Annotated in this window: 366 protein-coding genes, 3 tRNA genes and 2 pseudogenes (2 of these 371 running past the window's edge); 194 read left to right on the top strand and 177 right to left on the bottom strand. The window is 52.7% G+C overall.

The features are described from left to right. The 3 genes from LX66_RS03920 to gpmI all read right to left on the bottom strand — a co-directional run. Positions 1-205 carry the beginning of an LSm family protein gene (locus LX66_RS03920; RefSeq protein WP_145710581.1) on the bottom strand. It extends 560 nt beyond the left edge of the window, so the window shows 205 of its 765 coding nt (coding positions 1-205); the start codon lies at positions 203-205; its stop codon lies beyond the left edge, outside the window. A gap of 14 nt (positions 206-219) precedes the next feature. Beyond that, positions 220-1,512: an LVIVD repeat-containing protein gene (locus tag LX66_RS03915; protein ID WP_145710580.1), complete on the bottom strand. Its 1,293-nt coding sequence runs from the start codon at positions 1,510-1,512 to the stop codon at positions 220-222. A gap of 241 nt (positions 1,513-1,753) precedes the next feature. Then, the gene (gene gpmI / locus LX66_RS03910) at positions 1,754-3,277 is read right to left on the bottom strand and encodes a 2,3-bisphosphoglycerate-independent phosphoglycerate mutase (RefSeq protein ID WP_145710579.1); all 1,524 of its coding nucleotides are present in this window, start codon (positions 3,275-3,277) and stop codon (positions 1,754-1,756) included. 280 nt (positions 3,278-3,557) lie between these two features. Between gpmI and LX66_RS03905 the strand changes: the two genes are divergently transcribed. The 3 genes from LX66_RS03905 to LX66_RS03895 all read left to right on the top strand — a co-directional run bounded on the left by LX66_RS03905 (position 3,558) and on the right by LX66_RS03895 (position 6,077). Next, positions 3,558-4,061, top strand: a complete 504-nt coding sequence (locus LX66_RS03905; RefSeq protein WP_158642525.1) for a DUF4783 domain-containing protein — start codon at positions 3,558-3,560, stop codon at positions 4,059-4,061. A 254-nt stretch (positions 4,062-4,315) separates the two neighbouring features. Then, the gene (gene nadC / locus LX66_RS03900; protein ID WP_145710577.1) at positions 4,316-5,164 is read left to right on the top strand and encodes a carboxylating nicotinate-nucleotide diphosphorylase; all 849 of its coding nucleotides are present in this window, start codon (positions 4,316-4,318) and stop codon (positions 5,162-5,164) included. Positions 5,165-5,183: 19 nt separating this feature from the next. After that, positions 5,184-6,077, top strand: a complete 894-nt coding sequence (locus tag LX66_RS03895; protein WP_158642524.1) for a diacylglycerol/lipid kinase family protein — start codon at positions 5,184-5,186, stop codon at positions 6,075-6,077. Positions 6,078-6,093: 16 nt separating this feature from the next. On the opposite strand, the gene LX66_RS28445 is transcribed toward LX66_RS03895, so the two are convergent. Then, positions 6,094-6,438, bottom strand: coding sequence for a hypothetical protein (locus LX66_RS28445; RefSeq protein WP_244620350.1), 345 nt, complete (start codon positions 6,436-6,438; stop codon positions 6,094-6,096). Between LX66_RS28445 and LX66_RS03890 the strand changes: the two genes are divergently transcribed. Continuing rightward, positions 6,439-6,972 carry a methyltransferase domain-containing protein gene (locus tag LX66_RS03890; protein ID WP_407643558.1) on the top strand — a complete coding sequence of 178 codons (534 nt, stop codon included), beginning with the start codon at positions 6,439-6,441 and terminating at the stop codon, positions 6,970-6,972. A gap of 11 nt (positions 6,973-6,983) precedes the next feature. Then, complete coding sequence (locus LX66_RS03885) at positions 6,984-7,328, top strand: translation initiation factor (protein WP_145710574.1); 345 nt, start codon at positions 6,984-6,986, stop codon at positions 7,326-7,328. A 34-nt stretch (positions 7,329-7,362) separates the two neighbouring features. Here LX66_RS03885 and LX66_RS03880 read toward each other — a convergent pair whose 3' ends face one another. Both LX66_RS03880 and LX66_RS03875 read right to left on the bottom strand, forming a co-directional pair. Continuing rightward, the gene (locus LX66_RS03880) at positions 7,363-8,355 is read right to left on the bottom strand and encodes an aldo/keto reductase (RefSeq protein WP_145710573.1); all 993 of its coding nucleotides are present in this window, start codon (positions 8,353-8,355) and stop codon (positions 7,363-7,365) included. A gap of 93 nt (positions 8,356-8,448) precedes the next feature. Continuing rightward, positions 8,449-9,378: a helix-turn-helix transcriptional regulator gene (locus LX66_RS03875; protein WP_145710572.1), complete on the bottom strand. Its 930-nt coding sequence runs from the start codon at positions 9,376-9,378 to the stop codon at positions 8,449-8,451. Between the two features lie 200 nt (positions 9,379-9,578). On the opposite strand from LX66_RS03875, the gene LX66_RS03870 reads away from it, so the two are divergent. Next, positions 9,579-11,132, top strand: a complete 1,554-nt coding sequence (locus tag LX66_RS03870; RefSeq protein WP_145710571.1) for a glycosyltransferase family 39 protein — start codon at positions 9,579-9,581, stop codon at positions 11,130-11,132. Positions 11,133-11,180: 48 nt separating this feature from the next. Here LX66_RS03870 and LX66_RS03865 read toward each other — a convergent pair whose 3' ends face one another. Then, complete coding sequence (locus LX66_RS03865; RefSeq protein ID WP_145710570.1) at positions 11,181-11,924, bottom strand: biotin--[acetyl-CoA-carboxylase] ligase; 744 nt, start codon at positions 11,922-11,924, stop codon at positions 11,181-11,183. A gap of 172 nt (positions 11,925-12,096) precedes the next feature. Between LX66_RS03865 and rsfS the strand changes: the two genes are divergently transcribed. From rsfS to LX66_RS03840, 5 genes are all read left to right on the top strand, one after another. Beyond that, on the top strand, positions 12,097-12,498 hold the full coding sequence (gene rsfS, locus LX66_RS03860) for a ribosome silencing factor (RefSeq protein ID WP_145710569.1): 402 nt from the start codon (positions 12,097-12,099) through the stop codon (positions 12,496-12,498). A 160-nt stretch (positions 12,499-12,658) separates the two neighbouring features. Further along, complete coding sequence (ftsH, locus tag LX66_RS03855; protein ID WP_145710568.1) at positions 12,659-14,692, top strand: ATP-dependent zinc metalloprotease FtsH; 2,034 nt, start codon at positions 12,659-12,661, stop codon at positions 14,690-14,692. Positions 14,693-14,701: 9 nt separating this feature from the next. Then, entirely contained in the window at positions 14,702-15,337 is a 636-nt protein-coding gene (locus LX66_RS03850) for a LutC/YkgG family protein (RefSeq protein WP_145710567.1), read from the top strand. Positions 15,338-15,414: 77 nt separating this feature from the next. Further along, on the top strand, positions 15,415-15,855 hold the full coding sequence (locus LX66_RS03845) for a hypothetical protein (protein ID WP_145710566.1): 441 nt from the start codon (positions 15,415-15,417) through the stop codon (positions 15,853-15,855). Positions 15,856-15,947: 92 nt separating this feature from the next. Further along, positions 15,948-16,715: a UDP-2,3-diacylglucosamine diphosphatase gene (locus LX66_RS03840; RefSeq protein WP_211365986.1), complete on the top strand. Its 768-nt coding sequence runs from the start codon at positions 15,948-15,950 to the stop codon at positions 16,713-16,715. Here the strand turns inward: LX66_RS03840 and recO are convergent, their stop codons facing one another. Together recO and porZ are read right to left on the bottom strand one after the other, a co-directional pair. Continuing rightward, a complete protein-coding gene (recO, locus tag LX66_RS03835) occupies positions 16,716-17,450 on the bottom strand; it encodes a DNA repair protein RecO (RefSeq protein ID WP_145710565.1) in 735 nt (244 codons plus the stop codon). A gap of 100 nt (positions 17,451-17,550) precedes the next feature. After that, positions 17,551-19,833, bottom strand: coding sequence for a type IX secretion system anionic LPS delivery protein PorZ (porZ, locus tag LX66_RS03830; RefSeq protein ID WP_145710564.1), 2,283 nt, complete (start codon positions 19,831-19,833; stop codon positions 17,551-17,553). 210 nt (positions 19,834-20,043) lie between these two features. On the opposite strand from porZ, the gene LX66_RS03825 reads away from it, so the two are divergent. From LX66_RS03825 to LX66_RS03795, 7 genes are all read left to right on the top strand, one after another. Then, positions 20,044-22,377: an efflux RND transporter permease subunit gene (locus tag LX66_RS03825; RefSeq protein WP_244620280.1), complete on the top strand. Its 2,334-nt coding sequence runs from the start codon at positions 20,044-20,046 to the stop codon at positions 22,375-22,377. 248 nt (positions 22,378-22,625) lie between these two features. Then, positions 22,626-23,342 (top strand): IS1595 family transposase, encoded by a 717-nt coding sequence (locus tag LX66_RS03820; protein ID WP_145710562.1) that lies wholly within the window; start codon positions 22,626-22,628, stop codon positions 23,340-23,342. 566 nt (positions 23,343-23,908) lie between these two features. Beyond that, a complete protein-coding gene (locus LX66_RS03815; RefSeq protein ID WP_145710561.1) occupies positions 23,909-27,124 on the top strand; it encodes a SusC/RagA family TonB-linked outer membrane protein in 3,216 nt (1,071 codons plus the stop codon). 27 nt (positions 27,125-27,151) lie between these two features. Beyond that, positions 27,152-28,603: a SusD/RagB family nutrient-binding outer membrane lipoprotein gene (locus LX66_RS03810; protein WP_145710560.1), complete on the top strand. Its 1,452-nt coding sequence runs from the start codon at positions 27,152-27,154 to the stop codon at positions 28,601-28,603. Between the two features lie 603 nt (positions 28,604-29,206). Continuing rightward, positions 29,207-32,308: a SusC/RagA family TonB-linked outer membrane protein gene (locus LX66_RS03805; protein WP_145710559.1), complete on the top strand. Its 3,102-nt coding sequence runs from the start codon at positions 29,207-29,209 to the stop codon at positions 32,306-32,308. A gap of 20 nt (positions 32,309-32,328) precedes the next feature. Further along, on the top strand, positions 32,329-33,810 hold the full coding sequence (locus LX66_RS03800) for a SusD/RagB family nutrient-binding outer membrane lipoprotein (RefSeq protein WP_145710558.1): 1,482 nt from the start codon (positions 32,329-32,331) through the stop codon (positions 33,808-33,810). 46 nt (positions 33,811-33,856) lie between these two features. Continuing rightward, positions 33,857-34,372: a hypothetical protein gene (locus LX66_RS03795; RefSeq protein ID WP_145710557.1), complete on the top strand. Its 516-nt coding sequence runs from the start codon at positions 33,857-33,859 to the stop codon at positions 34,370-34,372. Positions 34,373-34,456: 84 nt separating this feature from the next. Here the strand turns inward: LX66_RS03795 and LX66_RS03790 are convergent, their stop codons facing one another. Both LX66_RS03790 and gatB read right to left on the bottom strand, forming a co-directional pair. Then, complete coding sequence (locus LX66_RS03790) at positions 34,457-35,620, bottom strand: TlpA disulfide reductase family protein (protein WP_145710556.1); 1,164 nt, start codon at positions 35,618-35,620, stop codon at positions 34,457-34,459. A gap of 61 nt (positions 35,621-35,681) precedes the next feature. Next, entirely contained in the window at positions 35,682-37,124 is a 1,443-nt protein-coding gene (gatB, locus tag LX66_RS03785) for an Asp-tRNA(Asn)/Glu-tRNA(Gln) amidotransferase subunit GatB (protein ID WP_145710555.1), read from the bottom strand. Positions 37,125-37,247: 123 nt separating this feature from the next. Here gatB and LX66_RS03780 point away from each other — a divergent pair, with 123 nt between their 5' ends. Further along, positions 37,248-38,618 (top strand): aldehyde dehydrogenase, encoded by a 1,371-nt coding sequence (locus LX66_RS03780; RefSeq protein WP_211365983.1) that lies wholly within the window; start codon positions 37,248-37,250, stop codon positions 38,616-38,618. Positions 38,619-38,686: 68 nt separating this feature from the next. Here LX66_RS03780 and LX66_RS03775 read toward each other — a convergent pair whose 3' ends face one another. Further along, positions 38,687-39,694 carry a PDZ domain-containing protein gene (locus tag LX66_RS03775; protein ID WP_145710553.1) on the bottom strand — a complete coding sequence of 336 codons (1,008 nt, stop codon included), beginning with the start codon at positions 39,692-39,694 and terminating at the stop codon, positions 38,687-38,689. Positions 39,695-39,771: 77 nt separating this feature from the next. Further along, on the bottom strand, positions 39,772-42,396 hold the full coding sequence (gene alaS, locus LX66_RS03770; protein ID WP_145710552.1) for an alanine--tRNA ligase: 2,625 nt from the start codon (positions 42,394-42,396) through the stop codon (positions 39,772-39,774). A 344-nt stretch (positions 42,397-42,740) separates the two neighbouring features. On the opposite strand from alaS, the gene LX66_RS03765 reads away from it, so the two are divergent. The 3 genes from LX66_RS03765 (at position 42,741) to LX66_RS03755 (ending at position 44,854) form a co-directional block, all read left to right on the top strand. Beyond that, positions 42,741-43,712 (top strand): M23 family metallopeptidase, encoded by a 972-nt coding sequence (locus tag LX66_RS03765; RefSeq protein WP_145710551.1) that lies wholly within the window; start codon positions 42,741-42,743, stop codon positions 43,710-43,712. An 84-nt stretch (positions 43,713-43,796) separates the two neighbouring features. Continuing rightward, positions 43,797-44,333 carry a MerR family transcriptional regulator gene (locus LX66_RS28440; protein WP_244620279.1) on the top strand — a complete coding sequence of 179 codons (537 nt, stop codon included), beginning with the start codon at positions 43,797-43,799 and terminating at the stop codon, positions 44,331-44,333. Between the two features lie 11 nt (positions 44,334-44,344). Then, positions 44,345-44,854, top strand: coding sequence for a thioredoxin family protein (locus LX66_RS03755; RefSeq protein ID WP_145710550.1), 510 nt, complete (start codon positions 44,345-44,347; stop codon positions 44,852-44,854). A gap of 45 nt (positions 44,855-44,899) precedes the next feature. Here the strand turns inward: LX66_RS03755 and LX66_RS03750 are convergent, their stop codons facing one another. Next, positions 44,900-45,979 carry a mechanosensitive ion channel family protein gene (locus tag LX66_RS03750; protein WP_145710549.1) on the bottom strand — a complete coding sequence of 360 codons (1,080 nt, stop codon included), beginning with the start codon at positions 45,977-45,979 and terminating at the stop codon, positions 44,900-44,902. Positions 45,980-46,029: 50 nt separating this feature from the next. Continuing rightward, entirely contained in the window at positions 46,030-47,181 is a 1,152-nt protein-coding gene (locus tag LX66_RS03745) for an amidohydrolase family protein (RefSeq protein WP_145710548.1), read from the bottom strand. Positions 47,182-47,252: 71 nt separating this feature from the next. Between LX66_RS03745 and prfA the strand changes: the two genes are divergently transcribed. From prfA to LX66_RS03730, 3 genes are all read left to right on the top strand, one after another. Then, positions 47,253-48,317 (top strand): peptide chain release factor 1, encoded by a 1,065-nt coding sequence (gene prfA, locus LX66_RS03740; RefSeq protein WP_145710547.1) that lies wholly within the window; start codon positions 47,253-47,255, stop codon positions 48,315-48,317. A gap of 101 nt (positions 48,318-48,418) precedes the next feature. Next, complete coding sequence (locus LX66_RS03735; RefSeq protein WP_145710546.1) at positions 48,419-49,009, top strand: hypothetical protein; 591 nt, start codon at positions 48,419-48,421, stop codon at positions 49,007-49,009. Positions 49,010-49,192: 183 nt separating this feature from the next. After that, entirely contained in the window at positions 49,193-49,876 is a 684-nt protein-coding gene (locus LX66_RS03730; protein WP_145710545.1) for an OmpA family protein, read from the top strand. Between the two features lie 66 nt (positions 49,877-49,942). Here LX66_RS03730 and LX66_RS03725 read toward each other — a convergent pair whose 3' ends face one another. Genes LX66_RS03725 through LX66_RS03705 form a run of 5 tightly spaced genes read right to left on the bottom strand, consistent with a single transcriptional unit; the run spans position 49,943 to position 52,340 of the window. Further along, a complete protein-coding gene (locus LX66_RS03725) occupies positions 49,943-50,341 on the bottom strand; it encodes a VanZ family protein (protein WP_145710544.1) in 399 nt (132 codons plus the stop codon). 6 nt (positions 50,342-50,347) lie between these two features. Continuing rightward, positions 50,348-50,725 carry a glycine cleavage system protein GcvH gene (gene gcvH / locus LX66_RS03720; RefSeq protein ID WP_145710543.1) on the bottom strand — a complete coding sequence of 126 codons (378 nt, stop codon included), beginning with the start codon at positions 50,723-50,725 and terminating at the stop codon, positions 50,348-50,350. A gap of 56 nt (positions 50,726-50,781) precedes the next feature. Beyond that, positions 50,782-51,441, bottom strand: coding sequence for a peptidylprolyl isomerase (locus tag LX66_RS03715; protein WP_145710542.1), 660 nt, complete (start codon positions 51,439-51,441; stop codon positions 50,782-50,784). A gap of 20 nt (positions 51,442-51,461) precedes the next feature. Then, a complete protein-coding gene (locus LX66_RS03710; protein ID WP_145710541.1) occupies positions 51,462-51,995 on the bottom strand; it encodes a GNAT family N-acetyltransferase in 534 nt (177 codons plus the stop codon). A gap of 3 nt (positions 51,996-51,998) precedes the next feature. Further along, complete coding sequence (locus tag LX66_RS03705; protein ID WP_145710540.1) at positions 51,999-52,340, bottom strand: hypothetical protein; 342 nt, start codon at positions 52,338-52,340, stop codon at positions 51,999-52,001. A 275-nt stretch (positions 52,341-52,615) separates the two neighbouring features. Between LX66_RS03705 and LX66_RS03700 the strand changes: the two genes are divergently transcribed. The 5 genes from LX66_RS03700 (at position 52,616) to rsgA (ending at position 57,642) form a co-directional block, all read left to right on the top strand. Then, entirely contained in the window at positions 52,616-53,617 is a 1,002-nt protein-coding gene (locus LX66_RS03700) for an AAA family ATPase (RefSeq protein ID WP_145710539.1), read from the top strand. A gap of 71 nt (positions 53,618-53,688) precedes the next feature. Then, complete coding sequence (locus LX66_RS03695) at positions 53,689-54,555, top strand: DUF58 domain-containing protein (RefSeq protein WP_145710538.1); 867 nt, start codon at positions 53,689-53,691, stop codon at positions 54,553-54,555. 25 nt (positions 54,556-54,580) lie between these two features. Beyond that, complete coding sequence (locus LX66_RS03690; RefSeq protein ID WP_145710537.1) at positions 54,581-55,585, top strand: protein BatD; 1,005 nt, start codon at positions 54,581-54,583, stop codon at positions 55,583-55,585. 99 nt (positions 55,586-55,684) lie between these two features. Beyond that, on the top strand, positions 55,685-56,695 hold the full coding sequence (locus tag LX66_RS03685; protein WP_145710536.1) for a vWA domain-containing protein: 1,011 nt from the start codon (positions 55,685-55,687) through the stop codon (positions 56,693-56,695). Positions 56,696-56,706: 11 nt separating this feature from the next. After that, positions 56,707-57,642 (top strand): ribosome small subunit-dependent GTPase A, encoded by a 936-nt coding sequence (gene rsgA, locus LX66_RS03680; protein ID WP_145710535.1) that lies wholly within the window; start codon positions 56,707-56,709, stop codon positions 57,640-57,642. On the opposite strand, the gene LX66_RS28130 is transcribed toward rsgA, so the two are convergent. The 3 genes from LX66_RS28130 to LX66_RS03675 are packed head-to-tail and all read right to left on the bottom strand — an operon-like array spanning position 57,639 to position 58,500. Beyond that, positions 57,639-57,800 carry a hypothetical protein gene (locus LX66_RS28130; RefSeq protein WP_158642523.1) on the bottom strand — a complete coding sequence of 54 codons (162 nt, stop codon included), beginning with the start codon at positions 57,798-57,800 and terminating at the stop codon, positions 57,639-57,641. The genes rsgA and LX66_RS28130 overlap by 4 nt on opposite strands. 35 nt (positions 57,801-57,835) lie before the next feature. Then, the gene (locus tag LX66_RS28125) at positions 57,836-57,988 is read right to left on the bottom strand and encodes a hypothetical protein (protein ID WP_158642522.1); all 153 of its coding nucleotides are present in this window, start codon (positions 57,986-57,988) and stop codon (positions 57,836-57,838) included. Between the two features lie 38 nt (positions 57,989-58,026). Further along, the gene (locus tag LX66_RS03675) at positions 58,027-58,500 is read right to left on the bottom strand and encodes a gamma carbonic anhydrase family protein (RefSeq protein ID WP_244620278.1); all 474 of its coding nucleotides are present in this window, start codon (positions 58,498-58,500) and stop codon (positions 58,027-58,029) included. Positions 58,501-58,653: 153 nt separating this feature from the next. Here LX66_RS03675 and LX66_RS03670 point away from each other — a divergent pair, with 153 nt between their 5' ends. The 6 genes from LX66_RS03670 to LX66_RS03645 all read left to right on the top strand — a co-directional run bounded on the left by LX66_RS03670 (position 58,654) and on the right by LX66_RS03645 (position 63,340). Continuing rightward, positions 58,654-59,841: an aspartate aminotransferase family protein gene (locus LX66_RS03670; RefSeq protein WP_145710533.1), complete on the top strand. Its 1,188-nt coding sequence runs from the start codon at positions 58,654-58,656 to the stop codon at positions 59,839-59,841. Positions 59,842-59,908: 67 nt separating this feature from the next. Continuing rightward, on the top strand, positions 59,909-60,556 hold the full coding sequence (locus LX66_RS03665) for a hypothetical protein (RefSeq protein ID WP_145710532.1): 648 nt from the start codon (positions 59,909-59,911) through the stop codon (positions 60,554-60,556). Beyond that, positions 60,556-60,855 carry a winged helix-turn-helix domain-containing protein gene (locus LX66_RS03660; protein ID WP_145710531.1) on the top strand — a complete coding sequence of 100 codons (300 nt, stop codon included), beginning with the start codon at positions 60,556-60,558 and terminating at the stop codon, positions 60,853-60,855. Before LX66_RS03665 ends, LX66_RS03660 begins: the two co-directional genes overlap by 1 nt. A 56-nt stretch (positions 60,856-60,911) precedes the next feature. Next, a complete protein-coding gene (gene creD, locus LX66_RS03655) occupies positions 60,912-62,258 on the top strand; it encodes a cell envelope integrity protein CreD (protein ID WP_145710530.1) in 1,347 nt (448 codons plus the stop codon). Between the two features lie 54 nt (positions 62,259-62,312). Beyond that, positions 62,313-62,687: a diacylglycerol kinase family protein gene (locus tag LX66_RS03650; RefSeq protein WP_145710529.1), complete on the top strand. Its 375-nt coding sequence runs from the start codon at positions 62,313-62,315 to the stop codon at positions 62,685-62,687. 62 nt (positions 62,688-62,749) lie between these two features. Then, on the top strand, positions 62,750-63,340 hold the full coding sequence (locus tag LX66_RS03645; protein ID WP_158642521.1) for a DUF1361 domain-containing protein: 591 nt from the start codon (positions 62,750-62,752) through the stop codon (positions 63,338-63,340). 118 nt (positions 63,341-63,458) lie between these two features. Here LX66_RS03645 and LX66_RS03640 read toward each other — a convergent pair whose 3' ends face one another. Continuing rightward, positions 63,459-66,818: a BamA/TamA family outer membrane protein gene (locus LX66_RS03640; protein WP_145710527.1), complete on the bottom strand. Its 3,360-nt coding sequence runs from the start codon at positions 66,816-66,818 to the stop codon at positions 63,459-63,461. A gap of 57 nt (positions 66,819-66,875) precedes the next feature. Between LX66_RS03640 and LX66_RS03635 the strand changes: the two genes are divergently transcribed. Continuing rightward, positions 66,876-67,514 (top strand): MBL fold metallo-hydrolase, encoded by a 639-nt coding sequence (locus LX66_RS03635; protein WP_145710526.1) that lies wholly within the window; start codon positions 66,876-66,878, stop codon positions 67,512-67,514. Positions 67,515-67,612: 98 nt separating this feature from the next. Here the strand turns inward: LX66_RS03635 and LX66_RS03630 are convergent, their stop codons facing one another. Together LX66_RS03630 and arfB are read right to left on the bottom strand one after the other, a co-directional pair. Beyond that, the gene (locus LX66_RS03630) at positions 67,613-69,145 is read right to left on the bottom strand and encodes an oligosaccharide flippase family protein (protein WP_158642520.1); all 1,533 of its coding nucleotides are present in this window, start codon (positions 69,143-69,145) and stop codon (positions 67,613-67,615) included. A gap of 36 nt (positions 69,146-69,181) precedes the next feature. After that, positions 69,182-69,568, bottom strand: a pseudogene (gene arfB / locus LX66_RS03625) (alternative ribosome rescue aminoacyl-tRNA hydrolase ArfB); the annotation flags it as partial. 51 nt (positions 69,569-69,619) lie between these two features. Here arfB and dtd point away from each other — a divergent pair. The 3 genes from dtd (at position 69,620) to LX66_RS03610 (ending at position 71,245) form a co-directional block, all read left to right on the top strand. Next, complete coding sequence (dtd, locus tag LX66_RS03620; protein WP_145710523.1) at positions 69,620-70,072, top strand: D-aminoacyl-tRNA deacylase; 453 nt, start codon at positions 69,620-69,622, stop codon at positions 70,070-70,072. A 123-nt stretch (positions 70,073-70,195) separates the two neighbouring features. After that, positions 70,196-70,786, top strand: coding sequence for a Panacea domain-containing protein (locus tag LX66_RS03615; RefSeq protein WP_145710522.1), 591 nt, complete (start codon positions 70,196-70,198; stop codon positions 70,784-70,786). A gap of 3 nt (positions 70,787-70,789) precedes the next feature. Next, positions 70,790-71,245: a hypothetical protein gene (locus tag LX66_RS03610; RefSeq protein ID WP_145710521.1), complete on the top strand. Its 456-nt coding sequence runs from the start codon at positions 70,790-70,792 to the stop codon at positions 71,243-71,245. Positions 71,246-71,294: 49 nt separating this feature from the next. Here LX66_RS03610 and LX66_RS03605 read toward each other — a convergent pair whose 3' ends face one another. Next, positions 71,295-71,777 (bottom strand): hypothetical protein, encoded by a 483-nt coding sequence (locus LX66_RS03605; protein ID WP_145710520.1) that lies wholly within the window; start codon positions 71,775-71,777, stop codon positions 71,295-71,297. A gap of 66 nt (positions 71,778-71,843) precedes the next feature. Between LX66_RS03605 and LX66_RS03600 the strand changes: the two genes are divergently transcribed. From LX66_RS03600 to LX66_RS03585, 4 genes are read left to right on the top strand one after another with little or no spacing between them, the layout of a single operon-like run. Continuing rightward, entirely contained in the window at positions 71,844-72,170 is a 327-nt protein-coding gene (locus LX66_RS03600; RefSeq protein ID WP_145710519.1) for a nucleotide pyrophosphohydrolase, read from the top strand. A gap of 12 nt (positions 72,171-72,182) precedes the next feature. After that, positions 72,183-73,106: a YihY/virulence factor BrkB family protein gene (locus tag LX66_RS03595; protein WP_145710518.1), complete on the top strand. Its 924-nt coding sequence runs from the start codon at positions 72,183-72,185 to the stop codon at positions 73,104-73,106. A 26-nt stretch (positions 73,107-73,132) separates the two neighbouring features. Next, positions 73,133-74,560, top strand: a complete 1,428-nt coding sequence (locus LX66_RS03590) for a glycine--tRNA ligase (protein WP_145710517.1) — start codon at positions 73,133-73,135, stop codon at positions 74,558-74,560. A 48-nt stretch (positions 74,561-74,608) separates the two neighbouring features. Further along, the gene (locus LX66_RS03585; protein ID WP_145710516.1) at positions 74,609-75,184 is read left to right on the top strand and encodes a hypothetical protein; all 576 of its coding nucleotides are present in this window, start codon (positions 74,609-74,611) and stop codon (positions 75,182-75,184) included. Positions 75,185-75,186: 2 nt separating this feature from the next. On the opposite strand, the gene LX66_RS03580 is transcribed toward LX66_RS03585, so the two are convergent. After that, a complete protein-coding gene (locus tag LX66_RS03580) occupies positions 75,187-75,912 on the bottom strand; it encodes a ferredoxin--NADP reductase (RefSeq protein WP_145710515.1) in 726 nt (241 codons plus the stop codon). A gap of 63 nt (positions 75,913-75,975) precedes the next feature. On the opposite strand from LX66_RS03580, the gene mfd reads away from it, so the two are divergent. From mfd to LX66_RS03565, 3 genes are all read left to right on the top strand, one after another. Then, positions 75,976-79,347: a transcription-repair coupling factor gene (mfd, locus tag LX66_RS03575; protein WP_145710514.1), complete on the top strand. Its 3,372-nt coding sequence runs from the start codon at positions 75,976-75,978 to the stop codon at positions 79,345-79,347. Positions 79,348-79,518: 171 nt separating this feature from the next. After that, entirely contained in the window at positions 79,519-80,232 is a 714-nt protein-coding gene (locus tag LX66_RS03570; RefSeq protein ID WP_145710513.1) for an SIMPL domain-containing protein, read from the top strand. A 68-nt stretch (positions 80,233-80,300) separates the two neighbouring features. Then, on the top strand, positions 80,301-80,492 hold the full coding sequence (locus LX66_RS03565; RefSeq protein ID WP_145710512.1) for a hypothetical protein: 192 nt from the start codon (positions 80,301-80,303) through the stop codon (positions 80,490-80,492). Positions 80,493-80,582: 90 nt separating this feature from the next. Here LX66_RS03565 and LX66_RS03560 read toward each other — a convergent pair whose 3' ends face one another. From LX66_RS03560 to LX66_RS03550, 3 genes are all read right to left on the bottom strand, one after another. Beyond that, positions 80,583-81,041: a hypothetical protein gene (locus tag LX66_RS03560; protein WP_145710511.1), complete on the bottom strand. Its 459-nt coding sequence runs from the start codon at positions 81,039-81,041 to the stop codon at positions 80,583-80,585. Positions 81,042-81,354: 313 nt separating this feature from the next. Further along, positions 81,355-83,337 carry a DNA topoisomerase (ATP-hydrolyzing) subunit B gene (gene gyrB, locus LX66_RS03555; protein WP_145710510.1) on the bottom strand — a complete coding sequence of 661 codons (1,983 nt, stop codon included), beginning with the start codon at positions 83,335-83,337 and terminating at the stop codon, positions 81,355-81,357. Positions 83,338-83,463: 126 nt separating this feature from the next. Beyond that, positions 83,464-85,143, bottom strand: a complete 1,680-nt coding sequence (locus LX66_RS03550) for an AsmA family protein (protein WP_145710509.1) — start codon at positions 85,141-85,143, stop codon at positions 83,464-83,466. 181 nt (positions 85,144-85,324) lie between these two features. Between LX66_RS03550 and LX66_RS03545 the strand changes: the two genes are divergently transcribed. Next, complete coding sequence (locus tag LX66_RS03545; protein WP_145710508.1) at positions 85,325-86,254, top strand: helix-turn-helix domain-containing protein; 930 nt, start codon at positions 85,325-85,327, stop codon at positions 86,252-86,254. A gap of 439 nt (positions 86,255-86,693) precedes the next feature. Here LX66_RS03545 and LX66_RS03540 read toward each other — a convergent pair whose 3' ends face one another. After that, positions 86,694-87,158: a PepSY-like domain-containing protein gene (locus LX66_RS03540; RefSeq protein ID WP_145710507.1), complete on the bottom strand. Its 465-nt coding sequence runs from the start codon at positions 87,156-87,158 to the stop codon at positions 86,694-86,696. 274 nt (positions 87,159-87,432) lie between these two features. Here LX66_RS03540 and ileS point away from each other — a divergent pair, with 274 nt between their 5' ends. Next, positions 87,433-90,810, top strand: a complete 3,378-nt coding sequence (gene ileS / locus LX66_RS03535; protein ID WP_145710506.1) for an isoleucine--tRNA ligase — start codon at positions 87,433-87,435, stop codon at positions 90,808-90,810. Here the strand turns inward: ileS and LX66_RS28435 are convergent. Continuing rightward, entirely contained in the window at positions 90,790-91,365 is a 576-nt protein-coding gene (locus LX66_RS28435) for a hypothetical protein (protein ID WP_244620277.1), read from the bottom strand. The two genes, ileS and LX66_RS28435, sit on opposite strands and share 21 nt — an antisense overlap. On the opposite strand from LX66_RS28435, the gene LX66_RS28430 reads away from it, so the two are divergent. Continuing rightward, a complete protein-coding gene (locus LX66_RS28430) occupies positions 91,343-91,852 on the top strand; it encodes a TraR/DksA family transcriptional regulator (protein WP_244620276.1) in 510 nt (169 codons plus the stop codon). The genes LX66_RS28435 and LX66_RS28430 overlap by 23 nt on opposite strands. A gap of 108 nt (positions 91,853-91,960) precedes the next feature. Here LX66_RS28430 and LX66_RS03525 read toward each other — a convergent pair whose 3' ends face one another. Further along, positions 91,961-93,499 (bottom strand): glycosyltransferase, encoded by a 1,539-nt coding sequence (locus tag LX66_RS03525; RefSeq protein WP_145710504.1) that lies wholly within the window; start codon positions 93,497-93,499, stop codon positions 91,961-91,963. A gap of 149 nt (positions 93,500-93,648) precedes the next feature. Then, positions 93,649-95,349, bottom strand: a complete 1,701-nt coding sequence (locus LX66_RS03520; RefSeq protein ID WP_244620275.1) for an ABC transporter ATP-binding protein — start codon at positions 95,347-95,349, stop codon at positions 93,649-93,651. Between the two features lie 317 nt (positions 95,350-95,666). Between LX66_RS03520 and rbfA the strand changes: the two genes are divergently transcribed. Together rbfA and LX66_RS03510 are read left to right on the top strand one after the other, a co-directional pair. After that, complete coding sequence (gene rbfA / locus LX66_RS03515; protein ID WP_145710502.1) at positions 95,667-96,041, top strand: 30S ribosome-binding factor RbfA; 375 nt, start codon at positions 95,667-95,669, stop codon at positions 96,039-96,041. 78 nt (positions 96,042-96,119) lie between these two features. Then, positions 96,120-97,343 carry an FtsX-like permease family protein gene (locus tag LX66_RS03510; RefSeq protein ID WP_145710501.1) on the top strand — a complete coding sequence of 408 codons (1,224 nt, stop codon included), beginning with the start codon at positions 96,120-96,122 and terminating at the stop codon, positions 97,341-97,343. Positions 97,344-97,391: 48 nt separating this feature from the next. Here the strand turns inward: LX66_RS03510 and LX66_RS03505 are convergent, their stop codons facing one another. Beyond that, positions 97,392-98,231, bottom strand: coding sequence for a transketolase (locus LX66_RS03505; RefSeq protein ID WP_145710500.1), 840 nt, complete (start codon positions 98,229-98,231; stop codon positions 97,392-97,394). A 268-nt stretch (positions 98,232-98,499) separates the two neighbouring features. Between LX66_RS03505 and LX66_RS03500 the strand changes: the two genes are divergently transcribed. Then, positions 98,500-99,579 (top strand): MraY family glycosyltransferase, encoded by a 1,080-nt coding sequence (locus tag LX66_RS03500; RefSeq protein WP_244620274.1) that lies wholly within the window; start codon positions 98,500-98,502, stop codon positions 99,577-99,579. Between the two features lie 65 nt (positions 99,580-99,644). After that, on the top strand, positions 99,645-100,208 hold the full coding sequence (frr, locus tag LX66_RS03495; protein ID WP_145710498.1) for a ribosome recycling factor: 564 nt from the start codon (positions 99,645-99,647) through the stop codon (positions 100,206-100,208). Between the two features lie 74 nt (positions 100,209-100,282). Here the strand turns inward: frr and LX66_RS03490 are convergent, their stop codons facing one another. Further along, positions 100,283-101,146 (bottom strand): DMT family transporter, encoded by an 864-nt coding sequence (locus LX66_RS03490; RefSeq protein WP_145710497.1) that lies wholly within the window; start codon positions 101,144-101,146, stop codon positions 100,283-100,285. 126 nt (positions 101,147-101,272) lie between these two features. Between LX66_RS03490 and LX66_RS03485 the strand changes: the two genes are divergently transcribed. The 11 genes from LX66_RS03485 to LX66_RS03435 all read left to right on the top strand — a co-directional run bounded on the left by LX66_RS03485 (position 101,273) and on the right by LX66_RS03435 (position 109,965). Further along, positions 101,273-102,019, top strand: coding sequence for a PPK2 family polyphosphate kinase (locus LX66_RS03485; RefSeq protein WP_145710496.1), 747 nt, complete (start codon positions 101,273-101,275; stop codon positions 102,017-102,019). A gap of 78 nt (positions 102,020-102,097) precedes the next feature. After that, positions 102,098-102,529: a large conductance mechanosensitive channel protein MscL gene (gene mscL / locus LX66_RS03480; RefSeq protein ID WP_145710495.1), complete on the top strand. Its 432-nt coding sequence runs from the start codon at positions 102,098-102,100 to the stop codon at positions 102,527-102,529. Positions 102,530-102,680: 151 nt separating this feature from the next. Next, complete coding sequence (locus LX66_RS03475; RefSeq protein WP_145710494.1) at positions 102,681-103,616, top strand: DUF3078 domain-containing protein; 936 nt, start codon at positions 102,681-102,683, stop codon at positions 103,614-103,616. A 23-nt stretch (positions 103,617-103,639) separates the two neighbouring features. Then, positions 103,640-104,422, top strand: a complete 783-nt coding sequence (locus LX66_RS03470; RefSeq protein ID WP_145710493.1) for a segregation and condensation protein A — start codon at positions 103,640-103,642, stop codon at positions 104,420-104,422. A gap of 2 nt (positions 104,423-104,424) precedes the next feature. Next, positions 104,425-105,339 (top strand): helix-turn-helix domain-containing protein, encoded by a 915-nt coding sequence (locus LX66_RS28520; RefSeq protein WP_145710492.1) that lies wholly within the window; start codon positions 104,425-104,427, stop codon positions 105,337-105,339. 84 nt (positions 105,340-105,423) lie between these two features. Beyond that, the gene (locus LX66_RS03460; protein WP_145710491.1) at positions 105,424-106,305 is read left to right on the top strand and encodes a pirin family protein; all 882 of its coding nucleotides are present in this window, start codon (positions 105,424-105,426) and stop codon (positions 106,303-106,305) included. Positions 106,306-106,354: 49 nt separating this feature from the next. Continuing rightward, positions 106,355-106,879: a YceI family protein gene (locus LX66_RS03455; RefSeq protein ID WP_145710490.1), complete on the top strand. Its 525-nt coding sequence runs from the start codon at positions 106,355-106,357 to the stop codon at positions 106,877-106,879. A gap of 219 nt (positions 106,880-107,098) precedes the next feature. After that, positions 107,099-107,509 carry an OsmC family protein gene (locus tag LX66_RS03450; RefSeq protein WP_145710489.1) on the top strand — a complete coding sequence of 137 codons (411 nt, stop codon included), beginning with the start codon at positions 107,099-107,101 and terminating at the stop codon, positions 107,507-107,509. A gap of 166 nt (positions 107,510-107,675) precedes the next feature. Further along, positions 107,676-108,755 carry a mechanosensitive ion channel family protein gene (locus tag LX66_RS03445; RefSeq protein WP_145710488.1) on the top strand — a complete coding sequence of 360 codons (1,080 nt, stop codon included), beginning with the start codon at positions 107,676-107,678 and terminating at the stop codon, positions 108,753-108,755. Positions 108,756-108,759: 4 nt separating this feature from the next. Next, complete coding sequence (locus tag LX66_RS03440; RefSeq protein ID WP_145710487.1) at positions 108,760-109,482, top strand: HAD-IIB family hydrolase; 723 nt, start codon at positions 108,760-108,762, stop codon at positions 109,480-109,482. Between the two features lie 111 nt (positions 109,483-109,593). Continuing rightward, on the top strand, positions 109,594-109,965 hold the full coding sequence (locus LX66_RS03435) for a hypothetical protein (protein WP_145710486.1): 372 nt from the start codon (positions 109,594-109,596) through the stop codon (positions 109,963-109,965). A 38-nt stretch (positions 109,966-110,003) separates the two neighbouring features. Here the strand turns inward: LX66_RS03435 and LX66_RS03430 are convergent, their stop codons facing one another. The 3 genes from LX66_RS03430 to dxs all read right to left on the bottom strand — a co-directional run bounded on the left by LX66_RS03430 (position 110,004) and on the right by dxs (position 113,923). Beyond that, a complete protein-coding gene (locus tag LX66_RS03430) occupies positions 110,004-110,822 on the bottom strand; it encodes a PAS domain-containing protein (RefSeq protein WP_145710485.1) in 819 nt (272 codons plus the stop codon). 109 nt (positions 110,823-110,931) lie between these two features. Beyond that, a complete protein-coding gene (locus LX66_RS03425; protein WP_262713210.1) occupies positions 110,932-111,954 on the bottom strand; it encodes a flavin reductase family protein in 1,023 nt (340 codons plus the stop codon). Between the two features lie 40 nt (positions 111,955-111,994). After that, complete coding sequence (dxs, locus tag LX66_RS03420) at positions 111,995-113,923, bottom strand: 1-deoxy-D-xylulose-5-phosphate synthase (RefSeq protein ID WP_145710483.1); 1,929 nt, start codon at positions 113,921-113,923, stop codon at positions 111,995-111,997. A 313-nt stretch (positions 113,924-114,236) separates the two neighbouring features. On the opposite strand from dxs, the gene LX66_RS03415 reads away from it, so the two are divergent. Both LX66_RS03415 and LX66_RS03410 read left to right on the top strand, forming a co-directional pair. Then, the gene (locus tag LX66_RS03415; protein ID WP_244620273.1) at positions 114,237-115,139 is read left to right on the top strand and encodes a sensor histidine kinase; all 903 of its coding nucleotides are present in this window, start codon (positions 114,237-114,239) and stop codon (positions 115,137-115,139) included. Positions 115,140-115,168: 29 nt separating this feature from the next. Continuing rightward, the gene (locus LX66_RS03410) at positions 115,169-115,897 is read left to right on the top strand and encodes a LytR/AlgR family response regulator transcription factor (protein ID WP_145710481.1); all 729 of its coding nucleotides are present in this window, start codon (positions 115,169-115,171) and stop codon (positions 115,895-115,897) included. 84 nt (positions 115,898-115,981) lie between these two features. Here the strand turns inward: LX66_RS03410 and LX66_RS03405 are convergent, their stop codons facing one another. Beyond that, on the bottom strand, positions 115,982-116,737 hold the full coding sequence (locus LX66_RS03405) for a phosphoglycerol geranylgeranyltransferase (protein WP_145710480.1): 756 nt from the start codon (positions 116,735-116,737) through the stop codon (positions 115,982-115,984). A 594-nt stretch (positions 116,738-117,331) separates the two neighbouring features. On the opposite strand from LX66_RS03405, the gene LX66_RS03400 reads away from it, so the two are divergent. Further along, positions 117,332-120,679, top strand: a complete 3,348-nt coding sequence (locus LX66_RS03400) for a vitamin B12-dependent ribonucleotide reductase (RefSeq protein WP_145710479.1) — start codon at positions 117,332-117,334, stop codon at positions 120,677-120,679. 477 nt (positions 120,680-121,156) lie between these two features. Here the strand turns inward: LX66_RS03400 and LX66_RS03395 are convergent, their stop codons facing one another. Further along, positions 121,157-121,867 (bottom strand): Dph6-related ATP pyrophosphatase, encoded by a 711-nt coding sequence (locus tag LX66_RS03395; protein ID WP_211365976.1) that lies wholly within the window; start codon positions 121,865-121,867, stop codon positions 121,157-121,159. Positions 121,868-122,173: 306 nt separating this feature from the next. Here LX66_RS03395 and LX66_RS03390 point away from each other — a divergent pair, with 306 nt between their 5' ends. Together LX66_RS03390 and LX66_RS03385 are read left to right on the top strand one after the other, a co-directional pair. Next, complete coding sequence (locus tag LX66_RS03390) at positions 122,174-122,698, top strand: hypothetical protein (protein ID WP_145710477.1); 525 nt, start codon at positions 122,174-122,176, stop codon at positions 122,696-122,698. 35 nt (positions 122,699-122,733) lie between these two features. Next, the gene (locus LX66_RS03385; protein ID WP_145710476.1) at positions 122,734-123,213 is read left to right on the top strand and encodes a YcxB family protein; all 480 of its coding nucleotides are present in this window, start codon (positions 122,734-122,736) and stop codon (positions 123,211-123,213) included. A 14-nt stretch (positions 123,214-123,227) separates the two neighbouring features. On the opposite strand, the gene LX66_RS03380 is transcribed toward LX66_RS03385, so the two are convergent. From LX66_RS03380 to LX66_RS03365, 4 genes are all read right to left on the bottom strand, one after another. Continuing rightward, positions 123,228-123,962 (bottom strand): DUF2490 domain-containing protein, encoded by a 735-nt coding sequence (locus LX66_RS03380; protein WP_158642519.1) that lies wholly within the window; start codon positions 123,960-123,962, stop codon positions 123,228-123,230. 262 nt (positions 123,963-124,224) lie between these two features. Continuing rightward, on the bottom strand, positions 124,225-125,688 hold the full coding sequence (locus LX66_RS03375) for a SusD/RagB family nutrient-binding outer membrane lipoprotein (RefSeq protein ID WP_158642518.1): 1,464 nt from the start codon (positions 125,686-125,688) through the stop codon (positions 124,225-124,227). A gap of 17 nt (positions 125,689-125,705) precedes the next feature. Next, positions 125,706-129,149, bottom strand: a complete 3,444-nt coding sequence (locus LX66_RS03370; protein ID WP_145710473.1) for a SusC/RagA family TonB-linked outer membrane protein — start codon at positions 129,147-129,149, stop codon at positions 125,706-125,708. A gap of 64 nt (positions 129,150-129,213) precedes the next feature. After that, positions 129,214-129,654, bottom strand: a complete 441-nt coding sequence (locus LX66_RS03365; RefSeq protein WP_145710472.1) for a GNAT family N-acetyltransferase — start codon at positions 129,652-129,654, stop codon at positions 129,214-129,216. A gap of 357 nt (positions 129,655-130,011) precedes the next feature. Between LX66_RS03365 and LX66_RS03360 the strand changes: the two genes are divergently transcribed. Next, positions 130,012-130,785, top strand: a complete 774-nt coding sequence (locus tag LX66_RS03360; RefSeq protein ID WP_145710471.1) for a carboxypeptidase-like regulatory domain-containing protein — start codon at positions 130,012-130,014, stop codon at positions 130,783-130,785. Here LX66_RS03360 and LX66_RS03355 read toward each other — a convergent pair. From LX66_RS03355 to LX66_RS03340, 4 genes are all read right to left on the bottom strand, one after another. Continuing rightward, positions 130,782-131,864, bottom strand: a complete 1,083-nt coding sequence (locus LX66_RS03355; protein WP_145710470.1) for a winged helix DNA-binding domain-containing protein — start codon at positions 131,862-131,864, stop codon at positions 130,782-130,784. The genes LX66_RS03360 and LX66_RS03355 overlap by 4 nt on opposite strands. Before the next feature lie 9 nt (positions 131,865-131,873). Continuing rightward, the gene (locus LX66_RS03350) at positions 131,874-133,187 is read right to left on the bottom strand and encodes a TolC family protein (protein ID WP_158642517.1); all 1,314 of its coding nucleotides are present in this window, start codon (positions 133,185-133,187) and stop codon (positions 131,874-131,876) included. 104 nt (positions 133,188-133,291) lie between these two features. After that, a complete protein-coding gene (locus LX66_RS03345; protein ID WP_145710468.1) occupies positions 133,292-136,432 on the bottom strand; it encodes an efflux RND transporter permease subunit in 3,141 nt (1,046 codons plus the stop codon). Further along, positions 136,432-137,502 carry an efflux RND transporter periplasmic adaptor subunit gene (locus tag LX66_RS03340; protein WP_145710467.1) on the bottom strand — a complete coding sequence of 357 codons (1,071 nt, stop codon included), beginning with the start codon at positions 137,500-137,502 and terminating at the stop codon, positions 136,432-136,434. Before LX66_RS03340 ends, LX66_RS03345 begins: the two co-directional genes overlap by 1 nt. A 379-nt stretch (positions 137,503-137,881) precedes the next feature. On the opposite strand from LX66_RS03340, the gene LX66_RS03335 reads away from it, so the two are divergent. Genes LX66_RS03335 through rnc form a run of 3 tightly spaced genes read left to right on the top strand, consistent with a single transcriptional unit; the run spans position 137,882 to position 140,126 of the window. Beyond that, a complete protein-coding gene (locus LX66_RS03335) occupies positions 137,882-138,118 on the top strand; it encodes an acyl carrier protein (RefSeq protein WP_012788038.1) in 237 nt (78 codons plus the stop codon). Between the two features lie 24 nt (positions 138,119-138,142). After that, positions 138,143-139,396 carry a beta-ketoacyl-ACP synthase II gene (gene fabF / locus LX66_RS03330; RefSeq protein ID WP_145710466.1) on the top strand — a complete coding sequence of 418 codons (1,254 nt, stop codon included), beginning with the start codon at positions 138,143-138,145 and terminating at the stop codon, positions 139,394-139,396. A gap of 4 nt (positions 139,397-139,400) precedes the next feature. Next, entirely contained in the window at positions 139,401-140,126 is a 726-nt protein-coding gene (gene rnc / locus LX66_RS03325; RefSeq protein WP_244620272.1) for a ribonuclease III, read from the top strand. Between the two features lie 4 nt (positions 140,127-140,130). Here rnc and LX66_RS03320 read toward each other — a convergent pair whose 3' ends face one another. The 5 genes from LX66_RS03320 to LX66_RS03300 form a co-directional block, all read right to left on the bottom strand. Beyond that, positions 140,131-140,745, bottom strand: a complete 615-nt coding sequence (locus LX66_RS03320; protein ID WP_145710464.1) for a GyrI-like domain-containing protein — start codon at positions 140,743-140,745, stop codon at positions 140,131-140,133. An 18-nt stretch (positions 140,746-140,763) separates the two neighbouring features. After that, entirely contained in the window at positions 140,764-141,126 is a 363-nt protein-coding gene (locus LX66_RS03315; RefSeq protein ID WP_211365973.1) for a VOC family protein, read from the bottom strand. A 190-nt stretch (positions 141,127-141,316) separates the two neighbouring features. Beyond that, positions 141,317-142,276: a helix-turn-helix transcriptional regulator gene (locus tag LX66_RS03310; RefSeq protein WP_145710463.1), complete on the bottom strand. Its 960-nt coding sequence runs from the start codon at positions 142,274-142,276 to the stop codon at positions 141,317-141,319. 434 nt (positions 142,277-142,710) lie between these two features. Further along, on the bottom strand, positions 142,711-143,745 hold the full coding sequence (gene cydB, locus LX66_RS03305; RefSeq protein WP_145710462.1) for a cytochrome d ubiquinol oxidase subunit II: 1,035 nt from the start codon (positions 143,743-143,745) through the stop codon (positions 142,711-142,713). A 1-nt stretch (position 143,746) separates the two neighbouring features. Further along, complete coding sequence (locus LX66_RS03300; protein ID WP_145710461.1) at positions 143,747-145,129, bottom strand: cytochrome ubiquinol oxidase subunit I; 1,383 nt, start codon at positions 145,127-145,129, stop codon at positions 143,747-143,749. 763 nt (positions 145,130-145,892) lie between these two features. On the opposite strand from LX66_RS03300, the gene LX66_RS03295 reads away from it, so the two are divergent. From LX66_RS03295 to LX66_RS03280, 4 genes are all read left to right on the top strand, one after another. Beyond that, positions 145,893-145,979 (top strand) — tRNA-Ser (locus tag LX66_RS03295). 248 nt (positions 145,980-146,227) lie between these two features. Beyond that, complete coding sequence (locus LX66_RS03290) at positions 146,228-147,475, top strand: site-specific integrase (protein ID WP_145710460.1); 1,248 nt, start codon at positions 146,228-146,230, stop codon at positions 147,473-147,475. A 70-nt stretch (positions 147,476-147,545) separates the two neighbouring features. Further along, entirely contained in the window at positions 147,546-147,866 is a 321-nt protein-coding gene (locus LX66_RS03285; protein ID WP_145710459.1) for a DUF6922 domain-containing protein, read from the top strand. 256 nt (positions 147,867-148,122) lie between these two features. Further along, entirely contained in the window at positions 148,123-148,449 is a 327-nt protein-coding gene (locus tag LX66_RS03280) for an EF-Tu C-terminal domain-related protein (RefSeq protein WP_262713206.1), read from the top strand. A gap of 76 nt (positions 148,450-148,525) precedes the next feature. On the opposite strand, the gene LX66_RS03275 is transcribed toward LX66_RS03280, so the two are convergent. Beyond that, positions 148,526-149,272, bottom strand: coding sequence for a sensor histidine kinase (locus tag LX66_RS03275; protein WP_145710457.1), 747 nt, complete (start codon positions 149,270-149,272; stop codon positions 148,526-148,528). Positions 149,273-149,669: 397 nt separating this feature from the next. Here LX66_RS03275 and LX66_RS03270 point away from each other — a divergent pair, with 397 nt between their 5' ends. The 5 genes from LX66_RS03270 (at position 149,670) to LX66_RS03255 (ending at position 154,001) form a co-directional block, all read left to right on the top strand. Next, positions 149,670-149,912, top strand: a complete 243-nt coding sequence (locus tag LX66_RS03270) for a helix-turn-helix domain-containing protein (RefSeq protein ID WP_145710456.1) — start codon at positions 149,670-149,672, stop codon at positions 149,910-149,912. Positions 149,913-150,207: 295 nt separating this feature from the next. Continuing rightward, positions 150,208-150,339: a hypothetical protein gene (locus LX66_RS28515; protein ID WP_262713205.1), complete on the top strand. Its 132-nt coding sequence runs from the start codon at positions 150,208-150,210 to the stop codon at positions 150,337-150,339. 106 nt (positions 150,340-150,445) lie between these two features. Further along, on the top strand, positions 150,446-151,156 hold the full coding sequence (locus LX66_RS03265) for a hypothetical protein (protein ID WP_145710455.1): 711 nt from the start codon (positions 150,446-150,448) through the stop codon (positions 151,154-151,156). A gap of 76 nt (positions 151,157-151,232) precedes the next feature. Further along, positions 151,233-151,949: an AbiV family abortive infection protein gene (locus LX66_RS03260; protein WP_145710454.1), complete on the top strand. Its 717-nt coding sequence runs from the start codon at positions 151,233-151,235 to the stop codon at positions 151,947-151,949. Between the two features lie 414 nt (positions 151,950-152,363). Beyond that, entirely contained in the window at positions 152,364-154,001 is a 1,638-nt protein-coding gene (locus LX66_RS03255) for a hypothetical protein (RefSeq protein WP_145710453.1), read from the top strand. A gap of 223 nt (positions 154,002-154,224) precedes the next feature. On the opposite strand, the gene LX66_RS03250 is transcribed toward LX66_RS03255, so the two are convergent. Next, positions 154,225-155,334, bottom strand: coding sequence for a hypothetical protein (locus LX66_RS03250; RefSeq protein WP_145710452.1), 1,110 nt, complete (start codon positions 155,332-155,334; stop codon positions 154,225-154,227). Between the two features lie 714 nt (positions 155,335-156,048). On the opposite strand from LX66_RS03250, the gene LX66_RS03245 reads away from it, so the two are divergent. The 6 genes from LX66_RS03245 to LX66_RS03220 all read left to right on the top strand — a co-directional run bounded on the left by LX66_RS03245 (position 156,049) and on the right by LX66_RS03220 (position 166,611). Continuing rightward, positions 156,049-156,975, top strand: coding sequence for a GlxA family transcriptional regulator (locus tag LX66_RS03245; RefSeq protein WP_145710451.1), 927 nt, complete (start codon positions 156,049-156,051; stop codon positions 156,973-156,975). A 111-nt stretch (positions 156,976-157,086) separates the two neighbouring features. Further along, positions 157,087-158,535, top strand: coding sequence for a serine hydrolase domain-containing protein (locus LX66_RS03240; RefSeq protein WP_145710450.1), 1,449 nt, complete (start codon positions 157,087-157,089; stop codon positions 158,533-158,535). A gap of 314 nt (positions 158,536-158,849) precedes the next feature. Beyond that, a complete protein-coding gene (locus tag LX66_RS03235) occupies positions 158,850-160,769 on the top strand; it encodes an alpha/beta hydrolase-fold protein (RefSeq protein WP_145710449.1) in 1,920 nt (639 codons plus the stop codon). 359 nt (positions 160,770-161,128) lie between these two features. After that, positions 161,129-163,966 (top strand): T9SS type A sorting domain-containing protein, encoded by a 2,838-nt coding sequence (locus LX66_RS03230; protein WP_145710448.1) that lies wholly within the window; start codon positions 161,129-161,131, stop codon positions 163,964-163,966. Positions 163,967-164,077: 111 nt separating this feature from the next. Continuing rightward, complete coding sequence (locus tag LX66_RS03225) at positions 164,078-164,974, top strand: alpha/beta hydrolase (protein ID WP_145710447.1); 897 nt, start codon at positions 164,078-164,080, stop codon at positions 164,972-164,974. A gap of 239 nt (positions 164,975-165,213) precedes the next feature. Beyond that, positions 165,214-166,611, top strand: a complete 1,398-nt coding sequence (locus LX66_RS03220; RefSeq protein ID WP_145710446.1) for a sialate O-acetylesterase — start codon at positions 165,214-165,216, stop codon at positions 166,609-166,611. A 223-nt stretch (positions 166,612-166,834) separates the two neighbouring features. On the opposite strand, the gene LX66_RS03215 is transcribed toward LX66_RS03220, so the two are convergent. Next, positions 166,835-167,314 carry a GNAT family N-acetyltransferase gene (locus tag LX66_RS03215; protein WP_145710445.1) on the bottom strand — a complete coding sequence of 160 codons (480 nt, stop codon included), beginning with the start codon at positions 167,312-167,314 and terminating at the stop codon, positions 166,835-166,837. 12 nt (positions 167,315-167,326) lie between these two features. Next, positions 167,327-167,755: a MarR family winged helix-turn-helix transcriptional regulator gene (locus tag LX66_RS03210; protein WP_145710444.1), complete on the bottom strand. Its 429-nt coding sequence runs from the start codon at positions 167,753-167,755 to the stop codon at positions 167,327-167,329. Positions 167,756-167,894: 139 nt separating this feature from the next. Between LX66_RS03210 and LX66_RS03205 the strand changes: the two genes are divergently transcribed. Together LX66_RS03205 and LX66_RS03200 are read left to right on the top strand one after the other, a co-directional pair. After that, entirely contained in the window at positions 167,895-168,587 is a 693-nt protein-coding gene (locus LX66_RS03205) for an acyloxyacyl hydrolase (RefSeq protein ID WP_145710443.1), read from the top strand. 126 nt (positions 168,588-168,713) lie between these two features. Then, positions 168,714-169,220 (top strand): VOC family protein, encoded by a 507-nt coding sequence (locus LX66_RS03200; RefSeq protein WP_145710442.1) that lies wholly within the window; start codon positions 168,714-168,716, stop codon positions 169,218-169,220. A gap of 64 nt (positions 169,221-169,284) precedes the next feature. Here LX66_RS03200 and LX66_RS03195 read toward each other — a convergent pair whose 3' ends face one another. Both LX66_RS03195 and LX66_RS03190 read right to left on the bottom strand, forming a co-directional pair. Beyond that, positions 169,285-169,629 (bottom strand): YegP family protein, encoded by a 345-nt coding sequence (locus LX66_RS03195; RefSeq protein WP_145710441.1) that lies wholly within the window; start codon positions 169,627-169,629, stop codon positions 169,285-169,287. Positions 169,630-169,703: 74 nt separating this feature from the next. Next, on the bottom strand, positions 169,704-170,435 hold the full coding sequence (locus tag LX66_RS03190; RefSeq protein WP_145710440.1) for a GNAT family N-acetyltransferase: 732 nt from the start codon (positions 170,433-170,435) through the stop codon (positions 169,704-169,706). A 377-nt stretch (positions 170,436-170,812) separates the two neighbouring features. Here LX66_RS03190 and LX66_RS03185 point away from each other — a divergent pair, with 377 nt between their 5' ends. Then, positions 170,813-171,256, top strand: coding sequence for a MauE/DoxX family redox-associated membrane protein (locus LX66_RS03185; protein ID WP_145710439.1), 444 nt, complete (start codon positions 170,813-170,815; stop codon positions 171,254-171,256). 337 nt (positions 171,257-171,593) lie between these two features. Here LX66_RS03185 and LX66_RS03180 read toward each other — a convergent pair whose 3' ends face one another. The 3 genes from LX66_RS03180 to LX66_RS03170 are packed head-to-tail and all read right to left on the bottom strand — an operon-like array spanning position 171,594 to position 172,985. Beyond that, a complete protein-coding gene (locus tag LX66_RS03180; protein ID WP_145710438.1) occupies positions 171,594-172,205 on the bottom strand; it encodes a ClpP family protease in 612 nt (203 codons plus the stop codon). Between the two features lie 11 nt (positions 172,206-172,216). Further along, a complete protein-coding gene (locus LX66_RS03175; RefSeq protein WP_145710437.1) occupies positions 172,217-172,477 on the bottom strand; it encodes a hypothetical protein in 261 nt (86 codons plus the stop codon). Next, complete coding sequence (locus LX66_RS03170) at positions 172,458-172,985, bottom strand: RNA polymerase sigma factor (RefSeq protein ID WP_145710436.1); 528 nt, start codon at positions 172,983-172,985, stop codon at positions 172,458-172,460. Before LX66_RS03170 ends, LX66_RS03175 begins: the two co-directional genes overlap by 20 nt. 650 nt (positions 172,986-173,635) lie before the next feature. On the opposite strand from LX66_RS03170, the gene LX66_RS03165 reads away from it, so the two are divergent. The 4 genes from LX66_RS03165 to LX66_RS03150 all read left to right on the top strand — a co-directional run bounded on the left by LX66_RS03165 (position 173,636) and on the right by LX66_RS03150 (position 183,104). Continuing rightward, on the top strand, positions 173,636-176,737 hold the full coding sequence (locus tag LX66_RS03165; protein WP_145710435.1) for a SusC/RagA family TonB-linked outer membrane protein: 3,102 nt from the start codon (positions 173,636-173,638) through the stop codon (positions 176,735-176,737). Between the two features lie 5 nt (positions 176,738-176,742). Then, on the top strand, positions 176,743-178,335 hold the full coding sequence (locus LX66_RS03160) for a SusD/RagB family nutrient-binding outer membrane lipoprotein (protein WP_244620271.1): 1,593 nt from the start codon (positions 176,743-176,745) through the stop codon (positions 178,333-178,335). 138 nt (positions 178,336-178,473) lie between these two features. Beyond that, complete coding sequence (locus LX66_RS03155) at positions 178,474-181,770, top strand: VCBS repeat-containing protein (protein WP_145710433.1); 3,297 nt, start codon at positions 178,474-178,476, stop codon at positions 181,768-181,770. After that, positions 181,767-183,104, top strand: a complete 1,338-nt coding sequence (locus LX66_RS03150) for a vanadium-dependent haloperoxidase (protein ID WP_145710432.1) — start codon at positions 181,767-181,769, stop codon at positions 183,102-183,104. Before LX66_RS03155 ends, LX66_RS03150 begins: the two co-directional genes overlap by 4 nt. Positions 183,105-183,365: 261 nt before the next feature. On the opposite strand, the gene preA is transcribed toward LX66_RS03150, so the two are convergent. From preA to LX66_RS03070, 16 genes are all read right to left on the bottom strand, one after another. After that, a complete protein-coding gene (gene preA, locus LX66_RS03145; RefSeq protein WP_145710431.1) occupies positions 183,366-184,634 on the bottom strand; it encodes an NAD-dependent dihydropyrimidine dehydrogenase subunit PreA in 1,269 nt (422 codons plus the stop codon). 93 nt (positions 184,635-184,727) lie between these two features. After that, positions 184,728-186,350: a RagB/SusD family nutrient uptake outer membrane protein gene (locus LX66_RS03140; protein ID WP_145710430.1), complete on the bottom strand. Its 1,623-nt coding sequence runs from the start codon at positions 186,348-186,350 to the stop codon at positions 184,728-184,730. Positions 186,351-186,375: 25 nt separating this feature from the next. Continuing rightward, on the bottom strand, positions 186,376-189,600 hold the full coding sequence (locus LX66_RS03135) for a SusC/RagA family TonB-linked outer membrane protein (protein ID WP_244620270.1): 3,225 nt from the start codon (positions 189,598-189,600) through the stop codon (positions 186,376-186,378). 165 nt (positions 189,601-189,765) lie between these two features. Further along, positions 189,766-190,713, bottom strand: a complete 948-nt coding sequence (locus LX66_RS03130) for a FecR family protein (protein WP_145710428.1) — start codon at positions 190,711-190,713, stop codon at positions 189,766-189,768. Positions 190,714-190,778: 65 nt separating this feature from the next. Continuing rightward, positions 190,779-191,390 (bottom strand): sigma-70 family RNA polymerase sigma factor, encoded by a 612-nt coding sequence (locus LX66_RS03125; protein WP_145710427.1) that lies wholly within the window; start codon positions 191,388-191,390, stop codon positions 190,779-190,781. 51 nt (positions 191,391-191,441) lie between these two features. After that, positions 191,442-192,776: an NAD(P)-dependent oxidoreductase gene (locus LX66_RS03120; protein ID WP_145710426.1), complete on the bottom strand. Its 1,335-nt coding sequence runs from the start codon at positions 192,774-192,776 to the stop codon at positions 191,442-191,444. Positions 192,777-192,808: 32 nt separating this feature from the next. After that, positions 192,809-193,675, bottom strand: coding sequence for a nitrilase-related carbon-nitrogen hydrolase (locus LX66_RS03115; RefSeq protein ID WP_211365968.1), 867 nt, complete (start codon positions 193,673-193,675; stop codon positions 192,809-192,811). Positions 193,676-193,731: 56 nt separating this feature from the next. Beyond that, positions 193,732-195,114 (bottom strand): dihydropyrimidinase, encoded by a 1,383-nt coding sequence (hydA, locus tag LX66_RS03110; protein WP_145710425.1) that lies wholly within the window; start codon positions 195,112-195,114, stop codon positions 193,732-193,734. Continuing rightward, positions 195,098-196,597 carry an NCS1 family nucleobase:cation symporter-1 gene (locus tag LX66_RS03105; RefSeq protein ID WP_145710424.1) on the bottom strand — a complete coding sequence of 500 codons (1,500 nt, stop codon included), beginning with the start codon at positions 196,595-196,597 and terminating at the stop codon, positions 195,098-195,100. The genes hydA and LX66_RS03105 overlap by 17 nt, the downstream gene beginning before the upstream one ends. Before the next feature lie 89 nt (positions 196,598-196,686). Continuing rightward, positions 196,687-198,045, bottom strand: a complete 1,359-nt coding sequence (locus LX66_RS03100; RefSeq protein ID WP_145710423.1) for an aminotransferase class III-fold pyridoxal phosphate-dependent enzyme — start codon at positions 198,043-198,045, stop codon at positions 196,687-196,689. A 51-nt stretch (positions 198,046-198,096) separates the two neighbouring features. After that, positions 198,097-199,554, bottom strand: a complete 1,458-nt coding sequence (locus LX66_RS03095; RefSeq protein ID WP_145710422.1) for a CoA-acylating methylmalonate-semialdehyde dehydrogenase — start codon at positions 199,552-199,554, stop codon at positions 198,097-198,099. Between the two features lie 252 nt (positions 199,555-199,806). After that, the gene (locus LX66_RS03090; protein WP_145710421.1) at positions 199,807-200,892 is read right to left on the bottom strand and encodes a phosphatidylinositol-specific phospholipase C1-like protein; all 1,086 of its coding nucleotides are present in this window, start codon (positions 200,890-200,892) and stop codon (positions 199,807-199,809) included. Between the two features lie 121 nt (positions 200,893-201,013). Further along, entirely contained in the window at positions 201,014-203,083 is a 2,070-nt protein-coding gene (locus LX66_RS03085; RefSeq protein ID WP_145710420.1) for a T9SS type A sorting domain-containing protein, read from the bottom strand. Between the two features lie 18 nt (positions 203,084-203,101). Then, positions 203,102-204,265, bottom strand: a complete 1,164-nt coding sequence (locus LX66_RS03080; protein ID WP_145710419.1) for a carbohydrate-binding protein — start codon at positions 204,263-204,265, stop codon at positions 203,102-203,104. A gap of 238 nt (positions 204,266-204,503) precedes the next feature. Beyond that, the gene (locus LX66_RS03075; protein ID WP_145710418.1) at positions 204,504-208,601 is read right to left on the bottom strand and encodes a glycosyl hydrolase family 18 protein; all 4,098 of its coding nucleotides are present in this window, start codon (positions 208,599-208,601) and stop codon (positions 204,504-204,506) included. A gap of 489 nt (positions 208,602-209,090) precedes the next feature. Next, positions 209,091-211,475, bottom strand: a complete 2,385-nt coding sequence (locus LX66_RS03070) for a glycoside hydrolase family 127 protein (RefSeq protein WP_145710417.1) — start codon at positions 211,473-211,475, stop codon at positions 209,091-209,093. Positions 211,476-211,649: 174 nt separating this feature from the next. Here LX66_RS03070 and LX66_RS03065 point away from each other — a divergent pair, with 174 nt between their 5' ends. The 3 genes from LX66_RS03065 to aqpZ all read left to right on the top strand — a co-directional run bounded on the left by LX66_RS03065 (position 211,650) and on the right by aqpZ (position 216,003). Next, a complete protein-coding gene (locus LX66_RS03065; protein ID WP_145710416.1) occupies positions 211,650-212,555 on the top strand; it encodes a bestrophin family protein in 906 nt (301 codons plus the stop codon). A 27-nt stretch (positions 212,556-212,582) separates the two neighbouring features. After that, positions 212,583-215,195, top strand: coding sequence for an MGH1-like glycoside hydrolase domain-containing protein (locus LX66_RS03060; protein ID WP_145710415.1), 2,613 nt, complete (start codon positions 212,583-212,585; stop codon positions 215,193-215,195). 115 nt (positions 215,196-215,310) lie between these two features. Continuing rightward, complete coding sequence (gene aqpZ / locus LX66_RS03055; protein ID WP_145710414.1) at positions 215,311-216,003, top strand: aquaporin Z; 693 nt, start codon at positions 215,311-215,313, stop codon at positions 216,001-216,003. A 76-nt stretch (positions 216,004-216,079) separates the two neighbouring features. On the opposite strand, the gene LX66_RS03050 is transcribed toward aqpZ, so the two are convergent. The 7 genes from LX66_RS03050 to LX66_RS03020 form a co-directional block, all read right to left on the bottom strand. Next, positions 216,080-217,045, bottom strand: coding sequence for an NAD-dependent epimerase/dehydratase family protein (locus LX66_RS03050; RefSeq protein WP_145710413.1), 966 nt, complete (start codon positions 217,043-217,045; stop codon positions 216,080-216,082). Positions 217,046-217,171: 126 nt separating this feature from the next. Next, positions 217,172-217,750 (bottom strand): Crp/Fnr family transcriptional regulator, encoded by a 579-nt coding sequence (locus tag LX66_RS03045; RefSeq protein WP_158642516.1) that lies wholly within the window; start codon positions 217,748-217,750, stop codon positions 217,172-217,174. A gap of 110 nt (positions 217,751-217,860) precedes the next feature. Further along, entirely contained in the window at positions 217,861-218,868 is a 1,008-nt protein-coding gene (locus tag LX66_RS03040; protein ID WP_145710411.1) for a helix-turn-helix transcriptional regulator, read from the bottom strand. 513 nt (positions 218,869-219,381) lie between these two features. Further along, entirely contained in the window at positions 219,382-220,365 is a 984-nt protein-coding gene (locus LX66_RS03035; protein ID WP_145710410.1) for a helix-turn-helix transcriptional regulator, read from the bottom strand. A 187-nt stretch (positions 220,366-220,552) separates the two neighbouring features. Further along, the gene (locus tag LX66_RS03030) at positions 220,553-222,571 is read right to left on the bottom strand and encodes a T9SS type B sorting domain-containing protein (protein ID WP_145710409.1); all 2,019 of its coding nucleotides are present in this window, start codon (positions 222,569-222,571) and stop codon (positions 220,553-220,555) included. Between the two features lie 89 nt (positions 222,572-222,660). Continuing rightward, complete coding sequence (locus LX66_RS03025; RefSeq protein ID WP_145710408.1) at positions 222,661-223,686, bottom strand: asparaginase; 1,026 nt, start codon at positions 223,684-223,686, stop codon at positions 222,661-222,663. 42 nt (positions 223,687-223,728) lie between these two features. Beyond that, complete coding sequence (locus LX66_RS03020; RefSeq protein WP_145710407.1) at positions 223,729-224,499, bottom strand: TatD family hydrolase; 771 nt, start codon at positions 224,497-224,499, stop codon at positions 223,729-223,731. Positions 224,500-224,619: 120 nt separating this feature from the next. Here LX66_RS03020 and LX66_RS03015 point away from each other — a divergent pair, with 120 nt between their 5' ends. Then, positions 224,620-225,501, top strand: coding sequence for a hypothetical protein (locus LX66_RS03015; RefSeq protein ID WP_145710406.1), 882 nt, complete (start codon positions 224,620-224,622; stop codon positions 225,499-225,501). A gap of 68 nt (positions 225,502-225,569) precedes the next feature. Here the strand turns inward: LX66_RS03015 and LX66_RS03010 are convergent, their stop codons facing one another. Continuing rightward, the gene (locus LX66_RS03010; RefSeq protein WP_145710405.1) at positions 225,570-226,196 is read right to left on the bottom strand and encodes a polysaccharide deacetylase family protein; all 627 of its coding nucleotides are present in this window, start codon (positions 226,194-226,196) and stop codon (positions 225,570-225,572) included. A 143-nt stretch (positions 226,197-226,339) separates the two neighbouring features. Here LX66_RS03010 and gltX point away from each other — a divergent pair, with 143 nt between their 5' ends. After that, complete coding sequence (gene gltX, locus LX66_RS03005) at positions 226,340-227,872, top strand: glutamate--tRNA ligase (RefSeq protein ID WP_145710404.1); 1,533 nt, start codon at positions 226,340-226,342, stop codon at positions 227,870-227,872. Between the two features lie 122 nt (positions 227,873-227,994). On the opposite strand, the gene vapC is transcribed toward gltX, so the two are convergent. From vapC to LX66_RS02990, 3 genes are all read right to left on the bottom strand, one after another. Continuing rightward, positions 227,995-228,405, bottom strand: a complete 411-nt coding sequence (gene vapC / locus LX66_RS03000) for a type II toxin-antitoxin system VapC family toxin (protein ID WP_145710403.1) — start codon at positions 228,403-228,405, stop codon at positions 227,995-227,997. Continuing rightward, complete coding sequence (locus LX66_RS02995; protein WP_145710402.1) at positions 228,402-228,593, bottom strand: type II toxin-antitoxin system VapB family antitoxin; 192 nt, start codon at positions 228,591-228,593, stop codon at positions 228,402-228,404. Before LX66_RS02995 ends, vapC begins: the two co-directional genes overlap by 4 nt. A gap of 108 nt (positions 228,594-228,701) precedes the next feature. Next, positions 228,702-230,384 carry a glutamine--tRNA ligase/YqeY domain fusion protein gene (locus tag LX66_RS02990; RefSeq protein ID WP_145710401.1) on the bottom strand — a complete coding sequence of 561 codons (1,683 nt, stop codon included), beginning with the start codon at positions 230,382-230,384 and terminating at the stop codon, positions 228,702-228,704. Positions 230,385-230,524: 140 nt separating this feature from the next. Between LX66_RS02990 and LX66_RS02985 the strand changes: the two genes are divergently transcribed. The 3 genes from LX66_RS02985 (at position 230,525) to fumC (ending at position 233,311) form a co-directional block, all read left to right on the top strand. Then, complete coding sequence (locus LX66_RS02985) at positions 230,525-230,944, top strand: cobalamin B12-binding domain-containing protein (RefSeq protein WP_145710400.1); 420 nt, start codon at positions 230,525-230,527, stop codon at positions 230,942-230,944. Between the two features lie 29 nt (positions 230,945-230,973). Continuing rightward, on the top strand, positions 230,974-231,750 hold the full coding sequence (locus LX66_RS02980; RefSeq protein WP_145710399.1) for an enoyl-CoA hydratase/isomerase family protein: 777 nt from the start codon (positions 230,974-230,976) through the stop codon (positions 231,748-231,750). 160 nt (positions 231,751-231,910) lie between these two features. Then, positions 231,911-233,311, top strand: coding sequence for a class II fumarate hydratase (gene fumC, locus LX66_RS02975; RefSeq protein WP_145710398.1), 1,401 nt, complete (start codon positions 231,911-231,913; stop codon positions 233,309-233,311). A gap of 121 nt (positions 233,312-233,432) precedes the next feature. Here fumC and LX66_RS02970 read toward each other — a convergent pair whose 3' ends face one another. The 8 genes from LX66_RS02970 to LX66_RS02935 all read right to left on the bottom strand — a co-directional run bounded on the left by LX66_RS02970 (position 233,433) and on the right by LX66_RS02935 (position 246,187). After that, entirely contained in the window at positions 233,433-234,401 is a 969-nt protein-coding gene (locus tag LX66_RS02970) for a sulfite exporter TauE/SafE family protein (protein WP_145710397.1), read from the bottom strand. A 115-nt stretch (positions 234,402-234,516) separates the two neighbouring features. Continuing rightward, the gene (locus tag LX66_RS02965) at positions 234,517-237,396 is read right to left on the bottom strand and encodes a TonB-dependent receptor (RefSeq protein WP_145710396.1); all 2,880 of its coding nucleotides are present in this window, start codon (positions 237,394-237,396) and stop codon (positions 234,517-234,519) included. A gap of 89 nt (positions 237,397-237,485) precedes the next feature. Continuing rightward, on the bottom strand, positions 237,486-238,142 hold the full coding sequence (locus LX66_RS02960; RefSeq protein ID WP_145710395.1) for a lipoprotein signal peptidase: 657 nt from the start codon (positions 238,140-238,142) through the stop codon (positions 237,486-237,488). 148 nt (positions 238,143-238,290) lie between these two features. Then, positions 238,291-240,789, bottom strand: coding sequence for a bifunctional UDP-N-acetylmuramoyl-tripeptide:D-alanyl-D-alanine ligase/alanine racemase (locus LX66_RS02955; RefSeq protein ID WP_145710394.1), 2,499 nt, complete (start codon positions 240,787-240,789; stop codon positions 238,291-238,293). Between the two features lie 6 nt (positions 240,790-240,795). Continuing rightward, entirely contained in the window at positions 240,796-241,749 is a 954-nt protein-coding gene (locus LX66_RS02950; RefSeq protein WP_145710393.1) for a TerC/Alx family metal homeostasis membrane protein, read from the bottom strand. A gap of 114 nt (positions 241,750-241,863) precedes the next feature. Continuing rightward, entirely contained in the window at positions 241,864-244,299 is a 2,436-nt protein-coding gene (gene gldG, locus LX66_RS02945) for a gliding motility-associated ABC transporter substrate-binding protein GldG (RefSeq protein WP_145710392.1), read from the bottom strand. Positions 244,300-244,444: 145 nt separating this feature from the next. After that, positions 244,445-244,864, bottom strand: coding sequence for a Fe-S cluster assembly scaffold IscU (gene iscU, locus LX66_RS02940; protein ID WP_145710391.1), 420 nt, complete (start codon positions 244,862-244,864; stop codon positions 244,445-244,447). Between the two features lie 105 nt (positions 244,865-244,969). After that, positions 244,970-246,187, bottom strand: a complete 1,218-nt coding sequence (locus tag LX66_RS02935; protein ID WP_317130557.1) for an IscS subfamily cysteine desulfurase — start codon at positions 246,185-246,187, stop codon at positions 244,970-244,972. Positions 246,188-246,349: 162 nt separating this feature from the next. Between LX66_RS02935 and mce the strand changes: the two genes are divergently transcribed. After that, positions 246,350-246,751, top strand: a complete 402-nt coding sequence (mce, locus tag LX66_RS02930) for a methylmalonyl-CoA epimerase (RefSeq protein ID WP_145710390.1) — start codon at positions 246,350-246,352, stop codon at positions 246,749-246,751. Positions 246,752-247,188: 437 nt separating this feature from the next. On the opposite strand, the gene LX66_RS02925 is transcribed toward mce, so the two are convergent. Further along, on the bottom strand, positions 247,189-248,472 hold the full coding sequence (locus LX66_RS02925; RefSeq protein ID WP_145710389.1) for a UDP-N-acetylmuramoyl-tripeptide--D-alanyl-D-alanine ligase: 1,284 nt from the start codon (positions 248,470-248,472) through the stop codon (positions 247,189-247,191). A gap of 170 nt (positions 248,473-248,642) precedes the next feature. Between LX66_RS02925 and LX66_RS02920 the strand changes: the two genes are divergently transcribed. From LX66_RS02920 to apaG, 5 genes are all read left to right on the top strand, one after another. Continuing rightward, positions 248,643-249,005, top strand: coding sequence for a hypothetical protein (locus LX66_RS02920; protein WP_145710388.1), 363 nt, complete (start codon positions 248,643-248,645; stop codon positions 249,003-249,005). Between the two features lie 55 nt (positions 249,006-249,060). Further along, positions 249,061-249,612: a YceI family protein gene (locus tag LX66_RS02915; RefSeq protein ID WP_145710387.1), complete on the top strand. Its 552-nt coding sequence runs from the start codon at positions 249,061-249,063 to the stop codon at positions 249,610-249,612. Between the two features lie 45 nt (positions 249,613-249,657). Continuing rightward, positions 249,658-250,599, top strand: a complete 942-nt coding sequence (locus LX66_RS02910; protein ID WP_145710386.1) for a DUF5777 family beta-barrel protein — start codon at positions 249,658-249,660, stop codon at positions 250,597-250,599. After that, a complete protein-coding gene (locus tag LX66_RS02905; RefSeq protein ID WP_145710385.1) occupies positions 250,587-250,916 on the top strand; it encodes a DUF4157 domain-containing protein in 330 nt (109 codons plus the stop codon). Before LX66_RS02910 ends, LX66_RS02905 begins: the two co-directional genes overlap by 13 nt. Positions 250,917-251,015: 99 nt before the next feature. Then, entirely contained in the window at positions 251,016-251,402 is a 387-nt protein-coding gene (gene apaG / locus LX66_RS02900) for a Co2+/Mg2+ efflux protein ApaG (RefSeq protein WP_145710384.1), read from the top strand. Here apaG and gldB read toward each other — a convergent pair. Then, positions 251,399-252,439, bottom strand: a complete 1,041-nt coding sequence (gene gldB, locus LX66_RS02895; protein WP_456151094.1) for a gliding motility lipoprotein GldB — start codon at positions 252,437-252,439, stop codon at positions 251,399-251,401. The genes apaG and gldB overlap by 4 nt on opposite strands. Before the next feature lie 58 nt (positions 252,440-252,497). Here gldB and LX66_RS02890 point away from each other — a divergent pair, with 58 nt between their 5' ends. The 8 genes from LX66_RS02890 to LX66_RS02855 all read left to right on the top strand — a co-directional run bounded on the left by LX66_RS02890 (position 252,498) and on the right by LX66_RS02855 (position 260,679). Continuing rightward, positions 252,498-253,181 carry a porin family protein gene (locus LX66_RS02890; protein ID WP_145710382.1) on the top strand — a complete coding sequence of 228 codons (684 nt, stop codon included), beginning with the start codon at positions 252,498-252,500 and terminating at the stop codon, positions 253,179-253,181. A 116-nt stretch (positions 253,182-253,297) separates the two neighbouring features. Next, complete coding sequence (locus tag LX66_RS02885) at positions 253,298-254,962, top strand: NAD+ synthase (RefSeq protein WP_145710381.1); 1,665 nt, start codon at positions 253,298-253,300, stop codon at positions 254,960-254,962. 23 nt (positions 254,963-254,985) lie between these two features. Next, positions 254,986-256,257, top strand: a complete 1,272-nt coding sequence (gene serS / locus LX66_RS02880) for a serine--tRNA ligase (protein ID WP_145710380.1) — start codon at positions 254,986-254,988, stop codon at positions 256,255-256,257. A gap of 81 nt (positions 256,258-256,338) precedes the next feature. Continuing rightward, a complete protein-coding gene (locus LX66_RS02875; protein ID WP_145710379.1) occupies positions 256,339-257,202 on the top strand; it encodes a DUF4349 domain-containing protein in 864 nt (287 codons plus the stop codon). A gap of 25 nt (positions 257,203-257,227) precedes the next feature. Continuing rightward, positions 257,228-257,767: a GNAT family N-acetyltransferase gene (locus tag LX66_RS02870; protein ID WP_145710378.1), complete on the top strand. Its 540-nt coding sequence runs from the start codon at positions 257,228-257,230 to the stop codon at positions 257,765-257,767. A 21-nt stretch (positions 257,768-257,788) separates the two neighbouring features. Then, complete coding sequence (locus tag LX66_RS02865; protein ID WP_145710377.1) at positions 257,789-258,835, top strand: M48 family metallopeptidase; 1,047 nt, start codon at positions 257,789-257,791, stop codon at positions 258,833-258,835. A 2-nt stretch (positions 258,836-258,837) separates the two neighbouring features. Beyond that, the gene (locus tag LX66_RS02860) at positions 258,838-259,923 is read left to right on the top strand and encodes a HesA/MoeB/ThiF family protein (RefSeq protein WP_145710376.1); all 1,086 of its coding nucleotides are present in this window, start codon (positions 258,838-258,840) and stop codon (positions 259,921-259,923) included. Between the two features lie 12 nt (positions 259,924-259,935). Further along, complete coding sequence (locus LX66_RS02855; RefSeq protein ID WP_145710375.1) at positions 259,936-260,679, top strand: sulfite exporter TauE/SafE family protein; 744 nt, start codon at positions 259,936-259,938, stop codon at positions 260,677-260,679. On the opposite strand, the gene moaA is transcribed toward LX66_RS02855, so the two are convergent. Next, the gene (gene moaA / locus LX66_RS02850; RefSeq protein ID WP_145710374.1) at positions 260,676-261,647 is read right to left on the bottom strand and encodes a GTP 3',8-cyclase MoaA; all 972 of its coding nucleotides are present in this window, start codon (positions 261,645-261,647) and stop codon (positions 260,676-260,678) included. The two genes, LX66_RS02855 and moaA, sit on opposite strands and share 4 nt — an antisense overlap. A gap of 7 nt (positions 261,648-261,654) precedes the next feature. Next, on the bottom strand, positions 261,655-262,026 hold the full coding sequence (locus LX66_RS02845) for a DUF7009 family protein (protein ID WP_145710373.1): 372 nt from the start codon (positions 262,024-262,026) through the stop codon (positions 261,655-261,657). 83 nt (positions 262,027-262,109) lie between these two features. Between LX66_RS02845 and moaD the strand changes: the two genes are divergently transcribed. Next, the gene (gene moaD, locus LX66_RS02840) at positions 262,110-262,343 is read left to right on the top strand and encodes a molybdopterin converting factor subunit 1 (protein WP_145710372.1); all 234 of its coding nucleotides are present in this window, start codon (positions 262,110-262,112) and stop codon (positions 262,341-262,343) included. A gap of 5 nt (positions 262,344-262,348) precedes the next feature. Then, the gene (locus tag LX66_RS02835; RefSeq protein WP_145710371.1) at positions 262,349-262,765 is read left to right on the top strand and encodes a molybdopterin synthase catalytic subunit; all 417 of its coding nucleotides are present in this window, start codon (positions 262,349-262,351) and stop codon (positions 262,763-262,765) included. Here the strand turns inward: LX66_RS02835 and LX66_RS02830 are convergent. Next, the gene (locus LX66_RS02830) at positions 262,762-263,346 is read right to left on the bottom strand and encodes an NTP transferase domain-containing protein (RefSeq protein ID WP_244620269.1); all 585 of its coding nucleotides are present in this window, start codon (positions 263,344-263,346) and stop codon (positions 262,762-262,764) included. The genes LX66_RS02835 and LX66_RS02830 overlap by 4 nt on opposite strands. Before the next feature lie 23 nt (positions 263,347-263,369). Continuing rightward, complete coding sequence (gene moaC / locus LX66_RS02825) at positions 263,370-263,861, bottom strand: cyclic pyranopterin monophosphate synthase MoaC (RefSeq protein ID WP_145710370.1); 492 nt, start codon at positions 263,859-263,861, stop codon at positions 263,370-263,372. A 38-nt stretch (positions 263,862-263,899) separates the two neighbouring features. Here moaC and LX66_RS02820 point away from each other — a divergent pair, with 38 nt between their 5' ends. The 3 genes from LX66_RS02820 to LX66_RS02810 all read left to right on the top strand — a co-directional run bounded on the left by LX66_RS02820 (position 263,900) and on the right by LX66_RS02810 (position 267,913). Next, positions 263,900-265,108, top strand: coding sequence for a molybdopterin molybdotransferase MoeA (locus LX66_RS02820; protein ID WP_145710369.1), 1,209 nt, complete (start codon positions 263,900-263,902; stop codon positions 265,106-265,108). Positions 265,109-265,240: 132 nt separating this feature from the next. Continuing rightward, positions 265,241-266,692 (top strand): DUF1800 domain-containing protein, encoded by a 1,452-nt coding sequence (locus tag LX66_RS02815; protein ID WP_170232337.1) that lies wholly within the window; start codon positions 265,241-265,243, stop codon positions 266,690-266,692. Between the two features lie 15 nt (positions 266,693-266,707). Next, positions 266,708-267,913, top strand: coding sequence for a DUF1501 domain-containing protein (locus LX66_RS02810; protein ID WP_145710368.1), 1,206 nt, complete (start codon positions 266,708-266,710; stop codon positions 267,911-267,913). Between the two features lie 2 nt (positions 267,914-267,915). On the opposite strand, the gene LX66_RS02805 is transcribed toward LX66_RS02810, so the two are convergent. Continuing rightward, positions 267,916-268,788, bottom strand: a complete 873-nt coding sequence (locus LX66_RS02805; RefSeq protein WP_145710367.1) for a helix-turn-helix domain-containing protein — start codon at positions 268,786-268,788, stop codon at positions 267,916-267,918. 150 nt (positions 268,789-268,938) lie between these two features. Between LX66_RS02805 and LX66_RS02800 the strand changes: the two genes are divergently transcribed. From LX66_RS02800 to LX66_RS02785, 4 genes are read left to right on the top strand one after another with little or no spacing between them, the layout of a single operon-like run. Further along, entirely contained in the window at positions 268,939-272,163 is a 3,225-nt protein-coding gene (locus tag LX66_RS02800) for a DUF1553 domain-containing protein (protein ID WP_145710366.1), read from the top strand. Positions 272,164-272,167: 4 nt separating this feature from the next. Then, positions 272,168-273,688 carry a DUF1501 domain-containing protein gene (locus LX66_RS02795; RefSeq protein ID WP_145710365.1) on the top strand — a complete coding sequence of 507 codons (1,521 nt, stop codon included), beginning with the start codon at positions 272,168-272,170 and terminating at the stop codon, positions 273,686-273,688. A 29-nt stretch (positions 273,689-273,717) separates the two neighbouring features. Then, positions 273,718-274,827: an NHL repeat-containing protein gene (locus LX66_RS02790; protein WP_145710364.1), complete on the top strand. Its 1,110-nt coding sequence runs from the start codon at positions 273,718-273,720 to the stop codon at positions 274,825-274,827. Beyond that, the gene (locus LX66_RS02785) at positions 274,827-276,146 is read left to right on the top strand and encodes a c-type cytochrome domain-containing protein (RefSeq protein ID WP_158642515.1); all 1,320 of its coding nucleotides are present in this window, start codon (positions 274,827-274,829) and stop codon (positions 276,144-276,146) included. The genes LX66_RS02790 and LX66_RS02785 overlap by 1 nt, the downstream gene beginning before the upstream one ends. 73 nt (positions 276,147-276,219) lie before the next feature. Here the strand turns inward: LX66_RS02785 and LX66_RS02780 are convergent, their stop codons facing one another. Further along, positions 276,220-278,271, bottom strand: a complete 2,052-nt coding sequence (locus LX66_RS02780) for an OPT family oligopeptide transporter (RefSeq protein WP_145710362.1) — start codon at positions 278,269-278,271, stop codon at positions 276,220-276,222. Positions 278,272-278,297: 26 nt separating this feature from the next. Continuing rightward, positions 278,298-279,992 (bottom strand): peptide MFS transporter, encoded by a 1,695-nt coding sequence (locus LX66_RS02775; RefSeq protein ID WP_145710361.1) that lies wholly within the window; start codon positions 279,990-279,992, stop codon positions 278,298-278,300. Between the two features lie 253 nt (positions 279,993-280,245). Here LX66_RS02775 and purD point away from each other — a divergent pair, with 253 nt between their 5' ends. The 6 genes from purD to rodA all read left to right on the top strand — a co-directional run bounded on the left by purD (position 280,246) and on the right by rodA (position 287,652). After that, entirely contained in the window at positions 280,246-281,523 is a 1,278-nt protein-coding gene (gene purD / locus LX66_RS02770; protein WP_145710360.1) for a phosphoribosylamine--glycine ligase, read from the top strand. Between the two features lie 254 nt (positions 281,524-281,777). After that, a complete protein-coding gene (locus tag LX66_RS02765; protein ID WP_145710359.1) occupies positions 281,778-282,800 on the top strand; it encodes a rod shape-determining protein in 1,023 nt (340 codons plus the stop codon). 120 nt (positions 282,801-282,920) lie between these two features. Beyond that, positions 282,921-283,823 carry a rod shape-determining protein MreC gene (gene mreC, locus LX66_RS02760; RefSeq protein ID WP_158642514.1) on the top strand — a complete coding sequence of 301 codons (903 nt, stop codon included), beginning with the start codon at positions 282,921-282,923 and terminating at the stop codon, positions 283,821-283,823. Further along, positions 283,820-284,329 carry a rod shape-determining protein MreD gene (locus LX66_RS02755; protein WP_145710357.1) on the top strand — a complete coding sequence of 170 codons (510 nt, stop codon included), beginning with the start codon at positions 283,820-283,822 and terminating at the stop codon, positions 284,327-284,329. The genes mreC and LX66_RS02755 overlap by 4 nt, the downstream gene beginning before the upstream one ends. A gap of 72 nt (positions 284,330-284,401) precedes the next feature. Continuing rightward, positions 284,402-286,366 (top strand): penicillin-binding protein 2, encoded by a 1,965-nt coding sequence (mrdA, locus tag LX66_RS02750; RefSeq protein ID WP_145710356.1) that lies wholly within the window; start codon positions 284,402-284,404, stop codon positions 286,364-286,366. Continuing rightward, positions 286,363-287,652, top strand: a complete 1,290-nt coding sequence (gene rodA / locus LX66_RS02745; RefSeq protein ID WP_145710355.1) for a rod shape-determining protein RodA — start codon at positions 286,363-286,365, stop codon at positions 287,650-287,652. The genes mrdA and rodA overlap by 4 nt, the downstream gene beginning before the upstream one ends. Before the next feature lie 124 nt (positions 287,653-287,776). Here rodA and LX66_RS02740 read toward each other — a convergent pair whose 3' ends face one another. From LX66_RS02740 to LX66_RS02700, 9 genes are all read right to left on the bottom strand, one after another. After that, positions 287,777-288,523 carry an MBL fold metallo-hydrolase gene (locus LX66_RS02740; RefSeq protein ID WP_244620268.1) on the bottom strand — a complete coding sequence of 249 codons (747 nt, stop codon included), beginning with the start codon at positions 288,521-288,523 and terminating at the stop codon, positions 287,777-287,779. 34 nt (positions 288,524-288,557) lie between these two features. Continuing rightward, positions 288,558-289,040 (bottom strand): hypothetical protein, encoded by a 483-nt coding sequence (locus LX66_RS02735; protein WP_145710354.1) that lies wholly within the window; start codon positions 289,038-289,040, stop codon positions 288,558-288,560. A gap of 8 nt (positions 289,041-289,048) precedes the next feature. Further along, positions 289,049-289,684, bottom strand: coding sequence for a hypothetical protein (locus LX66_RS02730; protein WP_145710353.1), 636 nt, complete (start codon positions 289,682-289,684; stop codon positions 289,049-289,051). Positions 289,685-289,762: 78 nt separating this feature from the next. Beyond that, positions 289,763-290,314: an RNA polymerase sigma factor gene (locus LX66_RS02725; protein WP_145710352.1), complete on the bottom strand. Its 552-nt coding sequence runs from the start codon at positions 290,312-290,314 to the stop codon at positions 289,763-289,765. A 99-nt stretch (positions 290,315-290,413) separates the two neighbouring features. Then, complete coding sequence (locus LX66_RS02720; protein ID WP_145710351.1) at positions 290,414-291,370, bottom strand: transketolase family protein; 957 nt, start codon at positions 291,368-291,370, stop codon at positions 290,414-290,416. Positions 291,371-291,431: 61 nt separating this feature from the next. Continuing rightward, positions 291,432-292,460, bottom strand: a complete 1,029-nt coding sequence (gene galE, locus LX66_RS02715) for a UDP-glucose 4-epimerase GalE (RefSeq protein ID WP_145710350.1) — start codon at positions 292,458-292,460, stop codon at positions 291,432-291,434. 20 nt (positions 292,461-292,480) lie between these two features. Further along, positions 292,481-293,350, bottom strand: coding sequence for a glucose-1-phosphate thymidylyltransferase RfbA (gene rfbA / locus LX66_RS02710; protein WP_145710349.1), 870 nt, complete (start codon positions 293,348-293,350; stop codon positions 292,481-292,483). Positions 293,351-293,564: 214 nt separating this feature from the next. After that, on the bottom strand, positions 293,565-294,572 hold the full coding sequence (locus tag LX66_RS02705; protein WP_145710348.1) for an inorganic phosphate transporter: 1,008 nt from the start codon (positions 294,570-294,572) through the stop codon (positions 293,565-293,567). 38 nt (positions 294,573-294,610) lie between these two features. Then, positions 294,611-295,228 carry a DUF47 domain-containing protein gene (locus LX66_RS02700; RefSeq protein WP_244620267.1) on the bottom strand — a complete coding sequence of 206 codons (618 nt, stop codon included), beginning with the start codon at positions 295,226-295,228 and terminating at the stop codon, positions 294,611-294,613. A 184-nt stretch (positions 295,229-295,412) separates the two neighbouring features. Here LX66_RS02700 and LX66_RS02695 point away from each other — a divergent pair, with 184 nt between their 5' ends. The 5 genes from LX66_RS02695 to LX66_RS02675 all read left to right on the top strand — a co-directional run bounded on the left by LX66_RS02695 (position 295,413) and on the right by LX66_RS02675 (position 302,687). Beyond that, positions 295,413-296,243: a UDP-2,3-diacylglucosamine diphosphatase gene (locus LX66_RS02695; RefSeq protein ID WP_145710346.1), complete on the top strand. Its 831-nt coding sequence runs from the start codon at positions 295,413-295,415 to the stop codon at positions 296,241-296,243. Positions 296,244-296,426: 183 nt separating this feature from the next. Beyond that, positions 296,427-296,837, top strand: a complete 411-nt coding sequence (locus LX66_RS02690) for a hypothetical protein (protein ID WP_145710345.1) — start codon at positions 296,427-296,429, stop codon at positions 296,835-296,837. A 181-nt stretch (positions 296,838-297,018) separates the two neighbouring features. Then, on the top strand, positions 297,019-299,898 hold the full coding sequence (locus tag LX66_RS02685; RefSeq protein ID WP_145710344.1) for a TonB-dependent receptor: 2,880 nt from the start codon (positions 297,019-297,021) through the stop codon (positions 299,896-299,898). A gap of 81 nt (positions 299,899-299,979) precedes the next feature. Beyond that, a complete protein-coding gene (locus LX66_RS02680; RefSeq protein ID WP_158642513.1) occupies positions 299,980-301,335 on the top strand; it encodes a T9SS C-terminal target domain-containing protein in 1,356 nt (451 codons plus the stop codon). Positions 301,336-301,571: 236 nt separating this feature from the next. Continuing rightward, positions 301,572-302,687: a M57 family metalloprotease gene (locus LX66_RS02675; protein WP_145710342.1), complete on the top strand. Its 1,116-nt coding sequence runs from the start codon at positions 301,572-301,574 to the stop codon at positions 302,685-302,687. A 132-nt stretch (positions 302,688-302,819) separates the two neighbouring features. On the opposite strand, the gene LX66_RS28335 is transcribed toward LX66_RS02675, so the two are convergent. The 4 genes from LX66_RS28335 to LX66_RS02655 form a co-directional block, all read right to left on the bottom strand. Further along, positions 302,820-303,101 (bottom strand): YHS domain-containing protein, encoded by a 282-nt coding sequence (locus LX66_RS28335; protein ID WP_211365965.1) that lies wholly within the window; start codon positions 303,099-303,101, stop codon positions 302,820-302,822. Positions 303,102-303,127: 26 nt separating this feature from the next. After that, positions 303,128-303,352: a hypothetical protein gene (locus LX66_RS02665; protein WP_145710341.1), complete on the bottom strand. Its 225-nt coding sequence runs from the start codon at positions 303,350-303,352 to the stop codon at positions 303,128-303,130. A 317-nt stretch (positions 303,353-303,669) separates the two neighbouring features. After that, the gene (locus tag LX66_RS02660; RefSeq protein WP_145710340.1) at positions 303,670-304,104 is read right to left on the bottom strand and encodes a DoxX family protein; all 435 of its coding nucleotides are present in this window, start codon (positions 304,102-304,104) and stop codon (positions 303,670-303,672) included. Between the two features lie 202 nt (positions 304,105-304,306). After that, positions 304,307-306,355, bottom strand: a complete 2,049-nt coding sequence (locus LX66_RS02655) for a M13 family metallopeptidase (RefSeq protein ID WP_145710339.1) — start codon at positions 306,353-306,355, stop codon at positions 304,307-304,309. Between the two features lie 145 nt (positions 306,356-306,500). Between LX66_RS02655 and LX66_RS02650 the strand changes: the two genes are divergently transcribed. Further along, positions 306,501-306,989: a hypothetical protein gene (locus tag LX66_RS02650; protein ID WP_145710338.1), complete on the top strand. Its 489-nt coding sequence runs from the start codon at positions 306,501-306,503 to the stop codon at positions 306,987-306,989. Between the two features lie 23 nt (positions 306,990-307,012). Further along, on the top strand, positions 307,013-308,272 hold the full coding sequence (locus LX66_RS02645) for a replication-associated recombination protein A (protein WP_145710337.1): 1,260 nt from the start codon (positions 307,013-307,015) through the stop codon (positions 308,270-308,272). Between the two features lie 15 nt (positions 308,273-308,287). On the opposite strand, the gene pbpC is transcribed toward LX66_RS02645, so the two are convergent. The 4 genes from pbpC to LX66_RS02625 all read right to left on the bottom strand — a co-directional run bounded on the left by pbpC (position 308,288) and on the right by LX66_RS02625 (position 318,396). Continuing rightward, positions 308,288-310,669, bottom strand: a complete 2,382-nt coding sequence (gene pbpC, locus LX66_RS02640; RefSeq protein WP_145710336.1) for a penicillin-binding protein 1C — start codon at positions 310,667-310,669, stop codon at positions 308,288-308,290. Between the two features lie 30 nt (positions 310,670-310,699). Beyond that, positions 310,700-316,267 carry an alpha-2-macroglobulin family protein gene (locus tag LX66_RS02635; protein WP_145710335.1) on the bottom strand — a complete coding sequence of 1,856 codons (5,568 nt, stop codon included), beginning with the start codon at positions 316,265-316,267 and terminating at the stop codon, positions 310,700-310,702. Positions 316,268-316,462: 195 nt separating this feature from the next. Beyond that, positions 316,463-316,729, bottom strand: a complete 267-nt coding sequence (locus LX66_RS02630) for a hypothetical protein (protein WP_145710334.1) — start codon at positions 316,727-316,729, stop codon at positions 316,463-316,465. A gap of 158 nt (positions 316,730-316,887) precedes the next feature. Then, complete coding sequence (locus tag LX66_RS02625; RefSeq protein ID WP_145710333.1) at positions 316,888-318,396, bottom strand: ATP-binding cassette domain-containing protein; 1,509 nt, start codon at positions 318,394-318,396, stop codon at positions 316,888-316,890. An 87-nt stretch (positions 318,397-318,483) separates the two neighbouring features. Between LX66_RS02625 and LX66_RS02620 the strand changes: the two genes are divergently transcribed. Together LX66_RS02620 and LX66_RS02615 are read left to right on the top strand one after the other, a co-directional pair. Continuing rightward, complete coding sequence (locus LX66_RS02620; protein WP_145710332.1) at positions 318,484-319,824, top strand: M28 family metallopeptidase; 1,341 nt, start codon at positions 318,484-318,486, stop codon at positions 319,822-319,824. Positions 319,825-319,967: 143 nt separating this feature from the next. Further along, positions 319,968-320,432, top strand: a complete 465-nt coding sequence (locus tag LX66_RS02615) for a GNAT family N-acetyltransferase (RefSeq protein WP_145710331.1) — start codon at positions 319,968-319,970, stop codon at positions 320,430-320,432. 11 nt (positions 320,433-320,443) lie between these two features. Here the strand turns inward: LX66_RS02615 and LX66_RS02610 are convergent, their stop codons facing one another. From LX66_RS02610 to LX66_RS02595, 4 genes are all read right to left on the bottom strand, one after another. Further along, the gene (locus tag LX66_RS02610; protein WP_145710330.1) at positions 320,444-321,205 is read right to left on the bottom strand and encodes a DUF6048 family protein; all 762 of its coding nucleotides are present in this window, start codon (positions 321,203-321,205) and stop codon (positions 320,444-320,446) included. Beyond that, positions 321,168-321,611, bottom strand: a complete 444-nt coding sequence (locus LX66_RS02605; protein ID WP_145710329.1) for a DUF6452 family protein — start codon at positions 321,609-321,611, stop codon at positions 321,168-321,170. The genes LX66_RS02610 and LX66_RS02605 overlap by 38 nt, the downstream gene beginning before the upstream one ends. Positions 321,612-321,695: 84 nt before the next feature. Next, positions 321,696-324,572, bottom strand: a complete 2,877-nt coding sequence (gene uvrA, locus LX66_RS02600) for an excinuclease ABC subunit UvrA (RefSeq protein WP_244620266.1) — start codon at positions 324,570-324,572, stop codon at positions 321,696-321,698. 162 nt (positions 324,573-324,734) lie between these two features. Continuing rightward, a complete protein-coding gene (locus LX66_RS02595) occupies positions 324,735-326,018 on the bottom strand; it encodes a glucuronyl esterase domain-containing protein (RefSeq protein ID WP_211365962.1) in 1,284 nt (427 codons plus the stop codon). Positions 326,019-326,076: 58 nt separating this feature from the next. Here LX66_RS02595 and LX66_RS02590 point away from each other — a divergent pair, with 58 nt between their 5' ends. From LX66_RS02590 to LX66_RS02570, 5 genes are all read left to right on the top strand, one after another. Further along, on the top strand, positions 326,077-326,673 hold the full coding sequence (locus tag LX66_RS02590) for an RNA polymerase sigma factor (protein ID WP_158642512.1): 597 nt from the start codon (positions 326,077-326,079) through the stop codon (positions 326,671-326,673). Between the two features lie 123 nt (positions 326,674-326,796). Further along, positions 326,797-328,005, top strand: coding sequence for a FecR family protein (locus LX66_RS02585; protein ID WP_145710326.1), 1,209 nt, complete (start codon positions 326,797-326,799; stop codon positions 328,003-328,005). Between the two features lie 199 nt (positions 328,006-328,204). Further along, on the top strand, positions 328,205-331,480 hold the full coding sequence (locus tag LX66_RS02580) for a TonB-dependent receptor (RefSeq protein ID WP_158642511.1): 3,276 nt from the start codon (positions 328,205-328,207) through the stop codon (positions 331,478-331,480). Positions 331,481-331,516: 36 nt separating this feature from the next. Beyond that, positions 331,517-332,965, top strand: coding sequence for a RagB/SusD family nutrient uptake outer membrane protein (locus tag LX66_RS02575; protein WP_145710324.1), 1,449 nt, complete (start codon positions 331,517-331,519; stop codon positions 332,963-332,965). A 137-nt stretch (positions 332,966-333,102) separates the two neighbouring features. Further along, on the top strand, positions 333,103-336,567 hold the full coding sequence (locus tag LX66_RS02570) for a carbohydrate-binding protein (protein WP_145710323.1): 3,465 nt from the start codon (positions 333,103-333,105) through the stop codon (positions 336,565-336,567). Positions 336,568-336,693: 126 nt separating this feature from the next. On the opposite strand, the gene fabF (LX66_RS02565) is transcribed toward LX66_RS02570, so the two are convergent. Further along, positions 336,694-337,959 carry a beta-ketoacyl-ACP synthase II gene (fabF, locus tag LX66_RS02565; protein ID WP_145710322.1) on the bottom strand — a complete coding sequence of 422 codons (1,266 nt, stop codon included), beginning with the start codon at positions 337,957-337,959 and terminating at the stop codon, positions 336,694-336,696. A 202-nt stretch (positions 337,960-338,161) separates the two neighbouring features. Between fabF (LX66_RS02565) and LX66_RS02560 the strand changes: the two genes are divergently transcribed. From LX66_RS02560 to LX66_RS02545, 4 genes are all read left to right on the top strand, one after another. Continuing rightward, on the top strand, positions 338,162-338,737 hold the full coding sequence (locus tag LX66_RS02560) for an RNA polymerase sigma factor (RefSeq protein WP_145710321.1): 576 nt from the start codon (positions 338,162-338,164) through the stop codon (positions 338,735-338,737). An 87-nt stretch (positions 338,738-338,824) separates the two neighbouring features. Continuing rightward, positions 338,825-340,000, top strand: coding sequence for a FecR domain-containing protein (locus LX66_RS02555; protein ID WP_145710320.1), 1,176 nt, complete (start codon positions 338,825-338,827; stop codon positions 339,998-340,000). 161 nt (positions 340,001-340,161) lie between these two features. Then, positions 340,162-343,524 (top strand): SusC/RagA family TonB-linked outer membrane protein, encoded by a 3,363-nt coding sequence (locus tag LX66_RS02550; RefSeq protein WP_244620265.1) that lies wholly within the window; start codon positions 340,162-340,164, stop codon positions 343,522-343,524. A 36-nt stretch (positions 343,525-343,560) separates the two neighbouring features. Next, complete coding sequence (locus tag LX66_RS02545; protein WP_145710319.1) at positions 343,561-345,189, top strand: RagB/SusD family nutrient uptake outer membrane protein; 1,629 nt, start codon at positions 343,561-343,563, stop codon at positions 345,187-345,189. A gap of 100 nt (positions 345,190-345,289) precedes the next feature. On the opposite strand, the gene LX66_RS02540 is transcribed toward LX66_RS02545, so the two are convergent. After that, positions 345,290-346,360 (bottom strand): fatty acid desaturase family protein, encoded by a 1,071-nt coding sequence (locus tag LX66_RS02540; protein WP_145710318.1) that lies wholly within the window; start codon positions 346,358-346,360, stop codon positions 345,290-345,292. A 239-nt stretch (positions 346,361-346,599) separates the two neighbouring features. Beyond that, positions 346,600-348,246, bottom strand: coding sequence for a M28 family metallopeptidase (locus LX66_RS02535; protein ID WP_145710317.1), 1,647 nt, complete (start codon positions 348,244-348,246; stop codon positions 346,600-346,602). Between the two features lie 189 nt (positions 348,247-348,435). Here LX66_RS02535 and LX66_RS02530 point away from each other — a divergent pair. Together LX66_RS02530 and LX66_RS02525 are read left to right on the top strand one after the other, a co-directional pair. Continuing rightward, positions 348,436-348,524 (top strand) — tRNA-Ser (locus LX66_RS02530). A gap of 27 nt (positions 348,525-348,551) precedes the next feature. Next, positions 348,552-348,626 (top strand) — tRNA-Pro (locus LX66_RS02525). Between the two features lie 553 nt (positions 348,627-349,179). Here the strand turns inward: LX66_RS02525 and LX66_RS28595 are convergent. After that, positions 349,180-350,142, bottom strand: a pseudogene (locus LX66_RS28595) (recombinase family protein); the annotation flags it as partial. Positions 350,143-350,176: 34 nt separating this feature from the next. Further along, a complete protein-coding gene (locus tag LX66_RS28260; protein ID WP_170232335.1) occupies positions 350,177-350,335 on the bottom strand; it encodes a hypothetical protein in 159 nt (52 codons plus the stop codon). A gap of 241 nt (positions 350,336-350,576) precedes the next feature. On the opposite strand from LX66_RS28260, the gene LX66_RS02515 reads away from it, so the two are divergent. After that, positions 350,577-351,293 (top strand): hypothetical protein, encoded by a 717-nt coding sequence (locus LX66_RS02515; protein WP_145710316.1) that lies wholly within the window; start codon positions 350,577-350,579, stop codon positions 351,291-351,293. A 7-nt stretch (positions 351,294-351,300) separates the two neighbouring features. Here the strand turns inward: LX66_RS02515 and LX66_RS02510 are convergent, their stop codons facing one another. Both LX66_RS02510 and LX66_RS02505 read right to left on the bottom strand, forming a co-directional pair. Further along, positions 351,301-352,203 carry a HEPN domain-containing protein gene (locus tag LX66_RS02510; RefSeq protein WP_145710315.1) on the bottom strand — a complete coding sequence of 301 codons (903 nt, stop codon included), beginning with the start codon at positions 352,201-352,203 and terminating at the stop codon, positions 351,301-351,303. 41 nt (positions 352,204-352,244) lie between these two features. Next, positions 352,245-353,513 carry a hypothetical protein gene (locus LX66_RS02505; RefSeq protein ID WP_145710314.1) on the bottom strand — a complete coding sequence of 423 codons (1,269 nt, stop codon included), beginning with the start codon at positions 353,511-353,513 and terminating at the stop codon, positions 352,245-352,247. A 155-nt stretch (positions 353,514-353,668) separates the two neighbouring features. Here LX66_RS02505 and LX66_RS02500 point away from each other — a divergent pair, with 155 nt between their 5' ends. The 3 genes from LX66_RS02500 to LX66_RS02490 all read left to right on the top strand — a co-directional run bounded on the left by LX66_RS02500 (position 353,669) and on the right by LX66_RS02490 (position 358,310). Continuing rightward, positions 353,669-354,094, top strand: coding sequence for a helix-turn-helix transcriptional regulator (locus LX66_RS02500; protein WP_145710313.1), 426 nt, complete (start codon positions 353,669-353,671; stop codon positions 354,092-354,094). A 97-nt stretch (positions 354,095-354,191) separates the two neighbouring features. Then, a complete protein-coding gene (locus LX66_RS02495) occupies positions 354,192-356,681 on the top strand; it encodes a S8 family peptidase (protein WP_145710312.1) in 2,490 nt (829 codons plus the stop codon). A 48-nt stretch (positions 356,682-356,729) separates the two neighbouring features. After that, positions 356,730-358,310 carry an RNA-directed DNA polymerase gene (locus tag LX66_RS02490; protein ID WP_145710311.1) on the top strand — a complete coding sequence of 527 codons (1,581 nt, stop codon included), beginning with the start codon at positions 356,730-356,732 and terminating at the stop codon, positions 358,308-358,310. Between the two features lie 145 nt (positions 358,311-358,455). On the opposite strand, the gene LX66_RS02485 is transcribed toward LX66_RS02490, so the two are convergent. From LX66_RS02485 to LX66_RS02465, 5 genes are all read right to left on the bottom strand, one after another. Further along, positions 358,456-359,490, bottom strand: a complete 1,035-nt coding sequence (locus LX66_RS02485) for an AAA family ATPase (RefSeq protein WP_145710310.1) — start codon at positions 359,488-359,490, stop codon at positions 358,456-358,458. Positions 359,491-359,561: 71 nt separating this feature from the next. Next, the gene (locus LX66_RS02480) at positions 359,562-360,116 is read right to left on the bottom strand and encodes a hypothetical protein (protein WP_145710309.1); all 555 of its coding nucleotides are present in this window, start codon (positions 360,114-360,116) and stop codon (positions 359,562-359,564) included. Positions 360,117-360,129: 13 nt separating this feature from the next. After that, entirely contained in the window at positions 360,130-361,176 is a 1,047-nt protein-coding gene (locus LX66_RS02475; protein WP_145710308.1) for a relaxase/mobilization nuclease domain-containing protein, read from the bottom strand. Next, positions 361,173-361,553: a plasmid mobilization protein gene (locus LX66_RS02470; protein WP_145710307.1), complete on the bottom strand. Its 381-nt coding sequence runs from the start codon at positions 361,551-361,553 to the stop codon at positions 361,173-361,175. Before LX66_RS02470 ends, LX66_RS02475 begins: the two co-directional genes overlap by 4 nt. A 119-nt stretch (positions 361,554-361,672) precedes the next feature. Beyond that, positions 361,673-362,614, bottom strand: a complete 942-nt coding sequence (locus LX66_RS02465) for a toprim domain-containing protein (RefSeq protein ID WP_145710306.1) — start codon at positions 362,612-362,614, stop codon at positions 361,673-361,675. A 252-nt stretch (positions 362,615-362,866) separates the two neighbouring features. On the opposite strand from LX66_RS02465, the gene LX66_RS02460 reads away from it, so the two are divergent. The 3 genes from LX66_RS02460 (at position 362,867) to LX66_RS02450 (ending at position 365,430) form a co-directional block, all read left to right on the top strand. Then, entirely contained in the window at positions 362,867-364,009 is a 1,143-nt protein-coding gene (locus tag LX66_RS02460) for a 5-(carboxyamino)imidazole ribonucleotide synthase (RefSeq protein WP_145710305.1), read from the top strand. Next, a complete protein-coding gene (gene purE / locus LX66_RS02455) occupies positions 364,009-364,515 on the top strand; it encodes a 5-(carboxyamino)imidazole ribonucleotide mutase (protein WP_145710304.1) in 507 nt (168 codons plus the stop codon). The genes LX66_RS02460 and purE overlap by 1 nt, the downstream gene beginning before the upstream one ends. A 273-nt stretch (positions 364,516-364,788) precedes the next feature. After that, complete coding sequence (locus LX66_RS02450; RefSeq protein WP_145710303.1) at positions 364,789-365,430, top strand: carboxypeptidase-like regulatory domain-containing protein; 642 nt, start codon at positions 364,789-364,791, stop codon at positions 365,428-365,430. A 62-nt stretch (positions 365,431-365,492) separates the two neighbouring features. Here the strand turns inward: LX66_RS02450 and LX66_RS02445 are convergent, their stop codons facing one another. The 4 genes from LX66_RS02445 to LX66_RS02430 form a co-directional block, all read right to left on the bottom strand. After that, positions 365,493-367,376, bottom strand: a complete 1,884-nt coding sequence (locus tag LX66_RS02445) for an FG-GAP-like repeat-containing protein (RefSeq protein ID WP_244620264.1) — start codon at positions 367,374-367,376, stop codon at positions 365,493-365,495. 204 nt (positions 367,377-367,580) lie between these two features. Beyond that, positions 367,581-368,621 carry a hypothetical protein gene (locus LX66_RS02440; RefSeq protein WP_145710302.1) on the bottom strand — a complete coding sequence of 347 codons (1,041 nt, stop codon included), beginning with the start codon at positions 368,619-368,621 and terminating at the stop codon, positions 367,581-367,583. A 22-nt stretch (positions 368,622-368,643) separates the two neighbouring features. Then, positions 368,644-369,639 carry a hypothetical protein gene (locus tag LX66_RS02435; protein WP_145710301.1) on the bottom strand — a complete coding sequence of 332 codons (996 nt, stop codon included), beginning with the start codon at positions 369,637-369,639 and terminating at the stop codon, positions 368,644-368,646. Positions 369,640-369,914: 275 nt separating this feature from the next. Further along, positions 369,915-370,274 carry an SWIB/MDM2 domain-containing protein gene (locus LX66_RS02430; protein ID WP_145710300.1) on the bottom strand — a complete coding sequence of 120 codons (360 nt, stop codon included), beginning with the start codon at positions 370,272-370,274 and terminating at the stop codon, positions 369,915-369,917. A gap of 236 nt (positions 370,275-370,510) precedes the next feature. Here LX66_RS02430 and LX66_RS02425 point away from each other — a divergent pair, with 236 nt between their 5' ends. Continuing rightward, entirely contained in the window at positions 370,511-371,026 is a 516-nt protein-coding gene (locus LX66_RS02425; protein WP_145710299.1) for a DinB family protein, read from the top strand. A gap of 24 nt (positions 371,027-371,050) precedes the next feature. Here LX66_RS02425 and LX66_RS02420 read toward each other — a convergent pair whose 3' ends face one another. Further along, positions 371,051-372,322, bottom strand: coding sequence for an FAD-binding protein (locus tag LX66_RS02420; RefSeq protein WP_158642510.1), 1,272 nt, complete (start codon positions 372,320-372,322; stop codon positions 371,051-371,053). Positions 372,323-372,455: 133 nt separating this feature from the next. Here LX66_RS02420 and chrA point away from each other — a divergent pair, with 133 nt between their 5' ends. Further along, a complete protein-coding gene (chrA, locus tag LX66_RS02415) occupies positions 372,456-373,553 on the top strand; it encodes a chromate efflux transporter (protein WP_145710297.1) in 1,098 nt (365 codons plus the stop codon). 4 nt (positions 373,554-373,557) lie between these two features. On the opposite strand, the gene LX66_RS02410 is transcribed toward chrA, so the two are convergent. Beyond that, positions 373,558-374,766: a DUF1624 domain-containing protein gene (locus tag LX66_RS02410; RefSeq protein WP_244620263.1), complete on the bottom strand. Its 1,209-nt coding sequence runs from the start codon at positions 374,764-374,766 to the stop codon at positions 373,558-373,560. A 150-nt stretch (positions 374,767-374,916) separates the two neighbouring features. Between LX66_RS02410 and LX66_RS02405 the strand changes: the two genes are divergently transcribed. Both LX66_RS02405 and LX66_RS02400 read left to right on the top strand, forming a co-directional pair. After that, entirely contained in the window at positions 374,917-375,390 is a 474-nt protein-coding gene (locus LX66_RS02405; protein WP_145710296.1) for an RNA polymerase sigma factor, read from the top strand. A 4-nt stretch (positions 375,391-375,394) separates the two neighbouring features. Next, the gene (locus LX66_RS02400) at positions 375,395-375,940 is read left to right on the top strand and encodes a hypothetical protein (RefSeq protein WP_145710295.1); all 546 of its coding nucleotides are present in this window, start codon (positions 375,395-375,397) and stop codon (positions 375,938-375,940) included. A 3-nt stretch (positions 375,941-375,943) separates the two neighbouring features. Here the strand turns inward: LX66_RS02400 and LX66_RS02395 are convergent, their stop codons facing one another. The 10 genes from LX66_RS02395 to dnaA form a co-directional block, all read right to left on the bottom strand. Then, on the bottom strand, positions 375,944-376,633 hold the full coding sequence (locus LX66_RS02395) for a hypothetical protein (RefSeq protein ID WP_145710294.1): 690 nt from the start codon (positions 376,631-376,633) through the stop codon (positions 375,944-375,946). Positions 376,634-376,696: 63 nt separating this feature from the next. Further along, positions 376,697-377,509, bottom strand: coding sequence for an AraC family transcriptional regulator (locus LX66_RS02390; RefSeq protein WP_145710293.1), 813 nt, complete (start codon positions 377,507-377,509; stop codon positions 376,697-376,699). A gap of 217 nt (positions 377,510-377,726) precedes the next feature. Then, positions 377,727-378,668, bottom strand: a complete 942-nt coding sequence (locus LX66_RS02385) for a helix-turn-helix domain-containing protein (RefSeq protein ID WP_145710292.1) — start codon at positions 378,666-378,668, stop codon at positions 377,727-377,729. Between the two features lie 243 nt (positions 378,669-378,911). Continuing rightward, a complete protein-coding gene (locus tag LX66_RS02380) occupies positions 378,912-379,904 on the bottom strand; it encodes a helix-turn-helix transcriptional regulator (RefSeq protein WP_145710291.1) in 993 nt (330 codons plus the stop codon). A 145-nt stretch (positions 379,905-380,049) separates the two neighbouring features. Continuing rightward, on the bottom strand, positions 380,050-381,882 hold the full coding sequence (locus tag LX66_RS02375) for an alkaline phosphatase (protein ID WP_145710290.1): 1,833 nt from the start codon (positions 381,880-381,882) through the stop codon (positions 380,050-380,052). Positions 381,883-382,043: 161 nt separating this feature from the next. Further along, positions 382,044-383,543, bottom strand: coding sequence for a RagB/SusD family nutrient uptake outer membrane protein (locus LX66_RS02370; protein ID WP_211365958.1), 1,500 nt, complete (start codon positions 383,541-383,543; stop codon positions 382,044-382,046). 32 nt (positions 383,544-383,575) lie between these two features. Continuing rightward, on the bottom strand, positions 383,576-386,956 hold the full coding sequence (locus tag LX66_RS02365; RefSeq protein ID WP_145710288.1) for a SusC/RagA family TonB-linked outer membrane protein: 3,381 nt from the start codon (positions 386,954-386,956) through the stop codon (positions 383,576-383,578). Between the two features lie 120 nt (positions 386,957-387,076). Beyond that, positions 387,077-388,039 (bottom strand): FecR family protein, encoded by a 963-nt coding sequence (locus LX66_RS02360; protein ID WP_145710287.1) that lies wholly within the window; start codon positions 388,037-388,039, stop codon positions 387,077-387,079. A gap of 158 nt (positions 388,040-388,197) precedes the next feature. Next, positions 388,198-388,755, bottom strand: a complete 558-nt coding sequence (locus LX66_RS02355; protein ID WP_145710286.1) for an RNA polymerase sigma factor — start codon at positions 388,753-388,755, stop codon at positions 388,198-388,200. Positions 388,756-388,951: 196 nt separating this feature from the next. Beyond that, positions 388,952-390,385 carry a chromosomal replication initiator protein DnaA gene (gene dnaA, locus LX66_RS02350; protein ID WP_145710285.1) on the bottom strand — a complete coding sequence of 478 codons (1,434 nt, stop codon included), beginning with the start codon at positions 390,383-390,385 and terminating at the stop codon, positions 388,952-388,954. Positions 390,386-390,933: 548 nt separating this feature from the next. Between dnaA and LX66_RS02345 the strand changes: the two genes are divergently transcribed. The 4 genes from LX66_RS02345 (at position 390,934) to LX66_RS02330 (ending at position 395,367) form a co-directional block, all read left to right on the top strand. After that, positions 390,934-391,323, top strand: a complete 390-nt coding sequence (locus tag LX66_RS02345) for a DUF3127 domain-containing protein (protein ID WP_145710284.1) — start codon at positions 390,934-390,936, stop codon at positions 391,321-391,323. Positions 391,324-391,511: 188 nt separating this feature from the next. Continuing rightward, positions 391,512-393,080 (top strand): NAD(P)/FAD-dependent oxidoreductase, encoded by a 1,569-nt coding sequence (locus LX66_RS02340; RefSeq protein ID WP_145710283.1) that lies wholly within the window; start codon positions 391,512-391,514, stop codon positions 393,078-393,080. A gap of 63 nt (positions 393,081-393,143) precedes the next feature. Then, complete coding sequence (locus LX66_RS02335; protein ID WP_145710282.1) at positions 393,144-394,079, top strand: ABC transporter ATP-binding protein; 936 nt, start codon at positions 393,144-393,146, stop codon at positions 394,077-394,079. Continuing rightward, positions 394,054-395,367, top strand: coding sequence for an ABC transporter permease (locus LX66_RS02330; protein WP_145710281.1), 1,314 nt, complete (start codon positions 394,054-394,056; stop codon positions 395,365-395,367). The genes LX66_RS02335 and LX66_RS02330 overlap by 26 nt, the downstream gene beginning before the upstream one ends. Here the strand turns inward: LX66_RS02330 and LX66_RS02325 are convergent. Together LX66_RS02325 and LX66_RS02320 are read right to left on the bottom strand one after the other, a co-directional pair. After that, complete coding sequence (locus LX66_RS02325) at positions 395,324-396,307, bottom strand: NAD(P)H-dependent flavin oxidoreductase (RefSeq protein WP_145710280.1); 984 nt, start codon at positions 396,305-396,307, stop codon at positions 395,324-395,326. The two genes, LX66_RS02330 and LX66_RS02325, sit on opposite strands and share 44 nt — an antisense overlap. Before the next feature lie 12 nt (positions 396,308-396,319). Continuing rightward, a complete protein-coding gene (locus LX66_RS02320; RefSeq protein ID WP_145710279.1) occupies positions 396,320-397,312 on the bottom strand; it encodes a sugar phosphate nucleotidyltransferase in 993 nt (330 codons plus the stop codon). Positions 397,313-397,478: 166 nt separating this feature from the next. On the opposite strand from LX66_RS02320, the gene LX66_RS02315 reads away from it, so the two are divergent. Then, the gene (locus tag LX66_RS02315) at positions 397,479-398,756 is read left to right on the top strand and encodes a serine hydroxymethyltransferase (RefSeq protein WP_145710278.1); all 1,278 of its coding nucleotides are present in this window, start codon (positions 397,479-397,481) and stop codon (positions 398,754-398,756) included. A gap of 83 nt (positions 398,757-398,839) precedes the next feature. On the opposite strand, the gene LX66_RS02310 is transcribed toward LX66_RS02315, so the two are convergent. The 3 genes from LX66_RS02310 to deoC are packed head-to-tail and all read right to left on the bottom strand — an operon-like array spanning position 398,840 to position 401,107. After that, entirely contained in the window at positions 398,840-400,021 is a 1,182-nt protein-coding gene (locus tag LX66_RS02310) for a M20 metallopeptidase family protein (protein ID WP_145710277.1), read from the bottom strand. Then, the gene (locus tag LX66_RS02305; protein ID WP_158642509.1) at positions 400,005-400,418 is read right to left on the bottom strand and encodes an SPOR domain-containing protein; all 414 of its coding nucleotides are present in this window, start codon (positions 400,416-400,418) and stop codon (positions 400,005-400,007) included. The genes LX66_RS02310 and LX66_RS02305 overlap by 17 nt, the downstream gene beginning before the upstream one ends. Before the next feature lie 26 nt (positions 400,419-400,444). Further along, positions 400,445-401,107, bottom strand: a complete 663-nt coding sequence (gene deoC, locus LX66_RS02300) for a deoxyribose-phosphate aldolase (RefSeq protein ID WP_145710275.1) — start codon at positions 401,105-401,107, stop codon at positions 400,445-400,447. 86 nt (positions 401,108-401,193) lie between these two features. Here deoC and LX66_RS02295 point away from each other — a divergent pair, with 86 nt between their 5' ends. Beyond that, positions 401,194-401,418: a DUF433 domain-containing protein gene (locus LX66_RS02295; protein WP_145710274.1), complete on the top strand. Its 225-nt coding sequence runs from the start codon at positions 401,194-401,196 to the stop codon at positions 401,416-401,418. Next, entirely contained in the window at positions 401,415-401,753 is a 339-nt protein-coding gene (locus tag LX66_RS02290) for a DUF5615 family PIN-like protein (protein ID WP_145710273.1), read from the top strand. Before LX66_RS02295 ends, LX66_RS02290 begins: the two co-directional genes overlap by 4 nt. A 76-nt stretch (positions 401,754-401,829) precedes the next feature. Here the strand turns inward: LX66_RS02290 and secA are convergent, their stop codons facing one another. Further along, the gene (gene secA / locus LX66_RS02285) at positions 401,830-405,156 is read right to left on the bottom strand and encodes a preprotein translocase subunit SecA (protein WP_145710272.1); all 3,327 of its coding nucleotides are present in this window, start codon (positions 405,154-405,156) and stop codon (positions 401,830-401,832) included. Between the two features lie 353 nt (positions 405,157-405,509). Here secA and LX66_RS02280 point away from each other — a divergent pair, with 353 nt between their 5' ends. The 8 genes from LX66_RS02280 to LX66_RS02240 all read left to right on the top strand — a co-directional run bounded on the left by LX66_RS02280 (position 405,510) and on the right by LX66_RS02240 (position 416,586). Continuing rightward, the gene (locus tag LX66_RS02280; RefSeq protein WP_145710271.1) at positions 405,510-406,763 is read left to right on the top strand and encodes an MFS transporter; all 1,254 of its coding nucleotides are present in this window, start codon (positions 405,510-405,512) and stop codon (positions 406,761-406,763) included. Positions 406,764-406,777: 14 nt separating this feature from the next. Next, on the top strand, positions 406,778-407,944 hold the full coding sequence (locus LX66_RS02275; protein ID WP_145710270.1) for a Gfo/Idh/MocA family protein: 1,167 nt from the start codon (positions 406,778-406,780) through the stop codon (positions 407,942-407,944). A 117-nt stretch (positions 407,945-408,061) separates the two neighbouring features. Beyond that, positions 408,062-409,114 (top strand): sugar phosphate isomerase/epimerase family protein, encoded by a 1,053-nt coding sequence (locus tag LX66_RS02270; RefSeq protein ID WP_145710269.1) that lies wholly within the window; start codon positions 408,062-408,064, stop codon positions 409,112-409,114. A 134-nt stretch (positions 409,115-409,248) separates the two neighbouring features. Further along, the gene (locus LX66_RS02265) at positions 409,249-409,653 is read left to right on the top strand and encodes a c-type cytochrome (RefSeq protein ID WP_145710268.1); all 405 of its coding nucleotides are present in this window, start codon (positions 409,249-409,251) and stop codon (positions 409,651-409,653) included. A 160-nt stretch (positions 409,654-409,813) separates the two neighbouring features. Further along, positions 409,814-410,539, top strand: coding sequence for a 3-keto-disaccharide hydrolase (locus LX66_RS02260; RefSeq protein ID WP_244620262.1), 726 nt, complete (start codon positions 409,814-409,816; stop codon positions 410,537-410,539). Between the two features lie 86 nt (positions 410,540-410,625). Continuing rightward, positions 410,626-411,345, top strand: coding sequence for a ThuA domain-containing protein (locus tag LX66_RS02255; RefSeq protein ID WP_145710267.1), 720 nt, complete (start codon positions 410,626-410,628; stop codon positions 411,343-411,345). Between the two features lie 20 nt (positions 411,346-411,365). Then, positions 411,366-414,779, top strand: a complete 3,414-nt coding sequence (locus tag LX66_RS02250) for a ThuA domain-containing protein (RefSeq protein ID WP_211365955.1) — start codon at positions 411,366-411,368, stop codon at positions 414,777-414,779. A 688-nt stretch (positions 414,780-415,467) separates the two neighbouring features. Beyond that, complete coding sequence (locus LX66_RS02240) at positions 415,468-416,586, top strand: redoxin family protein (protein WP_145710266.1); 1,119 nt, start codon at positions 415,468-415,470, stop codon at positions 416,584-416,586. An 8-nt stretch (positions 416,587-416,594) separates the two neighbouring features. Here LX66_RS02240 and LX66_RS02235 read toward each other — a convergent pair whose 3' ends face one another. Further along, positions 416,595-417,029, bottom strand: a complete 435-nt coding sequence (locus LX66_RS02235) for a transmembrane 220 family protein (protein ID WP_145710265.1) — start codon at positions 417,027-417,029, stop codon at positions 416,595-416,597. Between the two features lie 315 nt (positions 417,030-417,344). Between LX66_RS02235 and LX66_RS02230 the strand changes: the two genes are divergently transcribed. The 11 genes from LX66_RS02230 to LX66_RS02180 all read left to right on the top strand — a co-directional run bounded on the left by LX66_RS02230 (position 417,345) and on the right by LX66_RS02180 (position 435,876). After that, entirely contained in the window at positions 417,345-420,551 is a 3,207-nt protein-coding gene (locus tag LX66_RS02230) for a SusC/RagA family TonB-linked outer membrane protein (RefSeq protein WP_145710264.1), read from the top strand. Between the two features lie 105 nt (positions 420,552-420,656). Then, positions 420,657-422,411 (top strand): RagB/SusD family nutrient uptake outer membrane protein, encoded by a 1,755-nt coding sequence (locus LX66_RS02225; RefSeq protein WP_145710263.1) that lies wholly within the window; start codon positions 420,657-420,659, stop codon positions 422,409-422,411. A gap of 214 nt (positions 422,412-422,625) precedes the next feature. After that, the gene (locus LX66_RS02220; protein ID WP_244620261.1) at positions 422,626-426,147 is read left to right on the top strand and encodes a VCBS repeat-containing protein; all 3,522 of its coding nucleotides are present in this window, start codon (positions 422,626-422,628) and stop codon (positions 426,145-426,147) included. Then, positions 426,144-427,529, top strand: a complete 1,386-nt coding sequence (locus LX66_RS02215; RefSeq protein ID WP_145710261.1) for a vanadium-dependent haloperoxidase — start codon at positions 426,144-426,146, stop codon at positions 427,527-427,529. The genes LX66_RS02220 and LX66_RS02215 overlap by 4 nt, the downstream gene beginning before the upstream one ends. 89 nt (positions 427,530-427,618) lie before the next feature. Continuing rightward, complete coding sequence (locus LX66_RS02210) at positions 427,619-428,509, top strand: EboA domain-containing protein (protein ID WP_145710260.1); 891 nt, start codon at positions 427,619-427,621, stop codon at positions 428,507-428,509. 36 nt (positions 428,510-428,545) lie between these two features. Continuing rightward, complete coding sequence (locus tag LX66_RS02205) at positions 428,546-429,532, top strand: TatD family hydrolase (RefSeq protein WP_145710259.1); 987 nt, start codon at positions 428,546-428,548, stop codon at positions 429,530-429,532. A 59-nt stretch (positions 429,533-429,591) separates the two neighbouring features. Then, on the top strand, positions 429,592-430,491 hold the full coding sequence (gene eboC, locus LX66_RS02200) for a UbiA-like protein EboC (protein ID WP_145710258.1): 900 nt from the start codon (positions 429,592-429,594) through the stop codon (positions 430,489-430,491). An 85-nt stretch (positions 430,492-430,576) separates the two neighbouring features. Further along, positions 430,577-431,746, top strand: a complete 1,170-nt coding sequence (locus LX66_RS02195; RefSeq protein ID WP_145710257.1) for a 3-dehydroquinate synthase — start codon at positions 430,577-430,579, stop codon at positions 431,744-431,746. Then, the gene (gene eboE, locus LX66_RS02190; RefSeq protein ID WP_145710256.1) at positions 431,736-432,947 is read left to right on the top strand and encodes a metabolite traffic protein EboE; all 1,212 of its coding nucleotides are present in this window, start codon (positions 431,736-431,738) and stop codon (positions 432,945-432,947) included. Before LX66_RS02195 ends, eboE begins: the two co-directional genes overlap by 11 nt. Before the next feature lie 54 nt (positions 432,948-433,001). After that, positions 433,002-434,366, top strand: a complete 1,365-nt coding sequence (locus LX66_RS02185; RefSeq protein ID WP_145710255.1) for an alkaline phosphatase family protein — start codon at positions 433,002-433,004, stop codon at positions 434,364-434,366. A gap of 166 nt (positions 434,367-434,532) precedes the next feature. Beyond that, positions 434,533-435,876, top strand: coding sequence for a Gfo/Idh/MocA family protein (locus tag LX66_RS02180; protein ID WP_145710254.1), 1,344 nt, complete (start codon positions 434,533-434,535; stop codon positions 435,874-435,876). Positions 435,877-435,913: 37 nt separating this feature from the next. On the opposite strand, the gene LX66_RS02175 is transcribed toward LX66_RS02180, so the two are convergent. Further along, complete coding sequence (locus tag LX66_RS02175) at positions 435,914-436,264, bottom strand: MmcQ/YjbR family DNA-binding protein (protein ID WP_145710253.1); 351 nt, start codon at positions 436,262-436,264, stop codon at positions 435,914-435,916. 158 nt (positions 436,265-436,422) lie between these two features. Between LX66_RS02175 and LX66_RS02170 the strand changes: the two genes are divergently transcribed. Continuing rightward, entirely contained in the window at positions 436,423-436,608 is a 186-nt protein-coding gene (locus LX66_RS02170) for a hypothetical protein (RefSeq protein ID WP_145710252.1), read from the top strand. 59 nt (positions 436,609-436,667) lie between these two features. Here LX66_RS02170 and LX66_RS02165 read toward each other — a convergent pair whose 3' ends face one another. Together LX66_RS02165 and LX66_RS02160 are read right to left on the bottom strand one after the other, a co-directional pair. Further along, on the bottom strand, positions 436,668-438,431 hold the full coding sequence (locus LX66_RS02165; protein WP_145710251.1) for a DUF885 domain-containing protein: 1,764 nt from the start codon (positions 438,429-438,431) through the stop codon (positions 436,668-436,670). 132 nt (positions 438,432-438,563) lie between these two features. Then, positions 438,564-439,943 carry a 3-keto-disaccharide hydrolase gene (locus LX66_RS02160; RefSeq protein ID WP_145710250.1) on the bottom strand — a complete coding sequence of 460 codons (1,380 nt, stop codon included), beginning with the start codon at positions 439,941-439,943 and terminating at the stop codon, positions 438,564-438,566. A 358-nt stretch (positions 439,944-440,301) separates the two neighbouring features. On the opposite strand from LX66_RS02160, the gene LX66_RS02155 reads away from it, so the two are divergent. The 3 genes from LX66_RS02155 to LX66_RS02145 all read left to right on the top strand — a co-directional run bounded on the left by LX66_RS02155 (position 440,302) and on the right by LX66_RS02145 (position 445,810). Further along, positions 440,302-443,373, top strand: a complete 3,072-nt coding sequence (locus LX66_RS02155; RefSeq protein ID WP_145710249.1) for a SusC/RagA family TonB-linked outer membrane protein — start codon at positions 440,302-440,304, stop codon at positions 443,371-443,373. A 12-nt stretch (positions 443,374-443,385) separates the two neighbouring features. Continuing rightward, on the top strand, positions 443,386-444,846 hold the full coding sequence (locus tag LX66_RS02150) for a RagB/SusD family nutrient uptake outer membrane protein (RefSeq protein WP_158642508.1): 1,461 nt from the start codon (positions 443,386-443,388) through the stop codon (positions 444,844-444,846). 142 nt (positions 444,847-444,988) lie between these two features. After that, complete coding sequence (locus LX66_RS02145; protein ID WP_145710247.1) at positions 444,989-445,810, top strand: purine-nucleoside phosphorylase; 822 nt, start codon at positions 444,989-444,991, stop codon at positions 445,808-445,810. A 42-nt stretch (positions 445,811-445,852) separates the two neighbouring features. Here LX66_RS02145 and scpB read toward each other — a convergent pair whose 3' ends face one another. The 10 genes from scpB to LX66_RS02095 all read right to left on the bottom strand — a co-directional run. Continuing rightward, a complete protein-coding gene (gene scpB / locus LX66_RS02140; RefSeq protein WP_145710246.1) occupies positions 445,853-447,019 on the bottom strand; it encodes an SMC-Scp complex subunit ScpB in 1,167 nt (388 codons plus the stop codon). A 108-nt stretch (positions 447,020-447,127) separates the two neighbouring features. Then, on the bottom strand, positions 447,128-448,015 hold the full coding sequence (atpG, locus tag LX66_RS02135) for an ATP synthase F1 subunit gamma (protein WP_145710245.1): 888 nt from the start codon (positions 448,013-448,015) through the stop codon (positions 447,128-447,130). Positions 448,016-448,151: 136 nt separating this feature from the next. Beyond that, entirely contained in the window at positions 448,152-448,733 is a 582-nt protein-coding gene (locus LX66_RS02130) for a DJ-1/PfpI family protein (RefSeq protein ID WP_145710244.1), read from the bottom strand. Between the two features lie 29 nt (positions 448,734-448,762). Further along, positions 448,763-450,523 (bottom strand): RagB/SusD family nutrient uptake outer membrane protein, encoded by a 1,761-nt coding sequence (locus tag LX66_RS02125; RefSeq protein WP_145710243.1) that lies wholly within the window; start codon positions 450,521-450,523, stop codon positions 448,763-448,765. Positions 450,524-450,547: 24 nt separating this feature from the next. Beyond that, complete coding sequence (locus LX66_RS02120; RefSeq protein ID WP_145710242.1) at positions 450,548-453,613, bottom strand: SusC/RagA family TonB-linked outer membrane protein; 3,066 nt, start codon at positions 453,611-453,613, stop codon at positions 450,548-450,550. A 210-nt stretch (positions 453,614-453,823) separates the two neighbouring features. Then, positions 453,824-455,449: a RagB/SusD family nutrient uptake outer membrane protein gene (locus LX66_RS02115; RefSeq protein WP_211365949.1), complete on the bottom strand. Its 1,626-nt coding sequence runs from the start codon at positions 455,447-455,449 to the stop codon at positions 453,824-453,826. A gap of 21 nt (positions 455,450-455,470) precedes the next feature. After that, positions 455,471-458,470, bottom strand: coding sequence for a SusC/RagA family TonB-linked outer membrane protein (locus LX66_RS02110; protein WP_145710241.1), 3,000 nt, complete (start codon positions 458,468-458,470; stop codon positions 455,471-455,473). A 163-nt stretch (positions 458,471-458,633) separates the two neighbouring features. Beyond that, a complete protein-coding gene (locus tag LX66_RS02105; protein ID WP_145710240.1) occupies positions 458,634-459,260 on the bottom strand; it encodes a 3-keto-disaccharide hydrolase in 627 nt (208 codons plus the stop codon). A 90-nt stretch (positions 459,261-459,350) separates the two neighbouring features. Beyond that, positions 459,351-460,916, bottom strand: a complete 1,566-nt coding sequence (rny, locus tag LX66_RS02100) for a ribonuclease Y (RefSeq protein WP_145710239.1) — start codon at positions 460,914-460,916, stop codon at positions 459,351-459,353. A gap of 268 nt (positions 460,917-461,184) precedes the next feature. Continuing rightward, positions 461,185-461,373 carry the 3' portion of a cell division protein ZapA gene (locus tag LX66_RS02095; RefSeq protein WP_145710238.1) on the bottom strand. It continues 105 nt past the right edge of the window, so 189 of the gene's 294 nt are visible here — the last part of the coding sequence; its start codon lies off the right edge, out of view — the gene reads right to left on this strand; the stop codon is at positions 461,185-461,187.

The following is a 461,373-nucleotide window of genomic DNA, read 5'->3' as shown; positions in this document are numbered from 1 at the left end:
CCTTTACCTGGTTCTCCATACGGATATTAGTTGAATCGTGGGCCAATACGGTGCCATGGATCACGCTGCCGTTCTTCAGGTACAGCACGTCCCAGTGGTGCTTTGACTGTTGCTGCCTGGGTTGCTGTGCGCTGGCAACCCGCAGCAGGCCCAGTAAGAGCACGGCCAGCAATAGTATGAGCGCATGTTTGCTTGATCTGTTCATAGGTGAGGATTCAGCTATTCTTTAACGATGATGGGTAGTTTGCTTAACAGCACCGGCTCCTGCAGGTTGGAATAATTGTACTGGTACAGGCCGTCCTTAGCGGTTACCAGCAGTACATTATTGTGTGGGATCACATCATACGCGTCTATGCCTTCCAGCCATTTTACGGTGCTGATATTGCCGGCATCCTGCGCATCCAGGAATTTAAGCCCGTAGCTGCCTTCGCAGATGAACAGCTTACCTGCGTCTATACCCAGGCCGTAAGGGCTGCTCATGGGATAGGACTTGAGCAGCTTCGGATTGGAAAGGTCCGCTACATCCAGCACATCCAACTGGTTCTCAAAGCCGCCGCAAGCGTTGCCGCCACGCAGCGTTACATAGGCCAGGTTATTTTCCACCACTACCGGGTCGCAGGATTGGACGTGCGAAAAACTACCCTTCTGCACGGGATATGCCGGGTTGCTGGCATCGTAAATGAACACGCCATTCATCGAACCGATGAACAGGTGGTTATTGTACGGGAAAATGGTCTCTATGCCCCATCCTATGGTGATGTTATTCCGCTTGGCAGGTTGCGAGGGGTTTTGCACTTCAAATGCCTGTAAGCCATAGTTGTTCACGGTATAGAGGTAATTGTTCAGCAGCGCAAACCTGGCCAGGGAGCCGCTCTTGCCCAGCGAAACGGATGCTGCGGACTTGGACGCCGTACTGCTGAATTCCACCATTGCGGAGTTGCTGGCCATGTCATACAGGTAGGGTACCGCATGCCCCTGGTCACAGGGCGCTGTGAGCACCGTATCTTTTATGACAAAGTCGATGATCAGCAGGTTATCGCCGGTATCGGACTGTATCCCGTATTCGTATATCCGTTCGGGGAAGATGTTCTCCAGCCGCTTGCTTACCTTCACGCTGTGCGGGTCGCTGATGTCCAGCGCCACCAGGTCTATATAGCTGTCGGCGTAGAGTATGTTGTTCTTCACCGCCATGTCCACATTGCCCGGAATGCTGATGAAGGCAAATTTGTCCGGCGCCGCCGGGTTGCTGTTGTCAATAATGTGAATGCCTTTATTCAGTTCGTTCAGGAAAATGTATTGCCCGTACAGGTAGATTTTTCCGGGGTGTTCGATCTCCCGTGGCGCTTCGCTTTTTACGGAAGCACGGAATTCGTCCAGCCCCTGGTATACAGGCATGTATATTTTATATGGATAGCTGCTGGTACAGGTATCTTTCAGGCAGCCGGCAAGAGAAAGCAGGCAGGCAACAAGCGATGCTGCAATGATCAGTTTGTAGAGTACAGATCTTATCATAGGGAACCGTTTTAGGGGTGCAAATATTTTTTACACCATTAGAACGGCACAGATTCGGGGAAAGTTACAAACCGGGGCGCGGGTATGTGGACAGGCGGGTGTGCAAATGCTTTGTGCTCAGCTATGCAGGACGGGAAGTGGTGAATTAATGTGCGAATATGTAAACGGGTAGACAGATTCAGGCGAAAATAATATATATCCCGTATTCATCTGCACATCTGCATATTCGCACATTTGTATATTATACCAGGAGCTGCCCGGTCATTTCTTTCGGGGCTTCCAGGCCCATAAAGTGCAGTATGGTAGGAGCGATATCGCCCAGCTTACCATCCTTCACGGTTCCTTTAAAGTCCTTATTGATAATGAAGAAGGGTACCAGGTTCAGGGTATGCGCCGTGTTGGGCGTGCCATCGGGGTTTACCATAAAGTCTGCGTTGCCATGGTCGGCTGTCAGGAACACCGTGTAGCCGTTGTTGAGCGCGGCGGTCACTACGCGATCCACACAGGCGTCTACGGTTTCTACGGCTTTAACAGCAGCTTCCCATACGCCGGTATGCCCTACCATGTCTGCATTGGCAAAGTTCAGGCAAATGAAATCAGCGGATTGCGCGTTGATCTCTTTTACGATCGTATCCGTTACCTGGAAGGCGCTCATTTCCGGCTGCAGGTCATAGGTGGCTACTTTGGGAGAGGGCACCATCAGCCGCCTTTCGCCTTCAAATTCCTTTTCGCGTCCCCCGGAAAAGAAGAAGGATACGTGCGGGTATTTTTCTGTTTCGGCAATACGTATCTGTGTAAGGTGATGCTTTTCCAGCACTTCTCCCAGGGTCATGTTGAGGTTGTCATTCTCAAAGATCACGTACACACCCTTATATGTTTTGTCATATTCCGTCATGGTAGTATAGTGCAGGTGCAGGGCTTTCATATCAAAGTCCGGGAAGTCCTGCTGGCTCAGCACCTGGGTGATCTCCCGGCAGCGGTCTGTGCGGAAGTTGAAGCACAGTACGGCATCGCCTTCCTGGATGCTGCCTACCGGTGCCTGCTGCGCATTGGTAATGATAATGGGCTTGATGAATTCATCGGTCACTCCTTCCGCGTAGGAGGCTTTTACGGCAGTAAGCGGATCATGGGTGGGAGTGCCGGTGCCATGCACCAGGGCATCGTAGGCCAGTTTTACCCGTTCCCAGCGCTTGTCGCGGTCCATAGCGTAGTAACGGCCGGTAATGGTAGCCAGTTGCCCGGTGGTTTTGCCCAGGTGGGCAATCAGGTCTTCCAGGAAGCCCAGCCCGCTTTTGGGATCGGTGTCCCTGCCGTCTGTAAAGGCATGTACAAATACCTTTTCCAGCCCGTTATCCTTCGCTATCTGCGTTAATGCTTTTAAGTGATTGATATGGGAATGCACGCCGCCGTCGCTCACCAGGCCTACCAGGTGCAGGGCCTTGTTGTTGGACCTGGCATAGGCCAGGGTATCCAGCAGCACGGGGTTCTTTGCCAGCTCGCCATCACGGATGGCTACATTGATGCGTTGCAGCTCCTGGTATACAATACGCCCTGCGCCAATGTTCAGGTGCCCTACTTCGGAGTTGCCCATTTGCCCTTCCGGCAGGCCTACCGCTTCTCCGCAGGTTACCAGGCGGCTGTGCGGGTACTGGGTGTAAAGGCTGTTTACAAAAGGGGTTTGGGCGTGTTTAATAGCATCTGCAGCGGGTACCTGGCCCAGGCCCCATCCATCCATAATAACCAGTATGGCTTTTTTCTTTTCCATATCCTTTAAAAAGTTTGTTCCAACAAAACCGTGAAAATACTCATAATGACTTGATACTTTCTAATTTTCTGCAAATTTAACAAGGTTCACTTTAGAGCTTAGGAAAACTATATATATTAATATATTTGTATCAATTACTGCTTAGGAACTACAACGATTATGGGATTTTAACAATACTTTGGCAAACTGGCATAGTTTTGGCAACAGCTGGGGTTGGCAATAAAAAGTTTTGAAATAACCATGTACACCGGGCATGACAAATAAAAAGCAATATTTTCTTATGAAACCGAGCATGATAAAGTCAATAACAGCGGGGGAGATACGGCGAGGTTCCAACCAATCAGGAAACAGCGAAAAAAAATGGATCGCGCAGCGCAGGTATATATTGGGTGTCCTGTTACTGGGAGCTATTGTTACGGTATTTTCCCTGTCTGCGCGCCCGCTACGGCCCGCTACGGCAGGCCCGTTTGAAGACGTGGTGAGCGCGCTCAAGCAAGGGGATGCCGGCAGCCTGTCCCGCTTTCTCGATAACACAGTAGAGATCAATATAGCCGGCAGGTCCAGTTCTTACAGCAAGGCCCAGGCCGAGATCATACTGAAGGACTTCTTTTCCAGGAACCAGGTAAAATCCTTTGAGCTTTTACACCAGGGCGAAGCCGGCGGCGGTTCCCGCTACGGTATTGGTAACATGGCCACCAGTGGCGGCAGCTTCCGCACCTCTTTTTTCCTGCAGAAAAAAGGCGGTTCCCTGGTACTGAATGAGCTGCGGTTTGAAAGCAAGTAACCCACCCATTCATCTGGATATATCTGGTTGTGATTTGCTTTTAATTTGAAAAACCACAGTGCCCTGCATATTAATTGCAGGGCACTCTTTATTTTTGGGGCCGCAAAGTCTAAAATTCCAAATCCCAAAATCCAAATTCCAAATCTGAAGCAGGTTGCCAATAACATTTGGACTGTTACAGGTAGTTAGGTGTCAGCCGTCAATTTGGGATTTGGATTTTGTGATTTCACATTTATTTATAATGTTTGGACACTATGTTAAATGAAAATGTGCTTACCAGCCTTATAAGGAATGCTTTAGCGGAAGATATCGGCAGCGGGGATCACAGCACCATGGCCTGTATCCCGCCTACGGCCCGTGGCAAGGCACAGCTCCGCGTAAAGGAGCAGGGCCTGCTGGCCGGCATGGAAGTAGCGGAAGCCATCTTCCGTTACCTGGACCGGTTCACCGTTTTTACCCCCTTTAAAAAGGACGGAGACCCCATGCAGCCTGGCGAAACGGCTTTTGAAGTAGAAGCGGCCGTGCACACCCTGCTGATGGCGGAGCGCCTGGTGCTGAACTGCATGCAGCGCATGAGCGGCATTGCCACGCTTACGCAGCAGTATGTACAAAAGCTGAAAGGCTACCGCACCCGTGTGCTGGACACCCGCAAAACCACCCCTAACTTCCGCCTGCTGGAGAAAGCCGCCGTGCGCATTGGCGGCGGCGTAAATCACCGCATGGGCCTGTACGATATGATCATGCTGAAAGATAATCATATCGATTTTGCAGGCGGCATTACCGCGGCGGTTACCAAAACACAGCAGTACCTGCAGGAGCGCGGCCTCCAACTGCAGATAGAAGTGGAGACCCGCAACCTGGACGATGTGCGGGAGGTGCTGGCAGTAGGCGGCATTCACCGCATTATGCTGGACAATTTCAGCCCGGAGCAACTGCCCGCCGCACTGGACCTTATAAACGGGCGTTACGAAACGGAAGCTTCCGGCGGCATTACCCTGGATAACGTGGAAGCCTATGCTAAAACAGGCGTGGACTTTGTTTCCGTAGGCGCTATCATTCATCACGCCGTAAGCCTGGACCTGAGTTTGAAAGCAGTCGAATAAGACTGGTAAAATAAATCATTTGAGAAAGATCCTTATTATCATTAACCGCAAAGCGGGCACAGACAGGGAAAAGCGCCTGGGAGGCGTCATACGGCAGTACCTCCCGGAGCCGGATTTTTCTGTACAGATCACCCACCTGGCCTACCTGGGACATGGCGCCCACCTGGCGCAGGAGGCGGTGCAGCAGGGCGTGGATACCGTAGTGGCCGTGGGCGGTGATGGCTCCATTAACGAGATTGCACAGGGCCTGGTAGGTAGCAATACTGCGCTGGCCATTATTCCCCTGGGCAGCGGTAATGGCCTGGCCAGGGCACTGAAGATCCCGCTGGATGTGCGGAAAGCCCTGCAGTTGATTGTGCAGAACAAGCGCAGGGCGATTGATGTAGGCTATGCCAACGAGCACCTGTTCCTGAGCAATGCCGGCCTGGGCTTTGATGCCCTGGTTGCCGATAAGTTCCGCCATACCGAGAAGCGCGGTCTGTGGGGCTATGCAAAACTGGTGATACAAAGTTTCCGCGCGTATAAGGATAACAATTATACGATCGATATTGACGGTAATACCCTGCAAAGACCGGCTTTTATGCTGAGCGTGGCCAATGGCAACCAGATGGGGTATGAGTTCCGGCTGGCCAGGCCTGCCAGCGTTTTCGACGGTCTGCTGGATGTATGCATTGTACCGCCGGTGAGCTTCCTGGGGCTGCTGCCTTTAAGCATTTACTCCCTGCTGGGCAAGGTGCATAAAACAAAGTACATGGAACATTATACCGGCCGTTGCATTACCATCAGCGGCTCGCGCCTGGACTACCTGCAGGTGGACGGCGACGCCGTATCCCCGGGCACTGATAAGCAGGTGCAGATCCGGATTGAACCGGGTGCGCTGCAGATGATAATTAAAAATGAAAAAATCACTTAGGTATAACATCAGGTAATCATAATATTATGGCTGTTTTTACAGTTAATATAATATTAGTTAAGGAAAGAACGATATGGAAAGCAGGATAACAAAAGGGGAAAGCGAAAAGCTGCTTACGGCTGAGCTGCTCGGGAAGTATACTGTTCAGTATTACCGGTGTAGAGAAACCGGGTTTATACAAACCGAAGCGCCCTACTGGCTGGAAGAAGCCTATTCTTCTGCAATTACCTCCCTTGATCTGGGGCTGATCAGCCGGAATTTTAAGCTGGGAGAAGAAACCGAGCGTATTATCAGGAGCTTCTTCAATGCTGACGGACGGTTTCTGGATTATGCCGGGGGATATGGTTTTTTTACCCGGCATATGCGTGACAAAGGATTTGACTTCTTACACACTGACCGTTATTGCGAAAACCTGTTTGCCCGTTATTTTGAGCTGGATGATTGCCCGTTCCCGGGGAAGTTTGAATTGTTGACTGCGTTTGAGGTTTTTGAACATCTGGCAGATCCCCTAACGGAGATCGGAAAAATGTTTGAATATGCGGATAGCATCCTGTTTTCTACGGAGATCGTTCCTGCTACAGCGCCCGGCAGTATTGATGACTGGTGGTATTTTGCTCCGGAAACCGGGCAGCATATTTCGTTTTATACGCTTAAATCTTTGGAATATCTTGCCGAAAAATTTCAATGTAATTTTTATACTAATGGAATAACATTGCATTTGTTCAGTAAACGGGCATTCAACGATAACCCTTTGATGGTAGCACCTGTCCGGGAAAAATTCCTGCTCAGGAAATTGCGCAAATGGGTTAAGAAACTGGAAGCGCCACCTCCTTTACCCAGGCAGAGCCTGCTGGAGCGGGACTGGGCGTTTGTAAAGAACCATCTGAAAAATTAATTTTTACTGCTATGACAAAGAAGAAACGAAACACTGGCGGCGGCGGTATCGTCTATTCAACGGACCCGGATTTTTCTTTTGAGCAGGAACCGGCTGCCGTGGAAAATACCCTGCCTCCTGCGCAGCAGCGGCTGAAAATAAGGCTGGATACCAAGCAGCGGGCCGGTAAAGTAGTGACGCTGGTAGAAGGGTTTGTAGGCACCAGCGCCGACCTCGAACAATTGGGCAAAACCCTGAAAACAAAATGCGGCGCCGGCGGCAGCGTAAAGGACGGGCAGATACTGATCCAGGGCGACTACCGCGACCGTGTACAGAAATGGCTGCAGGAAAACAAGTATAATGTGCGGATAGGCTGATGCGCCTGCACCTGCCTGTCCGCACATCCGGATATCAATGATTCACCATCTTCATCATCTGCTCGGTATACCGGGCGCCTGCTACCGCTGTGGAGGCCAGTATATCGTTAATATCCTGTAATTCCGCCGGGCTGAGCTGCATATCTGCTGCAGCGGCATTCTCCTGTAAATATTTTCTACGCTTGGTGCCCGGAATGGGAATAATATCTTCTCCCCGGGCCAGCAGCCAGGCCAGCGACAACTGTGCGGTGCTGCAGTTTTTGGCGCGGGCAATGGCTTCCAGCTTTTGCACCAGTTGCACGTTCTGCTGCAGCGCCTCCTCCTGGAAACGCGGCAGGTTGCGCCGGAAATCATCCTTCGGCAGTTGGCTGAGGTCTACCGCGGTAGCGGCGCTCATACCCCTGCCCAGCGGGCTGAAAGCTACCAGTGAAATGCCCAACTCACGGGTGACGGGCAAGACGTCCTGCTCCACTTCCCGCGTCCACATGGAATACTCATTCTGCAAAGCGGCAATGGGGTGCACGGCATGCGCCTTGCGGATAGAGGCAGCCGATGCTTCAGACAGGCCCAGGTAGCGCACCTTGCCTTCCTTTACCAGCTCCGCCATGGCACCTACCATTTCTTCCACCGGTACATTGGGATCTATGCGGTGCGCATAATAAAGATCGATCACATCCACTTTCAGGCGTTGCAGGCTGGCTTCCACCGCCTGTTTCATATAAGCCGGGGAACCGTCAAAATACCAACTGCCATCATCCCGGTACCGAAACCCGAACTTGGTGGCCAGGAAAACCTGGTCACGTTTGCTGCGCAGTATATTGGACAGCAGCGTTTCATTGGCGCCGTTGCCGTAAAAGTCTGCCGTATCCCAAAAGTTAATGCCCAGTTCCAGCGCATATTCCAGCGTGGCCCGCGACTCCTGGTCATTCCGCTCTTCGCTGGAGCCATATGCATGTGACATGCCCATGCACCCCAGCCCGATAGCGGATACTTTTTCTCCTGTTGTTCCTAGCATTCTGTACTGCATGATAATTGAGTTTAATAATTACAAAATTAGGCAGGGACACCGGGACCGCCTTTGTGCGGCACAAAGGAATAATTGTAAAAATCAAAGCATGTGCTACAGCGTACGGAATATATGCGGGGACTGTCCTGCCTGGCTCTTGAAGAAGTGGGTGAAATTGGCCGGCTCCTCAAAGCCCAGGCTGCGGGCTATCTCCCCGATGTGCCAGTCCGTATGCAGCAGCAGCAGCTTGGCTTCCAGCAGCAAGCGGTGCCGTATGTGCTCGCTCACGGTGCGGCCCGTCAGTTGTTTTACCGTAGCATTCAGATGGTTGGGGTGCACGTTCAGCGCAAGGGCATACTCCCCGGCTGTTCTTAGCGGTACCTGTTGGTCCATGTTTTCAATGGGAAACTGTTTTTCCAGCAGGTTGGTAAATCGCTGCACCAGCCATTGTCCTGCGGAAAACGGCTGTTGTTGTTCATCCGTCTGCCTGCCGGCGCGCCTGCCTTCCAGCAGCAAAAGCTGCAGGTACAGCAGGATGGCTTCCTGGCGGAAAGCTGCCGTGTTGTTATATTCCCGCATCAGTTGCTCAAAAATGGATTGCAGTCCGGCCGCCTGTGCGGAAGTTAAAGGTAACACGGCCTGCGCGCCCGGCTGGAACAGCGGGTGCCGCAGGATGTCTTCCCGGTAATGGCGGTGTTTTTCAAATAGCCGTTCCGTAAACAGGCAGTTATAGCCGTCCTGCTCCACGGAAGTGCCTTCCCAGCTCTTTATCTCCAGCGGGTGGGTAAATATCAGCGTGGGCGGCGCTACCTGGTGTGGCTGCGCGCCCAGGGTATAGATGCCGGTGCCTGCGGTGATCAGGGATATTTTGTAATAATCCCGCCGGGAAGAGGCCACATAGGTTCTGCAAACATGCTCCCCGCGGCGGTGCACTACAATGCTGCCCCTGGCAGGCACTTTTACACCGGAAACATAATCCTCGAGAAGGTCCATACCGGCATGCGCCGGTTGTATACGGGGAACCTGTTTTTTTTGTGTGGGCATACTTCAAAGTTACGCATCCGGGGGCAAATGATTAATTTGAACAGATGTTGCAATTTTATTTTTGATTATTTAACAAAGAATTCACAAATTGATACACCTTTATCAACCAAAATTTTGTTTTTAAACAAGGTTTAAACTTGCCAGAGAAGCGTCCCGGGTATTACTCCCCCCGGACGCTTTCTTGCTTTTGCCCTTACACTATGCAAGCAACTGCCACTCACCGCGCTACCGCTTATTACCTGCCAGCAGGATTGATCTTACTGAAAATGGTGCTGCACTACTGCATTATCAACCCGGTATACGACCTGCACCGGGATGAATACCTGCACCTGGATATGGGCGGGCACCTGGCGGCCGGCTACTTGTCCGTACCACCGTTTACCGCTGTTACCTCCCTGCTCATAAAATGGCTGGGCGGCTCTTTTTTCTGGGTAAAGTTCTTTCCTGCCTTGTTTGGTGCGCTCACCCTGCTGCTGGTCATGCGTATGGCGCAGGAGCTGAAGGGAGGCGTGTATGCGTTGCTGCTGGCTGCCACCGCCTTTATCTTTTCCTCCATGCTGCGTCTTAACATGCTGTATCAGCCCAATTCGTTTGATGTGCTCTGCTGGACCTGGGTGTTCTACCTGCTGATCCGCTACATACACACCGAGCATCGTAAATGCCTGCTGTGGCTCGGCGTGGCCATCGGGCTGGGGTTCCTGAACAAGTACAATATCCTGTTCCTGGTGACAGGGCTGGTGCCGGCGGTATTATTGTCGCCGCAGCGGAAGGTGTTTTTTAACAGGTACCTGTACGCCGGTGTGCTGGTAGCGCTGCTGCTGGCGTTGCCCAACGTGATCTGGCAGTTCCGCAACGGCATGCCCGTACTGCACCACATGGAAGAGCTTACCAGGTACCAGCTCGTGAACGTGGACCGCTTTGATTTCCTGCGCGCGCAGTTCCTGTTCTTTTTTTCCGGCTTTTTCCTGGTCGCGTCCGGTTTGCTGGCCTTGTTCTTTTACCGCCCTTTCCGCCCCTACCTGTTCCTGGGCCTTACCTACCTGTTTGTGATCCTGTTGTTCCTGTACCTGCAGGCCAAAAGCTATTATGCGCTGGGGCTGTACCCTATGGTGCTGGCGTTTGGCGGGGTGTGCTGGGAGCGGCTGTTCAGCGCCCGCTGGTTAAAATACGTACGTGCGTGCTGGTTAGTACTGATCATAGCGCCTTTCCTTTACCTGTTCAATGTGATCTTCCCGGTGCTCAGCCCCGCTGCCATACAGGAAAAGTCAAAGAAGTTCCGGGAACTGGGCATGCTACGCTGGGAGGACGGGAAGGACCATGCGTTGCCGCAGGACTTTGCGGATATGCTGGGCTGGCGGGAAATGGCGGCGCTGTCCCGCAAGGCCTATGCACAGGTACCGGACAGCGATAAGCCTTACACGCTGATCATGTGCGGCAATTATGGGCAGGCCGGCGCGCTGAATTATTACAACCGTGGCAGGGGTATGCCCCCGGCCCGGTCCTTTAGCGCCGATTACGTGTTTTGGTTCCCGCGTATGGATACGCTCCGGTACATTATACTGCTGGATGATGAGCCGGACAAACGGGCCCGTGAAAATGCCGCGGTGATCATAAAGGTAGGGCAGGTGCAGCAGCCCCTGGCCAGGGAATACGGTACCGGGGTGTACCTGCTGAAGGGACTTTCCCCGGATCTGCCTGCCCGGTTCCGTAACTGGCGGCAGCAAAGGATGCAGGAATTCCGGGCCTGGCGTTGAACGCAGAATGCTGAATGCAAAACGCCGGATGCGTTAAGCGTTCCGCCCTCAGCGTACAACTACAAATTCCACTTCCCCGAAGCTCAGCTCCAGCAGCGTGCCGTCCCTTTCTAGGCACAGCCGGCCGTCCGGCAGCACATCACGGATTATTCCCTGGAAATACTCGCCCTGCATGCGGTACAGGCCCGGCTCATTCAGCCGGAACAGCCGGCTTTTGTATGCCTCCAGTACGGTGGTATAGTGCACCGGTTGCAGCTTTTGCAGCCAGGGCTCCAGGCACCGGCACAGTTCCTGTCCCAGCGCTACCGCATCCCATGCCCGCCCGGTGATCTGCTGCAGGGATACAGGGTTGGGCAGGTGCTCCGGGAAACGGGTCTGGTTAATGTTGATGCCGATGCCGGTTATGGCATATTGCCATGTACTGCCTCTCAGTACGTTCTCGATCAGGATGCCCCCTGCCTTTCTGTCACGCCAGTAAATATCATTGCTCCACTTAATGCAGGTCTCATCGCCGGCGTATTGGCCGAAGAAATCCGTAGCGCCCAGCGCCACGGCTGCGCTAAGCAGGAACTGCCGGGAAAGCGGCAAGCCGCCGGGTTGCAGGGCGATGCTCAGCATCAGGTTTTCTCCCGGGGGCGATAGCCATTGCTTGCCCCGCTGCCCTTTTCCGGCTGTTTGCTCCATGGCAAACCAGGTGGTGCCGTGCGTTATCTGCCCGGTATTTACCTGCTCCATGGCATAGTTATTGGTGCTGTCTACCTGGTCTAGAACGTAAAATGGTTGTCCGATCACGGTAAAAATGCTTATTTGATAATTTTAGCAGAAGCCGGTCCGAAAAGTAGCGCATTTTATTGTTTTATTAACATTTACAGGCCATTGGCGGCACATTAATAAACAGGATATTTGCCGCTTCTTTAGTAATTTTGACAATTAAAGTTTATTTTTAACAAAAACAAGATTTTTATTGGCACCCTTAACCGTTCTGAGCACGCGTAAAAAAGCGCAAACACGCTTAAGCAGAGACAGTGAGATTTTTACCACCATCATAAAGGCCATCCAGGAAAAAAAGGGGGAAAACATTGTATCCCTGGATCTGCGCCAGATCCCTGAAGCTGTGGCCGATTTCTTTATCATATGCGAAGCAAATTCTAACACACAGGTAAGGGCCATTGCAGACTATGTGGAAGAGCAGGTGCGGGAAAAAACAGGTGAACAACCTTACAAGCACGAAGGCTTTACCGCTCAGCAATGGATACTGGTAGACTATGTGAATGTGGTGGTGCATGCCTTTCAACCCGAAACCCGCAAATTCTATAACCTGGAGGAGATGTGGAGCGACGCTGAAAGGATGGAACATAACGATTGAACAAAAATCTAATATATTAGTTAGATATAATGGCTAACTATTCAACATATATCCGGATAGTTAGCTTAACGCATTATTAGCTATTAACAAATAATAGTTAATGATAAAAAAAATATGAAATATTTGCAATAAACATCCGTAAAGGAGCGACTAGATTATTATGGAAAGAGGCAACAATTTTTCTAAGGGTTCGGATAAATCGCCAAAGAAAGGACCAAAGTTCAATATATACTGGGTCTATGCCTTTATTGGCATCGCCCTGCTGGCTATGAACTTTCTCGACTTTCGTTCACAGCCGCAAGAGATCAGCTTTCAGCAGTTCCAGTTGGACTATTTACAGCCGGGAGACGTGGAAAAGCTGGTGGTGGTGAACAAGAAATATGTGGAGGTTTACATCAAGAAAGAGAAGCTGAACGAGCCCAAATACGAGAAAGTGGCCAAAGGCCGCTTTGGTGCGCCCAACCCCGGGCCCCACTTCCAGTTCAGCATCGGCAGTGAAGAAAGCTTTAAAGCCGACCTGGACAAGGCGCAACAGAACGTAAAAGCGGAAGACCGCGTGAACGTTTACTACGTAGACCGGCAAAGCTGGTTTGAACCGGTGTTCCAGTTGTTGCTGCCTATCATTCTCATCATCGGCCTGTGGATACTGCTCATGCGTAAAATGGGCGGCCCTGCCGGCAGCAGCGGCGGTCCCGGCGGTATCTTCAATATCGGCAAATCCAAAGCCACCCTTTTTGACAAAGGCACCCGCGTGAACATTACCTTCAATGACGTAGCCGGCCTGGATGAAGCCAAGGTGGAAGTGATGGAGATCGTGGACTTCCTTAAAAACCCGAAGAAATACACCGCCCTGGGCGGTAAAATACCCAAAGGCGCCCTGCTGGTAGGCCCTCCCGGCACCGGTAAGACCCTGCTGGCCAAAGCCATGGCCGGGGAAGCGCAGGTACCCTTCTTCTCCATGTCCGGCTCCGACTTCGTAGAGCTGTTCGTGGGTGTAGGCGCCAGCCGTGTGCGCGACCTGTTCAAACAGGCCCGTGAAAAAGCGCCCTGTATCATCTTCATTGATGAAATAGACGCCATCGGCCGCGCCAGGGGCAAAAACGTAATGATGAGCAATGACGAGCGGGAGAACACCCTGAACCAGTTGCTGGTGGAAATGGATGGCTTCGGCACTGATAGCGGAATCATCATCCTGGCCGCTACCAACCGCCCGGACGTGCTGGACAGCGCCCTGCTGCGCCCCGGCCGTTTTGACCGCCAGATCTCCATCGACAAGCCGGACCTGGCTGGCCGCGAAGCCATCTTCGACGTACACCTGAAACCCATCAAGAAATCACCCAACCTCGATATTAAGAAGCTGGCCGCCATGACCCCCGGTTTTGCCGGTGCGGACATTGCCAACGTATGTAACGAGGCCGCCCTCATCGCCGCCCGTAAAGGCAAGAGCGAAGTGGAAATGGAAGATTTCAACGATGCGGTGGACCGTGTAATAGGCGGCCTGGAGAAAAAGAACAAGATCATTTCACCGGAAGAGAAAGAGGTGATCGCTTACCACGAAGCCGGCCATGCTATTTGCGGCTGGTACCTGGAGCATGCCAATCCCCTGGTGAAAGTGACCATCGTACCGCGCGGTGTGGCCGCCCTCGGCTACGCGCAGTACCTGCCCAAGGAACAATACCTCTACAATACCGAGCAACTGATGGATGATATCTGCATGACCCTGGGCGGCCGTGCGGTGGAAGACATCGTGTTCGGAAAAGTATCTACCGGTGCGCAGAACGACCTGCAGGTGATCACCCGCATGGCCTATGCCATGGTAACGGTGTACGGCATGAACGACAAGGTGGGCAATGTATCCTTCTACGATCCTAACAGCGATCAGTCATTTACCAAACCGTATTCCGAGGAAACGGCCAAAATGATCGATGAAGAAGTGCGCCACCTGATTGAAAGGGCTTACAACCGCACCAAAACACTGCTCACGGAAAAGCTGGAGCAGGTGAAGATACTGGCCCAGGAGCTGCTGAAGAAAGAGGTGCTGTACCAGGCAGACCTGGAAAGACTGATCGGTAAGCGCCCTTATGATACCCATAAGGAGCATCACCTGAGCAAGGAAGGAATGGCTCCGGATGGCGTACATCCCGCCGATATCATCAATCCTATCAATCCTTCCCCCACACCTCTTAATGCGTAATAGCAGGATATGAAGGTATCTCCGGCAAAGGAAAATATTCTCAAGAGAGTACGGAATGCATTAAGCCAGTCGGTACAGTTGCCCTTCCCTAATTCGGAGGGCAACAACTCCGTTTTTAAAACGGAGAACGAAGGACTGGAGCTGAAGTTTGCGGAGGAGTTTGCCCGCCTGCAGGGCAAGTTCATTTTCTGCACCGGCAAGCATGAAGTAGTGGAGAACCTGCAGGCCCTGGCCGCGCATAAGGAATGGAACCATGTGTACTGCCAGACGCCTTCCCTGCTGAAAGCATTCAAACTGGGACAACTGCCTTTTCTTAACAAAGGGGATATGCACAGCGCAGATGCCGCTATTACGGATTGCGAATACCTGGTGGCCCGTACCGGCACCATGGTGCTAAGCGCGGCGCAACCGTCCGGCAGGGCGCTGCCGGTATATACGCCGGTGCACCTGGTAATAGCTTATACGCACCAACTGGTGTTTGACCTGAAGGACGCCATCAGCCGGCTCAAGGACCGGTATAACGGGGTGCTGCCCTCATCCGTGTCCTTTGCATCAGGCCCCAGCCGTACCGCGGATATTGAAAAAACGCTGGTAGTGGGGGTGCACGGGCCCAGGGAGGTGTACGTTTTCCTGGTAGACGAATAGGCATACAATCATCTAATTATGATAAACAGCGCCCTGATAGCATTGGGGCGCTGTTCTGTTAAGCATACAATCGAGCTATGAAGCGTTTTTTATTGGCCCTTGCCGTTATTTTTTCCCAGCTATCCTGCAATACCGCGCCCTCCGGCGCCAACACCGCGGTGTTGAAGATCACGGAGCCCGGCGCCGTGTTCTATACACCGAATGAATACAAGCTGCGCCAGTTGCAAAAGGAGTTCGGCGAAAAGAGCTATCCCGGCATCGCCGCCCTTAACCAGCAGTACATGGACAGCGCCCGGCAGTTCCTGGCCAGCCGCAATGTGAAGATCATCAACACCAGCCAGTTCAGGCTGGAGTTCGTGAAAAAGGACGGAACGGTTATACCGCTGGACCTGAACCATTCCAAGTATGCCTGGGAGATATTCCTGTTCAATGGCATTGACGATCCTGTACAGGTTGATAAAACCAACATACGGGAAGAGTACCGTGCGGCCCGCATGGGGAAAATTAGTAATGAATAATTAAGAACTAATAATATTGAGGCAGCTAAGTTGCCATGAAACATTTGCGTAACGATTATTCATTATTAACTATTAATTATTAATTAAAAAGGATGCACCAGATTGAGGTACCTGCCGGTAAACGGATCTATTTTGCTTCGGACTTTCACCTGGGCGCGCCCGATGCCACAGCCAGCCGTGAGCGGGAACGGCGCATTGTACGCTGGCTGAAGGAAATAGAGCAGGATGCCCATCATATTTTCCTGGTAGGGGATATTTTCGATTTCTGGTTTGAGTACAAAGAGGTGATCCCCAAAGGATATGTGCGCCTGCTGGGCAAGCTGGCCGACCTCTCGGACCGGGGCATCGGCATCTCCGTGTTCATTGGCAACCACGACATGTGGATGAACGGGTATTTTGAAAATGAGCTGAACATCCCCGTATATTTTGAGCCGCAAACCTATACCATTGGCGGCAGGCGTTTTTACATAGGCCACGGCGACGGGCTGGGCCCCGGCGATCATGGCTATAAGTTCCTGAAAAAAGTGTTCCGCAACCCGGTGTGCCGCTGGCTTTTTGCCCTGCTGCATCCCTCATGGGGCATTGCCCTGGCCAATTACTTCAGCCGTAAAAGCCGGGCTGCCACCGGTATGGAGCTGGAGCAGTTCCTGGGAGAAGAGAATGAATGGCTGGCCATTTACTGCAAGGAAATACTGCAGCAGGAACATTTTGATTACTTCATTTTCGGACACCGCCATCTGCCCCTGGACCTTCCCGTTGGTCCCGGCAGCCGCTACATCAACCTGGGCGACTGGCTGAATTATTTTACTTACGCCGTTTTTGACGGGCAAACCCTGGAGCTGAAAAAATACAGCGATTAGCTAGCTTAATATTTCATGCAGGATGGAGGGCGAGTGCAGCTCGGTGAAATCCGGCAGGTGCAGCTTCAGGAAGTCCAGGTAGGCGTACAGCAGTTTACGCCTGCGGTCCTTGCTCATGGATATCTGCGCCAGCGCCGTTAGCTGGGAGCATTGGAACAGTGTATCCGTAAGCTGGCTGTTCACATCATCCAGGTGATTATTATGGTGTGGGGGCAGGTCTGTAAAGGTGCCTTCCTGCAGGTCCAGGTAGGGGGTGTATTCCGAATAGCGGCCGTTGAGCCGGAAGCCCAGCATGGCCGCCAGTTTCAGGGTAAAATACAGCGGAAGGTTAGCCGCTACCGGGGGCTCGCTTTGATCCAGCAGTTGCAGGGTATGCTCTGCCAGGTAGTACAATTCCAGGTGCTGCTCCGGTTGCTTCAGGCAGCGCTGCAGCAGTTCTATCATGTACAGGGCCACGGTATTTTTCACCACGTTAAAATGCAGCGCTGTATAAATGTACCCCAGCTTGAACTCCGATATCCGTTGCAGGTTCTTTTGCTCATGGTGATACACCACCATCTCCAGTATGTTGCCCGGCTGTAGCAGGTTGCCTTTCGCAGCCTTTGGCTTTGCGCTGCGCACCCCGTTCACCAAATAGGACTGTATGCCGAACAGTTCAGTAAATACGCTGGCAATCACGCTGGTATCCCCGTACTTGACCGCTCTTAATACTATGCCCCTTGTCTTATGTAGCATGATAGAATTAATAATAAATAATGAACAATTAATAATCGTTATGCCAGCGGTTTATTGTGTCATAGCCGTCCCAATATTATTAATTCTTAATTATTCATTATTAATTAATGAAAACAATCTTTGTCACTAACCGTCCCCGGCCATTTTCATCCGCCGCAAACACCAGGTACACGCCGCTTTGCGGCCGGTGCCCGGTATAATCCAGTCCGTTCCATACGGCCTGCCCACCCTGTGCGTGGGTATCGAACACCAGCCGCCCGCGGATGTCCGTGATTTTTACCCGGGCATTGGCGCTAAGCCCGCGAATGGCGATGGTGCCGCTGTAGCCGGGAGGTACCGGGTTCGGGAACACCAGCACGCTGTCCGCCTCCATATGGTCCACACCTTCCGTCGCATTTCCCCGGAAGGAGACCAGGCCCAGGCGGGTGGCGAAAAACACTTCGCCGGTAGCAGGGTTAACAGTGATCCTGTTAACGGCATTGTCCGGCAGCGGGCTGTTGTCGGTGTTAAAATGCGCCAGTATCTGCTCGCCGCTGGCATTGATCAGCCATACGCCGTTGAGGGTGCCCACCCATTTCTGGTTGGCGCCGTCTACCGCGATGGTATTTACCTGCTCGTCCCGGAACAGGTAGCCGGCAAAGTTGCCTTCCTGCACTACGGGCAGGTAGGCGCTGCAGCCTGTGCTGCTTACAGCGCCTGCACAGGGAAATATGGCGATACCCCTGGTGGTGCCGGCCCATATCCATCCATCCTTGTCTTTGGCCAGGCAGCGCACATCATTGGAAGGAAGATTGCCCTGGTCCGCACCGCTGCGGTAGAGTGTCCACTGATCATCGGCCGTATTTTCCAGGCTGCCGCCGTGGTTGAATACAAAGAGGCCGTTCTCTCCCGGCGAAAGGATCCACAACTGGTCATGATCGTCTACCAGTATATCGCTAACGGCGTTGTAGGCATGCGCATAGGGTATGCGGAAACTAAGCCAGCTATCATCCGGCTTTTTTACCAGTACGTTCCTTTCCGCCCCGTAGGAACTGAGCCAGAGGTTGCCGGCAGCGTCGGTGGCCAGGCCGCTTACGCGACAGGCCTGCGGATCGTCTACGGGGGCAGGCAGCACCGGCTGCTGGATAAGGGTGTGGCCGCCATTGGCGTCCAGCGCCAGCAGTCCCTTGCTGAAGGAGCCCATATAGCGGGTGCCGTTGGCATCGGCTGCTATGGGCAGCAGGTCGGTTATCGTGTCCAGGTAAGGCTGGGTGGTATAATTGTAGTTATGCCACTGTTCGTTCTCAAAAACATAGTACCCGTTGCGGTTACCGGCTGGCGTCCAGTTGTCCGTTACGCCGCCGGCAGTGGCCCACAGGCTGTTGTGCAGGAACAGCATCCGGCCGTTTACAATGCCGGCCGGCGCATTGGGGGTGATGCTGGTTACGCTGCTGCCGTCATACAACAAAAGTCCCTGCTGCGCATCCGCTATCCAGGTGGCGCCGCCTGCCGCGGTAGCCTGGGCCGGGGCCTGTATCAGCGGGTGTTGCAGGGTAGCGCGCACGGTGCCGTCTGCATCCAGGGAAAGCACGCGCGCGCTGCCGGTCGAAGATTGCTCGCATAATAATAATTGTTGCCCGCTTACCTGCGGGGAATTGATATGCCACCCGTCTGCGTACCAGGGTTGCCAGCTTCCCTGCTGCCAGGTAAAGAGGCTGTCTCCCTGCCGGCAGATGAGGCGTTGCTGCAGGTAGGCCACGGTTTGCACGGTTCCCGGCTGCAGGCCCTGCATCAGGGACGTCCAGCTCTGGTAGCTGGCCAGGTTGCTGCCGCTCACCGGCGCCCGCCGGACGCCTTCCGGCGTGGCGGCATAAAAGTACTGCCCGTCGGTAGTTACCGCGTAATTGGCCGCATAGCTGCCATCGCTGCTGGTAATATAGGTATCGGATACTTCCCGCTTGTCCGGGTTCACCACTACAATGCCAAAGCCGGTGGCCAGCCAGGCCTGCCCCTGGTAGAAGAAAATGCTGTGAATGGTTTTATCGCCCTGTATGTTCTTGCGGAGAATGTCCGGCAGGTTGTATACCCGTTCCTGTTGCAGCAGGTCCACGTTGCCGTTCCGGTAGCCCGTTACTAGCAACCCACCGTCGCTGCTGGCCCCTATGGCGCTGATATTGGCGTCATGCAGCCCGTTCAATTTGCTGTAACGGGTTATGTCATGGTCTTCTACCGTTACGGAGAACATATTATATGCCGTTGCACAATAGACCCGGTTGCTGCCGCTTACCACCGCCAGTGCCTGCCGGTAGGGCAGATGTTCCCGCCAGCGCCCCAGCGGCACCTGTTGTGCGTGGGCAATAATTGCCTGTAATGATAAGAGGAGGAGGAGAAGTGAGCGGATCATACTTATGCGAAAATAATATATTACTTCGTTGAAATATGCTTCATTTGTCTCCTTGGCAGCGCATCAGCATATTAGTACATTAGTAAATTATTTATTTACCTTTACGCTATTTATAAAATCGAAAAATTCCTTATGTGGCAACGCTTAGCAGGTTGGGTGTTAAAGTTTCGTCTACCTTTATTGATATTGCTGTTGGCCGGAACTGCTGTAATGGCATACTACGCAAGCAAAGTAGAGTTATCCTATGAATATGCCAGCGCCATACCAAGGGATAATCCAGAATTTCTTACTTACCAGCACTTCCGGGAGCAGTTCGGGGAAGATGGCAATATGATCGTGCTGGGCGTACAGACAGACCGCTTCTTTACCACTGGTTTCTTTAATGATTATGTGCAGTTGAATAAGGATATCAAATCCGTTCCGGCTGTAGAGAATATCCTGAGTGTGCCCGTAGCCGTTAACCTGGTAAAGAATGACAGCACCCGGCGGCTGGCCGTGGCGCAGCTCTTTCCTGACCGGCCCTTGCAACAGGCGCAACTGGACAGCCTGGCCGGCGTGTTCCGCTCCCTGCCCTTTTACCAGGGACTGCTGTACAATCCCGGTACGAAGGCCTACCTGATGGCCATACGCATCAATAAGGATGTGATGAATTCCGCCCGCCGCACCGGCGTGGTTAATAAGATCATGGAACTGGCAGACGGGTTTGGCGCAAAGCACCAAACGCAGGTGCGCCTCAGCGGCCTTCCCCTGATACGCACCATCCTCGCCAATATGGTAGCGGATGAAATGAGGCTGTTCCTCAAGCTGTCTTTTGTATTGACGGCGCTGATCCTGTTCCTGTTCTTCCGCTCCTTCAGCGCGGTGCTCATGTCCATGATCGTAGTGGCCATCGGCGTGATATGGTCGGTAGCTACTATTGTGCTGTGCGGGTACAAGATCACCCTGCTCACCGGCCTTATTCCGCCGCTGATCGTGGTGATCGGTATTCCCAACTGCGTGTATTTCCTGAACAAGTATCATACGGAGTATGCCAAACACTCCAACAAGACCAGGGCGCTGGTGCGCATGATACAAAAGATGGGCATTGTCACCCTGTTCACCAATATTACAGCCGCCATCGGCTTCGGGGTGTTCTACTTCACCAAAAGCCCCTTGCTGAAAGAGTTTGGCGTAGTGGCAGGCGCCAACATCATGTTCATCTTCCTGATCTCCTTCATTTTCCTGCCGGCGGTGCTCAGTTACCTGCCGCCGCCCCATACCCGGCATACCAGCTACCTGGATAATCCTGTGTTCAGGAAGTTACTGGATGGGCTCACCGCCCTGGTGTTCCGCTACCGGCCCTGGGTATACCTGGTAACGGGTATTATGGTGGTGCTGGCCATTGCGGGCATGCTGCGCCTGCGTCCGGAAGCCTACATGCTGGACGATATTCCTAAAAGCGATCGCCTGTATACGGACCTGAAATTCTTTGAGCAGCACTTCAAGGGCGTGATGCCCCTGGAAATTACGGTAGATACTAAACGAAAGAACGGCGTGATCAGCCTGCAGTCCCTGAACCGGCTGGACGAGCTGACGAAGCTGATAGCGGCTCAGCCGGATTTTGCCCGCCCGCTGAGCGTGGCCGAAGGCATCAAGTTTGCCCGGCAGGCCTATTATAATGGAGACAGCACCAGCTACAGCGTGCCCAACCAGTTCGACATCAGCTTCCTGGCGCCTTACCTGCGGATGAAAAGCGCCGGCGGCGACAACTCCACCTTTACCAAGCTGGTGGCCTCCTTTATGGACAGCACCCGGCAGGTGGCGCGCCTGAGCGTGAACATGGCCGATGTAGGCTCCCGCCGGCTGCCTGCCCTGCTGGACTCCCTGCGCCCGCGGGTAAACGAGATATTTGACACCGCCCATTATAACGTAGCCTTTACCGGTACCAGCGTGATCTTCCTGGAAGGCAGCCGGTTTATCATTAACGGTCTTACGGAAAGCATCCTGCTGGCCTTTCTGCTGATCATCGGCTGTATGCTGTATTTGTTCCGCAGTTGGCGCATGCTGCTGATCTCGCTGATACCTAACATCATCCCGCTGGCCGTGACCGCCGGGGTGATGGGGTGGCTGGACATTGCCCTGAAACCCTCCACGGTATTGGTATTCAGTGTGGCGCTGGGCATTGCTATAGATGTGACCATCCGTTTCCTGGTAAACTTCAAGCAGGAATTGCCGCAGCATAACCTGGATATTTCCGCTACCGTAAAACAAACGATCCATGAAACCGGGCTGAGCATCATATATACATCTATGATCCTGTTCGCCGGCTTTATGATATTCAGCTTCAGCGAATTTGGCGGCACCAAGTCACTGGGTTGGCTCACTTCGCTGACACTGGTAATGGCCATGGTCACTAACCTGACCATACTGCCGGCCCTGTTGCTGTGGATGGAAAAGGCGCTGATCAAAAAAGCGAAGAAGAAGGAGCTGTGGACCCCGCTGGATGAAGAGCCTGATGTGGAAATGTCAAAATTGGGGTTGGAGGATGAGGCGGAAAAGGCGTAAGTATCTGCCAATATGCTAAACATCTGCTGTAAAATGCTGAACATGGACAACTGGCTGCCATTTGCCGGCGTCCGTGTTTAGCATTTTTCATTTTTCCCGGTATTTATCGGCAGTTCCGCTTCTTTCATTTGCCTCAAATAATCTAGTAAGCAGCATTCATCCCACCGTTTTCGCCGCTTGTATAAAAGCGTGCTGTATACCCGTTAAAAAGTAGGAGGTTTAACCTGCCATTCTAACCTTCTTGTTCAATGAAAAACAGGTACTTAAAGGGCGCTCACTTGTCTGAGCGAAAATTTAAGGAGATCCTTAAGCTCTTCTCTGAAGATCTCACGGCTACACAAATAGCCAGTATCAGTGGGGTCAGCCGGGTAACGGTCAATAGTTACCTGAAGAAAATCCGTCAGCAAATTGCCAGGTACTGCGAGCTGCAACAGCCTGCAGACAGCATTGGAAGACCACCGGTCAGCAACAACCATGAGCGGCATGAGCATCATGAGTCCCGTAACGGGCATGATGGGACCGTAACAGTGAAGACCGAGGTAAGCCGTGCTATCAAACCGATCGTGTTCGGGATCTACCGGCATGCAGACCGATTGCATACAGAAATATTACCCGACGTAAGCCGGGCCATGATCCACGCTATTGTAAGAGGCCGCTCTGTATTAGAAACTTTGGGGACAGCGGAGCGGATACGTCACTTCAACAACCTGGTAGACCTCGGACATTACCGCCTGTACCGCCTCGAGCACAGTATAGCCAGTGAGGGTGCCAATGGCGCCTGCACCGAGGACATAGATGCGTTCTGGGGTCTTACCAAGCATCGTTTGGCCAAGTTCAAAGGGCTGAACCGCAATACAGTTTACCTGCATCTGAAAGAATGCGAGTTCCGGTATAACCACCGGAATGAAGAGCTGTACGAGGTTTTGCTCAATCTGCTGAAAACGCATCCTTTGAATCTCTCCTGATAAGGCCTTCATTGCTGTCTTTAGGTCATGTGCAATTGCTTAATCACGGCAATGACAGCCGCGTCTGTAAACATATTATTGTAAGATTCTATCTTAAATCTGGGATTATCTGGATTTAGATTTTGGTTGATGAGTCGCAGGCGGTATTCATGCCGCTTGCCCGTTTTTTTCACTGGCTAGATAAAAAGACGTCCTATATTTATCTTGTGTGTTGACCCACGGCCCTGCTTGTACTGTACTTACTTATCCAGTATGAATATTATTAATGTGTTAATATGTTGTTAATTCTTTTCTTGTAACGTGGTATTTATGTGTGATAACGCGTATTTCTAATATGAATAGCATTAATTTTGAAACGTTAAATAATCGTTAAGAGGCAATCAGGAAGCTTTGCTTACAAGAACATAAAAGATAATCTGCTGTTATACCTGCTTACGGAGGTTGCACACTCCCTGTTAAGCAATTCATGACGATGTGTTAACTATTTAAACGGACGTTGCAAGACGTTCCGGGGACGTAGTATTTTTTGAACCAAACAAAACAATATCAACAAAACTAAACTGCTTATGAGGAAAGGTCTATTTCTTCTGCTGTCAGTATTGTTCCTTGTCGGTCAGGCTTTTGCACAGAGCCGCACCATCAAAGGCAAGGTTACATCAGCAGATGATGGTCAACCGGTAATAGGTGCCACCGTATTAGTAAAGGGCACCTCCACAGGCGTTGTTACAAACCCCGACGGCGAATACACGCTGCAGGTACCCGAAGGGTCCAACACGCTGGTTTTCAGGTCCATAGGTATGCAGGACCAGGAAGTAACGCTGAAAGGCACCAACAATGTAAATGTCGTATTGCATCCCGATGTTACCAACCTTACTGAGACCGTTGTAACGGCCAACGCTATCCGGCGTGACAAAAGCTCCCTGGGCTACGCCGCTCCCACACTGAAAACAGAAGACCTGACCAAGGCGCAGGTGGCCAGCCCGCTGAATGCACTGGCCGGTAAAGTGGCAGGTGTGAACATTTCCAGCAGCGCCTTTGCCCCCAATAGTTCCTCCAGGATCGTGATCCGCGGCGGTTCTTCCATTGCCGGCAACAACCAGGCATTGCTGGTAATAGATGGTATGCCCATCGACAACTCCAGCATTATTGGTGGCGATGACAGCCGCAGCAGCATTGACTTCGGTAACCGCGGTAACGATATCAACCCGCAGGACATCGAGTCCGTAACCGTGCTGAAAGGCCCGGCTGCCGCTGCACTGTACGGTTCCCGTGCCTCCAACGGTGCCTTGATCATTACTACCAAATCCGGTAAAGGGCGCCAGGGCAAGAAAAATGAAGTAACGGTGAACAGCTCCGTTACCTTCTCCAACATCCTGAAACTGCCGGAATTCCAGAACGAGTACGGCGAGGGGTACAACAACAGCGTGATCGACCCCAAGGAGAACTGGAGCTGGGGCCCGGCATTTGACGGCGAAATGAAAGAATGGGGCCAGTCCATCAACGGCGTGCGCCTTCAAAAGCCTTATGTGGCCCAGCCGGACAACGTAAAGAACTTCTTTGAAACGGGCGCCATGTTCAACAATAACGTAGCCCTTTCCGGTGCCGGTGACAAAACCACCTACTATTTATCATTGAACAGCCTGAACTCCGATGGAGTAATGCCCGGCAACTATGATAAATATAACAAGTACAGCGTGCGCTTTAACGGCAGCGCCGAGCTGAGTAATAAAATAACCACCAGCATCTCTGTTAATTATAGCAAGATCAACAGTAACCTGGTACAGGGCGGTCAGGGCGAAGGCTCCGTGTATGACAACGTGATTCAGACGCCCCGGGATATTCCCCTGGATAAAATGGGCGATCTGAATAACCCGTACTACAGCATGGGCGGCTTTTATAACGCAGATGGCACGGAAGTGTATGGTTACTACGGTGCTTATACCATCAGCCCGTACTACATCCTGAAGAATTACCGCAATGAGAACGAAGTGGACCGCGTAACCGGTAATGCTACCATTACCTACAAGCCGGTGGAATGGCTGGATGTAGTGGAAAGGGTAGGCGCAGATATTTATTCTGACCGTCGTAAGTACAAGTATCCCAAGTTCAGTGTGATCCCTGCAGATGATCTGGGGGTGGATTACTCCGAGGACAATACCCATAGCAGCAACGGTAAATACGGTGAGGAAAACTATAACCTGACCGAGTTCACCCACGACCTGATGATCACCGCCAAAAAAGAGTTTAGCTCCGACTTTGGCGCCAGCCTGATGGTAGGCCATAACGTGCGTATCCGTAATTTCAATAGCCTGATCACGCAAACCAACCGGTCTACCGGCCTGGTAGTGCCGGGATGGTATAGCCTGGATAACAGCGACGGCCCGGTATATACATTTAACGAAGAATTGCCCAGGCGCCTGGTAGGTTTGTATGCCGACCTGAACCTGCACTACCGGCAGATGTTATACCTGGGTGTAACTGCACGTAACGACTGGTCTTCTACCCTGCCGGCGGCAAACAGGTCTTTCTTCTATCCCAGTGTGAATGGTTCCTTTGTGTTCACCGAGTTGTTGCAAGGGTCTTCTATCAGCAACATCCTGAACTATGGTAAACTGCGCGCAAGCTGGGCACAGGTAGGTAACGATGCCAATCCTTTCCTGCTGGCTACCTATTTCAATAAAACAGACATTGCCGGCAGCTTTGGTAACACTACCTTCCCCTTCAATGGCATTCCCGGCTATACCAAGGGCAACCGCATTGGTAATGCAGACCTGAAACCGGAGATCACCACCGCCTATGAAGTAGGTACAGAGCTGAATTTCCTGAACAACAGGCTGTCCGTAGACTTCTCTTATTATAATAACAGGTCCAAAGACCAGATCCTGAATGTGCCCATCGCACCCGGTACCGGCTACTCCTCCAAAGTGCTGAACACAGGCGAAGTAGAGAACAAAGGTATTGAGCTGGGCCTGCGCGGCACACCCATCCGTACGGCTTCCGGCTTTACCGTGGAACTGTACGGTACCTACACCAAGAATGACAATGAAGTGATAGATATTGCCGGTGGCGTAGACCAGGTAGTACTGGGCGGTGTTGGTGGCATGGCCATTGTTGCCGCCAAGGGTAAGCCTTACGGTACCTTCTATGCCCAGGATATTGTACGCGATCCCCAGGGCCGTGTAGTGATCAGCCCTGCAGACGGTATGCCGGTACTGACCAGCACAGCCGTATACCTGGGCTCCTACAACCCGGATTACATGGCCTCACTGGGCGCCAACATCTCTTACAAAGGATTTAGCTTCGGCATCCTCTTCGATACCAAGCAGGGTAATAAGTTCTTCTCCCGCACCAAGGACATCATGGACTTTGTAGGCACTGCTCCTGAAACAGTAGTAGGCGGCCGCGAAGAACGTATCTGGGAAAACTCCGTGATCGAAACTGAACCGGGCAAGTATGTGGAAAATACAGAGTATGGTTATTTCCCGCAGGACTGGTTTACCAGCAAGATCCCTTCCGGCCAGCACGTGATAGATGGTTCCTATGTAAGGCTGCGTGAAGCCAGCCTGAGCTACCGCCTGCCGGCTCACCTGCTGAAGAGAACACCGTTTGGCTCTGCTTCCATTGGCGTCTTTGGTAACAACCTGGCCCTGTGGACCGCTGCAGAGAACGTTTATGCAGATCCGGAAGTGAATTCCGGCGGTGCTTCGAACGAGCAAGGCTTTGACTTTACGGCCCAGCCTTCCCTGCGGAACTATGGCGTGAACCTGAGGATCACTTTCTAAGTTTTTAAAAGTTAAAGATCATCGAACATGAAATTGACAAAGAACAGATATATAACCAAATCCGTAGCAGGCATGCTGGCAGTGCTGACACTGTCTGTAACCGGATGTAAGAAGTTCCTGGATGTAAACGACAACCCTAACCTGCCTGAAGAAGTGGATGTGCCATTGATCATGCCTTCTCCGCAGGCCGCTATTGCGCATGTGGTGGGCAACCCGTTCCAGATCTTCGGTAGCATATGGGGCCAGTACTGGACACAGTCTCCATACTCTTCCCAGTACAAAGTCATAGACCAGTATCAACCCAGCTCTTCCAGCTTTGACCGGCCCTGGGGTATGCTGTATAATGATGCCCTGGAAGACCTGCAGATCATTATCAGCAACAAGGGGCAGGAAAAGTACAAGCAGTACGCTGGTATTGCTTACCTGCTGAAAGCCTATGATTTCCAGTTGATCACGGACGCATTTGGAGATGCGCCCCTGAAAGACGCCGGCCTGGGTGATGAGAACCTGAATCCCCGGTATGACTCACAGCAGGAGATATACGACAGCATCTTCAGCTATATTGATCAGGGACTGGCGCTGATCGATGCTTCCTCCGCATTTGCACCCGGTTCTGAAGACCTGGTGTTCCAGGGAGATATGGAGCAATGGACCGCATTCGGCAACACGCTGAAGCTGCGCGCTTACCTCCGCCTGTCTGAAGTGGACGCCGACAAGGCCCAGGCTGGCATTGCCGCACTGGAAGGCCAGCCTTTCCTGACGGTAGACGCCAAGATCGAGTACAGCACTACCGGCGGTAACCAGAACCCGCTGAATGCTGAAATGATCGGGCTGGGCAGGACCCAGAACCTGGTAGCCAGCGCCACTGCCGTAAATGCCATGAAAGCGCTGAACGATCCGCGTGTGCTGGTATTTTACCGGCCTATTCCCGGTACTACCACGGTAACGCCTATACCGCAGGGCAGCTTTAATACAACACCCACGGTTACCATCTGTACACCGTCTTACATAGTAGGAGCACGCGCCAGCGATCCTAACTCCGCCCTGGCCCCCGTGAAGCTGATCTCCGCTGCCGAGAGCTACTTCCTGCAGGCAGAAGCTGCCGCCCGTGGCTGGTTGTCCGGCAATGCACAGCAACTGTATGAGCAGGGCATTACTGCCAGTTTCACCTCTTACGATGTAGATCCGGGTACTTATATTACGGATGTAGTAGCCCAGTGGCCCGCCGGCATGGATGCCCAGATCGAAGCCATCATCACGCAGAAGTATTTTGCGATGTGTGGCAACCAGGGCTTTGAGGCCTGGACAGAATGGCGCCGTACTGGTTATCCTACTTTCTTTGTACGGTCAGAAGCTTCCGTGCTGGGAGCAGGCCTGTTCCCCATGCGTATGCTGTATCCCAATACAGAACTTACGCGGAACAGCAACTTCCCCGGTATAAAGACCATTACAGAAAAAGTATGGTGGGATGTAGAATAGTATAAAGGGTATATACCAGATAAGAAGAGGCCGCCTCCTGTAACGAGGCGGCCTCTTCGTTTTTATAGCGCTATATTAATAACGATTATTATAAATATTATATTTATTTATTAAATGAAGTTATTTTTTGCAGGCCGTTGATACCTAATTGGTTTTTTTGTTGTAAATTATAGTTGTAATCAACTTTTTAATCAACCAAAATCTGCCTTATGAAACATGCGTTACACTTACACTACATAACATATAAGTTGTAGCTCCCCGTTCCCTGGTATTTTATATATTGCAAATGTGATGAATGAGTTTGAACACCACAAAATCTAAATTAAGTCTAGACCAAAATCAAGATCCAGGGCCTGTTATCCAAAAGAAGGAAAAAGAATCGTAGCAACAACAAATACCCAATTTAGCAGAACCTATGGAATAGCCGCAACATATCGTTTGTGAGGGGTTCCTATGATAGATGATGCCCGGATTGTTTGCCCGTTTATAAGCCAGTGTAATCTCATTGCCTGTGGGAGTGTTTAATACAAGATAAGCACGGGGGACTGCTATACATGAAAACTCAGTCAGATAAATTAACCTTCAATCAAATCAAAATCGCTCATGAAAAAATCTTTACTGCTATGGCTGTTTATGGCCTTGGGTGTAGTGCAGGCATTGGCACAGACCCGCACGATCACCGGCAAGATAACGGATGCCAAAGATGGCGCGCCGCTTCCGGGCGTCACCATCTCTATTAAAGGAACCAACACCGGTACGCTTACCGGCCCCGATGGTAATTTCAGGCTGGAAGCCGGTCAGGATGCCCAGGCGCTGGTGGTCAGCTTTATTGGTTATGAAACACAGGAAGTATCCCTGGGCAACCGCACCAATTTTTCCCTGCAGTTAAAAACCGATACCAAGAGCCTGCAGGAAATAGTGGTAACGGCACAGGGCATTGTGCGCGATAAACGCTCCCTGGGCTATGCCACCCAGAATGTTACCGGCGATGAACTGTCGCAAAAGTCAGAGCCCAATGTGCTGAATGCACTGGCAGGTAAAGTGGCCGGTGTGAACATTGTTGGCTCCAGCGGCGCCCCCGGTGCCAGCACCAATATCTTCATCCGCGGTATCACCTCCTTTACGGGCAACAACCAACCCCTGATAGTGGTGGACGGGATCATTTTCAGTAACGACCTGGATGCAACGGAAAACACCTTGTTCGGCTCCCAGCCTGCCAACCGCCTGGCCGACATCAGCCCGGAAAGTATCGAATCCATTAATATACTGAAAGGCCCTGCTGCTGCCGCACTGTACGGCTCCCGTGCATCCAACGGCGCTATTGTGATCACTACCAAAAGAGGGCAGCAACTGACCGGTAAAACGGAAGTTACCTTTACCTCTTCCGTTAATTTCCAGCAGGTGTCCGGCTGGCCCAAACTGCAGAACCAGTACGGACAGGGTATCAACAATGATTTCATAAATACTACCACCAGTTCCTGGGGGCCGGCCTTCGGTACCCTGGATTCCGTAACTACCTCCTGGGGAGAAAGAGTACCCTACAGGGCTTACCCGGACAACGTGAAGGATTTCTTTAAAACCGGCCATATTATCCAGAACGGGCTGCAACTGGCTTCCGGTACGGCGGATAACAACATTTCCCTTTCTGTCTCCAGCATGTTCCAGAACGGTGTTATTCCCAGCACCAAGTTTGACCGTAACAGCATTCAACTGGCGGGTAACAAAAAACTGGAGAATGGCATTACTTTCAATGCATCCATCAATTATGTAAGAAGTGTGCAGGGCGGGGTGCCGCAGGGCAATGGCGGCAGCGCCGCCGGCCAGCTCACCCGTATTCCCAGGAGCTTTGACCTGATAGGTATGCCTTACCAGGATGCTAATAAACAAAGCATTTACTACAACCCTTCGCAGAACCACCCGTTGTGGAGCACCGAACATGAGCGGCTGACCAGCAAGGTGGACCGCGTTTTTGGTAACTTTATCATCGGCCGCGACATTACGGACTGGCTGAATGTATCCTACCGCGTAACCGCTGACGTATATACGGACCGCCGGAAACTGTTCCTGGAAATAGGAGCCGCTAGGGCGCCTACCGGCCAGGTAGTAGAGGATCAGTTCTTCCGCTCCGAGCTGAATGGCGACCTGATGATCCGGGCACATAAAGATAACCTGTTCACCCAGGGATTAAATGTATCAGGCTTGCTGGGGCATAACCTGAACCAGCGCGATTTCCAGAACTCCACTGTTTTTGCAGAAGAGCTGACCATCCCGGATTTCCAGAATCCCAGCAATGCCAGCGTATTTTCCCAAAGCGCGGAGGTTACCGAGCGCAGAAGACTGGTAGGGTATTATGGCCAGTTGAACTTTAACTATAAAGATTACCTCTACCTGGAACTGACCGGTAGGTTGGACCAGTCCTCCACCTTACCGAAGGATAAGAACAAGTATTTTTATCCGGCTGCATCCTTTAGCTTTGTGCCTACTACAGCATTTAAACTGGAATCTGATGTACTTTCCTACCTGAAGGTGAGAGGTGCCATCGCCAGGGTGGGTAATGATGCCGATCCTTATTTGTTGCAGACGGTATTTGCAAAAGCCGGTTTTGGTAATAACCTGGCCAGTATCTCCTTCCCTATTTCCGTTGGCGGCGGCAGCATCCCCGGTTTCCAGCCATCCACCCGGATAGGCAGCAATACATTAACACCGGAGTTCACTACATCCTATGAGGGAGGTTTGAATATTGGCTTATTCCGGAATCGCGTGAGCCTGGACGCAACCTACTTCTATACCAGGAGCTCCGACATGATATTCAATGTGAATGTATCCAACTCTTCCGGCTTTGATACGCGCACTACCAACGTGGGCCTGATGACCAACAAGGGCATCGAGCTGCTCCTGAACGCTACGCCGGTACGCGTATCAGATTTTAGCTGGGATGTGTCCGTAAACTTTACCCGCATCAGGAACATGGTGAAAGAGATCGCACCGGGTATTGAGAGCTCCGCTATCCCCGGCAATGCGTTCATCGGCATACAGCCTTCCATTGCGGTAGATCAGCCTTACGGCGTGATCATCGGCACCAAATTCCGCAGGAACGATAATGGCGAGCTGCTGGTGAATGGCGCTACCGGCGTGTATGTACCCGGCGAAGCCGGCCAGGTGATCGCAGATCCTAACCCCGATTGGCTGGGCGGTATTACCAACACCCTGCGCTACAAGGGGCTGAGCCTGTCCTTCCTGGTAGATACCCGCCAGGGCGGTGATATTTATTCTTTTGGTATGGTGGACCTGAAAAATACCGGCGCGCTGGAGATTACGGCGGCTGACAGGGATCAGCCGAGAATTCTGCCGGGCGTAATAGAAGTGGCAGACAAGCAATACATCCCCAACAACATACAGATCAGCGCACAAACCTATTGGGGCGCCCTGGGCGGCCTGGCTTCCGAAGGAGCGGTATTTGACGCAACGGTGTACCGTTTAAGGGAGATCTCCCTGAACTATGCGCTGCCTTCCCAGTTGCTGAACAAGACACCCTTTGGCGGGCTGAGCGTGGGCCTGAGCGCGCATAACCTGCTGTTCTATGCACCGCATTTTCCCGGCGATCCGGAAACGAACAGCCAGGGCGCCGGCAATATCCGCGGCTTTGATTACAACGGTGCGCCCAATGTGAGAAGCTATGGCGCGAACCTGCGTGCTACTTTTTAACCTGCTAAAAATGACAACAGATGAAGAAAAGAACTTTAATATATAGCTTGGTGTTGCTGCTTGCTGTGGCGTTTGCAGGCTGCAAGAAATACCTGGATGTAAACGATACACCCAACAACCCTACGAATGTACCGCCCTCCCTGCTGCTGTCGTCAGGGCTGGCCGGCTCCGCATTTTCCAACGCTAATGAATTGAACCGCTTTGCAGCCGTGATAACGGACTACCTGACCGGCGCCGGCGGTAGTCCTGCCGCTTATGATATTTATAACACCAATGGTGCGGACTTTGGCAACCAGTGGCGCTTCGAGATATATGGCGGCGCCCTGATCGTGTATAAAAAAATGATAGATGCCGCCGACGCGGTAGACGCCAAAACCTATTCCGGTATAGGCAAGATCATGATGGCTTACACTTTCAGCATTGCTACAGATACCTGGGGCGATGTGCCTTATTCCGAAGCGCTGCAGGGCGACCTGGAGCTGATCACGCCCCGGATAGACGCACAGGAAAATATCTATAAAGGCGGGGAAGGCATACAGAGCCTTTTTGATATGGTACGCGAAGGCCTGGCCGACCTGGAAATGGAATCCACCTCCACCCCCGGTAATGATGATATTGCGTACGGCGGCGATGTGGCTGCCTGGAAAAAAGCTGGGAATACGCTCCTGTTAAAATTTGCCATGCAGATCAGTGAAAGGGAGCCAGCCCTGGCTGCCAGCGTGATCAATGAAGTGCTGGCCAAAGGCACCGGCGCTTACATTACAACTAATGCAGGTAACCTGGGCATCAACTTCGGCGCCAGCACCGGCAGCCAGAACCCGGTATACTTTTATATATATGAAAGCAGTTTCCGGAATGACCTGATTGTAAGCAGCCGCTATGTAAGCAGGCTGCAGGCGCTGGACGATCCCCGCCTGGAAAAATTCGTTACCCAGCCCGATACCGCCGGTTATGTAACACTGGATAACGGTTACCGGGGTACGCTGCCCCAGCCCACCAGCAATTGGTCACGCTGGAGCACGGTAATAACCGGCGCCAACGGTGTGGGGCCGGTAAAGCTGCTTACCAATGCGCAAAGGGCCTTTATCCTGGCGGAAGCGGAGCTGACGCTGCCCGGCATTAATTTGCCGGCAGGTGCCACCGCTCAATCCTTATACGAGGAAGGTATCCGTGCCTCCATGCTGGACGCCGGCCTGACCGCCACCGAGATCGACAACTATTTTGCCGCCCGCCCGGATGTAGTAACACTTAGCGGCTCTACGGAACAGCAGGTAGCCAAGATCATAGAGCAGAAATATATTGCCTGGACCGGTAACGGCCTGGAAGCCTGGAACGACTGGCGCAGAACCGGCTACCCGGTGCTGCCGGAGCATGACAATGCAGTGGGTGTAGACGGTACGCGCCCGGTAAGGGCACAATATATTGATCAGGAAGTATCCCGTAACCCGGCTTTTACACCCAGCCCGCTGCCTAATGTAAAAGTTTGGTGGGATGCGAATTGATCACCGGCGAAAGCAGACAGAAATTCAAACAGAAAAAAAGTAACAGATGAAAAACATACTCAAAATATTCCTCCTGGTCGCCGGCGTCTTCAGCCTCGCGGCATGCGACAAGGACTTTACCGACGATATTGTAAGGGACAACAAGCCGGAAATACCGGTGACCTTTGAAGGGGCTACAACCAGCGGGTTTAACCCGTATTATACTGTTCAATATAACGGAGGTAATGCAACATTCAGCTTCAACATAACCATACCTTCCAATGCCCGACTGAAAATTAAAGAAGTAACAAAAGCCATAGCAGGCAGTACCGCCCTTACGGTTACCGGCCTGAATACCAGCAGCACGCCGTCCTACCTGGATGGGGCTGTAAGCGTAGGCGGCACCAGTGTTACCATCACTACCAGCATTGCTGAATTTAATAGCAAGGCCAGCCCGGCTATTACCGGCGCTCCCGCCGCCGGCAGTAGTTTTGAGGAGCGGGCTTTTTACTTCCTGCTTACGATGGATGATGACAGCCAGATCGTCCCGGTGCAGTGCCGTATCAGGGTAATGCCTGATTAACAGGGTTGTTTCCTATAAAGAATAAGGGATGGCACTGCGCCATCCCTTATTTAATTTATTGGGTTTAAACCGGATATTTCAATCTTATTTTACTACTTCCTGCAGCTTCTGCTCCAGCGCATTGCCTCTCAGGTTGGCGGCAATGATTTTCCCCTGCGGGTCCAGCAGGAAATTGGTGGGAATGGCGTTAATGCCGTATAAAGGCACTACGGCGGAATCCCAGAACTTCAGGTCACTCACGTGATTCCAGGTAAGACCGTCGGCCTGTATGGCCTGTACCCAGGCTTCTTTCTTTTTATCCAGGGATACGCCCAGTATGGTAAAGTTCTTGTCCTTGTACTGCTGGTAGGCCTTTACCACGTTCGGGTTTTCCATGCGGCAGGGCTTGCACCAACTGGCCCAGAAGTCCACCAGCACGTACTTGCCACGGAAGGAGCTGAGCTTTACCATTTTGCCGGAAGGGTCCGGCAGGGTGAAGTCCGGGGCGGTGTCGCCCACCTTTACCGCCGTCATGTTGGCTTCGTCCCCGGAACCGGCGCCGGCTTGTTGTTCCATTTCGCTGATGCGGGCGCTCAGGCTGCTTACCAGGCTGTTGTCCGGGAAACGTTGGGCAATGCTGTTGATCACCTGCTTTTGTTCGATCAGTTTGGTGGGATCGTTTACCATGCTCAGCGCAAATACGGCATTGGCCGGGTAAGGCGTTTTTTCCGCATGGCTGATAAAGGACTGCTGCAGGTCGGCCTCCTGCTGTTGCAGGCGCTGTACTTTCGCCTGCAGGATACTGTCCGGCGTATTGGCTCCCTGCAGGCTGTCTATAGCCCGCATTTCCAGGGTAAGGGCCTGCCCTTTCTCATTGGCCTCGTTCAGCAATTGCTGCAGGGCCACGGAAGCTTCGGAGCCCCGGATGGTTATTTTATCCAGGTTGTTATAATCTCCTTCAATCTTAATATCATCTGCGCCCAGGGCCAGCAGGATGTACTTGCTGTTGCCAAAGCGTATGCGGTACAATCCCTGTTCCGGTACGGTGCCGCTCAGGGCAAACCGGCCGCTGGCGTCTTTCAGGCTGGTAGTGTCCGCCACCTTCACTTCCTTCAGCGTAAGCTCTTCCAGGAATACCTGTCCCAGCGGAGCATTGCTGAGATGCACATCTATGTTGAAGCTGCCTTTGTCTGTTTGCTGCCCGCAACCTGCCAGCAGCATGCCGATGGTCAGCCACAGGGCTATTTTTCTCATATTGCTCAATCTCATAATGATGGCCTCTTTTGTTTTATGATGAATAAGAGTCGTTCAAATGTAAGAAACTATGCCCTTACTTCAGCCGCTCTGCCAGCAACTGGTTGGTGAGCTTGGGGTCCGCCTTGCCCTGCGACATTTTCATCACCTCGCCCACAAACAGCCCTATGAGGCCTTTTTTGCCGGCTTTGTACTCCGCTACCTTGGCCGGGTACCTGGCCAGCACCGCTTCAATAATGGGCGTAATGTTGTCTGCATTGGTGTCCTGCAGCAGGTTCAGCGCGGTGGCTATTTCCATCGGCGTTTTGCCCGGCTGCTGTACCATTTCCGGGAATATGCGGGAGGAGGCAATGGAAAAGCTTACCTTGCCGGCTTCTGTCAGGTCTATCAGCGCTGCCAGGGAAACGGCCGGGAGCGGGAACTGTTCCATACCGCCGGTATGTTCGTTCAGGTACTGCTTTACAGGGCCCAGCATCCAGTTGGCGGCAGCCTTGTAATGCGGCGCAGCCGCTATCACCTGCTCAAAGTAGGCTGCAGTGGCCTTATCGTCGCACAACACGCGGGCATCGTATTCCGGGAGCTGGTATTGCTGCGTATATTTTTCCACCAGTTCGTCGGGCAGTGCCGGTAAGGAGGCCTTTACCGTTGCCAGGAAATCGTCGCTCAGTTTGAACGGCGCCAGGTCCGGCTCCGGGAAATAGCGGTAGTCGTTTGCTTCCTCTTTGGAGCGCAGGGAGAAAGAGCTGCCATTGGCCGCGTCAAAGCTGCGGGTTTCCTGCACAATGGCGCCGCCGCTCTCCACGATCTCCACCTGCCGTTTTATCTCATTTTCAATGGCTCTTTTAACGTTCCGGATCGAGTTCATGTTCTTCACTTCCACCTTGGTGCCCAGGGTAGTGGCGCCTTTGAGCCGGATGGAAATATTGGCGTCGCAGCGCATGCTGCCCTCTTCCATATTCCCGTCGCATACCTCCAGGTAGCGTACCAGCCGCCGGAGCGCAGTCAGGTAAGCATAGGCTTCATCCCCGCTGTGCAGGTCCGGTTCTGTCACGATCTCCACCAGCGGCACCCCGGCCCGGTTATAGTCCACCAGGGTATTGTCCGGCTCCTGGTCATGCAGGGATTTGCCGGCGTCCTCTTCCATATGTATACGGTTCAACTGAATGTTGCGGGTGCCGGCTGCGGTAGTAATGGTCACATACCCGCCGTTGCAGATAGGCGCGGTATGCTGGGATACCTGGTAGCCTTTAGGCAGATCCGGGTAAAAGTAGTTCTTGCGGGCAAAATAGTTCTCCTGTGCTATTTCGCAGTGGCAGGCCAGGCCCAGCCGTACAGCGTATTCCACTGCTTTTTTGTTCATACGGGGCAGGGTGCCCGGGTGCCCCAGGGTAATGGGACTGATATGGGTATTGGGAGCGCCGCCAAATGCTGCGCTGTCACTGCAGAACAGCTTGCTTTCCGTTAGCAGTTGTGCATGTACTTCCAGTCCTATTACCGCTTCGTATTTGTTATAGTCCATAATCCTGATGGGGCGAAGATATATTTTTTTATCTGCACATTCGCCCCCCGGCCTGCGCTACATCATCCGCCCATCATTTTTTATCATTAAATTAGCATATCTGCCCATTTAGCACATCTGCCCATGAATATAGCTGAACTATACAGCGCCCAGCAGGCCTTCTTCGACTCCGGCGCCACTTTGCCATACGCCTTCCGGAAAACCCAGTTGAAGCGGTTGAAGCAGGGCATTAAAAAGTATGAGCCTGCCATACTGGACGCCCTCTATGCGGATATGCGCAAGCATCCGGTAGAAGCTTATGGCAGCGAAGTAGGCTTTGTGTACGTGGAAATAGACCATGTGCTTTCACGCCTGCGCCAGTGGATGCGGCCGCAGGAGGTGAGCAGCCCCCTGGAGCATTACCCCAGCCACAGTAAAATATTACGCTCCCCGCTGGGGCTTACCCTGATCATTGCGCCCTGGAATTATCCTTTCCAGCTCCTGGCAGGCCCCCTGGTAGGCGCCATCGCCGGGGGCAACTGCGCCCTGCTGAAACCTTCCGAGCTGGCGCCCCATACCGCTGCGGTGATGGAGCAACTGGTAAAGGACACTTTTGATCCGGCTTATGTGGCCCTGCTGCAGGGGGAAGGCAGCGAAGTGATACCGGCCGCCATGGCGCACCGTTTTGACCATGTGTTCTTTACCGGCAGTATCCCCGTGGGCAAAAAGATCATGGAGATGGCCGTGCCGCACCTGACGCCCGTAACGCTGGAGCTGGGCGGCAAATCGCCCTGCGTGGTGGATGATAAGGTGAACATTAAGGTGGCTGCCAGGCGCATTGTGTGGGGCAAGTTCTGGAATGCCGGCCAAACCTGTGTAGCGCCGGACTACGTGCTGGTGCACAGCCGGGTAAAGGCGGCCCTGATCGCGGCCATGGAAGAGGCCATCGTACAGTTTTACGGCACCAGCCCGGCAGACAGCCCGGACTATGCCCGTATCATCAATACCAGGCGCTTTGATGTTTTGCAGGATTTCCTGCAGCAAGGCCGCATCATACACGGCGGCCAGCATGATAAAGGCACCCTGTATATGGCGCCTACCCTGCTGGAAGAAGTGGAATGGGAATCCCCGCTGATGCAGGAGGAGATATTCGGCCCCATACTGCCCATCATCCCCTTCGATGGGCTGCCCCAGGCCATACAAATGATCCGGCGGCACCCCTATCCATTATCGCTGTATGTATTTACGAAGCGGGCAGCTACCCGTAAGCTACTGGAAGAGCAGGTACGTTTTGGGGGCGGTTGTATCAACAATACGCTGGTGCACCTGACCAATCCCGAGCTGCCTTTTGGCGGGGTGGGGTACAGTGGCATGGGCCGGTACCACGGGCGGTTCAGCTTTGAAACCTTTACGCATGCCAAAGGCATGATGCGCACCGCTACCTGGCTGGACGTCCCCATGAAATATGCGCCCTTTAAGAACAAGCTGAAGTTCGTAAAGCTCCTTATAAAGTAAAAGTCCCGTTTTGCCGGGAGGCAAACGGGACTTTTACACACTTAAACCAAATCAAATCGATGTGCTGACTACAGGTCCGCCTTATTCAGCTTCCTGGGTACATCAATCGTAATTTGCTGTACCTTGTTATTACGTTTAACCTTAGCCGTTATTGTCTCTTTGTCCTGGTGATCGCGGTAGGCGTTCACCACATCTTTGGCGGACCGTACTTCCGTACCGGCCATTTCGGTGATGATGTCATCTTCCCTGAAGCCGGCTTTAGCCGCTGCGGAGCCTTCGGTAATCTCCAGCACCCTGGCGCCCTCGCGGTTCTCGGTGTCCTGTACGGACAGCCCCAGCCTGGCTTCCTTGCTGTCATCGCCAAACCAGTTGAAGCGGTCGCCAAAGCCCTGGCCGCCACGTGGTCCGTGGAAGCGGAAGAGCTGATCGCTGTTGCCCGGCCCCGGCGGGGTAAAGTTGAACACGCGGGTATCTTTACGCTCGCCCAGGGTAACGGTGGCTTTATTTTCCTTGCCGTTGCGCAGGTAGGTAACGGTTACTTTATCGCCCGGGTCGTATTCGCTGATCTTCTCGAACAGGTCCTGCGGCTCTGCGATCTTGTCTGCATCCACGCCCGTGATCACGTCGCCTGTTTTAATACCGGCCTTTTCCGCGGCGCTGCCTTCAGATACTTCTCTTACGGTAACACCGGCGGCTTCCTTTTTCTCCGTGATCACGCCCAGCAGGGCCCGGCCGCCACGGATCATATTGTCCTCGTTGTTGAAGAACTGCAGGCTTCGGCGGGGATTGCTGAAGGAGAAGGCGTTCCCATCCCGGGGAGTGATCCTGCGGCGGTACACGGAGAGGTCGCCGTCCTTATAGTGTTCCAGCTTTTTGCCGTCTACCCATACCTCCCCATCTTTGATCTCGATGGTTACTTTACCGTCCTGGTTGTTTTTTTGTTTAATGATGATCTCGTCGTATTCACCCAGTTTGTCACTTTTAGTAGTGCTGTCCTGCGCCTGTGCAGGAGGAGCCATGATAAAAGCGCAGCAGGTAACACCTGCCAGGGTCAGCGTTTGGAGTAACTTTCCCATAACAAACCTTATTTTTTTAATGAACTTAATAAGGCAAAATTACAGGGTAGGCGTACAAAGGAAAAGTTAAAAAGTATTTATCCCTCTACCAGCTTCCGCACCTGCTCCACTACCTCCTGCAGCTTGTCAGTGTCCTGGCCGCCTGCGGTGGCGAAGGATTTTTGTCCGCCGCCGCCGCCTTTTATCAGCGGGGCGATCCTTTCTTTAATGATCTTCGGTGCTTCCCAGCCTTTGGCGTTTACCAGCGCCTCCGCTACCAGCAGGGCTACGCTGGCCTTGCCATTTACCGCCGCTGCCAGCACTACCACGTGGTTGTCAATGGCTTTCAGCGCAGTGCCCAGTTGTTTCAGCGAATCCGGGTGGTTTACCTTTACCACCTGGCCTATAAAGTTCACGCCGTTGATGGCGCTTACCTGCTGTTTCAGGCTGGCCGCCAGCTCATTCACTTTTTCCAGCTCCAGTTGCGCCAGTTGTTTTTCCAGGCCGGTTTTTTCCTGCAGCAGGCTTTCAAAGGCTTTTACCGGCTCTTTGGGATTTTTCAGCACGGCCTTGATGTCTTTGAGCTGCAGCAACTGTTCATTTACAAAAGCAAGGGCCCGGGCGCCGGTCACGGCTTCCAGGCGGCGCACGCCGGCGGCTACTGCGCTTTCACTGATGAATTTGAACAGGCCCAGCTCGCCGGTGGCGCCTACATGCGTACCGCCGCACAGCTCTATGGAATAGTCCGGGTCCATCATCACTACCCTTACCACGTCTCCGTATTTTTCGCCAAACAGGGCCATGGCGCCCAGTTGCAGGGCTTCCTCCCTGGGCATTTCCTGTATCACTACGGGTATGTTCTGCCGGATCTTTTCATTCACCAGTGCTTCAATGGCAGCCAGCTCCTCGTCGCTCACCTTGGCAAAATGGGAGCAATCAAAACGCAGGTATTCCGCGTTCACCAGCGACCCTTTCTGCGCCACATGGCTGCCCAGCACCTCCCGCAGGGCGGCGTGCAGCAGGTGGGTGGCGGAGTGGTGCCGGGCGGTGTCCTGCCGCTTGTCCCGGTCCACTTCGGCCCGTACCGGCGCGGCTACATTGGCCGGCAGGCGGTCAGTGAAGTGAACGATCAGGTCGTTCTCCTTTTTGGTATCAGTAACGGCAATGGTATCCCCTTCAAACTGCAGGATACCGGTATCGCCTACCTGGCCGCCGCTTTCCGCGTAAAAAGGCGTTTGCTCCAGCACCAACTGGTACTGCTCTTTGCCTTTGGCCTTGATTTTACGGTACTTGGTAACCTGGGTGGTATTTTCCAGCAGCTCGTAGCCGATGAATATATTGGCCGGGGTGTCGTGCAGCACGGTCCAGTCGCCGGTATCCAGTTCGGTAGCGGCGCGGGAGCGGTTCTTTTGCTGCTGCATTTCCGCGTCAAAACCCTTTTCATCCACCGTAAAGCCTTTTTCATGGGCTATCAGGTAGGTGAGGTCCAGCGGAAAGCCGTAGGTATCATATAGCTCAAAGGCGGTTTTGCCGTCTATTGTTCTGGTTTGCGGGCCGGCGGCTGCCATTACGTCCTCTATCCGGCGGATGCCGCTTTCCAGCGTGCGTAAAAAGTTGTGCTCCTCTTCGAATACCACCTTCTTCACAAAATCCGCCTGCTGCTGCAGCTCGGGGAATACATGGGCAAACTGCTGCGCCAGTACCGGCACCAGCTCATGCAGCAGCGGTTTTTTGGCGTCCAGGAAGGTATAATAATAGCGCACGGCCCTGCGCAGGATACGGCGTATCACATAACCTGCGCCGGTGTTGGAAGGCAATTGCCCGTCGGCAATGGTAAAGGAGATGGCCCGCAGGTGGTCTGCAATCACGCGGAAGGCCACATCCGGCTTGCTGTCCGTGCCGCCGTAGGTAAAGCCGGTCAGCTTTTCAGTGGCATGGATGGTGCCCATGAAAAGGTCCGTATCGTAATTGGAGGTTTTGCCCTGCAGCACCCTTACCAGGCGCTCCAGGCCCATACCGGTGTCCACGTGTCTGGCCGGCAGCGGCGCCAGGGAGCCATCCTTCAGGCGGTTGAACTGCATGAACACGTTGTTCCAGATCTCGATCACCTGCGGATGGTCTGCATTTACCAGGCTGCGCCCGTCCTGCTGCTGCCGCTCTGCATCCGGCCGGCAGTCCACATGTATCTCGGAGCAGGGGCCGCAGGGGCCGGTGTCGCCCATTTCCCAGAAATTGTCCTTTTTATTGCCGGGCAGTATGCGGTCTTCCGCAATATGCTGTTTCCAGCAGGTATAGGCTTCCTCGTCCCGCGGTAGGTTTTCTTTGGGATCGCCTTCAAAGAAGGTGACATACAACCGGTCTGCCGGTATCTTATAGACTTTTGTCAGCAGCTCCCAGCTCCAGGCAATGGCTTCCTGCTTGAAATAATCCCCGAAGCTCCAGTTGCCCAGCATCTCGAACATGGTGTGGTGGTAGGTATCAATGCCCACCTCCTCCAGGTCGTTGTGCTTGCCGCTTACCCGCAGGCATTTCTGGGTATCCGCCACGCGGCTGTGCGCAGGGGCCTTGTTGCCCAGGAAGTAGTCCTTGAACTGGTTCATGCCCGCGTTGGTGAATAACAGCGTAGGGTCATTCTTTACCACGATAGGGGCGGAAGGCACGATCTGGTGGCCTTTGGAGGCAAAAAAATCCAGGAATTGCTGTCGGATCTCGGATGCAGTCATAAAATATTATAGCCGGTTAATATGTATTTTAAAGATTATAAATTGCGTCTGTTCTAAATTTGGCTTTAATTTGTAGCCCAAATGGGGATACTTAGAAAATTGACACTCAAAAGATTGCCATTTTAGTCTAATTCCATTAGGTTTGCACGCCCCGTATATCCTGCAAACCTGTTGGATTTGCGGGAAAGGAGTGCAAAAATATTGAAACCTGTAAGATTATTCAAATAAGCTGCGCAGCTCCTGCGTTTAGCTGTTGGCTCCCGGCAGGAGCGGCAGCCTGGCGCTATGTTAGGGGCAACGCAGTTAAAAGCCACAGCTAATAGCTAAAACAGTCAAACTGTTCAATGAAGAAGGTCAAATATTTTTATAACACCCAAACCCTTAAATATGAAAAGCTGGTTGTATCGGTTCGGGTCAAAATATTGCGGATACTGGGATTCCTGTCGGCAGCCATTGTTACCGGCATTATTTTCCTCTCGGTAGCCTACCGTTTCCTGGATTCACCCAAAGAGAAGTCCCTGCGCCGCGAGATAGACAACATGAAGGAGCAGTACGACGCCCTGCAGCAGCGGATGAACGACGCCAAAAGCCAGCTAACAGAACTGCAGCGCCGTGATAACCAGATATACCGCGTAATATTTGAAGCCTCTCCCATACCGGACAGCACCCGCGCCGGCAAAATGGAAAAGGATGAAGAGCTGGCCCAGCTCCAGTCATTTGCCAGCAGTGATATTATCGCCAGCACCGCCGCCCTGCTCAAGGAGCTGATGAACCGTATTAGCGCGCAGGAAAAGTCCTATAAGGAAATAGACGACCTGGTGAAGAACAAGCAGAAAATGCTGGCTTCCATCCCCGCCATACAACCTGTGGCCAACAAGGACCTGAAACGCATCGCTTCCGGCTTCGGCTACCGCATTGACCCTATTTATAAAACCGTGAAGTTCCACGCCGGCCTGGATTTTACAGCGCCCAGCGGTACCCCCATCTATGCCACCGGCGACGGGGTGGTGGAAGATGCCAGCCTCAGTGACGTAGGGTATGGCAACCACGTGGTGATACGCCATGGCTATGGCTATAAAACCCTGTATGGCCATATGATACGCGTGAAGGTAAAGCGCGGGCAGGCCGTAAAGCGCGGCGATGTGCTGGGCTGGGTGGGCAGCACCGGCAAGTCTACCGGGCCGCACTGCCACTACGAGGTGATCAAGAACGGGGAAAAGGTGGACCCTGTATATTTCTTCTTTAATGATCTTACCCCCGAAGAATTTGACCGTATGTTGAAAATAGCCCGGTCCGGGAATCAGTCTTTTGACTAATTTTAAAGGTATTACTACGGATTGCAGATTTATAGCATGGAAATTGCAAGGCTTAACGGATATTTGTCATATTGATTTTCTGCCATGATGCACCAATTGGACCTTTTTGGCGCCCTGCAACCACCGTCACCACCGGTGGAGAAGGCAGTGGTAACGCCTGCTGAAAACGGGGGTGCCCCTGCAGCAGTAACGGCATCTGCGCCCGCAACGGCGGTAGCCGGGCCGCCCAAGAAAAAGCGGGGCCGTAAATCATTGAAAGAAGTAAGCGAAGATTCGGATGTGATGAAAGAGCTGGACAAAATAACACTGGACAAGCAGTACTACTCCATCAGCGAAGTAGCGGGCATGTTTCGTGTAAACACCTCCCTCATCCGCTACTGGGAAAATGAATTCGACATACTGCAGCCTAAAAAGAACCGCAAAGGCGACCGCCTTTTCCGGCAGGAAGACATTCACCACCTTAAACTCATCTACCACCTGCTGCGGGAAAGGAAATACACCATCGAAGGCGCTAAGCAAAAACTCAGGGAAGATAAAAAGTTAGCCGCCCGGAATTTTGAAATGGTACAGGCTTTGCTAAAAGTAAAAGGGTTCCTGACAGAGCTCAAAGATCAATTATAAACAAAAAGGATATGCAATTAAAAACATTATTACTGGGGGCTGCCCTGATGTTTGGCTGCACTACATGGGCCCTGGCGCAGAACGGCAGCAGCGCCAAAGTGCTGAAAGGTAAGCTGGATCTGAAAACGCTGACCAGCGATCCGGGCTTCTCCTGGTTCTACACCGGTGTAAACAAATACCAGCCGAACGACAATATGCTGAACTACATCAAGACCAATCGTGATAAATTCAACGTGGTAGCGCTGGTAGGTACCTGGGATGAACAAAGCCGCCTGCTGTTCCCGCAGTTATATAAAGTAATGGTGCTGGCCGGCAGCCCGGAAACACAGATGCTTATTTTCGGCGCGGATGAAAAGCTGGATACCGGCTCCCCCCTGGAGTACAAGCTGAAGAAAGTACCTACCTTCATCGTATTGAAAGAAGGCAAGGAAATAGGCCGCATCACCGGTAATGTAGACGAGTCCGTAGAAGCGGATATTGCCAAAATACTGCTGAAGAGCAATAAAAAAGGCGATAATTAATGCCTAATGAGCTGATATGCTGATGTGCTGCAGCACGTCGGCATATCAGCCCACCGTCACTTTCGCCAGCTTTACCCCTTCCGCTTCCAGCAAGCGTATGATCCCCAGGTTGATCGTTTCCCTTAAGGCCGCATACTGGTTCCCCTCAATGATATAGGTATTGTAAATGATCTGCACCAGGTAAGTGTCTTTGTGAAAATCGTGCAGGTTTACCGTGAAACCGGGCAGCACGTTGGAATTGTTGCCCAGCAACTGCTGTATGCCTTGCAGCACTTTCAGCAGGCTGCCGGCCGGCGTTTCAGTGGACAGCTCCAGGTGCATGGCTACCCGTTGCTGGGTACGCAGGCTCAGGTTGTCCAGTATGCTGTCTACCATTTTTTTATTCGGCACCGTTACGAAGGTTTTTTCCAGGGTGCGGATGCGGGTGCTGCGCAGGCCTATTTTTTCCACGGTGCCCTGGTAAGCGTCAACTTTTACAAAATCCCCTACGCGGAAAGGTTTGTCAAAAAAGATGATGAAAGAGCCGATCAGGTTCTCTATGCTTTCCTTGGCGGCCAGGGCCAGGGCGGCCGCACCAATGCCCAGTCCTGTAACCAGTTTGTTCACCAGGTCGGGTCCGAAGAGCACCCGTATCAGCACTACCGCACCCATGATAAAAATAATGGCCTTGAAGAAGTCCCGGAAAAAAACAACGAACTGGTTATCCGTCATGTCGGGCGTAAGGTGGGCCTGCTTTTCCAGGATAAGGGCAATGAAATCGATGAACCGCAGCAGGATCCAGATCACGCAGATACAAAAGGCGATCTCCAGCAGGATACCGGTCAGCCTTTTCAGGGTGAGCTGGTTATAGATGGTCACATCCAGCTCCGGCGGAAAACGGAAATGATCAATGGTGAGCATAAAGGCCAGCAGCAGCAGGAAATATTCCAGGGGCCGTATTAATAACTGCGCCAGCTCTTTTCTTTCTATCTGTGGCGACCAGCGCTTCAGCAGCCGGAAACCAATGGCGGCGATACCCCTGGAGAGGTAGCGTTTAACGGAGAATACCAGCAGCAGTACCATTACCAGTATCAGGTAGTTACGAACAGGATTGCCCAGCAGGGGCTGGTCCAGGAATGAAGGCATGTAGGATAATTTCACCTGCAAATATATTCATACGGATCATTTCATGTGCGCTACAGCAGTCTTTTGCAGGCGGCGTCTCCTGCCAGTACCACGCCGGGGCGTGCGCCGGGTGTAAAGCTGCCATAGCGCCCGGCAATGCCCAGCGCACGGGCGCCATTGAGGGTGGCCCATTGCAGGATCTCCTGCAGCGGGATATCCGGGAAATGTTGCCGGATCACCTGTATCTCCGCCCAGATGGAGAGTTGGTGGTTGGAGGCCAGGCTGTCCGTGCCCAGTGTGAGGGTGCAGCCCAGGCGTCGCAGCAGGGAAATGTCCGGCAGCCGGCCTTCTATGTACAGGTTGGCCAGGGGGCAAAGGCACCAGTATACGGGCAGGCGGCGTTGCAGGGCCGCCTGTATGTCCGCCTCCTGCGTAAAGGTATTATGCACCAGCAGCAGCGGGCTGCCAGCCAGGTAGGGCAGGCAGGCCTGCAGGCTGCTGGGATGTCCGGCCCGGAAGCCGCTGATGTCGATGCCGAAGCGCTGGTAAAAGTCCAGGAAAAGGCCGGTTTTAAGCCGGTATAGTTCGTCTTCTGCCGCACACTCCTGGTTGTGGATGGTAAGGGGCGTGTTGTCCGGCAGCCCCGCCAGCAGGGCAAACAGGGTGGCGCTGACAGAATAGGGGGCATGGGGCGCCAGGGAGCAGTTGTGCAGCGGGCCGTTAATGTCCCGGAACTGCCGGTACACGGCCATGCTTTGCTCCAGCCGCTGCGCGGCGGCAGCGTCAACAAACCCCATGCATTCTACAAAGGAATGATAGTACAGCCGTCCTGCCTGTTTTCGCGCCAGCGTGGCGGTATTATTACAGATATCTCCCACGGCGGCAATGCCCTGCGCCCACATTTCCTCCTCGGCAGCGGCCATCACAGCCTCCGGGTCCGGCGCGGCCTGCCCTCTTTGCGTCATTACCGCCGCCAGGAATGCGGGTAAGCCGGTTTTTTCCGGCACCACGCCTTTCATGTGCGATAGCTCCAGGTGGCAGTGGGCGTTTACAAAGCCGGGGCACAGCAGGCCGTCCAGCTCCTGCACATCGCCGCCCGCCGCGCTTTTGTCCGTAATGGCCAGCACGGTGCCGTCTGCGTCCAGCACCAGCACCTTGCCGGCGCCCAGCAGCCGTTCTCCGTCAAACAGGTCCGTGCCGCTCAGTTTAATCGGTTGAGACATACCTGTATCTTGGTATTTTAAATTAATTTTGCATCCCCGCCTGCCGGCGGGCACGATTTTCAAAGATAGTTATGATAGACAAACTAGAAGCGATAAAAGGCCGGTTTGAGCAGGTAGCCCTGGCGCTGACCAACCCGGAAGTAGTCAGTGACAACAAGCAGTTCGGTAAGCTGAGCAAGGAATACCGGCAACTGGAAAAGATCGTAAAAGCCTACGACGAGTACCGCAAGCTGCTGGATGCCATTGCGTTCAATAAGGAAGCCCTGGACAGCGGCGACGAGGAAATGCGCGAGCTGGCCAAGGAGGAAACGGAAGGGCTATACGAACAGAAGGAAGCGCAGGAAGCCACTATCCGCAACCTGCTGATCCCCAAGGACCCGCAGGATGAGAAAAACGCCATCCTGGAGATCAGGGGCGGCACCGGCGGCGACGAGGCCAGCCTGTTTGCCGGCGACCTGCTGCGCATGTACCTCCGCTACTGCGAAGGCAAGGGCTGGAGCACCAATATTCTCAATGAAACCCCCGGCGCTGTGGGCGGCTACAAGGAAGTAGCCGTGGAAGTAAGCGGCGACGATGTATACGGCATCCTCAAGTTCGAGTCCGGTGTGCACCGCGTACAGCGCGTACCCGCTACGGAGGCTTCCGGCCGGGTGCACACCTCTGCCGCTACGGTAGCCGTGCTGCCGGAAGCCGATGAAGTGGACGTGGAGATCCGTGAGGCGGACATCAAGATGGATACCTTCCGCTCTTCCGGTGCGGGCGGCCAGCACGTGAACAAAACGGAATCCGCCGTGCGCCTGACCCACATTCCTACAGGCACGGTAGTAGAGTGCCAGGAAGGCCGCAGCCAGCACTCCAACCGTGATATCGCCATGAAGATGTTACGCACCCGTATATACGAAGCGGCGGTGCGCAAGCATGAAGAAGCGATTGCCTCCCAGCGTAAAAGCCTGGTATCCACGGGCGACCGGTCGGCCAAGATACGCACCTATAATTTTCCCCAGGGCCGCGTAACAGACCACCGCATCGGGATGACCGTGTACAACCTGGATGCCTTCATGAATGGCGATATACAGGAAATGATCGACGCGCTGCAGTTTGCCGAAAATGCCGAGAAGCTCAAGCAGGGCGCGTAATGCATCCTGCCGTTACGGGAATGTGTATAAATACCTGGCCGCTGCCGAAAACAATTTTACGCCCCGGAATGTTTAATTATTGGCTCACAAACCATATTATCATGCTTGATCAATTACTCAATCTCGTAAAAGAGAATGCCCAGGGCGCGGTAGTGAACAATCCCGCTGTACCCAATGAACAAAATGAAGCCGTGATGCAGGCCGCTACGGCCTCCATCGCTTCCGGCCTGCAGGAAGAAATGGCCAGCGGCCATGCCGCCCAGGTGGTAAGCCTGCTGGGAGGCACCAGTACTGCTACGGACCCGCAAAACCCGGTAGTAAGCAGGATATCCGGCAATTTTATGGATACCCTTTTGAAAAAATTCAACCTGGATGCCGGCAGCGCCGGACAGATAGCCGGCAGCCTCATTCCCACCGTGCTAGGCTCCCTGGTAAAGAAAACCAATGATCCCAACGATGGCAGCTTCAACCTGCAGGGCATCCTGAATTCACTGACAGGAGGCAAGGCGCAGGGCATGGACCTTTCCGGCATCCTGGGACGCCTCACCAGCGGCGGCCTGGACCGCGACGGCGATGGTGATGTGGACCTGCAGGACATTATGGGCGCGCTTTCCAGCGGCGCCAGGCAGCAGCAACAGGAACAACCGGCCGGCGGCGGACTGGGCGGCATGCTCAAGAACCTGTTGGGATAAATGCGCAGTTACATAGATTTATTTATATACATATGTGATATGTTAATAAATTAAATCGTTTATATTTTATTAATGTCCAGTAATTTATAGCAGTTGCAGGATTTTGGCAAAGTATTTGCCTAACCCTTTCAAGGCAGTTTACGCCTGAAAAAATACAGAACCTTTATGTTTAAAACTATTAAGATGACTAAAAATTTGAATGCAATAGTAGCCGTAACGCTATCCGCTACCCTACTGTTTGGCTGTAGCACCTGGCAAAGCATGGACAATACCAAGAAAGGCGCTGTAATAGGCGTTGGCGGTGGCGCCGCTACCGGCGCCGCAATCGGTAAAGCTGCCGGTAATACAGCCCTGGGAGCTATTATCGGCGCAGCAGTAGGTGGTACAGCCGGCGTGCTCATTGGTAAGAAAATGGACAAGCAGGCCCAGGAGATCAAGAATGAAGTGCCCAATGCCCAGGTGGAACGTGTAGGCGAAGGTATCAACGTAACCTTCGATTCTGGCGTACTCTTCGGGTTCGATAAATCCGACCTGACCGGCACCGCGCAGAGCAATATCCGCGAGCTGGCCCAGATCCTGAACAAATACCCGGACACTTATGTGCGCGTAGAAGGCCACACGGACGATAAAGGTACTGATGCGTATAACATGGGCCTGTCTGAAAGGCGCGCCAATTCCGTAGCCGCTTACCTGCGCGCACAAGGCATTGCAGCTAACCGTATACAGGCTTACTGGTATGGTGAAAGCCAGCCTAAATTCCCGAATGATTCTGATGAGAACAGGGCGAAGAACCGCCGCGTGGAGTTCTCCATCTTCGCGAATGAAAAGATGAAGGCGGAAGCGAAAAATGAAGCCTCCAAACAATAGTAGTCAAATCACTTATTTCTCATAAGCAGTATGTATAATTCCCTCCGGTTTCCCGGAGGGAATTTTTTATGCGGTGGTATCGCCGGGCTTCAGGAACCAGCGGCGGATCAGCTTAAATACCCAGATGCCTGCAATAGCGCCCAGGGTATCGGCCGCTACATCATTCATATCAAAGCTGCGGTCTATCGCGAAATATTTCTGTATGAACTCAATGGCCAGGCCGTATACGGCCGCGCCCAGTACAAACAGCAGCAGCGTGAGCGGGGATATGTGCTTCTTTTGCAGGTAGTATCCCAGGCTCAGGAACAGCACAATGCCCCCGAACAATCCAAAATGCACCACCTTATCCATATGGATCCGGTCAAACCAGGAAGTGTGTGGTATATCCTTTCCCGGCAATGTACAGACCACCAGGATCAGGATGATCCATAAAACAGCGGGTATGTAATAGCGAAGTATCTTCATAATAAATTATCCCACCAGCGCCTGGTATGCTTCCGCATCCAGCAGTGCATCTACATCGGCAGGATTGCTAACGGTCATTTTTATCATCCAGCCGGCTCCGTAAGGGTCCTGGTTTACCAGCTCGGGGCTGGCATCCAGCTCGGGATTTACTTCATTAATCGTGCCGGCAACGGGCAGGAACAGGTCGGAAACAGTTTTTACGGCTTCTACCGTGCCGAACACTTCTTCCGCATCGAGGGCCTTACCCACGGTGTTGATGTCTACAAAAACAATATCCCCCAGTTCGCCTTGCGCAAATTCGGTGATGCCAATGGTGGCAACATTTCCCTCTAACAAGATCCATTCATGGTCTTTTGTGTACCGCAGGTTTGACGGAAAATTCATAGCTAGTTTGATTTTGGCGGTAAAAGTAAGGAAATTAAGATTTCCTGCCTCTCAAATCAGAAGAATAACCATTTCTTTACCAGCCGTATCTTCATCGGCACATCTGTAACAGGACGGTCGTTGCCGTCGGTCTTCACCGCAGCAATGCGGTCTATTACTTCCAGTCCTTTTATTACCTGCCCGAATACGGTATAGCCCTGGTCCAGTTGCGGGGTGCCGCCGGTGGTTTTGTAGATCTCCCGCTGATCTACCGGTATTTTACGGCCGCCCAGGCGTGTTTGCTCCAACTGGTCCAGTTCTGCGTCCGTCCATGTTTTGCCCTGCACAATATAGAACTGGCAACCGGAAGAAGCTTTGGCGGGATTGTTATCGCGCGCAGCCGCCAGTGCGCCTTTTTTATGGAACAGGTCCAGCCGGAACTCAGCCGGCACGGTATACCCGTTTTCCCCGTTGCCCAGCATAGCGCCGGGTTGGGCGTGCTTTGACTGCGGGTCGCCGCCCTGGATCATGAACGTGTTGATCACCCGGTGAAACAGCACGCTGTCATAAAAATGGGCCCTGGCCAGTTTAATGAAATTGTCGCGGTGCAGGGGCGTCTCATCGTACAGCAAGATCACCATCGTGCCATAAGGCGTGATCACCTTTACTTTCCGGTGTTTGCTCATAGCGCCCATAGCAGTGCCCAGCAGTAAGAGCAATAGTAATAGTTTCTTCATATAATAGTAATGGTTAGCCCTTAGTATAGCTGTTTCTTCATCAGCCAGTCGGTATCCTTTTGTGTGCCTACCCGGAAGGAATGTTCGCTGAAATGTTCAAAGCCTTCCCGCCGGTAAAAGTTAAAAGCCCGCGTATTATGCTCCCACACGCCCAGCCACAGCGTTTTGATGCCATGCTCCTGCGCCACCGCATAGGCCTGCTGCATCAGCGCCTTGCCGAGTTTGTGCCCCTGCAGGCTTTGCAGCACATAGATCTTTTCCAGCTCCATAACAGGGGTGGGCAGGAGGGTGCGTGCTGCATCGTCCGGCTGCTTGCCGAGGTTCAGTTTCAGGAAGCCGGCCGGCGTATTCCCATAGTAAAGTATATAATACAGGGCGCCCGGCTGCGCCAGTTCCTGCTGCAGGGTGGCCAGGCTTTTCTTTTCCTGCAGGAAAGCGTTCAGGTCTGCCGCCTGGTACACCGGCCCGAAGGTTTCCGTGTAGGTTTGCTGCTCCAGTTGTACCAGCGTGTCCAGCATGCCGGGTTGCACCGGGCGAATAACGATGTCTGTCATGATTTAGACCTCCTCATCCGGTTCCTCAAAATACGCAATGATATGTTCCTTCAGAAATCTTTCCTGCTCGGCCAGTCCCATATCAGGTACGGGTTGCACCATTTTGAAATGGGGCCATCCGTCCTTGTCGTATCCTTCCAGTTCGTAGTACCCGCTCTGGCTCAGCAGGGTGCAGGTAGCAATATGCATCAGGTCCTGTTTCTGTTCCTTGGTGAATTTCTTTTTCAGGCGGCCCAGCTCCTGGATGCCTATCAGGAAGAGAATGGCCTCCATGTTGGGCGTTTTACCGAAGCGTTCTGTGAGCCTGGTTTCTACCTGTTTCCATCGCTGCTCAAGATCATCCATAGTATATATTTGATTGTTAGGTGTTTATTAATAAATGCAAATGTACGTTATAAAAAAAGATGATATAAATGTGCCGGGGCTTTATTAACTTGGGGGCCCGACGCTGACCGCTGAAAGCAGGACGCCAAACGCTTGACGCATAATTTCCTCAGCGTTAAGCTTTCAGCGTTTGGCCCTGCATAATTAACAGCATTTTAACGGCCGCAGGTGGCTGTGGATCAGTGTTTTGGGGTGAGAATGTTTATTTTGCAAACCTGAAAAAATTAAAATATAGCATGGAGAATACATCGCAAGACATCCGTCAATTGAATGAAAAGATCCATCAGGCCAGCGCATTTGTAGATCTGTTGAACCTGGAGCTAAGCAAGGTGATCGTAGGCCAGCGCTACATGGTAGAGCGCCTGCTGATAGGTTTGCTGGCGCAGGGCCACGTGCTGCTGGAAGGGGTGCCCGGCCTGGCTAAAACCCTGTCCATCAAGTCCCTGTCTTCCGCCATCAACGCCAAATTCAGCCGTATACAGTTTACACCGGACCTGCTGCCGGCCGACGTAGTAGGCACCATGATATACAACCAGCCGCGTAACGAATTCATGGTACGCAAGGGGCCTATCTTCGCCAATTTTATCCTGGCGGACGAGATCAACCGCGCCCCCGCCAAAGTACAGAGCGCCCTGCTGGAAGCCATGCAGGAAAAGCAGATCACCATTGGCGACACCACTTTCAAGCTGGAGGAGCCTTTCCTGGTGCTGGCCACCCAGAACCCGATAGAGCAGGAAGGCACCTACACGCTGCCCGAAGCGCAGGTGGACCGCTTCATGCTCAAGGTAGTGATCGGCTATCCTACCAAGGAAGAAGAAAGGCACATCATCCGGCAGAACCTGAATCCCGGCGGCATGGCCGCCATCAACCCGGTGATACAGCCCGCCGATATCGTGGAGGCCCGCAAGCTGGTACGGGAAGTATATATGGATGAAAAGATAGAGCGTTACATACTCGATATCGTTTTTGCCACCCGTCACCCGGAAGAGTACAAGCTGCAGAAGCTGAAACCGCTGATCTCCTACGGCGGATCGCCCAGGGCGAGCATCAGCCTGGCCTGGGCCGCCAAATCCTATGCGTTTATGAAGCGCCGCGGCTACGTGATACCCGAAGACGTGCGCAGCATCTGCTTTGACGTGATGCGCCACCGCGTGGGCCTTACTTATGAGGCGGAGGCAGAGAACGTGACTACCGAGAACATACTGAGCGAAATACTGAATGCGGTGGAAGTGCCATAAATAGCAATTAGCTGTTGGCAGTTTAGTGCAACGCTACTTCATTATTAATTGTTAATTATTAATTGTTAAGGGTGGATACTGCTGAAATACTCAAAAAGGTAAGACGACTGGAAATAAAGACGAAAGGGCTTTCCAACCATATTTTCTCCGGGGAGTACCACAGCGCCTTTAAAGGCAGGGGCATGTCTTTCAGTGAAGTAAGGGATTACCAGTTTGGAGACGACGTGCGGGCCATTGACTGGAACGTAACGGCGCGCTTCAACCATCCTTTTGTGAAGATATTCGAGGAAGAGCGGGAGCTCACGGTGATGCTGCTGGTAGATGTGAGCGAAAGCTCCGTGTTTGGCACCGTGCACCAGAACAAGCGTAACCTGATCACCGAGATCTGCGCCGTGCTGGCATTTTCCGCCATCAATAACAACGACAAGGTGGGCGTGATCTTTTTCAGCGACGGTGTAGAAAAATATATTCCTCCCAAAAAAGGGAAATCACATATCCTGTTCATCATCCGGGAGCTGCTGTCCTTCCGGCCTAAAAAGAAGGGCACCAACATCCGGGAGACCCTGCGCTTCTTTAACAATGCCGCCAAGAAAAAGAGCATTGTTTTCCTGCTCAGCGATTTCCTGGCCGGTAACTACCAGGATGCGCTCACCATTGCCTCCAAACGGCATGACATGGTAGGCATCCATGTGTATGACCAGCGCGACAAGGAGCTGCCGCCGGTGGGATTGATACAGATGGCCGATGCGGAGTCCGGCGCCCGCCAGTGGGTGGACGCTTCCGATAAAAGAGTGCAGCAGTTCTATACGCAGCAGTTCCTGCAGCATGTGCAGTACTGCCGCAATGCCTTCCTGAAAAGCGGGGCAGAGCTGATCAGCGTGCGCACGGATGAGGACTATGTAAAGGCATTGCAGACATTTTTCCTGAACAGGGCCTAAGTTTTAAAGCGGAGCAAAAACCATCATGCAGAAAAGTACAATAGTAAAGAGCATTTATTTATTTGTGTTGCTGGGGTATGTGCTATGTCCTTTCCGTTTGTTCGCACAAGACCGTTTTGACGTACGGGCCAGCGCCGATACGGATAGAATTCGTATAGGCGAGCAGGTAAAGCTGGAGCTGACCGCCCGGGTGGACCCCGGCAAGCTGAAGGAAGCCGGCCTGCAAATGGTATTTCCCAGCCTGCCGGACTCTTTCAACCACTGGGAAGTGGTGGACCGGTCTGCACTGGATACCGTGACCAGCGCCGGTACGCAGGAACAACTGCTCCGGCAAACACTTACCCTGACCAGCTTCGACTCCGGCCGCTGGGAAATACCGGCCCTGAAGTTTGAAATGATCGCCGCTTCCGGCAGTGTGGATTCCGCTTTCTCCGCCCCTATAGGCATTGACGTGAATACCGTTGCCGTAGATACTACCAAGGCGTTTAAACCTATCAAAACCATCCGCACCGTTGCCTGGAGCATCTGGGACTATTGGTTGTACATGGTGATAGGCGCTGCCGTGGTGCTGCTGGCCCTGGGCCTGTGGTGGTACTTCCGCAGGCGGCCCGCCAAAGCGCCGGCCCCGCCGCCCGCACCGCTGGAGCCTGCTTATGACCGTACCCTGCGCCAGTTGAAAGCGCTGGAAGCCGAAAAGGTATGGCAGGCCGGCAATGTAAAAGAATATTATTCCCGGCTCACCGATATTTTACGTACCTATTTTGAAGAGCAGTTCGGCATTGCCGCCCTGGAACAAACCACCGCGGAGCTGTTGCAGAACATCAAACCGGTGACCATCCTGAACCAGCAGCGGGACAAGCTGCGGGCCCTGCTGTCGCTGGCAGACCTGGCCAAGTTCGCCAAGCTGCAGCCTACGCCGGAAGAACATGCGGACAGCATGCAAAAGGCAGTGGAGATCGTGGAATGGACCAAACCGGCGGCCAGGCCGGCGGAAACGCCGGACGCCGAAGGCTTAAAGCAGAAAGCATAAAGCTAAAAGCCGGTTGCCATGGCTTAAATTCACTAGGATCAGCTTTGTGCTTTAAGCTTTCAGCGTAATCAATAATTTGTAATTCGTATTGCATACTCAATGGATCTGTTAATCTGGAAAAATATAACATTCGCTTATCCCTGGTGCTTCTGGCTGCTGTTGCTGATACCGGTCATGATCTACTGGTACATTAAACGGGGGCAGCGGCAGCAGGGCGCCCTGCAGGTATCCTCCATACAGGGGCTGAAAGGGCTGCCCGTATCCTGGAAGGCCCGCCTGCGCCCGGTGCTGCTGGTGCTGCGGCTGCTGGCCTATGCCGCGCTGGTAACGGCGCTGGCCCGCCCCCAGACCAGCAATACCTCTGAAAGCATTGATAGTGAAGGGATCGATATCGTGCTAAGCGTAGATATTTCCGGCAGTATGCTGGCGGAAGACCTGCGCCCCAACCGCCTGGAAGCTGCCAAAAAAGTAGCGGTAGAGTTCGTGGGCAAGCGTGTCAGCGACCGCATCGGCCTGGTCATATTTTCCGGCGAGAGCTTTACGCAGTGCCCCATTACAACAGATCATGCCGTGTTGAACAACCAGATCATGCAGATCAAGAGCGGCATGCTGCAGGACGGCACCGCCATTGGCATGGGCCTGGCTACCGCGGTGGACCGTTTAAGGAGCAGCCAGGCCAGGAGCAAGGTCATTATCCTGCTGACGGACGGTGTGAACAATACCGGCCTGGTAGACCCGCTTACCGCCCTGGAAATTGCCAAAGCATTTAAGATAAGGGTATACACCATTGGCATCGGCACCTATGGTAAAGCGCCCTTCCCCATGACCATGCCGGATGGCAGCATACAAATGCAGATGCAGGATGTGCAGATCGACGAGCCGTTAATGAAAAAGATATCTTCAGAGACCGGGGGCAAATACTTCAGGGCTACCAATACCACCGCCCTGCAAAAGATATACGGGGAAATAGACAACCTGGAAAAAACGAAGGTGGAGATCACCTCTTACCGGCATTATGCAGAGCATTTCTTCCCGCTGGCCATGATAGCCCTGGGCTGCCTGCTGCTGGAAGTACTGCTGCGCTACTCCGTTTTCCGCAGTTTACCGTAACTTGCATCGCTATGCAGGGTATCGTTTACAGATCAACCGGAAGCTGGTATACCGTTAAAACAGCCGCCGGCGGGCAATACCAGGCCCGCATCAAAGGCGTTTTCAAAATAGACGAGGATATCACTTCCACCAACCCCATAGCCGTAGGTGATGTGGTGGAGATCATGCCGGAGACCGGCGAGAACGGTATTGCTGTTATTACAGATATTGCGCCCCGCAAGAATTATATTGTACGTACCTCTCCCCACCGCAGAACACAGAAGCATATTGTGGCCGCCAACCTGGACCAGGCCATGCTGATCTGCACCATAAAAGAGCCCCGCACGTCCCGGGGCTTTATAGACCGTTTCCTGGTAACGGCCGCCGCCTATCATATTCCCGCCATACTGGTGTTCAACAAAAAAGATATCCTGAAAGCAAAGGACCTGGACAAGTTCCTGGAACTGGAAGCGGTGTATACCGCCATCGGCTATCCCGTATTGCTGGTGTCCGCCGTAAAGGAAGAAGGCATGGAGGAGATACGGGCCCTGCTGCATAACAAGGTGACCCTGATGTCCGGCCACTCCGGCGTGGGCAAGTCATCGCTGATCAACCAGTTGCTGCCGGGGCTGGAGCTGCGCACCAAAGAAGTGAGCGGCTGGAGCGGCAAGGGGCTGCACACCACCACTTTTGCGGAGATGTTTGACCTGCCTGTCGAAACCGGCGGCCAGTTGATAGATACGCCCGGCGTGCGGGAATTTGGCATTGTGGATATCCCCAAAACAGAGCTGTCGCATTATTTCCTGGAAATGCAGCCTTACATTACGCAGTGCCAGTTCAACAACTGCCTGCACATCAATGAGCCCGGTTGCGCGGTAAAAGCGGCGGTAGAGGAAGGTGAGATCGATGCGGAGCGTTATATCAGCTATGCCACTATTCTTGAGACCATCGAAGAGGAAAAGTATTAAGCCTGCTCCTTCTTTTTTCCCGGTTTATTCAGTTCGTCCAGCACTTTTTCCGCGCCCCAGTTTTTCCGGGGACTGGGACAACCGGTCTTTTGCGTACGGCAGGCGCCGAATGCAAGTATGCTGAACGTTAACAGCAGCAGGATAAGGGTTTTTCGCATACAGGGCGGGATAAATAAGGTGAATACATAGGAAATCAGAATACGCGGCTATCCATTTGTTTACGGGCCTTTTTATTGGCTTTCTTGACGCCCTTTGTGTAAAAGTTGTTGGCCGGGCAGCCCTGCTGCGTAGCGCAGCCGCCGGCTGCAATAGCGCAAAGCCACAGTAATAGGAATAGTTTTCGCATAGGCTAGGGTAAATTTACTGCAATATAATAAATTTTTATTATTTGAACCAGCCGGCGTACATGAGGTAGTTATTGGCGATGCGGTTGATCTCGCCATTGACCAGTTCCATGCTGATATCCTTTACTTTTTTTGCAGGCACCCCGGCATAGATGGTGCCCGGCTCCACCTTGGTGCCTTCCAGCACTACTGCGCCGGCGGCAATGATGCTGTTGCCGCCAATGTGGGCATTGTCCATTACAATGGCGCCCATGCCTATCAGCACATTATCGTCCACTGTGCAGCCATGCACAATGGCGTTGTGGCCAATGGATACGTTATCGCCTATGAGGGTTTTGGTTTTTTCATACGTGCAGTGGATCACCGCCCCGTCCTGTATATTCACCTTGTTGCCTATACGAATGCTGTTTACATCGCCGCGCACCACGGCATTGAACCATACGCTGCAGCCGTCGCCCATTACTACGTCGCCCACAATGGTGGCGTTGGGGGCTATGAAACAATCTTTTCCCATTTGGGGCTGTATTCCTTTTACAGGTAAAATAACAGGCATATCAATAGCTTTTAGCGGTTAGCTATTAGCTGTCAGGAAAATACGTTTTTAGCTAATGGCTAAAGACTAAAAGCTAATAGCTTAATTTTGGTTCTCTGCACAAATGTAAGAATTATGAATAACCGGCAGCTTTTTTTACGGCATGTAGCGCAAACATCGGACGCCCCGCTGGCGCTGGAGATCAACAAGGCGCAGGGCATGTATATGTGGGATGCGGATGGCAGGCGCATCCTGGACCTGATAGCGGGCATCAGCGTATGTAATGTGGGCCACTGCCATCCGCAGGTTGTAAAGGCCATACAGGAGCAGGCCGCGCAGTACATGCACCTGCTGGTGTATGGGGAGCTGGTACAGTCGCCACAGGTGGCCTTTGCCAACATGCTGAGCGCTCACCTGCCGGCATCGCTGAACAGCGTGTACTTTACCAACTCCGGTACGGAGGCGGTGGAAGGCGCCATGAAGCTGGCCAAGCGGTATACGGGCAGAACGGAGGTCATTGCTTTCAGGAACAGCTACCACGGCTCTACGCAGGGCTCCCTCAGTATTATGGGGCAGGAGGAATGGCGGAACGCCTACCGCCCCCTGCTGCCTGATGTGCAGCACCTGGAATACAATGCAGTGGCTTCCCTGGAGCAGGTTACCAGCCGTACCGCCTGCGTGGTGGCGGAAACCGTGCAGGCGGAGGCGGGTGTACGCCCGCCGGAACGGGAATGGTTACACGCATTAAGGGAAAAATGCAGCCAGGCCGGCGCCCTGCTGGTGCTGGATGAGATACAGTGCGGGCTGGGCCGCAACGGCACCCTCTGGGGCTTTGAGCAGTTTGGCATTGTACCGGATATATTATTGCTGGGCAAGGCATTGGGCGGCGGCATGCCCCTGGGCGCTTTCATAGCGGACCGGGAGCTGATGTGGAGCCTGACCCATCACCCCGTGCTGGGGCATATTACTACTTTTGGCGGCCATCCCGTGAGCTGCGCCGCCGGTATGGCGGGCATGCAGGTCCTGCTGCAGGAGGAGCTGGTGCCGGCAGTAGCGGAAAAGGAGCGGCTGTTTCATACTTACCTGCAGCACCCGGCCATTAAGGCGGTGCGCTCCAAAGGGCTGCTGATGGCGGTAGAGCTGGAGAGCTTTGCGGTGAATAAAAAGGTGATAGACGAATGCATCCGGCAAGGCGTATTGACGGACTGGTTCCTGTTTGCGCCGGAATGCCTGCGCATTGCTCCTCCCCTTATTATTACAAAGGAGCAGATAAAGGAAAGCTGTGATGTGATACTAACTGCTTTGGATAGCGTCGCGGGCTGACCGCACATCATTTTTTTCTATTCAATGCAAAACTTTCATTAACTTTGAACCACAAAGTGCTTTTTCTATGAATGAACAGCAGCATCTGCAAACGCTCAGCGACATCAAGCGCATAATGGAACGGAGCAGCCGTTTCATCTCCCTCAGCGGCCTCAGTGGCATATGGGCTGGTTTAAGCGGCTTGGGCGGCGCCTGGATAGCCTACAGTTGGCTAAACAGTTACTATGCCGCCTGGGATGCCCGCGGCGGCTACAGTGATGCAGATTACGCCTCTTTGCGCCTGCGGCTGATGCTGCTGGCCGCCGGTGTGCTGCTGGTGGCGCTGGCCGGCGGGGCCTACTTTACCTGGCGCCGGGCGCGGCGCAACGGGCTGCCCATCTGGGACGCCACCTCCCGCAAAGTGCTGGTCAACATAGGTATACCGCTGGCTGCCGGCGGACTGTTCATACTGGGGCTGATCTATAATAACCAGGTATCGCTGATCGCGCCTTCCTGCCTGGTGTTTTACGGGCTGGCGCTGGTAAACGCCAGCAAGTATACCCTTACGGATATACGCTACCTGGGCCTGGCGGAAATAGCCCTGGGTATCCTGAACATCTTCCTGTTGCGCAGGGGCATTTACTTCTGGACACTCGGCTTTGGCGTGCTGCACATTGTGTATGGCATGGTTATGTGGTGGAAATACGAAAGAAAGACCCGTGAAATCGCGAACTAATGAACAATCCGATAGGTAACCTGAATAAACTGTTTGACAGCCGCATCCGCCTGGGTGTGATGAGCGTGCTGATGGTGAACGAGGAGGTGAGCTTCAACGACCTGAAGCAACTGCTGGAAGTAACAGACGGCAACCTGGCCTCCCATCTGAACACGCTGGAGGAAAACGGCTTCCTGAAAGTGCACAAAGGTTTCGTGGGCCGGAAAACGAACACTACCTATTCCATTACCAAAGCAGGTGAAAAGGCCTTTAAAAGCCACCTGGCGGCCCTGGAGCATATGATAAAATTCATGCAGTAAAAATTTTTTTGTCTTTATACTTTGGAATACAAAGTACTTTTTAAATTGTAAAACACATGGAAACAACAAACACCACTGCGCAACGATCATTCTGGGAGCGTTATGCCTACGCTATAAAGGCCATTGTTATCGGCATCCTGGTGCTGGTGCTGCTCATTCCCACCGCCATGATCATGGGCCTGATCAACGAACGGAAACACCTGCAGCAGCAGGCCACCGAAGAGGTAAGCGCCAAGTGGGCCAATGCCCAGACCATTACCGGGCCCGTGCTGGTAGTGCCTTACACGGAGATCAATGTAATTAAAACAGAAACCGCTGTCCGGGAGGAAGAAGTGCTGCGCTACGCCTGCTTCCTGCCGGAGCAGCTCACTATCAACGGGCAACTGCAGCCCGAGATCAGGAAAAGGGGCATCTACGAAGTGGCGGTATACGGCTCCCGGTTCCAGCTCAGCGGGTCGTTCACGGCGCCGGACCTGGCAGCGCTGAACATTTCCTCCGAGCGTTTGCGCTGGAACGAGGCCTCCCTGGCCATGGGCATTTCCGATATGCGGGGCATCGGCAACCAGGTACAGGTACTGTGGAACGGGCAGCCCTTCGTGTTTAACCCCGGTACACCCCCCGGTGGGCTGCTGGGAAGCGGCTTGCAGGCCAAAGTGCCGCTGGCAGCGGAAAGCGTAGACTCAGCGGGTGCCAGTTTCACCATTAACCTGCAATTGAAGGGATCAGGGGAAGTGAATTTTTCGCCCGTGGGAAAAACCACGCGAGTCAACCTGCAGGCCGGCTGGTCCGATCCCAGCTTTGACGGCGCCTTTTTGCCGGACACCCGCAAAGTGGAGGACAAGCACTTTTCCGCCGCCTGGCAGGTACTGCACCTGAACCGTAATTTTCCCCAAAGCTGGATATTAGGCAATGATAAATATGACATTCATGATGCGGATTTCGGCGTAAAGCTGTTCCTGCCGGTGGACGTTTACCTTAAATCCATGCGGGCCGTGAAATACGCCATCCTCATTATCGGTCTCACCTTCCTGCTATTCTATTTTATTGAGCTGCTGCGGCACCATTCCGTTCATCCATTACAATATATACTGATAGGCGTGGCCCTGTGCATTTTTTACACCCTGCTGATCTCACAGGCGGAGCAGTTGGGCTTCAACGCGGCTTACTGCATCGCTACCCTGCTTACACTGGGGCTGGTCACCACCTATACGGTCAGCGTGCTTAAGAAAACCGGCACGGCGCTGGCCGTGGGCGGCACGCTGCTCACCCTGTATGGTTTCATTTACGTGATCATCCAGTCAGAGGACCAGGCTTTGCTGATGGGCAGCCTGGGCCTGTTCATCATCCTGGCCATTGTCATGTACTTCAGCAGGAAGATCCGCTGGGAGGCCCTGGGCAGGTAAGGCCGCCTCGCAGTTTTTAGTTATTTTACTGTGCTCAAAAGCATGCATGATATTATGACCGGACCTAAAACCAATTACCTGCGCCGCCGCCTGCTCAGCTTCCGGTATGCCTTCAGCGGCATTGCCGCCTTTATCATCACGGAGCCGCACGCCCGCATACATGCCCTTGCTACCGTGCTGGTAGCCGCCCTGGGCCTTTATGCCCGCATTACCGCCTCCCAGTGGATAGCCGTGGTGATCGTGACCGGCATGGTGTGGATCACGGAGATGCTGAACACCGTGATCGAGAAAATGATGGACCACCTCTCGCCGGAGTACCATCCCCGGGTAAAGTGGATCAAGGACGTGGCGGCCGGCGCTGTGCTGGTGGCGGTGCTGGTAGCTGTTTTGACGGGTGCGGTCATATTTCTGCCGGTTTTTATTAAATAGCGAACGATAGATCACTTATGTCACTATATGCCATAACCGGACCTAAGCGGAATGCTTTGCTGATGTCGGTAGCTTTCAGTCTTTTACTATTGCTTTCCCGTTTCATACACACGGGCAGCCTGCAGTATGCGTTCCTGTTATGGAACCTGTTCCTGGCATGGGTGCCTTGCCACATTACGCTGCTCATGCAGTCCTATGGCGCCGTTCGCTGGTCGCTGCTGGTGTGGTGGGGGGCTTTCGGGGCCTGGCTGGTATTTTTACCGAATGCGCCCTATATACTCACAGACCTGTATCATTTGCCCGAAGGCGGCGCGCCCAGGTGGTTTGACCTGATCCTGATCCTGTCCTTTGCCTGGAACGGCCTGATACTGGGCTTTATCTCCATCCGGCAAATGCAGGTCATGTGCGTGGAGCGGTTCCCGCAATGGCCGGTGCGGCTGTTTGTTCTGCCGGTAATGTTGCTGTGTGGCTGGGGCGTGTATATAGGCCGCTACCTCCGCTGGAACAGTTGGGACCTGCTGGTAGCGCCGGTGCCGCTGTTACGGGAAACGGGCGCCATGCTGCTGCATCCCCTGCAGTATGCCCATGCCTGGGGTTTTTCCATTTGCCTGGGCTTGTTCATGCATATTATTTACAACCTCAAGAAAGGTTAAATTCCAAAATCCAAATCCCAAATTCCAAAATGTAGGCAATCCGCCAATAATACTGACCTGTTACGGGTAGTTGGGCGATTACCGCTATTTTGGAATTTGGGATTTGGATTTTGGAATTTTAAAAATCCACCCCCATACCAAAGTACCAGATGGGATTGCCACGGAAGAAGGCGATCATTGGCCAGCCGGCATCCACCCGCAGGAAGTAGCCTGCAATGGTAGTACGGGCGCCAAAGCCATAGCCGCCTACAAACGGTCCCAGGAAGCCTTCCTTGATCTTTACGGTTACGCCGTCGCTACCGGTATAGTAGGTATAGTTAGCGTCTTTAAAGCTCAGTTTTTCGTTCCAGGCGGTGCCAATGTCCAGGAACTGCGTGAGCTGGAAGTTGCGCAGGAAAGCGGAGTTGATAGGCTTGTCTATCAGCGTGGCAAATACCGGCAGGCGCAGCTCGGAGTTAAAGAGCATCACGTTATTGCCGTTCTTGGCATTTTGCTTATACCCGCGCAGGTTCACGGCCAGTGTCTGGAAACCGTAGTTGGTATTGAGATTTACCGGTGTATTGGTATTGATCTGCGGGTTCAGCCAGTTGTCCACGCCGCCCAGGTAGTACAGCAGCTTGCGGGAGCCCCAGGATATATCCATGGCAAAGCGGGTGGCCCATATAAAGTTGCGGTATATCTTTTCGTAGTGGCGCACGTCTACGCCCATATTATAAGTAAACTTACCCTTGCCCGCAGCAGTGGGGTTAAAGAAACCGTTCAGGTCGCCGGAGATCTGGGCGTTCATATCTCCGTAAACCTTGTAGCGGGTGCCGTGCCAAATGTTGATGGCCGGGTTGATGGTATTGTCATACACATACTCCAGGCGCAGTAAGGCATAGTTCTCGTAGAAGTCCTGCACTTTCAGGCTCTGCTCGTCGGAAGCCAGTATTACCATCCGGTCGTTACGGAAGCCGGTTTGCAGGCGCAGGCTCCGTACCTGGTCAAACGGGTAGCGCACATCCAGTTGGTACAGGTTGGTCTTCAGCTTAATGGGATAAACATCGCCCAGGGACGCCTTGTCTACCTTGCGATAGTACGTGAATTTATAATCAAACCGTTTTTTCAGGTAGGCAAAGGAAAAGAAATATTCCGTTCCATCCAGGGAGGAGGGGAAGCGGAAGCCGCCGCTGAACTTGTAGTCCTCCATGAGATCGCTCACCCCGATCCGGATAAGGCCGTTCACCGGGTCTGTGAGCCGGATGGGGCTTACGGGCTGGCCGGTAAATGGCTGGTACCGGTTAATGAGGATAGAGTTGTCTATCTGCGCGATCAGGTAGTCTGATGAGAACTTCAGTTTGTAAGGCAGCAGCCGGGCCCTTTTGAGAATGGGTATTTCCCGGGGTTTTTCCACCGGCGGTATTTCCTGTTGCGCCACAGCCGTATCGGCCGGGTCATTCGCAAACTCGCTCTGGAAAAAGTCCGGGCGCTTTACGGTATCTTTTACGGGCTGCCCGTTGTAAATGGGCAATCCCAGCCGGAGGCTGTCCTGGCGCATTTCGTACTGCCGGAAGGAAGTAGGTCTTGCGCTTACATTGCGCCTGCGCAGGGTGTTGGTATCTACCTTCAACTTGTACAGGCGTTTGTATTCCGTATTCAGGGCGATCACCTCGGACACGGTGCCTTCATCGCCGGCGATGCGGGACTCCAGGATGCCGTTGCGATAGTTGGTAACCGGGAACACATAGGTAGAGTCCTTGGTCAGGGCGATCACCTTCATGGAGTCCGGTTCTGTAGCACCGTAATCAGCCAGGGCGGAGTCCAGGTCCTCCTTCTCAGGGTTATGCAGTATTTCGGAGCCTACAAAGAAGAGGGAGTCCACACCTGCCCGTTCTGTTTTAAAGAAACCGGCATAGCGGTTGCGGATACCGTTCTCGTCCGATACAAAGGTAAAGTGTGTGGTATTGTACTGCATGGGCAGCCGGGCGTCGCCATATTTCATATCGGTCAACTGGGAGATCTGTTTTTCGGAGGTCTTATTCCAGTTATCGATCAGGAATACGTTGTAATGAGCATTGGGCAGCACCGTATCCGCGCTCCTGGCGTTGGGCGAGGGGCGGTTGGAAGAGTAGATAATGCCGCTCTTACCCGGGAATGCCACAAAGGAGGGGTCCAGGTCGTCATACACATCGTTCGTGATCTGCTCCGTTTTATAGTTGCTGATACTGTACGTGTAAATGTCCGTATGCCCGTTCTTGATGGCGGACAGCAGCAGGGTATTGTCAAACTCGAAGAAATACTTCATATCCACTACCCGGTCAAACTGGGTCAGGTCCTGTTTGATGGTGGTTTTGGTGATGAGGTCGTAGATCATCAGCTTGGTCTTCCCTTCATGCTCGTACACAATGGCCAGGCGGTTGCCCTTCTGGTTCCAGGCCAGTTGCGGGTAGTTGGGGTCCAGTTGGTTGGCCAGTTGCCGTACGCCGCTCTTCAGCAGCACTTTTGGCTTCAGGTAGCCGAGCTGTATCTGTACCCGGTATTTTCCTTTGGTATATTCTACTACGGCGTAGGAATTGTTCTTGGGATTGGCCTGGAAGCGGTAGAAGTCGGACTTCTTGGTTTCCCGGGTCACGATGCTGCGCCCGCGGGTCACCTGCCGGCGGCGGCGGTTGTCCTGCTGGTAGCGCCGGATATTGTACATCCAGAAATCCTCCGTGGTTTTCTTGGGCGTCATGTGCAGCACCTGTTCAAACCCTCTTTTCAGGCCCCGGTTAATGCGGGCAATGTACATAAGGTAAGGCACCGCATCCTTGCCGAACTTGGTTTCCACGTAGTACCAGAAGGCATGCCCGGCCAGCACGGGGTGGTCGTAAGCCAGTTGGTTGAACTTCCGGTACTTGCCGGACTGCAGGGCGGCCTTCAGCGCTTCGTCATTTTCCGTGTTCCAGTGCTCTGCCGCATAGGCAATAAAACCGTCTGTAAACCATTTGGGGAAATCGATCAATACGGAGTTTCCGGCAAATTCACCGATATCTTCGCCGAACAGCAGGGTTTCCAGCATCACCCGGGCAATGCCCTGGCGGATCTGCCGGTGCAGGTGGGCATGGTCGCCATCAAAGTACACCAGCATTTTATTGCCTACCAGTTTGGTGACCCCGCCGGTATTCTGCCAGTCCACCCCGATCCCGATGTTGGATTGCTTCATTTCACCGAAGCTGTTATATACCACAATATTCAACCTTTGCCGGAAGGTGAACTCCATGAACTGTTCCAGGGAGGGCAGCTCCTTTTCCGCTACCTGGGCCACGTATTTGCCCAGCTCCAACCCGCTTTGTGCAAAGTAGGTATTGAAGTGCCGGGTCTGATAGTACCTCCACTTGAAATTCTTGAACTGTACACGATTCTGTCCGAATTCAACAGTATTGGTCTGCGCATGGGATAAATACGTGGCTAGTAATAGGGTACCGGTAAAGAATAACCTGGTAGTAAATCGGTTCATACAGAAAGTATTGATAATATTGTGATCTGAATTAAAATTAGCAAAAATCGGGTAACAATGATTGAAATCCAATATTTCGCCGTCAATCCGCTTCAGGAAAACACCTACCTGCTTATAAACGAAAAAAAGGATTGTATAATTATAGACCCTGGCTGTTATTTTGAGGAAGAAAGAAAAGAATTACTGGAGTATATCGAAAAAGAGGGGCTGAATGTTACCCGGCTGCTGAACACGCATTGCCACTTTGATCATATTTTCGGCAACCGGCTGGTAGCCAAAACATATCATGTAGGGCTGGAGATCCACCGGCTGGAGCAAACGGTGCTGGACCGCTCCCCCCAGGTAGGCGTGATGTACAATATTCCCTTTGAGCCCTCGCCCATGCCGGCCCGTTATATGGAGGAGGGGGAAAAGATCCTTTTCGGGCAGCATGAGCTGGAGGTGCTGTTCACCCCCGGCCACTCGCCCGGCAGCATTTCCTTTTACTGTGCAGAAGAGGGGTTTGTGATCAGCGGGGATGTGCTGTTTTACCAGAGCATTGGCCGTACGGACCTGCCCGGTGGGCATCATGAAACCCTGCTGAACAGCATCCGGCAGCAATTGTTCGTGCTGCCCGACGGGGTTAAGGTATATCCCGGCCACGGGCAGCCCACCACCATTGGGTTTGAGAAGAAGCACAATCCTTTCCTCCAATAGGAATTAATAATGAAGAATTAATAATTAATAATCGTTGCGCCAGTGTTCCAGCGTAACAGGGCTCTTTCTATTATTAATGCTTAATTGTTCATTATTAATTATCGAAGAAACCGCCCGATAAAAGGCAGCTTCCGGAACTCCTTTTTCTCCATTTTCAGGATAAACCAGGCGTAGGCGCCGAACAAGAGCGTAGCCACCGCCAGTGACAGCGGCTTCAGGGCATAGATGTCGCCAGGCGAAAGCAGGCGGGTGTTCAGCAGGTGGAACAGGTACCAGGTGACCACCGCCAGCGTAATGTAGGTAATGATCCGCGGAAGATGGTAAGGCACCGGGTAATGCTTTTGTCCCCATACATAGCAGATGGCCATCTGTACAAAGTAGCATACCATGGTGGCCAGCGCGGCCCCGTAATATCCCATCACCGGTATCCACCAGTAGTTAAGCAGGAAGGCCAGTGCGGCCGTGATGAGGGTAATGACGGCCCCCGCCCGGGTACGGTCCGTGAGCTTGAACCAGATGGTGAGGTTATAGTAAATGCCTAAGAACATATTGGCCAGTAGCAGCACCGGCACAATGCGCATGCCCGGGTAGTAGAAGGGCTTGCGCAGGAATATTTTCCAGATATTGAGGTACAGGCTTACAAACAGGAACATGAAGCAGAGCAGTATCACGAACAGCTTCATGATGCGGGCGTATACCCGCTGCGGGTGCTCGCCCTCCGCCTGTTTGAAGAAGTAGGGCTCCGCGCCTAACCGGAATGCCTGTATGAACATGGTAATGAGGATAGCCAGCTTGTAGTTGGCGCTGTACAGGCCAATGATCACTTTCTTGGCTTCCATGTCATCGCCCGGCAGGTACTGGGGCAGGAACCAGGCCCGGTCAAAGGTTTCATTCACCATGCCGGCCATACCTACAATGATCAGCGGGAGGGCGTACTGTATCATCTTTTTCCATAGCGCCGTGTCAAACTTCCACTCAATACGCAGGTACTGGGGCAGGAACAGCAGCAGGGTAAGCCCGCTGCCCAGCATGTTACTCAGGTATACATAACCCAGTTGGCTGTCGCCCGTCTGTACGTTGGGCAGCCAGTGGTGGCCCTGCTGGTACAGCTTGGGGCACAGGTACAGGAAGAAAACGTTAAATCCTACGGTAGCGGCAATACCGGCTATACGGATAATGGCGTAGCGGATGGGCCGGCCTTCCAGCCGCAACTGGGCAAAGGGAATGGCGGCCAGCGTATCAAAGGCCATGATCAGTATAATGTAGGTGTAAAAACCGGGATTCGCGGACAGGCCGGCCAGCTCGCCGGCATAGGAGTGAATGACTGGGCCCCGCATCAGGAACAGCAAAATGCAGATGGCGGTAGTGGATACCAGCAGGGAAATGGTGGCGCTGCCGAGCACATGCTGCTGGTTCTCCTTTTTGGCAAAGCGGAAAAAAGCGGTTTCCATGCCATAGGTCAGCACAATGTTCAGGAAGGGGATATAGGCATACACATTTTGCATTTCCCCGTAGGTGGCAGGCGGTATAAGACCCAGGTAAAAGGGAGTCAGGAAATAATTGAGCAGCTTGCTCGCTATATTGCTTAATCCGTAATAAACCGTTTGTCCTGCCAGTGATTTAATGCTCAATGCGCTGAATTTTATATAAAAATAATCCAATAAACCTTATTCCAGCCCTCCGCGCCGCTGCTGCTTCTTTTCTGACAGGCGTTTTTTGAACTGCAGGCGTTTTTCTTTTGCTGCTTTGGATGGTTTCGTAGCGACCCTTTTTTTACGGGGCGTCAGGGCTTTGCGCAGCAGCTCGTGCATCTTCTTTACCACCAGCTCCTTGTTGCCCAGTTGGGTGCGGGCCTCCTGGGAGCGTACCTGCAGCAGCCCTTCGGCAGTAATGCGGTTAGCCAGTACCTGCTGTACGATCGCTTTCTGCGAGGGGGTGAGCAGGGCCGATCCGGCAATGTCAAAATAGCCTTCCACCATGGTCTCTACCTTGTTCACGTTCTGTCCGCCCTTACCGCCGCTGCGGGCCGTCCGGAAGCTGATCTCCGGCGAAATATCCAGTTGCATGTGTGCAATTTATTAACTTCCGCACAAAAACCATTCAATATGCGGGCGGTTATACAACGGGTTACACAGGCATCGGTTACAGTTGACGGGCAAATAACGGGCAGTATCCGGCACGGGCTGCTGGTGCTGCTGGGCATTGAAAATGCGGATATGGTGGAAGATATTAGCTGGCTAAGTGGTAAGATAGTGAACCTGCGCATTTTTAACGATACGGCGGGCGTAATGAACCTGTCCGTAAAGGAAACCGGCGGCGATATCCTGCTGGTGAGCCAGTTCACCCTGCATGCCAGCACTAAAAAAGGCAACCGCCCCTCGTATATTCGTGCCAGCAAGCCGGAGCAGGCCATTCCCCTGTATGAGCAAATGATTGCGCAGTTGGGCCTGGACCTGGGAAAACCGGTACAGACCGGCATTTTTGGGGCGGATATGAAAGTGGCCCTGCTTAATGACGGGCCGGTGACTATATTTATAGATACGAAGAACAGGGAATGATAATATCACAGTTTAAATGCTAAATAAATTAGCAAATTATGTGAAGGTGTCTTAAATTTGTGTAAATTAAGGTGAAATAGGCCTGTTTGCAGTTGCTTATAATGTTACTTTAACAGAATAATTATGAAGCAGGAGGTTTATACAAAAGCTCAAATTGATAAGCTGGGAAATGCAATTGTTTTTCTTGCGGGGAAAATCCCTTCGATGACAAAAACAAAGCTACTCAAGCTTATATATATTATCGAAGAGCTTTCTGTAAGGAAATATGGGGTGCCTTTTTTTGATTTGAAGTTTGATGTTTGGAAGCTGGGGCCGGTTTCCAGGGATCTGTTTGTTGAGCTATCTTCCGAACCTGTTTTGCTTGCAGAATATATCATAAGGGAAGAGGCAACAGACACAACTGTCATTAAGCCTAAGCAGCAATTCTCGGATGACGAATTTAATGATACCGAGATAAAATTATTAGAGGAAATTGCCGAAAAGTTCAGGCACTCCAGTGCAAATGACCTGGTGTTGTTTACCCATAGAAAGCACTCCCCATGGTATTTAACCGCGCAAAGAAATGGGCTGCTGGAATACTTTGAAAGCGGGCAAATGAACGCTACCGACGTGGAAATTGATCTGAGCCAGCTTTTGGAAGACCAACCGGAGAAACTGTTATTTTATAAAGATCATAAGGAGTTTATCCAGCAGAGTAAACGTTTAAAATCATAGGAGTTGTATACCCCGGGAAGAATCATCTACTTTGACCCATTTTATTTTAAAAATGGCGCCAGTGCACGATCCAAGTACTTTCTGGTATTAAAAGTGATCGGCAATGTAACAGTGCTGGCCAGTTTACCTTCCAGTAAATACCATTTGCCAGCCAGCCTGGATATAGATCATGGATGTATTGAGATACCTGATGGATGTGTAAATTGTTATGTATTTAAAAACGGGCAAATAATTACAAAATGCGGATTCAGTTTTGAATTGGACACTTTTTTGTATGGGCAATGGCTGGACGAGTATGACCTGGAGAATCTGAAAGATAAATACCAGGTTGAAGGTATAGAATATAAGATCATTGGTGAATTGCTGGAAGATGAACTGCAAAAAGTAATTAATTGCTTTACCGCTTCAGCAGTGGTCAAAAGAAAGTTTAAAAGATTGTTAGCACAATCCCCGTTGTAGCGCATGATGCCCTGTTATAATTGGGTTGTCGAAAACGTTAAATCTATCCCTACAAACAAGGCACCCGTAAAAAAGGAACCGTATCAAACTGTATGCGGGCCGGGTCCTTGTCAAAAACGGGCCGTCCCTCCTTATCAAAATCGCCCGGCAGGCCTGCATAGGCTTTCCCGTCTTCCAGCTTGAAAAGAGTTTGCACGGTGCTTTCCATGCCTTCGCTCATGAAATGGTACTGCACATCTATAATGCTGTCGCGGAGCGAGCCTTTGATGTTCCCGGCGCTTTTGTCCTTTTCATAGTTGCGGTAGGCCAGGTGGCCGCTTACGCTGTCATGCCTGACCTGGAACTGCAGGATCACGGAATCCCTGCCCACCACCTTCATAAAACACTGCAGCCCGGTATTGGTTGGTACAGTATGTGCGGCTGAAGCACTATCACCCGGGTGGGTGATGCTCGTGGAGCTGTGATTGGCGGGCTGCTGGCAGCCGGCTATGATAGCGGCGCCTGCTAACAGGAAGATGGGAATAGCTTTCATAAACCTAATATAACAAATAATGTTATCTTACGAATACCGATTTATTTGCATAAAACCATCTTGAAAATGACAATCAGCGAAGCCCAGGAAAAAATAAACAACTGGATCAACAGCACCGGCGTCCGCTATTTCAGTGAGCTGACCAATATGGCCATCCTCACGGAGGAAGTAGGCGAAGTGGCCCGGATCATGGCCCGCCAGTACGGCGACCAGTCATCCAAGGAATCCGACAAAAAGAAAGACCTGGCCGATGAACTGGCCGATGTGCTGTGGGTACTGCTCTGCATTGCCAACCAGACCGGCATAGACATGACGGTGGCCCTGGAAAAGAATTTTGAGAAGAAGAATGTACGTGATGCCCTGCGCCACCAGCAGAACGAAAAACTGAAATAACCGCCTGCTATCATGGAACAACGTGGAGCTACCAAACTGAACACCTACCTGCAGGTGCTGAAACAGTCGGCTACCGGGTTTATGGATGATAAAGTGCTGAAACTGAGCGCTTCCCTGGCCTACTATACCATTTTTTCCGTGGCCCCCATGTTGATCGTGATCATCTTCTTCTGCGATCTTTTCCTGGGCAGGGATGCGATAGAAGGCACCTTGTACGGGCAGATCAAGGACCTGGTAGGCAGCCAGGCGGCCATACAGGTACAGCAGATGATCCGCAATGCCTCCCTTTCCGGGGATATGAACTGGGCCACCATTGTGGGCTTTATAACCCTGGTAATAGGCGCTACCGGTGTGTTTGCCGAGATACAGGATTCCATTAACGCCATCTGGCGGCTGAAGTCAAAACCCAAAAAAGGCCGTGGCTTGATCCGGATGCTGCTGAACCGCCTGCAGTCCTTTTCGCTGGTGATCAGCATGGGCTTTATCCTGCTGGTATCCCTGGTGGTGAACGGGGCCATAGAAGTGCTGAACCAGCGCCTGCTTTCCCTTTTCCCTGAAGTGGCCGTGGTGCTGGTATACATCCTGAACCTGCTGATCACTTTCCTGGTGATCACCGCCCTTTTTGCCATCATCTTCAAGGTGCTGCCGGATGCCCGCATCGGCTGGCGGGACGTGATAGTAGGGGCGGTTACCACCGCCCTCCTGTTCATGCTGGGCAAGTTCGCCATCGGGTTTTACCTGGGCGCCAGCAAGATCGGCTCCGGCTATGGCGCGGCCGGCTCCATCGTGATCATATTGCTCTGGGTGTACTATTCCGCCGCCATCCTGTACTTTGGCGCGGAGTTTACCCGGGCCTATGTACAGCATTCCGGCGCCCGCATTTACCCCAATGACTACGCGGTATGGGTAAAGCAGATAGAGATAGAGGAAGAATAACACATTACTATTATCTTTGCGCCACTATGGCAACAGATCAGCATAAATTCCAGGCGATCATATCGCATTGTAAAGAATACGGCTTTGTTTTCCAGTCCAGTGAAATATACGACGGCCTGAGCGCAGTATATGATTATGGTCAGTACGGCGCCGAGCTGAAAAAGAATATACGCGACTATTGGTGGAAGAGCATGACCCAGATGCACGAGAACATCGTGGGCATTGATGCGGCCATCTTCATGCACCCCACCACCTGGAAGGCTTCCGGCCATGTGGACAACTTCAGCGATCCCATGATCGACAACAAGGACAGCAAGAAGCGCTACCGGGTGGATCACCTGATAGAAGCCCACGCGGAAACGCTGGCCCCCGCAACTGCCGATGCCCTGCTGCAGCAGATGAACGAACTGCTGAAGGAGAACGACTTTGCCGGGCTGAAACAGCTCATAGAGACCAATAACATAAAATGCGCGGTGAGCGGCACCAACAACTGGACAGAAGTGCGCCAGTTCAACCTGATGTTCTCCACCCAGTTGGGCAGCGTATCCGATGAGGCCAGCGAAATATACCTGCGCCCGGAAACGGCCCAGGGCATTTTCGTGAACTTCCTGAACGTGCAGAAGACCGGCCGCATGAAAATACCTTTCGGCATTGCGCAGGTAGGTAAGGCCTTCCGTAACGAGATCGTGGCCCGGCAGTTCATATTCCGTATGCGCGAGTTCGAGCAGATGGAAATGCAGTTCTTCATCCGCCCCGGCTCCCAGAAAGAATGGTATGCCTACTGGAAGGAAGAACGTATGAAATGGCACCTGAGCCTGGGTACCCAGCCGGAGCGCTACCGTTTTAAGGACCACGAAAAGCTGGCCCACTACGCGGATGCTGCCGTAGATATCGAGTACGAGTTCCCCATCGGCTTCAAGGAAGTGGAAGGCATTCACAGCCGTACCGACTTCGACCTGAAGAACCACCAGGAGTACAGCCGCAAAAAGCTGCAGTACTTTGACCCCGAAACAAACCAGAACTACATCCCCTACGTAATAGAAACCTCCATCGGCCTGGACCGCATGTTCCTGCTCACCGTGTGCAATGCCTACGAAGAGCAGGACCTGAGCACACCCGAAAAGCAGGACAGCCGCGTGGTGCTGAAATTCCCGCCCCGGCTGGCGCCCATCAAGCTGGCGATATTTCCTTTAACCAAGAAGGATGGGTTACCGGAAATTGCGAGGGAGCTTATGGACCAATGTAAGTCCTCTTTCTATTGTTTTTACGAAGAAAAAGATGCTATCGGTAAGCGCTACCGCCGCCAGGACGCCATTGGTACGCCCTTCTGCGTAACCATTGACCACCAGACGAAGGAAGACAATACCGTCACCATCCGCTACCGCGACAGTATGGAGCAGGAGCGCATCCCCATGGCGCAGGTACGGGAGCGGGTGCTGCAGGCGGTGCTGTAACTATCCGTAGCGGCGGAACGTTTTAACAGGCATAACCCTTGTTTGCCTATGACCGCTAAATTTTACGTATCCGCCGCCCTGTTATGGCTCACCCTTACTGCACAAGCCCAAACCCCTGTTACCAGCCCGGCCGCCTGGCAGCCGGATAAAAGCCGTCACAGCATCTATGCCGGCATTATGGGAGGAGGCGTGTTCCTGTCCCTGCATTATGAACTACGGTTGCAGCCGGACCAATTGGGCTGGGGCGCCCGTATCGGCATCGGCTATGCGCCCGGCTATGAAGAAACGAAGCATATACGGGGCGACTCGGGCGTATGGATAACGTCCAACCAGCATTACCCTTCCAAGCTCACTATCCCTTTCAATGTCAATTACCTGCTGGGAAAGGCAGGCAGCCCGCACCGGCTGGAACTAGGCCTGGGCCTTACCTATATGGACGGGGATGCCAAACTGTTTGACCAGGTCACCACCCGGCATACCTGGCTGGTAATGGGTACGGTGGGGTACCGGCGGTTTTACTTCCACAACCGGCTGATGTGGAAAATAGCCTTTACGCCGGTGATCTCGCTGGATGCCGATTACCCGCTGCCCTATGCGGAAGGCGGGATCGGGCTGCGGTTCTGAGCCTAGCCGTACAGCTCCAGGTGTATATCCTTCCGGTCGTACCCCATGGCCAGTATGCGCTGCTTGGCCTCATCGATCATGGCTTTCCAGCCGCAGAGAAAAAAGTAGGCCGGTTTCCGGTCAGCCAGCATTTCCTCGTACACCGTGTGCACGTAGCCTTTACGGCCGGTCCAGGAGGGGGAATCTTCCCGGGATAAGGTGGGGATATATTGAAAATCAGGGAGTTCCTGCTGCAATTGCTGCATCTCATCCGGGTACAGCAGGTCTTTTATGTACCGGCTGCCATAGATCAGGTAGATGTTCCGGTGCGGCACCTGGTGTTTGTGAATAAAATGCGCCATGGACCGGAAGGGCGCTATGCCCGTGCCGGTACAGATCAGGAACAGGTCCCGGTCCAGCGCTTCCGGCAGTATGAATACGCCCAGCGGGCCCCGCAGCAGCAGCTCGCTGCCCTCTCTTACCTCGTTGAAGAGGTAGGTGGTGCCTGCCCCGCCTTCCAGCAGCACGATCACCAGCTCGATGGTGTTGCTACCATTCGGGCAGGAGGCGATGGAATAGCTGCGCCAGCGTTTGTTCTTCTTTTCGTGGATGGGCAGGTCCAGGGTAACAAACTGCCCCGGTTTGAAATCAAAAGGCTCCTTATCAGGGACCTGGATCCAGAAGCGGCGCGTATTATGCGTTTCGTTTACGATTTTGGTGACGTAACCGTTATGCCATTGCTCCAGCATTTTGTATCAGGTGTTTACTGTAATTTAAGGAAAATCCAACTTATTCTTATCTTTGCACCCTTCATGAATCTACAGGGTGTTTTACAACTGTACCAACGGGACGCCCGCCTGCAGCAACTGGTAAAAGGATTACAATTGCCCGTGCCGCAATATTTCCAGTTAACCGGGCTTACAGGCAGCGCCGTGAATTTTGTGTCCGTTGGTACCTGGCAACATGCAGAAAATGCGAACCATCTCTTTATTCTAAATGATAAAGAAGAGGCAGCCTATTTCCATAACGATCTGGAACAGCTAAGCCAGGCACTCGACATCTTTTACTTCCCCGATTCATTCAAAAAGACCGGCCAGTTCCAGGAGCTGAACAGCAGCCATAGCATGCTGCGCACAGAAGCGCTCATGAAATTCTCCGGCGACCAGCGCAAAAAAATGCTGGTCACCTACCCGGAGGCCTTATGGGAAAAAGTAGCCGGCTCCGCGGCCTTCGGCGCCAATATGGTGCAGTTGAAGGTGGCAGATGTGCTGAAAGTGGACGAGTTGCTGGAAAAGCTGGTGAGCTGGGGCTTCCACCATACGGATTTTGTATATGAGCCGGGGCAGTTTGCCCAGCGCGGCGGTATACTGGATATTTATTCTTTTGGCAATGACAAGCCTTACCGGATTGAGCTGTTTGGCGAGGACATCGATTCCATTCGCCTGTTTGATCCCGAGACCCAGTTGAGCGAGCGCAAGCTGAGCCAGGTAACGCTCATCGCCAACATGGATACCCGCGCGGCGGACCATCTCCGGACCTCCCTGCTGGAATTCCTGCCGGCCAATACCATTGTATGGATCAAGGACCCCGCCTATGTGCAGGAGGTGGTGCAGCAGATGGAGCAGCGGCTGGACGACTGGCTGCAAACCGGGCAAAAGGTGAAGGTAGATGAAGAGGAGGACATGACCCTGACCGAAGACGATTTTACAAAGGCATCCGTGCTGATGGAGCAGTTGCTGCAAAGGCACTGCATTGTGTTCGGCAACCGGCGCTGGTGGGAAGAGACCGGCCGCCCTGCCACGGTGCTGGCCTTTGACACGCAGGAGCAGCCCGTGTTTAACCGGCAGTTTGAAATGCTGCTGAAAGACCTGGACCGCCATAACAGCGATCAATACACCCTGTTCATCTTTGCAGACAATGCCCGCCAACTGGAAAGGCTGCGCAGCATTTTCGAGGACCTGAAAGCGCAGTTTGTTTTCTACCCGATACCGGTGGCGCTGGGCCAGGGCTTTATTGACCATAACCTGAAGATCGTTTGCTATACCGATCACCAGATATTCCAGCGCTATCATAAGTACAAGGTAAAACAGGCGTATAACAAGAATAAGGCGATCACGCTTAAAACCCTGCGGGAGCTGCAGGCCGGCGATTTTGTCACGCACATTGATCATGGCGTGGGCATGTACAGCGGCCTGCAGAAAATAGAGGTAGGCGGTAAAATGCAGGAGGCCATCCGCATTATTTACAAGAACAATGACCTGCTGTATGTAAACATCAACTCCCTGCACAAGATCAGCAAGTATACCGGCAAGGAAGGCGTGGAGCCGCGGGTGAACAAGCTGGGCAGCGATGCCTGGGACAAGCTGAAGGAAAAGGCCAAAACCCAGGTAAAGGATATCGCCAAGGACCTGATACGCCTGTACGCCGCGCGCAAGGCGCAGCAGGGCTTTGCACACTCGCCGGACACCTACCTGCAAACCGAGCTGGAAGCGTCCTTTATTTACGACGATACGCCGGACCAGAGCAAGGCCACCGCAGATGTGAAGCGGGATATGGAATCGCCCAGCCCCATGGACCGCCTGGTGTGCGGCGATGTAGGCTTCGGTAAAACGGAAGTAGCGGTAAGGGCCGCCTTCAAAAGCCTGGTGGATGGCAAGCAGGCCGCCGTGCTGGTGCCCACTACCATCCTGGCTTTCCAGCACTACAAAACCTTTTCCGACCGCCTGAAGGATTTCCCCTGCACGGTAGACTACCTGAACCGGTTCAAGTCCGCAAAGGAAAAGAAAGAAACCCTGCAGCGGCTGGCCGAAGGCAAGATCGATATAATTGTAGGCACCCACGCCCTGCTGAGCAAGGACGTAAAGTTCAAAGACCTGGGCGTGCTGATAGTGGATGAGGAACAGAAGTTCGGCGTGTCCGCCAAGGAGAAGCTGAAGCAGATCAAGGTGAACGTAGATACGCTCACCCTAACGGCAACGCCTATACCAAGAACCCTGCAGTTCTCCCTGATGGGCGCCCGCGATCTTTCCATCATCAACACCCCGCCACCCAACCGGCAGGCCATAGAAACGGAAGTGCATGTGTTTGACCATGACCTGATCCGTGATGCGATCTATTTTGAAACAGAGCGCGGCGGCCAGGTGTATTTTATCCATAACCGCGTGCAGGGCCTGGGAGAAATGGCCGGGCTGATTCAGGGACTGTGCCCGGACCTGTCCATTGCCACGGCGCACGGCCAACTGGAAGGCCACAAGCTGGAGGAGGTGATACTGGACTTCATAGACCGCAAATACGATGTGCTGGTATGTACCAACATCGTGGAGAGCGGGGTGGATATTCCCAACGCCAATACCATCATCATCAATAATGCGCACCACTTCGGGTTGAGCGACCTGCACCAGTTGCGCGGGCGCGTGGGCCGCAGCAACAAAAAGGCGTTCTGCTACCTGCTGGCGCCGCCGGTGAGCACCCTGCCGGCAGACAGCCGCAAGCGCCTGCAAACCCTGGAGCAGCACAGTGAGCTGGGCAGCGGTTTCCAGATATCCATGCGCGACCTGGATATACGCGGCGCCGGTAACCTGCTGGGCGCAGAACAGAGCGGGTTTGTAGCGGAGATAGGCTTTGACATGTACCAGAAAATACTGGATGAAGCCATCCGCGAGCTGAAGCAGAACGAGTTCCGTGACCTGTTCAAGGAACAGTTGGAGCAGAAAAAGGATTTTGTAAGCGACTGTACCATCGATACCGACCTGGAAATACTGATACCGGACAGCTACGTGGAAAGCATACAGGAACGCCTGAACCTGTACCAGGAGCTGGACAACATTATGGCGGAAGACAAGTTGCAGGCATTTGCCGCCGGCCTGCAGGACCGCTTTGGCCCCCTGCCGGAGCCGGTGGAGGACCTGCTGACCACTATCCGTTGCCGTTGGATGGCCATTGCACTGGGCTTCGAAAAAATGATGCTGAAAGAAGAAACACTGCGCTGTTACTTCATCAATAACCCGGACTCCCCCTATTTTGAATCGCCCACGTTTAACCACATACTTACCTATGTGCAAACCCGGGTGAACAATGCCCGCCTGAAGCAGGTAGGCAAGAACTTCATGCTGGTAGTGTCCCGCATCCGCTCCATGAACGACCTGTACGCCTTCCTGAAAGGAATGGAAGACGCCAGGCAGTAAGGCTGTAACTTATTTTTCCCCCATACGTTTCATGCACACCATACGCCCGCAAAAGGAATTGCGGGAATTTTTTTCTGCCTTTTATGGAATACTGTAGAGAAACTGCATCATGCTTCTGAAAACAGCGATAGCTGAAAATACACCAAGTAAAAAAACTAAAACAATACAGCGATGAAAAAAGCAACATTATTATTAGCAGGATTATTCTTAGCATGCAGCGCCTGGGCCCAGCAAACGGACAGCAAACCGCCCGTGAAGAAAATAGAAGTGAACGGCTCTGCTGAAATAGAGATCACACCGGACGAGATCTACCTGGACATTGCCTTAAAAGAATACTATAAGAACAAAACTACCAAAGTGGATATCAGCACGCTGGAAAAGCAATTGCAGCAGGCGGTAGCCGATGCCGGTATCCCCAGGGAAAGCCTGACCATTGAGAATGTATACGGCACCAACTATGACTGGTGGTGGCGCAAAAAGAAGAACGACCCCGATTTCCTGGCGCGCAAGAAATACCGGCTGAAGCTGAACAAGCTGGATAAGACCAACATTATACTGGCCGCTGTAGATGAAGAAGGGATTGAAAGCGTGAACATTGCTTCCTATACTCACAGCAAAATGGAGGAATACCGCAAAGAGGCGAAAATAAAGGCTTTGCAGGCCGCCAAGGCCAAAGCGGCTTACCTGCTGGGCGCTATTGACGAACAAATAGCCGGTGTGCTGGAAGTGCAGGAGATCAATACCGACCATTATACCGATGTGCGCCCCTATGTGGCCAACATGCTGGAAATGAAAGCGGCATCCGCTGCGCCTGCCGCTTCCGATATTGATTTCAAGACCATTAAGGTGAGAGCGGAAATAAGGGCCGTGTTTGGCATTAAATAACTATCCAGGTGTGCCACCCCTCAAAGATGTGGCACACCTTTTGTCATATATGGTTAAAACCATATGTTATGCGTAGTCACATGAAAATAGGGAAGCATGCCGTACAATCCGGCGCCGTTTTAACGGGCATCAGCGTAGGTTTAGCCATCGGGGCCGGTATATTGGGATGGATGTGGAAAAAGCGGCACGATGCACAGGGACAGCATAACCTCTTTAATAAGAGAGGCCGCAGGTGGCCGCAGGCGGTACCGGTGAAATAAGATCAGCCATTAGCCATTAGCTCAAAAAAAAGCCCCGCCTGGAAAAGCGGGGCATGCCGATGGAAAAAGATTTCAAAAAAAAACGATGATCTAGTTAATGTTGACTTTAAAAGTCCCGTCCGTTAATGGCTTTTCGTTTTCACCACTTTCTGTTAATGTGCCGCTGAAAGTACCTTCGGCACGTGTACTATTGATGCTGGTAATTTCTACTGTCATATTAGTGCCGAGATAACCGGCGCTGAGCGAGTCCTGTACAGGCATCAGCGACATGGTAGAACCGCTGTAAGTACCCATGGTGAGCGTGGAATCCGGTGAAATGATCATCAGTTGCATGTGCTCCTGGAAATTATTGGTAAGCCCGTCCACTACCAGTACCCGCTGGCCTGCCACTACGGTATCTGTTAAGAAGGCAGTGGTAGCGTGGGAAACATATTCCTTACCATTAAAAGTGAAGGAGAACTGTGTATCCGGTTGAGCATCATCCTTGTCACATGCACTGAAGATCATTGTAGCAACCATTAACATGGCTGCACCACGGATTAATTTCATAGGTATAGGTTTATCTCAGTTGGTATAGGTATAAATACGGCTGCAAGATAGGAAGATTTCTGATAGATTATATAAAAAACCTATAAGTTTTTTTAATAAAATAACGGTTTTTTCTATACTTTTTTGATAATCAGCAAGTCACATAAAAAAACAACCCCGGGAATTTCCCGGGGTTGTTTTTTTATGTGAAATCCCAAAATCCAAATTCCAAATTTCAAACCGGCGACAGTGGCCTAACTATCCGAAACAACATAATGTTATTGGTGGCCTGCCCACATTTTGGGATTTGGGATTTCTATTTTGGAATTTTTTATCACGCATCAATCTTCGCATACTTGGCGTGCGACTCGATGAACTCCCTGCGCGGAGGTACTTCATCCCCCATCAGCATGCTGAATATGCGGTCTGCTTCCGCAGCGCTTTCAATGGTTACCTGTTTCAGGGTGCGGTTGTCAGGATTCAGGGTGGTTTCCCATAGCTGTTCCGCGTTCATCTCACCCAGACCTTTATAACGCTGTATGGTCACACTGTCTTCCTTACCGCCGGCCAGGGTAGCTACGGCTGCTTTACGCTGTTCTTCCGTCCAGGCATAGATCTGTTCCTTCCCTTTTTTCACCAGGTACAGCGGCGGCTGTGCAATGTATACATAACCCTGTTCTACCAGCGCTTTCATGTAGCGGAACACGAAGGTGAGTATCAGCGTGGCAATGTGGCTACCGTCCACGTCGGCATCCGTCATGATGATCAGCTTGTGATACCGCAGCTTGCTCAGGTTCAGCGCCTTGTCATCTTCTTCCGTACCAATGGTCACGCCCAGCGCCGTAAATATGTTCTTGATCTCTTCGTTCTCATAGATCTTGTGCTCCATGGCCTTTTCCACGTTCAGGATCTTACCCCGCAAGGGCAGGATGGCCTGGAAAGCACGGTTGCGGCCCTGTTTGGCAGTACCGCCTGCGGAGTCACCTTCCACCAGGTACAGTTCGCATTTTTCAGGATCATTCTCAGAGCAGTCGGCCAGCTTACCCGGTAAACCGCTGCCGGTCAGCACGCTTTTGCGTTGCACCAGTTGCCGGGCTTTGCGGGCCGCCTCACGGGCCTGCGCCGCCAGCACCACTTTATTGATCACCGTCCTGGCCTCTTTGGGATGCTCTTCCAGGTAGGCGTTCAGCACATCCGCCACCGCGCTGTCCACCACGCCCATTACGTCGGAGTTGCCCAGCTTGGTTTTGGTCTGCCCCTCAAACTGCGGCTCCGGTACCTTCACGCTTACAATGGCGCTCAGCCCTTCGCGGAAGTCATCGCCAGTTACCTCTATTTTGGATTTCTCGAACAGTTTGTTCCGGTCGCCATAGGTTTTGAACACCCGGGTGATGGCGCGGCGGAAACCGGCCACGTGCGTACCGCCTTCTATGGTGTTGATATTATTAACGTAGGAGAAAATGTTCTCGCTGAAAGAGTCGTTGTACTGCAGGGACACTTCCACCGCTACATTGGAAGGGGCGTCGTGCGCTTCTATAAAGATGGGAGCGGGCAGCAGGGAATTACGCCGGCCGTTGCGGTCCAGCATCTGTACAAACTCCATGATACCGCCTTCGCTGTAAAAGGTTTCGCTCAGTACATTGCCCTGCTCGTCCTTTTCGCGTTCGTCCGTCAGGGTGATCCTGATTTTACGGTTCAGGTAAGCCAGTTCACGCAGGCGGCCTGCCAGTATTTCGCGGTTATAGGAGGTTTCCGTGAATATCTCGCCATCCGGCTTGAAATGCGTGGTGGTACCGGTATCGGTGGTAGCGCCTATTTCGCGTACGGCATACTGCGGTACGCCGCGGTGGTATTCCTGTTCAAATATTTTTCCTTCGCGGTGCACGGTTACATGCAGCACGGTGCTCAGCGCGTTTACGCAGCTTACGCCTACGCCGTGCAGACCGCCGGATACTTTATAGGTGTTCTTGTCAAACTTACCCCCTGCGTGCAGCACGGTCATTACTACTTCCAGGGCGGAACGGCCTTCCTTGGTGTTTATACCGGTGGGAATGCCACGGCCGTCGTCCTTTACGCGGATGGAGTTATCTTCGCAAATGGTTACATCAATGTTCTTGCAGTAGCCTGCAAGCGCTTCGTCAATAGAGTTGTCCACTACTTCATACACCAGGTGATGCAACCCTTTAACACCGATATCGCCTATATACATGGCCGGACGCTTACGTACCGCTTCCAGACCTTCCAATACCTGAATGCTGTCCGCATCATACCCGTTATTGGCAGCGGCGGCAGTTATTTGCGCTAATTCTTCGCTCATATCTTGATGTAAAATGCTAATTGATTAAATGTCTCGTGAATTGTGCAAATATACGGAAAATGGGCCTCAATTCCATAAAAAACCGGCTGTTTTTCAGGGGGATGGACAGGGGATATTTTGCACATTTTAAATTGGAAAACCTCCTGAAATCGCAATTTCTTTCACACCGGTGAACAGGGTTTTCCATACCAGGTTGAAGAATGACTTGCGCGGATCGCGGGTAAAATGCGGGTGCGCCACGTGCAGCTTGCCATCGCGGGGATTGCTGTTATTAATGGCAATGGCATTGGCAAACAGGCTCAACAACCCTTTCCGCTTGATCTCCCTGCTGTCGTTGTCTTTTTTGAGGATGCTGATACGTAAATTGTCGTATATCATTTTCACCTCGCCGGAAGCATCCTTTTCATCGCCCTGCATATGAAAGGATACCTCTTTTATATTGGCGGACCGGATATCTACCAGGCCCAGGGGGCGGGTAATGGGCGTCAGCTCCCGCCCGTCCATATCTTTCAGTTGGCCGGACACGGCAAAGCCCCCGCGCGGATGGTCCAGGAAAAAATCGAACCGTGCCTGCAGCTTGCCGCTTTTCATAAATACGCCATCCATATCTGCTATGCAATGGCTGTTTTTGGCGATCATGGCCTTCATATTCGTTATGTTCCGGAACACGCCGTGCACCTGTTTAAAATGCAGGGTGCCAGCTTCCTGCGATTTGGGATTGATCTCCGTGTACGATATATCCACGCGGTTGCCTATCAGGGAGTCCACCATAACGGGCAGGGCCAGCTTTTGCAACAACTGGTGGGGGTATTGCCCTGTTTTTACCTCGCCGGACATGGGCAGGCTGCGGTTATGGTAGATATTAAAGGTACCGCTCCCGATGTCCACTTTCCGGGCCCGGATCTGCTGTTTTTGCAGCAGCGAGTCCGGCTGCAGCTCGTTCACCACAATGGTGTTCAGCTCCACATCAAAACGGTCGCGCTGCACCTTTACCTTTTTATCGAAGTCGGCCGGGCTGTAGCGGGGTTCCGCGCTGAACTGCCCTACACGCAGGGACCGTTCCGCAGCATCGTAGCTCACATCGCGCACGATCATCCAGTACAGGCTGTCCGGGGTGCGGTAACGGTAGTCCCGGAGGTACAACTGGTAATTGCGCGCATACAGGAAGCGGGAGGGATCTTCCATGGCCACGGAATCTATCAGCAGGTCTTTTACGTGTATGCTCAGGTTGTGCAGTTGCCGCACCACCAGCCCGCTGTCCTTTTTTATATAGGTGTATTTCAGGTTGGAGCTGTCCAGCAGCAGGGTGCCGATGTGCAGCGACCTGATACGGGAAGAAAGGTGCTCGTAGGCAGAGCGGTGTTTGGAGGTGTCCACATTCCGGGTATTTTGTTCCAGCACAATGCTGGGGTTTTGCAGCACCAGCGTACCGGCGCTCACCTCTTTCCGGAAAAAATAGCGCCACACCTTGAAGTACCGCAGGGCCACCCGGTCTGCACTGAAGGCGTACAGGAGGGTAGGTGCCTTCCGGGTGGCCTGCAGGCGCTGGTACACGGCGGTGTCCCGCACCAGGCTTACACTGTCCAGGGTAAGGCTGCCGCTGAGTATGTTCAGGTGCACCCCGTCGTAACGCAGCGTGTAGAGGCTGTCGGACATTTCCGTTACATACTCCTTTAACTGGCTCCGCAAAGTGTTGCTCCAGCGCTGGCTCAGGTACAGGGCTACACCGGCCATGATCAGCGCCAGCATACCTATGATAATCAATGTACGTTTGATATATTTCTTCAGGTTAGACGGTTGCTGCATAAACATATTATAACGAAATCCATACCAAATTACTTAATAATGAGGAAGAACAGGTTGTGGATGAGCTGTAGATTTTTTTCTACAACTATCACCTCAGTGTCATAGTTCCGGCGCCGGGGAGATGAGCTGTTTGTTAAATAAAAGTGAATGCCTAATTTTGAGAGGTTTTTAATTACAGTTTTTGAAGGAGCTACAGGATATATTAACAATGGCCATTCCGCAACCGGCAATGAGCGATCAGCTACAACTGGCTGAGGATGATGTTGTTAATGTGCCTGACTGCCTGGATTTTACCCTGCAGCGCTTCACGTATGAGCGGCCGCTGCCGGTGGAGGATGTGGCTATGGTAGTGTACCAGCCTGCCAAAAGAGGCAAGTCCGCCGCCATAGAGCTGCGTTACTGCGTAGCGGGCAACAAATACTGTCAGAACCCTTCCTGTACGGACCGCCTGTGCGCCAAGGGGCATACAGCCGGGAACTGCTCTGACAAGGTTTCTTCCGTAGACCTGATCACCGTGCGCTTTCAGCCGGCCTTTATACAGTCCCTGCAAAAGGGCGCAACCAACAGCACCGCGCTGTTTGAGCTGCAATCCCGTAAGCCCTTTGTGAAGACGATACAACCCTGCACCAAATCCAAAACGGTGCTGGAGCAGATGGTGCATCACAATTATGAAGGGGTGCTGAAACACATTTTCCTGCAAAGCAAGGCGCTGGAATTATTGCTGTTCAGCTCAGACCAGTTCATGCAGAACGATACGGACGAACGCTATGGCTGCCGCTTCCTGACCCATATGGAAGACCGGGAAAAGATAGAAAAGGCCCGGAGCATCCTGCTGGAGCAACTGGATTCCCCCATTACCATCCGCGACCTGGCCCGCCGGGTAGCCATGAATGAGTGTTATCTGAAAAAAGGCTTCAAGGCCATGTACGGCACCACTATTTACGATTACTTCCAGAAGGAGCGTATGGAAAAGGCCAAGAGCCTGTTGTATGAAAAAGGCATGTCTGTATCAGATGTGGCCATCCTGATGGGGTACTCCTGCATCTCCCATTTCTCTACTGCTTTCAAGAAGCACACCGGCTTAAAACCCTGTGAGCTGCTGCTCCGGTAAGGCCTTTAATCATCTGCACATCAGCCGGTTAACACACTCCTTTTTCAATTTTCCCTTTTCGATCATTTCTTTTCCCGATTGCGTAAGCCCCGAAAAAATATTTGCTGTTCCTTTGTATCACGATCGGCAGATATCTATCCCGATTTTATAAGCTTCCTTATCAGATTTGACCAGAGGAGGGAAGCTTACCAGGCAATAAGTGAGTAAAGCCATAAAATATATCATTGCACTACATTCTTCAAACACCATTGAAACTTCATGTGCACGTTGCCGGTAAGTTTTCCGCCTCAAACAAAAAGCCATCGCCCGCGGGTGATGGCTTTTTGTTTAAATAAGCTACATGCTTTCACCTTTCACTAAAAAGAAAAAACCCCGCCCAAAAGAGCAGGGTCTGTCCTATTTATCCCTATACCTATGAAATACGAATTTGAATGTGTAACTATTCTGTAATGGTACCGGCCTCATTTACCAACACCGCCTTGTCTGTACCATTATCCTGAATATTTACTTTATAATAAGCGGCCACATCAGCTCTCTCTATCTTCCATCCATCTTTCACGGTGGCGCCCGGATACTTTGTTTTTAATGTGCTGGCTACTGTTTCCGGTAGCTTTTCAGCGGTATATTCGCTGCGGGTGGCTACCCAGTTGCCGTCGGCCGTATATTCTACGGTGGTCTTCACATCATCCTTTGCAAAAATGGCCACCCAGTTGTCAGCACCGCGCTTACTCCATTTAGCATCTGCTACATCTGCAAAGTGCTGGGCGAATGCATTTTTTACAGGCACCGGCGCAGCGATCGTTTTTGCAGCAGTATGCTTGCTTTTTTTAACAGATTTGTGTTGTGCAAAAGTTATGCCGGAAGTGAACAATGCAGCGCAAAAAAATAACATCAACTTTTTCATATCAGATATGGTTTCTCCGTTTTCTCCGTTGGGTTAAGTTTTCAATACTTCAGGTTTTTCTTCCAGGCTAAAGCTAAAACAGTGCCAAAAAAATCAAAGATATTGATACCGAGCGTAAAAATAGCAAAAAAATTAAAAAAAACACAGGGATCAATACTTTTTACCCTAAATAATTTGAAAGCAAACTACAACGGTGCCAGCCTATTTTCGTAACTTTGCACAATTTTAAATTAATATTCGTCCCTTATTAACGCCAAAAGGCGGAAATTGTTTTATGGCCAGTCAATATCAGGAATATAATCAACTGAATTTACCAGAGATCGGGAAAGATATATTGCAACAATGGGAGGCCCGCAAGGCATTTGAGAAAAGTGTGGAGTTGCGTGAAGGCGCCGCTCCTTTTGTGTTCTATGAAGGCCCCCCCAGCGCCAACGGTTTGCCTGGTATTCACCATGTTATTTCCCGTACCCTGAAGGACCTGGTGTGCCGTTATAAAACAATGCGCGGGTACCAGGTAAAACGCAAGGGCGGCTGGGATACCCATGGCCTGCCGGTAGAGTTGGGGGTGGAAAAAAGCCTGGGCATTACCAAGGAGGACATCGGGAAGAAAATATCCATCGCAGAATATAATGAGACCTGCCGCCGCGAGGTACTGAAGTATAAGGACAAATGGGACGACCTTACCCGCCAGATGGGCTACTGGGTGGACCTGCAGGATCCTTATATCACCTTCCAGAATGAATATATTGAGAGCCTTTGGTGGGGCCTGCAGCAATTATACAAGAAGGGCCTGCTGTACAAGAGCGTGAGCATACAGCCCTATTCCCCCGCAGCCGGCACAGGGCTCAGCTCCCATGAGCTGAACCAGCCCGGAACTTATAAAGATGTAAAAGATACTACCATAGTGGCCATGTTCAGGGCCCTGGAATCCGACCGCTCCAGGTTCCTGTTTGAAGCCGCCGGTACCGACCAGGTGTTTTTCCTGGCCTGGACCACCACCCCCTGGACCCTCCCTTCCAACCTGGGCCTTACTGTAGGCGCCAATATTGAATATGCGCTGGTGCGTACTTTCAACCCCTACACCCATCTGCCCATTTGCGTGATACTGGCCAAAGACCTGGTAGAGCGCCATTTCAAAAAAGAAGGGGAGGACGGCGATTTTGACGCCTATAAGGAAGGAGACAAGATCATTCCCTGGCAGGTACTGGCCGTTTGCAGGGGCAGCCAACTGGAACATATCCGCTATGAGCAATTGCTGCCCTACGCCCGGCCGGAGGAAGGCGACCCCTTCCGCGTGCTGATAGGCGACTTTGTAACGACGGAAGACGGTACCGGTATTGTACACACGGCGCCGGCCTTTGGTGCGGACGATAACCGCGTAGGTAAAAAATATGGTATCGGCATACTGACCCTGGTAGACCGGCAAGGCAAGTTCCTGGATAATGTAGGTGAATTTGCCGGCCGCTATGTAAAGAACTATAAGGATGATCCCGGCTATAAGGATGTGGACGTGGACATTGCCGTGAAGCTGAAAAAAGAGAACCGCGCCTTTAAGGTAGAGAAATACGAGCACACCTATCCCCACTGCTGGCGTACGGACAAACCGGTGCTGTACTATCCGCTGGACGCCTGGTTTATCCGCACCACCGCACTGAAAGACCGTATGGTGGCGCTGAACCAAGCCATTAACTGGAAGCCGGCTGCTACCGGCACCGGCCGCTTTGGCAACTGGCTGGAGAATATGGTGGACTGGAACCTGAGCCGCAGCCGCTACTGGGGCACCCCGCTGCCGGTTTGGCGTACGGAAGATGGAAGTGAGGAGAAATGCATCGGTTCTATTGCGGAATTAAGGAAGGAGTTGCAAAAGTCCTTTGAAGCAGGAGTGATGAAATATGAAGCTGGAAATATGAAGTATGAAGCCGGAAAGGAAGGAGCACAGGATCATACTTCTCTTACTTCATATATCGAACATCTTACTTCCGACCTGCACAAGCCTTACGTGGACGATATTATACTGGTAAGCGACAGCGGCCAGCCCATGCGCAGGGAGCCGGACCTGATAGACGTGTGGTTTGACAGCGGCGCCATGCCCTATGCGCAGTGGCACTACCCCTTTGAGCTGCAGGACGTTTTCAACAAGAATTTCCCTGCAGACTTTATCTGCGAAGGCGTGGACCAGACCCGTGGCTGGTTCTATACCCTGCATGCCCTCGCCGTGATGCTGTTTGACAATGTGGCTTACAAGACCGTGGTGTCCAACGGCCTGGTGCTGGACAAGAACGGCAACAAGATGAGCAAGCGCCTGGGCAACGTGGTAGACCCTTTCAAGACCATTGCAAACTTCGGGGCAGACGCCACCCGCTGGTACCTGGTCACCAATGCATCGCCCTGGGACAGCATGAAGTTTGATATAGAAGGTATCCGGGAAGTACAGCGCAAACTGTTCTCCACCCTTTATAATACCTATAACTTCTTTGCCATGTATGCCAACCTGGACAGTTTCTCTTTCAAGGAGGCATACATTCCGCTGGAGCAGCGGCCTGAAATAGACCGCTGGATCATCTCCCTGCTCAATACGCTGGTAAAAGACGTGACCGCTTATTTTGACGACTATGAGCCTACCCAGGCCGGCCGTGCCATACAGGAGTTTGTAGACGAGCACCTGAGCAACTGGTACGTGCGCCTGTGCCGTCGCCGGTTCTGGAAAGGGGAGTATGAGCAGGACAAGATATCCGCCTACCAGACCTTATATGAGTGCCTGGAAAAGATTGCCCAGATGATGGCGCCGGTATCGCCCTTTTTTGCGGACTGGCTGTTTGGCAACCTGAACCAGGTAAGCCGCCGCCAGGCTGTAGACACTGTACACCATACAGATTTCCCTGCAGCAGTGTCCGCCGCAATAGACAGCGAGCTGGAGGAAAGGATGCAACTGGCCCAGGATATCTCTTCCCTGGTACTGTCGCTCCGCAAGAAGGTGAATATTAAGGTAAGGCAGCCCCTGCAGAAAATATTGATACCTGTACTGAATCCTCATATGCGCGGGCAGATAGAAAAAGTGGAACACCTGATAAAAAGTGAGGTAAATGTGAAAGGTATTGAGTACCTTACAGAAACGGAAGGCTTTATCAAGAAAAAGATCAAGCCTAACTACAAGGCGCTGGGTAGCAAGATGGGAGCAAAAATGAAGGCGGTGGCCGCAGCCATATCCGCTTTCACAGATGCAGATATAGCCGCACTGGAGCGCGAAGGATCTCATAACCTGCTGATAGACAATGAGCAGCTAACTATACAGCTCTCAGATGTAGAGATCATTTCCGAAGATATTCCGGGTTGGACCGTAGCAAATAAAGGCTCGCTTACCGTAGCCCTGGATATTACCATTACACCTCAGTTGCAGGACGAAGGAAACGCCAGGGAACTGGTGAACCGCATACAAAAGATCCGGAAGGATAGCGGTTTTGAGCTAACGGACAGGATTATGGTAAAAGTGGCAGCGGCAGATACCCTCAGGTCGGCGATAATTAACTATAATGACTATATTTGCACGGAAATTTTGGCAGACAGCTTGGAATTAGTGCCGCAATTACAGGATGGTACTGAAATAGAGGTTAATGACCTTAAATTTAATGTATTAGTTAACAAAAAAAGCTAGTCCCATGGCAACAAAGAAGAAGGTTGCTAGCAAAAAAACCCAAAAGGCAGCGCCTGTTAAAAAGAAGGTGGCAGCAACTAAGAAAGTGGCTACTGCAAAGAAGGCTGCTGCCAGGCCCGCCCCTGCAAAAAAGGCAGCGCCGGCCGCCAAGAAAGCAACTGTTAAAAAGGCAGCACCTCCCAAACTGAAGAAACCCGCTGCCAAAAAAGCCGTGGTTAAAAAAACAACAGTTACCAAAGCGGCTCCTTCCAAAAAAGCGACCGCTGCTAAAGCACCTTCGACCCCGGCCAAAAAACAGCTTGTGAAGAAAACTACGGCGCAGCCTGTAAAGACTGTGGCTAAAAAAGCGCCTGCTGTGAAGCAGAAAGCGGTGGCCAAAAGCGTTACCGCCGGGAAAAAAGTAGTAAAACCATTGATTTCAAAGCCAGAAGAAAAAGAAGTTATAATGCCAGTAAAGAAATCAGATAAGGAAAAGGAATCCGGTAAAAAAGCAGCAGCGGAGAAAGCGGAAAAGCCTGTCAAGACCGAAAAGGTGGAAAAGACGCCCGCTTCCAAAGCTGAAAAAACGGATAAACCCGGAAATAAGAACGCTAAGCCCGGCACATTGGTATCTTACCAGCCGGAGTTTACCAAATCCGTGCTGGACCAGCCGGATCAGCCCTCCGGTCCTGTGTATCGATACAGTGATAGCGACCTCCAGGAGTTCAGGGAGCTGATCATGAAGAAGCTGGAAGCTGCTAAAAAAGAGCTCGTATATCTCCAGGGCCTCATTACCCGTAAAGATGAAGCCGGTACGGATGATACCGAGAATAAATATATGAGCATGGAAGACGGCAGCGGCTCACAGGAAAGAGAACAGTTGAACCAGATGGCCAGCCGCCAGATACAGTTCATTGATCACCTGGAAAAAGCCCTGGTGCGTATCGAGAACAAGACCTACGGTATTTGCCGCGTTACCGGCAAGCTCATAGACAAGGCCCGCCTCCGCGCAGTGCCGCATGCTACCCTGAGCATTGAGGCAAAATTGGCTAAGAGCAAGTAGAAAATAAAAAAGAAAAAGTTAAAAATAAAAAAGCTGAAGGCAGCCTTTCAAAAGAAAGCGCTGCCTTTTTGTTGAAAGACAGCGCTGCTATTTTTAACTTTTTCTTTTTTATTTTTTACTTAATTGTCGTTGTTTTTTGATCTGCCTGGAGGCCAGGTATACCAGCCCGGCAGAGGCCAGCACCACCAGGCTGCCGATACCGATGCGCCGCGCCTGCTTTTTGCTGATGGGCGGCAGCTTCAGCCGGAACTTTTCAGGGCTGGCCTGCGCAATGCTCAGCAGCGGGGACAGGTAAGGGCCGGTGATCAGCTTGTCTGCTATCCTTTCCATGCCCGGCGCCAGGGAGTCGAACACCACCCCGATGCCGGCTTCCTTCAAAAGATTGGAATCGTCCGTTCCATTGCCCACGTAGATCACATTCTGCGGCGTAACATGGTATTTCTCCGCAATGTAAGGCAGGATGTGGTCCTTGCTGTACTGCGGCAATGCATCCTGCCCGTTGCCGCCGGGTTGCAGGAAATATTCCGGGATGGTCAGCTCGCCGGTAGCAATGCTGTCGTACAGGTGCAGCCGGTTGGCAAACACGAAATCCATACCCAGCTTATTCTTGACATGGCGCGCTACGCATTCAAACCCATCTGAAATAATACCGCAGGCGTAGCCTCTTTTCTTCAGTTCTTCTACCACTGCTTTAATATCCGGCACCACCGGGATGGCGTCCGCTACCTCCAGCAGCTCCGCCAGGTTGCGGTCGCGGAACAGGGCGGCCGTATGTTCCAGGATGGTTACCGGGTCGGTATAGTGCTCCCTGATCTGCAGCAGGGACAGCTCACAGTCGAAAGCGGCCGCAGCCAGTTCCAGGTAGTCCTGTGTAAAGATGGCCTCGTCCAGGTTGAAGATCACCATCTTGTGCATTTTATCAATGGACTCCAGGATGGAGTACTCCATCTGCTCCCGGATGATATTGATATTGCCCAGTGTTTCCAGGTTATCTTCGGGAATTTTCATGTGCTCCGCCTTGTGCAGGATGGTGCGGGATACCTGCCTGGACATTTTACTGAGCTGCTCCCAGGACTGCATGGCATTTTCCACCCGGCCTATGTTGGCTTCCGCAATGCGCGCGCCCTGTATGTGCATGTCTATCAGCAGCCCTATATCCACGCCATAGTCATTTTCAAACTGTACGCGGGACAGGAAGGATTTGCGGCCGGCTATCATACCGCTCAGCGGTTGCCGGAAATGCGCCAGTCCGGGGAACAGGATGCTTAAGAGCGGCTTGGCCACCAGCTCTGTTACACGGCCGGCCTGCCGCTCGAAATATGACTTTACAAAGTCCGCCTCTTCATTTACAATAGGGTCTGTCAGCAGTTCTACGATGTTATCAGGATAGGTAAGAATGTCGCCGTCTATATACATCACGATATCATGCTTGGCAGCCATCAATCCCTCCCGCATGGATATACCTTTGCCGCGCTGGCTACTGGTAATAATGCGTGCGCCTTCTTCCAGGGCCACTGCCACCGTATTATCATTACTGTTATCATCTACCACAATGATTTCTATTTTACGCGATGTTTTTCTCACCGTTCTGATAACCTGCCGTATGGTGGCCCCTTCATTTAAAACCGGAATAACAATTGAAACCATAGGAAACACTCTTTTGTTTAAAGGTAAATTAATAAACGCTAAAAGGCACCTAAAAATCAGCACAGCACAGTATGCTCCTGGTGCTCAAAAATGGTACCAGCGGCCGGGGAACTGATCTTATCAAATGATGATATGTATACGCCTGTTGCTTACTTGAATTCCTGCATTTCCACGAGACGTTTGTAAATACCGTTGGCGGCGATCAGTTCGTCATGGGTGCCGCGTTCTTTTATCTCGCCTTTGTCCAGCACCACTATTTCGTTGGCATGTTGGATGGTGGAAAGGCGGTGTGCAATTACGATGGTGGTGCGGTTTTCCATCAGCTTGTCCAGGGCTTCCTGCACCAGTTTTTCAGACTCTGTATCCAGTGCAGATGTAGCTTCATCCAGTATCAGTATGGGAGGATTCTTAAAGATGGCCCTGGCGATGGTGAGGCGTTGCCGCTGCCCGCCGCTCAGTTTCATGCCGCGGTCGCCAATGCTGGTATCATAACCGTTTTCCAACTGCACAATAAACTCATGCGCATTGGCAATTTTAGCGGCCTGTATCACCGCCTCGCGGTCTGCTTCCGGCTGCCCGAAGGCGATGTTGTTGAACACGGTATCGTTGAACAGGATGGCCTCTTGCGATACCATGCCCATGAGCCCGCGCACATCCTCCATTTTCAGGTTGCGGATGTCATGTCCGTCAATGCGGATGCTGCCTGCCGTTACATCGTAGAACCGCGGCAGCAGGTCGGCCATGGTGGATTTGCCGGCGCCGCTTTTGCCTACCAGCGCCACCATTTTGCCTTTTTGTATGGTAAGGTCAATATTTTTCAGCACATCCTGCTGCTCATACCGGAAGGCCACTCCCTGGTAACGGATCTCCTGCTCAAAGTGCTGTATGGGCCTGGCATCCGTTTTGTCCTGTATGGATAAAGGAATGTCCAGTATGCGCAGCACCCGCTCGCCGGCCGCCAGCCCGCGTGGCATCACGGCAAAGGCGTTGGCGATGTTCTTGGCAGGTGCAATGATCTGGAAGTACAGGGCAATGTAGGCAATGAAAGCAGAAGCTTTCAGTGTAGTTTGCCCGGACAGGATCAGGTTGCCGGCATAGATCATGATCACGATGATCACCAGCACGCCCATGGTCTCCGACAGCGGGGAGGCCAGCTCGCGCTGGTTTTGTATAGCCCTTACGGTTTGTGCAAAATCATTGTTCTCCTTTTCGAATTTCCTGCGCATGAATCTCTCCGCGTTAAAGGCTTTGATGATGCGGATGCCGGACAGGGTTTCCTCGGTGATGTTCAGTATCTTGCCCAGCAGCCCCTGGCTTACCACGGCCTTCTTTTTCAGGCGCTGCGTGATATTGGAGATCAGGTAGCCGGAAATAGGGAATACCAGCAGCGTAAAGAGGGTGAGCTGCCTGGAAAGGATGAACAGGGTGATAAAGGTGGCGATCACCTGCAGCGGGTCGCGGAACACGGTTTGCAGGGAGGTAACTACGGAGTTCTCTACCTCCACCACGTCGCCGCTGACGGTAGAGAGCAGGTCGCCCTTGCGCTCGTTGTGAAAGAAGCGCAGGGACTGGGAGCTGAACTGGTGATACAGCTTTTCGCGCATTTTCCGCACCATGTTCACCCGCATGCGGGTCAGCACTTTCTGGCTCAGGAAGCCGAACAGGTTCTTCAGCAGCACTGCTACCAGTATTACCAGGCACACGTATACCAACATGCCGAACTTACCCGTGGTATTTACATAATAAGTGAGGTAGTAATAGAAAACGTTCTTGAAATAATCCACGGAAAAAGTAAAGGAAGGCAACTGTGTCACCACTTCCTGCTGGCCCGTGGCAAAAAGCGCGTCCATGAGCGGCATTACCAGCGTGAAACTGAACAGGCTGAAAATTGTATAAAGAAAAATATAAATTATATATTCCGGGACATAATGATGATATGGCCGGGATAATTGCAGTAACCGTAGAAACGTTTTCATTTGTCAATAATGTCTTCTCAAAAGTCAAATGCAGTCGCCTTCGGCTCGTGTCATTTATTCGATGGCTATAATAATTGCTATGGCCTCATGGAACCCCGCGGTTTCATGTATCTTTGTCAGACCAGAATAGTGCGCAAGTTACAAATTACCCGGTGAAGCATGAAAAGTCTTCACTATAAACAGATACACCAATGCAGGAAAGTAAAAGGCAAAAACAAATAGGGCAGTTACTGCAAAAAGAGCTGAGCGACATATTTCAGCGTATGGGGTATAACGTGGTGGAAGGCGGTATGATCTCCATTTCCACGGTTCGTATTACGCCCGATCTGCTGGAGGCCCGGGTATACCTGAGCATGTTCCAGATAAACGAGCCGGCCGCCATGCTGGATAAAATAAAGGAAAGGGGCTGGGAGGTCCGGAAGGAGCTGGGCCTGCGGGTAGGCAAGCAATTGCGCCGCATTCCCGAGCTGACCTTTTTCCTGGACGACACCCTGGACTATGTGTTCCGCATGGAGGAACTGTTCAAAAAGATCCGGGAGGATGATGCAAATAAGGAAAACAAATAAAATTCCCGATCCCGCCATTTGGGAATTTGGGATTTGAGATTTGGAATTTCCCAGGTTTGGGATTTGGAATGTATAACTATGATCTGGCAATTTGCTTCCCGTTACTTCAGGGCCAAGAAATCTACCCATGCTATTAATATTATAGCATGGGTGAGCGTGGCCGCCATTGCCATAGGGGCCGGCGCGCTCATCGTAATACTCAGCGTGTTCAACGGCTTTGAGGGGCTGGTAAAATCGCTGTATTCCTCCTTCTACCCGGCTGTGAAGATCAGCCCGGTCACCGGCAAGACCATCTCCCTTACCCGGGCGCAGCTTGACGAGATATCCTCGCTGCCCGGCGTGGCGTCCTTTTCCGAAGTAATAGAGGAAAAGGCGGTGCTGCGTTTCGGCGAGGACCAGACCATTGCTGTTCTGAAAGGAGTGGACAGCCATTACAACCAGGTAGCCGCCGTAAAGGATAAAATAGTGCGGGGCCGCTTTGACGTGGGCGATGACCTGGCTTACAGGGCGGTACTGGGCATAGAGCTGGAAGCCGCGTTGGGAGTGGATGTAGAGCGCAGCATGGTACCCGTGGACGTATATGTGCCCCGCCGCAGCGCCGGCAGCTTCATGGTGCCCAATGAGGCGCTGAACAGCGGTGTGCTGTATCCCGCAGGCACTTTTGCCATCCAGCAGGAGTTTAACAGCAAATACGTGATCACCCATATTGATTTCATGCGCAAATTGCTGGAGCTGCAGCCGGACCAGATGTCCGCCCTGGAAATTGCTACTACGGCGGACGCGGATGCCAATGCGCTGCGGAACCGTCTGCAGGCCGCCCTGGGTGAGCAATTTAAGGTGCAGACCCGTTATGAACAGAACCAGGCGCTGTATGCCATTATGCAAACGGAAAAATGGGCTGTGTATATTATCCTCAGTTTTATACTGGTGATAGCCGCCTTTAACATGATCGGCTCCTTATCCATGCTGGTCATAGAAAAACAAAAGGACATTACCATCCTGAAGGCGATGGGGGCACGTTACCGCCTGGTCCTGCGTATATTCCTGGCAGAGGGATTGATCATTGCGGGCATAGGCGCTGCCCTGGGGTTTGGGTTGGGAACGCTGGTGTGTGTATTACAGCAACAGTTTGGCATTATCAGGCTGGAAGGCACTTCTTTTCTCGTAGATGCATACCCGGTAAGCATGCATCCTTCGGATTTCCTGCTGGTGAGCGCTACCATTATCATCATTGGCCTGGCTGCCAGTTGGTACCCCGCCAAAAAGGCCGCTGCGCAAAGTATTGAATTGAAGGCAACTTAAAAGAGAAAGGTGAATAATGGTATTCACCTTTCTCTTTTCACTCTTTTATTAATAGTCTCCTAAAGAAGTTTCCGGCAACTGGGTCAGCGCTTTGGCCAGTTGCTCGTCGCTGGGTGCTATACCGTGCCATTCGTGGTGGCCTTCCATGAAGTCCACTCCTTTGCCCATCACGGTTTTCATGAGGATGGCAATGGGCTGTCCCTGGCCGGTAAGGCTCTTCGCCTTTTCCAGGGTGGCCACTACTTCGTCCATATCATTACCGTTCATGTGCAGCACTTTCCAGCCAAATGCGGTGAACTTGGCATCCAGGTCGCCCAGGCCGCCTACCTGCTCGGTAGGGCCGTCTATCTGCTGCCCGTTCCAGTCTACCGTAATAATAAGGTTATCCACCTTATGGTGCGGTGCAAACAGGATGGCTTCCCATACCTGCCCTTCTTCCAGCTCCCCGTCGCCATGCAGGGAAAACACCAGGTGTTTGTCGTTATTCAGTTTTTTGGTCAGCGCAGCACCGATGGCCACGCTCATGCCCTGTCCCAGCGATCCGGTAGCAACCCTTACACCCGGCAGGTGCTCATGGGTAGTAGGGTGGCCCTGCAGGCGGGAATCGATCTTGCGGAAGGTATGCAGCTCGGAGGTGGGAAAATATCCTGATCTCGCCAGCGCGCTGTAGTACACGGGTGATATGTGCCCGTTGGACAGTACGAACACATCTTCGTTCTTTGCATCCATGTCAAAGGGCTGGGGATTGTGCTGCATCACCTTGAAAAAAAGCGCGGTGAAATAATCTGTGCAGCCCAGAGAACCGCCAGGGTGGCCGCTTTGCACGGCATGCACCATACGTACTATATCCCTTCTGATCTGTGTAGCTATTTCTTTCAGCTGTGGCATGATAGTTGCATTTTTTTTATAAGTGACAAAACTAAGAGATATTTACCAAGATTTAGAGGGGTGTTACACAATCTTTTTGCGAAATCGTGTCCGGGGCTTCTAAGTTCTTTGGATTTTGAAATTTTATTGATATTCATTTAATTGAATTTAATATCTTTGTATAATCTGGTATTATAACCCCCTACTGATGGAGAATGTATTAATTGCAAGCGTCCTGAGTTTTGTTGTAACCTATTTTGCAATTCCCGTGCTGATAAAGGTTGCGGAATTGAAACATTTGTACGACGAACCGGATGAACGAAAGTCACATAAGTCCAAGATCCCTACCCTGGGCGGGATTGGCTTTTTTGCTGGTTTTGTGATGGCTGCCGCAGTTTGCGCGCCTTCACAGGCAAATTCCCCTTTCCAATACATGGTGGCTGCCTTCTTTGCCATCTTCATGGTAGGCCTGAAGGATGATATTACCGGTCTTTCCCCCCTGAAAAAACTTATCGGCCAACTGATGGCCTCTTTTGCAGTAATATATCTCGGTAACCTGCAGATAACCAGCATGTACGGCTTCCTGGGGCTTCACACCCTGCCTCCGCAGTTCGGCCTGCTGCTCACCTATTTTACCTTCCTGGTAATCATTAACGCTTTTAACCTTATTGATGGAGTGGATGGGCTGGCCGGCAGCATCGGTATGCTGGTGTCCTGTGTATTAGGGACTTATTTCCTTTACTCCGGCGACCTGCTGTATGCCGTGCTTGGATTTGGCCTGGCCGGCGGCCTGGCGGCGTTCCTGATATTCAACATATCCCCTGCCCGCATCTTTATGGGCGATACCGGGTCCCTGCTGGTAGGACTGGTGAATGCCATCCTGGTTGTAAAGTTTATTGAAGTGGCCGGCAACCCGGCCTCCAAAATACCGGTACAGGCGGTGCCGGCCGTAGCTTTTGCCATACTGATCATACCTTTATTCGATACCTTGCGTGTATTTTCCATTCGTATGCTCAAGGGCAGGTCACCGTTTTCAGCAGACCGTAACCACATTCATCACTACCTGCTGGAACTGAAGCTGAACCATAAGCAAACCACGATGGTGGCCGTTGCTTCCAACATTATTTATATTGCAGCCGCCTTTGCCCTCCAGGACCTGGGGCCCAACTACCTGATGCTGGTAGTGGTAGGCACTGCCGCCGTGTCTACCATGGTGCTTTACCTACTCAAGACGCGGAGAACTGCTCCCAAACCTGTGCCAGCACTGCAAACCGTGCAAACCGTACCTGCCACGCTGCCCCAGGAGCCTGTTTCGTCTAAGCCCAAGATACTCCGGGTAAATCCTGAAGGGATGTTACAAGATAAGTAGACCGCCTGTTCTTTGATGATTAAAAGAAATCCTGTAGGTTTGCAGGCACTTAACTATTTTTTGTTATGCAAGATGATCTCACGCTAATTATGGAAGATGCTACAGATTCGATGGAAAAAGCCATTAAGCACCTGGAAGTAGAGCTTACAAAGATCAGGGCCGGCAAAGCAAACCCACAGATACTGGACGGTATTGCGGTGGATTATTATGGCTCCAGCACCCCGCTGAACCAGGTGGCCAATGTAAGCGTGGCAGATGCCCGTACGCTTACCATCCAGCCCTGGGAAAAGAATATGATCCAGCCCATTGAAAGGGCTATCATTGCTGCCAACATTGGTATCAATCCCCAGAATGACGGGCAGATCATCCGCCTTTTCCTTCCCCCGCTTACCGAAGAGCGCCGCCGCGAACTGGTAAAACGTGCCGCTGCTGAAGGCGAGCAGGCCAAGGTGGCCGTACGCAGCATTCGCCGCGATGCTATCGAGAATATCAAGAAATTACAGAAGGACGGCCTGAGCGAAGATTCCGCCAAAGACGCTGAAGCAGACGTACAGCAACTTACAGACAAATACATCTCTCTTATAGACAAGCACTGTGCTACCAAAGAGAAAGAGATCATGGCTATTTAAAAAGAAAAAGTAAAAAATTAGAAATAAAAAAGTGGAGGCAGCCTTTCATAAGAAAGCGCTGCCTTTTTATTTTTTTACTTTTTACTTACAAGCGCTACTCCCGCGAATATCACTCCCAGGCAGGCTACCTGCAGCCAGGTAATATCTTCCCCTGCCAGCAAGCCCCAGCCAATGGCCACTATCGGCAATGCATAAGTCACCATGGAAGCAAATACGGTTCCCGCTTTTTGTATCAGGATGTAGAACAGCACGGTGGCAATGCCGCTGCCAAAAATACCCAGCGTGGAAGCAGCCGCCAGTGATTTCCAGGGCGCCTGCGCTCCCGCAAACAGCGGGAAGAAATGGCTGCCTATCAATACAGGCAGGGCAAACAGCGCACAGAAGAACAATGCAATGGCGCTCAACTGTATAGAGCTGAACCCTTTGAGGTAATGATGCACCAGGCCGATGTTCACCCCATAGCAAACGGTGGCCAGCAGCACAAAAAAGCCGTAATACCAGTAACCGGTGCTTACCCCTTTAATAGCAAAAAGCCCTACTACCCCCAGCAATCCAATGCTGATGCCCGCCAGTTGCCGTTTTTCAAACGGCGCCTTGAAGATCACCAGGCCCGCCAGCAGCGCCATCAGCGGAGTGAGGGAGTTCAGGATACCGGCCAGTGCGCTGTCTATCCGGGTTTCCGCCAGGCAAAAGAGGTAGGCCGGGATGCCGTTGCCCAGTATGCCGGAAAGGATGATGAACGGCAGTTTGCTGCGCGGCGTTTGCCGGATATACTTCAGGAAAAAGGGCAGCAGCGTAAGCCCGGCCGCTACCAGCCGCACGCTGGCCACCTGGTAGGACGCCAGGCCTTCCATTCCTATTTTCATTAAAATAAAAGAGCTGCCCCAGGTAAGGCTTAGCAGCAGAAAGATGCTCCAGTGAGTAATGCGTTTATCCAAGACGGTGTGGTTGAGGGCACAAATGTCCGTATAAGCCGCCAATCCGGCAAGCAATTTCGAAGAGTCACAACAGTTATACAACTTATTTGTTAATTTTAGTTAAGTAGAGAAAAACCACCCCATGCTATGGCAAAGATCAAACTGTCCGAAATCAGCACACTGCCTCCCGGCAAACTGGAGAAAGACGCTATCAAAACCGCTACCGCACAAATAGTGTATGAGCTGGATGAATTGCAGAACCTTTTGTATGCCCAGCACAAATGGTCGGTACTGATTGTGCTGCAGGGCATGGACGCCAGCGGCAAGGACGGGCTGATACGCGATGTGCTGGGGCAAATGAACCCCCTGGGTGTGAAGGTGCAGCCTTTCAAAGCCCCCACCGAAGAGGAGATGGACCATGATTTTCTCTGGCGCATACACCGGTATGCCCCGGCCAAAGGCATGATACAGGTGTTCAACCGCTCCCACTACGAGGATGTGCTGGTGCAGCGGGTGCACAAATGGGTAGACAGCGATACCATAAAAGCCCGTATGAAAGCCATCAACGATTTTGAAAAGCTGCTGGCGGAGCATAACAATACCCGGATACTCAAGTTCTATCTCCATGTATCCCGTAAAGAACAGGCGGAGCGCCTGAAGGAGCGTACGGAAGACCCCCGCAAAATGTGGAAGTACAACGATAAGGATATTGAGGAAGCAAAATTGTGGAAGCACTATGAAAAGGCCTATGAAGACGTGTTCCGGAACTGCAATGATATTCCCTGGATCATTGTGCCGGCAGACCAGAACTGGTACAAGGAATACCTGGTGGCCAAAACCCTGCGGGATATGCTGAAAGGGCTCAAAATGAAATATCCAATGCTAAAGAGATAAATAATACATTAATAATGAATTAGTTCGGTGGAATTATTATTTTCGTGCTCGTAAATCGTAACCATAAAACCTTCCCTTATGTCATTTTTCAAAGAATTCAAGGAATTCGCCGTGAAAGGCAACGTAATGGATCTGGCGGTGGGTGTGATCATTGGTGGGGCATTTGGCAAGATCGTTACTTCGATGGTAGATAATGTATTGATGCCCATCGTAGGCCTCTTTACCGGCGGGGCAGACTTTTCGGAAAAGTACACGCTCCTGAATACCAGTAAAGGTTCCGGTTTCGAGTCACTTGCCGCCGCCAAGGAAGCGGGCGCGCCGGTGCTGGCTTATGGCGCATTCATTCAAAGTGTGCTGGACTTTATCATTATTGCTTTCATCATCTTCCTGCTCGTGAAATTCATGAACCGGCTCCGGCGTAAGGAAGAAGCTGCCCCTGCTCCCCCGCCCGGGCCTTCCGCAGAGGAAAAGCTGCTCATGGAAATACGGGATGCTATCAGATCAAAGTAAGCTTGCAGGGTATTATCTGTTTGTTGGAGCGTCTCCCTGCCGGAGATACCGGAAACTATTTGCTTTATTATAAAATATTAACGGATGAAACCGATCCGCCAACCGGCGGAGAGATTCCATCCGACCTTCTAAAAAATCAAAATATTAACGGATGAAACCAATTGTATTGTTCCTTCTTTGCACGCTCGCCGGCATGTCTGCAACCCATGCCCAGGAATGGAGGAAAGAGCGGGAAGAAGTAGAGAAACGATTTAAGACCGTAGCGGAAGATACCGCCAAAGCCCGCTGGAGAAAAGGCGGCATCTTCAATGTCAATATCAACCAGGGCTCCCTCACCAACTGGGCGGCAGGTGGCGACAAATTCTCTTTTTCCCTGGCCTCCACCTTTACCGGCTATATTGCTTACCGGGAGGGCCGCCGCTCCTGGGATAACGTGCTGGACCTGGCTTACGGTTATGTAAACACCACCAGCCTGGGCGGCCGTAAAAGTGACGACCGTATAGACTTTACCAGCAAATATGGCTATGATATCGGGAAAAAGTGGTTCCTGAGCGTGCTGCTCAACCTGCGCACCCAGTTCACCAACGGTTACCTGTACGACAGCGTGCCGCCGCGGCTCACCTCCCGCTTTTTTTCGCCGGCCTATGTATTGCTGGCCCCCGGTTTTGATTACAAGCCCAATGACGAGCTGTCTGTTTTCATGACGCCCATCTCCTCCCGCTGGGTATTGGTGATGGACGATATGCTATCCTCCCAGGGTGCATACGGGGTGGATACCGGCAAACATGTGCTTTACCAGTTGGGCGCCTATGTGTCCGTAAACTGGGCAAAGGAGATCATGAAAGATATTACCTTTAAAACCCGCCTGGACCTGTTTTCCGATTACCGGCACAACCCGCAGAATATAGACGTTTTCATGACCAACATGCTGAACCTCAAGGTGAATAAGTACATCAGCGCCAATGTGAATGTAGACCTGATCTATGACGACGATGTGCGGGAGTTCGTCAATTCCAAGACCGGCGTAAAGGGGCCCCGGTTGCAGGTCAAGCAGGTCATAGGGGTGGGATTCTCGGCCCGGTTCTAGGCTATTTTTAGTATTTTTGGAGAATGAGCGATAACAGCTACAAGATAAAACTGCCCCAGTTTGAAGGGCCTTTTGACCTGCTCCTGTTCTTTATAGAAAGGGACGAACTGGATATCTATAACATTCCCATCAGCAAGATCACGAAGGATTTCCTGGACTACATCCATCACATGCAGTCCCTGAATATTGAGCTGGCCAGCGAGTTCATTCTCTTCGTGGCCACGCTGATGCGTATCAAGGCCAAAACACTGCTGCCCCGCAAGGAGCTGGATGAGCAGGGTAATGAAATAGACCCCCGCCTGGAACTGGTAGATAAAATACTGGAATACAAGCGTTACAAGCAGGCTGCCGCAGAGCTGGCCGAGAAGGAGGCCGAGCGCATGCTGCAGGTAAAACGGGGCAATATTTCCAAAGAGCTGGCTGAAATAGGCGAGATCACCAGCGAAGGCACGGAGGTGCAGACCCTCACCCTTTTCAAGCTTACTAAAACCTTTGAAAAGGTGATGCAGCGCATCAAGGCCCGGGATAACAAGCCCCAGCACGTGGTCTACAAGTATGACTACACCATGGAAGGCTCCCGCGAGTTCATGCTGGACCTGGCCCGCACGGAAAAGACCCTTGCTTTTGAAAAGATATTCGACCACTGTAAGGACCGTATACATGCTATTTTCCTGTTCCTCAGCATGCTGGAGCTGGTGCAGCAGAACTACCTGGGTATTATGGTGGGCGAAGGCCGTAATAATTTTATTATAGATTATGTAGATCCTTCCGAGCGGGAGGAGGAAACCGCCGGCATTTTTGAATAATAATGGGAACAAACGGTAAAAAAGCGCCAATAGAGATCGTATCCCTGCCGGAATATGCTCCGGCAGACACCTCTTTTGTCGTGTCTACCCTCTGTTCCCTGGGCCCTGATTTTTTTGCCCATAATGAAGCGCCCCACCGGCATGAGTTCTATACCATTTACTGGATCAAAACAGGGGAGCTGACGCATACGATTGATACCGTAACCCATGTGGTAAAAAAGAACACCCTTTTTTTCCTGGCCCCCCGGCAGGTGCACAAAATGCATTTCAGCGAAAAGGTGGACGGGTATATGATCGCTTTCCCCGATGCTTTTATGTGCCTGCAGGAAGCTGCGGCCACTGCGGGCATACAAACCGGCCTGTTCATCAACAACCAGTTCAGCAGCGTGATCACCCTGGACCAGGAGCAGGAAAAAGAGTTTGAGGTGATCGTGCAGCGTATGATCCGCGAGCTGGCCGAAAAAGAGGCCGGCTATGAAACCGCCCTGCACAGCCTGCTGCGCTATTTCCTGGTGCTGGCCTCCCGCATTAAGGGCGCCAGCATGGCCGCTGTGCCCGAGCAGTTTGCCGCCCACAACGGTTCCCTGTTCCTGCACTTTAAGAACCTGATAGAGGAGCAATATCACCAGCTCAAGAACGTATCGGAGTACGCCAGCCGCCTCCATATAAAACCGGTGCTGCTGAATGAGATCAGCAAACAGTTGTCCGGCATTACCGCCGGGGAGCATATCCGGAACCGTATTATACTGGAAGCGCAGCGCTATTTGTATAATACCGACCTTACGGCCAAGGAAATAGCCTACCGGCTTGGTTTTGAAGACCCCCACTACTTCAGCCGCTTCTTCAAAAAATACACCGGCCAGACCCCTTCCGAGTTCCGCGATGCCGCCAGGGCCGGCGCTCCCGTGCAGCAATAAAAAAAGTACACCACTTCCGGCGTTTTATCCATTTCCAACATTTGTTGCAACATATAATTTTGTGTTCGTATTCAGGAGGTAAATATGACAAGCACAAAAGCAACAAAACAGGTTAGTGATATATACAAGGCGCCGGCGCCCCATATGGTGGGCGATGGCTTCAGGGTGCAGAACGTATTCCCGAACGGCAACCGCCTCGGAAAACGGATCAGTCCCTTCTTTTTACTGGATTATGGAGCGCCGGCCTATTTCCCGCCTACGGACAAGCCCCGGGGCGTGGACGAGCACCCGCACCGCGGCTTTGAGACCGTCACCATCCTGTACCAGGGCGCGCTGGAGCACCGGGACTCTGCCGGTAATTATGGAAAGCTGTTTGCCGGCGATGTGCAGTGGATGACCGCCGCTTCCGGTGTGGTGCACGAGGAAAAGCATGAAACGGAATTTGCACGAAGCGGCGGCACCCTGGAAGCGGCGCAGTTATGGGTAAACCTGCCCAAAGCCCATAAAATGTCCGCGCCCCGCTACCAGGAGCTGTCCAAAGACCGCATACCGGTGGTGCCCGTGGGCAGCAACAGCCATGTACGGGTAATAGCAGGCAGCTTTAACGGCCACGCCGGCCCTGCCAGCACCTTTACGCCGCTGAACCTGTTTGATGTGCGGTTAGCCGCCGGAGATACGGTAACCCTGTCCCTGCCGGACGGTTACAATACCGGTATCGTGGCGCTGAAAGGAGCGGTGCGTTACAATGATGCGCGTGAGTCACAGGCCGTGGAAATAGCCCTGTTCGATACCGCCGGCGAGGAGATAACCATCACCGCCCTTGCAGACGCCAGTCTGCTGGTGCTGAACGGGGAGCCTATCAATGAGCCCATTTTCGCCTACGGCCCTTTCCTGATGAATACCCAGCAGGAAATACTGGAAGCCATCGATGATTACAATGCCGGTAAAATGGGACACCTGCATTAAAATACTGAACAACTGACATAACTAACTTAAAGCACTAAACGAAAATTTTATGACAACCTGGAAAATTGATCCTGCACACAGCGAGGTACAGTTCAAAGTAAAGCACCTCATGATCACCTCCGTAACCGGCGGCTTCGCAAAGTTCGAGGGTACGGTACAATCTGCCAGTGATGATTTCAGCGACGCATCCATCAGCTTTGAGGCGGATGTGGAAAGCATCAGCACGCAGAATGCAGACCGCGACAAGCACCTGCAGGCCCCGGATTTCTTTGACGCTGCGCAGTTTCCCAAAGTGCGCTTCGTATCCAAAGAAGTAAAGAAAATAGACGATGAGAATTATAAAGTGATCGGCGACCTCACCATTCGCGATCATACCAAACCGGTAGAACTGACTGTAGAGTACGGTGGTACGCAGAAAGATCCCTGGGGACAGGTGAAGGCAGGCTTTGAGCTGAGCGGTAAGATCAACCGCAAGGAATTCGGGCTTACTTTCCACGCCACTACAGATAACGGCGGCCTGCTGCTGGGAGATGAAGTAAAGCTGCTGGCCAGCGTACAGATCGTAAAGCAATAAGTACGTACAGTGGAATATAAGGGGAGCTCCTGACAACAGCAAGAGAAGCAGACAGTGTGTACAGGGAAGCAGAAGTGTGTAAAAGGAAAATAGCCTGGAGAAGAACGGTAGTTGCAGGTGAAGTTGTCAGGAAAAGTTAAACCGTCCCGGTTGCTGCCGGGGCGGTTTTTTTTAGTAATTTCCATATGCTTTTTTATTCACCTTAAAAAACACTGGATTATGAAAAGATCTGCATCTGCTAACTGGCAAGGTACAGGCAAAGAAGGCAAGGGCACGCTTACAACGCAAACGGGCGTACTGAATCATACCCCTTATTCATACAGCAGCCGTTTTGAAGAAGGCACCGGCACCAATCCCGAAGAACTGGTGGCGGCGGCCCATGCCGGTTGTTTCACCATGAAGCTCAGCTTCCTGATATCCGGCGCCGGCTTTACACCGGAGAATATAGATACCAAAGCTACTGTAACGCTGGAGAACGGCGCTGTTACCAGCAGCCACCTGGTGGTAAGCGCCGCTGTGCCCGGCCTGGATAAAAGCAAGTTCAATGAATTGGTGGAAGATGCCAAGGCCAACTGTCCCATCTCCAAGCTGCTGAACACAAGCATTACACTGGAATCTAATTTTGGTTAATGCGTATGTCGGCACATCAAACAGATGTGGCCGTTAATAAAAAAATAAAGCGCTTTATGTAAAAGATCAGCCGCAAAGGCTGGTCTTTTTCTTTTAGTATACTTATTATTGTACCTGAGTGGAATATATACACTGCAATTATTCACCCGTTTAAAAATATATCGTCATGCCGGAAGTGTTACAATACAAGTTTTGGGGTAATACGTTGCTCAGTTATGTAATCGCACTGGGTATTTTGTTACTGGCCATTGTGCTGATCATGATACTGAAGCGGATCATATTAAGCCGCATGAAAGTATGGGCCGATAAGACAGATAATAAGATAGATGATTTCCTGATCGGTGGCATTGAGCGCTCCCTCATACCCTTGTTATACGTGGGTGCTATATATATCGCATTCGGGCATCTGAACATGGTCCCGGTTGTTAGAAAATGGTTCAATATCCTGATCTCCGTTGCCATTACCTTCTACCTGGTAAGGGCGGTGGTGGCCGCGCTGAAGTTCATGCTCATGGGCTATATGTCCAGGCAGCAGAACGGGGAGGAGAAGACCAAGCAGGTCAGGGGCATTATGATCATCGCCACAGCATTTGTATGGGTTATAGGCGGGCTGGTGCTGCTAAGTAACTGGGGGGTGGATGTAACGGCCTTTATTGCCGGTCTGGGTATCGGCGGTATTGCCATTGCGCTGGCTGCGCAAACCATACTGGGCGATCTTTTCAGCTATTTCGTGATCTTCTTTGACCGTCCGTTTGAGATCGGCGACTTTATCATTGTGCAGGACAAAATGGGCGTAGTAGAATATATCGGTATCAAAACCACGCGCATCAGGAGCCTGAGCGGCGAGCAGTTGGTGTTCTCCAATACGGACCTCACCAATTCCCGCGTGCATAATTACAAACGTATGGAGCGCCGCCGTATCGTGTTCCAGTTTCGCGTGGTGTATCAAACGCCGGCAGAAAAGCTGGAGCGCATCCCTGTTATCGTAAAGGAGATCATTACCGGCCGGGAAGGCCTGCAGTTTGACCGTGCGCATCTCCTGAGCCTGGCGCCGTCTGAGTTGCTGTACGAGGTAGTGTACTATGTGCTGACCGGCGACTACAACGAGTATATGGATCACCAGCAGGCCATTAACCTGGCATTGTTCAATACGTTTGCAAAAGAAGGCATCGAGTTCGCTTATCCCACACAAACCTTGTACGTGCAGCAATTGCAACAGGAAAAGGAAGCAGCCGCTGCAAAATAATCACATGATGTTACTTGCCACAGACCTTGACGGCACTTTCCTGGGCGGCAGCCCGGAAGACCGCGCCTACTTATATAGCTGGCTGCAGCAGCATACGGAAATAAGCCTGGCATTTGTTACCGGCAGGGGCCTGGCCACGGTGCAGCCCCTGCTGGACGATCCGCAGATACCTATGCCGGATTACATTATTTGCGATGTGGGGGCCACCGTGGTGCATGGGCATACCCTGGAGCCGGTAATGCCCTTACAGGAAGCCATTGAGCAGAAATGGCCCGGGCAGGAGCTGGTGCGCGCCCGCATGGAGCAGGTAGCAGGCCTGCGCCTGCAGGAAGTGCCCATGCAGCGGCGCTGCTCTTTTTTTTATGATGCTACTGCCGCCATAGATGTGGCAACCCGGATCGCGGAAGAACTGGGCTGCGATGTGCTGCAGTCCGCCGGTAAGTTCCTGGATGTATTGCCAGGCGGGGTCAACAAGGGTAGCACGCTTGTGCAACTGGTGCGGCACATTGGCTACCCGGCCGCCCAGGTACTGGTAGCCGGCGATACCATGAATGACCGCTCGTTGTACGATACCGGATTTAAAGGCGTGGTAGTGGGGCATGCAGAGCCAGCCCTGCTGCAGTATACACGGGACTATGCCCATGTGCTGCAATCGGCAGTACCCGGCGCCGGCGGCATTATGGAAGGTATTGACTGGTTTGCCGGCAAAAAGCAAAAAAGATCGTAACTTAGGAATGGCTTTCACAACATACAATGGATATTGACAGATAGCTCCGGAAATGATGAGTGCACTATTCTTCTTGTCATCATTTAACTGCTACAAAAAAATCAATACACCATGGAAATTCCAACACAGTCTTCCGACCTGCAGCAGCAGATCAACACCTGGAAAAGTGAAGTGGACAACGTAAGAAATGATATCCGGGACATGCGCGGCAGGTTGGAACAATTGGCGCACAAAAAAACCGATCCTGAAATGCTGGTCCATGTAGAGCATTTTCAAAACCAGTTCATATGCCAGTTGGAAGTGGCGGATGAGCTGTTCCACGATCTTAAGCAATCCGCTAAAAAACTGTCGAATAACGGCGTGCTCGCCATCGTGCATGACGACCGCCCGGTGGACGATGCCGATACCCTGTACGATCGTATGGAGACCTTCAAAAAAATTTACGGAGAGCTGAAAAATGAATTTGACCAGTTTGTGAAATAACAGGGACCTGCCAGGTTTTTAAAACCTGGCAGGTCTTATTAGTTCGTCTCTATCTCCCTTACTTTTTCTTCCAGCTTGTGTATCAGCTCGTCCAGCTCCGAAGTGCTGGTTTGCAGCCATTCTATGAGCCGGGTGTTAAGGGCTTTGTCCTGGTGGCTTTTATCAAACAGTTGCGCAATGCCCAGGATGGATACCACGGGCCGCCTTACCTCATGTGAATTGATCCGGGCTATTTCACGCAATCCTGCATTCTGTTCCTGCAAGCGCCGGATGATCTGTTTTTTCTCAATAATGTGGTCGATGTCCTGTATCAGCCCTACCATGCGTACCGCTGTATTGTGCTTGCGGATAATATAGCCCCTGCTGAGCACTGTTTTATACAGCCCGTTGGCGCAAAGCAGGCGGTACTGCTCCTCGAAGAAATTTTCAGTGCCATCCAGCTTTTCCTGCAGGGAGGCCAGTACCCTTTCCCTGTCTTCCGGGTGCAGCTTTTCCTCCCACCATTGCCGGCGCAGGGCCGCTGTATGCGGCTCATAACCAAACAGGGTGTACAGGCCGTGGTTCCATACCACGGAATCTCTAACCGCATCCCAGTCATAAATAGCGTCGCTGGTGGCTTTGGACAGCAACTGGTAACGTATGCCCAGCTCCCGGGCTTCGGCGTGCTCACCCGCAAAGCCGGTACGGGCATACAGGCGCAGCACATAATACAGCAACACGCTGCTCACAATGGCGAATAAACCATAGGAAAGCCACCGGGGCCAGGGTAAGTATTCGGTGACCAGGTAGAGCGCGGATAACCATAGGATAATACCAGCAAAACATACACTTGCCAGCTTGAACGGGGCATTATGCATGGCAGCATTTTAACCAAAATTTAGTGGAAAAAAGGAGAAGTAGCAAAAAATGCCATTGCGGGCTGTACGATAATTACATGTACATTATGATAATTTCAGCTATTAAACCTCATAGCTCTATTTCGATGTGATCGCTTACCGGGTAGCCCACACAGGTGAGCACAAGGCCCTGGGCCAGCTCCCGGTCCGTCAGCACTTCATTTACCGCCATCCATACTTTGCCTTTCGTGCATCGTGCGGTGCAGGAGCCGCATACGCCTCCCTTGCAGCTATAGGGTAGCGGTATGCCCTGCTCCAGGGCGGCATCCAGTATGTGCCGGTTGCCGGGCATTGCAAGCTGGTAGGTGCGGTCTCCTATGCGTACCTGTACCTGCTTGATAGCATCATCTTCCGGCCGGCCCGCCTTCTCGATCTTGATGGCGGTATTTACCACGAAGTTCTCTTTATGCAACTGCTCTTCCGTAAAGCCCATGAAGGTAAGGGTGAGCAATATCATGCGCATATAGTCCGGCGGGCCGCAAATGAAGAACTGCGCGTCTGCCTTGTTGTAGGTAAGCTGTTCCTGCACCAGCGGTTCCAGCAGCACATTGCTGAGCCGGCGCAGCATAAAGGCCCCTTCCGGCGGCTCCTTGCTGAACAGGAACAGGCAGTGCAACTGCGAGCTGAAACGGGCCTGCAGCGCCTGCAAGGCGTCCAGGAAAATGGTCCTTTCCGGGGAAGGGGTACTGTATACCAGCGTTACCCGGGCGGAGGGCTCCCGGTACAGGATATGTTTCAGGAGGGAAAATACCGGCGTAATGCCGCTGCCGGCCGCCATCAGGAAAATGTTGCGGCGATGCGGGCTGCTGCTGTTCAGCGTAAAGCGCCCGCTGGGCGGCAGGGCCGTTACAATATCGCCCTTGCGCCAGTGGCGCAGTATATAGCGGGATATTTCCCCGTTCTCTTTTTCGCGGATGGTAACGGAAAGGTACGGATCTATACCGGGGGTAGAGCTGAAGGAATAGGAGCGGCGATAAGTAGCGCCGTGCAATGCTACTAGGAAAGTCAGGAACTGCCCGGCCTGGTAGATAACGGGGGCTTGGGCCGTGTTCTCCAGGCGGTACGTATAAGTGTCCGGTGTTTCCCTGATTATATCGGTAATGCGTAAATGAAGATACAGATCGGTCGTTTGTTTATTCCATGATTACAGTGATCTTGCTTTTCAGCATGGCTCTTACGCCGGCGGCAATGGCGGGCGCATCGTAGCCGCATTCGCGGTGCAGCTCTTCCGGTTTGCCATGTTCTATGATGCGGTCGGGGATGCCCAGCATCCTTACTTCCGCCTGGTAGCCGTTCATGGCCATAAATTCCAGTATGGCGCTGCCAAAACCACCGGGCAGGGCGGCGTCCTCCACGGTGATCACTTTATTGAAACGCTGGAATACCTCGTGCAGCATGGCCGTGTCCAGCGGCTTTACAAATCGCATGTCGTAGTGGGCCGGTTGCAGGCCGTCGGCCAGCAGCTCCTTGCAGGCTTCGGCCACAAAATTGCCCGGGTGCCCGATGGAGAGGATAGCGATATCCTTCCCGTCGCGGATCTTCCGGCCGGTGCCGATCTTTATTTCCCGGAAAGGCTGGCGCCAGTCAGCCATTACGCCTTGTCCGCGCGGATAACGGATCACAAAAGGCGCCTGGTTATCCGGCAACTGGGCGGTGTACATCAGGTTGCGCAGCTCTTCCTCGTTCATGGGCGCGCTCACCACCAGGTTGGGGATGCAGCGCATGTAGGCGATATCGTAAGCGCCATGATGGGTAGGGCCGTCATCACCTACCAGGCCGGCGCGGTCCAGGCAGAAGATCACGGGTAGCTGCTGGATAGCTACATCGTGCACCACCTGGTCATAGGCCCTTTGCATGAAGGAGGAGTAGATATTGCAGAACACCCGCATACCCTGCGTGGCCAGGCCGGCGGAGAGGGTAACGGCGTGCTGTTCGCAGATGCCCACGTCTATGGCGCGGTCAGGCATCTTTTCCATCATGAACTTCAGGGAGGAGCCGGAAGGCATGGCGGGCGTAATGCCCATGATCTTGTCATTCTGCTCCGCCAGTTCTATAATGGTGTGCCCGAAAACGTCCTGGTACTTGGGGGGCTGCGGCGTGGTGACCGGTTTCTTGAATATTTCCCCGGTAATCTTGTCAAATAGTCCCGGCGCGTGCCAGGTGGTCTGGTCCTGTTCTGCCAGTGCGTATCCCTTGCCTTTGGTGGTAACGATATGCAGCAGTTTGGGGCCCGGAATATCTTTCAGGTCCTGCAGGGTATCTACCAGCTTCATGATGTTATGCCCGTCAATAGGCCCGAAATAGCGCAGTTTGAAGGATTCAAATATGTTGCTGGAGCTGGATACCATGCCTTTTAGGCTGGCTTCCAGCTTGGAGGCCATTTCACGGGTAAAGCGCTTGCCTACGGGCAGCTTGCCCAGCAGGTGCCATACATCGTCCCGCAGCTTGTTATAGGTGTGAGAGGTGGTAATGTCCGTTAAATATTCTTTCAGCGCGCCCACATTGGGATCTATGGACATGCAGTTGTCGTTCAGGATGATCAGCACGTTGGCGTTGGCCACTCCTGCATGGTTCAGCGCTTCAAAGGCCATACCGGCGGTCATGGCGCCGTCGCCTATCACGGCAATATGCTGCCGGTCATGCTCGCCCTTGCGCTGGGAGGCAATAGCCATGCCCAGTGCGGCGGAAATGGAGGTGGAGGAGTGCCCTACGCCGAAAGTATCGTAAGGGCTTTCGTCCCGTTTGGGAAAACCGCTGATGCCTTTGTACTTCCGGTTGGTATGGAACACTTCCCGGCGGCCGGTGAGTATCTTATGGCCATAAGCCTGGTGGCCTACGTCCCATACCAGTTGGTCGTAAGGGGTATTGAACACGTAATGCAGGGCCGTGGTCAGCTCTACAACGCCCAGGCTGGCCCCGAAGTGGCCGCCATGCACACTTACTACATCAATAATATACTGGCGCAGCTCTTCGCATACCTGGTGAAGCTGTTCCTTGCTGAATTTCCGCAGGTCAGCGGGGTATTTTATCTGGCCGAGCAGCGGACCGGGTGTTATGTTCATAATTGTGTCCGGATCAGGGTTTGTTATTAAACTTAAGCAAAAATAAGCAAAAAGGCAATAGTGAAGGTGGATTTTCGCCCTTCACCCCGCACTAACGCCATTGATAACATTTGCTTTCAGGTGGGTAGCGCCGTATGGTATTTTTGAAATAAAGCGACAGTTTACTAATTTCAGATTGATGTTTAAACATATATCAAAATATTGGTGGTGCCAGATATTGGGATGGTCGGCATATTTTGTTATAAATGTATTTTTTGCTTACTCTTTCAGTGGCAAGGTAGAAGCTTCCTTTCTCATTAACATTACCATTTTAATGGCCTTCGGGCTTTTGTCCACACACCTGCTCCGCAATGTGATCAACCGTCAGAACTGGTTCCAGTACAGCTTTGAAAAGCAGGTGCTCTTGTTCTTTGCATTGATCGTAGGCACCGGGGTGATGATCTACCTGGGCTCCACGGCGGTCAGCAATTTTTTCCGGCAGCCGGACCACCGTAAAGTATTCTCGGGGCAGGAAGTGGTAAGGAATTTATTGTCCAACTGCCTGATCACCGCCATCTGGTGGCTTATTTATTTTATCTGGCATTACGTGGACAGGAGCCGGAATACCCAGGTGGACAAGCTGAAGCTGGAAAGCACCGTAAAGGAGCTGGAGCTGAAGACCATTAAGTCCCAGTTGAACCCCCACTTTATTTTTAACGCCCTGAACAGCATACGCGCCCTGGTGGATGAGAACCCCCAGCGGGCCAGAACGGCCATTACAGAGCTGTCCAACATCCTCCGCAGCTCCATGCAGGTGGAAAAGGTGGAGACGGTGAGCCTGGAAAACGAGCTGAATATTGTAAAAGATTACCTTGCATTGGAGAACATCCGGTTTGAGGAACGGCTGAAGGTACAATACGACATTGACCCGGATACGCTGGAGTTGCCCATACCGCCGCTAATGCTGCAAACACTGGTGGAAAACGCCATCAAGCACGGCATTTCCAGGATGGTGAGCGGCGGCGTGGTGCGCATCAGCTCCCATGTGCGGCAAATGCAGCATGAGATCACCATAGAGAACACCGGCCAGATACTGGAGAACAATGACGGGCAGGGCTTCGGGCTGCAAAGCACCCGGCAGCGGCTGAGCCTCCTGTTTGGCAGCAGGGCCTCTTTTGAGATATACAACAAAAATGAACAAACGGTAGAGGCCAAAGTGCTGATGCCGTTGATATAGGAGTCATCAACCAAATTAATTAGTAACAGATGAAAAAAGCGTTAATAATTGACGATGAGCGCCTGGCCAGGAGCGAGCTAAAGAAATTGCTGGCCGATCATCCCGAAATAGTGGTAGTAGGGGAAGCAGTGAACGCTAAAGACGGGTTGGAAAAGATAGAAACGCTGCACCCTGACCTGCTGTTCCTGGACATCCAAATGCCTGACAAAACAGGATTTGACCTGCTGGCCGAACTGGAAAGAACGCCCCAGGTGATATTTACCACGGCATACGATGAGCATGCCCTCAAGGCGTTTGAGTACAATGCGCTGGACTACCTGCTGAAGCCCATAGAGCCCAAGCGCCTGGCAGACGCTATTCACAAGCTGCACCAGCAGGAAGAGAAAGAGCGGCAGGCGGCTGCGGGCGGCATGCGCACCATCCTGTCCGAGCACGACCAGGTGTTTGTAAAGGACGGGGACCGCTGCTGGTTCGTAAAGCTGCAGGAAATACGGCTGTTTGAAAGCGTGGGCAACTATGCCAGGGTATACTTTGAGAATAACAAACCCTTGATACTGAAGTCATTAAATGCGCTGGAAGAGCGGCTGGACGAGCGGACCTTTTTCCGGGCTAACCGCAAGCATATCGTGAACCTGCGCATGATAGAAAAGATAGATACCTACTTTAACGGCGGGCTATTGCTGGAAATGCGCGGCGGGGAGAAAATAGAGGTGAGCCGCCGGCAGGCCGTAAAGTTCAAGGAAATGATGAGCCTCTGAAGAGCAGTTAGCGTTTGGCTGTCAGCGATCGAAAGTGAATAATTTTCACGCCTTCGCTAACAGCTAAGCGCTAATAGCTGATAGCTATATTTTCACCGGTGCGGAGTGCACCGCGTCTGCAATCTCTTTTATCAGGGAAATGTCCTTCTCGATGGCATTGCCCACCACGATCACATCTGCGCCGGCCTTGCAATCCAGGTAGGCCTTTTCCGCATCGCGTATGCCGCCGCCCACAATAATGGGCACACTTACCTGGCTGGCCACCCGGTTGATCATGGTTTCCGTAATGGGCTCGCGGGCGCCGCTGCCGGCATCCATATACACCAGTTTCAGGCCCAGCATTTCACCGGCCATGGCGGTGCACATGGCAATATCGTCTTTATCGGAAGGAATGGGAGTCGTATTACTAATATAGGACACCGTGGTAGGGGCGCCGCCGTCAATCACCATATACCCGGTAGGGATCACTTCCAGCCCGCTGCGCTTTACAGCCGCTGCAGATACTACATGCTGGCCGATCAGCAGCTCCGGGTTCCGGCCGGATATGACGGAAAGGTAAAGCAGGGCATCCGCATACCGGGATACCTGGGTGGGGCTGCCCGGGAACAATACCACGGGAATATTGCAACTGGCCTTCAGCCGCTGCACGCATTCATCGAGGTGTTGGGTAATAACCAGACTTCCGCCCAGGAATATATAGTCTACCTTTGCAGCAGCGCACTTGGCGGCAAGGTCGGTGATCCCGGCAGGGGTGACCTTATCCGGATCAATCAGGACTGCAAACGACTTTGTACCTTTTGCTTTTCTTTCGGTGAAAGAAGTGTATAGTTTTTTGTACATCTATTTAAACTGGTCCGTTAGGTAAAATTTGAAAGCACATCACAACTGTACATTCATCAAGCGTTGTTCCGGTTGTCGCAAATGTATAAAAAAATCGGTAATAAGTCACTAAGTCACATTGTAGAATAGTTAAATATGCATGACGTTCATTTTTTATAGGAAGGTGCGTGCACAGCCCTGCCGTTCTGACCGCGCCTTTCCTGCCTGTATAGCAAGGTTTGGGCCATTTTTTGGTTATGCACAATCCTAAGATACTGATATTTATAGCGTTTATTGTAAGGGAACCGGCCTGTAGCTACAGGCTTGCAGGTGTATAGCAGAAGGTTTCTCAATTATCCACAAGCTGTGTATAAGAAAAAGCGCCTATCGTAAATTTAAAAAATTATTTTAGCAATACACCAGGTTCACAGAAAAATCTTATTGTTAAATCTCCAAGCGAATTAGGACACATGAAACCGAGCATCTCATATGCTGCTTACACCTGGACTACCCGCCTGGCGGGTTTGATAAACACCAAATAACGCAAATTGCTGCATATGGGTGTTATGTGAATGCGAGGTTCCCGTCCTGCCAATGGAAAAAATACTTAAACGGATGAAACAGGCTAATGACAAAGGCGGCCTCGGATTTTCCCGCCACTTCACCAAAGAGGGAGTAAGCCCCTATGACCAGTTTGAATACGAGCTTCGTTCATCGGTAATCCGTAATCCCGGGGGGGATGTGGTGTTCGAAATGAACAATGTAGAGGTACCGAAAGCATGGTCCCAGATAGCGACAGACATACTGGCGCAGAAATATTTCCGCAAAGCGGGCGTACCCCAGGCAGACGGCTCCCTGGGACGGGAAACATCCGTAAAACAGGTAGTGCACCGCATGGCCAACTGCTGGCGGGTATGGGGGGAGCGCGGCGGCTATTTTGCCAGTGAAAAAGATGCCCGGGTGTTTTACGAAGAGCTGGCCTACTGTATGCTGAACCAGGCATGCGTGCCCAACTCTCCCCAGTGGTTCAATACCGGCCTGCACGAAAGCTACGGCATTACCGGCAAGCCCCAGGGCCACTATTTTGTGAACCCCGCTACCGGCCAGGTGGAAAAGTCCACCTCCGCCTACGAACGACCTCAACCGCATGCCTGTTTTATCCTGAGCGTAGGCGACGACCTGGTGAATGACGGCGGTATCATGGACCTGTGGATGCGGGAAGCCCGCATTTTCAAATATGGCTCCGGCGTGGGCACCAATTTCTCCAGCATCCGGGGAGAAGGGGAAAAGCTGGGCGGTGGCGGCACCTCCAGCGGCCTGATGAGCTTCCTGAAAATAGGCGACCGGGCTGCCGGCGCCATCAAGTCCGGCGGCACTACCCGGCGGGCAGCCAAAATGGTGTGCCTGGACCTGGACCACCCGGAAATACTGGAGTTCATTAACTGGAAGGTAGAAGAGGAAAAGAAAGTAGCCGCCCTGATCGCTGCCGGCTATTCCTCTGATTATGAAGGGGAAGCCTACCGTACGGTTTCCGGCCAGAACTCCAATAACTCCGTACGCATCCCCAACAGCTTCTTCCACCGGCTGGAAGAAGACGGGGACTGGGAGCTGAAGGCCCGCACCACGGGCAAACCCATGAAAACGGTAAAAGCCAGGGAGCTGTGGGACCAGATCGCCTATGCCGCCTGGCGCTGCGCCGATCCCGGCACCCAATACGATACCACCATCAACGAATGGCATACCTGTCCGCAGGGCGGGCGCATCAACGCTTCCAATCCCTGCTCCGAATACATGTTCCTGGACAATACCGCCTGCAACCTGGCATCCGTGAACCTGCGGCGCTTCTTTGACGAGGAAAAGAACCTGTTTGACGTACCCGGCTTCGAATATACCGTGCGCCTGTGGACGGTAGTGCTGGAAATATCCGTGCACATGGCCCAGTTCCCCTCCCGCGAGGTGGCGCAACTGAGCTACGAATACCGCACCCTGGGCCTGGGCTTCGCCAACCTGGGCTCCATGCTCATGGTAAGCGGCATTGCTTACGACAGCGAAGAAGCCAGGGGTATTGCCGGCGCCATTACCGCTATCATGACCGGCGTGTCTTATAAAACATCCGCCGAGATGGCCGGCCACCTGGGCGCCTTCCCCAGGTTTGCCGAAAACCGGGAAGACATGCTGCGGGTAATGCGCAACCACCGCGCGGCCGCTTATGACGCCACGGATGCCTACGAAGGGCTGGAAATAAAGCCGCAGGGCATCAACGCCCGCTACTGCCCCAACTACCTGCTGAAAGCAGCCACCAAGGCCTGGGATGATGCGGTGAAGCTGGGCGAAAAGAACGGCTACCGCAATGCGCAGGCCACCGTAATAGCGCCTACCGGCACCATAGGGCTGGTAATGGATTGCGATACCACCGGCGTAGAGCCCGACTTTGCCCTGGTAAAATTCAAGAAACTGAGCGGCGGCGGCTATTTCAAGATCATTAACCAGAGCATACCCACGGCCCTGCAAAACCTGGGTTACAAGCCCAACGAGATCAAGGCCATCGTGGATTATGCCAAAGGGGCCGGCAGCTTTGCAGGCGCGCCTTATATCAACCATCAGTCCCTGAGCGAGAAAGGATTCATTGCAGAAGAGATGAAGAAGCTGGATACGGCTGTGGCCTCCTCTTTCGATATCTCTTTTGTATTCAACGTATATACCCTGGGCGAAGAATGCCTGCAAAGGCTGGGCTACAAGCCGGAACAGTATTTCAGCATGGAATTCAGCCTGCTGCATGAGCTGGGCTTTACCGATGAGCAGATAGAAGCCGCCAATGACTATGTATGCGGCACCATGACCGTAGAAGGCGCGCCCTACCTGAAGCCGGAGCACCTCCCGGTATTTGACTGCGCCAACAAGTGCGGCAAAAAGGGAGAGCGCTACATCCACCCGCACGGGCATATCCGCATGATGGCGGCTACCCAGCCCTTTATTTCCGGGGCTATCTCCAAAACCATCAACCTGCCCAACGAGGCCACGGTGGCGGAAATAGAGGATGCCTACAAACTGAGCTGGGAGCTGGGCCTGAAAGCCTGCGCCCTGTACCGCGATGGCTCCAAGCTGAGCCAGCCGCTCAGCAACAAGAGCGACAAGAAGAAAAAGACCGAGGCTGCCGGGGAAAGCAAGGAAACGGCGGCCGCCCAGATCATAGACCTGAACCAGCTCACCATTGACGAGCTGCTGGAGGAAGTGGGCAAGCGCATGCAGGCCAGCCCGGACACCACCCTGAAACGGCAACTGTCCCGCATTATAGAGCGTAAAACGCTGCCGGCCAAGCGCCGGGGCTTTACCCAGAAGGCCAAAGTAGGCGGGCAGGCCATTTTCCTGCGCACCGGCGAGTACGGCGACGGCACCCTGGGCGAGATCTTCATAGACCTGGCCAAGGAAGGCTCCACCCTGCGCAGCCTCATGAACTGCTTTGCCATAGCCGTGTCTGTGGGGCTGCAGTATGGGGTGCCGCTGGAAGAGTTCGTGGACAAGTTCGTGTTCACCCGCTTTGAGCCGGCCGGTATGGTAGACCATCCCAACATCAAATCAGCCACATCGCTGATCGATTATATATTCCGGGTGCTGGGCTACGAGTACCTGGGCAGGACAGACCTGGTGCATGTACTGGATGCGCCCGGCAATACCGGCGAGGAAGACGGGGACGATACCGTTGCTCCTTCCCAGCCCTCCCTGTCCAATGTGCGGGTGACCCTGCTGAGCGGCGGCAATGCCAAACCGAATACCGCCGCTTCCAAAACGGTAAAGCAGCAGGCCCTGGCCAGCCAGCCGCACAGCAGTGAAAGCGAGACACAGGATTATATGCGCAGCATGCAAAGCGATGCGCCGGCCTGCAATACCTGCGGCCATATTACCGTGCGCTCCGGTACCTGCTACAAGTGCCTGAACTGCGGGAACAGCATGGGATGTAGCTGAAGCCGCTACCAGCGGGGCCTTGTTAATGATTTGTTATTCTTGCCGGAAAATTTCAAAGAAAATTAACATGCACGTACATTTGTATTCAAATAGGGTTTTCATAGGATAGTAACAAATTGAGGGCGCCTTTCTAGGTGCCCTTACTATTTCCAGACCTGTCAGGTTGCTAAAGACCTGACAGGTCTTTTTCTTTTTCCCTGCTCCGGATCATTTCCCTTTTTCTCTTTTGATTATTTTCAAAAAGACGCCTCTTATTTTATTTTTTATTAATATTTGGGGCGTGATTTTAAGGCATTTCCAAATCTTTAACATACCTATAACAGCATTACAGATTTTTATTATATTTGTTATGTATTAATTTTTATTATGGTTACTGTCCTATGAAAAACCAAATATTTCTACAAGCATGACTCTTCATGCACTGTAAATGACTCTCGAAAGCAATGGTTCATCCATTGCTTTTGTTTTTTTATCATGTTAGAAGGCTAAAGGCAATAACTCTTTGAAATAGAACCGGTTATCCCAGTTCGCTGCCTGCCCGGCAGGGGCGTCGCTTTGGCCGGAGGGGGCGTATACGCGCTCCACCGTATCCCCCGGGGTAAAGCTTACCGGGGCGCGGAACAGGGGACCGTCAAAAACGAAGGTGTGAAACTCGCCGTTCTCCCCGCAGGGATCTACTTCCGGCGGCAGGTCGGCCAGGAACTGCTCGTTTATGATCCTGCCGGCAAAGCTGGCATCCAGGTAGCGGGCATTGGCGCACACCACGATGGCTTTGAAGCCCGCCTGTATCATTTGCAGCAGCAGGGAACGGCTGTTTTGCCGCCAGAGGGGAAATACGCCCTGCATGCCTGCCCGGGCCAACTGCGTTTCCCGGTATTGCTTCAGGTCTTCCAGGAATATGTCGCCGAACACCGCATGGCGGATACCTTCCTGCACCATGGCCGCCATCTGTTCCTGCATCACCTGGTTGTAATCTTCCATAGAGGCGTGTTCCGGCAGGAAGGCCTTTTTCAGGGGGATGCCCGTTTGCCGGGCCTGTTCATCCAGCAGGGCTTCCTGCACGCCATGCATGGATACCCGTTTGTAACCGGCGCTGAGGGTGGTGAAGAGGTAGCGGACATCAAACCGGCCCTGCTGACGTAAGGTCCAGAGCGCGAAGCTGGCATCTTTGCCGCTGCTCCAGTTCATAAAAGCGGGAATCATGAGGAAAATTGATAATATTTGATATGTTAAATAATGTTAACATAAATGTAGGGCGATTTTGTTTTTTGGGTTTTATAAATTCTATTTTGTATTTTTAAAGTTGAAAATTTACCAATATGTAACCGGGCATGAAACCCATTTTACACAAAGGGCACTATCATGCGAGGTTCCATGAGGCCTTTCAAAAAGATAAAATATTAACGAATGAAACTAAGCATGCCAATATTTTTACAAAAATGTAGGGGAAACATGCGTAGTTTCATGTTCCCGCTCACATTAAAATACCCTCAGATGAAAGCGCTGTTGTTCCTGCTGATGGTAGTTTTTGCATCAGCCGCATCAGCTTACGCCACAGATGGTCATAAGACCGACAAGCCGGAGAAGTGCGACAACCACGAGAAATGTGATAATAACGACAAACCTACTGATACCAAGCCCGCCGTTAAAGCTACTGTAAAGCCCAGCCGGGTGGAAGAGTACGTATGGATGCTGAACCGGGAGGAGAGCAGCAGCGCCTTTGAAGAAGGCGAGCTGGAGAATGCTGTGGTGGACCTGTATAAGTGGTACCTGCAGAACGAAACAAAGATCAACAACAACGACTACCTGAAAGGCGGCGGTAAAGCGCTGGTATTTCCCTTTAAGGTAGATGTAAAAACGCTGCAACAATATTTCCAGTTTATCAAGAACAATTTCCCGGGACTGAGCGAAGATGACCTGGACAAGATCAGGAAACCGTTGGCCAGCCGGAAGAAATATGCACCTGTTACAGAACGGGATGATATGGAAAGCCCAATGTCCATTGCGGTTCCCAAGTAGTTCCAGTACCATAAAAAACTGTTTGCCTGGCCATAATGCACGTAGAGTTTAGCTATAACAAAGAGGATGTATTGCATGCATTGCGTTATCATTTTTTGCAGCGGGGGGAGATAAAGGTCTTTCGTAATACGCTGGCCATTCTGTTGCTGGCAGCCATTACCGGTTTCTTCTTCCGGGTGGTTACTCCTAATGCGCTTATTGGTATCATAGCTATGGTGGCCCTGATCGTATGGGCGTTCTGGTACCTGCTGCCGCTTTCTACCTACAACAAAGCGGCTACTTTCAAAGACAAGATCAAGCTGGGGTATTCCGAAGAGGGGCTGCTGATATCCACGCGCGCCAGCGATCACCAGCGGCAGCTATCCTGGAATAACTTTACACAACTGGTGGAAACCCGGAAATTCTTCTTCCTTTACCGGGATAAAAAATCCTTCCTGCTGATCCCTACCAGCGCTTTTGAAAACGAGGCGGCAAGGGACAGGTTCAGTGATTTAGCAAAAGAAAAGATCAGTTAATGTAAAGCACCTTATCACAGGGAAAAGTCATGCAGTACGGAGAACTGTACAATATGGTTCATGGCCTGGTCGCCGGAGGCGGATTGCTGGTAGTGGTTCATGTAGCCTACTTCCAGTTTTAGATTGGGCTTTACGGCGTAGCCGGGCGCTACCAGGAAACGGTTCTGGTCTATGAACTTGTCATTGATCTCGTTGCCCCAGAGGTTCATGAACAGCTCGTTCTGCAGGGCCAGGTAAAAGTTGGTGGGCTCCTGCTCCTTTTTAATGGGGAAGGTGGTGCGGTTAAAATAACGGAAACGGTTACCATATTTCCAGTTGCTTACTTTCAGCTCATCCCCGTTGCCGGTATGGGTTTTTTGCCCAACCCAGCGCTGTTCCAGCCTTACGCGGTGGACCATGGCGTAAGCAGGCGATCCCATTTTATAAATGAACTGCTGGTAAATGCGGTGCTCCGGTTGGTAGGCGTCAATGGCAGGGCTGTAGGTAGGGATATTGGCATATCCCAGCAGGTAGCCGGTGCGCTTGTTGGGAGCGTATTGCAGGCCGGCGCGCATCAGTATCTGTCCCTTATCGCTGAGGCCATCCCGCAGCCTTACCTGTACGTCAAACGGTACGGACCAGCGCTCGTTAATGCCGGCATTGCCAAAATAGGTATACCACTGCTGGTAGTAATGTGTCAGTTCCTGTGCCTGCAGGCCGGTGGCAACGGCGCAGCACAATAACAGTGAAATGCATATCTTTTTCATCATAGCCAAATTCATTTTTTCCAAAACGCTAAAGATAATATGAAACCGAGTATGATAAACATTTTTTTACACGGGAACATGTCAATGCGAGGTTTATCTCGTTCATTAATAATTTGATGGCCTCGATGCATCTTCGATGTCATCTGACCATTGAAAAGACAAATATGAACAGATGAAAAAAATTGCCGGAAAAGGAAAGGACCTTTCCGTTGTTTACGAAAAGGCCCTTTGCCAGGTGTCTAATACCCCCCAGTCATAATTGGCTTTACTGCATGTTCCACCATAATTTTACGCCCTTGGTATTCCCGCCGATGGCGGATGCCGCGGCCTGGTAGTTGGCAGTGTTCTGTTGCTGCTCGCTTACCAGGTAGGTGAGGCGGTAGGGCACATAGGTTACATTTTCGTCCAGCGAGCCGTCCAGGGGCGCGATGAACAGGGAATCGCCGCCGGGCTTTTTAAAGTCCAGCCGCAGTCTTTCAAACCATCCCTGCAGGCCCTGCGGGTACAGCGCCAGCCATTTCTGTGTGCCTATTACATTCTTCCAGTCATTGGCGTCATATGGCACCCGGGCCAGGTAAGCGCCGATGGAATCGGTATTGCTTACGCCCCAGTATTCCATGGATGCCCGCACGCCGGCTTCGTAATGGGTAGCCGCATCGGCGCCGGTGGCAAAGCCGCGGGCGGCTGCTTCGGCCAGTATAAAGGCTACTTCCGGGTAGGTCATCAGTATACCCGGCATGTCAGCAGCATAGATCTTTTTGCCGGGGAGAGAATAGTTGCTGGGCGGCAAACGGTTGGGATTGGTTTCAGAAGTGCCATATGCCAGGCCGCGGTAGGTGCTGTCGCCTGCCTTGCGGGCGTAAATACCCAGGCGCGGATCGCCGGTACTTTGCATATAGTCCACCAGCGTAGCACTTACAAAGAATTCTGTCAGCGGCCGGTCTGAGTCGTTATAAGGAAACTTATTAGGAGCGGTGGCCAGGTACTGGAACTGTGCGTTATCCGCATTGCCGGCCATAGCCTGCTGGTAGTTGGCGGCTATTACGGCCTGCGCCCTTGCAGGGTCAGCGTCTGCCATGCGGATGGCCAGGCGCAGCATCAGGGAGTGCGCCAGTTTTTTCCAGGCGTCCACGTTACCGTTATAGATCACATCGCCGGCATCAAAGCTGCCCTGGGCCGGGTCCATGGCAGCCGTTTGCGCCTGCAGGGTGTCCAGCAGGGCGTTGTAAATGGTTTGCGCATCGTCGTAAGCAGGCCGGATATTACCTTCTTCCTGCAAGGCTTCTGTATAAGGAATATTACCATATGCATCTGCCAGCACCTGGTATATCCAGGCCTTGAGTATATGCGCAATGGCGATCTGGTTGGGAGAAACCGGCGTAGGCTCGGCCCGGTTCATGGCGATGATCTCATCCAGGTTGTGCAGCGATATGCTGTACAGGTTGTTCCAGAGCGCTGCGTTAATACCTTCGTCCAGCAGGTAGCGGCTGTCGTTGGCTTTGTCATTACCGGTCCAGTATTGGGCGTAAGGCATGCCGATGCGCCCGTTCTGGGGGCCGGCATATATAATATCCATGGCGGATTTTTCCGCGCCTGTCAGCAGGTATTGCGGCTGCGTGGTAGTGGGCTTGGTCGGATCAACATTAATATCTTCCAGCTTCTGGCATCCCGTTGCCAGCAGGCATCCCAGCAAAAGATAGCAGCTATATTTCATATATCGTGTAAGCATTTCCATTAGTTTGTTGTTTAGAATGAAATATTCAGGTTCACCCCGTAAGAGCGCAGCGAGGGCAGCGCGCCGCCTTCAATACCCTGCACATTGGAGGCAGAGTTGGTAATGTTGGCGGGGTCCACATTCGGTGCGTTGGAGTGAATGAGCCAGAGGTTACGCCCGTACAGGGAGATGCGCGCCGCCTGTGCGCCTATCCTTTTGTACCATGACTCCGGAATATTATATCCCAGTTTTACTTCCCGCAGGTATACGTAGCTGGCATCGTACAGGTCGGCCTTGCTGATCACGTTACCGCCGTTCTGGCTGAAGTGGTCCTTGGCGGTGATCGGTACGGTGTTTTCCTTCCCGTCTTCTGTTACGCCCGGCACAATGATGCCATTCTCACGGATGCCGTTCTCGGCGGTCACATCCAGCAGGCCGGATTTTTTGCCATACAGGTTGGTGTAGGAGAAGAACTCGCCGCCGCTCTGGAAATCCACCAGCGCGGAAAGGTAGATGCCTTTGTAGGAGAAGGTGTTGTTCACACCGCCTATGAAGTCGGGATTCACATTACCGATCTCCTTTATTTCAGACACCCTGTAGTAACCATCTTCCGTTACCACTTTCCTGCCCTGCTCATCGTACACGTAGTCCGTGCCCATGATAGTACCCAGCGACTGGCCTACCAACGCTACTATAGACACTTTGTTGGTACGGCGGTCCGTAGCCAGCGTCAGCAGGTCCAGCGCGGTGTTGTACTGTTCTATATTCATGTCCAGCAACTTGTTGCGGTTGCGGGCAAAGTTGGCGTTGATATCCCAGCGGAAGCCTCCTTTCAGGCGGATGGGATTCAGGTTCAGTGCTACTTCAAATCCCTCGTTGCGCACATTGCCGCCGTTTACCACCATCGTGGTAAAGCCGGTAGCGGCGGGTATGGGCAGGGTAATGATCTGGTCCCGGGTATTACGGTTATAGTAGGTCAGGTCCAGCCCGATGCGGTTGTCCAGGAACTGCAGCTCCGTACCGAACTCATACTCCCGGGTACGTTCCGGCTTCAGGTCCGGATTGTTCTTGGTAGGCAGGAACTGGGTAACCGGGTTGCTGCCAAAAGGCGGTATAAAGGCATAAGTATCATACACCTGGTAAGGATCGGTATCGCTGCCCACGGCGGCTATACTCCCCCTTAGCTTACCGTAGTTCAGCCACTTCCATTTCAGGAGGTCGGAGAAGATGAAGGAAAGGGAAGCCGATGGATAGAAGTAAGGATTGTTGTCCACGTTAATAGTGGAGCTCCAGTCACTGCGCCCGGTCAGGTCCAGGAACAGCAGGTTCTTATAACCCAGCGTAGCGGTGGCAAAAGCGGAGTTGATCTGCTTTTCGTAATACTGGTCTATGGGCTGCGCGGGTTGTATGGAGTTGTTCAGGTTATACACACCCGGAATGATCAGGCCGTCTACGGTCTGCCCGCCGCTTACGGTCCATTTCCGGTGCATGATGTTGCCTCCCAGGGTAGCGTTCAGCGAGAACTCGCCAAACTCCTTGTCGATATCCGCTGTGAGCTGGTAGTTCATTTCACGGGAGTCGCGCAGGCGTTTCCGGTAAGATCCTTCAATATTGGGCTGCTGCGACATTCTTTCCTCTTCTGTTGAATTGTACTGGTCCATGAATACGCGCCCGCTCAGGCTCAGCCAGCTATTCACGGAATAATCCAGTCCGCCGAAGCCGAACAGGCGGTTGCGGGTGTCCGTTTCATAATCGCGGTAACGGTTCCAGTAGGGGCCATTGCTGAACGCCACGGTGGGATCGTCCCAGGACCGGCGGTTCCAGGTGATCTGTGACCCGTCCGGGTACACATAGTTTTTGGCCCTTTCAATATCGAGCTGCCGCTGCCCGTACATGGTGAACTGCAGGGTAGGATTGGGGCCGGTAAAACCGGTGCCCGGGCGGCCTTCCGCTTCCAGTATGCTGTAGTTGGCGGATACGGAGGCTGTTAAATTCTTGGCCAGTTGGTAGCTGCCGTTAAAGGAAAGGTTGTTGCGCGTCAGCGAAGAATTGGGCAATACGAAGCTCTGTTTCATATTACCGTAGGACAGGCGGAAGGAGCCTTTGTCATTGGAGCCGCCTACGGCGATATTGTTGGTCAGCGTATAGCCGGTCTTGTAAAAATCCTTTACATTATTGGGATGGGGGGACCAGGGAGCTGTTTTCCCGAAATCGGGATTGCCCTTATCCCGGTCCCATGACCAGTAGTGGCGTACCTGCCTGCCATCCAGCCGGGGGCCCCAGGATTCATCCGCATAGTACTGGGGCAGCAGGTCATAAGGTCCTTTACCGTTATTGTCATTATAGGTAGCGCTTTGCTCATTGAGGAATGCTTCCGGGTTTTGGTTGTAGTACACGGTATCAAAGCCGGTATAACCGCCGCCATACTGGTTCTGGTAGTTAGGCAGCACATACACCTGGTCTATCTGCGCATTGAGGCTGTAGGTAATGCCCAGCCCTCCGTCTACATCCGGCCTTTTCCTGGTGGTGATCTGCAGCACGCCGTTGGCCCCGCGGCTGCCATAAAGGGCGGTGGCGGCGGCTCCTTTCAGCACGGAAATATTCTCGATGTCCTCCGGGTTGATATCCTGTATGGGGCTGCCGTAATCGTAACCACCGCCGCCGTTTTGCTGCCCGGGATCATTCAGCACATTGTTCAGTACCGGTACGCCATCCACTACAATAAAGGCGTTGTTATCGCCCAGGATGGATTTATTACCGCGGATGGTCATCCTGGTAGAGCCGCCCATGGAGCCGGTATTGGTGCTTACCTGCAAACCGGCCACTTTGCCGGACAGGGCATTTACAAAGTTTACCTCCTTGGCTTCCTGTACGGCATTGCCGCTTACTTCCTGCAGGGCATAGCCTACCGCGCGGGGATTCTTTTTGATGCCCAGGGCGGTTACCACTACTTCCGACAGGGTTTTCTGCCCGGAAGCGGCCGAGGTAAGCACTACCGTCAGCGGTTGCTTGCTTTTTACCGGTACCTGCTGCTCCCCGTAGGTAGCGAGCGATACCAGGATGGTGTCACTGGTGGAGGCTTTAATGGAGAACTGGCCGGAAGGGTCGGACATAACGGCCTGGCCGGTGGCTTTATTCACTACCTGGGCCCCGGGGATAGGCGCATCTGCCGTATCCTGGACGGTGCCGGTAAGGGTGAAATTATTCATTTCCTGCCGGAGGGTGGCTGAATCGGCCGGTACGATCAATCCCGAATCCTGTGCGGGCCTGGTCGTTGTGTCCCTGCGGGTAGTATCCCTGCCGGTGGTGTCCGGCAGTATAAGATTGGCATTTTTTGCAGCAGTGTCTTTTTTGGTGGTATCCTGCCGTACTGTTGTATCTTGTCGTACCGGCGCAGTGGTATCCTGTTGCGCCTTGCCGGTATTACAATAGAAAACACAGCACAGCCCTAGCCCGGCGAGTACATGGCTTTTCATGATATGTAATGGATTTTTGATTACAATGCTACTGATGGTGCCGGGCAGCCTGAAGAGGCTACAGTTACAGTTTTTTCTTCATTTCGTAGTGCGGGATGCCTACCTCCGTAAATTCATCGCCGTGAATGCTGTATCCCAACTTTTCATAGAAACCTGCAGCTGTTTTGCGGGCGTGCATTATCATTTCCGTAAAACCATTCAGCTTGGCCTGCTGTTCTGCAAAATCAATAATGCCGCTACCGATCCCCCTGCCCTGGAAAGCCGGGTCTACCGCCATTTGCCGCAGTTGTACCGTATTTTCATTTACGGGCGTTAAAATGCAGCATCCGGCCAGCAGTTCCTTGTCATTACTGGTAGTGTAGCAGCCTATCAGCCAGTCATTGATCTCCTGCTGCAGATAGGCGTCCGTAAAAACAAGCCCCAATGGTTTGCGCAATGTTATATCGCGCAAGCTGATCATATCCCGGTGAGCGCAACTACCGTATTCGATTATACGAAACTCCATCGTGCTAATGTGTTAAATGTGAGTACAGTATTGCGTTACAGGCGATATGCCATTGCTCTCCGGAGGGGGTAGAACAAACATGGTGCCAGTAGGGGATTTTACCCGGCCTACGGGCGCGCGGCGCTGCGGCGGAAGCTGCGCTCTGGTTGCAAGGTGCTTGCTGGTGGCTTGGGGTAGCCAAAAACGGGTATGGAGGCATAAGAGGCATAAGATTTGAAAATAACAGGTAAAGATAACAATTTCCAGGCGCGGCCTTTCCGGTTGTCCCGTATATTTGGGGACTATGTCCGCAATGTGTGGACGGCCGCCAGGCGGATTTTTAACGTTTCATTTACGCCTGGAAAACTATATTTGACGATGCCTATTACGAAAAATAGACAGTTTTTATACGCCGGAGCGCTATTACCTTTATTCCTGTTACTGCTGGCAGGGTTGCAGCCGTTGCGTGCGCAGGTGAAGCTATCGGGTATGGTAGTGGATGCAGACACCAAAACCGGGCTACCCGCCGTCACCATCATCAATAAAAGATCCCGTAGCGGCACGCTGAGTAATGAAAGCGGCCGTTTTTTTATAGAGGCCATGCCGGGCGATACCATTGAATTTTCCATGCTGAGCTATTATAAAAAGGAGGTGGTGGCCCCGCTGGAAAGCACTTCTGTCAACATATATATGCCGAGGCGGGTATTTGGCCTGCAGGAAGTGAATGTGCGGGGGAAGAACTACTACCTGGATTCCCTGGCTACCCGCGAGGAATACGGGAGATATTTCAACTACAAGAAGCCGGGCGCCCTGGATGTGCTGAAAACACTGCCGGCCAACCCGGTAACGGCCCTCTCCTACCTGGTGCCCAGCAAGGCAAGAAAACGGAAAGAGCATTTCCGGGAGCAGTTGGAATACTGGGAAAAGGAGAAATATATTGATTACCGCTACTCCCCGGAGGTGGTGGGCCGCATGACGAAACTGGAAAGCCCGGAGCTGGACTCCTTTATGCTGCAATACCGCCCGTCTTACCGCTTCCTGGAAACCGCCACGGATTATGACCTGCTGTTGTATATCAAACAGTCTTTTGAAAGGTACCAGCAGGCGAAGAAGGAACCGTCCGACTCTGCCGGGGGGAGCGGCACCCCTTAAGCCTGGCCATAGCTCACAACAGCTTCCCCGCCCAGGAACGCACCCAGCCTGTCCGCGGCCCGGGCAATGGCCTTCTTCGGCGCCCGGCTACCGGGTGCAAACAGCTCCACTGTTACCATCACTTTATCATCCTTCAGGGCCCGTTTCCACAAGCCAGCTACCTGCCCGTTAATGACCACCACCGGGCGGAAAATGCCATTGTTGGTAATAACGCGCTGTTGCGCCGCTGGCAGTACGGCGGCCCGGTTGCGGTAGCCGATGATGTACTCATCGAAAGCCGGTAGTAAGTGCACGGAAGGCGGGTATGTGTCCGGGAGGGCCAGGGCCCTGGAGAACCAGTATACGTCGCCGTCAACCGTAGCGGAGGTCAGGCCTGGCCTGGCCATTTCCAGCCCATGCCTGGCATCGGTGAGGGAAAGGTAGGACCAGGTGGCAAAATCCTGCAGGGTAGCGGGGCCGCGGCTGCAGAAATACCGGCCGGCCAGCATGGCCAGCGCTTCATCCCGGTTGAAGGCGCCGGGTGCGGGCGCCCGTTCTGCCAGCAGTGCGTAGGTTTGCCGGCCGTTCTTTACGGCGCCGCTGCACAGGATGCCGTCCAGCTCCGCGCGAAACAGCAGGTGGGAGGACCGGTTCTCGTCCACTGCTATTTTCGCCTTTTTCAGTTCGGCCATAATGGTTTCACGGGGCAGGTGCTGCCCGCCGGCCAGCATGTTGGCGATGATCTTATTGCTTTTTTGGAAAAGGGCTTCGGTAAGTTCCAGTTGCCGGTGCCTTGTTTTGGATGCGGCAAGGATACGTGGAGCGGTAAGCGCCAGCAGCCAGTGAATGTCTGCCGCAGCTACCAGGTGCCAGGTAGGCCGCAGCAGGTGGGTACGTAAAATATCCCCTTTATTGAGCGCGGCTGTGATCTTCCTGTCGGTAGCCCCGCTGGTCCGTGCGCCGGCCGCCCAGCGGCACATGGCAAAATCCTGCGCCTGCATGGCGCCCATCCAGCTTACCGCCTCCCGGGCATTTTTACAGGAGGGGCCGGTCACGCGCTGGCTGAGCAGGCGAATGTTAGCAATTTCTGTCAGGGTCATAACAGGGGTTTATTTCAGCAGTTCGCCCTGCAAACGCAGCAGTTCGGTTTCCGCCAGCTTGGTGCGGTACCGGGCCATGATCAGCCGGTTAAACGCATCCTGCAGGCTCTGCTGGGCCAGCTTTACCTCCAGGGTGGTGGATACGCCCTGCCGGAAGCGCTCCAGCGCCACCATAGCGTTTTCCCGGGCCAGGCCAATGTTCTCCTCTTCCAGGGTGACGGCTGTTTTATAATATTCGTAGTTCTTGAAGGTGGAATCCACGCTGAGGCTCACCAGTGTCTGCGCATTGTCCAGCCATAGCTGCTGGTACTCCACGTTCAGCTTCGCATTCCTTACCTGCCGCCTTACGTTCAGGCCGTTGAAGATGGGAATGGACGCGGTAACGCCGTAGTTGAAAACGCCGTTCTGGTTAAAGATAGGGCTAAAAGAGTTCGTGGCCGCATTGGAATTGACGCGGCTGAAGTTATAGGCGGAGTTAAAGGACAGCACCGGGAAATAATCGGCCCGGGCCTCCTTTAACTGGATCTCTGATATGCCGAGCTGCTGCCGGGCAATGCCCAGTGCAGCATTTTGCTGCATAACGGCCTGCCGCAGGTCGCCGTAGTGCAGGTCCATGTTGATGGGAATGGAGTCCTGCACATCATAGGTGGTATTGGCGGTAGCTACGGCCATCAACTGGTTGAGCGTGGCCTTGCTTTGCACGATCTGTGTTTGCTGGAGCAGGTAGGCGGCCTTTTGCGCGTTATAGTCCACGCGGGACTGCAGCAGGTCAGTTTTAGGTCCCAGACCCGTCTGGAACTTGGCATCGGACAGTTTCACCCTTTCTTCCGAAATGGATAATTGTTCTGCGATGTTGCGCAATTGCTGCTTTTGCTGCACAATATCATAATAGCTGCGGATGATGTCTGCAATGGTATTGATCACCTGTTCTTTCAGCGCCAGCTCGCCGAGGTCGCGCACGCTTTCCAGGCGCTGCCGGGTGGCAAACATTTTCAGCCCGTCAAAAAGGGTCCAGTTGAGCGATATATTGGCCGTATAGTTATTGCTTTTAATGCCGCTGGTGTCTCTTTTGTTGCCGTTGGCAAATTCCTGCTTGGTGGCCTGGTGGCTCCAGGTTCTGCCGGCCGTGCCGTTGAGGCGGGGCGCAAAGGCAAAATTGGCGTAGGCGTAATCGTTGGCCGCCACATCGGCGTCATTGCGCGCCAGCCTGATATCGTAATTATTCTTCAGCGCCAGGTCTATGGCCTGTTCCAGTGTAAGCACCTGTTGCGTATGACCTTTGATGGCCAGCAGTGATAGTATGAATATGAAAATTGATCTCATTCGTTTTTGTGAATTTGATGTAAGAAGTATGAAGTAAGATGACCGGAGCGGTTCACTTCCTGCATCCTGCATCCTACCTCTTACCTCCTACCTCCTACTTCCTGTTACGCGTGCGCGGCGGCAGCATCCCGGGCTGCGGCGCCCTGTTCTTCTTCGGCCATGGCCGCTTCTTCATATTCCTGGTTGGGCTTCCTCCTGGAGAGGTAGCTGTACATGGCCGGTATTACGAATAGGGTGAGCACCAGTGAAAAAATGATACCGCCCACGATCACGATGCCCAGCGGGATACGGCTGGTAGCCGCCGCGCCCAGCGAGAGGGCAATGGGCAGCGCGCCCAGGGCCATGGCCAGGCTGGTCATCAGGATGGGCCGCAGGCGCATGGTGGCGGCGTCTATTACGGCGCGTTTCTTTACCATGCCCTGATCGCGTTTATGGTTGGCAAACTCCACGATCAGGATCCCGTTCTTGGTCACCAGCCCTATGAGCATGATCACCCCGATCTGTGAGAAGATATTCCAGGTTTGCCCGAATATCCAGAGCGACAGCAGGGCGCCTGCAAACGCCAGCGGCACGGTGAGCATGATGATGAACGGGTCTACCCAGCTCTCAAACTGCGCGGCCAGCACCAGGTATATCAGCACCAGGGCCAGCACCAGCGCAAACATGGTGTTGGAGCCGCTTTCCGAAAAGTCGCGGGAGGAGCCGGACAAGGCCGTGTTAAAGGAATCGTCTATCACGCCTTCCTGTTTCAGGCGGTTAAAGATATTGTACATGGCCTGTATGCCGTCACCAATGGTTTTGCCGGGCGCCAGGCTGGCGGAAATGGTGGCAGACTTGTACCGGTTAAAATGATAGATAATGGGCGGGCTGGTCTCTTCCCGGATGGTTACCAGGTTGTCCAGTTGGATGGCCTCGCCCCGGTTATTGCGCACGTATATGTTCTGCAGGTCATTGGGATCATCGCGGTTGGCGCGGAATACCTGTCCCATTACCTGGTACTGCTTGCCGTTGCGTATAAAGTAGCCGTAGCGCAGGTTACTGAGGGCCAGTTGCAGTGTCTGGGAGATATCTTCCACGGACACTCCCAACTCGCTGGCCTTGGCGCGGTTGATCTGGATGCGCAGCTCCGGCTTGTTGAACTTGAGGTCTACGTCCACCGCCTGGAAGGCGGGATCGGCATTGGCTTCTTCCAGGAAGCGCGGCAGCACGGCCGCCAGGGAATCAAAGTTGATGTGTTGCAGCACAAAGGCCACGGGCAGCCCGCCGCGGCGGCCTACCTGTATGGTTTGCTGCTCAATGGCAAATACTTTGCCCTGCGGGAAGCGGTACATGTTGCGGTTCATCATGTCCACGATCTCTTTCTGGGAGCGCTGCCGGTCATGCGGCTCGGGCAGCGTTACATAGGCAAAGGCGTTGTTTACCGCCCCGCCGCCGCTGAAGCCCGGCGCCGTTACAGAAAGAATGATCCGCTTTTCCGGTACGGAATCCAGGATGAAGCCTATCAGGCTGTTCACATACCTGTCCATGTAGTCAAAAGAGGTGCCTTCCGGCGCCGTGATGGACAGGCGGAACTCGCTGCGGTCCTCCAGCGGGGCCAGCTCGGACTTCAGGTTGCGGAACAGGAAATAGATCAGGGCCAGGCAGGCCAGTATCACCAGCGTGCCTACCCAGCGCACCCGCATGAACTGCTGCAGCGAGCGTTTATAGCCATCTTCCATCCAGCGGAAAAAGGGTTCCGTTTTGGTATAGAACCAGGAATGGGTATGCGCTTTGCGGCCCAGCTTCACATTCAGTACAGGCGTGAGCGTGAGCGATACGAAGGCGGATATCAGCACGGCCCCGGCCACCACGATGCCGAACTCGCGGAACAGTTGCCCCACAAAGCCCTGCAGGAACACAATAGGCAGGAACACAAAGGCCAGGGTAATGGAAGTGGCGATCACGGCGAAGAAGATCTCTTCAGAGCCCTCCTTGGCCGCCCGCATGCGGGGCATGCCGGCTTCTATTTTCTTGTAGATGTTCTCCGTTACCACGATACCATCGTCCACCACCAGGCCGGTGGCCAGCACAATGGCCAGCAGGGTCAGTATATTAATGGTAAACCCGCAGGCGTACATAATAAAGAAAGCGCCGATGAGGGACACCGGTATATCTATCAGCGGACGGAAGGCCATCAGCCAGTCGCGGAAGAACAGGTATACGATCAGGATCACCAGCACCAGGGCCACCACCAGCGTTTCTTCCACTTCTTCTATGGATCTTTTAATAAAGCGGGTATTATCCCGGGCGATATTGGTAACGAAATCCGGCGGAATATCCTTTTTGAGCTGCTCGTAGCGCCGGTAGAATTCATCGGCAATGGCCACATAGTTGGAGCCGGGTTGCGGGCTCAGCGCCAGGGCGATCATCGGCACGCCGGACTCCTTGAGGACGGTCTCCTCGTTTTCCGGGCCCAGCACGGCCTGGCCGATGTCGCGCAGGTGGATCACGCGGCCCTCTACATTCTTGATGATGAGGTTGTCAAATTCCTCTTCCGTATCCAGGCGGCCAAAGGTGCGCACGGTCAGCTCCGTGGCGTTGCCGGCAATTTTGCCGGAGGGCAGCTCCACGTTCTCCCGCAGCAGGGCTTCCTGCACATCGCTGGGGGTGAGGCTGTAGGCCGAGAGGCGGGCGGGGTCCAGCCAGATACGCATGGCATATCTCTTTTCGCCCCAGATGCGGATGGAGCTTACGCCAGGTATGGTTTGCAGCCTTTCCAGCAGCACGTTGTTGGCATACTCGGTCACTTCCAGTTGGTTGCGGGTATTGCTCTGCACGGTCATGGAAATGATGGCGTCGGAATTGGCGTCCTCCTTGGTTACCACGGGCGGGGCATCCAGGTCCGGCGGCAGGCTGCGCAGCGCCTGCGACACCTTGTCGCGCACGTCGTTGGCCGCCGCTTCCAGGTCGGTGCTCAGCTCAAACTCCACGGTAATATTGCTGGAGCCCTGGCTGCTGCTGCTGGAAATGTTCTTGATACCGGCAATGCCGTTGATCTGCTTTTCCAGCGGCTCGGTGATCTGCGTTTCTATGATATCTGAATTGGCGCCGGAGTAGGAGGTGCGCACATTCACAATAGGCGGGTCTATGGCCGGGAAGTCCCTTACACCCAGGAAGGTAAAGCCTACCAAACCGAAGATCACGATGATGATATTCATCACAATGGCCAGCACCGGCCGCTTCAAAGACAAGGATGGAAGACTCATTACTGTATGTTATTATACTTCAACACCATACCGGGCCTCAGTTGCAGGATACCGCTGGTAATAACGGTATCGCCTATGTTGAGGCCGCTGGTTATCTGTACATTGTTCTCGTTGCGTATACCGGTTTCCACTACTACTATTTTGGCTCTGCCACTGTCCGCCACGATCACCGTTTTGTCCCGGGTACCGGGTATAACGGCCTGTGAGGGGATCATAATGGCTTCGGGCATATCCTTGAGAGAGATGGTGACGCGGGCAAAAGCGCCTGGCAGCAACTGGCCGGCATTGGGCATAATGGCCCGGATGCGGATGGTGCGGGTAGCCAGGTCTATTTTCGGGTCCATGGCGTAAATGCTGCCTTTGTAGGTCTTGTTGTCGCCGGCCACTTTAAATTCCACGGCATCGCCCACCTTTACGGAAGTGCGGTATTTTTCCGGTACGGAAAAGTCGATCTTCAGCGGGTCTATCTGCTGCAGGGTGGTAATGATGGTGGTGGGCGACACAATAGCGCCCAGGCTTATATTGCGCAGTCCCAGGCGGCCGCTGAAGGGTGCGCGCAGCTCCGTTTTCTGGAGCTGTGTTTTCGTATAGTCAATATCGGCGCCGTAAGCGCTTACCTGGTTGCGGGTTACATCCACATCCTGCTGGCTGATGCCGTTGATCTTCAGCAGGTTCTCCTGGCGCTCCAGGGTGGTTTTGGCCAGCTCCTGCTGCAGTTGCAGCTTGGCGAGCTGCGCTTTCAGGTCTTCGTCATATATCTTTACCAGCAGGGCGCCTTTGGCCACATGCACGCCTTCCTTAAAATACAGGCCGGTAATGCGGCCGGATATTTCCGGTTTGATCTCTACTTCTTCATTGCTCTGGAGGGTGCCGCTGGCATCGATGGTCTCGTCCAGCCTGGTGGTCTTTACCACGTAGGCATCCAGGAGGAGGGGCCGGCCGCCGCTGCGGGCTGCAGGAGCGGCGGGTGCTTTCTTTTTGCCATCGGCCACCTGTTTATAAACAAGAAAAATAATTACTGCCCCGATAGCAGCGAACAGTGTGGTCCTCAGAATCTTTTTATTGGTCATGTTAGTGAATTCGCCTGGATTTAGATAACGTGGCCTTTCCGGAGCAGGCCGCCCCGGCAAATTTAATAAATGGCGGAGGCGCTTGCACGGGCGGAGTGTTAATTAAAGTTAAGAGCCATGAATAGGTCCATAAATGGTTGAATAGGCGGTTGAGTGGCGGTGTTATGTGTTGCAACAGTCATTTTTGTGGTGAAACAGGCGTTCCTGGGCCGTAAATTGCAGCCTGTTTATTTAATAATGGTATTCATAAAGCAAGACTGGGGCTATATTTGCGGCCATTAGCAGAGGAGCGTATATGTGAAAATTTAGATGCGTAGTTGCCAATTCAATAAAAATTATATTTTTGCAGTCAAGTTTTAAACCAAAAACACTTAAAATTATGTCAGACATTGCATCAAGAGTTAAAAAGATCATCATTGACAAATTGGGCGTTGACGAAGCCGAGGTAACTCCTGAGGCCAGCTTCACCAATGACTTAGGTGCTGACTCTTTGGATACGGTAGAACTGATCATGGAATTTGAAAAAGAATTTAACATCTCCATTCCTGACGAACAAGCTGAAACTATTACTACTGTTGGCCAGGCCGTAGCTTACCTGGAAGAACACGTGAAATAATCCTACTTAATCAGAATTGTTTTAATGCAACCAAAACGCGTAGTCGTTACAGGTTTAGGTGCTCTTACACCGCTCGGCAATTCCGTTCAGGAATACTGGCAGGGGTTGACGAACGGTGTATCCGGCGCCGATCATATCAGACAGTTTGATGCTTCCAAGTTTAAAACCCGTTTTGCTTGTGAATTAAAGAACTTTGATCCCACCCAATTCCTCGAAAAGAAGGAGGCCCGCAAAATGGACCCCTTTACCCAAACGGCGGTCATCACGGCCGATCATGCTGTACAGGATGCCAACATCGGGAGCTATTCCGTAAATAAAGACCGCGTAGGCGTGATCTGGGGTACTGGCGTAGGGGGAATGATCAATTTTTGTCACGAACTGAGAGATTACTACCTGGGGGATGGAACACCACGTTTCAGCCCTTTCCTGATTACCCGTTTAATAACAGACATTTCAGCAGGGCATATTTCTATAAGGCATGGCTTCCGGGGGCCCAACTTTGCAGTGGTGTCCGCCTGTGCATCCGCCACCAACGCCATTATAGAAGCTATGTACCAGATCCGCTACGGGAAGGCAGACCTGATGATCACCGGCGGTTCCGAAGACGTGATCAACGAAGCCTGTGTAGGCGGCTTCAACGCGATGAAAGCCTTATCGGAAAGGAACGACGATCCCAAGACCGCCTCACGGCCCTTTGACCTGAACCGCGACGGTTTTGTAATGGGAGAAGGCGCCGGCGCGCTGGTACTGGAATCGTACGACCATGCGATGGAAAGAGGTGCCAGGATTTATGCGGAGCTGGCGGGTGGCGGCGCTACGGCAGACGCCCATCACATTACGGCCCCACACCCGGAAGGGCTGGGCGCTATGAACGTAATGCGGCAGGCGCTGGCAGATGCGGGAATGTCCACCCACGAAATTGATTACATCAATGTGCATGGCACTTCCACCCCGCTGGGTGATGTGGCAGAGGTAAAAGCGATCCAGGAAGTGTTTGGAGAAGATGCGTACAGGCTGAATATCAGCTCAACCAAATCCATGACCGGTCATTTACTGGGCGCAGCAGGCGCCGTGGAATCTATAGCAGCCATCATGGCCATCGTAAATGGCATCATCCCTCCCACCATTAATCATTTTACTGATGATCCGCAACTGGATCCCAAATTAAATTTTACCTTTAACATCGCACAACAAAGAGAAGTGGGCGCCGCTTTGAGTAATACTTTTGGCTTCGGAGGTCATAATGCCTCTGTTATTTTCAAAAAATTTGTTTCTTGATTGTGTGAAATTACTGCCAGGATATTTATATCGTTTCGTTACCAGGAAAAGGCAACTTTACAGCGACCTTTACAACCTGCTGGGCTTTTCGCCGGGCAACTTCTCCCTATATGAAGTAGCGCTCAGCCACCGCTCCAGCAAGGAAAAGTTCCTGGAAAGCAATGAAAGGCTGGAGTACCTGGGCGACGCTATCCTGGGCGCTATCATCGGCGATTACCTGTTCAGGAAATACCCCTACAAAACAGAAGGCTATCTTACAGAAATGCGGTCCAAGATCGTGAACCGGCAGCAACTGAACGAGATCGCCATCAAAATGGGCCTGCGTAAGCTCACCATCTACGACAAATACAACAGCTTTCTCAAAATAAGCCAGATCTTCGGCAATACCCTGGAAGCCCTGGTGGGCGCCGTATACCTGGATAAAGGATATAACAAGACCAAGCAATTCGTTTACAAACGCATTATTATTCCCTACATTGACCTGGAGGCCCTGGAAACCGTGGAAATGAACCACAAGAACAAGCTGTATGGCTGGGCCAACAAGAACGGCAAAACGCTGGAGTTTGAGCTGCTGGAAGAGCAGATGGACAATGGCCGCCGCATATTTACCGTAGGCGCCGTAGTAGACGGAGAGCTCATATGCAGCGGCAAAGCCTTCAACAAGAAAGACGCCAGCCAGATAGCCGCCCAGCAGGCCATAGAGTTGCTGGGGCTGGGAACCAATGAATAATTATTCATCTAACGGGCTCCCGCAATATCGTTCTCAGTTTTTCCGGTGGCGTTCTGCGCGGGTCTGAAAGATAGATCTCGTGATGCCGGCCGTTCCACTGTAACTGGTGCTGCGCCATAAAATCAGTAATGCGCGCCAGGGTGGCGGGTTCTGTACTGAAAGGACCGGTGTGCAGGGCCTGCACGCTCCTGCCTTCCTCAAACGTGATCAGTGATACCTCCTGCAGCCGCGGCAGCTTCTTTTTACTGAAGGCGGATGCAATGGCGTTTTGCGCCGTTGCCGTCATTACAAAACCGGGCATGTGTATCAGCAATTGCCAGTGCCATTCGGACCGGGGCACCTGCAGCGCATCCTGGTACCCTTTGAGCGCATGCGCTTCATCTACCCACCACAATCCTTCCAGTTTGCATACAACAAAATCCTGCTGCTGTTGCTTATAATGGTTCTTAATGCTGTAGGCGGCGGTGTACAGGGCCTGCACGCTTTCGGAAAAGGTGCTGCCGTCAGGATCGCCTTTACCGCTGATGGCCAGGAATTTGGCTTCCGGTACAGTGACCAGTTGCGGCGCCGCGGTAGCGGTGTACAGTGGTTTGTGGGTTTTGATGATGTCGAGTTTCATAAAAGAGTGAAAAATGGTTTAGTGATAGTCTGTAATACCGATCACGTTGCCGCCGGGGTCCTGCAGCTCTGCAGCCCAGCCGGTGCTGATGCGGTAAGGTTTTTTGGTGAAATGCACGCCCTGCGCCGCCAGCAGGGTATACAACTGCTGTACGTCCGCTACCTGCAGCAGCAGGGCCGGCCGGGCATCGGGATAGCGGTGGCTGTCCTTTAAAATGATGGCCGCTTCATCGCTGCCCACCCGGAAAGCCAGCAGCCCTCTTTCCGAAAAATCGAATTTTACGGTGAGGCCCAGCGTATCTGCGTAAAAGCGGCGGCTTTCCTGCAGGTTGCCGGCCGGCAGGAATACGTTGTCTATGCACAGTATCTGTTTTGTAGCCATGTTGTTAGTTTTGGGTTAGCATTTTCATTGGGTCATTGCTTTATGCAAAGTAAAAAGGGGGGAGTGACAACGGTATGTCAGTAAGCCGTAGGGATATTTCCGGGGTTATGGCATGCTTTCCCGGCATTTTCCCCCTGTAACCAGGGGTAAATGCCGGTCTGTGTCCTGGTGATGTCCTGGTGCAAAGCGGTCACACATCATAGTGCTCTTTCAGCTCGCGGGCCAGCTCTTTCAAGCGGGCGGTCAGCTCGTCGGGGCAGATAATGGTCACATCGTTGCCCCACATCAGTATCCAGCGGGCAAAGTATTCCAGGGGATAGCTGCTCATGAAGGTGAGCTCCACCTGGTTGTCTGTCACCTTTTCCTCCACCAGGCCGTAGAGATATTTCTGGTTGCCCAGGTAGCGGGCCACCCGCTGGGTAAAGCTCACTTTAAAGGTGTGCTCCGCGGCCGGGGCGGAGGTATGCTGCTCCAGGTACTGCTGCAGGGTAATGTGGCGGGATTTGTCATAGGCCTCGCTGGTAAGGTGCATGTTCCGGATGCGGTCTGTCCGGAAGTTGCGGTAGTCGTTGCGGAGCTGACACCAGGCAATGAGGTACCAGGTGCCGTTGCTGTGGTAGATGCCTATGGGCTCTACGCTCCTCCGCGTGAATTCGTTGCTTTGGGCGGCGCGGTACTCCATCTGCAGCACCAGTTGCCTGCCCAGCGCCTGTTGTATATCGGTCAGGAAGCGGTTGGGGAACTCGTCTTCCTGCGGCATGCGGTTGCGCAGCACGGCTATATTCTCGTCCAGCACTTCCAGGAAGTCCTTTTCGCTGCCGCGCAGCACCGCCCTGATCTTTTGCATGGCGCTGCTGAACTGCTGCCGGTTGGAGCGGTCGCTAAAATGCTCCATCAGCTTTTCGCCGGTGAGCAGGGCGGCGGCTTCCTCCCTGTTGAACATGACCGGGGGCAGGTGGTAACCTTCCACGATGTAGTAGCCGGTGCCGGCTTCCGCGCCTATGGGCACGCCGGACTCCTGCAGGGCCTTTACATCGCGGTATACGGTGCGCAGGCTGATATTGAACCGCTCGGCTATTTCGGCGGCCTTTACTACCTTTTTGCCCTGTAACTGAATCAATATGGCGGAAAGACGGTCAATGCGGTTCATGGGATGCAATTTAATATTTCCCCCGGCAACTATATTCTATCACATTTCGTATACATAATGTCATCTATTATTATATCTTTAGGGGGGACAATCATCTTGCAGAAACTAAAAAAATTTTTTTTACAGATTAAACTTTTACTCAAATTAGCAGTCTGATGTACGTGAGCAATACTTGGAAATACACAAGTAATTGATAATGAGTAGCATTAGCGTTCACCCCTGGAAAATATTTTCGTAACTTTTGATGCTACAGTACAGAATATAGGTTAAATGGTAAGTCCCTGCAATTTTTTGCGGGGACCTGTTTTTTTGGGAAATTCCAACATCCAAATACCAAATTCCAAAATGTAGGCCGGCCACCAATACCATTGTACTGTTACGGGTAGTCAAGCCACTGTCGCCAGTTTGGAATTTGGTATTTGGATGTTGGAATTTTAATAACTCATTTCATTCAGCTTCACTTTTCCCCGGAAGGTCCAGAATACAAAGAGGGTATAGGCCAGCACCAGCGGCGTGCCGATGGCAGCTATGATCAGCATGATCCGCAGCGAGGTTTCGGAAGCCGCCGCCTGGTAAATGCTGATATTCCAGGCCGGGTTGGTGGACGAAATAATAATGTTCGGGAACAGGCCAATGGCAAACAGGATAAGCAGGATGGCCGTGGTAATGCTGGAGAACACAAACGCCGTGAAGTACTTCCGGCTGTCAATATTCCGCTTGAGGTTTAGCACCGTGAGCACCGCCGCCAGGGGCAGGGCAAACAGCACCGGGTAGCGCTTGAACTCCTGGGTCATATGGGGAATATAGATCAGGGTGGCCATGGAGGTCATAATGAAGCAGAGGATAAAGAACTTGCTGCAGTTATTGACGAGCACGGTCAGCTTGGCATACAGCCGGTTCTCCGTTTTCATGGTCAGGTAAATGGCCCCGTGCATCATGAACAGCGAAAGGGTGGTAACGGCAATGAGGATGGCGTAGGGATTAAAGAAAGTGAGCAGGGTGCCGGTAAATTCATGCTTTTCATTAAAGGGCAGCCCCTGTATCAGGTTGCCGAGTATCAGGCCCAGCAGCAGGGTAATAAAGGTGCTGGAAGCCATGTAGCTGATGTCCCACAGCTTGCGCCACCAGCGCATGGGCTCCTTGCTGCGGAACTCGATGGAAATGGCCCTGAAGATCAGCGCTACCAGGAACAGCATAAAAGGGATGTAAAACGTAGAGAGGATCACCCCGTATACCAGTGGGAAGCCGGCAAAAAGCGCCCCGCCGGCAATGACCAGCCACACCTCGTTCCCGTCCCATACCGGCCCGATGGCGTTGAGCGCCGTACGGCGGCTTTCTTCCTTGTTAAAGAACAGGTGCAGGGCGCCCGCGCCCAGGTCAAAGCCATCCAGCACGCCGTAGCCGGTGATCAGCCCGCCAATTACCAGGAACCACCAGGTGGCAAGATCGAGACTGAGGAAAGTTGCCATATTAATGAATTGGGTTGATATTTCTTTTTGAATACAGGTCGCTCACTTCCTCTTCATTCTGCGTTACATCCGGGCCGTGCTGTATTTTACGGTGCAGCAGGAAGAGGAACAGCATGAAGAGCAATACATATACCAGGGTAAACAGCACCAGGGAGAACATTACCTGGTTGGCCGTTACGGTTTTGGACAGCGCATCGGAGGTACGCAGCAGGCCGTACACTACCCAGGGCTGCCGCCCCACCTCCGCGGTATACCAGCCTACCTGGTTGGCGATCTGCGGCAGCAGCACCGCCCCTACAAATATCATCATCAGCCAGCGCTGGTCAAACAGCTTTTTCTTCCAGAGCAGGAAAGCGGCCAGCAGGGTGAGCGCAATGAGGAACATACCGATCCCCACCATGATATGATAGGTCTGGAAAACAAAGTTCACCGCCGTGGGCCGGTCTGCTTCCGGGGTGGCCCGCAGGCCCTGTACAGGCGTTTTAAAGCTGCCATGCGTAAGGAAGGAGAGGCCGCCCGGTATTTTAATGCCGCTGGTTTGCTGTTTCTCCTGGTCCACCCATCCCAGCAGGTACATATCCGCCACGGCCAGGCTGTCGAAATGCCCTTCCATGGCAGCCAGCTTGGCCGGCTGGTATTTGCTGACATAATGCGCGGAGCGGTGCCCGGTAAAGAGCTGCAGCAAAGCGGCCACTACCGCCACCCGCAGCCCTACTCTGAACATGGCCTGCGCATGTTTGGTAAACTGGCGGTGCAGGATGTACCAGGCCGCCACGCTCATGACCAGGAAGGAGCCGGCCAGGAAAGAGCCGATGATCACATGGGAAAAGCGGTCTATGGAAGAGGGGTTGAACACCATTTCCCAGAAATTGGTCACCACGGCCCGGGCCTGCATGCCCTCCCCCTCGATCCGGTAACCGGTGGGCGTTTGCTGCCAGGAATTGGCGATCACGATCCAGAGGGCGGAGAAGATGGAGCCCAGGGCCACCATGATAGTGGCAAAAAAATGCACGCCCTTGCTTACGCGGTTCCAGCCAAACAACAGTACACCCAGGAAGCCGGATTCCAGGGCAAAGGCAAAAATGCCCTCCGCCGCCAGGGCGCTGCCAAATATATCGCCCACGTAGTGGGAGTAAGTAGCCCAGTTGGTGCCGAACTCAAATTCCATCACAATGCCGGTAGCCACCCCTATGCCGAATATGAGGGCAAAGATCCTGATCCAGAAGCGTGTGATCTCCTGGTAGATGGCAGAACCCGTTTTCAGGTACAGCCCTTCCATGATCACCAGGCATACGCCCAGCCCGATGCTGAGGGGAGGATAGATATAATGAAATGCGATGGTGAATGCGAACTGCACTCTCGAGAGTATTTCAACTGACGGCATATATATGATGTTTGAAGTATGAAGTAGGATGTAAGATTCCTGCATCCTACCTCTTATTTCTTACTTCCCGCTTCCTATTGCACAAAGGTAGTAGCCCGCAGGGAATGCAAAGCTGATCTTTGTCATAAATCAGATGGCGATCATAACAGTATAGTTGTAGCATAAAATATTTTATCGTTAACTGGTGATTAACATATTAAAAATAAGAATCTTTTTAATTTCGTTCCTGTAAGAAGTAGAAGATAGTTAGCCTTACATTATTTCGGGGGTGCATCGATCCGGGAAGCATTACCCGGCCATATCCTAGGGGGGGACTTTTTCTTACAAGTTGAAATAACCACTTAGTAGAAAAACACGCAAACCGCACAAGGGTCAAACATATTGTGATTGTCATGTGAATGTTCAAGAATTATTTGTGTCTTTTAATGGTTAAACCAAATAGGGAAAGAGCCTGATATTCATCAGGCTCCCCTTTTTGGAAAACGGATACCATGCCCCGCGCATTTGCATCATCCTGTTATAAGATCATGAAGGAAGCCATTTTACAAGCCATCGGGAAAGGTTTTCATTGTTATAGTTCATAGGTACATGCATTCCATAGACTAAACGTTGTGTCTTAATGGATAGCTAGACGGAGCTTGATGTCTATCGGGCTCTTATTTTTTTTAATATAATCAGGCTTTTTGGCAGGAGATGCTTATTTTTTGCTTGGAAATACGGTGCAAAATCTTATCTTTGCCACCCTGAATAAAAAAATTCAACCGGAGGAGTGCAGGAGTGGTTGAACTGGCACGCCTGGAAAGTGTGTATACTCGAAAGGGTATCAAGGGTTCGAATCCCTTCTCCTCCGCAGGATAGGTTATCAAAAGGTACTAAAGGCTCGTAAAACGCTGGTTTTACGGGCCTTTTTACATTTTTCCGGTTCAATTGAATTCAAACGAATTCCAAAAAAACGGGGAAAATTCGGTGCACCGGAATTATTGCCATCTTTGGTGCACCGAATGGTGTGAAAGCGCCCAACCGGTGAAGGTTTCGTGGAATTGAGACCTTTTTTAGTGACGGATTTAATAATTCGTAAACCTTAAAAAAGGAGTGAAGATGAAACACCGTATTAGCATTCTTTTTTACATCCGTAAATCAAAGATGACGAAAGACAAATTAGCGCCTATTTACATGCGCATTACGGTAAACGGTCAAAGACTGGAATACAGTATTCAGCGTTATGTAGCGGTTGCCCGGTGGGGGGCGGCGGCTGGGCGGGTGAAGGGCAGCGGTGCAGAGGGCCGGCTGTTGAATGCCTATTTGGATGCGCTAACCAATAAAGTGCATCAACAGGAACGGGAAATGATGCAGGATGGCAAGATCATTACTTTTGACAGTTTCCGGGAAAAATGGCTGGGAATTACAGAACGTCCCCGTATGCTGATGGAGATTTTTCAGCAGCATAATGACCAGATGGCGGCATTGGTGGGTAAAGAGTTCTCCCCGGGCACTTTGGAGCGCTATAACACATCAATGGCTCATACCAAAGCTTTCCTTCAATGGAAACATGGTATTGCAGACATTGATATAAAAAGGCTGAACTATGAATTAATATACGATTATGAGTTCTGGCTCAAAACTCAAAGAAGTTGTAGCCATAACACAGCTATTAAGTATATCAGTAATTTCCGGAAGGTTGTTAATATCTGTATAAAGAAGGGCTGGTTACAAAAAGACCCTTTCCTGGGCTTTAAAATGAGCAAACATGAGATAGAAAGGGATTTTCTTACCGAAGAGGAATTACAAGCGATTGCCTCAAAAGATTTCGAGATTGACAGGTTAAACCAGGTAAGAGATATTTTTATTTTTAGTTGCTTTACAGGCTTAGCATATGCGGACGTACAGAAACTGAAGAGATCAGAGATTGGGCCTGGAATTGATGGTGAGCGTTGGATATTTACCAGCAGGCAGAAAACGGAAGCCCGGTCTCGTATACCCCTACTGCCTTATGCTGTGGCAATTATCGAAAAATATAAAGATCATCCAGCCTGTATACAATCCGATCGTGTTTTGCCGGTATTAAGTAATCAGAAGATGAATGCCTATCTGAAAGAAATTGCGGATGTATGTAAAATACGTAAGCTTCTTACCTTTCACATAGCAAGACACACTTTTGCTACCACTGTCACGCTTAGCAACGGTGTACCAATAGAATCTGTCAGCAAGATGTTGGGGCATAAAAATCTGAAAACCACCCAACACTACGCAAAAATCCTAGACAGGAAGGTTAGTGACGATATGAAGCTATTGCGGGAAAAATTTAATTCAGACAAAAAAAGCAATTCGACGTTTAAAACAGCTTGAAAACAGGCAATTACGCTATCCATTGAGGAAAGTGGGTATTGTCGTATATTTAGTGAAATTATATTAACAGATGAAACAGCACATTTTATCAAAAAACGCCCGGCAACCCAATCTTCATAAAAGATTGTTCTGGGATTGGCAGTTTGATGAAATAGACTGGCAGGAAGCCTACCGGAGTATTATTGCCAGGGTTATTGAAAGGGGGACAAAGGAAGAATGGGAAGAATTGGTGCGTTTTTATGGGAAAACCAAAGTGATCAATGCTTTGAAACATGAAATTAAATACCTGCCTGATTATGCAATAGAGGATGTATCCGGTTATTTTGGGATCAAAAAGGAAGAGTTGGTATGCTATACACGGAAACAGTTGAGGCAGGGACATTGGCTTTAATCAAAAACTTAATGTCCGATGTTGCCCGAAGGAGGTAGGCGCTGCAATTTGTCCCACAACCTGTGGGACAAATTGGAGGAAGCGCTGATTAAGGGCTTCGTTGAGTGCGCCTTTTTTTGCGCACAGCAAGATGGAGTGTTGTCCACAACACGGCCTTTTTAGGCGTACTTTTTTGGGAAGTGAGTGAGCCTTTATCGCTCACAGCAAGATGTTGTGTTGTAATCAACACCTACTATTTTGCAAGTATTAAGGCGATATGATAAATAATAATCTTATAATTGTCAAGGCTCGTATTTCAATGAAGAAAACAGATGAGGGAGGGCGAAGGTCAGGTTTTAAATCGGGATACAGACCCAACCACGTATTCGAAATGCCGGAGGATCTGCATAAGTTAAAAACTTATATAGGAGATATTCAGTTTGAGGACCAGGAATTCATTGCTCCGGGTGAAACTAAAATTGTAACCGTGAGATTTCTCAGAGTACCTCAGATTGAACACTATATGAAAGTTGGTCAGAAGTGGTTAATTAACGAAGGAGCCAAAACTTTAGGTTTTGGAGAAATTTTAGATGTATATCCTTGACAACTATGTTGATTTGCGTTTTTATTCTGAATCCCTAATTTATTTTCTTTGCCTCCAAAATTCAAAATCAGTACTATCAGACAGAAGGTATCTCTGTTCGTAGGGGTATGAAAAAACTAAAGGTCGTACCGCCATTCTCGTTGAATGCCGTAATTTCTCCGCCTAATGAGGTTACGCAAAGATGGCTGATATATAACCCTAAGCCCGTTCCGGCCCGCCCTTTTTCCAGTTGCTTAAAGGGTTGGAACAAAAATTTCAGTTTATCCTCTGCAATACCGCCACCCTGATCTGATACTTGAAATGATAATTGCTTATCTCTATTCAGGCTAATATTCAAATTTATACTTGTAGCGGGCCGTGTGAATTTTATGGCGTTGTTGATAAGATTATATAAAACCTGTCCCAGCTTTACCTGGTCAGTAATGATATTCTCTGGGACATTATTGGCAATGTCAATACGGATTTTAACAGATACTGCCGCAACTGCTCTATCAAACTGTTGGACAAGCTGCTTTAACCATTCACGAAAATGGAAACGTTTATAGTGCGGGTCTAAATCCAGCCTTCCATTGCTGTATTTTGCAGTGGCAGTCATATTTTCCACTACATTCAATGCATAGTAACCGGTGGCGTTAATAGCGGAAATACACTCCGCCTGTTCGGTTGCCTGCATTTTTTGATTGTACAATATGATGTCGCTAAGGGAGCAAATTGCAGCTATCTGAGAACGGATCTCATGTGCCAGTATACCAATGAAAGTTTCCATTGTGTGGGTATCTGTCGCAGTTATAGCGGTTTCGGGATGGTTTGCTGTATGTCCCATGGTACTGGATTTTACTTAACCGAGTAATGGCATTCCTCACAGGATTGTATGTGGAATGCTGAACGGTTGGCAAGCTGGACTGCAGCCAAAAGGGTAAAAAAAGACGCGAGGCCCAACTTGCCGCTCAGAGGGCTAGCACACCCCGCATACGAACAAGAAGGAGCACCCGCGCCATAGACGCGAGCACTGCCCTTATCATCTCGTATGCTTTTGAAAGTGCTAGTTTCTGAGCGAGAATCAAAGCGCAAGTACTTCAAATATTATTAGAAGACTGCAAATCTAATGATTAGTACGAAGATAGGAACTTCCTAATAAATTCCTATTATTATAGGCTCTATTTAATTAGGACTTATTTAAAGTGGTACTTTATTAACAGGCAAATCTCTATTTTGCCTGTATGGCAGGTAAAAAATCAGAAAAGCTAGACCAGGAATATTACAAGCGGTTAGGGAAGAGAATTAAAGACCTTCGCATAAGCGCTGGCTATAAGAACGCGGATTTTTTTGCGTATGATCATGGTATTGGCCGTTCTCAGTATAGCGAATATGAGAGGGGGAAGGATATGCGATTGTCTACATTGAGAAAGCTGGCGGTGGCGCATGGGATTACGGTAGATGTGTTGTTGAAGGGACTAGCGTAGAATAAAACAATTCCTATAAACACCTTTTAATATAAGTAGCCCCTATATTTCTACTTGAATTTCTACAATTGCCACTAAATGGTTTTAGCTAAAATTTATAGTATTTAGTACTAATTTGGTTAGTTTTTTATCCACAGCCTGTGAAAAATTATCCTAGCGAGTAGAATTTTTTAAGGAGTAACTTCATACATGTTAAATCAATAATTTAGGGGGACTGCAAGATTAGCCTTTTAAACATTATAAAGGCTATGAAGAATAGAGCCCTTCACCAATGTAATAATTAAAATTTTATTCAATGGCAAAGAAAGTAACAAGCGCAAAAGCAGCTTCTGCTGCTTCTAAAGTGCTCAAAGATGGAAGAACAAGTAAAGCTAGCAAGGCTGCTGCAGGCAGCGCTTTATCACAACGCGAGAAAAAGAAGCGCTAGTTATTCAGAAGATGAAAAGGGATGCATTTGCTTCCCTTTTTATTTTTATCGTTCATAAAACGAGAATTGAATAAGATAGATGTCTTACAGAAGAAATAGAGGTTAAATGAAACCACAATTATCTACTTTCATTGATTACCGCAATCAGTCGATTTGGGACTCTCTTAGTCAGGTTTATAGTGTAACTCTAGAATATTTTAATGAGTCGTCACATTTATGCTACACTAAGGATTCAAATGCGGCCATTTATATACCTGTTGGCAATACTTGCAAAGATTCTTTTACACATGAACTGTTACATATTTATCTTAAAGCAAAAGGTGCTTTTATCGGCAATTATATCACGCTTATAGCCAGAAGTAATTCAACGCTTATTAATGTTCTTTCAGAAGAACTACTTGAACATATTGGTAATTGCCTTGATCACTCTAAAATGTTGGAAATTTATTTACAACTTGGCTTTGACCGGAGAAATTTCATCAGTGACTATGAAGTTCCTAAATGTAGAGAACTTGAAATCAAGTTCATTGAAAATTCATTTAATTCTCCAATATATTGGAGAAATGGGGCTGATTTATTTTTGGGAAAGTTCTTTGCTATGAAGGCCTGCCCTAATCTTTCTTTCAATTATTTGGAATATCATAGGCAATTGAGAAATATTGATAGTGCATTATATGATATCCTTGAAACCTTCTGGACAGAATGGGAAACATTTGACATTGAGAAGATTGATCCATTTTATAGCTACTATGAGTTTGCCGGTACATTTACTGATAACTTAGAGAGCTGGACATTTTTTAGAAATAAGGATAAATAGAAATGTATTCAAAATGGATTCCATTGATATTCTTTATATAGCTTTAATCTTATTTGTAAATTAATTTTGGAAGACAATGAGTTCGGATTTCTTAGAAAGTTTGTTTGATGAGATAGAGACATATTCGGGTGTTGTTACCCCGGAGATGGCAGAAATTGGTATAAAGCTTTCAATTGAAAATGCTTTTTCTTTACTTTCTGAATCAAGATTACTTCTGAATAATAGTTATTATCCTCGCGCAATTGCACTTGCAATTCTCGCAATAGAAGAAAAGGGAAAGATCGAAATGATTAAACAATTACTATTATATAAGCAGAAAGTAGCTTCGGCATGGCAGAATTTTAGGGATCATAAACACAAAAATGCTAATTGGAAGTTCCCTTTGCTTAAAGAGAAAGGCATTAACAACATTGAACTTTTATCAAAAGTTACAGATCCCAAAGGGCCAGCTGCTTTAGAATTAGATAGGATCAAACAGTTGTGTTTTTATACAGATGCTGCAAGAATGAAAGGCAATAAGAGCAAATGGAATTGGCTCCAACCTACAGATATTTTTACGAAAGATTACGCCACCACACTTCTTATGATTGCAGAAAATTTCGTTAAAGACGATGGCATTGATTGGACATCTGAAGCCCTTAGCATATATAAAGACTATTTTACTCCAAAAGATGGGGAAGAACAAGTGACAGTGCAAAAATTTATTTCTTTTTACAAAGATCTTGAAAACAGGTCGCTCATCTCTAAAGAACGATTTATAAACATAATGGCAAATATTTATATCATGCAGTAGTAAATTGAGATAGCTACTTTGCTAGGTATTTGAGAGTATAGATTAGAAAATTGGTAACAGTAATTTACTATATTCTTCTATAAAATGAAACCTACAAAATACTATTCGCTAATCTTACTTCGATTTAGTTCAGTCGATAGATTTCTTGTTAAGGCATCGGTATGGACAGGCGGTGAAATAATGGATTTTGTCAATAGCTTAAAATAATATAATGGCTTTTGTTTACAGGGGGCGAAAGAAGCAACGAGAATGGATTATTAAAAAAGGGTCACTAAAGAGGTTGCAGAAGCCCAGTTCTACTGACATGAGTTACCTAAGGTGTAAAGCCATTTCCTGCAGCAAAATGCAGCGTATGGAATCTCCTTCTTTAACCCAAATGACATCAATCGAGCATACGAAAATCATTCTGTCATTATGAAAATATTTATTTCAGCTGATGAAATTTTCATTACTTACGAACAGCGGTCTGCTATAAAATATCATACGCAAATAACGACCTATATCATTCAAAAGTTTGGTCATACGGCAATTGGCGATCCTGCAATGCTTGGGATCATCTTAGAAGAGTGTTACGATTGGTGCGCACAGGAATTTACCAAGATCATATCGGTGATTGACGATAAACTATTTGTATGTTACTTGTTTGCATTCCATGAATCTTCAGTAAAGCTTTGGACCCGTGTTTTGGGTGGGGAGAATATCTACGAAACGATTGCCATAAAGGAAGATGATCTAGCCATGAACAGGAGGATATTTAAACTGGCATTGGAACAGACCTGTGATGTAACCTATACTCGTATTTCCAAAGAAAATCCGGCCATACTCCTGCAATATGATGAAATAATAGAAGACCTGTTGTTTCTTGGATCAGAACTATTCGGTTTTGCACAATACCTTGCCGAAATGCGAATGATCCCGGGGACGCTGCAACTGGACATTGGTGCAGATGGATATTTGAAATTGGCAAGGCCTTCGGCAATTGAGGCGATATTCTCAAAACTGAAAGAGGTTATGAACGAGGACTTCAAGTATGGCATCTTTGACAAAAAGGGAGTTGATGAGATGAAAGTTGCATTGAAAAATTGCATGGGTATAGATTATGATTTTGCAGGCCATCAAATAGTTCATATAAAAAAGCACCACAGCCCCGAAGGCTGGAAATTTCAAACAATAGAGCCTGGCATCCTTATTCAAAACCAAGTGAGCCAGGGAGCCAGCCAACAGAATGCTGCAGACTTTTATAATGGTCTTACTTTCAACCGTCAGAATAAGTTGCCTATCAAAGAATCTGTATATAAAGTTAATGCCATGGAACGACATTTATTTCGTCCGATCCTTGTAGTTAATGAAAATGGAACGGACCGACAGCTTATCGGCGTGCAAAAATGGGCCGAAAGCATTACGGTTCTTGCAACTAATGGATTTCAATGGAACAAAGCCGCCAATGAATGGAAAAATAATCCATGTTTTGTAAAGTACTTGGATAGAAAAAGTGAGCAACATGACAGTCTTTTGGAAGATGAAGTTGTAAAAGTTCTGGACCATCTGCATCTACCCTATGATCGAAATATTTTATCTTTTTCAGACGGAGGAAAGCACTCTGTTAAGGTTGACGTACAAGGTATCGGTGAGATGGATTTTGTCTGGGTTGACCCGAAGAGAAATGTGATTGTAGTCGCTGATTGTAAGTATAATCGTGCCAGATATGATATGCTTTCCTTCTCGGCCGATTACTCCAATTTTAAGCAAACTTATGAACGCAAAATTGTCAATAAAGTCAAATGGGTCCAGGGAAATAAGGAACTTGTTTGTAAGCATCTCGCCCGCAAATATCCCGGTTTTTCCATTAAAGCGGCAGCTTGCCAGGTGGAAGGGATGTTCATAATCAATACGCCTACATTTTATATGGTTAATGGTGCTGTTAAAACTGTTTGCTTTTTTCGTCTTGCTGAATTTATACGTAATAATTATATGCCTCCCGGTCTTGCAGTCTCCGAAAGGTCAGCAAGAGGCTGGCGCATAAAAGTAATCGACTATCCATATTTTAAGTAGCCCGCTTGTCTTAAGGATATTGATATATTTCTCCGTAATTGGGTGCCTCCACAGTGATGATGGGCTTCCAACAACCCAAAAATTTCTGCCTTACTTCGGAACTTACGGCTTACTTTGATTGACTTTTCCTCCATATCGATAGTTTAAGCAACTAATGTAGTCACTTTAAACTCCCTCCAACCAAGTGTACTTAGTCGGAGGGATACCTTCTGGTTAAACATGATCAAATTTGACGAGTTTTCCTTTTCCCGGAAAGAATAGATTGCGTATGAAATTCAATATGCCAACTAAAAAAATGACTGTTTTTCGTAGAATAAATTAAGCATATATTACCTTCAATATCCGTAATTAAGTTCAAAAGATCTTTAGCAATTCTCTCTTTTCGAAGAGTAATAACGCTTCCATTTTCTACGCCAATATAACCCTGTTCATATAGACTATCACAGATAGGGCAATTTAGCATAACGACATTGATGTTTATTTTTTCTTCATCTAAACATTCGCTTCTTTTTTTTATATGTGCGCACCGGAGAAAATCCGTTGGATAGATCTTGTGACAAAAACAACATTGACCTTCGGGCTTACCGTTAGTTAATAAAGATTTTAATCGAGCCTGTTCTTGTCGAACTTTTACTATGCCGTCACGATCCAAATCCCCAATATACAATTCCCGCGATATTTTTTCATTTGGGGGAGTTTCCTCATAGGCCAGAGTGGGACAGGACATTTTTTCTAGTTCATCGTCACAATATTCTTTTAAGGAGGGGTATACACTTCCTAATTCAATATAAAATTTTTTTTCAATTATTAAAATAGCTATTCCGATCCCGACTTTACCTTCTACTTCGTTTGTAAGAGATGAATAATTCGAATAGTTATATTTTATGTAATTAGCTGTACGCCTAAGTTTGTATTCATCGTCAAAAGAGCTAAAATCTTTCAACCGCTTTGAGTGGATGCCTTCTCGTTCGAGAATATAATTGTAACGGTCATCTAATGCTTCATCTATTAAATCAGTGATTTTTTTCGTGTTATTAATTCGGATATTCAAACTATTGGCAAATTTTACAATTCTTTGTTGCTTTGTTTTAATAGTTTTTGATGACGCAATTGTTGCACTGTTTTTCCTGTTTTTAAGGCCGTTCAAGTCATTCTTGAATTCTTCGCTTTGTTGAATAGAATGTACACGTTCAGCCAAGAATAGTTTGATTGGTTTTTTTTTGGAATGCTTGTTCTTTTCTGTTTTGTCGGGATTGGGGAGGTATTTGTTTATTAGGGACTTTGTAAATCCTATCTCCTTGAGTTCGTTTTGAACATAGTAATTTTTACTCATAAATTCCATTTTATAAAAAATTCAGTCTGTCTACATCTTGGAGATGAAAGGTGTCAATGTGAAATTAACGAGTATTCTTTCAAAAAGAGAGAGTTAGGTCCTTCTTTTTCATAATATTTTCTAGGATTCAAATATGCTATCAAAGATATGTAACCCCAAAGTGCTATGTTTTTTCTTCGAAGCAAAAACTCATAGTCAGGTACAGAACACCTTAATCTTACACCTTGTAAAACTTTCAGTAGAGTAGAAAAGGCATTGCTCTTTTTTAAACCAATTTGTTTAAATTTGAACTGTAAACGTCACTAAAACCCAAGGTGGAAAATTCGGTGCACCAGCCCGCCACCAGAGCCGGATACCTTAATACTACAGCATATTTGAGGAGGAGTTCGAATCCCTTCTCCTCCGCTAAAGGGGACAAATCAATGCAAAAATGGTTTGTCCCCTTCTTTGTTTTCCCCTATATTGCCCGCCAGGTTTACGATTAGCTGAAAAATAAAATTTACCTCAGAGGTTCGAAACGTGTGGTTTGGGCGATCGGAAGCAATCCGGTCCGGGAAGCCCGTACAGTAAACTACTCAACACTATGCAAGAATATTATGTCCGTTTCTGACGCCCCGCTGTCTGTCAGTCCCTTTCAAACGTCGGTATTTTTGCTGTAGCAGACCCAGGAAGCATTTTGTGCTCCATTTTATCGAAGGAAAACAAACCTGGTTTATGAAAAAAATAGCGTTTATAGTACCACCAGCCGTTGAAATACTTGACCTGGCGGGACCTATGCAGGTGTTTACCGAAGCAAAGTACTATGGCTTCGAAGCTGAGCTTGAATTTTATTGCTTAGAGGAAGCTAGCGTAAGTTCATCAGGGCTTCCATTTGGTAAAGTCAGCCACTTCAGTGACGCTAACCTGTCTGCCAGCGATTATCTATTTGTGCCGGGCATGGATTTTCAATATGTTAGCAGCAGTGCTTTCAAAACGCAGCATGCATTCTTTAAGTGGCTGAAACATTGTTCCGATAAAGGCACGTTTATTTGTTCGGTCTGTAACGGTGCCTTTGCATTAGGTTATGCGGGTTTATTGAAAAACACCGAGTGTACTACACATTGGAGAAGAATAGAAGCGCTACAGCAAGCTTTCCCGGATGCAAAAGTATTAACCGGTATTTTGTTCAAAAAAAGCAATAATGTATATACCAGTGCGGGCATCAGCGCAGGCATCGACCTTTCACTGGCTATCCTGGAAGAATTGAAGGATGCCTTATTTACACATAAGGTGGCACGAGGGCTGGTTGTGTACCACCGAAGAAGCCAGAACCATACACAGCAAAGTGTTTACCTGGATTACCGGAACCATATCAATCCAAACATTCATATCGTACAGGATTATCTTATTGAGCATCTCGCCGATGAAAACTCCATTGAGCGCCTGGCCGATATGGTTGCCATGAGCCCGAGGAACCTGAGCCGGGTGTTTAAAGAAAAGACCGGTGCGACCATACTCGAATATCTGACGCTTTTGAGACTGGAACTGGCGAGAACCATGCTTAACAATCCCAATTTCACTATTGAATATATCGCTTCACGCTGCGGATTCAAAACAGCCAGGCAGTTGCAGCGGATCTTAAAAAACAATTCACGACATTGAAGCCGTATCAGCCCCGCACCTTCTGCCGTCACATCATGAAGGCTAAGGGGTTAATGAACAACAGATGGATCTTTCTATATACACCAGACTTCCAATATAAATCATAAGCAAATGAAAAAGTACCTGCTTTTAGTCCTTCTTAATAGTGTTTTTAACAGTTACGGCCAGAAGATCCCCTGGAAAATATCTTCACCTGAAGCACAGGGGATGAACTCGCTGACACTATCAGATGGTATCAGGGAGTTACAACAGGCCGGCACAAATATCCATAGTCTTTTAATCATCAGGAACAACCATGTGGTGCTTGATGCCGTTTTCTATCCTTACCGGCAACAGTATGCACATGATATAGCGTCGGTTACCAAAAGTGTTATGTCGCTCCTGGTCGGAATTGCAATTGACAAAGGGTTTATCAGGAGTGAACAAGATACGGTATTGAATTATTTTCCAGGGCATACCATAAGAAACAGCGCGCTTAAAATCCTGACCATAAAAGACCTGGTGAATATGGCATCCGGGTTCCAATGCAGTTCGGCCAATAGAGAAAAAGAGCTGGAGCAGATGCAGGACCAGGCTGACTGGGCTGGGTTTATGCTTGATCTTCCTTTCTCATCAAAACCAGGTGAAAAATTCTCTTACTGCAGCGGCAATTTCTACCTGCTCGCAGAGATATTGCAAAGGGCGACGAAAATGAAGTGCCATGATTTCGCCCGGAAATACCTGTTCGATGCACTGCAGTTCGGTACGACATACTGGGATCAAAACAAAAAAGGCGTCAATCATGGTTGGGGGGATCTTTATATGCGTCCTTATGATATGGCTAAGATTGGCGCTTTGTTATTACAGGAAGGAAAATGGAACGGGAAACAAGTTGTTTCAGCTAGATGGATACAAAAGATTCAACCCCTGTATTATGTGCACGGTACAGAATCGTATGGTTATGGCTGGTGGTTGGACAGTGAGAGCCCGGATGAAATACAGGCTATGGGAAGAGGCGGGCAGCGAATGTTCGTGCTGAAGGACAAAAATGTGGTTATCGTGACTACAGGCGGCGGATTTGATGCCGGAGAAATGGACAACCTGGTCGTGAATGCCATTGCAGCCTATCAACCGGGTGAGAACCATTATGCTGAATTACTGCAGCGGGTAAAGCAGATCCAGTTGCCTGACACGGGTAACAGCCAGGAAAACAATTTTTCAGCAGGTATGCTCAATAAAACCTTCCAGATGGAAAACAATGATCTCGAGATAACTGCTTTCCGGTTCGAAAAGGGCAGTAAGGATTACTATCTTATCCTTGACATTGAAGATGGCGGGAAGCAAAAACTGGCGATCGGGATGGGTAACCGATATGTAATCTCCCATGAACATCTGTTTGGTTTACCCGTTGCGCTTAGAAGTTTCTGGAAAAAGGAAAAACTTCTTGTTGAATATAATAGCCTCTCCAGTATCAACCTGTACAGATTTACCTTCGTTTTTGATAACGATAGTGTTGATTTCAGAGCCGAGGATATAACCAACAAACGAAACATATCTCTAAAAGCCAGCGCTGCAAATTGATTGATTGGCATCCTGACCAACCCCTCCGTTTCATATGTATGCCCGGCATAATGAACGGTATTCCCTCTGCAGGAAAGGTTGTCAAAAGGTACTAAAGGCTCGTAAAACGCTGGTTTTACGAGCCTTTTTACATTTCAAACCCCGGTGCCGGACTGGTTCCGCGATGCACAACTGGGGATCAGGACGCATTGGACCCCACAATGTCTAAAAATTATCATCGGTGATTTTTGAACTTTTTGAACCGCTAAATTTCATTTCTTTATAATGCCGGGAACTCCCATGGCAATACCACGTTTAATGAAAAATCATACGGCATGAAGAAGTTAATTTTTAATATTCCCATTCTTTTGTTATTTGCCATACCCGCTTTTGCACAAGGTGTCATTGAACATGCACCTCCCGGATTTGATTCCCTGCGTGCTGATATACCACATGGCCGGATCGATACTATCAGCTATAACTCGGCAACGGTAGGTAATTCCCGCAGAGCGCTGATATATACGCCGCCGGGATATTCCAAAAGGCATAAATACCCGGTGTTATACCTGTTGCATGGCATAGGCGGCGATGAAAAGGAATGGCTGAAGGGCGGCGCCGTCCAGGTAGTGCTGGACAACCTGTATGCCGAAGGAAAAATTAAGTCTATGATCGTTGTTATGCCTAACGGCAGGGCCATGAAAGATGACCGGGCCACCGGCAATATTATGGCTCGTGACAAAGTACAGGCATTTGCCACTTTTGAAAAAGATCTGTTGAACGATCTCATTCCCCATATACAAAAGAAATACCCCGTTTACACGGACCGGGAGCACCGGGCCATTGCCGGCCTGTCAATGGGCGGGGGGCAGTCACTGAATTTTGGCCTGGGTAACCTGGACAAATTTGCGTGGATCGGCGGTTTTTCATCCGCGCCAAACACTAAAGTACCGGAACAACTGGTGCCGGATCCGGATGAAGCAAGGCAGCAAATAAAATTGCTTTGGATCTCGTGCGGTGCCAGCGATGGATTGATTTCATTTAGCAAACGCACACATGACTACCTGCAGAAGAACCATGTGCCGCATATCTACTACATTGAGCCGGGTAGGCATGATTTTAAAGTATGGAAGAACGGACTATATATGTTTTCCCAACTGATCTTTAAACCGGTGGATACGGCTGCCTTCTCAAAATATCCTGTAGTGGGTGCTCCAGCCGCAACCAATGTGCGCAATGCAAAGTATCCGCAGATAATGGCAGACCACCGCGTTGTTTTCCGCGTTAAGGCGCCGGAAGCACGGAAGGTGCAGGTTGACCTGGGCCGCAAGTATGATATGGTGAAAGACACAGGTGGTTACTGGATCGCAACAACAGATTCTATTGGTGAAGGATTTCATTATTACTCCCTGCTTATAGATGGTGTGGCCGTTGCGGACCCCGCCAGTGAAACTTTTTATGGTATGGGAAGAATGGCCAGCGGTATTGAAATACCCTTTGCCGGCGGTAGCTATTATGCATTAAGAGATGTGCCGCATGGGGATATCAGGATCAGGAAATACTTCTCAAAGGTTACCGGTTCATGGCGGCAGTTGTATATCTATACCCCGCCTGGTTATGATGAAAATATAAACGAAAAGTACCCCGTGCTCTACATTTTACATGGGGGCGGTGAAGATGAAACCGGCTGGGCCACACAAGGGAAAACGGATCTGATCCTGGATAATCTGATCGCTTCAAAAAAAGCGGCGCCTATGCTGATCGTTATGCCCGATGCAAATATGGATGGTGCTGCTTTTGATGAATCTGTGCTGAAAACATTTGAATCAGAGCTGAAGCATATTATTATTCCCCTGGTGGAAAAAAGTTATCGTGCTGAAACCGGTGCAAGTCACCGGGCACTGGCCGGTTTATCCATGGGGGGTATTCACACGCTTTATACCGGTATTAAGAACACGGATCTGTTTTCCTACCTGGGAGTATTCAGCTCGGGCTGGATCCAGCCCCGGCAGAGGAGTATTGCAGACGCCCAATACGATTTTATGAAAACCAACAGAGACATGATCAACAGCAATCTGAAAGCGCTGTGGATCTCCATGGGAGGGAAAGAAGATATTGCCTACAGGAACTGCCAGCTCATGCTTACAAAGCTGGATGAGCTGAATATTAAACATACTTACAGCGAATACCCGGGCGGTCATACCTGGCCGGTATGGCGGAATAACCTGTTCAATTTTGCACAGCTCCTTTTCAAGTAAGTATTAGCGTGCCCCATGCTCAGCTTAAAGCGTGATATTGATAGTTGGCCTGACATAATAGCAGTTAGAATCAGGCGAAAGTAAAAAGGGCTTAACGGCAAAACCCTATGAAAATCTGAATTTGAAACAATCCCTGCCATGATCTGGAACATTTGACCCCCATCTCTCAAAGAATAGCTGAGTAGTTTTACAACGTTCAGTTAAGAGAACGATTCCCGTTATGAAACAACGTCTGCTCCCAGGGCTTTCTCGCTATGATGACATGTTGTCAGAAATCTCATCAAATATTCACGCCTGGGCAGCGCGTTTCGTTTTGTCAATTTTCTCCACACCATTTCACTTAAACGAACTTAAACTCCATGAAAACTACATTACTGACACCATTAAAACAAAAGGGGATGCTGCGTTTTGTCTCCGGATCTTTCATGTTCCCCCAGGTATTCCTCCAGTTCAGGCAAAAGAAACCTGCCTTTCTCTGTTTACTGCTCCTGAGTACCGTGTTCCCGGGCTATAAAGTGGCAGCGCAGTCAACCGGCTATGTCTGGAAGAATGCACCTGTTGGCGGAGGCGGATTTGTAACCGGCATCGTTACCCATAAAACGTCCGGCGACAGGTATTGCCGCACAGATGTAGGCGGAGCTTACCGCTGGGATGCAGCGAATAATAGATGGATCCAACTGCTCGACTGGATTAACGAATCGGAGAATGGATTTATTGGCGTAGAAGCACTGGCCCTGGACCCGCAAAACGCTAATAATGTTTATATGCTCTGCGGTACCTCCTATATCAACAACGGAAGAACGGCTATACTGAAATCAACGGACAAAGGAAATACTTTCACTTATACAGATGTTACGGCTAAATTTAAAGCACATGGAAATGGGAACGGACGCGGGAATGGAGAACGCCTTGCAGTAGATCCCAAAAACAGTAACATATTATTCTGCGGGACCAGGGCCAACGGATTATGGAAAAGTACGGATGCCGGCGTTACCTGGAGCCCTGCCTGGAATGGCGTAACTACCACGCCCAATGAGAATGGGATATGTTTTGTAATTTTTGATCCTTCCAGCGCCGTAGTGGGAGGGGCTACGCAAACCATGTATATAGGCATTTCCCGCACCGGAAGCGCCAACATTTATAAGAGCACGGACGGAGGCGCCACCTTTACTCCCATTTCCGCAACCACCAGTTTTATGCCGCACCGTGCCGCACTGCAGGGAACTACCATGTATGTTACCTATTCGGATGATGCAGGTCCGCAATCCGTTGGAGGAGATGGGAAGCTATATAAGCTCAACACGGCTACCGGCGTGTGGACAAACGTTACCCCTGTTCACTCGAAGGATTATGCATACGGAGGAGTAAGTATAGACCCGACCAATGTTAACCGGGTAATAGTTTCTACCTGTGGTATGTATTGGAACAACCAGTTTGGTACCGGCTGGGGAGACTTTATTTTCCTCTCTACCGATGGCGGATCGACCTGGACACTTAAAAACGGCACGAACGCCACCTATGATAGTAATGGCATAGGATGGACGGTGGGGGGCGCGGTTAACTGGATGGACTGTATCGAATTTGATCAATCCAATCTTTCAAAAGTGCGGGTAATCGGCGGAGGTGGAGTATATACCTGTTCCGATATTACAGCCGCAAATCCCTCCTGGAAATATGATGTGATAGGAATTGAGGAAACAGCATTGCTTGACGGGATAAGCATTCCCGGAGGACCGTTTATTTCCTCTTTCGGAGACGTAACAGGCTTTGTGCATGAGCCATTGACAGTTTATCCGGTAAAAAGGCTTTCTCCATCAGATTACAATAACCATAGCATTGCTTATGCCGCTGGCAACACAAACAAAGTGGTAAGAATTGGTAATGGAGGAAACGTTGTTTACTATTCCAACGACAAGGGTGCTTCCTGGACGGGAGCAGTTACTAATAAGGGTGCGTCAGGCAGGGTGGCTGTCAGCGCAGATGGAGGCACTATACTGCACTGCCCCGGCGGTTCCGCAACTACCTACTATACGACTAACAACGGAGCCAACTGGTTTGGCTGTTCGGGTGTATCCCTCGGAGACGCTGCTCCAGTCGCCGACCAGGTAAATTCGAACTATTTTTATATATACAATCCAACCAACGGACAGATGCTGCGGAGCTCCAATAAGGGGGTCAGTTTTTCAGTAGCGGGCACGCCGGGCGCATCAACCGCGAATCATCCGTGGGAACCAGCCTTGATCCGGACAGTGCCGGGTTTTGAAGGGCATGTATGGGTACCGCTTGGCCGCAATGGACTAAAATACGCTACCAACTATGGAGCGACGTATACGACTGTTTCAAGTGTAACTTATTGTAAAACGGTTGGGATCGGAAAAGCAATGCCCGGAGCCAGCTATCCTACTGTTTTCATCTGGGGAACAGTGTCAGGCGTCACAGGCCTTTTCAGGTCAACAGACCAGGGTGCTACCTGGACCAGGATGAACGATGATGCCCATCAGTTTGCAGGCGCACCATTGCTGATTGGAGACATGAATGTTGCCGGAAGGGTATATATGAGCGCCGGCGGCGGAAGAGGTTTAATTTACTGGGAGCCTGCCGCCTGTACACCTACTGCCATTACACCATATGTAAATATCAATAACGGAACCTGGCAGCAGGCAGCCAATGCTGCTTTAGCTGCTGGTGGTAGCGTACAGTTTGGCCCTCAGCCCGTACAGGGCGGATCCTGGAGTTGGAGCGGGCCGAATAATTTTAGTGCTACTACGCGGGAAGTATACATATCAAATGTCCAGTCCAGCCAGGCAGGGAACTACGTGGCTACCTACACCAACAGCGGAGGTTGCAAAAGCACACAGACCTTTAATATTACCCTGACCGGCTCCTTACGGAGGAACTTCCTGACAGGGATGGCCAGTACTTCGGCTGCCGGAATATCACCGAAAGCCAGCATTAATGAGGATGCTGTCAACATATATCCGAACCCTGCCAGTGAGGGAAGGTTTACGATTCTTCTTCAGGAAATTCCGGAACATGCGATCGTAAGGATTTATGATAACCAGGGCAGGATGCTTTACGAAAAGAAAACGGATGGCGGTAACAAGATAGAGATCAATTCACGGCTTAATGCAGGGTTCTACATTGTTGCGATAGATTCGAATGGATCTGGTTTCACTAAAAAACTCATCGTTCATTAACGGATTTTTGACCAGTTCGGCACAGGATTGATCAATGATATTGGGTACTGGCTTGGATACCAGGATCGGGTATTGGTTTGAAACGAATAGCATGAACGTAAAAAGAATAAAATGAGTAACAGGTGTTTATTTATTTCGATCGTATTTATTATTGGCGGTCATATCTGCCGGGCGCAAACAGATAAGGTTTCTTTTAAAGTGGATACTATACCCACTTTCCCTGATCCCCCCGCCGGATTTAATGTGCTGCGTAATAATGTACCCCACGGAAACCTGGCAGTAGTTCAATACGACTCAAAAACGCTCGGGAAACGCCGGGAAATGAGTGTATATACGCCTCCGGGGTATTCCGCTGACAGGAAATATCCTGTGTTGTATCTGTTGCATGGTTTGGGGGAAGACTATCGTCAATGGATTGAATGGTGCCAGGCGGATAATATTATAGATAACCTGATTGCAGATGGTGAAATTCAGCCTGTGGTAATGGTTTTTCCCAACTGCGATGCCAGGCTGACTGTAACAGACACCTCGTCAGCCAACTGTTCGGGGAGAGCAGATAGTTTTGAAGGTTACAGGAAGCTATTTGAAGAGGATCTGTTGAAAGATATAATTCCCTACATCGATTCACATTATAGCACTATCAGTGACCGGGAACATCGTGCATTGGCAGGTTTGTCAATGGGCGGCGGGCAGTCATTAAATATAGGCCTGCATCACCTGGAAATGTTTGCTTATATAGGTGGATTTTCTTCGGCGCCTAATACAAATGAGTTGGGCGGTATGTATATAGATGTTCAATTTGTTCCGGATGTTAAAGCCGCGCGGGAAGAGTTGAAACTGCTGTGGATAGGATGTGGTAATAAGGATGGCCTTTGGGAAATCAGCGAAAGGGCTCATCAATACCTTGACGAAATTAATGTTCCCCACATTTGGAATGCAGACACTAATGGACATGACAATATTGAATGGGATCGCAACCTGTACCTGTTTTCCCGGTATATTTTCTAACCGGTTGTAAGCATTAAGTTCCGTGATACCAGAGGACATGCACAAGCTGCCTCTGGTGCTGCAGCAATAGCTATGTCCATCATCCGGAATCTTTTTGTGAATGTAGTTTAAGACATCGTGAATCAATGAAAAGATGAACGAACCGTTTGCGTTGAGATGTATTTGGAAATAACAGTCTTCGCCTTTTCATTTGTCGGGCATGGGTGTTATATTTAATCTTTAAAGTATTAAGCACGATTATGAGAAAACTCCTCCTTTGCGGCATTATATTGCTGTTGCATCCGGTACTTCATGCCGCCATCAGGTTGCCGGCGCTCGTTGGTAACAACATGGTGTTACAGCAAAACGACAGTGTAACTATCTGGGGATGGGCAAACCCTTCAGAAAAAATTACGGTATTTACAGGTTGGGATAACAAAACAGCGATGGTCACCACAAGCGGTGATGCGAAGTGGGCTTTGAAGATACATACGCCAGCAGCAGGAGGCCCTTATGAAATAAGACTGAAAGCATCCAATGAGATTGTGCTGAAAAATATTCTGATCGGTGAAGTATGGCTGTGTTCAGGGCAATCCAATATGGAATACAGCTATTATAACGGCATCCGGCAGATAGCGGCGGAGCTGCCAGTTTGTGGTAACAATAATATCCGGTTCTTTAATATACCAAAAACTACGGCTGCATATCCCCAGGACGACTGTCCCGGAAGCTGGGAAGTATGCGACAGCAATAGTCTGAAGCCCTTCAGTGCGGTGGGTTATTTTTTTGGAGCGAAACTACAAAAGTCGTTGGGGGTACCGGTTGGACTGATCAATGCCAGTTGGGGAGGAACGCCGGCAGAAGTATGGGCGCCGGAACATATTGTAACCGATGAGCCAAAACTTTCTGCAGCAGGTGCTAAGTTAGCTCCGGCTGCCTGGTGGCCGCATAAACCGGGTTATGCCTATAATGCGATGATAGCTCCCCTTATCAATTTCAATATAAAGGGAGTCATCTGGTACCAGGGAGAAGCCAACGTGAACACCGCGGATACCTATACACCGTTGTTCACCGGCATGATACAGGCATGGCGTGATGCATGGCATAAACCGCTGCCCTTTTATTATGTCCAGATAGCTCCGTTCTCCTACGAAAAGGAATATCAGGCAGCACTGCTTCGCGAGGCACAGGCCCGAAGCAGTGTGCTTGCCGGAACTGGCATGGTAGTAGTAACCGACATTACAGATAATGTAAAAGATATTCATCCCCAGGATAAGAAAACAGTTGGCAACAGGCTTGCTGATTGGGCACTTGGGGAAAATTATGGCAAAACCGGATTTGCCTGGAAAAGTCCGGTATTCAAAGAAATGAGCATCAGCAAGAACAAAGCCGTGCTCCGTTTCAACAACGTTCCCACTTCTCTTAAGATCAATGGCAAAGTACCGGTTGCCTTGTATATAGCCGGAGCGGACAAAGTTTTCTATGAAGCATCCGCGAAGGTGGAAAAAGACGCACTGATTGTTTGGAGTAAAAAAGTAGAGAAGCCTGAATCGGTGAGATATGGTTTCTCAAATACCGCAATCGGCAATATTTTTTCTTCGGAGGGGTTGCCTGTAGGGCCTTTCCGTACCGATAACTGGCCGGTTCACAGTAAATGAAAAAGGGAATTGGGGAAATATTGAAAAGTTTTCTTTTTAAGTCGCTGCGCCTGAAAAAGAAGATAAGAAAGCGGAGGCAACCTAAAGCAACTGGATGAAGCCATCCGGTTGCTTTTATGTCAGTGCCCGGCAGCACGTTTTGCCAGCCATACACGTTGGCGCCCAATTGTAATTATACAGGCGTTTCCGTTTGCCTACACCGGCCAGGGGCAGAACTTTTGTGTTATAACGTTAACCGTTTCTCGAAGTAGATCGTTCCTTCAATGGCGCTGTACCGGTACGGCGCTATCTCGTAAAAACCCAGGTAGTGGTATAGCTCCTGTGCTTTTGTTTGCCCCGGTACGGTATCCAGCCGGATGAATGCATAATGCAGTTGCCTGGCAGTGTCAATAGCAGCTTGCAGTAACTGCTTCCCGATCTTCAAATTCCTGTAGCCAGGCTGTACGTACAGCCGCTTTAGCTCTGCTATCCCATTTGAGAATTTACGGATGCCTGCGCAGCCTACCGCGTTTTCACCCTCCATAAACGCCAGGAGCAAAGCGCCTTCCGGTTGGGCATATTGCTGTGCAATTTCGTCCAGCTCTTTTTCAAAGTCCTGGTATCCCAGGTCGAAATCCAGGGAGCCGGCGTATTCCTTGAATAGCGCCTTCCCCTGCTCAAACTCTTTTTCAGCAGCCGCTGTCCTGATATTAAAAGTTGCCATAGGTGCATATATTTATTCCCTGGTCAGCAGAGCCTTTACCTGTGTGACCAGCTCTACCAGTTTTTTCTGTTCTGCTTTTCCCAGGTGCTCAATCAGATGGGCCACCTGCACATCGGATTGCTGGTCTATAGCTTCAAAGACCTTGTTGCCTTTTGCGGTGAGCTCCAGCAGGTAAGCCCGCTTATCACTTTTTACCTGTTTTTTGCGGAGTATACCATTCTTTACGAATTTGGTAATGATGCGGCTCAGGTATCCCTCATCGATCTGCAGCATCTCTTTCAGCTCCCTGGCAGTAAGCGCAGCAGCGCTGTGCAGCTCGTAAATGACCCTGGCCTCCGTAAGTGAATACTCACTTTCCAGGATATGGTGATTTACAACGCCCAGTATAGCGGTATAAAACCGGTTAAAGTCACGGATGGAATGTATGATGTCATTACCCATAAGTAAAGGTAAGTAAAAATACTTGACTTAAGCAAGTATTATTTTCATGGAAATGCCTTATGCCCGCTTCCCCGTCAAATATGCCCGTTTGCACCTGTTTTCCATTGGTGTTTAGCCTGCCCGGTACCAAATTTGCGTCATGTTTAAAGGACGTTTTTACGCTGTTATCCTGTACAGCCTGTTATTATGCAATACCTGTTTGGCCCAGTATGCGGACGGTGACAGATGGTACAATAATCCGCTCGGGTTTGAACCGGTGAAACTGCATACCTCCATGGGCTTTATCCTGCCGGCCATTGCCGTAGGAGCAGGCTTGTTGTTTACTGCCGCGGATAAAGGGGGAACGCATAAAATGTCGGTCTATATAGACAATGGTTACTCCTGGGGATATAAATACCCTTATACTTTCCTGCCCCAAATAAATATGGGGTTTGATTACCAGCTACGCAAATGGATGTCTGCAGGGGTGGAGCTGGAACTGCTGTATGCCCGGGATGCCTGGAATAACACGGGCGGAGTGGCTATCAGGCCCTTCGCCAGGTTTTACCCGGTCAACAATGAAAAATGGCAGTTGTATTTTGAATCGGGCGGCGGCTTTGTTTACCTGGTGGATCAGTTTCCCCAACCTACCACGCGGGATGACCGTCTCGGTACGCAACTGAATGGCATTACCAGGTACGGCATAGGAGCAGCATTCCATGTTAATGAGCAGGTATCGGTAACGGGAAGCGTCCGGCATCTGCATATTTCAAATGGTGATAAGAAAGGGGCTGAAAGAAACCCTTCGCATGACAGTAACGGCTTTGCTGTGGGAGCCAGTTACCGGTTGTAGCAGCAGTATCTCCAGGTAATCCACGGTTTGTCGCATTCTGCCCCTTACAATGTCGCTTTCACACATCTTCCGGCATCATTCCCGCGCCTACCTTTGCTGTAACAAAACACTTAAAACACTTGTACTATGGCACAGAAGATTCTTTCACAAAAGATCACGCCAAATTTATGGTTTGACAAACAGGCGGAGGAAGCCGTCAATTTTTATGTGTCTGTCTTCAAAGATGCCGGTATCGGCCGGGTAACCCATTACGGGAAGGAGGGGTATGAAGTGCATGGTATGGAGGAGGGAACGGTGATGACCATTGAATTTACGCTCGCAGGACAGGAATTTGTAGCGCTGAATGGGGGCCCGCATTTCCAGTTCAATGAAGCGGTATCCTTCATCATCAATTGCGACACCCAGGAAGAGGTGGACTATTACTGGGAAAAGCTCTCAGAAGGCGGTGATGAGAAAGCGCAGGTATGCGGCTGGTTGAAAGATAAGTTCGGGCTGTCGTGGCAGGTGGTGCCTGCTATTTTAACAGATATGATACAGGATAAAAACGCTGAAAAAGCAGGACGGGCCATGACGGCCATGCTTAAGATGAAAAAGATTGATATTAAGACGCTGGAGGAAGCATATGGAAAATAAGCGCCAGGCGCTCTACATAAAACAGACCGGCCGGCTGCCTGATGCAAACCGGCCGGTCATACAGCTAATTGGCGGTTAAAACAGTTTCGTCTTCAATGGCAGCCTGTGGTGCATTTTTCATCACGGAAGCAATGCCGTTATCCCTGCCGGATGTGCTCTCATACATCTCACTACTGCCGATCACCTGGCCATTGCCGGCTTTCAGCACAAAATAATGTTTGCCATTGGAAGCTGTTTTTTTCTCGAACCGTTCTTCCTTCTGTGAGTTCTCCCGTACAGATTCAATGCCGTTCATGCAGGCGGCCTTTGAAGTGTAGCCTTCGCTGGCAAGGATTGGTTCGCCGTTACCAGCCTTCAGTTTGAAGCGAAGTTCCTCATTGGAACTTTTGGTGATAACAAATTTACTCATAGTGTGGTGTATTTTGTGATCATGGAAGTTAACTAAAAATATTCAACCCGGTTGTTAACAATACATGATATTCCTTACAGTATCTCCCCTTTCAATATAAACCCGCATTCCCTGAAGCCGGCCTTCAGCAGTGTAGCTTTGGATGCCAGGTTCCGGATGTTGCAGCGGGCGGAGGGCACCCTGCCCATACTGTAGGCTTCTTTCTTCAGCTCCTGCACCAGCAGGCTGCCCAGGCCCTGCTGGCGGCAACTTTCCTTTACATCCATGTAAATGTCTGCATATGGCATATTGTAGTTCAGCATAAGACCGCCTGTGGCCACCGTTTCACCTGCTTGCTCAAGGGCGTAGCCGCCCGCATCATAGCCGTCGGGCGGCCCGCCGGGCCGGCGAAACACTACGCCGGGCACCTGCAATTGTGTAGTGTAGTGGTCTTCAAAAAGAATGGCTTCGGCATTGATGTTCCTGGCATATTCATACAGGAGGGAGGCCAGCAGGGCATCATTGCTCTGGCATTCTATATAAAAAGCGCCGGAAGCGCTGTGAAATAAAGGGAAAATGCGGTTGGACAGTTTGCGGTACGGCGGCAGCAGGTAAAACTCGAAAATAGCATCCCGGTCCTCCCGTTTGTTGTGCCCCCATATGGCGCCATAACCGATGCGCATACCATCTGCCAGGAACAGGTAAGTATCTGCCCAGCCGTATAGGTGACATTTGTCATGCACGAACTGGAAGCGGCGCTCCTGCAGGAACAACAGGCGGAAAGCCCGTATGTCTGCCAGGGTAGTTTTAATGACCTCGGTTTGCATAGAAAGCGGGGGATTGGAATGACGAACCTAAAGTTAATACATAAAAAAACAGCCGGATGAAAATTCCGGCTGTTCAGGCTAAGATCAGAAAATGTGAAGGTACCCCTAGCCATATAAATTTCAGAACCGGATGGTTAGATCCGGTTCTGTACCGCGGGGTTGCGGAAAATGCATATAATTCCTCGCTGCAAATGTCCCGCTTTTTATGTGCCGGATAGATAATCAATCGTTAACGTAATTGTTAATCCGATACTAACGCGATGGCTTGGAAAACTCCGCGAGGTTAACCGCAGATTAACGCTATGGTGATGTAATCATCGATAAATTTATAGAACTGCTTTACCTGGATAACCCATACAACAAAAAACATCAACCAAATGAAGAGGAAAACCATCGTGGACATTATCGCTTACCTGTTCATATTGCTGTTTGTATATGCCAGCGTAAACAAGCTGGCGGACTATAGAGCCTTTAGCATAGAGCTGGGCAAGTCTCCCTTGCTGACCGCCTTTGCAGACTGGGTGGCCTGGGGCGTTCCGGTGGTAGAACTGGTAGTGGTGGCATTGCTGACCGTGCCCAGGTGGTGCCTGGCCGGCCTGTATGCTGCTTTCAGCCTGATGACCATGTTCACCGCCTATATCGTAGCCATCCTGAAGTTCAGCGATTATATTCCCTGCTCCTGCGGGGGCGTGCTGCAGAACATGACCTGGAACCAGCACCTGGTATTCAATATCTTTTTTGTAGTGCTGGGCTTTGTGGGCATTATGCTGTATGAAAAAGAAGCCCCGAAGGATAAGGCTCCCCTGCAGCCGGCCGTTTGAATCGTCACCGATCTTTACAGATAAATACAGGCGCAGCCGAAACCTGTAAGCAAGAAGTAGGTATTCTTCACGAATTGAAATTGTTATGTAACGACAAGTGCAGTTTTAATGATTATTCACCAATTGTTTTCTATAAGCCGGAGTTGCCCCTCCGGCTTATATTGTATTACAAATTTAGCCTGCCAACAGGCGCTTTAAAGAGCGGTATCTACATTGTAACGCTGCAACTGGCCAATGGCCGGGTGGAAAGTAAAAAGCTGGTATTGTTGAAATAAGAGCGTTAACCAACCTGTATCCTGTAATGATCATGGAGGGCGTTGGCGATCTGCCGGCGCCCTCACTTTTTAAGGTCGGCCAGCCGGGCCAGCACCTGCAGCTCTGCTGCATCGCCCAGTACTTCATCCACCAGCCCGTAGTTTTTGGCTTCCATCGCGTTCATGAACTTGTCCCTACGGAAGGTAGTTTCGATCTCTTCAGCGGTATGGCCCGCATGTTTGCCGATCAGGCGGAACAGGTGGTTTTGCAGCCTTTCCTGTTCCCGGTAGGCAATGCTGACATCTTCCGTGTAGCCTTTGGCGCCGCCGCTGGTGGGGTGCATGTGCACGGTGGCATTAGGCAGGGCATAGCGCTGTCCTGCAGCGCCGGCCGTGAGAATAACGGTGCCCATGCTGCCGGTAAAGCCCACAGCTACGGTTGATACCGGGGATTTCATCATTTTCATGGTATCATAAATGGCAAGGCCGGCGTATACGCTGCCACCTGGGCAGTGGATATACAGCCGCACCGGGTAGTGATTCTCACTGTCCAGGTACAGCAACTGCGCCACTATCAGGTTGGCCACCTGGTCGTCAATAGCGGCGCCCAGGAAAACGATGCGCTCTTTCAGCAGCAGGCTGTAAATATCATAGGCGCCCCGTGTAGTACTATCGAGTACAGTAGGTATCAGCATGGTGGTAAATATTATTTGAAGATGGCGGTTATTTCAGACCGGAAGCTTGCATCGGTTTCCCATAAGCGATCATATACTTCAGAGAGTTGTTCCCGTTGCGCCTCCCGGGCAAAGCGGCGTACCAGCGCGTGCGCCTGTAGCTGGTGTTCCACCTTTTCCTGCAGGTGGTGGCAGGCCAGCATCCGGGCCTGGAACACCAGTTGGTCTGCCGCGCTCATTTCCCGCAGGACATATTGATCTATCTCCTGTATCTCATGCAACTGCTTCCTCATATTCCCGGGTGTTTTTAACCTGTTCCCTTACCTTTTCCAGGCATTTGTACTTCTGCACGGTGGCGGAACGGGCGGTTTTAAAATGGAACTGGCGGGCTATTTCCTGCATGGACCGCTGTTCATAATAAAAGGCTTGCAGCAGTTGCAGGCATTTGCTGCCGGCGGCCTGCAGGTAACGCAGCAGGCGGGTGGTGCGTTCCGGCGCCGGGGTATAGAAATCCTCCGGGATGCCCAGTTGGTCCTCCATATTGTCCAGGGGCCTTTGCCGGCTGTCCTGCTTGCATTTCCTGATCCATAGGATCTTTACGATGCCGGTGAGGTAGGCTTTCAGGGACACCCGGATGTCCAGTGTATGGTTACGTTGCTTTTCCAGGTAGATGATCAGTGCATCGTGAAAGAGGTCTTTGGCCGTTTCCTGGTCGCCGCCAAGCTGCTGCACCGTCCTGGCTACCTGTGGAAAGCTGTCCCGGTAGACGGTCGTTAACCATTGCGCTTCTTTTTCCTGCATATCAGTTAGGTTTTAATAATAGTGTCAGAAAGAGGGCAGGTATCACCTTTAATGTAAGAAAAAAAGCCGGGCGGACAGACCACCTGTATATACTATCGGGCTTTGATAAAATACTATTTGTTTTAATGCCAAATTAGTATTAATTATGTGGCACAGTTATGAACTAACGAGAGCAGCAATGAACAGCGTGCGTGAGCAATGAAATACAATGCAGGAACAATGAAACGTAAACAGAACATCTGCAGGCACTTCGATCACTTTTCCACTAAATCGTTTTAGGCGAAAAACATATTGGACTTGTTATTTGTTATTTATTAGCGTAAGTCAACCAAAATCGATTGAACAATGTAAGACACACGGACTTGTTATTCTACTTGCAAATCGGGGACAATTATTCGAAGCGAACAATGAAAAATAGTGCCGTTTAGGTAAGCCGTCTCGGATATGGCGATGCACGTATATGCCTTCCAGTAAGGGCATAGGGCTGCTATTATCTCTAACCAAAATCAAGGAACATGTACACAGGAACAATGAAAAATTGCAACACGTAGGGGCAAACTGAACATCTATGCTATGCAACTGCATGCCTGATAACAGGCATGATGCCCTCACTATGTCTAATTCTAACCACAACCAAAATCCACAGAGTAATGAGACAACTTCGTCTGCTGATTATTACGTTGCTGCTTGGCTCAGCGGCGTTTGCTCAAACAAGGCAGTTTACAGGCTCCGTCAAGGATGCAAAAACGGGTGATCCCCTTCCCGCTGTAACTGTCCAGATCAAGGGAAAGAATATTGCAACCGTTACAGGTGTTGACGGGAACTTTTCCCTGCAGGCACCGGCAGGGGCTTTTACCCTGCAGGTGTCCCTGGTAGGGTACGGTACCCGGACCATGGAGGTAACCGCCGCGCAGCACAACCTGGACCTGGTGATGGATGAATCCTCCACGCAACTGGGCGAACTGGTGGTAACTGCGTTGGGTATCTCCAAGGAGTCCAAAAAGGTAGGCTTTGCCGTTACCAAGGTAGATGGCAGCGTGATGACGCAGGCCAGGGAAACCAACGTAGCTTATTCCCTTACAGGCCGTGTGGCCGGTTTGAGCGTAAGCGGCACCAGTGGCGGCCCTGCTTCTTCTGCACGCATCCTGCTAAGGGGCATGGCCAGCTTCGGGGCCAGCAGCCCGCTTTTCGTGATCAACGGTGTGCCCATTGATAACACGCAAAGAGGCGCTGCCGGTGAATGGGGCGGCTCCGACAACGGGGACGGTATCGCCAACCTGAACCCGGACGACATTGAAAGCATGACCGTGCTGAAGGGTGCTTCCGCCTCCGCACTGTACGGCAGCCGCGCCACCAACGGCGTGATCCTGATCACTACCAAAAGCGGTAAGAAAGGCGGCCTGCAGGTGGAATACAATATGAACTATGCCATCGACAAGGCGATAGACTTTACCGATTACCAATACGTATATGGCCAGGGCCAGTTGGGCGTGCGGCCTTCCAACACCAACGCGGCGCTGAACAGCACCCGCCTGAGCTGGGGTGAAAAGCTGGACGGTGCGCAAACCATCCAGTATGACGGTAATATGTACCCGTATTCCGCGGTGGACAATAATATCAATACCTTTTACAGGACCGGCCCTACCTTCACCAATACGGCCTCGGTTTCCGGCGGTAATGAGATGGGCTCCTTCCGCCTGTCGCTGTCCAACATGGATAATAAATCCATTATCCGTAACAGCGGCGTTACCCGTAAAACTGTCAACCTGAACGTGGAGCAAAACGCCAGCAAAAGGCTGAAGGTAAGCGTAATGGCCAATTACATTGATGAGCAGTCCACCAACCGCCCGCAACTGAGCGATGGCCCGCTGAACCCGAACAACATTTACTTCCTGGCCAATAACATCAACCAGTCCATCCTGGCGCCGGGTTATGACTCCGCCAACAATGGCAAGGAAGTGACCTTTACGGATGATATCTATGTTTCCAATCCCTGGTTTGTGATCAACCAGTATAAGAATGACCTGGACCGGAAACGCCTGATCTCCGCTGTTACCGCCCGGTATGAGCTTACAGACTGGCTGTACGCGCAGGCCCGTGTGGGATATGACCTGATCAACGACCGGCAGTTCCAGATCACACCCTGGGGCACCGCCTACTCCTACGGCGTGCAGGACGGCATTACCGTAAGCGGTAACATGAACCTGCGTACCCGCCAGACCAGTGAGCTGAACGTAGACGGGCTGCTGGGCTTCCGGAAAGACCTCACCAAGGACCTGAACCTGGACCTGGCCATCGGCGCCAGCACCCGTAAAAGAAGGGATGAGCAGGTGAACATCAGCGGCAGCAATTTCATCATCCCTTACTTCTACTCTTATAACAATGTGAAGAGCTTTGGCAGGGAGAACATTCTTAACCGCCAGGAACAGCATTCCGCTTACTACACCATGGACCTGGCCTATAAGAATTTCCTGACCCTGAGCACTACCGGCAGGTATGACACCTATTCTACCCTGCCCAGCGCCAACAGGGATATATTTGTACCCTCTGTTTCCGCCAGCTTCATCTTCTCCGAACTGGTGGATATTCCCAACCTGAGCTACGGCAAGCTGCGCGCTTCTTACGCCAATGCCAGCGGGGAACCGGACCGGTACTACATCACCCAGTCTTATTACAGCGTGGACGGTACCATTAACGGCACCTCCTACGGCAGCTTCCCCAGCGATCTGCCCAACCTGTTCCTGAAACCTTTTACATTAAGCGAAGTGGAAGTGGGCACCGAGCTGAAGTTCTTTAACAACCGCCTGGGGATAGACGTGGCCTACTTTACCCGCAAGACCAAGAACGAGATACTGAACGGCGACCTGAGCTGGTCTACCGGCTACAACCGCCAGTATATCGGCACCGGCTCTACGCAGAACAGGGGCCTGGAAATGGCGGTAAACGGCACACCGGTAACCACTAATAATTTTAGCTGGAACGTGTCCGTGAATGCTACCAACGTGAAGAACAAGATCCTGGATATTTACGGACCGAACAGCAGCAACACCACCTTTAACCTGGGTACCTATCGTCCGCTGAACGCCAATACGGCGCTGGTGAAAGGACTGCCCGGCCCGCAGATAATGGCCTATGACTATCTCCGCGACGCTAACGGCAATATCCTGGTAAGTGACGACGGCCTGCCGCAGCGCGGCGCCTTAACGCCTTCCGGCAGCGTGCTGCCCACCTGGTTTGGCGGCGTGAACAACGACTTCAGCTACAAGGCATTCAACTTGTCCTTCCTGGTAGATGGCAAGTTCGGGCACAAAATGCTGTCCGCCACCAACTACTACAGCGTGTACCGCGGGCTGAACAAAATGACGCTCGAAGGACGTGAGACCGGCGTTACCCTGAGCGGTGTAAAATCAGACGGCTCTGCCAATAGCACCAGCGTGGCGGCGCAGACCTATTACCAGGCGCTTGCCAACAACGTTTCTACCATTAATGTGCTGGACGCCAGCTTCATCAAGCTGCGGCAGGTAACCCTGGGCTACACTTTCGATGAGCGTATGCTGGGCAAGGTGCTGCCCTTCCAGTCCATCAATGTATCGTTTGTAGCGCGCAACCTGCTTGTACTGATGAAGCATACCGATAACGTGGACCCGGAAGCAGGCTTCTCCCCGCTGATCAACTATGCCGGTATAGAAGGTACCAGCTTGCCGAGCACCCGCAGCTATGGCGTTAACGTCAACTTTAAATTCAAAAAATGATGACCATGAACATGAAGAAATCATTCCTGCATATAGGCTTGGTAGCAGCGTTGCTCACGGGTTGTACCGACAAGTTCGACGAGATCAACAGCGACCCCGTGAGAGTGACTGCCGATCTGTACGATCCTAATTACCTGCTGTCCAAAGCACAGTTCCAGTATGCCAATACCGGCTACAGCCAGTTGCTGTTCCAGAGCATGTGGCCACAGATACTGTCATCCACTTTCAACTACTACAGCAACGGCGATAAATACGTGGGCTCCTCCAACCTTATTTCCTACCAGAACAGGATCTGGGAAGAGGATTACCAGGCCGCCAGCTTTGCCTATGAAATGGGCAACCTGGCGCAGTCCAAAGGACTGACGAACCTGTACAGCATGAGCGTGATCATGAAAGTGCTGATCATGCAGCACATCACGGACTGCTATGGCGATGTGCCCTACTCCGAGGCATTAAAGGCCAAGGAAGGCATGACCCAGCCCACCTACGATACACAGGAGAGCATCTATAAATCCATGCTGAGTGAGCTGGAAACAGCTATTAACGCCCTGGATGCCAGCCAGCCCACCGCTACGGCCGACCTGTTCTACAAAGGCGATATCGCCCAGTGGAGAAAGTTCGGCTACTCCCTGATGCTGAGAACCGCCATGCGCCTTACCAAGGCAGACCCGGCCACCGCACAGAGCTATGCCGAGAAAGCGGCTGCCGGCGGCACCTTTACCAGCATTGCAGACAATGCTTTTGTGAGGGCGGACAATACTTCCGGCAACGCCAATAACACCAGCAATGCCCTGCTGGTAACGGACGATTTCCGGGAAGTAAAATGGAGCAATACCCTGATCAATTACCTGAGGGTGAATAATGATCCCCGCCTCACCATTATCGGGGAAATTCCGCAGGACGGGCTGGCCGCCAACAATGATGCAGCACTGGCCGGCAACCGCGATTCCAGCGTACAACTGGGGATGCCCAACGGCTACGACCTGAGAGGCGGCGCTACGGATATCAGCAATGCGCCCGGTTACCCCGGTGGCACCGGCGCCGGGGCGGATTTTGCCGCTATCGGTAAATATTCCCGTCCTACCACGGCCGTATACCGGGATGTGAACGGGCCCAACTTCGTACTGACTTACGCAGAAACGGAACTGCTGCTGGCAGAAGCTGCCGTGCGCGGCTGGAACGTGGGCGGTACCGCTGCCGGCCACTATGCCAATGGCGTAGCCGCCGCCTTGCAATCACTGGCCACTTTCAACGCTTCCGTGGCTACTATCAGTGCAAGTACTGCTACCCTTTATGCTGCCACGCACCCGTTGAATATTACGTCTACGGAAGCAGCGCTGAAGCAGATCAACGAGCAATACTGGGCTACCACCGGTACCCTGTTCAATTTCATTGAAACCTGGACCAACTGGAGAAGATCCGGCTACCCGGTACTGACGCCGGTAAATTATACCGGTAACTTTTCCAATGGCACCATCCCCAGGAGGATCCCTTATCATTCCAATGAGAATGCCAATAACCCGGCCGGCTACCAGGATGCGGTGAGCAGGTTAGGTGCGGACAACTTTACCTCCCGGATGTGGTGGGATCAACAATAATGTGAAATTCCAAGATCCAAAATCCAGATTCCAAAGCAGTGGATACCTTCTTAATATAAAGCTGCTGTTTCAACCACAACGCGGCTTCCCGCTTTGGAATTTGGGTTTTGGGATTTGGAATTTTTAAACGCTGTACCGATGAGATGCACCACCGTTACACTAGCTGTTTTGCTGTTCCTGCTACCCGGCAGCGGTATCGCGCAGCAACCCCTTTTCCAGCTCCTGCCTTCCAAAAGCACGGGCATTAAATTCGTGAACGAGATCAATGAAACGGAGCACCTGAATGTACTGGCCTACGAATACTTTTATAACGGCGGCGGGGTCGCCGTAGGAGACATCAACAACGACGGGCTGGACGACCTCTTTTTTACGGCCAACATGGGCCCCAACAAACTCTACCTGAACCAGGGCAATCTGAAATTTAAAGATATTACCACTGCAGCCTCCAAAGCGCTGGAAGGGCGCGCGGAAGCCTGGAAAACGGGCGCCGCCATGGCCGATGTGAACGGGGACGGACTGCTGGACATTTACGTTTGCTATTCCGGTAAAGGAGACGCAGCGCGCCGCAGGAACCAGCTTTTTATCAACCAGGGCAACCTGCAGTTCGTGGAAATGGCGCAGGCTTATGGCCTGGACAATCCCGGCTACAGCACGCAGGCCGCCTTCCTGGATTATGACAATGATGGCGACCTGGATATGTTCCTGCTGAATCACAACGTGATCAAGATCGACAACATGGAGCTGGCTAAATACCGCCAGGCGATCGACACGCTGGCCGGCAACCGGCTGTATGAGAACAGGGGCGATCATTTTGTGGATGTTTCCCGCAAGGCGGGCATCATCCAGAACCCGCTCACCTTCGGGCTGGGCCTGGCCATTGCCGACATTAACCAGGACGGCTGGCCCGATATTTATGTGACCAACGACTATAACGAACCGGATTATCTCTATATCAATGATCAGCAGGGCGGCTTTAAAGAGGATATCCGCAACTGCTTCCGCCATCTTTCACAGTTCTCCATGGGCGTGGATATTGCAGACTACAACAATGACGGTTTCCCGGATGTAATGACCCTGGACATGCTGCCGGAGGACAACCGCCGCCAGAAGCTGCTGCAACTGCAGGAAAACTATGAATCCTTTGAGCTGATGCTGTCGCAGGACTTGTATAAGCAATACATGCGCAACATGCTGCAACTGAACAACGGCGACGGCACCTTCAGCGAAATAGGGCAACTGGCCGGCGTTTCCAATACGGACTGGAGCTGGTGCCCCCTGTTTGCAGACCTGGACAATGACGGCTATAAAGACCTGCTGGTGACCAACGGTTACCTGCGGGATTACACCAATAAAGATTTCTTACGCTACTGGGGCGACTATAAAGTAAAGAAAGCCATTGAGCGTGAGCCCGTGCTGCAAATGGAGCTGGTGACCGCCATGCCTTCTACCCCGCTGATGAATTATGTTTTCAGGAACGAGCAGCACCTCACCTTCTCCAACAAACAGCGGGAGTGGGGACTGGACAAGGCCGGCATATCCAGCGCGGCCGTATGCGCAGACCTGGATAATGACGGTGACCTGGATATCGTGATCAACAACATCAATGAAAAGGCGGCGATCTATAAGAACCAGGGCCGCGAAAGGGACCAGGGAGCTTACCTGTCTGTCCGCCTGGAAGGCAAGGGCGGCAATACGCGGGCCATCGGCGCCAAAGTGTACGTATATGCGAACGGGGGCATGCAATACCAGGAAGTGAACCCTGGCCGGGGCTATCTTTCCTCCGTTCCCACTAACCTGCACTTCGGGCTGGGCAAGGCGCAGCAGGCGGATTCCGTTCGCATTATCTGGCCGGATCACACCGTGCAGCGCTTGACGACTGTTAAGGCCAACCAGCAACTGCGGCTGGAGTATGCTCCGGATACGCCGGAGCCGGTACAGGTGGCAGCCCCGGCAACCGGGCCCGCAATTTTCAGCCGGGCCAAAGGCATCATCGGGTACAAGCATGAAGCCCCCCGCTGGAACGATTTCAAAAGACAGCCGCTGATGCTGTTCATGTACTCCCGTACCGGGCCGGTGTTTGCCAATGGCGATGTAAATAACGATGGGCTGGAGGACCTGTACATCAGCAGCGATAAACAGCAACCGGGCCGGCTGTATATCCAGCAGCCCGGCGGCAGCTATACTATCAACAACCATACAATACTGGACCAGGAAGACGGGCCTGCAACGGCCGCCGCCCTGTTCTTTGACGCCAACGGCGACAGGCATAATGACCTGTATGTAGCCCGGGGCGGCTACGCGCTGTCTGAACCGAATACGCCTGCCCTGCAGGACCTGCTGTACCTCAATGACGGTACCGGTAACCTGGTATTGTCCAAAGCGGCCCTGCCGGCCCTGAGCGCCTGCAGTAAGTCGTGTGTGCGTGCCTGTGATTTTGACAATGACGGGGATATGGACCTGTTTGTGGGAGGCAGGGTGATACCCGGCCAGTACCCGCTAACGCCCACCAGTTGGTTGCTGGTCAATGACGGGAAAGGACGGTTCACTTCCGCTACGGTGCCCTTTGCTGCAGCCGGCATGGTAACGGATGCCCAATGGGCGGACATCAACCGGGACGGCCGGAAGGACCTGCTGATCTGTGGCGAGTTCATGCCCGTAACGCTGTACATGAACACGCCGGGCGGTTTTGCAGACAGCACGGCGGCCTACTTTGCAGAAACGCCCGGCGGGTACTGGTGCAGCCTGGCCCTGGCAGATGTGGATGGCGACGGGCATGAAGATATTATTGCCGGCAACCTGGGCCTGAACACGCAGATACACGTATCCGCCAAAGAACCGGCGGAGCTGTATTACGCGGACTTTGACGGCAATGGCTCCATTGATCCCTTCTTTAACTGTTACCTGCAGGGCGTGAGTTATCCCTTTGTGAGCCGCGACGAGCTGAACGACCAGATCTATCCCATGCGCAAAAAATTTACCTCTTACCGCCATTATGCGGATGCTACCATGCAGGATATTTTTTCTGCAGACGAGCTGAAAAAAGCCGGTAAGCGGAGCATGAACGAGCTGCGCTCCCTGTGCTTCCTGTACCGGGACGGCCGGTTTACGCCTGCTGCCCTGCCCTTGCAGGCGCAGTTCTCCGTGGTGACAAAGATCATCCCCGATGATTTTGACCATGACGGGAAAACAGACCTCCTGCTGCTGGGCAACCATAGCGATAACCGGCTGAAACTGGGTAGCATTGACGCCAGCTATGGCTGCCTGCTGAGCGGCGATGGCGCCGGTAATTTCCGCTATGTAAGCCCCGCGGTATCCGGGCTTTCCGTGGCGGGTGATGTAAAGTCCGCCGCACTGGTGAACATTGCTAAAGAGAAGTACCTGGTGCTGGGCGTGAACAACACCGGCATTTTATTGTATAAAGCGAATAGCAGATGATGAAATGGATAACAAGCTGGCTGCTTTGTTGCCAACTGGCATATGCAAGGCCGGCAGCACCTGCTTTTACGGAGCGCATACAGCCTGCTGTATGGGCTATTACTATGGTGATGCTGCATGATGTGGTGAACCCGCCTGCTGCCAGCCGTTACTATGCTTATTGCACGGCGGGCGCTTATGCCATTGTAGCGGCGCACAATCCCGGTATGCCGGCAGCAGGCAGCTTTATCCGGTCCTGGCCGGCGTTTACGGTCAGTGCCGGTAAGGACGCCTACGATTACCAGGTGGCGGCGGTGTACTGCATACTGGAAACCGGCCGGCTGATGCTGCCCAGCGGGTACATGCTGGAGGAGCAGGAGGAAAAGCTGCTGCAGGCATTCAGGAAGGAAAAGATACCTGCCGCGGTGATCAGCCGTTCGGTAGCAGTGGCAAAGGAGGTAGCGGCGCAGGTGGTGGCCTGGTCCAAAACGGATAACTATAACAAACTGAGCGCGCGCCTGCGCTATACGCCCATGAAAGGGGAAGCCTACTGGTATCCCACGCCCCCGGCTTACATGGAGGCGGTGGAGCCGCATTGGCAAACCATCCGGCCGATGGTCATTGATAGTTGCAATGAATTTTTGCCCCTGCCGCCGGTGCCGTTCAGCAAGGACAGCGGCAGCGCATTCTATATGCTGAGCAGGGAAGTATATGATGTTACTTCCCGCCTCAGCCAGGAAGAGCTGCTGATCGCTTCTTTCTGGGACTGCAATCCTTTTGCCGTGTCCTCTGCCGGGCATATGATGGTAGGCTTTAAAAAGATCACGCCGGGTGGGCACTGGATGAACATTGCCGGCATAGCAGCGCAAACAGCGGGGCTGGATTTTGACCAGGCGGTGCTGCTGCATATGCTGACTGCCGTTACGGAAATGGATGCCTTCATCAGTTGCTGGGATGAGAAGTACCGCAGCAACCGCATCCGGCCGGAGACTTATATTAACCGTTATATTGACATTAAATGGCAACCCCTGTTGCAAACCCCTCCGTTCCCGGAGTATACCAGCGGGCATAGCGTCGTATCCACCGCTACGGCGGCCGTGCTTACCTACCTGCTGGGAGAGCGTTTTGCTTTTACGGATAATTCGGAAGTAATGTTCGAGATACCGGCCAGGAGCTTTGATTCCTTTATGCAGGCGGCGGAGGAAGCGGCCATTTCCCGCCTGTATGGCGGCATTCACTACCGGGATGCCATTGAGAACGGGCAGCAGCAAGGGATGCAGATTGCGGAAAAGATTATCAGCAAGATAAAAGCAGTAGGGGTAAAACCCGTTAGTCAGAACCTGACAGGTCTCTAACCTGTCATGTTTACGTTCAAAAAGGAAGGGGCGGGCCATATGGCCTGCCCCTGTTATTATTCACTGTTCTATCAAACAATCGCTAATATTTTTACTGCCGGTGATCCGTATCAGATAAAGTTACAGTTTTTCCGCACATCCTTAAATAAAACGATTTAGCACCATCTATCAAACCTAATAAAACTTTTCAGACCTGTCAAGAGGATGGTATTTACTTTCAGGCTTTTTGATAAAAAATAACTGGTCTTAGGGAAAAAAATATTAATGATCATTCAGCGGCAGTCCCTTTTGCTGGTATAGCTGCCAGTTGAGGTATTCCGCTCCTTTGCGGTGCTCGTCCATCGTGATGCAATCCTCCACCGGGCATACCAGCTTGCAGAGGTTGCAGCCTACGCACTCGTCCGCCTTTACCGTATAGGTGTTATACGGCTTGCCGTAATCCAGGCGGATGGACTGGTGGGAGGCATCTTCACAGGCAATGTAGCACAGGCCGCAGTGAATGCATTTGTCCTGGTGGATGTTGGCGATGATGTGGTAGTTGATATCCAGCTCTTCCCATTTGGTGATGGTGCTGACGGACTTGCCGATGAAATCATAAATGGTGGCAAACCCTTTTTCATCCATCCAGTTGCTAAGCCCTTCGCAGAGGTCTTCTATAATGCGGAAGCCGTGCTTCATTACCGCGGTACATACCTGCACCGTAGTGGCGCCCAGCAGCATGAATTCCGCAGCATCCTTCCAGGTGCTGATACCGCCGATGCCGGAAACCGGCACCCGGGAGGTCACGGGGTCCTGGCTGATGGTGGTAAGCATCTTCAGGGCAATGGGCTTTACGGCCGGGCCGCAGTAGCCGCCGAAGGCGGAATGCCCGGCCACATTGGGGTTCGGCACCAGCGTATCCAGGTCTATCCCCGTAACGGATTGTATGGTGTTAATAAGTGATAGCGCATCGGAACCTGCTTCCACTACGGCTTTGCCGGTGGGCACTACGGAATGCACGTTGGGCGTGAGCTTGGTGATCACCGGGATGCTGGCTTTTTCCATGACCCATTCCACCACCATCCGGGCAATGTCAGGGTCCTGCCCTACGGCGGAGCCCATGCCTCTTTCATTCATGCCGTGCGGGCAGCCAAAGTTCAGCTCTATGCCGTGCGCGCCGGTATCCTCTACCTGAGCGATCAGGTCATGCCAGCTTTGCCGGTCGTTGTCGGCCATGAGGGATACGATCATGGCGCGGTCGGGGAACAGTTGTATGCATTCGCGGATCTCGCGCAGGTTCAGGTCCAGGGGCCGGTCGCTGATCAGCTCAATATTATTGAAGCCCATCATCCGGCTGCCCTGGTAGTCCACTGATGAGTAGCGGGAAGAAACATTTTTTACCTGCGATCCCAGGGTTTTCCAAACCGCGCCGCCCCAGCCGGCCTCAAAAGCCCGCAGCACGTTGATCTTTTTATCCGTAGGCGGCGCGCTGGCCAGCCAGAAAGGATTGGGGGAGGAAATGCCGAGGAAGTTTGCCGAGATGTCCGCCATGGGAAAAAGTTTGAGTAACAGAATTTACAATTTTTTTCCGGTATAAAAAAGCAGGCGGTTACGCCTGCTTTTTTATACCGGTTGTCAATCGTCTCAATACCCGGGGTTCTGCTGCAGATTGGGATTGTTAGCCCGCTGGGTGCTGGGTATAGGATAAATTTCCCGGTTTGGGTCGTTAGTAGGTGTATGGTCCCACCAGGTGCCGGTGGTGAACCGGCCAAAGCGGATAATGTCGGTACGGCGCCTGCCTTCAAAAATGAACTCACGGCCTTTTTCCGCCAGGAATTCATCCGGCGTCAGCGTGGCGGTGGTATAGGCGGCCTGTGGCCAGTCTGCGGCTGTAAAGGCCCGCTGTCTGCTGGCATTCACCAGGTTGACGGCTTCCTGGGTGGCTACGCCGTTGTTCTTACGCATCAGCGCTTCCGCCTTGTTGAAATAGATCTCTGTCAGGCGGTAAATGATAAAATGGTTTTCGCGGTAGTTGGGATCGCTCTGCCGGCCGGTTTTGTATTTGTTGAAACGCGCGCCGCTGTTCTCTTCTCCCTGGGTCATACCGCCTTCGCTGGTCAGGTCTCCCTCGCTTTCCCGGCGGATGGTGTTCACGTAGATCAGGGGCTTGCCGTTATACTCTTCCGTGCCCAGAATGGGCTCCGTGGTGCCGTATTTGTATTGCGGGCCAAACAGGAACCATGTTGTTTTCCGCAGGTCGTTTTCCGCATAGGTGTTGAAGAAGCTGGGCACTACCACGTAGCCGTTGTTGCCCGCATAGTTCACGTCCAGCGCGGCGCTCATGTTGCTGAAGCCCATCAGCGGTATCCAGTCCCATACAAAGCCGCCTTTATTGCTGTAGGCAAACTGGAAGAGGGCTTCCGGCGCGGCGCGATTGGTATTGGCAAATGTTTCCAGCAGGTCGGGGGCCAGCCGGGGCGCGCCGCCCAGTCCGCCGGCTTCGCCGCTTAGTATCTTATCGCAGGCGGCAATGCAGGCGTCCCACATGGGCGTACCGGTCCACTTTTCCGCGTTCAGGTACAGTTCAGCCATCATGGCGTAGCCGCCGGTTTGCGCCACACGGCCCACCAGTTCTGTGGAATAGGGCAGCAACTGCGGCACATAGGTTTCCAGTTCCGTCTTAATAAAATCAAACACGGCTGCCCTGGGCTGCGTGGGCGGGTTGGCAGGCAGGCCTACCTGTGTCACCACGGGAATATTGCCCCAGAGGTCCATCAGCTTCATATAATGGAATGCCCTTAGCACACGCAGCTCCGCTATGATAGCCTTCATCTCTTTTTCCTCCATGCCAATGGCAGCATAGTCCAGGTTTTCCAGGTCTTCCAGCGCGGCGTTGCAGTAGCCTACGCCGGTCCACATACCCACCCATGCATTGCGCATACGGCCCTCGTTATCGGTCCAGGTATGGTAGTGCTGGCGGATGTGGTCCCCGTTATCGTAGGCATGGCGGCCTTTTTGCGGCCAGGCTACCTGGTCGGCGCACATTTCTGCGTGATAGTAGTAACCATCGCCGCGGATGGGGCAGAGCCAGGACTGCAGGTGCGTCATAGGGCGCAGGGCGGCCTGCAGCACTTCTGTCCGGCTTTTATAGAAGTTCTCTTTGTAGAGGTCCGAATAAACTGTTTCATCCAGTTTGGTACAGGCAGTACCCAATAGTAAAAGCAGTAAAAATCCGTAGCGGTATATCAGTGTGTTTACGAGTCGCATTTTTCCTTTTTTTAATGATCAATACTTAGAAGCCTACGCTTAATCCAACCGTCCAGGAGCGGGTCCTGGGATAGAAGCCCCTGGAATCCACGCCGGTCTCAAAACGGGTATCCTCCAGCTCGGGGTCCAGCCCGCTGTAGCTGGTAAAGGTGAGCAGGTTGCGGCCGGTCATAAACAGCCGCAGGTTGCGGATGTAGGGGGAGCGCAGGTTGAGGTTGTAGCCCAGCGTCAGGTTATCCAGCTTTACAAAATCGCCTTTCTCTATGTAGTAGTCGGAGTACTGGGGATCATCGTTCAGCGCTGCATGCCTGGTAAAGGCGCTGCTATAGATATTATTGGGCAGGTACTTCCGGTTGCCGAAGAATACTTCCTGCAGGTTCAGGATGTCAAAGGCAAATTTGCCCCTGAACAGCAGGGTAAGGTCAAAGTGCTTATAGCGGAAGGTCTGGTTAAGGCCAATGTTGTACCTGGGCACCCCATTGCCGATAATGGTACGGTCATTCTCATTGATCTCCGCCGCCGGCGCCTTGCTGCCGTCAGCTTTGTAGAACAGCCATTTACCGTCTTCTGAGAACCCGGCAAAGCGCTTGCCATAGAAATTGCCAATCCGCCCGCCTTCATCCAGCCGGATGGCAGGGCCCATGGCGCCAGGGTTGGGAATATCGGCAAAGGTTAAATAGGTGGCTTTGAACAGTTCATTGGACAATTTGGACAGCTTGTTGAACTGCGAGTTGGCCGTCAGGTCCACGGTCCACTGGAAATCCTTTGTCTGTACCGGGATGCCGCTGATCAGTATCTCCACCCCGTGGTTCTGGATGGTGCCCACGTTGGTGTACAGGTTATCCCTTACAAAGGGCGGCTGCTGGGCGGCATAGCGGTACAGCAGGTCGCGGGTTTCCCGGAAATACACGTCAATGGCGCCGCTCAGGCGGTGGTCCAGCAGCGCATAGTCCAGGCCAAAGTTCCATTCCAGCTTCTTTTCCCAGCGGAGGTTGGGATTGGGATTGCGGGACGCGCCATAGGTCTGGTAGTAAATGCCTTCCTGCGGGTACAGGCCGCCTGTGCTTAAAGTAATTAAGGACTGGTAGTTGGCAATGCCCTGGTTGCCGGTAACGCCATAGCCTACACGCAGTTTCAGGTTGTTGACGAACCTGAACTGCTGCATGAACTTTTCCTGGCTGATGGTCCAGCCGGCGGATACGGCCGGGAAATTCCCCCATTTGTTGTTGGCGCCAAAACGGGAAGAGCCTTCGCGGCGGAGAATGAACTGCACAAAATATTTATTCCTGTAGGCATAGTTCAACCGCCCGAAGAAGGCGATCAGCGTATTGTCTTCCTTAAAGCTGCCCATGCCCGGCCGGGGCAGGCTGGTATTGTTGATGGCGCTGCCGGAGCCGATGTTCCAGTCCTGGAAAGCATCGGTGGTAAAGCCGTTGTTGTTCACGTTAAAGCGTTCCAGGGCGCTGTACTGGTAGCTGTAGCCTGCTATGGCCGACAGGTTGTGCGGGCCCCAGCCGTGCTCGTAGTTAATGGTGGGGTCCAGGGTCTTGGTCCAGGTAAGCTGGTTGCTTTTACCGGCATAGCCCATGCCCTGCCAGGAAGTGCCCTGGCGCTGCTCCCAGTCGTCCATGGAGCGGTACACACGGTCATTGTAATTGTCGCGTACATAAGATCCGAAAACAGTTACAGAGAGATCGTCCGTGAGGGAAAGGCTCATCCTGGCATCGCCGGAGAACGTCTGCTGGTCGCGCTCATTCAGGCGGGTGAACAGGCGGGCGTATGGATTGTAATATTGCTCCAGGTTATAAAAGCTGCCATCTTCATTGTAGATGGGCGCGGTAGGGTTCCAGCTAACGGCCTGCTCAAAATCGCCGGTGCCGCCGCCCAGCAGGTTGGCCTTGTTGAAGTTGGCAGCCATGTTCACCTGCAGCGTCAGCCTGTCCTGCATACCCTTCTGGTTGATGTTCAGGCGACCGCCGGACTGCTGCCGGTCATTGGCCCGGGCAATGCCTTCAAAATCGTTGTAGTAAAGCGATACGCGGTAATTGGTCTTTTCATTGCCGCCGGAGGCTGACAGGTTGTGATACTGGCTGAGATTATCATCATTGATCAGCGCATCGTACATATTGGTGGAACCGCCCAGGTCGTTCGTAGCCGGGATGATGCCTTCCGCTATTTTCTGGCGGAACTGGTCTGCAGAAAGCATGTCCGGTTTCTTATCCGTATAATCGCGCTGTATATAAGTGTTGTACTCAAAGCGCGGCGCTCCTGCCGATCCTTTTTTAGTGGTGATCAGTATCACGCCGGCATTGCCACGGGTGCCGTAAATGGCCGCCGCGGAGCCGTCTTTCAGCACGTTGAAGGACTCGATGTCATTCAGTTGCAGCAGGTCCAGGTTGCCGCCGGGGATGCCGTCAATTACGATCAGCGGCGTGGTGGTGCCGGATAAGGACGTAACGCCGCGCAGTTGAATGGAGGTCCCGGCATTGGGATTATTGCCCTGGGTTTTGGTAATGGTAAGGCCGGCCACCTTGCCCTGTATCAGTTCCAGTGGAGAGCGGATGCCGCCTTGGTTGAAGTTGTCCGCCTGCACGGTAGTTACGGCGGAGGTTACTTCGCCGCGTTTTTGCGTGCCGTAGCCCACTACCACTACCTCGTTCAGCGAGCCCATGTCCGCTTTCATCTGTACGTCCACCACGGCCGGGGCGTCTGCTTTTACCAGCACGCCCTGTATATGCGCTGTTTTGTAGGAGATGAAGGATACCTCGATGGTATATACGCCGGGTTCCAGTGCCAGGGAAAAGTTACCCTGTTCGTCGCTCACTGCATTGCGGTTGCTGCCGTTTACGCGGATGGTGGCGCCGGGCAGGGGCTGTCCCTGCTCATCCGTTACCTTTCCCTGCAGTTTGCCGGGCTGCTGCACCGGCTTTTTCCGGCCGGCGCTGATCACGATCACGCCGTTCACTTCTTTAAAGGACAGGTTTTTGCCTGCCAGCAGTTGATCCAGCACCTCATCCAGCGGCTGGTTGTGAAAGCGAAGCGGCGCTGTATGATAGGCCTGAATGACCTGCTGGTCATATGCAAAGCTCAGGTTCAGCCGGGCTTCCAGTTGCTGCAGCGCTTTTTCAAGCGATCCCCGCTGTACCTGCACGGATACCTTTTTACGCAGCTCCTGGCCCTTGCCCGCATGTGCCGGCAGGAGCATGGAAGTGGTGAGCAGTATGCTGATGGAAAGAAATGTTAATCTCATTGTTCTGATAATAAAATCTCTCTTTTTATTACTTAACAGTCTCTTTTTTTTCATACATTGTATGGCTTTTAATTTGGAAAAATTGATGAGCAAAAAGCCGTTGGTAGCGGCTGATCCGGAAGGCTTTGTTGGTAGCAAAGCCTTCTTTCTTTTGTTACTGGAATGTTAACGGTAAAGTGTAATAGTGTCCCTCCTTTGTTTTATTTTAAACTGGTGAATAGATGCAAGTACTTCCGCCGCTTTTATGGCGGATAGCGATACCGGCACGCTGGCCGTGAATTTTTGCTGCCTGACCCGGTCGTCGGCAGCGGTTATATAAATGCCGTAGTTCTGCTGCATGAGCAGGGCCATTTCCCTGAAAGAGGTGTTTTTGAACAACAGCTTTCCCTGCTGCCAGGCCGCTGCTTCCCCGTCAAATCCCTGTATGGACCAGGTTTTAAGCCGCTGATTGAATACCAGTTTTTGCTGCTTTCCCAGCACGCCTAATGTGCGCAGGCTGTCCAACACCTGTACTTTTCCTTCCTGTACGGATACGTACAGCTCTTCCAGGCGCTTATAGGCCCGGATGTTGAACGAGGTACCCAGCACCCGGGTAGTGACGCTGCCGGAGCGGATAATGAAAGGATGCGCCGGATCGTGCTGCACTTTAAAGAAGGCTTCACCATCTGTTATCTCTACCCGGCGGGCATTGGCGTTATGGGTATAGATACGCAGGCGGGTGGCGCTGTTCAGCGCAATGATGGTGCCGTCCTGCAGCGTGAGCCGCTTGCGTTCCCCGATGCCGGTCACATAATCCTGGAACTGCGGCGCAGCAGCAGTTTTGCTTTTGTTGCGCATGGTGAACAGGATGCCGGCGGTAATGATCAGCGCCACGCTGGCGGCTGCCGCACTGATATAGGCATAGCGGCGGAAGGGCCGGCGCCGCTTTACCAGCCTGGGCTCCAGCCTTTGCCAGATGGCTGCTTCCAGCGCTTTTTCCCTTTCGGGGCTGAGCTGCACGGGGGCGCGCTTTTCCAGCCTGTCGTACCACTGCTCCACAGCGTGCTGCTCTTCCTGGCCGGCCTTGCCGGAGAGATATTTCCCGAATAACCGTTTTATGTGTGAATGCTCCATAACAAACTATATCTCCTTATCGGGGAAATAGCTTTTCATACCGGCGCAGGTGTGTTAACTTAATATTAAGAAAGACGGGAAACGTCAAAAACGTTCATCAGTAAGAGGGTGCAGATGATCAGGTCTCCCTGGTAATGGTTGCGCAGCAACAGGCGCAATTTTTTCATGGCCAGTGAAAGCTGGTTGCGGACGGTTTGCTCGGAAAGGTTGAGCTGCCGCGCAATGTCCGTTACTGAAAGTCCCTGTTGCCGGCTCAACTGGTATATATGCTGCATGCGTGCCGGCATGCGGTGCACTTCACTGTCAATCAGGTCTTTTACCTTATCCAGGTCCATTGCCGTTTCAAAGCCGGCCTGCGTGGGTTGGTCAAACCATTCGGGTATCTGTACGGTGTGATTGCTGAAGGCATAATGGGAGATGATGCGGTAGCGGAGGGCGGTATACAGGTAGCGGCCCAGGTCATCACTGTTTTGAATATTGATCTTGTCTTTCCGTTGCCACAGGGTCAACATCACTTCCTGCACCATGTCCTGGGCGTCCGCTGCATCTACGCGCTTGCAGGCGCTGATGTACAGCTTTTTCCAGTATTGCTGGTACAGGCGTTTGAATGCCATGGTGTCCTCCGCCCTGGCTGCCAGAAAGAGTGTAAAATTATCATCTAATTCCGCTGAGCTCATTTCAACGGGTAAAATTAGAAAGAACGTACCGTGCGATGTATTAATAAATTATTAAGCCAGGTAACCCAGTATAGCGGCTGCGGCGTCTTTCCCGGCCTGTACGGCGTCCACTACTTCCCGGCCGCCGTTCACGCAATCGCCGCCCGCAAATACGCCGGGAAGGTTGGTAGCGCAGTGCGGGCTGGCGCTGATCCTGCCCTGCCGGTGCTGCAGTTGTTCATGGCTGACCAGTGTGGTAAAAGGTTCCTGCCCGGCGGCTTTTATCACCATATCTACTTCCAGCGTAAAGGTTTGCCCGGTATCCACGGGACTGCGGCGGCCGCCGGCATCGGGCGCGCCCAGTTGCATAACGCTGCATTCCAGTTGCTGCACGGCGCCCCTGCCTTTTATCGCTTTAGGCGCTGCCAGCCAGCGTACCTGGCAGCCGTCCAGCAGGGCGATGTCCAGCTCTGCCTGTGTGCAGGGCATTTCTTCCTGCGTTCTGCGGTATACAATGGTCACTTCCTGCGCGCCCAGGCGTTTGGCCTGTGTAGCGGCATCAATAGCCGTCATGCCCAGGCCTATGACGGCCACTTTATCGCCTACCGGCACGGCGGGATAGCCTTTGCTGCGGATGTCGTAGATAAAGCGGATGGCGTCCACCACGCCTTCCAGGTCCTCGCCGGGAATGTGCAGTTGCCGGGCCAATCCAACGCCGATGCCCAGGAACACAGCATCATATTCCTGCTGCAGGGAGGCCAGGGAAAGGTCTTTGCCCAGCTCCCGGTTGTATTGAATATCGATACCTCCCAGTGAAGTGATAAAGTTTACTTCTGCTTCGCAGAATGCCGGCGTCACCTTGTACGCGGCAATACCGTAGGTCATCAGCCCGCCGCCTTTGCTTTCTTTTTCAAATACCGTCACATCCACGCCCTCGCGCGACAGCACATGCGCACAGCTCAGCCCTGCCGGGCCTGCGCCAACGACCGCTACTTTTTTACCGGTGGCAGGCTTACGCTCAAACAGCCGCCATTGCTGCGTAATAGCATCTTCCGTAGCATAGCGCTGCAGCCTGGCAATGCGAATAGGCGTTTCATGCAGCAAGTTGTATACGCAGGCGCCTTCACAGAGCTTTTCCACCGGGCATACCCTGGCGCAGCCGCCGCCCATAATGTTGGAAAGAAAAATAGTATGCGCCGCGCCTTTGATATTGTCCGTAGCGATCTGTTTGATGAACTTGGGGACATTAATGCCGGTGGGGCAGCTTTTAATGCAGGGCGCATCGTAGCAGAACAGGCAGCGATTGGCCTCTACCAGCGCGGCTTCCCGGTTCTGGAAGGGCGGGTGTATATCGCTGAAGTGTTGCGCGTATTCTTCGGTGGTGAGGCGGTTGTTCGCAATGGCCATGGCATTACATTTAGTTGAAAAATCAGCCCGCGTTACAGCTCCGTGAGCTTCCCGTAAGTTTCCGGCCGGCGATCGCGGAAGAACTGCCATACGCTTCTTACTTCTTCTATCTTGTCCAGGTCCAGCTCCGCAATCAGCAGCTCGTCGCCGTCTTCAGAGGCTTGCGCAAATATCTGCCCGCGCGGGTCCACGAAGTAGGAGGAGCCGTAGAACCGGCCCAGGTTCCAAGGCTCTTCCGTGCCCACCCGGTTGATGCAGCCCATGAAATACCCGTTGGCAGCAGCATGCGCGGGTTGCTCCAGCTTCCATAAATATTGCGAGAGGCCGGCTACGGTGGCGGAGGGGTTGTATACGATCTCCGCGCCGTTCAGCCCCAGGCAGCGGGCGCCATCAGGAAAGTGACGGTCGTAGCAGATGTATACGCCTATTTTGGCGTAACGGGTCTGGAACACGGGATAGCCCAGGTTGCCCGGTTTGAAAAAGAATTTTTCCCAGAAACCGGAGGTGTGCGGAATATGGTTCTTGCGGTATTTGCCCAGGTACGTACCGTCGGCATCTATCACGGCGGCGGTGTTGTACAATACGCCGGCCTGCTCTTTTTCATATACGGGCACGATCATCACCATGTTATATTTTTTTGCGTAAGCCGCCATCCGTTCCGTGGTGGGGCCGGGCACCGGCTCTGCGGAGGCATACCATTGCGGGTCCTGCCCGGGACAGAAGTAGGGCGTGCTGAAAATTTCCTGCAGGCAGAGTATCTGCACGCCTTTTTGCCCGGCGGCTTCTATAAATGGAATGTGCTTTTGTATCATGGCTTCCTTGATCTCCTCAATAGTGCCTTCCCCTTCTGTTTTAGGTAAGCTCACCTGGATCAGTCCTGATTTAACGATTCTGGGCATTGTTAGATATGTTTAGTATGATGGTGTTATAGATAGAATGATAAATGTAAAATTTCCTAGATCTTCCCGCTTACTTTATGACGTTTGATGAACTGCCCGTAACCTTTTTCTACCAGGCATTCCCCGTCATTCACCGCCACCTTGCCGCGCAGCAGCACCGTTTTTATTTTGCCCTGCAGCTCCCATCCTTCATAGGCGGAATAATCCACGTTCATGTGGTGGCCGGCGGCGGTAATGGTATGCTGTGCGTGCGGGTCCAGCAGGATAAGGTCCGCATCGCTGTTCACGGCAATGGTGCCCTTGCGGGGAAACATGCCGAATATTTTAGCCGGGTTGGTGCTGGTCACTTCCACGTACTTGTTCAGCGTGATCCTGCCTTTGTGCACGCCTTCGCTGTACAGCAGCTCCATGCGGTGCTCAATGGCCGGGTGGCCGTTGGGTATTTTGGAAAAGTCATCTTTCCCCATCAGTTTCTGCTCCCATTTGAAAGGGCAGTGGTCAGTGGCTACTACATTCACCAGCCCCTGGTTAATGCCGGCCCACAGCGTGGCCTGGTCTTTCTTTTCCCGTAAGGGCGGGCTCATCACCCATTTGGCGCTGTCAAAATCCTGTTCGTAGCGGCTGGCGTCCAGCAGCAGGTATTGAATGCAGGTTTCCACAAATACGTGCTGGTTCCTGCGGGTGGCCTGCCGCACGGCGTTCAGCGCGCCTTCGCAGGTGAGGTGCACAATATAGCCGGGGCAGCCGGTATAGTTGGCCATGTCTGCAAAGCGGGCGCTGGCTTCCGCTTCCGTTACCTCCGGTTGTGAAAGATAGTGGTACAGGGGCGACAACTTTCCTTCTGCTTTATGTTTGGCTACCAGGTAATCGATCATGTCGCCGTTGGTGGCGTGCACGGTCACCATGCCGCCCTGCTTTTTCACTTCCTGCATCAGCCCGGTCATTTGCCGGTCGTCTATCATCAGCGCGCCTTTGTAGGCCATAAAGGTTTTAAAGGAGGTAATGCCTTCGTGGGTGATCATGGTCTGTATCTCCTGCCGGGTATGCTCATTAAAATCGGTGACGGCCATATGAAAGCTGTAGTCGCCCAGGCAGTTGCCATTGGCCCTGGACTGCCATTCCGTTAAGGCTTCCCGCAGGGAATGCCCCTGCTTTTGCAACACGAAATCGATGACCATGGTAGTGCCGCCGTGCAGCGCCGCCCGGGTGCCGGTCTCGTAGCTGTCGCTGGAAAAAGTGCCCATGAAAGGCATGTCCAGGTGTACATGCGGATCAATGCCGCCGGGCATTACCAGCATACCGTCCGCATCAATGGTCTGGCCGGCGGGAATGGACAGCTCTTTCCCGATCAGCGATATTTTTTCTCCTTCAATGAAAATATCTGCTACGTAATCATCTGCAGCGGTAATGATCCTGCCGTTCTTAATCAATAGCGACATAAGCGGAAGTTTCTTTTATGGTCTTGATACCGGGCTTATAGGTCTGCATCAGCAGCATATAAACAATGCCGCTTACCAGGAAGCCTACAAACCAGGCGTAATTATACAGTTGCGCGATCCATCCCGGCACAGCGCCTGCACCTATTGCTTTTATGGTGACCAGGAAGCCGGGCACATTGGGCAGCACCCCTGCCAGCAGCGCAGCGATGGCCGGGATATTGAAGCCGTTGGTAAAGTGGTAAGGCCCATGCGGGTTATACAATTCATCCGTTAGCAGCCTTTGCTTGCGGATGAAATAATAATCCGTGATCATGATGCCGCCTACAGGCCCCAGCAGGCTGGAATAGGCGATCAGCCAGGTAAAGATGTAGCCGCTTGGATCCGCGATCAGTTTCCAGGGAAAGATGAGTATGCCGATGATACCGGTCATGTAGCCGCCCTTGCGGAAGCTGATGCGCGAAGGCCATAGGTTGGCGAAATCATTGGCCGGGCTGACGATGTTGGCGGCGATGTTGGTAGCTAAAGTGGAAATAGCTACCGCTATCATGGCGAAGCTCACCAGCAGCCTGCTTTCAAAGCGGCCGGCCAGCACCAGCGGGTCCCAGATGGTGGTGCCGTAAACGATGGTGGTAGCGGAGGTCACTACCACGCCAATGAAAGCAAAGAGCGTCATGGAAGGCGGCAGCCCGATGATCTGCCCTCGTATCTGCGCCCGCTGCCCGGTGGCGTAGCGCGTAAAGTCCGGTATGTTCAGCGACAGGGTGGCCCAGAAACCGACCATGCCAGTGAGCGCAGGGAAGAAAAAGCCCAGCATTTCATTAGTATTGGTAAACCTGGACGGCTGCTGCAATATAGGCCCCAGCCCGTTCCCGGCGCGCACGGCCCAGTATAGCAATGCCAGTGCTGCTACCGGCAGAAAAATCGCCTTAAATACCAGCAGCTTGCGAATGCTTTCCACGCCCAGGTATACCACGTATAGGTTCAGGAACCAGAACAGCAGGAAGGTGATGGCAGGCCCGGTCTGCAACCCGAAGGCGGCGGGGAACACGGCCGGCAGGGTTTCCAGCCAGGGCCACCACAGGCGGAGCATTTGGTACAGCGCAAAGCCGCCGATCCAGGTCTGTATGCCAAACCATCCGCAGGCTACAATGGCGCGTAATATGGCGGGAATGTTGGCGCCTTTTACGCCAAAGCTGGCCCTGGCAAATACCGGGAACGGGATACCGTATTTAGCGCCCGCATGCCCGTTGAGGATCATGGGCACCAGTACAATACTATTGCCCAGGAAAATGGTGAGAATGGCCTGCCACCAGTTCATGCCTCCTTCTATGAGGGAGCTGGCCAGCATGTAGGTAGGGATGCACAGGCTCATGCTGATCCAGAGCGCGGCATAGTTCCAGGTGTTCCAGGTCCTTTTGTGCGGCGGCACAGGAGCAAGATCCTCGCTGTAAAGAGAAGAAAAATGTCTGGTGGTTTCATCCATGTTCGTTTATTTTGGACGCTTAAGTTGAAGTAAGAAGTACGAGGTATGATATTGACGCGATTCCGGGGTCATACTTCATACCTCTTACTTCATCCTTCATACTGCTCATCTGCTATTGAAATTGCTTCGCTGATCATGGCCAGTCCTTCGTCTACCTGTGCCCGCGTGATGCAGAGGGGCGGCGCTATAAAAACATAGTTCCAGCGCACAAAGGCGTACAGGCCCAGTTGCTTCAGCTTGCCGGCCACTTTATTCATGACGGCCATTTCTTCTGCGCCGGCATTGAAGCGCGCCATCGGCGCTTTGGTGGCCCTGTTCTTTACCAGCTCCAGGCAGCCCAGCAGGCCGGTATTCCGGAAGTCGCCTATGCTGGGATGCTGCTGCTGCAGCCGGGCCACCTGCTCATCTATATACCGGCCCATTGTAACTGCATTCGCTACCAGTTGTTCATCCTCGTAGATCTGCAGCACCTCTACGGCTGCGGCGCAGCATACCGGGTGGGCGGAATAGGTAAGGCCCAGCCACAGGACCTTGTCATCAAAGTATGCGGCAATTTTGTCGCTGACGATCAGCGCCCCCAGGGGCAGGTAGCCGGCGGTAATGCCTTTGGCGGTAACGATCATGTCCGGCGCCACGCCGTGCAGATCGCAGGCAAACCACCGGCCGGTTCTGCCAAAGCCGCTCATGACCTCGTCTGCTATCAGCAGGATGTTGTAGTGGTCGCAGAGCGCGCGTACTTTCTGCAGGTAATCCGGCGGGTATTTGATGCAGCCGGAGGAGCCGCTTTCGCCTTCCATGAGGATGGCCGCTATATTCTCCGGTCCTTCAAATTCAATGACCCGTTCAATATGGCTCACGCATTCCCGGGAGCAGGAGGTGATCTCCTTGCCCCAGGGACAGCGGTAACAATAAGGATCTTCCACGTGAATGATGTTGGGCACCTGCTGGACATCATGCGGCAGCTTGCGGGGATCGCCGCCGGCGGTCATGGCACCGTAGGATGCGCCGTGAAAAGCGCGGTAGCGTGCAATGATCTTGGAACGGCCGGTGTACAGGCGGGCCAGTTTCAGCGCGTTCTCCACGGCTTCCGCGCCACCGGTGGTGAACAAAGTTTTATTGAGCGGGCCCGGCGCAATGGCGGCCAGCTTTTTGCCCAGCTCTCCCCGCGCGCGGGTAACGCAGCCCGGCGTTACATAGCTTACCTCCTGCATCTGTTGCATAACGGCACGGGTTACACGCTGGTTGCCATGGCCGATGTTCACGTTGATCAGGCCGGAGGAAAAATCGAGATAGCGCTTGCCGTCGTAATCGTAGAGATATACGCCCTCCGCATGTTTTACCGCAATGGGGGCAATGCCTTTTTGTTTGCTCCAGGAGAACAATGTGTAGTCGAGATTATCCTGGATGACCTGCTGTGCGGCTGACAGGGATGCTGTTTCCGGCGCCATAAGCGTACTATTTTAATGAGTGGTCGTATTGCTATCTTTGTGCCCGGTGTTTCAGCTCATCCAGTTCACACCGGCTTCCGGGTTCCACTTTACGGTGGTCTTTTTCAACCTGGTCCAGAACTCAATGGAGCTTTTGCCGGTAATATCGCCTACGCCGAATTTGCTTTCATTCCAACCGCCAAAGGAGAACGGCTCCCTGGGCACCGGCACGCCGATGTTCACCCCTATCATGCCGGCGTTGGCCTTTTCCACGATATAGCGCGCCAGGCTGCCGTTCTGCGTATATACGGCGGCGGCATTGCCATAGGGGTTGGCGTTCTCTATGGCCAGCGCTTCATCTACGGTAGCGGCCCGCAGGATGCTGATCACGGGCCCGAATATTTCTTCCCGGGCTACGGCCATGTCCGGCTTTACATGATCGATCACGGTGGGGCCTACATAGGTGCCGTTCTCCTTCCCTTCCACCACGGTGTTGCGCCCGTCTATCAGTACGCGGGCGCCCTGCTGCTCCGCTTCCGTGATGTACTGCTCGATCTTTTCCTTGGCGGCCCGGCTGATCACGGCGCCCAGGTTGCGGCCGGGCACCACCTTGCCGGCTTCCGCACATATTTTGTCTACAATGTGGTCTACCTCTCCCACGGCTACCATGGCGGAAGCCGCCATGCAGCGCTGCCCGGCGCAGCCACTCATGGAGGCTACCACGTTCTGCGCGGTCATGTCAGGCTTGGCATCGGGCAGCACCAGCAAATGGTTTTTGGCGCCGCCCAGCGCCAGGCAACGTTTCAGGTTTTGCGTAGCCCGCTGGTACACGAGGCGGGCCACCCTGGTGGAACCTACAAAGGAAACGGCTGTAATGCCGGGATGATCACAGATGGCATTGACGATCTCACTGTCACCGTTCACAATATTGAGCACGCCGTCCGGCAGCCCGGCCTCCTGTAACAAGGTGGCTATGCGGGCCAGGCTTAACGGCACTTTTTCCGAAGGTTTCATGATCATGCAGTTGCCCAGGGCAATCGCGTTGGGGATGGTCCAGTTGGGCACCATGCTGGGGAAATTAAAAGGCACAATGGAGGCCACCACGCCCAGGGGCACATGCGCTGTTCTGCACTCCACGCCCTTGCTTACTTCCAGTACTTCGCCGGTGACCAGTTGCGGCAGGGAGGTGGCAAATTCCGTCAGCTCTATGCACTTCTCTATTTCTGCCACGGCCTCTCCCAGTGTTTTGCCGTTCTCCTCGCTCACCAGCGAGGCCAGCTCCTGCAGGTCCCTTTCCAGGAGATACTTGTACCGGAAAAACACCTGTACGCGCTCTTTGATCGGGGTCTGGCTCCAGGCGGGAAAGGCTGCCTGCGCGGCGGCAACGGCGGCATCCAGGTCCGCAGCAGTGGAGCAGGGCATAATGGCCAGCTCCTTGCCGTCGGAGGGGGAGATAACGGTGAGCGAGCGCGGGGAGGCAATGTCGCTGAACCGGCCGTTAATAAAGTTCTGTATGGCGGGGTACTTCATCTGTGCTGTTTAGATACTCTTAATTTAATCTATTTTCTGCAATAAATAAAACAGGCCCGCCCCTGCACCCGGGCGGGCGCAGGGGCGGGCCTGTATAAAGCATACCGGGAACGGTCAGCGCTGTTGGTATGCCGTAATGCGCGCTTTAATATTCTCAGCCGGGACGCCGCGTCTTTCCGGTACGGAATTACCGCCATGTGAGGAAACTGCCGGCGGGTAAAGCTACCGGAAAGCGAGGTAAAGCACCCTGTATCAGTCCTGTTGCCTGGCCAGCAATGGGTTCATCCTAATATACCCGCCGTTATCAAAACGCACCACGTAAGGAGATGCAAAGTGCGTGCTGGGCCGGTAATAATCTGTGGTGATGATCTGCGCGCCGGATTGCAGGGCGGCCTTGAAAGTGCTGGCATCATTGCGACGGGCTTCTTCTGTATTGGCATCGGCGCGGGTGCGCACGATATAGCCGCGGGCTACCATTGCCCTGATCTTGTCCCCGTCATTAAGGGGATCGTTGATGATCATGAAAGCCGCTTCCGGTGTGCCCGCAGCGGCGTTGGCAAACAGCACACGGTCCTTCAGGGAAGGATGCCCCTGGATGTAAGCGGCCCGCTTTTCTCCTGTTTCATCCAGTATGAAAATGAACTTGCCTTTTGCCGCGCCTACGGTGGGCCAGTGACCGCCCAGCACTGCTGCTTCCAGCGTGGGATAAGCGCCCCTTACATCGTCCGGGGTGAGCAGGTTTTCCCGGCCCAGGTTTTCAAGAATGGTTTGGTCCAGCAGGTCAAACACCCTTGATGTAAACGCTTCCGGCACGGTAAACCCGGGCTTGTCCACGGCTTCGCTTTTAGCGTTGATGGTGATGAACACGGGGTAATGATCCTTATGTGCGGCAGACCAGGCTTTCAGCTCCTGCAGGCAGTTGCGGAAGGTGAGGCAGTGGCTCCGGAAATCAATGTCCTGCACGTGTAGTACTTTGAATCCCGGCTGCTGCATGCGGCCATCGGGATCATAAGGCGCGGGCGATCCGTATTGCCGGCACCATTGCAGGCCGGCCGGCGATGCATACCTGCCGCCCAAAGTGTCTGCATAGATATCGATCTCCAGGTTGCCCAGTCCCAGGGACAGTTGTTCGGAGAGGCTGATATGCTCATAGTCCAGGTGCCTGGCGGCCGCGGAGTCCTTTTCGCTGATAAGGCGGAACAGCGGCGGATCGATCGCTTTTTTATAGCTGTTGTGAGAGCCGATGACCTGTATGTTGTTCAGCGGCAGGTTGTCCATTTTATCCGGCAGGGGCGCCATGAACAGGCTTAGCAGAAGGAGAGCGGATAGCAGTTTCATGGTACAAATATGTGCATTCATTCCTGTACGTTATTGCATGCTCCCGTTATGATTTCATTAAATAAAAAAAGAGGCCCCGGATGCACCGGGGCCTCAGCAACGATCACAGGGAAGGGATATATTAATGTTTGATCACTTTGCGGGTGATCACTTCGTCTCCCAGGTAAATTTTCACCAGGTACATGCCGGTGGGCAGGGTAGACAGGCTGACGGGCTGCCCGTTGGATACCCGCTGCGCCAGGCGTACTTCTGCGCCGTTCATGTTATAGATCCTTACATAGTACTGGTCGGGCGCCTGGCTTACCTTGATGTACAACTGGTCCCGTACCGGGTTGGGCGACAGCACCACTTTCACCTCCTGCTCCTTGTCATCGGCCTGCGCGGCGGCCAGCTTGCCAGCCGGTACATCGGTAACGGCTTTTGTCAGCGTAGCCGGTGCAATGGCGGTAGACGGTTGCACCACCAGGGAGGTAGCCCAGTCGTTCAGGTCCAGGGGCTGCCCGTTCAGCGACAGATTGGCCAGGCAGGAGAAGTCGCTCCTGAACACGTAAGCATTGCCGCCGAAATTGATATCCTGGTACAGGATCACTTCATAACCGCTCTGCACTCTCAGGGCGGAGATATCATCATTGGGTACGCCCAGTGCATTCAGGTCCGACATATTATAACTGCCGGGCGAGAGGCTTACGGCGTAGCCGCCATAGTTGCAGTCCTTGTACACCGTTACTACGCCGCTGCCGCTGCTGCCGCCAATGGAGCCGCTAATGGTGTAAGCGCCCAGGGAAGCATAGTTGGAATACCCGTCAGTAGCCGGGTTGCCGGCGCCTGTGCCGGTTACGGACACATAATACGTGCCTGCGGACAGGTTGGCGCTGATGCCGGCATTCAGGCCGGAAGGATTGGATGTGGCTACTACGCCGCCGCTGCTGTTGTACAGGGTGGCCAGTATATCCAGGTCCGGGTGCCGCAGCGCCGGGCTGAAGTTCAGGGTAGTGGCGCCCCCGGTGGTGTTGAAGCGGAACATGTCCACATCGGCCGTGCGCCCGATGATGCCGGCCGTGCTTACATTGCCGGATACATCTACATTCAGGGCGGCGGCGGCGCTGATGGTATTGCCGTAGTCATCGGCACGGTAGCCTACGCCATAGGTGGCGCTGGCTATTTTGGCCAGGTCGTCTTCCGTATTGTTGGCATTGGCGTACTCACCTTTGCTCCACTGCACTACGGGGCGGTAGTAGCCTACGCCCATAATGGGGGCCCAACTGCCGTGGCCCTGGTAATAGCCTTCGGAGGGAGAGGTTCTGCCATCGTGGCCCAGGCCAAAGGTATGGCCTACTTCATGGGTGGCGGCATCTCCGGCGCCTTTTACGCCGCCGTTGAATACCCAGCAGGGCGTATCGTCATTCCAGTTAAAGGAGCCTATGTAGGCCACGCCGCCCGCGCCCGGGGCTGCGGTGTTGGTAGGCGTGAAAATGACGCGCATCCTGCGGTTTTTAGGATAGGAGTTGAAAACTGCTTCGCTGGTAGTTACGTTTACGTGGAATGGTTTAAAATCTTCGCTCACCAGCTCCCATACTTCCACCATCTGGGCTTCTGTGAGCTGGGCGGGCGCTGCGTCAATGGGATTGCCGTTGTTCCAGGGCGTGCCGGACACGTACTGCCCGTCATAATCCAGCAGCACGCAGCCGTTGGCGCCGGGATAGCTCTGCAGGTCGGCAGGGATGGCCGCTGCGCTGGCGGTTGCCGCTGGTGTGGCGGCAGGGCCTTCTTCGTAATTGATACAAAGCACTTCATGGATGCTCACTTCCTTAACATAGGCGTTGCCGGTACTATCGGAATAGTATTGGTATGCCCGCTGGCTTTGGCGTAACACAATGTTACCTTCCAGTTCCTGGCCCCTGATGCGGAGGAAGAAGGAGGAGCCGGGCGTATTGGCGATTTCACCGGCCATGAACGCTTCTGCAGGACCGGAGTGCCGGTAATTGACCTTTGCGTTTAACGTGGTAGAGGAGGAGATGCGGAGTTGCGCTCCACTGACAAATTGCTGCTGCCTGGCATTGGCCTGTGTAAATTCCTGTATCAGGCCGGCGGCCCTGCCAAGCGGAACGGGTTGTTGTTGTTGCCCAAAGGCTTGTGTGCAGGCGCCGAGCAGGAGCAACAGGCCCGCGGTATATTTTAAAAGTGTCTTCATAAGAATTATTTTGAAGGTTTAAAGTTTGGTAATGCGCCACCAGTTGATATTCCACCCACCTGATGCCGCATAGATGCCGAAATTGTAGGTGCCCGCATTGAGGTTCACCGTTTGTGAAATGGTGGTCCAGTTCTGCCAGCCGCCGGTGTTGGGCACATCCAGCGCGCCCAGCACAATGGAGCCTGCGTTCAGGTCCTGCGACAGGCGGCCGCCGCCGTTCTGGCTGGCCACCCGGTACTCTATACGGTAGCTGCCGGAAGCAGGCACGGTAATGCTGTTGTAGGCCATCCAGTCGCCGGTCTCAATGTAGCCTACGTTCTGCCCGCCGCCTGCATCCGTACAGGCTTCCGTTTGCACGCCGGACATGGCGCTGTAGCTTTCGGCTTCCGCAAAGTGGCTCCAGCCGGGATTGTTGCCGCCGCCGTCCTGGTATACCCTTACATAATCCACGTACATTTTGGCCGGAAACGCGCTGTTGTCAATGTTGAAACCGGGCCAGTTGCCACCGATGGCGAAATTGAGCAGGATGAAGAAATTCCGGTGGAACTCCTCCGTGCTGTTTACGTTGTTCAGGATATTGGCCTCGTTGAATTGTACGCCGTCCACGAACCATTTGATGGAAGATGCGTTCCACTCAATGGAATATACATGGTAGTTGGTAACGTTCACCGGCGTGCTGGCGCCATACTGGGCATGATCGCCGTTAGGGCCGGTCCAGTGGATGGTGCCTACGGAATTGGGCTCCGTGTTCACATGCTCCATGATGTCTATCTCGCCGCAGGAAGGCCAGCCTACGTCCACGATGTTGTCGCCCAGCATCCAGAAGGCCGGCCAGGCGCCGGAGAATGCGGGTATGGCGATACGGGCTTCTATTTTGCCGTACTTCCAGGATTTCCTGCCCTGGGTTTTCATCCGGGCGGAGGTGTAATTGAAGCCGCCAAAGCTTTCGCGTTTGGCAGTGATCACCAGTTGCCCGTTTTCCACGGTGGCATTTTCGCGGCGGTAATATTCCAGCTCATTATTGCCCCAGCCGCTGCTGCCGTTGCCGGTTTCAAACACCCAGTCGGGGCCGATACCATTGGTAAATTCATCCTGCCAGACGAGCTGCCAGTTCTGGGAGAATGCTGCCTGCTGGAGGGCGGTGAGCGCTATCAGCAGTAATAGGATCTTTTTGGATTGCATAATGCTAGATTTTGGATTTAGAGATGATGAAAGTTTGTTTCATGCTTTGGATGGAAGTGCATACAATAGCCCCGTCGGCTTTTGCGGTCCGGGGAAGACAGCATGACCAACGGGGCTGCAGTAATTGGAAAGGAAAGGGTTTTTTCATATGGTTGCGTGTTTAATGGTTTGAGGATCGGTCGGGAAAAGGGAATGGTCCCGGCAGAACCGGGACCATTTTCATTTTTCATTTCTGGTATTACTGTAGCCGTATCACCTTGGCGGTGGCTACGCGATGGGTTGTTCTGTTCTCTACTTTCAGTATCCAGGTGCCGGCAGGCACCTCACCTGTCTGCAGTTTGACGAATTGGCTGCCTTTTCCGCCGGCAGTCAGCTCCTTACGCAGTACCGGTGCGCTGCCGTTCAGGCTCCAGAGGGTAAGCTGCAGCCGGTCGCCGGGTTGCGCATCCACTTTTACCTGCAGCTCGTTGCCGGTTAACGGATTGGGATATACGAACAGGCTGGCGTTTGCTGCTTCCTGGTTGGTATAAGGCGCAGCCGTAGCGGTAATGCCTGTGGCGGCGGGACTGCAGGCGCCCAGCGGCTTCCACCACCAGTCTGCCGTACCGGGCGTTACGTTGTACAGCGCATCGGACTGGCTTTCGTACAGGATGCCGTTGTACACTACCCGGTCGCCCTGGTTGTAGATCTTCGGGTAAGGCTCGTAAGCAGGTACGCCTGCACAGTTGCCGCCGCCGGTGCCGTTCACCACTACGGTCACTGCTGCGGAGGTAGTGGCCGCGCCCCCGTTGTCGGTGGCTTTGGCGGTTAGGGTGTAAGTGCCGGCGGCCACGTTGGACCAGGTATAGCTGTAAGGCGCTACCGTGGCTTCGCCCAGCCTGGCGCTGCCGTTAAAGAATTCCACTTTGGCTACCGTGCCGTCGCTGTCTGCCGCTGTAGCCTGGATGGCAATGCTGGCCGGCGCCGTAAAGGCGGCGTTGTTGGCCGGGGAAGTAAGGGTGATGGTAGGCGCATTGTTGCCGGGTGTGCCGGAGCAGTCGCGTACATAGGCCCATACTTTGCCATCGCCGGTATTAATGTCCGGCTGTTCGTTCTGTGTCCACCATTTGGCCTGGTATACCTTGCTGTTGTACACCACCTGGTCGCCATTCAGGTAAATGCCGGTGGCGGTCCAGGCAGGAATGCCGTCGCAGCCGGTGCCGCCGCTGCCTACGGTAATGCTCACGGTGGCGGAGGTAGTGATGGCGCCGCCGTTGTCCGTAGCGCGGGCGGTCAGGCTGTAAGTGCCGGCCGCTACATTGCTCCAGGTGTAGGTATAGGGCGCGGTGGCATCTTCGCCCAGCTTGCTGCCGCCGTTAAAGAATTCCACTTTGGTTATGGAGCCGTCGCTGTCTGCTGCGCTGACCTGTATGGTAACGGTGGCCGGCGGCGTAAAGCTGGCGTTACTGGCCGGGGAGGTAATGCTGACGGTGGGCGGGTTATTGCCCGGGTTGTTGCCGAAGAAATACTCGTAGTAGTTGTTGGCAAACTCGTCGCCGTTGGTTTTGTCCCAGTTGATAGACCAGGTCATGATACCGCGCAGGCCGGGATAGCCGCCGGCTTTACGCAGCGTATAGCCGCCGCCGAAGGATTGTCCCCTGGTAAGATAATCCAGCGCCTGTTTTACCGCTGCCGGTGCCGTATACCCGCCGGAAGGCGCAGCCGCCGGTGCAGCAGGCAGGCCAAAAGCTACCTGGTCCTCGCGCAGGGCCGGGAAGGTTTGGCTGGTGCCGGACACCGGGAATCCGCTCATCAGCATTTCGGTCATGGACACGATGAAGTCCGCCGTAGCCTGGCTGTATATCTTGTTGTCCAGGCCCATTACCGTACCGGTATTGTACAGTTGGGGGTGGATAAAGGTCAGCTCATCGCGCAGGCCGTGGATCACCGGCAGGTAAGCGCCTACCAGCGGTGAGTAGGTGGAGCCATAGGCCGTTTGCACATAGTAGGTTTCCGGCGCCATGGTGAGCCAGCATTCCCTGCCCTGTCCTTCGCGGTAGTTGATGATCTCTTTCACGGCGGAGATCAGGTTCAGCACCTTGGGCGTGGTGGGGTTCATGAAATTGTTGTCGCCATTGTCCAGTTGCAGGGAGTGCCCGCCTTCCAGGTCAATGTCCAAACCGTCAAAATTGTATTGGTCTATGATGGCTTTCATGGAGCTCACGAAAGCGTTTTTCTGGGTAGTGGTGTTCAGCGTTACGATACCGTTCTGCCCACCGATGGAGATCAGCACTTTCTTGCCCTGCGACTGCAGGTACTGTATGTCTGACTGGAATTCGGCCACGGAAATGTTTTCCGGCGCAAAGCTCATGGTAGCCTGGTCTGCTCCGCTGATGGCAAAGGCCACCTGCACCACGTTGTACTTGCTGTTAATATCACGCAGGCGGATATACGGAGGTGTGGCCGTGGTGCTGCCCCAGTTGTGCCAGTAGCCCACGATCACCTTGTCCGTATTGCCCGGGTTGTTGGTGCTGTTCACAGTCACGGATACGGCGATGGAAGTAGTGGCGGCGCCTTTATCATCTGTAGCCACGGCAGTGATCGTGTAAGTACCCACGCCGATATTGTTCCAGGCAAAGCTGTAGGGTGCGGTGTTGTCTACTCCCAGGCTGGTGCTGCCGTTAAAGAACTCTACTTTGGCGATGGAGCCGTCGCTGTCACTGGCATTGGCCTGTATGGTAAGGCTGGCCGGTGCGGTCAGCGTAGTGTTGCCGGCAGGTGCAGTAATGTTCACCGTTGGCGCTGTGTTGCCCGGGTTGCTGCCGTTGGCGAATACTTCATTGATCTTGTTGACCAGCGGTGATTTGGTGTTGGGACAGTAGATCAGCTTCCCCTTTGCCTGGGTGCTGCTGGTCATGTCTGTCATGTCGCCGTATACCTGCCATACAATGATGCCTGCCAGCCCGTTGTCCTTGATGAACTGCGCCTTCTCGCCCACAGAGCGCTCATTGTCGTAGCTCAGGAAGTAGTTGCCCTTGGTTTTGTAAGGCACCTTGGCTACATCATCCCAGTGCTCGGTCCAGCCGGAGCCGGCGCCGGTAGCCTGCAGGATGTAGCTGTAGCTGGGGGTGCCATCCCAGAGGTCTTTAGCCCAGTTGGTATAGTCGGCGCAGGTCTGGATGGGGCCATCCGGCTGCACGGTTTCCGCGCGTTTTACCGTAGGCGCGTTCAGTGCGGCAGTGCCGTTGGTGATCACGCCACGGCCGTAGTTGGGCGTGCCCAGGGTCACCTTGCTCATGTTTACGCCCAGTTGCTTCAGGCCCTGCACGGTGGCGTTCAGGGAAAAGCCGCTGTATTCCGCGCCCGGGTAGTCGTACAATGGTGCGTTGTGACCGGCTTTATTGGACCAGCCGCCGTTGTAGTCATAGGTCATCATGTTGAAATAATCCATGGCGCTGTTCAGCCGCGCCCAGGGAAAGCCCTGCAGCTTGGTGGGAACGGCAGAGAAAGCCGCGGTGATCAGCTTGCTGGGACCAATGGCCGCGCGCACGGCTTCTACCAGTACCGCAAAATTGTTATAATCTGCGGAGCTGTAATTTTCAATGTTCATACCCGGATCGTTCGGGTACTCCCAGTCAAAGTCAATACCATCAAAGCCCATGCTCATCAGCTCCTGGCAGGAGGCCACGAACTTCGCGCGTTTGGTGGCATCGGCCGCTACTTCCGGGTAGTGTTTGCACATGCTCCAGCCGCCGATGGAAGCCATCACCTTTACGCCTTTCTGGTGCGCCAGGTCTATGAGGCCCGGGGCGCCGCCCTGTTTGGGAACAGAAAGCGGGAAGCTGCCGGTTCTGCCGGTGTTGACATTGCGCCAGCCGCTGCCCTCGTTGCGGTATCCCAGGGAGTAGGCGTAGCTGTTGTCTGCAATATAATAAATGGGCGCGTCCAGCTCCCCGTAGAGGAGGAACATGTCCCAACTGCTGTAAATATCTTCGTTCACCAATGCGGCCGGCTCCTGTACGGCGCCTACCTGGTAAATGTTCTTGTTGCGGAAGTCGCCGCTATGCAATGATCCGTCTTTGGCTACGCCAAAAAAGGAGAAGTTGAGAATGGTATACTGGGAATAATCCACGTTCAGGTGGTTATAGCCGCCCTTGGGCACCAGGCCGGCTACGTCTTTCCAGGCATCCCACTGGGTAATATAGCCTATTACCTGCTTGTTGTGCTGCTGTGTGGTAGCAGGCACCTGCGGGCTGACCTGCGCTACCGCGCTGCTCTGCCATAGCAGCAGCACCAGGTAGCAGACGTGTTTGGCCCGCCGTAGGAGGCGGGAGGGAATTGTACATCTGGTTTTCATCTCTTAATATTTATATGGTTTTAATGGTGAGATGGAACCTCGCATTAAAATATTCCTGCGCAAGAAGTATCTGTCATGCTCGGTTTCATTTGAAGGTATTTAGGTTTTTAAAAGACGCACGAAGCACGGTACGAGGCTTTCGTGCACGGTTTCAAAGGATTACAGGTTATCGGTTAATGAATAATGCCATAGGTTCAAATAAAGATACAGCAACGCAAAATCGATTTAGCGGAGGCTGTCCAGATCGCTCATATGCATAGGTGTCGTTTATACAATACTGAAGTACTATTGTAGCGGGCAGTTTTTTTCCAAGGTTGGCAGCCCGGTGCAAAGATATTGGCTGCGGGCAGCATATAAAATGAAGGTAAGCGGGAATTTAATGCGGAGAATATGAACGGCAACCGTGCGTAAATGACGGGTATACGTATAAATTACGTATGCCACACCTTACGATGTGGCATACGCTATAAGATATTCATATGAGATGCGCTATTCTACTTTCCATTCCATAATGCCGGCCGCATGTTCCGCAGGCAATTGCACCTGCAGTCTCAGTGCAGTGGTTTGCACGGCATCAAAATGCACGGTGTTGAAGGTGTCTTTTTGGGTGGTATAGGCGCTTTCGTTCTTCACCGCCTGCCATTTGCCTGCAGCATCTTTGTACAATACCTGCCAGGCAGCAGGCACCCGGCAACCGCCCCAGGGACCATCATCATACCAGTATACCTGCGCGCCGGATACGCGCGCCGGTTTTTCAAAATCATACTGCACCCATTGCGTGGTGTCTTTCATGGGCCACCAGTGGTAATAGGGAATGCTGCCGTCGTGTGAGTTGGCGGGCTCCAGTTGATCATTCAGCGCTATCAGCGTTTTGGTTTTATGCGATCCGCTTACCTTGCTTTCGGAGGCCAGGGTGGGCGGGCGCAGGGGCGTTACCGCGCCGGGCTTGTCCGCTACCCATACGGCCATGTCGCCGGGACCACGGTTTGCCCAGGCGTAATAAGGAATGGCGGTTACCGTTGCTTTCGCATCGATCACTTTACCGCCTGTCACTACCTGTGTAATGGCCGGCGTGCGGATTACCTCCACTCCATTCAGCAGGTTGGGCTCATAAGCTGCCGTAGCGGGGTTTTGCTCACTCAGCAGCAGGTGGCGTACGGATGCTTCCCTGTTGTCGGGCCATTCAAAGCAATATACCACGGGGCCGCGCTGCAGCGCTGCTTTATTAATATCGGCCTTTACTTTGTCATTCGCTTTTACATAGCGCACTTCCATGGGGAGGTTCACCTGCAGGGCATCGCCTTTCTTCCAGTTGCGGTGAATAATGGCATAGCCGTTTTCAACTTTATAGTCCGCCTGCGTGCCGTTAACGGTGATGGTATATTTTTTTGTCCCGGGCGTGGCAAAGCTGTACAGGCCGCCGGGCATGGGCGCATCGTCCAGCCAGGCCGGTATGCGGATGGCCATTTCAAAGTCGCCGCTGCGGGCGGGATCGACTTTAAAGAGAATATTGCCGTCCCAGGGATAGTTGGTTTGCTGTTCAATGCCTATTTGCTGGTCTGCCAGGTCAATACCGGCTTTGCTTTGTATAAAGAGGTTCACGTAAATACGGTTGTTGCCGGTGGCGTACACGTAGCCGGGCACAGAGGGAATGAAGCGGCATACGTTGCTGGGGCAGCAGGCGCAGCCAAACCACTCGCTTCTTTCATGCTGGCCCATGGACTCCAGCGGGTTGGGATAGAAGAAGCGGTTGCCTTTTACCGCTACGCCGGATATCATGCCGTTGTACAGGATCTGCTCCAGCACGTCATAGTACTTTGCTTCGCCGTGCAGCAGGAACAGGCGGTAGTTCCAGTAAATATTGCCGATGGAGGCGCAGGTCTCATTATACGCGCTCATGTTGGGCAGGTGATAGTCCGGGCCAAATCCTTCGTGACCGGCTTCTGCGCCAATGCCGCCGGTGATGTAGATCTTATGGTCCACGATGTCGTGCCAGATGGCGTCCATCGCTTTTATATAGCCTTTGTCGCCGGTAAGGGCTGCTACGTCCGCCATACCGCTGTACATGTAAGTGGCGCGCACGGCATGGCCTACGGCGCGGGTCTGCGCTGTAACGGGCGCCTGCGCCTGGCAGTACTCCTTACCGCCTTTGCGGATGTCCAGGAAGTATTTGGCCAGGTCCAGGTACCTTTTATCGTTGGTAGCGCGGTACATTTTTACCAGGCCCATTTCTATGATCTGGTGGCCGGGATAATACGGGAGGCCGCCTTCTACAAAGTCGTGGTATACCAGGTTGGCGTTCTTAATGGCAATATCCAGCAGGCTTCTTTTGCCGGTAGCCAGGTAATGCGCTACGGCCGCTTCATACAGGTGGCCGCAGTTGTACAGCTCGTGGCTGAGGTCCGGGTCTTTCTCCCAGCGTTTCTCGCCGGCCCAGGGATGCAGTTTGCCGCTGTCTTTTGCAATGGTGCGGGCGGTGTACAGGTAGCCATCCGGCTCCTGCGCCTTGCCGATATAATAGATCAGCGTATCCAGTTGCGCTTCCAGTTTGGGGTCCGGGAAGGTTTGCAGGGAGTAGCTGGCTCCTTCTATTATTTTATAAATGTCCGTATCATCAAAGGGATATTCCGTTTTAAACACGCCTTTCTTCAGGCCCCCGGCAATCAGGAAATTGTCTACCCGGCCTGTTTTATAGCATTGTTCCAGCGCAATGGGAATGGTCACCTTGTAATTGCTCAGGATACGGGGCGCCCAGAACCGGTCCGTTACTTTTACAGCGGTAAAAGGTACGGGGCGGATGGGATAGTCTTGCGCAAACAATGCAGTACCACCGATACCGAACATGATAAGTGTCAAATACACAATTTTTTTCATCTGGATGGATTTTAAACGCAACGGCATAGTTACGCAGTAAATTTATTGATATACTCCAGGCTGTGTTAGCTGAATTTTAACCAGTTGCACGCGGAATTTCTCTAAATGTCCTCTAAGTTACACATTTGTTCAATTCAAACGGATAGCCTAACTTTTAGGTACAATCGTGTAAATATGTTGTTGAAAGACCAGCTTTCCCTGATCCAGGTGTTCCGCCTTACCTGGAAGGTAGACCTGATGATATTGCTCTGCTGCACCGTTGCCTATTTAGTGGATACTTACTGGTTAAAGAGCCATGTATCCATCCCGGTGAGCATTTCCACCGTGCTGGGCACGGCCATTGCGTTTTTCATCGGGTTTAACAACAACCAGGCCTACGGGCGCTGGTGGGAGGCCCGCAAAATATGGGGCGCGCTGGTGAACGATTCCCGGTCCTGGGCCCGCGCCTTGCTGAACTACTGCAGCGCAGACCCCAACGGAGAGGCCATTCACATTGCCCGCCGCATGATATACCGGCACCTGGCCTTCCTGTACGCCTTGAAGGCCGCCTTAAGAAAGGCACCGGATGAATATTACACGGGTTACCTGGCGGACCGGGAAATAGCGTTGGTGAAGGCTCACAGCAATATTCCCAATGCCATACTGGACCAGCAGGCGGAGGACATACAGTGGCTGAGCCGGGAGGGCGTCATAGACGGTTTCCGCTTCCGCGAGCTGAATGGCCTGCTGACGAGGCATTGCGACAACATGGGAAAGTCCGAAAGGATCAGGAATACCGTATTCCCTCCCAGCTACCTGTTCTTTACCCGGGTATTCATCTGGTTCTACGTGATCCTGAATACGCTGATGATGAGTGAAAGCGTGGGCATGTGGTCCGTGCTTTTCGGCTGGGCGTTCGGTTTTGTGTTCCATGTCACGCACCAGAACGGCATGAGCATCATGAACCCCTTTGAGGCTACGGTAATGGCTATACCGCTGGACAGCATTTCCCGTACTATTGAAATTAACCTTTTGCAAATGTTGGGTCATGAAACCGTACCTTCGCCAGTGGAACCCATCGATGGGCAATACCTCCTGTAAGCTTTATACACCGCAACGACCTATCAGATGAACAAGGAACAAGCACGGCTGCAACACCCGGCCTGGAAGAAATGGGGACCTTATGTTTCCGCCCGCCAATGGGGCACCGTAAGGGAAGATTACAGCGCCGACGGCAACGCCTGGGAGTATACAACGCATGACATGGCGCGCAGCAAAGCATGGCGCTGGGGAGAGGACGGTATTGCGGGCATCAGCGACGACCAGCAGCTACTCTGCTTTGCCATTGCCCTGTGGAACAAGCAGGACCCCATCATCAAGGAAAGATATTTCGGACTCAATGGTCATGAAGGCAATCACGGGGAGGACGTGAAGGAGCTGTACTATTACCTGGACAGCACGCCTACCCACTCCTACATGCAAATGCTGTACAAATACCCGCAGCAGGCGTTCCCCTACAACGAGCTGGTAACGGAGAACCGCCGCCGCGGCAAGCAGGACCCGGAGTTTGAGCTGCTGGACACCGGCATCTTTAACGACGACGCTTACTTTGATGTGTTCGTGGAATATGCTAAGGCTGATACAGACGACCTGCTGGTAAAGCTGACGATTCACAACCGCGGCCGGGAAGCCGCCAGCCTGCATGTGCTGCCCACCCTCTGGTTCCGCAATACCTGGGACTGGGGCTATGACAGCGATATGCCGGTGCTGACGCAGACGGGCGACGGCATTATCCAGGCAGATCATAAAATACTGGGGCATTACGAGCTGTATTGCGAGCAGGGACCGGAACTGCTATTCACCGGTAATGAGACCAATATGCCCCGGCTGCACCAGTTTGACGACGGCAAACGCTTTTACAAGGACGGCATTAACGACTACCTGGTGCATGGCCGCCAGGAGGCGGTAAATCCCGGCAAGGAAGGCACGAAGGCCGCCGCCAACTACGAGGTGACCATCGCTGCCGGCGCGGCCTGCACCATCCGCCTGCGGCTAACCAAAGACGGCGCAGCGCAGCCTTTCGCAGACTTCGACACCGTGTTTGCCGCCCGCCGGGAAGAGGCGGATCTTTTTTATGCCGGGCTGCAGCAATCCCTGCCTGCCGATGAAAAGCGGATACAGCGCCAGGCTTTTGCGGGCATGTTGTGGAACAAACAGTTTTACTACTACTATGTATCCCAGTGGCTGCAGGGCGATCCTGCCCAGCCTGCCCCGCCGCCCCAGCGGTTGAGGGGGCGCAACAGCGACTGGAAGCACCTCAACAACGAGGATATTATTTCCATGCCGGATAAATGGGAGTATCCCTGGTACGCGGCCTGGGACCTGGCTTTTCACTGCATCCCGCTGGCCATGGTGGACAGCGCTTTTGCCAAAGACCAGCTTAGCCTGCTCACCCGGGAATGGTACATGCATCCCAACGGGGAGCTGCCGGCCTATGAATGGGCGCTGAGCGACGTAAACCCGCCGGTGCATGCCTGGGCCACCTATCATGTGTTCCAACTGGACCGCGAGCAGAACGGCGGAAAGGGGGACATTGCTTTCCTGGAATCCGTATTTCACAAGCTGCTGCTCAATTTTACCTGGTGGGTGAACCGGAAGGACGCTAACGGCAACAATATTTTTGAAGGCGGTTTCCTGGGCCTGGACAACATCGGCGTATTTGACCGCAATACCCGCCTGCCTGCCGGCAACCATATGGAGCAGGCAGACGGCACCAGTTGGATGGCCATGTACTGCCTGAGCATGTTGCGCATATCCCTGGAGCTGGCCCGCCATAACAAGGTATATGCGGATATGGCCACCAAGTTCTTTGAGCATTTCCTGTACATTGCCTGCGCCATCAACCGTACCATCGGCGAGGAAGATACTGGCCTGTGGGACGAGGAGGACGGCTTCTTTTACGATCAGCTCCGTCTTACCTGCAATGGCGTGATGAAGATGAAGGTCCGCAGCATGGTGGGGCTGATCCCGCTTTTTGCCGTGGCCGTGCTGGACGAGGAGATATTTTCCGCCCACCCGGAATTTACCGCCCGGCTCAAATGGTTCCTTGATTTCCGGCCGGACCTGGCCAGCCTGGTCAGCCGCTGGTATGAAAAGGGCAGCGGCGAAAAGCACCTGTTAAGCCTGCTGCGCGGCCACCGCATGAAAAGAATACTGCACCGCATGCTGGATGAAACAGAGTTCCTGAGCGATTACGGCATTCGCTCCCTCAGTAAATATTATGAAGCGCACCCCTACGAGTTCCGGCTCAACGGCAATTCCTTCTCCGTATCCTACGCTCCCGGCGAAAGCAGTACCGGCCTGTTTGGCGGTAACAGCAACTGGCGCGGGCCGGTATGGATGCCGGTGAATTACCTGATCATTGAAAGCCTGCGGCATTTTCACCACTATTATGGCGATGACTTTAAAGTAGAATACCCCACCCGCAGCGGTGTGTACCTGACGCTGGAACAGATTGCCGCGGAACTGGGCAAACGCCTGCTGCGCCTTTTCCTGCGGGATGAGCAGGGCCGCCGCCCGGTGTTCGGGCAGTGCGAGAAGCTGCAGCAGGACCCGCATTTCCGGGATTATATCCTCTTCTACGAATATTTTCACGGGGATAACGGGAGGGGCGCCGGCGCCGCCCATCAAACCGGGTGGACGGGATTGATCGTACGCTTAATGGGCCAGCAGTTTTTTTAAAGCGGGTTCTACAGTTTTTACTTATATTCGCCTCTAAATCATTGCTTTCCGTAACCCTGTTCTTTCCCGGAAAGCGGATTGTCGGGAATGTTTTACCTCACCAAAAATCGTACACATGAAAGTAACGTTATCTCAAAAGTTCATCGCTGAACTGTTTGGCACCTTTGTATTGGTATTAATGGGCTGCGGCAGCGCCGTGCTGGCCGGTACGCATGTAGGCTTCCTGGGCATTGCCTTTGCCTTTGGTCTTTCCGTGCTGGCCATGGCCTATGCCATCGGCCATATTTCCGGCTGCCATATCAACCCTGCTATCACTATTTCCATGCTGGCTACCGGCAAGATCTCCGGCAAGGAAACGGTGGTGTACATTATTGCGCAGATCATCGGCGCTATTGCCGGTGCAGGCATCCTGTACCTGATTGCGCAGGGCAAGGGGGATTATTCGCTGGCCGCCAACGGGCTGGGGCAGAATGGTGTGGGAGAAGGCTCGCCGGACAAGTATGCGCTGGGCAGCGGTATGATCGCCGAGATCGTGTTTACGGCCATCTTCCTGCTGGTGATACATGGCAGCACCAGCAAGAACGCCGGCACCGGCAGTTTTGCCGGCATTGCCATCGGGCTTTCGCTGACGCTGATCCACATTGTAGGCATCCCGGTTACAGGCGTTTCCGTGAATCCCGCCCGCAGCATCGGGCCTGCTTTGTTTGTAGGCGGCGAAGCATTGTCCAGCTTATGGGTGTTTATTGTAGGCCCCATCGTAGGCGGGCTGATAGGCGGCGGTATCTGGAAGCTGATGGACAGGGAGTGATCAGGCGCGGACAAATTATTAATGGGAACAATAGAAAACGGGAAGGTAAGAGCTTCCCGTTTTTTTGTTTTGGGAATTATTTTCTCATCTGCTCAAGTCCCTGTTCTATGGTTACAAATGTTTTATAACCGAGCTCTTTTCTTGCCTTTGTGTCGTTGGTGACGAAGGCTAAACCTAAGGTGTTTACAAGTCCCTTGTAAAGTGGCGGATGTCCTTTAAGCCGGAAAGTTTTCCAAATTAATTCCATTACGGCGGCTACTCCTTTTGCCAAGGCTAACGAAACATTTTTGTCGGGAATTGTTACGCCCTGCGTCGCTACATATTTTTTGATAAAATCCCTGAAAACGGGAGTTTCACCGTCTGTCAGGAAATAGGCGTTTCCGTTTTGTCCGGTTTCGCCTGCTAAGATAAGAGCATGGCAAACGTTGGTAACGTGGCAGGTTACAAAGCGGTGCTTACCGCCGCCGATGAATTGCATTTGTCCCTTTTTTACTGCTTCAATTATAGCGGGTAATGTATTTGGGTCGCCCTTGCCCCATATTAAAGGCGGCCTGAGCGACACCGTTTGGAACGTTTGGGTATTGGCGCTTAAAACCAATTTCTCCGCCTGGAGCTTGGTGCGTGAATAGCCGTCAATAATGTTGTCAGAAGTAAAGGTTTCGTCTGCATTTATTATTGGCTTCCCGTTCATAATCACAGAAGCCGCACCAAGATATACGAACTTCCGGATATTGGCGCTTTGGGATATTGACAAAAGAAGTTCGGTTGCATCAACGTGTAGTTTTTTTAGTTCCTTTTCGGAAGCAAAGAAGTCAACCGAGGCGGCTAAATGAAATACGGTTGAACAGTCCTTTGCGCCAATTGATAAAGCCTGTGGATCATTTAGGTCGCCTTTGATTGCTGTTGCTCCAAGCTGCTCTACTTTCCGGATGGCTTGTGGCGAACGTGCCAGGGCCTTTACCTGGTAGCCTTTTGCTATGAGCATGGGTATCAGGTTTTGTCCTACAAAACCCGAACCACCTGTTACAAATACTTGTTTCATCGTTTTTGCCTTTTTTTAGTTAGCACTTGTCCAAATGAGGTTGTCCATACTTTGAATTGGTTAAAATTTACAATGCAAAGTTGGTAAATGAGGCAGGCAAAAAACGTTTACAAAAGGCAAGAAATGCTATGCTTTGTCGAGAATTCGTTTCCTGATCCGGCTCAATGAAGTGGCAGTAATGCCCAGGTAGGTGGCAAGCATATGTTGAGGCACACGCTGAAGTATTTCCGGGTGTTGGGTCAGTAGTTTGGTATATCGCTCTTCAGGGGTGTTCAAAATGAAGGAAGATAGTGCTTGTTGAAACTGAATAAGTACCTGCTCCAAAACTTTCCTTATAAATTCATTCATCAGGGGAATTTCTTTGTAAAGTCTATCCAGGTCCGATTTTTTCAGAACAAGCAATTCACAAGGTTCCAGGCATTCAATGGTTTCTTTGCTTTTTGTTCCTGTAGTGAAGCTCTCAAACGCACCAATAAAATTATTTTCTGTCAGCAGGTAAATGGTGATTTGCTCACCGTCTTTTACATAGTATTTTCTGATGCAGCCTTTAAGTAAGAAAAATAATTCGTCTGTCCGCCTGTCATATGAAACCAACGCTGCTTTTGCTTCCACTTGCTTAAAAGTCAGAACAGTTGCAAGCAGTTCTTTGTCAGCCTGTGAAAAGTTTACAAACTTGTCCGTGTATGTAAAAAAAGGTGCTGTCATTGTTGGGGCGCGGTCTTTTTTAATTGCCTGCAACTCCCAAATATACGCAATAATATACTGTATACAGGTGCAGCCACCTATAGTTTCAGATGTGAAATGCCGGATTAAAACTATTGCGCATTCCGGATCGTGACCGGATCATAACTGAAGTACTTTACAAAATCGGCTGTCATGGACAGCCTGTTGGGATAGCCGGTTTTCCAGGCAATATTGCTAAGGCTGGCTTTTGTATGCAGCAACAGTTTATATACTTTCATCATTCGCTGCTGCAGTATGTAATCGGGTACGGATATGGCAAATGATTGCTCGAATCCTGCGTTCATCGCGTTTCCCGGGAGGCGGAACCTGGCAGCCAGTTCCCTGGCGGTAAACCTTTGGTGAATATGCTCCCCGATAAAGCGGAAGATAGCCATTATGTCGTCCGCCGGTGATGGGGCGGGCCGGGAGCAGGCGCGGTACTGCGCATCCTGCAGGGCAAAGTTCTGGTAAAGGTCTACACAGCAGCGGTGCAGCAGGCATTCCGCCGGCAGCTCAATATACCTGCAGTTGAATATGGTATACAGTAGTTGTGCAGATACGGCATTGATCACGTAAGGGGCTGCATTTACCGGCCCGTTCATATCATCCAGTTGAAAACCGGCAAGGTGCTGCAGTCCCGGGTAACTGGCGGCCAGTGCGGCAAGGGAGCCGGGACTGACATTAATGTGAAAGCTGAATATCTTGTTGTTGCGGTCCAGCGCTGCGGAATGGAAATTGGAATGAAGGCTGAACAGGTTCACTTCTTTTTCCTTTAGCCGGAAGGGACCCATGTGGTCTATCACCGCATCGATCGTATCTTCGTGCATGTAATGCAGTGCCAGTATATGGCGGGGCGTGCGCGGGTTGAGGATGATGTAGTTCCGGGCAAAGATATCATGCCCCCAGATCGAGAATTCCTTTACCCGGATGTGCTGGCACAGCATATCGCAATCCTCATCCCTGTAAAAGTAGGCGCCGGCATAAGGCAGCAACAGGGGCAGGTATTCATCCGGAATGGAGGAAACGGGCGTGTAGTTATTATCGTCACGCTCTATCAGCAGTAACTTTTCTGCAGTTGATCTTAATGGCTGCTTTTCCATTGGGCATGGCAAGTTTAAGGTGGTTATTTGTTTTGTACCAGCTCGGGGACATGATCCAAAAGGGAGAGACAAACAATCAATCGGGGGCGTTGCTATCTGTTAATATACGGAATAGCCCGGAGGGCGGATTTTTTGCGGATCATAATAATTACAGGGGGCTCATCTGTACGGCAAAAAGAAAAGTTCCACCTGGAAAGGCAGAACGTTCTATATGTTCAAATAACCATAAAGACACCATATTAGGTAGTGAACCTAGTGTAGTGTGATTGAAAGCAGTTTGAAAGGCTGTTTTTAACCGGAGCAGTACCCATCACGCTGAAGGGATGGGCGGCTGCTACCGGTGGGAACAACGGAACCAGGCGAGGCCGCCTTATATATATGAAAGCTAATGGTCCTAGCCATATCCTGGGTTATCATGAAGGATGGGCGTGTGCCGCTTTCTTTCCTTTTTCGTAAAATTCATTATAAAAACACAATATCTGTTTATCCGGGCAGTACAATCCCAGGGTCATTTCAGGACAATTTTATGGTACGCAGCGATTGTGGGGATACGCCGAAGTAGCGCCGGAAGGCGCGGTTGAAATTACTGATCTCCGTATAGCCCAGGTCATTGGCAATATCCGTGAGGCGGCGCTGCGTGGTGGTGACCAGGAAATGCGCCCGGTTCATGCATTGCTCCTGCACATAATCCGACAGGCTGACATGGAAGAGCTGCTGGAAATGGCGGCTCAGGGTTTTTTCGTGCATATGGTTTTCCCGCGCCAGCCGCGCCAGCGTTTGATGAATGTTGGGGGCTGCCTTCACCGTTTCCCATATTTTTACCAGCAGTTCCTTATCCGGTGCTGCGGGCAGCTCGTCGAGCTGGTCCTTTTCCTTGATGGCCTTGCCATACTGCGTGAGTATTTTCAGGATGCCTGTTTTGAACTCCATGAGCAGGTAGCCGCCGGTTTCCCTGGTGCTGCGGAGGGTGTTGAGGGTTTCCTGTACGCTGTAGTCGATGGCGGCGGTTTGCAGCAGTTTGCCTTCGCTGCTGGCGTTCATCACCCGGTTCATGAGCCCGGCTATTTCCCGGTTGCTTTCCGCCATTTCCTCCAGCCAGGTATGTTCCAGCTCCATATGCAGTGACTCGGCGGTGCCCGCTTCAAACCAGGCGCTGTTAACGCCGGTGGGCAGGTAGATAAGCCCGTAGCGCAGGGGCTCCAGCAATACCTGCCCGAAGCCCGATACATCCGCGTATACTTTGCCCTGCAGCATGTGCCGCAAGGCAATGGTAGGCTGCTGGCAGGAAAAATACAGGTATACCGGCTCATCGATCATGAAGCGGTAGCTATATATCCGGTAATGCTTGTGCAGGAAGGTTTGCGTAAGGATATGGCCGAAAGGATACTGCCGGTACTGAACGGCGCCCCAGGGTGCTACATACTGGCGCAACTGCGGGGGAACAGGTACCACCTTGCCGGGATCTTTCGTTTGACCGGGGCTGATGAGGATGTTCATTACGTGTTTTTATTAAAGTTGACAAGGCCTGCCGGAACGGGTTAAACAGTTCCGGTGATTTACGTGGAATTTAACAGATGCTATACCGTTGTAATGGCCGCTTAATAAAGACAATATTAATTAAAAAACGGCTGAGTTCCGCTACAGTAAAGGGAAATAGCTAGATTGGACAATTTGTATATGTGGTTTAACGGACGAGTGTGGCTACTCCTTTTTTGAACACATGCTGGCCGGTTTCCCTATGGGTATAGGTCAGCATCCATACGTAAGTGCCCACACCCTGCGGCCTGCCACCTACGGTGCCATCCCACTTGCGTTGCCAGTCATTGGTCTCAAACACCAGTTGGCCCAGGCGATTGTACACGGAGAAACGGAGGTCAACTGCCTTGTAACCGTTCAGGGGATACAGGTAGTCATTCACCCCGTCGCCATTGGGAGAAAAAGCAGTCGGCACATCTATGTAGCAGCTTGGCACTACCTTAATGACCCGGGTGGCGGTGTCAAAGCAGTTCATGTCATTCTGCACGATCAGGCTCACGGTGTAATCACGTTCCTCTTTTAGCTGCGGGTAGCTTTGTGGCATGGGCGCCGGCGTGCTGGTGATGATGCCGTTGCCAAAGTTCCAGACATAGCCGGTAATGTGATAGCCGGTGCTTTCGTTTGCAAACGACACCACATCCGTGGGGCACAATATATCTGCAGAAGCGGAGAAGGCCGCATCCAGCTCATTGATCAGCTCAATGGAAGTGTCGGCGCTGTCGCTGCAAACGCCGTTGGACACTACCAGTTTGATGGTATGCAGCCCGAATACCGTGTATACTTTTACGGGGTTTTGTTCCGTGCTGAAAGGGGCGCCGTCGGACGACCACTGCCAACTGTTAACGCCGTTGTTTCCATTATGCGTTAACGTTACTGTGTCGTAAGTGCAGTCCAGCGTCAGGGTGTAGCTGAAATCAGCGTTCACGGTATCGCTGGTGGTAAAGGGCAGGGAGGCGCCGGCAGGGGTAGGCTGCCAGCACTCGCTTAGCAGGGTGTTGCCGTCGCTGCCGGTCCTGAGCGCAACCTGGTAGGCGCCTGCGGTGTTGATAACGCCGGAGAGCCGCAGGGTGATGGTATCTGTCAGCCCGCCGGCACAACTGCCGCCGGCAGCGTTTTGTACCGTTACAGGGGTGCTGCCGCTGATAGTAAAGTCGCTGCCATTAGCTGCAATAGAGCTGCAGCGTACGGGCTGTGACAATACCAATTGTACCTGGTCCGGCTGGCAACCCACCGGTAAAATATGATCCGGCAGGGAAGGAAACTGCTGTGCTACGGTAAACGGTGTGGGGGGAACGCCGCTGCCGCCGCCGGCTGTTTCACAGGCATCCAGCAGGCTGTTGCCGTCAGTACCGGCTTTCAGGGCCAGGGAATAGCTGCCTGCCGGCAGGGGCGCGCTCAGGGTCAGTACAATGGAGTCCATGTCAAAACCACTGTTACAGTTGATCCCGGTAGCGCCGGTAATACCGGCCGCCCCGCCGCCGGTAAGGGTGAAATCGCTGCCATTGGCCGCCAGGCTGTTGCACTGTACGCGCTTGTTGAGCTTTACCCGGAGGGCGGGTGCCGCGCAATCATAAATAACCTGCTGTATCGCGGGCACCAGCGGGTCGGTAATGCTGGCGGTACCGCCTTTAAATTCAAGATCGTAGCCGCTTTGGGAATCGGAGAAATGGCTGATCAGCAGCAGGTAATTATGTCCCTGCTGAATGGTGGGCATAGAGCTGAACAGGGGCTGGCCAAAGCCATCGCATACTTCATGCGCCTGCCCCTGGAACGAAGCTCCGGTCAGCCCATACTCACCAGACCAGTTGGCGGCGACAAATAGTTGTTTGTTAGTATATACCTGGTTAATGGGATAGTTGGTAACATCAAACAACTGCCAGTCATAGTCCTCTCCCAGATCATGCGGTGTAATGATAAAGCCCAGCGTGCCGGTGCGGAAGCAGGTAAACTTATACCAAAAGGGATTTTTGTCCGTATGTTGATTCAGGCAATTGAGGCCGGGAATATCCTTGCCGCCACAGATAGGTACGGATGATTGCGTAAACTTTTCAGTGCCGCATACGGGGAAAGCAGTTTCGGGATTCTGTCCTTTGGTGGTACAGGTTATTTGTGCGCACAGGGGCGCCGTAACAAACAGCATCAATAGGGGCAGCAGTACATATTTCATTTGTATAGTGGTCAGATCAAATACAATGAAAAATAAAAATAAGGATAATTTACTTAGGGTGGAACGTTTGAGCGGCGACAGGTGTTACACTAATCATTCACTGTCAGCTCCCCTCTTAACGGCATTTCTATCATCCGCTTGGCGTCTTCCGGGGGCAGATCCTGGCCCAGCACGAACATCAGCTTGGTGATAGCGGCTTCAAAGGTCATGTCATGGCCGCTGATCACGCCTATTTCCTTGAGGTATTGGCTGGTTTCATACTTGCCCAGTTCTACGGAGCCGCCGTCGCACTGGGTAATATCCACTACGATCACTCCCTGGTCGATGGCTTTTTTCAGGCTTTCAATGAACCAGGGCTGCGTGTTGGCATTACCGTTGCCAAAAGTTTCCAGCACCACGCCTTTCAGGCCGGGCACATTCAGGGTAGCCTCTACCGCCTTGCGGGTAATGCCGGGGAAGATCTTCAGCACCGTCACATTGTCGTCCAGGTGCTTGTGCACCACCAGGGGCTTTACGGGGTGGGGCAGCACAAACTGCCGCTTGTACTTGATATCAATGCCGGCTTCCGCCAGGGGCGGGTAGTTCATGGAATAAAAGGCTTCGAACTTTTCGGCGTTGTATTTCTTGGAGCGATTGCCGCGGAACAGGGAGAAGTCAAAATAAATGCACACTTCCGGTATCATCACGTGCCCGTTCAGCCGGGTGGCGGCTATCTCCATGGCGGTAATGATATTTTCCTTGGCATCCGTGCGTATTTTGCCGATGGGCAGTTGGGAGCCGGTAAGTATCACGGGCTTGGAAAGGTTTTCCAGCATGAAGCTGAGGGCGGAGGCGGTAAAGGACATCGTGTCCGATCCGTGCAGTATCACAAAACCGTCGTACCGCTCATAGCGGTCTTCTATAATGCCGGCCAGCTCTACCCATACTTCCGGCTGCATGTCGGAGGAGTCTATCGGCGGGTTAAAGGCGTATACATAGAAATCGATCCCCATCCGGTACAGTTCCGGTAAGTTATTGCGGATCTCGTTAAAGCCTATCGGACGGAGCGCTTTCGTTTTTTCGTCGTAGATCATGCCTACTGTGCCCCCCGTGTAAATGATCAGAATTTTACTCATTCTCAAAACGCCTGGATTGCCGCAAAGGTATCCACTAATCAATTAGATGGATTTGAATAATTTCCGGGCATTGCTGGTGGTAACCGCAGCGACCTCCTCAATTTTTAGATTTTTTATATCCGCGATCTTTTCCCCGATCAGGGGGATGTAGGCGCTTTCATTGCGTTTGCCACGGTAAGGCACCGGGGCCAGGTAAGGTGCGTCCGTTTCCAGCACAATGTGCTGCAGGTCCACCTGTTCCACTATTTTATCCAGGCCGGACTTTTTGAAGGTCACCACGCCGCCGATGCCCAGGTAAAACCCGAGGTCTATCACCTCCTTGGCTTCCTCCAGGGTGCCGGAAAAGCAGTGGAACACGCCGGTCAGTTGGCCGTCCTGTAGTGCTTTTACTTCATCTATGCACTGGCGGGTGCTTTCCCGGCTGTGGATCGCTACCGGCAGGCGGTACTGTTTGGCCAGTTGCAGTTGCTCGCGGAACACGCGGTACTGCTGCTCCGCATGGGTGGTGTCCCAGTAAAAGTCCAGCCCTATTTCACCTACCGCTATAAAGGGCCGTTTGGCCAGCCATTCCCTTACCAGCGCCATTGCAGGCTCAGGGTTTTCCTCCACGTAGCAGGGGTGCAGCCCCATCATGGCATGGCAGTGGCCGGGAAACTGCTCTTCCAGGGCCAGCATGCCCGCTATGGACGCGCAGTCAATATTGGGTAGCAGCAGTTTATCTACACCCAGCTCCAGGGCCCGGGTGATCATCGCGGCCCGGTCCTGCCCAAATTCCTTTCCGTACAGGTGGGCATGTGTGTCAATCCACTGCATAACACTCTTTTAACACGATTATTAATAATATTTGAATAGAATTTTTTTAAATTTGTAAAATCCTTAATATTTTATCAAATCTTGGCACAAAGGTAAAGTCCTAAGAAAAACTATCCTACCATGAAGAGCTATTTTTGCTTCAACCGCATTTTTGCCATAATGATCCTGTTGCTGGCGATGGCTGTCGTTTTCTTTGCCTGCAGCAAAAGCAATGACGAGGCATCCCCGGAGACCGATAAAAGAGATAATGAAGTGCTGGCTGCGGCCGCCTATGAGGCGCAGGTAGGCACCCTGTACGACGACCTGTTTGACGTGGCCCTGCAGGCCGGCCAGGAAGAGGGCCTGCATGCGGAAGGCCGCCGCGCTCCGCAGGAGGACGTAAACCATAAGCTGGGCACCTGTTTTGACCGTACGCTGGACGATGCCACTGCCGGCAAATGGCCCAAAACCCTGACCCTGGACTTTGACAGCGCCTGCACCGGCCAGGACGGACGCGTGCGCGCCGGCAAGGTGATCATGAAGATCAGCAACTACATCCTGTTGCCCGGCAGCGTAGTCACCATTACGCTGGACAATTACTCCATAAACGGCATCAGGCTGGAGGGCACCAAAGTGATCACCAACCTTAGCAACAGCAACGGGTTTAAATACAGCACCAAGGTAACCGGCGGCGCTATCAAGCTGGATTCGCTGACGTTTGGCTATACCTGCGACAAGACCATCAGCCAGACAGAAGGCACCGGTACGCCCTTTGACACGGACGACGACTTTTACAGCGGCACCGGTACTGCCAGCCTGACCTACCCGGGCGGCACCATAGTTACCTATACCGTAAAAGAGGCCCTGGTAAAAGCACTGGCCTGCCCCTGGATCGGCAAAGGCAAAGCTGAAGTTACCTTTAACCAGTTGACTGCTACCATTGACTACGGTACCGGTATCTGCGATGATTCCGTAACCATCACCATAGGAGACAAGATGAAGGGCGCGATTTTACCGCGATAAGAATAGTTCAATAAACAGGCGAATGTGCAGGTGGACCGGCTCATGCTTTCCATTTGCACATTTGCTTATTACAGGGGGATCCCCTCTACCTTCCATTTTTGCTTCTTACAGAATTCCAGCACACGCGGAAGGGCATACGAAAGCCGGTCCCATGCCTTTGCACTGTCATGGAACACTACGATAGACCCCGGTTTGGCCCTGAACACTACATGCTGCACGCAGGCTTCCCCGGTAAGGGCCGTATCAAAATCTGCGCTTAGCACATCCCACATAATGATCCTGGCGCCGGGCATGCGCTTTTTCAACTGTCTTACTTGGAAGGGGGTGATCCTGCCGTAAGGGGGCCGGAACAGGGGAGAATCAATGTATTTACCGGCCTCCAGTATATTGTCGATGTAGGTGCCGGTGCGGGTTTTCCAGCCATTGAGGTGGTTGTGGGTATGATTGCCCACGGTATGCCCTTCTTCCAGCAACTGCTGGTAGATGCCCGGGTGCTCCATCACATTTTTGCCGATACAGAAAAAGGTGGCTTTGGCATCATATTTTTTCAACTGCTCCATTACAAACGGAGTGGCCTGCGGGTGCGGACCGTCGTCAAAAGTAAGGTAAACGGCCTGCCTGGCCGGCGACAGTTGCCAGGTGCAACTGCTGTAAAGGGCTTTCAGGATGCCGGGCGTTGAAGTAAGGTAGAACATGCGGTAAGAAGTATGAGGTATGATGCCTGCCGTTTGTTGTTTGAAGTTATGAAATATTGATGTATGAATTAACCTTAATAAAGTTAATATATTTCCTGCATCTTACTTCCTGCATCTTACTTCCTATTTCCTACTTTTGCCGTATGGAACACAAAAAAGTAAGGGTACGCTTTGCACCAAGCCCTACCGGTGGCCTGCACCTGGGCGGGATGCGCACTGTTTTATTCAATTACCTGTATGCCAGGCAGCACAAAGGCGATTTCGTGCTGCGGATAGAAGATACGGACCAAACCAGGTATGTGGCAGGAGCAGAGGAATACATCCTGGAATGCCTGCGCTGGTGCGGGCTGGAGGCGGACGAAGGGCCGCATGCAGGCGGGCCTTATGGTCCCTACCGTCAAAGCGAGCGAAAGGATATGTACCGGCAGTATGCCGAGCAACTGGTAAAGGACGGCTACGCGTATTACGCTTTTGATACCCCTGAAGAGCTGGACGCCATGCGCGCCCGCCTCAAAACGGACGACAATCCATCTCCGCAATACAACCACATTGTGCGTCCCCACATGCGCAATTCCCTGCGCCTGTTGCCGGAAGAAACGGCGCAACTGCTGGCTGCCGGCACCCCGCATGTGATCCGCATTAAAATGCCCGCCAGCGAGGAAGTTGCTTTTACCGACATGATACGCGGAGAAGTGCAATTTAATACGGGCACCGTGGATGATAAGGTGCTGCTGAAAGCGGATGGCATGCCCACCTACCACCTGGCAGTGGTGGTGGACGACTACCTGATGAAGATCAGCCATGTATTCCGCGGCGAGGAATGGCTGCCCTCCGCACCGGTGCACATCCTGCTGTGGCGCTACCTGGGCTGGGAAGAGCAGATGCCCCAATGGGCCCACCTGCCCCTGATACTGCGCCCGGACGGTAACGGCAAGCTGAGCAAACGGGACGGCGACCGTTTAGGCTTCCCCGTATATGCCATGAACTGGAACGATCCCCGCAGCGGCGAGTTCACCAAAGGCTTCCGCGAAATGGGCTACCTGCCGGAAGCGTTCATCAACATGCTGGCCATGCTGGGCTGGAATGACGGCACCGGGCAGGAGCTGTTCACCCTGGATGAGCTGGTGGAGAAATTCTCCGTATCCCGCGTGCACCATGCCGGCGCCAGGTTCAATATTGAAAAGGCCAACTGGTTTAACCACCAGTACCTGGTGAAAGCCGATAACCGGCGGCTGGCGCAGCTACTGATGCCGCTGCTGCAGGAAAAAGGCGTGCAGGCATCCGAAGAGTATGTAGCCAATATAGCAGGCATGGTAAAGGAGCGCTGCAACCTGGTGAATGAAATATGGGACCACAGCTTTTTCTTTTTCCAGCAACCGGAAACCTATGATACGGCCGCTGTAAAGCCCAAGTGGAACGCCGACAAGCGGCAGTTCTTCCTGGAATGGGGCTCCGTACTGGAAACACTGTCCGACTTTTCGCTGGCCGGCATAGAGGACAGCTTTAAGCAACTGGCCACTTCCATGAACATGAAAGTAGGGGAGCTGCAGTTGCCGCTCCGCATCATGCTGTGTGGTGGTAAATTCGGCCCGCCGGTGTTCAACATTGCCGAAATGCTGGGCAAGCACGAGACCATTGCCAGGATCATGAAGGCGGTACCGGTGTTTGATGCATAAAAGAATGTAAAATGCCAAATTTCAAATGTAAAATGTAAAATGTAAAAGTTGGCAGGTATGTTGCAATGAGGCATTATGCCTTAAATATGCATAACCACCAACTTTTACATTTGATATTCTTATCAGGGCTTCCTGCATTTTAACCCTGTATGCTGGCTGATCAGTTCAAAGTCCCTGTCCAAATGCACGAGCCTGATGTTAAATGTTATAGCATAAAAGGCAATCAGGACATCATTGCTTTTCCGGACGGTGGCTCCTTTTTTGCGTAAGGACCTATATAGCGTTGCCGCGCCAATGGCTGCCTGTGTGGGATCCAACTCCAGCATATTGAACCAGGATAGCAGCTCCTTTATTTTTTTAAAATGAGCATCATCTTTTATACCCTGTAATATTTCCTGGAGAATGGTAGGCGTTAAATGTATGGGGTGGTTATCATCTATATATTGTGCCAACAAGCCGGTTTCCGCTGTCTCTTTGCTGTTATGAAAGAATGCGATCCATACAGAAGTATCAAAAAGAAGCGGCGCACTCATATACTACGCATTTCGCTAAGGTTACCTTCCCATTTAACTTTCCCTTTTAAATCCAACAGTTCCTTTCTTTTCATCCAGGCTACAAAGTTCTTTAAGGCGATATTTATGACCTCTTTTTTGGTCTTAATATTACTTAAGGACATAGCCTGCTTTACAAGGTGCTCGTCTAATTCTATATTGGTACGCATGTTATTTTCATTTTAAGGTATACACAAAAATAACGAAAATTATACACATTAAAAACCTCCAAAGGCCACAGGACTTCCGGAGGGTTTTAAAATATAAATATCATTTTTTTACGCCTTCGCCTTCTCCCCTTTCGAGGCTTCCTTGGCCCAGGTATCCTTTAACGTTACCGTGCGGTTAAACACCAGCTTGCCGGTAGTGGTATCCGGGTCTACGCAGAAGTAGCCTTTGCGCAGGAACTGGAAACGGTCGCCGGTTTTGGCGCTGGCCAGGGCCGGCTCTATATAGGCATTGGACACTACCTGCAGGGAGTCTGGATTGATATAGGATTTGAAATCCCCTTCCTCATTGCCCGGGTCCTCCACTTTGAAAAGACGGTCGTACAGGCGCACCTCCGCTGTAGCGGCATGTGCGGCGCTCACCCAGTGAATGGTGCCTTTTACGCTGATGCCGCTGGCATCGCCTCCGCTGCGGCTTTCCGGCAGGTAGGAGCAGTAAATGGTGGTAATGTTGCCATCGGCATCTTTCTCAACGCTGTCGCATTTGATGATATAGGCATACTTCAGGCGCACCATCTGGCCGGGCGCCAGGCGGAAGAATTTTTTGGGCGGGTTTTCCATGAAGTCCTCCCGCTCTATGTACAGCGTATTGCTGAAGGGCACGGTACGGTGGCCGGCGCTGGCGTCTTCCGGGTTGTTTTCGGCCTGCAGCGCTTCCACCCGGTCTGCCGGGTAATTGGTGATCACCAGCCTGACCGGGTCCAGCACGGCCATAACGCGGTTGGCAGTCCGGTTCAGCTCTTCGCGGATAAAATATTCCAGCAGCCCTACTTCAATGATATTGTCCCGTTTCTGCACGCCCACGCGCTCGCAGAAAGCGCGGATGCTGGCGGGGGTGTATCCCCGGCGGCGCAGGGCGCTGAGGGTAGGCATGCGGGGATCGTCCCAGCCTCTCACGATACCGTCAGACACCAGTTGTTTCAGCTTGCGTTTGCTCGTTACCGTATAGTTCAGGCTCAGCCGGGCAAATTCATACTGGTGGGAGGGGAATATCTCCAATTTGTCAATGAACCAGTCGTACAGCGGGCGGTGCGGCACAAATTCCAGCGTACAGATGGAATGGGTAATATGCTCGATGCTGTCGCTCTGCCCGTGTGCAAAATCGTACATGGGATAGATGCACCATTTATCGCCGGTACGGTGATGGTGCGCATGCTTGATGCGGTACATCAGCGGGTCGCGCAGGTGCATGTTGGGAGCCGCCATGTCTATTTTGGCCCGCAGCACTCTTTCGCCGTCCTTGTACATGCCGTTGCGCATGTTCTCGAACAGTTGCAGGTTTTCCTCCACGCTGCGGCTGCGGTAGGGGCTTTCCTTGCCCGGCTCGGTAGGCGTGCCTTTCATGGCCGCAATCTCCTCGGGTGTGGAATCGTCCACGTAAGCCAGCCCTTTTTTGATCAGGGCCACGGCAAATTCGTATAACTGTTCAAAATAATCGGAAGCATAGTGTTCCTCCGCCCATTCAAAGCCCAGCCAGCGGATATCCGCCTTGATAGAGTCTACATATTCCGTATCCTCGGTGATCGGGTTGGTATCGTCAAAACGCAGGTTGGTCAGGCCATTGTACTTTTTGGCCAGGCCAAAATTGAGGCAGATGGACTTGGCATGTCCTATATGGAGGTAGCCATTGGGCTCCGGCGGGAAGCGCGTATGCACCCGTCCGCCATGGATGCCTTTGGCGATATCTTCTTCGATGATCTGTTCCAGAAAGTTAAGAGATCTTTCTTCACTCATATATAAGCGATTGTAATTTTACGATTGGCAAAGGTACGTAAATTAGCGATTAGCGGGTAGCTTTTAGCCGTGCAGACGGGAGCGGCTGCTGCTGGCTAACCACTAAAATTGTACATTTATCCCCTTAATACACCAACGAAATGACCCATCCCCTGAAACGCCCGGTAAGGGTACTGGTAGCTAAAGTGGGCCTGGACGGCCACGATCGCGGAGCAAAAGTGATTGCTGCCGCCCTGCGCGACGCCGGCATGGAAGTGATCTATACCGGCCTGCGCCAGACACCGGAAATGGTGGTAAACGCCGCTTTGCAGGAAGATGTGGATGCCATTGGCGTCAGCATACTTTCCGGCGCGCATATGACCGTATTTCCCAGGATCATGGCCCTGATGAAGGAAAAAGGCATGGATGACGTGCTGCTGACCGGCGGCGGCATTATCCCGGATGCCGATATGCAGGCGCTGCAGCAGCAGGGTGTGGGCAGGCTGTTCCCGCCCGGTACCCATACCCAGGAAATTGCCGGGTATATTACGGATTGGGTGAGTGAGCACCGAAATTTTTAACTTAGGTCCTTAAATCAAACCGAGTAACCATGTACCAGACCATCAGTACTACCCTGGAAGATAATATCCTGGTCATAGCCATTAACCGGCCCGATAAGATGAATGCGCTGAACAAGACGGTCATGGCGGAACTGGCGCTGGCCGTAGATGAGGTGTACAAGAAAAAGGAGATCAAAAGCGCCATCATTACCGGCGCCGGCGAAAAGGCGTTTGTAGCGGGCGCGGATATCGCGGAGTTCCTTACCCTCTCGCCGGAGCAGGGCGCAACGCTGGCTAAAAAAGGGCATACCATTTTCCAGCGCATCGAGGAATGCCCCAAGCCTGTGATAGCGGCGGTGAACGGTTTTGCGCTGGGCGGCGGCTGCGAGCTGGCCATGGCCTGCCATTTTCGTATAGCCAGCACCAACGCCCGCTTTGGGCAGCCGGAAGTGAACCTGGGCCTGATACCCGGCTACGGCGGCACCCAGCGCCTCACCCAGTTGGTAGGGAAAGGCCGCGCCATGGAGCTGATGCTGACCGGCGACATGATCAGCGCTGCAGACGCTTTTGCCATGGGGCTGGTGAATCATGTAGTGGAGCGGGAAGCCCTGCTGGAGAAAGCAAAGGAAATATTGAAGAAGGTGCATGCCAAAGCGCCGCTGGCCGTGGCCAAGGTGATAAAATGCGTGCATGCCGCGCTGGACAAGGATGTGGACGGCTTCGCGATGGAGATCGATGAGTTTGGCGCCTGCTTTGCCACCCGCGACCTGCAGGAAGGGGCGGAGGCCTTTACCCAGAAAAGGCAGCCCCGCTTTACCGGGGAGTAATTAGTAATTAACAATTAAGAATTGATAATTAATAATTGTAACACAGGTGTTTCAACTGAATGTAAATGCCCTAAAGTTGCGTTGAAGCACTTATACAACGAGTATTATTAATTATTAATTCTTAATTGTTAATTAATTTCGTGGCTCAAAATTCAAGCATATGGAATTCAGAATAGAGAAAGACACGATGGGCGAGGTGCAGGTGCCGGTGAATGCCTATTATGGCGCCCAGACCCAGCGCTCCATCGATAATTTCAGGATAGCACAGGACATCAACAAAATGCCCCGGGAGATCATCCGGGCGTTTGCCTATCTGAAAAAAGCCGCCGCCCTTACCAACCTGGATGCCGGCGTACTGCCGAAGGAAAAAGCGGACCTGATCGCGAAAGCATGTGACGAAATACTGGAAGGCAAGCTGGATGGCGAGTTCCCGCTGGTGGTGTGGCAAACCGGCTCCGGTACCCAATCCAACATGAACGTGAACGAAGTGGTGGCCTACCGCGCCCATGTGCTGAATGGCGGCCAGCTCACCGACAAGGACAAGGTGATACACCCCAATGACGATGTGAACAAGTCCCAGTCCTCCAACGATACATTCCCCACTGCCATGCATATTGCCGCGTACAAAATGCTGGTGGAGGTAACCATACCCGGTATCACCAAACTGCGCAACACGCTGGCGGCAAAGGCGGAAGCGTACAAGCACGTGGTGAAGATAGGGCGCACCCACTTTATGGATGCTACCCCGCTTACCGTAGGTCAGGAGATCAGCGGCTATGTGTCCCAACTGGACCACGGGCTGAAAGCCATTCACAATACCCTGGCCCACCTGAGCGAACTGGCCCTGGGCGGAACGGCGGTAGGCACCGGCATTAACACGCCCAAAGGCTATGCGGTGAACGTAGCAAAGAAAATCGCGGAACTGACCGGCCTGCCCTTTGTGACCGCGGAGAATAAATTCGAGGCCCTGGCGGCGCATGATGCCATCGTGGAAGCCCACGGCGCCCTGAAGACCGTGGCGGTGAGCCTCATGAAAATAGCCAACGACATCCGCATGCTCAGCTCCGGTCCCCGTTCCGGCATCGGGGAGCTGTTCATACCGGACAATGAGCCCGGTTCTTCCATCATGCCCGGCAAGGTAAATCCCACGCAATGCGAGGCGCTTACCATGATTGCAGCACAGGTGCTGGGTAATGATGTGGCGATCAACATTGGCGGCGCTACCGGCCATTTTGAGCTGAACGTGTTCAAGCCCGTGATGATCTATAACTTCCTGCACAGCGCCCGCCTGATCGGCGACGGCTGCGTAAGCTTCAATGACAAGTGTGCGGAAGGCCTGGCGCCTATCGAAGCCAATATCAAAAAGCACGTGGATAATTCCCTGATGCTGGTAACGGCCCTCAATACCAAAATTGGTTACTACAAGGCGGCGGAGATCGCGCAGAAAGCGCACCACGAAGGCACTACCCTGAAGGAAATGGCCGTGAAGCTGGGTTATGTAACGCCTGAGCAGTTTGATGAATGGGTAGACCCGGCTAAAATGGTAGGGGAGATTAAGTAAAATTCCAAAATCCAAAATCCAAATCCCAAAATGTGGGCAGGCCACCAATAGTACTGTACTGTTACAGGTAGTCAGGAGACTGCCGCCAGTTTGGGATTTGGATTTTGGATTTTGGAATTTTTTACAACAGGCTGAGGATAATGGTCCGGAGGCTCAGCAGTATCACCATTACGCCTACCATGATCATCAGCGGCTTGCGCTTGATGCGGCGCACCAGGATAGCGGCAAAGGGGGAAGCCATTACCCCGCCTATGATCAGCCCTATGATCACCTGCCAGCTATCTACGCCCGTAAATATCAGGAAAGTGGTGGCGCTGGAAGCGGAAATGAAGAATTCCGCCGCATTTACAGAACCAATAGTGTAGTGTACGGCACGACCCTTGCTCAGCAGGGTGGAGGTCACGATCGGTCCCCAGCCGCCGCCGCCAATAGCGTCCATGAAGCCGCCGAAAAAGGCCAGGGGCCCCAGGCGCTTTACTTTGCTCTTGCGGCGCTGGCTCTGCAGCGCTTTCCGCAAAATGATGATGCCCAGTATCATCAGGTAGGCGCTCATAAAAGGTTTGATCACATTCCCGTCTATCTTGTCCGAAAGCAGGTATGCACCTATGATGGCCCCTGTCATACCGGGTATGAGCAGGTATAAGAACAACTTCTTGTTTACATTGCCCAGCCGGAAGTGCGCAATGCCGGATGCGCCGGTGGTGAATACTTCCGCCACATGCACGCTGGCGCTGGAAATAGCCGGGGGAATGCCCAGGCCCAGCAGCAGGGAAGAGGAAGTGGCGCCGTATGCCATACCCAGCGCGCCGTCCACCATCTGTGCGGCCAGCCCTACCCCTATGTAGAACAGCAACTGGGAGGTGAAGAGCGATTGAATGAAGTGATAGACCCTGGTTTGGGTAGCAGCCGGAACATTGTAATAGTAGGTCATCCACAAGCCGCCCGCAGTCACTAAAGCCAACAAGGTGATCAGGATCCAGAGGCCCCTTTTCTTCTTGTTCTCTTCGTTTACCAGCGTTATGAGCATTTCCTGCCTTCTCAGCGTAGCCGGTTGTTGTTCCAGTTTATCTATCACCTCGTTATGCGACATAATACCATAAATTATATAGTCTATATAAATTATAGACTAAAGGTAGTCGTAATTACCAGCATCTCCAAATAAATAGCGAAAAAAATGTCTCTGCGCGGCTGTACTGCAGCAGGGACTATTTCAGCAGCCCGTCCACCGTGATGGCTGCATAATACAGTGCTCCAATGGTGGGGCCGGCGGCAAACTGCACATAGCGCCGGTTAAAGATATTGCTGCCACCTACCTTGACGGTGGATCGCAGCTTGGGGAAGCGCACATTCACCTGGGCGTCAATGGTGGTATAGGCCGGCACCCAGCCATTGGCCAGCGTGCTTTCCCAGTATAGCTTGTCCTGCCAGCGCCATACCACGTTAAAGCCTACATTTTTGAACAGCTCCCGGTTGCTGAAGGAAAGATTGGCCACCCAGGCCGGGGTATTGAAGCCGGTGGCAAACAGGTCCGGGGCAGGATTGTCGGACAGTTTGTTATAGTTGGCATTGCCGGACAGGGTGAACTTTTTGTAAAAGATCCAGGTGAGGCCCAGGGATGATCCGTAGCTGTTATACACGTTCTTCGCATTGGTAAATACCCGGTAGCGGTCCTGTTTGGAGCGCGTCAGCATATCCAGTACGGCCGCATCCGATCCTACCGGGCCGCTGGTGGGCACGGCTACTTCCACCTGGCCCAGGAAGCCCTTATAGGAATTATGGTACGCATCAAAATCCACTACCAGCTTGTTATTCAGCAGCACGCTCTTGTAGCCTATCTCGAAGGAGCGGATGCTTTCCGGCTCCATCACCGGCAGGTTGGCCACCTGCAGCAGCTCCCTGTTTTTGAGCGCCGCGTCCGCCTGGTTCATGCCATTGTTCACGTCTGCGTTCACGGCAGCGGTAAAGGCGTCATAGGAGGCCAGTGTATACGAATTTTCCAGGTAGCCGATCCCTTCATTTACCCGGGCCAGCCCGCCTACCCTGCGCACACTGGCGTTATTGAGAAATGACAGGGCTTCAAACAGCGCGGGAAAGCGGTACCCGTTCTGGAACGACGCCCGGAAATGATGCTTGTCTGCCAGGCTGTACACGGCCGCCACGCGCGGATTGAACCTGGCGCTGAATTCTGTATTGCGGTCCACGCGGGCGGAGGCGGATATCCTGAGCTTGTCGTCCAGGAACAGTTTGGTCACCTGGCCAAAGGCGCCGTACTTGGTGTAATACTGCTTGCTGCCAAAGGAGCCGTTCTTGTCCGGCACGGTCCTTTCGTCCAGCGGACGGGAAAGGTCCACAAAAGTATTGCCGTCCGGCGTTACGGCATAGCGCCGGAAATCGCCGCCTACCAGCACATCCGCCCATTTTACCTGCGGGAGGCTGTACTGGAATTCCAGGTGGTAGGTGGTGCTGTATTGCCATACCGCTGCGCCCCCGTTAGGTGCGCCGTCCGGCGTGGTGGCGGAAACAATGTCCCATTTATTGGAGTTGACGATCGTGTTTTTCAGCGCCTCAAACTGCGGGGTGCCCGGCTCGGCCCGGCCCTGGTCTGCCGCTGCCCTGGCCTGTTGCATGGCTGTAACCAGGTCTGCGTTATTATCCAGTTGCTTTTGCAACGCATCTTTGAAGCGGGCGCCCCATTCCGCGTTGCTGGCATGGCTCAGGTCCAGGTTATAAGCCAGCGGGTTAAGGTTATAGGATTTACCCGTATTCTCTTTCAGGATATAGCCACGTACCAGCAAATGGTCGCCGCGCAGCTCCAGCTTGTGGTTCTGCACTGTCACATCTTTGAGCTGGATGCGGTTGCCCCGCTGGAAAACCCCGTCCATAATGCCGTAGCGGTAGCCGTAGGACAGCTCCAGGTGATCGTTGAGCTTGTAGAACACACTGGCGTCCGCCTTGATATTGCGCACATCGGGATAGATAAGGTCCTTTTCAAGATAGCCGGTGCGGGCCACGTTGAAGGTTTCGGTTTTACCCCGGTACTGTACGGAAATAGCCTGCCGGGCCTGGCGGTCGTCGCCGTAGCGGCTCCACTGGTCCCGGGCCGGGTTGTTGTCCCCGGACAGCTCCGGGAAGCCCGGGTTGGCCGTAGCCTTGCTTTGCGGGTTTTGGTCGGTGAGCCCGTTGGCCACCCAGTCTGTTCCTTTCAATGCGCTGAAGTTGACCTTGAAAGCAAATTTATTGTTGAACGCCTTTGCATAGCGGATAGCCGTTTCCGTGAGCAGGCCGGGGTCCCGGTCCTTACCATCTACGTGGTTGATCCCTGTTTTCTGGTAAATGCTGAGACCCTGGTATTTAAAGGGGTTTTTGGTTTGCAGGTTGGCAATGCCGTTGATGGCGTTCATCCCATACAGGGCAGAAGCCGCCCCGGGCGTGATCTCCACGGCTTCAATATCCAGTTCTGTAGGGCCGATAGCGTTGCCCAACGGCACGCCCAGCGTGGCTGCCTGCATGTCCACCCCATCCACCAGTTGCAGGAAGCGGAAATTGTTGGGCACATTGAACCCGCGGGTATTGGGCACTTTAAAGGTCAGGCTGGAGGTGAGCATCTGCACGCCTTTCACATTTTCCAGCGCATCGTAAAAGCCGGGTGCCGCTACTTCCCTGATGGCGCGGATGTCCAGCTTTTCTACCGCTACCGGCGAGCGCAGGATACTTTCCGGCACCCGGGAGGCCGTTATCACCACCTCGTGCCCCAGCACGGTTTGTGTAGCCAGCGCTATCTGCAGGTGGGCGCCCAGGCTGGTCACCTCCAGCTCCTGTGGCTGAAAGCCCACGGAAGAGATCAGCAGCGTAAAGGGCAGCTTTGTGCGGGTGCGCAGCGTGAAATCCCCGTTCTTACCGGTAATGGTGCCGGACACTGTGCCTTTTACCTGTATGCTTACATCCGCCAGCGGCGCCTGCTGCTGATCGGTGACCTTTCCCGAAACTTCGATGAGCGAGGCGCTCTGGGCATGGGCCAGTATGGGCAGCAGGAGCGGCAGCAGCCCGTAATACAGGGCCCGTTTGTATTGTACTAATATTTCCATATAATCTATAGAATTTGTAGACAAATGTAGTACGGGAAATCAATTTTTCAAACAGGGAAGAAAAAAAATCCGGGAAGAGGGAGAGACTGCTATTCCACCGCGCCGTTTACGATGGGCTCATTACGGTCAGCGCGGGAAGCTTCCAGTTGCTTGCTGAAGAAACGTTTCTGGAAGATCAGGATGGTGATCACGCCGGTGGAAATGGCGGCATCGGCAATGTTGAACACCGGCCGGAAGAAGATAAAATAATCGCCTCCCTTAAAGGGTATCCATTTGGGCAGGTAGCCCTCATAAATGGGGAAGTACAGCATATCCACCACCTTGCCGTGCAGGAAGGCGCCGTAACCGCCTTCTGCAGGCAGGAAACGGGCAATGTCATAGGTACTGTCGCTGAATATCAGGCCGTAGAACATGCTGTCTATCAGGTTGCCGGCCGCACCGGCCAGTATCAGGGAGCCACAGATGAGCAGGCCGGTATGGAACTGCTGGCGCACCAGCTTTTTCATGTACCAGAACCCGATCACCACGGCGGCCAGGCGGAAAAGGGTGAGCAGGATCTTGCCAAAATCGCCGCCAAATTTGAGGCCGTAGGCCATGCCCTCATTCTCGATAAAATGTATGCGGAACCAGTTGGGGAATATGATAAACTCCTGCTGCATGTACATGTGGGTCTTGATCCAGAACTTCAGCGCCTGGTCTATGACCAGGATCAATATAACTATGAGTACTACGTGACGGTATTTCATCTGCTAATATTTGTCTTTTTCAAAGGTCAGATGGAACCTCGCATTAACATGCCCATTTATGAGAAGTGTTTATCGTGCTTGGTTTCATTACACCCGGGGATATTAAATTTCACCAAAAATAACAGTTTTATTTAAAGGGAAAACAGGATCATTCCTCAAAATAGATCCTTTTTACCCTTTGCGAGATGCCGGTCAGTATCTCATAGGGAATGGTGCCGGCCCACTGCGCCAGTTGCTGCACCGGCAGGTCTTTCCCGAATACGATCACTTCGTCGCCTTCCGCCACTTCCGGGATATGGGTCACGTCCAGCATGAGCATGTCCATGGCAACGATGCCGGCTACGGGGGCCAGCTTGCCGTGGATGAGCATTTTACCCACCCCGTTGCTGAGGCAGCGGGGATAGCCATCGGCATAGCCTATACGAACGGTAGCAATGGTAGCCGGTCCCGGCGCGGCCCATTGGGCGCCGTAGCCCACCGTTTCGCCGGGCTGCAGGCGCTTTACCTGCGCCACCGTGGTTTTGAGCGTGCTTACATTACGGAGCTTTTCCCGCATGTCGCCGTTGTCAATACCGTACATGCCAATGCCCAGGCGCACCATATCCAGTTGCAGCTCGGGGTGGCGGTGTATGGCCGCACTGTTGGCAATATGCCGGATGCCCGTATAGCCCAGCGCTTTTTGCAGCTCATGGCTCATATCAAAGAACAGGCGGCCCTGCTGCTGGGTAAACGCATCCTTGCCGGGATCTTCGCTGGCAGCCAGGTGACTGAAAATGGACCGCACTTTTAGCTGCCCGTTCTCCGTGAGCAGCAGGGCCAGCGCCGGTATGTCCTTTTTCTCAAAGCCCAGGCGGTGCATACCCGTATCCAGCTTGATGTGGATGGGGAAATCCGTTTTGCCGGAGCTGCGCACCTCTTCCTCAAACTGCTGCAGCAGGTGCAGGGAGTATATTTCCGGCTCCAGGTTCCATTGCAGGATGGCGTCAAAAGAGCCGGGCTCCGGGTTCATGACCATAATGGGCATGGTAATGCCGGCCCTTCTCAGCTCCACGCCTTCATCCGCATAGGCCACGGCCAGGTAGTCCACGCCGTGGAACTGCAGCAGGTTGGCAATTTCAAAGCTGCCGCTGCCGTAGGAAAAGGCCTTTACCATGGCCATCAGTTTGATGCCGGGCTTCAGCAGGGACTGGTACTGCCTGACATTGTGCGCCATCGCGCTGAGGTTGATCTCCAGGATGGTCTGGTGCACTTTGTGCTCCAGCAGCTTGCCAATGCGCTCAAACTCGTATATGCGTGCGCCTTTCAGCAGGATGGTCTCATGCTGGAAATCCTGCTGGTTGAACTGCTGTATGAATGCTTCCGTAGTGGGGAAGAACAGGCTTTTCAGCCCTTCCACATCCTGGAAGCGCTTCTTTTCCCGGTTAATATTCTTGCCGATGCCGATGAACTTGTGAATGCCTTTTTGCTGCAGGAGGCCGGCCACTTCCTCGTACAGCGAGGCGTCGCTTTTGCCGCTCTGCAGGATATCGCTGAGAATGACGGTGCGGGTAGGATGTTGTTGCTGCTGCTGTAAAAAGTCCAGCGCAATAGTAAGGGAGCCCAGGTCGGAGTTATAGCTGTCGTTGATCACGGAGCAGTTGTTGATGCCCTGCTTCAGCTCCAGGCGCATGGCGATGTTCCCCAACAGGTCCATGCGCTGCTGTATCACGGCAGGCGCTATGCCCAGGTACAGCATAAGGGCCCAGCAGTGAATGGCGTTCTCCACGGAGCCTTCGTCCACGAAGGGGATGCGGATATGCAGGGGCGCATTTTGGTACAGCGCGTCAATGCGGGTATGTGTCTGGTCCTTATCCACGCTGATAATGCGGAGGTCCGCGTCGGTCTTGCGGCTCCAGGCCAGTAGCTGCAGTCCCTGCTGGTTGTCCCGCTTGCCGATCTGCGTATGGAAATTGAGCACGCACTCGTTCAGCTCTAGGTAGTCCTTGCAATAGATCAGGATCTCGCTTTTGGCAAAAAGCACCAGCTTTTCGTTGATCTTCTGCCGCTGGGTGAGGAAGCCTTCATTATGGGCCTCGCCGATATTGGTAAAGATGCCGATGCCGGGGCGGATGATCTTTTCGAGATGCTCCATTTCGCCCGGCTGGGAGATGCCGGCCTCGAAAATGGCGAGCTGGTGCTCCGGCTGCAACTGCCATACGGAGAGCGGTACGCCTATCTGCGAGTTATAGCTTTTGGGGCTGCGTATAATATTGTAATCTTTTTCCAGTAGCTGGAAAAGCCATTCCTTCACAATGGTCTTGCCATTGCTGCCGGTAATGCCTATCACGGGGATGTGGAACTGCTGCCGGTGCCAGGCCACCAACTGGTGTAACGCCTGCAGGGTATCCTTCACCAGGATGATGTTGGCGTCCGGGTATTGGTCCAGCGGCAGATGCTCGCTGACCAGGAAGTTGCGCACGCCTTTTTCATACAGCACCGGTATGTACTGGTGAGCATTGCGGCGGGCGCTGACCAATGGAATGAAAAGGGAGGTTTCAGGAAAAATGAGTTTCCTGCTGTCCAGCAAAATATGCGCTATCCCCGGAAATCCCCTGTCCTGTAAAAGTTCGCCTTTCAGGACCTTACTGATATTTGCTGCGTGGTACACGATAATTTATTTCACTTTTTCTACTTCGAGTTGCCGCGGTAATCCTTTCTTCTTGTGATAGATGGAGTAAAGGATAGAACCGCCCAGGCATAGTACGATCACGATGAGCGACACCCATACCGGCATATGCACGTGAATGATCTCCGCCAGCATCTTAAGCCCGATGAACACCAGCACAATGGCAATGCCCTGCTGCAGGTAATCGAACTTATCCACCGCCCCTCTCAGCAGGAAGAAGAGGGAACGCAGGCCCAGCACGGCAAAGATATTGGAGGTATACACCACCAGCGGTACCTGTGAAATGGCAAATACGGCCGGTATGGAATCCAGTGCAAATATGATGTCCGTTACAGCCAGCATTACCACTACGATGCTGAGACTGGTAAAGTAGATCTTGTTGTGCTTTTTAACGGTGAACCTGCCACGCGGGTCGTCATGCGTAATGCGCATGTACTTGCTCATGAACCGGTAGGCAAAATTCTCTTCCGGCTTAAACTCCTCATGCTGGTCTACCACGAACATCTTCACCCCGGTATACACCAGGAATGCGCCGAAGAGGTATAGTATCCAGTAGAACCGGGCAATAAGGGCGGCGCCAACGGTAATAAAGATGGCGCGGAAAACGATGGCCATCAGGATCCCGATCAGCAGCACGCGGGCATAGCTGGTTTCCTTAATCTTGAAAAAGCTGAATATGAGTATGAATACAAAAATGTTGTCGATGGACAGCGACCATTCCATGAGGTAGGCGCTCATGTAGCTGACCGCCATTTCCGAGCCGTCCTCAAACCATACAAACCCGCAGAATGCAAAGGATAGGCCTACCCAGAAACAGGTTTGTACAAGTGCCTTTTTAATGGAGATAGTAGTAGACTTTTTGCTGAGTAAACCAAGATCGAAGATCAGGGCCAGAACGATTACAATGCCAAAAATCAGGTACGTCCACTGTGTGGGTGTCATGCAGCCGGTAGTTGTTTAGTGAACAGCAAAGATAATGGATAGTTGCCAGTTTATAGCGGACTGTTTATGTTCAGCAACCGCGTCTGTGACTGCAAACCGGCCACTACAGCCGCTTTACTCGTACCTGCGCTGCCGGATGAACAGGAATACCATGGCAAAAAGCAGGACGAGCCCAACCGGTACTACGAAACAAATGATCTGCCATTTGGTCCGGGCTTGTTTTACTTTTTCCGGGTCCAGCAGGCGCAGGGTCACTTCCTTGTTGCGCGTTTCCATGATGCCGGAAGTATTGGTAAGGTATTCCAGGCAGTTCAGGAAAAACTCCTTGTTGGCGAAAACGTAATCAGGGTTGAAGGCGTTGATGCCCATCTGCAGCGGACCGTTCCTTGGGGAAACGGCATTGGCGATGATGTCGCCGTCGCTCACCACGATCATTTTATTGACCGTGTCGGCCATGCCACGGAAGGGCTGGCCGCTGGCGGCGGCAATGGCCTGCTGCTGCGCGCGGTCCAGCCGGTTGCGGAACAGGGAAGGGAAGCGCCCTTCCAGCAATACGGCAGCGGCCAGGTAGGACTGGCGGAAATCCCGCGGGTTGGGCTTGGTGCGCACGCTCTCCCAGCTTATTTCCGCCGGCACCCGGGTGCTGCGGCTGTTACGGGAGGTGGTGAGCAGGATGGTCTTGGTGATATCGCCTCCTTTGATCGTGTCCATAGAGCTGGTGAAGCGGCTCATCACCAGGTCCATATTCTTTACAATGGGATGGCTGCCGGTAGGCGACAGCAGCGGGAAGTAGGGGAAAGGCACCGGCTGTATCTGCGGCTTGCTGCCTACATTGCCCACTACCAGCGGCACTATATCGGAGCGAAGGTCCTCTACCAGGTCGGGATTCACGCGCACGCCATAACGGAACAGCAGGTCCTCCAGGTTGAGGCCGCGGTCAAATGCAATAAAGGAATTCTTTTGCTGCAGGCTGTCCATGCTGGCATTCAGCACATCCAGGAACCAGATGATTCTGCCGCCCTGCATCACGTACTGGTCTATCTTCAGCTTGTCCTGGTCCGTAAAGGGCAGGGTAGGGCGTGCAAACAGCAGCAGGTCAAAGTCCCGGGGAATATGGCTGCCGCCCTGCAGGGTAAAGGTGTCCAGGGCGTAGTTGCTTTGCACGGTGGTGAGCGCGTCGTACACCTCCGCGCCCAGGGATTCGCCGTTGCCCAGCATGTAGCCCACCAGGGGCCGCCGGGTTTGCTGCAGCTTGTAAATGCCGTTGATGAACTGGTACTCCAGCAGGGCTTCGGAACTGCCCATGGCCTCCTGCGGGTCCTGCCCGCCCTGGCTTTTGAGCAGGTTTACGCCGATGGTCTTGTCCTTGTAATGGAGCAGGGCGCCGGGGAAAATGAGCTTTTCGGAATAGCCTTCCGTGGCTTCCTGCTGCACCTGCAGGTTAAAGGGCATGATGCCCCTTTCCACCAACTGCTGCTGGAAAGCCATGCGGGCGGAGTCTGTCATGCCCTGGCCCGGGCTTTGAAAGGTGAAGCGGATATTTTTGCCGCCGTATTCCCGGAACTCTTCCAGCAGTTCCTGTGTGGCCTGCGCCAGTTGCCGGAAAGCGGCGGGATAGTCTCCTTTGAGGAACACTTCTATGGTAACGGTGCTGTCCAGGTTGCGCAGCAGTTGTTTGGTAGACGGGGCCAGGGTGTATCTTTTCTCCGCTGTAAGGTCGGCCCGGCCATGCACATACGCTGCCAGCACATTCACGCCAGCCAGCACGGCGGCTACTGCCAGCGCCCGCTGCAGGTACTTTTTACTGTTGCCGGCGCCTGCCCATACGCGCCGCTGCAGGGATATCCGGCAGAGGTACAGCATGAGGGCGATCACGCTGGCAAAGTAGATCACATCCCGGCTGTCGATCACGCCGCGGCTGATGGAGGCATAGTGGAACTTAATGCCTGCCATTTGCAGGTAATAGTCCGCCCCGCCGGAAAAGGCAGGTATTTTGCTGAGCGCGTCAAAGCCGTTGTAGAACAGGAAGCAGGTAAACACCGCCACAAGGAAGGCCACTACCGCATTGGCGGTAAGGGAAGAGGCCCAGATGCCGATGGCGGTAAATACGGCGCCGAGCAGCAGCAGGCCCAGGTAGGAGCCGGCAATGCCGCCGTTGTCCAGCCGCACGGGCGGCGCGCTGAGCTGGTAAATAGCAATATAGTATACCAGTGTAGGCAGCAGGGAAATGAGCACAATGAGCACGCCGGCCCAGTACTTGCCCAGTACGATCTGCCGCCAGGAAAGCGGTTTGGTGCTGAGCAGCTCTATGGTGCCGGAGCGGAACTCGTCCGCAAAGCTGCGCATGGTGATAGCCGGGATCAGCAGGAGGTAGATAATGGGGGCCAGCTCAAAGAGCGGGTCCAGGTTGGCATAGCCAAAGTCCAGCAGGTTGGTATCCGGGAATACGAACAGTAACAATCCGTTTGCCAGCAAAAAAAGGATAATGGCCACATAACCGGTGATACTGCTGAAGAACTGGTGTATTTCCTTTCTGAATATAGCTAGCATAAGAATTATTAAAAGTACAAATATATTAGAACGGGGGAAACAAAAAAACCGTTTGCGGCGGTAATCCGCAAACGGTTCTGTTATTTGAAGACAAGGCCCCGCAGGTTGCAGTAACCTGTATGGCCGGTTGCCGGTTTGGGCAGCGTTAGTTGGCCGCGCTTTCCTCGAACGTCAGTTCCGGCAGCCCGTTCTTCTTCCGGTAGTCGTTCACCGCAGCCCGGATGGCGTCTTCCGCCAGTACGGAGCAGTGGATCTTCACCGGGGGCAGGCTCAGCTCTTCCACGATATCCATGTTGTCTATCTGCACCGCTTCCTCCACGGTCTTGCCCTTCAGCCATTCCGTGGCCAGGGAGGACGAGGCGATGGCGGAGCCGCAGCCAAAGGTTTTGAACCGGGCGTCGGTGATGAGCTGCGTGGCAGGGTCCACTTCAATCTGCAGGCGCATTACATCGCCGCATGCAGGAGCGCCCACCAGGCCGGTGCCCACGGTGCTTTTGCTTTTGTCCAGCGTACCTACGTTCTTGGGATTGTTGTAGTGATCCAACACTTTTTCCGAGTAAGACATCGTTCCAGCTTTTAGCTGTTGGCGGTTGGCTTTTAGCGGGGTTAGCCGCTAAACAGGAACGGCCAACAGGTTGGTTTATATTTCAGCAGCTAACTGCTGTTTTTTTCAATGGTGCGCCCATGCAATGGTATCCAGGTCCACCCCGTCCTTGTACATTTCCCAGAGCGGGCTCATTTCCCGCAATTTGTTCACCGTAGCGGTCACAGCCTGTATGGTATAATCGATCTGCTCTTCGTCGGTAAACCGTCCCAACCCGAAACGAAGCGAAGAATGTGCCAGATCGTCGCCCAGGCCCAGGGCCTTGAGCACGTAGCTGGGCTCCAGCGATGCGCTGGTGCAGGCAGAGCCGGAAGAAAGGGCCAGGTTCTTGTTGAAGCCCATGATCAGGCCTTCGCCTTCCACGTATTTAAAGGAAATGTTGGTCATATGGGGGAGGCGGTGCTCCCGGGAGCCATTCAGGTAGGTCTCTTCCAGTTGCAGCAGGGCTTTTTCCAGCTTGTCGCGCAGGAGGGCCAGGCGCTTGCCTTCTTCCTCCATTTCCTGCATGGCCAGCTCGCAGGCCTTGCCGAAACCTACAATGCCCGGCACATTCAGGGTGCCGGAGCGCATGCCCCTTTCATGGCCGCCGCCATCTGCCTGGGCGATCAATTTTACCCGGGGCGATTTGCGGCGTACGTACAGCGCGCCTACGCCCTTAGGGCCGTACATCTTATGCGCGCTGAAGGCCATCAGGTCTATACCATCCCTGTTCACGTCCACAGGTATTTTACCCACGGCCTGCGCGGCATCCGTCATTAACAGCACCCCATGCCTGCGGGTGATGTTGCTGATGTCGCGGATAGGATTGATCACGCCGGTCTCATTGTTGGCATACATAATAGCCACCAGGATGGTTTGCGGTGTGATGGCCGCTTCCAGCGCTTTCAGGTCTATCAGCCCTTCATGGTTCACTTTCAGGTAGCTAATGGCAGCGCCCTGCTTTTCAAGATGCCTGCAGGTGTCCAGTACGGCTTTATGTTCAATTTCCGTGGTAATGATATGATTGCCCTTGGAGGCATAGGCTTCAAACACGCCTTTGAGGGCCAGGTTATCGGCTTCGGTGGCCCCTGATGTAAAGATGATCTCCTTGGTATCCGCTCCCACCAGTTTAGCCACCTGCTCACGGGCATAGTCTACGGCTTCCTCTGCTGCCCATCCAAAGGGGTGGGTGCGGCTGGCCGCGTTGCCGAATACTTCCGTGAAGTAGGGCAGCATGGCCTCCACCACCCTGGGATCGCAGGGTGTAGTAGCATTGTTATCCAGGTAAACAGGCAATTTCAACATATCTCTGTAGCGCTTTTATAAATGTAAAAGAATCAACGCAAATTTACAATGGAAACTTTTTAACCGGCAGTTGCGGCTTATCTATATAACTGATAGGGTATAGAACGGCTCTATGGGTTTGCGGATTTTTTGAGAACTTCCGGGCCTGAAAAAAATGACAGCATGTTAAAAGTAGAGCATATCGGGATAGCGGTGGCATCCCTGGCAGACGCGGTGCCCTTATATGAAAAGTTGCTGAACGCTCCCTGTTACAAAACGGAAACGGTGGAAAGCGAGCAGGTGCTGACGGCCTTTTTCCGGCAGGGAGATACCAAGATAGAATTGCTGGAGGCTACCGGCCCTGGCAGTCCTATTGCGCGCTTTCTTGAAAAAAAAGGGGCGGGTATGCATCATATTGCCTTTGAGGTGGACAATATCGAGGCGGAAATGCAACGATTGGCCGCGGCCGGTTTTACCCTGCTACAGGACAAGCCCAAACCCGGGGCGGACAATAAGCTGATCTGCTTCCTGCACCCGAAGGATACCAGCGGGGTGCTGGTGGAGCTGTGCCAGGAAAGGCGCTAAGCAAGTAAATACGCTATATTCCGGCAGCAGGGCACGCCTATCCCATTAAAGGGGGATGAACAGGCATGTCACAGTAGTCGCAAAGCAATTGCAAGGGAGTTGCAAGGGAATGGCATGGGATTGAATAGAATACCTTGCTGATTACCAGTTATTTGTTTGTGATAAAAAATTTTCCATTTTAGTAAATCCAAACATGAACCCGTCACGTAAATAAATATATCAGCGCAACGGGAAAACCGGGATTGCTGAACAAAATGCCAGGCAGCGTGTTGTATTAGTAATGAGTAAGGGCATTTAATTTATTTATAACTACCGAATTTCGAGAGTGTTTACAGATATTGGAAAAGTACAATAGAAGGTGCTTTTTCACAAAACGAACTCTAAAGTTGGCATAGGTTATGAACACCTGCGGGTTTTTTAGCTTGCAGGTCTTTTTTTTATGGGCCTACCACTTTTTCCATTCCCACGCTCCGGGAGCCTTTTACCAGGATGGCGGTATCCTCAAACTGTTGTTGCTGTAACCATTTGGCTGCCTCCGTGGCATTGTCCAGGTACAGGTAGGGATGCTGTGCCTTGCTGAAATCGCCGCCTACCAGCACTACTGCGTGCCAGTGGTAGCGCTGCAGCAGGTCCACGAGGGCCTGGTGCTCCTTTATGCTGTCCTGCCCCAGCTCCATCATGGCGCCCAGCAGCAGCACTTTTTTAGGCGCCCGCAGGGCAATGAAGTTCTCCACTGCCGCCTGCATGCTGGAGGGGTTGGCATTATAGGCATCCATAATAATGGTATTGGAGCCCTGTCGCACCACCTGGGAGCGGTTGTTGGAAGGTACATAGTCCTCAATAGCTTTTTTCACCGCCGGCCCGGGCACGCCAAAGTACAGCCCCACTGCCACTGCCGCCATTACATTGGGGAAATTATAGGTACCCGTGAGGTGGGTGTGCAGGGTGCCGATACCTTCCTCCTCCTCTACCGCTACGCCCAGGAACGCTGTTTCCGCCAGGGGGTGGCCGGTAAAGTCCGCGTCCTTTTCCCCGTAGGTCACTATTTCCAGCATGCCTTTGGCCATGTCCAGCAGGTAGGGGTAGTTGCTGCACGCAAAAACAGTCCCGTCGTGCTCCCGTAAAAAATCATACAGCTCGCCCTTGGCTTTTTTTACGCCTTCCTCCCCGCCAAAGCCTTCCAGGTGGGCCTTGCCTATGTTGGTGATAATGCCGTGCGTGGGCCGGGCCACCCGGCAGTAGCTTTCAATTTCGTGCTGGTGGTTGGCCCCCATTTCAACCACGGCTATCTGTGCGTCCATGGGGATGCTCAACAGGGTAAGGGGCACGCCAATGTGGTTGTTGAGGTTGCCTTTGGTAGCCACGGTCTTATAGGTGGTAGCCAGTACGGCGCTGATCAGCTCCTTGGTGGTGGTTTTGCCGTTGCTGCCGGTAATGGCCAGTATGGGAATATTCAGTTGCATGCGGTGCCAGAGCGCCAGCTCCTGCAGGGTATGCAGCACATCGTCTGTCAGCATCATTTTTTCCGGGCGGGTATAATGGGCCGGGTCATCTACCACGGCCAGGGACGCCCCCATGTCCAGCGCCGCTTCCGCATAGGCGTTGCCGTTAAAATTGGGCCCTTTGAGGGCAAAGAAAATATCGCCGGGTTGCAGTTTGCGCGTATCCGTTTGAACAGCAGGATGTTGTTTATATCGTTCGTAGAGCTGGTCAATATTCATAACTTACAAATATATTTTAATTATAATTTAAATGGCCGGATCGCGTTATATCTCCCGGCCGAGGCAACGCTTTGGAAAATACCTGCGTATAGATAACGGAACCGAAATTACTATAGTTAACAATTTAAAATCAAATAAACATTCATTCATCTAAATCCATTTTCTGACACATGAGGACATATCTTTTATTGACAAGCCTGTTGGCTATTGCCATCTATAGTTGTACGAACAAGGAAGCAGCGGCGCCGGATACCGGCCCGGTAGTGAACAACTGTGACACCCTGCAGATCTCCGCCGCCTTTGTATACGGCGTGATACAGTCTAACTGCACGTTCTGTCACAGCGGCAGCACGGCGCCCAGGGGCGCGGATTTTTCCACGCAGGACAAATTTGAAAGTTTTGTGAGCAGCAATGAAACCACTTTCAGGCTGCGGGTATTGAGCGCACAGGCAGACATGCCGCCTTCCGGCGCATTACGGCAGAGCCTGCGGGACTCCATCAGTTGCTGGATATCCAAGGGAATGCCGGAGTAAACGGCCTTTAAACATGGTACAGAACAAAACACTGAAAAAGACAAACTCTAAACAGATGAAGCGATTTTTCTTTCTTATGGCGGCGGCGCTGCTAACGGCGCATGCCTATGCGCAGGACATCTACTCCTGCCGTAATGTGCACCTGTCCTTCTTTTCATCTGCGCCGCTGGAAGACATTGAAGCTAAAACCGACAAAGGTGTTTCCGCCATTAACCTGAAAACGGGCGCCGTGTATTTCAAGGTGCCGGTAAACACCTTCCAGTTCAAAAAGAAGCTGATGCAGGAGCATTTCAACGAGAACTACCTGGAAACGGAAAAGTATCCCTATGCCGAGTTCAAAGGCAAGCTGGCCAACCCGGCCGCCCTTAGCGGCGATGGCACCTATGACGTGACGGTTGAGGGTACCCTGACCTTGCACGGCGTAGACAAAGCCTACCGGGAAAAAGGCACCATTACCATTCAGAACGGGCAACTGACTTCCAGCTCCAAATTCAAGGTGCGCCTGGTAGATCACAAGATAAAAATACCCAGGCTGGTGATCAAGAATATAGCTGAGGTAGTAGACGTGACGGTGCAGGCCACCTACAGCCTGGCCACTCAAAAATAACTAAACAACATTTGGATGAACTGCTGTATAAACAAACCAACAACCATGAAGACAATCTGTCTGTTACTGATTAGCTGCGGCCTGTACCTGGCCGGCCAGGCGCAGGACCTGAGCAAGATGTTCGAGGACTCTACCGCCGGCCACCAGCCGGTGATCGGCACCTTTAAGTCCACCCGTATCATTATGGGGCATTCCAACGAAACCCTGAAAAAGCATGAGCTGGATTTCAGGGTGGCGCACCGCTTTGGCGATATTGGCGGGTCTTTTGGCGGCGGCAAGACCGCTTTCGGCCTGGACAATTCCACGGATATCCGGATCGCCTTTGAGTACGGCATCACGGACGACCTGATGGTGGGCATCAGCCGCGCCAAAGGCTCCGGCGACCTGAGCCAGGTATTTGAAGGGCTGGCCAAGTACCGGGTGCTGAAACAGACCACTGACGATCAAATGCCTGTATCCCTGTCCGTATTCGGCAACGTAACGTTGAGCACCATGACCTCCAGCATTGATGAAACGTCTGCCAGCCATTTCGAGGAGTTTACGGACCGTATGACCTACGTGGCGCAGGCCATTATTGCCCGCAAGTTCGGCGACCGGCTGTCGCTGACCCTGTCTCCCACCTACGTGCACCGCAACCGGGTGGGCTATATGGATATGAACAATATGTTTGCCCTGGGCGGCAGCGGCCGCATCCGCCTGTCCAAGCGCCTGGCCTTTATCGCGGAGTATTACTACCCTTTCCGCAGCCAAAGCAGCAAGGATTATTACAAGGCGCAGGGCATTGAGTTCTTCAATCCACTGGGAGCCGGGCTGGAAATAGAAACGGGCGGCCACGTGTTTAGTGTTAACTTTACAAACTCCACGGCTATACTGGAAAACCAGTTCATCCCCGAAACCAGGGCCTCCTGGCTGCAGGGGCAGTTCCGTTGGGGTTTCAACATTTCACGGAGATTTTCGCTTTTCAGTAAAAAGGATTGGAAAAAATAACCTGCTTTATAAAAGAGGATTCATGGCTGGCCCGGCGGGCTGCCCGGCAACTGGGCGCTCCCCGGGCCGCTATTGTCTGGGGCCGCACCATTCACCTGCACGGGGTGGGGCGGCAGGCGTTCCTGGCCAGCGAGCGCTGGGTAAGGCATGAAGTTTGCCATATCAAACAGTACCGGCAGTATGGCATCATCCGCTTTGTATGGCTGTACCTGCTGGAGCACTGGCGCCGCGGCTACTGGCAGAACCGCTTTGAAGTGGCCGCCCGGCGGGCCGAAGACGATCCGGGGATACTGGAGGGCGTAGAAATAGCGGGGTAGTTGTTAAAGGCTGGTTAAAGTGTGTCGGAATAACACATAAATTATATCCCCGCTGGATTTATTTTCATTATTTTTACGTTAAAGGTAAAAACTGTACTTATGGTAAAAAAGGTTACAGAAGGTATCACCATCAGCGTGGAAACATTCTACCAGCCTGATTATTCCAACCCGGTTGGAAGCGAGTACATGTTTGCTTACCGTATTACGATCGAGAACAACAATACCTTTCCCATCAAGCTCCTGCGCCGGCACTGGTATATCATAGACTCCAACGGTACCCACCGTGAAGTGGAGGGGGAAGGCGTGGTGGGCGTACAGCCGCTGCTGGCCCCCGGCGAAAGCTACCAGTACGTATCCGGTTCCAACCTCCGTACGGAGATCGGTAAGATGTATGGTACCTACCAGATGGAGAACCAGCTCAACAAGAAGCTGTTTGATGTAAAGATACCGGAGTTCCAGATGGTAGTGCCGTTTAAGTTAAATTAACGCGGCCGGTACTTTGACTCACTGAATATTTTCACCAGATCCTTATCGTCCATTAATTGCTGCAGGGTCACCTCCGGGTGTCTTTCCATGTACTTCCGGACGATCTGCAGCCCCACGAAATAGCCGATGCGCCCCGGCGCCCCGGGCGGCATGCCCTGCGTGGAAGGCCCGTCGCCAATAAAGTGCATGGTTTCCTGCCAGTCCGTTTTATACAGCAGCTCGTTCTGTATAAAGTATTGCCAGATCATCATTTCATTATCCTCGCACCATTCCAGTTGGGCTTTCGTATAGCCTGTTCTGATAGTGTCCGGCGTATCGGGCAGCACCTGTTCCAGCAGGTATTGCTCCCGGCCCGCGGCCACCATCAGCTCTACCAGTTTGGCGCCTGCACCGGGCATGGGATACTTTTGCTGCGCCAGCGCCTGCATGCAGTTGGTGGTAATGTATTCCCGGGAGAAACGACGCACCATATAGGCCGGGTAGTCCGGCAGGCTGGCGTAAACGGGGAAATCGCCGCCCATATACATATCCAGTCCTATGCCCAGCAGGGTATCGATGGTAACGGCCCCGTAGTTGCCAATGGCGGAGATAAAAGTGACCACGCGCGGCACTTTAAAAGCGGGGAAATAATATTTCATGTAGCGGAAGCCCTGCGCCAGGTCCTGTTCCAGCCAGCCCAGGTCCGCGAATTTTTGCTGTACGGCCGCCTGCAGGGTGCGGAAGTCATTGTTTACCAGCATCAGCCGGGTTTGCTCCGGGATGCGGTCGGTACTTTCATTATAGGCCCCGAATGCCATAATATGCTGCAGGTAGGCCGGCAGGAACACCGGGTAGCGGGCATGCAGGCTGTCCAGCCCCGCTGCTACCTGGTTGGTATCCACCGCGATCAGGTCCTGGTCAAACCGTGCGATACTAACGGTTACCGGTATATGGCTTACATCCGGCGCTTTCTTACGGGAGGTGCAGGCCGCGCATACCACCAGCAGTAGCAACAGCGGCCGTCCCAAACACGAAATTTTATTGATGTACCTTTGCATGGTTTTTTGAATGAGGGGTAAAAATATCACTACCTTGTATTAAAAAAAAGATAAAATTATGCGAAAGGCTGTATGGATACTGGCATTATTGGCTATCGGCACGTCAGGCAGGGCACAGCAGCGGTTTTCACTGGAGCGGGTACGGCTGGGCTTCCGGCTGGACCCCATGATATCGGTACTGAAGCCACAGGAAGCAGGCGCAGACCGGAACAGCGCCCGGCCGGGCCTGAACTACGGGCTGATGGTAGACTTTTTGCTGAATGAAAGAGGCAACTATGCGTTTGCCACCGGCCTGCACATCAGCATGGGCGGCAGCACGCTGAAGTATGACGCCGGCAAAGGGCTGGAACAGTTCCGGGCGGCTCCTGCGGAATATAAGATGAAGGTGCAGCACATCGAAATACCGCTTACCCTGAAGCTCAGGACCGCCACTACCGGCTACCGGGACCTGGCTTTCTGGGGGCAGTTCGGCACCTACCTGGGCGTTCCCATCCGGGGCAGGGCGGATGTGACCACCCTGGACCAGGTGTATGAAAAGGAAAACGTGCTGCGGGACCTGAACAAAATAAACGCCGGCATGCTGTTGGGAGCCGGTATTGAATATCCCCTGGGCGGGGAGCTGACCGCCCTGGTAGGCCTCAGCTTCCAGAACGGGTTGGTGGACCTGACCCGCAATGCAAAGTGGGACGACGGGAAAGTGAACATGAATAATTTTGCATTGAGACTGGGCATCTATTTTTAAATATTGAAAGGGAAAAAGGAGAAGGGAAAAAGAAAAGGAGAGTGAATCTGCTCCTTCTTTCGCTGCTTTTTCCCTTCTCCCTTCTCCTTTTTCCCGTTATATTTTACATTTCTTATATGAAAATTTTATTGGCGCAGCAGAACTATCACATCGGCAATTTTGAGCTGAACACGGAAAAGATCATCAGCGGCATACAGGCCGCCATTGCACAGGGCGCGGACCTGGTGGTGTTCTCGGAGCTATGCGTATGCGGTTACCCGCCCCGCGATTTCCTGGAGTTCGAGGACTTTATTGCCAAGTGCTACGCCGCCATTGATACCATAAAAAAGCATTCCGACCGTATAGGCGTAATAGTGGGAGCGCCCTGCCGCAACCCGCAGCGGGAAGGGAAAGACCTGTTCAATGCGGCCTGGTTCCTGCACGAAGGGGAGGTGAAGCAGGTGGTGCACAAGACCCTGCTGCCCACCTATGATGTGTTTGACGAGTACCGTTATTTTGAGCCGGCCTTTGAGTGGAATGTGATCCCCTTCAAAGGCAAAAAGCTGGCCGTTACCATCTGCGAGGATATCTGGAACCTGGGCGATAACCCGCTGTACCGCATTTGCCCGATGGACCACCTGGTATTGCAGCAGCCCGATGTGATGATCAACATCTCCGCCAGCCCCTTTGATTATGATCATGACCAGGACCGCAAGGAGATCATCCGCGCCAATGTTATGAAATACGGGTTGCCCATGCTTTACAGTTGTACGGTGGGCTCACAGACGGAGATCGTGTTTGACGGCGGATCGCTGGTGTTTGATGCGCAGGGCAATATCGTAAAGGAGCTGCCTTATTTCGGGGAAGCCACGCACCTGGTGGACCTGGACGCCCTGCAGCAGTCGGCTGCGCCGGCACCACATATACAGCACACGCCTGTTAAGGAGCTGGTGCCGGAGTATAACATAGACCGTATTTACCAGGCGCTGGTACTGGGCATACGGGATTACTTCGGCAAGATGGGCTTTACAAAAGCGATCCTCGGCTCTTCCGGCGGGATAGACAGTGCCGTTACGCTGGCCATTGCCTGCGATGCGCTGGGAAAGGAGAACGTGCGCGCCATCCTGATGCCTTCGCCCTACTCTACCGAACATTCCGTGGACGATGCGCTGGCCCTGTCCGCCAACCTGGGCAACCCGCATGACGTGATCCGCATCAATGAGATCTATGAAGGTTTCCTGCATACGCTGGAGCCTTATTTCAAGGGGCTGCCCTTCAATGTGGCGGAGGAAAATACGCAGTCGCGCATACGGGGCAACCTGCTGATGGCCCTGGCAAACAAGTTTGGGTATATCCTGCTGAACACTTCCAACAAGAGTGAGTTAAGCACCGGCTATGGCACGCTGTACGGCGACATGGCCGGCGGTCTGTCCGTACTGGGCGATGTGTACAAGATGCAGGTGTATGCGCTGGCCCGCTACATTAACCGCAACGGGGAGGTGATCCCTTACAATATCATTGACAAGGCGCCCTCTGCGGAGCTGCGGCCCAACCAGAAGGACAGCGACAGCCTGCCGGATTACTCCATACTGGACAGCATACTGTACCAGTACATAGAGCGGCGGCAGGGCCCGCGTGAGATCATTGCCCGGGGCTTTGACGCGGCACTGGTAGCGCGTACGCTGAAGCTGGTGAACACCAATGAGTACAAGCGCAACCAGTTCTGCCCCATCATCCGCGTATCTTCCAAAGCTTTCGGCGTAGGCCGGAGAGTGCCGATCGTGGGAAAATACCTGAGTTAATTATCTTTGCCAAAATTTAAAAAATGTTACAGGTTCCGTTCATTCGTCAAAATAAGGAATTCGTATTGGAGCGGCTGGCCCACAAGCAGTTTAAGGAATTGAGCTTGGTAGATGAGGTGCTGGCGCTGGATGACAAGCGTAAACAACTAACCATGGCCTACGATGACACGCAGGCTAAAATAAAGTCCGCATCCGAGGAGATCGGCAAGCTGATGAAGCAGGGCCAGCGGGAGGAAGCGGAACAGCGCAAGGCCGCCGTGGCAGCACTCAAGCAGCAGCAGCAGCCGATCAATGATGAACTGAATGCTACGGAACAACTGCTGCATGATACCCTGATCAAGCTGCCCAACCTGCCGGCCGCCGCAGTGCCTGCCGGCCGGACGCCGGAGGAGAACGTGGAAGTGCGCCAGGGCGGCAGCACACCCGCCCTGCCGGCCAACGCCCTGCCGCATTGGGACCTGGCAAAAAAATACGACCTGATCGACTTTGAGCTGGGCAATAAAATAACCGGCAGCGGGTTCCCCGTGTACAAGAACAGGGGCGCCCGCCTGCAGCGCGCGCTGATACAGTATTTCCTGGACTACAATATCAATAACGGCTATACGGAGTATCAGCCGCCTTACCTGGTAAATGCAGATACCGCCTACGGTACCGGTCAGTTGCCCGACAAGGAAGGACAGATGTATTTTGTGGGTGAGGACAAGCTGTACCTGATACCCACTGCGGAAGTGCCGGTGACCAATATTTACCGCGACGAGATACTGAAAGACACGGACCTGCCCATCAAAATGACGGCTTACACCCCCTGCTTCCGCCGGGAGGCCGGCTCCTACGGCAAGGATGTGCGGGGCCTGAACCGCGTGCACCAGTTTGATAAAGTGGAAGTAGTGCAACTGGTACACCCGGAAAAGTCCTACGATGCGCTGGAGGACATGGTGGCGCATGTGGAAGCCCTGGTGCAGTCCCTGCAACTGCCGTACCGCATCCTGCGTTTATGCGGCGGCGATATGGGTTTTACCTCCGCGCTTACCTACGATTTTGAAGTGTACAGCGCCGCCCAGCAGAAATGGCTGGAAGTAAGCTCCGTATCCAATTTTGAGGCCTACCAGGCCAACCGGATGAAGATCCGGTTCAAGGACGGCGGGGGCAAACCGCAACTGGTGCATACGCTGAATGGCAGCTCCCTGGCGCTGCCCCGCATACTGGCCTGCATACTGGAAAACAACCAGGCGGCAGACGGTATCCATATTCCCCCGGTGCTGCAGGCCTACTTCGGTTCCGGTAAGATAGGCTGATGCGCCTGTCTTTAAATTATTTTAACTTTTTGACAAGGTTACGTTTTACGTAAGGGCGTATAAAAGGAAAAACATCCTGTTATGCGCCCTTTTCTCTATTACCTGTTAGTACCTGTATTGACCCTTGCCGCCTGCCAGGCAGGGGAGCACCATGCAGCCCGGGAAGCCGCCGTCTATGATGCGGCCGCAGATTCCACCACTTTTTCCAATGATATGGCCGCCCTTAACTCCCCGTCCAGGAAAAGGGTGCGCAGCGCCAATGTGCGTTGCCGCGTGCCCGATGTATTCACCGCCACTTTACAACTGGAGCAGGCGGTGAACGGCATGAGCGGCATCGTGGTGGAAAGCAGCCTGCAAAATTCCTTTGGCCCGGTGCAGGACCTGCCCTATACCCGGGATTCGCTGAAACGGGTGCAGCTATATACGCCCACTGCTTTCCTTACGCTGCGCGTACCGGCAGCGGGGCTGGATTCCGTAGTGGGTATGCTGACCGCGATGGCATCTTTTGTTGACCACCGCAGTATGAAAGAAGAGGACAGAACGCTGGCCTACCTGTCTAACGCTTTAAAGAATAAAGCCAGCGGCAGCGCCGGTATTACGCCGGGTAAGCAACATACCCCGCTGGATGTAGCCGCCTACCAGGATGCGCAGAAAGCCAAAGCGATAGACCGCAAGATCGCCAACCTGGCTATCCTGGACGATGTGAACTATGCCACCTTTACCGTGCAACTGTTCCAGGCGCAAAGGGCCGATATACAGGTGGTAGTGAATCCCGACCGTATTACGCGCGCCGGGTTTGGAACGGCTGTATTGACGGCTGTTGGCAACGGCGCCGATATGCTGAGGGAAACAGTGCTTTTTATACTGCAGTTATGGCCTTTTGTGCTGCTGGCGGCCATTGGCTGGGTGATCTATAAAAAGCGGCGTTTCCTGGCGATGCACTAACAATAGTTTTTGGTATTTTACGCATATGCGACACTTTTTACCCAACGGCCAGGAACTATTGATACGGCCGGCCACGCTGGAGGATGCGCCGGCATTGCTGCAGAACTTCCGCCGGATGGTGCAGGAAACGGATTTCCTGATGTACACCATGATGGAAGCGCAGTCGCTGGATGTGCAGTCGGAACGGGGCTTTATACAGTCCTTTGCCGACAACAGCCGGCATTTGCTGCTGCTGGCAGAGGTGGAAGGCGATATTGCAGGATCGGTGAGCGTGCGGCAAAGCGCCTTCCGGAAACAGCAGCATATGGGAGAGATGGGCATTGCCGTGCGGCATGCTTTCTGGAACATGGGCATCGGCCGGCGACTGATGACCGCTATGCTGCGCTGGGCCGCAGAGCACCCGGTTATGGAGATCATTTATTTTAATGTGCTGGCCAATAATGAGAAAGCCATTCAACTATACCGTAACTTCGATTTTATAGAATGCGGCCGCCAGCCCGCCGGCATCCGGCAGCCGGACGGCACCTATGTAGACCTGGTACATATGTACAAGCGGGTGAAGTAACCAGCATTTAGCTAATACAACATGCACACCTACAGCGGGAAATATTATAACAGCCTGACCGATACCACCGTAGCTGCCGAAATTACCCTGGCAGCCAAACAGATCACCATTACCATCAAAGATGAAAACGGCGCGGACCGGCAGGTGCACTGGTTCTGGGAGCAGGTAAAACCCGGCGACCGCCATACCCTGCACTATCCCGGCTACCCGGCGCAGACCATTACCGTGCAGTCGCTCACCTTTGCCGATGCGGCGGCTTTTTTCCTGCAGCGCAGCAGGCGCCCCGGTTTTTTTGCCAGGCGGGGAAGGCTGATCATAGCCGCCGTTGTCCTCAGCGTAATCTCCCTGGTGGCGCTGGCGTATTTCTGGTTCATTCCCTTCCTGGCAACCCGTATTGCCAACAATGTACCTGTCAGCTACGAGGAAAAGCTGGGCCAGAGCAGCTATGATGCGCTGATGCGGCAGTACCAGGCAGATACCGCGGCCACGCGGCTGGCCAATGATTTCTTCCGGCAAATGCAGGTCAGCACCCGCTACCCGGTGCACATCACCGTGGTGCAGGAGAAGCAGTCCAATGCCTTTGCGCTGCCGGGCGGGCATATTATCGTATATGACCAACTGCTGCATGAAATGCGGCATTACGAGGAGCTGGCCGCGCTGTTGCTGCATGAATATGCGCACGTGGAGCGGAGGCATACCACCAAGACCATTTTCCGCAGCATGGGCACCTATATGTTCATCTCCCTGTTGTTTGGCGACCTGAGCGGCGCCGGCGCCGTAGTGGTAGAAAACGCCAACAGCCTGAAAAGCCTGCAATACTCCCGCCGCCTGGAGAAGGAAGCGGACCTGTACGGGCTGCAGTTGCTGCAGGAAAGGCACCTGAACCCGCAGGGGTTTGAGTGGCTGTTCAACACCCTCAAAAAACAGAACGGCCTGCAGCCGTCGGAATGGCTGAGCAGCCATCCGGACCTGGACAATCGCATCCGTTACATCCGCCGTCATACCAGGGCGGAAACCATTACCACCGATAGCAGTTTGTTGCGTATCTTTATATCCTTAAAGAAATAACGATGCAACGATATGACCGACAGGTAAGACTGGAAGGCTTTGGCCCTGCCAAACAACAGGCGCTGCGGGAGGCCGGCGCGTTGGTGATCGGCGCGGGGGGGCTGGGCGTGCCCGTGCTGCAATACCTAACGGCAATGGGTATAGGAAAACTGGGCATCGTGGAGCAGGATAATGTTTCCCTTACCAACCTGCAGCGGCAGGTGTTGTATACCACCCAGGACGAAGGTAAGCCCAAGCTGCCACTGGCCGTGCAGCGCCTGCAGCAGCTCAACCCGGAGGTGCGCTTTGTGCAGCACCCGGAGTTCCTGGTACCGGACAATGCCTTGTCCATTATTGCGCAGTATGATGTAGTGATAGATTGCTCTGACAATTTCGGCACCCGTTACCTGGTGAATGATGCCTGCGTGATCCTGGATAAGCCTTTTATTTACGGCGCTATTTATAAATACGAAGGGCAGGTAAGCGTGTTCAACCACCGGGGCAGCGCCACATACCGCTGCCTGTTCCCGGAAGCGCCGCAGGCCGGCGATATGCTGAATTGCAGCGAAATAGGCGTGCTGGGCGTGCTGCCCGGCATTATTGGCTGCTACCAGGCCAACGAAGCGGTAAAGGTGCTTTGCGGCATTGGCGCGCCGCTGGCCAACCAGTTACTTACCATAGATACGCTGTATAACGCCCATCATATTTTTGAAGTGAAGCCGGTACCGGGCAATCATGATATCCGGGAGCTGCAGGCCGATTATGCGCAGGGCGTATGCGCCCCGGGCGCCATACAAAGCCTGAGCGTACAACAACTGCAGCAGTGGCTGGGCTCCGGCAAACCCCTGCAGCTACTGGATGTGCGGGAAATGGATGAATGGGACATCTGCCACCTGCCGCAGGCGCAGCACATTCCCATGGGAGCGGTGCCCAATGCGATGCAACATTTGCAGCAGCACGTGCCGGTGGCGGTATTGTGCCATCACGGCATGCGCAGCCGCATAGTAGCGCTGCAACTGGCGGAGGCCGGCTTTCAATCCGTATTCAATGTAGAAGGTGGCATTCATGCCTGGGCGGAAGAGATTGATGATAACATGCTGATCTATTGATACCCACTGCTTATGGTCATAGAGCTTTGTCTTTTGTTTTTCCTGATCGCATTACTGTATTCCTCTGCCGGCTTTGGGGGCGGTTCCAGCTACCTGGCGCTGATGGCGCTGTGGGGCATTGATTTCCAGTTGATGAAATCCACCGCCCTGCTGTGCAATGTAGTGGTGGTAACGGGCGGGGTGTATCATTTTTACAGGAGCGGCCACCTGCCGCTGAAAAGGGCCTTGCAGCTCAGCCTGGTGAGTGTGCCGATGGCTTTTGTGGGCAGCTACCTGCCGCTGAAGCAGGCCACCTTCTTTTTACTGCTGGGCATTGCGCTCACGCTGGCGGCGTTGTTCATGTGCTACCGTCTTTTCTTTGAGAAAAGCTACATGCCCGATCCGGACCGTTCTCAAAAAGTTTACAAGTATGGTATAACGGGTATGCTGATCGGGGTGCTGTCCGGTATGACGGGGATTGGCGGCGGTATTTACCTGGCGCCTATCCTGCGCCTGGGGCGGTATGATACGGCCAAGAACATTGCTGGCCTCTGCAGTTTCTTTATACTGGTGAATTCCATTGCCGGCCTGCTGGGACAGGCGGCGAAAGGAGAGATCGTGTTTTCCCCGCATTTTGCCCTGCCGCTTATGCTGTCCGTGATCGTGGGCGGGCAGATCGGCTCCCGCATGAGCGCCGGCTGGCTGAAGCCACGCTGGGTGGAGGGCGTAACGGCGCTGCTGATATTGTATGCGGGGGTGAGGATGTTGTGGCATTAACCCCCTATCTCCGACATGCTCACCATCCGCTCATTATCCGCTTCCGCTTCAAATCCATTGGCAAAACGGCGGTGAATGGCCTGTTGCACCGCTTGCATTAAATATTCGTCCGTAGCGCCCTGCCTTAACAGGTCCTTTACATTGATCACATCTTTACCATAGAGACAGGTTTTCAGCCCGCCGGTAGGCGTAATGCGGATGCGGTTGCAACTGCCGCAGAAAGTGCGGCTGTAGGCCGGTATCACGCCTACATGGCCCTGGTGGCCGGGAATATGGTAGTTGAGGGAGGTGGCATTGGGCGCATCGGGTATCTTTTCCAGGGGGTACGCGCTGCGCAGGGTATCCAGGATATGCTCATAATGCCACAGCGGACCGGAAAAGGATTTGCCATGGCCGTTAAAAGGCATTTCTTCTATGAAGCGCACGCCCAGGGGACGGTCTTTGGTCAGTGCGGCAAAAGCCAGCAGCTCGTCCGTATTCACGCCATCCATCACCACGGTGTTTATTTTTACCTGCATGTTGTACTGCAGCAGCGCTTCCAGGGTGTCCATTACTGCATTAAATTCATCCCGGAAGGTAATGCGGCGGAATTTATCGCGTTGCAGGGTATCCAGGCTCAGGTTGATATGCCGGATGCCCAGGTCCTGCAGGGCAGGGATGAAGGAGCGGGTCAGCACGCCGTTGGTGGTAATGGACAGTTGCGCCATGCCGGGGAGCTGCACCAGTTGCTCCAGCAGGTGCAGGAGGTCTTTGCGCAGGAAAGGCTCGCCGCCGGTAATGCGCACCTTGCTCACGCCTTCCACGGCCAGCAGTTGCATCACCCGGATGATCTCCTCGTAGGTCAGCAGCTCCTTCCGTTGCAGGAACTGCATATGCTCCGGCATGCAGTAGCTGCAGCGCAGGTTGCACCGGTCTGTTACGGCCAGTCTTACATAATTGATGGTGCGGTTATGTGCGTCTGTCAGCATTGTTCACTCAGCAGTTATGCCCGGCCAACGGGTTGTCAAAGGCCTGGCTGTCATCCTCGTCGCGCTGGGTAAGGCATTTAAAGTCCTTTTCCACCAGTAGTTTCAGTACGGAGCCATCGGCGTTGGGCAGCTCGCGCTCAATGCCCACCTGCTCCGTTTGTGTCCATTGGTCCACTTCCGTGCGTGGCAGTGAGAGGTGCACCCCGAATGCTTCCAGCTTGATGGCAGCGTTGGCGGTATCTTTGGCCTTGATGCAGAAATGCAGCGCCTGCGGCCCTATTTGCGTGTCTGCCTCCACTTTCCCGGTTTGCTGCAGGGCGGTGATGTCCTGCTTATCCAGCCGGTACCGGATACTGTTTCCCCTGATCCTGATCTTCATAATAGTGCAATCTTCAACTTAACCAAAAATACTATTTTATGCAGGGTATATTGTAGTTTTAAAGCAATAATTTGCAGACAGGTATGAGGATTTTACTATTTGGCATTGCAAAGGACATCGCCGGCGCGCCGGTCATAGAGCTGGAAACGCCTGTACAGCAGGTGGCGGCCCTGCGGGAGCACCTGTACAACCGCTATCCGCGGCTGCGGGAGCTGCGCTCCTGCATGATAGCGGTCAACAAAGTATACGCCGGGGATAACGAGGCCCTGCAGCCGGGCGATGAAATAGCCGTAATACCGCCGGTAAGCGGAGGATGAGGATCATGAACATATTAACCGCCATAAAGGACCATATTACCGTACAGGAGGCCACGGATTTTGTGCAAACGCCGGAATGCGGCGGGGTGGCCGTTTTTGTAGGTACGGTGAGGAACCAGACCAGGGGAAAAAAGGTGCACCGGCTCTTTTTTGAGTGCTATACCCCCATGGCCCTGCTGGAAATGGAAAAGATCGCCCAATATACCCGCGAGACCATGGGCATCCACAAAATAGCCATCCTGCATGTAAGCGGGGAAAAGCTGCCTGGCGATACGGTAGTAGTGATCGCTGCTGCTGCGCCGCACCGGGGCGCTGCCTTTACCGCCTGCCAATACGCCATTGATACCCTGAAGGAAACCGTGCCTATCTGGAAAAAGGAATATTTCGAGGACGGGGAGGTATGGGTGGCGGCACATCCCTAGCCAATTTTTTTCTTCGCTTCCGCCATTTCTTCCGGCGTATTGGCATTGAACTGTTCTACCGCATAAGGATTTTCCAACACTTGTATATCTGTTTGTAATAAAGCCTTGCGGGGGCATTGCTTGCCCGTAGCCACGCTCTGGCGCAATACCTCCAGTCCCCGGGGCTCCCAGATGGCGATGAGCGGTTCCGGTAGCTGGTTGACGGGGCTGATAAAGGCGGTAGCCGCTTTTCCCGGGTTGCGGAAAGCGGCCAGGTGGCGCAGGCTCTGGTGGCTGATAAGGGGCAGGTCGCAGGCCAGCACCAGCCAGGCGGCCTCCGGGAAGGCAGCATGGGCGCTCAGCAGGCCCGCGGCCGGGCCACCCTCTGTTACGCTGTCCGGTATCAGGGGGGCATGGCCTTCAAAAAGCGGCTGCTGGTCCGGGCGGCAGGAAATATACACCTCCGGCACTACCGCTTCCAGCAAGGTGTACAGGTATTGCCACTGTGGCATGCCATGATAGGCAATGCTGCTTTTATCCTGCTGCATGCGGGTGCTGTAGCCGCCGCATAATACCAGTCCTTTTAATGTAGTTGTTGTCACTTGCTGCTGTTGATGATTTAAAATTACGGTACGATCACGTCCCGCTTCCCCCCTGTTTTACTGATCAGTTTTGTTTCGCGGATCACCATCTCGTGGGTAAATACTTTACACATGTCGTAAATAGTGAGCGCCGCTACGCTGGCCCCGGTGAGCGCTTCCATTTCCACGCCGGTCTTGCCCGTGGTCTTCACGGTGCAGCGGACCACGGCTTCCTCCTCCGCCAGTTGGATGTCTACACTGCAATTATCCAGCAAAAGCGTGTGGCAGAGCGGGATCAGCTCCGGCGTTTTCTTCGCGGCCATAATACCTGCGATGATGGCGGTCTGGAACACGGCTCCCTTTCGGGTGGTGATGTCGCCGTTGCTGAATTGGCGGCGCACCACTTCCGGCAGCCAGATGCGGCTTTCGGCAACGGCTATACGGATGGTGATGCTTTTGTCGCTGATGTCCGTCATTGCCGGCCGGTTCTGGTCATCCAGGTGCGAGAACGGCTGGGGGCTTGATGCATTGGCCATAAAAGAATAAATTTACAAAGTCACTCAAAGTTACTACAATGCTGTTAGATGTATCTACCGCTTATGCTGCTGTGATGAATACGGTGCGAGATCTGGGTACGGAGCAGGTGCCATTTACGGCAGCGGCCGGCAGGATATTGCGGGAGCCGGTAACGGCAGACCGGCCTTTCCCGCCGTACCACCGCGTAATGATGGATGGTATCGCCATCAACTTTGAGGAAAGCTATGCCAAAGGACAGACCATTTTCGGGGTAGAGGACATACAGGCGGCCGGTATGCCGGGCAAGCAACTGGCCAATATGGCCAACTGCCTGGAAGTAATGACCGGGGCCGTGCTGCCGGAGCTGACGGATACCGTGGTGCCCTATGAGCACCTGCAGGCTGCCGAGCATGAGGGCTTCCGCCGTTTTACCATTACGCAGCCGGTCAGCAAAAAACAGCATATCCACTGGCAGGGCACGGACGTAGCTGCCGGCGAAACCCTGATCATCAGCGGTACACGGATCACGGCTGCAGAGATCGGGGTACTGGCCACCGTGGGTAAAGACCAGGTGCTCGTGGCCCGCCTGCCAAAGGTGGCTATCATTTCCACCGGCGATGAGCTGGTGGAGGTGACCGATACACCTGCCCCCCACCAGATCCGCCGGTCCAATGCCTGGACCCTGGCCGCTTCCCTGCAGGCGCTGGGCATTGCCGCTACCTGCCATCACGTTGCGGACAACGAGCATGCCATGCAGGAGCTGCTGCATTCCCTGCTGGATGCGGATGTTTGGATCTGCTCCGGCGCCGTATCTGCCGGCAAGTATGACCACCTGCCGCAGGTGCTGGCGCAACTGGGCATGCAGCGTATTTTTCATAAAGTACAGCAGCGCCCCGGCAAGCCCTTCCTGTTCGGCGTGTTCCAACAGGGGCCGGTAGTATTTGCCCTGCCCGGCAACCCGGTATCCGGCTTTATGTGCTTTTACCGGTACATACAGCCCTGGCTGCTGGCAGGCATGGGGCATGAGCTGCCGCCCGCGCCTTGCGCTGAACTGGGCGCCGATGTACTGTTTGATAAACCCCTGACCTATTTCCTGCCGGTACAGCTTGTGCCGCAGCCTTCCGGGCAGTGGCGGGCGGTGCCCCATACCTATCATGGTTCCGGCGACCTGGCCGGCCTGCTGAGGGCGGATGCTTTTATGGAGCTGCCGGCCACGCAGGACAGCTTCCGGGAAGGGGAATGTTTTCCCGTATGGAGATACCGGTAGCAGGTAGCTCTTAGCAGAAAATTAACAGTATTAACAGGCGTCTGGCGTATTGTTTGCGGCACCTGGTTGCTAATAGCTATTTATTAAACCTGGCTGGCTTTTTATTGTCTTAACAAGAAATCTTCATAATATATGGTTTCGGTACCCGAAAAGCTACAGATGCAGCACCTGGCCTGGCGGGCCGGCTTTGGCGAACCATTGCCGGAAGTGCTAAAGTGGACGCATAAACGCCGGAAAGCGGTCGTGCACCGTTTACTGTCCGGTCCTGAAAAAGCGGCGCTGGAGCCGGTCACCGTTATTGGCGCCTCCGAGCTGCCGGACTACCGGAAAATGAAGAGCATGAGCGCGGAGGAGCGCAAGCAGGTGCGGCAAATGAACACCCAGGGCGTAAAGGACCTGAACATTGCCTGGGTGCAGGCCATGATCGGGAGTAACTACCCGCTGCGCGAAAAAATGGCGCTGTTCTGGCACGGGCATTTTGCCTGCCGTACGCAGAACGTGATCTTTAACCAGCAACTGCTGCAGGTGATCCGGGAGCATGCGTTGGGCAATTTCGGGGACCTGCTGAGCGGTGTGTCCAAAACCCCGGCCATGCTGGCGTTTCTGAACAACCAGCAGAACCGCAAGCGACACCCTAATGAAAATTTTGCCCGCGAGGTCATGGAGCTGTTCACCATGGGCCGGGGCCACTATACCGAGCAGGATGTGAAAGAAGCCGCCCGGGCCTTTACCGGCTGGGGCTTTGACCAGGAAGGGCAATTTGTTTTCCGGGAAAAGATCCATGACGAGGGGGAAAAGACCGTGCTAGGCAAAACAGGCCGTTTCAACGGGGACGATATGCTGCAGATACTGCTGGAACAGCGGCAGACCGCCCGGTTCATTACCGCCAAGATATACCGTTATTTCGTGGACGATGTCAACACAGATGAGGCGAGAGTGAACATACTGGCGGATAAATTTTACCAGTCCGGTTATGATATCAGCGCCCTGATGCGCGAGATATTCATGGCAGACTGGTTTTACGATGATATGCATGTAGGCAACCGCATAAAACCGCCGGTAGAGCTGCTGGTAGGGCTGCGCCGCACCATTCCTATGGAGTTTGAGCAGGAAGCCGTGATGCTGTTGTTCCAGGGCGTGCTGGGGCAGCAGTTGTTCTACCCGCCCAACGTGGCCGGCTGGCCCGGTGGGCGTAACTGGATAGACAGCTCCAGCCTGATGTTCCGCCTGCGCCTGCCGCAGGTGATCCTCTACTCCCAGGAGCTGCACGCCAAACCCAAGGAGATCACGCCGGAAATGGGCGAAGGGCAGCGCTACAAAATGACGCTGCAGCTCAATAACACCCTGCGCAAGCTCTACGCGCGCCGTGTGAATGCGAAGGTCAACTGGCAGCCTTACCTGGATACGTACCGGGACATTCCCCGGGAACGGCTGGCCGGTGAAATTGCCGGCTCCCTGCTGGTGAAAAATGCCGGCGCGGATAAACCGCTGCTGGACAAATATGCCGACGCCTCCACCCGCGACAACTATATCAAGACCGTGACCATTGATGTGATGAGCACGCCGGAGTATCAATTGTGTTAATCTAATTGCCAGACCATGTTAATACTAAACAGACGCCGTTTTTTACAGGTAGGCTCCCTGGCTTCCGCCGCCGCCATGATGCCCAGGTTCCTGAAAGCATTTGAAAAGGGGAACCTGGTGCCCCCCGGCAACAAGGTGCTGGTGGTGATACAGCTTTCCGGCGGCAACGACGGGCTGAACACGGTGATCCCTTACCGGAACGATATCTATTACAAAATGCGCCCCGTGCTGGGCATCAAACGGGAGGCCGCCCTCTCCCTTACGGATGAAATGGGCCTGCACCCCTCCCTTACGGGACTAAAGTCCCTGTACGACGATGGCGCCATGGGCATCCTCAACAATGTAGGCTACCCTAACCCGGACCGGAGCCATTTCCGCTCCATGGACATCTGGCACTCCGCCAGCGAGTCCCGCGATTATTGGAGCACCGGCTGGATCGGGCGCTACCTGGATGCGCAGTGCAAGGGCTGCGACAAGCCCACGCAGGCGCTGGAAATAGACGATACCCTGAGCCTGGCTATGAAAGGCGCGTCCAACAAAGGCCTGGCCTTTGTAGACCCCAACAGACTTTACAATACCAGCAACGAAGCCTATTTTAAAGAGCTGATGCATGCCCACGCCCCGCAGGAGCATGCGCACCAGAACGTGGATTATCTGTACAAGACCATGGCGGAAACTATTTCCTCCGCCTCCTACATACAGCAGCAATTCAAAACCTACAAGTCAAAGGAAACCTATCCCCGCACGCCGCTGGGGCGCAATATGAAGGTGATCGCGGAGCTGATCATGTCCGATATCAATACCAAGGTATACTATGTGTCCCATGGCAGCTTTGATACGCATGTGAACCAGCAGGGGCAGCAGGAAAGGCTGTTCAAGCAGTTGGACGAAGCGGTAACGGCATTTGTGAAAGACCTGAAAACGAACAACCGTTTCCAGGATGTAGTGGTAATGACCTTTTCTGAATTCGGGCGCCGGGTGGGCCAGAACGCCAGCGGCGGCACGGACCATGGCACGGCCAACAACATGTTCCTGCTGGGCGGCGGCCTGGCGCGCCAGGGATTGCTGAATGAAGGCCCGGACCTGGCCAACCTGAACGAAGGCGACCTGCAGTACAAGGTGGACTTTAAAAGCGTATATGCCACCCTGTTAGGCAAGTGGCTGGCTGCCGATGACAAGGCCATCCTGCAACAGCAGTACGGGCACCTGGATTTTATCTGAGTTTAGAATGAGCAGTTGTTCCTTTTATATTCCCCCGGCGTTTGCGCCGTCTTTTCTTTGAAGAGCCGCGTGAAATAAGACAGGCTCTCAAAGCCCGTCTCCGCAGCGATCTGCGCCAGTGGCAGATCAGTATTCACCAGCAGGAACTGCGCCCTTTCAATTCTTTTTAACTGGATATAGGAGAGCGGGCGCTCGCCCGTATGCTCCCGGAACAGCCGGGAAAAATAATCCGGGTGCTGGTTGGCCCGCTGCGCCAGGTGCGCCACGGTGAGCGGCCGGTGCAGGTTGGTGAGTATGTAATCAATCGCATCGGATACCCTGGAATGGATCATGGCGGCCGGCGACTGGAAGCATTCCGGCGTGAGAAAGCGCGAAAGCAATTGCAGGATAATGCCCTGCGTTTCCACGTAGGCGGAGAAGGGAGAATAATTGTTCATTTCCCGGAAGCTTTGCAGCACGGGGTATTTTTCATACACCTTCGGATCATAGGAGCTTTTCAGGCCCCGGTCGGGGTTCAGCGCCAGCAGGCGCCGGAAAAGCACCCCGTCTGCCTCCGTAGCCGGCACTTTCAGGATGCGCCGGTTGTTGGCAAAGAGGGAAGCCCCGTCCGGCGCATCCTCTATGAACGAAACGTAATACTGGCCCAGGTAATCTGCGCAATAATAGTTACAGGTAGTAAAGCTGGGGATCAGGTACAGGAAGCCCTTTTCCAGCGTAAGGGAGCTGGCCGGGTTGTACAGTACCCCGCTGCCGTCGTCTATCAGGTAAATACGGTAGAAGGTGCTGGTCACATTGCGGTAATTCCAGCTTTCGTCCAGTTGTACATAGTCGACATTCAGCAGCGAAAACGTGGTTTTTAATACAAGTTTGTTCATAGCTTTCCGTAAGCTGGCAGCCAGTTTTCCCGGAAAATACGCATAAAAGTCGGATTTGTGCAAAAAACCGTGGTGTTTGTATAAGGATTTCCGGCGGGCGCTGTAGTACTTTTAGCATAGTTATTCTTTTACCAAACCTTCCGTCAAGCTATGCACGTTCCACGTTTATTAGTGCTGCTGATAACAGGCTGCTGCCTGTATGCCTGTTCTCCCGACCTGCCGGATGATGTAGCTGCCGCCTATAACACGTTGCCGGAAAAGTTAGATTATAACAAGGATGTAAAGCCTGTGCTGTCCGATAAATGTTTTGCCTGTCACGGGCCGGACAAAGCCAAGCAGAAAGCGGGCCTGCGCCTGGACTTACCGGATGCCGCCTATGCCGAACTGCCGGAAAGCCCCGGCAAGGTAGCCATTGATCCCGGCAGCCTGCGGGGTAGCGAGCTGTTTCACCGCATTCTTTCTTCAGACCCGGATTATAAAATGCCCAGCCCGGAGTCGCACCTGCAACTGAGCGCCCGGGAAAAAGCGGTGCTGGTAAAGTGGATACAGCAGGGCGCTAAATACAAGCCCCACTGGGCATTTGTAAAGCCGGAGAAAACGCCGGTGCCGGAGCTGGAAAAGGAAGGTTATACGATCCACAATCCCATTGACAACTTTATTCTGCAGCGGCTGGAGCAGGAAGGATTAAAGCCTTCCAAAGAAGCGGACCGCGAGCTGCTGCTGCGCCGCCTTTCGCTGGACCTGACCGGCCTGCCGCCTACGCTGCCTGAAATAGATGCTTTTTTGAAAGACCCATCGCCGGATGCCTATGAGAAACAGGTGGACCGCCTGCTGCGCTCCCCGCATTACGGCGAGCAGATGGCCACGGACTGGCTGGACATCGCCCGTTTTGCAGACTCCCACGGCTATACGGTAGACCGGCTGCGGGATATGTCGCCTTACCGCGACTGGGTGATACAGGCCTTTAACCGCAACCTGCCTTATGATACATTCGTACAATGGCAACTGGCCGGCGACCTGGTGCCCCATCCCACAAAAGAAATGATCATTGCCACCGCTTTTAACCGCAACCATCCGCAGAACATGGAAGGCGGCATTATAGAAGAAGAGTTCCAGGCAGAATACGTGGTGGACCGCACCAATACCTTTGGCGAGGCCTTCCTGGCCATTTCCACGGGCTGCGCGCGCTGCCATGACCACAAGTATGATCCCGTTTCGCAAAAGAATTATTACGAGCTGTTCAGCTTCTTCAACAATGTAAAGGAAGCCGGGCAGATATCCTGGGACGATGCCCTACCTACGCCCACGCTCATGCTGCCGGGTAAGGAAAAGGAGCAGGTGCTGCAGTTCCTGCAAAAGCGGGTAGGGGAACAGGAGCAGCAGGTAGCGCAGGCAAAAGCCGCTGCTGCCACCGCGTTTAAGAATTGGGTGCAGGCCGGCCGCTATAAAGAACTGGCCGGTGAAAGCGTTCCACAGGCCGGGCTGCAGGCGCATTACACGCTGGACAATGCCGCTTTCCGTAATAGTGTGCGTCCCGCGCAGGCAGGCGCCATGAAGCGGGAAACCGGTCAGGCCGGCGATGCGCCGGTATTTGCATCGCATAACAATGGCAAGGCCCTGGTGCTGAACGGCGATACCTGGCTGGACCTGGGCACTACCGGCATCTTCCGCCGCTCGGAGCCTTTCAGCATCGGCATATGGGTGAACATTCCAAAAGATTTACAGGAAGGCGTGATCTTCCACAAAAGCCTGGCGGAGCGCCTGTATAATTTCAGGGGCTATCACCTGTACCTGAAGGATGGCCGGCTGGAAGTGAACATGGCCCATACCGCGCCGTCCAACGCCATTACCCGCATTGCCAAAGCACCCATGCCGCGGGATCGCTGGATACAGCTCACGCTTACCTACGACGGCTCTTCCAGGGCCGCCGGCCTGCAGTTGTACCAGGATGGCGCGCCGCTGCCCCTGCAAACCACCATGGACCAATTGACCAAGGACATCCTGTTCACCATCGGGCAGCAGCCCGGCCTGCAGGTAGGCGGCTGGTGGCGGGGCCTGGGTTTCAAAGGCGGGCAGGCGGATGATGTGCTGGTATACAACCGCGTGCTGACGCCGTATGAAATAAAGATCATTGCCGGGAAAGCGCGCTGGGCGGATGTTGCAGGCGCCGCGCCGGAACAACTGCCCCCGGCTGCAAGGCAGGTATTGCAGGAATATTATTGTGCTGCCGTGGACCCCGGCATGGGGAAAGCCCTTGCCGCGCTCACGCAAGTACGTACTATACTGGCGGATTCCACGGAGAATGTACCGGAGCTGATGGTTATGCAGGAAATGCCTGTGCCGCGTAAAACGCATATCCTGCTAAGAGGCAATTATGATGCGCCAGGCCCGGAAGTGTTCCCGAATACGCCGGCAGCCATCTTACCGTTCCCGGAAAAATTACCGAAGAACCGCTACGGGCTGGCCCTCTGGCTCACGGATAAAGACAACCCGCTCACTGCCAGGGTGGAAGTGAACCGCCTGTGGCAGCATTTCTTTGGCACCGGGCTGGTAAAAACAGCGGCCGATTTTGGCAACCAGGGCGAGATGCCCAGCCATCCGGAACTGCTGGACTGGCTGGCCATCCGCTTCCGCGAGTCCGGCTGGGATGTGAAGCAACTGTGCAAGCAGATCGTCATGTCCGCTACCTACCGGCAGGATTCCCGCGCCGCTAAGGTGGTGCAGGAAAAGGACCCGGAGAACCGCCTGCTGTCCCACGGCCCGGCCAACCGGCTAAGCGCCGAAATGATCCGCGACAATGCGCTGATGGCCAGTGGCCTGATCAACCTGCGCACAGGGGGCAAAAGCGTGAAGCCTTACCAGCCGGAAGGATTGTGGGAGATCAACAATACCCATTATGTGCCGGATACCGGCCAGGCGGTCTACCGGCGAAGCCTGTACGTAGTGGTGAAACGCTCCGTGCCCAATCCTACCCTGGCCACTTTTGACGCGCCTTCCCGCAGCTACTGCGTGGCCAGGCGGCAGCAAACCAATACCCCGCTGCAGGCATTGGTAACGCTGAACGATCCTACTTTTATAGAAGCCTCCCGCGTGCTGGGCGAGCAGATGTGCAAAGCCGGCAACAACCGGCAGGCCATCATAGACACTTACCGGAAGCTGACCGGCCGCAGGCCGGCGCCCAAAGAACTGGAGCTGCTCACCGCGTTGCGCAACCAGGAGCAGCAGCGCTTCCGCCAGCACCCGGCAAAAGCCAGGGGCTGGCTGCATACCGGTCAGCACGCCGCAGATAAAAACCTGGCCCCGGCATTGATAGCGGCCAATACCGTGGTAGCCAACACCATCCTTAATTCCGACGCCGCCCTTACCAAACGATAAGCATATGGGACATCATCATCACCACGACGAGATATTCAAGCTGCATACGCCGGATTTCCGGCAGCTCAATAAAAAGCTGGACCGGCGCACCTTTCTCACCAAAACCTCCCTGGGCCTGGGCGCGCTGGCCATGGGATCGCTGCTGGGCCGCGACCTTTTCGGCAGCTCGCCCAAAGCGGCCGCCGGCGCTGCTGCCGGGGCAGAGGCCGATATCCTGAAAGCGCTGCCGCATTTTGCGCCCAAAGCCAAAAGAGTGGTGTACCTCTTTATGAGCGGCGGGCCTTCGCAGATAGAGACCTTTGATTACAAGCCCGGCCTGGCCGCCATGCTGGGGCAGGACCTGCCGCCCTCCGTGCGCAACGGGCAGCGGCTTACGGGCATGAGCGCCAACCAGAGCCAACTGCCGGTGGCACCTTCCATTTATAAATTCAACCGGCACGGGAAAAATGAAACCTGGGTGAGCGAGCTGCTGCCGCATACCGCGCAGGTGGTGGACGACCTGTGTATCGTAAAATCGCTGTATTCCGAAGCCATCAACCATGATCCGGCCATTACTTTTTTCCAGACCGGCAACCAGTTGCCGGGCCGGCCTTCCATCGGCTCCTGGATCAGCTACGGGCTGGGATCGGATAATCATAACCTGCCCACCTTTATTGTGCTGGTATCCAGGAACGGGCAGAAAGATCAGCCTTTGTACGCCCGGCTGTGGGGCAATGGGTTCCTGCCCTCCAAACACCAGGGCGTGCAGTTCCGCGCCGGCGGGGACCCCGTGCTGTTCCTCAACAACCCGGAGGGCTACGATGGCAAAGACCGTAAGGAAATGCTGGAGTATCTTACAAAGCTCAACCAGTTGCAGAACAGCGCCTACGGCGATCCCGAAGTGGATGCCCGCATTGCCCAGTATGAGATGGCCTACCGCATGCAGACCTCCGTGCCCGAAGCCATGAGCATGGCCGATGAACCGGATGAAGTGTTTGACCTGTACGGACCGGACAGCCGCGATCCCGGCACCTATGCGGCCAACTGCATACTGGCCCGCAAGCTGCTGGAAAAGGACGTGAAGTTCGTGCAGCTCTATCACCAGGGATGGGACCAGCATGGCAACCTGCCGCAGGCCATTGCCCAGCAATGCAAAGCCACGGACCAGGCTACCGCCGCACTGATCAAAGACCTGAAAAGAAGGGGCCTGCTGGAAGATACTTTGGTAATATGGGGCGGGGAATTTGGCCGTACCGTATATTCGCAGGGGAAGCTCACCGCCACCGACTACGGGCGCGACCACCATCCGCGCTGCTTTACCATGTGGATGGCCGGCGCCGGCGTAAAGGCGGGTATCAGCTACGGGGAAACAGACGATTTCAGCTACAACATCGTAAAGGACCCGGTGCATGTGCACGACTTCCAGGCCACGTTATTGTACCTGATGGGCATAGACCACGAAAGGCTGACCTATAAATTCCAGGGCAGGCGGTTCCGGCTCACGGATGTGGAAGGAAAGATCGTACAGGGCATCCTGGCTTCATAAACTTTTTAAACAACCTGCAATCAGATCCCATGCATTCAACCAGAAGAGATTTTTTACGCAACACGGCCCTGGCCTCTGCTGTAGCAGTGGCTAAACCGGTGGCCGGTTTTTCCATCCTGCACAAGGGCCTGCAGCCGGACGAAGCGACGATCGGCCACGGCAACTATACCTACAAAGTAGACAAGAACTGGGCAAAGATCAGCGTGAACCACACCCCTTTGTTCAACTGCCATGAAATGGTGCAGGACAGCAAGGGGCGCCTGATCATGCTGGGCGACTGCACCCGCAACAACATCCTGGTATTTGATAAATCCGGCAGGCTGCTGGACTACTGGGGCACCGCCTTTCCCGGCGGGCACGGGCTCACGCTTTCCAAAGAAGGGGGCGAGGATTTCCTGCTGATCACGGATTGCGGCTGGTACCAGGACCGTAGCGGCGCCTGGAACCGGCAGGCCGGCCAGGTGGTGAAAACAGACCTGAACGGGCGGCTGATCTTTGCCATCGGCCATCCGCGCACCATTGGCATTTATAAGAACGACGAGCATTTTATGCCTACGGAAACAGCCGTAGCGCCCAATGGCGACATCTATGTAGCGGACGGCTACGGTTCCGACTATATTATCCAGTATAGCAGCAAGGGCGAGTATATCCGGCATTTTGGCGGGCATCACAATGCTGATAAAGCGCATAACCTGGTGAACGCGCATGGCGTGACGGTGGACCTGCGGGACCCCCGTAACCCGGTGCTGGTGTGCTCCTCGCGGGAAGAGAACTGTTTCAAGGTATTTACCCTGGATGGAAAATTCATCAAACAAATAGACCTGCCGGGTATGTATGTATGCCGCGCCGTAATGGACGAACAGCAGTTGTACGCCGGCGTGTGCTGGTCCAAAGATGCGAAGGGCCAGCGGTTTGACAGCTCCGGCTTTGTGACCATACTGGATGCGGACAACAAGGTAGTGTCCAACCCCGGCGGCGCTGCACCGGTATACAAGGGCGGCGTGCTGCAGCCCACCCTGCAGGCGGCCAACCCGGTGTTCCAGCATGGGCACGACGTATGCGTGGACGATGAAAAGAACCTGTACGTATGCCAGTGGAACGCGCACCACACGGCTCCCGTAAAACTAACACGTGTTTGATGCTGCTGGATATTTTCACTTTTACCGGGCGGCTGCATCCGCTGATCGTGCATTTGCCCATCGGGTTTTTACTGCTGGCCGTACTGTTTGACCTGCTGGCCTACCGGCCGCGCTATGCCTACCTGCGGGCTGCGGTGCCCTTAACGCTGCTGGCCGGTTTTGCCGCCGCAGCGCTGGCCTGCGGGTTCGGCTATTTGCTGTCACTGTCCGGCGATTATGATGCGGGCGTACTGGGCCGGCATAAGCGCTCCGGCATTTTCCTGGCGATTGTGGCAGGTGTATTGTGGGCGCTCACCATTCCCCGCATACGTACAAGATTGCAGTTACCGGCGAAGGCATTTTCTGCGCTGCTGGCCGGCCTGCTGCTGCTCACCGGTTATGCCGGGCACCTGGGCGGCAGCCTTACGCATGGCGATGATTACCTGAGCCTGGCCGTCTTAACAGCACAAAAGCGTGCGCTGCCTGCCAGCGTGGAAGAGGCTTTCATCTACGAGGATGTAGTGCAGCCTATGCTGGTAAAGAAATGCGGGCAATGCCACCGCCCCGGCAAGCTGAAGGGCGAGCTGTCCGTACAGGACCTGGCCTCCCTGCTGAAGGGCGGTAAAAGCGGGCCGGCCTTGGTAGCCGGTCAGCCGGAACAAAGCGAATTGTACAAGCGCATTACCCTGGACCCGGACCACGAAGATTTTATGCCGGCGGAGGGCAAGCCGCCCCTGAAAAGATCAGAGGTAGCCATTATCCGCTGGTGGATAGCGCAGGCCAGCGCTGCCGGCGGAAAGAAGATCGGGGAGCTGAAAGACCCGGCCGCCATACAGGCGCAGGTGGCCGCTTTCCTGGGCCTGGGCGGGACCGCGGCACCGGTAGAAACCGTGGCCGGCGTGGAGCAGCGCATCAACCCGGACATCCCCCTGCAGGCGGATCAGCAGGCCATTGCACGGCTGCGGCAAAAAGGGCTGATGGTGCGCGTTATGCTGCACCAGCCCCTCATGCTGGACATTACCCTGCCTGCCGGTTCCGGCCGGTCCATCAATGAAATAAAAGACGACCTGCTGAAAATAGGAAAGAATATTATCTGGCTCAACCTGTCGGCCAACGGCTTTACGGAAAAAGACCTGGCCTTTCTGCAGGAGCTGACCAACCTGGAAAAGCTGCGCCTGGAAAAGAATCCCCTGGGCGACGGTATCAGTGCGCACATTGCGGCATTGCCGCACCTGGAAGCGGTGAACCTGAATGAAACCCGGATCAGCGAAGCCGCGGTGCAGCAACTGGCGCAGCATTCGCAGATCCGGCGGGTGTATAGCTGGAAAGCGGGGAAGTGAGCGGCTAAAAAGCAAAAGTGCAGATGATTTACCCGAAGGTTATCATCTGCACTTTTATTTTGATCTTTAATGATTAGTTCGTTTGCCGGCCTATCCGGTACAAGGTCCATCCCATCAGTGCAAAGAAAGCAACGGCCAGCAGGTAATAGCCGCCATGCCCCAATCCGCTCACCAGCCCTTCTTCCATATTCAGGGCAGACAGGATGGGCGCGGTAGCGCTGAAGCCTGCCAGCATGGCGATGAGCACACCGGCTACGGCGCCGCCGGCCACCAGGCCGGTAGCAAACAGGTTGCCCTTGCCCAGCTCTTCTTCTTCGGCAGACAGGTGCACATTCTTCTTCTTACGCTGGTAATCGATGATGCCGCGGATAGCGCCGCCGATAAAGATAGGCAGGGTGGTAGACAAAGGCAGGTAAGCGCCTACCGCAAATGACAGTGATTTAATACCGCACAGCTCCATGGTAATGGCGATGAACACGCCCACCAGCACAAACTGCCAGTCCAGGTTGAAGGACAGGATGCCTTTGGCCAGTGTAGCCATCAGCGTGCCCTGCGGAGCAGGATAGTAAGCGGAGCCAATGGCATGGCCGGTTACGCCTTCGCTGATCATTTCGGCGGTAGGCTTGTCCAGGAACTTTACCGTTAACCCGATCACTACGGAAGAAACAATAGCGCCTACAAACAGGGCTAACTGCTGGTTGCGCGGTGTGGCACCTACAATGTAACCGGACTTCAGGTCCTGGGAGGTGGCGCCCGCATTAGCCGCGGCAATACAGATCATGCCGCCTACTACCAGCGCCAGCGGCTCGTACACCTTGCCGCTCCAGCCTACGGCAATGAACAGCAGGCAGGTGCCCATCAGCGTAGCGATGGTCATACCGGAAATAGGGTTATTGGAGCTACCGATCAGCCCCACAATACGGCTGGACACGGTTACAAAGAAAGCGCCGAAGATCACCACCAGCAGGCCTACCAGCAGTTTCTGGCCAATGGAGCCGCCGGGCAGTTGAGGCAGGAAAGCCATCAGCACTACCAGCAGGATGCTGCCAATAGCCACCACCTTGATGCTCAGGTCCCTTTCTGTGCGCGGTACTTCCGCCTCGGAGCCGGCTACTGCATTCTTGTCCTTCATGGAGCTTACGCTGCCTTTGAAAGAGGCAATAATGGTAGGGATGGTTTTGAGCAGTGCAATGAAGCCGCCTGCTGCCACGGTGCCCGCCGCTATCTGCCGGATGTAGGCATAATAGATGGCGGCGGAATAATCCGCAAAAGTGTGTGCTGCCGGGTCCCAGTTACCGGTGCCGCCGGGGGTGGCCAGGTTAGCCAGGTAGCCCAGCTTTACCAGTTGGCCGGCAATCACGTCTGCCGGCACCAGGGTAGCCAGCAGGGGAATGATACAGAACCAGGCCAGCACGCCGCCTGCTACCAGCACACCGGAAATGCGGGGGCCTATGATGTAGCCGATACCCATGTATTCCGGGGTGATCTCCCCGCTCACGCGGGCAGAGGGGAAGAAGCGGTTGGTCTGTTTGGTCATATAATAAGGCACTTCCGCGATCACGTGCAGGATCTTTTGCAGGATGGCGTAGGCAAAGGCAAAGCCCAGCCCGTAAAAGGCCGTTTTTGCAAACTCGCCGCCCTTTTCACCTGCTATCAGCACATCGCCGCAGGCGGTGCCTTCGGGATAGGGCAGGGTGCCATGTTCTTTTACGATCAGGGAGCGGCGCAGCGGTATCATCATCAGCGTACCCAGCACGCCACCAAAAATGGCCAGGGTCAGGATGGTGAAATAGTTAAAATAGTCCGCGCTGGCCGGGTCGGACAGGAAGAGGAAGCCCGGCAGGGTAAACACCACGCCTGCCGCAATGGACTCGCCGGCGGAGCCGGTGGTCTGGATGATGTTATTTTCCAGGATGGTGGTCTTGAAAAAACGCCGGCCCAAGGTAATGGCCACCACCGCGATAGGGATGGAGGCCGTAACGGTCAGGCCCGCTTTCAGGGCCAGGTATACGGTGGCCGCGCCAAAGATCACCCCGAAAACGGAGCCGAGGATAATAGCTTTCAGTGTAAGCTCCTTCATTTTTACCTGCGGAGCAACAAAGGGTTTAAAGTTAGTATCTGCCATAATTTATTGAATGGTGTATAATTACGTTATCGAACGCCGTGCATCATCTTCTTCAGCAGGCCGGACAGGAGGAACAGCAGCACAGCGGCTACGCCGGGCAATATCACAAACAACATGAAGAATTCATACAGGTTATGAATGGTGAAGCCGGCAAACTGTGGGTAGTGGGAAGGCAACTTCAGTTCGGTCAACTGCGCCTGCAGCTTATCTGTCAGCGCCACGGTGCCATCCAGGATACCGGGCAGGTTGATGCCGTTTTTGGCCGCCACCTCGTACTTTTCGCCGGTGGGGGGCAGCATGGTGCCCAGGGTGCCGGCCAGCGCATAGCCGGAGGCATTGGACAGGAAGAATACGCCCATCAGCAGGGAGGTGAACCGCCGCGGCGCCAGTTTGGACACGAGGGACAGGCCTATGGGCGACACGCTCAGCTCGCCCAGCGTGTGGAACAGGTACAGTACGAACAGCCAGACAACGCCCATCTTTTCATTGCCCAGGCCTTTTACCTGCAGCGCAATGATCCAGTAACCTACGGCCAGCAGCAGGAGGCCGATGGCCTGCTTTACCGGGGAGATCGGGTCCATTTTGTGCTTCTGCAGCTTGAGCCACAGCATGCTGAAGGGAATGGCCAGGAATATGAGGGTGAAGGACTGCGCGTTCTGTATCAGGCTGGGCGGCATGTTCCAGCCAAACAGGCGCCGGTCCGTCTGGTAATCGGCTATAAAGGTGAGGGAGGAGCCGGCTTGCTCAAAGCAGGCCCAGAAAAATATCACGAAGAAGGATACAATATATATTACGATAATGCGCTGGCGCTCCACCCTGTTCAGCGATTTATCGCTCAGGATCAGGCCGGCCAGGGCAATGCCCGTGCTGTAAATGAAGGAATACAGCAGGTTTACGCCTACTATCTTGTTAAAGATGGCAATGAGCAGCAGCAGGGCTGCTACCGTAAGGGTAATGGCTTTTTTGCTGAACTGGGCCTGGTCCGCCTCCCCGTCGCCGGCAGCCTGCTTTTGCGGCCTGGTGCCTACGGCTTTGCCTTCGGGATTGACCACATACCTGTTCTTCAGGAAATAGAAAAGCACGGTGCCCAGCAGCATGGCGATGCTGGCAGCCAGGAAGCCCCATTTAAAAGCGCTTACCACGCGCACGCCGCTTTCCAGCTTTACGTCGCCTAAAATGGGACAAACGGTGATGCCCAGCAGGGCGCCCACGTTGATACCCATATAAAATATGGTGAAAGCGGAGTCCAGCCGGTTATCCCCTTTGGGATACAACTGGCCCACCATGGAGGATATGTTGGGTTTGAAAAAGCCGTTGCCCAGGATCAGCACACCCAGCGCAACCCACATGATCATCCGCGCGGCAGGCACATTGGTGGCGTACAGGATGGCGCTGGAGAACATCAGCATCTGTCCCAGCGACATGGTAAGCCCGCCCAGTAATATACAGTTGCGGTTGCCCAGGTAACGGTCGGCCACAAAGCCGCCCAATATGGCTGTGAGCCAGCCCATGCCCAGGAAGCCGCCATAGATAATAGAGGATTCTGCTTCCGTAAAAGCCAGCGCATTTACCAGGAACAGGGTTAACAAGGCCCGGTTGCCATAGAAGTTAAAACGCTCCCACATTTCCACAGAAGAGAGCACCAGCAGTCCTTTCGGATGCCGCTTTCGCGTTGAAGAGGTAGGAATAACAGGCTCTTGCATTACAGCAGGTTGACTCATAAATGGCCAGTTTTTGTTCTAGTGTTAGTTAGTCTTTAAGGAATTGTTAAGCGGCAAGATAAAGAAATTCAGGTATCTGCATAAAAAAATGGTGTGTTTGGTTGATTTTTGAGTTTTCTTTGCTAAAAATTTTTTAGAAATCCCAAATTCCAAATCCCAAATTCCAAACCGGCCGGTTGTGTTTACGGATAACACATGGGTTCCCGTTTGGGATTTGGAATTTGGGATTTGGAATTTTGTACTTGGAATTTGTATGAAGATACTCTTACTAGGCAGCGGAGGCCGGGAGCATGCCCTGGCCTGGAAAATATCCCAAAGCCCTTTATGCGGGCAGTTATTCATTGCACCGGGCAATGCAGGCACCGCCCAATACGGGCAGAATGTGAACATAGCGGTGAGCGACCTGCCGCAGCTAAAGGCATTTTGCGTAGAGCAGGGTGTTGACATGGTGGTGCCCGGCTCTGAAGAGCCGCTGGTGAATGGTATTTACGATTATTTCAGGGAAGACGCCGCGCTGCAGCACATCCCGGTGATGGGCCCTTCCAGGCTGGGCGCCCAACTGGAAGGCAGTAAAGCTTTTGCCAAGCAGTTCATGCAGCGGCATGGCATTCCCACGGCTGCCTACCGCGAGTTCAGCGAAGCGAATTATGAAGAAGGCGTAGCCTACCTGCAGCAGCACACCCTGCCCGTAGTGCTGAAGGCCGACGGCCTGGCGGCCGGCAAAGGCGTGGTGATCCTGGATTCCCACGAGGAGGCTATTGCAGAGTTCACGCAAATGATCAAAGCCGCCAAGTTCGGGGAGGCCAGCCGGAAAGTGGTGATAGAGCAGTTCCTCACCGGCATTGAGCTGTCTGTATTTGTGCTCACGGACGGGCACAGCTACCAGTTGCTGCCCACCGCCAAAGATTATAAGCGCATCGGGGAAGCAGACACAGGGCTGAACACGGGCGGTATGGGCGCTATTTCGCCGGTGCCCTTTGCTGACGGGGATTTCATGCAAAAGGTGGAAGCGCAGGTTATACAGCCCACTGTAGCCGGGCTGGCCGCAGAAGGCATTACATACCACGGTTTTATTTTCTTCGGGTTGATCAACGTCGGCGGCAACCCCTATGTAATAGAGTACAACTGCCGCATGGGCGACCCGGAAACGGAAGTAGTGATGCCCCGCCTGCAGAACGACTTGGTAGCGCTGTTCCGGTCCCTGAGCGCCGGCACGCTGGCCCAGGAGTCCATTACGGAAGATCCCCGTGCGGCCGCTACGGTCATGCTGGTATCTGCCGGCTACCCGGAAGCATATGAAAAGGGGAAAGCCATTACCGGCGTACCGCCGCAAAGTGCCGGCCAGTTGGTGTTCCAGGCAGGCACCCGTGAAAGCAAGGGACAATTGCTGACCAATGGCGGGCGGGTGCTCACCATTACTTCCCTGGCAGCCAGCCTGCCGGAAGCGCTGGCGCATTCCCGGCAAACGGCGGAGGCTATCCGGTTTGAAGGAAAGTATTATCGCCGGGATATAGGTTATGAATTTGTTTAGCGCTACTTTCGCACTCATATCCTGGTATGATAGGCGTTACTACAGCAGCTTGATTTTTAACTACTCAGACAATTTTTACAGGAAGGTTACGTTATAGCGGTCCGGACCCCGCAAACGGCCGGTGGAAGGCCAACAGATACAATAAATAAGATTTTTTAATATTTAAGTGTATATTGCTGGAACATCCGATTTTTGCATCGTATATTCGTTGGAATTATTCATTTTTGCATTCTAATTTTTGACCGTATCAAACAATGGGATTTTTTAATTTTTTAACGCAGGAAATAGCGATAGACCTTGGCACAGCAAATACGCTGATTATACATAATGACCAGGTAGTGGTGGATGAACCTTCCATTGTAGCGATAGAGAGAGCGAGCGGCAAGATCGTGGCGGTAGGCAAAAAGGCCATGATGATGCACGAAAAAACGCATGAGTACCTGCGTACCATACGTCCCCTGAGAGACGGTGTGATAGCGGACTTTAACGCGGCAGAAGGAATGCTTCGTGAAATGATCAAGCTGGTATATCCCAAAAAGCCATTATTCTCCCCCAGTTGGCGCATGGTGATCTGCATCCCTTCCAGCATTACGGAAGTGGAAAAGCGCGCAGTGCGCGACTCTGCAGAGCAGGCCGGCGCCAAGGAGGTGTTTTTGATACATGAGCCGATGGCCGCCGCGCTGGGTATCGGCATTGATGTGGAAGAACCGGTGGGTAACATGATCATCGATATAGGCGGCGGTACTACGGGCATCTCCGTAATAGCGCTGGCAGGTATCGTGTGTGACCAGAGTATCCGTATTGCCGGTGATGAATTTACCGCAGATATCATGGAGGCGCTGCGCCGCTACCACAGCCTGCTGATAGGTGAGCGTACCGCAGAACAGATCAAGATACAGATCGGCTCCGCCCTGAAGGAGCTGGATAATCCCCCGGATGATGTGCCGGTGAACGGGCGTGACCTGGTAACCGGTATTCCCAAGCAGATCATGGTATCTTACCAGGAAATTGCGGAAGCACTGGATAAATCCATCTTCAAAATAGAAGAAGCCATCCTGAAGGCACTGGAAACTACGCCGCCGGAGCTGGCTGCCGATATATACCGCAGGGGCCTGTACCTTACAGGCGGCGGCGCCTTGCTGCGCGGGCTGGACAAGCGCCTGGCCCAGAAGATCAAGCTGCCGGTACATGTAGCGGATGATCCGCTGCGCGCCGTGGTGCGGGGTACCGGTATTGCGCTGAAGCATGTGGGCAAATATCCGTTCCTGATGCAGTAAATTTAAAAATTCCAGATTCCAAGATTCAAATCCCAAACGGGAACCGGATGTTAGCCGTACACACAGCCTGTTTGTTTTGGAATCTGGGATTTGGGATTTGGAATTTTCAATTTCAATAAGGTGCGAAATCTGATCATTTTCTTAAGGCGATACTTCAACTTTTTCCTATTTCTGCTGCTGGAAGTGATTTGTATTGTGCTGGTATTCCGGAATAACAATTTCCAGCGCACCGCTTACCTCAATTCAGCCAATAACCTGAGCGGCAAGCTGTACGACCGCTATAACAACGTACAATACTACTTTCATCTCAAGGCCACCAATGACAGCCTGGTGTCGGAGAATGCGCGCCTGCACAACCTGCTGCGCTCCAGCTTTGACAGCATGGTAACCAACGATATTGTTAAAACGGATACCATCCGCCTGTTTAACACTGACTCTGCCCGGCAGGCCGCCGGTACCGCCACCCGCCGCTACCTGTACCGGCAGGCCAAGGTGATCAATAACTCTATTAACCGCAGCGTCAACTACATTACCATTCACCGCGGGCGTTTGCAGGGCATACGGCCTAACATGGGCGTAATAGGTCCCAGCGGCGTGGTAGGCATGGTACGGAGCGTAAGCGATAACTACGCGGTAGTGCTTTCCCTGCTGGCCAAAGGCTCCGGCTCCTCGTCCAGCAACTTTGGCGTAAGCGCCCGCCTGCTCAGGGGCAAGGAAATAGGCACCGTGTACTGGGATGGCGCCGATCCTGCCTATGCCATGATGAAAGATATTCCCCGCACCATTAAGCTGCAGAAGGGGGATACGGTGGTGACCAGCGGCTTTTCCGCCCTGTTCCCGGAGAACCTGCCCATCGGGTATATCGACTCCTTTTCCCTGGCAGACAAGTCCAGCACCTCCTATAACATACGGGTAAAGCTGGCTACCAACTTTTATAACCTGCAATACGTGTATGTGATAGATAACCTGTTAAAGGACGAGCAAAAACAATTGGAGGATTCAACCTACCGCCTGATCAAATGAGCATACTGTTACGAAATATCATCCGTTTTGTGCTGCTGCTGCTGTTGCAGGTATTTGTGCTGAACAAGATACTGGTGCACCAGTTGGTAAGCCTGGAGCTGTACATGCTGTTCATACTGCTGCTGCCTTTTAACATACCCCGCCCGGCGCTGATGCTGCTGGGACTGTTGATGGGCCTGAGCCTGGACATGTTCATGAACACCATGGGCATTCATGCCTTTGCCTGTGTTTTTATGGCTTACCTGCGCCCGTTCATCATCAACATACTGTCGCCCCAGGGTGGTTTTGAAACCAACATGAAAACCCCCTCCATGATCAGCATGGGTATATCACAGTTCCTGATATATATATCCATCCTGGTGTTCCTGCATCACCTGGCGCTGTTCACGCTGGAGGTGTTCGGCTTCGGTAACATAGGCTACCTGCTGCTGAAGATCCTGCTTTCTACCGTTGCCAGCCTGATGCTGATCGTGCTGTATGAGCTGTTGTTCTTTTCCAGGAAATAGCACGATAGTTTAACAAAATAGATAGCGGAGTATATTTTAATTTCGTATAAGGAATCTCACTATAAAGAATAGATGTCTGTTTATAATCAGCCCAGGAGAAGAGTAATACAATTGATCATCCTTGGTATGGTACTGTTGATCGTTACCAGGTTGTTCTTTTTGCAGGTGGTGGAAAAGAAATATTCCAAGCTGGCGGATGCCAATGCGGTGCTGCGCAAGGTGGTATATCCCAGCCGTGGCATGATCTATGACCGCAAGGGCCGTAGCGTGCTGCGGAATGATGTGATGTACGACCTGGTGGTAACGCCTTCCAGCGTAAAGAATATTGATACGGCCTACCTGTGCCAGATATTACAGATAGACAAAGAAGAATTTCGCAAGCGCATTGTCACGGCCATCATCAAGAACGGGCGGGTAAGGCAGTCTGTGTTCGCTTCGCTGCTCACGCCGGACGTATTTGGCAGGCTGCAGGAAAGCATGTACCTGTTCCAGCCGGGTTTTGAGCTGGTGCAGCGGCAAATCCGCTCCTACCCTTATTCCGCGGCGGCCAATATACTGGGCTACATCGGGGAGATATCGTCCTCCATGCTGGAAAAGTCCGCCTACAGCGCTTACCAGATGGGCGATTACCTGGGCATGACGGGTTTGGAGAAAACCTACGAAAGCGTGTTGATGGGGCAGCGCGGTATCCAGTACCTGGTAAAGGATAACCTGAACCGGCCGCAGGGGCCTTATGAAAAAGGGGAGTTTGATACGGCGGCCATTGCCGGCAAGAACCTGCGCCTTTCGCTGGACATTGACCTGCAGGTGCTGGGTGAGCGGCTGATGCGCAACAAGATCGGCAGCATTGTAGCCATTGACCCGCAAACGGGCGGCATACTGGCTATGGTGAGCAGCCCAACCTTTGATCCCAACCTGCTTACCGGCTCCTACCGCACCCGCAACTTCAGCAAACTGTTTGTAGATACCACCAAGCCCTTATTTAACCGGGCCATGCAGGCCACCTATCCACCGGGATCGGCCATGAAACCGCTCACCGCCCTGGTAGCGCTGGACGAAGGCGTGATAACGCCCAGCTTTGGCTTTCCCTGCTCCGGCGGCTATTACAACTGCGGCAGAAGGATCGGTTGTACCCACCACAATCCCGGGCACGCGGCCAACCTGCGCCTGGCCATTGCCAATTCCTGCAACTCCTATTTTGTGCACCTGTACCGCCTGGAGGTAGACGCCGCCAAATGGGGCGGGGTGGAGAAGGGGCACCAGAAGTGGTATGAATATATGAGCTCTTTTGGCCTGGGGCACCGGCTGGGGATTGATATTCCCGGTGAATACAGGGGCTATGTGATCGATACCGCGGGCATGAACAAGCGCTACCCCGGCCGCTGGAGCTCCTGCTCGGAGCTGTATGTGGGCATGGGACAGGGCGCCGTATCCGTAACGCCCCTGCAAATGGCCAACGCCATGTGCATTATAGCCAACCGGGGCTATTACTATATACCGCATTTCGTGGAGAGTATTGACAATGATAACAGCCAGCTCCTGAAAGAATACAAGGAAAAGCATGTAGTGGCGCATATTTCAGACACCAGCTACCGTTCCGTGATATACGGTATGGAGGATGTGGTGGAGAGAGGCACCGGCCGTTCCGCCATTATTGAAGGTGTAGCGGTGTGCGGTAAAACCGGTACGGCGGAGAACAACGCTATTGTGAACGGAGAGCTGAAGAAGCTGAAGGACCACTCTGTTTTCGTGGCCTTTGCGCCCAGGGATAACCCGAAGATCGCCGTTGCGGTGATCGTTGAGAATGCGGGTTACGGCAGCACCTACGCGGCGCCCATTGCCAGCCTGGTCATGGAAAAGTACCTGCATGACACTATCTCTGTGAAACGTAAACCGGTAGTGCAAAGAATGCTGGACTTCGTGACCATGGACCCGGTAGTGCAGGCAAAATCCAAGCTGGACTCCCTGAACGGCGCTACCGCCAGGCTGACAACCGAGCAAGTACTGAATATTTACTTCCCAAATAAAACTAAATGAACGACCGGCAGCAGATAAAGCTTACACAAGGGATTGACTGGCCAGTGATGGGGCTGTACACCGCCCTGGTGATACTGGGGCTGCTCTCCATATTTGCGGCGGAACACCGGGAGGGGGATAACGTGTGGCAGAACATCGTGCACCTGAATAAGAACTATGCCCGGCAACTGATGTGGTGGGGCGTGTCGCTGGTGCTGGCCACCATTATCTGGCTTACGGACAGTAAGTTCTTTACCGCCACGGCCAACCTGCTGTATGCATTCGGGCTGGTGCTGCTGCTGCTGGTGCTGGGCATAGGCAAGGATGTAAAAGGATCGCATTCGTGGCTGGTGATAGGCGGTTTCCAGTTCCAGCCGGCGGAGTTCACCAAGCTATGCACCAACCTGGCGCTGGCCAAGTATCTATCGTCGCTGGAAACAGATTTCACCAAGCTGCGCGCCCGCCTTATAGCGGCCGCGCTGGCGCTGATACCCGCCGCCATCATCATCCTGCAGGATGAAACGGGGCTGGCGCTGGTGTATCTCAGCTTTTTCCTGGTCATGTACCGGGAAGGGCTGCCGGGCATCCTGCTGGTGATCGCGTTCTCCGGTATTATCCTGGTGCTGAGCGCCCTGCTGGTGGATAAGAATATCCTGTTCATTATCTTTTCCGTGATCACGGCGCTGGTCATTTACTTCAACCGGCGGGAGATCAGGCGGAGCCGTGCCCGCCTGCTGCTGATACTCGCGGTGTGGGGCTTCTGCTCGGCCTTTGTTATGTTCGTGGTGCCTTTTGCCTTTACCAAGGTGCTGAAAGATTACCAGGTACGCCGTATAGAGGTGATGCTGGGCAAGGAGAACGACCCGAAGGCCACCTATAACACCCGCCAGAGCATGATCGCCATCGGTTCCGGCGGTTTCTGGGGAAAGGGCTACCTGAAAGGCACGCAAACGCGTTTTGATTTTGTGCCGGAACAAAGTACGGACTTTATATTCTGCACCATAGGGGAGGATTTCGGCTTTGCCGGCAGCGTGTTGTTCCTGGGGCTGTACGTAGCCCTGCTTTTCCGGATCATTTTTATCGCGGAGCGGCAACGATCGACCTTCAGCCGCGTATATGCCTATGGGGTGGCCAGCATTATCTTTTTCCACCTGGCCATTAATATATCCATGACCATCGGGCTGGCCCCGGTGATCGGTATCCCGTTACCCCTAGTCAGTTACGGGGGCTCCTCGCTCATGACCTTTACCATGCTGATCTTTATTATGCTGCGCCTGGATGCGGACCGGCAAATGGTGCTGCGGTAGGAAATACCAGAATCCAAATCCCAAATCCCCAAATTGGTGGTAAGCACCAACATAAACAGCAGGCTGCCTATAGTTTAAGGGATGGCCTCCAATTTTGGAATTTGGGTTTTGGGATTTGGAATTTTCAAAATTGCCCGAAGGGCAATTTTGTATCATGATAGTACAGGAACGTCCATCCTTCCTGCTTTCCCCGCTCCAGGTATTCCTGGCGCAGTTCCATGCTGCGCTTGCCGTCGTAGTCATATTTGGCGATAAAGCGGCTGCGCATCTGTGATATCTGCGGCGCTACATCCCCGCCAAAGAACACCTTATCCTCCCCGTCATCAACCAGGAACACCTGGTGGTAGGGGCAGTGGCCGCCGGTAAGCTCATAGTGGATATAGCCATCAATGGTGCCGTTGCCTTCCGTGAATATGACATTGTCCCGCTGCTGCAGCAGGGCCACATCCTCCGCCAGGTAGGACTTGCCATCCTGCTCAATGGCATAGGCCATTTCCTGCGCATTCACATAATACGTAGCATGCGGAAAGGTGAGGCTGCGCTGCCCGCTTACCGGGTCTACGGTGCTTACGCCGCCGGCATGGTCCTTATGCAGGTGGCTCATCAGCACTTTGGTGACCTCCATGGGATTAATGCCATTGTCAATGAGGTGCTGGTGCAACTGCAGTACACCATCGGCATTGCGGAATCCCAGGCCGGTATCCAGCAATATATAATCGCGGTCTGTAATTACCAGGAAAGGTTGTATCTCTACCAGCAGCGATCCATGATTGCGCTGCTGCATGGTGTCCTTGGTCTCGTCGAAAGGGATGAATCTTTTGGTAGCGTCTACGGTGAAAGATCCTTCTGATAAAGGAATAATACGTGCCATCCCGCAAAAATACTAACTAATGTGCGGATTCCTGCTAGGGTCTTAACCTCCTGGGCCCACGGGTGGCGTTGCGCTCTTTCAACTGGCGTATGAGCTGGGCGCGGAATTCGCGCTCGGCCTTGAATACGGAGCCGGCCTTGCGGGGCGGCAGCGCTTTCAGGAATTCCTGCTTGTAGCGGTTGCGTACATTGACCATCCGCTGCTCTATATCCATTTCTTTCTCCAGCGCCTGCCGGGCGGCAGCATCGTCCTTTTTGTCCTGCTGGCGGTTACGCCTGCGCTCAGCTATGAGCAGCTCCACTTCATGGGTATAGTTGTTATAGAGCGGCCAGAATTTCTGGGCCTCTTCGGGGGTAAGGTCCAGTTGCTTGGCGAGATAGGCTATTTCTGCGGATTTGATCTTGTCCTTCATGCGGGCATGGTCTTTGTCGCCGCCGGACGGGTCCTGGGCCACTGCCTGCATGCACAGGCATAACAAAATCCCGACAATAAATCCTTGTATGTTAAATTGTTTCATTTCTCATCTCAGTTAGACCAGCCGGCACTTTCCAGGTAGTTTTCAATAGCATCCGGGGGCAGGTCGTTCAGATTGGTTGATATCCTGGGCAGCTCATCTGTGGCTACCGCATTGGATACGCCTGAAATAATGGCTTCGTTGTCAAAGGCATCGCTGTGAGCCTGCAGGTAGTCTATGATCTCCTGGTCGGAGATGCCGGCCAACTGCATTTCCAGGCTCCGGGTACCGGTAGTGGTGCTCTGCTGCCGGAGCAGGAACAGGGCGCCCAGGCCTAAAAAGCCTATGAAGCAGGCGGCTGCCACCCAGGCCAGGTAGCGCCGGCGGGAGCGGATGGGCACTACTTTTGCCGGGGCCTCCTGGCTGGCAATGCCTTGCAGGATGCGGCCGGGCAGGCCCTCAAAATAGCCCTGCGGGACGCTCAGGGGCTGCTGCCGGGGTATGCTGCCCAGCAGGGGAGAAAGGGCTTCCAGCTCCTCCTGTACGGCCCCGGTGCCTGCATCTGTCGTGCGGACACGTTGCAGCACCTGTTCCGGCAGAGCGTCAAAATACCCTTCCGGCGCCCGGTAGGGCGGTGCTGAAGGCAGGTCCAGGCCGGGCGCTATTTCCTTCAGTTCATGCACAATATCTTTCCCCTTTCTGTTCATAGTTACTTCATTTGACAATGGCGAAAGACAATAGTTTAATGGGTAATTACGTTATTATTGGCGGCTTTCCGTAATTTTTTAGCTGTTTTTTATGAATTCCTCTATTTTTTTTACGGCATGATGGTACGACGCCTTCAGGGCTCCTTCCGAGGTTTCCAGCACCCGGCTCATTTCTTCATAGGGCATTTCGTCATAATACCGCAGGTTAAACACTACTCTTTGTTTTTCCGGTAAGCTCAGGATAGCTTTCTGCAGTTTCCACTCCAGCTTATTGGCATCGAACTGGCTGTCTGCACGCAGCTTGTTGCCAAGCCCTGTTTCCACGTCTGACAAAGATACCGCAGATTTTCTTTTCTGCTGTTCCAGGAAGGTCAGGCTCTCATTGGTAGCTATTTTGTACAACCAGGTGAAGAGCTGGGCGTCTTCCCGGAATCCCTCCAGGTTTTTCCAGACCTTGATGAATACATTCTGCAGCACATCATTCGCGTCCTCATGGTCTATTACCAGCCGGCGCACATGCCAGTAGAGCCGCTCCTGGTATTTCCGGATAATTTCGGTAAATCCCTTCTCCCTGGTATCCGGATGCCGGTATAACGCCAATAATGCTTTATCATCCTGTGTAACGGCCATAGATCAATGTGCAAATGTGCAAATATGCAAATGTGCAGATGAGCTGGAGGGGAAGCCCTTCACCTATCTGCACATCTGCACATTTCGCACATTAAATAATTATTTTCTGCTCATCGCTTTTTCTGCTGCTGCTGCAATATGTCCTGCATCCAGGCCATATTTCTTCAGCAGGTCCAGCGGTTTGCCGCTTTCGCCGAAAGTATCGTTGGTGCCAATGTACTCGATGGGCACGGGCAGGTGGCGGGCCGCTACCTGTGCTATGCTGTCGCCCAGGCCGCCCAGCACGTTATGCTCTTCCGCGGTAACGGCGCAGCGGGTCTTTTTCAGGGAGGCCAGCACGGCCGCTTCGTCCAGTGGCTTGATCGTATGTATATTGATGATCTCTACGCTGTATCCTTTTTCTTCCAGTATTTTGCCGGCTTCAATGGCGATCCATACCATATGGCCGCAGGCAAACAGGGTTACATCCGTACCCTCGTGCAGCACCTGCGCCTTGCCTATTTCAAAGGGCTGGTTCTCCGGGGTAAAGTTGGGCCATTTGGGCCGGCCAAAACGCAGGTACACAGGGCCCTCGTGGTCCGCAATGGCGATGGTGGCGGCTTTGGTCTGGTTAAAATCGCAGGGCACGATCACCGTCATGCCCGGCATCATGCGCATGAGGCCGATATCCTCCAGTATCTGGTGGGTAGCGCCGTCCTCGCCCAGGGTAAGGCCCGCGTGGGAAGCACAGATCTTTACGTTTTTGCCGGAATAGGCCACAGACTGGCGTATCTGGTCGTATACGCGGCCGGTGGAAAAGTTGGCAAACGTGGTGGTATAAGGTATTTTACCGCCAATGGTCATCCCGGCAGCAACGCCTATCATATTGGCCTCTGCAATACCGCACTGTACAAAGCGGTCGGGGAACTCCTTGATAAAGGCGTTCAGCTTCATAGAGCCCAGCAGGTCTGCAGTAAGGGCTACCACATTCGGATTCTTGCGGGCTGCTTCCAGGATACCCTCTCCGAATCCTGCCCGTGTTTCTTTTTCGTTTAAGGGTTGAATATCTTTTACCATATACCAGTTTCTAATATTAAAGACGTAAATGTAATAATTAATGTGCGGATGTGCATATGTGCTAATTGCTGAGCACCTTGTCCCGCAGGCTTACCTCCCACTGCCAGGCCGTGCGCATCATGTCCTCGATGCCGGTTTTGGGCTCCCAGCCCAGTTGCTCCTTGGCGTGGGTATTATTGGCGTAGATGGCGATCACATCGCCGGGGCGGCGGGGGCCCAGCTCGTAATTAAGCTTTACGCCGGAGATCTTCTCAAAGGCCCTGATGGCTTCCAGCACGGTTACGCCGTTGCCGGTGCCCAAGTTGAACACCTCGCAGTTGCTGCTGTTCTTTTTATCCACCAGGTATTGCAGGGCGCGGGTGTGCGCATTGGCAATGTCCATTACGTGTATATAGTCGCGTATGCAGGAGCCGTCGCGGGTATCGTAGTCATGGCCGAACACGATCATTTTGGGTCTTTTGCCGATGGCCGTTTGCGTGATCATGGGCACCAGGTTGTCCGGCTTGCCCAGGGGCAGCTCCCCGATCAGGGCGGAGGGGTGTGCGCCCACCGGGTTGAAGTAGCGCAGCAGGATGGACTGGGTGCTGTTTACCCGGCTGTAGTCCTGGATGATCTGCTCTCCCATCTGCTTGGTGCGGGCATAGGGCGACTGGGCCTCGCCCAGCGGCGTTTCCTCCACTACCGGCAGGTCTGTGGCGTTGCCGTACACGGAGCATGAGGAGGAGAATACGAAGTTGGGAATGTTGAATTCCTGTATGCACTTCAGTATGTTCACCAGGGAGGTGAGGTTGTTATGGAAATACAGCAGCGGGGAGGCCACGGACTCCGGCACCGTCTTGAGCGCGGCAAAATGGATAACGCCGATAATATCCCGGTTCTCGTGAAAAACGGCATGCGTATCTTCCAGGTTGCAGAGGTCCACTTTGTAATTATGGATCTTTTTGCCGGTAATTTTTTCAATACCGTCCAATAACTGGGTGGTGCTGCGGATGTTACTGTCCACAGATACCACATCAAAACCATGGTTGATAAGGTCTACAATCGTATGCGCACCAATGTAGCCACAACCACCGGTAACAAGCACCTTCATAAATATTAGCGTTTTTTAAATTATACCTTTTGTTTCAGCACGTCTTCCAGGTACTGCCCGTAGCCGCTTTTCAGCAGGGGCTTTGCCAGTTCCTGCAACTGTTCCTTATCAATAAAGCCCTTGCGGTAGGCTATTTCCTCTATACAGGCTATTTTAATGCCCTGCCGCTGCTCTATGACCTGTACAAACTGGGTGGCCTGCATCAGCGAATCAAAGGTACCGGTGTCCAGCCAGGCGGTGCCGCGGGGCAGGATGGATACTTTCAGCTTGCCCCGGCGCAGGTATTCCCTGTTCACGTCGGTGATCTCGTATTCCCCGCGGGCGCTGGGCTGCAGGTCGCGGGCGATGTTCACCACCTCATTGTCATAAAAGTACAGGCCGGGCACGGCATAGCTGGATTTTGGCTGTTTCGGCTTTTCCTCGATGGACACCACTTTCATGTCCGCATCAAACTCCACCACGCCGTAACGTTCCGGGTCCGATACGTGGTAGGCGTACACAATGCCGCCGTCCGGGTCAATGTTGTTGGCCAACTGGGTGCCCAGGCCGGCCCCGTAAAATATATTGTCGCCCAGTACCAGGGCTACTTTGTCGTTACCGATAAATTCCCGGCCTATCACAAATGCCTGGGCCAGCCCGTTGGGCACCGCCTGTTCGGCATACTGCAGGTGAAGGCCGTACTGGCTGCCGCTGCCAAAGAGGCGTTTGAAAGCGGGAAGGTCGTGCGGGGTGGATATGATCAGTATATCCTTTATGCCGGCCAGCATGAGGGTGGAGAGGGGGTAGTAGATCATGGGCTTGTCGTAAATAGGCATGATCTGCTTGCTGATGGCATATGTAATAGGGTGTAAGCGGGTACCGGAACCTCCTGCCAGAATAATACCTTTCATGATAGCAAAGAATTTGGTTAAAGCTAACAGCGATTGATCCGCTATTTAACAAAATCTCACAAAAATAGGGGGTAGATCGGAATTTTTATCAAGAAAAAGTTGGGGCCCGTTACAGTTGATAATTAAGAATTAATAATTAATAATATTCGTTACGCCGGTGCTTCGTTGTAACCACCGTATTGCGGATCATTAATTATTAATTCTTAATTGTTAATTATTTGATGAATATGCTTACTACGTAAAATACGGCCGCGGCCATCAGGGCGCTGATGGGAATGGTCAATATCCAGGCCCAGAGCAGGCTCACGGTAACGCCCCAGCGTACGGCGGAAAGTCTTTTGGTAGCGCCTACCCCGATGATGGAGCCGGTAATGGTATGCGTGGTGCTTACCGGTATACCCAGGCTTTCCGTCATATACAGGGTAACGGCGCCGGCCGTTTCCGCAGCTACGCCTTCCAGCGGGGTCACCTTGGTAATGCGGGTACCCATGGTCTTAACGATCTTCCAGCCACCGCTCATGGTGCCCAGGGCAATGGCGGTAAAGCAGCTCAGCGGCACCCAGTTGGGCACATCGGTAATGCTTTCAATGGAACCGTGCGCCACCATGGCGGCAGCAATAATGCCCATTACCTTCTGGGCGTCGTTGCCCCCGTGGCCCAGGCTCAGTGCAGCGGAAGAGATGAGCTGCAGGCGCTTGAACCAGTTCTCCGCACGGAAAGGGTTGGCCTTTTTACAGATATTAACGATCAGCACGGTGATCACAAAGGCTACCACCATGCCTATAAAGGGCGCCAGCACGATAAAATATACCGTAGGCATTACCTTGGCAAAGTTGATCACGTCAAAGGAGCCGTGGGCGTTGGCGATAGCTGCGCCTATAAAGCCGCCTATCAGCGTATGGGAGGAACTGGAGGGAATGCCGTACCACCAGGTCAGCAGGTTCCAGCCAATGGCCGCTACCAGCCCGCAAAAGATCACTTTCAAGGTAATGTACTGCTCAAATACCGATTTGGCGATGGTATTGCCCACCCGGAACTCCCCGTAAATGTATTTGGACATGAAAAAAGCGGCAAAATTGAATAAGGCCGCCCAAAGCACTGCCTGGAAGGGAGTTAATACCTTGGTAGAAACGATCGTGGCAATAGAGTTGGCCGCGTCGTGAAAACCGTTGATAAAGTCAAAGATAAATGCGAGTATAATAATAATAACAAGAAAAATCATGTCTGGTAAATTACGTGAAAACAGTCCAGCGCCCGGAATCAGGCGTACTTGATGATGATGGTTTCAATCACATTGGCAGAGTCCTCACATTTATCAGTGGCGATCTCCAATGCCTGGTATATTTCACGCATCTTGATAAGCTCCGCAGCGTTTGTTTCTGTATCAAACAGGTCCGCAATGGCCATGTCGTAAATGTCGTCGGCATGGTTCTCAAGACTGTTTATTTTTACACAGGCGTCGGTAATATTGCGCATATTCTTCATGTCCCGCAGCTCCGGTATGGCCTTGTGCAGTTCTGCCACGCCCAGGCCTATCAGTTCGGCCAGCTTACGGATGCTGTCATTCAGGTTGGTTACCTTGTAGAGATCAATTCTTTTGGCGGAGCCGTGGATATAGTCGGCTACGTCGTCCAGGGTGGCGGCGAGGTAGTGGATGTCCTCCCGGTCAAAAGGGGTGATAAAGTTTTGTCCCAGCTCCACGAAGATCCGGTGGGTATAGTCATCGTTCTTATGTTCCAGCCGCTCGATCAGGTGCACTTTGTCTTTCCGGGCAGACAAATCATTTGTATTTACCAGCTCGTTCAACACTTTAGCCATTTCCACCAGGTTGGCTGCTACGTCTTCGAATAATGAATAAAAAACCCGGTCTTTTGGCATAAAAAGTTTAACAAAGGAATTGAAGCCTCCCATATTGGTGTTGTTTGATGAAATTTGCGGCAAAAATAGTTCTCAACATTCATTACCTCCAAGAAAAAAGCTGAATTAATGATTCCTTAACATCTGGTTAATATAAAAGTAATATAACAATTTTTCTTTTGCATAAGGAATTCATTTTATTTAAATGCCGGAAAAACGCCCATTAGATATAGTTGTGATCTCCGATGTGCACCTGGGGATCTACGGATGCCATGCCAAAGAGCTGGTGCAGTACCTGGATAGCATAGACCCGAAAATTCTCATATTAAACGGAGATATTATTGATATCTGGCAGTTCAGCAAGCGATATTTTCCCAAAGCGCATACCAAGGTGATCCGCCGTATCCTGAAAATGATAGGCCGCGGCACGGAAGTGTACTACCTTACCGGCAACCACGACGAGGCGCTGCGCAAGTATGCGGGCTTTGAGCTGAGCAATTTTACCATTGATAACAAACTGATCCTGGAGGTGGACGGCAAAAGCCACTGGTTCTTCCATGGCGACGTGTACGATGTGACCATGAAGAACTCCAAATGGCTGGCCAAGCTGGGAGGAAAGGGATATGATATCCTGATCATCCTCAACCGGCTGGTGAACAACGTGCTGGAACGCATGGGCCGCGAAAAGCTGTCGTTCTCCAAAAAGGTAAAGCATAGTGTGAAACAGGCGGTGAAGTTCATTTCAGATTTTGAGCAGATAGTGGCAGAGATCGCTATTGACAAGCATTTTGACGTGGTGTGCTGCGGGCACATCCACCAGCCTATTATAAAAGAAATGGTGCATAATGGCAAAACCATTACGTACCTCAACTCGGGCGACTGGGTAGAAAGCCTCACCTCCCTGGAATACAGCGGGGGCCAGTGGCAACTGTATCAGCACCCGGTCACCAAAACAAAGGTGGTGTTACCTGACGAGGAAGATGAAACCCCGCTTCCCTGGGAAGTGAATAAAGTCATCAGCTTTCCCGCTCCCTGATATCAGACCTGCGTTACCAACATCTCTACTGCCAACGACTGCAACCGGTTTTGTATAGCACTTTGATTTAATATTATTTTCACAAATTTATAACAAGTGCTTAATATTAAATTAAAAGTAACATTCTAAGTTTGCCGGAATGATAATTATATATAATAGTTGGGGCAAAATAAATGTTAAAGAATGAAGGTGCTGAAGTTACATCCTTTGATGACCATTTCCTTGCTGCAGATGCAGTTTCAACGGCTGCTCTGCTGTAACGTGACCGTGTATGTGCAAAACTCGCTGGCTAATGCCTTTGTTACCCTGCGGGAAGCCGGGTTCCCGGAAGATATGCTGGTAGAATACCCTATTGATGAAACACTGAGCCTCCGCGAATTCGAAGAGGAGCTGGAGGAAAAGTTCAACTTCAGCCTGGAGCTTTGCAGCAAGAAGGACAACAAGCCTTTCACCAATAAAAGCCTGCACCTGTTCCAGCTTATTACCAGTGCGCAGGAAAACGGCAACGGCGCACGGGAGGAAACCGGCCGGCAGTTCGACCTGTCCCTGGAAATGCTCCTGAAGCGGCAGGCGCCCCCCGGTTTTTCATTTTAACAGCATATATGTAGATATCAACACCCTTCATCACCATATTCCTGCACCTTCTCCTTCGTTTTCCTGCTGATTGATAACGATTTTTTAATAATTCCTTAACAATTAACATTCTGGTAACATTGGCTTAACAATGCGATAATAGCCCGGTGATAGTTTTGCGGTCAAATTCTAATAACTGGTGATGAAGATTATACGCAAATCTACGCTTATCCAACTTTGGGCTTTTATATTGCTATTGGGTTTTACGCATAACGTATTTGCAACCACAGACCCCGGGAAAATAACCGGAAAACTAACTGATAAAAAGACTGGCGAAGCACTGATAGGGGTTACAGTATTGGTACAGGGTACCACTACAGGTGCAGTTACAGATGTGGAAGGCCGCTATGTAATAACAATTGCCCCCGGTACCTATACCCTTGACTACAAGTACATGGGCTACCAGACCAAATCCATCAGCGGCGTGATCGTAAAAGCGGGCGCCGTAACCAACCTGGATATTGTAATGGACGAACCGCAGTCCAAGGAGCTGAAGGAAGTGGTGATCCGTGGCTCCTTCAAACAGGAGACACTGGCCTCTCTTTACTCTTTCCAGAAGAATAACGCCAGCGTTTCTGATGGTATCTCTTCTGAAGTGATCAAAAAATCACCTGACCGTAATACCGGCGAAGTGCTGAAAAGAGTGAGCGGCGCCAGCATACAGGATAACAAGTTCGTGATCGTACGCGGCCTGAGCGACCGTTATAACTCCACCCTGGTGAACAATGCGCCCCTGCCCAGCTCCGAGCCGGACCGGAAAGCATTTTCCTTTGACATCGTACCGTCCAACCTGATAGACCAGATCGTGATCAATAAAACGGCTACGCCGGATCTGCCGGGCGATTTCTCCGGCGGTATCGTGATGATGAAAACAAAGGATTTCCCCACTACCCGTACCATGGAGCTGAACTACGGCATCGGGTACAATACCATTTCCACCTTCAAGGATTTCTACGGCAGCAAAAAAGGCGGCCTGGATTACCTGGGCTTTGACAATGGCTTAAGGAAGATTCCTTCTTCTTTCCCTGCCACCCGCGAAGAGTATGTGAACATGACCCGCGACCAGCGCCTGGCGCTCTCCAAGGATTTCAAGAACACCTGGGGCATTGAAAAGCGCGGTACCGTTATGCCTTCGCAGAACGCGCAGTTCGTATACGGGAACTCTTATGACCTGAAGAACGATTACCGTTTTGGTACCATGCTGTCACTCTCTTACCGCAACAGCGCTACCATTAACGAGCAGGTAAGGAATGACTTCAACGAAGTAGACTATGTGAATACCGGCAAGGGCATACCCTTGTTCGAGTACAATGACAGGATATACCGTTTCAATACCAGCGTAGGCGCGCTGGCTAATTTTGCCATCAGCCGCAAAAATTCAAAGATCGCCTGGAAGAACATTTTCAACCAGACCTTTGATGACAGCTATATAGACCGTTCCGGCATCTTTGACCAGGATTATACGCAGCGTAACCTGCAGTTTGAAGTATCCCAGAAATCGCTGATCAATACCCTGCTGGAAGGCGATCACCGCCTGGGGGCCAACAACGCCAAACTGACCTGGGACCTGTCCTACAGCCGCACCAAACGCGAGCAACCGGACCTGCGCAGGCTCTATTACTCCAAGCTGCTCAGCGATGCGAATGACGAGAGCGTGCCTTACCAGGCCTCTGTGCCGCAGGTAGCCACTCCTTCCACTGCCGGCCGTTTCTACAGCGATCTTACAGAGAATATGTATGCCGGCGCTGCCAACTACCAGCAGCCTTTCAAAATAGCCGGGCAAACACAGTCCTTTAAAGTAGGCGTGTGGAAGCAGTACCGTCAAAGGGACTTCAGCGCCCGGATCATGGGATATGTAAGAACGGACTATAGCCAGTTCAACTCCGCCCTGCTGACCCTGCCTGCGGACCAGATATTTGCGCCGGAAAACATAGGTCCCACCGGGTTTATCATGGACGAGATCACCGACCCGCGTAACAAATATGAGGCCAGCGGCGACCTGTCTGCCGGTTACATCATGTTCAACAATGAAATGTGGAGCAAGCTGAAACTGGCCTGGGGTGTGCGTTTCGAGAACTATAACGAAAAGCTGGACACCCGCCTGAACTCTGGGCCCCTGAGTATCCGGAATGAATACAACGATCTCCTGCCTTCCCTGAACGTCAGCTATGCAGTAACTGACAAGGCGAACATCCGCGCCAGCTATTCAAGAACAGTGGCCAGGGCGGAATTCAGGGAACTGGCGCCTTTCTCCTTCTATAATTTTGAAACGGGCATCGTGATGATCGGTAACCCGGACCTGAAGCGCACCCGGATCGATAACATGGACCTGCGCTATGAATTTTTCCCGGCTTCCGGCCAGATCATTTCCGTATCCGGTTTCTACAAGCGCCTGGAGAAACCCATCGAGCTGTTCGTGAACTCCGGTTCTACTGCGGCCAGCAAAACCATGTCCTACATCAATGCGCCGAAAGCCAATGTATATGGTGGTGAAATGGAGATACGCGAGAACCTGGGCTTTATCAGCAATACCTCCAGGGTGCTGAATGCGCTGACCGCTTATGTAAACTTTGCGCTGATAAAATCCGAAGTGGACTTCTCCTCACTGGACCTGGCTACCATTAAGGATAAACGCCCGCTGCAGGGACAGTCTCCCTACCTGATCAATGGCGGGCTGCAATATGCCAACGCTAATAATGATTTCCTGGTGAACGTGCTGTATAACCGTATTGGCCGCCGCTTGTCTGTAGTAGGTTTCGGGCAGTATGTGGATGGTAAGTTCCAGGCAGACTACCCGGATATTTATGAAGCGCCGCGCGACCTGGTAGACCTGCAGATCAGCAAGAAGGTTATCCGCAATAAAGGTGAGATAAAACTGAATGTACGCGACCTGCTGAACCAGCGGCTCAACTTCTACCAGGACCTGAATGATAACAAACGCTATGACAAGGCCAATGACCAACTGATCAACAGCGTACGGTTTGGAACCAATATCACATTATCATTTGGTTACAAATTTTAATGTTATCAATACGATAATGTTCCATTAACAATTCCTTAATACGCCGAAGCTAATTTTAAAGTCTGTAAAATCTAAACTATCATGGTTATTAAATTAAAATCTTTTGCCTACTTGTTTCTGGCAGCTTCTATGGGTTTTGTAGCTTGTAGTGATGACGATAATCCTACACCGCCTCCTACCGGCAGTGCAGAAGGCACCATTGAAGGTCAGATCACTGGCAGCAGAACATTGTCAGCAGATACTGTTTATACTTTAAAAGGGTATGTGCGCGTAATGGACGGCGGTAGCCTGACTATCGAAGCCGGTACGTTGATCAAGGGTGATAAAGCTACCAAAGCAGCCCTGATCGTTGAGCGCGGTGGCCAGATCCACGCACAGGGTACTGCTGAAGATCCGATTGTATTTACTTCCAACCAGCCTAAAGGCTCCAGGGCCATTGGCGACTGGGCCGGTGTGATCATTGCCGGTAAAGCACATGTTAACACTGCTGACGGTACCGGCCAATACGAAGGCGGTGTACTGGGTACCGGTGTAGCTGCTTACGGCGGCACAAACGATGCCGACAACTCCGGTGAATTTTACTATGTACGTATCGAATATGCGGGTATTCCTATTGAAGTAGACAAGGAGATTAACGGCCTGACCCTGTGCGGTGTAGGTAGCGCTACCCAGGTACACCACGTACAGGTATCTTTCGGTGGCGACGACGGTTTTGAGTTCTTCGGCGGCTCTGTTAGCGCGCATCACCTGGTTGCTTACAGAACTACGGATGACGATTTCGATTTTGACCAGGGTTACAATGGTAGCCTGCAGTTCGGTATCTCTGTGAAGGATCCGGGAGTAGCTGATGATGCTGGTACTTCCAGGGGCATTGAGCTGGAAAACAAAGGCTCCGTAACCGGTGACGTATATTCCCGGCCCGTTATCTCCAACTTCACCTTCGTTGGTCCCGGTGCTGATGGAGGCACGCGTCATGGAGCAGGCGTGCATTTTGGCCTGAATAGCCGTTTTGTTTTCCGCAACAATATCGTAGTGAACGCAAAGACGGTAGCTGTTGAAATCAACGGTCAAACTGCTGCTGATGCGCTGTTAAGCAATACTGCCGGCAGCAACGCGGAGCTGAAGAACAACCTGCTGTTCGGCATCGATGGCGATTTCAAAGTATCTAACGCTACCGGCTTGACTGTAGACCTGCTGAGAGAAAATGCAGTTGACAATTGGGGTAACACTATCCTGGCCGCTGCAGCGGATGCAGGTATCGAGAGCATTGATCTTTCTTCCCTGAACCTGAAGCTGAAAACCGGTGCTACTGCTAAAACCGGCGCTAACTTCGAAGGTCTGACCGGTCTGACCACGGTAGCTTACCAGGGTGCGATGGATACGGAAGACTGGACTGCCGGCTGGGCTAACTGGGATCCTCAGAACACGGATTATTAATCAACGTAAGCGTAGATTTTCATAAACTGTTCAAGCACCGTCCTGCTTTTTAGCGGGACGGTTTTTTTATGCCTGTAACTGAAGGTAACATTAACTTAACATACTAACAGTATAAAAAGCCCTACTTTGAGATTACCTAGAATATTGTTTGTAGCTGCCTGATATTGTGTGTTACCCACTTCCTGAATAAATATACCTTGAGAGGTTATATGCTTTGTTAACTAAATCGACTCCTCATGAAAAAACAAGTAACTATGGAAAAGCAAGTATGGAGGTACATGCCCCTATTTACGTGCCTAATCGGCATCTTTACCGCGTGTAAAAAAGCAGAAGTGCCCCAGCAACCACCTGACACTGACCCCATCCAGGAAAAGAAAATAGATTCCAAATATCTGCTGCGAATCCATCAGTTAGGATTTGATACAACAGGCGCAAGGAACTATGACTCCCTGTTCATAGTAGAGGGGGATATCCCAATGGCAAAAAGTTTTCTGGATACAGTAAAGCTTTCTTCTTCCGACAAGAATGGAAGGCATGCTTACACCAACACCCTGCTCAATATGAATAATATCAGGATTTTTCTATCAGAAACATTTTGGGGGAATTCTACATACTATCAGGGAATACTCCGCGCTGTTCAGGAGTGGAACGGGGTAACTAACTCCAGTCTTAATTTCCATACGATCTCGCATGCAGATGCAGGATATAACTGGGAAATTATCAATGCTACATTACCTGGCGGGATTTTGGCACTTAATGATTATCCCGGCTTACCCGATATCAATGGGGTGCCCGGTTATAATATTCTTGTAGATATGGATTACATCAATTCACTTAACCTGACTTACAGGCAGATTAGCTGGATCATAGCGCATGAAATAGGTCATATGGTAGGACTCAGACATAGTGATTGGGATCTTCGTGGAGAAGGTACAGGAGTAGAGGGCGCCAATTATTTTCCCAATATTCCGGTGGAGGATTATAGCTCACTCATGCGTGCAATTTTTGATATCAACAACGATGGCAGCGTGCTCTTTTCCAGTTATGACAGAACGGCGATAAGCACTTTATATCCCTTACACTTCTGCAACCTGCAAACTTATATTGATCTTCCCAACAGTGGGCCTTCAGGAACAATAAGTGGATCAATATATCCTTCTTATCGTGGAAGTGTTGATTTGGTTGAATGGGAAATTACCAATAATTCAGGATTTAGCTACACATATAGCGACGCTGATCCGGAGGCTGTAATTCCCATTCTGGCGCCAGGGACTTATACTTTCAGGCACCGTATTATTATAAGCAAGGGATGCACCAGCACTTGGAATGTAAGAACGATCACTGTGCTTTAATAATAAGAATTTTTCTCATAAAAAAGGCCTACCCATTTTTTTGCGTGAGTAGGCTTTTTTGCCTCACATTACGACACTTTTATGTCGTAATGTGGGGCATTACGACATAAAAGCGTCGTAATGAATGGGTCATTATTCCCCCTGCTTCAAATTCGCTGCATACTTCTCCGGGTTCTTATCAAACACGCCTTTGCAGGTGGGAGAGCAGAAATACACGGTATCCCCTTTATACACGCTCCATTCCTGGTAGCTGGTATCATAAGGCATTTCGCACACCGGATCGCCGGGCAGGCTGCTGGCAATGGCAGTGATAGCCCCCTGTTCCGCAGTGGTGGTTTCCTGTTGTTGCGTAGTACTGGTTCCGCAGGCCGCTAATATCCCGGCCAGTAAGATGCTATAGCATAACCTTTGCATAAAAGGATGTTTTTTGCTTTTTACTTTTAATTGCTGTTATCCTGTGAAATACGCATTACCATGATCCGGTAGTGCAGTTTCAGGCTCAGGCCCAGTACGCAGCCGCACAGGACGCCTATCAGCAGCATGGTGCCGGTAAATGTCCGTATAAAATGCACCGCCTGCGGTACGTAGGGAATCAACGCTACCACCAATGCCAACAGCAGTATGTTCCTGATCTCCTTTTGATACTGTTTCAATAAATGCTTCATCACGCTGTTTTTAAAGACCGCATAAAGGTACGGCAAAATGACCAATCGGTTAAAAGGAAGGGAGCAGGACTTTAAAATCCGTGGACAGTTCTTTAAAAGAAGCCGGCAACTGTTTAAAAGACCCCGCCAACACATTAAATGAGCCCTTAAACTGACAGGGTGGCGTTGCCACTTTCCAGGTGGACACCGCCACCTGGAAAGTGGAGTGTGAAACATGACAGATGTATCGTGTCAGCAGGCAGATGGAGCGCGCCATCGTTTTGGTGGGCGTCGCCACCTGGCAGGCTGGCATTGACAGCGCTTGTTATTGCTGCCTTTTACTGCAGCACTACACCTGCGTTGTCAAAATCGCCCTGCGCCACGCGGCTGCGGCCACGGCGGAAGGCGCCGGCATCCAGCAGCTTGTGATAGTAGACGTAAGACACCACCAGTATAGCCAGGATCACCAGCGGGAAGATGGCAAAGCTGCCGAAGCCATACACCACCGCATTGCTTACAGCAGCGCAGATCAGGCTGATGCCGAAGCCGGCATATGCCCATTCCTTCAGGCGGGCGGGAACAAAGGGAAACACCAGCAGTATGGCGCCGGTCACTTTAAATACGGTGAGCATTACCCTGAAATAATCGGGATACCCCAGCTTCCTGATAGCTTCCACGGCAAGGGGGGTATGAGAAGTAAGGCCCGGCATTACGCCATCCCACAGTACGATAATGGCAGTGGCAATCCAGAAGATGATCTTATTCTTTTTCATGATGCAAGATTTTTAGGTTTGTTGGTCTGTTTGTTTAATGCAAAGCTATTTCCCTTCCATGAAAGCGGTAATGCGTGAATACGACAACTTGAGGGGTAGTTTGCGACATCAAAGCCGGTTTTTGCCAGGTACCGGGATAAAAAGAGGGTGTATCGTACTTTAGATACACCCTCTTTGCTATTTTTTCCAGTGCAGGAATTACTTACCAGATCACCACGCGGGCGCTGTCCGGCAGCACCATTTTGCCGCTGGTGCAGCCCCAGGCTTCCTGGAACTCCTTCATATGCGGCAGGGGACCATTGATCCGGTAGCGCGCGGGGGAGTGCGGGTCTGTCTGGATCTGGTTGCGCAGGGCGGCATCCGTAGTATTGCCATGCCATACCTGTGCCCAGCCCAGGAAGAAACGCTGCTTCCAGTTGTAACCGTCAATCGGTTCCGGCTCCGGCTTGCCCTCCAGTGATTTTTCCAGCGCATGGTAGGCCAGGGTAAGGCCGCCCAGGTCCGCCACGTTCTCACCAATGGTGAGCGCGCCATTGATGTTAAAGCCCGGCAGGGCTTCTATACCGCTGAAGTATTGCACATACTTGCCGGTCAGCTTGTCGAAGTTGGCGCGGTCTGCAGCGGTCCACCAGTTTTTCAGGTTACCGTCCGCATCAAACTGGGAGCCCTGGTCGTCAAAACCGTGGGTGAACTCGTGGCCTATTACGGCAATGATGCCGCCGTAGTTAATGGCGTCGTCCGCATCGGGATTGAAGAACGGGGGTTGCAGGATGCCGGCGGGGAACACCACTTCATTATTCAGCGGGTTGTAGTAGGCATTCACGGTCTGCGGCGTCATGAACCACTCTTGCTTGTCCACCGGCTTGCCTATTTTGGCCACTGCTTCATTATTCCCGTAAATGCTGGCGGAAATAATATTGTCGACCAGGTTGCCGGCTTGTACATTGATGGTGGAATAATCCTTCCATTTGTCCGGGTAACCGATCTTGTAGGTGAAGGAAGCCAGCTTTTTGTGCGCCATTTTTTTAGTAGAGTCGCTCATCCAGGTCAGCTTGTCTATCCGCTCACCGTATACGGAGCGTACGTTCTCGATCATTTCAGACACTTTCTGCTTGGAGCTTTCCGGGAAATACTGCTTTACGAACAGCTTGCCCAGGGGCATGCCCAGCGTACCGTCCGTAGAGCGGATAGCCCTTTCCACGCGTTGCTTCTGCTCTTTCTGCCCGCTCATCACCGTACCGTAAAAGTAGAAATTGGCCTGGTCGAACTTCTGCGGCAGGTAGCTGGCAAAGCGGTGCAGGAGCTGCCAGCGGGCATACATTTTCAATGTTTCCATCGGGGTGGCTTTCAGCAGTGCACCGGCTTTCTTCAGGTAGTCTTTGTTCTCGATGATAACCGTATCTGTTTGAATGCCCTGCGTGCTGGCATAGTAGTCCCAGTTAAACTGGGGCGCCAGCGTTTTCAGTTCGCTGAAAGGCGCTTTGTTATAGGTCTTCACCGGGTCGCGGCGCTCCACATTGGTCAATTGCAGCTTGGCCAGCTTGGTTTCAAAGTTCAGCAGGGTTTTACCGGGATCTTTATCCGCGAAACCTGCCATCCGGAACATGGTATCCACGTGCTTTACAAATTCATTCCGCACATTCACGGTGTTGGAATCCATCCGGTCGTAATAGCTGCGCTCGCGCAGGCTCAGGCCGGCCTGGTACTCATACAGTGCATTCATGGAGCTGTTGCGTGCATCAGCATCTACGCTGAACACGGCAAAGGTGTTCACGCCTATCTTCTGCAGCTCGCCGGTAACGGTAGACCAGTCGTCCAGCGACTGCACGGCATTGATCTTATCAAGATAGGGCTGCAGCGGGGAGATGCCCAGCTTTTCAATGGTGGTGGTATCCAGGAAAGACCGGTAGTAGTCCGCGATCTGCTGTTCCTCCGTACCTTTTTTCAGGTCGGTCTGCTGGCTGATCGCTGCTATGATGCCTTTCAGTCTTACTTCCTTGTTTTCCTTATCCAGTACGTTAAAAGCGCCCCAGCGGCTTTCCGTGGAAGGTATAGGATTATTCTTTTTCCAGTTGCCGTTGGCAAATTCATCAAAATCTTCACATGGTTGGTGGCTGGAATCAATGGAGCTCAGATCAAAGGCCGGCACTTTGGTGGAGTCTGCCGCCTGGTTGGAGGTTTGGGAATTGCAGGCTGCCATGGTAGAAATGGCCGCCAGCAATAGTAGCTTTGCAGCATGCTTGTTATTCATAAGTAAAACAGGTTTAGTGTTTAAATATACATGATTTAACCATTATTTAACGGCTTCCGCGGATTACAGGGGCTAAAACGGGATGGCCGGTTCACTATCAACTAATTTAGCTAGGTTTGTAGCTGCAATTATTAAAAGTGTGAGTATGTCTTCAAAGTTCGGAATATTCAGGGTACTTAGCATTATTAACCTACTGGTCGCAGGTTTTTTTGTACTGATGCTGTTGCTGGCGTTGTTGTTTATGCCCGCGCTGTCGCCGGTGCTGATCTTTACGCTGCTGACCGGCTCCGTAGTGATACACAGCATCCTGAGCATTTCCCTGCAGCAAAGCCTGCGGGACCCTGCACGGCCGCTGAAAGCCAATACCCCCGGCGGTATCCGCATCATGGGTTTTATGGCGATCTTTTATGCCGTGCTGCTGATCACCAACGGCATTTTCGGGTTGAACAATATGGATGAAATGCTGCAGCAGGCCATGCTGCAACTGCCGCAAAACCAACCTGCGCCCGGTATGGACGCCATGCGCAGCCTGATGACGGGGCTGATCATCTTCCTGATCATACATGCGGCGGCGGTGCTGGTCAACTGCGCCCTGTCATTTGCTTTCCTCCGTCAATGGCAGGAAAAGAAATAAGCTTTTAGCCAACAGCTATTTATATGGAACCTTTAGCAGAACGTTTAAGACCGGCAGCGCTGGACGAACTGGTAGGGCAGGAGCACCTGACCGGTGAAGGCAGCATTTTGCGCAAGGCGTTGCAACAGGGCAAAATTCCATCCATGATATTGTGGGGCCCTCCCGGCGTGGGCAAAACCACGATCGCCAACATTATCGCCCATACCCTGCAGGTGCCTTTTTATACGCTCAGCGCCATTGCGGCCGGTGTAAAGGAAGTGCGGGAAGTGATCGAGATCGCACGGCGGCAGGGGCACGCCGTACTGTTCATTGACGAGATACACCGCTTCAATAAATCGCAGCAGGATGCATTGCTGGGCGCCGTGGAAAAAGGGATCATCACCCTCATCGGCGCTACCACGGAGAATCCCTCTTTCGAAGTGAATTCGGCCCTGCTGTCCCGCTGCCAGGTATATGTGCTGAAACCCCTGGGGGAACCGGAGCTGCGGCAACTGCTGCAACTAGCCATGCAAAGGGACGAGTGGCTGCGGGAGCAGCAGATAGAAATAAAAGAAACTACGGCCCTGCTGAATATTGCCGGCGGCGACGCCCGCAAGCTGCTCAACCTCTTTGAGTTGGTGGTGGACACCCTGCAGGGCAACGGCCCCATCGTGATCACGGACAAGGTGGTGATGGACATTGCCCAGCAACGTATCGCGATCTATGATAAGACCGGCGAACAGCATTATGATATTATTTCCGCCTTCATCAAATCCATCCGCGGCAGCGATCCCAATGCGGCGGTATACTGGCTGGCGCGGATGATAGAAGGCGGGGAGGATGTCAAGTTCATCGCCCGCCGCCTGCTGATACTGGCTTCGGAAGATATCGGCAATGCCAATCCCAATGCGCAGTTGCTGGCTACCAGTTGCTTCCAGGCCGTGAACATGATCGGCTACCCGGAGGCCCGGATCATCCTGTCGCAGTGCGCTACTTACCTGGCTTCCTCGCCTAAAAGCAATGCGGCCTACATGGCCATCAACAAAGCTCAGTCACTGGTATCGCAAACCGGCGACCTGCCGGTGCCCCTGCATATCCGCAATGCGCCCACTAAACTGATGAAGCAGCAGGGCTACGGCAAAGGATACGCTTACGCGCATGATTTTGACAACAATTTCTCCGCCCAGGAATACCTGCCGGACGAGATCCGCGGCACCACGCTGTACGATCCCGGTAAGAACGCCCGGGAAGAAGAGCTGCGGAAGTATTTGAGAGGGTTGTGGAAGGAGAAGTATGGTTATTGATATTTTACATTCTCATTATTCTTTCTTTAGCACTTCAAATTTCCTTTGCAGCTCTTCCCCGTTCTCATCCACCAGGGTAATGGTGTGTATGCCCGGCGCGGGGTGCAGGGCTACCTGGTGAAACTCCGTGGTGGCGCCTACATAGGTGTTGTCCAGGTGCCAGTAGATGTGCGCGGCCGTATTGCGGTGCGTGGCGGTAAAAATGGTTTGCCCCGGTTTCCCGTCTATTTCTATGGGTACATAAATGCGCGCATTGGGGCGCGGATAGATCAGCTCCATGGGTGGCTTGTCCTGGTACAGGGAGGCCAGGCAGTCCGGCTTATACGACGGCAGGGGCAGGTAGCTGTTTTTGGTACGGTAGTAAAATTCCATGGCGGGCGGCAATACAAACCAGGCTTTGTGCTGCATTTGCCCCGGCGCTTCGCAGTTGGCCGTTACGCGGTATTGCCCGGTATGGTCCAGGTGCACTAGCTGGTGATAGGTGCATACGCCGGTGCGCAGGCCTGCTGCCGGCACCCACAGGGAATCTTTGTCAGGGCAGAGTTCCGATGCACGGTGGCCGCTCTGCCGGCATACTTCAATTTTACGCAGCTTGCTGTACGGGGTGGAAAACCAGTTGCCGGTGTGCAGCAGGCGGAAGATGTCAAACAGCACCGGCGCTGCGGTAGATACGCCTATCAACCCCGGGCGGCCCTCCCCGTCTGCATTGCCTACCCATACGCCTACTACATATTGCGGTGTTACGCCGATGGCCCACCCATCCCGGAAACCGAAGCTGGTGCCTGTTTTCCAGGCAATGCGCTGGGTGGAGGAAAATTGCTGCCACAGCAGCTCTTCCCCGGGGCGCATCACTTCCTCCATGGCCTGGAAGGCGTACCAGATAGCGCCGGCATCCAGCACACCGGCTACGCCGGGCTTGTGTTGGGAGGGGCGGCGCATATCCTGCCGGTAGTTGGGCGGGTGAATATCATCTGCATCATACTTACCCTGGTATTGGTCCTGGTGCAGCAGTATGCGGGCCATGCTGGCGTACATGCCGGTCAGCTCCCAGAGGCTGGTTTCGCCGCCGCCCAGTATCATGGAGAGGCCGTAATGATCCGCCGGGCGTTGCATGGTAGTGATGCCCATCTTCTTCAGCAGCGCATGAAAGCGCTCATAGCGGTACTCCCGCAGCATGCGCACGGCGGGGATGTTGAGGGAGCGGGACAGCGCCCGCGAGGCCGGTACGGCGCCGTCAAAACCCAGGTCAAAGTTTTGCGGGGTATAGCCGGCTATCTGTGTGGGAATGTCCGGCACCAGCGTGTGCGGCAGCAGCAGCCCATCTGTAAGCATGGCAGCGTACAGCAGCGGCTTGAGGGTGCTGCCGGGGCTACGCGGGGCCTGTATAATGTCTACATGGCTTTCCAGCTCCAGATCACCGGGATGGTAAACATTGCCTACATAGGCCAGGGTATTGCCGGTCTCCACGTCCAGCACCAGGGCGGCGGCATTGTTGATGCCGTTGGCCTTGTACTGGCGGTGGTAGCGTTCCACGATGCTGGCGACGTTCCTTTGCAGGGCTGCTTCCACGGTGCTGCGGATGCGGGTGCTGCCATCCTGTGCGGTGTGATCTTTCCGGAAGCGGTCCAGCAGGTGGGGCGCCCATTGCGGCAGTGGCAGCGGCTCCGCCGGCAGTGGCTCCAGCTTGGAGAGGCGGCAGGTAAGGCTGTCAATATAGTGCCGCTGCTGCAACTTGTCCAGCAGTTGGTTACGTTTGGCCGCCAATAGCTGGCGGTTGCGGCCGGGGTGCACCAGCGCCGGGCTGTTGGGCAGTACGGCCAGGGCGGCCATTTCCCCCCAGGACAGTTGTTCCGGGCTGCGGCCATAATAGCGCCAGGCGGCGGCCTCCAGGCCTACCACATTACCCCCGAAAGGCGCATGGCCGGCATACAGGGCCAGTATCTCTTTCTTGGAACGGGCAAATTCCAGGCGGGTGGCCAGTACGGCCTCCACCATTTTTTGCCAGAGGTTGCGCGGCTGGTTGCGCGCCAGGCGTATCACCTGCATGGTAAGGGTGCTGCCCCCGCTCACCACCCGGCGTTGCCGCAGGTTCTGCTTTACGGCCCTGGCCAGCGCCAGGGGATCAATGCCCCAGTGATAGTAAAATCGTTTATCCTCGTAGGTGGTAATACAGCGGGCGAACTTTTCCGGTACTTCGTCCCCGGCAGGGAAGCGCCACTGCCCGTCTGCCGCAATGGCGGCGCTGAGCAGCCCGCCGCCGGCATCTTCTACTACAAAGGAAGTGGGCGCGTTGAATAAATGGCGGGGCAGTATGCAATAGTAGCCCAGCAATAGCCCGGCAGCTCCTGTCAACCACCATTTCCTTGCCTTTACCCAACGCGCCCACCTGTCCTTCATTATTAATTATTAATGCTTAATTATTCACTACTACTTCACAATCTCCACCCACTTGCCCGGCACAAAATCCTGTATGGTATTATCGTACATGGCCCCGCAGGAAGTGGCCGGGAGATAATAGCGGCCCAGGTAAGCGGCATTCAGCAGCACATTGTAAGTATGCGTTTTCCGCTCTTCCAGGTTAAAGTAGGTATACACCCGGTCGTCGCGTATATCCATGTAGGTGAACGGCGACTGGGAAAATGCGCTGTCGCTTTCCAGCAGGCGGGTGTTCAGTATCTCCCAGCCGGAGGGGAATACCTGGTTCAGCGCCATTTGCTCGTAGTAGCCGCGGTTGCCCGGGTTACGAATGGTGACGGTGGCCATAAAATCGGTGCCCTGGTGCAGGGTGGCCGGGTCCAGCGGCTGCCCGTTGCGGGTGCTGTACCGCACCTGTATGCTCAGCACTTCCGGGTGGTGCGTAGCTTCCGGCTCCTGGCCGGCATCCGGCTGCCCCTGCAGGATCAGGCGGGCGTACAGCACGTTCTGCCCCTTGTTCTGCAGGCTTAGGCTGCCGTTGTCGCCATTGAAGGTAACAGGCACCTGGGTGATGAAACCGTCGCTTTTTACGGTGCCTTTGCTGCCGTTCAACTGGTAGCTGAAATCCATTTTGCTGCTGCCGGTATTGCTGCCGCAGTAGCGGGCAATGGCAATGAGCGCATAGGCGGTGGTTTGCGTGCTGTACCAGTTTTCCTGCGACAGTTGTGCCGCGATCTGTTTAACCAGTTCGCCTGCTTTGTTGCGCTGGCCCATGGCGGTAAGTGTTTCCAGTATCATGGCCCGGTCGCGCAGGTCGGAGCCGAAGGTGCCGCCTAGCTGGTTGTATGGTTTGATATCGGTGCTCAGCCCTTTCACCAGGCTGTTGGCTACTTCCGGCTGCCCGCTGAGGCGGTAGGCTGCCGCCAGCCGCCATTTGGCCGCATCGGAAAGGTATTGGAACGCTTTCAGGCGGTTCATAGCGCCCAATTCCGGCAGCTTGGCCAGGGCCAGCAGGTACAGGCGGTAGGCCTGCACCAGGTCGCCGCCATAGAAATTGTAGGTGCTGGGCGCCCAGGTAGCTGCTTTGTTGCGCTGGTATTTCTTCCACTGGTCCAGCAGCCCGGGCGGCAGGGCATAGCCTTTGGCCTGTGCTTCCAGCAGGAAATGCCCGGCATAGTTGGTACCCCATTCATTGGAAGTTTCCTGCCCGGGCCAGTAGGCCAAACCGCCATCCGATGCCTGGAAGCCTTTGAGCCGGTTGATGCCGGCCTTGATGTTGCGGTCTATCTCCGCCTGCCGCGAGGGCGACAGGTCGGTAAGCTGGGGCAGCACCAGTTGCGGGAATACGCCGGAGGTGATCTGCTCCACGCAGCCGTAGGGGTACTGCACCAGGTAATTCAGCCGTTTGGCCAGGTTCAGCGGGGGAATGGTAGACACTTCCAGCATGCCGCTGTTGGTGCCGGCCATGCCTACCGGGCTGAAGGAGGTGCTCCAATCGCTGCCGGCCTGCAGGGTATTTTCCAGGGTATTGGTGATCACGGGATTGGGGTTGCGCACCTGCAGCTCCGTGGTCTCTTCTGCCCGTTCGCTGCCGCTGGCGGCGCTTACCTTTACTTTGGCGATGCCGATTTGCGGTTTTACGCGTACTTCAAAATATACCAGTTGCTCGCCCGGCTGGGGAAAGCTAACGGTTTTGGTGCGCTCGCCCACTACTTCCAGCAGCTCATTGGTGCTGAGGGTAACGGTGGCGTTGCGGATATTGTTCTCCAGCCCGAACACGGTGACCGGCAACTGGATGGTTTCTGAAGGGCCCAGCACGCGCGGCAGGGAAGTGAGCAGCATAAGCGGCTTTTTCACGGCGGCGGTCTTTTCCGCGGCACCATAGGCGCCGTCCTGGCCGGCCACTACCATGGCTTTTACGGAGCCGATGTAGGGCGGCAGCTTAAAGCGGTGCGTTTGCGTTTGTCCCCGTTTCAGGTGGAAGGGCCCCATGAATTTCACCACCGGTTTAAAGCGGTTGGCTTTGGCGCTGCCGGCGCTCCTGTCCAGTCCCTCGTCACCGCCTATGGTGAGGATGCGTTCCACATCGGCGCCCCAGGCGCCTATCACGTAGTCAAACAGGTCCCAGGTTTTTACGCCCAGGGCTTCGCGCGCATAGAAGGCGCTGTGCGGGTCCGGTGTTTTAAAGCGGGTCAGGTCCAGCAGCCCCTCATCTACCAGCGCCACGGTGTAGGTCATTTCCTTGCCCCTGGCTTCTGATACGGAAATACTGGCTTCCTGCTCCGGGCGTAGTGTGGCCGGCAGCTTTACTACCGGCTGTAAAATAGTATTCGGGTCTTCCACGGCTATGGGAATGGTGCCATACATGCGGATGGGCAGGTCGTTCAGCGTTTGCGCATGCGGTTGCAGCAGGCTCACGTTCACGTATATATTAGGCGCCATGTTCTTTTCCGCTTTGAAGCGGTACACCGTCTGCCCTTTTTCGGTCTTGATCCATTCCGTGCGCAGCACGCGGCTGCCGGATTCAATGCTGATCAGCCCGCGCCCGCCTTCGCTGCTGGGGATCGTGAGGGTCACCTGGTCGCCTACGTTGTATTGGGTCTTGTCTGCAGTAAATACCAGCATGGCTGCTTCGGAAGGGTTTTCCTTTTGCATGCGCTCGGCCCAGCCAGGCCAGTCAATGTACACGGTTTGCCCGCTGGTATGCCCGCTTTGCAGGTCCTTTACCCTTACCAGGTAGCGGCCCCAGTCCGGGTAGCGCACCAGCAGGTTCCAGTTGCCTTTGCCGTTGTGCAGGGTGATGGTCTCTTTCTGCAGCAGTTGGTTATAGCTGTCCTGCGTGAAGTTGCTGAACTCACTTTCCCCGCTTTCGTCCCACCACCAGCGCCAGCGTACCTTGTACAGTTCTACCTGCACCTCGCGGTTGCCGGAGAGCAGCCTGCCCTGTTCATCCACATTCACAATGCTTACGGGGTGCGCTTTATCCGTGAGCAGCATGCCGGTCAGCCGGTCGCCCTGCGGAATGCGCAGGCCCGCGTAGGAGGCAAAGGGATTATAGGGCATGGAAAAATGATCGATGCTGAAATCGCCGCCCGGCTCAAATACTTTCACTTCAAAATTGGCTTTCAGTTGTCCCGGCGCCAGCTTGCCCAGTGGCAGGTCTGCGCGTACGGGTGCGGTGCCGTTATCGCCGAGCGCCCCTTCAAACAGTGTTTTTTCTTCTGTTTCAAAATGCGTGACGGGATCGTCAAAACTATAGCCGCTAAACTTCGGGAAGCTGGTGGTTTGCGAGCGCAGGGTTACATCTACCTTGGCTTTCAGGTTTTGCGCGGTAGCGCCAAACAGCCAGGCGGCGGAAAGGGTGCCTGCGGCCGGCGTTGTTTTGGACAGCGCGGCCTGCCCGAAGTCCAGGTTTATTTTCAGCCGGTTGGGTTTTACGGTCTCTATTTTCAGGTTCCTGGTAAATACCGCGCCGCCTACTTTTACCTTGGCGGTCCAGTTGCCGGTAAGGTCTTCCGGCGCGGTGGCGGTGGCAAAATTATAGAAGCCGTTCAGGGAGCGCTGCTGGTTCAGGCGCTTGTACAGTTGTCCTTTCGGCGTATACAGCTCCAGCATCACCGGGTGGTTTTCCGGCAGTTTTTGTTCCTTGTCCTCCATTATAAAAGTGAGGAAGAGGGAGTCGCCGGGGCGCCATACGCCGCGCTCACCGTAGAGGAAACCTTTAATGCCGTTCTGCACTTCCTCGCCTTTTACATCAAAGCGGCTCAGGGGCAGGGAACTGCCGTCGTCCAGCTTCAGGTAGCCGCGTTCGCTGCCTTTTTTGGCAATGAGCAGCCAGGGCTTGCGTTTCAACTGGAAGCTGGCCAGGCCTTCCCCGTCGCTCTTGGTCTTAAAGATCACCTGCTGCTGGTAGTCCAGCAGTTCCAGCTCCACGCCTATCAGCGGGTTGGTGTCGCGTATATCCGTTACTGCTACCACCATGCTGTTATCATTACCGCGTTTGGCGGTCAGCCCGATGTTGGAGGAAATGATATTACGGGAGGCCCATTTGTCTTTGCTGTAGTAGGAATTGGAGCAGGGGTCCTTGCGCTCCTCCCAGTTATAGCCATAAGGATAGTAGCTGTTATAGCGGCGCCAGAAAGCATCGTCTTCATCAATGTCTTCCCCATAATAGTAATAATCTTCATCTGCTGCTTCGTCCGCTTCATCGCCTTCCTTTTCATGGCAGGTTTGCAGGGTGTAATCCTTGCGGAAGCCCAGCGTAACGCGGTAGATGGCGCCCGGCTCTGCACGCAGCAACTTTTCCAGGTCCAGGAAAAAGCGGTTGTGCTTGTGCAGGTTCAGTGATTTGTCTGTATCCAGGCGGATGGTCTTTTCTACCACGGGCTTGCCTACCCGGCGCAGTTCCTGGTCGCCGTTCAGCGTGTTGGTTTGCAGGTATTGTGGAATGTTGTTCTCGTATATTTTGATGATGGTCACATCCACGGCGTTCAGGTTCACGGCTTCAAAGGGCAGGGCCAACTTGTTGCTTTCCGGCAGTATTACGCCGTTACCGGGAATGCTTACCGCCGGCATGGTGTTCTCAAAATTCACATTGCCGGTAATGGTTTTGCCCAGTCGTTTATCCGTTATGTTGATGATACCTTCATTTACGGCAATGGTGTAATTTCCTTCCAGCCGGTCCGGCGCGTATACCTTTACTTCGCTGCCTTCTATGGAGTAGCGCAGGTCGCCCTGCCCGCTGATGCCTATCAGCCCGTCCAGGTTTTGCGCTACGCTGACGGGATCGGAGAACTGTACCAGCAGGTGCTGTTCCGGCTCGGCTACAGCGCGGATGTCCAGCACTTTAAAATCGCCGGTGGCGGGAACTTCAACGGTCTTTTTACCGCTGATGTCCACCTTTAGCGGTTGCCCGTCCCAGCTCAGCTCCAGGTTGCGGGCGGCATTGCCCCGGCTGATGTTGGCGATGGCAAAGCGGGAGGTTTTATCCTGTGGGTTGTGCTGCCAGGTAACGGGCAATGATTTGCCATTGTAATGATTGCTGAGCAGCTTTTCTATCTGCTGCGGGTCTTCCACATCGGCGGTGTGCACCACGCCAGAAAGGGTCATGCGGTCCAGGGTGGCGTTATCAGCGGCCCTCAGCCCAAAGGTTTCCAGTGAGAAAGAAGGCTTGATCACACGGAACTCAAAATCGAAGGAGGATAGATCGTCCGGCACTTTTAGCACTTTGGACAGGTGGAAGGTAACATTGTAAGTTTTGCCCGGCTGCAGGTTCTGGTCCGGCCGGAACTCAATGGTGGTGGCGTCTAGCCAGTAGGCTTTGCCCTCAATATCCGGGCTGAAGTCAAACACTTCAGCTTTCAGCGCTTCATTTTGTGCATGTGTGATATTTACATTCCCGGCGAGCTGCACGCGGATGGTGCTTTGCTTCGAGATCACGCCGGCGGTATAGGCTTCAATGTACTGGGCAAGCGCCGGGCTCATGCCCTTCCGGGCCTGCCGGCATGCCGTGGAAAATAATATTAACAGTGTGCAGGTGGCAATAGCGGCAAGCACCGCGTATTTGGGTTTGGGATACATTCTCTTGAACGCGTTTAGGTGATACATGAAGGTAAATTCCAAAATCCAAATTCCAAAGAGGAAAATTCCAAATAGCAAATAGCAAATTCCAAATCCAAAATCCAAACTTGTGGTCATCCCCCAACTACTGGTAACCGTTCAGGATTATTAGTAGCCTGCCTACATTTTGGAATCTGGATTTTGGGATTTGGAATTTTACACCGGTACCGGTACTGCGGCAGGAGGCGGATTGCGGCCATCCTGGCAATGCTGCCAGGTGCGTTGCAGTTGGTCAAAGAGGATAACGGTGATCTTTTCTTTTTCTGCATTGCTGATGGGAGCTCCTTTTACCTTGCGGTAATAGGTAGGCAGGCTCCAGTTGCATTCTGTGCAGATACGGCGCTTTACGGCCTGTGGCAGCTCCATTAGCTGTTCGTGAATGTGCTGCAGCGGGTTGGCGGATGAATGGAGACGGGGTTTCATGCTCATTAATTTATGGGTAAACAAATGGAGGATCGTATACCTGATATACGAATATTAATAACACATGGTTTTATAAAATGTTTATAAATTTTAAAGAATAACAGGAAAAACTGATTGGGCGGTAACCTTTTAGTATATACGAAGCTACCGGCTGCTGCTCAGGACGCTGCCACTCTTCCCTTCTCCAGCCGCAGCACTTTAGTAACGGCATTAGGTATCTCCTCCTGGTAGTGGGTCACAAATATCATGGTCAGCTCCATGACGGCGCACAGCGTGTCTATCACGCTTTTGAAGTGCTGTTTTTGTTGCGGGTCCAGTCCCTGGCAGGGCTCGTCGAAAATAAGCAGGGGCGGGTTTTTTACCAGCGCGCGGGCCAGCAGGGACAGCCGCTGTATGCTTTCCGGCACCTGTTTGAAGGGCTGTGCCGCATACGCCGCTATGCCCAGTAGGTCCATCCAGCCGCGCGCATGCGCCAGTTGTTCCGGCGTGGCAGTGCGGGTATGGCCCAGCATATCATGAAAACCGGAGCAAACCACCTGCAGGCAATTGTTGCCCGCCGGGAAATACTGGTGCAGCTCCGGGGATACAAAGCCTATCTTCCGCTTGATATCCCAGATGCTTTCCCCGCTGCCCCGCTTGCGGTCAAAGAGGTACAGCTCATTGGCGTAGGCCTGCGGGTTATCCGCATTGATAAGGCTGAGCAGGGTGGATTTACCGGCGCCGTTAGGCCCCAGCAGCGCCCATTTCTCATTGGGTTGCACCGTCCAGTTGATGTCGTCCAGTATCAGGTGCTCCCCGTACAGCACCCGTACGTGCTCCATGCGCACAATGGTCTGGAAGGGGCGCGGCGCAGGATCGATCAGCGCCCGCAGTTGCTCCGCATCTATGGAAGGTGCGGGTGCAGTGGCTGTTGCCGCCGGCAGCTCCCCTTGCCGGAACTCCGAGCGTGTATGCTTTCCTGTTATAACGCCGTGGTCCAGTGTCAGCACATGGGTGATGTTGCCTGGTATCTCGGTGGGGCTGGTCACCAGCAGCACCGTAATACCGCTCTCAATGATGCGGTCCACCATGTCCATAAAATGCTGCCGGGTCTGTACATCCAGGCCGGTAAAAGGATTGTCCAGCATCAGCAGCACCGGTTTTTGCAGCAGCGCTTTGGCGATCATGACCCGGCGGGTTTCGCCGTTGGAGAGCTTGATCAGCTCCTTGTGCATCAGGGGGCCGATGCGCAGGGGCAGCAGCAGCGGGTCTTCCTGCGGCGCTCCGGCTGTTTCGCCGTACAGGTACTGCTGTACGGTAGGCGCATCCGAAGCGTCCATACTGTTAAAGCGCTGTTGATAGTAAAAGTCGGTAGTATTGCTGCGGTTGCGGAAATTATGATGGTGCGCTACCTGCGCTATCAGGTTGCGGTAAGTAAAATACGGGTCCGTAATGGTATGCCGGCGGCGGTATTGTTCATAAAAATGATAGTGAATGCCGCCGTTGATCACGTTAAACTTACCGGCAATGGTGTTCAGCAGGGCGGTTTTGCCCGCGCCGCTGCTGCCTGTAATGGCCCATTGCTGGCCTTCCAGCACCTCCCAGTCCAGGTGGGTGAACAAGGTCTTATCCAGGTATCGTACCGTAATATGTTCCAGCGTCAGAAAGGGTGCAGCCTGCTCGTTCATGATCTGTTGTTTGACATTGCCTGTATGTGATGAAGGGCATAAAATTATAAAAGCTTTACACTAGTTTTATGGCAAATGTTACGGTCTATGCAAAAATTATGGATATGCGCACTGGCCCTGCTGCCCGCTTTTACGGCGCAAGCGCAGCAGCCGGCGCGTAACGCGGCCATCAGCGCAATGGTGCAGCAGGTATCTGCAGACAGTTTACAATCCTATATACACCAACTGGTGAGCTTCGGCACCCGTCATACGCTCAGCAGCACCACGGATAAAAAGCGAGGTATCGGCGCGGCCCGCAACTGGGTGCTGCAGCAGTTCCGCTCCTATGAGGCCGCATCCGGCGGCCGCTTCAGCGCCATGCTGGACACCGTTACCCTGCAGCCCGATGGCCGGCGTATAGACGTGCCGGTAAACCTGGGCAACGTAATGGGCCTCCTGAAAGGCACAGACCCGGCGGACAAGCGCATCTTTATTGTAAGCGGTCACCTGGACAGCCGGGTGTCTGACGTAATGAACCGCACCAGCGATGCGCCCGGCGCCAATGACGATGGCAGCGGGGTAGCGGCGGTGCTGGAAATGGCGCGCATTATGTCGCGGCACGCTTTCCCGGCCTCCATCCTGTTTGTGGCCGTGAGCGGAGAAGAGCAGGGCTTGCTGGGTGCAGACCACCTGGCCGGCAAAGCGGAAAAGGAGCATTGGGAAATAGGGGCCATGCTGAATAATGATATGATCGGGCAAAGCACCTCCAGCGGTACCGACCTGCATGATAACGCGAAAGTGCGTGTGTTCAGCGAAGGTATTCCCGTAACTGCAGACGCCAGGCAATTGCAGCAGATACGCTCCCTGGGCATGGAGAACGACAGCTACTCCCGGCAACTGGCCCGCTACATCAAGGAAACGGGCGAGCGTTATACCGACCAGCTCGAAGTAGTGATGATATACCGCAACGACCGTTTCCTGCGCGGTGGCGACCATACGCCTTTCCTGCGCCGCGGCTTCCCGGCCGTGCGCATTACCGACATGCATGAGAACTACCTGCACCAGCACCAGGACCTGCGCACGGAAAACGATACCGTGTACGGCGACCTGCCGGAGTTTATGGATTTTGAGTACCTGCGCAAGAACACCTGCCTCAATCTCTCCGTGCTGGCCAGCCTGGCCGGGGCGCCTTCCCAGCCGCGGGAAGTAAAAATGGATGTGAGCGGGTTAAGCAACGTAACCCGCCTATACTGGCAGCGGCCCCGCAGCGGCCAGGTAAAAGGCTACCAGGTGCTGATGCGGGAAACTACCAGCCCGGTATGGCAGCGGCGCTTTTTTACCACGGATACGGAGCTGACACTGCCTTATTCCAAGGATAATTATTTCTTTGCCGTGCAGGCCGTTGGGGACAAAGGGCTGGAAAGCCTGCCCGTGTTTGCAGGCCGGTAAAAGAAATGTAAAATCTTAAATGTAAAATGTCAGATGTAAAAGTTGGTTGTCGTGTATTATTAAAACATCAAAGGGTAGTTGAAACATGCCTGCCAATTTTTACATTTTACATGTAAGATTTTACAGTTTAAATTCTTTAAGAAATGACCTGGATAGAAAAAACATTTGACGAGTTGAGCACCGCAGAGCTGTACGCCCTGCTGCATTTGCGGAACGAGATATTCATCGTGGAGCAGCGATGCCCTTACCAGGACCTGGATTATGCGGACCAGGCGGCCGTGCATGTAATGGGATATAATGCCGGTATGGGGCTGGTGGCTTATACCCGGATCTTCGGGCCGGGCGCCCGCGCACATGGCATGCAGCGGGAGATGGCGTCTATCGGGCGGGTGCTGACGGCAGGTGCAGTAAGGGGGAAAGGGATCGGCCGGGTATTAATGGAAAGGTCCATCGCTGTGCTGGAAGCGCGTTTTGGCCGGCAATCCATCCAGATCAGCGCGCAGCAGCACCTGAAAGCGTTCTATGAATCACTGGGTTTCCGGCAAACCAGCGAGATGTACCTGGAGGATGATATACCGCATATCTGTATGATAAGAAGTGGGATGTAGGAAGTAATCCCCTACTTCCTCTTTACTCTTACCTTCACGTCTCCCAGCGGTATGCAGTAAGAGATGGTGTATTGAAAATCAAACTGTGAGCCCTTGGTGCCGCTGCCAAAGCCCGGTATCACAATCGGAGGGAATGCATCGTCCTTCGGCCCGCTGATCTTGATCTTTTCGCGGATGCTCCAGCCCACAAAGAAATTCTTCAGCACTTCCGCCTTAATGCCCAGTATCAGCTCTACCCAGTGCGCGCTGGCATTCCTTTTCGGGAAGCTGCCCGGCAGCTTGTCGCCCCAGTAGGAGTCATAAATGGTATAGGAGGGCGCTTCGTAGCTCATTTGCGCAAAACCATACCGGATGCCGCCGTAGAACATATACCGTTCCCGGGTTTCCTGCTTTTTAAGAAAGTTATAGTCCACACCGGCGGTTAAAAATACACCGCTGCTTTTGTAGGTATAGTTGCTGTCGCTGTGCGACACGCCCTGCCAGCCGGCTTCCGCGGCTATGTACAGGTCTTTCCGGTAACGGTAATCGGCAGCGAAGGAAACATCCGTCCGGTAAGGCTGGAAGGCCTTCACCACAAAGCGGCTGAGGTCTATGCCCAGGCGCAGGCCGCCGGGCACCCGGTAAATGCTGTCCGGTAATACAGGCGCAGGCTTTTTGGCGGCCGCCTGCTGCGCAGCGCTGTCTGCCGGAGGAGCCACCGGCTTTTCCTGGGCCTGTGCGGTTGCCAGCCAGCCGCTAAATGCCAAAATAAAGAGTAATATGCGCTGTATCATTAATGGAAGAGGTTATTGCCCGTTGATTGATGATCAGTGACCGGATGGTATTGGTGGTGCTGATCACCGTATCCAGTGTAAAGAAAGTAGAAAATCCGCAACCCGGCGATATAAAATGCGGTTCCCGGGAGTACCGGAAGGTAAGCGTATCCGGTGTGGAAATGGAATCCACTTTCAGGTAAAAACGGCTGCTGTCCGCTACCGGCGACAGGGGCAGGAAAATATTGGACACTGCCTGTTTCCGGTAGATGCTGTCCTTGATGGTCAGCGCATACAGTGTTACCTGCGTCATCGTGGTGTCCCGCGTGATGCCGGCGCTGTCCCGCAAAAAGCGTATATGGGTATCTGTAGTCAGCGCCTGGTCGCAGACCTTCGTTTCATCGTCGCAGCCTACCATGGCAACCATTATAATTAATAATGAATAATTAATAATTAATAATAATCGTTGGGCGATGTTGCGTGAAACACGGGTATTATTCATTATTAACTGTTAATTATTAATTGTTAATTCTTTCCTCAGAAAGCGGGCGGTATGGCTTTCTGCGCAATCGCTCACAGCCTCCGGGGTGCCGGTGCAGAGAATAGTGCCGCCGCCGGCGCCGCCTTCCGGTCCCAGGTCAATGATGTGGTCCGCCATTTTTATCACGTCCAGGTTATGCTCGATCACCAGCACGGTATTGCCCCGGTCCACCAGCTTGTTCAGCACGTTCAGCAGCAGTTGTATATCCTGGAAGTGCAGGCCGGTGGTAGGCTCGTCAAGAATATAAATGGTTTTGCCGGTATCTTTCTTGGACAGTTCCGTGGCCAGCTTTACGCGCTGGGCCTCGCCGCCGGAAAGGGTAACCGCAGACTGGCCCAGGGTGATGTAGCCCAGTCCCACATCCTGCAAGGTCTTTATTTTCCGGTAAATGTAGCTCACCGGCTGGAAGAACTCCACCGCCTCGTCTACCGTCATGTCCAGCACATCGGAAATGGACTTGCCTTTATAACGTATTTCCAGTGTTTCGCGGTTATACCGGCGGCCGTTGCACTTTTCGCAGTGCACGTACACGTCCGGCAGGAAGTTCATTTCTATCACGCGCATGCCGCCGCCTTCGCACACGTCGCAGCGGCCGCTCTTTACATTAAAGGAGAAACGTCCGGCATTATAGCCCCTGATCTTGGCTTCCGGCACCTGTGCAAACAACTGGCGGATGTCCGTAAAGAAGCCGCAGTAAGTGGCCGGGTTGCTGCGCGGCGTGCGCCCGATGGGCGACTGGTCTATCTCGATCACCTTGTCGATATTTTCCAGGCCTTTGACGCTTTTATAAGGCATGGGCACCAGCTTGGAATTATACGCGTGCCGGGAGAGGATAGGATACAGCGTTTCATTGATCAATGTGGACTTGCCGCTGCCGGATACGCCGGTCACGCAGATAAAGGCGCCCAGGGGCAGCTTTACGTTCACATTCTTCAGGTTGTTGCCCGTAGCGCCTTTCAGCTCCAGGGATTTGCCGTTGCCCTTGCGTCTTTCCGCCGGTACGGCTATTTCCCGCTTGCCGTTCAGGTAGCCGGCAGTGGGTGTGTTCAGTTGCAGCACCTGTTGGGGCGTGCCCTGGGCGATGATCCGCCCGCCGTGTACGCCGGCCCCGGGGCCGATGTCCACCAGGTGGTCCGCGTGCAGCATAATATCTTTATCGTGCTCTACCACAATCACGGTATTGCCCATTTCCCGGAGCCGCTGCAGGGCTTCTATCAGTTGCATGTTATCGCGCTGGTGCAGGCCGATGCTGGGCTCGTCCAGGATGTAGGTGATGCCCATCAGTTGCGACCCTATCTGGGTGGCCAGGCGGATACGCTGCGATTCGCCGCCGCTGAGGGTGCGGGTGGGGCGGTTCAGCGTCAGGTAGCTCAGGCCCACGTTCAGCAGGAACTGCAGCCTTTCGCGTATTTCCTTGAGGATGTCTTTGGCAATGGTGTTCTGCTTGTTGTCCAGCCTTTTTTCAATGCCGCTGAACCAGCCGTGCAGCTTGTCCAGGTCCATTTCTCCCAGCTCCGCAATGTTCTTTTCATCCACGCGGAAGTGCAGGCTTTCCTTTTTCAGCCGGGCGCCGTTACATTCCGGGCAGGTGCTGAGCTGCATGAAGCCTTCGGCCCAGTTGCGCACGTAGTCGGAAGAGGAGTCGTTGAAATAGCGGCGCACCATGTTCACCACGCCTTCATATTCCGTAGCGTAGGCGCCGTTGCCGTTGCTCTCAAAGTCCATATCCACTTCCAGCTTGCCGTTCTCGTCGCCGAACAGCAGCACATTCAGCGCTTTTTGCGGGATGTCGGCAATGGGCGCGGAAAGGGAGAACTTGTATTTGCGGGCCAGTTGCTGCACCTGTTTGAAGGTGAAGGTGTCCCGCGCTTCGCCCAGGGGCACCAGGCCGCCGTCGTTAATGGAAACGGCGTAGTCCGGTATCACCTCGTCCATATTGATCTGGTAGATGGTGCCCAGGCCCTTGCAGCGCGGGCAGGCGCCGTAGGGGGAGTTAAAGGAAAAGGTGTTGGGCGAAGGCTCCTCGTAGGAGAGGCCGGTATCCTCGCACATGAGCTGCTTGCTGTACTGGCTTACCTTGCCGGTATCATTGTCCATAACAAACAGCAGCCCCTTGCCCATCAGCAGGGCTTTCTGCACGCTCTGCCCGATGCGGGCGCGGGCATCGTCCTGCACCTGTATGCGGTCTATCACCAGTTCTATGTCATGTATCTTGTAGCGGTCTACCTGCATGCGCTCTTTCAGGTCCTGTATCTCGCCGTCCACCCGTACTTTCAGGTAGCCCTGCTTGCGCATCTGCTCAAACAGCTCGCGGTAGTGGCCCTTGCGCCCGCGTACCAGGGGGGCCAGTATCACCAGCTTTTTCTTTGCGTAGTATTTGAACAGGTGGGCCAGTATCTCCTCTTCGGAGAAGCGCGTCATGCGCTTGCCGGTGTTATAGGAATAAGCAACACCAATGCGCGCGTACAGCAGGCGCAGGAAATCATATATTTCAGTGATGGTGCCTACGGTGGAGCGGGGATTCTTGTTGGTGGTCTTCTGCTCAATGGAGATCACCGGCGAAAGGCCCGTGATCTTGTCCACATCCGGCCGTTCCATATCGCCGATGAACTGGCGGGCATAGGCGGAGAAACTTTCCATGTACCGCCGCTGTCCTTCCGCATAAATGGTATCAAAAGCCAGGGATGATTTTCCGCTGCCGCTGATGCCGGTGATCACCACCAGCTTGTTCTTGGGCAACTGCAGGTCCAGATTCTTCAGGTTATGCTCCCGCGCGCCGAAAACTGCAATATTGTCATCCGCAGTGGCCTGCACGGCAGGAACCGATGCATTCTTCTTTTTTGACATAAGCATAAGTCCGGGTTCCCGGACTTTGTAAATGTAAAATGTAAAATTCTAAATGTAAAATGTAAAAGTTGGTTGATATGTTTTAACGGCACTTTGCTGCCTTGTTGTGCACTTCCACCAACTTTTACATTCGAAATTTTACACTTATCATTTTACATGCTCTTAAGGTAACGAGCAGTGCTTGCCGGCAAACTGCAGGTATTGCTCCCAGTCATAGGCGGTTACATCGTGCTTGCCGGAGCGGATATGGTAGCGGACAAATTCCCCGGTGGGGCGCTGTACACTGGGGAAACCGGCATTGCCCAGCCCCCGTTTGCCGAAGAGGCGGTATACCGGTTCGGCGTTTTTTGCGCTCAGGAATTCTCCTTTGGGGTCCGACCACTGGTCGCCGGCGGCGCTGGCCACGTACAGGGGCCGGGGCGCTATCAGCGCCAGCAGCATGTGCTGGTCTACCGGCAGGGCGTCGGTATTGTGCGCATAGGTTTTATATACAGGGCTGAACCAGTGCGGGAAGACGCGGGTAATCACCGCAACGGTTTCCCCGTACCATCTTTTGGACAGGGCCGCCCCGCCCTCGCCGGATTCATTGGAAATGACCATGGCAAAGCGGGGATCGCTGGCGCCGGCCCAGAGGGCGGCCTTGCCCAGGCGGGAATGCCCGATGAGTATCACCTGCCGCGGGTCTACCGCGGGGTCCTGCTGCAGGTAGTCCAGCGCCCGGCATAATGCCCAGGCCCATACGCCCATGGCGCTCCACTCATGCGGCTGTATGTGCAGCACATCCTTGAGCCGGCTGCGGATGCCGGTCTCCCAGCCATCCGCCTTATCGGCCTCCACCTCCCCGTAAAAGAAGGTAGCCAGCCCGTAGCCGCGGCTTACAATGTCCCGCACCGGCCACTGGGAAGCCTGCGATCCGCGGGAGGCTGCTGTAGCGCGGTGGTCTACAATACCAGGACCGGTCACGGTATAGCCGGGAGTGATAGGAATGGAGGGATCGTTGATAACAGACTGGTTGCCATAGAAATTCATGCCCAGGAACAGCGGCACCCGTCCCCGCGCCTTGTTGGGCAGGTACAGCAGCAGGTGCAGTTGGGCGCTGGTGTCTGCCTGCTCCAGGTACAGGGTCACCTGCTTGCAGGTGGCCAGCCCGTCCAGCGCCTGCACATCCGTATGGGTGGTTTTGTACGTCATTTGGGTACGTGTGCGGGGAAAGCGCCCGTATACATTGGTCTCAAACAGGTGGTAAATGTAGGGCCGCTGCACTTCTCTCCACTGCTTTGCGGTGGTCACGGTTTTGCCGTTGGCCATGCGCAGCGGGTCAGGCAGCGTATAGGCCGGTACGTTAGCTTCCGACAGGTTCACTTCCTTCTGCTGCGCGGTCAGGACAGGGCCACCAAGCAGGCAGCACAGCGCTATACACGTGGATAAACGGAATATGGGCAACATAATGAGAAAGATAGGAAATTTGCAGGGATTATCAATTATTAACTATTTTAGTTCCAACATGCATGATCAGTCATACACCGATAATGACCTGTTCCGGCTGATAGCAGAAGGGGACGAAACAGCTTTCCGCCTGTTCTTTCACAGGTACGTGCCGGAACTGCGCCCGCTGATCATGCATATTACTAAAAACGCCGCGGTTGCGGAGGATATTATACAGGAAACCTTTCTCCGCCTGTGGCTCAGCCGCGATAAGCTGGATACCATTGAAAATCCCCGTTCCTGGCTGCTGCGCATCGTGTTCTACCAGTCTTTTTCCTACCTGCGCCGGCAGGCGGTGCATACCAAAGCCATGGACGTGATCGCGTTGCGGCAGGCCACGCATGAAATGCGCAACACCACGGAAGAGGCCCTGGCCTATGCACAGTTGACCCGGCTGGTAGGGGAAGTGGTGCGCCAACTGCCCCCGCAGGCCCGGCGCATTTACCTGCTCAGCCGCGAGAAAGGGCTGCGCATACCGGAAATAGCGCGCGAGCTGGCGCTCTCCCCCCATACCGTAAAGAACTCCCTGGTGCGTTCCCTGCAAACCATCCGCAAGCGCATCGAGCAGTCCGGGCACTTCTTCCCGCTGCTGGTGCTGTGGCTGCTGAAGCCCTGAAAAAAAATTTTTTTCCCCGCATAGGTCCTGAATGAAAAGTTGCGCGTCTGTTAGGACGGGGACTATCGTTAATAACGAGAACCGCGTTCTGAAAAACAGATAGCAAAACAAATACTTACGATATTGAATATCCACGAACGCCTGGCGTACCTGCTGCACCAGGTAACAAACCATTCGGCCACCGATGCTGAACTGGAAGAACTGGCCGGTTTGCTGAAAGCAGACCATACCGGCAGCCTGACCCGGGAAATAGAACAGCAGCTAAAAGCTGCGCTCCCCCCGGAGGAGATGGCTTATGACAGGGATTATTGGGACAACATCGCCGGTAGAATATTGTCGTCAGATCATCCAAAAGCACAAGAGACCGCGTCTGTGCCCGTCAGGACTGTACAGCCCTGGCGGCGCTGGCGCTGGGCTGCCGCTGCCGCCCTGGCCGTGTTGCTCAGCGTTGCGGGCTGGCAGTTGTGGCAACGCCGTCCTGTTCGTGCACCGGCTCCTGTGGCTATCCAACCTTTCCATAACGATGTGGCGCCCGGCAGCAACCGGGCCATGCTTACGCTGGCGGATGGTACGCAGATACCGCTGGACAGTGCCGGTTCCGGCCCCCTGGCGCAGCAGGGCAATACCCGCATTATTAAACTGGATAGCGGCCGCCTGGCCTACCGTGCTGCCGGCAACGCCGCTAATGGCGCGCTGCTGTATAATACCATTACCACGCTCAGGGGCGGGCAGTTCCGCATTGCACTGCCGGACGGCACCCAGGTATGGCTCAATGCCTCCAGCAGCCTGCGCTACCCTACCAGCTTTGCCGGCCCGGAGCGCCGCGTGCAGTTGAGCGGCGAAGCCTATTTTGAAGTGGCGAAAGATGCAGACCAGCCTTTCCGCATCCACACAAAAGAAATGGAAGTGGAAGTACTGGGCACGCATTTCAACATCATGGCCTATGATGATGAAGACATCCTGAAAACCACCCTGCTGGAAGGCGCGATAAAAGTGAGCCGGGAAGGCAGCAGCCGGCGCCTGCAGCCCGGGCAGCAGGCGCGCGTGCACCGGGCAAACGGCAGCCTGGATGTACTGCAGCATGCCAATACAGAAGAAGCCGTAGCCTGGAAGAACGGGTTTATTCAATTTGAAGGACAGGATATCCGCGCCGCCATGCGCATGCTGGCCCGCTGGTATAATGTAGAAGTGGAATACCGCGGGGCAGTGCCCGCGCACTTCAGGGGCGTCATTCCGCGGAACGTACCTTTATCCCAGGTGTTGAAAATGATGGAGATGACAGGAGAAGTGCAGTTCAGCATCAACGGCAACAAGATCATTGTGTCACCATAAAATCGCTTAATAAAAAACCGGAAGTGTTCGCACCACTCCCGGCCAGCCCAGGTTATAAAAAACAATCGGTTCAGCAATTATTCCTTATTTACCTAAACGATACAAAAGTATGCAATTGACGCTTTTTTCCCAAAGCGCGGCAAGGCTCCATGCCCCTTGCCGGAAACGAATTCCGCGATTATCAAAAACGGTACGGATCATGAAATTAACGGCGCTTTTGATCACCATAGCCTTCCTGCAGGTACATGCAGGCGGGCATGCGCAAACCGTCACCCTATCCCGACAGCACAGTTCCCTGGAGCGTATCTTCAAAGAGATACGGAAACAGACGGGCTATTACTTCCTGTATACGGACGAGCAACTGTCCGGCGCCGCCAGGGTAACGCTGGATGTAAAGGACGCCCCGCTGTCCGAAGTGCTGGAGCTGTGCTTCCGCAACCAGCCGCTCACCTACACCATCGATAACAGGATCGTGATCGTGAAGCGGCGGCCCGTAACGGCAGCAATGCCGGTTCCGCCACCGGCGGATGTTACGGTGACCGGCCGCGTGACAGATGAAAAGGGCCAGCCGCTGCCCGGCGTGACCATACAGGTAAAAGGCACCAGCACCGGCGTAGTGACAGACGTGGACGGGCGCTACACCATCAGCATACCGGAAGGTAATGCCATACTGCTTATTTCATCCATCGGTTATAATACAAAGGAAGTATCCGTAAACGGCAGAACGGATATTCCCATAGTGCTGGAGGCGCAGGCTTCCGGCCTGAACGAGCTGGTAGTAGTGGGGTACGGTGAGCAAAAGAAAGGCTCCCTCACCAACGCCATCAGCTCCGTGTCCGGCAAGGAGTTCCAGGATCAGCCGGTGAACCGGCTGGACCAGGTGCTGCAGGGCCGCGTGGCCGGGGTGCAGGTGACCAATGCGGCCGGCTCTCCCGGTGGCAGCGTGCGTATCCGCATCCGCGGCGCCAACTCCATCAATGGCGACAACGGTCCGCTGTACGTGGTGGACGGTTTTGTAGGGGCGGAGTTCTTTTCCATCAACCCCGATGATATCGCCAGCATACAGGTGCTGAAAGACGCTTCCGCCACCGCCATTTACGGCAGCCGCGGCGCCAACGGCGTGATCATTATCACCACCCGCAAAGGCAGCAAGGACGGGCTGAAGGTGAACTTCACCTCCCGTTTCTCCAGCTCGCAGGTCATCAAAAAGCTGGACCTGCTGAATGCGGGCGATTTTGCGGAAACGGCCAACGCGCACGCTGTGGCCACCGGCACCACTCCGCCCTTTACGACGGAAGAGGTGGCGGATTTTCGTGCAAAAGGCGGCACGGACTGGCAGGATGAAATATTCCGGCAGGCCATGGCGCAGGAGTACATGTTAAGCCTCTCCGGTGGTAACGACAAGTCCGGCTATTTCATTTCCGGCAACTACCTGGACCAGGAAGGTGTGATCAATAACTCTTTCTACAAGCGCTATACCCTGCGCTCCAACATCCATTCAAAACTAACGGACCGGATCTCCACTTTCCTGAACATTACCGGCTCCTACAGCAAGGCGCAGAATATAGACATCCCGGCCGACGGGCCGCACAGCCCGCTGGCGCAGGCCATTACCTGGTCGCCTACGGTACCGGTGCGCGATGCCGCCGGCAGGTACACAGCGGCAGACCCGGTGAGCTCCGTGTTCTTCAACCCCGTGGCACTCACTACCGAGCAACTGGCGGTAAAGGACCGCATGCTGGCCAATGCTATCGGCGGCTTCCGCTTTGAGCTGCTGCCCGGCCTGTCCCTGAACCTGCAATATGGCGCCAACTACCTGCAGTACGAGGACCGCAGCTTTGGCGGCAAGGTGGTGAACTCCGGCACCGCCACCACCAATGTGCGCAACAACAAGGAGATCCGTTTGCAGAACACCAATACGCTCAATTATCATAAAGCCTTTAATGGTGGCCATGCCATAGATCTTACCGCAGTGATGGAGTACCAGCAGTCCACGTATAATTTTACACAGGTGGGCACCTCCAATCTCACCTACGAGCATTTTAAATGGGACAACCTGGGCCTGGGTACGCCCGGCAGCCCGTCTTCCGGCTACTCCAAATGGGCGTTGTTCTCCCTGGTAGGCCGCGCTAACTATGCTTACCGGGACAAGTACCTGGTATCTGCCGCGCTGCGCCGCGATGGGTCTTCCAAGTTCCGGGAGAACAACCGCTTCAGCTATTTCCCTTCCGTTTCTGCAGGATGGGTGCTCACCGAAGAGCCCTTCCTGAAGGGGCAGCAGGTGCTCAGCTACCTGAAGCTGCGTGCAAGCTGGGGCCTTACGGGCAGTGAAGGCGTAGGGCCTTACAGCACCTTCTCTTCCTATTCCCGCAGGATCGCTTCGTTCACCAATTCTACTTTCCTGAACGGCATTGTGCTGGGTAATATCGGCAACCCTGACCTGCAGTGGGAAACCACGGAGCAGAAGGACGCCGGTATAGAGATCGGGTTGCTGCGGGACCGCCTTTCCATTACTGCCGATTATTTCATCAAGGACACGCGCGACCTGCTGCTGAATGAGAAGCTGCCCCTGTACCTGGGCGGCAATACCATTACGCGCAACGTAGGCGCTGTGCAGAACAAGGGCTGGGAGCTGGCCATAGAGGGCAAGGTGATCGACCGCGGGCCGGTAACCTGGAACACCTGGCTCAATTTCTCTTTCCTGCGCAACGAGGTAACCTCCATCGGCTCCAGCAGCCAGCGCATCTTTGATCCCAACAACCGCCGGATCGGCGGCGGTATGTCGCCACAGTCAGAATTCGTGGTGATGCCCGGCCAGCCGCTGGGCGCCATCTGGGGCCTCACCTACCTGGGCACCTGGAAACCGGGGGATGCCAAGGCTGCTGAATACGGCGCCGTGCCCGGCGATGCGCGCTACCTGGACCTGAATGGCGACAACGTAATAGATGCAGACGACTATGGCGTGATCGGCACCGGCATGCCCCGCACTTCCATAGGCTGGAACAATACGGTGAGCTTCCGTTCCTGGACACTGAACCTGTTCTTCCAGGGCCTGTTCGGTTTCGACAAGCTGAACTACAACAAAGCTGCGGCCATGTACCACGGCGGCGATGCGCGGGAAGCCACCCATGTGGACATCCTGGACCGCTACATTCCCGGGGTGAACGAAACTTCCGACATCCCGGCCTTCAGCAGCACCAACCGGAACTTTACGCAGTCCACCCGCTTTCTGGAAAAAGCGGATTTCCTGCGCCTGAAGAATGTGAGCCTGTCCTATGATATCCCTAAATCAAAGCTGAAGAACGTGGTGGGCGTCAAGCTGTTCGTGAGCGCCACCAACCTTTTGACCATTACGGATTATAGCGGTATAGACCCGGAAGCCAATTCATCCGCCGGCGATATCCGGCAGGGGATCGACTTCGGCTCCTATCCTAACGCCAAAACCTATACGGGCGGTATTACGCTCAGCTTTTAAAACAGCAAACCAAACGTTATAAAAAACTGGATTCCTATGCAGAAGAAAATATATCTCGTTATTGCACTGTTCCTGCTGGGCGCCTGCAGCAAACAACTGACCGAAGACCCGAAAGGCCTGGTCGCCGGTACCGCCGCCCTCAGTAATATGGCAGGGCTGGAAGCCGCGCTCACCGGCGCTTACGGCAGCCTGATGGTGCCCTGGGAAAGCGGTTTCACCACGGTATCGCAGATCGCCATGACCATGGGCGCGGATGATCTTACCACGCATCCCGGCTCCAATAAGGAAGAGTTCCGGGAGTTTGACCGCTTTAATGTATCCTCCCTCAACAGCCGTATGACGCCTATCTGGCTGGGCTGCTACAAGACCATACAATCCACCACCAACATCATCAATAATTATGATGCCGTGCAGGATGGCACCGAAGAAGAGATCCACGAAATAGTAGGCGAAGCTTATTTCCTGCGCGCCCTGTGCTATTACTGGCTTACCCGCCTCTGGGGCGCGGTGCCGGTGATCCCTACGGAAGTATACTCTCCTGACCTGCTGGAGCTGCAGAAAAGCGAGCCCGCAGCCGTGTATAAACTGATAGAAGAGGACCTGGCCATGGCCGAGCAATGGGTGAGCAATGAGAAGCGTGACCCCGGCCGTCCCAACAAAGGTTCTGTAAAAGCGCTGCTGGCGGATGTATACCTTACAGAAGCCGGCTGGCCGCTGAAAGATGCATCCAAATACGCACTGGCCGCCGCCAAGGCCAAAGAGGTGATCGACAACAAGGGCGCCTACGGTTTTGACCTGTACCAGGATGGCTTCCTGAAAATATTTGCCGGCGGCACCGTGGAGGATGTGTTCACCCTCTTTACCCGCGGGCAATGGTCTACCTACAATTCCTTTTACGGGCTGTCCACCATGCCGGAAAATGAAGGCGGCTGGAGCGATTTTTTCCCGGAGCTGAACTTCTTTCGCAATTTCCCGGCCGGCCCCCGGAAGGACGCCACCTTCTCCACGGAATTCGTGGTGAACGGCGATACCATTCCCTGGCAGCAGGTAAGCACCAAACATCCCTACTATAAAAAATTCAGGATACAGTCCGGCAATCCCTATACCTATATGTCCAACACTCCCGTGATCATGATCCGCTACGCGCATGTGCTGCTGATCTATGCAGAAGCACAGGCCCGGGCGGCCGGTACGCCTAACGCCGAAGCCTATACGGCTGTTAACGCGGTGCGCAGCCGTGCCGGCCTGGATGAGCTGCCGGCAGGCCTGTCTGGCGCTGCCTTTGCGGATGCCGTAGTAGCGGAGCGGAGCTGGGAGTTTGCCGGCGAATGGAACCGCTGGTTCGACCTGGTGCGCCTGGAGCAGGTAGCAGCCGCCAATGCGGATAAGGACCCGGACGACCTGCAGCCCTCCGGCGCCATCACGGAAGAAAAATACTGGATGCCTGTACCGGGCAATGATGCCCTGATCAACCCGAACCTGTAATACCATAGCCATATATTCCACGGAAATAATGATGGAGCGGCATGCACCAATGCCGCTCCATTTCGGACCATTTTAAGACACAATGACCGGCTGGCATAACCGACAGACCCTTTTGTAAATTCCTAAACCCGATCGTTATGAAGAAAATCTCAACACTTATTATCCTGTTGTTCGGTTTACTGTTAAGTAATCATTTGAATGCGCAGTACCTGCTGGTAGACGACATGGAAGGCAATGGCATCGGCTCCGGCCGGTGGACCTTCTATGCGGGGGAGAACGCTACCGGCGGTGTGGAGTTTGGCGTGCCCAATCCCAATCCCTCCGGGGTGAACACCAGCTCCCTGGTCGCTAAATTCGTGAAGGACACCACCTGCTTTGAATGGATGGGGGCCTCCTGCCAGCTCACGGAACCGTTTGACCTGGCTTCCGGCAGCGAGTTCAAAATGCTGGTGTACAGCAGCACGACGGACGAGATCATGTTCAAGCTGCAACCCGGCACCGATTATTCCAAGGCGGTATACTTTACCTACAAGGTAAGCCGCGTCAATCACTGGGAGGAAGCCACCTACAATTTCCAGAGCGTGAAAGACCGTACCGATTTTGACCGTATTGAAGTGCATTACATAGACGGTAAAAAGGCCAACGGCATCCTGTATTTTGACCTGGTGCGCGCACCCAATCCCGTAGGTGTCCGGCTGGCCGATACCTCCATTGCCATGGGGCAGGAGCACGGCGCCGTAATAAAGGCCCATATGTTTGGCGGCGTGTTCAGCGATACGCTTACCACCGCCAACTGGACCGCTACCAACCTGCCCGCCGGCGTAAGCATAGACAGTGTGCAGCGTGTGGATGATACCACCGCGCACATTATACTCAGCGGCAATTCTCCCGTGGTGTATTCCCGCACTACCCTGGAAATGGTGGTGGCCCCGCAGGAAGTAGCGAACGCCAATGCCGGCCAGTACATTGCAAAAGGGAAAGTGATATTTGAAGGCAATCCCGCCTGGACCATGATATATGGCGATGAGTTTAACGGCAGCGGCCGCCTGCCGGACCCTGCCAAATGGAAGGTAGACCCCAAGCCCAAGGGGTGGATCAACGGGGAGCAGCAGGTGTACACAGATACCACGCACGATAACATACGGGTGGAGGACGGTTACCTGGTCATCAAAGGCAAGAAGGACTATCCCAACGGCGATTCCACCCAGCCCTGGTCCTCCGGGCGGCTGATCTCCCAGGGCAAGATGGATTTCCTCTACGGCCGTGTGGAAGTAAAGGCCAAACTGCCCAGGGCGCGCGGCTCCTGGCCTGCCATCTGGATGATGCCCACCTCCAGCGTGTATGGCGGCTGGCCCAAAAGCGGCGAGATCGACATTATGGAGCATGTAGGCAATAACCTGGGCACCGTGCTGTCCACCGTGCATACGGAAAGCCACAACTGGACCAATGGCGGCCAGGTGTCCGGCATCAAACAGATACCGGATGCGGCCACCGCTTTCCACGTATACGCGGTCGAATGGACGCCGGATTCCCTGCGTTTTACTTTTGACAGCGCGCATGTGCTGACTTACCTGAACCCCTATACGGACTGGAAGGACTGGCCCTTTGACCAGAAATTCCATATCATCCTGAACGTGGCCATTGGCGGCGGTATGGGCGGCGCTATTACGGAAGCGGACTGGCCGGACAGCATGATGGTGGATTACGTGCGCGTGTACCAGAAAGGGCTGGGCACACCCGTGCTGGACACCATCGTGGTAACACCGGCAGACCAGTCGTTCCTGGCAGGCGCCACCCAGCAATATAAGGCGGTAGCCTATGACCAGAACGGGCATGTAATGGCCATTAACCCGGTATGGAGCATCAGCGGGGCGGGCAGTACCATTACGGCGGATGGACTGGCCACCGTACAGGCTTCCGGTGTGGTGACCGCCACCGCTACCGTGGATAGTGTAACCGTTTCCGGTAGTGCCTATGTTACCGTACGGCCTACCAACTACAAACCCATACCGGCCAAAATACAGGCCGAAGCCTTTGACAATGCCAATGCCTGCTGTACGGAACCTACCTCCGATGCAGGCGGCGGGCTGAACATCAGCTACATCGGCTCCGGCACCTGGATGGAATATGACATTACAGTGCCGGATTCCGGCAATTACCGGGTACAGTTCCGCGTAGCAATGGACTATGCCACCAGCTTGCGCGTAATGTTAGACACTGTTACGCTCACTACGGTGCCCCTGCCGGCCAGCGGCGGATGGCAGCAATGGATCACCGTTACTTCCGCGCCCATTTACCTGGCCGCCGGTAACCAGACCATCCGCATCCGCTCCAATGCATCCGGGTGGAACTTTAACTGGCTACAGTTTGTGCATGCAGATTCCGTAAACCTGTCTTACATCACGGTAACACCGGACAGTGTACGGCTGATCAGTGGCGCTACGCAGCAGTTCAAAGCAGCCGGTTACGCCGCAGATAACAGCGTAATGGCGATCACACCGGTATGGTCCACTACGGTCAAGAAAAGCAGCATTAATGCGAACGGCCTGTTCACAGCCGGCAATAAGACCTGCACAGGACTGGTAAAAGCGACCGCTGAAGGAGTAACAGGTACGGCCAGTGTAACGGTAGCGCCAGTGCCTGTATTGACGCGCATGACCATCAGCCCGGACCCGGCAGTTATGCAGGTGGGAGGCAGGCAGCAGTTTACCGTTACCGGCTACGACCAGGAAGATTATGTAATGCCTGTAACACCGGTATGGACCGTGAGTGATACCAGCTATACCATCAGCAGCACGGGCCTGCTCACAGCCAATAAAGCGCCGGGCGCCTGTACCGTAACCGCCACGGCGGGTAACATTACGGCCAGCGCTGCGGTAACAACGGACTATCTCTGCTCTGTGAATATTAAATACGAAGCGGAGAGCTTCACCGACCGCTCTACCCGTCCTGTACTGGAAGCTTGCACCGATGTAGGGGGTGGGCAAAACTTTACCTACATGTATGCCGGTGACTGGTTCTCGTACAACACCATCAACGTACCGGTGGCAGGCGTGCATAACGTCAGCTTCCGGGTATCCAGCACGGCCCCCGTACGCATCTGGATCGGGCATGGCGGCAAAAGGTTCGGCACCATCAACATACCTTCTACCGGCGGCGCCTGGCAGACCATTACAGATACCATGACACTGCCGGTACTGAACTATACCGGCGTGCACATAGAGCAGGGCAGCACCCTGAAGTTCAACTGGTTCAGTATAGACAACTGCCCGCCTGCAGCAGACTCCGGCATGAGCATGGCCCGTACTGCGGCCGCTTATGTGGATACCAAACATATAAAGGACAAGGACCGGAAGCACTTAACCGGTACAGTGATCTTCCCCAATCCCGCTGCGGGGCAGGTGACAATCGATCTGCCGGAGCATAACTATCAAATGATCACCCTGCTGGATATGAGCGGCAAAGTGATCCGGCGCTGGCATGTGGAGCCGGGAGAGCGGAGAGTCGTGAAGGACCTGGGCTTTCTCAGGAACGGCATGTACCTCATCCGCCTGGAAGGAAAGGAGGGAACGGAAACGCTGAAGCTGATCAAAAATGAATGAGCGAAATGAGAGAATATAAAATGTAAAATCTAAAATATTAAATTTCAAATGTAAAAGTAAATGCAGCGGTTTATTCGCTGCATTTACTTTTACATTTAATATTTTACATTTATCACTTTACATTCCCTACTCTCCCTTAAATTTCGTGAACACCACGATGGCGTTATGCCCGCCAAAACCGAAGGTATTGCTCATGGCTACGTTCACGGTGCGTTGCTGTGCTTTGCCCACGGTCAGGTTCAGGTTGGTGGGAATGCCTTCGCCCAGCGCCTGCGTATTGATGGTAGGCGGCACAATGTCCTCCTGGGTAGCTTTGATACAGGCAATGGCCTCTATTGCGCCCGCAGCGCCCAGCAGGTGGCCGGTCATGGATTTGGTAGCGCTGATGTTCAAGGCAGCAGCATGGTCGCCAAAAAGGCCGGTAATGGCTTTCAGCTCGCTCACATCGCCTACCGGGGTAGAGGTAGCGTGGGCATTGATATAGTCCACGTCCTGCAACTGCAGTTCCGCGTCGTTCAGCGCGTCCTGCATGCCCAGCCTGGCGCCCAGCCCTTCCGGGTGGGTAGCGGTGAGGTGGAAGGCATCTGCCGTCATGGCGCCGCCGGTCATTTCCCCGTAAATGGTAGCGCCTCTCTTTACCGCGTGCTCGTATTCCTCCAGGATGATGGCGCCGGCGCCTTCGCCCATTACAAAACCATCGCGTTCCGCATCAAAGGGGCGGGAAGCGGTGGAGGGATCTTCATTCCGCGTGCTCAATGCCTTGAGCGCATTAAAACCGGCGATACCGGCGCGGGTGATGGGCGCTTCGGAGCCGCCTGCCACGATCACATTGGCCTTGCCCAGGCGTATATAGTTGAAAGCATCTACCAGGGCGCTGCTGGAAGAAGCGCAGGCAGATACCGTACAGAAGTTGATGCCCATGAAGCCATATTTAATGGCAATCTGGCCGGCGGCAATATCCGCTATCAGCTTGGGAATGAAGAAAGGATTGAACTTCGGTACGAAGTTGCCCGCAGCAAATTCCACGATCTGGTCCTCGAAGGTCTGCATACCGCCGTTGCCGGAAGCCCATATCACACCGATCCGGGTTTTGTCAATACCTTCCAGGTGGATACCGGCATTTTCAATGGCTTCCTGCGCGGCTACCATTGCATATTGGGTAAAGAGGTCCATTTTGCGGGCCTCCTTTTTCTCCATGAACTTTTCTATATCAAAATCCTTCAGCTCACAGGCAAACTTGGTTTTGAACTCCGTGGTGTCAAAACGGGTAATAGGGCCCGCACCACCGGTGCCAGCCTTCATATTCTGCCAAAAAGTGTTTACATCATTCCCGATAGGTGTTAATGCTCCCAACCCCGTAACAACAACCCTTTTTAGTGAAATAGTACGCATAGAAGTTTAATCAAATATTAGAGCGCAAATTTAGTTAACTTATTCTTATAAAATATAAAATGATGCCGCTAAGCCAAAAATTGTAAAAGCGGGTCCATCCGTAATTGCTGCCATTTATATATGTGGCCACATCTTTTTTGAAATATTATTTACCTTCACAGGTTTCAGGGGGGGAACCTTTTTTATACCTGCTCAATCAAACATGCTATCAGGTGCTGCCGGCAATGAAAGGAGTGTAATGGCTCAGGAGAAAGACTTGCTGCTGAAGGCTTCGGCAGGAGACAGGTCCGCCTTTGCCACGCTGTACACTACCTATTTCCCCCCGCTTTACCGCTTTGTGCACTTCACCACCCGTTCCCAAAAGGATGCGGAAGAGGTCCTGCAGGACATTTTCCTGAAGGTATGGGAAAGAAAGGAAAAACTGGGAGAGATCCGCTCTTTTGAGGATTATATCTTTATTATGGCCCGGCACCGGCTGTTTGATATGGCGCGGCAGCAGGCCAGCCGGCAAAAGGCGGAACAGGCCCTCGCGGAGCAATTGCCCGATGCGGACGGCAATACCGCAGAGGGGCAGGTGATCTACAAAGAATACCACAAAGCCGCCATGGACGCCATTACCCGGCTGCCTGCACGTAAACGCGCCATTTTCTTCATGCGCACCCAGCAAAGCATGTCCCTCAGTGAAATAGCCGCCGTTTTCCGGATATCCCCCTCCGCGGTGAAAAAACACCTCTACGCCTCCATTCATTTTATCAAGCAGCAACTGCATATTAAATAAGGGGCGTTAAAAATTTCTAAAAAAAGTTCTCTTTCCAGGTGTCCGTTTTTCAGTGGCGGCAGTCTTTATATATACTGACGCACAACTATGGACCAGCAACTACTGATATCATTACTGGAAAAATACGCCAGGGGCGAGGCTTCGCCGGCGGAATCGGCTGCCGTTACGGACTGGCTGCAAACGGTAACGCCGGCGGAATTTGACCGGGTGCTGCAGCAATGCGATGTGCCGGCAGACTTCAGGGCATACCCGCCGGTACCTCCCGGTTTTGCACAGGAGCTGGAAAGCCGGCTGGATGAGGCGGATACCGCTTATCCCCGCAGTGGCAACATTTTTCCCGTCAGGAGACTGGTAGCGGCTGCTTCCATCGCGGTACTACTGGCCGCGGCCATTTACTGGCTGCGCCAGCCCGGCCCGCAGCCCGCGCCGGTGGCGGAAAAACAGGAAGCGCCCCGTGTATTCGGTCCCGGTGGCAACAAAGCGGTGCTCACCCTGGGCGACGGCTCCACCATTGTGCTGGACAGCGCACAGAACGGGGTGCTGGCAAGCCAGGGCAGTACCCGCGTGATCAAGCAGGCCAACGGGCAGTTGGCGTACCGCATGCCGGCTACCGGCAACGGGAACGAAGCCGTTTACAACACCATTGCTACGCCGGCCGGCGGCCAGTACCAGGTGCTGTTGCCCGATGGCAGCAAGGTATGGCTGAATGCCGCTTCCTCCCTGCGCTTTCCCAGCCGCTTCACCGGCGGGGAGCGGAGCGTAACCCTTACCGGTGAAGGATACTTTGAAATAGCGCATAACGACCACCAGCCTTTCCGCGTGCAGGTAAATGATGCCGTGGTAGAGGTGCTGGGCACGCACTTTAACGTAAACGCCTACCGCGATGAGAACGAAGTGAGGACCACCCTGCTGCAGGGCGCTGTGAAAATGCGCCAGGGCGCAGCTTCCCTGCAGTTAACGCCCGGCCAGCAGGCCCGCCTGCACCGGAACGGGGATATGAAGCTGGTAAGGCAGGCCGATACCGAACAGGCCATTGCCTGGAAGAACGGTTATTTCCAGTTCGATAAGGTGGACCTGCCCGCACTGATGCGGCAGATAGCCCGCTGGTACGACCTGGAGGTGGTGTACGAAGGGCCGGTAAAGGACTTCGAGTTTGTAGGCAAGATAGCCAGGACCGCCTACCTGGCCGATGTGCTGAAGGCGCTGGAAAGCAGCGGGGTGCGCTTTCGCATGGAGGGCAACCGGCTGATCGTTACCACCTGAAATAAATGAAGCCACAACAGAGCATAGCAAAATAAAGTATAAACAAAAGAGGGGGCATCCATAAAAAACCGGAAGTGCTGCAACACTCCCGGCCGATAGTCTGGATAAACCTGAAAGATGCGTTGAACAACTTTTCATTATTAACCAAACCAAACAAAGTTATGAAACTACGGGTACTTTGTAAAGTGCCGCTATGGCGGCGTTTTACAGCCACCAACCTGATCCTGGTTATGAAATTGACTACACTATTATTATTGGTCGGGATTTTACAGATTAGCGCAAAAGGGTATTCCCAGCGGATCACCCTGGCCAAAAAAAATGCGCCCTTAAGCCGGGTGTTTGCCGACATCCAGGCGCAAAGCGGCTTTTCCCTGCTGTATGATAACAATCTTATAAAAGCGGCGAAACCTATAGACATTAACGTTAAGAATGCCACGGTAGATGAGGTGCTGACCACCTGCCTGAAAGGGCTGCCCCTTACCTACGAAGTGGCGGGCAACATCATCATTATCAAGGCAAAGGACAGGACCGGCGAGGCCGTAAAGCCCCCGCAGACCATACAGGGAACCGTGAAGGATGAAAAAGGAGAGCCGCTGTTCGGCGCCGTGGTGTACCTGCAGGAGCTGAAGAAGGGCGCGCAGACCACGGAAGCAGGCGCTTTTACCATTCCCAATATACCGCCGGGCGCCTATACCCTGCGCGTGTCCTACCTGGGCTACGAGCAGCAGGAGGTGCCGGTAACCGTAGGCGACGCGCCCGTGAGCCTGAACATCGTACTGAAACAGGCGGTGAACACGCTGAAGGATATCGTAGTGGTAACGGCGCTGGGCGTAAAAAGATCGGAAAGGTCCGTCACCTACGCCACCCAGCAGGTGGACGGCGACGAGCTGACAAAGGTGAAGACCTCCAACCTGGTAAATACGCTGAACGGCAAGGTGGCCGGTTTGAACATCTCCACCAACGCTTCCGGCGTAGGCGGCTCCTCCAAGGTGATACTGCGCGGCAACAAGTCTGCTTTGCAGAGCAACCAGGCGCTGTATGTAATTGACGGGGTGCCCATGAATAACGTGGTGACCAACCAGCCCAACTCTTCTTACGGCGGCGGTACTTCCTACGATGGCGGCGACCCGATCTCCAACCTGAACCCGGAGGACATTGAAAGCATTTCAGTGCTGAAAGGCGCTTCCGCAGCAGCGCTGTACGGCAGCCAGGGCGCCAACGGCGTGATCCTGATCACCACCAAGAGCGGGAAGGCCGGGCGCATGCAGGTAAACGTATCTTCTAACTATACCATAGACAAAGCGGCTTACAAGCCGGAGTTCCAGGACAGCTACGGGCAAACTGCCACCGGCTCTACCCAGAGCTGGGGCAGTCCTATTTCCGGCGGGCACGATAATGTGGGTGATTTTTACCAGACCGGGCAGAACTGGACCAATGCCGTTAACCTGTCCGTAGGTACGGATAAGGCGCAGTCTTACTTCTCCTACGCCAATACCGCCGCCAAAGGCATTGAGCCGGGCAATAAGCTGAGCCGCCATAACCTGACCTTCAAGGAAACAGGCCACCTGTTCAACGACAAGCTGACCGCTTCTGCCGACGTGAACTACATGACGCAGCAGATAGACAACACGCCGCTGGCAGGGTTCTACACCAACCCGCTCACCGGCTTGTACCTCTTTCCCCGGGGCCTGGACATACGGCCTTACAAGGATAATTACGAAGTGCTGGACCCCGCCACCGGCCGCATGACGCAGAACTGGGCCGTGAGCGAAGACATCCAGCAGAACCCCTGGTGGATCGTGAACCGCAACACCAACTCCCTGAAAAGGAACCGCATACTGCTGAATGCCAGCCTGCGCTATGATGTAGCTCCCTGGCTGAATATACAGGCACGCGGCAGCATAGACCGGATCAATGATGTATATGAGCAGAAACTGTACGACGGCTCACAACCGGTGATAGCGCCGCCAAACGGCGCCTACACTTACCGCAACAGCGTCAACACCCAGCAGTACGGAGATTTGATCGCCAACTTCAATTTCCCGCTGAACAAGTTCCGGATCAACGGCCTGGTAGGTACCAGCATCCGCGATGTGAAAACCACCGGCGAGTATTTTGCTTCCGGGCAGGACGGGCTTTACCAGCCGAACGTATTTACCATCCAGAACTTTAAGGTATTGAACCCGCTGAACTCCGGTACTTTCCAGGAAAAGCACGGCCAGTGGCAGTCCGTATTTGCCAGCGCCAATATTTCCTATGACGACTGGGTATACCTGGACCTGACCGCGCGGAACGACTGGGCTTCCAACCTGGCCTTTACCCCGGATATGAACTATTTCTATCCTTCCGTGGGCCTGAACTTCATCCTGACCCGCCTCCTGCCGCTGCCGGAAGCGGTGAGCTATGCCAAGGTAAGAGGCTCCTTTGCGCAGGTAGGTAACTCGCCGGACAGCTACATGAGCCATCCTGCCGCCTTCCTGCCGGGCGCGGGCGGCAATGCCAGCCTGAACACCCGGGCGCCCTTCACCACCCTGAAGCCAGAGATCACCAACTCCCTGGAGCTGGGTACGGAATGGCGTTTCTTCAACAACCGCCTGAACTTTGATTTCACGTTCTATAAGACCAACACCAAGAACCAGACGCTGGAAATAGCCGCCAGCCAGGCCACGTTCTACAACACCTTTTACATCAATGCCGGCAATATCCGGAACCAGGGCGTGGAGGTCATGCTGGGCTACGATGTGCTTAAGAGCGACAAGCTGAGCTGGAACACGGCGCTGAACTATTCCTACAATGATAACAAGGTAATAGCCCTGGACGACCGGGTGCCTTACTTCACCCTTAGCGGCCAGTCCGGCACCAACTATGCATCGCAGTTCGCCGTAGGCGGCGCTTTTGGCGATATATACGGCACCGTATTGCAGCGCGATGCGCAGGGCCGCGTGATGATAGACGGCGACGGCAGGCCTATGGTGCAGAGCGGCGACCTGGTATACCTGGGCAATGCCAATACACGCTGGCAACTGGGCTGGAACAACAATATCTCCTACAAGGACCTGTCCCTTTCCTTCCTGGTAGATGGCAAGTTCGGCGGCAAGGTCATGTCTATCACGGAAGCCTTACTGGATCAATATGGCGTATCCAAAGCCAGCGGCGACGCGCGTAATGCGGGCGGCGTGCAGGTAAATGGCGTGGACCCGGAAGGCAGGCCCGTAAGCACCGTGGACGCGCAAAAATGGTATTCAACCGTGGGCGGCCGCAACGGCGTAACCGGCCAGTACATGTATAGCGCGGATGTAGTGCGCCTGCGCGAAGTAGCGCTGAACTACAACATACCGCTGAAGAATAATTTCATTAAGGGGCTGAAAGTAGGACTGGTAGGCAGGAACCTGGTCTACTTCTCAAAGAAAGCGCCGTTTGACCCGGAAGTATCCATGTCAACCGGTAACGGCCTGGCCGGCGTGGACATCTTCATGCCGCCCGCTACCCGCAGCTTTGGCTTTTCGCTGAATGCCGCTTTCTAGGAAATGATTGTTGCAGTTAAAAAAAAGACAAGTACAATGAAACGTAACAACTATATATACAGATCTTCCATGCTATACCGGCTGCTGTTGCTGACCAGCGTGATACTGCTGGGCGCAGCTAGCTGTACCAAGAACTTTGAAACGTATAACACGGACAATACCGCGGTGAACACGGATATTGCTTCCCTGATGAAGCATATCCAGATGGGCATCTACAATTTCTCCAACGGAGGCGATCCCAACTCCTACCAGTTGCAGCAGAACCTGAATGCGGACTGCTTTTCCGGTTATATGATGTCCGCCAACCCTTTTGGCGGCAATACCAACCTGAATTATTTCCTGGTGACGGGCTGGAACGGGGAAGCCTTTAAAGTGGTGTACCTGGATGTGCTGGCGTATATCAATCAACTGAAAGGCCTGGGCGTGGACCAGGACTATCCCGCGGTATGGGCCGTAGCGCAGATCGTGCAGGTAATGGCCATGGACCGGGCTACGGATATTTACGGGCCGCTGCCCTACAGCCAGGCCGGCGCTGCCAGGTCTGACGTGCCGTATGACAGTCAGCAGGATATTTACAACAGCTTTTTCACCCAACTGGATGCGGCAGCCGCTACGCTCCGGAATTTTATCAGCAGCGGGGAGCAGTTGCCTTTCCAGTTTTCTTCCATGGACCTGGTGTACGACGGCGACTTTACCCACTGGCTGCAGTTGGCTAATTCCCTGCGCCTGCGCCTGGCCATGCATATTGTAAAAGCAGACCCTGCGCTGGCCAGAACGGAGGCCGAAAAAGCGCTGGACCCTGCCGCCGGCGGCGTGATCACGGACAATGCCGGCAACATGAATGTAAAAGTGTCCGGCGCCGGCTTCAGCAACCCGCTGGTGTTCATCGCCCGCAACTGGACGGACATCAACATCGGCGCCCCCATCCAGGCCTACCTGAGCGGGTATAATGATCCGCGCATTGGCCGGTATATGGACAAGTCTACCGACGATGCCTTCCCGGCGCAGTATGTAGGTATCCGTATAGGCAGCTCCGTTATCAAAACAGCTTACCAGACTTATTCTACCATCAATATGAAGGATGGCAGCAACCCTTCTTTCACACTGAATACACCGGTACAACTGATGACCGCCGCGGAGGTGTACTTCCTGCGCGCCGAGGCCGCCCTGCGTGGCTGGGCCAATGCCGGCGGCGCTGCACAGGCGCTGTATGAGCAGGGCGTCAACACCTCACTGGCGCAGTGGGGCGTGCCCGATGCGGATTATGTGAATGACGATACCAGCACGCCTGCCGCCTATACTGATCCGAAGAATGCGGCCAACAACGCGCCCGCACCTTCCGGCATCACCATCAAATGGGACGAAGCAGCTACCAATGAGCAGAAGCTGGAGCGCATTATTACACAGAAGTGGATCGCCATGTTCCCCGAAGGACAGGAAGCCTGGACGGAGTTCCGCCGTACCGGTTACCCGAAGCTGTTCCCGGTAGTGAACAACAACAGCGGCGGCACCATTGATACCGATATACAGGTCAGGCGTTTACCTTATCCGCAGAATGAATACAATACCAACCGGAATGAGCTGAATAAAGGCATTCAGTTGCTGGGCGGCGCTGATAATGGCGGCACCCGGCTTTGGTGGGATGTAGACAAAGGCAACTTTTGATCCGCAATACGGAAGCGGAAACCATGCAACAAAACAAAAAAGCGCCCGGATTGCCGGGCGCTTTTCCTTTTACAGGTAATGTATTACTAAGTTGGTGTTATCATGCAGCGGCCGCCTGCAAAGCGGGCTCCGGGATCTTGCGGGTGCGCTCTTTCAGGAAGGTGATTACCTGCTCGTCCGAGCTGAAGCGATTGCCGATATTGACAAAATGTTTTGCCAGCAGGTCATAGCGTTTGAGCATCAGGTAGGCAAACACATGCAGGTAATGGATGCCGTCAAACACAATGGCATTGTTGGATGCGTAGTCGTCCAGCGTTTTCCGGAAAAATACCGGGTATTCCGTCCAGTGCAGGGAAGGCTTCAGGTGGTGCGCAATGTGATAGCCGTCGTTCCAGCACTGGTGATTATAGCTGGTATTGATGCAGGTAATGCTGTTCTTGTAAGGATTGCCCGGCTCTTCGGCACTGATGAACGCATGCTGCGCCCAGTTGCCCAGCATCATGATCACGCGGGAGATCAGGAAGGGCAGGATGAACACGACCAGGGTGGCGGGCCAGTTCACAAAGCTGAGGCCCACGCACATGGCAATGAACAGGAACTCGCCTCTTACGGAGCGTATGAGCAGGTTTTTACGCTGCTTGCGCATGAAGTAACGGGCCAGGTGAAAGATACCCGCAAACAGGAAAGCGCCCAGGTAACGGGCAAAGCCGCGCAGGGAATCGCGCTGGAAGAACATGGTGCAGCTATCGTCGTCCGGCATGTTGTTTTCCGGGTGGTGCATGCCGATATGGTGGCTGTAGTATGTTTCCGGTGTTTGCCCGAACAGCGGTCCGATCACCCAGGGCAGGTAATGGTTCAGGATATTGTATTTGCGCAGGAAAAAGCAGCGGTGGCTGGTGCAGTGCAGCATCAGCCCGAAGGGCCCCTTATAGATCAGGTTATTCAGCACCAGGTAGACAATGGCGGCTGCCCACCATAGCCATTCGTTCACGCCCGGAATATACAGCAGTATGGCCAGCGGCCATAAAGTAAGCGTGATCCGTAAGGTCAGGTACACAAACGGCAGGTCGCGCTCGTCCCGGATAAGTGATCTGAAAAAACGTTGCAGGCTGGAAAAGATAGGGTCCTGTTTCGTGGTAACAGGGTCCGTGAGTAAGGTAAATGTCTTCATTAACAGTGTTTAAAGGAGGTACAGGCAAGTAATGACCGTTCGCATAAGTCCCCTACAAGATAACGTGATTGCCAGGTAATAATTGTAAAAAAAACGTTAAATAGACCATTTATCCGCCTGAATAGCCGTATTTCAGGAAGTGAATGGGCATTCAGGACAAATTATATAGCGAGCCGGGCGGCAGGTATGTGGAGTTGCACACGCCTGCCGCCCGGATGTTAACCTGTTTTATGCCGGGGCTATTGTTTCTCCTGGACCGCTTTAAATTCAGATCCTTCCTTCCATTTGGGGAAGCTGCTTTCATTGCTGAGGGTCAGCCCGATGTCGAACAGCAGGCGGGTATCTTCCACCATGCCGGAAAGCTCCCAGGTATCGTCAAACTCATCAGCCGGCGCATGGTAACGGGTACGGCCATATGTTTCGATCTTCAGTTTGGCCCAGTCGCTGTCATGTTCCAGCGAGTGGGTGCCGCTGCCGGCATAGAGGGCGGGAACGCCTACCTTGGCGAAATTGAAATGATCTGAGCGGAAGAAATGCCCGCCGGAAGGATTTTCCTCCGGGGAGATGGTGCGCCCCTGTTTGGCCGCTGCTCTTTCCGCATAATCATCCAGCTCCGACTGGCCTCTACCCACGATGGTGATGTCCGTAGTACGGCCGTAGGTATTGAGCACGTCCATGTTCAGGTCCGCCACGGTGCTGTCCAGCGGGTATACCGGGTGGGTGGCATAGTATTCGGAGCCCAGCAGGCCCTGTTCCTCGCCGGTCAGCGCAATGAACAGGATGGAGCGGGCGGGCCGTTCTTTCAGTTTGGTAAAGGCGTCCGCAATTTCCAGCAGGGCGGCGGTGCCGGTGGCATTGTCTGCCGCGCCGTTATAAATGGAATCCCCTTTAACCGGTTCCCCGATGCCCAGGTGGTCCCAGTGGGCGGAGTAAATGATGTATTCACCCGCTTTGCCGGCGCCGGGCCATACGGCCAGCACATTATGCGAGGTGGATTTTTTGATCTTGTTATTAATGGCCAGGGAAGCGCCCACTTTCAGCGGCACCGGTTTAAAGCCCGGTTTGTGCGCCTGCTGCATAAGGGTATCCGGTACGCCGGCCAGCCGGAACAGCTCTTTGGCCGCGTCCAGCGTGATCCAGCCTTCCATGGCAGCGCGCGACATGTCATTGTCCGCCGTTTGCAGGTACAGCTTGGCGCCGGACCAGCCGCCTCTTACCACGGACCAGGGATAGCTGGCCGGGGCGGTATCATGTATGATGATGATGCCGGCAGCGCCCTGACGGGCGGCTTCCTCGTACTTGTAGGTCCAGCGGCCGTAGTAGGTCATGGTTTTGCCTTTGAAGATGGTGCTGTCCACAAATCCCGGATCGTTGACCATTACCAGTACGGTTTTGCCTTTTACATCCAGGCCGGCGTAATCGTTCCAGTTGTATTCCGGCGCTACGATACCGTAGCCGGCAAATATCACCTCGCTGTTACTGAGCTGCACTTTGGGCGTAACCCGGCGGGTGGTGGCTACATAATCATCGAGATAGGAAAGGGAAAGCGTACCTTTTTCACCTTTGAACACCAGCGGTCCGGCCGGTACGGAAGTGATCTCCACCATGGGCACTTCCTGCAAGTAGCTGTCGCCGTTGCCGGGTTGCAATCCCAGTTGCCGGAACTGTTCCTGGAGGTAGCGGATGGTTCTGTCCTCGCCGGGGGTGAAGGGTTTTCTGCCTTCCAGCGAGTCGGCGGCCAGCACCTGCAGGTGCCGGGTAAAGCTGGTTTCGTTAATGGCCCGGATAGCGGTAGAATCTTCTGTAGCCGCTGCCTGTTTTTCGCCCTGGTTACAGGCGCCGAGGGCGATGGCAGCTATGGCAAGGAGACGATAGCAGGTTTGCATGTAGGAAAGTTGTTTAGCTGATAAATATAGAAAATTATGCGGTATGGGCGCAATGGAACGATGATGACGGTTGTTGTGTTACAATTAAATGTAATGAATTTTGGGAGGGGCGCCGGTGTTTCAAAAATCGCCAAATGCTTTTGGATAATTCCAAATAATTGCTATTTTTGCAGCCCCTTGCAAGGGGATGGTGAGGTGCCTGAGAGGCCGAAAGGACCGGTTTGCTAAACCGGCGTACGGGTCAAACTGTACCGAGGGTTCGAATCCCTCCCTCACCGCTGGAAGCTCCGGCTTCGTAAAAGGTTCGGGGCGTAGCGTAGCCCGGTTATCGCGCCTGCTTTGGGAGCAGGAGGTCGCAAGTTCGAATCTTGCCGCCCCGACTTGACAGGACAAAGTGGAATTATTACCATTTTGTCCTGTTTTATTTTCGCCAAAAGCCTTGCCCAGCATGTATATTATGCGTACCGCTTCATTGATGCGGTTAGTTCGAAATGAAAATCCATCAAAACTCAATTTTTCGGGATACATCGAACTAATGATTTCCCGTTTCTTGTCTATTTCACCGGTTTCATACGCACAATCTAGCTTTAAAAGGTTGTTCAGTCCCTTGTCCAGCAGGTCGTTTATATTCACTTTGTCGTTATCATAGGTGCTTAGTTTGGCTTCCAACTTCTCCAATTTGGCGCTGTACTCTGTTTTCATTTCCCGGAAATCAGCAGGCTCAATTTGTTTTGAGGAAAGCAATTCACGAATGTATGAGAGCTTCCCTTCCAGTTCCTTTATCTGATATTGTAGTTCCTTTTGGTCGTTCTGTAAATGGTTAGTCTGGTCATACCATGCTTCAGAAAGTGTGATCTTGTACAGGTCTGTCATTTCCGGGCGGGGCATGTATTTTTTTAGTTCATAAACAAACAGGCTGTTTGCATTATCTGCTCTGAACCGGCACGTGCAACCCGTGGTGCAATGGTAATAGGTATAATACTTGGTAAGCCCCTTTGACTTGCTGCCGGTTAACAGCTTGCCACATTCCGGACAAATTAAAAATCCGCGTAACGGCAATTCGGGACTGGTAAGAATTTTAAGGCGATAAGGCACTCTTTTCCTGCCATCCAGAACGTCCTGCACTTGGTAAAACAGTGCTTCAGAAATAATAGGTTCATGCAGGCCTTTTACAAACCGCGCTTCTTCGTCCTTATACTTGGCGATAAATATTTTCCCACAATAAACAGGATTGCGTATAACAAACCAGAAAAGGCTTTTAGTCCCCTTAAATCCTTTCTCCTTTGCCATTTTAAAAACCTGTTCAGTATTAAATACCCCTTCTGCTATTTGTTCAAATGCCCAACGTATAATACCCGCTTGCGGCTCTTGGGGTTCAATATACTTTTTCCCGGCTTCGTCTGTTTTATTGACATAACCGATAGGCGCCAATCCCATGTAACGACCTTCTTTTCTTGCCCTGCGCATACCATGAATAACATTTAATGCACGCCTGTCGTTCTCTACTTCGGGGGCCGCTAAATAAAAGGCCAGCATCATTTTATTTTCTGGTATGGATAAGTCAAGCGGCTGTTCTATGGCCTGCGGTTCTACGCCCAACTTCCGAAGTATGTTAATCATTTGGTAGGCATCCCCTGCGTTGCGGCTAAACCTGTCCCATTTAAGAAATAGCACCAAATCAGCCTGCCCCTTGTGCCTCTTTAATTCCAATAGGTATTTTTTCCATTCTGGCCGGTTAAAGGTCTTAGCGGAATGATCTTCAAAAATCACTTTACGAATGGATATTTTGTTGATGTCACAATATTTTCGTAGCAGTTCTTCCTGGCTCCGTTGGGAATAGCCTTTGTCCGCCTGTTCATCGGTACTTACCCGGATATACAAATCAGCTATTTTCATTTTCTAAACCTTTGGATTGTAAAAAATAGATTCCTTACTTACACCGTTTACGCTGTTTTTCTAAATAATGGGCAACAATGATGTTAGCCAATTTACGCATAAATTCAAGGATGGCCGCTGCCTGCTCTACAGTTACATCAAGCCCTTTCTTTCGCAGCATTTCGGCTGCCTTCTCTGGTCTAATTTTTTCCATTTGCACTACCACGTTTATCAATTTCACAATATCCCTTTGGGCAAGAGAACACTTATCAAAAGCTAATATAAGAAATTTAAGTTTGATAATTTGTTTTTTACCAAAACATTTTATGAAAATTGTCGTTTTTTACCGAAATTTACCATTATTGATGCTATTTAATATGTTTTGATATAATTTGTAACAATATTTTTTTTGTACAAACATTTTTCAGCTCAAATGCATTCAAAAGAAGCCAAAAATGACTAAAACATATAAGGTTAGTTACAAAACGTACTTTAACGACCGGCTTAAACAGGTGTCCTTTCATGGAAAGATCACTTACCCGTTATATGTACAGGTAACATTTGACAGAAAAACCATATTCTTTAAAAGCTATTACTTCGAGTTATTCTCAAAACCCCGGTATTTTTTAACGGCAGCAGGACTAAGCGGAGGCCCTACCATTGAGGATATTATCAAGAAGGAAAATGAGGTAATTGATTTTATTATTGATAAGAACCAGCAGGATTTTTCGTTAGACCTGTTTAAAAAAGAATATGGCTATTACAGCAAAGACCTGTGTGATATAACGGAAGAAGGTTTTATTGATTATATGTACATTTTCTTTCAGGATAAGGGGATGCCCGATTTGGCCGTTACCGTGCGGCAAGGCAGCAGGTTCCGTATTGTCTATGACGTGGTGCGGGATATGAAAAGGGCTTTCAACAAACCCTTATATGATGAACTGATAGAAAATTCTTTTTATCTGGCTCCGCCTTACCTGCCGTTGTATGGGTTTATGCAGCAAACAAAGAAATGGCCCATGCTAAGCCTTACTGTATTGGAGTGGGAAGATATTAAGACAAAGGCCCGGTTTACAGAATATATGCAGAAATACTACCCGGAGAAAGATGCGCTTGAAGTGATGAATGAAATAGACAAATGGTTATCCCAAATTAAAAGACAAAATGAATAGTATAATTTCAGGCAGTCTTTTCCTCAATAATCTTTGTAGCTGCCTGCTGTAACTGCATTACTTTCCGAAAAAGTAATGAAAGATCATTTTCCGGTACGGGGTACTGATCTTCATACCGGGCTTTCAGATAAGCATTTTCCAGTATGTCCAGCAACCGCTTTTCTTCTTCTGTGTTATCGGGAAAAAAACAGTTCAACTGCGGGGCGCACCGGCGGGCATGTTTTTTTAAAGCACGTATCTCGTGCGTTTTCTTATCATACCCGTTCAGGCACTGCAAAATACCCCTGTAAGTAAGTTCCACCGCTTGGTGTAATAAAAATGTAATAATCTGGGAGCGGGTCTTTTCATACAGGAAAATAGCGCTTTTATTAAAGTCGAGGGCTTTTTTAAATGTTAAGGAAAATTGCTGTTGTATCCGGGTTTTCATTTCCTGCATAGCAACGGGCGTTGCTATCGGATATACAGCCGACTTATCATCATACACGAGATTTTCAGGAATGCAGTGAAGTGAATAGAATATGTGCCCGGTTCGTAAACCTTCAATTACATTGCTTTCCCCATGCAGGGAGCAGCAAACCCGCCGATCTTTTAAGTAGGCCATTTCCAATACAGGTTCCAGCTCTTTGAATGGTATGTTACTCTTTCCGGAAACTACTACTAACAGGTCAATAAATGCTTCTTCCTCCATTCCTTCAATGGCATCATGTTTTATCATGTATATTTTGGCTGGCGCAATGGCCGCAACAATAAGCTGGATAATCGGCGTTAGGGCATCTGCCTTGTCCGGTATCTGTGTAGCTATGGAAATTATTTTTTCCTTCCAGTTCCTTAATTCTGCGGTATCTGCACCGGCATTGATAAATACATTGGTTGTATATTCTATCCTGTGGTTGTGTCCTCCGATGTTCATAACAATACAGTTTTGAGTTTACAAAAACCAGCTTGTGCTGTTTACTTACAGGCTAAAACGGTGGTAACGGCATAGCATTCCCGGAGCTGGTCTAAGCATTCTTGCTCAAAATCCCAAAAATGTTCTTTAAAAACGGTTATATGACAGCCTGCTCTGCGCATCCATTCCGCTATACCGCCATCCCGTAAAGAAGCCAGCAGGTAGAACTTTTTATCTTCTTCTACAAAAAAGGTCGTTTCCGTATTGTATTTGTAAATATTCCTGTCCCTTATCGCAACTTTCATTTGTAGCTGATAAAGCGGGCCTTTATCCAAAAGTTGAAAGTGAAGGTGCGGCCTGTCTTTCACAAGGGTAATACGTTCAATCCTTGCCCTTTGCGGTTTCCCTTTTAATTCCCGCTTATTATATAGACCATAGCTGTAAATAAATTCCTGTTGCAATAGCAAAGGCATTGCCTTTTCCCACAGGCCGAAAATACCAGCGGGCGAACGCTCCTGCCCCGGTTCGCTTTCGAGCAATGAACCGGACTGCATTTCAACCTGCTGCCACATTTCATAGCATAACTTATTCAGCGTTCTTTGATCTTCAGTTAAAAATGGGTCGTATTCCTTCTCCGTACCACTAATGAAGTGATGGAACGCCTTAATATTATCTTGTGATTTGTTCAAAACGCCTAAACAGGGCAGCAGGAACGTGAGGTACCTGTTCCTGAAATGGCTTACGAGGATATAGGTAATTGCTGTATCTCTTGCTTTTTGTTCCGGTGGGGCCGGTGGCAATTTCAGTACTTCACCAAACGGGATGCCTTCCATCTTATCGGCTAATTGATACACGCTGCCTAAATTGGGTTTTGGTTTAACGTCGATACCCTGATCTGTCACTTTCCTATCAAAATACATTGAATGGTTGGCCGCTATTTCCATTAAACCGTTGGGGCGATATTCTTTAAAATAGTCTGTGCTATGATAGCCCATTATCCTTTCTAATGCTTTGTATGTATGCAGGCAAAGCGTTTCAACCTGCTGGCCGCAGGTGCAGGAAATGTGCAGTTTATCCGGTTCGATGTCTACAGTCATTTCATGGGATACGTCCCGGAAGGTAAGCCGCATCTTCAAAGTAGTGTCTGCCATAGAAATAAACTTTAGCTTGGGGTAGAACCATTCCCGTTTTCTTTGCAGGCGTTCATCCACCTGTCTTTTTAATGCATCATCGGTTAATATATAGGGTTCAGCGTCTAAGTAGATGGTGAAGGGTTCGGATGAATTGCGCAGTCCGATACTTTGTGTCTTTGTGTTTTTATGGGTTGCCATGTGGTGAGGTTTAGATTACTCCCGAAATAAACCCATAATAATTTCATATTCAATTCGTTATCAGCATTTTTTAGGAGTGAAAAGGCATAGGCTAGCGGTATTTTATTCAAATTTTGCGTATATTACCACTTGTTTAAAAAGGTTAAATTTGCACCATGACAAATACTGATATGCCGAATAAAGTACATGAAGGAAGGAACATCAAGCGTTTTAGGGAAATGCTGGGTATTAAGCAGGAAGCCTTGGCCTATGAGTTGGGGGAAGATTGGACGCAGAAGAAAGTATCCTTATTAGAACAAAAAGAAACAATAGAACCGGATATATTAGAACAGGTCGCTAAAATCCTGAAGGTTCCAGTGGATGCCATAAAGAACTTCAGTGAGGAAGCAGCTATTAATATTATATCAAGCACTTTGCATGACAATGCCGGTTCAATAAATAATAATTGCACCCTTACCTTTAATCCTGTTGATAAATGGATGGAGGTATTGGAGGAAAATAAGAAATTGTACGAGCGGCTGTTAAAGGAAAAGGAGGAAAAAATTGTCCTGCTGGAAAAATTGGTTGATAAAAAGAAATAACATTGTTTATAATTAGTTAGCCACTGGAAACAGTGGTTTTTTAATTAGTGCTGATTATACTCATCACAACAAAACTAACACCCCTAAGCTATTGAGTATGGCTAATAAGCATCTATACCTTAGAAATGAAACTGGCAGAAATGATGGCTTCAATAAATCCAGGAACGTTCAATCCACTAGTAATGACGATCAAGAGTTAGAACCTTCGAGAACTCCAAGCCAAACGCAGCAAGATAGATTAAGGCGAGCGCATGCTATATTTTATACAGAAAGAAAACAAAGAAACGACCAAAGGCAAAGAAATCTCAATGTACCTGCGATTATAGATCTGGTTTTTATACGATTCTATAAAATATTTAATGACAGTTTAAAAAAGGAGTTTTATAAAAAGTATGGCTTGCTTGTGTCCTCCTATGAGGACTTTAACAAAAGTGTACTTTTTGAAATCGCGGATACCGAATTATTCAAAACCTTCATATCTCATGTTGAGTTATTTTATGATAGTCCACTTACTGAAACATACCAGGGGAAGGAGTATAATTTGATTGCCTTAATAAATGACTTTAAATTTTTTTCCAGTAAAAGAAGAATTAAATCGTATTCTACTGAAGTTTCCTCTCTCAGTCTTATCCCACCGCAAAATAGAGCCGCTAACGATATATATACATCACTATTAACTTATTTGAGAGATAGAGATAAGACAGTATACCAAACCGAAATAACGACAGAGATTATTGAAGTTCAAAATTTACGAAAAGAAGATATTGAAGAAATTGCAAATAATTTTGATATAGTTAAAACTGTCACAAGTACACGTACGGAAAGAAGAAGGCCTGGTGTATATGGGGAAGAACGAAGAGACTACGGATTTAATATCACCGTGGCAGAAAATTTGCCAGTGGTTGGTGTAATAGATACGGGTTTCTTTCCCATCGCGCCTCTTAGACCTTGCATTTCCCCTGTTTTAATTGATCTTACAAACACGGCTGCTTTAATTGACGATAGCGGGCACGGAACTGCGGTAGGTAGCTTAGTTGCCTTAGGACAAGAATTTTTAATTGAAATTAAAGAAAATTATGAGGCAAAAGCTAAACTTGCAATCATAAAAGCTATTCAAAATGACAATGATAATTTAAATATTATACAGCTCGTTGAGGCAATTAAAGCGGCTAATATTAGTCATGGAGTGAGGCTATTTAATTTATCGTTAAATGACCCAATGCCAAAGGGATATAATAAACCTTTTAGTGACTATGCTTATCTGCTTGATAAATTGGCCTTTGAAAGGGATTTATTGATTTTCATTTCAGTGGGGAATATTTCAGAACAAAGGCTTAGGGAATTAATAGAGGAAACTCACAACTCTCACGAATACCCAACTGTTTTTTATTCTTTAGACAATGGCAGTGAAATACATAGTTGTGAATCAACCAACATTTCGGAGCCATCTGAATCCTTGAATAATGTGTCTATTGGAGCGTTAGCCGGAAATCTCGAAGGAACTCTTAATTCTGATATCACACCGGCAGAGGAATTCCCCGCATATTACACACGAAAATTCCACTATGATTATGAACAATCTGTGAATGGATCAGAATTTCTACGATCTCAAAAAAACAAACATCTTAATAAACCAGATCTCGTATTTGAAGGAGGGGACTTGTTTCGACATGAGGCAGGGATGGAGGTTCTGCGGTCACCTATAGAACCCAACGGACAGAGATTTTTTTCAAGAAGTTGTGGTACAAGTTTGGCCGCCCCGTTAATCACTTCTTTAGCTGCACAGATATTGAAAGAATATCCAGTTTTTAGAACACAAACTGTAAAGGCGTTACTAATCAATTCAGCCGATGCTCCAGTTGGTACGTATACTAACCCACCTATACCATTCAGAGGCTTCCCAATAAATCTATTTAGGAAATTAACCGGTTTCGGGAGGCCCTATAGCAATGTACTTACGGCTACAGATGATAATTCAATAACATTTGTTATTGAAAGTGAGATTAAGCCTGAAGAGTTACAAACAATAATAATTTCATTGCCAGAATATATAAATAAGAGTGGCAATAAATTAAATTTCAAAGGTACTCTTTGTTATAGCTTTCTTCCTATTAGGGAAAATCATTTATCCTATTTACCGCTGCAAATAACCTTTGGGATATTTAAACCAATAGATGCAAGTGAAATGGGCAAAAAAGATGATAGGAGAAATAATAAAAAGGGGACGCAGACAGGAGATTACATAATAAAAAGTGGCATGAGTTGGTCTGATGATTTCTTTGGTGTAGATAATCGATTGTTTTCAAACGTTCAGCAAATAGATCATAATGTTTCAGGAGAACAGATCGCAGAGCTAGGTAATAAAGTTTCACTTGCAATAAGGTGTGTAGCAAAGAATGATATTCCAGAATCGCATAAAACCCATCTGGAGCAGTCACTGCATAAATTCTCTCTCGTTTTAACGATTACTGAATTACCCACGTCAAGAGCAAGTAACAGATTGTATTCAGATATTGCTGCTATAAATAATGTTGAGGCAATAGCAGATATTGAAGTTGAAGGGCACGCAACAGCGGAAATCGAATAGATTATCTATTTGTAGTAAAGAGGGGCTAAAACGATTAATGCATATAAAATGATTAAACTTGCTGAATCTTCATATCGTTGGGCAATTAAGCACCTATTAAAGGAAAATGACACCGATTTATTTCCTCGTCCATTTGAAATAACCATTATTCAGGAGATGGAGGATGAACTAATTAAGGAGCTAGCTGATCTGGATTTAACAAATTACCAGTGGAATGCTGCGCGACGTTTTCTCATTCCAAAGGATAATTTATCATATAGAAATGCTACACAGCTTCATCCCATAGATAGTATTGTTTTGGCTGCTATTCTTTATGAATATGGAAATTTAATTGAGAATAATAGACTGCCAGATAATATAGTTTTTAGCTACAGATTTAAGCCATTATCTGACGGAACTATGTATGCAAACAAAACAGCGTGGAACAATTTCTGGGAGGCTTGTCGAGATAAGATTTCAACTTTAGACGAGGAGGAAGGAAAGTATGAGCTAGATAGCTGCTATGAATATGTTGTCACCTGCGATATATCAGATTTCTACAACCAAATTTATTTACATACAATTGAAAATCAACTAAGGGACTGTGGGTTTCCAAATCAAGTGCAAAAAAGAATTGCGGAATTAATAAAGGTACTGAATTTATCAACATCCAGAGGTATTCCGATTGGTCCCCATAGTTCCCATATTTTGGCCGAAATGAGCCTGATTCCAGTTGACAATAATCTCAGTCTTCGAGGAATACCGTTTCTGCGATATGTTGATGATATGGTTTTTTTCTGTAAAAACGAGAAAGAGGCTAGGATCAGAATTTTGCAAATAGCGGACATACTGGATAAAGAGCAACGATTGGCCCTTCAAAGGCAGAAAACAAGAGAATTTAAGGTTAGGGAATTTTTTAAGTATACACGTAAGATGTTAGGAGATGAACCAGTTTATGAAGCTGAAAATGAAATTGTAGAGATAATAAGGAAATATACAGGAGGGAATGCATATACAAAGATAGTTCTTAGTGCAATTGATAATAAGGATTTAAGGCGAATATCGAAGGGAAAAGTTGTAGACTTGTTACAAGAGTATTTGGATGCAGAAAATTTTGAAAAGTTAAGGTGGTTATATAGGCGCTTATCACAAATAGGGATACCTCATGCAGTTGAATTTTCAATTGAAAATTTTCAAAATTTGATTCCGGCACTCAATGATATATGCTTATATATCAACTCTTGTGCAGAGAATTTTCAATCTGATTGGAAGAATATCGGAGGTAAGATACTTGAGCTTTTGGATGACGAAATTGTAAATAATAATCCATTCTATCAAATATCCTTACTTAATTTATTCGTTTATAACAATCGACTTAACCATATTGGTATATTGATAGATAAGTTTAAATCTGCTAACGAGGACGTTAAGAGAAAAATTTTGCTTTCAAGTATAAATTACAAGAATGCTGCTTGGATTAACCAGTTAAAAGAAGATCAAGTTAGATTTAGTGAATGGACAAGGCGAGCATATATAATTGCTACAAAATCTCTCCCTCCAGAGCAGAAGAAATTTTTGCACGGAAATATTCGAGAAACCTTGAATCAGAATCAGATTTTGGAACGTTTACTTCTTCAATGGGCAAAGTAGCCAATTCTTTTATTAAGCGAGGTATTCAACAGCAATAAATTTAGTAAATAGACGTTGATTTTTGATATGAATCTCACTCTTTGTGTAGAGTAAAATTTTTATCAATTTATAGATAGGCGCTAGGTCAAATCGGAACTATTACAATTTATCCTTTTTTTAACAAACTCTTCTTCTCCGAGGCAATTAAATTCTTCCAAATAGAAGTGCTAATCTTCGCTTTAATTGGAATAGTTTTACTATCTATTTTATTGAAAAGGCTACGTTTGATAGCAGTAATTAAGGTCTTTTGTATACTATAATAAGATAACCCTAAACAAGACTTAATTGCCGTTTTTGCAGAAATCTTATTATCAAATTCAAACTTTCCATTTTTAAGTGTTAGGGCTATAAGGGCTTCAATTTGCTGTTGATTGGGCAAGTCAAACTGAACACTTAAATCAAATCTTCTTAACAGAGCATTATCCAACATGTTTTTCTGATTAGTCGCCGCAATGACAATACTTGTCTGCGGTAAATAGTCAAAAAGTTGTAAGATAGTATTTACTACCCTTTTCATTTCTCCATGATCTTGGCTATAGTCCCTTACTTTTCCAAGAGAATCAAATTCATCGATAAAAATAACGCTATCTTCTGAAGCGGCCCTCTTGAATATTTTGGCAAGGTTTTTACTAGTTTCACCCAATTTGGATGAAACTATCGCTCCTAGATTTACAACAACCATCATTTTTTGTAGCTCTCCGGCGATAACATAGGAGGCTAGTGTTTTACCACATCCTGGAGGGCCATGCAACAAAATTTTATTAGCAACGGGCAAGTCAAATGAGCGCAACAATTCAATTTTATGATGTTCCTGTATGAAATAGCTAAGCTCATTTTTCACATCGTCGTTACAAATAAGGTTCTCAAATCTATAATCGGAGGTTATTTTCTCAATTATAAACTCGCTTACTTCTCGATCTTCTTCCTTAACTAAATATTTTGCAGAGCCGACTTGAGTTAAACCACTTACCTGTTGTTGCCTTATTGAATCTTTCAACAAGGATTGAAGCTGTAGGGCAAAATTAATTTTCTTGGTCTTCTTGGAATGCTCAATTAATTCATTAAGTGCAGACAATAGCTTTTCTTGGTCATTTTCTAACCCAAATTTTGCAATGTCCTTAATAAAGTTAAATTGGCTCATAATATTCCAGTTTCCAATAGAAATATATGCAAAATTAATGATTTTGCCATATCTTTGCACCTTTTTTTGCCCTATTTAATATTGAGGCTGCCCTTAATGTAGGCGCTATCCATTAACCGCTTTGTTTTTTTATCATGAGTATAGTATAGATAGTTCCATGCTTTCTTTATCCGATCATTTTCTAGCTGTCGTAGCTTTATTTCTTTTTGGTTATTGCTCCAATGAATGCTGAATTTATAAAAGCAAGTGATAAACAGCATAATTGCCAGCATAAGAAACCATCGTCCAAAAACCACTTTATAGAACAGCTTGGCATCCTGTTCCGGGAAAAGCAAAACTTGAAATTTACGAACTAAATTTTTGGGTTGAGAGGCTACTGCCAGCACAATATCCGCAATGCCTTTTCTAACAATCTCCTGAATAGGCTTTGTATCTACTGAAACATTTACCTGCTTGGGCGTATTCAGTTTTTCCTCAAAACTAGAAAGTTTGCCGGATAATCTGTTAACGGCTGTAACCAGGTCGTTAAGGGATTTGGTGCTAGATTTCTGTTCTTCGGCAAATTCTTCTAATACCAGTTCTAGAGTCTCCTTCTGTATGTTTTCAACTTTTCTTGTAGTATCCATAAATTTTTTTTAGTTAATGGCGCATGCGCTGCGCCAGTTCTTTCTTTCTCCGGCGTTTAATACCTTCCTCTGTTAATTCGTAAGGCAGGTAGTTTGAAGTATACTCTGGTTTTAAAAGCTGCTCTAACAGGTTGCCTAATTCCCGGATTACCGGAATAAATGGGGAACGTTTCATCTGCGCCGTTTCCCTTGTCTGCCGGAGTAATTTTTGAGCAGGAGTAAAGGAATGCTGCGTTATCCTTTTCTGCCGGATGGCCGTTTCATAAACTTCTTGTTTGGCTTTTGCAACTTCCAGCTTTTGTTTTACGCCGAGGACCTGCTCTATCTTTGCCAGTGAAAACCCAACTTCGCTGCCTTTTATTTTCACCTTCTTATCATCAATAAAAGAAATGCCCCGGCCTTTTATGACCTTATACCCCAACGCCTGCATTTTTTGTTCAAACACTTGATAATTGTGTACCTGCTCCAAAGTTTGACGAATATTTGTTTTCAGCCGTTCCTTCCGTATATCCTGCCGGGGCAATAGCCGTTCTTTGGCAGATAAAAAGGATCGGGGACTTAATACCTCTTGCAGCTTATACTGCTTTTCCAACCTTCGGCAAAGGGCAGCCATTCTTTTATAACTATTGCTGTCGCTGGCCACTTTCCCGTTAAAGCCTACCCGGTTTGCAACAACGTGAATATGCTGCTCTTGGGTATCTTTATGCAGGATGCAGATATATTGGTTATCCGCTACGCCAAATTCTTTGGCGCACTCCCGTCCAATTTCTATAAACTGATTTTTTGTAAGCGTTTCATTGGGGGCCAGCCGTAAGGAAAAATGAAATACCGGCTTTTCTACCCGCTTGCTTAATTTGGCAACGTCAATGAACTGGCTGGACAGTTCTTTTAAATTCCCGAAACATTTATTGTAGTCCAGTATTTCTGCCCGGTTCTTGTGCTGCAGGCTGTCTTTAAGGGAAAGTTGCAGCTTTTGTTCTTCGGATAGTTCCTTTTTATCTTGCAGGCAATAACGGATACATTCAAAAAAGGAACTTCCTGTACCTACATAACCGATCATTGGTAATAGCTTTTAATTTGTGATGCCAATGCCTTTAAATCTCCGGATTGTACTTTCAGATTAGCCCGTTCAAGCGGGCTTAGTTCTTCATTGCCGTTTCTCTTTTTGGCGATCTGGTTAAGGTTTGCCGCTACATGGTTGAGCGTGCCGGTTAGCTCTAAAACTTCTTTAGGCAATGCTTTTTCCCGCCTGTCAATTTTTCCGGTCTGCCCTATCTCGCATAGGTATTCCGAAACAGAAAGGTTAGCACTTTTGGCCCTTACCTCAATAACTCGCCTTTCATAAAGACTGCACTTTAGGGCTAGTAATTGATCTTTCTTTACCGCTTTTTGGGGGCGGCCTCCCTTTTTCTTGGTTTGTACATTCTGCTGCTTCATATCAACCTCCTCTTTATTTTTTGAATGCGATAGCATGAAAAAAATTTCTCACCGAATGCGGTAGCATGAGGTGAGCCAGCCGTTTTGGTTTTACCAAAACATAGCTGGCTACCCGAACGTCAAAGACGCTTCCCCATCCGTGGGCCTATGCTTTGGCTATGGTAGAGGTGAACAAGCCAGTCGTTTAAATCCTTGTGACCGTGGTAAAAATCACTACGGTCTATGTACTTGCTCGCATCCCATTCAAGCGCCAGCCGGGTACGGTTCCTGCCGGCATTATCTCTGTCCAAAATCAAATGAACCTGCTTGTATTGCTCCATCAATGGACGGCATTTTTCAAGGAAAGAAAGAGAATTGAGGACAAGACAGTTTGACAGTGGGGCCTGTTTATTGCTGTTGATGGTTTGTAAAGACAGGAAGCTAAAGAAGCCTTCAAAGACAGCAACCTGTTCTGTACGGTTGTCAATAAAAGTAATATCCTTGGGGGAGCTGCTGCCTTTAAAGTACTCGTTGCGCAGCTCATATCCCCCAGCTTTGTTTTGAAAACCGATAACGGTATGCTGCTTTCCGTACAAAAGAAAATCCACCTCCCGGCAAAACCGGGTGGCAATTTCAAGCGGGATACTTCTTTTTTGCAGGTAGTTCAGCAGGGACTGCTCGGCAAGGGGGCGGGTGTCCAGGACAACAATTTTATTGTCGGGGGTATCTTTCTTTTCACCAGCAAAAGAAGCCGCGCTCTGCCGCCGATCACCGGAGCCGGAGTGCGGGTGAAAAGAAAAAGCTGGGCCGGGGTGATACTGCGATAGGCGTTGCAGCAGGTCGCTGACCGAACAGTTAAAGTAAAGGGTTCCGAAGTCTATCAGGTCACCGCCTTTCCCGGTTCCTTGGTCAAACCAGACGTTCAGCCGACGGTTTACTTTAAAAGATGCCACTGTTTCTTCCCGGAGCGGGGATAAGTACCAATAGTCTTGGTTTCTCACCTTTTGGGGGTGGTGGCCCAATGAAGCCAGATATTCCACCATATCAATCTGCTTCGCCTCTGTACACATTAATTTTTTCATACACACGTTTTTCAGGTTCACAATCAGGTAGGCGCAATAGAAAACGACCTGCAAACAATTGGCTATCAAATAGCTATGTTTGCAAGCCGTCTTAAATCCATTAAAAATAAGTTCGAAATTTGTACAGGCAGGGCGACAAGAACAGATGGCAAAGACATTGAAAGGTCCGTAAAGCGTAAGTTTTACGGGCCTTTTTGATTTTGGTGGAGTATGACAAATGATCCGGCTGGAATTTTGTAATATTGCGCTGCCATGGAGAAATTTAGTTCGGCGAATTTTAAATTGGGTATCCTGGGCGGCGGACAGCTCGGGAAAATGCTGATCCAGTCAGCTATGGATTTTGGCATAGAGGTGCATGTACTGGACCCGGATGACCAGGCCTCCTGCAGCGCTTACTGTAAAAATTTCAAGGTCGGTTCCTTTGTCAGTTATGAAGATGTATACGCCTTCGGGAAGGGCCTGGACCTGCTCACGATCGAGATCGAGCATGTGAACGTGGAAGCCCTGAAAAAGCTTCGCGGGGAAGGAGTGCAGGTATTTCCCCAGCCGGAGCTGATCGAGCTGATCCAGGACAAAGGCTTGCAGAAAGACTTTTTTGCCGCCCACCGGATCCCGACCGCGCCCTATATAAAGATCACAAACCGGCAGGAACTGGAGCAGCATGCTGAGCGGTTCCCGGCGGTGCAAAAATTGCGTAAATCGGGATACGACGGGAAGGGAGTGTACAAGATCGGCAGCAGGGACGACCTGCCGCGGGCGTTCAATGCGCCCAGCATCCTGGAAGACCAGGTAGATGTTGAAAAAGAGCTGGCCGTTTTGGTAGCCCGTAATGAAGACGGGCAAACGGTTACCTACGATGTCGTGGAAATGCGGTTCAACGCAGCAGCCAATCTCGTGGAACTGTTATCTGCCCCTGCGCAGATCTCCGGGGAAATGGCACAGGAGGCACGCAGGATCGCGGTAGACGTGATCGAAAAGCTTGGGCTGGTCGGCATACTGGCCGTGGAGATGTTTGTGGCCAAAGACGGGAAGCTGCTGGTGAATGAGCTCGCGCCCCGGCCTCATAACAGCGGTCACCATACCATCGAAGCCTGTGTAACCTCGCAATACGAACAGCATTTGAGAGCCATCCTTAACCTGCCCCTGGGAGACACGCATATGTATTCCAACGCAGTTATGGTCAACCTGCTGGGAGCCACGGGATACACGGGCGATGCCCGGTATGACGGGTTTAAAAATATAGCAGGCATCCAGGGGGCGCATATTCATTTATACAGCAAGAAAAAGACGAAGCCTTTCCGGAAAATGGGCCATGTAACCGTGCTGGACGACGATCTGCAGAAAGCACTGGAAAAAGCCCGTTCCATCCAGGAACAATTTAAAATCATAGCCTAATGAGTCAAGTAGGAATCATCATGGGCAGCCAGTCCGATCTGAAAGTAATGGGCAGCGCTGCGGAATACCTGGAAGAGCTCGGGATCTCCTGCGAAGTTACCGTCGTTTCCGCCCACCGTACTCCCGAACGGATGTATGATTACGCACGCACTGCCCGCGAGCGCGGGTTGAAAGTGATCATTGCAGGCGCCGGGGGAGCCGCCCACCTTCCCGGCATGGTCGCCTCCATGACCACCCTTCCCGTCATCGGCGTGCCTGTAAAATCCTCCAACTCCATTGACGGCTGGGACTCGGTATTATCCATCCTGCAGATGCCCGCAGGCGTGCCCGTAGCCACCGTGGCCCTGAACGGCGCCGCCAATGCCGGCATCCTGGCAGCCGAAATAATCGGCGCCTTCGACCCGGAAGTTGCCACGCGGCTGCAAGCCTTCAAAGAATCCCTGAAACAGAAAGTATTGGACTCCGCCGAAAAGATCGAGAAAGAAGGGTATAAGAACTCGATCTGATTTTCCGCTTGGAAAATGGAAAGATCAATAGCGCGCCTTAACATTTCCAGCAAGGATTTATCTCCTGCTAAAACAGCTTCCTTTAAAAGTTGCTTCAGCTTTTTATCATGCGGTCTCTATTGCGGTGCTTATTTCGCTCATTTTTGTGGCTTTTATTTTACGGCTGCGGGAACGGATAAAATACCTGTTAACAGGTACCTGGAAATACAGGTAAACCGGTATTGATCACCGTATTCATTGAAACTAACTTTGCCGGAAAATATGTTCTGACCCATGAACACAGCGAATAAAACCCACCGGAGACGCATTTTCCCGGCCTTAGCGTTCCTGCTGCTGTGCAGCTTTAATGCCAGCGCACAATATGTAGAACCGGAAAGAGATGATACGATCAGGTTGATGCCCAAAACCCCCTTTGATACTATATCTGCAAAACAGGCCCTGATGAAGGGGAAGGCTACGATCAAAGGAGTAGCCTTTACAAAACCTAAAACTGCTTTTGGGTACAAAGCCCCTTTGGAAAAACGTATTTACGCCAATAAGATAAAGGTGATTTTATTTCCGTATTCTCCCTATTGGGAAGAGTATCTCGGATTGAAGAAGAAAGTAAATCCCAAAAAGCTGAAGTTCGCCTTCATACACCCGGATGCCTGGAAATACAGGCTGGAAGCCATTACCAACAGTGACGGTGAATTTACGTTCCCCAACATGAAACCCGGGAAATATTACATTGAGGGCGTGTTAAACTGGAGTTCGGGCGCTTATTACGACCAGTATACGGGAAGCGGGTACGGTAGTTATGGCAACACGACCAATTATTACGAACGCAAATATTATAATGTAGGCCACGCCGACCTGCTGCAAAAAATTGTGGAAGTCACTGCAGAGGATGAAGTGGTAAAGATAAAATTGAAATAGACCCTGTTCCGGGGGCGCAGGAAAAGTCCGCAGACATAGCGTCTGCGGACTTTTTTTAATGACTAATTCGCAAAATAATTCCGCAACGCGCCGCTGTTTTCTCCATAGTTCCAGCGTACCTGGTCGGCCTTTCCATCCCCGTTGATGTCCGCGAAATAGAATCGGGTGTTGGCGCTTTGGGAAGTGCCTCGCAGGCTGTAAACAGGACCGCTGAAAGTATTTGAATTGGAAGAGTAGTATACTTTGGGCTCGCCTAAATAATTACCGGGGTTCCAGTAGATCTTGTCCGCCCGGCCATCGCCATTGATATCGGCAAAATGAAAGGCGGTGCTGGACAACCCGCTGGTGGCGCCGGAATTGCTGAAGGAAGAGGAGGCGCTGAAAGTGCCGTCACCATCAGACAGGTATACCATGGTCTTGCCGGAATTGAGCGAGGGATGCCATAATATCTTATCCGCTTTGCCATCGCCGTTTACATCCTCATAATAAAAAGTGGTGCCTGCCGTGGTGCTGGCCCCTTCTGCTCCTGAAACAACACTGCCGCTAAAGCTGCCACCGGATGTGGCCAGGTACACCCGCGTATGGCCATTGTCAAAGGTGGAGTTCCAGTAGATTTTATCCGCTTTGCCATCGCCGTTCACATCCGCAAAGTTGAAAATGGTAGTGGTGCCCTGGCTGGTGCCTTCGGGGTTATCTACCGGCGTAGCGCTGAAGTTGCCGCCGCTGGTAGCCAGGAATACGCGGGTGTGCCCGGAGTACAGGGTGCGGTCCCACATAATTTCATCGGCCTTGCCATCGCCGTTTACATCGGCGTAGTAATATTGGGTAGTAGATAGTGTGGAAGCGCCTGCGGCATGGGTAACGGCCGGAGTGGCAAAGGTACCGTCGCCGTTGGAAAGGAATACCCTGGGCTTGCCGTTGTCATAGGTACGGTTCCAGTAGATCTTGTCTTTTTTCCCATCGCCGTCTACGTCGGCGAAGGAAAAGCTGGTCAGCGAGCTGGCGCTTTTCCCGTTCTCATCGATATGAGGCCCGCCGAATACGGCAGTGGTATAAGTGGCTATTACCGGCCAGTGGTCAGAAGGCCATAACGTTTGGCCACCCACGTTGAAACTGGTGGTAAGTACTTTGGAGCTGGTAAAAGCCATGTCCCGCGTGCTCATGATATAGTCGATCTTGCTTACGCCGGCAGCCTCCCAGCGGTGGAAGGTGGGATCGCCGGCGCCTTCAAACAGGGCGTCTACCATGCTCAGGCCGTTTTTCAGTTTGTTGATCTCCGGGGTGCCGGGTTTGGCATTGAAGTCGCCCATGCAGATCACCGGCAGGTGCTGCGTGTTGTTGGTGTTAATGGCGTCCAGCACCGTATCCGCATTCATGCTTCTTTCTGCAGAGCTGACGGTGGTCCAGTGGCTGTTGCACACAAAATAGTTGTTGCCGGTAACCTTGTCCTGCAGCACCACCCATTTCCCCGTGCGGTAGTCCGGGGTGCGCATGGTAAACCAGCCTGCATTGGTGCGGGTAAACCGGGAATTTTTGTAATAAATGGTCTTGGGAGAGCCGTTGGAAGCCCCGGAGGAGTAATAGCCGTAGCCCGCTGCCGTGAGCTGTGCATTGAAATAATCCTCTATCGCATTGACGGCTATTTCCTGGATGCCCAGGATGTCCACATCATTGTCGAGGATCACCTGCAGGATGTAGCTTTTCCTTTCATCCTGTGAAAAGGGATCATCGTCGGAGTGGTTGCGAACGTTAAAGGACATGACCTTGAACGTGTTCAGCTCAGGCACGGTGGCGATGGCGGCAGAAGCTGTCAGCGCCCTTTCGGTAGCTGGTTCGTTGGCGGGTTTCATTTCCTTCCGGCAGGCGGCCAGGAACAGGGCCGCCACCAGGAAGAAAGGGAGTGGCATAGTAGCTATGCCACGCTGGGTTGAGTTTGGTTTTCTCATGTTGAATATAGGTTAATTGGTATAGTGCTTTTTAGAGAATTTTGGGATGCTAAATAAAAGATAAATAAATTTAAGTGTTTTTTAAGTTAAAAAAAGAGTATTAAACAAATAGATAAAGATTATTTAACAAACAAGCGGCCCGCTTCATATGATCATATGAAGCGGGCCGCTTATAAGAAGTGAATACCGGGAAGGAGCGGTTACTTAAAAATCAACCGTGTTATTTCCCAGCCAGGTGGTATCCGTCAGCCGGATGTCAACGCCTACATTACCGGTATCGCCGGTTAATGGCGGCAGGGTAACATTCACCGTGGTCAGGGAGTTTCTTTTGGGCGAGATCACTTTGCTGCCCAATACCTGGGTGCTGCCATCGGGCTTTTCCCAGGTCAGTGTTAAAGGGATCTGCTCCCAGGAGTAAAGTGAGTCGCTCCAGCGGTAGGTATCAGCGGTATAAATACTGAAACTGCTGTCGGTAATATTTTGTGGTGTGAAGCTGCGGGCTTTCATCAAATAATTATAATCTGCTATCAGCCTGCCGCCATTAAAGTTGGTCACATTATACCGGATGCCGAAGCTGACCCTTTTTAATGGGATGTTCAGTATGACAGCGGAATCCCCGGCATTATAGCCGGCAGTGCCAAAATAAGTATCCAGCTCGGAATAGTAAAACCTCTCTTTTACTGCATTGTCATACCAGGTTCCACGCACGGTCATATTGGATAAAGTATCCAGGAAGCTGTGAGAGAGTGCATCAATAGAACCAGGAACGGTAGAATAGGACATTTCGTTTTTCAGCGGCCGGTCCAGTGGTCGCTCGAAATACTGGTAGCCGCCTGCCACTGTGGTCCACCACAGGCCAACGCCGGTACCTCTTTTGAATGCAGCCACACTGATAGTATAGTAGGTGCCTTTGGGCACTTCTATTACGATATTATCCGGCCAGTTAAAAACGCCGGCTGCATAAGGCTCCCAGTTGCCGGTACGTACGTCTACCGCATAAATAGTGCTGTCTTCCAGGGTCCGGGCATATACATAGTTGCCATTATTACGTATACGGGCGCCGGGCAATGGCGTTTCATCTATAGTGATGTCACCGCTTAAACGGAGCTGCAGCTTTACTTTCTCAGCAGTAGCTGGTTCGGGTGCGGGAGCAGATGCGGGTGTATCCGATTTTTTACAGGCGTACAAGGTTACAACCGCAGCCAGTATATAAATAGCCAGTGAATATTTTTTGCTTGTGTTCATAAAGTACAGAGGTGAAGGGTTATTAGAAATCAACGGTGTTGCTGCTGGTCCAGGTAGTGTCGCTAAGGGTGATACTTACACCATTATTAACGGTGGAGGGATCGGTAGGCAGCGTTACATTTACGGTAGTTATATAGTTCCTTTTGAAAGCAGGCAATGTCTTACTGCCTAATGTATACACGTTGCCATCGGTTCTTTCCCATTTCAGGGTCAAGATATCATTCGCGCCGTTAAGTTCTTCTATCCAGCGGAAGGCATTGCCTGTATAAATGCCCAGGCTGTTGCTGATGTCCTGTGGTGTATAGGACCTGTTGGGCAGATAATTTTCGTATTGAACGATTAACTTTCCGTCATTAAAATTCACTACGTTGAATTGAAGGCCAAAAACGATCCTTTTCAGCGGGATGTCTAGCGTTTGGGCGGAGTCCGGGCTGAAGTTAACGGTACCCATGTAGCTGTCCAGTTCGGGGAAATACCCTGCATAAGCATTTGTGGAATCACTGGCGAACACCTGTGTATAATCCAGGTTAGCCATGAAAAAGCTATCCGTAACATTATACACCATCTTGTTTTCCAGCGTACGGTTAAACGGATATCCGAAGCGCTGCAATCCGCCGGTCATTTCATACCATAGCCCGTGACCGCTTCCTTTTTTAAAAGCGGCAGCGGTAATGATATAGTCCAACCCTTTGGTCAGCTCCAGCGTAATGCTGTCCGTGTTGTTGAACATACCGGCGGCATAGGGCCGGGAGTCGGCTGTGCGTACATCTATTGCATAGATCGTACTGTCCCTTAAAGTCCTGGCATATACGTATTGACCATGTTGCCGCCCATAGGGCAATGGAGACTCGCCGACAGAAATGTCGCCACCCAGACGGAGGTGTACGATCGTCTTTTCAGCGGCTGCCGGAGACGGGGCCGGAACAGGGGCTGGGGCGATGTCGGCTTTTTTGCTGCAGGAGTTCAGTAAAGCTGCGGTTGCCAGGCAACAAACAACTAAGAACGATTGTCGTTTCATTGGTACAGGAGTGTGTTTTTACGGGTTAAGAAAGTGCCAAAAGTAATAGGTCCCGGTCAACAAAACAACAGGTTTCCATCCAGGGCAAGCCCCTGCTCATTTGTTTCGCAGGCATGCGCTATTAGGTGAAGCACAAACAGGCAGGTTGGGGAACGAATTACAAAAAACACCACCCTTGCCGGCCGCAAAAGAAGCCAGCAAAGGTCTGGAATGCTCAGCACGACTACTGATTCATGGTGGAGATGTGAATAGAGGAAGGCCTTACGGCGGCTACATTACTGAACGTGTTTGTTGACTACTTTGGCCAGCTCAAACATGGATATCTGGTTCTTGCCATCAAAAACCGGTTTCAGTTTGCTGTCCGCATTGATCATCCGCCTGTTCTGCTTGTCTTGCAGGTCATGCTCCTTGATGTAGTCCCATATCTTTTTGATGATGGACGTTCTTGGCATAGCCTTGTTACCTACTACGCTCGCCAGTTCCGCACTGGGCGTAACGGGGGTGGAAAGACCTGATCCTGTTTTGCCCGTTGCTTTTTTAGCGGCCGCTTTTTTGGGCGCTGCTTTTTTAGCTGCGGCTTTCTTTGCCGGTTGTTTGGTAGCTGGCTTGGTTGCTTTTTTTGCTGTTTTTGCCATTTACTTATATTTTGATCAATGAATTAATAATTAATAGCTTAAATTATGCCAAACCGGTATTTTACCCCTGGAGATTATAAAAGCTATCCGGTCTTTAACATAACCGGGTAAACCGGAATTTGTTCAGTTAAAAATAATTTTAACAGGCCCTTTTTGCTGCTGACATAAGGTTGTCACTACCCCGGCGTTGCTTTGTATTGTCAACAATATTTCACCTAATCTCAAACCCGTTAACAATGACAAACAACACCACCCCGGCAACAGCGCCCGCCCTCGTTATTACGCCCGAAGCCCTGCTGCAGCACTGGCAGGGGCATCGCCAGCTCACCCGCCGCGTGATAGCAGCTTTCCCGGAAAACGAGCTCTTCCGGTTCTCCCTGGGCGGCATGCGCCCCTTCTCTGAAATGGCGGTGGAAATGATGGACCTGGCCAGTGCCGGGATAGAAGGCGTGGTAACAGGCCAGTGGCAGCCCATCAGCGACCTGGACCATGCCAAAGAAAAGCAGGACGGATTTACAAAAGAAGCCCTGCTGCAGCGATGGGACACAGTAACCGCGCAGATAGACGCCCGCTGGCCGGAGATAGCGCCGCACCGTTTCCAGGAAGTGGAGCTGGCTTTCGGCCAGTATGAAGGACCGCTTTATTCCATCATGTTGTATTGGGTAGATAATGAAGTGCACCACCGCGGACAGGGATACGTATACCTGCGCGCGCTGGGCATTGAGCCGCCTCCTTTTTGGGACCGGTACTAGCAGGCCCCGCAGCGCCGGTACCGTTCAGGTGTTGAAAATATGCGTATCCAGGAAAGCGTTCCGGAACTTGCCCTCCGGATCGTAATCCTGCAGCAGTTGCCGGAAGTCCGGCAGCCGCTTGTACAGCGCCGCCAGCCGCCCGGGGGGGATCGTGAACAATTTACCCCAGTGCGGCCGTACATCAAAAGGCGCCAGTGCTGCTTCTATCCGGGGCAGCACTTTGCCTACGGCAGGCCAGTCCTGTTTCCAGGTAAAGTGTATGGCCATGCCGGGCTGCTGGTAGCAGGGGCTCATCCACTGCTGGTCTGCATCTATGGTACGGATCTCTGAAATAAAAAGATGGGGCGCTATGTGATCGCGCAGGCCGTCAATAGCTTGCAGGGCCGCAAACCCTTTGTCACGGGGAACAAAATACTCAGATTGTAGTTCTTCTCCGCTACTGGGCGTAAAGTTCATCCGGAAGTGTGGCAGGCGTTCATGCCAGGGACCGGGTACGCCCATTTGTTCCGTACAGTTTTCCGCGGAAAGCGCCGCTATCGGGTGCAGGGGCCGGGTAGCCGGCGTAGCCCCGAAAAAGTCCTGCGGCAGATCCGCCGTGCTGCCCGCTTCCACCCGGCGTTTCAGCCATACCTGGTTAAATACGCCGTTCTGCCAGTCGGTGAACAGGCTTACACTGTAGCCGGCGGAAAAGATATCCTCAAAATGATTGGCCAGTTGCGCCAGCGGCAAGCCTTCATAAAGGTCCTGCCGGACCAGGAAGGCCGGTTGTATGTCCAGTGTTACTTTGGTGACCACCCCCAGGCCGCCCAAATGCACAATGGCGCCGTTAAACAGGTCCCCGTCTTTTTCTCGGGACAGGGTTACCAGGTCTCCTTTCGCAGTTACCATTTCCAGGGCGGATACCACCGTGCCCAGGTTCCCGTTCCGGTTGCCCGAGCCATGGGTAGCCGTGGCGCAGGCCCCGGCTACCGAGATATGCGGGAGCGAAGCCAGGTTATGCAATGCCCGGCCCTGTTCCTGCAGGTACGGGCATAGCTGCCCGTAATTCACGCCGGCTTCCACCGTAACGGTGCGGGCATTTTTATCCAGGGCGGTTATTTGTTGCAGTTGCTGCAGTGATACGAGGTTTTCTGTAGAATCAGCAATAGGGTTGAAGCAATGCCGTGTACCCAATACCTTTACTTTCCGGAGGTCTTTTACCAACTGCTGTACTTCCGCTACCGATGCGGGATGATGAAGCCTGTTGGTGCTGTAGGTGTAATTGCCTGCCCAGTTCTTAAGTTTATTGTCTTGCATGAAACGGATCATAGGAGAAAACGCAGTGCCGGTCACTAACACAGAAGACAGCTTAATGAAAGTTCTTTTTTCCATGTTGCGATGACTTTCCGGTCAAGTTACAACTTTTCAGCATTTTCCCTACTTTGCTGCTATGGAGCATCAACAGTCATTAAAGGAAGTGGCAAAGGTGTTTTTCAAACTTGGCTGCATTGGTTTTGGCGGCCCGGCCGTGCATATTGCCATGATGGAAACGGAAGTGGTCAGCAAGCGCGGGTGGATGTCAAAGGAACATTTCCTGGACCTGGTGGGCGCTACCAGCCTGATACCGGGGCCCAATTCCACGGAGATGACCATGCATTGCGGCTATGAGCAGGCAGGCTGGAAAGGATTGATCGTAGCAGGCGCCTGCTTCATATTGCCGGCAGTGCTTATTACCGCCGCATTTGCATGGGCTTACCAGCAGTACGGAGCGTTGCCGGAGGTAGCGCCGTTCATCTACGGCATCAAACCGGCTATTATCGCTGTGATCGTGGCGCTGATGATCTCCCTGGGCAGGAGGGCCCTTAAAACCGTGGAGCTGGGGGTAATAGGCGCGATAGCGGCAGCGCTGGTGCTGTATGGTGTAAACGAGATCTACGTACTGTTCGGAGCAGGGCTGGCGGGCATCCTGTTGCAGGTGGCCCGGCAGGGGAAGTCGGCGTTGAACAGCGTGACGCCGCTGGTGCTGGTGAGCGGCTGGAAGCTGTTCTGGATATTCCTGAAGACCGGCGCTATCTTATACGGCAGCGGCTACGTGCTGTTTGCCTTCCTGGATGCCCAACTGGTAAGTACCGGGCTGCTGACCAAACAGCAACTGGTGGATGCCATTGCAGTAGGGCAGTTTACGCCAGGCCCGGTTTTTTCATCGGCTACCTTCATCGGCTGGCAGATTGCCGGCTGGCCGGGCGCGATAGCGGCTACTACCGGCATCTTCCTTCCCTCCTTCCTGTTCGTTGCTTTTCTCAACCCGCTGATCCCCCGGCTGCGGCGGTCAAAGATATTGTCTGTATTCCTGGACACGGTGAACATGGCTGCCATTGCCATTATACTGGCTGTTTGCGTGGAAATGGGCCGGGTGGCCATCACCGACTGGAGGACCACCCTGATAGCCCTGGCCGGCTTTGCCGCCATCCTGCTGTTCCCGCGGCTGAATACAGCGTTCATTGTGCTGGGTGGCGCGCTGTCCGGGTACCTGCTTTCTTTCCTGTAAACCGTTAAATGTAACTTAACCACTGCTTGTCCCGGTGGTTCCTTTTGTAGGTATCATACCATTTGCATAAAGGATACAGGCTGATCACCACGGCTATCCACAACAGATATACGATGTCCAGGCTAAAGCCATATCCCTGTAGCTGCGGGCTGGCGGTCACCCAGGTATCCAGCACCATGTCCGAAGGCCGGAAGCCGGTCAGGACGGCCGCAATAACAGCCAGCCCGTGTATGTAGGCAATGTGCACAATATAAAAGAACATGGGCACCCGGCCGATGGTGACCAGCTTTCCCGTCAGCGCGTTCAGCGGCCTTTCCGCAAAGGCCAGGAAAAGGAAGGATGGCCCCAGTGTCATCAGGGTGTATAAAAGGGAAGGCGGGTACTTGGTGGTGTTCAGGAAGGACAGCAGGCTGAAAACCGGGTTTCGCTGCACGGCCCATGGCGCGGGATCGCCATATACGTTAACAGAGCGCAGCAGCACAAACAGCAGCACTGCGCCCAGTCCCAGGTACAGCAGTATGCTGTGCCTTTTGGCAGGATCGTAACCGGGTACGTACAGGCTGCCAAAGCAGTAGCCCGCCGTCATAATGCCGATCCAGGGCAGGATGGGATAGCCTACAAACAGCCCGGTGCCGCCAATGGTGAAGAAGCGCTGCTCATGCAGGAAAGCCCAGAAAATGGCGGCGCCGTCCGCTCCCGGCACATGCACGTTATCCAGCAGGTTATGTCCCGCTATCAGCAAAATGGCCGTCAGCAGGATGATGTTGCGGGGCAGCCAGATCAGCCCGGCCAGGGCGATCATGCTTACGCCCAGGGCCCAGATCACCTGTACCAGGAATACGTCGTAGCTGAGGTTGAAGGTCCATTCCAGCGTAATAATGAAAAACTCCAGGAGCACCAGCCAGGCGCCCCTGCTGAGCAGGAACAGGGTCAGCTCCTTTTTGCTTTTCTTCACCCCGTTCAGGAATGCGGAAGTGCCTGCCAGGAAGGCGAACACCGGCGCGCAGAAATGCGTGATCCAGCGGGTGAAGAACAGGAAAACGCTGGTCTGCGAAAGATCGGTAGGATCATACAGGTAAGCATCCCCGTGGAAATAATCCCGCACATGGTCCAGCGCCATAATGATGATAACGATGCCCCGCAGGAGGTCAATAGATGTAATACGCTTACTTTTAATGGCCGTTGTAGGCAAGGCCATAGTGATGGTAGACATGATTCAGGTATTTAGAAGGCAGTGAAATAACGCAGATCCAGAGAAGTATAGTGGTCGCAAGATACAAAAAAAGACCATTTGAGGTGTAAGTTCCGGGCCCCTGTTGCAACTAATGGGATAACAGCACCGATGCATACAAAATCAGCAAGCATGGACGATCAGCAACTACTGGCCATTATCCGGCAGCACCAGCCTATGTTATATAAAATATGCCGCCTGTACCGGGATACCCGCGAAGACCGGGAAGATCTTTTCCAGGAGATCGTGTACCAGGTCTGGAAGGCGTACCCAGCCTACCGGGCGGAGGCAAAAGTTTCGTCCTGGATATACCGTATTGCGCTGAACACGGCGCTGGCAGCTTTCCGCAAAAGAGCGCCCCCGGTCATTTACCGGGACAGCCTGCCGGAACAGGCGGCCGACCCGGAAGATGCCCGGCAGGAGCTGCAGGAACAACTCTTTGCCGCACTGAAGCAGTTGAGCGATGCAGACAGGGCCCTCATGGCCCTTTACCTGGAAGACCTCAGCTACCAGGAGATAGCCGCCATTACCGGTATCGCGGAAAATTACGTAGGCGTGAAGCTGCACCGGATCAGGAACAGGATCAAAACACTTTTAAAATTATAATGTTATGGAACAAGATGCTTTAAAATCCGCCTGGCAGCAGGCAGGCAGCCGGCCGGGAGCAATGCAGCACATTCCCGCTGCCGGCAGATCATTCCCTCCCGCATTGAAAGCTATCCGGCGGCAACTGCTGGTGGAGAGCCTGGGATATGCGGCTTTCCTGCTGATGTATTATGACTTTTTTGACGGCCGGGAAAAGCCCTTTTACCTGAACGCGCTGCTGGTGCTGTGCATTTCGCTGATGCTGCTGCACAACATTGCCGGTTACCTGCTGATCAAAAACCCGGTGAAAGCAGGCAACCTGAAACAGTCCCTTACGCTGTACCTGCAGCGTGTCCGGCAGTTTTCCGTGGTGTCGCTGCTATCCCGCCTGCTGGGTATTAGCGGGCTGCTGCTCTTCTTCCTCGCCCAGATCACCTGGAGCGCCACGAAATACTGGATACTGGCTGGTGTACTGCTTTTCCTGGGCATACAGCTATTTTCGCTGTACCGGGTATGGTCCGGCAGGATCGGCCAGATCAGCAGCATTGTAAAGGACCTGGATGCAGCATAATGGTCAGCGGCCGGGAATAAGGCTCATGTCTGCCCGGTAGGCCAGCGTTTCGGAGCTGATGGCATGGATGGTCTTTAGCTTGGATGCGGCTTCCAGTTGCAGCAGCGTGGCCTGCAGCGCTTCGCTCCGGCCATAGGCGGCAAAGTTATCAAAGCCCAGCAGCAGGATCAGCCGGTTAATATCGCCGCCATCCACCACCTGGAACACCCCGAAGTTCCGGAGCGGCTGCATCCTGGAACGTAACTGTGCGATCAGCCGGATGCCGTTGTTAATATCTGATACCTCCAGCGTGAGCATCCGTAAATACTTTGCAGTAAAGCTGCTGCTGTCCGTCATGCACAGCTCCTTTATGCGGGCGGCTTTGAACACCGTTTTTACTTCAGCGAACGGGTGTACATGCAGCGCATTATCCGCCCGGTCGCCGGCAGGATCTACAGCATGGTCAAAATCGCTCCAGTCATGGTCAAAAGTAGCATCCACAAAGGTGCCGTACCGGGGGCCGGAAATAATGAACCAGCCATACCAGGCCCAGGGGTCCTGTTTGTCTTTGTGCCACAGCAGGTGCTGCCGGTAGCCTGTTTCAAATGCCTGGCTGCCGCCGGCCCCGGGCTCCCACACGGCAAACTGCGCAATGTGCTGCTGCGCCAGCAGGGAATGGGACAACAGCACTAAGAGGAAGGTGAGTCTTTTCATCTGCTTTTTTCCTGCAAACATACGGGGCTGCTCCTCCCGGGAATTGTAAAAAAATGAACTGCGCTACATGGCGGTAAAATGCCCGCTGATGTAATGGGCGTCACTGAAGAATGTGCCGGGAGATTTGCCGGTAAAGGCCCTGAATAGCTTGATGAGGTGGGACTGGTCGTAGAACTCCGCTTCGTAGGTGCAGGCGGTGAGGCTTTTGAACGCGTGCTGTTTTTTATGGTGAATGAAATGGTTCAGCTTCACGATGTTGCACAGGGTCTTGGGCGTAATGCCGGCAAACTTCTTGAAGGAATTGTCCAGGTGCCTGCCGGAGATGCCTGCGGCGCGTACCAGGGCATCCACTTTTACATGGCCTTTCTGCTGCAGGATGGCGGCTACGGAAGCATGCACATAACGGAAGCTGTCCGGTGGCTGCAGCGCGGCGATCCTTGCATACAGCATATTTTCCAGCCGGGAAAAAGTACTGGGTGCATGTTCCGTAATGCAGGAACGGAGCCGGTCCGCAGCCGGTATGTCTGCCAGGGGTAGCAGGTGGTCCGTAATGGTGGTGGCCGGAAAGTCAAACAGCAGCGCCAGCGTATGCGGGTAAAACCGGATGCCGTACAACACGGCGCCAGGGCTCAGTTGCAGGGAGTAGCTGCGCAGGGTTTGCCCCGCAAAGAAGGCCTCCGGCTCCGGCGCCCAGTATTGATGTTCGGTTTTCCGGCTGCCACTGCGGGCCTGCAGGTGAAAGATGATCTCGTGGTGCCCGTCCGGTATAATATCTTCTTCATATGGCTGGCCAGGTGCGGCGTTTACCTCCAGGCGCCAGAATGATTTTACGAACGGGTGTAGTTTTTCGGGAACATATGTTTGCACCGCAATCATGCGGCAAAAATACTAAAACCCGGGGAGGATCGCTCCCCGGGTGCAGGTACAGGCGTTGGGTCCGGTTAGCACAATAAGGTTCCCCCCTTGGTACCTTAAGACCTTTTTCCAATAAAGTAATGGTTGTCCCTTTTCATGTAGTTAAGACACTTTTAAGTGGCAGGTTGGGCTACCCGGCGCGGAAAATTTATGAATAGCGGGGAGGAGGGAGCCTGTCTCAGTCGCCGTTGCCGCCGGCATACTTTTTAAAGGATTTGAGGAAGCCGGATTTGTCTGCATAACCTACTTCATCTGCGATCTCGTCCAGGCTGAGCTGCTGGCTGTACCGCATCCATACGGCCTTTTTCATGCACTCTTCCCATACGTAACGGTGCAGGGTTTTCTTGCATACTGCTTTAAAGTAACGCTTTAACGTGGACTGGCTCATGTTATGCTTCCTGGCAAAGTAAGCGAGTGTATGCTGCTGTATGCTGGGGTTTTTAGCTACTTCCTCCTGTATGCTGATCACAGCGGCAGTATAAACGGATGCCTGCAGCTTTCTCAGTTGGTCGGCTGCCTGCAGCGCTTTCCTGTACAGGTTCAGCAGGTTGCGGATACTGGTGCTGAATTCCACCAGCAGGTTGCCGCCGGTTTCCCGGCAACGGCGTATGTCGCTGATGATGTCCTGCATCCTGTAGTCCATTTCCAGCGGGGTCAGGCAGGCGCCCTGGCTACTGGCTGTGTGCAGGCAGGAGAGTATGGCCCGCATGTCTTCAAGGCTTTCGGCCAGTTCCTCCAGCAGGGAGGTATGCAGTGTGATATACATGGATTCGTACTCCCCGGCGTCCAGTTGTATCTCATGGGTGCCGGCGGGGAAATAGCAGAAGGCGTACTGCCCGGATTGCAACAGTACATGGCCATATCCCTGTATGATATTTTTTATCGGGCCTTCCGTGATCAGTTGCAGCAGGATGGTGCCCTGCTCACACTGCAGGCGCAGGCTGCCGCTGCGGTCTGCTATGAAACGGTAGATGCAGATGCGGTAATACTTGTGCAGGAACCGTTGCAGGAGCAGGTGGCCGAAATCGTATTGCAGGTAACTTACAGTGGCCCAGTTGGCAACATACGGGATCAGCCGCAAAGGGATCTCTGTACGGGTACCTTTGAGAAGAATTTCCATGTGTCGGAACGCTTGTTCTTTGCCAGTTATATCTCCTTGGTTGCTGGGGTTATTGTGCGGCAACCCTGAGGGGGCTGCTGCCGGGAAAGGATATCTTTTGCATAGGTTGACAGCTTAATTTTTACAATGAAGCAATGGAACGGGAAACTACCGGGGTGGAAGATGACTTCCTTTTGCCTGATCAAATATCCGTAAAACCATTATGATGCATTTGTAATATTGCCATCCGCCGGCTTGTAATTTTTACCGGTGTTTGTGTAACTGCTGATACCCTGTAGGCGTGATCCCGAACTGTTTTTTGAATGCATTGCTGAAATAGGCTACGTCGGCAAACCCCACGGTGTAGGCTACATCCGTAACCGGCATTTTGCCTGCTGCCAGCAGCAGTTTGGCCCGCTTCATCCGCTGATCGTGTATGTATGACCGGATGGTTTGCTGGAACAATTTCCGGAATTCCCTTTCTGTTACCTGTAGAGGCAATCCCATTTTGCCGGCCAGCAGGGCGGCTGTCAACGGTTTCTCCAGGTTGTCTGCAACATAGCTGGCCAGTTGCTGCATCTCTTTTTCGTATTTCCCCGAAGTGGCCATATCCCGCCCGGCATCTTCCAGCCCGGCCATATACAGCAGCATCAGGTCGTTGATGCGGGCCTGGTAATAGAGCTTTCGCCGGCTGCCCTGCAACTGGCACTGCCGGATCTTTTCCACCTGTTCCATGGCCTGCAGGCTTAATGCGCAACTGCCGGCATAACCACCTGTTGCCAGGCCCTGTTGCAGTTGCTGGTATATGTTCTTCAGGGGAGAGCCGTTATGCGTGAAGCCTGCAAGGTAACCGGGTGTAAAGCTGATGTGAAAGGAGTCGTAGTAGCCTTTGGAAAAAACCGCCAGGTTGCGTGTGCCCGCAGGCACATAAAAAAAGTACAGCTCTTTTTCCTGTAGCAGCACATTCCCGAACCCTTTGAGTACACAGGGCACGCTGCCGGTCAGCATGCAATGCAGCGCTCCCAGCGGCTCGCCGGTCACGGGGTACAGGCGCACCGGGCGGGTAATGAAAAACTGTACCTGTTGTATCGTCCAGTCGTCATTGGCGATCACCTGGCTCAGGATAGCGCCAAAAGGCCCGCTGGTAAATTCGGTATGTGTTGCAGAGGGAAGCTGATGCTGTTGGTACTGCCAGGGAATGTCATTGCGCACAGTAATTGCAGCCAGCATTTTGCCGGAGACATGATACTGCATCATGGGATCCTATTGAAGGGTAAATAATAATGGCACTCCCTGGTAAGTTGTAAACCCTTCTCAAGCTCGATTTAGCAATCGCAATATGGCTATTCCGGCTGCAATAATACTGCGGCCATCCCCCTTTCTTTTGTCTGTTTTAGCTTCCTTATTTCCGTTCCGACAATATCTTCATGATCTTCTCAAATATCTCCGTGTTCTCATAAACACCCCTGAAGTCAAGGGAATGCGGGCCATAGGCAAACACCGGCACCATTACCGCCGTGTGATCATTGGTGCTGAAATGGCCGTTTACATACCCTTCCCGGATATCGCCGCCCAGCAGGCTCAGGCCGCCGGTTTCATGATCGGCAGTAACGATCACCAGGGTTTCCCCGTTGGTATCGGCAAACTGCATGGCGGCCCCTATGGCTTTGTCAAAATCCAGCATCTCGGTTACGTTGTAGGGCACATTGTTGGCATGGCCCCCGGCATCTATCTGGGCGCCCTCCGCCATGATGAAGAAGCCGTGTTGATTGTCCTGCAGGTGCTGGATGGTCTTTTGCAGGGAACGGGCCAGGAAATCGCCGCGGCCTTTAAGCACGGGCACTACGGCGGAGTCGTCCAGCAGCAGCCATTTCGCGGTATGCATATTGTCCAGGTCCGCAAAGCGGCGGCTGATGGTGTATCCCTTTTGCTGCAGGCGGGCAGCCAGGCTGTCGTTGCGCTGCTCAAAATGACGCAGGCCGCCGCCCACCAGGATGCTCACGGGGCTTTGCAGCAGGTCACGGGCAATGGCGTCCTGCATGGACCTTTCCGGCTGGTGCCCGTAAAAGGCGGCAGGCGTGGCGTCGGTGATATCACCCGCGCTGATCAGCGCACTTTCCATGCCGTAGCGCTGAATGAGGTCCGGGATGGCCGGGTGCTTTACCCCGGTAGCGTCCACGCCTATGTAGCGGTTGTTGGTCTTTTGCCCGGTAGCCATCGCCGTGGCGCCGGCGGCGGAATCGGTAATGTAGCTGTCGGCAGAGCTGGTTTTTGAAAAGCCGATATTGATCATCTGCAGGAGGTTCAGCTTTCCCCGGTTGGCGGTATAGCCGGCGTAGATCTGGGTCAGGCCCATACCGTCGCCTATCAGGAGGATCACGTTCTTTACCTTGGACAGGCGATCGTTATTGACATAGCGGGCAGCGTACACCTGGTGAGGATCGGCAGCCCGGTATCCCGCCATGGGGCGGCTGTCCAGGAAGGCGGCCAGCCCTTCGGGATGATCCGTGCCGATGTAGTCCACGCCCATGCCGGACAATGTGATCCAGGTGTTCACATTATCCGGCGCGCCCCAGAAGCGGATCTTTTTGCCCATGTGATGCACACTGTCTATGAGGGACTGCAGGCGTTCTTTTTCAGGGGCTACGATAGCGCCCTTGCCGTTCCATTGCGTATAATCTTTAAAGTTATAGCTGAAAAGCGGGATGCGCTGCTGTTGCGCAGCGGTGTAAACGCCATCTTTTTTACCGTCAAACAGTATATAGCCCGGGTACTCCTTCCACTGCGCAGGCACCGGCTGGCTGCCGCTGATGACCAGTTGTATGTGCGGACAGCGGGTAATATCCGGGAACTGCTGCAATTGCCGCAGCAATGTCTGCATGGTCACCAGGCTGTCTGTTTTGAAGTCTATCAGCAATTGCAGGGAGCTGCCGTTATCAAAAATATCGCCATTGTACTTTTTGAGCATGGCCTGCAGGGGCTGCAGGTACAGTTTTGCCAGCGTGCGTGCGCTGTCTATCCCTTTTTCCTCATGGGCTACGTACAGTTGCCCGTTCCTGGCAAATACGTCCGCCTCCACGGAGCCAAAATGCTTGTAGTAGGCAGTGAAAAAAGGAATATCGTGCTCGTAGTCATTATGCGCATGGGCGTTGGCGGTAGTGTAGTGCGCGGTTTGCGCAAGACCCGCCTGCACTGCGGCCAGGGATAATAAGGATGCCAGGATGTATTTGGTCATAAGATGGTACGTTTTAAAATATAAAAATAGAAATTCCAAATCCCAAATTCCAAATTCCAAAATGAAGCGGTCGTTCAACTATCTGTAACTGTGCTGTATCAGCCGGGAGCCGGCCTTCACTTTGGAATTTGGAATTTGGGATCTGGAATTTCCCCCAGGGTTTACCAACCGGTATTTTGCTTCACAACACCGCCGCCGTTATCGATCTCGCTTTGCGGCACCGGCCATACGTTGTGCACAGCCGGGTTAAAGGTGCGGGCGGGCCATACCACGCTGCCATTATAGCCGTGCAGGGGCTGGCTGTAGGCCGCCTGTGCATCGCCCCAGCGCACCAGGTCGTTGTGGCGGTTGGCCCATTCACCGGCCAGCTCACAACGGCGCTGTTTTTTCAGCTCGCTCATGTCTGCGTTGGTCACATTGGCCAGGCCTGCGCGGTGACGGATCATATTGATCTCTGCATCGGCATTTTTGCCCTGCATCAGTTTGGCCTCCGCTTTGATGAGGATCACTTCTGCATAGCGTAGCAGCGGCAGGTTCAGGTCCGTAGTAGGGTGGTCGCCGTTAGGGCTCAGGTGAATGGCGTTGGCATAAGAAAAAGGCTCCATGTACTTCCGGAACTGGTAGCCGGAAAGACTGTTCAGCGAGCTGTATACCTTTTCTTCCCCGAAGAAAGTGAAGGTGTCGCCAGGTTGCAGGATGGTGGCCTCCCTTCTTTTATCGCCTGCTTCAAAAGCGTCATACAGCTCTTTGGTAGGCGTATAGTATCCCCAGCCGTTATATTCGCCCCAGCCTTTGTTTTCCAGCATTACGCCCGGCAGTATGCTACCCCAGCCGGACGGGCCCTGTGAAGTGGAATAGGCGCTCCAGATGTATTCTTTGGACCAGTTGCTGGCAATGGTGAACACATCGCTGAAATTGTCCAGCAGTTGGTGCCTGCCGCTCGATATTACGGAGTCGGCGTATTTTTCCGCATTCGCGTAATCCTTTTTATAGAGGTACATTTTGCTGAGGTAGGCCCAGGCTGCTGTTTTATGCGCCCGGCCATAGTCTGCCGGCGCCAGTTGGTCAAAGTAGGGCAGTAGGGCAGCCGCCTGTTGCAGCTCTTTTTCTGCATACGCATAAACAACATCGGCGCTGGCTGCACGGGGGATGGGCTTGTCATTCAGCAAGCTGTCGCGGTTCACAATGGGCACGCCGCCGTAGGTGTAGCCCAACTGGAAGTACATCAGCCCGCTGAGAAAATAGGCTTCACCGAGTATGCGGCTTTTCAGCGCCGCATCCATCTCAATGCCCGGTACCTGCAGGATCACGTCGTTCGCGCGTTTGATCACGATATAACGCAGCTTCCACTGGCTTTCGGTGTAGGAGCCGCCCAGGAAATTGCGGTTAAAATTCTTGATGTTGTCGCCCTGCCCGTTCACGCGGCCGGTCACCATATCGTCGCTGGCATTAATAAACCACCAGAAACCGCGCCCGTAAAAATTTTCATTATCAAATTGTTCGTACATGGCATTGGCGCCGGCAATGGCGTCCTTGTCCGTGGTCCAGAAGTTACCGGTAGTAGGCGCGCCTTCCGGCACGATATCCAGCTTTTTATTACAGGCGCCCAGTGCCAGGATGCCCGCTGCGGCCAGCATAATATGTTGAATGATCTTTTGCATATTGTCTTTCATTTTTTGTCAGTTTCAGCAAACTAGAAATTAACGTTCAGCCCAAGCAGTATGCTCCTGGCCTGTGGGTAACGGCCTTTGTCAATACCGTATTCATCCATGCCCACTTCCGGGTCAAAACCTTTGTAACCGGTAAAGGTGTACAGGTTATTGGCCGTTACATAAACGCGCAGCGCGCTGAGGCCCGCACGTTTGGTCAACTCAGCCGGCAGCGTATAGCCCAGCGTCAGGTTTTTGATGCGCAGGTAAGAGCCGTTCTCAATGTACCAGTCGGACGAGGTGGCATAGTTGCCGTTGGCATCGTCGGCGGTAATGCGCGGTATATCGCTGTTGGGATTTTCCGGTGTCCAGGCGTTCAGCACATCTTTCAGCATGTTAAAGTTGGTGCCTACGCTGGCGTTCATATTGGTAAATTTCAGCGCGTTGAACAGCTTGTTGCCCTGTACGCCCTGTGCAAACAGGTTCAGGTCAAAGCCTTTGTAGCTGGCGTTGAAGGTGATACCATAAGTAAAATCCGGGTAAGCGCTGCCTACAAACTCGCGGTCGTCGTTGCTGATGATGCCATCACCATTCTTATCCACAAAGCGGATGTCGCCGGGTTGGGCATCCGGCTGTATCAGGGCGCCGTCTTTGGAGCGGTAATTGTCAATTTCCTCCTGCGTCTGGAAAATGCCGTTGGTTCTTACCAGGTAGTAAGAGTACAGCGGCTGTCCTACTTCTGTGCGTATGGGACGCAATATGCTGCGCACGCTGATATCGTTGGGCAGCACGGTCCGGCCTTCATCCAGGGCCAGCAGCTTGTTGCTCACTTTCGTAAGCGTAGCGCCCACGCTGTACTGGAAGTCCTTGCCGCTGTTGCCGCTGTAGTTCAGTCCCAGCTCAATACCATTATCCCTGGCCTTGCCTGCATTTTTCCAGGTGCTGTTGCTTACGCCGGCGGTGCTGGGCGGCGGTACGGGCAGCAGCATTCGTTCCGTGGTCTTGATGAAATAATCTGCTACCAGTGACAGGCTGTTGTTGAACAGGCCGATGTCCGTGCCGATGTTTACCTGGCGGGAGTTGGCCCATTTCAGGTTGGGATTGGACAGCGCATTCTCTGCATAACCGCCTACCTGTGTGGGTGTTTGTCCCATGTATATCTGGATGGCCTCCATAGGAATGTTCACCGCGTTGCTGGGCAGGCTGCCCAGGTTGCCCAGCAGGCCATAGCTGCCGCGCAGCTTCAGGAAGCTGAGCCACTGCACCGGGCGCAGGAAGGCTTCTTCCGTCAGCACCCATCCGCCGGAAACGGAGTAGTAGGTTTCATAACGGTTTTGCGGCGCTACGCGGGAAGTGCCGTCGCGGCGGGCCAGTGCTGTCAGCAGGTATTTGTTCTTGTAATCGTAGTTAACACGCCCGAGGTAGGATTCAATCGCCCATTTGTTCTTGCTGCTGGAAGGCTTGTAGAACAGGGTGGCGTTGTCAAAGTAGCGGTACTCATCGCGCTCGTCGTTAAAGCCGCCTGCGTATACATACAGGCCGTCGCCCTCATGCTGCTGGAAAGTGTAACCGGCCAGTACGTTCAGGCTATGATCGCCCAGTTGCTTGTTGTAGGTAAGCGTTTGCTCGGAGAGGATCTCGGAAAAGTTGTTGATGGTTTGCGCCAACTGGTTGGTATTGCTGATCTTCCCGATCTCCGGTACTTTGGTAGTGAAGTCTTTGGCATTGCTGAAAGATTTGGTCACTGCAAAGTTGGAGCGGAACAGCAGGTCTTTGGTAAGCTGTATTTCCGCGTAGGGATTGATGTTGATATTGCTCACCGGGGTTTTGGAATCCAGCCTTTGCAGGATGGCTACCGGGTTGGCCAGGTCGCCGTAGGCGCCGGCATATTGCTCTGGCATACCGCTGAAAGAGCCATCCGGGTTGTAAGGTGTAATATGCCGCGGGTAGCCCAGCGCAGTGAAGATCGCACCGGTATAAGGGCTGGTGGTATTGGCGCCGTTGCCGTTGGTATAGGTGTAGGAGAGGTTTTCGCCTATTTTCAGCCAGGACTTTATCTGCGCGTCGGAGTTCATGCGGAAGGAGTACCGTTCGCTGTAAGTGTTCAGCAGGATACCTTCTCCCTTGCGGTAACCGAAGCCCATATAATAGTGCGCTTTGGCATTGCCGCCGTTCACATTGATATTGTAGTCCTGTATCTTGCCGGAGCGGAATATTTCATCCAGCCAGTTGGTGCGGGTGATCTGGCCATCGGGGTATTGGCTGGCGTCAAAAGCTTCCAGGCGTGAATTGCCGGCCGCATCCGCCGCGGTGTTCATCACGTCGGCAAATTCTTTGGCTGTAAGCGTTTCCAGTTTTTTAGCGGCCATCTGGTAGCCGAACTTGGCGTCCAGCGTTACGGTGGCGGCGCCTTCCCTTCCTTTTTTGGTGGTGATGATCACCACGCCGCCGGAAGCTCTTGCGCCGTAGATGGCGGCGGCAGCATCTTTCAGCACATTGATGGAAGCAATGTCATTCGGGTTGATAGGGCCGCCGGTATAAATGGAACCATCCACTACGTACAAAGGCTCTTCGCCGTTCACGCCGCCCAGGCCGCGTATATACACCTTCGGTACGGAGGTGGGATCGCCGCCCTGGTTCTGCACGATCACGCCGGGCGCTTTACCCTGCAGGGCTTCCGCCATATCGTTGAGGGAGCGGGAGCTGAGCTTGTCCAGTTGTACATCCGCTATGGCCCCGGAGAGGGTGGCCTTGCGTTGCGTACCGTATCCTACCACCACCAGTTGGTCCAGGTTCAGGGCATCTTCCGCCAGCAGTACCCGGAAGCTGCGCTGATCGCCAACCGGTACTTCCGTGGTTTTATAGCCAATCATGCTCACCACCAGCACCAGGTTGTCTGCTGTGTTTACAGTCAGGGTAAAGTGCCCGTTCACATCGGTGGCCGTACCGTTGGCCGTACCCTTTACCACTACGGTAGCGCCAACCAGGGGACCGTTCTTGTCAGATACGGTGCCGGTAAGGGTTACTTTTTCCACTACCTGCTGTATGCCGGAGCTGTGGGTGGGCGCCGTTTGTTTCTCATAGATCAGGATGGTATTATAGCGCTCTTCATAAGTAAGCGAGGTATGGAGCAGCAGCCGCTGCAATATATTGGCCACGGTGCCTGACTTGTAAGCGCCGGCCGGTACCTGTATCTTTTTCAGGGCGGTTTCGTCATAGGCCAGGCGAATGTCTGCCGTGGCTTCCAGTTTTTTCAGTGCGCCGGAAAGACTGCCGGCCGGCACCTGCAACTGGCGTACTACTTTTTGAAGCATTTGCGCAGCGCCGGGCAGGGCTACGGCCACTGAGCTGAGGAGCACCAGGGCCAGCGATGCCAAAGCGGTGCGGCGGACAGGGATCCACAATAATTGTCTGATTTTTTGCATATTTGTAAATGTTAAGGTCATGACATAGCAAGGCCATTGGCTTGCATTTCGGACAAGTGCATAGCTGTGTTATACTGTAGCAATTACCGGTGTTTGTTAGCGCAAACGCCGGTTTCCTTTCTAATAAATGAGAAGTCGATTTCTTTCCATAGTAAAGCGGATTTTAGGTTTATAACTGATTTTTTCTATTACATCCAGTACTTCCTGTAATGGCATGCTGGCCTGCAGGCGCAGGGTGTAGTCGCCTTCGGCTGCATTCAGCCGGGTGTGGGCGGTAATGCCGTATTGCTCCCGCAGCATTTGCATCAGCTCCTGCAGGCTGGCGTGGCGCAGCACGATCTCGCCTTTGGTCCAGGCCAGGGCGTCTGCCACGGCAACCGTGTCGCGCAGGAGCTTTGCCGTGCCGGCGGGAATGGTAATGCGTTGTGCGCGCGTAAGCACGCCATAGTTGCCGGCATTGGTATGCACCTGCACCTTGCCGGTCATCACCGTTACGCGGCAGGCGTACAAACCCTCATAGGCCGCTACGGAGAAGGAGGTGCCCAGCACGGTAGTGCGGATGCCGTTGCTCTCCACGATAAAAGGTCGTTGCGGATCGGTGCGGGTCTCAAAGAAGGCCTTGCCTTTCAGCAGCCGCACCAGCCTGGTGGCGCCGGTATCGGCGGTGGTATATTGTACGCTGGTATGCGCGCCCAGTATGGCCAGGGAGCTGTCCGGCAGCAGGATGCGCTGTACAGCAGCCGTGTGGTTATGCCGGGTTTGCCAGGTAGCCGCAGGCGCCGGCTGGCGGTATTGTAAGTAGAGCAGGCAGGCGGCGCCCAGCAGGGGAAGCAGCACGGCGGCTGCTTTCATCCAGCGGCGGATAATGAGGCGCGGCCGCTGGGGCGCAGCAGCAGGGATGGTCAGTATGTTGTGCAGCATATCGTTGCGGAGCCGCTGCTTTTCATCGTCCGGGAGGGAAAGGTCCTCTGCCGCATCCTGCTCCAGCCGGTCCAGCCACTGGTGCAGCAACTGCCGCTCGGCTTCCGTGCAGGCGCCCTGGCGGAACTTTTCCAGTAGATATAGAAGCGTAGATCTGTCCACTATAGAGGTATCGTTTATATAAAGACACGGCTGCGGAGGTGAATAACTATTTCAGTGACGACTTAACAATTTGGTAATAAAAGACGTTATTGTAGTAAGAGGTATGCAGCAGGAAGTGTGAGGTATGAATATCAGGTGGGAATCTTACTTCCTATTTCCTACTTCCAGCCTCCTATCACTCTAAGGCGATGTAATGCAGTGTTAAGCTGGTTGCGGATCGTTTGTTCGGAAGATCCGGTGCGGGCGGCTATTTCGGCCACGGACAGGTTTTCAATACGATGCAGGTAAAACACATCTTTCATTTTTTCCGGCAGCGTATTAATAGACCGGAGTAGCTGCTGTTCGGTTTCTTTCAGGTGTAACCCTTCTATCAGCGAGTTATCACTCTCCATTACGGCCTGCCGGAAAATTGTTACATGACGCTGGTATACATGCTGGTCGCGGATCGCGTTCAGCAGCCGGTTGCGTAGCGCATGGCGCAGGTAAGGCATTACTGCTGTTACCCGTGGTAATGTTGCGCGCTTTTCCCAAAGGTGGATAAACAGGCCTTGTATAATGTCCTGGACCTGCGCCTGGTCCTTCAGGATCTTATATGCATAGGTGAACAGCGCTTCCCACTGTTGCTCAAACAGTTGGCGGAAAGCTGCTTCGTCACCCTGCCTTACCTTATCCCATATTGTACCGTCGTTTTGCATATGGCTGCGTAACCGGCTCAAAGTTATTGGTTGTGCGATATGATTTGCTAATCGTGGAATTTATGAAATTGTTAAACCGCTGCCGGCCCGTGTTCATTGTCACCCGCCACTAAACTAATAAAAAAAATGTCCCGGTATTATACCGGGACATTTTAATAAGGTTCACAGGGTTATTTTCTTGAGGGGCGGCATGCATTGCCTGGTTGCAACTCAATGCCTACATGGCGGCCAGTTGCACTTTTTGTTGTAATTCGATCACGCTGTCGCGGAAAGCAATATCAGTATCCATCAGGTCTTTTACGGTCTGGCAGGAATGGATCACGGTGGTATGATCGCGGCCGCCGAAATGTTCTCCGATGGTTTTTAAAGAGTTCTTGGTAAAGGATTTTGCCAGGTACATGGTGATCTGCCGGGCCTGAACGATCTCGCGCTTGCGGGTCTTTTGCAGCAACTTGTCATAAGGTACGTCAAAGTACTCGCATACCATCTTTTGTATACTTTCTATAGTGATCTCCTTGGAGGAGGTTTTTACAAAAGACTTCAGCACCCGCTTGGCCAGCTCCAGGTCTATTTCCTTCCGGTTCAGGGATGACTGGGCCAGCAGGGATATCAGTGCACCTTCCAGCTCCCTTACATTGCTTTGTATATTATAGGCTACATACTTGATCACTTCTTTCGGCATCTCCAGCCCGTCATTACGCATCTTCATCTCCAGGATGGCCATGCGCATTTCAAAGTCCGGCACCTGTATATCAGCGCTCAGCCCCCAGCGGAAACGGCTCAGCAGTCTTTCCTGCAGCCCGTCCAGGTCTTTGGGCGGCTTGTCTGAAGTAAGGATCAGTTGCTTGCCGGACTGGTGCAGGTGGTTGAAGATAGCGAAGAAGGCATCCTGCGTTTTTTCCGCACGGGCAAAGAACTGGATGTCATCCACGATCAGTACGTCTATCAGTTGGTAAAAGTGAATGAAGTCATTGATGATGCTGTTCTTGGAATGATCAATGAACTGGTTGATGAACTTTTCCGCACTTACGTACAATACGGCCTTGTTGGGATGCACGCGCTTCACCTCGTTACCGATGGCTTGCGCCAGGTGCGTTTTCCCGAGGCCTACTCCACCGTAAACCACCAGTGGGTTAAAGGAGGTGCCTCCTGGTTTTTCGGATACGGTTTTACCAGCCCTTCGTGCTACACGGTTGCTGTCACCTTCTATAAAAGAATCAAAGGTGTAGTTCGGATTAAGTTGTGAATCAATCTGAACACGTTTGATACCCGGGATAACGAAAGGGTTTTTTACGGGGTTCTGTATTGTTAACGGAAAATCCACCTCACTGTCTTTCTGGGGCTTCGTGTATTGTGTAGGCATATTCACCGTCTTGGGATGCTGGTACGGTGTACCGTTCTCTACTACTATCCTGTATTCCAGTCTCGCTTCTTTACCTAGTTCCCGTTTGATGGTCTTTCCTAACAATCCTACGTAATGCTCTTCCAGATACTCGTAAAAAAACTGGCTCGGCACCTGTATCGTTAAAACATTGTTTTCAAGTTGGATGGGCTTAATAGGTTCAAACCAGGTCTTAAATGGCTGCCATTCCACAATATCCCTAATTATATTAAGACACCTTTCCCAAACTTGTTCGCAAGTTTTATTCATTGAGCAAAAAAAAGTTATTTGTTGTTAATTAAGGATGTTCTCGAATTCAAAATTTCTCAACGGTGGATGTTGAAAAACTTTCAGACAGGACGACGAATATCTGTAGAAAATGTTGAAAAAAAAAATTTATCTACTCTTGTTTATCTGCTACTGATTACAGTTTTTGTCTTCCTGTTTTGTACCCCTTTTCACCTCCCTGTAAGCATTGATTTTATTGCGGTTTACACTAATGTAATAAAGGTAAAATACACTGCTCTGATATACAGTTGCTTCTAATTTTGATTAACACCTTTGCCATAGATATGCATATAGTTCCGATAAAATAATATGGTACAGTTACATTGCCGGTTTTGACGTTAACAAAGCTGTACGCGCGTGCAAAACTATGCTAGTATCTGCTTAAAAAAAAATGCACTTGTTGTATCAAATACCGTGCAAATTTATTATATGCGTTCGTTTGGGTATATAACCTGTGCAAAATTTATTTACGCCCATTGCCCTCAAAACCCTATCTTTGGCGCATCTGAATAGTTTAAAATTAATTTTTTATGAGTTTTGAAATCACAGGAAAGCTGATCGTGAAGTATAATACGGTACAACGTAGCGAGACCTTTAAAACAAGGGAGTTTGTTATTGAGAAATCTGATGATATCAATGGACGCATCATAAACAACTATGTAAAGTTTCAGTGTGTACAGGACCGCACCAGTATCGTAGACCGCTTTAATGAAGGCGAAACCGTGAAAGTATACTTTAATATAAAAGGCTCCCGCTGGGAAAAGGAGGGCCGGGTAAACTACATTACCAACCTGGACGCCTGGCGCATGGAGTCTGTAGTGGCTGCTGCTTCCGGTACAGACCGTATGCCTGACTATGGCGGCTCACAGGAAGTGCCTGCTTCCCAGTCGCAGGATGGTGGTGATGACCTGCCGTTCTAAACAACAGCACCATATAAAAGTATTAGTAGTAAAATTCCAAGATCCAAATCCCAAATTCCAAAATACAGGCAAGCCACCCCTAACACTGAACTGTTACGGGTAGCCTGGAAGATCGCCTTCAGTTTGGGATTTGGATCTTGGAATTTTCCATTTTGCATTTACAGTTTTAGGATAAATACCTAACCTGCATGATACAACAGCTCTCCCTGAAAATGCTGCCGCAGGACGCAGCCTCCGATACAGCTATCAGCACCCAGGCTGCTGCCGCGTTGGGTGTAGCCCCCGCCGCTATTACCGGTTTTCATATTATCAAGCGCTCCATTGACGCACGTTCCCGGCAGGCGTACTTTATGCTTACGCTCAGGGTGTTTGTGCAGGAGCCTTTCCATGCCCGCGAACGCTTCCTGCCCAGGTACGATGTGCTGCCAGCCCATGCGCCGCAGGTAGTGATCATAGGCGCCGGGCCCGCTGGTTTGTTTGCCGCCCTGCATTGCATTGAAGCAGGCATCCGGCCGGTAGTGCTGGAGCGTGGGCGCGATGTGCGCACCCGCCGCCGCGACCTGGCCGCGCTCAATAAACATGGCGTGCTGAACCCGGAATCCAATTACTGCTTTGGAGAAGGTGGGGCCGGCACCTACTCCGACGGCAAGCTGTACACGCGCTCCAACAAGCGCGGCGACATTCTCCGCATCCTCAGCATCTTTGTGCATTTTGGCGCTGAAGAGAACATCCTGTATGAAGCCCACCCCCACATCGGCACCAATAAGCTACCCCATATTATCACCGCCATGCGGGAGCAGATCATCCAGAGCGGCGGCCAGGTACACTTCAATGAGAAGGTGACGGCGCTGCAGTTGCAGGAACGGCAGGTGACCGGCGTGCGCACTGCCGCCGGCCACACATTTGCGGCGCAGCAGGTGATACTGGCCACCGGGCACTCCGCCCGCGACATATTTGAAATGCTGCACCAGCAACAGGTACGGATCGAAGCCAAACCCTTTGCACTGGGCGTGCGCGTGGAGCACCCGCAGTCACTGATAGACAGCGCGCAGTACCACTGCGCGGTTCGCGGCGCTTACCTGCCCCCGGCCAGCTACAGCCTGGTGGAACAGGTGCAGGGCAGGGGCGTGTTCTCCTTTTGCATGTGCCCCGGCGGCATCATTGCCCCGGCATCTACCGCCCCCGGGGAGCTGGTGGTGAACGGATGGTCGCCCTCCAAACGTAATAATCCCTTTGCCAACTCCGGCATGGTGGTGACGGTAGATGAGGCGGACTTTGCGCCTTTTGCAGACAAGGGACCGCTGGCTGCCATGTACTTCCAGCAGATGGTGGAGCAGCAGGCTTACCAGGCCGGCGGCGGACAATTTGTAGCGCCGGCGCAACGCATGACCGATTTTGTGAACGGCAGGCGCTCCGCTACACTGCCGGACTGCTCCTATGTGCCGGGCGTGCGCAGCACCGACCTGCGCACCGTGTTGCCCCCCGCCGTGCATACCCGGCTGGCCGGCGCCTTCAAAGCCTTTGGCCGTAAAATGAAAGGCTACTATACGGAAGAAGCCATACTGGTGGCCACAGAATCCAGGACCTCCTCGCCGGTGCGCATCCCCCGCGACCCCGGTACGCTGATGCATCCCGATGTAAAAGGCTTGTACCCCTGCGGGGAAGGAGCCGGCTATGCAGGCGGTATTGTGTCTGCCGCCATGGACGGGGAAAGAGTGGCCGGGGCCATTATAAAAATATTACAGCCATCCCTGTAACAAACCCGCGCAGTTGCATACCTATATTTTAATTTTACTATTTAATATTCTACATTTATCCGCATGAACTTACTGGAGGTTAGGCATCTTAAGAAATACTATGCCACGCACAAAGCGGTAGATGATATCAGCTTTGATATCCCCAAAGGCAGCATCTTCGGCTTGCTGGGCCCCAACGGCGCCGGCAAGACCACCCTGCTCCGTATGATCACCGGCATCTTCTACCCCGATGAAGGAGAGATATGCTTTAACGACCGCCCCTTTGATCCGCAGAAAGATATACACGCCATTGGCTATATGCCCGAGGAAAGAGGCCTGTACAAAAAAATGAAGGTAGGCGACCAGGTGCTGTACCTGGCTCAACTGAAAGGGCTGCCCGAAAAAGCCGCCCGGGAAAAAGTGGACTACTGGTTCAATAAATTTGAGATCAGCGGCTGGTGGAACAAGAAGGTGGAGGAGCTGAGCAAGGGCATGCAGCAGAAGGTACAGTTCATTTCCACCATCCTGCACAACCCCGCCCTGCTGATACTGGACGAGCCTTTCTCCGGCCTGGACCCGCTCAACGCCAACCTGATCAAGCAGGAAATATTTGACCTGAGCCGCAGCGGCACCACCATCATCTTCAGCACGCACCGCATGGAGCAGGTGGAGGAGATCTGCGACCGCATTGTGCTGGTAAACAAAGGGCACAAGCTGCTGGACGGCGAGGTGCACGCCATCAAACAAACCTTCAAGGAGCACCTGTTCCGTGTAGGGGTGGGGGTAATGCCCAATTTTGCACAGATGGCTACCCACCACTTTACCATCGTGAAGCAGGAAGACCACGCCTATATCGTGAAGCTGAACGAGGACAGCAGCACCAACGACCTGCTGCTGCACTTCATCCGCCAGGATATACCGGTCACTTATTTTGAAGAGATACTACCCACCATTAACGAAATATTTATTACACAGGTACAGAAAACAGCAGGTTATGCAAAAGATATGGCTGATCATTAAAAGAGAATTCCTCACGCGCGTGCGCAAAAAGAGCTTTCTGCTGCTAACCCTGCTGATACCGCTGTTCTTTGCGGGCATCATCATCATACCCGTGGTAATAGCCGTAAAGGGTGAGGATCACAAACGGGTAGCGGTCATAGATGAAAGCGGGCTGTTTGCCGGCAAGCTGCCGGATGAAAAGGGCCTGTACTTTAAGCCGCTGGCGCAGGTAAAGATAGATACCTTCAAGCAGAACTACGATGAATACGGCTATGCCGGCGTGCTTTATATCCCGGACATCGATATTAACCGCCCCTCCGGTATAGAGTACTACAGCAAGGGACAGGCCAGCATCATGCTGGAGAGCAACCTGAACCGGCAGGTGAATGACATCATTGAAAAGAAGCGCATGGAGCTGGCCGGCATTGACCGGCAAAAGCTGGACGAGGTACGCAGCGATGTTCGGATAGCGTTCCGCAGCGGCGACGATGAAAAGCAGGGCAGCTCCACCGTAGCCTATGCTGTAGGCTATGCCAGCGGCTTTATTGTATATATTATATTGATGGTGTTCGGTATGTCTGTAATGCGCGGCGTGATGGAAGAAAAGGTGAGCCGCATTGCGGAGGTGATGATCTCCAGCGTAAAGCCCTTCCAGTTGATGATGGGCAAGATCGTGGGCATTGCCGGCGTGGGCCTGCTGCAGTTCCTCATCTGGATCGTGCTGCTGATAAGCCTGCAGATGCTGCTGCCGCTTTTCCTGTCGCCGGATAGCATACAGGCCATCGGGCAAAACGGCATGGTGGCCCGGAATGCCAATAATGCGGCCATGATGGACGCTATGGAAAAAGTGAACTTCGTGGTAGGCAGTGTAAACTGGACGCTGATCATCAGTTGCTTTATCTTCTACTTCCTGGGCGGTTACCTGTTCTACTCCGCCCTGTTTGCCGCAGTAGGCAGCCTGGTAAATGAAGACCCCAGCGATGTGCAGTCGCTGACCTTTCCCATTACCCTGCCTATCATCGTGGGCATTATGATCATGATCTCCGCAGTGCAGAATCCCAACAGCCCGCTGGCTGTATGGGGCAGCATTATACCCTTTACTTCTCCTATGGTGATGATGGCCCGCCTGCCTTACGGCGTGCCGGGCACCGTGGAATACTGGGAGCTGGGGCTGTCCATTATTTTGCTGATCGCCGGTTTCCTGTTCACTACCTGGATGGCGGGTAAGATATACCGTACCGGCATATTGCTGTACGGGAAAAAGATCACGCTGAAGGAGGCGATGAAGTGGGTGGTGAAGAGGAGTTAATTATTAATTCCCCCAGCCGCCCGCAGGTATCCCGGAACTCCTCCCATATCTCCCGCACTACGGCAGCGGCAGGCTTGATCTCATGTATCAGGGCGCTTACCTGGCCTATTTCCAGCTCGCCCTCTTCCAGGCGGCCTTCAAACATGCCTTTCTTGGCACGGCCTTTACCCAGCAGGGCCAGTAGCTCCGCGGTATCGGCGCCGCGGTCCTCGGCGGCTTTTACGCTTTCATAGAACGGGTTCCTGATCAGCCGTACCGGGGTTACCTTCTTCAGCGAAAGCACGGTATCGCCTTCCCCGGCCTGTATCACGGCCTGTTTGAAATTATCGTGGGAAGAGGCTTCCGGCGTAGCCACAAAGCGGCTGCCTACCTGCACGCCTTCCGCGCCCAACGCAAAAGCGGCTGCCATGGCCCTTCCGGAGCCAATGCCCCCGGCAGCTATCACCGGTATTTTTACTTTTTCGCATACCGCGGGGATCAGCACCATGGAGGTGGTTTCCTCGCGCCCGTTGTGCCCGCCGGCTTCAAAACCTTCTGCTACTACGGCGTCTACGCCGGCGGCTTCACTCTTGAGGGCAAAGGTGGAGCTGGATACCACGTGCACCACCGTAATGCCGGCTTCCTTCAGCACCGGTGTCCAGGTTTTGGGATTGCCGGCGCTGGTGAACACGATCTTTACGCCTTCCGCCATAATGATCTCCATCAGCCGGTCTATGTCCGGGTACAGCAAGGGCACATTCACGCCGAAGGGTTGGCTGGTGGCCTGCCTGCATTTACGGATATGCTCCTGCAATACATCGGGGTACATGCTGCCGGAACCGATCAGGCCCAGGCCGCCGGCATTGCTAACGGCGCTGGCCAAACGCCAGCCGCTGGCCCATATCATGCCGGCCTGTATAATGGGATATTTTGTATGAAAGAGTTGCGTAATGCGGTTCATATGGAGTTATTTTCAACCCAGGTCTATCTCCGTATTGTCCCCTATGTTCAGGCTCTGGCTCAGCCCGCGGATGTTGGCGTCGCTGCCGATGAGCGAGGATTTCAGCACCACTTCATAGAGGTTGGTGAAAGAGCCGATGATGGAATCCTTTACAATGGAATAGCTGATCACGCTGTTGTCCCCGATGGCTACGTTGGGGCCAATAATGGAGTGCTTGATGTTGCAGCCTTCGCCAATGCTGACCGGCGGTATGATAATGGTGCCTTCATAGGGCAGCACGGGGTTGGCGGCCAGCTTGTATTTTTTCAGCAGGATAGCGTTGGTCTCCAGCAGGGTATCCTTGCGGCCGCAGTCAAACCAGTTGCTCACCTTGAAGGGCTTGAACTGTACGTTGTGCTGTATCATGCATTCCAGCGCGTCGGTGAGCTGGAACTCGTCATGCGATTTGATCTGCTGGTCAATATTGCTTTGCAGGCAGTCGTACAACTGTTCGGTTTCCTTTATCTTGTACACGCCTACCAGCGCCATGTTGGATTTGGGTATCTGCGGTTTTTCCACCACGCGGCTGATATGGCCCTGGTCGTCCATTTCCGCTACGCCGAAGTTGCGCGGGTCGTCTACCTTCTTCAGCCCCAGCAGGGATACCGGTGAATTGATCAGCTCACTGAAATCACCTTCGCAGATGGTGTCTCCCAGTACGATCAGGATCTCGTCGTTCTGCACAATATCCCGCGTCAGCAGGATGGCGTGGCCGGTACCTTCGCGGCTGTTCTGCTGTACAAAGTGGCAGGTCAGGTCCGGGTATTTCTGTTCTACATACCGTTGTATCTTTTCGCCCAGGTATCCCACCACGAACACAAATTCCTGTATGCCGGCTTCTACCAACTGGTCTATGATGATGCTTAATATGGTTCTTCCGGCTAATGGGATCAGCGCTTTGGGCTGCGTGTATGTATGCGGGCGTAGCTTGGTGCCAGCACCTGCTACTGGTATGATGGCCTTCATTTGTCGTCTTAGGTTTAGATGGTACGCTCTGCTCGTGTTGAGTTGTTGTTCCTGCTCCGTACATGTGCCGGCCCGGAATATGGCCCTGAAGGCGTGAAGATAGTAATTTTTTTTAGTAGCATTTCACCACCCTTTGCCCTATTTTTGCAGCAAATTTTAAAGCTCCATGCAAAGAGATCACCAGATATTTGATATCATCCGCCAGGAACTGGAACGCCAGCGCCACGGCATCGAACTGATAGCTTCCGAGAACTTTACCAGCCTGCAGGTCATGCAGGCCATGGGTACTGTGCTGACCAACAAATATGCAGAAGGGTATCCGGGACGGAGATATTATGGTGGTTGCGAGGTGGTGGACCAGAGCGAGCAACTGGCGATAGACCGCGCCAAACAGATATTCGGGGTGGAATACGCCAACGTGCAGCCGCACTCCGGCGCCCAGGCCAATGCTGCCGTGATGATGGCCATCCTGCAGCCGGGCGATAAGATACTGGGCCTGGACTTGAGCATGGGCGGGCACCTGACGCACGGCTCTTCCGTGAATTATTCCGGTAAGCTCTACCAGCCCCTCTTTTATGGCGTTAATAAAGATACCGGCCTGGTGGAATACGACAAGATGGAGGAAATAGCGCTGCAGGAAAAGCCGAAGCTGATCGTATGCGGGGCCAGCGCCTACAGCCGCGACTGGGATTACAAACGCATCCGCGCCATTGCCGACCAGGTAGGCGCTTTTGTAATGGCGGACATTGCCCACCCGGCAGGCCTGATCGCCAAAGGGCTGCTGAATTCACCTTTCGGGCATTGTCATTTTGTAACCACTACTACGCATAAAACCCTGCGTGGCCCCCGCGGCGGGCTGATCCTGCTGGGTAAGGACTTTGAGAACCCCTTCGGCCTGAAAACGCCCAAAGGCGAGATCCGCATGATGAGCTCATTGCTGGATACCGCCGTATTTCCCGGCATCCAGGGCGGCCCGCTGGAGCACGTGATCGCTGCCAAAGCGGTATCCTTCTTCGAGGTGCTGACAGATGAATACGATGCTTACGCCCGGCAGATACTCCGGAACGCGCAGTCCATGGCCCGGGCCTTCGTGGAAAAAGGCTACCAGATCATTTCCGGCGGTACGGACAACCACCTGCTGCTGATAGACCTGCGCAACAAGAACATTTCCGGTAAAAAAGCCGAGCAGACGCTGGTAAAGGCAGACATTACGGTGAACAAGAACATGGTGCCTTTTGATGATAAATCCGCTTTTGTTACTTCCGGCATCCGCGTAGGCGTGCCCGCCATTACCACCCGGGGCCTGAAAGAAGAGCACATGCTGCAGATCGTGGAATGGATGGATAACCTGCTGATGGATGCGGACAATGATGCGCTGATCACCAAAGTAAGAAAAGAAGTGAACGGGTTTATGGAGCAATTCCCGCTGTACCCCGAGCTGTAAGGCTTGCAGGAAAATTAAAAAGCGAATGTGCAAATGAAATGGCCGGCCATCAGTTTGCACATTCGCTTTTTAATTTTACTTGGTTAACGCTGCAGCGAAGCGGCCAGGTAAGCCATCGCTCCCATGCCAATCTCTATCGCGCTTTCATCAATATTGAACGTAGGCGTATGTACGCCGGAGATAATGCCTTTGGCTTTGTTGGCCGTGCCCAAGCGGAAGAAGCAGGCCGGTATCACCTGGGAGTAGTAGGCAAAATCTTCCGCACCCATGCGCACCTCCGTATCTTCCACCTGTGCATCGCCCAGGTAGCCGGCCGCCAGCGAGCGGGCCTGCGCTGTTACCTGCTCATTGTTGTACAGGGTAGGATAGCCTACCAGTATCTCGATGTCTATCTCTGCGCCCATGGCCTGTGCAATGGCGGTAACCTGCTGCCGGATCAGCTCATGCGCTTTAAAGCGCCAGGTTTCGTCCATGGCGCGGAAAGTGCCCATCAGCTTTACTTCGCTGGGGATCACGTTGGTGGTATGCCCGCCGTTGAACGCGCAGATGGACAGCACGGAAGGGGAGAAGGGATCATTGTTGCGGCTGATGATCTGCTGCAGGCTTACTACCAGGTGGGAGGCCACCAGTATGGTGTCGGTAGTGAGATGCGGCGCCGCGGCATGGCCGCCTTTGCCCTTTACGGTAATGTATATCTCGTCCGCGCTGGCCATGTATTTGCCGCCGCGGAAGCCCAGCCTGCCCACTTCCAGGGAAGGGTGCACATGCAGGCCCAGGATAGCGTCCGGGCGCGGATTTTCCAGCGCGCCGTCCTTTATCATCAGGCTGGCCCCGCCGGGATGTTTTTCCTCCCCGGGCTGGAATAGTATTTTGACGGTGCCGGTCAGTTCGTCCTTCAGCTCCTGCAGTATGCGGGTAGCGCCCAGTACGCAGGTGGTGTGCACGTCATGCCCGCAGGCATGCATCACGCCTTCGTGCTGTGACTTATAAGGTACATCGTTGGCTTCGGTAATGGGCAGGGCATCCATATCGGCGCGGATGGCGATGGTGCGGCTGCCGGGATCCCGTCCCTGTATCAGCGCTACAATGCCGGTACCGGCTACATTGGCCTGGTAGGGTACGCCAAATTCATCCAGTTTTTGCCGGATGAATGCAGATGTTGCATATTCCTGGAAAGACAGTTCCGGGTGGGAATGGATATGATGCCTGATGTCAATGAATGCCGGTGCGTATTCCCTGGCCAGCGCCTTAATACGATTCTTCATTTTGCAGTTCTTTTTCCGGGGATACGTTGATGATGGCCGGCACTACAAACACACCGCCCTGGAAGTGGTTGTACAGTTTTTCCCGCAGTTCGGTAGCCTCTTCCCTGGACTTAAAATCCCCTACCCGCACCTTAAAATAAGGCGCCTGGTAATCCAGGTAGGTGCGGTATTCCGGGTACAACTGCATTACACGGGCTTTGGCGGCGGTAGCGTCATTACGCCGGTTGGTGGTGATCACCTGCACCCGGAAGCCGGGCTGGTTGCGGATAGCCAGCGTATTGATATAGATCTGTTTTTTGATCAGCATATCTATCCGGCTGTCCTTGATCACCTTTACATTCCCGCCGCTCACCGAGGCAAAAGTGCTGTCCTGTGCGGCAACTGCTCCACACACCATGATTAAAGCTGCTGTAATAAGATATTTCATAATGAAGTATTCGTTTCTTTCATGATCGCCACGCTGCTGCTGCAGCCCAGCCGGTTGGCGCCTGCGGCCACCAGTTCCCGGGCAAACGCAAAGTTACGGATACCGCCGGAAGCTTTTATCTGCACATTGGGTGGCAGGTGCTGTCGCATCAGTTGCACAGCCGCCACCGTAGCGCCTTTTTCCGCATACCCGGTGGAGGTTTTTACAAAATCCACCGCGTACCTGCCATACAGTTCGCAACATTTAATGATCTCTTCTTCCAATAATATGCCACTTTCTATGATCACTTTGATCACTTTCTGCTTATTCCGGATCAGCGGCAAAATAGTAGCGATCTCTTTTTCCAGGTAGTCCCAGTCCTGGTTGCGGATGGCGATCAGGTTGGCCACCATATCCAGTTCGTCGGCCCCGTCTACAATAGCCAGCACGGTTTCCGCTACTTTGGCCTCTATAGCGGAGTAGCCGAAAGGGAAGCCAACAACGGTGGCTACTTTTACGGAAGTGCTGCCGGTAAAGGTCCTGGCCAGTTGTACAAAGGGGGGGGGCACGCACACGGCGGCAAAATCATACTCCACTGCTTCCATGCAGAGGGTTTTGATGTCGTCCAGTGTAGTTGTAGGCTTCAGTATGGTGTGGTCTATATAGCGGTTTATTTGCATGTGGCAATACCTTCTGGATGCGAAAATAGCCCAAAAAAGTTTGGCAGGGAATTAGTATTTTTGATAGCAGGTTAAAAAAAATTATCATGAACGATTGGAAAAACAGGATCACGACTAACATCGCTCAATGCGGAGGCCGTCCCTGTATAAGAGGGATGAGAATACGTGTGATAGATGTACTTAACCTGCTTGCCGCAGGTCTCACCCAGGACCAAATACTGGAAGAGTTGCCAGACCTGGAAAGAGAGGACATTGAAGCTGCGCTCAGGTATGCCAGCAATAAACTTGATCACCCCGTAATTGCTGCATGAAAATCTGGATTGATGCACAACTCTCTCCTGCCTTAGCTGCCTGGATTAACAGGGCTTTTGATAGTATAACCGCACAATCTGTCCGCGCTTTAGGGCTCCGTGATGCTACTGATACTGAGATTTTTCAGCAGGCAGGGATACAGGAAGCGGTTATTATGACAAAAGACGATGACTTTCTCAAATTGATAGAGCAACATGGTCCCCCATCCCGAATAATCCTGATTACATGCGGGAATAGCTCAAACCAAAGAATGCGTGAAATTTTATCAAAACATCTCATAACCACTTTAACCTTGCTGAAAAAGGAAGCGGTGGTCGAAATAAGTGGAGAGTAGGCTTAAATATCTCTCTGTAAATTTAAAAGCAGGCTATTATAGCCTGCTTTTAAATTTATATGCTATCATTTAGGCATTACAGGTCTTTCCCATGGCACTGCTTGTACTTTTTGCCACTGCCGCAGGGACAGGGATCGTTACGGCCTACCTTGGGGCCTACACGTACCGGGTCCTGGCGCACGGGCTCTGCGTTGGTGGCCAGCTCCTGTTCGGTGGCAGTGGCGGCGCCATGGCCGTTGCCCTCAAACTCCTGGTGGGAAGCGCGCATGCGGCTCATATCCGTTTTCTGTTCGTGCCCTTCGCGGATCTGCTCCCGCGGCTGCCGGTCTTCCCGTACGGGAATGCCGCATTTGCAGAGGAAGGAAACGATCTCCCGGCTGGTTTCGCCATCCATTTGCTTGAAGAGGTTAAAGGCTTCAAACTTATAGATCAGCAGCGGGTCCTTTTGTTCGTACACGGCGCTTTGCACGGACTGTTTCAGGTCGTCCATGGCGCGCAGGTGCTCTTTCCAGGATTCGTCTATCAGCGCCAGGGTAATGGTGCGCTCCAGTGCGTTCAGTGTTTCCAGCCCTTCGGTGTCAATTATTTTCTGCAGGTTGGCCAGCACATTCACGCCCTTTTTACCATCGGTGAAGGGAATGGAAATGTTGTCAATATGGTGGCCCTGTTCCTTGTGGATCTGCCTGATCACCGGCAGGGTTTGCTGCGCCAACTCCTGTGATTTACGTTCGTAATGCTCTTTGGCCTGGTGATACAGCTTGGTGGTCAGCAGGGCCGTATCTGTTTTGGCCAGGTCTTCCGCGGTAATGTCCGTATCTACGGAGAAGTTCATGATCACGTCCAGCGTAAAGGCTTCATGATCCCCGCTTTCCTTGTGGGTGGTTACAATGCCTTCCGCCACATCGTAAAAAGCGTTGTCAATGTCAATGGCCAGCCGCTCGCCGAACAGGGCGTGGTTACGTTTGGCGTAAATTACCGTACGCTGCTTGTTCATCACGTCATCGTATTCCAGCAGGCGTTTACGGATACCGAAGTTATTCTCTTCCACTTTCCGCTGCGCGCGCTCAATGGAGCGGGTGATCATGCTGTGCTGGATCACTTCGCCCTCTTTATAGCCCATCCGGTCCATGAGGCCGGCAATACGGTCGGAGCCGAACATGCGCATCAGGTCGTCCTCCAGGGATACAAAGAACTGGGAAGTACCGGGATCGCCCTGGCGGCCGGCGCGGCCACGCAACTGGCGGTCTACACGGCGGCTTTCATGCCTTTCCGTACCGATGATGGCCAGGCCGCCTGCTTCTTTTACGCCGGGGCCCAGCTTGATGTCCGTACCACGGCCTGCCATGTTGGTAGCAATGGTCACAGCGCCTGCCAGGCCGGCTTCCGCCACTATCTGGGCTTCGCGCGCGTGCTGCTTGGCGTTCAGTACATTGTGCGGCACCTTGTCAAAGGTGAGCATTTTGCTCAGCAGCTCGGACACTTCCACGGAGGTGGTGCCTACCAGCACGGGACGGCCTTTTTCCTGCAGTTGCTTGATCTCTTCTATAACGGCTTTATACTTGTCGCGTTTGGTCTTGTACACCAGGTCCTCCGCATCTATACGGGTAATGGGCAGGTTGGTGGGAATGGTCACCACATCCAGCTTGTATATTTCCCAGAACTCACCGGCTTCCGTTACGGCCGTACCGGTCATACCGGCCAGCTTGTGGTACATACGGAAATAGTTCTGCAGCGTAATGGTGGCAAAGGTCTGGGTGGCGGCTTCCACCTTCACGTTCTCCTTGGCTTCTATGGCCTGGTGCAGGCCGTCGGAATAACGGCGCCCTTCCAGGATACGGCCGGTCTGCTCGTCCACGATCTTCACTTTACCGTCCATCACCACGTATTCCACGTCCTTGTCAAACAACGTATAGGCTTTCAGCAATTGCTGTACGGAGTGAATGCGGTCGGATTTCTGGGCAAACTCCTGCAGCAGCGCATCCTTGCGTTGCAGCTTCTCTTCCGGGGTAAGGTCCAGCTTTTCTATTTCCGCTACTTCGGAGCCCACGTCCGGCATTACGAAGAAGTTAACGTCCTCGCCGGCCTGGGTGATCAGGCCAATGCCTTTATCGGTCAGGTCTACGCTGTTGTTCTTTTCATCGATGTGGAAATACAGCTCCTCGTCCACTTTCGGCATTTCGCGCTGCTGGTCCGCCAGGTAGTAGTTTTCCGCCTTTTGCAGCAGCACCTTGATACCGGGCTCGCTCAGGTATTTGATCAGCGCGCTGCTTTTAGGCAGGCCGCGCCAGGCGCGCATCAGGGCCAGGCCGCCGGTTTTCGGGTCGTCCTTGCCTTCCGCTATCAGTTTTTTGGCTTCGTTCAGGTACTGGGTGGTTACCTTGCGCTGGGCTTCCACCAGGCGCTGGATGCGGGGTTTCAGCACATGAAACTCCTGCTCCTCGCCGCGGGGAATAGGCCCGGAGATGATCAGCGGGGTACGCGCATCATCTATCAGCACGCTGTCCACCTCATCCACCATGGCAAAGTGGTGCTTGCGCTGCACCATTTCCTCGGGGCTGTGCACCATGTTATCGCGCAGGTAGTCAAACCCGAATTCGTTATTGGTGCCATAGGTAATGCCTGCGTGGTAGGCGTTCCGGCGCTCGGCGCTGTTGGGCTGGTGCTTGTCGATACAGTCCACGGTGATACCGAGGAACTCGAAGATAGGACCGTTCCATTCGGCGTCACGGCGGGCCAGGTAATCGTTCACCGTTACAATGTGCACGCCTTCCCCGGCCAGTGCGTTCAGGTAAGCGGGCAGGGTAGATACCAGGGTTTTACCTTCACCCGTGGCCATTTCGGCAATCTTGCCCTGGTGCAGCACCATACCGCCGATCAACTGTACATCGTAGTGCACCATGTTCCAGGTCACGTCGCTGCCGGCGGCCTGCCAGGAGTTTTTCCACGTCACTTTGTCACCGTCAATGGCCAGGTAATTTTTATGTACTGCCAGTTGGCGGTCCAGTTCCGTGGCGGTGGCGGTGATGGTGGTATTTTGCGAAAAGCGGCGGGCGGTTTCCTTTACTACGGCAAATGCTTCGGGCAGCAGCTCGTCCAGGATTTCCTCGATCTTCTTATCCCGGTCTTTTTTCAGTTTATCTATTTCCTGGTAGATGCTGTCTTTGTCGGCTACGTCGGCTGCAGTTTCCGCTGCCTCCTGCCGGGAGGTGATGGCGGCGTCTATATCTGACAGGTGTTCCTTTATACGCTGGCGGAATTCCCGGGTTTTATTGCGAAGCTCGTCCACAGGCAGGGATTGCAGTTTTTCAAACGCCTCATTGATCTGCTTCACGCGGGGCAGCAAAGCCTTGATGTCTCTTTCCGACTTATGACCGCCAAAAATTTTTGTTAAAAAACCTAACATGAGTATAAATTAATTGAATGCGATTAATATTAAGGGTTTAAACGGATGATCACTCAAATAGCATGCTTGGAAAATACAGGTGACAAGCTGTCAGTAACACCCGGTTTTACAAGGACTGTAAAATTAGGAATAATTATAGTTATCCCTGTCTTTTCCCTGCGGAATTAGTGGTAATTCCCCGGTAATGTCCTGGTGGGGTCCCGGTGTGGTCCGGAAATGAACAGGTCCTCCGGAGATGAAGCAGTGATAACTTCCGCAAAAATTGAAAATATGCAAGAAGTTTTTATAAATTTAGACGTTTTAAAGGCACTTTAACTATTTACCTAAACTAATACCTAAAATTCACACGTATTATGGAAAAGCTGATACAGCCAAAAAAACTGTTCTACACCAGTTGTTTGGCGCTCATTGTAACTGCCATGACCTTTGCAATCAGGGCGAAGATCGTGACGATGTGGGGAAGTGATTTCCAACTGAGCGGCGAACAACTGGGGCTGATTGCCGGCACAGCTTTCTGGGGCTTTACCCTGGCGCAGATCATCGGCGGCCCGCTGATAGACCTGGTAGGCATGCGGAAAATACTGATGCTGGCGTTTATAGGGCACCTGCTGGGCGTGGTGGTCACTATTTTTGCCGCCTCCTTCTGGACCCTGTTCCTCGGCACCCTGCTGATCGGCATCGCCAACGGCAGCGTGGAAGCAGCCTGTAACCCGCTGGTGGCCACTATTTATTCCAACCAGAAAACAAAAATGCTGAATCGCTTCCATATGTGGTTCCCGGGCGGGAACGTGATCGGCGGTTTGATCGCCTATTTCATGATCGACTCGCTGCAGCTTAGCTGGCAGGCCCTCATGGGGGTGCTGCTGGTACCGGCCATTATATATGGTGTGATGTTCTTTTCACAAAAATTCCCGCAAACGGAAAGGGCCGCCTCCGGCGTATCCTATAAAGATATGCTGAAGGCCTGTGTAGGACCGCTGTTCATATTCATGGTGCTGTGCATGCTGCTTACGGCATCTACCGAGCTGGGCACTACCCAGTGGATAGAGGCGCTGCTGAAGCAGGTAGGCGTGTCTGCCATCCTGGTATTTGTATTCATTAATTTTATCATGGCCATCGGCCGTTTGTTTGCCGGCCCGGTGGTGCACCGCCTGAACCCTGCCGGCATGCTGCTGTTCTCCGCCGTATTTGCCGCGCTGGGCCTGTTCTGGCTGAGCCGCGCCAACGGCTACGAGGCCTTTGCTGCCGCCGCCGTATTCGCGGTGGGCGTTTGTTATTTCTGGCCCACCATGCTGGGCTTTGTATCTGAATACATTCCGCAAACCGGCGCCCTGGGCCTGAATATTATGGGCGGGGCGGGTATGTTGTCCGTAGCCATTATCCTGCCTTTTATGGGCAGTTGGTACGACGCCAACAAAGCGGAAGCGCTGCAGCAGGGAGCAGACCAGGTGGCGGCAGAGCTGCTGGCCGGCCGGGAGACGATGATGACCGTGGCCATCCTGCCGGTGATCCTGATCGTGGCATTTACCTTCCTGTTCATTAAGTTCAGGAAAAAACCTAAAGTAGCATTAACACCAGGGGAAGAACTGGAATTAAGTAAAGCATAAAAGACAAAATGATTATGAACCGTAAGCTAAGAATGGGTATGATCGGAGGCGGTAAGGATGCCTTCATCGGCGCTATCCACCGCATTGCCGCCAATATGGACGGCCTCATTGAACTGAAAGCAGGCGCGCTGAGCGTGAACCCGGAAGTAGCCGTGGATTCGGGGAAAATGCTCTTCCTCCAGGAAGACCGCATCTACACGGATTTTAAGACCATGCTGGAAAAAGAGGCCGCCCGCCCGGAAAGCGAACGGCTCGACTTCGTCACCATCGTTACACCCAACTTTGCCCACTTTGAACCCGCCATGATGGCCCTGGACAAAGGGTTTAACGTAGTGATAGAAAAGCCCATCACCTTCACCCTCGACGAAGCTAAACAACTGAAGGCCAAGGTGGAGCAAACCGGCCTGACCCTGCTGCTTACCCACACCTACACCGGCTACCCGCTGGTAAAGCAGGCCCGCCGCATGGTGGCCGACGGGGTATTCGGAAAGATCCGCAAGGTATGGGTAGAATACCCGCAGGGATGGCTGAGCAAGCTGTCCGAGAAAGAAGGCAATGCACAGGCTGCCTGGAGAACCGATCCCAAGCGTTCCGGCAAAAGCGGTTGTATGGGCGATATTGGCACCCACGCAGCCAACCTGGCAGAATATATCAGCGGTGCTAAAATAGAAAAGCTTTGCGCAGACCTGAACGTGCTGGTGCCCGGCCGCATGCTGGACGACGACGGCGGCGTGCTGCTGCGGTTTGACAACGGCGCTGCAGGCGTGCTGCAGGCTTCCCAGGTGGCGGCCGGTGAGGAGAATGCGCTCAAAATACGGGTATACGGCGAAAAGGGCGGCCTGGAATGGGCGCAGCATGAGCCCAATACCCTGCTGGTAAAATGGCTGGACAAGCCTACGGAAATATACCGGGCCGGCGCCAACTACGGCGGCTACCAGAGCAGCTATGCCGTGCACAATACCCGCACGCCCGGCGGCCACCCGGAAGGCTACCTGGAAGCATTCGGCAACCTGTACCGCAACTTCGCCCTCACGCTGATGGCGAAACTGGACGGACAGCAGCCGGCTCCTGAAGCGCTGGACTTCCCCAGCGTGGACGACGGCGTGCGCGGGATGGCCTTCATTGACAACGTGGTGAAGTCATCACAGAGCGAACAGAAATGGACAACGTTTGAAGTATAATTAATAATGAAGAATTAATAATTAATAATCGTGATACCGGTGCTGTGCGCAACACTGTTCTCTCCGTTATTAATTATTCATTATTAATTATTAATTGATAAAGCGAAACACCGAAATATGAAGACAATAAAAGGTCCCGGAATATTCCTGGCGCAGTTCGCAGGCGATACCGCGCCGTTCAACGATCTGAAGAGCATTTGCGAATGGGCGGCCGGCCTGGGTTTTAAAGGCGTGCAGATACCTACCTGGGTAAGCAGCTTCATAGACCTGCAAAAGGCGGCGGAAAGCAAGACCTATGCAGACGAGATAAAAGGAATTGTAAACGCCGCCGGCCTGGAGATCACGGAGCTGAGCACCCACCTCCAGGGACAACTGGTAGCCGTGCACCCGGCGTATAATGAGCTGTTTGACGGTTTTGCACCGGAGCAGTACCGGGGCAACCCGGCTGCCCGTACGGAATGGGCCGTGAATCAACTGAAGTATGCGGCTAAAGCCAGCAGCAACCTGGGCCTGAAAGCCCATGCCACCTTCAGCGGCGCACTGCTGTGGCATACCGTGTACCCCTGGCCCCAGCGCCCCGCCGGCCTGGTAGACACCGGCTTTAAAGAGCTGGCCAACCGCTGGCTGCCTATTCTCAACGAGTTTGACGCCAACGGCGTGGACGTATGCTACGAGATACACCCCGGCGAGGACCTGCACGACGGCATTACTTACGAGCGTTTCCTGGAAGCCACCGGCAACCATGCCCGCGCCTGCCTCCTGTACGATCCCAGCCATTTTGTTTTACAATGTCTCGATTATCTGGAGTATATTGACATCTACCACGAGAAGATCAGGATGTTCCATGTAAAGGATGCAGAGTTCAATCCTACCGGCCGTTCCGGCGTGTACGGCGGCTACCAGGGCTGGATAGACCGCCCCGGCAGGTTCCGCTCCCTGGGCGACGGACAGGTGGATTTTAAAGCAGTATTCAGTAAATTAACGCAATATGGCTTTGACGGGTGGGCAGTCATGGAATGGGAATGCTGCATGAAACACCCCGAAGACGGCGCCCGCGAAGGCGCGCCTTTCATCAAGGAGCATATCATCAGGGTCACTGAGAAAGCATTTGATGATTTTGCCGGCACCGGCGCAGATGAAGCACTGAACAGGAAAGTCCTGGGTTTATAACAATTAATAATGAAGAATTGATAATTAATAATCGTGACAGGGGTGTTTCAGTGAAACACGATTGCTACAGGTATTATTAATTTTTCATTATTAATTATTAATTTATTAACGACTAAACAATTATTCTACAAGCAATGAGAAAGCGATTTTTGGCGCCGTTCGTATTGAGTGCCGTATTCTTTGCTGCGTGCGGAGGAGGACAAAACAACAGTGAGCAACAGGCCGATGCCGGGGAAGGTACGGCGGTAGACAGCTCTATGGTAGCACCCGGTGCCAACGCGCCCGTGCCCAAAGGCAAAGCCCTGATCGATGACCAGGACTGCAAAACCTGCCACAAGCCGGATACCAAGCTGGTAGGCCCGGGCTATAAGGAAATAGCGCAGAAGTACCCGAACAATGAGGAAACCATTTCCATGCTGGCCGACAAGATCATCAAAGGCGGCGCCGGCAACTGGGGCGAAGTGGCCATGCTGCCGCACCCTAGCGTGCCCAGGGAAGATGCGGAGGAAATGGTGAAATATATTATGTCTCTGAAATAAGAAGAAAGAAGTAAGAGGTAAGAAGTAAGAATCAAATCCGTACCGATCATCTTACCTCTTACTTCCCGCTTCCTATTGTTCCCGTTCATAAAAAACAATGGGGAAAACCACCTATTCTTGTATACATTACAGGCAGCTAAATTGCTAAAAGTACTCAGTTATGATCAGATCCATTATCAGCTCCGCCCTCATTACAGGAGCTTTGATCACCACGTCTGTTGCCACAGCGCAGCAAGTAAACAAGCTCACGCCTAAAGAAGAAAAAGCCGGCTGGAAACTCCTGTTCGACGGTAAAACTACCAATGGCTGGCACACCTATCTCCAGGACAACGTAAGCCCCGCCTGGAAAGTGGTGGACGGCGCCCTGGAGCTGGACCCGGAAGCCAAAAAATCCGGCGCTCACGGCGGCGACCTGGTGACCGACGGGGAATATGAGAACTATGAGCTGGCCCTCCAGTGGAAAATTTCCGAAGGCGGCAACAGCGGCATCATATTCGGTGTGCACGAAGATCCAAAGTTCAAACAAACCTACCTTACCGGCCCGGAAATGCAGGTGCTGGACGATGCGAAGCATCCCGACGGAAAGATCACCAAACATAATTCCGGCGATTTGTATGATATGAAGAAGTCCGCCAAAAATGCCGTAAAACCGGTAGGAGAGTGGAACCAGGTGAAAATAAGGAAGAAAGACGGCCTCCTCACCTTCTGGCTCAATGGCGTACAGACGGTATCCGTAATGATGGGCTCCGATGAGTGGAAACAACTGCTGGCCAACAGCAAGTTCAAAACCTGGGAAGGATTTGGCGTATACAGCAAAGGTCACATCGCCCTGCAGGACCACGGTAATAAAGTGTGGTACCGGGATATTAAGATAAGAGAATTATGAAGTAAGAGGTAGGAAGTACGATGAAGAAAGTGACTCGCTTCAATCATCATACTTCCTACTTCATACATCTAACACATGTTTCAACTATGCGCAGCATAACACTCATACTCCTCCTGGCCGCCTGCATGTCTGCCCAGACAAGGCCCGCGCCAAAGCTGCTGGTATTCTCCAAAACAAAGGGATTCCGGCACGACTGTATTCCCGTGGGTAAACTGGCCATGCTGAAGCTGGGCCGCGACAACGGTTTTACCGTGGACACCACGGAGGATGACGCTGTCTTTACGCCGGCCGGCCTGCAGCAGTATGCCGCCGTTATGTTCTTTAACACCACCGGCGATGTGCTGGACGATGCACAGCAGGCGGCAATGGAAGCGTATGTCCGTAACGGCGGCGGTTTCGTCGGCGTGCACGCAGCTACGGATACAGAGTATGACTGGCCCTGGTACAATAAGCTGGTGGGCGCCTATTTTGCCAGTCACCCCAGGCAGCAGGAAGCCTCGCTGCTGGTGACAAACAAGCAGCATCCCGCTACCCGGCACCTGCCGGAAAAATGGGTGCGCAAAGACGAATGGTATAACTTTAAAAATATTAATCCGGATACCCATGTGCTCATTAAAATAGATGAGCGCTCCTATGAAGGCGGAACAAACGGCGACAATCATCCCATGTGCTGGTACCACGATTTTGACGGCGGCCGCGCTTTTTACACGGCGCTGGGGCATACCCAGGCATCCTATGAAGATCCGGCGTTCCTGCAGCATGTGCTCGGAGGCATCCGTTACGCCATGGGCTCGCAACAGCAATAACAAGTATTTCACACAACATAATGAAGAACATCATCATCGCAGCGGTAATGATAGGATTGGGCGCCTGTATGACCGCTTGCAATAAAACCCGCCCCGGAAAGCCCAAAGTGCTGGTATTTACCAAAACAATGGGTTTCCGCCATGCATCTATCCCTGCCGGTATTAAAGCCATTCAGCAGCTCGGCGAAAAGAACGGCTTCATCGTAGACACCACGGAAAATGCCGATAAGTTTACAGAAGATTCCCTGCAGCAGTATGCTGCCGTTGTGTTCCTCAACACCACCGGCGATGTGCTGAACCATTACCAGGAAGCGGATTTTGAACGGTACATACAGGCCGGCGGCGGCTTTGTAGGCATACACGCCGCTACAGACACCGAGTATGACTGGGGCTGGTACGGGCAACTGGTAGGCGCTTATTTCGACAATCACCCGCCCGGCGTGCACAAGGCCACGCTGATGGTAAAGGACAAAACGTTTGGCGCCACCAAAGGGCTGCCCGAAAAATGGGAGCATACCGACGAGTGGTACAACTTCAAAAAGCTGAACAAGAACACCCATGTGCTGGTATCCGTAGATGAAAAGACCTACAAGGGCGGCACCATGGGCGATCACCCTATTAGCTGGTACCACGACTTTGACGGCGGCCGCGCTTTCTATACGGAGCTGGGCCATACCGATGAAAGCTATACGGAGCCGGCTTACCTGCAGCATATCCTGGGAGGCATCCAATATGCCATTGGTAAGAACCAGCTCATGGACTACGGCAGGGCCACTACCCTGCGCGTACCGGCAGAGGACCGTTTTACAAAGAGCGTACTGGTATCCGGCGAATTCTTTGAGCCTACGGAAATGACCGTGCTGCCGGACCTGAGCATCCTGGTGGCGCAGCGCCGTGGTGAGATCATGTTCTACAACCAGGCCACCCGCAAGCTTACACAGGCGGGCAAGCTGGATGTATACTATAAAACGGACCTGCCCAATGTAAATGCAGAAGAAGGGGTGCTGGGCATTACCGCCGATCCGGATTTTAAGAACAATCACTACGTATATATTTATTATTCGCCGGCGGATACTTCCGTAAACCGCCTGTCCCGCTTTAAGTTTGAGAACAACCAACTGGACATGCAGTCCGAAAAAATAGTGCTGCAACTGTTCTCCCAGCGCCAGATATGCTGCCATACGGGCGGCTCCCTGGCTTTTGGCGGCGATGGCCTGCTGTACCTCTCCACCGGCGACAACAGTACGCCTTTTGACGAGCCCGGGCAAAAATATGTGAGCAAGGGCTATGCGCCCCTGGACGACCGTCCCGGCCACGAGCAGTACGATGACCGCCGCAGCTCCGGCAACACCAATGACCTGCGCGGCAAGATCCTGCGCATTAAGATGAAGGAGGACGGCAGCTACGATATCCCCGCCGGCAACCTGTTTAAACCTGGTACGGCGAAAACCCGCCCGGAGATATACGTAATGGGCACACGTAATCCTTACCGCATATCCATAGACAGGAAAAACAATTACCTGTACTGGGGCGAAGTAGGGCCGGATGCCAACAACGATGATCCCAACCGCGGTCCCCGCGGTTATGACGAGGTGAACCAGGCTAAGAAGCCCGGCAACTTCGGCTATCCCTTTTTTGTAGGGAACAACTACGCCTATCACGCTTTCAATTATGAAACGGGAGAAAGCGGCCCGGCCTTTGACCCGGCCAAACCGGTCAACAACTCCCGCAACAATACCGGCCTGAAGGAACTGCCGCCTGCGCAGCCTGCATTTATCTGGTACCCTTATGCCAAATCGCCTGACTTCCCGCAGGTGGGCAGCGGCGGCCGTAATGCCATGGCCGGCCCGGTATATTACGAAGAGTTTTACCCGAAAGCCACCCGCTTCCCGGCTTACTATAACGGCAAGCTGTTTATCTATGACTGGGTGCGCGGCTGGATAAAGGCCGTTACCATGAACGCCGACGGCAGCTATTCCAAGATGGAGCCCTTTATGGAGCATACCAAGCTGAATGCGCCCATAGACATGGAAATGGGCCCGGACGGCCGCCTGTACATACTGGAATATGGCAACGGCTGGTTCAGCAAGAACCCGGATGCGGGCCTGGTTCGTATAGACTTTAACGGTGGCAACCGCCCGCCTAAAGCGGTATTGACGGCCAGCAAGCTCACCGGCGGCCTGCCCTTTACGGTGAAGCTCAGCGCTAAAAATTCATCGGACCCGGATGGCGATAAGCTCAGCTATCTCTGGTACTTCGGAAATGGCACTAAGAAAGAGACCACCGAGCCGGAAGTGGAGTATACCTACACCCAGGCCGGCGAATACCCGGTAGCGCTGGAGGTGTTTGACGATAAAGGCGCCAGCACCCGCAGCTACACTACCACGTTGTATGCCGGCAATGAAACACCGGATGTGAAAATAGCGATTGCCGGTAACCAGATGTTCTATTTCCCCGGTAAAAAGGTGCACTATAGCGTTACCATCGATGACCGGGAAGACGGCAGCAGCGCAGCCGGCAAACTGGATCTTTCCAATGTGTACGTAAAGGCGGAATACATGGAAGGAAAAGATAAAGCCGGCCTGCCGCAGGGCCACCAGGTCATTTCCGGCGCTATTGCCGGCAAGAACCTGATGGAGTCCAGCGATTGCAAAACCTGTCATAAAGTGGATGAAAAATCCATCGGCCCTTCCTTTAAGGAAGTAGCGGAAAAATATAAGAACGATCCTGCCGCGCCGGACTACCTGGCAGACAAGATCATCAAAGGCGGCGGCGGTGTATGGGGAGAAACGGCCATGGCGGCCCATCCTACCATCACCAGCAGCGAATCGCACCAGATCGTGGAATGGATCATGTCGCATGCGGCAGACGCCAAAAAGCCATCCTCGCTGCCTTTGAGCGGAGACATTGATCCCACGGTAGGCAACCCGTTGAAAGAAAAAGGCGTGTTCTACCTGCTGGCCAGCTATACGGACAAAGGCGGCCCGGGCATAAAACCCATTACCGGCACCGCTACGGTAGAGCTGTATAATTCCAGGCTGTCGGCAGCGGACTATGACAAAGTAGACGGCCTGTCCACTTACAGCGCAGATGGCCTGAAGCTGCTCATTCCCGCCGTGAATACGGAAGGCTGGGCCGCTTATAACAACCTGGACCTGACAGATGTAAACGCCATAGAGGTAGTATACTTCCTGCAGCAGGCGCCCAAATCCGGTTATGTGGTAGAAGCGCTGCTGGACGGCCTGCAAGGCACTAAGCTGGGCGAGGTGACTATTGGTCCCGGCGGCAAACCGATGACGCCCAACTCGGCTGTTATCAGCTTTGCTCCCATTACGGATGGGAAGCCGCATACCTTGTACATGCGCCTGAAAGCAGCGGATGCCGGGGAGCAAACGCCCCTGGGCATTGCCGCCTGGCAGTTGCTGGCGAAGTAAGGCTTGAAATATGATGAAGTATAAAAAGGGCTGCCTGTAAAAGGTGGCCCTTTTGAATTTATTCTTGTAATTTTGAATGCCACATAACCGGAATAGCAAATGAAAGCCTATAAGTTAGACAGAACCAGCTTTAAAATGATGACTTTTCAAGAGGCTGACAAACAACATGTCTTTGACACGAGCGTTTCTTTAGCCGAACGGTTACGGCAAGCCTATTACCTCATTTCCAAGGCATATGGATTTTCTATGGAAATGCCGCCAAAGCTGGATAGAAGTTGTTTTTCAAGCCGGAAACTGAATCAATAAATAATGGGGAATATATTCAATGATGACTTCAGGGATTTTATTCAAGCCCTCAATAATCACAATGTCGAATATATTGTTGTAGGCGGCTACGCGGTTATTCTTCACGGGTACCGAAGGCCAACAGGTGATATGGATATTTGGGTAAACCCAACCAGGGAGAACTATGAGAAACTGGTAAAAGCCTTTTGTTTATCCGCTTCATACATATAAATAATCTTATTCAGGCCAAGAAAGCTGCTGGCCGGTATAAAGACCTGGATGATCTGGAAAAACTTACAGCATCAAAAGATTAATCTTAGAGCTGGTATTCCCCCTTCCTAATCCCGTGATCTTTTCCTATCTTATGTTGCACATTCACGAACAGCATAAAAAACTTCACGGGATGAAAACATACTTCCTCCAACTGCTCGCACTTTTATACACCCTTTCCCTGCCGGCCCAGGATCACCCGGAACCGGTTACCCTTTCCATTGGCGCTGCTGCGCCCGCTTTTTTACTGAAGGGTACGGACGGGAAAACCTACACGCTCAACAGCTTCGCGGACGCCAAAGTGCTGGCCGTTATTTTCAGTTGTAATCACTGCCCCACGGCGCAGGCGTATGAAGAGCGCATTAAGCAACTGGCAAAGGATTATGCAGCAAAGCAGGTGGCGGTAGTGGTGATATCGCCCAACAGTCCCGCTGCAGTGAACCTCGGGGAGCTGGGTTATACGGAGATGGGCGACACCTATGAGGAGATGCAGTTGCGGGCTAAGCAGCATGACTTTAACTTCCCGTACCTGTATGATGGGGATGACCAGCAGGTATCCATTGCCTACGGCCCGGTGGCCACGCCGCATGCTTTTGTATTTGACGAAGCCCGCAAGCTGCGCTATACCGGCCGGCTGGACAGTAAGGAAAAGCCCGGCACCGGCCAGGCGGAAGATATTCGCAGCGCCATAGATGCCCTGCTGCAACAAAAGGAGGTGGCGCATCCCGTGCAGAAAACCTTTGGCTGTTCCATCAAATGGGCCTGGAAAGATGAGTGGAGTAAAAAGATCAACGCGGAATGGGCCCGGCGTCCCGTGACCCTGGATATGCTGGATGCCGCCGGTGTAAAGGAGCTGGTGGGCAATAGCGGCGACAAGCTGCGCCTCATTAATATATGGGCTACCTGGTGCGGCCCCTGTATACAGGAGCTGCCCGAGTTTGTGAATACAGACCGCATGTACCGCGAACGCGATTTTGAATTCATCACCATCACTACTGATAATCCCGATAAGAAGGACAAGGCCCTGGCCATGCTGAAAAAGCTGGAAGCCTCCAACAAAAATTACCTTTACAGCGGCGCAGACAAATACCAGTTGATAGAAGCGGTAGACCCTGACTGGCAGGGCGCGCTGCCCTATACATTACTGGTGGAGCCGGGCGGCAGGGTCGTGTTCCGCAAGCAGGGCGCCGTAAATATGCTGGAGCTGCGCAGGGCCATTGTAGAGCACAAGCTGATGGGGCGCTACTACTGAGGTTGGAATTAATTATTAATTATTTTACGCTTCTTCAGCACTTTTTTCCGTTGCTTTTTTAATGCGCGCTGGCTGGCATACGTGTAGTTGATCAACAGCACGATCACAAGAATGAACAGCCCGAAGAATTCGCGGGTTTCCTCTATCCAGGGCTTGGTGGCTTTCATACTTTGAGCTATATTTTCTGCCTGGTGCTCCGTGGCCCAGCTCATCACCCCATATTTGTCGAAGAACAGGTAAGTAGCATACGCAAGGTACACCAGGATGCCCGCCAGGTAAGCGCCGCGGTAAAACTGCTTCCGCGCGGCCAGCGCACATAATACAGCAGTGTACAGGTAGATGGGCATCCATATGTAGGGATCAGCATCGTTGTATTGCAATCCCGCAAAAAGGATAAATACCCCGCAGAAGATGATGTTAAATATTTTCATGAATAGTTTCATCCGTTATATAGTATTTTAACACAAATTATAAATGATTGGGATAAATTCCTTAACAAACTGCTATCCCACTCTTATTCAACGAAGGTTTTTCAAAAAATGTTAATTGGGCACTTGTAAATGTTAAAATAAAGTTATAAATTGGGAGTAGAATTCAAAATAACGAAGCAATAGTTGATTAGCACAACCAAAATCTGAGAGCTTGGATCTATCATGTACAATACGTCGTCATGTAATCCTTTTACTTATTAACTGCGAAACAACCAAAATCTAAAAGATAGTTAGTTACACTCCACTAAGTCTTTATAAAGCCACGTTATGAAAAAAATCTACCACCACTTTGTGGCAGGGTGCTGTTGTATGCTATTATTGTTATGCGTCAACAGCACCTTTGCCCAAAAAAAGATCTCCGGTAAAGTTATTTCAGAAAATAGTGAACCTGTACTGGGAGCTACCGTACAGGTTAAGGGAACCAGCACTGGCACCGTCACCGATGTGAATGGTGCCTTTTCATTAACGGTACCCGACGCCAACGCCATACTGGTAGTAACTTTTGTAGGATACAAGCCCCGGGAAGTAACCGTGGGCACAGCCTCCACGCTCAACATCCAGTTGGAAACCTCCGCCAGCTCGCTCAATGAGCTGGTAGTAACAGGGTACACCACCCAGCAGCGAAAGGAGATCATCGGCGCTGTTTCTACCGTGAAAGCAGACGAGCTGGTAGCCGTACCGGCCGGTAACGCGGAACAACAGTTGCAGGGCCGCGTTGCGGGCCTTACCGTGCTTACCTCCGGGCAGCCCGGCACCACCAGCCTGGTGCGCATCAGGGGCTTTGCCTCCTTTGCCGGCAACGAGCCGCTGTACATTGTGGACGGGGTGCCTACCTTCAGTATTGAGAATATCAACAGCTTTGATATTGAGACGACTACCGTACTGAAAGACGCCGGTTCCGCTTCTATCTATGGCGCCCGCGCCTCCGCCGGCGTGATCGTGATCACCACCAAAAAAGGCAACCGCAGCGGTAAGCTGAAGGTGACCTATGACGGTTCCTACGGTTGGCAAACACCCGGTAAAGGCTTTTCCATGCTGAACCCGGAGCAAACCGCCCGCTACACCTGGACCGCCCTGCGCAATGCCGGGAAAGTGGAAGCCAATGGCAATCCCAGGCATGATCAGTACGGTACCGGTGTAGACCCCGTACTGCCTGATTATATACGCGCCGGTGATAAGAACGGCGTATTTGAAGGAGATCCCGCACTGGACCCCAGCCTGTATAATGTTGATTTTAACAAAGGGCCCATTTACCAGATCGTAAGGGCCAATAAAGCCGGCACGGACTGGTACGATGAGATCACCCGCACAGCCCCCATCCAGCAGCATGCCGTAGGGCTGTCCGGCGGCAGCGACAATTCCCGCTTTTACGTGGGCTTTGGCTACTACGATCAGGAAGGCGTAGTGCTCAATACCTACCTGAAAAGGTATACGATCCGCGCCAATTCAGAATTTACCATCGGCAACCGGGTACGCATTGGTGAAAACATTCAGATGTCCTACCGCGACAACCCGCAGCTCACCAACCTGAATGAAGGCAACGCCATTTCCCTCGCATACCGTATGAACCCGCTTATCCCGGTATATGACATCATGGGCGGTTGGGCCGGCACCGCGGCCAAAGGGTTTAATAACCCCAGCAACCCGGTAGCCAACCAGACCCGTTCAAAAGATAACAAGGGGCATGCTTTCGGCCTGTTCGGCAACGTATATGCAGAAGTAGACCTCTTGAAAGACCTCACCTTCCGCAGCAGTTTCGGAGGTGGCCTGTTCAGCTTTTATGCCAACGGCATTACCTCCCGTACCTATGAGAACTCGGAGAATATAGGTAACGACCTGTTGTTTGAGAACGCCGGCTACGGCTACAGTTGGACCTGGACCAATACCGCCCGCTACCAGCATACCTTCGGTATCCATGATATTAAGGCCCTGTTGGGTATAGAAGCCATCCGCGATGGCGCAGGCCGCAATATTTCCGGTACCGGCCTCAATCCCTTTACCAATGTAGTGAACTACCGCACGCTGACCACCACCCAGTCATCCGGCCGTACGGTGAACAGCGATGGCAGCCCCGGCAACCATATCTTCTCCATTTTCGGTAAAGTGGATTATACCCTGATGGACAGGTACCTTGTCAGCCTGGTGGTGAGAAGGGACGGCTCTTCCAACTTCGGGATTGCCAACCGCTATGGTACCTTCCCCGCTATTTCCGGCGGCTGGCGCATCAGCCAGGAGCATTTCCTGCGGAACGTTTCCTGGCTTAATGAGCTGAAGGTCCGCGGTGGCTGGGGTAAAATGGGCAACCAGCGCATAGATCTCAACAACCAGTATAACCTCTATGCCGCCAGCGCCTCCTTTTCCGCTTATGCTATAGACGGTTCCAGCACCTCCACCCAGGAAGGTATCAACAAGGCCAGGATAGGCAACCCGGAAGGCCGCTGGGAAACCAACATCACCACCAACATCGGCCTGGATGCTACCCTGTTCAACAATACCCTGGACATTATTTTTGACTGGTATCACAAGCGCACCAACGACCTGCTGTATAATCCCGAACTGCCTGCCACCGTGGGCCAGGTAACCTATCCCACTATCAACGTGGCCAGTATGCTCAACCGGGGTATAGACCTGCAGATCATCAAACGCGGCAACTTTTCGAAGAACTGGCGCTACGAAGCCAACCTCACCCTCACTACCTATACAAATGAGATCACCAAGCTGGCGGAAGGGGTGGACTATTTTGACGGCAACAGCTTCGGCTCTACCCGTATAGGCACCTTTACCCGCAACCAGGTGGGCCATCCTATCTCCGCATTCTATGGATATGATGTGGTGGGGCTTTTCCAGGATGATAACGACGTAAAGGACAGCCCCGAGCAGGACGGCGCCGCCCCGGGCCGCTTTAAATACCGGGATGTGGATGGCGATAACAGGATCACCCCGGCAGACCGCGTGTTCTTCGGGGACCCCAATCCCCGCCTCACCTCCGGCCTGGACCTTACCATCGGGTACAGGAATTTTGATTTCAACATATTCCTCTATACCGTGCAGGGCGCCAAGGTGATCAACTATACCCGCTGGTTTACGGACTTCTTCCCCTCTTTCCCGGGGCAGGCCATCAGCGACCGGGTGCTGGACTCCTGGACCCCGCAGAACAAAGGCGCTACTACGCCCATCTTCGAGGATGTGTCCAATTTCAGCACCAATACCCAGCCTAATTCCTACTATATGGAAAATGGCGCCTACATCCGGGCCAGGAACGTGCAGCTTAGCTACACCCTGCCCAACTACGTTACCAAACGGGCGGGTATCGAAAAGCTGAAGGTATATGTGCAGACCACCAACCTGTTCACGATCACGGACTATGAAGGGCTGGACCCCGCCGTGAGCGGCGTGGACACCAATTTCGGCGTGGACTATGGTAACTATCCGCTGACCCGGCAGTTCATACTGGGCCTGAGCGCTACTTTCTAACGTATAAATGAATTAAAGATATGAAACCGGCGTGACAGACTTTTCAGGTGGACATCCATGTAAATGCCGGTTCCATTTGACCATTAATTAATAAAATATTCACAAATGAAATCATACAAAGCGATCATAGGGTTGTTGGCAATGGCGGTCATAGCGGCCATGGTCCTGTACGCCTGCAGGAAATCCTTCCTGACCCGGGACCCGATCGGGCAGTTGGGGGATGCGGATGCCGCCACCAAAAAAGGCGTGGAAGAGCTCCTGATAGGCGCCTACGCAGTGCTGGACGGCAACTACAACGGCTTTAACTGGCAATCTTCCTGTACCAACTGGGTGTATGGCTCCATTGCGGGCGGCGATGCCCACAAGGGCTCCAATGCCGGTGACCAGGCAGACGTAAACCCCATAGAAAGGTATGAGGGCCTGCCCACCAATGAGTACTTCAATACCAAGTGGAAAGCGGTGTACGACGGCGTGGCCCGTTCCAACAACGTACTGAAATCACTGGCCCTGGCGGACGTAAGTGACGAGGACCGCGTGCGCATCCGCGGGGAGGCCCGCTTCCTTCGCGGGTATTACCACCTGGAAGCCAAGAAGATGTGGAATAACATTCCGTATGTAGATGAGACGATCGATTATGTGAATAATAATTATAAAGTAGGGAATACCGAAGACGCCTGGCCCAGGATAGAAGCCGACCTGAAAGCGGCTTATGACAGCCTGCCCGAGCTGATGGGGCAGATAGGCCGCGCCAATAAATGGGTGGCCGCCGCCTTCCTGGCCAAAGCCTACATGTTTCAAAAGAAATATGCCGAGGCAAAACCCATCCTGGAAAGCATTATTGCCAGCGGTGTAAACCCCAGGGGCACCAGGTTTGGCCTGGAGCCCCGCTACCAGGACAACTACAATGCGGAGACCAAGAACGGCCGGGAATCCATTTTTGCCGTGCAGGCGTCTGTAAATGACGGCGGCGGCGGCAACAACGCCAATCCCGACCAGATACTGAACTTCCCGCATAACCCGGAAAACACCCCCGGCGGCTGCTGCGGATTTTTCCAGCCTACCCAGGAGCTGGTAAACTCCTACCGTACGGATGCCAATGGCCTGCCGCTGCTGGACGGCTCCTATAACGAAGGTGCCAACCAGGTAAAAAGCGACCAGGGGATATTGGCCACCGATCCTTTCACCCCGGACGCCGGCCGGCTGGACCCCCGCCTGGACTGGGTGGCAGGCCGCAGGGGCATTCCTTACCTGGACTGGGGCAACCATCCCGGCGCTTCCTGGATCCGCGACCAGGGCAATGGCGGTCCCTACTCTCCCAAGAAGAATGTGTATTATAAATCCCAGGAAAAAGTGCTCACGGACGGTTCTTCCTGGACCAATGGTCTCACCGCCATCAATTATATCCTGGTCCGTTATGCCGACGTGCTCCTCTGGGCCGCAGAATGCGAAGTGGAGATAGGTTCCCTGGAAAAAGCCCGGGAATACGTGAATATGGTGCGCGAAAGAGCGATGGACGACCAGAGCTGGGTCAAGAAACCCGACGGCACACCCGCGGCCAACTATGTGATTGGTACTTATGACGCTGCATGGACGGATCAGGCCGCTGCCCGCAGGGCTGTTCACTTTGAGCGGAAACTGGAGCTGGCCATGGAAGGGCACAGATTTTTTGATTTAGTGCGCTGGGGAGAAGCAAGTTCCACTTTAAATGCTTATATTGCATACGAAACGTCAATTATGAGCCTTTTAAGAGGCGCACAATTCAGGGAACCGAAGAACTTATACTACCCGATACCGCAACGGCAAATTGATTTGAGCGCGACCAATGGGGTCTCTGCTCTGGAACAGAATCCTGATTATTGATCAGGTTTTAGAATGGCGGAAGGAGAGGCACTTGTGCCTCTCTTTTATTTACATCCCCCCGCTTTTCCCGAGAGTGCAAAACCACGTTAAGATGCCAAAATCCAAGTCCCAGAATCCAAATTCCAAAATCCAAACAGCAGTTGGGTTTACTATTGACATTTTTGTTCCCGTTTGGGATTGGGTATTTGGGATTTGGAATTTCCGTCTCTGGATTTTGGGATTTGGATTTTGGCTAATTGCTTGCCACCGGCAGGATACCTTATTCAGGTTAGTACCGGCCGCACACTCCGGTATTGATTTTAACAATGCCATTACCGACAGCGACAGCCTCAATATCCTCAACTTTGAATACATCTACAACGGCGGCGGCGTAGCCATTGCGGACTTTAACAGCGACAGCCTGCCCGATATCTATTTCACCGGCAATATGGTGCCCAACCGCCTCTACCTGAATGAAGGCGGGCTGCGTTTTAAGGATGTAACGGCAACGGCCGGTGTGGCCGGTAGCGGCAAGTGGAGTACCGGCGTTGCCGTAATAGATATCAATAACGACAGCCGGCCGGACCTCTATGTATGCGCCTCCATGCAGCCCGATAGCGGGGCCCGCCGCAACATGCTGTTCGTGAACCAGGGCCCCGGTACTGACGGCATTCCCCGCTTCCGGGAAATGGCAAAGGAGTACGGCATTGACGATGCCGGCCATTCCGTAATGGGCGCTTTCTTTGATTATGATAATGACGGCGACCTGGACCTCTACGTGCTGACCAACCAGATAGACTCCGCCCGCTATCCCAGCAAGTACAAGCCCCGCACCCTGGACGGCAGCAACCTGAATACCGACCGCCTGTACCGCAATGACTGGAGCGATTCCCTGCAGCATCCGCTGTTCACCAACGTGTCCCGGCAGGCCGGCATCCTCATTGAAGGCTACGGCCTGGGCCTGAACATCGCGGACATTAACCGCGACGGCTGGAAAGACATCTATGTAGCCAACGACTATCTTACCAACGACATATTATATATCAATAACCGTAACGGCACCTTTACCGACCGCTCCGCCGCTTATTACAAGCACACCGCCTATTCCGCCATGGGCACGGATATCAATGATATCAACAACGATGGCCTGGCCGACATCATCTGCCTGGATATGCTGCCGGAAAACAACCTGCGCAAGAAAATGATGATGAACGCCAACAATTATTTCACCTACATCAATAACGACCAGTACGGTTACCAGCACCAGTACCCGCGCAATATGCTGCAGCTCAACTGCGGCACGGTGCCCGGGCCGGACAGCATCCCCGCCGTAGTGTTCAGCGATATCGGTTTCCTGGCCGGCATTGCGCAGACGGACTGGAGCTGGGCGCCCATGGTGGTGGATTTTGATAACGACGGTTTCCGTGATGTACTGATCACCAACGGTTTTCCCCGGGACATTACTGATCATGATTTTGTATCATTCCGCGCCATGGCTACGCCTTACGCGTCTACGGAATTTATGCTGGAGCAGATACCCCGGGTAAAGATCTCCAACTACGCCTTCCGTAACAATGGCGATCTTACTTTCTCGGATGTTACCGCCCAATGGGGCATGCAATTGCCTTCCTTCTCCAACGGTGCGGCCTATGCTGACCTGGACCGGGACGGCGACCTGGACTACGTGGTCAATAATATAGACGATGCCGCTTTTGTATATGAGAACCGGGGCCGCAGCACCGCCCGCTGGCTGCGCATACAATGGAAAGGCCCGCCGGCCAATCGCCAGGCGCTCGGCGCCTGGGTGGAAATAGCGGAAGATGGAACGCGCCGGCAGGTGTATGAAAATACCATTTACCGCGGGTACCTGTCCTCCGTAGAGAATGTGGCCCATTTTGGCCTGGGCGGAACTGATACCGTGCAGGCCGTAAAGGTGACCTGGCCCGATGGCAAGGTACAGGTATGGCGCAATGTAGCCGCCAACCAGGTGCTGACCGCCGACTACGCCGCCGCCAGCCCGGCCCCGCCGCAAATGGAAAAGCCGGTAGCGCCCCTGTTTGCCGACGCCGGGGACAGTTGCCAGGTAACGTTTAAGCACGCAGAGTTTGATTACATAGACTTCAATGACCAGAAGTTGCTGCCTCACAAATTCTCGCAATACGGCCCCGCGCTGGCCGTAGGGGATGTGGATGGCAATGGCCTGGATGATATTTTTATTGGCGGCGCTACCCAGCACCACGGCGTTTTCCTGCTGCAGTTCCCGGGCGAAGGTTTTGTGCAGAAGGACCTGCTGCCCGGCCTGCCCGACGGTAAAGGTGCGGAGGACATGGGCTGCCTCCTGCTGGATGTAGACGGGGACGATGACCTGGACCTGTACATCGCCAGCGGCAGTTGCGAGAACAGGGCCGGCAGCTTCAGCTACCGCGACTGCCTGTATCTCAATAACGGCTACGCCGGGTTTACGGATGCCTCCCGCGCAGTGCCTGCTATCCATACCAGTAAATCCTGCGTAAAGGCCGCAGATTTTGACCGGGACGGGGACCTGGACCTGTTTGTCGGCGGCCGGGTAGAGCCGGGCAAATACCCTGCTCCCGTGAGCAGCTACCTGCTGAGGAATGATACCCGTGATGGCACCGTGCAGTTTACCGACATTACCGCGCAGGCGGCGCCTGCCCTGCAGCAGGCCGGCCTGGTATGCGATGCCCTGTGGACCGACTATGATAATGACGGCTGGATGGACCTGCTGCTGGCAGGTGAGTGGATGTCGCCTGTTTTCCTGCATAATAAAAATGGAAAGTTTGAGCCTGCCGCCACCGGCATGGATACCGAAACCGGCTGGTGGAGCAGCCTGCTGGCCGGCGATTTTGACAATGACGGCGATATGGACTACATAGCCGGCAATACCGGGCTTAATACCCTGTACCGCGCCAGTAGCCGGGAACCGGTGAGCATCTATGCCGCCGATTTTGACCGTAACGGCAGCTACGATGCGGTGCCGGTCCTGTACCTGCCGGACAGCGCCGGCCGGCGCCGGGAGTTTCCCGCCCATACCCGGGACGACCTTATCAAGCAGATGATCATGATGCGTGCCCGCTTTCCGAAGTACCATGATTTTGCCGTAGCTACGATCCGGGAAGTGCTGAAGCCAGAGGAACTGCAGCAGGCCCTGCACCTGCAGGCGGCCAACCTGCGGTCCTGCTACTGGGAGAACAGGGGCAAGGGCCGCTTTACCTGCCATCCCCTGCCGGTGCAGGCCCAACTGGCGCCCGTTTATGGAATGCTGGCGGCCGATGTGAATGGCGATGGCAACCTGGATGTGGTGATCAATGGGAACGACTTTGGCACGGACGTGTCATTAGGCCGTTACGATGCGCTGAACGGGCTGGTGCTGCTGGGCAATGGCAAAGGCGGGTTTACGCCCGCGGATATACGGAGCAGCGGCATCTATATTCCCGGCGACGGCAAGGCGCTGGTGCAACTGAAGGACCGGCAGGGCCGCCTGCTGCTGGCCGCTTCCCAGAACCAGGGGCCCCTGAAGGTATTCCGCCAGCAGCGGCGCGCACAGGTGCTGCCCCTGCGCAGGAACGACGCCTGGGCCACCGTTTACTACGCGGACGGGCATACGCAAAAGCAGGAATTTGCCTACGGGCAAAGCTTCCTGTCGCAGTCCGGCCGCTACCTGTCCTTTACCGCGTCCGTCAATAAAGTGGATATTACAGATTATAGTGGCAACAAACGAACCCTTACCTTACCATGAAACGATATTATACACGGTTGTTGATGGTCATCCTGCTATGCAACGCAGGCTGCCGGCAGCCCGCACCCAGGGGAGACCCGGCGCTGCTGCAGGACCCGGAAGTGCTCCACTGGTCCATGAAGCGGCTGACGGATGTAATGGTGTATGACATTTTTTCCCCGCCCGTGGCCAGCCGTATCTATGCCTACTCCTCCCTGGCTATGTATGAAGCGGCGCGCTTTGCGGAGCCGCAGTACCCTTCCCTGGCCGCGCAGTTCCGGGACTTTCCGTCCATGCCGCAGCCGGAAAAGGGCAGGAGCTATAATTTCCTGCTGGCCGGCGCCCGGGCTTTCCAGGTGGTGGCGCAGCAGGTGACCTTTTCCACGGATACGCTGAAGGTATTTGAGCAGCGCCTGTATGCCCGTTTCCGGGACGCCGGGCTGGCGGAGGAGGTGATCCGGAGCTCCCTGGCCTTCGGGGAGGCCGTAGGCGCTAAGGTGCTGGAGCGCGCAAACAAAGACAATTACCGCGAAAGCCGGGGCTATCCCCGCTACACCGTTAGCCGCGAAAAAGGAAGCTGGCAGCCCACGCCGCCGGATTATATGGATGCTATAGAGCCTTACTGGCAAACCATTCACCCGCTGATCATAGACTCCTGCAACCAGTTCCGGCCCCCGCCCGCGCTGTCCTTTGACCTGCGTCCCGGCAGCCCCTTCTACCGGGATATGATGGAAGTGTACGACACCTGTACCCGGCTTACGCCGGAGCAGCAGGCCATTGCCAGCTTCTGGGACTGCAATCCGTTTGTGATGCATCATACCGGCCACGCCATGTTTGCCACCAAGAAGATCACGCCCGGCGGCCACTGGATGGGTATTACTGCCATTGCCAGCCGGCTGGCCGGCGCGGGATATGTAAGAACGGCGCAGGCATACGCCCTGGCATCGGCCACCCTGCTGGACGCCTTTATTTCCTGTTGGGATGAGAAGTACCGCAGCCACGTGATCCGCCCGCAAACCATTATCAACCGGGAGATAGACCCTGCCTGGGAGCCCTTGCTGCAAACGCCGCCTTTCCCGGAATACACCAGCGGCCACAGCGTGGTATCCGGCGCAACCGCCGTTACCCTCACCCGCTTGTTTGGCGACCAGGTGGCTTTTACAGATACCACGGAAGTAGAGTACGGCGCCGGCCAGCGCAGCTATACGTCTTTCCGGCAGGCGGCAGAAGAAGCCGCCATCAGCCGTTTATATGGTGGCATTCATTACCGTTCAGCTATTGAGCATGGTCTGCAGCAGGGCGTCCGCCTGGGAGCATTCGTTGTGCAGGAAATAAGGGTGGACACCGGCAACACCGCGCCAATGGCTGCCCGCAGCAGGCCCGTAGCGCAGGGTACGCGGTAACGCCTTCATCGGCTATTTTCTCCGTTCATCAAATTCTGCTATCTTTATCCTGTCAATCGGCTATTTTACCGGCTAGAATCAGGGCGCAAATGGAGCATCCATATGACTATGACAGGAACAGTGTAAGCGCATTACTCTATGCCATTATTGAGCAGCATAGTTCCAGCCAGGCACGCAACTGGCTGTTGCAACGCAGTAATGTGTTACAGGACACTAAAACAGTACAGCAATTTAACCTGACCTTTAGTGCTATTCCCCGTTTTACCGGCAAAGAAATTTTAGTGTTACCCACCGGTATCATCAACGATTTAAGGGAAACCGCTCATGGATTTTTCGTGCAGGACTATACGTTAGACCGGCTGGTCCGTACGTGGTGGCTGCTGCAGTGGCCGGCAGACGACCGGGAGCGCTATGTGCAGACCATAGAAGGCCTGTTCGATGCCGCTGAAATGAATGAGCTGGTGGCCCTCTACGGCGCCCTTCCCCTGCTGGCCTGGCCGCAGGAATGGAAGCTGCGCACGGCGGAAGGCATCCGGTCCAATATCGGCACGGTGCTGGAGGCTATTATGCTGGAGAACCCTTACCCGGCGCGGTACCTGGACGAACCCGCGTGGAACCAGTTGGTGCTGAAGGCGTTCTTTACGGAAAAGCCGGTGCATCGCATTACCGGGCTGGACGAGCGGGCCAATGCCCGCCTGGCCGCCATATTAACGGATTACGCCCATGAGCGCTGGGCAGCCGGCCGTACCGTAGACCCGATGTTGTGGCGGCTGGTGGCGCCTTTTATAGATGCCGCTACCCTGCCGGACATAGAGCGGGTGTGGCGCTCCGGCCGGGATACAGACAAAGCCGCCGCCGCCCTGGCCTGCCACCGGACGTCGTATGCGCCGGCAAAGGAACTGCTGCGGCAATCGCCCTCGCTGGAGCGGGAAATAGCAGGAGGGGCCCTCACCTGGGCCCGCCTGGCCGCGCAGTTATGATCTAATCACTTTTGGAGATACAGAAAACCGATAAAAATGTGTTGTAGCCAACAGCTTACAGAAAAGGACCTGCAGCCGCTGACCACGCTGCCCGATTACCTGGATCGTATCAAAGGCATGCGCTTCTTTGACCCGCATGTACATATGACCTCGCGTACCACTGATGATTACCAGGCCATGGCAGATGCCGGCATAATGGCCATCATCGAGCCGGCCTTCTGGCTGGGGCAACCGCGTACCGGTGTGGATACTTTCCGGGATTATTTCAGCAGTCTGATAGGGTGGGAGCGCTTTCGCGCGTCCCAGTTCGGCATCAGGCATTATTGCACCATTGGCCTCAATTCCAAGGAAGCGAACAATGAGAAGCTGGCCGAAGCCGTTATGGAGATACTGCCGCTGTTCATTTACAAGGAGGGCGTAGTGGGCGTTGGCGAGATCGGGTTTGACGACCAGACCCCTGCAGAGGAAAAATACTATCGCGCACAACTGGAGCTGGCTAAGGAAGCCAACCTGCCCGTGCAGATACATACCCCGCACCGGGATAAGAAACAGGGTACCCAGCGCAGTATGGATATTGCCATAGAGCATGGGCTGGACCCCCGCATGGTGATCGTGGATCACAATAACGAGGAAACCGTGAAAGAAGTGCTGGACCGTGGTTTCTGGGCCGCCTTTACCATTTACCCCTTCACCAAAATGGGGAATGAGCGTATGGTGGAAGTGGTAAAGCAGTATGGCAGTGAGCGCATTATGATCAATTCGGCGGCAGACTGGGGCATCAGCGACCCGCTCGCTGTGCCTAAAACCGCAGCGCTCATGCACGAAAGTGGTATTGACTTGAATGACATTCATTTGGTAACTTACCGTAACGCCATTACTGCTTTTGCGCAAAGCGGGCAGATAAATGAAGCCGATTTTGAGCGTGTGAAACAAATCGACCAGCGTGAGAAATTCAACGGAAGCACCGTTCTGAGAGGTGGACAACAGCCTCGGATAGACAAGAACGCGATCATCATTCGCTAATGCATTAAGAACGATATGGATGGAGTTCCAGGAATTATTGATAAAACCCCCTATATCCGGTGAGTTATATTCTAAGCAAATCGCTAGGTTACCTGAGGCTGGTCCGGCCTGCTAACCTTTTGACAGCCGTGGCAGATATACTGGCGGGAATAGCAATATCCGGTTTTTTATACAGGACCTATACAAGCTATCTGGATCTATTGCCCGTGGCCTGCCTGTGCCTGGCCACTATTGGTTTATATGGTGGCGGGGTGGTGTTCAACGACGTATTTGACGCGTCGCTCGATAAGACCGAGCGGCCGGAGCGCCCTATTCCCAGCGGATTGGTATCCAAAACCCAGGCCGTAGTACTGGGCAGCTACCTGTTCCTCGTAGGTATACTGGCCGCCTTCACGGTGAGCCGCGTGTCAGGGTTCATAGCCCTGTCCATTATGGCCAGCGCCCTGGTATATGATAAATGGGGCAAGCATACCGGCTGGGGGCCGGTGAACATGGGCCTTTGCCGTGGCCTCAACCTGCTGCTGGGCATCAGCCTGGTAGTGCCGGTGCTGCAGCATTACACCTGGATAGCCGCCATACCCGTGCTGTATATAGCCGCTGTTACCGCCATCAGCCGGGGGGAAGTGTATGGTGGCAACATCCGGACCCTGCGCCTGGCTGCTGTTTGTTACGCTCTGGTATATGGCACCATTGCCGTGCTGGCCGTGATGAACGGGCGCCTGTTGTCCGCCGCTCCTTTTATCCTGTTGTTCATGATCATGACCAATGCCCCGCTGATCAAAGCCATGAAAGATCCCAGCGGGCCCAATATCGGGAAGGCCGTGAAAGGAGGCATCCTGGCGCTGGTAGCCATGAATGCCGCTTTTGCAGCCGCATTCACCAGCCTGCCCTATGCCCTTACCATCCTGGTGCTGCTGCCGCTGTCGCTGCTGCTGGCAAAAGCGTTCGCCGTAACCTGATGGAATGTGCGCAGGTGTACATTAGCATATCCGCGCATTATTTCGTACTTTTCCCCTTTAACAATTCACCAGAACGGAGTTTGTGATGTACAGCAATCATTATATCCAGCAATCTTTCCAGGTAAGCTATGCTTACCGTGTTTTTTTCACCAGCCACCTTTTTGATCCAGCCAATACCTGCCTGAAGGATTACCTGCAGGAGCAGGCCAGCGGGCATTACCGGAAGCGCCTGCTGGTAGTGGCGGATGAAGGCGTATGGCAGCACCATCCCTACCTGCAGGAGCAGGTAAGCGCTTACCTGCAGGCAATAAAAGAAGTAGAGTTGGCGGCAGTGATGGTGATACCCGGCGGGGAAGCGGCCAAGAATGACGAAGCGCTGTTCTTCCGGCTGGCGGACGCCATTGATCAACATGCCATAGACCGTCACTCTTTTGTGATCGGTATCGGCGGCGGGTCCGTGCTGGACCTGGTAGGCTTTGCCGCCGCCGTATCGCACCGGGGCGTGCGGCATATTCGTATACCCACTACCGTATTATCGCAAAATGATTCCGGCGTGGGCGTAAAGAACGGTATCAACTTCCATGGCAAGAAGAATTTCCTGGGCGCCTTTGCTCCGCCTGCAGCGGTGTTCAACGATGCGCATTTCCTCACCACCCTGGATGCCCGCGACTGGCGCTCCGGCATGGTGGAAGCCGTGAAAGTGGCGCTGATAAAAGATGCCGCCTTCTTTGAATGGATGGAAGAACATGCGGCGGCCTTAACTGCCCGCAACATGGAAGCCATGGAGGAACTGGTGCACCGTTGCGCAGCCCTGCACATGGCCCATATTGGCGGTGCCGGCGATCCTTTTGAGAGCGGCTCCTCCCGCCCGCTGGATTTCGGGCACTGGAGCGCCCACAAGCTGGAGCAGCTTACTGATTTCTCCCTGCGGCATGGCGAAGCCGTATCCATCGGCATTGCACTGGACAGCGTATATTCATCCCTGTTAGGTTGGCTGGACCAGGCCGCCGCGGACCGCATCCTACATTTGCTGCAGCAACTGGAGCTGCCCCTGTACCATCCCCTGCTGGATATGCAGGAGCCGGGCGTATCTCCCCTCGTAAAGGGGCTGGAAGAGTTCCGCGAGCACCTCGGCGGCCGGCTCACCATCTGCCTGCTCAAAGCCATCGGGCAGGGCGCGGAAGTAAACAACATGGACACCGCCCTGCTGCAAAAAGCCGGGGAAAGGTTAAAAGAACTGTCTTATGCTTACTAAATACGGACACCTTACTTATTGCACCAATATCCATCCCGGCGAGAACTGGGACGCGCATTTCCGGCAGTTGCAGTTGCACGTGCCGCTGGTAAAAGCGGCGGTGAGCCCGCAGCAACCTTTCGGCATAGGACTACGCCTGTCCAATACGGCCAGCCTGGAGCTGAGCAAGGAAGCCAGCCTGCAGGCGTTCAAGGCATGGCTGCAGGAGCAGGGCTGTTACGTGTTCACCATGAACGGGTTCCCCTATGGCGGCTTTCACAATACCGTGGTAAAGGACCAGGTGCATACGCCGGACTGGACCACGGCAGACCGGGTAGCCTATACCATACGCCTTTTCCGCCTGCTGGCGGCGCTGCTGCCGGAAGGGATGGAAGGCGGCGTGTCCACCGCTCCCTTGTCCTATAAGCTATGGAGCCGTTGCGCGGAAGAAAGGGCGGCCGTTACGGAAAGCGCTACCCTCAACCTGCTGCTGGTAGTGGAGCAACTGGTGCGTATCCGCCATAGCGGCGGCCCGTTGCTGCATATAGACATAGAGCCCGAACCGGATGGCCTGCTGGAAAACAGCCAGGAATATATTGACTGGTATTTTCAGCACCTGCTGCCGGCCGGCGTTCCCTTCCTGGAAGATAAGTTTGGCGTAACGGAGCAGGAGGCGGCAGACCTGCTGAAAGCGCATGTACAGCTCTGTTACGACGTATGCCACTTTGCGCTGGCTTATGAGCAGCCGGCCCAGGTGCTGGCGCGCCTGCAGCAGCATGGCCTGAAAACCGGTAAGCTGCAGATCAGCGCGGCCCTCAAGGCGCTGTTGCCGGCAGCCGGCAGCGAAGAGCGGCAGGCGGTGATCAACGCTTTCCGCACCTTCAATGAGCCGGTGTACCTGCACCAGGTAATTGGCCGTACCGCTAACGGCTACACGCACTACCCGGATCTGCCCCAGGCGCTGGAGGATGCAGATAACCCGCAGGTGCAGGAGTGGCGCTCCCATTTTCATGTACCGTTGTTCATAGATCATTACGGGCTGCTGTCCGCCACCCAGGAAGATATCCGGCAGGTGCTGGCCCTGCAACGGGCACAGCCGTTTACCACCCACCTGGAAGTGGAAACCTATACCTGGGAAGTACTGCCCCCGGACCTGAAGCTGCCCATGGACCGTTCCATATCCCGGGAGCTGGCATGGGTAGGCCAACAGTTGGAATTGTGAAGCCTGCTCCCTAGCTTTGATGTGGATTTGTAAAGGCATGTCAGATACTAACGGATGAAAAAAACAGTTGTGATTGATGTAGTAGGCCTCTCTGCATCGTTAATAGGCGGGCATACTCCCTTTTTGCAGCAATACGTACAACGGCATCACCTGGCTACGGTAACGCCTATGGTGCCCGCCGTTACCACTGCTGTACAAAGCACTTATGTAACAGGAAAATGGCCCTCGGTGCACGGTATTGTAGGAAACGGCTGGTATGACCGGGAAGACAGTGAAGTGAAGTTCTGGAAACAATCCAACAAACTGGTGCAGGCGGAAAAGATATGGGACAAGGCGCGCCGCCTGCAACCGGATTTTACCTGCGCCAAAATGTTCTGGTGGTACAATATGTATTCCACCGCCAACTATTCCGTAACGCCCCGTCCCAACTACCTCTCGGACGGCCGCAAGCTGCCGGACTGCTATGCGCACCCCGATACCCTGCGTGATCATTTACAGAAAGAATTAGGGCAGTTCCCCCTGTTCCAGTTCTGGGGGCCGGGCGCCAATATCAAGTCCACCCAATGGATAGCAGATGCTTCCCAGCTCACGGATAACCTGTACGACCCAACGTTAACACTCATCTACCTGCCGCACCTGGATTACTGCCTGCAAAAGTTCGGCCCGGACACGGCCCGCATCAGCAAAGAGCTGCAGGAAATAGACCAGGTATGCAAGCAGTTGGTGACCTTCTACGAACAGAAAGGCGCGCAGGTGATACTGCTGTCTGAATACGGCATTACGCCGGTCAATAACCCGGTGCATGTAAACCGGGTGCTGCGCCAGGAGGGATTGCTGCAGGTGCGGGTGGAAAGAGGGCTGGAGCTGCTGGACCCCGGCGCTTCCCGCGCCTTTGCCGTGGCAGACCACCAGGTGGCTCATGTATATGTCAATGACCCAGGCTGCAACCGCAAACTACGCGGCATACTGGAAAACATACCCGGTGTGGAGCTGGTGCTGGACCGGGAAGGCAAACGCGCGCATCACCTGCACCACGAGCGCAGCGGCGACTATGTGCTGGTAGCAGACCGCGATAGCTGGTTTACCTATTACTACTGGCTGGATGACAGCAAAGCCCCGGATTTTGCCCGTATCGTGGATATTCACCGCAAGCCCGGCTACGATCCCGTGGAGATGTTCCTGGATCCCGCTGACCCGCTGGTAAAGCTGAAGATCGTGGGCAAGCTGCTGAAGAAAAAGCTGGGCTTCCGCTACCTGATGGACGTGATACCGCTGGACGCTACCCTCATCAAAGGCTCTCATGGCCGCATCAGTGAAGATCCTGCCTTCCACCCCGTACTGATCGGGTCGCAACTGGCTGGTAAGCAACAATTAACGGCTGCCGACGTTTATAGTGTCATATGGGACACGCTGCAGTAAGCACGGCAATTAACAGTTATTATCGTACGCTCATCACTAAATATTTGCATTTCTATGCAGGGTTTCCTTACTTTATGCAACCGATTGTATGAGTCGGGGGCGCTAAGGGCCATTCACGTTATAAACTATTTTTCCGGATAAAACTCCACGCAATAAATATTATCCAATGCAAAGAAGAGATTTCCTTAAAACCGGTACCATGGCAGGTGTGGGAGCCGGTCTTACCTTTCTGAATTTCCCGGTGTTCGGTCAGCAGGCGCCCAATAATAAAATAGCGCTGGGGGTAATGGGCGTCAACTCCCGTGGCAACTGGCTGGCGCAGGTGGCTGCCAAGCTGCCGGGCGCAGAGATCGCCTACATCTGCGATGTAGAGGACGGCGCCATCCAGAAGGGGTTAAAAGCCGTAGCAGACGCCGGCGCAACGCGGAAGCCGGAAGTGATCAAAGATGTGCGCAAGCTGCTGGAGCGCAAAGACCTGGATGCCCTGATCATAGCGGCGCCGGACCACTGGCACGCCCCCGCCGGCATGATGGCCTGCGCGGCCGGCAAGCACGTGTACGTGGAGAAACCCTGCAGCCACAACCCGCAGGAAGGGGAGCAACTGGTGGCTTCCTCCCGCAAACACAACCGCCTGGTGCAAATGGGCAACCAGCGCCGTTCCTGGCCTAACCTGCAGCAGGCCGTAAAGGAGGTGCAAGAGCAGGACATTATCGGGAAAGTATATTATGCCCGGGGCTGGTACGTAAACAGCCGCCAACCCATCGGTATTGGCAAAAAAATACCCGTGCCGTCCACGCTGGACTGGGACCTGTGGCAGGGACCGGCCCCGCGTAAGGATTACCTGGACAACATTGTGCATTATGACTGGCACTGGCGCTGGCACTGGGGCACCGGCGAGGTGTGCAACAATGCCACCCACGAACTGGACTGCATGCGCTGGTTCATGGACGTAAAATTCCCTACCAAAGTCACTTCCTTTGGCGGCCGTTATGCCTACCCCCCGGATGACTGGGAAACGCCGGACACGCAGACGGTGAATTTCGAGTTCGAGGGCGGCAAATCCATTTCATGGGAAGGCCGCAGTTGCCATCCGTATGAGCTGGAAGGCAGCGGGCGCGGGTTTACCCTGTTTGGCGAAAAAGGCAGCCTGTACAACTCCGGCGGCGACAGCTACAAGGTCTATGATAACAAGGGCAAGCTGGTAAAGGAAGTAAAGCAGCAGGAGCGCAACCCGGGGCAGAGCGTGACCAACGTGGTAAGCCCGGCAGGGGAATTCCTGGATGCCATACATATCAACAACTTCCTGGAAAGCATAAGAGGAAAGGCTAAGCTGAATGCTGAAATTGCGATAGGGCATACCAGCGTAATGTTGTGCCATCTTGGTAACATTGCACAGCGCGTTGGCCGCGTATTGCATTGCGATCCTTCCAACGGGCATATCCTGGACGATGCCGATGCCGCTGCGTTATGGAGCAGGAGCTACGAAAAAGGTTGGGAGCCTGTGATATAGCAGAGATGTAATATAACGGTGTGGAATATACGTAGTGTTATACCCTTGCCTTCAATATAGCGTCCCGTTCCTCTGGAGGCAGCATGTTTACGATCAGGTCATAGGCTTGTTGAATGTAAGCCTGCAACTCGCTCCACTCCAGGGTATCGGGGCGTTTTATTTGTACCCAGTGATAGCGCGCCAGGTAAGGCATGGGCACTATGCCGGGCCGCGCAATCAGGCTGTGGAACTGTTCCCGTGTGCATTTGAAAGAAAGCTTGTAAGGAGGGTCCACCCGCATGGAGCAGAATAACTTCTCACCCACGGAGAAACACATTTCTTCGTCCCACTTTTCTTCGGCGGTTACGCCCGGAAATGACAGGCAGTAGTTGAAAGTAAGATCTAACATGATACCATCAGATTAAGCAGTTAAAAATAATTGGCCCATACCAATAGTCATTAAGCCGAAAAGTAGTGAGGTCAAAAGCCTGATCGACTGTACAATAACAGTCAGTGTTTCATAGTATAAGATATGACTGGCTGAAAATTGAAAAACCGTCCTGGAATATGGTCAATCCTGCTTCAGACGCTCGTGGTTCCCATGTTGCTAACCCTTATATAAAATTAAGCATCTTTTCGCAAAGCAAAATGATAAAAATGTTAATGTTGGGGCTGATAGAAGGGGGAAATTCCAAATTCCAAAATCCAAACTCCAAAATATTAGCAATCACCAACTTATTAACAAAAGTTTAATATTAGCCGGAGGCAGCCCTGTTTTGGAATTTGGATTTTGGATGTTGGGATTTGGATTTTTATTCAAACCGGCGCTTCATTTTCTCTTCCAGCACGCTGAGGGGCACGCAGCCATCTTTCAGCAGCTCGTCATGGAAGTCTTTCAGGCTGAACTGGCCGCCCTGCAGTTGCTCATACCTCCGGCGCAGCTCCAGTATCTTCAGTTCGCCGGTTTTGTAGGAAAGCGCCTGGGCCGGCACAGCCATGTAGCGTTCTATCTCCGCCACGGCTTCGTCTTCTGACAGGGGCTCATTTTCCAGCATGTACTGCAAGGCCTGCTCCCGGCTCCAGCCTTTGGCATGCATGCCTACATCCACCACCAGGCGTATGGCGCGGTGTATCTCGTCGCTCAGGCGGCCAAAGTACATATAGGGATTGGTGTACAAGCCCAGCTCCCTTCCCAGCCCTTCGCAGTAAAGCGCGTATCCTTCCCCGTAGGCGCCTATCCAGCTAAAGCGGCGGAACCGGGGAAGAGAATCGTTCTCCTGCTGCAGCGATATCTGGAAATGGTGTCCCGGTATGGCCTCATGCAGGAACAGGGATTCCATGCCTACATAGCTGAACTTTTTCGCATCCAGTATCGGCACGTAAAATACGCCCGGGCGCGATCCGTCTGCGCTGCCCTGCATATATTCCGCGCTGGCGGAGGCGGCCCGGAAAGCCTCCGTCTGCCTTACCTCGAAGCTTGTTTTGGGCAGGAGGGCGTACATCTGCTTTACGCCGGGCATGATCTTGTGCTCAATGGCCCGGAAAGAATCCAGCACCTGGGCCGGCGTTTTGAATATTCTGAACTGCGGGTCGCTGCGCACAAACTGGAAGAAGGCCGCCAGGTCTCCCTTAAAACCGGTGCTGTTCTTTATCTGCTCCATTTCGCCCCGTATGCGGGCCACTTCTTTCTGGCCGGTATCAAATATCTCATCCGGGGTTTTGTTGGTAGTGGTCCAGTAGCGGATCAGGTAATTGTAATAGGCCTTGCCGTCCGGTACGCCTGCAATACCGCTGCTGCTGCGGGCTTTGGGCAGGTACTCTTCCTGCAGGAAACGCTGCAGCTTTGCATAGGCCGGGAAAACATATGCCGTAATAGTATGGCGGTAGGCGCTGGCAAAGGCAGTGTCTGTTCCTGCCGGCAGGGTTTTCAGTGGGCCGAAAAAAACGTTGCCGGTATCGTTGCTGGCAAGGTCCCGCAACTGCGGGATCACTTTCACCACCAGTGCTTCAGGCAGCACATAACCGGTGGCCATGCCTTTGCGCATATTGGCAATGGCGGTATCCGCCCATTCGGCAAAAGTTTTCATGCGCTGCATGAACTTTTCATAATCTTCTTTTGTCTTAAAGGGTTGGGCGCTGGTGCCGGAGCCCAGTTGGGGCAGGGTAAGCGTAAGTCCCCAGAACTGGTGTATCGGCATCAGGTGGTCATGGAACTGCAGGCTTTCCCGGGTCATATTCAGTTCCCGCAGCAACATCTCGTAGCTGATACGGTCGTTGGATGACAGTCCCGATGTGTCCACACCCTGCAGTTGCTGCAGGTAGCGGCCGGCAAAGCTGTCCAGTCGCTGGCGGAAACCTTCGCTGATATCAATGTGCAGCAGCCCGTCATACTGGTGCTCCCCGTTAAAGGTAGCGTCTATGGGAAAGAGCTGCATCTTGTCGTCATAATAGCGGTGCACAATATGATGCAGGGAGTCGGCAGCGGCGGTGCTGCTTTGCTGCTCCGTGCCGGTGTTACAGGCGCTGAAAGCCAGTGCCCCGGCCAGGAGCAGGCAGGAAGATCTTGGTATAGTCATTGGTGTGGTTTCTCTAAAAATAAAAAAACACTCCGAAGAATCGGAATGTTTTATATAGAACAGTGAACAATGAAAACTCTTTAATAAACAGGAAATACGATGTTCTGCTTCTTACTTCCTACTTCTTATTTCTTACATCGTTTTTATACGCAGGCTGCGGAACGATACCGTGTTACCGTGATCCTGCAAAAGGATGTGCCCTTCCGGCCACAATCCGAAGTTTTTCCATTTTTTATATTTGCTGATGGCTACCAGGTCCTTGAAGGCCTGCGATCCGCGTTCATACTCCAGTACTTTAAAACCGTTCAGCCAATGTTCCACATGGTTATTTCGCATCACAATAATACGGCCTTTATTCCATTCTCCAATCGGTTTCAACGCTTGTTTTATCTGTTTGCGGTGCATCAGGTCATATAAGGAGGCCAGGGTACGGTTGCCATCACGGCCCAGTTTGGCGTCCGGGTGCTTTTCATCGTCCAGCACCTGGTACTCCAGCCCGATGGCCGATTTGCCCCCTGTTTCGTAATCTTCCTTCACAAAATACTTCACGCCGCTGTTGGCACCGTCCGAAAGCTTAAACTCAAATTCCAGCTCAAAGGCGCCGTATTCCTTCTCGGTAACGATGTCCCCGCCGGAGCCCATTTCATCGCCGTTGGACTGGTGAATGGTGAGCGTGCCGTCATTCATGGTCCAGCCGCCTTCGGGGAACTTTTCCTTGAAAGCGCCCCGCCAGCCTTTGCTGGTCCGGCCGTCCCACAGCAGGGCGAACCCGTTCTTTTCCTGCTGTTCAGACAGGTTGTTGGGCACGTTGTTCACCACGTAAATGCCGTCGTACGGTGAATACTGGGAAGCTGCCGGGTCCTCAATGATGCGGATATTCCGCCAGCGGATGTTCTTGCCCGCGTCTTCCGTTTTCCTGCCGATGCTGTGCACCTGCAGGGCAATGAAGCCTTTGGGCAGGGCCGTATCCACCAGGTGGGCGGCAGGCACCCCGTTTACCCAGGTGCGGATCTCCGCGCCCCGGCATTCAATGCGGTATTTGTTCCAGCCTTCCTTTTTAAAGGCGTGCTGTGCGCCGGGATTCAGCTCCATCGGGTACTGCCAGCCGCGCCGGCCTTCCTCGTATATGCCGCCGCTCCAGCGCCGGTCAGACGGGTCTATTTCCATCTGGTAACCAAATACGCGGCCGTTCTGGTAGTCGGGCCGGCTTTGGCTCCGGAACTGTATGCCGGAGTTGAATGCTTTGTCCAGCCTGAACTCCAGCTCCAGTATAAAATTGCCATATTCTTTTTCGGTAGCCAGGAAAGAGTTGGGGGTTTCTAAAACCGTAGTGCCTACAATCTCGTTGTTTTGCGCACTGTATTTTGCTGTACCTCCCAATTGTTTCCACCCTTTCAGGTCCTTGCCGTTAAAAAGTGATTGCCACTGTCCCTTTTTTTCGCCGGGGCCGGCGGCGCTTGTAACGCCATGTAGCAGCAATACACTGCTGCATAGAATAAGTATCTTTTTCATTACGTGTATTTATCTGATTTAGCAGGCGGCGCCTTTAACAGCGCCTTCGCAGTTCTATCCCGGTTATGCGGTCCATAGCGGACGGGCTTAAAACGCTTCCAAATTATAAAATGGATACAAATTACACAACCGATTGCATGAAAAATGTGATGAACGGAAAAAGTCCCTGAAAATATTAATGCAAACGATTGCATTATATGAAAAAATTACTAGCTTTACCTTGCATAAATACGCAAACGTTTGCGTAAAGGGGGTAGATCCACGTCAGGAAAACAAGAACACGTCATCAAAAACAGGATTACAAACAAGATCACAAGTCTTTCAACCAGCATCAGTTAACATTTAAATATTATCCGTTATGAACAAACTGTTCTCAACCAAGATCAGGTGGCTGCTGCTTTGCCTGCTCACGCCAACTTTCCTTGTTCATGCCCAATCCCTTACTACCGTCAAAGGCACTGTTGCCGCCGCCAGGGACGGGGCGCCGCTGGTAGGAGTGACCGTGGCCGTCGCCGGCAGGAATATCGGTACGCAAACCGATGCCCGGGGAGCGTTCCGGCTGCAGGTGCCGGACCCTGATGGCACGCTGGTATTTACCTATATCGGTTACCTCAGCCGCCAGGAGCCGCTCAATGGCCGCACCGGGGGCATTAGCGTCAGCCTGGAAGAAGATGAGCGCAAGCTGGAGGAAGTGGTGGTGGTGGGCTACGGACAGCAGAAAAGAAAGGATGTGACCGGCGCTGTTACCTCCGTAAGCGGGGCAGAGCTGAACAAGCTGCCCGTTACCCGCGCGGACCAGATGTTGCAGGGCAAGCTGCCCGGCGTACAGGTCATGAATAACAGCGGCCGTCCCGGCGGCTCTGTACGGGTGAATATCCGCGGCAGCAATTCCATCAACGGCAGCAACGACCCGCTGGTGGTGATAGACGGCGTGATAGGCGCCAGTTTCCAGGACATCAATCCAAATGACATTGCTTCCATGGACGTGCTGAAAGATGCCTCCGCTACCGCCATCTATGGCTCCCGCGGCGCCAATGGGGTGATCATGATCACCACCAGGCGCGGCAAGGCCGGCAAAACAAAAGTGAGCTACAACACCTATACCAGTTGGCAGCAGGTGGCCAACAAGCTGGATCTGCTGAATGCCGGCGAGTACCTGCAGATGCGCCACGCCCTGCTGGACCTTTATAAAAGCACCGGCGATGCCCGTGCCCCGGCCCTGGAGTCCGAGCTGAGCACCATTGACCCTGCCGTGAACACCGACTGGCAGGACGAGGTGTACCAATCGGGGCAGCAAATGAGCCATGAGCTGTCCATCTCCGGGGGCAGCGAGAAAACGCGCTTCATGCTGTCTGCCGGCTACATGAAGCAGCGCGGCATTATCAAACGCTCCGATTTTACCCGGGCCTCCCTGCGCCTCAACCTGGACCATGAAATCAACAGCCGGCTGCGGGTAGGGCTGAACCTGTACGTAGTGAAGAGCGGCGAGAACCGCGCTTCTGAGAACCGGGCCGGCGGCTCCGAGGGGGGCGATATTATCCAGAACGCCACCCGCTTTGATCCTACCCTGCCGGTATACGATGCCGAAGGCGAATACAACCGCATGCGCAATGCCGGCAGCCAGTTGGAAAACCCGGTGGCCCAGATCTACGAACGGGAGCGCCGCTATAATACTACCCGCCTGGTGAGCAGCCTGTTTGCCAACTACGAGGTGGCCCGTGACCTGAATTTCCGCACCAGCTTTTCCTACGATTACGAGGATAACCTGAACAAGTTCTTCACTTCCGGCAAGCTGATGGAAGCGCTGAACACCGGTATGGCGGAAGCGGCCACCAGCAAGTATAACCACTGGATCATCGAGAACACGCTCACCTATGATAAAACGTTCAGCGATCACCGTTTTACAGTGCTGGGCGGCTTTACCGCGGAAGCGGAGGAAGGCTACAGCTTTGACGCTACCGGCCGCAAGCTCACCACGGAAGTGCTGCAGTACAACGACCTGAGCGCGGCCAGCAATGCGCTGATCAGCTCCGGGCACGGTCGCAATACGCTGGCCTCTTTCCTGGGCAGGATCAACTATGCCTTTAAGGACCGGTACCTGCTTACGCTCTCCGGCCGTGCAGACGGCGCTTCCAAATTTGCGAAGAACAACAAGTGGGCCTTTTTCCCCTCCGCCGCCCTGGCCTGGCGCGTGAGCGAAGAGGAGTTTCTCCGGCACAGCGGTTTTGTCAATAACCTGAAGCTGCGCGTGAGCTATGGGGAATCCGGCAGCCAGGCCATTTCCCGCTACCAGTCGCTGGCCCGCATTACGCTGGGCGCCAATGCCTACGCTTACGGCAATACGGAACTGGTAGGCGCCAGCAATAATGCCATGGCCAATCCCAACCTTACCTGGGAAACCACCCGGCAACTGGATGCCGGTATGGACCTCAGCATCCTGAAGGACCGGATCAGCGCCTCCGTAGATTATTACCAGAAAACCACCTTCAACCTGCTGTACAGCAAGCCCGTGGCCGCTTATACCGGCTATACCAGCATTATGAGCAACATCGGTAAAATGCAGAACCGGGGATGGGAGTTTGAGATCAATACCCGCAACCTTACCGGCGCATTTACCTGGAGCACCAACCTTAACTTCAGCGCCAATAAGAACAAGGTGCTGGAGCTGGGCGACCTGGAAGAGATCTACCTGAATGGTTCCGCCGGTGCGCTGGGCAGTGGTTTCAGCCGCACCGGCGTGCTGCGCATCGGCCATGAGATCGGGGAGTTTTACGGTTATGTGTTTGACGGCATTTACCAGAATGCCAAGGAAGTAGCGGACCTGCCCGCCCCCAATGCCCAGCCGGGCACCGTAAAGTTCAGGGACGTGAACAACGATGGGGAGATCACACCGGATGACCGTACCATCATAGGCTCCGCCATGCCGGATTTCACCTATGGCTTCTCCAATGATTTTTCCTACCGGAACTTTGACCTGAGCATTTTCTTCCAGGGCTCCTATGGCAATGATATCCTGAACCTGAACCTGTTCAAGCTGGAGCGCTCCGGTAACGAAGAGAACTCCCTGCGCAAGGTGCTGGATTACTGGCACGGCGAAGGCACCAGCAACACCATCCAGGCGCTGGACCAGGGCACCGGCGATATGAGCAGCCGCTACATAGAGGATGGCTCTTACCTGCGCCTGAAGAACCTGATGCTGGGCTATACGCTGCCGGCCGTCATCACCACCCGATGGGGTATACAACAGGTACGGATATACGGTAGTGCGCAGAACCTGCTCACCTTTACAAAGTATACCGGCTATGACCCGGAGGTGAACTCCCGCAGTGATGATTCCTCCCAACAGAACAGGAACCTGTTATGGGGCTATGACCTGGGCAGCTACCCCGCTACCCGTTCCTATACGGTAGGATTGAATGTAACCTTCTAAAAAGTAATGATCATGAGAAATGCATGTAAATATCTGATAGTGGCGCTTGCCCTGCTGGCTGCCACAGCCTGCAGCAAGTTCCTGGAGGAAAGAACGGAGGACTTTGACTTCCTGACGCCCGACAATTTCCCCCAAACGGAGAACGACGCCGAGCTGCTGCTGGCAGGCACCCTGGGCAAATTCAGAAGCCAAAGCTATTACGACCGTGCGTACTATTTCCTGGCGGAAGTAAGCGGGGAGCTGGTAAATTCCACGGCCACTTCCGGCAGCCGGTATGACTTTGACGCCTATACCTGGCAGCCTAATAACGAATACGTGGTGAACCTGTGGAACGCCAGCTACGACATTATTGACGGCGCCAATACCATGATCCGGAAAGTGCCGGTCGCCGGTCAGTTGTCCGACGAGAAAAAGCGCTGGTACGTAGGCGCCGGCCGCTTTATCCGCGCCCTGGCCTATTTCAACCTGGTGCGCAACTACGGCAAGCTGCCGTTGCTGACGGAGCCTGTAACCGACCCGGAACCGGCAGCCAACCTGGCGCGCGCTGAAATAAATGAAGTGTATGACCTGATAGCAGCGGACCTGCAATACGCCAGTGACAGCCTGCCTGCCGCCTGGCCGGGGGGCCTGCCCGGCCGTCCGGACCAGGATGCCGCCAGGGCCCTGCTGGCCCAGGTATACCTGACCATGGCCGGTGCGCCGCTCCGGGACAACACCAAATGGGCGGCCGCTGCCAGCTACGCCAAAATGGTGATAGACGGCGGACGGTATGAGCTGCTGGCCGATTTTGGCGACCTGTGGAAAGTGGCCAATAACAACAACCGGGAAAGCATTTATGCCATCCAGTATTATACCTCCGGTACCGGCGTATCCGTAATGTCCGTACAATCACGGCCGGGCAATGTGGGCAAGGAATCCGGCTGGAACTACTGGACCACCTCCAAAAGCTTTATGGACGAGTTTCCCGACACGGACAAGCGCAAGGCTGCTACTTTTCTTACCAGTATGGACGGGAAAGACTACCCGGCTTTCAGCGCCGGCCAGCCTTATCTCGGGAAGTGGATAGATGCCGGCCGCGCCAATTTCCAGGATAATAACCGGCGTACCAACCTGAATGTACCGGTGATACGTTTTGCCGATGTGCTGCTGATCTATGCGGAGGCGGAGAATGAGGCCAATGGTCCCGCCAACGCCTATACGGCCATTAACCGTGTAAGGGACCGTGCCGGCCTGCCCGCGCTCGGCGGCCTTACACAGGCCCAGTTCCGGGACTCCGTACGCAAGGAGCGCACCCACGAGCTGGCCTTTGAGTACAACCGCCGTTATGACCTGATCCGCTGGCAGTTGCTGGACCAGGTAATGGGCAACGATACGCTGTCAAAGAAAAGTTATACGCCCAATAAAGCGCTGTATCCTATCCCGGAAAATGAGCTGCAGTTGAATCCCGGCCTGGGACAGAATGACGGGTATTGAGGAATGTAAAATGAGAAATTTCAAATGTAAAATGTAAAAGTTGGTAGCTATGTATCATCGAGGCAATAATGCAGTTTGAAACGCTTGTTTCCAACTTTTACATTTTACATTTAGTATTTTGCATTTTACATTCTTTTATCTCATGGATACACTCTTGCAACAGATCAATACTACTGCTGCCTACCTGCAGCAGTCCGGCTATCATCACGCCAAAGTGGGCATTGTGCTGGGTACCGGCCTGGGAGAGCTGGTACAGCATATACAGGTGGAAAAAAGCATTCCTTACCAGGAAATACCCCATTTCCCGGAAGCTACGGTAGAGTTTCACAAGGGCCATCTTATTTACGGGCATATCGGCACCGTGCCGGTCATTGCCATGCAGGGGCGTTTTCATTACTATGAAGGCTATACGATGCAGCAGATCACTTTCCCCATCCGGGTAATGAAGGCGCTGGGCATACAATCCCTGCTGCTGAGCAATGCTGCCGGCGGTATGAATCCCGGCTTTAAAAAAGGCGACCTGGTGCTGCTGGAGGATCATATTAACCTGCAGCCGGAGAGCCCGCTGCGCGGACTGAATGCAGCGGCTTATGGCCCGCGTTTCCCGGATATGAGCTGCCCCTATAACAAGCGGCTGGGGGCATTGCTGCAGCAGGTAGCTGCTGATAAAGGCTATATGCTGAAAACCGGGGTGTATGTATCCGTGATGGGGCCTAACCTGGAAACAAGGGCGGAATACCGTTTCCTGCGTATGATAGGGGCGGATATGGTGGGTATGAGCACCGTGCCGGAGGTAATAGTGGCCAACCAGTTACAGTTACCCTGCGCCGCCGTTTCCGTGATCACGGATGAATGCGATCCTGACCACCTGCAGCCGGTTTCCATTGAGGAGATCATCGCCGTGGCGGGTAAGGCGGATGAAAAGTTGAGCGGGATATTTGCGGGAGTGGTAGCACAACTTTAGTCAATGGGAGGGAAGAAGGTATCTGCCTAAGCGGGATATTTTTTAGTCTTTCTCTTTATCGTCCTCATTCTCTTCGTCCTCCTCCTCGTCATCGTCCTCATCATCTTCTTCAAAGTCTTCGTCGTCCTCATCATCCTCATCATCCTCAAGGTCGTCATCATCATCGCCGTCCTCCTCCTCCTTCTCATCATCATCTTCTTCATCATCTTCGCCTTCTTCAAAGTCCTCGTCCTCCTCTTCATCGTCATCCTCATCCTCATCTTCATCCTCCCCATTATATTCCTCCATTTCTTCCAGTTCATCCTCCTCTTCTTCCTCTTCCTCCTCGCCGGGTATAATAGCGTCGGGATCGGCGGCTTCGGTAGTTGTGGCAGCCTCCGGCATATCATCTTCGGGCATTTCGCCGCTTACCTCTTCTGCCGTTTCCCCGGATACTGTTTCTTCCGGTGTTTCGGCAGCGGCGCCTTCGCTTTCATCTTCCGGGGGCGTATCAATACCAGGTTCCGTTTCTGTTTCTTCTGCAGGGGCCTCCGTTTCTTCCGTAATGGTCACGGTGGGAATGAAATGGTTCAGCAGCTCGCCGTTCTCTGATACTACCAGGCCGTTGCCGTTATTGGAATGAAAAGCCTCGTCGGTAATGAGGGTGGGCTGTATAGCTTCCTCGTCAAACACTTCCCTGAGCTTGGGCAGGTCCGCGGGCGAGTTCAGGCCAAAGTAATCCATGAATGCTTTGGAGGTGGCATACAGCAGGGGCTTGCCGGGCAGTTCCTCGCTGCGGCCGGATATGATGATCAGTTCTTTTTCCAGCAGCTTCTGGATGGAGTAGTCGGAGCTAACGCCCCGGATATGCTCTATTTCCCCTTTGGAAATGGGCTGTTTATAGGCAATAATGGCCAGTGTTTCCAGGGCGGCGGTAGAGAGGCGTTTCAGGAACTTCTCGCCGTTCAACTGGGCCACGGTCTGGTAATAGTCCTTTTTGGTGAGGAACTGGTAACCGCCCCCGCTTTCCCTTACCTCAAATGCATAGAATTCCGAGGCATATTTCTCGCGGATGGCCTCTATGGCTGTCTCTACCTGATCCAGCGTAGCACGGTCTTCCAGGAAGGCCAGCGCATTATTGAGCAGCTCCACAATTTCCAGTACCGGCAAGGGCCGGTCAGCGGCAAATATTAATGCTTCTACGTGCGGTATGATCTGGGAGATTTCCATAATTACGGTATAAAAAAAGCGTCAAAGACCGAAAGTTACAGTCTTTGACGCGTATGAAGAAATCTAAATTTTCCGCTGTTGATTTATTGTGAATAAGCAGTGAAACGCTTATCCTTCCAGGGCGGCGGCGCCGCTCACGATCTCCGTCAGTTCCGTGGTAATGGCGGCCTGGCGGGCGCGGTTGTAGGACAGCTTCAGGTTGCGCAGCAGTTCGTTGGCGTTTTCAGAAGCCTTGTCCATGGCGGTCATACGGGCGCCATGCTCAGAGGCGTGGGCGTCCAGTACGGCCTTGAAGAACTGTGTGTTCAGTATTTTGGGCATCAGCTCGGCTATCAGGGCTTCCTTTTCCGGTTCAAAGATGTAGTCGGCCTTGATCTGCTGCTGACCGTCCGCGTTCTCCACCTTGGCGATGGGCAGGAACGGCTCCGCGGTATAAACCTGGGTGGCGGCATTCCGGAAATGGCTGTACACGATCTCCACGGCATCATAATCGCCGTTGATAAAACCGTTCAGCGCTATGGCGGCAGCCTGTTTTACGTGCTCAAAATTCAGGTCGGCAAAGAGATGCCAGTACTGGTCATTGAGTTTGTAGCCGTTCTTGACAAAGTGCTCGTAGCCTTTCTTACCGATCGGCATAAGCTCTACCTGGCCCTTGGCATACTGCTCGGCGTATTTTTCGCGGATACGTTGCTTGGCCAGCTTAATAAGGTTGGAGTTATAGGCGCCGCACAGCCCGCGGTCTGAAGTGATCACCACGATCAGTACTTTTTCCACCGGCCTTTCTGCCGCCAGGGCCATTTCAATGTCGCCTTCGGTGTTGGAAACAATGTTCTGCAACATTTCCTGGAGCTTCAGGGCATAGGGGCGCATCAGCAGGATGGCGTCCTGTGCACGCCTCAGCTTGGCGGCGCTTACCATTTTCATGGCCTTGGTGATCTGCTGGCTGGATTGTACTGATTTTATACGGTTACGAACTTCTTTAAGCTGTCCAGACATAATTAAGTACTAAGTTTTCAATTTGGCTGCAAAGGTAATTAATAATTAATAATTAAGAATTAATAATCGTAACACAGGGGCCAGACGGAACACTTGTGCTACGATTATTAATTATTAACTATTCATTATTAATTATTCAGGGTTCAATACGGGTGCCCAGCACCTTCAGGAAGGCGGCTATCCACTGCGGGTGGGCGGGCCAGGCGGGGGCCGTTACCAGCAGCCCGTCTGTTACGGCTTCGTCTATGTTTACATGCTCGTAGTGCCCGCCGGCCTGGGTCACTTCCGGGCCTACCGCCGGGTAGGCGGTCAGCTTTTTGCCGCGCACCACGTCCGCCGCCGTCAGTATCTGGATGGCATGGCAGACGGCCGCCACCGGTTTGCCGGCTGAGAAAAAGTGCTGTACCAGCTCTATCACCTTCCTGTCCAGGCGCAGGTATTCCGGCGCGCGGCCGCCTGCAATGGCCAGGGCGTCATAGTCCGCCGGCTTCACATCGGCAAAGGAAGCGTTCAGCACAAAATAATGCCCCCGTTTTTCACTGTAGGTCTGGTCGCCCTCAAAATCGTGAATAGCGGTGATCACCTTGTCGCCGGCCGCCTTGCCGGGACATACCGCATGGACCTCGTGTCCTACCATCTGCAGCATCTGGAAGGGCACCATTGTTTCATAATCTTCAGCAAAATCGCCTGTGAGAAAGAGGATCTTTTTCCGCGCCATAAATTTGGAGTTTTAGGAGGCAGAAGTTACTAATAATATCCCGGATTCTGTTCCTCCTCTTTCGGCCCCGGGTTGCCCAGCCGCTCTATATGCGCCTGGGGAATGGGCCGCAGTTTGTGAAAATCGCGGATGTTGGCGGCCTCCCGGTTATGCTCCTTAACCCGCTCTACCAGCTTTTCCGTGCGCACCAGGTCGTGCCAGCGCATGCATTCGCCATGCAGCTCCAGCATACGCTCCGTGAGCATAAAGTTCACAAAATCGTTGCTGATGTCTGTCGGTGTCACCATGATCAGCGGCTCGGTGCTTTTGGTCAGGTCGGCCGGGTCGCCGCCTTCCACCAGGTAGTACTGGGCTGGTTTTACCTCCCCTTCATGATAGGCGGCGCGCTTCCGCACGATGTTGATATATTCCGCCGCTTTGGTAAAATCGCCCTTGCGCCCGTAGGCTTCCGCCACCATCAGGTAGGTTTCCGCCAGCCGCATCAGGAAGAAATCCCGGGAGCCGCGCTCCTCTGTTTTGTCGGGCCGCTCGGGGTCCAGGAACTTAATGAGCGTGGGATACCATTTGGGATTGAACTGGGTGCGGGATATCCACAGGTAGGGCGTTTGGGCCCGTTGCGGATCATTGTCCGGCAGGCGGTCCATGGATACATATACGGCAGTATCGCCCAGGTTGAACTTTGGTTTGCCTACCAGGGAGGGATCAGGTGCGTTGGAGGCATCCCATTTGGGACGGTTGGCCTCGTTGTTGCACAGGTAAGCCCATTTAAAGCTCTTGTAAAAACGGCTGTCGTTCTTCCGGTCATAGGCATCCATCAGGAAATCCGTAGGGCGCAGGCGCTTGAAGGGGCGGCCGTTGGCCACGTCCCGCTGCATGCCGGGTAATATGTCGTATTCCATACCAAAGTACAGGTGTAGCCGGTTGCCGTCCCCGTTGATCAGCAGGTTTTTGCTGAACTGGATAGCAAACACCACTTCACTGTTCTTTTGGTTGTTCATGTCCCACAGGCGGGCATAGTTCTCTACCAGGGCATAGTTACCGGAGCTGATCACCTGGTCGCCGTAATAGATCACGCTGTCCATGTCCGTGGCTTTTTGCCCGCGCTGGTCGGTAACGGCGCTGCCCCGGGTAAGGTATACTTTGGCCAGCAGGTGCCGCGCGGCGCCTCTGGTGGCACGGCCATAGTCGCCCTGGGTGGCGGGCAGGTGGTCTACGGCAAAGCGCAGGTCGCTGATAATAGCGTCATATACCTGCGACACTTCCGCCCGTTTGAAGTCTGTTTGCACGCCGATGTTCTCTTCCAGCAGCAGCGGCACCCTGCCCCAGGTTTGCACCAGCATGAAATAGCAATAAGCGCGGATGAAGCGCATTTCGCCCAGGCGCATGTTGCGGTTGGCATCGTTGGTGTAGAAGTTTACGCCATTGATCGCCGGAATGCGGCTGATGCACAGGTTCGTGATGCTGACACCGCGGTAGTAGCTGGTCCATATATCATGCAGCCAGCCGCTGTTGGCGTTCAGCGTGGTGTTGTACTGGTTAAAGGTGGCCTTCTGGGAGCCGTCGGCGCCTTCTGTAAATTCATCGGTGCCGTATTCACTGAGGGCAAAGCCATGTTCCCGGCCCAGTGGATAACGCAGCTCCGCATAGGCGGAGTTCACGGCATCTTCAATACCATCCTCGGTATCATAGTAATCATAGGAAACGCCTGATATCAGCTTTTCATCCAGGTATTTTTTACAGGAGGAAAGGAGCAGGGCCAGGCAGCATATATAAAGGCAAATTCTTTGCATAACATTTTCGTTTATAGTATACAGTTAGAAACCAACATTGAGTCCGAACAGGAAAGAGCGCGGCGTGGGCGTGGATACCGGGGAGGTGCGGAAGTTACGGTCGCTGCTGCTGTCGTTCAGCACTTCCGGGTCCATGGAATCTGCTTTGGTGAACATGAATGGGTTTTCCGCGCTCACGTATACTTTCATGCTCCGCACGCCCAGCCGGTTCAGCAGTCCCTGGGGCAGGTTATAGCCCAGGGTGGCGGTTTTCACTTTTACAAAAGAGCCGTCCTCGTAATACAGCAGGTCCTGGAACTCCACGTTCTCCACATCGGCAGACGGGCGCGGGTACTTGCCATCCGTATTGGTGGGCGTCCAGTAATCAATGGCCATATGGTTATACCGGCCGGCCAGGGCCAGGCGCTTGTCTGTACGGATGAGATACTTCTGCTGGGTGTAGATGAACACCATCAGCTCCAGGCCTTTATAGGAAAAAGTGTTGGTAAGGCTGCCGATCCAGCGGGGCGTGGTATAGCCCAGTATGGCGCGGTCGTCCGCCGTGATCTTGTGCTCTTTCGGGTCATATACATTACCGAGGCGTATTTTGCCGGGGGCAAAGTTGGAGCCGTTCTTGTTATACTCTTCCATCAGCGCCAGGTCTTCCGGGGTGTTCTGCCAGATACCATCCATCCGGTAATCGAAAATAACGCCGATAGGCTGGCCGATAAACCATTTATTGCCGATATCATCCTTTTTACCGCCATAGAGGCGCTCAATGCGCTCGCGGTTGGTGTAGAACATCCAGTCCGTGGTCCAGCGGAAGCCGCTTTTGGTGTCCACGTTCAGGGTGTTGAGGCTTACTTCCAGGCCGCGGTTGCTGGTCTCGCCCACGTTGTACTGTATGTTGGGGAAGCCGGATGCGGTGGGCAACTGCCGGTCCATGATAAGGTTGGAGGTGCGCTGCAGGTAGGCATCTACGGTGCCGGCTATACGTCCTTTCAACAGGGTGAAGTCCAGCCCCACGTTGTACTGCGCCGTTCTTTCCCAGTGCAGCAGGGGGTTGGGTATCTTATCCGGGCGGAAGCCGTAGGCCGGTACGTCGTCCCAGGCATAGGAGGTTTTGGTGAGGGAGCCCAGCGTTTCATATGGATCTACGGAGGAGTTACCGGTAACGCCATAGCCTAAACGTAGCTTAAGATCGTCAAAGAATCCGGCGCTTTGCATGAAAGGCTCCTGTTTTACCCGCCAGGCCAGCGCAGCGGAAGGGAAGAAGTCAAATTTATTGTCGCTGGCCAGTACAGAGGACCCGTCCGCGCGGGTAGATAATGTCAGGAGATACTTATCCTTGTAGCTGTAATTGATGCGTCCCATGAAGGAGGCGAGGCGCTGGCGCTTGTAGTTGCTGGCGATGCCATCAATGGTTACAGCAGTGCCGATGTTATAAAATCCCTGGCTTTCATACGGCAGGTCGAAGGCTTTTTCCTCCGAGCTTTCAAACCGCTCCTCCTGTATACTTTGCAGCAGGGTGACGCCCAGGGAGTGGTTTTTGAGATCCTTGTTGTAGAACAGCAGGTTCTCCAGGGTGTAGGCAAAGCGGGAATCGTTGTAGATCCTGGCCCAGGCGGTACCGCCCTTGCGGTCCGTGGTCATAGCGGAGCGGAACTCTCCCTGCCGGTAAGGGCCGTAATCCGGGCCGAAGTTGATGCGGTATTTCAGCCCTTTTGCCAGTTGCACTTCCCCGAAGAAGCTGCCCAGGAAGCGGAACTTGCGGCGCTCATCCACCATGCCGTTCACATCAAACAGGGGATTATAGATCTGGGCGTCGTTACCTGGCTGGAAGATCAGCTTCCCGCTGGAATCATAGGGGGCCGACAGCGGGTTAATGCCGTAAGTAGCACTGTACAGGTCAGAGCCATAATTCTGTATAAAGGAAGAAAAAACGGAGGACATGCCGATGCGGATCGCGTCGGTGATCTGCTGGTCCACGTTCAGGCGCAGGCTCCAGCGGGTATAGTCCTGGTTTTTGATAATGCCCTTGTTCTGGTAATAGGAGGCGGAGAACAGCACCTTGGTTTTATCATTGCCGGCCGTTACACTTACCTGGTGGTTCTGTATAAAACCGGTGCGCAGCACCAGGTCGCCCCAGTCCGTACTATGGATCTTTGACGGATCATAGTTACCGTTGGCGTCATAGGCGTTCAGCACATTTTGCAGCACGGTGGCATCCTGTTTAAAGAGCTGCTCATCCAGCGCTTTGTCCGGTACGTCGGATGGATACTGGTTGTTCCGCGTGTTGCGGAAGGCTTCCCGGCGATACTCGGCGTAGCCCGGTCCGTCAAAGGTCTCCATCAGCTTCAGCGGCTCCTGTACGCCGGTGTAGCCATTGTAATCTACGGTGACCTTGCCGGCCTTACCACGCTTGGTGGTGATCAGGATCACGCCGTTGGCGCCACGGGAGCCGTAGATGGCGGTAGCGGAAGCATCTTTCAGCACTTCCATGGAGGCAATATCGTTGGGATTCAGCTCGCTGATGCCCACGTAAATGGGAATGCCGTCTATCACGTACAGCGGGTCGCTGGAAGCGTTGAAAGAGCGGCGGCCGCGGATCTGTATGCGCGCATCCGCCCCGGGACGGTTACTGCTCTGCGCCGCGTACACGCCGGGTGCGCGCCCCTGTAATGCCTGCGCCGCGCTCAGCACCGGCGACTGTTTTATCTTGGCCTCGCCGATAGAGACGATGGAGCCGGTCACATCCCGGCGCTTTTGTTGTCCATAACCTACTACCACCACTTCATCCAGCTTTTTGAGGTCTTCCTGCAGGACGATGTTGATGGTAGACCGGTTATCTATTGCCTGTTCCTGTGAGAGATAACCGATGAAAGAGAATACCAGGGTATTTTGCCCGCCGGGTACTTTCAGTTGGTACTCGCCCTTCATGTTGGTTTGCGTTCCCAGGGCTTTACCTTTAACAGACACGGTCACGCCGGGCAGGGGGGCGCCGTCTTTAGCGTCTGTAACTTTTCCCTGTATAGTGGATTGTGCATAGAGGGTCAGGCTGTGGCAGAGCAAATAAAGCCACAGGCCCCCATAGGAGAGCTTGTTTTTCATAACAGTGGATTAAAATTGTTAACGAGTTGTCGGTTAACCGTTACTACAAGTTAAGATTATTTTCAAGATTCTGCAATCGTTTGCAAGTAATTAACAATTAATAATTAACAGGGGAGGATGGGGGAAAGGGGGAACGTGCAGGTAAGCAAATGTGCTGACGATGGCCGCGTGTTTTACGCGATGCCATCATCAGCACAAGAGCACATCAGGTCAGTATCCTTCATTCTGGGGAAATTCGGCAGGGTTGCTTACGCGGTCCAACTGGCTTTGCGGAATGGGCCGCAGGCGGTGCTTGGGCAGTATGTTGGCCCCTCCGTCGGGGTTATGGGCCTTTACCCTTTCCAGCAGCTTGCCGGTGCGTTTCAGGTCAAACCAGCGGAGCTGCTCGCCTACCAGCTCGCGCCCCCTTTCGTCCAGTATAAAGTCAATGTTCAGTTGCCCGGGTGTTATTTTCATCGCTTCCTGGTGCGCGGTGGTCTCTTCCTGGGTAGCGCCCTGCCGGGCGGCGCGCACGCGCAGTGCGTTGATGAAGCTGGCCGCCGTGGCATTATCCCCTTTCATCATCAGCGCTTCGGCTGCTACCAGGTAATCTTCCGCCAGGCGGAACGCAATGAAGGGGCGTACGCCGGAAGCCTGGTTATCCGGCCGCAGCGCATCGGCAAACTTGTTCAGCGAGGGATACAGCACCTGCGTATAATTGCGGGGCGGTACCAGCAGGTAAGGCTTGCTGTTGATCTCTGCATCCGGGACGTTGTAGCCGGGCATCCATACGGACGTATCCCCGCTTTGCAGCGCCCCGGAAGGATTGTTGACAAACCATACGGTGGTGAAGAACTTTTCATACCGGGTATCATGTACGCGCTCCGCATACAGGGTATCCAGCAGGAAGCGGGTGGGCCGGAAACGCTTCCAGGGCGTGCCGTTGGCGAGGTCGCGCTTCATGCCGGGCAGTATGTCGTACTGCATCAGGAAAAAACGGCAGGCGTTGTTGTCATCGGAATTATACAGCGGATCGCTGGTATACTGCGCCGCCCATACCGTTTCCGCGTTATCCTCGTTGCCCTGCGCCCATACGTCACCTACATCGGGTAGCAATGAAAAGCTGTAATCATTGATCACCCGCTGCGCGTACAGGGCGGCATTGTCATAGTCCGTTGACTGTGCCGCGGAAGAAGAGGCGCGGGTAAGGTATACCCTGGCCAGCAAATGCTCTGCGGCAGGTTTGGTGGCGCGGCCCCATTCCGTAGCTGCTACCGGCAGGTTTTCCGCTGCGTACACCAGGTCTGCAATGATGGCATCGTAGATGGCGGGTATGGAATCGCGGTGGGCTTCCGTTACAATTTCCGTGTTCTCGTGCAGTTGCAGGGGAATGGCGCCAAACAACTGCATCAGCATAAAATGGTAATGCGCACGGCAGAAGCGGGCTTCCCCCACGCCGCTGCGTTTCACGGTGGAATCCAGCCCCTCTATGGCGTCGGCCCGGTCCACCACCACGTTGCAGGTATTGATGGCCTGGTAGGTAGCGTCCCACAGCTCCTGCAGGTGGGAGTAGCGGGCATCCAGTTGCGAGGTGTACTGGTTGGCAAACTTAAAGTTACCATCGGAGCCGTTGGTATAGGTGTCCGTACCAAACACGGTGAGCGACATGCCGCGCTCCGTGCTGTAAAAGCTGCGCATGGCTACATAGGAGCCGTTTACGGCGGCCGTAAAGCCCCCGGTGGTATTATAGAAATCGTCATTTACATTGGATACTACGTCTTCATCGAGCATCTTGTTGCAACCGGCGGCGGTAAAGGCCAGCAGCACAATCATCATCCGGCATATATTCCTGGTCATAACGTACAATTTTAAAGGTGGTTAGAAAGTGGCGTTGATCCCGAACTGCAGCATCCAGGTAGCTGGTGCATCCACACTGATAGTATTTACATCTTCCGGGTCAATGCCTTTGTAATCCTGGCGGTAAGGCGCTATGATGAGCGGCTGCTTCACGTTTACGCTTACACGCAATGCTTCCATGTTCCAGCGTTTCATCAGGCTGGCCGGCAGGGCGTAGCCCAGGCCGATGTTGCGGATCTTGAAGAAGGAGCCGTCAAAATAGCTGAGCGTGGTGTAGTTGTTGGGCCGCTCCTGGTTGCGGTTGGGCCGCGGGAAAGCATTGGTAGGATTGGACGGTGTCCAGTAGTCCACGTCCAGGTTGTTGTAACGGCCAAACAGCGTATTGTAGTTCTGGTAAAAATCGCTTTTGATCATATTGCCTACGCGGGCAAAGGCCACAATGGAAAGATCGATGCCTTTCCAGGAGAAGCGCTGGGTCATGCCGCCGGACCAGTCGGGTTGCTGGGAGCCCAGTATCACGCGGTCGCTGGCATCTATGCGCTTGTCGTTGTTTACGTCCCGCAGGCGGATCTCACCCTGGTGCTGCTGGTATACCTGGGCTTCCTCCTCGGTTTGCCAGATACCGATCTTTTCATAATCATAGTATACGGTAATGGGCTCGCCGATGAACCAGCCGTTACCCGGATCGTCCCTGCCGCCATTGCCCAGGGAAAGTATCTTTTCCCGGTTGATGAAGAAGTTGACATCCGCACTCCAGTTAAAGCCGTTGGGATTGTCGATGATCACGCCGGACAGGGCCAGCTCCACACCTTTATTCTCCGTGGCGCCTACGTTTTCCAGCACGCTGTTAAAGCCGTTGCTGATGGGCAGCAGGCGTTGCAGCAGCAGGTCCGTGGTCTTTTGCCGGTAAATGTCCGCGCTGCCGCTCAGGCGTCCCCTGAACAGGCTGAAGTCTATCCCCAGGTTATAGGAGGTGGTGGTTTCCCAGGTCAGGTTGGGATTGCGCAGCAAGGTAGGCTGGTAGCCCAGCACGCCTTTGTTGTTAAAGGAGTAGGGGCTGCGTCCCAGCCCGCCCTGTGTAGCGTAGGGCGGTATGCCGGTGTTGCCTATTTTACCCCAGCTCAGGCGCATTTTCAGATTATTCAGCCAGGTAACGGGCTTCATGAATTCCTCGCCGGTCATATTCCAGGCCAGCGCCACGGAAGGGAAGTAACCCCATTTTTTGCCGGGCGCAAAACGGGAGGAGCCGTCCGCGCGCAGGGTGAGGGTCACCAGGTAGCGGTCGTCAAAGCCATAGTTTACGCGGCCCATGTAGGAGAGGATGGTCCAGGTGCCCAACTGGCTGCCGATGGCGGTCACATTCCCTGCATCGTCCAGGTTGTACCACTGCTGGTTTTCCACCGGTATGCCGCGCACGCTGGCATTGGCGGAGTCTTCGCGCTGGCGCTGCACGCTGTACAGGGCGGTAATGCCCAGGTTATGCCGCTGGCTGAATACCCGGTTGTAAGTAAGCAGGTTTTCCACCGTATAGGCAAGCACGGTATACCCGTTCTTCTGGGCGGTAGCTTCGCCGCCGCCTATAAGGCGGTCCGTGTTGTTCCTGCCCTGGAACAGGCCGTAATTGTTCTGCTGGATATCGGGACCTACATTCAGCCGGTACTTCAATCCTTCCGCCAGGTCTACCTCCCCATACAGGCTGGTAAAGAGGCGGAAGCGGGTCCTGTCCTCCACGCGGTTATCATCCTCGTAGTCCAGCAGGGCATTGGGCTGCTGGCTGTCGCCGGTGGGCAGGGTGATCAGCTTGCCGCTGGAGTCGTAGGGGGCCGCAATGGGCAGCATTTTAAGGGCGGCGCTCATGCCATTGTAGGTTTCCCCCCTGCGCTTGCTGTAGGAGCCGAGTAACGACACGCCGGCCCGGATGCGTTTGCTCACCTGCTGGTCCAGGTTCACATGCAGGTTGTAACGCTCAAAGCTTTGCAGCTCAAACACGCCCTGCTGCTTGTAGTAGCCGAGGCTTACCGCATATTTGGTCTTTTCATTGCCGCCGGATATGCCCAGGTTATGGGAGGTTTGCCAGCCGGTAGAGAGCATCAGGTCCTGCCAGTCGGTGTTCACCCCTCTTTTTACATTGGCATATTCGGTAGCGTTGAAGATCGCTGCATCGGAAGCATCGGGGTTGCTGTCATCATAATCCCCGATGGCGCGGTTAGCTTCCCGCCGCATTTCAATGTACTGGCTGGCATTCATCATATCCGTTTTGCCCAGGGTATTGATAATGCCGTAATCCGCGTTGTAGGTCACCTGCGTTTTGCCCGGCCTGCCGCGGCGGGTGGTGATGAGTATCACGCCGTTGGCGCCGCGGGAGCCGTAGATGGCGGTGGCGGAAGCGTCTTTCAATACATCCATGGAAGCAATGTCTGCCGGGCTGATATCATTCATGTTGCCGGCATATGGGATACCGTCTACCACGTACAGCGGATCGTTGCCGGCCGTAATGGAACGGTTGCCGCGCACGCGTACCCGCGGCTCGTCGCCCGGCTTGTTACTGTTGATCAGCACATCGATGCCCGCCACGCGGCCCTGCAGCGCCTGTTGCGGGTTGGTAACGGACACTTCCTGTATAGCTTTGGAATTGATGGAGGCGATGGAGCCGGTCACGTCCTTTCTTTTCTGGGCGCCATACCCCACCACCACTACTTCGTCCAGTTTTTTCAGGTCTTCGCCTAACTGGACGTCAATAGTAGTACGCCCGTTAATGGCCACTTCCTGCGAGGCATAGCCGATAAAGGAAAACACCAGCTTGCCCTGCGGATCGCTTACCTGCAGGCGGTAATGTCCCTGGCCATCGGTTTGGGTGCCGGAAGCCGTGCCCTTAACGGCTACGGTTACACCCGGCAGCGGGGTGCCGCCTTTGGCGTCTGTAACATTTCCCTGGATAACGGTGGTTTGTGCGTGGATGACGAGGCTATGGCATAGCAACAGGAACAGCCATACCCCCCCGGGTTTAAGCATGTTTTTCATAAGCGTGTTATTTCTGTTTAACGGTCAACGGTTTTTCATTCAGCAGTTTTTATATGGTAGCATGGTTTTGTGTAGAACAAGATATATAAAATCCGAGGGTTTTGCAAACGATTGCAAAAGAAATTATAAAGAAAAATTCAGACAGGCAGGATGAGCCCGGTTACTACAACTCCCGGATCCAGATATTGCGCCAGCGTACTTTAATGCCGCCGCCAGAGTGGATCTGCAGGGCTATCTGCCCGCTGCGGCTGCCTATTTTTTTGTCCGTGAGGGTGATCATTTGATGGCCATTGAGCCAGGTGGTGACCTTGTTGCCTTTTACGCGTATTTTCATGGTATTCCATTCGCCCATCTGCAGGTAGTGGTCTTTGTCTGCAGGGGGCTGTATGAGCCATCCCCGGCCGTAGGATTCATAGATACCGCCGGTATGCGACCCGGGAGGGGCTACTTCTGCCTGCCAGCCGGTTATTTTGGTGCCTTCTATGGAAGAATGGAAGAATACGCCGCTGTTGCCGTTGGCCTCCTGCTTAAAATCCAGGCTCAGCTCAAAATCCCTGAACTCCTGTTCTGTAGCCAGGTAGCCGTATTCTTTGTCCGGCCCGCTCTCGCATACCAGGTTGCCATTGTCCACATACCATTTCTCCGTACCGTAGATCTTCCAGCCGTCAAGGTTCTTTCCGTTGAAGAGGGTAGTGGCTTTCTGGGCAAAGGCGGCGGAGGCCATCAACAGGCATCCTGCTGCCAGCAGTCCGGCGTACAACCGTCCGCGTAGTGACGTGGTATTTTGCATAACAGGTATTTATTTACAGGCCGTTAAGATAATAAAAAAGGCCCGGCATCAACTGCCGGGCCCTATATTTTTTACGATAAACGACTGTTTTTAGCGGGCTACGTTCACCGCGCGTTTTTCGCGTATCACGGTTACCTTGATCTGGCCGGGATACTGCATTTCCGTCTGTATCTTGGTAGCGATGTCGAAGGAAAGGCGGTCCGCATCGTTGTCCGTTACCTTGTCGCTTTCCACAATCACGCGCAGCTCGCGGCCGGCCTGGATGGCATAGGCCTTTTCCACGCCATCGTGGGCCAGGGCCAGGTTCTCCAGGTCCTTGATACGCTGCAGGTAGCTCTGCATGATCTCGCGGCGGGCGCCGGGACGGGCGCCGCTGATGGCGTCACAGGCCTGCACAATGGGGGAGATCACGTACTGCATTTCCATTTCATCGTGGTGGGCGCCTACGGCATTCACCACGGCGGCGTGCTCACCATATTTCTCGCAGAGCTTGGCGCCCAGCAGGGCGTGGCTCAGCTCGGTCTCTTCATCGGGCACCTTGCCTATATCGTGCAGCAGGCCGGCGCGTTTGGCCAGCTTGGGGTTCAGTCCCAGCTCTGCCGCCATCACGCCGCACAGGTTGGCGGTTTCCTTGGAGTGCATCAGCAGGTTCTGCCCGTAGGAGGAGCGGAAGCGCATTTTACCCACCAGGCGTACCAGCTCCTTATGCAGGCCATGGATGCCCAGCTCTATCACGGTCCTTTCCCCGATGTCCATTACCTGCTCTTCCAGCATCTTCTTGGTCTTTTCCACCACTTCCTCGATACGGGCGGGGTGGATACGGCCGTCCTGCACCAGGCGCTGCAGGGAGAGGCGGGCAATTTCGCGGCGGAGGGGATCGAAGGAGGATAATACGATCGCTTCCGGGGTGTCGTCCACGATCAGGTCCACGCCGGTAGCGGCCTCAATGGCGCGTATGTTACGGCCTTCACGGCCGATGATCTGGCCCTTGATCTCGTCGCTTTCCAGGTTGAACACGGTAATGGCATTCTCAATGGTCTGCTCGGCCGCGGTACGCTGGATGGACTGTATGATGATCTTTTTGGCTTCTTTATTGGCTTTTGTCTTGGCGTCCTCGATGATCTCCTGGATATGGGCCAGGGCCTGTGAGCGGGCTTCTTCCTTCAGGCTTTCCACCAACTGGTGTTTGGCTTCTTCCGCGGTAAGGCCGGCTACTTTTTCCAGGCGGCGGATGTGCTCTTCCTGGTGTTTTTCCAGGTCGTTGCGCTTGATGGCTACCAGCTCCATCTGCCTGCCGAGGTTCTCCTTGATGGCTTCGTTCTCCTGTACCTGTTTCTGCACGTGCTCATGCTTCTGGTTGAGGCTCAGCTCTTTTTGCTTGATGCGGTTCTCTGCGTCGGCCAGCTTCTGGTTGCGCTGTATCACTTCCTTTTCGTGCTCACTCTTCATCTGCAGGTATTTCTCTTTGGCTTCCAGTAACTTGTCCTTTTTGAGGTTCTCAGCGCTTACCTGTGCATCCGATATGATCTTCTGTGCCTGTTGCTCTGCTTCCTGTATTTTGTGCTGCGTGTTCTTGGCAAAAATCACCTTACCTAACACAATACCAATGATCAACGCCACCACTGCGGCTATTGTCGTTATAAAAGTAATATCCATATAAAAAATTTAAAATTGAATATATATTGCATTCTTCGCCAGTTCCCATCTGGGGGGCGGTAGAACTTGACGCGCGAAAATAACAAAAATAATGTGCAGAAGTGCGGATAAGCGGATGTACAGATGAGCCGGAAGTACGCATGTACACAAGGCTCCAGGAAGGGTTAGTGAGTAACTTGTTTTATTTCAGATTGTTATGTATTTATGAAATAAATTTATATTACTACCTGTTATTCTGTTTTTCCAGCTATCGCTGTTCGTTTGCACATCATTTCAACTGTTCGTCTAACAACTCTTCCAGCCGTTGCAACTTTTCCTGTAAAAAAGGGGCCATGTCGGCCTGGGCCTTACCGCCGCTGGTCACCGGGTGGGTGGCGTACATAATAAGGGCCATGGCAATATAGTCCTGCAGGTCTTTACCGGCATAGGCCGTTTTGAATTCGATGATCTTTTCGTT

The sequence above is a fragment of the Chitinophaga japonensis genome (assembly GCF_007830125.1).
Lineage (GTDB): Bacteria > Bacteroidota > Bacteroidia > Chitinophagales > Chitinophagaceae > Chitinophaga > Chitinophaga japonensis.
This window is presented reverse-complemented; position numbering and strand designations above follow the sequence as displayed.

Coding starts and splice junctions, on each gene's coding strand:
- fabF (WP_145710466.1), top strand. CDS start 138,143: ATGCAACCAAAACGCGTAGTCGTTACAGGTTTAGGTGCTCTTACACCG.
- LX66_RS03780 (WP_211365983.1), top strand. CDS start 37,248: ATGAATATAGCTGAACTATACAGCGCCCAGCAGGCCTTCTTCGACTCC.
- LX66_RS02370 (WP_211365958.1), bottom strand. CDS start 383,543: ATGCAAAAGATCATTCAACATATTATGCTGGCCGCAGCGGGCATCCTG.
- LX66_RS28515 (WP_262713205.1), top strand. CDS start 150,208: ATGGCAAAGAAAGTAACAAGCGCAAAAGCAGCTTCTGCTGCTTCTAAA.
- LX66_RS02560 (WP_145710321.1), top strand. CDS start 338,162: ATGCTATCAGGTGCTGCCGGCAATGAAAGGAGTGTAATGGCTCAGGAG.
- LX66_RS02550 (WP_244620265.1), top strand. CDS start 340,162: ATGAAACTACGGGTACTTTGTAAAGTGCCGCTATGGCGGCGTTTTACA.
- LX66_RS03660 (WP_145710531.1), top strand. CDS start 60,556: ATGAACAATCCGATAGGTAACCTGAATAAACTGTTTGACAGCCGCATC.
- LX66_RS03595 (WP_145710518.1), top strand. CDS start 72,183: ATGGAACAACGTGGAGCTACCAAACTGAACACCTACCTGCAGGTGCTG.
- LX66_RS28125 (WP_158642522.1), bottom strand. CDS start 57,988: ATGCGAAAACTATTCCTATTACTGTGGCTTTGCGCTATTGCAGCCGGC.
- LX66_RS03475 (WP_145710494.1), top strand. CDS start 102,681: ATGAAACCAATTGTATTGTTCCTTCTTTGCACGCTCGCCGGCATGTCT.
- ileS (WP_145710506.1), top strand. CDS start 87,433: ATGGCCAGTCAATATCAGGAATATAATCAACTGAATTTACCAGAGATC.
- LX66_RS03265 (WP_145710455.1), top strand. CDS start 150,446: ATGAAACCACAATTATCTACTTTCATTGATTACCGCAATCAGTCGATT.
- LX66_RS02785 (WP_158642515.1), top strand. CDS start 274,827: ATGCTGCTGGATATTTTCACTTTTACCGGGCGGCTGCATCCGCTGATC.
- LX66_RS28130 (WP_158642523.1), bottom strand. CDS start 57,800: ATGCGAAAAACCCTTATCCTGCTGCTGTTAACGTTCAGCATACTTGCA.
- LX66_RS02445 (WP_244620264.1), bottom strand. CDS start 367,376: ATGAGAAAACCAAACTCAACCCAGCGTGGCATAGCTACTATGCCACTC.
- LX66_RS03060 (WP_145710415.1), top strand. CDS start 212,583: ATGAACAAGGAACAAGCACGGCTGCAACACCCGGCCTGGAAGAAATGG.
- LX66_RS03885 (WP_145710574.1), top strand. CDS start 6,984: ATGACAAAGAAGAAACGAAACACTGGCGGCGGCGGTATCGTCTATTCA.
- LX66_RS03065 (WP_145710416.1), top strand. CDS start 211,650: ATGTTGTTGAAAGACCAGCTTTCCCTGATCCAGGTGTTCCGCCTTACC.
- LX66_RS02870 (WP_145710378.1), top strand. CDS start 257,228: ATGCGACACTTTTTACCCAACGGCCAGGAACTATTGATACGGCCGGCC.
- vapC (WP_145710403.1), bottom strand. CDS start 228,405: ATGAGTGCGCCGCTTCTTTTTGATACTTCTGTATGGATCGCATTCTTT.
- LX66_RS03600 (WP_145710519.1), top strand. CDS start 71,844: ATGACAATCAGCGAAGCCCAGGAAAAAATAAACAACTGGATCAACAGC.
- LX66_RS03320 (WP_145710464.1), bottom strand. CDS start 140,745: ATGAAACTCGACATCATCAAAACCCACAAACCACTGTACACCGCTACC.
- LX66_RS02610 (WP_145710330.1), bottom strand. CDS start 321,205: ATGATACAGCGCATATTACTCTTTATTTTGGCATTTAGCGGCTGGCTG.
- LX66_RS03230 (WP_145710448.1), top strand. CDS start 161,129: ATGAAAACTACATTACTGACACCATTAAAACAAAAGGGGATGCTGCGT.
- gyrB (WP_145710510.1), bottom strand. CDS start 83,337: ATGAGCGAAGAATTAGCGCAAATAACTGCCGCCGCTGCCAATAACGGG.
- LX66_RS02400 (WP_145710295.1), top strand. CDS start 375,395: ATGGAACAAGATGCTTTAAAATCCGCCTGGCAGCAGGCAGGCAGCCGG.
- LX66_RS03570 (WP_145710513.1), top strand. CDS start 79,519: ATGAAAAAAGCAACATTATTATTAGCAGGATTATTCTTAGCATGCAGC.
- LX66_RS03335 (WP_012788038.1), top strand. CDS start 137,882: ATGTCAGACATTGCATCAAGAGTTAAAAAGATCATCATTGACAAATTG.
- gcvH (WP_145710543.1), bottom strand. CDS start 50,725: ATGAATTTTCCGTCAAACCTGCGGTACACAAAAGACCATGAATGGATC.
- LX66_RS03845 (WP_145710566.1), top strand. CDS start 15,415: ATGAAGCGTTTTTTATTGGCCCTTGCCGTTATTTTTTCCCAGCTATCC.
- LX66_RS02490 (WP_145710311.1), top strand. CDS start 356,730: ATGATTAAACTTGCTGAATCTTCATATCGTTGGGCAATTAAGCACCTA.
- LX66_RS03190 (WP_145710440.1), bottom strand. CDS start 170,435: ATGCAAACCGAGGTCATTAAAACTACCCTGGCAGACATACGGGCTTTC.
- LX66_RS03385 (WP_145710476.1), top strand. CDS start 122,734: ATGCACGTAGAGTTTAGCTATAACAAAGAGGATGTATTGCATGCATTG.
- gatB (WP_145710555.1), bottom strand. CDS start 37,124: ATGGACTATAACAAATACGAAGCGGTAATAGGACTGGAAGTACATGCA.
- LX66_RS03615 (WP_145710522.1), top strand. CDS start 70,196: ATGAAGCAGGAGGTTTATACAAAAGCTCAAATTGATAAGCTGGGAAAT.
- LX66_RS02510 (WP_145710315.1), bottom strand. CDS start 352,203: ATGAACATCGGAGGACACAACCACAGGATAGAATATACAACCAATGTA.
- LX66_RS03075 (WP_145710418.1), bottom strand. CDS start 208,601: ATGAAAACCAGATGTACAATTCCCTCCCGCCTCCTACGGCGGGCCAAA.
- LX66_RS02875 (WP_145710379.1), top strand. CDS start 256,339: ATGCGCCCTTTTCTCTATTACCTGTTAGTACCTGTATTGACCCTTGCC.
- LX66_RS03730 (WP_145710545.1), top strand. CDS start 49,193: ATGACTAAAAATTTGAATGCAATAGTAGCCGTAACGCTATCCGCTACC.
- LX66_RS03710 (WP_145710541.1), bottom strand. CDS start 51,995: ATGACAGACATCGTTATTCGCCCGGTGCAACCCGGCATGCTGGACACG.
- LX66_RS02175 (WP_145710253.1), bottom strand. CDS start 436,264: ATGTTAGATCTTACTTTCAACTACTGCCTGTCATTTCCGGGCGTAACC.
- LX66_RS03285 (WP_145710459.1), top strand. CDS start 147,546: ATGAAACAGCACATTTTATCAAAAAACGCCCGGCAACCCAATCTTCAT.
- LX66_RS02505 (WP_145710314.1), bottom strand. CDS start 353,513: ATGGCAACCCATAAAAACACAAAGACACAAAGTATCGGACTGCGCAAT.
- LX66_RS02475 (WP_145710308.1), bottom strand. CDS start 361,176: ATGATCGGTTATGTAGGTACAGGAAGTTCCTTTTTTGAATGTATCCGT.
- LX66_RS03135 (WP_244620270.1), bottom strand. CDS start 189,600: ATGAGATTAACATTTCTTTCCATCAGCATACTGCTCACCACTTCCATG.
- LX66_RS02820 (WP_145710369.1), top strand. CDS start 263,900: ATGCTGTTAGATGTATCTACCGCTTATGCTGCTGTGATGAATACGGTG.
- LX66_RS03170 (WP_145710436.1), bottom strand. CDS start 172,985: ATGCAGGAAAAAGAAGCGCAATGGTTAACGACCGTCTACCGGGACAGC.
- LX66_RS03510 (WP_145710501.1), top strand. CDS start 96,120: ATGATCTGGCAATTTGCTTCCCGTTACTTCAGGGCCAAGAAATCTACC.
- LX66_RS03150 (WP_145710432.1), top strand. CDS start 181,767: ATGATGAAATGGATAACAAGCTGGCTGCTTTGTTGCCAACTGGCATAT.
- LX66_RS02125 (WP_145710243.1), bottom strand. CDS start 450,523: ATGCAAAGAATTTGCCTTTATATATGCTGCCTGGCCCTGCTCCTTTCC.
- LX66_RS02970 (WP_145710397.1), bottom strand. CDS start 234,401: ATGTCGCATAACGAGGTGATAGATAAACTGGAACAACAACCGGCTACG.
- aqpZ (WP_145710414.1), top strand. CDS start 215,311: ATGAAAGTAACGTTATCTCAAAAGTTCATCGCTGAACTGTTTGGCACC.
- LX66_RS03030 (WP_145710409.1), bottom strand. CDS start 222,571: ATGAAATATGTACTGCTGCCCCTATTGATGCTGTTTGTTACGGCGCCC.
- LX66_RS02170 (WP_145710252.1), top strand. CDS start 436,423: ATGGTCAATCCTGCTTCAGACGCTCGTGGTTCCCATGTTGCTAACCCT.
- LX66_RS03235 (WP_145710449.1), top strand. CDS start 158,850: ATGAAGAAGTTAATTTTTAATATTCCCATTCTTTTGTTATTTGCCATA.
- LX66_RS02700 (WP_244620267.1), bottom strand. CDS start 295,228: ATGCCAAAAGACCGGGTTTTTTATTCATTATTCGAAGACGTAGCAGCC.
- LX66_RS02860 (WP_145710376.1), top strand. CDS start 258,838: ATGCAACGATATGACCGACAGGTAAGACTGGAAGGCTTTGGCCCTGCC.
- rbfA (WP_145710502.1), top strand. CDS start 95,667: ATGCAGGAAAGTAAAAGGCAAAAACAAATAGGGCAGTTACTGCAAAAA.
- LX66_RS02385 (WP_145710292.1), bottom strand. CDS start 378,668: ATGGAAATTCTTCTCAAAGGTACCCGTACAGAGATCCCTTTGCGGCTG.
- LX66_RS02390 (WP_145710293.1), bottom strand. CDS start 377,509: ATGATTGCGGTGCAAACATATGTTCCCGAAAAACTACACCCGTTCGTA.
- LX66_RS03430 (WP_145710485.1), bottom strand. CDS start 110,822: ATGCATAATGCCCCGTTCAAGCTGGCAAGTGTATGTTTTGCTGGTATT.
- LX66_RS02605 (WP_145710329.1), bottom strand. CDS start 321,611: ATGGTTGCCATGGTAGGCTGCGACGATGAAACGAAGGTCTGCGACCAG.
- LX66_RS02160 (WP_145710250.1), bottom strand. CDS start 439,943: ATGAAAAAGATACTTATTCTATGCAGCAGTGTATTGCTGCTACATGGC.
- LX66_RS02810 (WP_145710368.1), top strand. CDS start 266,708: ATGTTAATACTAAACAGACGCCGTTTTTTACAGGTAGGCTCCCTGGCT.
- LX66_RS03435 (WP_145710486.1), top strand. CDS start 109,594: ATGGAAATTCCAACACAGTCTTCCGACCTGCAGCAGCAGATCAACACC.
- LX66_RS02675 (WP_145710342.1), top strand. CDS start 301,572: ATGAAAAAACAAGTAACTATGGAAAAGCAAGTATGGAGGTACATGCCC.
- LX66_RS02110 (WP_145710241.1), bottom strand. CDS start 458,470: ATGAAAAACATGCTTAAACCCGGGGGGGTATGGCTGTTCCTGTTGCTA.
- uvrA (WP_244620266.1), bottom strand. CDS start 324,572: ATGTCAAAAAAGAAGAATGCATCGGTTCCTGCCGTGCAGGCCACTGCG.
- LX66_RS03215 (WP_145710445.1), bottom strand. CDS start 167,314: ATGGCAACTTTTAATATCAGGACAGCGGCTGCTGAAAAAGAGTTTGAG.
- LX66_RS03270 (WP_145710456.1), top strand. CDS start 149,670: ATGGCAGGTAAAAAATCAGAAAAGCTAGACCAGGAATATTACAAGCGG.
- LX66_RS02295 (WP_145710274.1), top strand. CDS start 401,194: ATGAACGATTGGAAAAACAGGATCACGACTAACATCGCTCAATGCGGA.
- dnaA (WP_145710285.1), bottom strand. CDS start 390,385: ATGAATAAAACTTGCGAACAAGTTTGGGAAAGGTGTCTTAATATAATT.
- LX66_RS02255 (WP_145710267.1), top strand. CDS start 410,626: ATGCGCAGCATAACACTCATACTCCTCCTGGCCGCCTGCATGTCTGCC.
- LX66_RS02375 (WP_145710290.1), bottom strand. CDS start 381,882: ATGACCAAATACATCCTGGCATCCTTATTATCCCTGGCCGCAGTGCAG.
- LX66_RS03255 (WP_145710453.1), top strand. CDS start 152,364: ATGAAAATATTTATTTCAGCTGATGAAATTTTCATTACTTACGAACAG.
- LX66_RS03035 (WP_145710410.1), bottom strand. CDS start 220,365: ATGAACATCCTCATCAGCCCCGGTCAAACGAAAGATCCCGGCAAGGTG.
- LX66_RS03540 (WP_145710507.1), bottom strand. CDS start 87,158: ATGAAAAAGTTGATGTTATTTTTTTGCGCTGCATTGTTCACTTCCGGC.
- LX66_RS03185 (WP_145710439.1), top strand. CDS start 170,813: ATGAAGAGGAAAACCATCGTGGACATTATCGCTTACCTGTTCATATTG.
- LX66_RS02500 (WP_145710313.1), top strand. CDS start 353,669: ATGACAAATACTGATATGCCGAATAAAGTACATGAAGGAAGGAACATC.
- LX66_RS03805 (WP_145710559.1), top strand. CDS start 29,207: ATGAAAAAATCTTTACTGCTATGGCTGTTTATGGCCTTGGGTGTAGTG.
- LX66_RS03340 (WP_145710467.1), bottom strand. CDS start 137,502: ATGACCAATAAAAAGATTCTGAGGACCACACTGTTCGCTGCTATCGGG.
- LX66_RS03725 (WP_145710544.1), bottom strand. CDS start 50,341: ATGAAGATACTTCGCTATTACATACCCGCTGTTTTATGGATCATCCTG.
- LX66_RS03090 (WP_145710421.1), bottom strand. CDS start 200,892: ATGAAACTGCTATCCGCTCTCCTTCTGCTAAGCCTGTTCATGGCGCCC.
- LX66_RS03590 (WP_145710517.1), top strand. CDS start 73,133: ATGGCAACAGATCAGCATAAATTCCAGGCGATCATATCGCATTGTAAA.
- LX66_RS02805 (WP_145710367.1), bottom strand. CDS start 268,788: ATGAACAAACTTGTATTAAAAACCACGTTTTCGCTGCTGAATGTCGAC.
- LX66_RS02885 (WP_145710381.1), top strand. CDS start 253,298: ATGAAAATTTTATTGGCGCAGCAGAACTATCACATCGGCAATTTTGAG.
- LX66_RS28445 (WP_244620350.1), bottom strand. CDS start 6,438: ATGCCGGGTAAAAAAACCATATCCCCCGGCATAATCCAGAAACCGTCC.
- LX66_RS03160 (WP_244620271.1), top strand. CDS start 176,743: ATGAACATGAAGAAATCATTCCTGCATATAGGCTTGGTAGCAGCGTTG.
- LX66_RS28260 (WP_170232335.1), bottom strand. CDS start 350,335: ATGGAAAAAATTAGACCAGAGAAGGCAGCCGAAATGCTGCGAAAGAAA.
- LX66_RS02335 (WP_145710282.1), top strand. CDS start 393,144: ATGAACTTACTGGAGGTTAGGCATCTTAAGAAATACTATGCCACGCAC.
- LX66_RS02265 (WP_145710268.1), top strand. CDS start 409,249: ATGAGAAAGCGATTTTTGGCGCCGTTCGTATTGAGTGCCGTATTCTTT.
- LX66_RS02260 (WP_244620262.1), top strand. CDS start 409,814: ATGATCAGATCCATTATCAGCTCCGCCCTCATTACAGGAGCTTTGATC.
- LX66_RS03765 (WP_145710551.1), top strand. CDS start 42,741: ATGAAGAAGGTCAAATATTTTTATAACACCCAAACCCTTAAATATGAA.
- recO (WP_145710565.1), bottom strand. CDS start 17,450: ATGCTACATAAGACAAGGGGCATAGTATTAAGAGCGGTCAAGTACGGG.
- LX66_RS03520 (WP_244620275.1), bottom strand. CDS start 95,349: ATGGACGCGCTTTTTGCCACGGGCCAGCAGGAAGTGGTGACACAGTTG.
- LX66_RS03635 (WP_145710526.1), top strand. CDS start 66,876: ATGATTGAAATCCAATATTTCGCCGTCAATCCGCTTCAGGAAAACACC.
- LX66_RS03410 (WP_145710481.1), top strand. CDS start 115,169: ATGAAAAAAGCGTTAATAATTGACGATGAGCGCCTGGCCAGGAGCGAG.
- LX66_RS02580 (WP_158642511.1), top strand. CDS start 328,205: ATGAAATTAACGGCGCTTTTGATCACCATAGCCTTCCTGCAGGTACAT.
- gltX (WP_145710404.1), top strand. CDS start 226,340: ATGGAACACAAAAAAGTAAGGGTACGCTTTGCACCAAGCCCTACCGGT.
- serS (WP_145710380.1), top strand. CDS start 254,986: ATGTTACAGGTTCCGTTCATTCGTCAAAATAAGGAATTCGTATTGGAG.
- LX66_RS02345 (WP_145710284.1), top strand. CDS start 390,934: ATGAGTTTTGAAATCACAGGAAAGCTGATCGTGAAGTATAATACGGTA.
- LX66_RS02240 (WP_145710266.1), top strand. CDS start 415,468: ATGAAAACATACTTCCTCCAACTGCTCGCACTTTTATACACCCTTTCC.
- creD (WP_145710530.1), top strand. CDS start 60,912: ATGGAAACAACAAACACCACTGCGCAACGATCATTCTGGGAGCGTTAT.
- LX66_RS03415 (WP_244620273.1), top strand. CDS start 114,237: ATGGCCTTCGGGCTTTTGTCCACACACCTGCTCCGCAATGTGATCAAC.
- LX66_RS02665 (WP_145710341.1), bottom strand. CDS start 303,352: ATGAAGCATTTATTGAAACAGTATCAAAAGGAGATCAGGAACATACTG.
- LX66_RS03800 (WP_145710558.1), top strand. CDS start 32,329: ATGAAGAAAAGAACTTTAATATATAGCTTGGTGTTGCTGCTTGCTGTG.
- LX66_RS02280 (WP_145710271.1), top strand. CDS start 405,510: ATGGAAAAGCTGATACAGCCAAAAAAACTGTTCTACACCAGTTGTTTG.
- frr (WP_145710498.1), top strand. CDS start 99,645: ATGCAAGATGATCTCACGCTAATTATGGAAGATGCTACAGATTCGATG.
- mfd (WP_145710514.1), top strand. CDS start 75,976: ATGAATCTACAGGGTGTTTTACAACTGTACCAACGGGACGCCCGCCTG.
- LX66_RS03245 (WP_145710451.1), top strand. CDS start 156,049: ATGAAAAAAATAGCGTTTATAGTACCACCAGCCGTTGAAATACTTGAC.
- LX66_RS03505 (WP_145710500.1), bottom strand. CDS start 98,231: ATGCCACAGCTGAAAGAAATAGCTACACAGATCAGAAGGGATATAGTA.
- LX66_RS02235 (WP_145710265.1), bottom strand. CDS start 417,029: ATGAAACTATTCATGAAAATATTTAACATCATCTTCTGCGGGGTATTT.
- LX66_RS03685 (WP_145710536.1), top strand. CDS start 55,685: ATGGATCTGTTAATCTGGAAAAATATAACATTCGCTTATCCCTGGTGC.
- LX66_RS03675 (WP_244620278.1), bottom strand. CDS start 58,500: ATGGGAAAAGATTGTTTCATAGCCCCCAACGCCACCATTGTGGGCGAC.
- LX66_RS03580 (WP_145710515.1), bottom strand. CDS start 75,912: ATGCTGGAGCAATGGCATAACGGTTACGTCACCAAAATCGTAAACGAA.
- LX66_RS02470 (WP_145710307.1), bottom strand. CDS start 361,553: ATGAAGCAGCAGAATGTACAAACCAAGAAAAAGGGAGGCCGCCCCCAA.
- LX66_RS02935 (WP_317130557.1), bottom strand. CDS start 246,187: ATGTTGAAATTGCCTGTTTACCTGGATAACAATGCTACTACACCCTGC.
- LX66_RS02695 (WP_145710346.1), top strand. CDS start 295,413: ATGCCGGAAAAACGCCCATTAGATATAGTTGTGATCTCCGATGTGCAC.
- LX66_RS03795 (WP_145710557.1), top strand. CDS start 33,857: ATGAAAAACATACTCAAAATATTCCTCCTGGTCGCCGGCGTCTTCAGC.
- LX66_RS02430 (WP_145710300.1), bottom strand. CDS start 370,274: ATGGCAAAAACAGCAAAAAAAGCAACCAAGCCAGCTACCAAACAACCG.
- LX66_RS03350 (WP_158642517.1), bottom strand. CDS start 133,187: ATGAGATCAATTTTCATATTCATACTATCACTGCTGGCCATCAAAGGT.
- LX66_RS03205 (WP_145710443.1), top strand. CDS start 167,895: ATGTTTAAAGGACGTTTTTACGCTGTTATCCTGTACAGCCTGTTATTA.
- hydA (WP_145710425.1), bottom strand. CDS start 195,114: ATGTCGCTATTGATTAAGAACGGCAGGATCATTACCGCTGCAGATGAT.
- LX66_RS02535 (WP_145710317.1), bottom strand. CDS start 348,246: ATGCAAACCTGCTATCGTCTCCTTGCCATAGCTGCCATCGCCCTCGGC.
- LX66_RS02835 (WP_145710371.1), top strand. CDS start 262,349: ATGAACATATTAACCGCCATAAAGGACCATATTACCGTACAGGAGGCC.
- LX66_RS03850 (WP_145710567.1), top strand. CDS start 14,702: ATGAAGGTATCTCCGGCAAAGGAAAATATTCTCAAGAGAGTACGGAAT.
- LX66_RS02800 (WP_145710366.1), top strand. CDS start 268,939: ATGCACGTTCCACGTTTATTAGTGCTGCTGATAACAGGCTGCTGCCTG.
- LX66_RS02155 (WP_145710249.1), top strand. CDS start 440,302: ATGAACAAACTGTTCTCAACCAAGATCAGGTGGCTGCTGCTTTGCCTG.
- LX66_RS28440 (WP_244620279.1), top strand. CDS start 43,797: ATGATGCACCAATTGGACCTTTTTGGCGCCCTGCAACCACCGTCACCA.
- LX66_RS02845 (WP_145710373.1), bottom strand. CDS start 262,026: ATGAAGATCAGGATCAGGGGAAACAGTATCCGGTACCGGCTGGATAAG.
- LX66_RS03025 (WP_145710408.1), bottom strand. CDS start 223,686: ATGAGTAAAATTCTGATCATTTACACGGGGGGCACAGTAGGCATGATC.
- atpG (WP_145710245.1), bottom strand. CDS start 448,015: ATGTCTGGACAGCTTAAAGAAGTTCGTAACCGTATAAAATCAGTACAA.
- LX66_RS03700 (WP_145710539.1), top strand. CDS start 52,616: ATGGAGAATACATCGCAAGACATCCGTCAATTGAATGAAAAGATCCAT.
- LX66_RS02950 (WP_145710393.1), bottom strand. CDS start 241,749: ATGACACCCACACAGTGGACGTACCTGATTTTTGGCATTGTAATCGTT.
- moaA (WP_145710374.1), bottom strand. CDS start 261,647: ATGCTGACAGACGCACATAACCGCACCATCAATTATGTAAGACTGGCC.
- LX66_RS03155 (WP_145710433.1), top strand. CDS start 178,474: ATGAGATGCACCACCGTTACACTAGCTGTTTTGCTGTTCCTGCTACCC.
- LX66_RS02205 (WP_145710259.1), top strand. CDS start 428,546: ATGTGTTGTAGCCAACAGCTTACAGAAAAGGACCTGCAGCCGCTGACC.
- LX66_RS02225 (WP_145710263.1), top strand. CDS start 420,657: ATGAAATCATACAAAGCGATCATAGGGTTGTTGGCAATGGCGGTCATA.
- LX66_RS02735 (WP_145710354.1), bottom strand. CDS start 289,040: ATGAAACAATTTAACATACAAGGATTTATTGTCGGGATTTTGTTATGC.
- rodA (WP_145710355.1), top strand. CDS start 286,363: ATGAACGACCGGCAGCAGATAAAGCTTACACAAGGGATTGACTGGCCA.
- LX66_RS02620 (WP_145710332.1), top strand. CDS start 318,484: ATGCAAAAATTATGGATATGCGCACTGGCCCTGCTGCCCGCTTTTACG.
- LX66_RS03870 (WP_145710571.1), top strand. CDS start 9,579: ATGCAAGCAACTGCCACTCACCGCGCTACCGCTTATTACCTGCCAGCA.
- LX66_RS03400 (WP_145710479.1), top strand. CDS start 117,332: ATGAAACAGGCTAATGACAAAGGCGGCCTCGGATTTTCCCGCCACTTC.
- porZ (WP_145710564.1), bottom strand. CDS start 19,833: ATGATCCGCTCACTTCTCCTCCTCCTCTTATCATTACAGGCAATTATT.
- LX66_RS03370 (WP_145710473.1), bottom strand. CDS start 129,149: ATGAAAAGCCATGTACTCGCCGGGCTAGGGCTGTGCTGTGTTTTCTAT.
- LX66_RS02105 (WP_145710240.1), bottom strand. CDS start 459,260: ATGCAAAATACCACGTCACTACGCGGACGGTTGTACGCCGGACTGCTG.
- LX66_RS02185 (WP_145710255.1), top strand. CDS start 433,002: ATGAAAAAAACAGTTGTGATTGATGTAGTAGGCCTCTCTGCATCGTTA.
- LX66_RS02465 (WP_145710306.1), bottom strand. CDS start 362,614: ATGAAAAAATTAATGTGTACAGAGGCGAAGCAGATTGATATGGTGGAA.
- LX66_RS02660 (WP_145710340.1), bottom strand. CDS start 304,104: ATGAAAAAGAATAAGATCATCTTCTGGATTGCCACTGCCATTATCGTA.
- LX66_RS02615 (WP_145710331.1), top strand. CDS start 319,968: ATGACCTGGATAGAAAAAACATTTGACGAGTTGAGCACCGCAGAGCTG.
- LX66_RS03565 (WP_145710512.1), top strand. CDS start 80,301: ATGCGTAGTCACATGAAAATAGGGAAGCATGCCGTACAATCCGGCGCC.
- LX66_RS02180 (WP_145710254.1), top strand. CDS start 434,533: ATGCAAAGAAGAGATTTCCTTAAAACCGGTACCATGGCAGGTGTGGGA.
- LX66_RS02720 (WP_145710351.1), bottom strand. CDS start 291,370: ATGGTAAAAGATATTCAACCCTTAAACGAAAAAGAAACACGGGCAGGA.
- LX66_RS02685 (WP_145710344.1), top strand. CDS start 297,019: ATGAAGATTATACGCAAATCTACGCTTATCCAACTTTGGGCTTTTATA.
- LX66_RS02425 (WP_145710299.1), top strand. CDS start 370,511: ATGACAAACAACACCACCCCGGCAACAGCGCCCGCCCTCGTTATTACG.
- LX66_RS02250 (WP_211365955.1), top strand. CDS start 411,366: ATGAAGAACATCATCATCGCAGCGGTAATGATAGGATTGGGCGCCTGT.
- LX66_RS03550 (WP_145710509.1), bottom strand. CDS start 85,143: ATGCAGCAACCGTCTAACCTGAAGAAATATATCAAACGTACATTGATT.
- LX66_RS03260 (WP_145710454.1), top strand. CDS start 151,233: ATGAGTTCGGATTTCTTAGAAAGTTTGTTTGATGAGATAGAGACATAT.
- LX66_RS02635 (WP_145710335.1), bottom strand. CDS start 316,267: ATGTATCCCAAACCCAAATACGCGGTGCTTGCCGCTATTGCCACCTGC.
- LX66_RS02965 (WP_145710396.1), bottom strand. CDS start 237,396: ATGGAAATATTAGTACAATACAAACGGGCCCTGTATTACGGGCTGCTG.
- LX66_RS02915 (WP_145710387.1), top strand. CDS start 249,061: ATGAAGCGATTTTTCTTTCTTATGGCGGCGGCGCTGCTAACGGCGCAT.
- LX66_RS03105 (WP_145710424.1), bottom strand. CDS start 196,597: ATGGATGAAACCACCAGACATTTTTCTTCTCTTTACAGCGAGGATCTT.
- LX66_RS02230 (WP_145710264.1), top strand. CDS start 417,345: ATGAAAAAAATCTACCACCACTTTGTGGCAGGGTGCTGTTGTATGCTA.
- LX66_RS02730 (WP_145710353.1), bottom strand. CDS start 289,684: ATGAACAGAAAGGGGAAAGATATTGTGCATGAACTGAAGGAAATAGCG.
- LX66_RS03755 (WP_145710550.1), top strand. CDS start 44,345: ATGCAATTAAAAACATTATTACTGGGGGCTGCCCTGATGTTTGGCTGC.
- LX66_RS03775 (WP_145710553.1), bottom strand. CDS start 39,694: ATGGGAAAGTTACTCCAAACGCTGACCCTGGCAGGTGTTACCTGCTGC.
- LX66_RS02405 (WP_145710296.1), top strand. CDS start 374,917: ATGGACGATCAGCAACTACTGGCCATTATCCGGCAGCACCAGCCTATG.
- rfbA (WP_145710349.1), bottom strand. CDS start 293,350: ATGAAAGGTATTATTCTGGCAGGAGGTTCCGGTACCCGCTTACACCCT.
- LX66_RS02410 (WP_244620263.1), bottom strand. CDS start 374,766: ATGTCTACCATCACTATGGCCTTGCCTACAACGGCCATTAAAAGTAAG.
- LX66_RS02460 (WP_145710305.1), top strand. CDS start 362,867: ATGGAGAAATTTAGTTCGGCGAATTTTAAATTGGGTATCCTGGGCGGC.
- LX66_RS02590 (WP_158642512.1), top strand. CDS start 326,077: ATGCATGATCAGTCATACACCGATAATGACCTGTTCCGGCTGATAGCA.
- LX66_RS02485 (WP_145710310.1), bottom strand. CDS start 359,490: ATGAGCCAATTTAACTTTATTAAGGACATTGCAAAATTTGGGTTAGAA.
- LX66_RS03840 (WP_211365986.1), top strand. CDS start 15,948: ATGCACCAGATTGAGGTACCTGCCGGTAAACGGATCTATTTTGCTTCG.
- LX66_RS03115 (WP_211365968.1), bottom strand. CDS start 193,675: ATGCCCAGAATCGTTAAATCAGGACTGATCCAGGTGAGCTTACCTAAA.
- LX66_RS02270 (WP_145710269.1), top strand. CDS start 408,062: ATGAAGACAATAAAAGGTCCCGGAATATTCCTGGCGCAGTTCGCAGGC.
- chrA (WP_145710297.1), top strand. CDS start 372,456: ATGGAGCATCAACAGTCATTAAAGGAAGTGGCAAAGGTGTTTTTCAAA.
- LX66_RS03705 (WP_145710540.1), bottom strand. CDS start 52,340: ATGGATGATCTTGAGCAGCGATGGAAACAGGTAGAAACCAGGCTCACA.
- LX66_RS03300 (WP_145710461.1), bottom strand. CDS start 145,129: ATGCCGTCAGTTGAAATACTCTCGAGAGTGCAGTTCGCATTCACCATC.
- dtd (WP_145710523.1), top strand. CDS start 69,620: ATGCGGGCGGTTATACAACGGGTTACACAGGCATCGGTTACAGTTGAC.
- LX66_RS03010 (WP_145710405.1), bottom strand. CDS start 226,196: ATGTTCTACCTTACTTCAACGCCCGGCATCCTGAAAGCCCTTTACAGC.
- rsgA (WP_145710535.1), top strand. CDS start 56,707: ATGCAGGGTATCGTTTACAGATCAACCGGAAGCTGGTATACCGTTAAA.
- LX66_RS03815 (WP_145710561.1), top strand. CDS start 23,909: ATGAGGAAAGGTCTATTTCTTCTGCTGTCAGTATTGTTCCTTGTCGGT.
- LX66_RS02920 (WP_145710388.1), top strand. CDS start 248,643: ATGAGGACATATCTTTTATTGACAAGCCTGTTGGCTATTGCCATCTAT.
- LX66_RS03820 (WP_145710562.1), top strand. CDS start 22,626: ATGAAAAACAGGTACTTAAAGGGCGCTCACTTGTCTGAGCGAAAATTT.
- LX66_RS03890 (WP_407643558.1), top strand. CDS start 6,439: ATGCGTGACAAAGGATTTGACTTCTTACACACTGACCGTTATTGCGAA.
- LX66_RS03120 (WP_145710426.1), bottom strand. CDS start 192,776: ATGGCCATTGCGAACAACCGCCTCACCACCGAAGAATACGCGCAACAC.
- LX66_RS03905 (WP_158642525.1), top strand. CDS start 3,558: ATGAAACCGAGCATGATAAAGTCAATAACAGCGGGGGAGATACGGCGA.
- iscU (WP_145710391.1), bottom strand. CDS start 244,864: ATGTCTTACTCGGAAAAAGTGTTGGATCACTACAACAATCCCAAGAAC.
- rny (WP_145710239.1), bottom strand. CDS start 460,916: ATGGATATTACTTTTATAACGACAATAGCCGCAGTGGTGGCGTTGATC.
- alaS (WP_145710552.1), bottom strand. CDS start 42,396: ATGACTGCATCCGAGATCCGACAGCAATTCCTGGATTTTTTTGCCTCC.
- LX66_RS02320 (WP_145710279.1), bottom strand. CDS start 397,312: ATGAAGGCCATCATACCAGTAGCAGGTGCTGGCACCAAGCTACGCCCG.
- LX66_RS03650 (WP_145710529.1), top strand. CDS start 62,313: ATGACCGGACCTAAAACCAATTACCTGCGCCGCCGCCTGCTCAGCTTC.
- LX66_RS03290 (WP_145710460.1), top strand. CDS start 146,228: ATGAAACACCGTATTAGCATTCTTTTTTACATCCGTAAATCAAAGATG.
- LX66_RS03790 (WP_145710556.1), bottom strand. CDS start 35,620: ATGAGATTGAGCAATATGAGAAAAATAGCCCTGTGGCTGACCATCGGC.
- dxs (WP_145710483.1), bottom strand. CDS start 113,923: ATGAACATAACACCCGGTCCGCTGCTCGGCCAGATAAAATACCCCGCT.
- LX66_RS03690 (WP_145710537.1), top strand. CDS start 54,581: ATGCAGAAAAGTACAATAGTAAAGAGCATTTATTTATTTGTGTTGCTG.
- LX66_RS03395 (WP_211365976.1), bottom strand. CDS start 121,867: ATGAACTGGAGCAGCGGCAAAGATGCCAGCTTCGCGCTCTGGACCTTA.
- LX66_RS03210 (WP_145710444.1), bottom strand. CDS start 167,755: ATGGGTAATGACATCATACATTCCATCCGTGACTTTAACCGGTTTTAT.
- LX66_RS03315 (WP_211365973.1), bottom strand. CDS start 141,126: ATGGCTACAAAACAGATACTGTGCATAGACAACGTATTCCTGCCGGCC.
- LX66_RS03450 (WP_145710489.1), top strand. CDS start 107,099: ATGAAAAGATCTGCATCTGCTAACTGGCAAGGTACAGGCAAAGAAGGC.
- purE (WP_145710304.1), top strand. CDS start 364,009: ATGAGTCAAGTAGGAATCATCATGGGCAGCCAGTCCGATCTGAAAGTA.
- LX66_RS03645 (WP_158642521.1), top strand. CDS start 62,750: ATGTCGGTAGCTTTCAGTCTTTTACTATTGCTTTCCCGTTTCATACAC.
- LX66_RS03355 (WP_145710470.1), bottom strand. CDS start 131,864: ATGACCCTGACAGAAATTGCTAACATTCGCCTGCTCAGCCAGCGCGTG.
- LX66_RS03875 (WP_145710572.1), bottom strand. CDS start 9,378: ATGCCCACACAAAAAAAACAGGTTCCCCGTATACAACCGGCGCATGCC.
- LX66_RS03445 (WP_145710488.1), top strand. CDS start 107,676: ATGCCGGAAGTGTTACAATACAAGTTTTGGGGTAATACGTTGCTCAGT.
- pbpC (WP_145710336.1), bottom strand. CDS start 310,669: ATGAAGGACAGGTGGGCGCGTTGGGTAAAGGCAAGGAAATGGTGGTTG.
- LX66_RS03095 (WP_145710422.1), bottom strand. CDS start 199,554: ATGAAGTACCCCGCCATACAGAACTTTATTAACGGCCGGTTCAGCGAC.
- LX66_RS03810 (WP_145710560.1), top strand. CDS start 27,152: ATGAAATTGACAAAGAACAGATATATAACCAAATCCGTAGCAGGCATG.
- LX66_RS03020 (WP_145710407.1), bottom strand. CDS start 224,499: ATGCAGTGGATTGACACACATGCCCACCTGTACGGAAAGGAATTTGGG.
- LX66_RS02910 (WP_145710386.1), top strand. CDS start 249,658: ATGAAGACAATCTGTCTGTTACTGATTAGCTGCGGCCTGTACCTGGCC.
- LX66_RS03470 (WP_145710493.1), top strand. CDS start 103,640: ATGAGCGATAACAGCTACAAGATAAAACTGCCCCAGTTTGAAGGGCCT.
- nadC (WP_145710577.1), top strand. CDS start 4,316: ATGTTAAATGAAAATGTGCTTACCAGCCTTATAAGGAATGCTTTAGCG.
- LX66_RS03310 (WP_145710463.1), bottom strand. CDS start 142,276: ATGAACCGCATTGACCGTCTTTCCGCCATATTGATTCAGTTACAGGGC.
- LX66_RS02655 (WP_145710339.1), bottom strand. CDS start 306,355: ATGAATAACAAGCATGCTGCAAAGCTACTATTGCTGGCGGCCATTTCT.
- mrdA (WP_145710356.1), top strand. CDS start 284,402: ATGTCTGTTTATAATCAGCCCAGGAGAAGAGTAATACAATTGATCATC.
- LX66_RS02865 (WP_145710377.1), top strand. CDS start 257,789: ATGCACACCTACAGCGGGAAATATTATAACAGCCTGACCGATACCACC.
- LX66_RS02795 (WP_145710365.1), top strand. CDS start 272,168: ATGGGACATCATCATCACCACGACGAGATATTCAAGCTGCATACGCCG.
- LX66_RS03440 (WP_145710487.1), top strand. CDS start 108,760: ATGATGTTACTTGCCACAGACCTTGACGGCACTTTCCTGGGCGGCAGC.
- LX66_RS02120 (WP_145710242.1), bottom strand. CDS start 453,613: ATGAAAAACAAGCTCTCCTATGGGGGCCTGTGGCTTTATTTGCTCTGC.
- LX66_RS03915 (WP_145710580.1), bottom strand. CDS start 1,512: ATGATAAGATCTGTACTCTACAAACTGATCATTGCAGCATCGCTTGTT.
- LX66_RS02780 (WP_145710362.1), bottom strand. CDS start 278,271: ATGGCAGATACTAACTTTAAACCCTTTGTTGCTCCGCAGGTAAAAATG.
- LX66_RS03250 (WP_145710452.1), bottom strand. CDS start 155,334: ATGAGTAAAAATTACTATGTTCAAAACGAACTCAAGGAGATAGGATTT.
- LX66_RS03050 (WP_145710413.1), bottom strand. CDS start 217,045: ATGAAACAAGTATTTGTAACAGGTGGTTCGGGTTTTGTAGGACAAAAC.
- LX66_RS02815 (WP_170232337.1), top strand. CDS start 265,241: ATGGTTTCGGTACCCGAAAAGCTACAGATGCAGCACCTGGCCTGGCGG.
- mce (WP_145710390.1), top strand. CDS start 246,350: ATGTTAAAAGTAGAGCATATCGGGATAGCGGTGGCATCCCTGGCAGAC.
- LX66_RS03200 (WP_145710442.1), top strand. CDS start 168,714: ATGGCACAGAAGATTCTTTCACAAAAGATCACGCCAAATTTATGGTTT.
- LX66_RS02890 (WP_145710382.1), top strand. CDS start 252,498: ATGCGAAAGGCTGTATGGATACTGGCATTATTGGCTATCGGCACGTCA.
- LX66_RS02625 (WP_145710333.1), bottom strand. CDS start 318,396: ATGAACGAGCAGGCTGCACCCTTTCTGACGCTGGAACATATTACGGTA.
- LX66_RS03015 (WP_145710406.1), top strand. CDS start 224,620: ATGAAGAGCTATTTTTGCTTCAACCGCATTTTTGCCATAATGATCCTG.
- secA (WP_145710272.1), bottom strand. CDS start 405,156: ATGTTAGGTTTTTTAACAAAAATTTTTGGCGGTCATAAGTCGGAAAGA.
- LX66_RS02290 (WP_145710273.1), top strand. CDS start 401,415: ATGAAAATCTGGATTGATGCACAACTCTCTCCTGCCTTAGCTGCCTGG.
- cydB (WP_145710462.1), bottom strand. CDS start 143,745: ATGGCAACTTTCCTCAGTCTCGATCTTGCCACCTGGTGGTTCCTGGTA.
- LX66_RS03745 (WP_145710548.1), bottom strand. CDS start 47,181: ATGTCTCAACCGATTAAACTGAGCGGCACGGACCTGTTTGACGGAGAA.
- LX66_RS03485 (WP_145710496.1), top strand. CDS start 101,273: ATGGCAAAGATCAAACTGTCCGAAATCAGCACACTGCCTCCCGGCAAA.
- LX66_RS03225 (WP_145710447.1), top strand. CDS start 164,078: ATGAGTAACAGGTGTTTATTTATTTCGATCGTATTTATTATTGGCGGT.
- LX66_RS02365 (WP_145710288.1), bottom strand. CDS start 386,956: ATGCAAAAAATCAGACAATTATTGTGGATCCCTGTCCGCCGCACCGCT.
- LX66_RS03390 (WP_145710477.1), top strand. CDS start 122,174: ATGAAAGCGCTGTTGTTCCTGCTGATGGTAGTTTTTGCATCAGCCGCA.
- LX66_RS02315 (WP_145710278.1), top strand. CDS start 397,479: ATGCAAAGAGATCACCAGATATTTGATATCATCCGCCAGGAACTGGAA.
- LX66_RS03665 (WP_145710532.1), top strand. CDS start 59,909: ATGAATGAACAGCAGCATCTGCAAACGCTCAGCGACATCAAGCGCATA.
- LX66_RS03040 (WP_145710411.1), bottom strand. CDS start 218,868: ATGGAAAAGCAGCCATTAAGATCAACTGCAGAAAAGTTACTGCTGATA.
- preA (WP_145710431.1), bottom strand. CDS start 184,634: ATGGCGGACATCTCGGCAAACTTCCTCGGCATTTCCTCCCCCAATCCT.
- LX66_RS03405 (WP_145710480.1), bottom strand. CDS start 116,737: ATGTACAAAAAACTATACACTTCTTTCACCGAAAGAAAAGCAAAAGGT.
- LX66_RS02420 (WP_158642510.1), bottom strand. CDS start 372,322: ATGCAAGACAATAAACTTAAGAACTGGGCAGGCAATTACACCTACAGC.
- prfA (WP_145710547.1), top strand. CDS start 47,253: ATGATAGACAAACTAGAAGCGATAAAAGGCCGGTTTGAGCAGGTAGCC.
- LX66_RS02325 (WP_145710280.1), bottom strand. CDS start 396,307: ATGAACCGCATTACGCAACTCTTTCATACAAAATATCCCATTATACAG.
- LX66_RS02595 (WP_211365962.1), bottom strand. CDS start 326,018: ATGTTGCCCATATTCCGTTTATCCACGTGTATAGCGCTGTGCTGCCTG.
- LX66_RS02705 (WP_145710348.1), bottom strand. CDS start 294,572: ATGATTTTTCTTGTTATTATTATTATACTCGCATTTATCTTTGACTTT.
- LX66_RS02440 (WP_145710302.1), bottom strand. CDS start 368,621: ATGAACACAAGCAAAAAATATTCACTGGCTATTTATATACTGGCTGCG.
- LX66_RS02395 (WP_145710294.1), bottom strand. CDS start 376,633: ATGAAAAGACTCACCTTCCTCTTAGTGCTGTTGTCCCATTCCCTGCTG.
- purD (WP_145710360.1), top strand. CDS start 280,246: ATGAAGATACTCTTACTAGGCAGCGGAGGCCGGGAGCATGCCCTGGCC.
- LX66_RS02775 (WP_145710361.1), bottom strand. CDS start 279,992: ATGAGTCAACCTGCTGTAATGCAAGAGCCTGTTATTCCTACCTCTTCA.
- LX66_RS03825 (WP_244620280.1), top strand. CDS start 20,044: ATGGCATACTACGCAAGCAAAGTAGAGTTATCCTATGAATATGCCAGC.
- eboE (WP_145710256.1), top strand. CDS start 431,736: ATGCTTACTAAATACGGACACCTTACTTATTGCACCAATATCCATCCC.
- LX66_RS02790 (WP_145710364.1), top strand. CDS start 273,718: ATGCATTCAACCAGAAGAGATTTTTTACGCAACACGGCCCTGGCCTCT.
- LX66_RS03240 (WP_145710450.1), top strand. CDS start 157,087: ATGAAAAAGTACCTGCTTTTAGTCCTTCTTAATAGTGTTTTTAACAGT.
- LX66_RS03180 (WP_145710438.1), bottom strand. CDS start 172,205: ATGCTGATACCTACTGTACTCGATAGTACTACACGGGGCGCCTATGAT.
- LX66_RS03380 (WP_158642519.1), bottom strand. CDS start 123,962: ATGATGAAAAAGATATGCATTTCACTGTTATTGTGCTGCGCCGTTGCC.
- LX66_RS02305 (WP_158642509.1), bottom strand. CDS start 400,418: ATGGTGTGTGGAGCAGTTGCCGCACAGGACAGCACTTTTGCCTCGGTG.
- LX66_RS02480 (WP_145710309.1), bottom strand. CDS start 360,116: ATGGATACTACAAGAAAAGTTGAAAACATACAGAAGGAGACTCTAGAA.
- mscL (WP_145710495.1), top strand. CDS start 102,098: ATGTCATTTTTCAAAGAATTCAAGGAATTCGCCGTGAAAGGCAACGTA.
- LX66_RS03175 (WP_145710437.1), bottom strand. CDS start 172,477: ATGAGGAAGCAGTTGCATGAGATACAGGAGATAGATCAATATGTCCTG.
- LX66_RS02755 (WP_145710357.1), top strand. CDS start 283,820: ATGAGCATACTGTTACGAAATATCATCCGTTTTGTGCTGCTGCTGCTG.
- LX66_RS02435 (WP_145710301.1), bottom strand. CDS start 369,639: ATGAAACGACAATCGTTCTTAGTTGTTTGTTGCCTGGCAACCGCAGCT.
- LX66_RS03165 (WP_145710435.1), top strand. CDS start 173,636: ATGAGACAACTTCGTCTGCTGATTATTACGTTGCTGCTTGGCTCAGCG.
- LX66_RS02690 (WP_145710345.1), top strand. CDS start 296,427: ATGAAGGTGCTGAAGTTACATCCTTTGATGACCATTTCCTTGCTGCAG.
- LX66_RS02855 (WP_145710375.1), top strand. CDS start 259,936: ATGGTCATAGAGCTTTGTCTTTTGTTTTTCCTGATCGCATTACTGTAT.
- LX66_RS03605 (WP_145710520.1), bottom strand. CDS start 71,777: ATGAAAGCTATTCCCATCTTCCTGTTAGCAGGCGCCGCTATCATAGCC.
- fumC (WP_145710398.1), top strand. CDS start 231,911: ATGGAATTCAGAATAGAGAAAGACACGATGGGCGAGGTGCAGGTGCCG.
- scpB (WP_145710246.1), bottom strand. CDS start 447,019: ATGGAAATCTCCCAGATCATACCGCACGTAGAAGCATTAATATTTGCC.
- LX66_RS03365 (WP_145710472.1), bottom strand. CDS start 129,654: ATGGAGTTTCGTATAATCGAATACGGTAGTTGCGCTCACCGGGATATG.
- LX66_RS02495 (WP_145710312.1), top strand. CDS start 354,192: ATGGCTAATAAGCATCTATACCTTAGAAATGAAACTGGCAGAAATGAT.
- LX66_RS02725 (WP_145710352.1), bottom strand. CDS start 290,314: ATGGCCGTTACACAGGATGATAAAGCATTATTGGCGTTATACCGGCAT.
- LX66_RS03455 (WP_145710490.1), top strand. CDS start 106,355: ATGACAACCTGGAAAATTGATCCTGCACACAGCGAGGTACAGTTCAAA.
- fabF (WP_145710322.1), bottom strand. CDS start 337,959: ATGCGTACTATTTCACTAAAAAGGGTTGTTGTTACGGGGTTGGGAGCA.
- LX66_RS03280 (WP_262713206.1), top strand. CDS start 148,123: ATGATAAATAATAATCTTATAATTGTCAAGGCTCGTATTTCAATGAAG.
- LX66_RS03880 (WP_145710573.1), bottom strand. CDS start 8,355: ATGCAGTACAGAATGCTAGGAACAACAGGAGAAAAAGTATCCGCTATC.
- LX66_RS02570 (WP_145710323.1), top strand. CDS start 333,103: ATGAAGAAAATCTCAACACTTATTATCCTGTTGTTCGGTTTACTGTTA.
- LX66_RS02645 (WP_145710337.1), top strand. CDS start 307,013: ATGGAACCTTTAGCAGAACGTTTAAGACCGGCAGCGCTGGACGAACTG.
- LX66_RS03360 (WP_145710471.1), top strand. CDS start 130,012: ATGCCTATTACGAAAAATAGACAGTTTTTATACGCCGGAGCGCTATTA.
- LX66_RS02545 (WP_145710319.1), top strand. CDS start 343,561: ATGAAACGTAACAACTATATATACAGATCTTCCATGCTATACCGGCTG.
- LX66_RS02340 (WP_145710283.1), top strand. CDS start 391,512: ATGATACAACAGCTCTCCCTGAAAATGCTGCCGCAGGACGCAGCCTCC.
- LX66_RS02765 (WP_145710359.1), top strand. CDS start 281,778: ATGGGATTTTTTAATTTTTTAACGCAGGAAATAGCGATAGACCTTGGC.
- LX66_RS02515 (WP_145710316.1), top strand. CDS start 350,577: ATGACTAAAACATATAAGGTTAGTTACAAAACGTACTTTAACGACCGG.
- moaD (WP_145710372.1), top strand. CDS start 262,110: ATGAGGATTTTACTATTTGGCATTGCAAAGGACATCGCCGGCGCGCCG.
- LX66_RS03045 (WP_158642516.1), bottom strand. CDS start 217,750: ATGACAGCACCTTTTTTTACATACACGGACAAGTTTGTAAACTTTTCA.
- LX66_RS02925 (WP_145710389.1), bottom strand. CDS start 248,472: ATGAATATTGACCAGCTCTACGAACGATATAAACAACATCCTGCTGTT.
- LX66_RS03080 (WP_145710419.1), bottom strand. CDS start 204,265: ATGCAATCCAAAAAGATCCTATTACTGCTGATAGCGCTCACCGCCCTC.
- LX66_RS03560 (WP_145710511.1), bottom strand. CDS start 81,041: ATGAAATTAATCCGTGGTGCAGCCATGTTAATGGTTGCTACAATGATC.
- LX66_RS02215 (WP_145710261.1), top strand. CDS start 426,144: ATGAAACGATATTATACACGGTTGTTGATGGTCATCCTGCTATGCAAC.
- moaC (WP_145710370.1), bottom strand. CDS start 263,861: ATGGCCAATGCATCAAGCCCCCAGCCGTTCTCGCACCTGGATGACCAG.
- LX66_RS28335 (WP_211365965.1), bottom strand. CDS start 303,101: ATGCAAAGGTTATGCTATAGCATCTTACTGGCCGGGATATTAGCGGCC.
- LX66_RS03275 (WP_145710457.1), bottom strand. CDS start 149,272: ATGGGACATACAGCAAACCATCCCGAAACCGCTATAACTGCGACAGAT.
- gldB (WP_456151094.1), bottom strand. CDS start 252,439: ATGCAAAGGTACATCAATAAAATTTCGTGTTTGGGACGGCCGCTGTTG.
- LX66_RS03220 (WP_145710446.1), top strand. CDS start 165,214: ATGAGAAAACTCCTCCTTTGCGGCATTATATTGCTGTTGCATCCGGTA.
- LX66_RS03460 (WP_145710491.1), top strand. CDS start 105,424: ATGACAAGCACAAAAGCAACAAAACAGGTTAGTGATATATACAAGGCG.
- LX66_RS02450 (WP_145710303.1), top strand. CDS start 364,789: ATGAACACAGCGAATAAAACCCACCGGAGACGCATTTTCCCGGCCTTA.
- LX66_RS03070 (WP_145710417.1), bottom strand. CDS start 211,475: ATGAAAAAAATTGTGTATTTGACACTTATCATGTTCGGTATCGGTGGT.
- LX66_RS02680 (WP_158642513.1), top strand. CDS start 299,980: ATGGTTATTAAATTAAAATCTTTTGCCTACTTGTTTCTGGCAGCTTCT.
- LX66_RS03085 (WP_145710420.1), bottom strand. CDS start 203,083: ATGAAGACACTTTTAAAATATACCGCGGGCCTGTTGCTCCTGCTCGGC.
- LX66_RS03735 (WP_145710546.1), top strand. CDS start 48,419: ATGCTTGATCAATTACTCAATCTCGTAAAAGAGAATGCCCAGGGCGCG.
- LX66_RS02380 (WP_145710291.1), bottom strand. CDS start 379,904: ATGATGCAGTATCATGTCTCCGGCAAAATGCTGGCTGCAATTACTGTG.
- LX66_RS03195 (WP_145710441.1), bottom strand. CDS start 169,629: ATGAGTAAATTTGTTATCACCAAAAGTTCCAATGAGGAACTTCGCTTC.
- LX66_RS03130 (WP_145710428.1), bottom strand. CDS start 190,713: ATGGAGCATTCACACATAAAACGGTTATTCGGGAAATATCTCTCCGGC.
- LX66_RS03525 (WP_145710504.1), bottom strand. CDS start 93,499: ATGGTTTCAATTGTTATTCCGGTTTTAAATGAAGGGGCCACCATACGG.
- LX66_RS03375 (WP_158642518.1), bottom strand. CDS start 125,688: ATGCTTACACGATATATGAAATATAGCTGCTATCTTTTGCTGGGATGC.
- gpmI (WP_145710579.1), bottom strand. CDS start 3,277: ATGGAAAAGAAAAAAGCCATACTGGTTATTATGGATGGATGGGGCCTG.
- LX66_RS02165 (WP_145710251.1), bottom strand. CDS start 438,431: ATGACTATACCAAGATCTTCCTGCCTGCTCCTGGCCGGGGCACTGGCT.
- gldG (WP_145710392.1), bottom strand. CDS start 244,299: ATGCTAGCTATATTCAGAAAGGAAATACACCAGTTCTTCAGCAGTATC.
- LX66_RS02195 (WP_145710257.1), top strand. CDS start 430,577: ATGTACAGCAATCATTATATCCAGCAATCTTTCCAGGTAAGCTATGCT.
- LX66_RS03100 (WP_145710423.1), bottom strand. CDS start 198,045: ATGGCGCCGGAAACAGCATCCCTGTCAGCCGCACAGCAGGTCATCCAG.
- LX66_RS02555 (WP_145710320.1), top strand. CDS start 338,825: ATGGACCAGCAACTACTGATATCATTACTGGAAAAATACGCCAGGGGC.
- LX66_RS02145 (WP_145710247.1), top strand. CDS start 444,989: ATGGATACACTCTTGCAACAGATCAATACTACTGCTGCCTACCTGCAG.
- LX66_RS02330 (WP_145710281.1), top strand. CDS start 394,054: ATGCAAAAGATATGGCTGATCATTAAAAGAGAATTCCTCACGCGCGTG.
- LX66_RS03585 (WP_145710516.1), top strand. CDS start 74,609: ATGACCGCTAAATTTTACGTATCCGCCGCCCTGTTATGGCTCACCCTT.
- LX66_RS03640 (WP_145710527.1), bottom strand. CDS start 66,818: ATGAACCGATTTACTACCAGGTTATTCTTTACCGGTACCCTATTACTA.
- LX66_RS03750 (WP_145710549.1), bottom strand. CDS start 45,979: ATGCCTTCATTCCTGGACCAGCCCCTGCTGGGCAATCCTGTTCGTAAC.
- LX66_RS28520 (WP_145710492.1), top strand. CDS start 104,425: ATGGGAACAAACGGTAAAAAAGCGCCAATAGAGATCGTATCCCTGCCG.
- apaG (WP_145710384.1), top strand. CDS start 251,016: ATGGTAAAAAAGGTTACAGAAGGTATCACCATCAGCGTGGAAACATTC.
- LX66_RS02630 (WP_145710334.1), bottom strand. CDS start 316,729: ATGAAACCCCGTCTCCATTCATCCGCCAACCCGCTGCAGCACATTCAC.
- LX66_RS03345 (WP_145710468.1), bottom strand. CDS start 136,432: ATGAGTCTTCCATCCTTGTCTTTGAAGCGGCCGGTGCTGGCCATTGTG.
- LX66_RS02740 (WP_244620268.1), bottom strand. CDS start 288,523: ATGGCACGTATTATTCCTTTATCAGAAGGATCTTTCACCGTAGACGCT.
- LX66_RS02310 (WP_145710277.1), bottom strand. CDS start 400,021: ATGAAGAATCGTATTAAGGCGCTGGCCAGGGAATACGCACCGGCATTC.
- LX66_RS02990 (WP_145710401.1), bottom strand. CDS start 230,384: ATGAGTGAAGAAAGATCTCTTAACTTTCTGGAACAGATCATCGAAGAA.
- LX66_RS02540 (WP_145710318.1), bottom strand. CDS start 346,360: ATGAAGACATTTACCTTACTCACGGACCCTGTTACCACGAAACAGGAC.
- LX66_RS02995 (WP_145710402.1), bottom strand. CDS start 228,593: ATGCGTACCAATATAGAATTAGACGAGCACCTTGTAAAGCAGGCTATG.
- LX66_RS02980 (WP_145710399.1), top strand. CDS start 230,974: ATGTACCAGACCATCAGTACTACCCTGGAAGATAATATCCTGGTCATA.
- LX66_RS03125 (WP_145710427.1), bottom strand. CDS start 191,390: ATGAGCTCAGCGGAATTAGATGATAATTTTACACTCTTTCTGGCAGCC.
- LX66_RS03715 (WP_145710542.1), bottom strand. CDS start 51,441: ATGAAGAAACTATTACTATTGCTCTTACTGCTGGGCACTGCTATGGGC.
- LX66_RS02150 (WP_158642508.1), top strand. CDS start 443,386: ATGAGAAATGCATGTAAATATCTGATAGTGGCGCTTGCCCTGCTGGCT.
- LX66_RS03140 (WP_145710430.1), bottom strand. CDS start 186,350: ATGCGACTCGTAAACACACTGATATACCGCTACGGATTTTTACTGCTT.
- LX66_RS02575 (WP_145710324.1), top strand. CDS start 331,517: ATGCAGAAGAAAATATATCTCGTTATTGCACTGTTCCTGCTGGGCGCC.
- galE (WP_145710350.1), bottom strand. CDS start 292,460: ATGAAGGTGCTTGTTACCGGTGGTTGTGGCTACATTGGTGCGCATACG.
- LX66_RS03670 (WP_145710533.1), top strand. CDS start 58,654: ATGAATAACCGGCAGCTTTTTTTACGGCATGTAGCGCAAACATCGGAC.
- LX66_RS02130 (WP_145710244.1), bottom strand. CDS start 448,733: ATGGCGCGGAAAAAGATCCTCTTTCTCACAGGCGATTTTGCTGAAGAT.
- LX66_RS02210 (WP_145710260.1), top strand. CDS start 427,619: ATGGAGCATCCATATGACTATGACAGGAACAGTGTAAGCGCATTACTC.
- ftsH (WP_145710568.1), top strand. CDS start 12,659: ATGGAAAGAGGCAACAATTTTTCTAAGGGTTCGGATAAATCGCCAAAG.
- deoC (WP_145710275.1), bottom strand. CDS start 401,107: ATGCAAATAAACCGCTATATAGACCACACCATACTGAAGCCTACAACT.
- LX66_RS02115 (WP_211365949.1), bottom strand. CDS start 455,449: ATGACCAGGAATATATGCCGGATGATGATTGTGCTGCTGGCCTTTACC.
- LX66_RS02960 (WP_145710395.1), bottom strand. CDS start 238,142: ATGAAATACCGTCACGTAGTACTCATAGTTATATTGATCCTGGTCATA.
- LX66_RS02275 (WP_145710270.1), top strand. CDS start 406,778: ATGAACCGTAAGCTAAGAATGGGTATGATCGGAGGCGGTAAGGATGCC.
- LX66_RS02985 (WP_145710400.1), top strand. CDS start 230,525: ATGACCCATCCCCTGAAACGCCCGGTAAGGGTACTGGTAGCTAAAGTG.
- LX66_RS02650 (WP_145710338.1), top strand. CDS start 306,501: ATGTCTTCAAAGTTCGGAATATTCAGGGTACTTAGCATTATTAACCTA.